Here is a 461373-nt window from a genome sequence, read left to right as displayed (position 1 = left end):
TTGTTCACGTAATTGGTTTTGTTTTTCACCCGCCCATGGCGCCACGTACAAACTCACCGTCGCGGCAATTAATGCAACAAAGAAACTCGAAATAAGCGTAACGCGAACAACATACCACTCGCTCACACCGCACGCCTTTAACACCGTCATCTCACTGTCTGCGTATATCCGGCTATACGCCAGTATAATGCCCAAAAACACACTCAATGGCAGAATATATACAGCTAATTTAGGTAAATTAAGCGCTAAAAACGACAATACGAGTTTTCCTGGAATTCCTCCGCCTGAGGCTTCGGCTAAAATTTTGACAAATTTTTGAGAGAGAAAAATCGTCATTAGAGTAAGGAAAACGGCGACCTGCGATTTTAAAACTTCTGCAGTCAAATATCGAAAAATTAGCAATGTTCGCCCCTATAAAACGTCTCATTTCACTGGAATAGTAGGAAATTTTGAGTAAACTGGTTATTTTAGTCACTTTATTATATGCCATCAAAATCAAATATCCTACTAGTGCAGCTGCACTAAAGTAACTTAGTTAACTTGATGTGGTTTGGCATTTAAAGTTTGAAATGGCATAACTTAGACTTAGGAGTCGCAATGGAATTCAGCGTTAAAAGTGGTAGTCCAGAAAAGCAACGCAGTGCTTGTATTGTTGTTGGGGTGTATGAACCACGACGTTTATCGCCAGTTGGTGAGCAGCTGGATAAAATCAGCGAAGGCTATATTTCCAATTTATTGCGCCGTGGTGACCTAGAGGGTAAACCAGGGCAAGTACTGTTATTACATCATGTACCCAATGTATTAAGTGAACGTGTTTTATTAGTTGGTTGTGGTAAAGAGCGCGAGCTTGATGATAAACAGTACAAACAGATTATCTCAAAAACCATTAATACCTTAAATGAAACAGGTTCAATGGAAGCGGTTTGCTTCTTGACTGAGCAACATGTTAAAGGTCGTGATACTTACTGGAAAGTGAGACAAGCAGTTGAGACCACACAAGACTGCCTGTATACATTCAATCAGCTGAAAAGCAAAAAAAGTGAAGCGCGACGCCCGCTACGTAAAATTGTCTTTAATGTGCCAACTCGCCGAGAGCTAACCATTGGTGAAAACGCCATTGAACACGGTTTAGCCATCGCTGCAGGTGCAAAGCTATGTAAAGACGTTGCCAATATGCCGCCAAATATTTGTAACCCACGTTACCTTGGCGAGCAAGCTGAGCTGTTAGCTAAAGAGTTCGATAACGTCACAGTTAACCTCGTCGGTGAAAAGGAAATGGAAGAGCTAGGTATGCATTCGTACCTCGCAGTTGGACGTGGCAGTGAGAATGAATCTGTCATGTCTGTGATCCATTACAACGGCGCATCAGAAAAACAAGCACCAGTTGTATTTGTCGGTAAAGGTCTAACGTTCGACTCAGGCGGTATTTCACTTAAACCAGGCGAAGGCATGGATGAGATGAAATACGATATGGGCGGTGCCGCTGGTGTGCTTGGTTTAATGCGTGCGGTGGTAGAAATGCAGCTGCCACTGAATGTCATTGGCGTTTTAGCTGGCTGCGAAAACATGCCAAGTAGCCGTGCATACCGCCCAGGCGACATATTAACAACCATGTCAGGCCAAACTGTTGAAGTACTGAATACCGATGCAGAAGGTCGATTAGTATTGTGTGATGCTTTAACCTATGTTGAAGCGTTTGAACCTGAAACGGTTGTGGATGTTGCGACCTTAACAGGTGCCTGTATTATCGCGCTTGGCCACCATGCTTCAGGTTTACTATCAAACCACAACCCGCTTGCACACGACTTGCTTAAAGCGTCTGAACAAAGTGGCGACAGAGCTTGGCAACTGCCACTGTGGGATGATTATCAAGAACAGCTAAAAAGCCCGTTTGCAGATTTCACTAACTTAGGTGGACGTCCAGCAGGCACTATTACTGCTGCTTGCTTCCTATCTAAATTTACCAAGAAATACAATTGGGCACATATCGATGTTGCGGGCACAGCTTGGAAAAGTGGCGCAAATAAAGGTGCAACAGGCCGTCCAGTGCCAATGCTAATGCAATACTTGCTAAATCGTGCAAACATCACGGATGGTTTACAAGATTAAACTTTTTGAGTAAATACTCACGAGATCTTTGGGTAAGGTTAAATAACTCGCCCTAAGGTCGTCTGTAGATTGATGAGAGCCGTATTCTGTGTCAGAATGCGGCTTTATTTTGAACGCTGGACAGGCACAAAGTATTTTTACTTTGTACGCTATATTCAGTACCGAAGATAAGTCACATGCCATGTCAATCAACGCACAATTTTTAGTGTTAAAGCATGACCAAGAGCCTAGTCGTCAAGTTCCGGCTCATTTTGATCTTGCAGCGCGAAGTGCTGCTAAACTGTACCGTGCTGGGCAACGTGTTTTTATATACGTGGATACGGTAGAAAAAGCCCATGCAATTGATGAACATTTGTGGCAGTTCGATGCTGACAGTTTTGTACCGCATAATCTACAAGGAGAAGGCCCAAAAGGTGGCGCTCCTGTGGAAATTGGCCAAATGCCCCCAGTTGGGCGACGTACAATTCTGATAAACCTTGCCACACATATCCCGGATTTTGTCCGACGATTTGAGCAAGTATATGACTTTGTCCCAGTCGAGCCAATGGCCAAACAGGCTGCCCGGGAAAGGTTCAAACAACTGCGCGCTATAGGCGCCAATATTTCAACGAAAGAAATTGATAACTAAAGTATTTTTTAAGGTTCTGTGTAATGGATAAAACCTATAATCCACAAGATATTGAACAGTCTTTATACCAAGACTGGGAAGAAAAAGGCTACTTTAAGCCTTCTGGACAAGGCGACGCATACTCAATCATGATCCCGCCGCCGAATGTCACAGGTAGCCTGCACATGGGCCACGCATTCCAAGACACCATAATGGACACCCTGACCCGCTATCAGCGTATGAAAGGTAAAAATACTTTATGGCAGGTGGGTACAGACCACGCTGGTATCGCAACTCAAATGGTTGTTGAGCGTAAACTTGCAGCTGAAGAAGGTAAAACAAGACATGATCTTGGTCGTGAAGAGTTCATTGACCGCATCTGGAAATGGAAAAATGAATCAGGCGGTACGATCACAAAGCAGCTTAGACGTCTTGGCGCATCTGTAGATTGGGACCGTGAACGCTTTACAATGGATGAAGGTCTATCTGAGGCTGTTAAAGAAGTATTTGTTCGCCTATATAAAGAAGACTTAATTTACCGTGGTAAACGCCTAGTAAACTGGGATCCAAAGTTACACACTGCAATTTCAGATCTTGAAGTAGAAAACAAAGACAAGCAAGGCCACATGTGGAACCTGCGCTATCCACTTGCTGATGGCGTTAAGACCAAAGACGGTAAAGACTATATCATCGTTGCGACAACGCGCCCTGAAACTATGCTGGGTGATACAGGCGTAGCAGTAAACCCAGATGATGAGCGCTATCAAGATCTTATCGGTAAAGAAATTTTACTTCCTATTGTTAATCGTCGTATCCCTATCGTTGCCGATGAGCATGCAGATATGGAAAAAGGAACAGGTTGTGTAAAAATCACGCCAGCGCACGACTTTAACGATAATGAAGTTGGTAAACGCCACCAGCTTCCAATGATCAACGTATTCAACAAAGATGCCGCAGTACTGACGCAAGGTGAAAGCTACACCTTTGATGGTAAAGAGCTTACTTTAGATGCGCCAATTCCTGAGCGCTTCCATGGTTTAGACCGCTTCGATGCAAGAAAATTGATCATCGAAGAATTTGAACAGGCAGGTCTATTAGAGAAAATTGACGACCACAGCTTAACCGTGCCATATGGCGACCGTTCAGGTGTTGTCATTGAACCGTTATTGACTGATCAATGGTATGTACGTGTAGCGCCTCTTGCTGAACCTGCAATCAAAGCGGTTGAAGACGGTGACATTCAATTTGTACCAAAGCAATACGAAAACATGTACTTCTCTTGGATGCGCGACATTCAAGATTGGTGTATTTCACGCCAACTTTGGTGGGGTCATAGAATTCCAGCTTGGTACGATGCTGACGGTAATGTATACGTAGGTCGTGATGAAGCCGAAGTACGTAAAGAAAATAATCTAGCTGATGATGTTGTGCTATCACAAGATGATGACGTGCTTGATACGTGGTTCTCTTCTGCACTTTGGACTTTCTCTACTCAGGGTTGGCCAGAAAACACCGAAGATTTAAAAGTATTCCACCCATCAGATGTACTTGTTACAGGCTTTGACATCATTTTCTTCTGGGTCGCTCGTATGATCATGATGACAATGCACTTTGTGAAGAATGATGATGGCACCCCACAGGTGCCGTTTAAAACAGTATACGTTACAGGTCTTATCCGCGATGAAAATGGTGATAAGATGTCAAAGTCTAAGGGTAACGTACTAGATCCGCTTGATATGATTGACGGTATCGATCTTGAAAGCCTAGTAACTAAGCGTACTGGCAATATGATGCAACCTCAATTAGCAAAAAAGATTGAGAAAAATACGCGTAAAACTTTCGCTGACGGTATCGAAGCGCATGGTACAGATGCACTGAGATTTACCCTTGCAGCAATGGCTTCAACTGGTCGTGATATCAACTGGGATATGAACCGATTAGAGGGCTACCGTAACTTCTGTAATAAACTATGGAATGCAAGTCGTTATGTTCTGATGAACACAGAAGAACAAGATTGCGGTTTCAACGATGCGCCTAAGCAATACTCATTGGCAGATCGCTGGATCTTGGGTCAGTTCCAAAATACTGTTCAAACATTTACAGAGCATTTGGATAACTACCGCTTCGACCTTGCGTCAAATACGCTTTATGAGTTCACATGGAACCAATTCTGTGACTGGTATCTAGAGCTAACTAAACCGGTACTATTCAAAGGCAATGAAGAGCAGCAACGAGGCACCCGTCATACGCTGATCACGGTATTAGAAGGTTTATTACGCCTAATGCACCCGCTAATGCCATACATTACAGAGACGATCTGGAAGCGTGTAGCGCCATTAGCAGGCCTTGAAGCAAATACGATTATGCTACAAGCCTTCCCTGAGTTTGATGAGTCACAAGTTGACGCACAGGCAATGGAAGATCTTGAGTGGGTTAAGCAGTTTATTCTTGCGATTCGTAACATTCGTGGTGAAATGGATATTAGCCCGAATAAGCCACTTAACGTACTACTGGCAAATGTCAGCGAGCAAGACCAACGCCGCCTAGACGAGAACCAAGCGTTTTTAAGCTCATTGGCTAAGCTAGAAGCATTTACAGTTCTTGCGAATAAAGACGATGCGCCTGCATCAGCAACTGCATTTATCGGCGATTTAGAAATCATGATCCCGATGGCAGGTCTGATTGATGTCGAAGCAGAGCTTGCTCGTATTGCAAAACAACTTGAAAAAGCAGAAAAAGGCCTTGCGCAAGTAGAGAAGAAGCTAGCAAACGAGAAGTTTGTTAACAACGCTCCAGAGGCTGTGCTTGCAAAAGAAAAAGCGAAGCTTGCTGAATTCAGTGATGCAAAAGCTAAGTTGCTTGAACAAAAGTCTAAGATTGAGTCGCTTTAATTAATAAGCGACTTCATAAAAGCAAAAACCACGCTTAATAGCGTGGTTTTTTTATTCATCATGTAATCACAACATAATACAAAGTTCGAAGCAGCAACCTCAGCAATGAGATTCAAAAAATATGCAATGACTCATCTGAAAAATCATTATATTAATAATCCAACCTAAAGCTGCTCAAATAAGCTATCTGTACTGAGCCCTTCATGCTGTAATATATCTTTGAGCCGACGCAACGCCTCAACCTGAATTTGCCTTACCCGCTCCCGTGTCAATCCAATTTCTCGACCAACATCCTCTAACGTTGAGGGCTCGTACCCTAGTAAACCAAATCGTCGTGCTAGTACTTCTCGCTGCTTCGGATTGAGCTCACCAAGCCAATCAACAATATGTCGATTGATATCTTTGTTTTGCACTTCACTTTCTGGCTCATAGCCTCTTTCATCTGCAATGATATCCAGTAAAGCCTTATCGTTATCACCACCGATTGGGGTATCAACTGACGTGATCTTCTCATTCAAACGCAGCATTTTACTGACATCTTCAACCGGTCTATCTAAGCATTCGGCGATCTCTTCAGCTGTCGGTTCATGATCTAGCTTTTGTGTCAGCTCCCTAGCGGTTCTGAGGTATACATTAAGTTCTTTAACAACATGTATAGGTAAGCGAATGGTGCGGGTTTGGTTCATGATGGCGCGCTCTATGGTTTGACGGATCCACCATGTCGCGTATGTAGAAAACCTAAAACCTCTTTCAGGATCAAATTTCTCTACTGCTCTAATTAGGCCTAGATTACCTTCTTCAATTAGGTCAAGTAGTGCTAAACCACGATTGTTGTAACGGCGCGCTATTTTAACGACTAGCCTTAAGTTACTTTCAATCATTCTTTTACGAGAGGCCTCACACCCTTTGAGTGCTTTTCTCGCAAAATATACTTCTTCTTCTGCACTCAATAATGGAGAAAAGCCAATCTCTCCTAAATATAGCTGAGTTGCATCTAAGTTCTTGACTGTCTCATCTTTTGCAAAAACTTCTTCATCGCTGTCAATGTCTTCCAAAAGTTCTTCGTTAGGACCGTCTTCATCCACCCCGTCAAACTTATCGTCTAATTCCGGGTTCACTTTACTTTTCTGTTTTGCTGTTTGAGCCATAAGCATCCTCCCAAGCGAATAAGTGATAGTGTTCCATCAATACGTCGATACGCTATTTTTTAGGCAGATACCTTATAGGGTCTACAGATTTACCTCGATACCTTACTTCAAAACGTAAAGCAACCGAGCTTGCATCCGAACTCCCCATTTCGGCAATCTTCTGCCCCACTTTAACCTGCTGCTGCTCTCTTACTAGCAATTTGGAATTGTGGGCATAGGCACTAAGATAATCATCTGTGTGTTTCAGAATAATCAAATTACCATAGCCTCGTAATGCACTCCCTGCATAAACAACAATGCCACTTGCCGCAGCTTTTATCGATGTCCCTGTTTTATTTGTGATCTGTATTCCCTTGTAGCCATTTTCTTTAATAGAAAAGCGTCTTGTCACTTTACCTACTGCGGGCCAATTCCACCGTACCTTTTTATTCAACAAAGTATTGGTGTTATTGGTTTTTTTACTGGCTTGACTTTGAACATACTCTCGTTGCTGGGGTGGATCAAGCTCTTTTTTTGAGGGTTTGTTATTTAAAGGTTTATTAGTTGTGTATTTTTTGGTTTTTACTGATGCTGTTTTAGTCTTTTTGTTAGATTTTTTAGGATAGGTTAATAAAATAGTTTGGCCGGGGAAAATAGTGTAAGGAGGCTTAATTTTGTTGATTTTGGCAACCGTTCGAACATCTTTATTTGCACTAAATGCAATGGAAAATAATGTGTCACCTTTTTTCACTTTATAGCGATTATTTTTTATATGAATTTTTTTTGACACCTTGGTCTTACCTTTAGTAAGACTAACTACAGGTGCAGGCTTATGGACAGATGAACAGGCTACCAATGAACTGCATAGTATACCTACTATAAAAAAGTTCGCACTTTTCACCCACACTCCATTAAATCCCATTATCTAATTACATATGTATACTTAAACCACTAATAAGAGACAATTTATCAGGGTTGCAAATATATTTCCTCTATTATTTATAAGATTGGCCCAGCAACAAGCGGGACAAACTTTACAGCAGCAATATCCTGCCTAGTTATTTTCCCACCTTGATTGACAAATAGCGTTAATACCTGTTCTTCCACTCCAACGGGAATTATCATAGCACCGCCATCAGCTAATTGTGCTAACAGTGACTCAGGAACAACGGACGCGGCAGCCGTTACTATGATGCCATTGAAAGGCGCTTTAGAATGCCACCCCTGCCAACCATCGCCATGTTTCATAGAAACATTATATAAATCGAGTTGATGAAGCCGTCTCTTAGCTTGCCATTGCAACGCTTTTATTCTCTCAATACTAAAAACCTTGTCAAACAGCTGCGCTAATATAGCAGTTTGATATCCGGAGCCCGTTCCTACTTCTAAAACATTGTCATGAACACCGACCTGACGCAACACCTCGGTCATTTTAGCCACTATATACGGCTGAGATATTGTCTGTCCCTGACCAATTGGTAATGCCGTATTCTCATATGACTTATGCTTTAAAACGTCGTCAATAAATAGGTGTCTTGGGGTATTGAGCATAGCCCGCAAAACAGCCTCGTCCTGAACCCCTTGCGCTCTCAAGTTGGCGATCAATTTATCAGCGCTGCGTTGATAGTTATTAAGCAAAATAATTACTCCTGAGACGATAGCCAAGTAGCTAAACGTTCAAGGCTCTCATGGGCTGTCATATCAACGGTTAATGGCGTAATAGCAGCATACCCTTGCTTTACAGCATAAAAGTCCGTCCCTTCACCTGCGTCACTCTCTGAACCCAGTGTGCCATACCAATATATATCGCGATTCCAAGGATCTGTTTGCTTAGTCATTGTATCTGCTTTGTGTCGCGCGCCAAGGCGAGTAACTTGAATCCCCTTTAACTCAGACAAAGGGATATCAGGCACATTAATATTTAATATTTGATCTTGTGGCAATGGGTGGCTATCCAGTGCCTTAATTATTTTTAAAGTGACTGCCGCAGCAGTTTCATAATGCGCTTCTTTTTTAGAGCATAAAGAGACAGCTATCGCAGGTAACCCCAAATGACGACCTTCAGCAGCGGCGGCAACCGTGCCTGAATACAGAGTATCATCGCCTAAATTGGCACCATTGTTTATTCCTGCCACCACCAATGTCGGAGGTTCATCAAATAATTGGTTCACTCCAAGGTGTACACAGTCTGTAGGCGTACCATTGACTGAAATAAATCCATTTTCCAATGTGCTCGTACGCAGTGGGTTCATGAGTGTTAAAGAGTTGCTCGCGCCACTACAATTCCGATCAGGCGCAATCACGGTCACATCAGCTAATTCACTGAGCGCTTTGTAAAGCACCTCTATTCCTTTTGCACTTACACCATCATCATTGCTCAGTAATATTTTCACTTATTGTTCCCCAGATTCTTGTTTGTCTCTCAAGCTCACATCTTTATGTTTGATCAGCTCTCTTAGTACAGAAGTCGCATAGCACCCTTTTGGTAAATCAAAGCTTAGCTGCAAGGTTTGACTGTCGATAGTTTTAACACTGAGCGATTGAGGGATGACTCTTAAGCTTCTTCGCTCATTTTTCAAGCCCAGCTCCGCAAGCCCTTGATGCCAAGACGTATGCTCCTTTAACCAGGACTTCTCCACCTCAGTAAGCCCCTTCTCTCCTTTACCAACCAGTGGCGCAGATAAAAGAATATCACCTTGGTTTAAACGCTCAACAACATCGTCGTTTAAGTCATCTTCAAAAAAAGCATTGCTCCCTGACAATAAAAAGATTTCTCTATGCCAAGTTTTAGCTAAACCATGCTCTTTCACTCTTTTAGACACGATTTGATTGAAAATATACGACCTAGCAGCTGAGATCACTATGCCTCTGAGCTTTTTGTCACGTATATGTTCACCATTAAATAACCGCTCTGCCATCGTCAAATTATGGCCATCATGACCAAATCGCTGCTCTGCAAAATAATTTGGCACCCCTTGCCTTACTGCATTTATGCGAGAAAGCACATCCAAGTGGTTGGTCACATTCCTGAGCGTGATCACAAAGCGATTTCCACGGTGGCAGCCCGTTTTTAATTTGCGATTATGTCGTACTTGTTTAATCACGACCATAGTGTCCGAGTTTAACTGAGAAAAATCTATGTGTTTTTTGATTGGAACCGGTACGCTAAACCACTGTGTGCAGACACCATGACGATCTTTTAGTCCAGCATAACTCACATCTCTTGGGGCAACGCCTGCAAATTTTGCAATTTGCTTGGCCAGATACGCAGTATTTTCTCCGCGCTTAATGATCTGTAAGCAAACATGCTCACCTTCACCTGTGAACTCGATATCTAGTATTTCTTCAACTACGAAGTCTTCTGCTGTTTGCTTAAAATCACCTTGAGACAGAGGCTCTCCATAAAGGTAATTAAGCGAAGCTATAGCATCAATCACTTAACTACCCCTTCATAAGCAGTACGACGGCATGACTTGAAATGCCTTCTTTACGGCCTTCAAACCCAAGCTTTTCAGTTGTTGTTGCTTTGACATTAACTTGATCGAGTTCAACTTGGCAATCAGCGGCCAAATTTGCTCTCATTGCATCAATATGCGGTCGCATTTTAGGCGCCTGGGCAACAATGGTGACATCAATATTTCCGACTGTGTAGCCCATTGTCGTTACCTGCTCAATCACTCTTCTTAATAAAATACGGCTATCTATGTTTTCAAACTCGCTATCCGTATCAGGGAAGTGCTTTCCTATATCCCCTAACGCAAGTGCACCTAACAATGCATCGCAAAGAGCATGAACTGCAACATCGCCATCGGAGTGTGCAATAAAACCTTGTTCAAATTCTATTTTCTCGCCACAAATTACTAAGGGCCCTTCGCCGCCAAATTTGTGTACGTCAAAGCCATGACCAATTCTAAACATTCTCAATACTCTTTTGCTGTTGTGCCATTAGAAAACATGCCAACGCATGGTCTTCTGGCGTGGTAATCTTTATATTGTCTGAGCGACCAGAAACTAATGCCACAGGCTGCCCAACTCTTTCCATTGCAGAAGCTTCATCGGTGACCATCGCCCCTTCATTCAACGCACTGTCCAGTGCACTCAAAAGCGCTTGATAAGGAAAAAGTTGAGGAGTTAAAGCCTGCCATAGCTGCTCTCTAGGCACAGTCTCTTCTATGTACTTGTCACCTTTTTTAATTGTGTCTTTCACTTTGCTCGCAAGTATTGCGCCTTCACCAGTATCTATACATGAAGTAATAAGCTTGTCGATATCTTTAATATCGACAAGCGGTCTGGCAGCATCATGCACTAAAACCCATTCAGGTGGGTCTGCTTGCATCGACTTCAAAGCATTAAGCACTGAATCAGCTCTTTCCTTACCACCAAGTACACGTGTTGTATTTAGCTCAGTTAAATCTAAGCCATCGAAGTAGCTATCTTCTTCACTCACTGCAATATAGATATGGCTGATATGTTCAACATTAGATAACTTTATTAATGTATGTTCTAGGATGGTCTTTTCGCCAATTTTTAGATATTGTTTTGGGTGATTAAGTCCCATTCTGGAACCCACACCAGCAGCAGGAACAACTGCCGCTAACGATATTGCTTTATTCATAATGCTTCTTAGGTAATACGCGGATAAAAGTTTCATCAGGCTTGATCATGCCTAATTCATGTCGAGCTCGTTCTTCGACGCCTTCTAAACCTAATTTTAGGTCTTCAATATCTGCTTTAAGTAATTTATTTCTTTTCAGTAATTCAGCATTCATTTGTTGATGGGTATTTACTGTTTCGGTGATCCTCCGATAGTCCTGCAAACCATGATGGCCAAACCACAGCTTATACTGTATGTAGGCACACAGGCAAAATAGCGCTAACTGAAACAAACGCATAAAATATACCCTACTAAATGAATGATGTAGTCATGTCGACAACAGGATAATTGTCAGCCTGATACTAGTTTCTTTTTTGCTACATTGCGCCAATTAATACTACTTGCAAGTAGCATTTCTCTTAGGCCAAGTAATCTCGGTGTTATCATTTTATGATATTGCCACCGGTGACCACAACAGGCGGCTGTCATTAAAGCTTTAGTCGGTTTGAGTACACTTATGTGAGCATTGTCTAAGCCATTACCCTCATTGGCGAACCAACCATATTGATTGCAATGAATTTGTGATTCATTCACTTGATCTATCATATCAATGCAAAGAATGGTTTCGTGGTCTTGGTTGATAGCAACTGGCACAACTAGCCCAACTTCAGCATGTGTTTCGAAATATAGTCGAATTTTCTCAGATGTTTGCGATGGAACCCGTCTTTGCGTTGACACCCAACACCCATTATGACTATCCAACTGAAGAGGCACTTCACCCAATACAATATGCGTTGCAGCACGTTCAACGTAATAAGGTAAACTGCTTAATACTCTTTTCAGTCTGTTCGGATCTGCTTCAGTAGATAAGCGCGTAATTTCACGAGTATAAAATACATTAACAAGCTCAGCGTAGACAAGCCGTAAAGCCTCATCTTGCCAAATAGTCGTCTGTTGCTTGCCTGTATTATGCTCTCTCAAAATCCCTCCCATTAAGGGGCTTTATATCACGGCGTCATACCTCAATACAGTCAGTCTATTAAATATTATCAGCGGGGTCTATTTTCATTTTGGACGTTTACCGAGCTTAGCTTCACCAGTCTCTAAAAACTGTACTGCCGCATCCCGTTTTTTGCCAAGTAATAAACTGCCATCAACTAAAAACATAAAGTTTTGCCAGCAGCGTTTAAATACACCAAACTGTGTCTCGATAACGTGATCTCTGGAGAGACAAAAATAGACAGTTGTATTATCTTCCCACTGTAAATATTCAGTGATCTCTGAAGGTAATAGAGGCTCGCCTTCTTCCCACTTGCCTTCCCAATCAACCACTTCCTCCCAGTTGTCTTCTTTACCAGCCCAATCTGTCGGTGTAAAAAAGTCAGGGTGATCTTGCTCTCGGCTAATCATGGTACTCCAAAGAACAGCTGCACGCTGCGCTGTCATCGGCTTAATCTGAGCCAAATCCGCGTTGTCAATCGGGAGATCCTTATGCCTGAAAACCCATGCTTTCTTGAAATCGCCAAGCGCAATATAATTCATGTATTAAAACCTTATTTCATAGATAATCGAGCATCTGAACTCGTCTTTTAATAAGACAATTATACCCAGTCATATGAGGACTCAACAATGCCTATCGAACTTAAAAAAGGGATATACCGCCATTACAAGGGTAAAGAATACCAAGTGTTGTTTATTGCAACCCACAGTGAAAGCGAAGAAGCCCTGGTGATCTATCAAACGCTATATGGCAACTATGACCACTGGGCAAGGCCTCTGAGCATGTTTGTTGAAGATGTCACTATTGACGGTAAAACACAGCCTAGATTTCAATTTGTGCGAGAAGAATGATATTTGGTAGTGAAAATGGAAGTGTGGCAAACTGGTAGTATGATCTCCTCAGACCACAAGAAACAATGTTCACAGGTACAAGCAAATATATAGCAACAGCAGCACTACAACAGGCGGTTAATGCCGCCATTCTGTTAGAGAAACCACTACTAATAAAAGGTGAACCAGGTACTGGTAAAACCCTATTGGCGGAAGAACTCGCTCAAAGCTTAGAGACTGAACTGATCCAATGGCACATAAAATCTACCACTAAAGCTCAGCAGGGGCTTTATGAATACGATGCCGTATCACGACTTCGCGATAGCCAACTGGGCGACGAACGTGTTCATGATGTAAATAACTACATAATAAAAGGCAAATTGTGGCAGGCATTTTCAGCGAACAAGCGTCCCGTTCTTCTTATAGATGAAATAGACAAAGCCGATATCGAGTTTCCTAATGACCTGCTGCTCGAACTAGATAAAATGGAGTTTCATGTTTATGAAACGCAACAGCAAGTAAAAGCAGATACCCGACCTATCGTTATCATTACGTCAAATAATGAAAAAGAGCTGCCAGACGCGTTTTTACGCAGGTGCTTTTTTCATTACATCGACTTTCCATCTATTGAAGAGATGAAAGCCATAGTGGATGTTCACTTCCCTGATATAAAAGCAACACTGCTGAATCAAGCATTGGAAGTATTCTTTAATTTACGAGAAATTAGAGGCCTTAAGAAAAAACCCAGTACCAGTGAGTTACTCGATTGGTTAAAGCTATTACTTGCAGAAGATATTGATGCCACAACATTACATGACAAAACACACCAAGGCGGCCTTATGCCATTATTTGGAGCTTTGTTAAAAAATGAGCAAGATGTGACCTTGATTGAAAAACTCGCTTTTGTGAGTAAAAGATAATGCTCATTGAGTTTCTGTTTACTCTTAGGCGACATGGTATTAAAGCAAGTCTCAGGGAGCTGCTAGATTGTCTTTCGGCGCTAGAGCAAGGGCTCTGCTTTGGTAACATCGATGATTTTTATACGCTCAGCAAAGTGATATTTGTCAAAGATGAAACTTTGTTCGATAAATTTGACCGCGCATTTGCTGATTATTTTCACGGGGTCGCACAAGTAGACCTTGCCAGTGCAATACAGCAACAAGCCTTACCTTCAGACTGGTTAAGAAAAGACTTTGAAAAGCAGCTTAGCGAAGAAGAAAAAGCCAAACTGAAAGCCTTAGGTGGGCTAGATAAACTTATGGAAACACTTAAGCGTCGCCTTGATGAGCAGCAAAAAAGACACGCTGGTGGTAACAAATGGGTAGGCACAGGCGGCACGTCTCCCTTTGGGGCATATGGATATAACCCTGAGGGCGTGCGAATTGGCCAACACGAAAGTCGCCATAGGCAGGCCATCAAGGTGTGGGATAAGAGGCAATATAAAAACCTCGACAAAGATGCAGATCTCAGCAGCCGAAATATGAAATTGGCAATCAAGCAACTGAGAAAATTCGCCCGCAGTCATGAGAGCGAAGAGCTTGATCTCAACAACACCATAGACGCAACAGCAAAGCAAGGCGGTCTACTCGATGTTAGAATGACCCCACAAAGGCACAATGCCATTAGCGTACTCATGTTGTTCGATATTGGAGGCTCAATGGACGACCATATCCAAATATGCGAACAGTTGTTCAGTGCTGCTCACTCCGAGTTTAAACACTTAGAGTTTTACTACTTTCACAACTGTGTATATGAGCACGTCTGGAAAGACAATGAGCGCTTAAACGATTCCCTACTTAATACCTATCAACTCATTCATAAATTCGGCAAAGATTACCGCTTAATATTTGTTGGTGATGCGACAATGGGCCCTTATGAAATTACCTACCCAGGGGGGAGTGTAGAACATTGGAATCAAGAACCTGGTAGCGAGTGGTTAAAACGGCTCACAGATCATTTCGATAAAGTTGCGTGGCTGAACCCGCAGCCGAAAGATTACTGGCCGTATTACCAGTCAATAGGACAAATTGATAAATTGATGGAAGGCAGAATGTATCCGCTCACCTTAGAAGGTATAGCCCAAGCCGTTAAAACTCTTACTTAATTCGGTGTTTTTATAATTGAAAAACCCATCCAGTTCGATCTCTCATGGCTCAATTTACGCAAGGTGATTAACGTGCAAAATGCAACGACAGCGAGCGGAGCGAGTACGTTCAATTTGCGCAAGGTGAAATGAGCAAGTTTAACCGCTGCTAAGGGACTTAAACGCAAAAAACCCGTCGCATTTCTGCAACGGGTTTGACGTACATGGATGTACTAATGTCGATTAGATTCATGGATGAATTAAGTGCAAAGTACAATGACATAGAGCGAAGCGAGTGCATTAACTTTGCGCAAGGTGAATATCGTGCGAAAGGTTAATGACACAGCGCGAAGCGCTGGCATTCTTTTAGCGCAAGGTGAAATAAGCCGTTTTAGCTGTTGCTGAGGAAATCTTGAGTTTGCCTTGTCGGCGGTGAAGGATGCTCCCTTCACCTTGCGCTAATTCGTCTCTTTATCAATGTGCATGACCTCTACAACTTTCGAGACGATTTAACACGAAAAAACCCGCTGCATTTCTGCAACGGGTTTGACGTACATGGATGTACTAATGTCGATTAGATTCATGGATGAATGCTGTTAATCGACCTTTATTTGGCGCTTTTGGTGCGCTACGCAGTAGAATGTCCTACTTTCACATGGGCGAAATGAGACCGAAGCGAAGCTTCGCAGTTATCGTGTAAAGGGCTAATGACAGAGAACGAAGTGAGTTCATTCTCTTTGCGCAAGGTGAAATAATCTATTTTAAACAGCGCCGATTAATGTATTGGCGCGATGGAACCCAGCTTCAGGGATGAATAGACAACGCAGAACTATCTACAAAGAAATAATGTAATGCAATGAAACATATAACCGTGAAATAAACCAGTTTAACCGCTGCTAAGGGACTTAAATGCAAAAAACCCGTCGCATTTCTGCAACGGGTTTCTTTAATTGGGCCCTGGCAATGTCCTACTTTCACATGGGAAACCCCACACTATCATCGGCGCTATTTCGTTTCACTACTGAGTTCGGCATGGGGTCAGGTGGTTCCAAAATGCTATGTTTACCAGGAAATTCTGTGTGTAAGATGTTTAAAACACCTTACTAAAATCTGGAAGCGTAATTAAATTCTTATCGTCTACTTTCTATTCTTAACTTCTAACAAGTCAAACCACTTTGGCGTTGTATGGTTAAGCCTCACGGGTAATTAGTACGAGTTAGCTCAATGCCTCACAGCACTTCCACATCTCGCCTATCAACGTTGTAGTCTTCAACGGCCCTTCAGTTAACTTAAAGTTAAAGTGAGAACTCATCTCGAGGCTCGCTTCCCGCTTAGATGCTTTCAGCGGTTATCGATTCCGAACGTAGCTACCGGGCAATGCTATTGGCATAACAACCCGAACACCAGCGGTTCGTCCACTCCGGTCCTCTCGTACTAGGAGCAGCCCCTCTCAATTCTCAAACGCCCACGGCAGATAGGGACCGAACTGTCTCACGACGTTCTAAACCCAGCTCGCGTACCACTTTAAATGGCGAACAGCCATACCCTTGGGACCGACTTCAGCCCCAGGATGTGATGAGCCGACATCGAGGTGCCAAACACCGCCGTCGATATGAACTCTTGGGCGGTATCAGCCTGTTATCCCCGGAGTACCTTTTATCCGTTGAGCGATGGCCCTTCCATTCAGAACCACCGGATCACTATGACCTACTTTCGTACCTGCTCGACGTGTCTGTCTCGCAGTTAAGCTGGCTTCTACCATTACACTAACCGTACGATGTCCGACCGTACTTAGCCAACCTTCGTGCTCCTCCGTTACTCTTTGGGAGGAGACCGCCCCAGTCAAACTACCCACCAGGCACTGTCCTCAATCCCGATTAGGGACCTAAGTTAGAACATCAACACTACAAGGGTGGTATTTCAAGGACGGCTCCACACAATCTAGCGACTGTGCTTCAAAGCCTCCCACCTATCCTACACATGTAGGGTCAATGTTCAGTGCCAAGCTGTAGTAAAGGTTCACGGGGTCTTTCCGTCTAGCCGCGGGTACACAGCATCTTCACTGCGATTTCAATTTCACTGAGTCTCGGGTGGAGACAGCGTGGCCATGGTTACACCATTCGTGCAGGTCGGAACTTACCCGACAAGGAATTTCGCTACCTTAGGACCGTTATAGTTACGGCCGCCGTTTACCGGGGCTTCGATCAAGAGCTTCGACCTAAGTCTAACCCCATCAATTAACCTTCCGGCACCGGGCAGGTGTCACACCGTATACGTCATCTTACGATTTTGCACAGTGCTGTGTTTTTAATAAACAGTCCCAGCCACCTGGTCACTGCGGCTCTCGTCTGCTTATGGAGCAAGTCCTTCACAAACAAGAGCGTACCTTCTCCCGAAGTTACGGTACAATTTTGCCTAGTTCCTTCACCCGAGTTCTCTCAAGCGCCTTAGTATTCTCTACCTGACCACCTGTGTCGGTTTAGGGTACGATTCGATATAAACTGAAGCTTAGAGGCTTTTCCTGGAAGTAGGGCATCAACAACTTCACTACCGTAGTAGCTCGTCTCGACTCTCAGCCTTAGCGACCCGGATTTTCCTAAGTCACCAGCCTACAGCCTTTCACATGGACAACCAACGCCATGCTTGCCTAGCCTGCTCCGTCCCCCCATCGCATTTATACCAAGTACGGGAATATTAACCCGTTTCCCATCGACTACGCTCTTCAGCCTCGCCTTAGGGGTCGACTCACCCTACCCTGATTAACATGGGATAGGAACCCTTGGTCTTCCGGCGTGCGGGTTTTTCACCCGCATTATCGTTACTCATGTCAGCATTCGCACTTCTGATACGTCCAGCAAACCTTACAGTTCACCTTCAGCCGCTTACAGAACGCTCCCCTACCCCGCATACTAATGTATGCAGCCGTAGCTTCGGTGGTATGTTTAGCCCCGTTACATCTTCCGCGCAGGCCGACTCGACTAGTGAGCTATTACGCTTTCTTTAAAGGATGGCTGCTTCTAAGCCAACCTCCTAGCTGTTTTAGCCTTCCCACATCGTTTCCCACTTAACATACACTTTGGGACCTTAGCTGACGGTCTGGGTTGTTTCCCTCTCCACGATGGACGTTAGCACCCACCGTGTGTCTCCCGGATATTACTTTACGGTATTCGGAGTTTGCAAAGGGTTGGTAAGTCGGGATGACCCCCTAGCCTTAACAGTGCTCTACCCCCGTAAGTATTCGTCCGAGGCTCTACCTAAATAGATTTCGGGGAGAACCAGCTATCTCCCGGTTTGATTAGCCTTTCACTCCTAGCCACAGGTCATCCCCTAACTTTTCAACGTTAGTGGGTTCGGTCCTCCAGTCAGTGTTACCTGACCTTCAACCTGCCCATGGCTAGATCACCGGGTTTCGGGTCTATACCCTGCAACTTAAGCGCCCAGTTAAGACTCGCTTTCGCTACGGCTCCCCTAAATGGTTAACCTTGCTACAGAATATAAGTCGCTGACCCATTATACAAAAGGTACGCAGTCACCCTCGAGGGGCTCCTACTGCTTGTACGTACACGGTTTCAGGTTCTATTTCACTCCCCTCACAGGGGTTCTTTTCGCCTTTCCCTCACGGTACTGGTTCACTATCGGTCAGTTGGGAGTATTTAGCCTTGGAGGATGGTCCCCCCATATTCAGTCAAAGTTTCACGTGCTCCGACCTACTCGATTTCACTTCAGATAAATTTTCGTGTACGGGACTGTCACCCTGTGTCGTCCAACTTTCCAGAAGGTTCCACTAATTACACTGAAGCTTAAGGGCTAATCCGATTTCGCTCGCCGCTACTTTCGGAATCTCGGTTGATTTCTTTTCCTCGGGGTACTTAGATGTTTCAGTTCTCCCGGTTTGCCTCTTACAGCTATGTATTCACTGCAAGATACCGCTAAGCGGTGGGTTTCCCCATTCGGAAATCTAAGTCTCAAGTGCCTCTTACTGGCTTGACTTAGCTTATCGCAAGTTAGTACGTCCTTCATCGCCTCCAACTGCCAAGGCATCCACCGTGTACGCTTAGTCACTTAACCATACAACCCAAAATGGTTTTTCTTCGCTTTTGTTTGTTATGCTGCGTTCCTTTCGTTTTTTACTTGGTCACATAACACGTTATGCTTCCGTCGATAAAAAACTTAAGCGCCTTGCCTAACAATCAAAATCATTGAAAAATAAGTTAGGTTGTCTAATCAAAGACAGTTTTAACTTCGCCAGAAGTTAAGTAATACTAAAGTAGACGCTAATTAATCAACTAAATGATTAATCGGCATTTTCTTTCGAAAACTCTGAATAACAATTACTTGTTATTCGAGAATTTAATTATCAGCTTTCCAAATTTTTAAAGAGCAATATTAATTAGCTATTAAAGCTAACTAACAATCATCTGTGTGGACACTTCGAACAAATCTGTTCTAAATCGTTAAGGAGGTGATCCAGCCCCAGGTTCCCCTAGGGCTACCTTGTTACGACTTCACCCCAGTCATGAATCACTCCGTGGTAAGCGCTCTCCCTAAGGTTAAGCTACCTACTTCTGGAGCAACCCACTCCCATGGTGTGACGGGCGGTGTGTACAAGGCCCGGGAACGTATTCACCGCGGCATTCTGATCCGCGATTACTAGCGATTCCGACTTCATGGAGTCGAGTTGCAGACTCCAATCCGGACTACGACAGACTTTAAGTGATTCGCTTACTCTCGCAAGTTCGCAGCACTCTGTATCTGCCATTGTAGCACGTGTGTAGCCCTACACGTAAGGGCCATGATGACTTGACGTCGTCCCCACCTTCCTCCGGTTTATCACCGGCAGTCTCCTTAGAGTTCCCGACCGAATCGCTGGCAACTAAGGATAGGGGTTGCGCTCGTTGCGGGACTTAACCCAACATCTCACAACACGAGCTGACGACAGCCATGCAGCACCTGTATCAGAGTTCCCGAAGGCACCAAACTATCTCTAGTAAGTTCTCTGTATGTCAAGTGTAGGTAAGGTTCTTCGCGTTGCATCGAATTAAACCACATGCTCCACCGCTTGTGCGGGCCCCCGTCAATTCATTTGAGTTTTAACCTTGCGGCCGTACTCCCCAGGCGGTCTACTTAATGCGTTAGCTTTGGAAAAGTTGTCCGAAGACCCCAGCTCCTAGTAGACATCGTTTACGGCGTGGACTACCAGGGTATCTAATCCTGTTTGCTCCCCACGCTTTCGTACATGAGCGTCAGTGTTGACCCAGGTGGCTGCCTTCGCCATCGGTATTCCTTCAGATCTCTACGCATTTCACCGCTACACCTGAAATTCTACCACCCTCTATCACACTCTAGTTTGCCAGTTCGAAATGCAGTTCCCAGGTTGAGCCCGGGGCTTTCACATCTCGCTTAACAAACCGCCTGCGTACGCTTTACGCCCAGTAATTCCGATTAACGCTCGCACCCTCCGTATTACCGCGGCTGCTGGCACGGAGTTAGCCGGTGCTTCTTCTGTAAGTAACGTCACAGCTAGCAGGTATTAACTACTAACCTTTCCTCCTTACTGAAAGTGCTTTACAACCCTAAGGCCTTCTTCACACACGCGGCATGGCTGCATCAGGCTTGCGCCCATTGTGCAATATTCCCCACTGCTGCCTCCCGTAGGAGTCTGGACCGTGTCTCAGTTCCAGTGTGGCTGATCATCCTCTCAAACCAGCTAGGGATCGTCGCCTTGGTAAGCCATTACCTTACCAACTAGCTAATCCCACTTGGGCCGATCATAAGGCGAGAGCCGAAGCCCCCTTTGGTCCGTAGACATTATGCGGTATTAGCCATCGTTTCCAATGGTTGTCCCCCACCTTACGGCACGTTCCCAAGCATTACTCACCCGTCCGCCGCTCGTCATCTTCTAGCAAGCTAGAAATGTTACCGCTCGACTTGCATGTGTTAGGCCTGCCGCCAGCGTTCAATCTGAGCCATGATCAAACTCTTCAATTAAAAGTTTTTTGAATCCGAAGATTCGTGCTCAATGAATTCTGTATAAATTGACTATATAGTCACTCATAAGAAATTGAGACTCTAATTCTTTTGCTCCTGAATAAAGAGCTGTTAGAACTCAATCTGTACGAGTGCCCACACAGATGATTGCTTCACATTTTTAAAGAACAATGTAACTAACCCTTGGTTAGTTACCGCAGCGTTGCTGCGAAGTGGAGCGCCATATTAACCGCTTCACTTTTAAAGTCAACTAGAAAATTTAATTTATTTTCAATTAAGCTTTCCGTTTGGCTTTAACCTTCACTTTTGTTTGCGTTTTCTCTCGCATCCCGCCGTGTCAGTGGGTGCGCATTATAGGGAGATTTTAGATTAGCGCAAGGGCTTTTTTAAATTAATCGAGGGCAACGCGCTCAATCGAACAAATAAAAAACAAGTAGGAAGTTATTTAAACAAAACCGCTTGAAATTAATAAGCCGTACCCTCGAAAGGATACGGCCTGAAAGGAGTCAAATGAATACTTGATTAAAACTTGTATTCAATACCTAAGCCTAAGTAATCTTCTTCTGTTCCAGCATCTTCATCAACTGAAGAATAGAAGGCGTATAGCTTTGCCGCTTTCGCAAGCTTATGGTCAATACCAATGCTAATACCATCTACGTCTTGTGATGCAGCAGCATCGAAGTCGATCATTTGATATTGAATCTTGACTGTGTTTGCACCAAAGCTATATGCAGCATTTAATAGGAAACCATCAGCAGTACCTGTTCCATCTACTTTTTCTTGCTTTTGATACATAGCACCCAGCTTTAAATCATCTGTTGCTTTATACTGACCAGATAAACGCAGTGCATCATACCCTTTTACTTCACTGTCACCTGCAAGCGCAACATAGAACTTAGACTTTCTAAGCTTAGAATCACCATAAGTAATTGCGCCTGAGTAGCCATTTTCGCCGTCAGTACCATCTTCCGCAATAAATGTACCTAACACTTTAAAGCCGTTGTAGCTTGCAGATTTAAATGAAAGTGAATCTCCAAGGCGGTTTTCACCTTTCCAAATATTTTTGATATCTGCTTCTAAATCATTAAATTGATCAAGCTTACCTTGAGAAAGTTTAAATGCAGTGTCATTACGACCAATTACAACTTCACCATATTTGCCTTTTAATCCAACATATTGGTTACGAGCTGTAATATTGTCATCATCCCCTTTTGAGTCAGCATCTGATACATCAACTTGGAATTCTAACTTGTAGATTACTTCAAGTCCTGAGTCTAACTTTTCAGAACCTTTAAAACCAAAACGTGAAGCATTGCTTTTCACTTCAGTAAATGAGCCGTCACCTTCATCAGAAGATTGTACCGACAAGTTAGCTTTACCATATACATCAACATCGGCATAAGCGTTCAAAGATAGACCACTAAGAATCGAAAGTAGTAATGCTGATTTGGTCAGTTTCATGTGTATTTCCTCAATATCGCAACACGTAATTTATTAGACAGGCGCAGTCTGCCAGCACTAAGTGACAGAAATATTACACACAAAATAAAAATGACATTTTATTGAAACTGAAAATTCAGCTTTGTGTCATAAATAGGTAATCTTAAATAAAACACTAAATTAAGTTTACTCTGCAATCGAAGCCAATAGATTTACAGCTGTTTCTATGTGCTTTAACTGCTCATTCCCTTTATGATACGCAACATAAACATCTCGAAAGCAACACTCCACAGATTCCACAAAAAACAACTGTTGCTTTTGTATGAAATCTGATGCGAGTAGCTTAGGCAAAAATGCTGAACCACCACATTGCAAAATAAGCTCTAAGGCAATACGTCCAGTGCTGGTACGAAAATAAGGAGGAGCAGCCCCATCACATCGCTTGGTGTGCCAAAGTGAAAACGCGTTTCCCCAATCGACATACACATACTGCTTGCCAAAAAAGTCATCTTTATTTGTATATTTAAAAGTACTGACTGGAATTATAGACAAATTTTTAACTTGTCTAACGATTAATTCATCTACCTTTGGAGGGTCAAATAACACAGCTATATCTAAAGCTCGCTCTAACAGCAACCGGACACACTCTTGCTGAGCTTTCACTTCTGCCACCAAAGACACGTCTGGCATTGATGAGACAATCTGGTTAATGCCAAAGTGTAAATAAGCATCCCACACATTAGCCGTACCAGAAAGTGATAGCTGTTGTTGCCCATTATTTGCCAATGCCACATCCACTTTTGCTCTATGCATTGCAGTTAAAAGCATCTTTGCATGAGACAAAAACCTTTCCCCTGGGGCCGTTAGCTGTATGTTATTCCGTTGACGTACAAATAACTCGACACCTAGGTTTTGCTCAAGCTGCCTAATTCTAAAGCTCACAGCAGATTGTGTAATATACAAGTTTTCTGCTGCACGCCCAAAATGACGAGTTTGTGAAACTTCGACAAAAGTTTTTAATAGTTCCTTGTCCATTCCCCTACCTTTCTATCAAAAATATTCGTTTAAAAAAGCAGCTTTGTTGGTTCATACTTTTTCAAACAATGTGAGGAAAACATCATGGATATGACTATAGCTGAATTAAAAGAAGCTTTTGCTGCACCTAAGCCCTTTTATGATGATAAGAACTTCCCTCGGGGGTTTTCTAGAAGTGGACACTTTACATTATTGGAGTCAGAGCTTTTGCAACAGCACGGATACCTCTTGATGCAGTTACTTCAACAAAAAAAAGAGCCCATAAACACAACCCAACAACAGTTTGTTATTACATTTTTAAATCAGAAGCAGCCCACTAACCGCATCGAAAAAGTTTGGGCAAAGTATTTAGATTTAACGACCCGCAAACACAAAGTACATACTTTAAGTATCCAAAAACCACTTGCTCATGTTCAAAATAAAAGTGAACAGCAAGAGGTTGAACCAAGCCTTGAGTAACTTTAATTAAAAATAGAGATACTCTATTAGAATTAGTAAAAACGCTGTTTGTTGATAGAGTTTCTTTTGAATGCTGATTTTTAATTTAGGTCTTTAGATATGAATCTTAATTTCTTCATTGCTTTTTTAGCACTTTCAGTTAAAACTGAAGTAAAGAAAAGCTCTTAAGGTTGTGCATGTGTTGAGAAAAGTGCTCATAATAGAAGACACACCAACTATCGCAAAAGTCCAAAAACACATCGCAAGTTCAGTCGGGTACGATGTTGATGTGGCCACGACGCTGGAAAGCGCAAAACGACTCATCAACGACCACAACTATTTTTGTGCTGTTGTAGACTTTGTATTGCCCGATGCAGCTAACGGCGAAGCCATCCCCTATACAGTCAAAGCAAATATTCCTACAATCGTGATGACAGGAAACTTGGAATCAAGTACCCGAGATACAGTTGATAAATACCCAGTCATTGATTATATCACCAAAGAAAACAAACAAGCCTATCAGTATCTAAAAAGACAACTGCAACGGCTACCTCGAAACGAGCAAGTTAAAGTACTTGTCGTTGATGATTCAGCTGCCACTAGAAGACATATAAGCTCATTGTTGCAAAGGCATAAGTATCAAGTTTACGTCGCCGAAGATGGCATAAAGGCGTTAGCAACTTTGAATGATCACCCTGATATAGATGTCATTATTACAGATAATGAAATGCCAAATATGCGCGGTGAAGAGCTTTGCGCAGAAATAAGGCGCTTATACAGCAATGATGATAAAGCAATCATTGGTATTTCAGGCACAGACAATGCCTACTTATCGGCGCGTTTTTTGAAAAGCGGCGCAAATGATTATTTACGCAAGCCTTTTAACCCAGAAGAGTTTTACTGCAGACTAAGCCAAAACGTCGATATGTTAGAAAACATAGCCACAATTCGACGTCAAGCCAACACCGATTATTTAACCCAGTTACCGAATAGACGATATTTTTTTGAACATGCCAGTAAGCAGTTAACTATGAACAGCCGTCAAAATCATGGTTGTATGTTAGCCATGGTTGACATTGACTTTTTCAAAAAAATAAATGACCAGCACGGACATGATGCTGGTGATAAAGTACTGCAATCTATTGGTGAGTGCTTTGAAAAGTTCTTTGAACACGATTTATACGCAAGACTGGGAGGAGAAGAATTTGCAGTATTATTTCGCTCACAAGACAGTGAGAAAAATACTCAACAATTAGAACAATTCAGATTATTTTTAGAAAAAAATAGTAGCTCTTTGACGCCTTACCACATTCCATTTACCGTCTCAATTGGTGTTGCAGACAAAGTAATCGAAAGTATAGATCCCTTAATTAAAATTGCAGATGAAAAGCTTTATGTCGCGAAAGAATCTGGGCGAAATCGAATAGCCTTCTAATTACTAGTAGTTGTACATTAGAAGGCTGAATATCAAGAAGAGTTTACTTCATAGCTGAGCTATTCGACTTACTTGCTTTAAACGAATCAAAACTAAAGAGCAACAACGCCCCCCAGATAAAAGCAAAAGTCACAGCTCTTTCCATATCAAATGATTCACCATAAAAAGTAACGGCTAGCATAAGCATTAAACTTGGTCCGATATACTGGAAAAAGCCCAGTGTAGAGTATGGTAGCCTTTTTGCCGCAGCTGTGAAGCTTAGCAATGGCAGTGTTGTTACCACACCTGCGGCAATAAGTAGCAAGTTTAGCTCTAAACTGTTGGTAAACATATCACTTGTCGGGCTAGGCATCATAACAAACCAATAAATAGCGGCTATTGGGAGTAGAATGGCTGATTCAATCAACAGTCCTGGTAAGGACTCCACTGCCATTTTTTTCCTTAATAGGCCATATATTGCAAAAGAGCATGCTAGCGAAAAAGCTATATAAGGGAAAGACCCAAAGCTAATCAATTGCACCAAGACTCCCGTAGATGCAAGCAATACAGCAACCTTTTGAGCGGCTCTTAACCTTTCAGATAAAAATAGCATGCCAAGAAAAACATTTAATAGAGGGTTAATATAGTAACCTAAGCTTGCATCAAGCATGTAACCGTTATTAACCGCCCATATGAACAATCCCCAGTTAAAGCCAAGTAACAATGCGGTAACTGTAAGCATCATTAAGAGCTTAGGGTTAACCAAAATACTACGCACTTTACGCCAATTATTTCGAAGCCCTATTACAACCAAAACAAAAAGAACGGACCATACGACACGGTGCACAAGGATTTCGAGCGCGTCAACTTGCTCAATAGACTTAAAATAGATAGGTGCTAAGCCCCACATAATAAAGGCGAGTGTTGCATATATATAGCCTTGCTTCGCCTGAGAATCACCCGTCATTTCATTTCCCCAATTACCACCCATATGCGATGAAGGCGAGCATTATACAGATATAAAGAGGTATCACCATGCTGGTTTAAAATTAACACTAACTAGGTAAGCATTGCGTTCTTTACAATGGTGTATCGTTCTCCTGCCATCAAAACTACTTCTGTACCTTTTGACATATACATCCCTGCAATTAGATTTGATTAAAAGTCCCGCAGGCCGACTTAAGAATAATCATAAAAGGAAGACAATTACACTAAAACACTCTAAAATGCGCGCAATGGAAACGCTAGCAACTCAACAATCGTTAACGCCCAAATCGGTGCTGAAAGAGTATTTCGGCTACACCACATTCCGTACGGGACAACAAGAAACTATCGAAGCATGCCTCAGTGGGCGTGACAGCTTAGTATTACTTCCAACTGGCGGAGGTAAATCTCTATGCTATCAAGTTCCAGCACTTATGCTACCTGGGGTAACTATTGTAATCTCTCCCCTTATTTCTCTTATGCAGGATCAAGTAGCTCAATTACAAGCACAAGGTATTGCCGCTGAGTTTGTGAATAACAGTGTTGAGTGGCAGCAGCAGCAACAAATCTATCAGCGACTGCACGCTGGTGAAATAAAACTGCTTTATGTTGCTCCAGAAAAAGTATTACAAAGAGAGTTTTTAGAACGCTTAAGTAGCTTACCATTAGCCTTGTTCGCTATTGATGAAGCGCACTGCGTATCTCATTGGGGGCACGACTTTCGACCTCATTATTGTCGGCTTAATGAGTTAAAGCAAGCGTTCCCAACCGTTCCCACCATGGCATTGACTGCAACTGCTGATATGGCAACGAGAAATGACATAGTTCAGCAGCTGCAATTAAATAACCCATTTATCCATACCGGCAGTTTTGATCGTCCAAATATACGCTACACAATTGAAGAAAAGTTCAAACCACTTTCTCAGTTAATGCGATATTTAAAAACTCAGAAAGGTCAGAGCGGGATCATCTATTGTTCTAGTCGAAGGCGAGTAGATGAAATCGCTGAAAAACTGTCTGAAGGTGGGTTTAACGCAGCAGCGTACCATGCTGGTATGGACAATGAACAACGTCAATTTGTACAAAATGCGTTTGCACGAGACGATGTACAAATTGTTGTTGCAACAGTTGCATTTGGCATGGGGATCAACAAACCCAATGTCAGATTCGTCCTGCACTACGATATTCCAAAAAGCATAGAGTCTTATTATCAAGAGACTGGGCGAGCAGGCAGAGATGGACTTGCAGCGGAAGCCATCATGTACTTTGACCCTGCCGATATCGGTCGAGTCAGACGTTTCTTTGAAGATATTCCTGATGAGCAACGCCGTAAAGTCGAACAGCAAAGATTTAATGCCATGGCTAACTTCGCTGAAGCGCAAACTTGCCGTCGACAGATATTATTAAATTATTTTAGTGAATATCAAAGAGAGCCTTGTGGTAACTGTGATATTTGTTTGAATCCGCCCAAACACTTTGATGCAACCATCGTTGCACAAAAGGCTTTATCTTGTGTATACCGAGCGGAACAACGTTTTGGATTGGGCTATGTCGTGGACTTATTGCGTGGCGCTAACACCGCGCGGATCCGTGACAATCAGCATCACAATCTAAGTACGTACGGTATAGGTAAAGACCAAAGTAATGAATATTGGCTGAGCGTGCTAAGACAGCTTATACACCATGGCTTATTATCTCAAGACATTACACAAGGCGCGACTTTAAAGCTTACAGAAGCAGCCAGAGCAGTATTAAAAGGCGAGTATGTATTAAACTTGGCTGAACCAAGATTGCAAGCCAGTCACGTATATCAAGATAAACTCGCTCAGTTTAATTATGATAGGAAACTCTTTGCAAAACTTCGTAGCCTGCGCAAAGAGTTGGCAGATCAGGATGATGTGCCACCTTATGTTGTATTTAATGATAAAACACTTGCAGAAATGGCTCAGAAAATGCCAACGGATGACAGTGACTTCTTAAAAGTGTCAGGTGTCGGTTTTACCAAGCTCACGAAATATGGTGCGCCATTTATGCAATTAATCCGCAATTATTTAGCCGCAGAATAGCAGAGGACCGCATGACGAATATCATTCAGCTAGATGATGAAAATACCTTGCAAGTCATACCGAGTTTATTTCCTGATAGTGATGATTTTGAATTATGGGGAAGTATCTTTCTTGCAATTGATAAATTGCAAACGATAGAGTTTAACGAAGGTGCAGACCGCCACCAATGGCGCTTTTCTTATTTACAGCAATCATTTTCACTCAACTTTGAATATTACAGCGAAAGCATTTGGATCACACCAGAAGGCACTGAAGCAACAAGCCTGTTGCCAAGCCTACATGAACACTTTTGTTTGAATTTACAACAATAAGATAGACTTGCCTAAGCAGGTATGCCTAACATAAGCCATACTGATTATAACAGTGGCGTTAGGCGTATTTATGGTGATATTCAGGTTCTGCTTTTTTGTTTTTTTAATAAACACGGCATCGAGTGCAGTCATAACGGTCGCGGCACACGAACACTCGACATCAGAAAACCACTGTACAACATACACAAAAACACAACATAACTACAGTTTAGAGCTCAGTTCTGAGTATTCCTTACCAAATAAAAAAAATGCCAAGATCAGTGCCATTGAACTTCATCAACTCAATGTATTCGATACTTCACTACCAGAAGAAGACAATGCCTTATTTCGATTTGCAAATAGAGCGCATATTACAACTAAACCTGATGTAATAAAAAGTGTCTTATTATTTAGTGAACACAGCGACTATGACCCGCAACTTTTAATCGAGTCTGAACGATTGCTTCGACAACAGTCTTATCTTTACGATGCTAGAGTATTTGCTAAAGAAGACTGCAATGGAGATATCATAGTTACTGTGGTGACACGTGACCTTTGGACTCTGTTACCAGATCTGAGCTTTAGCCGCAGTGGTGGTGAAAATTCCAGTCGCATAGGCTTTAGAGAAAGCAACCTATTTGGCTATGGTAAGCGACTGTCATTGACACACATAGAAGATGCAGACCGAAGCGGCTATTTATTTGTTTATGATGATCCAAATATATTATCTTCTCGGTATCAAGGGAGACTAGAGTACTCAGACAATGACGACGGTGAACGCCATCATATTGGCGTTAACTATCCCTTTTTCTCGATACATACACCAATAAGCTATGGCGTCTTCAACTATGGCAACAAACGTATTGAACCTCTATATGAAAATGGAGAAACGGTCTCTGAGTTTGAACAAGACTCGCAAGTTAGCCAAGTTTATTACGGTATTGGTAAAGCAATACATACCAACTGGACGCGTAGAATCATTTTTGGCTACCGAGAACAACAAGATGCATTCAAGAAAGTAATAGAAACTAATCTACCGATTGCTGAGCAGCGAAAACTCAGTTACCCCTACCTTCAAGTGCAGTGGTTACAAACTGAATACATTAAAGTCAGAAATTTTGATTCGATTTACCGCACTGAAGATTTGAATTTAGGCTGGAATATAAATACACAAGTCGGTTACTCAGATGAGTCTATTAGCAATGACGATACAAGATGGGTATTCAACACGACACTCAGTAAAACCCACTACACCAGCACAAAGAGCCTATTTAGAATGAATTTTATCCTAGATGGATATTGGAACCTCGAAAATGATGAAGCGGAAAACCTCATTACACAGCTCAACTTAGAATATCACTTCAATTCAGGTAACTATCAGTCTTGGTACACTCAACTTAACATCACACACGGCAAACACCTCACAGAGGACAAGCAGTTAACACTCGGTGGTGAAACAGGTTTAAGAGGCTTCCCTGCACGATACTTACAAGGAGATAGACGTATCATTTTAAACATCGAAAAAAGATACTATTGGGAGTATGACCTTTTCCAGCTATTTAAAATTGGCGGTGCCGCATACTTTGATATAGGTCGTGTCGATGGAAAAACATTATTTAATGCAAACCATAAGTTTTATAAGAACATTGGATTTGGCATCCGAATGGCACCGAGTAGAGCAAATTCAGGCTTAGTTTTGCATTTAGATTTAGCGGCCCCTATAGACAAGCCAGAAGGGGTTGATAACTTGCAGTGGCATTTTACTGTAAAAAATCGATTTTAAGATTGAGAAAATAGATATGGTTGAGTTCTACTGGCGCTCTCGACAGGGATCGAACCTGTAACTTAGCTTCCGGAGAGCCACGTGATATCCATTTCACCACGAGAGCACAGTACATTAAGCGCTACCATGATAATCACATCTCCATTGAAATACCAGCTTCGATGTGTTCGTATGCTTATTTATTAAACTAAATATGAAAAAACATTACTAGCTACGCCAAAAGTCATATATTTAGCTATGATTAAAGTTCAAAAATAATAAATGTAATTAGATCTTAGTAGCTAATAAGCTACCAACATCATCTTGAGGATTTGTATTATGACCCCTATGACCACTGAGCAAGTTGCTGAATTTTTAAGTGTAAAAGTGGAGCGTGTAAGGCGCCTAGCAAGAGAAAACTTGCTCGTTGCCAAAGAACATGATGACAATGGAGAGCCAATTTTTGACAAGGAAGATGTTGAAAAGTATAAAGAATTAGCCAAAAGGCTAGGCGGGATATAACCTACAATGCCTCGTTAAGCGTTCTCCTTACGGGGCACAATCTAAATTATGTCTATCACACCATGTAATAAATTGCTTCTCTACTATAATAGACTCATCTCTCATTTCCCTATCTTTATACCAGGCAATACAAAGCAACAAATAAACACCTATGTATACATCTAGCTTATTCTTAGCATAGCTGGGTACTGAGGCGCTATTAAAAGCGAAATACCGCGCTAACATCTCTGATAACTGGCTAGAAGATAAATCAAAAGAACAACTTAACGCTGCCAAGTCAAAATACAGATCATTTGCTTGCGCGTATTCAAAATCAATAAAACGTAGGCCAGAAACCGTATTCAAGACATTTTCTTTGACTAAGTCATTGTGACAGTAACGTATCTCAGTCGGAAAAAGGCACAACTGCTCAATTAAATAATTTCCAATCTGCGAAAGAGAAAGCTGTGCCGATGCTCGTTCAACTTCTGCCCGCAAATCTAGTGGATCCATTTCTGTGCAAGAGTAACGATGAACTTCTGTAAGTAACTCAATTAGATCACTTTGAAATATAACCGGCCCCTCCACCGATGTTAAATATTCAAATACAGCGACCCTTTCACTCTCATCTATGTATATCACTTTTTGAGTTAACCCTTGCTGCGCAAAGCAATTTTGCGCAGCAAGGGCTGTCATTGGGATTTCGTTGTCAAAAGCTTTCAATAAACACGCATTATTATCTACTTCAAAATAGAAGTTGATATTGCTAAGTCCTTTATCCAATTTATGAATACACGCAATACTTTTTTCAGGAAACAATTTTCGCAATACGGCCAATGCGCAGTTTAAATCAAAGCTGCGCAAGAGGTTTCCCTTCTCTATTGCTATGCTCTTCGTACCACTTCATATAGCCCCAACATGCCATAAAGGTATAAAAAACATATAGGGCAAGCGTTGGGTAATACCCTTTAAGGTAATAAAGGTACATTGATGCAGCATCAATAACGACCCAATACAGCCAATTTTCTAGGACTTTTTTAGCAACAAGGTAGGTTGTTACCACAGCAAAACAAGTCGTAAAGCTGTCCAAATAGGGTAAGTCAGCATGGGTATAATTGTCTGTCATATATCCCATAAATACCGCGATACAAGCCGTTACAATAATTATCTGAAAGTGTCGAAAGAATGACCAAGAGACTATTTTTGACTCAGTATTTTTATTCCCTGAACGCCACATCCACCAACCTACAAAGGCCATAACCAAATAGTAAAAATGTAACAAAGACTCCATGAGTAATGCACCATTCCAATACATTATGGTGTATATGAATGTACTAAAAAATGCGGCAGGCCAGCACCAGATATTTTCTTTTATCGCCAACAGTAAATAGAGTATCGATAGTACAACTGCGAGATACTCCCAACTGGACATCGCTGTAAACCCAGCAAGTGTTTGAGTGATAAAGTCCATTATGCCTCGGGAGATAAATCGCCAGAAATAAACTTACACACAAAGATGCATTTACCAAACTGCTCAAACGATGCTCTCATTTCAGTCTGTATGACAGACATCACCGCATCATAATCCCCAAAAATCTGCGTCGACATGGTATTTGTAATTACTTTTAAGTTTTCGTGTTGATTAAGACGCTCAATAAAAGATTTAATAAATGGAATATAATCAGAATGAAGTGGGTACTTACTAATTTCAACAGAGAGTTTCATTGAGAATCCTAACTTTAAAAATCAAATTAAATTGCTCAGCAGTTTACATGTAAAAGCGTTACAGAGGAAAATTATCTCACCTTTTACATATTCAAATTAGACGCATTTGCCACAAAACTCCTTGGAAAGTAGTTAATCCAGTCTTGTTGGTAGATAATCAGCCCTTGCCGATTAAAACGCAGTACTGTTGTAAAGCGCCATGGACCAAGGCTCTCCCCACCATAAACAAATGGGTTAAATTGACCACGTAAAACAACCGTTTGTTCTTCCACAGATATAATGGTTTGCTCAATGGAGAGCGTTTTTTTAGAATCTAAAACCTTAATAGGCTCTTTATCCCAATTAAAAAAGCTCGCTAACTGACGCTTATTCTGTGCTTTATGTCCATACATCATATCTTCAAGCACCACACTCTCAGCATAAAGCGATAAAAAATACTGAAAATCACTTCTTGCTTGGTAGGCCTTAATGTAATCCTCAGTCAACTTTGTAAGCCTAGAATGAGTGAGCTCTGTGGTTGTGCTAACACATCCCGAAAGCTGAAGCAGTAATATTAAAAACACAATGCGTGCAAACAATTGCTTTCTCCTCAAGTATAGTAATTACAATATTTAAGTATAAAAAAAGCGCCTTTCTAGCGCTTTCTCAATTATGCTCCAACGATACCTAAAGGCGTTGCGGTTTTCCATTGCCCCCGAGTAAAATCGGGTATTGAAACAGATTCACTTCTGTTAGCGACAGACTGTGCAGACAGCGGAGAAATCACCGACCATGCTGCGCCATCATAGACATCTTGATCAAGCGGTTCACCGTTCCTCAGGCAATAAATCATTCGCCAAAACATCAAAAAGTCCATACCACCATGGCCGCCGTTACGCTCAGCTTCTTTGCCCATTTTAACCCACAGCGGATGATCGTATTTACCATACCAATAATTCATATCTTCATCCCAGTCGTGGAATGATCCTCTTCCACCTTGCTCTAGCGCTATTCTATTCGGAAAGCCTGCAAAAACACCATTAGTCCCCTGAATAAGGTTATGGCGAGAGTATGGGCGAGGTGTTGTCGTATCATGTTGAACAACAATAGAGCGGCCTTTAACGGTTTTAATCATCGTGGTATTCATATCACCACAAATGTAGTCCAATTTATTACGCTGATGACCCGCAGGAAACTCTCTTTGGGCATAGGCTGCACGGCCTAACGCTGGTGAACTCATTGAAGTTAAATAATCAAACCTGTCACCACGGTTAATATTCATGTACTGGGAAACCGGTCCTAAACCATGAGTCGGATACAGGTTTCCATCCCTTCTTGTGTGCCACTCAGTGCGCCAAGAACCTGTCTTGTGCTCTAACTCTTTCATCTGCCAACGTAGCTCATGTATGTAAGCTGCTTCACCGTGTAATAACTCGCCAAAAATGCCTTGGCGAACCATATTAAGTACCATCAGCTCATCTCGGCCATAGTTGACGTTTTCCATCATCATACAGTTTTTCTGTGTCCGCTCAGCGGTATCCACAATTTGCCACATCTCTTCAACAGTCAATGCAAGTGGTACTTCAACAAATGCATGTTTGCCGCTTTCCATTGTGTCTATGGCCATTGGCGCATGCCACTTCCAAGGTGTTGAAATGATCACAATATCAATGTCTTCACGAGCTAACATCTCCTTGTATGCAAACTCACCAGTTCCATACAAGGCTGGCTTTTTAAGGCCTTTATCCGTTAAGAACTTTGCAGAGCGATCCAAAACTTCTTGATGTGTATCACAAATTGCGACTATTTCAGCGCCGTCAATGTGACTCATACGTTTAACATGGCCATAACCGCGCTGCCCGACACCAATAAACGCCACTCGCACAATATCCATTTTAGGGGCTATAAGCCCAATGACAGATTTACCTTTTGGACTTGTTGTTAATGTACTTTGCCCATTGGTTTGTGCACAGCCTGCTACTACACCTGCTGCGGCAGCTACACCTGCAGCCTTGAGAAAATGTCTTCTGTTAATATGCGTCATCAAAAATCCTAAATTACAGCTTTATTTATTATTTATTGCTTTTTAAGTATGGATAGCCTTTTCAGCACAATGCTCTCTATCTGCATTTTACTTAAAATACTTTTCATTATGACAACGCTATCTTATGCGACAACAAGAAGCAAAAGGATGCGACTAAATAAATTGAAGTTCTCCAACTATGAAGATGAAAGCTTATAAGGTATATGAAGCTGTTGAGAATAAACTATTGATAAGCGCGTTTTCCAACGCAAAGATAAACTAGGGAGGCATTTTAGTAGAAAAGCCTGATGACAAAGTCACCAGGCATAATAAATACAATGGCTGATTAAATTAGCTGATCAACGCACTTAATAACTTTTCTTTGCGTAAAATGTCTTGGTAAAGCGCAAACTGGTTTCGCGCTCTTTCCAAATTATGCTTTTCATGCTTTGTTGAAAAGTAATTATCGCCATCCAAATAGTCCGTTAGGAAACGTATGCCAATCATTAACGGCATAACTTTAGCGCCGAGAATTAAGCTTTGCCTCTCCACATCTGTTAGCTTATCAGAAACTTCAGCTATGTAGCCTTTGACAATTGCTTCAAAAATCTCAACTCGTACTACTACATTATCTAAATTGGTAGAATCTTCAGCCTCAGGAGAGCAAAAAGTGCGAACCATATCACCAAAATCATACAGCCAATAGCCTGGCATACAAGTATCTAAGTCGATAACTGCCTTGGCTTTGTTGGTAGAAGCGTCAAACAACATATTATTTATTTTAGTATCGTTGTGACAAACGCGAAGTGGTAACGCCGCTTCAATCTGTTTCACTTCCTGCGCAAGATCAAATTGTGACTGGCAAAACTCAATATCTTTTAGACAACTAGATACGCGGCCTACAGGATCTTGCTTAATAATTGCTTGCAACTTTTCAATTCTCATAGCTAAGTTATGAAAATCGGGGATAACGGTGAACAGCTGTTTAGCATCAAAGTCATTTAAGGCATTAGCAAAGCTACCAAAGGCTCCAGCAGCGGTTTGTGCTTTTACGACACAATCTACAACATCTTCACTGAAGCTTTTGCCTATAAATTCAAGCGCTCGCCAAACTTCACCCTGGTGTTCAACTAGAAAATTTCCCGAATGTGTTGGCACATGTTTTATTATCCCGAGATCATAAGAGCCCGCCGTCGACTTCGACACTAAATGCTGCTCTATTAAACGAGCATTTTCTACCAATTGCTCTGGTTCAGGAAATACTGTGGTGTTGAGTTTTTGAACTACCAAAACTCGCTCACTATCTTTTAAAAGCATTGTGGTATTTATATGACCACTACCAATAGGCTTCATTGAGATTTCTTCACCGCACAAACCAAACTGTAATGCCAAATGTTCGGCGATCGAACGATATTCCATACTAACCCTATAAACTGGCTTTTTAACTAAACTTGCGGTTAACTCATCCGTGACGTAGTTCATATATTTTTCCTGCGACACTATCTAATTCTTCTTTGTAAGTAACACCAAACCACTCATCTTTCGTTTTATAAACACGAACTGCGGCATGGCCTAAATTTATCATATGCTGAATACAATCGGGAAGATAATACTCTTTTTTGACATCGCTGTCATGAGATTCTAAGAATTGACCAAACTGAGACTCTAATTTGTCAAAAAGTGATTGAGTGACTCCCCAACATGTCATTGAAACAAGGCTATCCTCTTCAATGGGTGTCTCTACATTGTTAAAGACACCGACATAACCTTCATCCACTTCACGTATATTTAGGTATTCATGCACTTGCGTAAGGTAGTTTTCAGACAAAGCACATATACCTCTATTAACACCGCCAAGTTCTGACATTGTCTGTGTTAAAGGATAGGCTACTATGGCCATTTCGCTAGTATTTTGATCTGTATTACAAAAATGCGCACACAGCTGAGTGTATGCGCCTGCTCCATAGTAGTCATCAGCAGTAATCACTATGGCATTACCATCAATGAATGGTTTAGCGCACAGCAAAGCATGCCCTGTTCCCCATGGTTTTGTGCGTTTGTCTGCTATATTTTTAAATCGCGATGGCACCATATCAATTGATTGCTCAATCAAATCTACTTTCATAGATTTTGGTAGCCTAGGCATAATGACACGCTCTATTACGGGCCTGACTGTTTCATTTATCACTAAAACAGCATGGCGAACACCGGCTGCGTAGGCATCCTCTATACTGAGTTCCATGATTGTTCTACCTATTTTAGGTAGTTCAGCAACTTGCTTACCTCCGCCAAAACGGGTACCTAACCCGCCAGCAAGGACAACCAATGTAGGTAATTCTGCGCTTGTCATTTAAATTTAATTCAAAGTTGAAAACTGACGGGCAGTCTACCTAGCTTTTTTACAAAATTAAAGCAATTGCAAAAATTGCATTGTTCCAAAAACACTTTTTTCGATAACGTGAATGATTTTATAATTAAAATCATTTTTTATATGTACTGACAAAAATACTTTGTCTCTAAATACTCATCGATACCCTCTATGCCACCCTCTCTACCCAAGCCGGACTCTTTCATTCCCCCAAAAGGTGCGGCGGGGTTAGAAATTGCACCTTCATTAATACCGACCATACCGAAGCTTAGCGCTTTAGAGACACGTGAAACCTGCTTCATGCTTGCCGAATAAACATATGCTGCCAACCCAGCATCAACTGCATTTGCCAGTGAGGTAACTTGAGGCTCAGAATCAAACTCAATAATACTAACTACAGGTGCAAATATCTCACTGTGGAATATTTTCATATCTGGAACAACCCGATCTAGTATCACTGGCGACATAAAAGCTCCAGTTTGCAGTTCTTCAGTATTTTTAACAATACAGTTTGCACCTGCTGCAATCGCACCTGCCACTAATTCACTGGCTTTTGCTTTCGCAGCCTGATTAATTAGTGGCCCAATATCTGAGTCTACAATTAAACCATTGCCAACTTTTAGGGAATCAACACGGCGTATAAGTTGTTCTAGAAACTCTGCTTTGATATCACGATGAACAAACACCCGATTTGCTGCAATGCAGGTTTGCCCAGCATTACGGAACTTCGCAATCATTAGCCCGTCAATGGCAGACTCAATATTGGCACTTTCAAAGACAATAAACGGTGCATTACCGCCAAGCTCTAACGAAGCACGCTTCATAGTATCTACACACTGAGCATAGAGTAACTTGCCCACATGAGTTGAGCCAGTAAAAGTGAGTTTTCTAATGACTTTTTTGCTATTTAAATGCTTAATTAATTCCTGTGGATTATCATTCACTAAAACTTGAAATGCGCCCTGCTCTATTCCTGCTTGAAGCGCTAATCTTGCCAATTCAATGGCACTTAATGGAGTCAACTCTGACGGTTTTAAAATAAAGCTGCACCCCGCAGCATAAGCTGGTGCGACCTTTCGGGTCACCATAGCCAAAGGAAAATTCCATGGCGTTATCCCAAGCACTACACCAACGCCTTGCTTATGGGTGGTGATTTGATGATTCGGTGTGTGTGCTGGTATGACAGTGCCGCAGACCCTTTCTGCCTGTTGAGCAAACCAGCGTACATAGCCCGCCGCATATACAACCTCAGCCTTGGACTCTTGTATCGGCTTACCTTGCTCCAAAGTTACCAATTCAGCTAGGCGAGATTGGTTGTCCATGATCAGTTGATACCACTTATAGAGTATATTGCTACGCGCTTGAGCTGTTGTTGTTTTCAGTTGCTCAAAGCATTCTCTGGCAACCTCTACAGCAAAGTCAGCATCAACTGTATTGACTTGTGTCACATTAGCCAATAACGAATCATCAGCAGGGTTGCGCACAGATAATAGCTCATGACTGTGATGGTCTATTCCATTGATGAGCGAGTACGCGGTTTGTCCTTTTTTAAACATCATTCTATGCTCCAAACAAAAAAGGCTGTAGTGGTTAGCTACAGCCTTTTAAAACAGTGTTTATGAATTAGTGCTCTTCATTAACGATATTAAGATTATACTTTGGTATCTCGACCACTAAATCTTCATCGTTAATGACGGCTTGGCAACCTAGGCGCGATTCTGGCTCTAAACCCCATGCCTTGTCCAGCATGTCATCTTCCAGCTCATCACTTTCTTCCATTGAGTCAAAGCCTTCTCTGATAACAACGTGACACGTTGTGCATGCACATGACTTTTCACATGCATGAGGAATACTTATCCCATTTTTTAACGCGACATCTAATACTGTATCGCCAGATTTTGCATCAATTGCCGCGCCCTCAGGACAAAGCTCTTCATGGGGTAAAAAGATAATTTGTGGCATATTAAACCTCGTCTACTGACTGACCTTGCAGTGCCTGTTTGATTGATACATCCATGCGGCGAGATGCAAATTCACTACTTGCTTCATCTACCACTTCAATTGCATGCTTAATTGCATCTGGATCAGACGCATTTTGGCGTTTGTCATCTAACATCGCCATAGCCTCTCTCAGGCTATTTAACTCTTGTTCATTTAATAAAGCTGATTCTGTTGCCAAAGATGCCTCTAACGCTTCAAGTACTCTGAGCGCTTCAACTTGCTGCTCTTTGAGCATACGCGCCTGCATATCCTCTTTGGCAAAACTCATTGAGTCTTGTAGCATTTGAGCAACTTGGTCATCACTTAAACCAAATGATGGTTTAACTTGGATATCTGCTTGCACACCCGTCGACTTCTCACTTGCTGAAACGCTCAATAAGCCATCGGCATCGACTTTAAAAGTCACCCGAATGTGTGCAGCGCCTGCAGCCATCGCAGGAATGCCTTTGAGGCTGAATTTCGCCAGTGAACGGCAATCATCAACCAACTCACGCTCACCCTGCAGAACATGCAGTGACATGGCAGTTTGGCCATCCTTAAACGTCGTGAACTCCTGTGCACGCGCAACTGGAATAGTTGTATTGCGAGGAATGATCTTCTCTACCAAGCCACCCATGGTTTCTAAACCCAAAGATAGCGGTAAAACATCCAATAGCAGCATATCTGAATCAGGTTTGTTGCCCGCTAAGATATCAGCTTGAATGGCCGCGCCAATTGCAACCACACGATCAGGGTCAATTGATGTGAGTGGTTCTTTTTCAAAAAACTCACCAACCGCTTCACGAATAACTGGCATACGCGTTGAGCCGCCCACCATCACCGCTTCTAAGACTTCTTCTTTGCTCACAGCCGCATCTTTTAATGCTCTGCGACATGCACGTAATGTCTGTTTTACAAGCGGCGCAACAAGCTCGGCAAATTGACCACGCGTAACAGAAACTAAATGCGCTTCACCGCGAAGTTCAAGCTTTACATTGACCGTTTCATACCCACTCAACGCTTCTTTACAAGCTTTGGCTTTTTGAATAAGCAAGCGCAGCTCTTGTGGTGTTAATTCACTCAGTTGTAATGTTGACTTAAAATGTTCAACAAGCACTGCGTCAAAGTCATCACCGCCTAAGCTTGAATCACCACCCGTTGCCAATACTTCAAAGACACCTTGGTTTAAGCGCAGAATTGAAATATCAAAGGTACCACCGCCCAAGTCATAAACAGCAATCACACCTTCTTGACCAGAGTCCAAACCGTAAGCGACAGCGGCTGCTGTTGGTTCATTTAATAGGCGTAGCACTTTTAAACCTGCGATTTCTGCAGCATCTTTAGTGCTTTGTCTTTGCGCATCATCAAAATAAGCAGGTACCGTAATTACGCTTCCCACAATTTCTTGTCCAGCAAAGCTGTCTGTTGCTCTTTGATGTAATGATTTTAAAATTTCAGCAGATGCTTGAATTGGATTGATTGGACCAGCCACAGTGTTTACAGCCAGTGCACCTTGGTGCTCAACGAACTCATAAGGCAAGTTTTGATAACGTGAGGTTACTTCTGAAACGGATTTACCTAAAAAGCGTTTCACTGAAATAAGCGTATTTGTTGGGTCTTCTACAGCAGCTTGCTGCGCTTGTTGGCCAACAGTCACGCTGTCTGCATGATATCTAACAACAGAAGGCAACATGGCTTCGCCATTAATATCCGCTAGCGCTCTGGCTTCACCACTTTGTACTGTGGCCACCAAAGAGTTAGTAGTACCTAAGTCGATACCTATTGCCAATTTATGTTCGTGAGGTGCCGCGCTCTGCCCCGGCTCAGCAATTTGCAATAATGCCATAGTACTCTTTTACTTAAGTGGTGACGCTAGATTAATCGAAAAGGCTATCTTCTATGCGAGACAGCTCTTCACGTAGTTTATATATGAATTTTAACTTGCGAATATTATCAGCTGCAACTTCTAATACAGCAGTATCTTGGCTCACAAGCTGCTCTGCAAGTTGCGCACTATACTGTGTATCTAACTGTTTAATCTGCGCCTCGAATGCATCAATTTCATCTTCAGGGTCACTGCTATGCTGAATGTCTTCCAGCGCTTCCCTCAGCTCCATCTGCTGCATTAAAAATACAGGGTCTTGCAATGTTTGCTGCTCAGCTCGAATGTCGACACCTTGCTCACTTAGCATATACTCAGCGCGCTTAGCTGGGTGTTTTAACACAGCTAGAGCATCATTGATCTCAGATGTCTTCTGTACAGCCACTAATTTTTCACGTTCACTTTTTCCTGCAAACTTATCAGGGTGTACTGCGCGTTGTAATTCTAAATAACGCTGATTTAACAGGGTTAAATCCACGTCATAGTTCACTGGTAAATTAAATAATTCAAAATATCGCATAAGGACCTAATACAGCAAAGCCCTACCAAGGCAGGGCTTTAGCAAACTATCTATTACAGATGGTTAAACGGTGAAGCTTTCACCACAGCCACATTCGTCTTTCTGATTCGGGTTAATAAACTTAAACCCCTCGTTAAGACCTTCTTTGGTGTAATCAAGCTGAGTACCGTCAATATAAACTAAGCTTTTTGCATCAACGATGATTTTTACGCCCATTTCTTCGAACACTTCATCGCCTTCTGCAAGCTCATCAACGAACTCGAGTACATACGCAAGACCTGAGCAACCAGTCGTTTTAATACCAACTCGCAGGCCTAGACCTTTTCCTCGGTTTGCAAGGAATGTCTGCACACGATTTGCAGCTGCTTCAGTTAATGTCACTGCCATAATTTATCTCTTACTTCGCTTGCTTATTTTTATAGTCTGCAATTGCAGCCTGAATTGCATCTTCTGCAAGGATTGAACAGTGGATTTTTACAGGCGGTAGCTCAAGCTCTGCTGTAATATCTGTGTTCTTGATTTCAGCAGCTTGGTCTAATGTTTTACCTTTCACCCACTCTGTCACTAGAGAAGATGAAGCAATCGCACTGCCACAGCCATATGTCTTAAATTTTGCGTCTTCAATAACACCTTCATCAGACACTTTAATTTGTAGCTTCATCACGTCACCACAAGCTGGTGCGCCAACCATACCAGTTGCTACATTAGGGTCGTTTTTATCCAACGTACCTACGTTACGTGGGTTTTCCACGTGGTCAATTACTTTATCACTATATGCCATAACTCTTTCCTCACTAACCGCTTATATACTTGCTACAGTCCATACAAGCTGTCTTGTTTAATGGTGTGCCCATTCAACTGAATCTAAATCAATACCGTCTTTAAACATTTCCCACAGAGGAGACATTTCTCTCAAACGACCAATCGAGTCTTTGATAAGTTTGATGGTGTAATCAATTTCTTCTTCTGTAGTAAAACGGCCAATACTGAAACGAATTGAGCTGTGTGCTAACTCATCGTTACGGCCTAATGCACGAAGTACATAAGACGGTTCAAGGCTTGCAGATGTACAAGCAGAACCTGATGATACTGCAATATCTTTTACAGCCATCAGAAGTGACTCACCTTCAACATAGTTAAAGCTGATGTTTACAATACCTGGTACAGATTGGTCGACAGTGCCATTAAAGTACACTTCTTCCATATCCATGATGCCATCGATCAGACGCTGGCGAAGTGCGCTGATGTGCGCATAATCTTTTTCGAAATCTGCTTTTGCAATACGAAAAGCAGAACCCATGCCTACAATTTGGTGTGTCGCAAGAGTACCTGAACGCATACCACGCTCATGACCACCGCCGTGCATTTGTGCTTCTAAACGTGCGCGAGGCTTACGGCGAACATATAATGCGCCGATACCTTTTGGACCATACGCTTTGTGGCCTGAGAATGACATGAAATCAACTTTAAGCTGCTTCATATCAATCGCTACTTTACCTGCGCTTTGTGCACCATCAACGTGGAACATAATTTTACGTTCACGACACATTTCACCAATTGTTGAGATGTCTTGAATAACACCTAGCTCGTTGTTTACGTGCATGACACTGATTAAAATTGTGTCTTCACGAATTTCATCTTCAAGCTTTTTCAGGTCTAACAGGCCGTTTTCTTCAACGTCCATATAAGTTACTTCAAAACCTTGACGCTCAAGCTCACGACACGTGTCGATAACCGCTTTGTGCTCAGTTTTTACTGTGATGATGTGCTTTCCTTTCTTCTGATAGAAGTTCGCAGCACCTTTAATTGCTAGGTTGTTTGATTCAGTCGCACCAGATGTGAATACGATTTCGCGCGGGTCAGCATTAATTAAATCAGCGATATCATTACGCGCTTGGTCAATAAGTTCTTCGGCCTGCCAACCAAAACGGTGTGAACGGGACGCAGGATTACCAAAGTTACCATCCATTGTCAGGCATTGCATCATTTCATCTGCAACACGCTGATCAACCGGCGTGGTTGCAGCATAATCTAAATATATCGGTAATTTCATTTCTTTCTCCGCTAGACGCCAATTATAATTGGCAACTCACTTGAATATTATCTAATTGCTTCATCGCATCGCTTACGTTTCTGTCCTGACGTGACGCAACTGATTGCACATCAGAGTTTGAAACAAGCTCGGCAAGGGAAATACTGTTTAAAAATTCTTCTATTCGCACACTTAAATCAGACCATAGCGTGTGTGTCAGGCAACGCATACCGCTTTGGCAACCACCGCCTTCACCGTGACATCGAGTTGCATCAACAGACTCGTCCACCGCATTAATCACATCACCAACAGAAATCGTATGTGCATCACGACCCAGTAAATAGCCACCACCTGGCCCTCTCACTGAGCTCACGAGTCCATTCTTACGAAGACGTGCGAATAATTGTTCTAAATATGATAGAGATATTTCCTGACGTTCAGAAATATCTGCCAGAGGCACAGGGCCAATATTGGCATGCAACGCAACATCGAGCATTGCAGTTACTGCATACCTGCCTTTTGAAGTCAGTTTCATACGCGCCTCTAGGTTACCTTCATCAAATGCCGCAAATTGTAATTACCTGACTAAGATAGTCAAGTATTAACGACATCTATTGCTTATAAAATAAGTTACTACTTACTCAGTGTGTTTACTCAAATACCTGACTAATTTAATCAGGTATTATTGGTATTGTAATTACCCGAGTAATTTAGTCAAGTATTACTGTGATGAAAGTATCTAATCTTGATACATTGCTTTATTTTGTCGATTTATTCACCGAGCTCAGAATACCACGTAGGATATTCAACTCTTGATCTTCAGGTCTTGCACGGTTGAATAGGCGTTTTAGTTTGGTCATCACCATGCCTGGGTGCTGCTTAACAATGAAGCCTGTATCGTTTAGCGTTGACTCAAGGTGCTCATAGAATAAAGCCATTTGCTCTGATGTTGGGTATTTCGTATCGTCTTCTTCAGGCTTGGCATCTTGCGTATCAAGGAAGGTCATGCGCGTTTCATACGTTAATGTTTGCACTGCCATAGCCAAATTCAATGAACTATATTCAGGATTCGCCGGAATACAGACGTGATAATTACATAACTGCAACTCTTCATTGGTCAAACCGCTATTTTCTCGACCAAACACGAGCGCCACAGGACCGTCATTAGACTCTGCGACCAACTTCTGTGCACACTCTCTTGGGTCTACCATCGGCCAAGATAAAGTACGAGAACGCGCGCTGGTGCCTATAACTAAACTACAATCAGCAATAGCATCTTCAAGCTTATCGACAGTGACAGCATCGCCAAGTACATCTGTTGCACCCGCAGCCAACGCGCTCGCGTGACTATCTACCTCGCAAGCAGGATCTACTAAGTACAGTTTTGAAAAGCCCATGGTTTTCATTGCGCGCGCAACTGAGCCAATATTTCCAGAGTGTGAAGTATTCACAAGTACGATTCTAATATCTTGTAATGCCATGCTATTTATCTCAGACAAAAATAATGGCGTAGTTTACCATAGGTTGACAGGATCAAACCACCAAACCATTTGAACAAAAAAACACCAACCTTTTTATTGCAAAGTTATTTACTTTATCGAAAAAATCGCTAGAATACGCCGGCTCAAAAAATTTAGTTCTTTTACAATTCAAAGGTAATGCTATGCATCCAATGTTAAACATTGCGGTACGCGCTGCGCGTAACGCGGGTAAAGTGATCTTACGTGCAACTGAAGATCTGTCTCAAGTTGAAGCGACTCAAAAAGGCACAAACGACTTCGTGACAAGTGTTGATACTGAAGCTGAACGAGTGATCCGAGACACTATTTTAAAATCTTACCCTGACCACGCAATCGTTGGAGAAGAACTTGGCCACACTGATGGCAAAGATAATGATTACCTTTGGGTTATCGATCCACTTGATGGCACAACTAACTTCATCAAGGGTATCCCTCACTTCGCAATCTCAATTGCACTTAAAGTTAAAGGCCGTGTAGAACAGGCTGTTATCTATGATCCAGTTCGCAGCGAATTATTCACCGCTTCTCGTGGTCAAGGCGCACAGTTAAACAACAAACGTATTCGTGTAACGAAAAGCAACGAACTGGCTGGTAGCGTATTAGCGACAGGTTTCCCATTCAAACAAAAGCACCACTTAGATGCATACACAGAAGCATTTAAAGCGCTATTCATTCACACAGCGGATATCCGTCGTGCAGGTTCTGCTGCGTTAGATATGGCATATGTTGCAGCTGGTCGTATTGACGGTTTCTATGAAATTGGTCTTAAGCCATGGGATACAGCAGCGGGTGAGCTATTAGTAAAAGAAGCTGGCGGCATGTTAATGGACTTTGCAGGTGGTGCAAACTATAACAACAGCGGTAACATTATTTGCGGTGCACCGAAACTGTGCCAAGCAATTGTTAAAGAGATCCGCCCTGTACTAACAGAGTCTCTGCTTAAGTAAGCAAACGCATTCTTTGAATACAAAAAACCCAGGCACAGCCTGGGTTTTTTATTTACAAATCAAACGTGTTATTTGATTTCAACACGTTGTGAGCGCATCACAACTTCATCATTCAGTTCAATACCGATACCAGGCTCTTCCGAGACTTTAAACACACCCTTTTCTGGCTGTGGATCTTGAAGACAAAGTTCTCTATTCCACTTTTTAATTGCATACGTGTGGTGTTCATGGATTAAGAAGTTAGGAATGGCCGTTTCTAAATGCAATGACGCTGCGGTTGCAACTGGGCCACCACATACGTGCGCTTGAATGCGGATATCAAAAATATCAGCATAGTCACATACTTTCTTCGTTTCAGTAAAACCACCACATAAGCCAATATCCGGTTGTAATACATCAATACTTTGATCTTCAAAGTAAGGTCTTACATCCCAGCGATTATACAAACGCTCGCCGCCGGCAATTGGTACAGCCGTTTTATTAGCAACTTTAGCGTGCAGTGAGTGGTTTAAGTAGTTCACTGGCTCTTCGTAGTACATGCAGTCAAACTCTTCAGCGATTTCTGCAATTTGAATTGCCGATGTTGCACCTGGCAAACTGTGACATTCAAAAATGATATCCACTTCATCGCCAACCGCTTCGCGAATGGCTTTCATACGTGAACGATACAGTTTCATTTCACCACGAGAAATCAACTTAGTACGATCGTAATATGTATTACCATCTTTATCATACATGATAGGGTCAACTTTCACCGCGTCATAGCCTTCAGCCAATGCTTTGTGTGCCGCTTCAGCATACTCATGTGGCTGTACAAGTGCTTTGAATTCATCATCCCAATCAAACTGTAGCTGTGATGCGTAAGTGCGCAGCTCTGGGTTTACTTTACCACCTAGCAGCTGATAAACCGGTAGCTTTAACGCCTTACCTTTGATATCCCAAAGCGCTGTGTCAATCGCACTCATCGCTGCATACACCACAGGCCCGCCACCCAATCCCCAGAAGCTCTCTCTCAGCATACGAGACCACAAAAGCTCAGTTTGGAATGGATCATGGCCAATCAAGAATGCTTCTGCCATCTCTTTAATCATACTTGCAGCAGCACTATGACCTAGGTCGTAAGCAAGTCCAGCTTCACCCACTCCTGAAACCCCTTCATCGGTGTGAATTCTCACAAAGACAGGTGTCCAAGCAGGTCTGTCTGGACAATGTATATCAAATACTTCGACGCGATTTACTTTCATTATGACTCCTATTGAGCAAAGCCCGGATCTAAGCGATATGCTTTTCTCAGCATTGCTGGCCAAGCAACTTGACCACCGGTACTGCCGCTGTGCACGACTTTAGCTTGTTTGTATATATTATCTTGAATTGGTTGTGGCACTTGTATCGCTGGGTGACCTGTCGACATAATTGCGACTTGAATTTCACACGCACGTTGTAAATCAAAAAAGCGCATGAAGGCGTCACCAATTGTTGGCCCCACTGTTAAACCACCATGGTTGACTAGGAGCATGTGATTAGTATCACCGAGATCCGACTGCAAGCGAGCTCTTTCATCGTCATTCACAGCAAGCCCCTCATAACCATGGTAAGACAGTGATGGCAACGAGAACATACTGTGCTGGCTCAGTGGCTGCAGTCCACCTTCAAGACTAGCCACAGCTATCGTCTCTTTGGTGTGCAAATGAATCACACAATGCGCATCCTCTCGAACTTCATGAATTGCACTGTGAATTGTGAAACCCGCAGGATTTATTTCAAACGGTGTATCATCAAGAATATTGCCTTGCAGGTCTACTTTTACAAGATTAGAGGCAGTGACCTCATCAAAACTTAAGCCAAACGCATTGACTAAGTATTGATCTGTCCCGGGTAATCTGGCTGACATATGAGTATAAATTAAATCACCCCAACGGAAATGCTCTACTAAGCGATAGCAAGCTGCAAGATCAACGCGTAGTTTCCACTCTTCTTCACTTACTTTTCCCTTTAGCTTTAACTCGGGTAACTCGAACATCACGGCTCCTTATACTCAACATGGTGATTTTAGATGTTTAGAAGTCTAAATCACAAAAAAAAATAGTTCAACACACAGGAGTCATCCTGCGTAAATTAATTCGGTACTAAAAAGCCACCCAAAGGTGGCTTTTATATTGATCCTAAATTTGAATCACTTATTTGACTGTTGATAGATACTCAGCAATTGCTTCAAGTTCAGTATCAGAGACACTTGCCACCATGGCCTTCATCGCAGCAGACATACCATTGGTGCGTTTACCAGATTTAATGTCTTTCATCTGCGCCAACGTGTACTCTTTGCTTTGCCCATTGACCTTTGGATATAGCGGCATAATAGGCGCCTTACCTTCTGCCCCATGGCACGTTTGACACATTTTAGCAGTGTACAAAGCCTTACCATCTGCCGCTGCCACATTGCCTGATACCAATATAGTTGCAGTCGTTACCGATGCGAACACAAATTGCTTTATCTTCATCATATCATTTCTCTTTTTTGACGGTTATTTAACCAGTGTAGTAGACCCAAAGCCGCTCTACACAATTACTTATTCGGATTTAAAAAATGAACCGAGTCAATAAAGAAAAATGAGATAAATAAACTACCAGACTAAGTCATCAGGGACTTCGAAATCCGCATACGGATCATCATCGTCCTTTTTATCATTAGCGTCTTCTACATGGAAAACAATATACTTTTCATCGACTTCGGCAATTTTTCTCGCAGGCTCATCTTCCAGTACATAAAACTGACTTTCCAATACACAAATGGCCAAGCGGCCTTTGGATAAAGCTTGCTGTGTCGACTCATTAACATCTAATTCCTTTACCTTATTTTCGTAAGTGAAGTTAAATGTACGGTCGCCCCTAATTTCTTCTTGATTATGATGCTCAAGAATTTGCTTCACACGAGCAACTTGCTCACGTTCTTTTAAATCATCTTGTTTTGCTTTATTCAGCGCTTCTGCTTTTTGCTGCTGTACAAGCTTGGTCTGCTCAATATGCTTTTGTAAATCCGTTTGGTCGCTCGTTGCGCCTTTTTTCTTTTTCTTCTTTTGCTGTTTGCGCTTTTCCGTTTTAGCAACTTTCATTTTGTGCTCAGTTGTCAAACCGGCTTTTAACAGCTGATCCTGTAGAGAACCCATCATGTCACTCCATCAATCTAAACTTGCCGCCATTTTAATACCAAACAGGGCAAATCTCTAAATAATTTCTATCATGACGCAGTAAAACAGCCTGACAAATACAGAAAACAAAAACCTTCCCTTGTCTTCTGCTCACTAATCTACCAAGTTCACCAAAGTAATTTATGATGTATAACAAGTTTTTACTTCTTTTTAGAGCAAAAGCGTCGTCAAAAGTAGATAATAATATTGCACTCAAATTAAGAAACTAGAACATGCCCATATTTCATTTGCTATTGTGCTCAATCGTTGTATTTTTTGTGTTGTATGCCCCACAACCTTTATTGGCCATGTTCGCCGACCACTACCAAGTCAGCCCAGCTAAAGCAGGGCTATTAATGACAGTCACCATGCTACCACTTGCTGTAGCGCCTATTTTCTATGGCCTGGTTTTAACTCGTCGATGTAAGTTAACAATGTTGCGCTACACCATGCTTGCGCTAGCAGCATGCTGCCTCGTCATTAGCGCCACTCAGCAATTCGAAATCTTCTTATTCATGCGATTTATCGAAGGCTTACTGCTTCCGGCGGCACTCACATCTATGACGAGCTACATTGGCCAAACTTGGCAGGGACAAAACCTTCGAGAAAAAATGACATGGTATGTGGGTAGTACCATAGTTGGTGGCTATGCTGGGCGCGCATTAGCAGCAAACTTTACTAACTGGTGGGGGTTTGAGAGCTTTTATCTGTTCAATGCAGGGTTACTGATCGTGCTGGCGTTGATGATCCACCCCACACCTAAAGAGCAAGACGATGCCAAGCCAATTACCTCTCCAACAGACTATCTAAAGCCGTTAAAAACAACTCAAATACTGCGCTTATACAGCGCAGTATTTTGTATGTTTTTTTGTTTTTCAGCCTTACTTAATTACTTACCTTTTATTTTAAGTAATGAATATGACATAAAGGACCCATCTACCATAGCTTGGGTTTACAGCGGTTATTTAATTGGCGCAATTATCTCCATGTTAACGCCTTTTTTATCCAAGATCTCACGTAACAATTGGCTGATTTTAAGCGTCTTATTCGCTGTATATTCAACAAGTTTACTGATTATGCAGTGGCGTAATTTAGATACATTTGTCGTGATGTTCACACTATTTTGCGCCTGTATGTTCATGATACATGCAAGCGCTGCGCCTTTGGCGAATGAAATCAGTACAGCAAATGCCGGTGTCACTAATGGTGCGTATGTATCATTTTACTACTGTGGAGGTGCACTGGGCACTTTTGTACCCGGCTTCATTTATCAACTTTATGGCATGCATGTCTTTTTATTGAGTTTGTTGCTTGTCTGCATAACCGGAGGCTATTTAACACTGCTCAATTACCGTTCTGGCAAAGCAACCCAGCTAGGCTCGTGACCACTGTTTTGCCAAAAAACTTTTAAATCTTCAAGCGTTAGTACCCATGTTTTGTCATTTTCAAATGGGTGGCACTGCCATTGCTCAGCGTGTGTTAACTCCCTATCAAGCCATAATTCGACCTGCTTGTGCTCATCATTGAGTGTTGCCAAGGCGGAAACACAGCCGGGCTTCACTTTTAAGTATTTTTCTAGCCGCTCACTAGAGCAAAACCCCAACCGAGATACACCTTGTTGTTTTGACAGTGTTTTCAAATCTAATTGTTTGTCAGCTAGTGTAATGACCAAAAAATGACGTTTACCATAATTATCTCTCAGAAACAGGTTTTTTAATCCTACCCCCGCCCTTTCAAGACCAATCTCTTTTGCTATGGTGCAGTTAACCAAAGGCACATGTTGATAGCTAATATAGTCAATACCTAGTTGTGCTAATTGCTCAGCAAGTAAGTCAGAGCTAGGTAAACTCACAAGCAATGTCCTCGCAATTGCACACTGCGTTGACGCCAGTACACATTGTCAATATTGTAACCTGCCTGACAATAGGCTTCGTCTTTTAGCGCTTGCTGTAACAGGCTGACCGCCTTATCTTCTAAAGCTAATTTTAACTCCGGTGATTCCTCAACCCGTTTAAACTCTGAGAATTTCTCTAGCTGTTTTTTTGTAATTGGTTTGTTTTTAGCTAATTCCATCTGTGGTGTGCGTTTTACCGTAACGACGAAAGCAAATTCCGACTGCCCGTTTTCATTTTTACGCTTATGCAAAGTTTGCTTTTCAACTTCGAAGGCTGGCTTTGGTACAGAGCTGCAAGCTACCAAAAGGGCTGACAATAGCAACAAAAATAGACGACTCATAATTTTCCTATCCATAATTTTGCCCCAGTGTACCAAAGCTAGTCGTATTTTTGAGTTTTTTAAGAAAAAAACTTGACGCGAGGTGCAAAAGCCTTTAAATTTCGCCTCGTCCAAAAGACATGTTGGGGCTATAGCTCAGCTGGGAGAGCGCCTGCCTTGCACGCAGGAGGTCAGCAGTTCGATCCTGCTTAGCTCCACCAATTTTTCTTTTAGATATTCCCAAATAAAGTGGGGCTATAGCTCAGCTGGGAGAGCGCCTGCCTTGCACGCAGGAGGTCAGCAGTTCGATCCTGCTTAGCTCCACCACTTTTCTACTCTCTGATATTTCCAGAGCCATTTACTAAGTATTTTTCCGTCGTTAAAGATTCAAGTCCCATTGGCCCATAAGCGTGTAACTTAGTTGTTGCTATGCCAATTTCTGCACCTAAGCCTAATTGACCGCCGTCACTAAATCGTGAAGACGCATTGACCATCACCACTGATGCATCAACTTGCGCTTGAAACTGTTGAGCCGCTTGCGCTGAGCTTGTGCAGATCACTTCTGTATGATGACTACCAAACTGGTCAATATGTGCCAACGCGCCAGCTAAATCCTCAACAATGCGAACCGCAATTTCAAGCCCTAGATATTCTTGACCAAATTGATCGTCTGATAGGATATTTGCACAGCTAAAATAAGCAGCCGAAGACTGGCAAGCATGCACCTGAACACCGGCCTGGCTTAATACTTCGCGCACTTTTGGTAAAAATATTGGCGCAATAGATTGATGAACTAACAAGCCTTCTAACGCATTACATACACCTGTTCTTTGTGTTTTACCATTCAGTAGCAACGCAATCGCCATGTCGAGATCAGCATCCTTATCAACGTATAGATGACACACGCCTTTAAAATGTTGGATCACCGGAATCGCGCTATGTTTAGTCACAAATTCAATCAGCCCTTCACCACCGCGCGGTATCACCAAATCGATATCGTCTTTTTGCTGGATCAGTTCAAGCAGCAAAGCCCTATCTGGGTCTGGCACAACCGTGATTAATTCAGCTGGCAAGTCATACTCTTTCAGTACGCTATGCAGTGTGTTAGCAATGGCCAACGAGCTATTCAATGCTTCTTTGCCACCTCGTAATATTACCCCATTACCAGATTTGAAACACAGTGCGCCCGCATCCGCGGTTACATTCGGTCTTGCTTCGTAAATCATGCAAATAACCCCAAGTGGTACACGCATTTTTTGCACTTCTATGCCACTTGCTTGTTTACCAAGTATGCGCTTTTCCCCTACAGGATCTGGTAGCCGCGCGACGTCCTCTAGCCCTGATGCCATATCTTCGATACGTGCAGGGGTTAAAGTAAGGCGATCTATCATTGCTGTGGACAAATGATTTTCATTAGCCGCTTGCAGGTCTAACTCATTGGCTTGTTGAATTTCACTCTTACTTGCTCTAATAGCCGCAGCCATCGCATGCAGGATTTTATTCTTCTGCGCTGTATCCAATATAGCGAGCTTTTTCGCAGCAATAGCAGCGTTTTTAGCTAAATTTGTAATTAACGTCATTCTCTTTTCTCTCATTCCTAGTACTTGAGTGTAAGTATTTCAAACCCATTACACCCTCATTGATAATACGCATGTTCAAAGCTTTGGGTAAAGTGAATATTGTTTAAATGGTATCCACGACATAGATTAGTTCTAGCTTCTATCAAAGGCACAAAACATGACAAAAAATCACTCAATTTTAATAACTTATTCTCTTTTTTGACTTATTTACTATGATATAACCGAGCTAACACTATACTAATATTCAATGAGCTAACTAGGCTGGAGAGTTTATGTCGGCTATTTATATTGCCGCGATTGCCATATTTTCTGTATTTGCCCAATGGCTAGCATGGGTCGCTAAAGTACCCGCAATCTTGTTTTTATTATTAACCGGTTTATTACTCGGCCCGGTATCCGGGGTGTTAGACCCTGACCAATTACTTGGAGACTTACTATTTCCCGTTGTCTCTTTGTCTGTCGCCATCATTCTTTTTGAAGGCTCATTAACACTTCACTTTAGAGAGCTAAAAGGCATTGGCAAGGTGGTTCGAAACTTATGCTCAATCGGCATGCTGACCACATTTATCATCATTACGGCCTGTGCCATTTATGTGTTAGAGCTTGATTGGCCTGTGGCTGCAGTGCTCGGTGCAGTTTTAGTTGTCACAGGCCCTACTGTCATAGCACCAATGCTCAATGCCATGCGTCCTACCAAGGATATTGACAGAATTTTACGTTGGGAAGGAATAGTCATTGACCCTATTGGCGCTTTATTCGCTGTTTTAGTATTCGAAGCTGTCAGCTTGGTTGGCAAAGATGGGGTTTTTAGTCACACCTTAATGGCTTTGTTTTCTACGCTCGGTGTCGGGCTCAGCGTAGGCATTATTTCTGGCTGGTTTACTAGCTTAATCATTCGCAAAGAGTGGTTGCCATTTGAGCTGCATAAATTTGGCATATTGGCGTTAGTGCTTATGAGCTTCACGTTATCAAATCACTTAAGCCATGAATCAGGATTACTCGCTGTCACTATTTTTGGGATATGGCTTGCTAATCAAGATGATTTAGAAATTGACGCTGTGCTTGAATTTAAAGAAGACTTATCCATGATCTTAATCTCTAGCCTATTTATTTTACTTGCAGCGCGCTTAAAGCTTGAGGAACTCATGATGTTAGACAGCGGTATCTTTTGGTTCCTAGCCGTCGTATTATTTGTCGCAAGACCACTGAGCATTGCCGTATCAACGTTTAACAGTGATATTCCTTTCAAATCTAGGCTCATGCTTGCTTGGATTGCTCCTCGCGGTATCGTGGCGGCCGCAGTCGGCTCAGTCTTTGCTCTAAGCATGGCGCAATCTGGTCACCCTGATGCCGCAAAGATAGTGCCTTTAATTTTTACTGTCATCATAGTCACAGTGATCCTGCAAAGTCTCACTGCCACACCATTAGCTCGCTTACTTGGTGTTAGGCAACCAAGTCCAAATACGTTGCTCATCATAGGCGCTAATCACGTGGCCAGAGCCATTGCATGCGGACTAAAAGAGCAAAATATTGATGTCTACTTATCAGATCCCGCCTGGGAAAACTGCAAAATGGCAAGAATGGACGGATTACCTTGCTACTATGGTAACCCGCAATCTGAGCATGCAGAGCGCTATCTACCGTTGACCAGCCTTCACTCTGTATTGGCTCTATCACCAAACAGACACCATAACGCACTCGGTGTGCAATACTTTTCGCATCTGCTCGATGAACAAAGCGTTTACTCATTAAAGTCGTCAACTAATCATGCAAAAGCCAATAAAGACAGCGCGACCTTTTTATCTCGTCAAATATTATTTGGAGATACTGGGAACTACGCCAAGCTCAGTAGCCTAATGGCAAAAGGCGGCAAAGTCAGTGCAACTCGATTGTCAGAGGAGTTTAGCTGGGAGCAATATTTAGAAGTGAATAAAGAGGCAATCCCACTCTTTATTATTTCTGAGCAAAAAAAAGAAGATGATCCACTGTCAATTAGACCTTTTACGTCTGAAGATAAAAAGCAACCAGAGCAAGGTGACAGAATTTTGGCTTTGCAGCCGCCAAAAATGTCAATTTTAAAAGACTCATTAAATAAAGAAGTCTCTATTGGAGAAAAGCTCAATAGCTAGACCGATAAACTAATTCAACATTCTTGCCCGTTTGATCACACTCTCGGGCATTTTTTTTGCCAATTTTGCCAGTGCCATTTCAATTTGCTTATGTATTGCTTTATCAGCAACAACCGCGTGAAATAGCCAACGGTAAGCATCTTCATAATCTCTCGGGCTGCCAAACCCTTGATTAAATAACCCCACCAAACGTAGCTGCGCCTTTAAGTTACCAAGTGCAGCAGCTTCACGTAAATACACGATGGCCATGGCTTTGTCTGCTTGTACAAGTTGACCGACATCATAATAGCGCCCTAATTGCTCCAGTGCCGCTGCTAAGCCTTGCTGAGCAGCTTGGCGCATGTAATATAGCCCAAGCTCCACGTCACGCTCAACACACACAGCATACGCTAACATATCACCATATAAAAATTGATACGATGGCAAACCCATTATTTCTGCTCGGGCTTCAATATCTTGTACCAATTGGCAATCATCTGCTTTTACTCGCTGTAGATGTTGGTTATTGTTGATTAAAGTGATCAATTCATCTTGCGTATACAAAGGAACAGCTTCAATTTGTTCATTGGCCAAAGCGTGTCCAGCGAAACTGAAACCGAGCAGTAATAAAGGGAGTCGAAGTGTTTTAATCATAACTTTTAGCATTTAATATGAGTCTAAAAATATGAATACAAAAAGCGTACCAAATTATCATGGGAAGCTTATTTCAGGCATAAAAAAAGCTGCCGTAGCAGCTTTTTTTAAACTTTAATTATTCACCAAATGGGTTGCGAACAATCATAGTCTCTACACGGTCTGGACCTGTTGAAATGATATCAATTGGTACACCCGTAATTTCTTCTAAGCGTTTAATGTAATTGATTGCAGCTTCAGGAAGCTGCTCAACAGAAGTTGCACCGAACGTATTTTCGCTCCAACCTGGCATCTCTTCGTATACTGGTGTTACCTTCTCGTAACCTTCAGCAGCTAATGGCGTTACGTTAGTAACCGTACCATCTTCAAGCTGGTAACCAGTACAGATCTTAATCGTTTCAATGCCATCAAGTACATCTAGCTTTGTTAAACAGAAGCCAGTGATGCTGTTGATTTGAACTGCACGGCGCATAGCAACGGCATCAAACCAACCAGTACGACGCAAGCGACCTGTCGTTGCACCAAACTCATGACCTTTTTCACCTAAGTGCTTACCTACTGGGTCTTGTTTGTCTAGACCATCGTAAAGCTCTGTAGGGAAAGGACCTGAACCTACACGTGTTGTGTAAGCTTTAACAATACCAAGTACATAGTCTAGGTTTAGAGGACCAAAACCAGCACCTGTTGCTACACCACCTGCCGTTGTGTTTGAAGATGTAACATACGGGTATGTACCGTGGTCGATATCAAGCAATGTACCTTGTGCACCTTCGAATAAGATGTTGTCACCTTTTTCGCGAGTCTGGTCAAGCAGCTCAGTTACATCAACAACCATTGACTTAAGGATCTCTGCAATTTCCATCGCATCATCATATGTCTTCTGGAAATCAACTGGCTCAACTTTGTAATAATGCTCTAGTGAGAAGTTGTGGTACTCAATCACTTCTTTAAGCTTTGCAGCGAATTGTTCAGGGTTGAATAGGTCGCCAACACGAAGGCCACGACGCGCAACTTTATCTTCGTAAGCTGGACCGATTCCACGACCAGTTGTACCGATTGCTTTGTTGCCACGTGCAAGTTCACGCGCTTGGTCTAGCGCAACATGGTAAGGAAGAATTAGAGGACATGCTTCACTGATTAGAAGGCGGTCACGTACTGGTACGCCGCGCTCTTCAAGCATTTTAACTTCTCTCATTAACGCATCAGGTGCTAGTACTACGCCGTTACCAATCACACACTTCACGTTGTCACGTAAAATACCTGATGGAATTAGGTGTAATACAGTCTTCTCACCATTAATTACCAAAGTATGGCCCGCGTTGTGTCCGCCTTGATAGCGTACAACTAAAGAAGCCTTATCCGTTAGTAGGTCTACAACCTTACCTTTACCTTCGTCACCCCATTGGGTGCCTAATACAACGACGTTTTTACCCATTGCAATATCACTTAGAAAAAATTAGGCGCAGATTTTACCAGAAAAAGGAGGTGGAAATCACCCTGTTTCGAATGATTTTTCTTCAGTCAATTTGATATTAGATAAAACTGTTTGAAATAAATACAAAAAAGCCCGACATAATGCGGGCTTTTTAATTTCAGTTAAATGACATTACAAGCACAAAGGTTACTTACTGTCCTTTTGCTTCATATAGTCAAAGAACTCACTATCAGGCGAAAGTACCATCACATCGCTCTTGCTTGTGAACGTTTTCTTATATGCCTCTAATGAGCGGATAAAACCGAAAAACTCAGGGTCCTGGTTGTAAGCTTGCGCATAGATGTTTGCAGCTTCAGCATCCCCTTCACCTCGTACAGTACGTGCATTACGCTCAGCATCTGCCAACATAACCGTCACACGTCTATCAACCTCTGCACGAATTGTTTCCGCTTTCTCTTGACCTTCAGAGCGGTGCTCTTTTGCAACAGCAGTACGTTCAGCACGCATACGCTGGAAGATAGAGTTACTTACTTCATTAGGTAAGTTAATCTGCTTCACACGCACATCCAGTACTTCAATACCAAGCTCTTGTGCACTCTCAGATGCCTGAACAAGCGCTTCTGCCATCAGCTCACTACGTTCACCAGATACAATCTCTTTAATGGTACGAGAACCAAAGTTTGTTCTTAGACCGTTGTTCACTTTCTGCTTAAGTAGTGTTTCTGCATATTGCTTATCACCACGCGCACGCAAGTAATAGTTAGAGAAGTCACTTACGCGCCACTTTACATAAGAGTCGACGATAAGGTCTTTTTTCTCGCTTGTTACAAAGCGGTCAGGCGCACCATCTAGTGTCTGAATACGCGCATCTAAGTGACGAACTTGGCTGAAGAAAGGCACTTTAAGGTGTAAACCTGGTTCGTACACGACCGCGTTGTCTGAGCTGTCTTTTTGAACCTTACTAAATAATAATACAATCGCTCTTTGTCCTTCAGTCACGACAAAGACTGAAGAGAACCCTAACAGGGCGAGAAGTATCAAAAAGATAAAACCAAAATTTCTCATCAATTATCTCCCGCTGTTAAAACGATCTTGTGAAAATCTATCACTGCTACTATTTACACTGCTATTTTGAGACTGACCCAGCGTTTGACGTAACTGGTTAATGTCATTTCGACTTGGCAGGGTAACAGGTGAAGACGATTGAGATTGCTGCATGATCTTATCAAGTGGCAAGTACATCATGTTATTGCCGCCTTTCACATCAACGATAACCTTAGAACTACGGCCTAAGATTTCTTCCATCGTTTCGATATACAAACGCTCACGCGTTACTTGCTTTGCTGCTGCATATTCAGGTAGTAGCTTTTCAAAACGAGCTACCTCACCTTGCGCTTCTAGGATAATACGCTCTTTATAACCTTCAGCCTCTTGAGTCATACGCGTCACTCGACCACGTGCTCTTGGCTCAATCTCTCTTGCATAGGCCTCAGCTTCACGGATGAAACGTTGCTCATCTTCTTGTGCAGCAATTGCATCATCAAATGCATCTTTGACTTCTGCAGGTGGGCGAGAGTCTTTAAAGTTAACGTCTGTGACGATCAAACCAAGATTATATGGCTCAATAATTTCGTTTAGCTCGTCCCATGTACGTTGACGAACAAGTTCACGACCTGTTGTCAGTACTTGGTCCATGCGAGAATGACCGACAACATAACGCAGTGCACTATCTAGCGCTTGTTGTAAACTGTGATCGGCATCTGTAACGCTAAAACGATACAAAGTCGGGTCGACTACACGGTACTGAACTTCAAACTCAACACTCACCACGTTTTCATCTTCAGTTAGCATAAAGCCTGATGCTGACAAAGAACGTACCGCCTCGATATCAATTGGAATAACACGTTCAATGAAAGTCATTTTCCAACGTAAACCTGGCTCAGCGATGCGGTCAAATTGACCGAACTGAAGTACGATGCCTCGTTCGGCTTCTTTCACGGTGTAGATACCGCTTAGTGCCCATACAATTAAAGCAATGATGAAGATGAAGGTGATCCCTGCACCACCAATGCCGTTTTTATTATTTCCTGGCTTACCGCCAAATATTCCGCCGAATTTGTTGTTAAACTTGCGGAATACCTCGTCCAGATCTGGTGGCCCTTGATCTCTCCCACCGCGATTTTTCCACGGGTCGTTATCATTGCCATTATTACCCGGTTCGTTCCAGGCCATAGCTATACTCCATTGTTATAAAATGAATTAAATTAAATCTAACAAAATTTGCCGCATTCTTATAGCGAATTAGGCTGAATTAGTAATTTTTTCAACTTTAAGCAATAAACTGCTCTATTTCCGGCCCTTGCTCTTTTTTCAGCCGCTCCCAATCAGCTTGAGGCAGTCTCACATTAAGCAGCCAGTTACCTAACTCGTCATAACTCTCATCACAAACCGCATTCAGATTGAATAGTGCCCCGCGTAATTTCCCAAAAGCAGGAGGGACAACAAGCTGATTGCAAAACATCTTTTTTGCAAGCAATTCAGAGATTGCCTGTGACAGTAACTCAATACCTGTATTAGCTTGCGCTGATAGCCACACTCTAATTGGTACGCCATTTTCATCTCTATCGATCTTTGGTTGGATCTCTTCCACTAAATCTATTTTGTTATAGACCAATAGCTGAGGGATCTCATCGGCTTCAATTTCTTCTAAAACCGATTGTACCTGTTCAATGTTCTCTTTTCTTCTTTGGTCAGCAACATCAACAACATGGAGTTGTAAATCTGCTTCACGCGTCTCTGTTAATGTCGCTTTAAACGCTGCAACGAGATCGTGAGGTAGATGTCTAATAAAACCAACAGTATCAGCTAAAATTACTGGCCCAACATCCTCTATGTCTAGCTTACGCAGCGTAGGGTCAAGCGTCGCAAATAGCTGGTCAGCAGCGTATACGTCAGAGTTAGTAATTCGATTGAACAGCGTGGACTTGCCTGCATTCGTATAGCCAACCAGTGATACGGTCGGAATTTCATTTCGGCTTCTTGCTCTGCGCCCCTGTTCTCGAACCACGGCTACTTTATCAAGCCTTTTTCGAATACTCTTAATACGTTCTCTAAGTAGTCGACGGTCCGTTTCTAACTGTGTTTCACCAGGGCCTCGTAAGCCAATGCCACCCTTTTGCCTCTCTAAGTGCGTCCACCCTCTGATCAGGCGTGTTGAAATATGCCTTAGCTGAGCTAACTCAACCTGCAACTTACCCTCGTGTGTTCGCGCACGCTGTGCGAAAATATCTAGGATAAGAGTCGTTCTATCAAGCACACGACAGCGACAAACATGTTCTAAATTTCGCTCTTGAGAAGGACTGAGTTGGTGATTAAATATAATGACGTCTGCTTTATAAGTTCTGACAATCTCGGCAATTTCTTCTGCTTTACCCGTGCCTACAAATAGCTTGGGATGCGGTGCTTGACGGCTGCCTTGCACAACCGCCACGCTACTAACACCAGCAGAAGATACTAGCATTTCCAATTCTTGCAGATCTTCTCGATCTCCTTCGTTAGGAAACTCTATGTGCACTAAGACTGCCTGTTCGCCGGCTTCATAACGGTCAAACAAGCAATATGCTCCTAATATCTATTAAAAATTTCCATCTTCGTTTTGTTCTGCGCCTTCATTTCCTTGTGTATTCTGGAAATTGACAGCTCTAGCAGGAACAACCGTTGAGATAGCATGTTTGTAAACCATTTGGTTTACGGTATTTTCAAGTAAAATCACAAATTGGTCAAAAGACTGGATTTTGCCTTGTAATTTGATGCCGTTAACTAAAAAAATTGAAACTGGAATGCGCTCACGACGCAAGACATTCAAAAACGGGTCTTGTAACGATTGGCCTTTTGCCATTTTCTTATCCTTCGTTCTAGGTGTTATTATGTTGAGTTAGTTGAATAAATTAAAACAAATTATTGGTTCAACTACTATTAGCTTAGCGAACTTAAAATTCGTTGCAAGTTTTCTTGCTCTCCGGTCTCTAGCCAAGTTACATTTGGCCAACTACGAAGCCAGGTCAACTGTCGCTTTGCAAGTTGTCTGGTAGCGGCTATACCTCTGAATACCATTTCATCGTAATCGCATTCACCGCTTAAATGTTCCCACATTTGCCGATATCCTACACAACGTATAGAAGGCAAATCTGGATGCAAATCATCTCGATTATATAGGGTCAAAACTTCGTTTTTAAACCCTTGATCAAGCATTATTTTAAATCTTTCCTCAATTCGCTCATGCAATATTTTACGATCATTTGGTGCAATGGCAAACTGATAAAAAGTATAAGGCAGCTCAGGTTGTTTTTGCTTTTGCAATAACGACATGGGCTTGCCTGTTATACGATACACCTCAAGCGCGCGATTAATTCGCTGTGAATCATTTTCAGAAATTTTCGCAGCAGCTTCTGGGTCTATTTGCGCAAGCTCCTCGTGCAAAGCTGGCCAGCCCTTTTCTGACGCTTCTTGCTCAAGCTTTGCTCGAACAACTTCAGATGCCTCAGGTAAAGGAGATAGTCCTTCTATGAGTCCTTTGAAATACATCATAGTGCCACCGACCAAAACGGGCACCTTGCCTTGTGCATGAAGTTTGTCTATCAGCGCAATCGCATCGCGGCGGAAATCTGCAACTGAATAACTCTCTCGAGGGTCGATCAAATCTATCAAGTGATGAGGTGCTTGAGCCAGTTCATTTGCATCAGGCTTCGCGGTACCAACATCCATACCCTTGTATACTAGCGCAGAGTCAACACTGATAATCTCAGTATCTAAATGCTTACATAGCTCAATGGCCAGAGCAGTTTTTCCTGCTGCGGTTGGCCCCATCAGCGTAATAACGGGTTTATTCTGCAAACTAATACCCTTTTGGTAATAAATCTAAAATATATTTTGGCTCTATTTTAACGGCTTTTGCCATAATTGCTGCTCTGCTTTTTGGTTTTTTTAGCATTTTTTCACGTACTTTTAGAAAATGCTGCGATGCAAAATAACCCTGTGGTGTATTTTTCAACAGCCATTCAACCCAAAAGTCTAAATTATCTAACGCGCTCTGATGCTCAACACATGTTTCAACAAGCAGGGAAATACATTGGCCGACATCCAAGCTATATAAGCTCACAGGTAACTTTTTCACCATCACATGCGTGCCTTGAAAGCTCAGATCAAAGCCTAATAACGTCAACCAAGAGTCCACTTTTTCTAAGCTTTGCCCTTCTTGCTTATCTTGGCTTACTCTCACAGGCAACAGCAAAGCTTTACCTAATAATGTGCCATCCGTTTCAATTTGCTCCAGCCACAGCGGCAAAAGACCTTCACGAGTATGGCTAACCAGTAGCGTGTCTTCATCTTGCAGTAACACAGCTCCTTCCGGTAGTGCCATCCAATGCGTTTGTGTAATACTCTGTTCTGTATCGCCTTTTGAGGCTTGAGTATTGTAAATCGACTCTGCGTTCTTAACAGGACGATTGTCAGCCTCAGTTGTGAAAGCTTGGTAAAGCTGATTTACATTGACTTGTTTCGTCTGACCAGAAGATGAACCCAAATCACTGCGCGGCGCATGATAATTTGAGCGACTAGTGCAGTTCGTTTGCCGTACACTGCTCTCAAAGTTAGCCACACTTGAGCTTGGCATTGAAATATTAGGAGTAGGTGTTGCTGATGCTTCTTGTTGCAGCGGTGTTCGGTAGGATTGATGCAGCTGTTCTTGATGCGTCGTAATGTTTGGCTCATTGAGCGCAAGGCTAGGCTCAGGTGCTACCTCGTCATCGATATGGGTATAAGGCAAAGCTGAAGATCTAGGTTCTACAACTTGCTTTACAGCTTGAACAATAAAATCATGTACTAACCGAGCTTGATGGAATCTCACCTCATGTTTGGCTGGATGAACATTCACGTCAACCTGTCTTGGGTCTAATTCGAGATAAATGACAAAACCAGGTGTCTCGGGACTGCCCGTCGCCTCTTCAAAAGCTTGTCTGATCGCGTGCAGTATCAGCTTATCTCGCATCATGCGACCGTTCACATACGTGTATTGTGGCTGCGTATTACTACCAAGGGGCAATACCCACCCATATAGCTCTAACCCTTCGTAACCGGATTCAATAAAGCTCGCTTCGCGCTGAAATACTCTCCCAGCAACTTGCGCAACCCTTTCGATACTTCGCGGATCTTGCTTCGCCCGATATTGACGCACAACCTTTTGGTTATGTGTTAGCGTAATCGCCACGTCAAAACGACTCAGCGCAATTCTTTTAACCAATTCATCGATATGGCTAAACTCTGTTTTTTCTGTGCGCAGAAACTTCCGGCGAGCTGGTGTATTAAAAAACAAATCTTTGACTTCAATTGTGGTGCCGTTTGGGTGCGCTGTCGGTTGAACTTGCACAGCCATATCCCGCCCTTCCGCACACGCTTGCCATGCTGTATCTTGAGCTTCAGGTTTAGAGCTCAATGTAAGTCTTGATACGGAGCTAATCGACGCAAGTGCCTCACCTCTAAAGCCCAAAGAAGCAATCGCTTCAAGATCGTCTAAATTCTTGAGCTTGCTGGTTGCGTGTCGAGATAATGCCAGCGCCAATTCGTCTTTGTAAATTCCTGAGCCATTATCTCGAATCCGAATGAGCTTATGACCGCCTCGCTCAATTTCAACTTGAATGCGGGTAGCGCCAGCATCGATGCTATTTTCTACTAGCTCTTTAACCACGGACGCAGGACGCTCAACTACTTCACCTGCTGCAATTTGGTTAGCCAGCCTCGCTGGTAAAATCTCAATAGCCATGTTTTACGCCCTGGGAATAGTCAGCACTTGACCAATATGTAATACGTTATTCTTCAATCGATTAGCACGCTTTAGTGCTGATACTGTGGTGCCATATCTCGCCGCAACAACGCTCAATGACTCCCCTCGCTTCACTTTATGCTTTAAAGGCTTTTTCTCTTTCAATCGAGCAAATAAAGAGTCATCGGGCGGATTCTTCTGATAGTAGCGCTTGATGGCCGTAAATACGGCATTGGCCAATCGCTGTTGATGATAAGCAGTTTTTAATTGCTTTTCTTCTTGAGGATTCGAAATAAACCCTGTTTCCACCAAAATAGAGGGGATATCAGGTGATTTTAATACCCCAAAGTTTGCAGCTTGCGGCCGCTTTTTATGTAACTTGGCGACTTTCTGTAACTCGTCTACCACTTTTTCAGCGACCTGAAACCCGGTTGTCATGGAGTGATCCATAGACATATCGAGCAACGTTTTAGCTAGATACTTTTCATTTGCGGTGTCTTTTATTACCCCAGCAGCGCCACCCAATAATTGAGATTGCTTTTCCCTATTCTCTAGCCACTTACCAATTTCTGAATTGGCACGACGCAATGACAAGGTCCACACAGAGGCACCTCTTGGACGAGGACTAGAAAATGCATCCGCATGAATTGAAACAAAGAAATCTGCACGTTTCTTTCTCGCTTTCGCTGTGCGTGTATTGAGTTTTAAAAAGTAATCCCCTGAGCGAGTCAATTGCGCCTTCATTCCCGGCTGTTTGTTAATTAACCTTTCCAGTCGCTTGGCTATTTGTAGCGTAATATGCTTTTCGTACGTGCCTGTTGGGCCAATAGAGCCCGGATCTTGCCCGCCGTGGCCAGCATCAATGGCGATAATGATATCTCTATCACGCTTACTATTTCGTTTTGTACTCGCTGTTTTAGTTACTGGCGGCTTTTTTTGTCCATATAGATCAACAACTAATCTATCAGAACTCTTGCCTGTGGGGGCCAGGGGAAAAATGACGGGCTTTGTTGGGCGACTTAATTCAAATACAACCCGTGTACTAGTGCGCTTTTTTGGTGAGCTATAACGCACCTTTTTAATAACACGGTGCTTCTTTGGGATTGCCGGTAATGTGGGAAGTCGCTTTGTATTCTCAAAGTCAATCACCAGACGCAGTGGCTTTTGCAATACAAAGTAGCTGAACTCAGGTTTTTTTGATAAATCAAACACCACCCGCGTGCTTTCAGCCGATGGGCTAATTCGCACATTTTTTATGGTGTTTTTTGCAAATGCCTGTGCTGCAAACATCAGCAGCACAAACATTGTAACTAAATAGCTATATTTAATGATAACACTACGCATAACTACCAATAGTCAGTAATACCTGCAGCCCACGTTCATTATGCGCTTTTAAAGTCACCTTTCTCGCATCACCATCATAAGCAAGAAAGATATCAATATCTGGTTCAGGAATAAAACCTTGACCTTTTTCTGGCCACTCAACAATACATACCGCATCAGCAGCAAAGTAATCACGGATCCCCATGAACTCAAGTTCCTCAGGGTCGCCTAAGCGGTATAAATCAAAATGGTAAACTGACTTTTCAGGTAATTCATAGGGCTCTACAAGTGTATAGGTTGGACTCTTTACATTGCCCGTATGCCCAAGACCCTGCACAATTCCTCGAGTCGTGGTTGTTTTACCAGCACCTAAATCACCATGCATATAAAACACCGCACCTTCCACAATTGAAGATGCAAGCTTTTTACCTAACTCGACAGTCGCTTCTTCATTGGCCAAAGAAAGCGTTAAAGTACTGTTTTGGCTCATCCCATAATACCTCTAATATGGACAAATAAATCACTTGCTAACGTACCGAGCTGCCCATCTCGAGCTGCCTGCTCAGCTGCAAGGCCATGAATATACACACCAAGCGTCGCCGCTTCAAATCGACTTAAGCCCTGTGCTAATAAACCAGCGATTATACCAGATAATACATCCCCCATCCCAGCACTAGCCATAGCAGAGCATCCTGAGCGGTTAATATTTATTCTCTTTCCATCAACGATTAAACTTCCTGGACCTTTTAAAACAATACAGGCCGCATACTCTGCACTAAGTTGCTCAGCCATCTCGAACCGTTTAGAAGTATTAAAGGTTGAATTTCCCAACAGGCGTTTTGCTTCACCAAAGTGAGGCGTTAATATCGCACGATGCCATGGCAGATGGGACTGAGCAAGTAAATTGAGTCCATCCGCATCGCAGACAACTAATCCTTGATATTTTTTAACCGCAGCGTACATTTTTTTCGCCCATGCATCTTGACCAAGCCCTGGGCCAATCACTACGACATCTGCTTTATTAAGTAAGGTTTCCAATTCCGCTGCGACTGCAACACCATGCACCATTAATTCATAGCGGCCATGTAAAACAGCAGATTGATTTTCAGGGTGTGTCGCCACACTTACCAAACCAGCCCCCGTCCTTAAGCAGGCTTCTGCCGCTAATCTAATAGCCCCTGCCATGCCTTTTCCGCCACCCACAAGTAACACATGGCCACATTGGTTTTTATAACTGTCAGCCGCTCGAACAGGACGTAAAGAGCGTAAGTATTTACCACCGGGGTAACAACAATTGGTATGAGATAGTTCAGCAAATGCTTCCGCAATGCCTAAATCAGCTAACAATAACTCACCACACAGGTTCGGTGCATTGCCAGTCAACATGCCTTGCTTCAGCGCAATAAATGTCAATGTTGTATCTGCTTGAAAGCTATCTGGAGATACCTCTGCCGTTGTACCATTCACCCCGCTTGGGATATCAACCGCTAACTTCCACGCTTTACTAGATTTAAAATGGTTAAATGCTTCTTTTACCTGCTCAGGTAAGGCTCCTCGAAACCCTGTGCCAAATACCGCATCAACAATGGCATCATAGCTGTGGTCAATGCACGAGCGCAGCGACACCACACGACCACCACTGCGACAAAACAACTGGTAAGCTTCTGCGGCATCATCTTTGAGCAAAGACGGTTCAAATAGCGCACACACGGTGACATGAATTTGTGCATGCAAACATCGCTTTGCAAGCATAAAACCGTCACCGGCATTATTGCCCTTGCCCGTAAAAATTAAAATATTTTTGACGGCCCTATTGCGTACTAATTCAAATAACGCGTGACCCGCTCGCTGCATCAATTCGCTTAATGTCGTACCAGAGTTGAGCGCTGCCTGTTCCTCATGCAGCTTTACTTCTTGGGCGCAATAAGCAATTTGTGGTAAATTATGAGTGTATTGACCTTGCAAAATAGACATTCCGTGAATAAAGCCATATCTACTATTAACTATACTGAACTTGCCGAAAAAATTAAGTGTTGGGGCAAAGAATTAGGCTTTGCTGAAGTTGGGATCACCGATATTGACCTCAGTGAACATGAACAGCAACTCCAACGCTGGCTGGATTTAGGGTATCACGGAGAGATGGAGTATATGGCGGCACATGGTATGAAACGTGCTCGACCAGCAGAATTAGTGCCTGGCACAAAAAGTATTGTCTCAGTAAAAATGAACTATCTCCCACCTGATGCCAGCTTTGCGCGCGCCTTAAAAAATAGCACAACCGCTTATATCAGTCGCTACGCACTTGGACGCGATTATCACAAGGTTTTGCGCAACCGACTAAAAAAACTGGGCCAACGTATTGAGCAAGAAGTTGGCCAATATGGTTTTCGTCCATTCGTCGACTCAGCGCCCGTGCTTGAAAGGCAGATCGCCGAAAAAGCTGGGCTTGGCTGGCGCGGTAAAAATAGTTTACTTATTCATAAACAAGCCGGCTCATGGTTTTTTCTTGGCGAGTTATTTGTCGATTTACCATTGCCACCTGATCAAAAACAGGTAGAAGAAGGGTGCGGAAAGTGCAACGCCTGCATTAGTTTATGTCCCACAGGGGCAATTGTAGAGCCTTATGTTGTCGATGCCAGACGCTGCATTTCTTATCTTACGATTGAGCTACAAGGCGCTATTCCTGAAGAGTTTCGTCCTTTATTAGGCAACCGCATCTATGGATGCGACGACTGCCAACTCGTCTGCCCTTGGAATCGTTTTGGACAATTGACCGACGAAGAAGACTTTCACCCAAGGAAGACGCTTAAAGACCGAGAGTTATTAGAATTGTTTGCATGGGATGAAAGTACCTTCTTAAAAAATACCGAGGGCAGCCCAATAAGACGGATAGGACATGAAAGATGGCAACGTAATTTAGCTGTTGGACTTGGCAATGCAAATTATGACGAACAGATAATCGCTGCACTCACCGAAAAGCTGCCACATGTGAGTGAGCTGGTTCAAGAGCATATACACTGGGCACTTGAACAGCAAAAACTCAAACTACATGACGAACGTAAAAAAGCACGCCTCATTCGCATCGTTGAAAAAGGCTTACCTCGGGACGCCTAAGCAAAGCAAAACCGCGGTCATTGCTCATCCGTTGTCAAATTGCATAGATCGTGTTCAATCTCTGCAAATGCATCTTTGACTTGGGCAATGGCTTCTTCTCTTGCAACTGAGCTTTGAATTGCTTCATCAATGTGAGTAAAAATAAACACTTCTTGGTCTTCATCTAGTCCCATAGAAGGGATACGAGACTCAAATAACTCTTGCAACCGTTTAAAAATAGCTTCATTTTGAGAGCGGTTATTATTGAGCATCGACAACAGACCGGTAAATTTACTGTGGATCGTTTTTATCGCACTATTGAGTTCCCGCTGTTGGTTTATCAAAGTATTTTTAGTCAATATCGATAGCAATTGCTGTTCAGTAACACTGACAATAAAGCAAATATGGTCACGTATTCGTCCATGTTTATCTGGATCATCTGACGGCATATTGAGTATGAGTACACTTAACAGCTCATAATTCACCAAAATTCGATTGGTAAACTCATGTAACCGCCCTTTGGAATGTAAAATTTCAAACAACTCTATCACAATTGGTGAGCATAGCCCGGCGGTAGAAAAGTGTAGCTTATCACTATCAACTCGCATTTCTATATTGCAACTCAAGCCGAAATTCGCAAGACAGTTAATCAATGCATTTGCCAACTCAGAAACATCTTGGATAGTACCAACCTGCTCGACAAAATTTACAATCTGCCCCATTTCACTGCTTGTTGCCATCGCACTGAAAGCAGTTGTGGTCGCATCTTCTATTTGCTGCTCCAGAATATCTTTTTCTAACAGCATTTGCCCTAAATGTAGCAATTTTGCTTTGAGCTCACTATGGCCAAATGGTTTGACAATATAATCTTCCGCGCCAACGGAGTACCCTTCCATACGCTCTTCAACCGAGCCTCTGGCAGAGACAAACATCACAATAATATGGCTCAAGCTTGGATTAGCTTTGATGGCTTTACATACTTCATAGCCGCTCATTTGCGGCATACTCACATCCAGTAATATGACCTGTGGGTCATAAGACTCAACAATCTCAAGGCATTCTTGTCCACTGGTGGCGGTTTGCACTTCAAAGTCTAGATCTTCTAAGATTTCTTCAATAATTTCGAGGTTAAATGGCTCATCGTCCACTGCTAAAATTCTTTGTAATGCCATAATTTAAGTTCCTTGTGCTCCTTTCCTATAGTTATAGTCACTGATTTAGCTTGTCGCTAGTCACCCTTCAAATTGGGCAGCTCAACAACAAATTCAGCACCGCCACTTTCACTATTTCGAGCGTAAATACAGCCTTTGTGCAACAGCACAAACTCTTTGCAAATCGCTAAACCTAGCCCAGTTCCGCCAGCCCCACTATTGGTCTTGCTGCTTTGTGCGAATTTATCAAAAATATGCTCCAGTTCATCACTTGGGATCCCAACCCCCTGGTCACAAATTGTTAAACAAATTTGCTCTTCTCTTTGCGATAAATAGACTTCAACATGGCTCTGCTTAGGGCTAAACTTAAGTGCATTGCCAAGTAAATTTCTGACCACTTGGACCATTTGGTCTCTATCACACTCGATGTTTACCCCAGACTCTGGCGCATGCAAATTGATAGAAATACACTTTTCCATTGCCAGCCCAGACACATCTTCTACTCCTTCAGCAAGAATGGATACAAAGTTATGTTTTGCCGGGTTAAATGGAAAGCGTCCAGCATCTAACTTAGATAAATCGAGTAAGTTATTTAATAACAACAGCAGCCTTTCACCACTGGTTTCAATACGCGATAAGTATTTGGTTAACTTTTCTATCGGCGCTTCATTTACCGCTAACTTATCTAAGCCAAAACGGGCAAAACTTAAAATAGAATGCATCGGCGTGCGCAATTCATGAGACATATTAGCCAAAAACTCAGACTTGCTAATGTTGGCACGCTCAGCAGCCTCTTTGGCTGATTGCAACTGCGACGTTCTCGCTTGTACTTCTGCTTCTAGTACTTCTTTGGCTTCCTCTAACAACTGTTGCTTGCGTTTTAAATGAGCAACATTTTTAAAAATAGCCGCCAGTGCAATCTCGCCATGATGATCAATTTCGATGAAGGTGCCCATTAACGGAATAGACAAACTATCTTGTCTTGGCAGCACTAAGTCACAATCAAAATGCCGTGCGATGAGCCCTGTTTCAATTCGACTTTTCAGCGCTTCCACAGACTGGCGCTCAAATAGATTAAAAATAGAATGAGACTCGAGCTCTTGCGCATTGAGTCCAAATAGGTTTAAACACGCATCATTTGCTTCAATCACAAACCCTTTGAGATTGAACAACATAATAGGGTCAGGAGTATGTTTATAAATAACGCGCAGCAAACTATCACGCTCAATTAATGCGTCTACGGTATCTTGCAGACGCTCTACTAATTCTTGGTTATGTCGACGTAGCAGCTCCGTTTGCCAAAGCTTGTGAAGTGATTGCAAGAGCGCATTTTCATCAACGGGTTTTGTTAATACATCTTCAACCCCCTGCCGTATGGCTTTCAACGTATCTACCTGGCTTTCTCGAGAGGTCATTAATAAACAGCGACAGTTGATGTGGTATAAACGCACTTGCTCAAATACATCCAATCCAGTTTCATCAATTAAATTGAAATCACAAATTAATAAATCAAAATGATGACTCTTTGCTAACAGACCCGCCTCTTTTGAGTTAGTTGCCGTTTTAACATCGAGCTGTGCCCCACGCAAGCTGATAGAAAGCTGCTTGAGTCGTGTCGATATGTGATCTACCAGTAATACCTTAGGCAACAATAATTGTGCTTGTTCACCAATTTCTAGAACCCGCTCCAGTAAACCCGTGATTTCTTTGTTACCAAAAAATGGGTAAATAACTATCGCATTGGAAAGCACTCTATTGAGTTGGCTAAATGCAGTAAGGTGCTCGGAGTTTTCAGGCTTGGGCGCCAACAAGATGATTTTTTCATGCTGACTCAGCTCATCTAAAACCTCAAAATACTCAGGCGGGATCCCATGTGCTATCGCAATGACGTCAAAGTGTGAAAAGCAAGTTTGACTGTCTAACGTTTCATAATGAATGTGCTCAACTTCACTGCCTAACAATTCAAACAACACTTTAATGCGCATAGCTAGCACACTATTACTGTCTATGATCAATACCTTATTTGACATGGCGACACCCTTTTTCCGTGGTATCGATTAGTGTAGTCCAAATTAGCAAATGCAAAGGACTAATCAAACATACATCACAGTATAAGCACGTACATATGTCACCTTAAAGCCGCCCCTGACTTGAGTACCCTTATCAATATAGAGTAATAACTCTTTACCATCTTTTGTGATAACCTAGTTGCGCTTTACATAGCCCCAGATATGATGATTAATTTACGGTTCAACGTATTAAAGCGGGCCCTAATTTTCTAACAAAATGAACTATTTCTTTTGTCACTCGTAAATAAAAATAAACAACGGAACTTATCATGCTAAAAAGAACGATTATCAGCCTTGCTTTGGCACTGAGCAGCCCTTTCGCCTTTGCAAATTGTAACGACTTTACTGATGTTGACGTTAGAAAGTTACGCTCGAAAGAAACAGTAAACCTATGCCAGTTTAAAGACAAACCTTTGCTTCTGGTTAATACGGCAAGCAATTGCGGATTCACAGGTCAATTTAAAGACCTTGAAGCACTTCATCAAAAATATAAAGACCAAGGCCTAGTAGTCGTCGGTTTCCCTTCAGATGATTTCTTCCAAGAAGAAAATGATGAAGCGGATACTGCAAAAGTGTGTTTCGTCAATTACGGTGTGACATTTACGATGATGGCGACAAGCCCAGTTCGCGGGGATGATGCTAATCCGATATTCAAGCATCTGGGAGAGCAGGCAGGTTCACCAAAGTGGAATTTTTATAAGTATCTCGTTTCTGCAGATAGAAAAGAAATTCAACGCTTTGGCAGCCGTACCAAGCCGCTATCTGATGAGCTAACCAGTGCAATTGAAAAGCAAATCAGGTAAAAGCATGCGTTTTTACCACTTTTGCATTAGAATAAGGTATGAATAAAAATCAGGCAAGGCATGGAGAGAAGATGACATTAGCAAGTGCAAGACATATTTTAGTAGATAGCGAAGCACAATGTTTAGAATTAAAGCAGCGGATTGCTGGCGGTGAAGACTTTGCAGACTTAGCAAAAGAGTTTTCTAATTGTCCATCTGGGCAAGATGGTGGCGCACTTGGTGAGTTTGGACCTGGAATGATGGTACCAGAATTCGATAAGGTGGTATTTTCTGCCCCGTTAAATGAAGTGCAGGGACCTGTACAAACACAGTTTGGGTATCACCTGCTTGAGGTGACGTCCCGTCAGGACTAAACAGTAAGAGGGTAGTCAGTAAGCTACCCTTATTTCTCTCAAGTTTATCTCAGTCAAAAATATATAATATCAACTTCTCTCTAACTCAAAAGCATGTCGTGCTACACTCATAAACAAATAATTTATGAGGGAACACACTGTGATTTTATACGGCTCCGATACATCTCCTTATGTCAGAAGATTAAGAATCTATTGCGGTATTCACAATCTCACCGTTGATTATAAGCCCATTGATATCTTCAACGCACAAGACAGAGAAATACTCATCAAGCATAATCCTGCGCGTAAAATTCCATTTTTAATCTGTGCCGAACAGGCGATATGTGATTCAAATGTGATTGTCAGATATCTACAAGATAAATTTTCTCTCCCACATCTAAATTGGCAACAAGAGAACTTGCTTACTACCATCAACGCCTGTAATGACTCACTGATTGAGATGCTGCTTGGACAACGCTCAGGATTTGACACCCAAGCAGACGTTTTATTTTTTAATTTACAGCGAGAGCGTATAACTGAAACATTGGCTTATTTAGATAAGCAATGTGCAACAGACGTATTTTTGAACTGCGAGTATTTGCAGATCAGTTTATACTGCTTGCTAGACTGGATCCGATTCAGAGACCTAGCTGATATTAGTCATTTACATGGGCTACTCTCGCATCTAGAGACATGGCAACAAAATACATTCGCCCAAGAAACGGATCCCCGCAGTTAATTTTTTACTGGTAACTAATATGAATGATCTTGAATTAGAATCTGAAGTGGTCAATTTTGTCACTGTCGTTAAACAAAGTGAGCAATTATGGGCACTAGGTGCTGAAGATGGCGGCTTTGTCATTGTAGAATCAAATCAATTTGAAGAGTCTGATGTTTTGCTCTTGTGGGGTGACGAAGCCGCTGCACAAGCGCAATGTAAAGATGAATGGGAAGAGTTTAAGCCCATTGCTATCGACCTAGATCCATTCCTTGACGAATGGGTTGAGGATTTAAGAGACGACAATGCACTGGTTGGAATTAATTGGAATGATGACAATGTATGCGTTGAAATTGAACCAGTTAGCCTAGCTCGCGCACTCGCTGACTAAAGCAATAAGCGTCCCTTCTATTGCGCGTACATATGCTTGTATATGTACGCCTTTTTGACACGGTGCAGATAGAGGCTCAGCGCCAGCTGCAACTGCCTTGTCATAGCAACTCGATACATTTTCACAGCCGAGCGTCAACTCAAACCCGAGAGCTGGTTGCTTTGGTTGAGAGCGAATATATGTTTGTTTAAACTGAGATTGTGCAACTGGATGCGTCGCAAACGCAAGTAAGACATTGCCAGTGTCCAACTCTCCATAGTCACCATTCTCTGTTACAGAATGTGCACTGAGTCCAAACGCTTGAAAGTAAAAATCCAAAACCTCTTCGACATCATCGACATAAATGACTGTTTTAAGAAAATGCATCACAACAATATGTTAAACAAATATATCATTAATAAAGCATAATTAATGAGCAGCGTAAAGACTACTATCAATTCAATGGCACTATTTTGCTGGCTCAGTAGAAATAAAATAAGCTGTTGATACACATACTCATTGAAAGCGCGGTATGGTAGAAATGAAAATGGCGCATTACGCGCCATTGATTATGTTTTGTTTCTCTGCTCTTTCGTAAACGCTCGCAGTTTACGTTTTTGCGATAAGGTCATTTTATTAGTTCGACCTGAGTACGGGTTATCCCCTTCTCTGAACTCTATTTTTATTGGCGTACCCATAATGTTCAACGCTTTTCGATAATAGTTCATCAAATAGCGTTTATAGCTATCAGGTAGATCATGTACCTGGTTACCATGGATAACAATCCTAGGTGGATTGTAACCACCGGCGTGAGCATATTTAAGCTTAACACGACGACCACGTACTAAAGGTGGTTGGTGATCTGCTTGAGCCATATCCATAATACGTCTAAGCATCGCTGTGCTGACACGCTTGGTCGCAGATTCATAAGCCTCATCAACTGACTCAAATAAATGACCAACACCCGTGCCATGTAACGCAGAGATAAAGTGTAACCTAGCAAAGTCGATAAAGCCTAAACGGCGGTCTAACTCTGATTTAATACGCTCTTTAACATAGTTATCCAAGCCATCCCATTTGTTCACAGCAATGACCAGTGAACGACCAGAATTTAGTGCAAAGCCGAGTAGACTTAAGTCCTGATCAGAAATACCTTCTCGTGCATCAACCACCAACAGGATCACATTCGCGTCTTCAATCGCTTTCAATGTTTTGATCACTGAAAACTTTTCAACCACATCACTGACTTTTTTACGCTTACGAACACCCGCTGTATCAATCAACACGTACTCTCGGTCGTTACGCGTCATCGGGATATAAATAGAATCTCGCGTTGTGCCTGGCATGTCATAAACAATAACACGCTCTTCACCTAGAATACGGTTTGTTAGTGTTGACTTACCTACGTTCGGGCGGCCAATGATCGCTAATTTTACTGGTTTGTCTTCAAACCCTGTTTTGCCTTCTTCTGGCGCTTCTTCGCCTTCAAGGTACAGTTCAGCAATACTTTCATCGTCTTGTTCAATATCATCTTCTTGCTGTGCAAGCTCAGCAATCGTTGGACCTAGTGTTGCATCCAATAATTGCGTAACACCGCGCCCATGCGCAGCCGCAATTTGATGAATATCACCCAAAGCAAGTTGATAAAACTCAGCACAACTAGAATCAGCGTCTATGCCATCTGTTTTGTTGGCAACAATGAAACTTTTCTTTTCTTGCTTCCTCAAATGTTGTGCAATAGCTTGATCAGCAGCTGTCATACCAGCACGAGCATCTACTAAAAACAGCACGACATCAGCTTCTTCAATCGCCAAAAGCGACTGCTCAGCCATCTCCGTTTCAATGCCTTCTTCACTGCCATCAATACCACCTGTATCAACAACAATGAATTCGTAACCATCGTAATCAGCCTGACCGTATTTACGATCGCGTGTTAGACCTGGAAAGTCGGCAACAAGTGCGTCACGAGTACGCGTTAAACGATTAAATAATGTGGATTTACCCACATTTGGTCGCCCTACCAGAGCGATCACAGGAAGCATAGACTACCTCTTCTTTAAACAACAAAAGGCTTCGCAGTGCGAAGCCTTACTAAAACCTTTACGTCAGGGATGATTAAGGGATTTTTATCGCACTGATCTCACCATCTCGGGTGTATACGATCAACTTATCATCAACGATAATGGGTTCAACAAAAAAGCCTGAACTATCAAACTCTTGTCTAGAAACTAAATCACCAGTTTGCTTATCAAGCCAGTGTAAGTTACCTTCCTGATCACCCACTACAACATAATTACCGGCAACCGCTGGGGCAGTTAAATACCAGCCTCTCAAGCCAGCTTGACTCCAACGTTCGGTGCCTGAGTCTTTATCTAGAGCATAGAGCACACCATCACTATCTACCAAGTAAATAGTATTTAATTCAATCGCTAAATCACGATAGCTGCTGTACTCACGATCCCAAACTACGTTGCCATTACGCACATCAATGGCTGCAAGCTTGCCATTATACGCTATCGTGTAGACATACGCACCGGATACAACAGGTTTTGTGTCAACATCAACCAAGCGTTCGAACTCAGACGCACCTTCCGCCAGTGCAACATCCGTGCTCCAAGCTGTAAATCCACTCTCAGCGATCAGTACACTTAACTTACCGCTTTCTTCACCAATCAATACACCGCCATTAGCCGATGTAGGTGAGCTCAAGCCACGAAGTGTTAAAGCAGGGACTTCTTGCTCATAGCTCCAACGCTCTTCTCCTGTATCTGGGTGCAAAGCAAGTAACTTACCCGAGCCCAAGTTGACATAAACCAAACCATCACCAGCACTTGGAGAAGATAACGCTTCACCTGGCACCGACTTACGCCAGACTAATTCGCCTGTTTCTCGGTCAAGGGCAATTACCTCACCATGTTCTGAGCCTATGTAGATTTTGCCATATGCTTGCAAAATACCACCTGATAATTTTGCAGAGTCATCGTCAGCCCAAGGCCAAATTGAGGTGTCTTGTCGCGTATCAATTTCCCACAACTTGTCACCGCTTTCTACGTTATATGCAGCGACTCGCCCTTTTCGCTCAGCAGCAAAAATACTGTCGCCATGCGCAGTGGGTGTCAGACGCGAAAAGTAATGCTCAACGCCATCACCCAGTGATTCTTGCCAAACTGTTTGAGGTTCAAATTGATTGACAATCTCAGGGAGCACCAGCTCCTCTTCATCATCACTCGATGAACAACCCATTAACGATGCCATACACAATGCCAGTGAGGCCATTGTCAACTTCTTCATGGCTACTCCTTAGTTAGATGCGATTGCTAAGTCATCCAATTTTATTTGCAGTAACGCATTGTTCTCTGCGCCACCTGCATCAATTGCTGTTTGATAATGCTCACGCGCCTTATCTTTATCGCCTTGCGATACGTAAATATCACCTTTGATCTCTGCAATTTGTGCATTAAAGCCAGCAGGAACAGGTTGAGACAACGTTGTTAAGGCTTGCTCTGCATCGCCTTGAGCAACTTGTACACGTGCTAGGCGAAGTACAGCAGTTGCTTTTAACTCTGGGCTTTTTACAGTATCGACAATGAACTGTAGCTTTTCAGCTGCTTGTGCGAGTTCACCTTTATCGACCGCTTCTTTGGCTGCGACAAATGCCGCCAGTACTGAATAGTTCGAGTCCGTATTCTCTGCTAAAAATGCATCGCTTTTCGAAAGTACTTCACCGCTCTCAATTAACGAGTTATATGCTTCTGAGCTTGCTTCAGCTGAAGAAATTTGATTCTGGTTGTATGCTTTCCAACCATATAATCCACCTAGACCCAAAACAGCACCAATTACTAACGAAGTCCCGTTTTCTCTAAAAAAATTCTTTATCGCTTCAGCTTGTTGTTCTTCTGTTGAATAAATTTCCATTCTAACCTCTTACCCTACCAATTCGGCTAGCACGGCGTGTGCTTCAGCCATTGGCAAGATCAATTGTTCTTTTTGTTCGCGTAAATACTTTATTGTAACTGTACCGTTGGCTATTTCGTCTTCACCAAAAATAAGCGCAACAACTGCACCGCTATTATCAGCACGCTTTAGTTGTTTTTTGAAGTTACCACCACCGGCATGCACTTGTACTCTCAGCCCTGGTACTGCATCACGTAATTGTTCAGCAATGGCAGGCGCTTGAATACTTGCAGCATCCCCCATCGCAGCAACATACACATCGACATTGCGACGAATTTCACCAACACTGTTAAGCTCTTCTAGTAATAAAACCAGACGCTCCATACCCATGGCAAAACCAACCGCTGGTGTGCCTTTACCACCGAGTTGCTCAACCAAGCCATCATAACGACCACCGGCACAAACAGTGCCTTGCGCGCCTAGGCTATCAGTAACCCACTCAAATACAGTACGGTTATAGTAGTCTAAACCACGTACCAAGTTTTCATTAACCTGATATTCGACGCCAGCGGCGTCTAAACGTTCACATAAATTTGCAAAATGTTGTACTGACTCTTCATCCAAGTGCTCAGAAAGCTTTGGTGCATCAGCAACAACCGCTTGTACTTCTGGGTTTTTGCTATCTAAAACACGTAACGGATTGGTGTACATACGACGAAGTGAATCTTCATCTAGTCTATCTTTATGCTGTTCTAAATACGCCACTAACACTTCTTTGTATGCCGCACGCGCTTCATTCGAGCCTAATGAATTTAGCTCTAAACGTACATGATCAGAGATACCAAACGCTTTCCATAAGCGCGCAGTTAGGATGATAACTTCAGCATCAATATCTGCTGTAGCAACGCCGAAAGTCTCTACACCAAACTGATGGAACTGACGATAGCGGCCTTTTTGCGGACGTTCGCGACGAAACATAGGACCCATATACCAAAGTCTTTGCTCTTGGTTGTACAGTAAACCGCCTTCGACACCCGCGCGTACACACACCGCAGTCCCCTCAGGACGCAAAGTCAGAGTATCACCGTTGCGGTCTTCAAATGTATACATTTCTTTTTCAACGATATCAGTTACTTCACCGATAGAACGTTTAAACAAATCTGTCGATTCAACCACCGGAAAACGAATTTCCTGATAGCCAAAAGCGCCCATTGTATCTCTTAATGTCGCTTCAATTTTTTGCCAGATCTGAGTCGTGCCTGGCAGGCAATCTTTCATGCCACGAATTGCCTTAATTTGCTTTGCCACTGAAATTCCTAATTTTTAACTATTCTTTTCTCAAAATTACAAGCGCAGGATACAATAAAACCCTGAATGCGGTACGAGTAAATGCCTCTATTATACCCTGCTCGATTAAAACGTAAACGAAATAAATTCAACCTACAAAAGGCTTATTCTTCAATGATTTTTACGTCTATGCTTGGTTGCGCTTCTTTTTTTGCAACATAGTCTCGCACCTGCTCTTCGAGTTGCTCAACTATATTGTCATTGTCAATTCGTGTTTTCTGACGCTCACCATTAATATAGAGTCCAGAGCGTCGATTCGCACCGGCTAAGCCCAAGTCACTCACGAGTGCTTCACCTGGGCCATTCACGACACAGCCAATCACAGAAACAGTGATAGGCGAGATAATATCTTCTAACCTTTCTTCTAGCTGATTCATGGTATTAACAACATCAAACTCTTGTCTTGAACAGCTTGGACAAGCGATAAAGTTAATGCCACGAGAGCGGATACGCAATGACTTTAGAATGTCAAAGCCCACTTTGATTTCTTGTACTGGATCAGCGGCAAGCGATACACGTAACGTGTCACCAATTCCCTCAGCCAGCAGCATGCCTAATCCAACGGCTGATTTCACAGAGCCCGCTCTAAAACCGCCAGCTTCGGTAATACCAAGGTGAAGGGGCTGATCAATTTCTTTGGCAAGCAAACGGTATGCGCCTACCGCTAAAAATACATCTGACGCTTTAACGGACACTTTGAATTGATCAAAGTTTAGTCTTTGAAGAATTTCTACATGGCGCATCGCAGACTCTAGCAATGCCTCTGGTGTTGGCTCACCATACTTCTCTTGCAAGTCACGTTCAAGCGAGCCACCATTTACCCCGATTCGAATAGGGATATTTCGCTCTTGCGCTGCGTCTACGACGGCTCTAATTCGGTCTTCACTGCCAATATTGCCAGGGTTAATGCGCAAGCAATCAACACCATACTGTGCCACTTTTAACGCAATACGGTAATCAAAATGAATGTCTGCAACCAGTGGGATATCAACTTGTTCTTTGATGCTTTTGAAAGCCTCAGCGGCATCCATGGTTGGTACTGATACACGAACGATGTCTGCACCTGCACCTTGGATGGCACGGATCTGGGCTACTGTGGCATCTACATCGAGTGTATCCGTATTTGTCATTGATTGCACAGCAATTGGAGCGCCATCTCCAATGGGGACATTACCCACGTTGATACGTGTGGATTTTCTTCGTTTAATGGGAGATTCTGAAAACATGACGACTACTCTGCTAACGGTAATTTAAACTTTGCTAAACGGTTTCTTGGTAACCCTGAAATATCGACTGGTTGACCATCCAACTCGATACTAACCACTTGATGTTTGCCTAAAACAACAGAAAAAGGCGCTTGACCTGTCACTGTCATTGTATATCCAGCCTTTTTTACACCAAATGCAACGCGCTCTTCGGTTGCATCAAAAATTTCGACCCAGCTATCTTCTTCAAAAAACATGACCACCGTACTTTGCTCAAGTGCAGTTGCATTTGATTCAACAGCCACAGTCGCAATTGGTTCGTTCTGCACACTCTGACCATTATCTGCAATTATCACTGGTGCAACTTCAGCTGTGCGCTCAGGCATAGCGCCGGAATCTGACTCATCGCCTGAAACAACCTCCGATATTGTGTTGTCAATCACGGGCTGCTGCTCTGATGCTGGCGTATTCAAGTTAGCGGTGTCGGTGTTTTGCACCGGTGCATTGATTGCTTGCGTCTTTAAACCAGTAGAGCGCTCTAAAGTACGCGCTGCCGCTACAGAACTTGACGCTGAAGCCTGTTCAGCTAACCCACTGACGTCATCAGAACTCTCGCCATTACTTGCCGTTTGCCACCACCAAAATGCTGATAAGCCAACAAACACCACTAACATTAAATAACTGACGATCATCAGTCGATTATCGTTGGCTTCTTTTTCAGTGCGCCTTGAAAAGCTCTTCATATTTCGCTTTTGCTCAGGAATATCTGACGACTCATATAGCGCGAGTACTTGCTCACTTTCCAAGCCTAAAAGCGCACTGTAACTTTTAACGTAGCCGCGCACAAATGTTTCAGGTCCTAGACTCTGATACTCATCATTCTCAAGCTTGGTAATTTGCGTATGGTTTAATTTTAAACGGGCAGCAATATCTTCAAAACTAAGGTTTTGCTCAGTTCTGGCTTTCGCTAGGGTCTGACCGAGGGACATTGACTCAGTCGTCGTTTCATTCTCTTCTAAATTCATAAAATATAGTTATTGGGATCTACTATTAAAATGCGTCGCCCAGGCGTTAGGGCAACATCAGGTGTTAATCTGTTCCAGCGCATCAAATCATCGATGAGTAACTTGTGTTTCATTGCGATATCAAACAATGACTCTCCTTTGACAATTGCATGTGTCGTGTTGGGGTCATTTAAATAAATAACTTGATCAACGGACACCCGGTCTGACTTTTTCAACGCATTCCATTTTAGCAACTTTTCGAGCTTAATATTATATTTTACAGACACACTGAATAAATTTTCTCCCATTTCGATGCGATGCGTTGGCACCTCGGGAAGTAGCACTTCTTCATTTAGTAATCGTCCAGAGCTATCTGGCTCTACATGACGCACTTGTGGTTGCTGCGAAAACGTTATTTTACTCGGGTCAACACGATGAAACACAACTTGCTTGGAGTCGGCTGCTTTTGTAGTCGTTGTTGAGAAACGTACCTTCAGCTCTTCCGTCGCTTTGCTGATAACGTTCTCATCCAACTTAGTCACTTCACGGGAAGGTACTGTACTCACTGAGCGTGAACCACCCGTGAATACTTGAGACTCTGATGAAACTGGCTCAGTCACTGTTGTAGTGCGATGCTGTATTTCAGTTTTTTGTGGCACATCATCCCGTGTCTTTGTCAGTAGAGAACGATCAGGCAAAGTCGTGGCTTTAGGCCTTTCACTGGGCTGTTTTTGCGTTTTATCAGCAACGGGAGTTGGTATCTTTCGTTTTATCTTAATTTGCGGATTTGCCACCACGCGATTGTTATCAAGTTGAGTGATTTTATTGAGCTGAGCGGTTCTATATTGCTCTTTTAATTGCTCAAATTCACTTAGTTGTAATGTGTTATTCAGTACTAAACGCGCTTCAACAGAACTTGGATAAGTTTGTAATAGCAAAGTCTCTAATTCCTGAGCATATTGCAATCTGCCCATTCTGGCCGACAACAGATGCTCAAGCAGCATCCCTCGTGCTGATACAAACCCTTTATTGGCATAGACCTTTAATACATCTTCAGCTCGGTGTAACTCACTTTTTGCATAAAACACACTGGCCATCAAAATCAACACCGACTGACGCTGCGAGTTATGGTCTAAAGCACGTTTCAAATAATCTAGCGCGAGGTCAAAGTTGTCTTGACGCAATGCGCACAAAGCGAGATTTTCGTAGCTCTCTGCCACACGCAAATAACTGGGAATATCGATGGCCTGAAAAAACTGTTCCGTCGCCGCATCGTAATCGCCTATGCGACATAAAAAAGCGCCATAGTTGTTACGCGTGTTGGGATCATTCGGGCCATATTTTAGGGCGCTAATATACGCGCTTTGTGCTTTTTCATTTTCGCCAACTTGCTCAAAATAATAAGCAAGTGCATAATGGCTTTCAGGTAGTTTGGGCGCTAAGTTTAAGGCCCTATCAAGGTTATATTTCGCTTGGGTGTTGTTACCCGCATTAAGATATTGTAAGGCGAGGGCGATACGGGTTTTCGCCGCATCTTGGTTGTTGGTCTTTTTTTGCACTACTGGTTTGTTGTTATTTGCATAACGCGTTTCCGTAACACAACCGCTTAAACTCGTTAATATCGCGACACCACAAATACCGCTCAGCAAACGCCGAGGTGTACAAAACGCGAACTGAGTGAGTAAACCATCCTTTAAAGCAGGCATTGACCACCTTTTTGCTAAGACACAGTGACTCTATCTTACCTGAAAGCCACTGTGTTTCATCTATTTTTTAGCCTACTTTTACTGCTATCGAATTATCTTGGTTTTGCTGCTTTCTCACCACACGTTTGGTTCTATCAACAACATCACCCACTAATTGACCGCAAGCCGCATCAATATCGTCACCGCGTGTACGTCGAACAATACAAGTTAGGCCCGCAGCCTGTAGCACTTTAGAGAAGCGATCAATTCTGCTATTACTCGAACGGCCGTAGTCATTACCCGGGAAAGGATTGAATGGGATCAAGTTAATTTTCGACGGTGTGCCCTTCAATACTTGCACCAGCTCATGTGCGTGATCTGTGCTGTCATTCACACCTTGCAGCATCACGTACTCAATAGTGACATCTTTGTTTGCCTTTGAACCATCGATATAACGACGACATGCCGCTAAAAACTCTTCAATCGGATATTTCTTGTTGATTGGAACTAACTCGTCGCGCAGTGGATTATTCGGCGCATGAAGAGAAATCGCCAAAGCAACATCAATTTTCTCTTTTAAAATATCGAGTGCTGGTACTACCCCAGATGTACTAAGTGTTACTCGGCGCTTAGACAAGCCAAACGCCCAGTCATCCATCATCAATTCCATCGCAGGTACAACGTTGTTAATGTTTAGCAGTGGCTCACCCATGCCCATCATTACAACATTGGTAATTGGTCGCTTGGTACTATCACCATTATGCAAACCAATGTCTGTTGCTACACGCCATACCTGACCGATGATTTCAGATACCTTTAAATTACGGTTAAAGCCTTGCTGCGCGGTTGAGCAGAAAGTACATTCGAGTGCACACCCAACCTGAGATGATACACATAAAGTTGCGCGGTCTTTTTCTGGGATCCAAACAGTTTCAACTTCTTGGCCACCTTCTAGGATCATTGCATACTTAATCGTGCCATCACTAGCGACCTGCTTGACAGAAATCTCAGGCGCCTTGATTTCGCACTGGCTCTGCAATTTAGCACGCAATTTTTTATTGATATTGCTCATATCATCAAAGTTATCGATGCCAAAGTGATACATCCACTTCATCACCTGATCGGCGCGGAATGGCTTTTCGCCAAATGAAGCAAATAACTCGCGCATCCCCTCGCGGTTTAAATCTAATAGGTTAATTTTTTTCTCAGTCGTGGCCATGAAACAACCTCAGTTCAGGTGACGGATTGAACAACATAAATAAAAGCGCGCAATTGTACAAAAATCAATCAAACATCGCAATGATGTAATCGCTTTCAAAAACACCCCAATTGCTTTTCAAAACGATCAATACGTATTAAAGGGATTAAAAAAGGGCCCGAGAGCCCTTTTTCATCTGCTCAACTCGAAATTAACGAGTACGTGGGCAGATTTCTTCATCGCTGAAGAAGTAAGCGATTTCGCGAGCAGCTGATTCAGTCGCGTCTGAACCGTGTACCGCGTTTTCGTCGATGCTGTCAGCGTAGTCAGCACGTAAAGTACCAGCTAATGCTTCTGCAGGGTTAGTAGCACCCATGATTTCACGGTTCTTACGAACTGCGTCTTCACCTTCAAGAACCTGAACCATTACTGGACCAGAAGTCATGAACTCAACTAGTGCACCGAAGAAAGGACGCTCTTTGTGCTCTGCGTAGAAACCTTCAGCTTTCTCTTGAGAAAGGTGAACCATTTTAGAAGCAACGATCTTAAGACCAGCAGACTCGAAACGGTTGTAGATTGCACCGATGTGGTTTTTAGCTACCGCATCAGGCTTAACGATTGAAAAAGTACGCTCTAAAGCCATCTTTTTAGCTCCAATAATAATTGTTGATATTTACGGGCGCGAATTATACGCGCTTTAGACGTAAAAGCCCACACCCTTGTTAAAATACACTGTGTATTGCTCTGAATTAAACCTGATCTACGTCAAAATCCCCCTTGCCAATCTCACTTATACTGCGCCGCTTTTTAATTCCCCCAGCAGCTGGCTTGTACCCAGTTCAATGTATGAGGTCTAGAAATGTTTGTACCAGAGCTACTATCACCGGCAGGCAGTTTAAAGAATATGCGTTACGCTTTTGCGTATGGCGCAGATGCAGTTTACGCCGGACAGCCAAGATACAGTTTGCGTGTTCGCAACAATGAATTTGATTTAGCGAACCTTGAGATCGGCATAAACGAAGCCCACCAGCAAAACAAAAAGCTCTATGTGGTGTCGAATATTGCACCGCATAATAGCAAGGTAAAAACCTATTTAAGAGATATCGAGCCTGTCATCGCGATGAAACCTGATGCGTTGATCATGTCAGATCCAGGGTTAATCATGTTGGTTCGTGAAAAATGGCCTGATATGCCCATTCACCTCTCAGTACAAGCCAATGCTGTAAATTATGCCTCTGTACAGTTTTGGGCAAATCAAGGGATTGAACGTGTTATCTTATCTCGAGAACTCTCACTTGAGGAAATCGCTGAAATTCGTGCCTTGTGTCCAAAAACAGAATTAGAGGTTTTTGTCCACGGGGCGCTGTGTATGGCGTATTCTGGTCGCTGTTTGCTCTCTGGTTATATTAACAAACGCGATCCAAACCAAGGGACTTGCACCAATGCCTGTCGCTGGAGCTATGATGTCAAACCAGGGCAAGAAACCGAATTAGGTGATGTCGTCCATAAAGTTGACCCAAAAGCAGTGATCCCAACGCTTGGTGAAGGTCAGCCAACCGAGCAGGTGTTCATGTTAGAAGAGCAAGGCCGCCCAGGTGAATTTATGCCTGCATTTGAAGATGAACATGGTACTTACATCATGAATTCAAAAGATTTACGCGCAGTGCAATACGTGGATCAATTGACCAAGATGGGCGTACACAGCTTAAAGATTGAAGGCAGAACGAAATCATTTTATTACGTTGCCAGAACAGCTCAAGTATATCGTAAAGCCATTGATGATGCCGTTGCAGGTAAGCCGTTTGACCCTAGCCTGATGCGCACGTTAGAAAACCTTGCGCACCGAGGTTATACCGAAGGTTTCTTAAAACGTCATGCACATCAAGATTATCAAAACTATGAATATGGTCACTCGATTTCTGACAAGCAGCAATTTGTCGGCGAAATCTTAGGCCGAAATAATAATGGCTTGGTCGACATTGACGTGAAAAACAAATTCTGTACCGGGCACAGCTTAGAGCTCATGACCCCACAAGGGAATATTGCGTTTAACTTAGAGCATATGGAAAACAAAAAAGGCGAAACCATCACCGATGCCAAAGGCTCTGGACATATAGTGCAAATTCCATTGCCAGAAGACATCAACTTAGACCATGCTATTTTAATGCGTAATTTGGGCACCGACGAAGACACGCGCAATCCATTTAAAAAGGCATAAATATGGCGCTGCTCATTACCAGCAAATGCATCAACTGTGATATGTGCGACCCTGAATGTCCAAATCAAGCAATTTACATGGGCAGTAAAGTTTATGAAATTGACCCTGATAAATGTACTGAATGTGTAGGTCACTATGATCAGCCCACATGTGTCAGCGTATGTCCAATAGATTGCATTAAGCCAGACCCAAATCACCTGGAAAGCCTTGATACCTTGGCAGACAAGTACCTTCGTCTAACGGGTCAATTAGACCAGTAACCTACCTATTGGCAAACACCATTATTTCAGGTGGTGTTTGTCTATTGCATCATGTCATTATTGCGACATTTTTCATTATCCTCTCTATTTGTACTTTTTATTATACAAACCCCCTTGTTTAGTGCTTAAGCTCTTATTTTACAATTTTGTTACTTCTCGATATACACATAAAAGCAGTACAAAAAACAATCAAGAGGATACAACATGAAATCACCTATTAATAAAATGGCCGCAGTACTACCTGCACTCATATTCACCTCCATAACAGCCCATGCCGAGGGACAGCACCTTGATATCACGCCCTTCAATTTTAACCCACAAACATTACAACAACTGAGCATAAACCCACTTATTCAAGTAGATGAAACACAATTTATTTTTACCAATGAATTATTAAATGAAGACTGGAGCGCTTTTCTTTACAGCGAAGCGCCGCATCTACTTGAACACCAAGACGCACTGCTACACTGGGCTGGATACACCAGCATCAACCCCAAGCTACTACTCGCCCTCATGGAGCATGCAAGTCAGCTCATCAGTGCACCAAGTCAAAAATCTTTATTGAAACCATTCGCAAATTGGTCTGAAAAAACCGGGTTCTCACAACAGCTCAAAGATGTGGCATTGCAACTGAACCAGCGTTTCTATGCGTTTGAGGAACATGCAGCTCATCACAGTGCAATCAAAAGTAACGCGGCCACAGTTGCACTTTCAAGCTTGTTAGGTAGTCCACAAGCACTGGCATCATTTGCATCTCAATATAAATTGTTAGTGTCAAAAGATTTATTCTCACCCAAAGAAACACGCTTCACACCAAAGAGCAATATACCCAGCAATGGCTTTTCAATGAATTTGCCTTGGCCTTCAGGTTATACCTGGACCAGTGGAGGAGCACATTCACATACAGGCTCTGGTTATCCTTATTCATCATTAGATTTTAACAATGGGTCTGGTGGGTGGGGCTCCAATACCCCTTGGGTGCAAGCTTCCCACGAAGGAAGAGTCACTCGCTATTCCGCTTGTAATATCCGAGTCACGCATCCAAGTGGATACGCGACTCAGTATTACCACATGGATAATTTACAATACAGCTCAGGTGATTATGTCTCTGCAGGTGCTTGGCTTGGACGCTATGCCAACAACCGAAATATGGCACTTTGCCAAGGCGGTCAATCTAGCGGCCCACATGTACACTTCTCTTTGCTGTACAACGGCCGTTTTGTGTCGTTACATAACACTTATATCAGTGGTTACCGCATTGATGTTGGCAATTATAATTATGATAGCAATTGCTATCGCTTTTACTTTGAGAAAAATGGCTATAAGACTTGCGCTTGGTCTGGGTTATACCATTAAATTTTACAATAACAAATGACGCAAAAGGTCGTTTTTCAGCGACCTTATTATCATTTTATACTCGTTATCCTGTCAAAAACACTGCGTTACCTCACACTTTTGTATAACCATACTTTATAATTAATTTGTGATACTATTAAAATAAATTGAAAATTAAAGCTAAACTTATTGTGAAAAATATGTATATTTAAAAGTAATGGGAACAACGAGAGGTCGTCTCAAAATATGAAAGCGATTGAAACTAGCAACAAGGAAGTTAGTCTATTTGTTTTAACTCACAACAAAACCGATACACAAGATTTTGAATTCATCCGGTTTGTAAAAATACTCGAAGCCACTAGTAGCCAAATAAAAATAGATACACGCTTACCCGACCACACATTACGTGATCAATTTGACTTATATTTAGTTGATATCAGCCATCGAGAATGTCAAGACTTACTCAGTGCAGAAGTGAGTGCACTGGCATCACAACAAAATGTTTTACTATTTAACGCACAAGCCAATCTGGTTAACGAGCAGACAGCACTGCTGGCACGCATCAAGGGCGTCATTTACCAAAGTACCTCTGCGGAAAATATTTTTAAAGGGATCCAAAGAGTACTAAATGGTGAGCTGTGGTTTTGTCGCACCTCTATCTCACAGGCATTTAACGAACTTATCCAGCAGCTCCCAAATATACCTCGCTCTACTTCACTCGACGTTCAAGACACTGAATTAGACCTGCTTACCGCCAGAGAGAAGTCAGTTATCAAGTTATTGGCGAGCGGCGCGAAAAACGATGATATCGCAGACTCACTTAACATCAGCAGTCATACCGTAAAAACGCATATTTACAGTGCCTTTAAAAAGACTAACTCAAGAAACCGCATTGAGTTAGCCAATTGGGCACAAAAACACATTCCGCTTAACTCTGTACCAGCATCGACACAGCGTCATTAGAATTGGTATTTTGGGTTGCAATGTGTTCTTTTGCAGCCCATACACCGCGTTCAATGCCTTGCTCAACTATCATAGTCAGTGCTTTCTCGATTGCTTGGGTAACACAGATGTGCATTGGTTCATTTTCACTAAACCCAGCTTCTGCTTCGGCTAAACGTTTATAACTAACATAACGGAAAAAACCAGCACGCATTTCCATCGACAGCACGGTTTTAGTGGTTGCCACCGATAGCAGTACTTGCCCTGTACGCACATCAACCGCGCGCATATAAATGGAGATAACATCTTCTCGATAAAGTTCTGACGCGCCAATACCAAAATACTCCATGCCTAAACCGCCGGTTTTCACATTAGAGTCATAACTGATGATCCCGCCCTCAAAAATAATTTTCGCCATGGTCAGAGGAGGCAAGCTCGCTGCTTTTTTTTGCTCATCTGTCATCGCAGCCCGGGTGATTTTGCGCTCAGTTAATAGATTTTGTAAGCCTTCACGCTCCACAGGAATAAACCATTGTGTTTCATGTAACGCTTGCATCAAAATTGAGTTTGCCCCTTGGGTCACCGCCGTGGAGAATGAACTCACATTGTCTTTTGGTTTATACTGACCGGTTTGGTCGCGAAATGAATAAACGGCAACGGGAATTTTGCCAATCGGCTCCGGCAAAGCCTTTAACGAGGCAAATTCATGGCTTTTTTCCAATGGCTTAGGCAAGCTTTGCGCTGGGGGTAAAACGGCTCCCAAACTACTACAGCCACTGAGTAAAACTAAACAAAACATTGTCACTACTTTATACATTAGCCAAACCTCGGCACTTCAATGATTGTGGTATCTCCATTATCAATGTGTTTGATCTGCACGGTGATCGAGTCAGGAGTGCTGGTGATGACCTGTATTTCGTAATCACCGCTAGTAAATGTCGAGTCTTCGTTAAAAATGCTGTCTTCAACATCATCACCAAACGCCATATCAGAAATTTCTCTGACCATACGATTGAGATAAGTGCGCTCTAATGACTCTTGAAAACGCTCACCATATGACTTTTCTATAATTGGCGCGCGATGTTTATTTTGAGCATTGGCTTTGTTAAGCAACATACTGGCATTGAGCGGATTACCGCCAAAGGACGGGTTAATTGGTTTATAAACTATTTCAGTTGCTGACACACTCAACGTGAAAAAAGATAAAGAGGCTAATATTATTGTTTTCATTTTTACCATCCACTTTCAGCTAAATCAGGGGATCTTTGTTGATGTTGCGCACTGGCCATTGCATCCATGACCGCAAATAAAGCCGCTTCAACACGTTCATCTAGAGATCCGCCTCGTCGTCCCATCGCCGTGCTGTAAACTAAATGACGATTCATGCGCACATCTAATCGCGTACCAGCGCGCGGCAGGACAGTTTCTTTTATGGTTATATTGACACCAGAAGTATTAGGCACCTCTCGCCAGAGTTGAGAGAAATCATAATAAAATTGATAACCAAAGCGACTAATGCTTTGGTCCATAACAAGACCACCTAATTCAACTTCTTCATGGTGTTTAGAGGGCTTCGCAAAAGAGGGATAGCTTTGCCCCAAAAGTATCAAAATACAAAATGCGTACTTCATAGTAATAAGGGGGGCAAAGCCCCCTCCTGTAATTACTGCTGTGTAATCGTTGCGACGTTATTGTCACCAATTTGCGTGATACGCAAAGTTTGTGCATTACCTGCCACACCACCTTCAACAAGGTTACCATTACCCGTTTGACTGATAGACACGATATTGTCATTACCCGCGACAACAAAGCCGCCAGACTCGATGCCTGCAACAAAGTTATTATTACCATCTTGTGCCAAGTCAATAGAGTTGTTGCTGCCTTCAAGTAATAAATCAATGACGTTCAGCTCACCCGCTTGCGCAATATCAAGCTGATTATCTGAACTTGCCACCACATAACCCATAGTAACAGCTGCACTATTACCAAGATCAGACTGTACTACTGTGATGTCGTTGTTGTTAGACTCAATACTTGGATCTGGCTCTGACGACTGCAATAAAAACTCATTTTGGCTACCGTTTTGTACGAGATCCACATCGTTGTCATCGCCATTAAACAAGGCAATGTGTGCATCGTTAGTATCGCCTAACTGTGTCGTTGAAATTTCATTGTTATCACCTACAAGACCCACATACAAGGCATTTGAAGCCAGCGCTTGCGCTGTAGCTTGTTGCATACTGATCACAGTGTTGTCATTACCTTGAATATCCACCGCAGCTGAAGATTCATCACCTTTTTGCGTCACGGTGACATCATTGTCACTGCCTTGAAACAAGCCACTGTCAAACTCAATTTTGCTGCCTTCTTGATCCACTTTTAAGTCATTATCGCTACCGATGATACCAGCGATATTGACAGCATTGTCATCACCTTCACTGAGTTCAAGCTCAATATCATTATCATCGCCATTGATTTGTAAAATAGACACGCGGTGGTCGTCGCCAACTTGTGTCACTTCGATGTCGTTGTCATTACCAACAACTGCTTCGACTTCAACTTTACTGAACGTGCCATTTTGGTCAATCGTAAAGGCGTTCTGATCGCCTGTTACATTGTTTAAGTGGACTTCATGCCACTCGCCTGACTGCGTGCTCGTAACCGTATTTTGGTTACCTTGCATGTTTTTATTGTACATCCAGTGACCGCCCGTGCTCTGTGATACACGCACATCATTTTCATCACCGTTGATGACATTCTCAACTTCGTTATTAATACCTAAGTAGCCTTGACCACTTTGTGCTACTGCAAGCTGGTTACTGTTACCGGTGATCACGGTTTCAGCACCGTGCGAGTCGCCTTCTTGCGCGTAACTTTGAATGTTGCTATCACCTGTTGTGGTCACCAAAATTGCATGGCTGTTGCCAGTTTGGTTGGTAGTCGTCTCGTTGAAACTGCCCGTTGTTGTGACATTCGCAAGGTTACTAGTACCTTCTTGAAAGCTCACTAGTGTATTACCACCGACAGACGCATTTTGAGTCACTGTCAGCGAGTTACCTGTTGTTGCGCCTCTTTCAAGTTGGCTTAAAGTAGAGGTAGCTTGTGTTTTATTCGTCTCTTCTATCGTTTGCGCAGCAACCGATTGGGTAAATGCCAAAGCAAGCGCACAACTAATTAATGATTTAGAAAACTTCACACTTTTCTCCTTAGTGTTTTAGTATTTTTAATTTGGGGTTAGTACCTTTATCGCGCCACTTTAACTCAAGTTAACTGCGTCAAACCTTGTCGTTGCCGAGACAAAAAATGATCAAATTAAATTAAAGTCAATCCACAATAGTGGTACTGCTAAATAAAATTGATTTATTCACTATCACAAGGATATTGAGAATAAATCACGATGCGTCCTGTTCTTATTTTGAAGTTCTTTATTTATTAGTTTGTCACTTTATTGATCTATTTCAGTATGTGTTTTTATCCAACCCGATAGACTTTAAAGTGAGTCACGTATTCACTCTAAATTGGTATGTAAGGAAGATAAATGAGAAATTTTATTGAATAATTTAATTTATAATTATCATAAACTTACCTATAAGACATTACGTACAATGTGATTGCGCACGCTAAAATACAAAAAAAGTATGAGTAAAAAAAACTCAAATTTTTAAAGTCCTCAGATTAAAAAATACCAAAAAAGTATGAACCACCATCTAAAACATCTCTCAAAAACCACAAAAAAACATGAAATTTAACCGTTGAACTAATTTCAATTTGATGTGCTCACAATCTCTATATTAAGTTGATTGTCGTTGCCAAAAACGATGCCGTCATCAGTTCTTATAGATAGAAGTCCTAATAAAAAGTAGTCGTGCTAATACGCACCACTTCTTACAACTTAGAACAACTAAAATTGGAAGAATGATGAAAACTAAACTTACAGCTTTAACGCTGGCGCTCACGCCGTTGCTTGCTTTTACATCTCACGCCGCAGTGCAAATTCAATCAACATCTCAAACTATTGATGATAGTGTCCTTGTTGTGTTTAAAGACAATGCAAGTGTTGCAATGCGTGCGCAGGCTCGTCAACTTGTTAAAGCACGTATCTCAGATAGCAATGCTGATGGCAAAGATGATAATTACAAAAACATCTTGAAAGGTCGTTTGGCAAAGTTTGACCTAAGCACAGTTTCACCTAAAGAAGCCATAAAATTACTTGAAGACCACCCAGCAGTTGCTTACGTGGAACCAAACTACATAGTCAAAGCAATGGCTATCCCAGATGATAGTCTGTTTGATCAGCTTTGGGGCTTACATAACACGGGTCAAACAGGCGGCACTAACGATGCAGATATTAATGCACCTGAAGCTTGGGATATTAGTGTCGGTTCTCGTGATGTCATCGTCGGGGTCATTGATACTGGTGTGGATTACACTCACCCTGATCTCAGCGCCAACATGTGGGTAAATCCGGGTGAAATCGCAGGGGATGGTGTAGATAATGATGGTAATGGTTATGTTGACGATGTATATGGTATCAATGCCATTACTGATAGCGGCGACCCAATGGATGACCAAGGGCATGGTACACACGTATCAGGAACGATTGGCGCATCTGGCAACAATGCAACTGGGGTTGTTGGTGTTAACCATGAGGTCTCCATTGTCGGCTGTAAATTCCTTAATGCATCAGGCAGTGGCTCAACCGCAGATGCCATCAAATGTATCGATTATATGGTCGGTTTGAAAAATGCGGGCCACAACGTCAGTGTACTAAACAACAGTTGGGGCGGTGGTGGCTTTAGCCAAGCGTTGTATGATTCAATGACAGCGAGTGATCAGGCTGGTATCTTATTCGTTGCGGCGGCTGGTAATGGTGCCAGAGACAATGATGTGTCACCAAGTTACCCAGCAAGCTATGACCATGATAGCGTTTTAGCTGTCGCGTCGACGACACACACTGACAGCATGTCTTCGTTCTCGCAGTGGGGTCTAACCTCTGTCGATTTAGGTGCACCTGGCAGTGATGTATTGTCAACAGTGCCAGGCGGCAGCTACTCGTCTTTCTCCGGCACATCAATGGCAACGCCACACGTTGCGGGCGCTGCGGCCTTAGCGCTTGCTGTAAACCCTAGCCTGACTACCATTGAGCTTAAAAACCTACTCATGAATTCAGGTAAGCCAATCCCTGCACTGGAAGGAAAAACGGTATCAGGTAAACGTCTTGATGTGCATCAAGCACTCATTGACGCAGATCCAGAGCCTGGCTTTAGAGTGATAGCATCACCTGTTGCACAAGAGATCACAGCAGGTGAAACCGCTCAGTATCAATTGACGTTCACTTCAGTTGCGAATTGGCAAGGTGAAATAGCGTTGACAGCTGCCGGTGATTTGAATGGCGTTACCTTATCAACCACAACGGTGACACCAGGTGAGACAGCTGTACTAAGTGTGCCTACCACAGCAGAAACACAATGGGGCGCATATAACTTCACTGTAAACGCGACATCAGGCCAGCTTAGCCAACAGAAGCAAGTTGCACTATCAGTACTGCCGCAAGGTATGCGTGACTTCACCTATGACAATACAACCAGTGTAGATATTCCTGATAACGCTGCTGAAGGTGTGGAATCTAAGATCACGATTGTTGATCCAATTACTATTTTTGGCTCTAATACGGCTTTAAATATTAGCCATACCTATATCGGTGATTTACTTGTTACCCTTACGTCACCAACTGGTACTGTGGCGACTTTACACAACCGTGCCGGTGGTAGCGCAGACAATATCGTAGGCAGCTTTGCATCAAGCGCCTTTAACGGTGAAGTTGCTGCAGGTGATTGGACATTAAAAGTAGTTGATAACGCTGCGGTTGATACTGGCACACTCAACAACTGGTCTCTTACTCTAACGGGTATTGGTGAGATTTCTGACCAGCCTCCTGTTGCAGGTTTCGACTTTGTGCGTGACGGCTTAGATGTCACGTTTACTGACACCAGTACTGATGTCAACGATGACATAGTTAGCAGAGCGTGGGACTTTGGTGATGGCAATACCAGCGACCAACAAAATCCACTACACACTTTTGCTGCTTCAGGCGAGTATGAGGTGACACTCACAGTCACTGACAGCCAAGGTCACACACACGCTAGCACACAAACTATCTCAGTGAGTGCTGATAAGCCACTTCTTGAAGTGGTGAGAGCGAACAAAACACGTTTAGGCTCAATTCGTGTTGAATTACGCTGGAGTGGTTCTACTGCGGATCAAGTTTCCATTTACCGTGATGGTCAGCTAATTAACACAGTAAGCAACACAGGTAAGTTCCGTGACTTCACGCGTGACTCAGAAGCGACAAGCTACACCTACAAACTGTGTCAAGCAGGCGATATTTGCTCACCAGAAGTGACTGTTAACTTTCAATAGTCTTTGAATAGCGCCCATAGTGGCCTATGACTTTTAACGCTGCACGGCTACTTTGGCCGTGCAGATTTAAATACCTCACCTAAACTTGCAAATTCAGCACCGCCTAGCCGCGCTAATGGATCTAACTTTAACGCATCTATTTTACTGCGTCCTTTGTCATCCAGTTTCACGATTTCATCATCGACATAAGCATGAGTGACCTCAACAAAAACGAGCTTCATAGGTAATTCACCCATTTCAACCACTTTGTGTAACTTACACGCTAAGGCAACCTTTGCTTTTTCAATACGAGGCAAAGTGGAACCAGGAAAATCACACATCGCCAAATCAAGTAAATCGAGTTCTGATTCATCATTGGGTAAAGAGGCTGCCGATTGTGTTACCTCATGTGCCAACGAACTGTCCGCAATATGGATCACCAACTCCTGTGTCGCCTCGACATTCACCACTGAATCTTTGTATTCACCCGTAGGCTTTTGCCCTACTGCATACATCAAAATGGCAGGATCAGAGCTAATCGCGGTAAAATATGAGAAAGGCGCTAAATTCAGCGTGCCTTTTGCTGTTTTTGATAATACCCATGCGATCGGTCTAGGCACCACAGTTTGGGTCAATGTATGGTAAACATGATTTGGAGATAATTCCTTAAAATCTAAAATCATTATGATGGCCTTTAATTAAGTAGCGGATGTGCATGAATACGAATTGTACATGAAAATAAATCGAGCTCATTGAAAAGTATAAACATAATGGCTAATAGTTATTTAAGGCTACCAACTCAAGTCTTCCTAAAAGTTAATCAACGACTCAACTAAAATAAATTTAATCCAAGCCGAACGGCATGCTTAAAAATAAAAACCGCTTTATTAATAAAGCGGTTTTTATAAATAATGCTCAAACTGGCTCGCTCACAGCATCATATCCACTGTGCAAAGCGACCACTTAACTCAAACCCCCAGAGTAATCCAGCCGTGCCGCCGATGACGCCAAATCCCCAACCTAACATGCCAAATTTATTTTGCTTTGAGAGCTGTTTGTATGCGAGCTCATCACCTTGCGCTTGTTGAACGATCCGCTGCTTATTTGCCACAGCCATGATCACAGTAAAGCGGGTCACACCAATCAATAAAAATACATAGCTTAAGGTGGGGAATAGCCAACCTGCACTAAATTGATAAGCCAATACCATCAGCAGCGCACTGACAACTATCCATGCATTGGTGAGCCTACGAGCGCGATGTAATTTGGCCACCACTTTAGGGTCATCAAAATGTTTAAGCGCTCTTTTGGCACTGATATCATTGGCAAGCAAAGCCATCGCCCCACCAGCCACCGCACCGCCGAAAATACTCGCTAGCTTCCATAGCCATGAGGCTTGAGATTGTGTCGCAGCACCGAGCGTTGCCGCAGCAACTGGAGAGGAAGTGACGGCAAGGGATAAAACCAGCGATGACAGCCCAACCGGTGCGGTCGCTAAGATCAGTTTGCCATAGTTCGCCATCATTTGGCTTTTAAGTTGCGTGCGCACACGCTCCAAACGCTTTCTCAGTGTGCTTTCACTGACCCCTAGTAAGGCACTCACGTGCGCTGTACTTTGACCTTCTCGATAATAGAGTAAAACCGCCTCTTTGCTATCATCAGGCAATTTATCTAAAAAGTGATACAGCAGCGCTGATTGCTGTTTCTTAATCAGCATATCATCTAACTCGCTTGCACCATCAACTAATTGTTGCAGAACCCGTTCGGCCTGTGCTGAACTCACCTGCTTATGTGATACCGCCCCCTGATCGCGAAGGTGGTTGATGGCTGTATAGCGCGTTAACTGCCTTATCCAAGGTAAAATACTGGCGTTACTTTTTAGCTCTCCCAGCTTGTGCCATGCCTTAATAAACACCTTTTGACTGACATCTTCACTGTGTGCAACATCTTTGGTGATTGCCAATGCAATGCTACTCACCACGCCAGATAGCCGCTCTACCAAAACAGAAAATGCTTTTTTATCGCCCGCTTTTGCACTCTCCACCAATTGAATAAGCTGACTTTCAACATCCATCGCATTTTCTCCTTGCATCGAAACCGGTACGTACGCCTTTGACTCTATCATAACTTTTCCTTCCAACTGTCGTTATAAATAAAGTCACCGCCAAGAAGATAACTGTGACAAAAATTTAAGGGTTTATTTTTTAAAAGTAAAAAATGAAAGATAAGAAACTTATTTTACCGGACAATGAATAACAAAGTGGGCACCTGATTGCGCCTTTGTTTGCAGCGCTATTTTGCCACCAAACTCTTGGTTAATGATGTTGTATACGCGGCTCAAACCAAGTCCACTGCTTCCCTTGCCAAGCGCTTGTCCAGCAAATGGCACAAAAATATTGCTCGCCATAGCCTGCTCAATACCACAGCCGTCATCACCGTACGTCAGTATGATCATGCGTTTGTTTTGTGCAAACTGTGCGTTTATCTGAATATTCCCTGAAGGCATGTCAATAAAGCCATGTTTGAGTGAGTTGTCAATCAGCTTGCTCAGTACTTCATCCATGGCCTCGGCGGGCCCCGACAGCATCATACCTGGTTCTAGTTCCAAACTACATGTCACTTGCCTATCGGCAAATTTGGCGGCATATTTTTCGATGATACTAGTAACTAACTCAGACAAAGAAAATATACGCGATGTAGCTGGATCCGTTTCGTGTCGATAACCTAAGCCTTGAAACTTTTCACTCAATTTCAGTAAATGTACCAAGCTAGCATGATTAGACTGCAAACTCTGTTCAATGACATCTAAGACTCTCAATAATTCCGACTTTTTCAGTTGTTCATTGTCTATCGTCTTGAGTAGCCCCGCTAGCTGCGACTGCATCACTGATTCTGCTGTGGCGATATTGCCAAGTGGCGTGTTTATCTCGTGGGCCATGCCCACCACCATACTGGTCATTGACGCCATTTTCTCTGCTTCAACTAACTCTTGTTGTGTTTGCGTCAGTGCCTGCAATGACGCCTCTAATGCCACCGTCTTATCCGTCAAATCTTGATTTGTTGCTTGTAATTCTGCGGTCTTCAATGCAACTTTTTCATCTAGCGTCAAATTCGCGACTTTCAACTTTTGCTCAGCCTCTTTGAGCTCCGTAATATCTGTGATCACTCCTTCAATACTTTGCTGATTATCGCTGTAACCACCGCGCTCTATCATCCAGCGAATACCGCCATCACGGTGAATCACCCGGTAAATCACTTTAAATCGACCACTATTTGCCAACTCATCTTGGATCACCTGCCATACCATGCCTTGATCATCTGGATAAATAATGTCAGCAAACGCAAGCGCTTTATTTTGAATAAAATCCTCGGCAATATACCCAGTTGCAGACTCTATCGCGCCGTTCAAGTACATCATGGTCCAGTACTTATCATTTTTACAGCGATAGACAATTGAAGGGATTTTATCTACCAAGGTTTCATAGCGCAGTTTCTCATCAGACAAGATCTGCGACATATCTTGCAGATGTTTGACATAAGCTTTGTTACGGCGGTGAAAAAACGCAAACAACAAAGTCAGAATCATGACCTCTGCTGCAATACTGATAAATGCCATCGTTTGCACTGCAATAAAGGCTTGCTCAATTTTATCAATCGCGGGTTGCAAGGGCATAGACGTTAATAATACCCAACCTTTTGACTCAATAATTGACATCGTAAAGAGCCGAGATTTATGAGCCAAATAGGCTGTCTCATGTGACCATAACTTTTGATAGGCTTCATACCAGATCCCTTGCTCAACCGCTTCAAAACCCGCTCTTTGCTCTGTTTGTACCAAATGAGTGATGTCTGACGCGACAATGTCACTTTTTTCATTAAGCAAAATAAAGCTGCTTTGCTGAGCACCTTTTAACAGCTTGGCATTATCTAACAAGCTTTGCAGTGTAATGTCATGACCGACATTGCCGTACCAAATACCATCGACATAAACAGGCGTGACCGCTGATAACATAAGTAGTTCGGGAATGGGATCTTCAATTAATGGCGTCCAGTATGTGCCAGGAGGCGCATCTGAGGTAAGCCATGGGGTGCCTTTGTAACTGAAGCCTGCTTTTGCTTTAAACACGAAATCAGGCTCATCTGGCCAAAAAATAACGATACCGCCCGCTTCATTCATAAACCAAGTATCAGAGAATTGATTCGACAGCGCCCCTTGACCAAACGTCTCCACCGTCTGTTTAGCAATCAGTAACCGTCTTGTTTGCAGCGCAGACAAGTCGGTGCCCACAGGTAAATAAACCCCTGCTTGCTCTTGCCCATTAAAGCCCTCCATGCGCGAACGAATAGAGCCATCCGGATATGGTTGAATAAGATCGGTGAACTTTTGAGTGGGATTAACATCTGCGCTTTTGAAATTAGACTGAAGGGCGCTTGCCAGCCTAGTCGATGAGTCTGCGGCGTACTGCAACCGTTGTTCGATTTGCTCAGCAATAAACGCCGCCTGCCATGCCCGCTGCTCTTTTATTTCATACAGCTCTTTATCAATTAACTTAGATTGCTCTAACATGCTGTAATACAGCAATATAGTTAACACCAAGACTGCTGATATTGCAGGCACAAACCACGGCGTCGAGCGGTATTTTACACCCATAGCCGCCCTATCTATTTACAGACCAAAACGGCTAACAAACTTAATCGACAACAATTCATAAACCATCTAACCACCTATGCATTTACTTAATCATTGCCAAAATTAGCCAATTTTCAAATTAATCCTGTAACTCCTTGATTAAATCATTGTCATCGAGCAAATAAAAAATCTTCACTTAGCCATGCTATAACCTGCATCATCGCTAGGATATGGAATAGATGCCGTTGCGGCACCTTCACTATTTTAAAGTCAGCCCATGGATCGTCATCATCGCACGACCGCCCGCTTTATCGGTTAAATCAGGCACAAAATACAGCGCAGAAACAGAAGCCGTTACTATGCCTTTATCTTGTGACCAATTAGGTGTCCAATCTGGTCGAGCAAACTGCTCAAGGGTGACCTGCTGCGTTTTCGGCTCAAGAGCCTTTGGCAAAACTACCTGATAATGCGCGTAGCTTTTATCACCATCGCCACCATATTCAGTTTGCGACAGCTTAATCACTAACGGCTTATCACTTTGATAAGTGACTTCAATGGTGGTTAAATCAGTTAAGTTGCCCTTAGGAATATCGTAAATAAGTTCTACCCACGAGTTATTTTGCTTATCAACTCTTGGAACGCGATCAAAGCCAATTTTAACTCGGTCATCCCGTACAAGAGGCTCATCCAAAATCACTTGGCTGCCATGAGGATCGGTCGCATAGCGCCAATTGTTAGCATCAAAAGAAGGGACAGTTTGCATACCGGAGCAACCTACCAGTAACAAACCACTCAAAAAAGACAGTGCGCGCATTATGCTCTCCTTGTTTATTTTCACACCGATAATAAATCAATCACCGTGTTTATACAGTTAATTGCGTCTAGCCACAGCACAAACCCGATAAATCAAAATCATCATTATGTTCTGGCCACCGCCACAAGCTGTTCACGAAACCACTTGATCGCCTGTTCATCTTTATTTTTAATATGCCAATATACTTTCATGGCATAACTTTTCATCGGAATCGGTGTTTCGAATTGAGAGATTTGAAATTGCTTACTTATCGCATCAAGAAAACGCCTTGGTGCAGTAAAAATGGCATCACTTTGCTCAACGATGTATGGCGCACTTGAGAAATTAGCGACCTTGTACTGCACAGTCCGTGAAAGACCATGCTCATTTAACGCATCATCCACCATGCCTCGGGTGTCTTTGCCAGTGCCCGCGAGCAAATGAGGGTACTGACAAAACAACTTAATATCTTGCGGATTTGCCAATATTGGATGGTCATTTTTTACCACCGAGACAAAATCATCACGATATAGGGTTGTCACCATCAAGCTCGGGTGGCTGGACTCAACCACACTAATTGAAAAGTCTACTTCACCGCTTTCAATTTGACTGGCCAACCCACGTTTATCCAACTTGGTGAATACAACCCTCACTTGCGGTGCAATCTTTGCTAAGTGGGTAATCAATGGTGCTGATAAGGCTTGCTCTACAAGGTCACTCGTGGCGATATAAAATGTTCGTGTCGAGGTTGTCGGTTCAAACTGCTCTTGAAAGAGAATATTCTTTTCAAAGTCGTTCAACCAACGATTAAGTTGCGGCTTTAATGTCTCTGCACGAGGCGTCATGACTAACTGGTTACCTTGGCGGATCACCAGCGAATCATTAAAACTATGGCGCAGCTTTTTGAGTGTATGGCTCACCGCCGACTGTGTCAGCCCCGCTCTCTCGCCTGCTCGAGTTAAGTTTTTTGTCTCGAATATAATCTGCAACAATCTCAATTGATTCAATTCGATATCTGAAATATTAGCCATACCACCATTCAACTATTAATCATGCTCATAACTATATTATGTCAATTAATTTCATTAATGAAGACTAAATTCATAAGCTGTGTGACATCAAACGAATACACAGTTTCAAAAATAGGAAGCACCATGAAATTAAAAACACTACTGGCACTAAGCACATTGACTTTAAGCCCAATCGCGCTGGCTGACGACATCTTGGTTGTGATGTCAGATACCGCACAAATGACCCTCAAAAATGGCACCGAATACAAAACGGGTGTGTACCTCAATGAGCTAATGGAGCCTGTTAAACTCTTTCTAGAAGCAGGTCACACCTTAACCTTTGCCTCACCAAAAGGCATGGCCCCAAGATTAGACCCAGTATCTGATACCGCTGATCACTTTTTAGATACCAGCAAAGCAAATTACACAGCGCATAAAGCGTTATTCAATCAACTGATGATCGATGATAAGTCACACAGTCCTGTGGTGAGCTTCTCTCGTATTGAGCAAATTGGTATCGAGCAATTTGACGCCGTATTTGTACCGGGTGGACATGCGCCGCTGGGAGATCTGGTTGCCAATCCACAGCTAGGCAAATTCTTAAAACATTTTAACTCAGCGCAAAAACCAACAGGATTGGTTTGCCATGGCCCAGTAGCGCTGCTCTCCGCATTGCCTAATGCAGCTGAGTTTGAAACACAGATGAAGCAAAACAAAGATGCTAAACCTGCAAAGGGCTGGGTGTATGCAGACTATCAAATGACCACGTTTAGTAACTCAGAAGAGACTGTCGCAACGAAATATTATCTAGGCGGCGATGAACTACACTATTGGCCGCAGGATGCCTTAACCAAAGCGGGCGGTAAATACTCTCGTGGTGAACAAGATTGGCATCCACATATTGTTGTTGACCGCGAGCTCATTACAGGTCAAAACAACAAGTCTTCTGTCGGTGTAGCAAAAGCCTTACTAAAACAACTTGAGCAATAACCCGTCATTTTGAAGATAAAGCGTGCCTCGGCACGCTTTTTTTGTTTCTACTGTACGCGCCCTTACTTCCAAAACCTATGTACTCAATGGCACGTCGCTCTCTTACATCAACTGCAATCAATCACTTTGCAATTTTGATTGAATTAAACCTCATATGCATACCCGACACACTTGGCTCACCCACTGCGAATTAATATTACTAATACCTGAATAAAAGCAATTAATTTCATTAATACCTCTAACATCGATAATCTAAACGCAATTCAACAGAGAGCTAATTTTGGAGTAAAGATATGACACAGTCTGTTTTAGTTACCGGTTCTAACAGTGGTTTTGGATACCTGATCGCAAACACCCTTGTTCGCCAAGGTTTTAAAGTGGTGGGAACAATGCGTGACCCTCAAGGGCGCAATGCATCGATTGCAAACGAGCTCAAAGCTAACGGCATAATTGTAATTGACCTTGATGTCACCAATGATAAAAGCGTGACTGAGGGCGTCGCTTTAGCCATCGAGCAAGCTGGACATATTGATGTTGTGATTAATAACGCTGGCGTGGGCACATTGGGCTGGCAAGAAAGCTTTGATATTGATGACTTCAAAAAAGTATTCGACATCAATGTATTTGGCGTACAGCGTATGACGCGTGCGATATTAGGGCACATGAAACAGCGTGGTAGCGGTACACTTATTCAAGTATCAAGTATTCTAGGTCAGTTTGTATTGCCATTTTTGGGCTCTTACAATGCCACCAAGCACGCCGTGGAAGGGCTGGCTGAAAACTACAGAGTAGAGCTTTCTCAATTCGGTATCCAATCTCTTATTGTACAGCCAGGTGGTTTTGGTACCGACTTTGGCGCAAATCTATTGCGTTCAAGTGATAAAGCAGTCACACAAAGCTATGGTGAGTTTGCCGATGCCCCCGAGCAAATGTGGGCAGGTACTGAAGCCGGACACGATGCGGATACTGCTCCTAGTCCACAAATGGTTGCCGACGCAGTACTGGAATTATTGAAGACACCAGCAGCGGAACGTCCGTTTAGAACCACAGTGGATGGCTCAGGACTTAACCCAGTCATTGAAGCAACCAATCAAGCAAGAGAAGCGGCGATGCAACATATTTATAAGCTATATGAAATGGATCACCTGCTGACATTAAAGCAAAACTAGACCCCCACCTTCCTCGTAGTCCCCCCTTGACTACGAGGTCTAATTATTAATTTAACTCTGTCATATGATGTTTAAATACCGCCTCTAATTCATCCATTTTAAATGGCTTACCCAGATGACCATTCATGCCAACTGCTAGGTATTTGTCCACTTCAGATTGCATAACATTTGCCGTAAGCGCGACGATTTTTAGTTGCTCCGCAGTATATTTTTCACGTATGCATTTGGTTGCTTCAACCCCGTCCATAACTGGCATCTGAATGTCCATAAATACAATATCAAAACGACCTTGCTGCTTTGTGATTGTGTTCACCGCCGCTTGACCGTCTTGTGCGACTTCAACCTCAACACCTGTAATACGTCCCAATAGCTTGAGCGCAACGATCCTGTTGATTTCATTGTCTTCAACCAGCAGTACTCGCATACTGTTACCTTGCAGCACATCAGAGCTCACATCTTGGGACTTTTTACCTTGCTGCTTATCTGTGACTTCCGAATTTAGCTGTTTTGGCTGCTTTTTCGGCTGCGGCGTCACTGTTTCCGTTGTCAGCGCTTCAATCAAATCTCTTTTTAATAGCGGCTTGTACAAGATCGGAAAACCCGACTCAGTTTCAATGCTCTCTCTGGTATGGGCTGTATAAATCACGACTTTTTTAGGCAAGTTGTTTTGCTCATTGAGCTTATTTAATAGCTCATTGGCTTCGCAATCGGGCAAAACCCAATCGACTAATAAAGTATCAAATGCCTGCACTGTTAATATAGATTGCGCATCTTGTCCGGTCGTCACCCCCGTCACTTGCAGCCCTATCGAGTGTGCGATATTTTTACTTATCTCTAAATAGATAGGGTCATCTTCAACAATTAAAATTGAGCCAGATAACATCTGATGCTCAATCTCTGCTTGAGGATCGGTGACAAGTTTAAGAGGCAGTTTCACCGAGAATTGAGAGCCTTTTCCCAACTCACTGCGTACCAGGATTTCCCCTCCCATTAACTCTGCAAGCAGCTTGCAAATGGTCAATCCAAGTCCCGTACCACCATATTTTCGTGTGGTCGACGACTCAGCCTGTGTAAAGCGCTCAAATAACTGATCCACTTTGTCTGCCGCAATTCCGATGCCAGTATCTTCAATGGCGACCAATACCCAGACCTTATCCCCTTCTTGCTGCTGTTGCTTTACCCTGAGTGTAATCGTTCCCTCCTCAGTGAATTTGACCGCATTCGATGCAAAGTTCAGCATAATTTGATTAATTCTAACCGGATCACCAATATACTGTTTGCTCAGTGCTGGGTCTAAATCAAAAACCAGTTTCACACCTTTAGTATTGGCTAGTGGGGTAATTAAAGACCGTAAATTATCCAACAAGTCCTCAAATTGAAACGGCACATGCTCAATATGCAGCTTTTTAGACTCAATTTTAGAAAAGTCCAAAATGTCATTAATAATGGTGGTCAGCGCATTGGCTGAGAAGCGCACCTTCTCAAGGTAGTTGCGCTGCACACCCGTTAGCTCTGTTGAGAGTAAAATATCTGTTAGGCCCAAAATCCCGTTCATTGGCGTACGAATTTCATGAGACATGTTAGACACAAACAGAGATTTCGTTTCTGCAGCTTGGTTCGCCATAAAATTCGCTTGTTTTAAGTCAACTAACAGGCGAGCGAGTGCAAGAATAATCAGTAAAAAAATCACGCAAATAAGTAACAAAATAGCACGCATCATTTGCCACTTAACAGTATCAATTGACTGAGAGACACCATTGATATCACGCAAGATAACCATCGCAGCATCGCTTTGTTGAATGGGCACAAGTAAATTTGATGCTTTAAGTGCATTTTCCAACACAAACTCGATATGCAACCGTAGTACTCTCAGTTTGGGCGCTTGAGACTCTATTTGCCTGAGCTGAGATACCAAAATGGATAACTGGTGGTTAACACCATCAACCACTGTCACAGAATTGGTGACATGGAGATTAGAAACCAGCGCAACACTGCTGCTGATCAACGCTTGTGTATCTGCATCAAACTCATCTTTTGCCAACTCAAGTTGGGCAATATATCGATATGATGTTTTCAACATGGATGCCAATTGCATATAGGTATCTATGGTATTTTTAAACTCGTCCAGTGACGACTTAAGCTCGTTACTTAATCTTGAATTAAGCGTGAGCTCATTGATCACGCGTTCAAACTCTAACTGCTTCTGAGCATGTCTATCAAAGTGATAGACATTGCGGTCCATTGCAGAAAAAGTCTCCAGAGACAACTCCGTCGCGATGCCTTGAAGCTGCCTTTTCAACTTAAGCTCTTGCTCATGGTGCGCACTAATAAAATAAGCATCAATTGCCTGAGCGCCAAACATCCAAATGAGTACTAGCAAACATCCTTCTATTAAATATTTCACTCGGCTAAAGACCTCGGCAACTCACCTGAAAATGATTGCAGCAACGCCTCAATATCCGCAACATCCTCATCACTTAAATCCAAACCCAATTGACCTCTTGCCATAATGCGGATCGCATCAGACAAACTGTCAACCGATCCATTATGAAAATAGGGAGCGGTCAACGCTACATTACGTAAACTGGGCACTTTAAAAACGTACTTATCTTGTGGGTTTTGAGTCAATTCATAGCGCCCGAAGTCATCGAGCAACTGAGCCGGCACTTTATCTAAGCGCCCCACTTTTTGATATAAGTTCCCACCTATATTTCGTCCTTGATGGCAAGTCACGCAACCGTATGATACAAACTTGTCATACCCTCGCTGCTGCTGAAGCGTCAAAGCACTGCGGTTGCCAAGCAAAAAGTCATCAATTGGGCTGTTTTGAGAAATAAGAGACGCCTCAAATGCGACTAAGGCTTTGATAATATTGTCTGCTGTGATCCCATCGCTTGAAACTGCATTAAAGCTTTTTACAAATCCAGGTTGGCCACTGAGTTTTTTTATCACCTCTTGCCAGTTAGTACCCATTTCCATCGGGTTATGGATAGGCTCGGGTGTTTGCGACTCTAAATTTGGGCTACGACCATCCCAAAATTGCCTAAAATTGAGTACGGAATTAATCACAGTAGGAGAGTTACGGGTACCAAGTTGTTGCTTAATACCAACCGACACAGGAAAACCATCATCTCCGCCATTGTAAAGGTCATGACATGATGCACAAGATACTGTGTTATCCGATGAAAGTAAGGGGCTTTTGAATAAAGCTTTTCCTAATTGCGCCCATGCGACATCATACTCTTTGACCACAGGTAAGGGTTGGATAGGAGCATCTACGCTCAATTCTTGGTAAATAATTTCTGTAGAATGAACCTCTTCATCCTGTTGCCATTGATGCTGCTGTGATGCTTTGAACTTTGCAAAAAGCACAGTCACGATGATAAGCAAACACACAGTTACAAACACCACATATCTACTACTCATAACGCATCCTTGGTACCTATCCTAATTAGTTTGACCATGCAACCAAGTATAGACAGTAGCAAACACTTTAACTGGAATTTTAAAATAAATCACATACGTGACTGAGTTATGGCACGAGAGTAAGGTATTGCAGGGGTGAGGTAGTAATAGGGTATTGTATATCTACAATCCCCTATTAAGTGACCTTAAGAAAGGCTTATGATTTATCCACCTAAAGTTTAAGCAAATGCCGCATACACATTTCTCTGACCGGACAAAGGGGTCCAATTCGTCGAAGAGTGCGTCCAAGTCATATTATTAAAGATTGCACATTCATTGGGTGCTAATTTTAAGTCTAAGTGTGTGTCGAATAGCGATAAACAATCAAACTTCGAGTCCCACACCCGACGTGTCGCAGCATTATCGACGTCGCTAAGACCACCGCCTAACGGCGTTTTCAATAACTGTAATTGCGCCAACAGTTGGTAATATGCTTCACCTGACGCTTTATCATAGCTTGCTACACTGTCCCAGTAACTGTAGACGTTTTTATTCAATACTTTTGAGTAAGTGGGATGTAGCGAACTCAGTACATTATATGCTTTAATATTTAAACCACTTTGCGCAGTTACTCCCATCGCGGCCAAATCGACCTCACTGAGTATAATGTCATCTGGCATCAATTTATCCTGTGCAAGATCGATATTAAACATCCCTTTGACATACTCGATCTGTTGCCGATTAGGTACAAAGCCAGCCAAATCCACTTTGATGCAATACTCTTTCTGAGTCGCCCACAGCGCAGGATCTTGCTTCACCTTAGATAAAACCGTCACACCACCATCTGTGGTATTTTCACTACAGTGCATAGAAGCGATTTGCATACCCGACTTCGACGTCCCTTCAGAGTGAAACGGGATAAAATGATAATCCTTTCTTTTATTTACAGTCATAAAGTACTGACTGTTTTTCTCTCTGTGGCCTCTGATTGAAGCAAATGACGCTTGCATTGCCAATGACTCTTGCAATGAAAACTGTCTACAAATTGCGCCCAGTAATCGTTCTGTATGCGTCAGTTCAACATGCGCTATTTTTACCACTTTATCTTGCTTAAGTGCTTGCACGGCGTCACGAATAACGATGCTGCTATCCGACTGACCATCAAAACTTGCCAAGTAGTTATCTACTTTAGAGGGTGCTATATCCAACATATAACCTCCTATTTATTATTATCGTATGCGCTGTACCCCAATAGAAATTAGGGTACAACTTTCGAATGTTTGCTTATGCTCTCAGAGAATGAATAACGGGCTTATTTAACACTTTTAGCAGTGGTAAAACACATGAAGACCAGCTGACAATTAAGACAATTGCAACGGCAATCACAAAGGTCACGATATCAGTCAACTGTGCTTGAACATCAAAATAACCACCCAATAGTATAGAAATTACCCCAATAGACACCATGCTTATAGCCAAACCCACGATCAAAGAGACTAGGTTTTCTCTCCATATTAAGCTGGCAATGTCTTTACGTCTGGCACCAATAGCAAGACGAGTGCCCAGCTCAAAGGTTCTTATTTGAATACCAAAACTAAAAATACCAAACAAACCTATCGCAGCCAGAGTGAAAGTTAACAGGGCCAAAATAAACGTAGAAACTGCCGTTACCAACTCAACGAAAACCAGTTGCGCTTTAGTATCCTCTAAGCTATCAAAGGCCAGTATCGCAAGTTTTCTATCACTCGCCTTAACCAACTCAGCGGCCTCTTTTTGCGTTAACGTCACGCCGTCGTGAGTTTCTATCAACATTTGCAAATACGAACTGCGTGTTGGTGAATGCACACGATAAGGCACTTCATTTCCTCTTAGCCCCTGGCGATTCTTAACCACCCCAACAACCGTGAAATAATCATCACTACCCGAAGTTAATTTAGCACCAATAACAGGACCATCTTGTGCTAATCGCTCGGCAAAAGCCTCGTTGACGATCATTAATCGTTGCCTAGATTCCACTTCTTCTTTAGTTAAATAGCGCCCCTCAACTAAAGGTTGCTTGAGTATAGAGAAGTAATTGTAATCAATCAGCTTGCCTTGAGGATAATAGTTTTCATTGGTACTCAGATCAGTGATCGCCCACATTGCCATTGGATAAAAAGGTGAATCATTGAGACTCACTTGCTTAACTTGCGGCAAGCTTTCTAAGTTACGCTTAATCAATTGCACGCTAGGTCTCAGTTCATCTCGCGACAACGTTTCTGTTGTTGCAGGTATCAATGTCAGTGCCGATACATTATCTAACTCAAAACCCAAAGGCTTTGTCAGTGTCGAAACCGACTGGCTTAAGATGATGAGATTAAAAAAGATTAAGGTAGTCGCAATGGCCACTTGACTACCAACAAGGACTTTCCTCGCTTTAGCAGACACCTGAATACCTGTACCTTTACCGCTACCTTTTAAGTTTTGAGCAAGTGCACGATAATTAATGAGACCTGCACAAATACGCGCGAACAGGGTAGATAAAAACAGGAGTAATAAAATCGCGAGACTAATCGTGACAAAATTTAATGATACTTCATTGACTCGTGGCAACCATGCATTGAGATACTCTCTAGCAATTAAAAAACCACCTTGTGCAACCAGCAGTGCCAACACACACGCCAGTCCCATAACAATGAAAGACTCCGCCCAAATTAATTGAAATAACGATTTTCTATTGGCACCGATAGACGCCAAAATTGTTAGCTTTTTGCTTTGACGAGACATGCGGGAAATATACAAGTTAGTGATGTTGCCTATGCTGATAAGCACTAAACCGATTATCCCAGCGACCAAGAAAATAATCGTACGCTGACTGTCACCTAATATCACTTCTTTCAAGGGCTTTGCGTCAACACGCACATCCCATCCTGCGAAGAACTCAAACGCAGAAACCTCTTCTCGCCAAATTGGCGAAATCAAGTCCGTGACTTTCAGCGAAGCTTGCGCTGCTGACACAGAGTCTGATTTTTTAACCAGCATAAAGTGGTTTGCATTAAAACCCTGCCAACGATTTCTTATATCTTGTGACGATGTATTAAAATCCCAGGGTAAAAACACCTTAGTGACTCGACCAGAATGCAGTAACTCTGGCTCGACAAAACTTTTTGCAATCACACCCACGATTCTAAAGTTAGTCCCACTGATTGACAGCGTGCGTTCTAGCACCTGCGGATCACCATTAAACTCCGTCTGCCACGACTCATGACTTAATACGGCCACAGGGTTGTACTCGTTAACCGTTTCATCCTTGCTAAACCATCGGCCCAGCGCCATCGTTGGAGTCAGTAAATTAAAGTACTCTGGGCTAACATACGCAACGGGGACTGTCACCTGCTCAGGGTGGCTGGTTAGCGTACTCACCCCATATGACATCAGTGCGGTTTGTTCAAAAGCGGTTTGATTGTTATAAATGTGCATTAATGTCGGGTATGGATAAGCACGGTTGTTTACCGATTTGTCTTTCTCAACAAAGCCGTGCTGAAGTAAATACAGTTTATCTTCATCCTGATAGGGAAGAGATTGCACTAAGCTCACATAACCAATGGTAAGTACAGTCAGTAAAGCACCGATGGCCAGACCCAAGGTCAACGCCACCGTTACTACAAAAGAGCGGTTGTTATTTAACGAGGCACTTGCCTGTTTGAACAAATGAATCATACGGCTTCCTTAATGGCTTGCTCAGAAACGAGCTCGCCATCTAGCAGTTGATAGCACGTCTTTGCCATACCAGCATAACGCGGATCGTGCGTTACCATACAAATGGTCACACCTGATTTATTTAACTCTTCCAACACCTGCATCACTTGGTCGCCACTTTTTGAGTCCAAGTTACCAGTTGGCTCATCCACCAGTAATATACTCGGCTTGGCAACTAACGCCCGCGCGATGGCCACGCGCTGCTGTTGCCCACCTGATAGCTGGTTTGGTTTATGGTCTTGGCGATGACTCATATCCACTAACTCTAAGCATTCGGTGACTCGAGACACAATTTCAGACTCTGGTATTTTTTTCTCGTTATAGCGCAAGGGTAGCGCAACATTCTCAAACACCGAAAGCTCATCAATGAGGTTAAAAGATTGAAATATAAATCCAATCTTTTCATTGCGAATAGCCGCGGCTTCATCAAGAGAAAGTGTCGTAACATCTTCCCCTTCAATTAAATATTTACCATCCGTTGAAAAGTCCAATAAGCCTAAAATAGATAGTAAAGTTGATTTACCACACCCTGACGGGCCTGAAATAGATACATATTCACCAGCAGTAATTTCTAAATCAACGGCTTTTAATGCATAGGTATCCATGCTTTCTGTTTCGTAGATTTTTGAGATTCCACGCAATTCTATTTTTTTATCCATTCTTTCTCTCAATTCTTTATTTTATTTGTAGCGTATTTTTAGTGCGTACCGCATCAGGCACACCCGAAATGATGTACCTTGCACCTTCTTCAACACGAGATGAAATTTCAACAATACTGCCCGCAACTCGACCTAATGTAACCTCTTCTCGAACCGCCTTAGTTCCGCCATCTAGCACTTTATGTAAATACATGGTGCCCTGCTCTTGGGCATTTGTAGGCCGTTCAATATAAAAAGTATCAGCCACTTGCTCAGCAATAATTCGACCATTAATATTCAATTGAGGTCGTGCACTGCTTGGTAATTCACCCAACAATTCGACCTCGACCGTGACCGTATTGTCCTCAACAATTGGGTCGATCCGCACTACCTTTCCAGAGATGTCATCGCGCTGTATTCTGACTTCTGCTTGTTGTCCAATGACAACTTTCTGTGCCTGTGTTTGTGGTACTCGGATCAAAGCACGCAGCGCATCTACGCTACCGATAAGCGCAATTTCTTGACCAATCGTCAGAGACTGGCCGAGGCTCACTGGCAGCCTTTGCAACACTCCATGCATACCCGCACGAATAATTAATCGCTCCATATTTTGCTCAACAACAGTGAGTCTAGATTTGGCTAAGTCAACACGTGTTTGTTCTACTTTAATAGACTGAGTATGTACATGCTTAAGTTGTTCAATCCTACTTGCAATGAGGCCTAGGCGTTTGAACAACTGCTTTTCTTGCAACTGCCCACTGGTATAATCAAACTGAGAAATAATGCCTTGCTCAACCAACTCTTCTTGCGCTTCTTGTCTTAACTTGGCTGTTTCATATAGAGCTTGTAATTCTTCTTGCTGGCCACGCTCCAAAAGCAGCTCACGCTCTTGTGAGGCTTTTAGCTGATTGTAGTCTGCCTTCGCCATTTCAAGTGTTTGCTGCGCCGCAAATAACTCTTGTTCCAGTTCTGGATTTTCCAACCGGACAATTTCCGAATCAGGATTAACCTGAGCACCGGGTTTGAGTAATATTTCTTTTACTGTCGCTGGCGTCCTCGAAGTGATCAACAAATGGTGTTCAGATTCCAAAATCCCAAAACCATCCACTGTTATTTCGATATCACCGCGCTTCACTTGGCTAATGAGGATCTCGTCAGCTCGCACTTCATGGGTATCGCCACTAAACAGATAAACGAGCAACAGCAAGAAAATAACAGCTAACAGAGTGATGGTTACTTTCCTATCCGGTAAGGGGCTTTTCTTTTGCTTTTTCTCTTTGATCACATCCATAACTTAACTTCAACCTGCTTGATTCAATCTTGTCTACTTGAAAATTGGTACCACATGTAACGACAATTACACTGCTATTTTTGGAGCTCGAACGCGACTATCAATCATGCCGTTGTCAACATAAACAAGTTTATCAGCGACATCAAAATACCTGTCATCGTGTGAAATCACTATAACCAACTTATTTTGCGCTTTTAGCTCTTTTAATACGTCATTGTAAAAGACGTGCTTGAATTCAGGATCTTGATCCGCTGCCCATTCATCAAATACGTAAACATCTTTGTCTTCTAAAATGGCCACAATCAGTGCCAATCTGCGCCTTTGACCATCGGATAATTTCAAGTTTGAAAACTTACCATTTTCAAACGCCACTTTGTGTTCTAGGGCAAATAACTTCAAATAGTGTGTTATTTTTTCATGTGTTTCTTGTTCGGAGAAAGACGATGTGAGCAGTCGTTCAAAAATGTAATAGTCAGAATATATTGAATAAATTGATTGTCTTACTGACCTGATTGAAGTCCTGTTTACCTCAAAATCATCCAAACTGATACTGCCAGACATCAAGGGGTAATGCAAGCTGAGCATCTTACAGAGCGTCGACTTACCTGAGCCATTTCCGCCGACAATAAAAGTTACACTGCCTTTTTCTAAAGTTAAATTAACTGGGCCTACTTTAAATGAGTCTCGGCTTTGTTGGTGTGTGCCAAGTTGCGACCCCGCCTGCGCTTTGGCGCTGTGGTTGTGCACATACTCCACCTCAGACAATCGCAATTGCTGCCACGTAGGCACAGTGACAGACACCTCATCAATATCCTCTTCCTCCAACTGTTTATAAAGTTGTTCTACTTTTCTAATTGATACTTGCGTCACTGATAGCTGACTAAAAAAGGTCAATAAGATACTGATGGGTGAGGTGATATATAGCAATACCATAATAGTCGGGATAATAGACGACTCAGCAATGGTGCTGTAGTTCACCATCACAAATGCAACGCCACCAATAACGAAGAAACACAGTAACCCACCATAACTCGAAGCCAAACTGAAAATTGCGTACGCCACTTTTTCTTTATCGCGAATATTGATGTCTTCTACATCCAATACGTTCTTACGATATTCAGCTAGCTTCTCATGATCAAGCTTTAGTTCTTTACAGCCATGTACAAGCCCGCGAAACGCTTCTTGTTGGCTATCTCTAAACTCCCTTGCATACGCAAAGTATTTACTACCGAAATGCATCGGCACTTGATAGGTGATAACACCGATAACAATCGCCTTTACGACGAAAATAAACGCATCATAATCAAGAAATGCCAAATAACACAGCATCCCTGCTAAGGTCACGATATTCGTTAGTAAGTTAGGAAATAACTGAGCGCCAGCCATTATCGCAGATACATCCGTGACCAATGTCTGTATTAACTTTGCCTCTCCCACTTTTTCCACAGACACAATAGACGCTTTACTAATACGGCTGTATAAATCACCCCGTAGCTTTACACGAATATCTAAAGCAACAATTGATAAAACCACTTCAGATAGCACCCTGAAGACAAAAATAGACAGGCAGAGAAATAAAAATAACTTAGCAAACCCCGGATTAGATATCTCAAAGCCAAATATCTCTATCACTTGATTCTCAGAGGCAAATAACGCGTCACTGCTGCTAAGCGCACCAACAACCGTTGGGATCAAAGCGGCATAAAACAGGCCAGCAAGTGCCCCAAATAAGATTGCCCAAAAAGTCTTATTAGGCGCATATCGGCCAAATAATGAAATCGCACTCATTGCGCACCTCCGATTGCGATGATATTAATTTGTTCTTTCGCATTCTGTGCGACTTGTAATGTTGGATAACTAAAGAGCTGTCCTTGAGTGAATGAGTCAATAAAATGGGGGTCTATGGCATCTCCAGGATACCCAGAAGGCGCTGACGGGATAGCAAAGTAGCCCTGATCCATTGCCATATCGAATACATTGCGAAAAGCAGTCCCAAAGGTAACTCTAAAGTCCCCTTCAGCTTGATATACTTTGTTTGCCGCATTGATGGTGTTGGCAGATCCTGCTGCTGAAACGTCTCGGCTAAATAAATTACCTAATGTGTTTATCTCACTCAGCGGCCTGTAGCCATAGCGCACATAATGAAATTCATGCCATTGCCAATCGTCTACATCGTCATTGCCTGCAACCTTCTCTAAGGTATCAAGCGCATTGAAAAATGCATCGACAACGATACTTTGACAATCAACTAATTGACACCACTGACCATCCTGTAACTTCAGCTCAGATAAAATAGACTCTTCCGATGAGCGACCAATCAAATTGGCCGCCAGCAAACCACGGTTACTGGTCAAAGGCGTAGGGTTTAACGTGTCATTAAATAGCAGCTGTTGAAAATTAATATACCAATAGGTGTAGATGCTGGCCCCTACGCTCTCCAATGAAAAGTGGCCTTGCCATTGGGTCAACGCCTTTAGCGCTTTGTTTGCTGAACTGGTGTCTGAAAAGCGCGTGTCCTGAAGAATACTCTCAATCACTTGAGCAGTAAAAAGACGGTTTATTAAAGCATGTGCATCAATATCCATATTGTCCATTTGCATCTTTTGCATGAACTTGGTATTGAATGGAACATTACTTTGTATTTGCTGCTCAAGCATCTGTTTTATGCGTCTAAATCGAGTTGAAGGTGCCCATTCACTTGAAATAATAAGCGCTTGCACATCTTCACTTAAAATTTGATTATTTGCCGAAGCAATGTATCCAGCACTTGGATTGAATTGGCTTGGTAAACGAGTGAAGTCGACATAACCACGCCAATTTTCCTGTTCTACTGACTCCATTGCCACAGGCAAGGTTCCCTGCCCTTTCGCTCTTATCGGAAATGCGCCAGCGACTTGAGACGCAATATTTCCAGCGGTATCAGCATAGAGTAAATGTAACCCTGGCGACATTAACTTGGCGCTGGCTTGCTGAAACTCTTGGTGGTTTTGCGCATACTGTAATTGAAAAAATGCTTCAAAACTGGTGTCATTTGGGTCTAGAGCAACCCATTGCAGTGCAAAGTCCCCGGTTGTCGACACTAAAGCGTCAGAGATCACCGGGCCAACATGTGTTTCTCGCACCGTCACTTCGATTGGCTTTATCTCATTTGAGATGACTGATGGGAAGTCAGCACGCACATTAAACACCTCTGTGCGAAATTTAAAAGCACGTGGCCCAGAAGCAGTTTGATAATAACCTTTATCATGGGGCAAAGTATCAATCGCATAGAGATCTTGCTGATCTGCAATGAGGCTTGTCGCTCCCCATGCTATATGTTGATTTCGCCCAAGCACGACGGCTGGGACCCCGACTAAACTCATGCCTGAGAGATGTAATTGGGGTGTTTTTATTGTAATTGGATACCATTGACTTGGCGTCTGAGTGGGTAAGTGAGGGTCATTGGCCAACATAGTTTGGCCACTTTCACTGAGCTGTGCAGAAACAACCCACGCATTACTACCAGATAAAGGTTCTGCCAGTAACCAGGTCGAGCGTAAGTCGGCGGCGGCAGTGTGAAAATCCGCATAACCGATTTCTCTGGTTGTTTCTCTTTTATCCTGATTGACGAGCTTATCAGCAATACTAATGTCAGAGATATCCGCATAAGGATAAAACACTTTAAGTTGCTTCTGTGAGGCCACCTGCAAACCATTTAAGCGATAAATTTCATCATTCATGTTACCACTTAAGTTCAGTGCAAATACCTTTAGCCAAGCCAATGTATCCGCTACCTGCCACGGCTCTGGTTTTAATCCAAACGCCTCAAATACGGCAGGTAGTGACGTTTGTTGCGCTAACCAAAAGTTAATCCCCTTGGTATATGCAACGAGCGCTTGCTGTGCAGGCTCTGACATATTTGCAAAACTAGTTTGCGTATTTTTGTATAAACCGAGTGTACGAATATAAATATCCGTATTGATGGTCGATTTACCATATACCTCACTGAGTCGCCCCTGGGCAAAACGACGCTGCATTTCCAGTTGCCACATACGTTCTGCTGCATGCAAGTAACCTAGTGCATAGTAGGCATCTTGATCGCTATCAGCACGTAAGATCGGCACCTTATTTTGATCAAAGTAAATTGCAACATTTGCATTAATATAACGACTTTCTACCGTCGCAGAGCGTTCGATTGGACTCTGTGTAAATTCACCATAGAGATACAAAAAAATCCCTATTACCGGCAGTACTACAAGCAGGCCAAACCGACTTAGCAATGGAAAAGTTTTCAGAACATTCATAGGTTCAATCACTTTATTTCTTATTATGTATATAATTGTGTAACGTCTCAGCATCAATGCGAGGCCTTGCTACCCCTTGACGACTTAAAAACTCAAATGTTTTTTGTGAACTTAACTGCAATCTCTCAACAGGAACTTCTTTGGTTATTTCTAAGTCACCCACTAAATCTTCCGCAAACAAGTATTCAGCTGTGATCTCTTCTCCAAGCGCTTTAACCTGCCTTAGCCGGTTAATAAACTCAGAGTAAGGCACCATCTCTATATCCAACTTGCCAGCATCATTTAATAACTCCACTAACTGAGAGAAGCTCAATGCAGTGTCATTTGCTAAATGATACACCGGCTCAATATCGGTTGAATTTGCGATACAACACAAGCTCTTGGCGACGAAATCAACGGGTAAAATAGCCGTTTCAAATCGTTCATCTGAAAAGCAACATCCCACATTCTGAATTGTCTCAAACAGCTTAGTCAGCCATTGCTTTTTATCTCCACAACCATGCTGCGTGCTTGCTGAAGTCAATCCTAAACGCACGATACTTAAATCGAAGCCACGTGCTCGCGCATCCAGCATCAATTTCTCAGCAACCCATTTAGTCGCTCTATATCCTTTATTCTCGGTATGTACCTCAGACTCTATCGAGGTACTCTCATCGACAACTCTGTCGCCATCGATATTAAACACACCTGTCGTCGACAAATAAATGATGCGTTTTGCACTCTCTTCACTGGCAAACCGAACAACGTTAATACAGCCTTCGACATTACTCTTTCTCATTTTTTGATATGAGGCGAGGTGGTCCATAAACGTTGCACAGTGATAAATAAGGTCCACTTTTTCACATAATGCGCGATATGACGACTTATCTAATCCAAAGTCAGTCTCCTCAACATTACCGACAACCACCTTGACCCTCAATGCAAAGTCAGCTTGCCATAAACCCTCTTCATGCATGGTTGCTTGTAGGCGTTCAAAAGCGCTCACAGGACAATCACCGCGCATCAAACAATGAATTGTTCTCTGCTCTGTTTGCAAAAGCTGATAGAGCAGATGTCTACCAACAAAGCCAGATGCCCCAGTCACTAAAATATCTCCTTGTTCACAAACATGCGCGCTCAGCGGTTGGATCGAACTCGGTAATATTGCTTCTGATAGCTCTACTGTGTTTGGCTTAAAATCGCCTTCATCTACTAACTCTCGAATGGTAGGGCGACTATATATCAAGCTCAAAGGCGCTTTTATCCCAATATTCTTAAAAGTCTCATGCATGAGACGAATTGCCAAAATTGAGTTGCCACCCAGTGAGAAGAAGTTATCATCGATACCCACTTTTGGTCGTGACAGTACTTCGCTCCATAGCTGACACAACTGAGTTTCAAGCTCATTTCTAGGTTCACTAAACTGACTTTTCACATGTGTATCAAGCGCAAGTAACGCTTTACGGTCAACTTTACCGTTGGCCGTCACGGGCCACGAATCAATCGACTTAATATAAACTGGTATCATGTAGTCAGGTAAAAACTGCGCCAGATCGTTGCGAATATTTGCACTCACGGCAGTGTCATTCATCACATCAACGCCATTGCATTGTACATAGGCAACAAGTTGTTCGCTACCTGCTATATCTTTCAGCATAACCAAAGATGAAACCACCCCTTCAAGTTGATTGATTTGTGCTTCAACCTCGCCAAGTTCGATGCGATAGCCGCGTACTTTAACTTGATGATCAATTCTGCCTAAAAATTCAATATTACCGTCAGGAAGCAAGCGCACTAAATCGCCCGTTTTGTATAAATATCGGCCACTATTACCCTTTGTCTCATCAAAATATGGGTTATCTATAAAGCGTTCACGTGTTAACTCTGGACGATTCAAGTAACCGCGGGCTAATCCATCACCACCAATATGCAATTCACCTTGTGCACCTTGCGCCACAACATTTAAATGCGCATCTAGAATGAGTAGTTGAATATTGTCTATCGGTTTACCAATAGGGACTGTGCCTCGGCTTGTGCCACTGCTACAATCCCAGAAGCTCACATCAATCGCAGCTTCCGTAGGACCATATAGATTATGTAGTTGAGCGTTAGGTAAGGAATCATTGAAGCCTTCAACATGATGAACTTGTAACGCTTCTCCACTACAAAAAACCTGTTCAATGCTGCAACAATTTGAAAAAGCTGGAAAATTGAGTATTGAACCCAGCATTGAGGGCACAAAGTGCAGTTTAGTAATACCATGAGCCTGTATCAATTCGCACAAATACTCTGGATCTTTATGTCCCTCAGGTTTAGCAATTACCAACTGCGCACCATACGCCAATGTCCACATAAACTCCCATACTGACACATCAAAGCTATATGGCGTTTTTTGCAGTATTTTATCTTGCTCAGTGAGTCCGTAAGCTGAATTCATCCAATTTATGCGATTATGCAGTGCTTGGTGCTCTATCATGACGCCCTTTGGCTTACCCGTAGAGCCTGAGGTATAAATAACATAAGCGAGATTGTTTGCGCATAGCCCAGGCACTTCGGGGTTATTAGCAGCATATTGCGTAGCTACGTGATCATCGGCACTGGTTGCAAATCCTGTGATATCAAGTAGTTCACCTTGATAATCGCTCAGCACCTGTGCTGTGACAATATTCGTCAGCAAAACGGATAAGTTTGCATCATCCAACATATAATGAATACGGTCTTGAGGGTAACTCGGGTCGACAGGCACATAAGCCCCCCCCGCTTTCATAATACCCAAAATACCAATTACCATTTCAAAAGAGCGCTCTACAAAAAGGCCAACTAATGTGTCTTTGGTGACGCCATGCTGCGCCCGTAAATAATGCGCCAACTGATTTGCTTTACTGTTCAGCTCACCATAACTCATCACCTGATCTTCAAAGACCAAAGCAGTCTGTGCAGGATTTTGCATAGCGTGTTGTTCAAACATGCTATGTACGCAGCGCGTTTTATCGTAACTGATTGACGTCATATTGTTATCGAAGACCAATTGTGAGATCTCTTGGTCAGATAACATGGCAATGCAGTGCAGAGGAATATGATCATCAATATCATGCGCAATGCTCTGTAAAATATGGCACAAATGCGCATTGATCTGTTGAATATGCGTGTGAGTAAACAAGCTGACATCGTAAATCCAATGCAGTCCAACTCCTTGTTCACTGATACTCATATTGATGGAGATATCAAACTTTGACTGTAAAAAGTCAGCGTTGCGCTGGCGAACACGCACATGCTCTGCATTCAATATAGGTGACACCTCTCCTTGCTTCACACCGTAATCAGTAGAGGTTGTCAACATAATTTGGAACAAGGGGGTGGTAGATAACTCACGAGGTACATCAAGCTTATCGACTAATTGTTCAAATGGAATATCTTGATTAGATTGCGCATCAAGGTGCACTTCTTTAATGTGGGCAAAATAGTCAGACAAACTGCATTGCTCTGTATCAACACGCAACACCAAAGTGTTGACAAAGCAGCCTATCAAGGACTCCAACTCAGCTTGCATGCGATTCGCAACTGGCGTGCCAATCACAATATCGCTGCTATTACTATGACGTGATAGTACTAAAGCAAGTACACCATGCAGTAACATAAATGGCGTTATTTGGTGACGCTCTGCCACAGCCAATAATTGTTTTGCAACCGATGCTGGCAAGCTGGCTTCGACATCAGCTCCTTGGTGTTGCTTTCGTTTCGGTCTGGGCAAGTCTAACAGTAATCCATGCTCTGAGGGCACATCTTGCAATTGTGATTGCCAGTAGTCTAGCTGGGAGTCGAGCGCTTCTTTTTCTAAATATGCTCTTTGCCAATGCGCATAATCTCCATACTGTAAGGACAATGGCTTCAATGGGTTATCTCGCCCACTCATAGAGGCCCCATATAGTGCAAAACACTCTTGGCTTAACAAGGCACTAGACCAACCGTCTGAGGCAATATGGTGTAAGTTTAACAGTAAAATGCCAGAGTTTGGGCCCACGTGCAGGTAACTGACGCGGATCGGCAAGTCACAGCTTAGGTCAAATGCGCGTGCGATATCGGCAGCAATGAGCCTTTTAGCTTCCTCATTTTGAGCGCTATTTTTAAGGCTGCTAATATCGTATTGCATGATTGAAAAGTTAATTTCCTCGCAAGATAGAATACGCTGCCAAGCTTGGCCCGCGTCTTCGATATACACAGTGCGTAAAACTTCGTGTCGTGCTATCAAAGTTTTGAAGGTTTGTGTGAGTACATGTAAATCAAGGCTTCCTTCAACATCGAATACTTGCGGCATGTGATATTCAGTAGAGTGACCCTGAAGCTTATCGATAAACCACAGCCTTTGCTGAGCAAAGGATAAAGGCAGTGTCTGCATCTGCTGTGTCACCGGCACGATTGCCGCGCGCTCTGAATCTGCCGCTTGCTGCGCAATACACTGTGTCATTTCACTCAAGCGTGCATTTAAAAACACGTCTTTAACTGTAATTTCCGCCCCGCACTGCACGCGGACTTCATTGAGCAATCGAATAGACAGTAGTGAATGGCCGCCTATTTCAAAGAAGTGTGTATGCGGTGTGATCTCTGCTCGATCAATATCTAATAAATCCGCCCAAATAGCCGCTAACTGCGCTTCTTGTGGAGTACATTGTCGGCTTTGCGAAGCCGCACTGTGATCGGGTACCACCAAGGCTTGCTTATCTAGCTTGCCACCTGATAAACGCGGTAATTTAGGTGCAATCACATACACACGCGGAATCGCATAATGAGTAAGATACCTTGATAGGTGCTCATTGCAGCTTTGCTCCCATGCTTGCTGACTCAATGGACTATCTGACTCGATAAATGCAACCAACTGGGGCTGCCCGTGAAGCACTGCCAATTTTACAACTGCCAACTTCACATCTGCCATTTGTTGTAAATAATGCTCAACTTCTGCAGGCTCTAGTCGATGCCCATTCAAGTTAAGCTGTGCGTCGTTTCGACCGATATAGGAAATTGAATGGTCATTTAGGTAATAGGCTAAATCACCTGTTTTATATACACGGCCTTTCACAGGGTGCATGACAAAGCTTGGATGCTGCGCCAAGCTATCCAAATAACCTAAGCTTAGGTTTTCACTGACGATACATAATTCACCTACTTCACCTTGGACACAAAGTTGATCTGCTGCATTCCTAATTTCCAAGACACAGTCAGGGCTATGCACTTGAATAGGGATAATGACCCCTGATTGCTCAGCTGCATTTACCTGATAATACGTCAACGCCCGTTGTGACTCTGTCGTGCCATAGCAATTATATAAAATACTTGTGGGGAGCAGCTCCCTCGCTTTGTCTACCAAGCTGGTTTGCAGTGGCTCACCGGTAATAAATACATGCTTAAGCGCCGCTACTTTGCGTGCTTCTCCTAAAATCAATGACAACATTGATGGCGTAACATGGCTTACCTCAATTGCTTGATCAATAAACCACTGAGATACCTGACCGGACTGTAGAATATGTTCAGGCGGAATATGTAAATGTGCACCACAGCAAAGCGCGCCATAGATATCTCGCTGTAACGGATCTGCCATTAAACCTGACAACATAGATACATTCATACCGACTTTAAAGCCGTACTTTTCTGGTAGCCAAGATAAATAATTGCTCAGCCCAGCATGCTTGCCAACAACCGCTTTACTGAGGCCCGTTGAGCCAGATGTAAAGGTAATGCAAGCCGCCTGCTCTGCACTTACATTCGCATCCGGTAACTTACCAAATACAGTTAATTCATCACTTGAAAAACACGCTGGCATAACAACGGTGGGGTGCCCAGTTTGTTCTTGATTGCCTTGCTCACTGGTCACAATGACCAAATCAACATCAATACTGCTCAATAGCTCTGACTTTTTCTCGGCTGCCACCTGGTAGTCAATATTACTGTAAATCGCCCCCAGTTTATGGACTGCAAACATCGCAATGACAGTATTGAGAGAACGCGTGGCCATTATCGCCACGCGGCTCTGTGTCTGAACACCTGCTTCAGCAAGCACCACCGCAAAGTATTCAATTTGATTTTGTAATGCGTGGTAGGTGATGTTTTGAGTTGGCGTTGACACCGCTATATTTTGCGGGTGTTGTTCTGCTTGTTGACAGAATCTTTGCCACACGGACCCTTGCCAATGATCCACATCATCTAATCTATGACTTGGCGCCGAGCCCAGTGACAAACGATGACAGTCAAGATCAGCTCTCTGCGTGACCTGCTCTAATAAATGAAGATAACAATCAAGTAACGCACGAACGGTTGCATAATTGTAGTCTTTCGCCAAGTAATGACAGGCGATCCGCACTGTTGAAGTTAAATCTTCCGCATAGATGTTGATCGGAAACTTGGTATCCACTTCTGAAACTTGCGCATACTGCGCCTCAAAACCAAGCTCTGTCGAATTATTGTATTGCTGCTCTGGCATGCTCAACATATTAAACACATAATGAAACAAGCTGCCTTCTTGTGACGTGCGCTCATTACTAACCAATTGAAGGATATGTTCAACCGGTAAGTCTTGATGGGATAATACACTGTTTAAATTTTCGATTTGCAGCGCAAAGAAGTGTTCAAACGTTTCATTTTCACTCACTTTATAACGCACTGGCAGCACGTTTAAAAAGACCCCTAACATCGATTGAGTGCCACTTACATGCCGACCCGATACAGGCATACCCACAGTAATATCATTATGTCCAGTGAGGCGGGTAATAGTCAGCGCAAATACCGCTTGCAATAGGTAGGTTAAACTTGCCCCTTTAGCCGCTGCGTACGCTTGCAAATTATCTCGTAAACGCCGCGGCAGCATTATCTCTACAGGACCATGAGGAACGTCACTGTCTAATAACCGAGGTAAACGGATCTCCTCATGTGTGCCTTTAAGATAGTCCTTCCAAAAATCACATTGCTCTACGTACCCATCAGATTCAATCCAGCGATGCTGACTCGCTGCGAAATCGGCATATTGCAGCGCTAAAGGCGGCTGGACCGAATTTTGACCTTGCATGAGCTCAGTATAAATAGATAAAAACTGACTGATAAAGATCCCTTGAGACCACCCATCAGAAATAATGTGATGCATGTTAAGGTGAATATGGTGCACATCCGATTGACGTTTAATGACGAGCACCCGAAATAAAGGAGCCATTTCAAGATTAAAGGCTTTGGTATCATGCAAATGGCGCAGCGCTTTTTGTTCTTGCTCACTCAACTGCTCAGTTGTTAAATCAATATAGCGACAATCTAACTCACCATGCTGGGCAATGCGCATATAAGGCTCATCATTGACCACCTCAACATGCATTCTGAGTAATTCATGTTGCGCGATCATCTGCTTAAGCGCTGATTTTAAACACGCTAAATCGAATGCGCCTTTGATATCTACAGCCATCGGCATGTTGTGCTCATTCGTCCCTGGCCTTAATTGTTCAATAAACCAGAATCGATATTGAGACAGAGACAATGGATAGCGTATGGCAACCTCATCTCGCTTCGCGAGTTTCATCAGTGTTGTTGAAGCACTGGCATTTGCCATCCCTACCACATTTGGCGCTGCCAAAAATTGAGAAAATGACAACTCAAGTCCCAACTCATCACAAGCCCGTTGCAGTAATTGGATCAATAACACTGAATGACCGCCCAGCTCAAAAAAGTTGGCTTGCGTACTAACCTTCTGAGGTTCTAATTTGAGTAGTTCAGCCCAGATCTGCACCAACTTGTGTTCTATTTCACTATTAGGTGCTACATAATCCAGCGTGAGAATAGACCAATCAGGCTCGGGTAGTCGTTGGGTATCTAGTTTGCCATTTTTGGTCAAAGGCCACTGCATCACTTGCACCCACAACTGTGGAATCATGTACTGAGGTAAACGCGTGATCAGAGCTGCTTTTAGCCTATCCTTAAAGGCACTTAACTCATCAGAGGGAATGTCTTTTTTCGGTTTAAAATACGCAATCAGCGCTTCGTCTTTAACCTGCACACTCACAGAGTCGATATCATCATGATGGACGATTGCCTGCTCAATCTCTCCAAGTTCAACCCGTAAACCACGAATTTTGACTTGCTCATCATTACGACCAACATATTGTAAATTGCCATCAGGACGGTAATACACTAAATCGCCTGTGCGATACAATAATTCAGAACTGTTGCTCTGTTGCTTGTCAAAATACGGGTTTTGAATAAACTTTTGCGCGTTGAGTTCTGGCCGATTTAAATACCCCTGAGACAAACAACTGCCACCAATATATAGCTCGCCAATCGCACCATATGGTGTCAGCTTTTGCGCTTCATCTAACACCAATAGTTGCGTATTGACTATCGGGCGGCCGATGTGAATATACGCATCATGTTCAGCCTCTTCGATGTTCTCACGCGTTACGGTTTCATAACTACAGCCAACCGTCGCTTCCGTGGGTCCATATTCGTTAATGATTGAAGCCGCGGGGAAGTAACGCAATAATTTGTCAGCGAGCTCTTTAGACAAAGCCTCGCCGCCTAACACAATTATGTGGGCTGTATCACTGATATGGGAAAAGTTTAAGTTTTGAATATGCGTCGGAGTCAATTTAAATAACCCAGCTTCTGTCGTATTCATAGCAGCTTCTAAGTAATTGAATAGCTGCTCTTTCCCCTCTGCTAATGCCAAATATCCGCCAGCTAACCAACCTCCAAATAGGGAGGTCACCGTCGCATCAAAACTGAGAGATGTCGCGAGCACTGAGTGACTGATATCACCGTGAAAATAATCGTTCACTTGATACAAATAATTTGCCAAACTGCGATGTGCAACGCGTACGCCTTTAGGCTTTCCGGTAGAGCCTGAGGTGTAAATGACATAGGCCGTGTCATCGATAGTGCAACTCGCCGTAGGGTTATTGCTCTGATAATGAGAGAGTTCAAGCCTATTTATACAAAGCGTTTTTTCGCCGTTCAATATCAGCGAACTCAACTCAGTATGAGTCAATAAAAGTGCAATATCACTGTCAATAATGATGTCATTCAGACGCTCTGTGGGTTGTTCAGGGTCAAGCGGTAAATAGGCCCCACCCGCTTTGAGTACGGCAAGTACAGCAACCACCATATCAATAGAGCGCGTTAAATGTATGCCGACAATTTGATTGGCCCCAACACCATGACATTCCTTAAGGTAATGTGCCAATTGGTTAGCTCGCGCGTTAAGTTGCGAATACGTCAACGTCGTTTGCCCATGCAGCACCGCTATGTCTTGGGCACACGCGTCTACCTGGGATTCAAAATATTCATGTAATCGACGCTCAGCCCCAATGTCTCGCTGCGTTTCATTTAACGTATACAACTGGTTTTGCTGCTCTTGTTGCGACAAAATATTGAATGAAGCCAAAGGCTCACTTTCCAGTGTAGGCGCCAAAGCTATCGCATTTAATGCCGCGCTGAAATGTGTATCCAATCGAGCAATAAATGCTGCATCAAACAATGCAGTATCATATCGCCAACCAATGTCCAAACCATGCTCGTTGAGTGTAACCTCAACTTCTAAATCGAATTTCACTTTAACAGCAGCCGGTCTAGCAGGAGTAAGCGTCATACCAGCCAAGGTTGCACTGCTGCCACCTGGGCGACTTGACGTATCCGTATTCACCGTTAGCATAATTTGAAATAGCGGTGTATACGCCTCACTGCGATGATGGCCAAGTGCTTCAACTAACTGTTCAAAAGGCACATCTTGATTTGCATGGGCTGCGGTATTCACTTCCTTAATGTGTGCGATGTACTCGCCAAAGGTGTCATAATTTGTCGTCGCACGCAGCACCAGCGTATTGACGAAAAAGCCGATAAGAGGTTCTATCTCAGGCTGTAATCGCCCAGAAATAGGGGTGCCAATCACCACATCATGGCTGTTACTATATTTCGATAAGATAAGTCCCAGCGCCCCATGAATTAACATAAACGGAGTCATTTGCTGCTGTCGCGCCTGTGCCATCAAACTAGCTGCCAATGTGTTTGGTAACTCGCTGTGTAACAGCGCCCCATTATTCTGTTTTTTACTTGGTCTGCTTAATGGTAAGTTCAAACTGTGTAGTTCAGGTAAGTCTGACAGGGCTTGTTGCCAATATTCGAGCTGCTGTGCGAATTTATTGTCGTCAACATGATGGTTTTGCCAATGAGCAAAGTCCGCATATTGGATCGCCAGCGGTGCGATTTGCGGTGTCTCTTTCCCTGCCAGAGCGTTATAGAGATAGCCAAACTCATTCGTGAATACCGCTTGTGACCAACCATCACAAGCAATATGATGCATGCACACCAGCAATACACCCTGATTTTGTGCAAGCTTGATAAAGCAAGCTCTGATCATCAAATCAGAACTCAAATCAAACGCCTTTTCCCCTTGTTGTTGCAACAGACGAGATAGCTGCGCCTGCTGTACTTGCTCACTGCCACAATCCGACAAATCATACTGTGTAAGTTTAAGTGCTTGAGGCTGTGCTGAATTGATCAGCTGCACCGCCTGCCCTTGTCGTTCAACATACACAGTGCGCAAGATTTCATGACGCGCAACTATCAAATTCAGCGCCTGCTCGACAAGCTCTGGATGGCATATACCATCCACCTCAAATACCATCGGCATATTGTACTCTGCAGAGCTGCCTTGCATTTTATCTACCATCCAAAGACGACGCTGTGCAAATGACAGCGGCATCTCAGGTGATATCCTTGCTACTGGCAAAATAGCAACCGGGCTTGTTTCAGACACTTTTTTCAGCCAGTCTACTAACTGGCTTTTACAATCACGTATTTTTCCTACCAACTGAGGGGTTAAATTTTCTTTTTTACCAACTACTTTTATTTGGTTTTCTTCGTTTAAAGCTAATTTTATACCGCATTCATTTAGTTCCAATAACAACGAATCTAAACTCATATTAATAGCTCCACATCATCCTCAGCGGCTTCATAATCATCATCGATGCGCACATTGGATTTCGCAATTTTATCACTGATTAAATGTGCTTGAGCGGCAACCGTTTGTGCCTCGGCGATCTCAGCCATCCCCAGCTCTATCTGGTACTCTGATTGCAAACGGTTTAATAACTGGATCAGCAGCAGTGAGTGTCCGCCTAAGCTGAAAAATGCGATATCAGTACTGATTGTATCTTCACCTTGCTCGAGGACTGCCGACCAAATAGCGCGTACTTTTTGCTCCAGTTCATTTGCAGGTTCGCATACTTCACCATGTAACACGTCATAATTCGCCAAGGCTTTGCGATCGGTTTTACCACTGATAGTTAATGGAAACTCATCAAGTACAACAAGATTATCAGGCACCATATACGCAGGTAAGTAAGCACTTAATTCTTTTATTAGCTCTGATTTTAGTATGCTTTCGTCTTGCTCTGACGATGCCATAATAAAGCCAATTAAATGCTCTGAGCCAGCAACTTTTTTGGCTATTACAGCAGCGCTGATCACACTTGGGTGATTTAGAAGTACAGCTTCAATCTCACCTAATTCAACCCTGAAGCCACGTACTTTCACTTGATCGTCAATGCGTCCTAGATATTCTATACTGCCATCTTCTAACCAGCGCGCTAAATCTCCTGTTCGGTATAAACGACGCCCCGCAATGATGCCCTGCTCACCGGTAACAAAGCTTGCTTGCGTCAACTCAAGCTGGTTTATATACCCTCTCGCCAATGGCGTGCCAGTGATCATCAACTCACCAGCGGTGCCTATAGGCGCTACATTGCCTTGGTTCACAATATACAGCCCCGTATTTTGTATCGGATAACCTATTGATGAGCATGTCGGGTTTTTAGGACATGCCCAAGCACTCACCTCAATGGTGGCTTCTGTTGGACCATATAAATTATAAAGCGGTACACGCCCTACACACTGATAAAACTGATTGATGGTCTCGATGTCCAATAGTTCACCACTGCAAAAGACCTGACGCACAGAATTCTGCTGTGGCCACTCAAATTGCAAGATGGATTTCAGCATTGAAGGCACAAAATGCAATGTCGTAATTTGCTCTGATACGACCAAAGACAGCAAATAAGCAGGGTCTTTATGCCCTTGTGGTTTAGCCACAATCATTTGCGCCCCGAAACACAAAGGCCACATAAACTCCCATACAGATACATCAAAACTAAACGGCGTTTTTTGTAGAAGCTTATCTTCTTTGGTGATTGGGTACGTTTTTTGGCCCCACTCAATTCGGTTAACTAACGACTTATGCTCAACCATTACCCCTTTGGGTTCACCTGTTGAACCAGAAGTAAAAATCACATATGCCAAATTTGACGCGCCGATGTCTACTTTTGGACGAGCAATATTAGATGCCTGAGCCAGCAACTCAACACTCAATGACTGCACTTCTGGCAGCTCAGTTACACTAGAAGATTGAGTAATCACAATCTTTAAATTAGCCGTTGTAATAATTTTATCGATACGCTTTTGAGGATACTCGGGTTCCAGCGGCACATAAGCCGCACCAGCTTTCAAGACACCAAGAATAGCAACCACCATTTTTTCAGAGCGCTCTAAATGAATGCCCACAAGCGTTTCGGGCTTTACCCCTTGTGCAATCAAGCTATTTGCTATTGCATTCGCTTGCTGCTCTAACTGTTCATAACTCAGCGTTGTGTTGTCAAATTTAACCGCAATATCACTTGGGCTGTTATCAATCACATCCTCAATTAGGTGATGAATACATCGCTCATCCGAAAATGGCACATTGGTTTCATTCCACTTAAGTATGTGCGTTTCATCTTCTTGAGATAATAAGCACACCTGATTATGCGCAACTTCCAAATCGCGGAGCATATGGTCAAACACCTGATCATACAGGCTCGCCATCCGTGCAATCGTTTCATCTGTGTAAAGTTCATCTACATAGCTTAATTGCAAATCAATTGTGCGACTGAGCTCACCTACGCCTCGAGAGAAGTTTACTTGAAACTTAAATGTGGTCTCTTCAAAAAATGAAGACTGCTCTAACTGCATTTCCTGCTCGTTACTGTCTGTTTGCTGCGTGTTATTTGCAACCTCTTCCATGACATGGAAGTGCGTATAATTAAACAGTACTTCGCCAAACTCTTTGTCCACCAGCCTTTGAATATTGGCGAGAGGGAAACGTCGATATTCATTCGATTGCGTCAAACGCGTTGCAATTTGACTGATAAGGTCGCGCCAACTTCCTTGACCACACTGGCCACTAATTGGCAGAGTATTTAAATAAAGCCCAAAGCTTTCTTCAGCTTCAGCAAGCTCGGGACGGCCATTTGCGACGGTACATGAAACGACGTGCTCATAACCTGAAATAACCGAAAGAACTTTTAAGTGACCAGCCATCAAGACCGCTTGCACTGGCACACCTAGCTGCTCACTCAAGTCTAATACCTTAGCGGCATGTGCATCAAATGCATCAACTGAATGGGTATTTTTAAAGGATGAATAGCTGGCCAAATTATTGGCTGGGATCTGACTTGTTGGCACATTCTCCAAATCTTCTGCAAAAAATGCCGCAGCTTTATCATCCGCAAGACTATTAGCTTCCAATGCGACAAACTCTTTGAAACACCAATTGACGTTGCTCTTTTCTAGCGACTCTCCACGTAACAACTGTGAGTAAATCTGATAAAGGCTATTACTCAACTTAGCTCGGCTCCAGCCATCTAAAATTGCGTGGTGGAAGCTGAAGATCATTTCAAAGCAATCTTCTTCACATAAGAAGATTTTAAACTGGAAAAGTGGCCCATTTTGCCAGTCAAAGCGGTGTAATTTGCGCGCTTCTATCCACTGTTCAATATGACTATTTTGCTCCGCCTTATCTAAATGCTGCAGTGACTCAAATACCAGCGGTACTTCATAGTGTGTATTCACAAACTGTAAAGGCCTTTCGCCATCAAGGTAAAAACCAGTTCGCAAAATAGGCTGACTATGGATGAGGATATCGAGCGCTTTTTCGAATAGCGCAGCATCCCAACGATAGCGCACTCTATCACGCAATAAATCATGATATACACCCGTAAAGCCAGTCAACATAGACTGATATACCATGCCTGTTTGTAATGAGGTCAATGGGTAAATATCTTCAACATCATGCTGTGCGCTGATCAGCGCTTTTTCCTCTGGCGAGATCAACGCATAGGGTTGCACATACTCGTGAGCTTTCACTTCTCCGCTATGAATCGCAGCTAAAGCCAGTTCTTTAATAGTTTGATTATTGAAAATATCCTGTACTGAAATATCTATCCCTTCCTGATTTAGAAGAGAAATTACACGAATAGATAAAATTGAATCACCGCCCAAGGAGAAAAAGTTATCATTGATACTGACTTGCTCTAATTCAAGTACTGCGCACCATGCTTTGGCAATGCGCAGCTCCATGTCCGTGCTTGGCGGTTCAATATCTTCGTTGCTTGTCAGCTCACCCAGTTGCGCTTCAAGCTGACGTGTATTGACCTTGCCATTCACTGTCAGCGGGATCTCAGCGAGCTCAACCAATGTGTGCGGTACCATATGGTTTGGTAACTTATTACGAAGTGCGGCTCTTAGCGCGTGAACATCAACTTCAGATTGATCCGTAACGTAGAACCCAGCGAGCGTGTTTAGTCCTTGTTTCTTGTGTACAATCACAGCTGATGCGGTTACTTGGGGTAAATCAGAGAGTGCTCTTTCAATTTCCCCTAACTCAATTCTAAATCCACGCACCTTAACTTGATTATCCGCGCGACCTAGGTACTCAAGCTCTTGATCAATGTTATATCTCGCGAGATCACCAGTGCGATATAACGTGCGCCCCCCTAAGTTTGGTAAAGTTACAAACCTCTCATGCGTGAGATTCTCTCTTTGCCAATAGCCTCGGCTCACCCCTGCACCTGCAACAAACATTTCACCTACCGCGCCATTTGGCACAGGTTGAAAGTGCTGATCCAGTAATACAATAGCCAAATCATCCAACGGCGCACCAATTAAGCTTGCGCTACCAGATTCAATATCGTGTTGATAGATCCGGCGATACGTTACATGAACCGTTGTTTCGGTAATCCCATACATATTTACCAGATGCGGACTTTCGTCGCCATGACGTGCTACCCACCCTCGCAATTGCGAAAAGTTTAACGCCTCTCCGCCAAACACCACCGCGCGTAATGCCAATTTCAGCATCTGTGCCTGATCTTGATCCATAAACTGATTAAACGCTGTTGGCGTTTGGTTCAAAATGGTCACTCGATTATCGTGCACTAACTGATAAAAGTCTTTTGGTGAACGTGCAATCTGCTCTGGCACAATCACTAACGTACCGCCGTGCAGCAACGGCCCCCAAATCTCCCAAACAGAGAAATCAAAAGACACTGAATGAAACAGGGTAAATACATCATTGTGATCAAAGTTAAAGTACTGCTCACTCGCTGCAAATAGTCGCTGCACATTGCTGTGCTCAACCATCACACCTTTTGGCTTACCAGTCGAACCCGAGGTATAAATAATATATGCCAACTGATTTATATGCGACGCCGCTGGGCGCGCTAAATCCGTATTTGCATACTGTGCTAACTTAGCCTCATTGGCTTCGCTATCTATCGCAAATACAGAGACATCCTCGCTGTGTACCAGTGTATCAGCCACTTGAGTTTCGCTTAAAATCAACGATAGCTGAGCATCGCTAAGCAAATAGCTAATACGCTCTTGTGGATAATCTGGGTCTATCGGGACATACGCACCACCCGCTTTTAAAATGCCCAATAACGCAATTAACATGTTCGTAGAGCGAGTCATACACAAGCCAATCAGATCATCTGGTGCAATGCCTTGCTCACGCAAATAATGGGCTATCTGATTCGCCGCTTGATTCAATTGAGCATACGTTAACGCGTCATTTTGATATCGGATAGCAATTGCATTAGGTGTACATTTGGCGTGGTGCTCAAAACGTTCATGCAGTAATTGAGTGGGTGTAAAATCAGGCAAACTATCTACATCGGCTAAACTATGTTGTATTTGCTTTTCACCCATTAATGGCAGTGTTTGAATAGCTTGATCTGCAGAGTGCGTCACTGCCTCCAATAGATGATTTAAGTGCTCGCCCATTTGAGCAATGCGCTCAGGTGCAAATAAATCACTGTTATATACCCATTGTAAGTTTAGGCCATTATCCGTCTCTACCACATTGAGCATTAAATCAAACTTGGCTTGAACTTGCGCGCCCTCCACAGCTTCAATATGGAGATCCGTATTACCCGCACTCCCTTGCACTTGCTCATTATTGTCCATCGATAACATGATTTGAAATAATGGCGATATTGCAGGGTCTCGAGTTGGCACTAGACGCTCAACTAACATTTCAAAGGGCACATCTTGGTGAGATTGTGCTTGTGTATTGACTGTTTTGATATGTCGCAGATAGTCAGTAAAGCTGACATTTTCAGCACTATTACTTCTCAAGATTAAGGTATTAACGAAAAAACCAACCAAGGGGGCTAAGGATTTTTGTAAGCGATTCGCCACCGGTGTGCCAATCACAATATCGTCGCTATTGCTGTAGCGAGAAAGTAACAGGCTGAAACACGCATGGATCACCATAAATAAGGTCGCCTGCTCTTTGAGCGCCAGCGCCTTCAGTGATTGTAATACGTCATTAGAGACCCCAGTTTCAACACTGGCGCCTCTGTGTGACGCAATACGACCTCTTGGCTGATCTAAAGGCAAACTGTGTACCATCGGTAAATCACTGAGCTGTTCTGCCCAATAATTGATTTGCTGGTCTAATACATCACCTTGCAACCAACTGCGCTGCCACTGCGCATAATCAAGGTATTGAATTGGCAATGGTGGCAATGAGGCACTTGTTCGGCCCTCTTTTATGGCTTGATAATGGGCATTAAACTCACTGATCAATACTCGCATTGACCAGCCATCAGAGGCTATATGATGCATATTACACATCAGTATGCCTTCGTTTTCTGCACACTTAATAAACCCAGCCTTGAGCATTACATCCTGATTTAAATTAAATGCATATTGGCTAAATCGAGACATGATTGTATTTAATGAACCCGTCTTAATTTGCTCATCTAGGGCACTTAAATCATAACGCTCAAGGGAAAAGTTGGCTTCCTCGTTCACATATTGCCAGCATCCTTGCTCATCATTGTGATAGACAGTTCTCAATACTTCATGGCGAGCAATAATCGCCATGAATGCCTGCTCGGCGATGTCTTCATCAAACGCCCCAATAACTTTGAAATTATCACACATATTGTAATGTGCGCTACCAGACTCCATTTGGTCAATAAAGTACAAACGTTGTTGCGCAAAAGATGCCTGATAACGGGGTTGATCGCGACTTATTTTTATAATCTCAGGGCGCTGACCTGATTGCTCTGCAAATTTCTTTTTTGCCAGTAACGCCGCTAATTTTTTACGATCTACAGATGAATTCATCCTATTGATTCTCCCTACACTTCGCTTTCTAGTTCAGCCAACAGTTTGGCGGCTTCTTCATCAGACATTTCAGCCACGGCTTCCTCTGCAAGCGTCATTAAACCTTGCAAGTTTTCTAACTGAGTCGAGATCCCTTGTGCACACTCAGCCAAAGTCGGCATTGAGAATAACTCCGCAGGTTCTATACGCACAGCAAAGGTGGCTTCAATTTCTGTTATAAGCCTTATTCCGAGTAGTGAGTTGCCTCCTAACTCGAAAAAGTTGGCATAAATACTAATTTGCTCATTATTTTTATTGAGTAACTTAGCCCATATTTCTACGAGCTGGCTTTCTATTTCATTTCGCGCAGGCACGACCGTAAGTTGTTCTTGCTCAACCTCAGGTTGTGGCAGCTCTTTTTTGTTTATTTTTCCATTGATGGTCAACGGCCATTGTGGCAACGCCATAATGCGAGAAGGCACCATAATTGGTAGTACTTTCTGTGCCATGGCACTTTTCAGCTGCTGCTCATCAAATTTTGTATTCGGCTCTAACACAACATGTGCAAGTAGGTACTGTGATGCTTTGTGCTCGCCAATCAATGAGACCTGTGCAGATGCCACGCCAGGTAGACGCGTTAACTGTTGCTCAACTTCACCGAGTTCGACGCGGTTACCGCGCAGACTTACTTGCTCTCCGGCACGCCCAACATACTTCAACTGGTTATCAACATTGAAGCACACAAGATCACCCGTTTTGTATAACCGCTTACCTGCTAACTCAGGAATGTCGGTCACTATAAACTGTGCTGCCGTTTGCTCCGCTTTGCCTAAATACCCTCTTGCAACGCCCACACCAGACACACAGAGTTCACCTAAACTGCCTTTTGGTGCCAGCTGATTGTCAGGACTAAGTACATATACCTCTAAATTATCCAGTGCTCGTCCTAACACAATCCCATGCTCATCAATTTGCGCGGTTGTGGCACATACGGTCACTTCTGTTGGGCCATATGCGTTGATCAATTTATAGTGTTGTCGCCACTTATCAGCCAGTGCTTGCTCACACGCTTCGCCCGCAAGAATTAAGCTTTTCAGCGCATAATCGTCACGCAGTGGCAAATCATGTAACAGTGCTGGCGGTAATGTCACGTGCGTTATCTGATGCTCTGCCAAACACTCTGAAAGCAGTGGCATAGACAATCGCGCAGGCTCTGGGCACATATGTAATGTTGCGCCGCTTAGCAATGTCATCACCCATTCAGATACGGCAGCATCAAAGCCAATCGCCGCAAACTGTAATACTCGACTATGACTCTCAACAGCAAACCTTTGCTGTTGTGAACGGGCTAAGTTTACCGCACCATCGTGCTGCAACATGACGCCTTTTGGCTTGCCAGTAGAGCCAGATGTGTAAATCACATACGCCAAACTTTGTGCTGTTTGCTCCGAGCATGACGCCGGGTTTTGCTGCGAGTAAGACTGCAATGACACTGTCTCAATGACATACACAGCCCCTTCATACGCGTCGAGGTTACCCGCTAACACCTCATTTGCAATGACATGTTCAACCTGAGTATCCGCCAACATATATTGCAGTCGTTCACTCGGGTTTTGTGGGTCTAGTGGCACATAACCACCACCCGCTTTCAAAATCGCTAATATACCAACTAACATATCGGCATCACGCGTCATATACAAACCGACTAGGGTTTCATGACCGACACCTTGTGCACGTAAAAAGTGTGCTAGCTGATTGGCTTTGTCATTAAGCTCACGGTAGCTCAGCGCAGTGTTTTCACTCCAAACAGCGATATTATTAGGTGTCTTCGCCACTTGTTGCTCAAATAAAGCGTGTAACGTAACCTCATCGAGCACTGCCGTAGGCGTATTATTAACACGCTCATTGAGTAGATTAAACTCAGCCGGTGACAACATAGACATTGTGCTCAATGCATTGTCTGGCTGTGCCAACGCACAATCCAGCAGTCGTATTGTATGCTCGCTTAATAAACTAATATGCTCCGCAGTAAACAAACTGGTATCGTAACGCCACACCCAAGTTGCTTTATCGTCCTGCATCTCAACAGATATTTCTAAATCAAACTTCACCATAGGTGTTTGCTGCTGAGCTGGTATCAATTCCAACTGAGGTAACTCAAGCCTCGTTTGCTCCGTTGTATCCATTGAGAATAATATCTGGAACAGCGGGCTATGAGCACGACTACGAGGCGCATCACACAGCTCTATTAATTGCTCAAAAGGCACATCCTGATTCGCTTGAGCGTCAAGATTAACCTCTTTAACATGCTCCAGCCACTGTCTAAAGTTACAGTTTGGTTGTTGTTGCGTTCTTAGCACTAGTGTATTAACAAAGAAACCAACCAAGGACTCTAACTCAGGCTGAGTTCGGTTTGCCACGGGCGTACCTATGGCAATATCTTGAGTATTACTATGTCGTACTAACACAGCAGCCAATACCGCATGCATCCAGATAAACGGGGTTACACCAAATTCTCGACAGCGTTGCTGCAACTGCTCGACCTGTGCTGCTGATAATTCGCTTGTATGAATAGCACCTTGCTGCTGCTTAACCTCTGGACGAGGAAAATCTAGTGGTAAACTATGTACCGTTGGAAGCTCTTCTAATTGACGTTGCCAATAATCTACCTGCTTATCAAATTGTGCGCCTTGTAAGTGTGCTCGTTGCCAAGCCGCATAATCTGCATATTGAATGGCCAGTGGGGCAAGTTGCACGTCTACATTTTGTTGAATTGCTTGATAGTACTTCGCAAACTCAGAAGTAATAATCCCCATTGACCAGCCATCAGTGGCAATATGGTGCATATTAAACAAGAGGTATCCTTCACGCTCACTACACATCATATATTCTGCTGTTAGCATCAGATCTTTGCTCAAATCAAACACATGCCCGGCACTTTTCATTGCCGCCTCGCGCAGTGCTAACTGCTGTTGATGCTCTGGCATTGCTGATAGATCGGTTATCGTCAGTGCAAATGAGGCCGCATCATTGATTTTCTGAATTGGCTCGCCATTGTTTGTCACAAACACAGTACGCAAGCTCTCATGACGCGCTATCACCTGTGATAACGCCTGATTTGCCGCAGCCACATCAAATCGACCTTTGAGCTTAAATACAGCTGGCATATTGTATTCGACACTGCTGCCATTAACGCTATCAAGTAACCATAGTCTTTGCTGAGCAAACGATAACGGTAAGTTTTGCGTTCGTTCAACTGGTTCTATTGCGGTGCTCGCTACATGTTCACCATGCTCAATCAAACTTGCAATCGCCGCTAATGTACTGTGTTCAAAAATTGATTTGACTGAGACTTCTCTATTGAATGTGGCTCGGATCTCACTGGTCAGCCTAATCACCAATAGCGAATGTCCACCTAAATCAAACAGGTTCGAATAACGCCCGATCCGCTGTGTAGAGATATTCAATAAGTTAGCCCATATATCCGCTAACTGAATTTCAACTTCACCTTCCGGTGCAATTAACTCGGCCTCCAACGCGGTTAGATCAGGCACAGGTAATGCTTTGCGATCTAGCTTGCCGTTGGCACTTAGTGGAAATGCGTCAAGCACTTCATAAAAACGTGGCAGCATATAACTCGGTAAGTGCTCGGTTAAATAATCTTTTAATACCTGCACACTCGCTTGTCTGGCCGCGTCACTTTGCAGTGTCTCATCATTGAAAATCACATAAGCCAGTAAATGCTGCCCAGCGTCTTCACTATCCCAGATAATCACCAATGCGTCTTCAACAGATGGGCGCTGCTTTAACAGTGATTGTACTTCACCCAGCTCTATTCGATACCCATTGAGTTTAATTTGGTTATCGACTCGACCGACAAACTCGATATATCCTTGCTCAGTCAGTTTGCCTAAATCACCAGTGCGATAGAGTCGTTGATTGAGGTGCTCACACCATATGTAATGATCCGCACTGCGCTCTGGGTCATTGAGGTATTCTCGCGCCACACCGACACCGCCAATGTATAACTCTCCATCAACCCCCATTGGACATAGCTGCTGATGACTATTTAATACATAGAATGACTGATTAGCCAGTGGGTAACCGTACGGAATACTTTTCAGGTGCTCAGTATTTTCTTTGATTGGGTAAGTAATTGACCATATCGACCCCTCTGTCGCACCGCCAAGGCTATTGACATTAATATCACCAAATACTTGCCACAAGCGCTTTGGTAAACTCGGTGGGATCCAGTCACCACTCATCATGACAACTCGAATTGTCTTAGATTGAGCCAAATCGGCTTGCTCATATTGTTCAACCAGTAATTGCGCTGAAATTGGCACCGTGTCCCAAATAGAAATTTGGTGTTGCTCAACCAGTTCCATCCAATGTCTTGGTTCTTTTTGTCGGTTTTTCGCAGGGAAAACTGCACAGCCCCCTACGGCCCACAAGCCATATAAATCGTAAACAGACAAATCGAAAGTCAGTGCAGACACCACCAAGACTTTGTCTTCTGCGGTGACTTGGTATCTGTCATTAATATCTAAAATGGTGTTCACTGCAGAGTGATGCTCTATCGCCACCCCTTTTGGTTTACCTGTCGAGCCCGAGGTAAAGATCACATAGGCCAGATCGGTCTTTTTCTGTGGTGCACGATATTGCGACGCCCACTCACGAAGTGATGCACTCATCCCCATCGATGTCTCTGAGCTCGGCGCTATGGTGAAAAACGGCGCAAGCTCATCTGATGAACTCACAACGGCAACGGCTTTGGCATGGGTTAAAATCCCCAAGCAACGCTGGGTTGGCCATTCGGTATCAAGTGGCAAATATGCACCGCCTGCAATTTGAATTGCCAAACACGCAATGGCTTGGTGGCGACCTTTATCCAGACGCACACCAACCAAGCTATCTGTTTGTTGACATAAAGGCGCTATCTGCTGTGATAATGTATAGGACGCAGCTAAGAGCTGAGCATAGCTCATGCTGCCATGTTCATCTTCAATCGCTATTGCATCTGGTGTTTTCAACGCTTGTGCAATAAATAACTCTTGCATACAAAGCGTGTGCTGCGTGCCATCACCGACGACCTGTGCAGTATTATTATATTGCTCAGCAACGTATTTGGCTTCTGCTGCGCTTATCACTGGATATGCGCCCAACGCTTTGTCACAATCAACTGACACGGCCTCACATAACACACTTAAGTGCTGTGCAAAGCGCTTAATGGTCTCGTGATTAAATAAATTGGCATTATATTCAATGCTAAAGGTGATCTGCTCGCCATGATCCGTGGCAAATACAGACAAATCAAACGCGGTTTGCTGACGGTCACTCCCGACACCTTCAATGGTCAAGCTAGACGGAGACTCGACGCTACTGTCTGTTGTATCCATTGCAAACACCAGTTGGAATAGCGGCGAATGTGACTGACTACGCACCGGATTAAGCTCTTCAACCAAAAACTCAAACGGGATATCTTGGTGTTCTTGGGCATCTAAGTGGGTTTCTTTAACTTGCGCTAAAAACTCACCAAAAGACTGCGCCGGATCGCAGTGCACTCTCAGCACCTGAGTATTGGCAAAGAAACCAACCACAGACTCAAGTTCTTTATTCAATCGGTTCGCAACTGGCGTGCCCACAACCACGTCATCATGGTTACTATGACGTGCAACTAGCATTGAGAAAATAGCATGTAATAGCATGAAGCTTGTCACATTATGCTTATCCTTGAGCAGGCGTAAGTTACGACTTACCTGCGCAGATAGCGCCACCCCATGAGAAGCGGCATTTTGAGACAGTTGAACTGGCCTCGGGTTGTCCAAAGGCACACTGTGTACCGCGGGAAGATCTGCTAGCTGCTCACGCCAGTAATTAACCTGGCGCTCAAGTACCTCACCTTGTAGCCATTTTCGTTGCCAAACAGCATAATCTGCGTATTGAATAGCCAGCTCAGGTAACACCACTTCTCGTCCCTGCTGTAAAGATTCATATAACACCACAAACTCACGCTGCAAAATCCCCAGAGACCAACCATCAGCCGCAATATGATGCAGTACAAACTGAACAATACCGCTGCTTGGCTCATTGCCTAAATGGATATACATGGCACGCATCATCAAATCATTTCCAAGCACAAAATCACGATGACCATGTTCATTTAATAAGTGATTAACTTGTTGTCGCTGCTCGCTGTGTGCAAGGTGAGATAAATCATATTGCTGCAAGCTAAACTCTGGGTTTGTGCGGATCACTTGCGATGGCGAGCCCGCTTGTTCAACATACACAGTCCGCAACACTTCGTGACGCTCAATCAACATTGCCATCGCTTGTTCAGCGATTGCCAAGTTGAAGTTGCCGGTGATTTTAAGCGCGCTGCTGATATTGTACTGAACGCTGCTTTGCTCTAATTGATCGATAAACCAAAGACGCTGTTGAGAGAACGATAAAGGTAAATTTGTTCTCTGCTCTACCACTTCAATAGCAGTGCGAAGCTGTTCCTGTTCATTTTGTGCCAGACTTGCCGCTAAAGTGCGAATGGTGGGCGATTCAAATAACGCTCGAACCGAACATTCAATACTCAACGTATTGCGAATTTCATTAACTGTTCGCGCTGCAAGTAATGAATGGCCACCTAACTCAAAGAAGTTATCATTCACAGAAATCGCATCAAGCTTAAGAATTTTCTGCCAAATGGTTTGTACCTGCTTTTCAACATCTGTTGTCGGCGCAACATACTCCCCCGCAGAGCCCAACAGTGGCTTTGGCAGTTTTATTTGATCTACTTTACCATTTTCTGTGATCGGCACTTCAGCAAGCAATAAAATTTGTGAAGGGATCATAAAGCTAGGTAGCTGCTCGCTTAAATGCTGCTTTAAAGCCGGTAATAAACTATCACTGACACTGCCCAGCTGTGGATAGTTGTGCAGTCGCTTGTGTTTATATGGCTGACGACCTTTGATCCGTGCAGCCGCTCCGTTACGAGTAAGGATAATGTCTACGCAGCTAGCATCATCACCTGACCATGTTGCATACAGCTCAAACTCATGCTGTTTTGCCCTGTCTTTTAACTGCCACAGCGAATTGACTTGAGGCAACTCTAGTGCATTAAGTAAGGTATCTATGTCCAGATAAGACTCAAGCGCATCCATTTTCTTTAATAATTGACAGCTTTGAGCAATACGTGAATTAGGTAACCCACTGAACCCAATGGCATCACTGTGGGTTGTTTTTAAAAAAGACGCAAAGTGCTCAGCATTTTGCCATGCTTGCCACTCAATTGGACTAAATGGGGTTTCAATGGCCTTGTCATGTTCAACTTCAATGACAACATCATAGCGATAATGCTGCATTTCGTTGTCGTATTGACCACATTTCAAGTGCACATGATACTCACTGATACTGTTATGCTGCTGTTGCAACTCAGTAAAAAAGCCCGGGCTTAATAGCAATTCTTCTTCATTGTGAATTTCATGGTTAATACGGCTTTGCAATTGCGCGATGGTATCGTTTTTCTCTGTTTGCCCAATAAGAACTGATGCGGTAAATGCGCTCAATAACTCGTGATTTCGCAAATCTCCCAATAAAATCCGACCACCCGATTTAACCAAAGGTAAAATGCGTTGAATCACTTGCTTTAAATACCCTGCATCTGGGAAATATTGAATAACCGAGTTGATCACCACGGTATCAAACTGTCCTGCACTAAACTGCCCAAGTTGCAGTGCATCGCCTTGATACAGGTGAACGTGTTGCCAATCTCGTTCAGCCAGTAATTGACTCACATTCGCCAGCGCAGATTCTGATAAATCAAGCGCGTGAACACTTTGACAAGCATCTGCATAGCGGCTCAATAACATACCTGTACCACAGCCAACTTCTAAAATATGCTTTGGCGATTGCTGATGGATCAGGTCAACTGTTTGCTCAACCCACTCCTTCATCTCAATATCTGGGATTAACTCATTGGTATAAGAGCTTGTCCAACCGGTGATGTTAAGATCTGTTCCCGCATGGTGCGATTGCGATTTACTGTAGCTCTCATTAAATATATTTTGCCACTCGTTTACACGGCCTTCGTTGACATCACGGGTTTGCTCCCAAAGTTCTGAATTTGGTACGACATAGCCAACTAAGTTTTGCTCATCATCCTGCCCCTTGTTCAGAACAACCACAGCTTGACTGACATCATTATGTGCCGCTAACTGACTCTCAATCTCACTCAACTCAATCCGAAAACCACGGAGTTTTACTTGGCGGTCAATACGCCCTAAATATTCAAGCTCTCCTTGGTCATTCCAACGTACTAAGTCCCCTGAACGATAGTAGCGTTCAGCTCTATTGTGCTCATCCACTAAGGTCACAAAACGCTGCTCAGTGAGTTCTGGTCGGTTTAAATAACCACGCGTTACACCAGCGCCTCCCACTAAGAGCTCGCCCGCCACACCAATTGGTGTATGCGCCATATATTCATCGCATACACGCACTTTAAGATCACTTAATGGCTTGCCAATCACACTGGGGCCATGGTGCTGCGTTTGCGCAACTTCAGAGTAAGTCACATGCACGGTCGTTTCAGTAATGCCAAACATATTCACTAACTTAGGCTGATCTAACTGGTAGTGACTAAACCAGTGTCTAAGCTGATTGATATCTAGCGCCTCGCCACCAAAAATCACATACCTCAAATCCTCAAGTAAATTTGCTTCATTTGATTCTTGAGATAATTGATAAAATGCCGACGGCGTTTGGTTTAATACAGTCACTTTATGCTTGCAAAGCAACTGCTGAAAATCATAAGAAGATCGGCAAGTATCGTAGTCTACAACCACCAACTTGCCCCCAAAGCCTAATGCACCCCATATTTCCCAGACAGAAAAGTCAAATGCATAAGAGTGAAATAGCGTCCAAACGTCATCAGCACCAAAGGTAAAGTCACGTTGAGCACTTTCCATCAGCCGTAATACATGTTTGTGTTCAACAAGCACGCCTTTTGGCTGGCCCGTTGTGCCTGAGGTATAAATAACATAGGCTAAATTATCTTGCGCAAGCTGAGGTAAGCCATCACTATCGTGCGCCTTTGCCACATGTACTTTGAGCTCCTCCCAATATAATTGCGTGGATACGTTTGTTTCCAGCGCACCAGCGGCAATTTTATCCACAATCACCACATCAATATTGGCATCTTTGATAATATAATTGAGTCGCGAACTGGGGTAGCGGTAGTCAAGCGGTACATACGCGGCGCCCACTTTTAAAATTGCCAACAGTGCAACCACTAAGTCAGCATTTCGCTCCATACTGAGGCCAACTAGCTGCCCAGGCTTCACCCCTTTTTCGTGCATTGCCCACGCTGCTCGGTCAACCATATTAGAAACTTGCGCATAGCTATACTGTGCATCATTATCAATCAAACAGACAGCGTCAGGCTGAGCGTGCACATGACTTTCAAATAACTCGATGAGTGAATTTGAACCAAGCGTGACCTCCTGAGCGTTTGCGTAGTTTTGTACTAATCCATATTCTTGCTCAGTCAATAAAGGCAATTCACCTATCGCACAGCTTTCTTGTGCCAGACACGTATCCAGTAGCGTTAGTAAATTACTTGCCATGCGTTCAATGGTTTGCGCTTTGAAGATATCGGTATTAAACAGCCAGTCAAATGCCATTCCATCGTCTGTTTCATAAACATTGAGCTCAAGGTCGAAACGTAAGGTCTGCATTTGAGTACCATACTGCTCAACCTCAAGGCCTGGCGCAGATAAGTTACCCATATCGTTATTTTGTAATACTAATAACACCTGTATCAATGGACTGTGTGACAAACTGCGAGCAGGTTGCAGCTTCTCTACTAATTTATCAAACGGCACTTTTTGGTGAGCAAAAGCATCTAATGTATTGCGCTTTACTTGCGCTAAGAAATCCGTAAACGACATGCTCAAATCAACTTTATTTCTTAATACCAGTGTATTAACAAAAAAGCCGATCAGCTGCTCCAGCTCACTGTCCACACGTCCCGCAACAGGGGTACCAACTACAATGTCATTTTCATTGCTATATCTGGCGAGCAAAATATTGTACGCCGCCTGAAGCAGTATAAATAAAGTGATCCCTTTTTGTTTGCAGTAGCTATTTAAGCGCGCACTGACATCAGCAGGTAATGTTTTGGAGACTACGCCGCCATTAAAGGTTTGCTCAATCGGTCGGGCATGATCTAGGGGAAGATTGTGTACCAAGGGTAAGTGAGCTAGCGTCTCTTCCCAATACTTCATTTGATCATCAAGTACTTGTCGCTCAGCCTCGCCATCTTGCCAAATAGCGTAATCAGAAAATTGAATAGGCAGTGGTGGTAATGCTGCGTCTGTACCAGCCATCGTCGCTTGATATAACGCCACAAACTCTCTGACTAATACGCCCATAGACCAACCATCGGAGGCGATATGGTGCATATTGAACATCAAAATATAGTTGTCCGATTGACGCTGTATTAAATTAATTCTCAGTAATACATCTTCACGTAAATCAAATTGATAGACCTTCTCTGTGGCCAAGATTTTATCTATCGCAGAATTACTTTTCCCCTCTTCCATAAAGTTATGAAAGAAAAACGGTAAGTGGTAATTATCTTTTACTTTTAAATAAGGGTGACCTTGCTGATCTTGAAAGATATTGCTGCGCAGGACTTGATGTCGCTCTAATATGGTATTAAACACGCCCTTAACCACGGCAATATCTAACTCGCCTTTGATCTCAACAGCGCCCGCAATATTATAGTTAGATTTTACTTTTTCTAATTGGTCAATAAGCCATAAGCGCTTTTGCGAGTATGACAGCGGAATATTATCCATTTGGCCATGTGCGGTAACTTGCGTTTTTGCCGATGCCGTTGACTCAACCGTCGCTTGTGCGTTTTTAAGATACTCTATGATGTCCGCTTTATTAGCGACAATCTTAGCTTTTAGTTCTTCACTTAGCGCCCCTTTTTGCGCTTTAAATGCCAGCTTTCCTTCTTTAATAAAGAGTAAAACGCCATCTTCAACTGCTGTTTTTATTATGTCTGCTACTAGCATTAGAAAAAATCCTCTTCAAGTTCGCTATCTTGCATAGCATCTTGTAAATTTCGTATTGAGCGCTGCACTTCAAGCCACGCGGCGAGTGCGTCTATGGTCTGGTAATCAAAAAGAAGGACCATGGAGAGTTGCACCTTTTCTATTTCTTGGAGTTTGGTTACCACACTCGTGGCGAGCAGTGAGTTACCGCCTAATTCAAAAAAGTCAGCGGTTATACTGATCTCATTGGCGGGCAATTTAAGCACCTCAGCCCAAATTTCCACCAGCTGTATTTCAAGTTCATTGCTAGGAGCAACGTAGTGATTTTGTAGACTCGTCAAATCAGGGGTGGGTAATACCGCTTTGTCAATTTTTCCGTGGCGAGTTAAGGGCCACTCAGGCACACTCAAAATACGGCTTGGAACCATATATTGAGGCACAGATAAACCTAGCTCTTTTTTTAGTTTTTGTTCATCAAAGTCTGCGCTGTCATCTGCAACAATATAGGCAATGAGTTGCTTTGCATGCGTATCTTGCTCTAGTACATTCACCACGGCTGATTGCACGCCTTCCAGCTGAGCTAACTGTGATTCAATCTCAGCAGGTTCAATGCGGTAGCCACGCAAACTGATCTGTGTGCCAACGCGCCCAATATAAGTCAGCTGATTGTCTTGCTCTAATTTGACGACATCCCCTGATTTATACAGGCGTTTCCCAGCTAATTCGGGAATATCTGAATACACAAAGCTTTGCTCAGTCAGCTCAGGTTGATTCAAGTAACCACGGGCTAAACCGTCACCTGCAATATACAGCTCACCAGGGCACCCTTGCGGCGTCAGTTGGCCCTGTTGTGTCATCACATAAAGCGACATGTTATCAACTGCTTTGCCCAATACCACACGACCCTCATTCACATCACCAGCGGATGCGCAAACCGTGGTTTCCGTTGGGCCATAAGCATTCACTAAGCGATACTGCTGCGACCAACGAGCGGCTTGCTCTGGATCGCAGGCTTCCCCGGCCACCAACAAACACTCTAAACTGTAGTCATTTCTTAGTTCCAAATGTTGTAAAAGCACAGGCGGTAAAGTCGCGTGACTGATCTGATGTTGTAGTAAATAATCTGACAGCATGGCCGTTGAAATTCGCGTGTCTTCATTGCAAAGATATAATGTCCCGCCACGAGTCAGAGCCATCATCCATTCAGAGGTTGCAGCATCAAAGCCATAACTCGCATACATGAGCACACGGCTATGCGCATTAAGCGCGTAACGAGTATGTTGAAAATGCGCCAAATTCACAGCGCCTTGATGTGCCAAAGTCACCCCTTTAGGCTGACCTGTCGACCCAGACGTGTATATCACATACGCCAAGTCGGATGAGGTCAGTCCTAATCTCGACTTACACAGGTTATCGGTCCCATAATCATCGAGTCCTGCGTCATCATCGAGTGAGATAATCTGTCCTGAAAATCCCGCGACGCTGGCCTCAACTTGACCGTAACTCACTATCGTATTAAGCGCAGCATCGTTAATCATATGATCAAGACGTGCTTGCGGATAGCTCGGGTCCAACGGCACATAAGCGCCGCCAGCTTTTAATACTCCGAGTATGCCTATGAGCATCTGTACAGAGCGCTCAGAGCAAATGCCAATAAGCGTATTCGGTGTGACGTGCTGTGTCTCAACAAGGCGATGTGCGAGTTGATTTGCCCGCGCATTTAACGCTTGATATGTCCACTGCGCCTGTTCAAATACCAGTGCCAATTTATCCGGATGGGCACTCGCTTGCTGTTCAAACAGCTCATGTATACAGAGTTGCTTCGGGTATGGCGTTTTGTCGCCATCCAATACAGAAGTTAAATGCGTCACCTCAGATGCAGATAACATAGGTAAACTACGCAGCTCAGCATCCAGACAAGTCAGCTCACTTAGCCCAGTTAGTAAACGGCATAAGTGATCATTTAACTGCTCGATAAAAGCGGCATCAAATAACGCAGCGTCATATGTCCAAAAAACCCCTAAGCCACTTTCTTTGATATTAAAGATAATATCGAGATCAAACCTAGCCTGTGTCTCTTCTGAACTATACGGCGTAAAACCAATGCCAGCCAATTGGGTTGCAAGTGAATCATTTTTCTCAAAGCCAAAATCCGTATTGGTGCTCATTACAATCTGAAATAACGGGGTATGCGCCGTACTTCTAGGCACATTCAAACGCTCTACCAGTTGCTCAAAAGGCATATCCTGATTTTCTTGAGCATCAACATGGACTTGTTTAATGTGCTCGAAGTATTCAGGCAAAGTGCAATAACCCGTATCTACACGCAATACCAAGGTATTGACAAAAAAGCCAATCAGCGGCGTTAACTCTTCATGTAGTCGGTTCGCTATCGGCGTACCAATTACAATATCGGCGCTATTACTGTGTCTTGATAATAGGAGTGACAATGCGCCATGTAATAACATAAACGGGGTGATCTGATACTGCTTTGCGAGTGCAACCAGCTGCTTACTGACTTTTGCCGGTAAGTGCCGATTGACCGTCGCACCAACACGTTGTGTCAAATCTGTTCTAGAGCGACTCAACGGAAGGCTGTGAACAGCTGGCAAGTCTGCCAGCTGCTTTTGCCAATATGCAAATTGGCCATCGAGCACGTCTCCTTCTAACTGCGTGCGCTGCCAATGAGCATACTGAGAATACTGAATTGGCAGTGCTGGCAATGGATTAGTTTGGCCTTTAGCAAAGGCGTCATACAGTGTGAAAAACTCTTTGACCAATACTTCAATAGACCAACCATCAGTCGCAATATGGTGCATGTTAAATAACAATACACCTGTATCATGGGCAGTACGCAAATAACTGACACGTAGCATGACATCTTTGGACAAATCAAATGGCGCTTGAATATCGGCGCGCACCTTGTCTTTGACTCGCTGTGCAATATTCCCTTGCTCATGAGTACTGAGATCTTCTAGCGAAATTGAAAAGTCTAACTCACTGAGAGAACAAACTCGCTGCTTTGCCTCACCATGTGCCTCAAAATAGACCGTTCTTAATACTTCATGACGAGCAATGATCTCTGTGAACACCTCATTTAATAGCGACAGGTCGAGCTGGCCGTGCACGTCAAAGGCAATGGGCATATTATATTCTGGTGAGCCACCTTGCAGCTGATCCAAAAGCCATAAACGCTGCTGAGAGAAAGAGACAGCTACGCCAGTCTGTTTTTCAGCATCACTTAGCGGCGCAAACTTATGCTGAGCTTGCTCAAGGTAGTCGATTAATTGCGCTTTATGTGCTTTCACAAATACTCTATCGCTTTGCACTATTGCGCCTTTTGTGGCGCTTGAGCACAATTGGCCATCTTCCACATAAAATGCGATATTGCGACTTTTCGCTGACTCTAAAAATTGTTGTAGGGTGTTTTTTAAATCTTGGCTAAGAGACACGTTACCATACCTCTTTTTCAAAACTATCTAGTAGCGACACCTGCTCAGCCAATGTCGGCCTTTCAAAAATATCCTTTATCGAAACTGACACATCAAATTGCTCTTTAATTACCACCTGTAGGCGTGTCAAAAGTAACGAATGACCACCCAGCTCAAAGAAGTTTGAGTTCAGTCCCACACGCTCCACTTTGAGCAAGTCACACCAAATTTGAGCAAGTTCCTGACCTTGCTCACACTCAGGCGCTATCAGTTCACGACCTGCATTTAAGTCGATAGCTTTAGGTAACGCTTTACGGTTTTTCTTTCCAGAAACGGTTAAAGGCAAACTGTCCAGTTTAATGAATGCAAACGGCACCATGTAATCAGATAATTGTGCATTCAGTGCTTGCCTCATTGCCTGCTCATCCACTTGTTCAGCCGTTGAAGTGTAAAATGCTACCAGTTTTTGCTCTTCTGCTGACTCTCCGATCACCGTCGCAATCGCACCGTCAACTTGCGCCAGCGACTCCATATGACTTTCGATATCACTGAGCTCAATACGGAAACCTCTGAGCTTAATTTGATCGTCATTACGACCGTGATATCGCAATTCACCGGCTTCATTCAACGACACCAAATCGCCCGTTAAATAGGCTTTATCTGCCGAATTAAACGGGGATGCGATAAAACTTTTTGCACTCTGCTGTGGCTTATTCAAATAGCCTTGAGCGACACATGGACCTGCCAGTAGTAATTCACCGATCACGCCTGGCGGCAACGCATTCATGTGCTCATCAACAACCCTCGCTTGGCTGTGCGACAGCGACTGACCTATCGTGATTGCCTTATTTGGTACAATACGCGCAGCCGTTGCCCAAACCGTGGCTTCTGTCGGGCCATACATATTCCATACTACGGCACTGCTTACGTCATGTAGTTGAGCAGCTAGCTGCTCTGTCATTGGCTCCCCACCTAATAGCAAAACTTGTAAATGAGAGAGATGAGTCGCAAAAATGCCTTGTGACATAAATACTTTTGCCAATGTTGGAGTACATTGCATATGTGTTGGACGATGGCACTCAAGCAATGTATTCAAAGCAAGTTGCGCCTGTTCAACTTTATTGCCCTCTAAGCGTTGCTCAGGGGACACAAGTACTTTAAATCCAGCACTCAATGCACCAAATACTTCTAATACTGAAATATCAAATGCAAAAGCTGAGAGCGCCAGCCATACACCTTGACCCGCCTCTGGCGTCTGCAATTGCACTGACATTGCAGATATAAAACTGGTGACATTTCCATGGCTGACCTTGACACCTTTGGGCTCTCCCGTAGAACCTGAGGTATAGATGATGTAGGCAATATCAGATGGGTCAGGTGCGTCAAACGAAATACCTGTTGTTACTTCTGATAACTTAATGTCATCTAGGTTAATCACCTCAGTGTCCAGTGTATTAAGCGTTGCTTGGGTTGTCGTATCACACAGTACCGCCTTTAAGTGCGCATCTGCGGCAATATAACTTAATCGAGATGACGGTAAGCTCTTATCCAGTGGGACATAGGCTGCGCCCAACTTTAACACCGCTAACAAAGCAGCCACTGTGGTAGACGAGCGATCCATCGCGATACCAATGCAGTCACCTTTATTAACCCCCTGACTATGCAATAGCTGAGCGATCTGTGTAGCACGTAGATCCAACTGTTCATAAGTCAGTGACTCGTATTGGCAAACGACCGCTAGCGTGTCTTTATGTTGCTGAGTCGACTGCGTTAATAGTTGAGATACCGTGACCTCGCAAGCCTGAGTCGAGATGATACTTTGTTTGTCTTCAAGTTGTGCTTGCGCAGCTTGGCTAAGCAGTGATAGTGACTGCAATGATGCAGTTGGTAAAGTCAATGCCTGCTCTAACAAGCTGTCGAAGTATCGTAAAAAGCGCTCTATGCTGGCTTCTAAAAACAAGTCTTTACTGTACTCTAATGATAAACTCAGCGCCGACTCTGATTCATTTGCTGTCAGCGTTAAATCGTACTTCGCAGCACCAGCCTGAGCATCAATGGCATCAATAGATAACCCATCGACAATGTCCGAATCGCCTTGTATTCTGTTCATTGAAAACAAAATTTGGAATAAAGGTGCATGTGCACTCGTGCGCTCAGGGTTTAAGCTCTCGACCAAGCTTTCAAAAGGCACGTCTTGATGAGTTTGAGCGGCTACATTGATTTGCTTAATTTGTTCAATAAATTCATTGAAGTTAAGTTGTTGATCTACCTGAGTACGCAACACCAGTGTATTAACAAAAAGCCCGATCAAAGACTCAATTTCAGGGCGAACACGATTGCTGACAGGCGTGCCAATTACGATATCTTGCTCACGACTACACTTTGCAATAAGTAAACTGAGGACCGCATGTAATACCATGAAATGGCTAACTTGATTTGCACTGGCAAATTGCTGCAGGCGCTCAACTAACGACGATGATAAAGTATGAGTTACAACACCACCTTGATAACTTGGCTGCTTTGGTCTTTCAAAGTCACAGGGGAGATTATGTACAGCAGGCATGTCTTTTAACTGCTCTCGCCAATACTCTAGTTGCTTAACTAATACACCACTTTCTAAACCATCACGCTGCCACTTAGCATAGTGTCTATACTGCACAGGTAAATCAGCAAGCGTCGTCTCTGTGCCATTCACTATTGCACGATAGTGCTGTTTAAATTCATTCAGTAACAAGCCAATTGAAATGCCATCCGCAGCAATATGGTGCAGGTTTATCAATAACAGCCCAGACATAGAAGATGTGACAATTAAATCCGTTTTTAAAAGTACTTCTGTGCCACTTAAATCAAAGTGATGGGTCGCATTGTTTAATGATAATGTATCAATGGCATCTTGCTGTGCGTCCTCTTGCAAATGACTGACGTCGTGATAATCAAGGGCAAATGCGTAATCGGACAAAACGTCTTGTTTAGGGTTGCCAAAGGTGTCCTTGGTATAGACTGTTCTCAGGGCTTCATGACGGGCAATGATATTGCGTAAAGATTGTGCCACTGCCTCACGAGATAACGCACCGCGGTAGGCAAATGCACTGGGCATATTGAACTGACCTGTGCCATTTTCTAATTGCTCCACAAACCAGATACGCTCTTGCGCATAAGATAAGGTATTTACATCCGTACTCGATTGCTCAACATGAATAGGGCGAAGTTTAAGGCTATCCTCTACGAGGGCTTCTCGCTCGCTTAAAAATTGGATCAGTGCCGGTTTATTTTCTTTCAGTAAAGCGACAAGATCATCACTTGGGAACTCATCAAAAAAGATATCCAGTTCACCGTCAGCGACGCTGAGTTCAACTTCTTCTTTTAGACATAATGCTAGAATTTCTTTTATTTCAGCCATGGGATACCCTTATATTTTCATTTTTTGTTTTTTTACTTCTTCTTCATAAACGATAAATTCAATGGCCCCATTTGCCGAATTTATCACCCCATTCTTAGAACTGTTTACTTGGGTACCTCGAACAAATGCACCTTGGTACCGCTGACTAAAATCAAAAATCCCCCAAACCGTGCTGTACTCTTCTAAAGTGCCTATCGGAGACACCCCGTAAATAATGTCCGGCGGACAATAAGCTTGAACAATCCAGTCACTGTCAGTGCGATATTGCTCGATAACTTCTTGCCATAGCTCAGGTGACGTAAACTTGCCGACAAAGACATCTCTGCCTTGCATGGAGTGTGATTTTTTGATTACGTAATCATCTTTATTTTCGTGTAGTAAGGTGTCTAACTGAACTGTCTTATTCCTCCTTACTACTTCTTTACTTGTGAGCTTCACTGTCCATGGCACATACTTTTCAATGATGTGCTTTTCATGTTCAGACAGCTTGCTCCACAGCGCTTGCTCATACAATAATGCAAACAGTGACTTGCTATTGGTCACGGTGTAAACCGGACAATCAGGAAAGACTAACTTATTTTTTAAACAGCTCGACGTAAAACGCATCATCATTGAGGTCGGTAGCTCATAATCTTCAGGGACCACCAGCAGCACTGCGTCAAAAGGCACACCGTCATAATATGCCTGTTCATGGTGATCGAAGCTGATCCGATCAAAGTCTGAAAAAAAGATAATTTGACTGCTCGTCTTCAATTTAGATTTATCAAATGCTGCTGACATATATTGCTGGGAAGAAGCCAATACGTCAGCATCCTGATGTTCGCAGTAAAACAGTACATTGCCCGTGCAGTCGAGTGACTTTTTACGTGCAATAGTTTGGTTCACAGATTTAAATACGTTATCTACAATGCGTTTGCGACTCAAAGCACTATGCTGATAAGACGGACTTTTTGTCAGCTTTTCGGTATAGAGGTGCTCGAAGCAATCCAATTGCCAACCGCCAAGCATAGAGCCGCTATTTATCTCAATCAGCTTTAATTGCTGATCACTATAGATGACGTCATGTCTTGATAGTAAATCTCGGGGTGACACATTTGCTTGAGCCAGCAACTCACTTAACCATTCACCTTTGCCCAAATACTCTGAAAATAGTGCTTTATCATCGCCAAAATAAAGTTTGATGGCTTTATAAATAATGGGCACTAAGTTTTCGATGAGTTCGTCAAAATCGGCTACACATTGTCGGTCAATAAATAGTGGCCATGCACTGATATCGTACTCATAACCTTGCATAAACAAACTGACATCTGAACTATATTTATCAATCTGATTAAACGAATTGTGATATTGTTTTGAATCCATATCATCAATGAACTTTTCATTATGTTTTGACAACAAACAGGCGTTCTTTTTATATTCCTGGTCTAACACGTGGTTCACCCTTTCAATACTTTTTAAATCGTCAATTTTTTCTTTTTCAGCTCTTCAAAAACAGACAACACAAGTGCACCGCGTGCACCGTTAATCACTTTAGAAGTACCGTCTTTTAGAATTACTCTGACGATCATGCCTTGATAACTGTTATTCATATCAAAGACCCCCCACACAGGTAGGTACTCATGAAAATTATCATTGTTATCTGCAGTCACGATCGGATCAGGAGGGCAATATTGCTGTGCAATCCAACTGCCATCTCCTATAATTTTTGTTACTATTTCTTGCCATTGAGATGCGCTCAAATCAACCCCAATGAACACTGCTTCGCCCTGCGCAGTATCAGACTGCTTAACAATAAACTGATGTTGATTTTCAATCAGTAAATCGCGCAAAACGTACTCTTGTCCTTGGTATACAACCTGTTTTTTATCTAGCTTTACACTCCATGGAATATGTCGCTCTATAAACGCCACCTCCTCATCACTAAGCTGACTTTTAACGTCTGGCTCATGAACTAAAGCCAACATCAGCTTATTGCCCCACATGGTGTGCATCACCGTATCAGACATAATCACATTGCCCTTGATGTAGCTGCGAAGCAATGTCATACCAAGCTGGTTATCTGGCTTGTAACCAGGAAACATCACAACATCAATGGGCGTCTCATCAAGCCACACTTTATCATCTGCATCTGTGCGCAGCTGAGTAGTCGACTCGGTGATAAACAATGTGCCATTTCCTTGCCCGAATACATCAGCAAACCCTTTGTATAGTAGATTTTTGAGTAACGACTTGTCTTCGCCGTCTTCACACCCGCCAATATCAACCAATACATTGATGTTACTCAGTGATAATCCTTTTTTTAGCACACGCCTTTTTATTTCTATAAAAAAGACCTTAACCACTTCACGAAACTCAAAACGCGTCTCTTTGGTCACCTCAATACTGGCAAAGAACTGTTTTTGGTACTGGTGCAATACATCAAATTCCCACCCACCTAAATTGGTTCCAACATTCATTTCCAAAATTTTTGCTACACCATCACTGACCATGACATCATGTCTTGCTATCAACTCAGTGGGATCAAACTGATTATTTAACATCAATTCATATGCCATACTTGGCAGCTGTAAATAATCCGAAAATGCTTGGCTATCGGATTTAAAATAGCACTTTAGTGCTTTGTTCATAATGTTGGGCAAAGGCTTTATCGCTTGCTCAAAACTTTCTACTGCCGCTGGCTCAAAGATCAATGGCCATAATGAAAAATCAAATTCAACGAGCGCTCTATATTCACACTCTTCACAGCGCTGACGCATAATCTCAAGCTGTTCTTGTGTGGCTTCCTCATTGATCACTGTCTTTAATTTTTGTAATGACGTGGCAGTTTGTATTCCTTTCATTGTGCCTGTAACACTCATTTTCGCTCCTAAATTTTCATCGTTCTTTTTCTTTTCCCTGCTTGTTTCAGCTGCTTAACGAGTAATGCTTCATCAATTATTTCTGCAACATTTGCGATAGTGCCAGCCGCGATTAAATCGGCATAACTGAGCTCTACTTTAAAGGCATCTCTCAACTGTGCTTGAGCACGAATAATCAGCAAAGAGTGCCCACCAATATCAAAAAAATCAGCCTCTGTGCTTATCGCATCCAACTTAAATACCCGCTGCCAAATATCCAGCAGTTGCTGTTCCGTATTATTTTTAGGTGCAACCATGTTCACTTGCGGTCGCACAAACTCTGGCAGTAATGCTTTATGCAGTTTGCCACTTGGTGTCATAGGCAGTTTTGCTTCAATCACATAATGCTGAGGCAACATAAAATCGGGTAAGTGATTTCTCAACCACCCTTTAATGCCAATCACATTTAACTGTTCTGCACCCCGAGGCTCTATATAAGCAACTAAAAACTGATTGCCCAACTCTTCTTGAATCACCACAGCGGCATTGCCAATAAGTTCGTGTGCCCTAAGCTTGCCTTCAATTTCAGCAAGCTCAATTCGAATGCCATTGAGCTTAACCTGTTCATCTCGTCGACCAACAAACTGGATTTCATTGCTGGGCAAGCGCATGCCATAATCTCCAGTACGAAAAGTCCGCTTTCCTGCACTTTCAACAAATGCCTTAGCCGTTTCATCAGGCCGCTGCCAATACATGGTGGCCAAATTTTCATGACTCAAAACAATTTCGCCGACTTCAAAGTAACGGGCGGCTTGTCCTTTGGCATTTTCAATTGTTACGCTGTCATCAATCACAGCGCTCCCCAATTTAGGCATCACTCCGGCACGTATTTCATCTCTGGATGGGTGCCATTGCAGGGCCATCGTTGACTCAGTTAAGCCATAACCTAGGATCAACTGACACGCGCTGCTGTATGCTTTTTCAAACAACTCCAGATCGTCTACCACCACTTCTTCGCCACCCAGTACCACCAACCTTAGCTGTGCTAGCGGCTGGGTTAAACTCTGGCTAATCGCCCGATATACCGAAGGTGTTAAGTGCAAAATGGTTGAGTCATTTGATGCCATAAACTCAATAACAGACGAAATGCCAACTCGCTGTATATTGACCAATTGCAATTGTGCCCCACTGAGTAGCGCACCAAACATATCCATAATTGACGAATCAAAACTAAATGACGACAACTGAATAAGCTTGTCTTTTTCAGTGATCTTCGCCGACTGAATATAGTTTTCAATATGGCGATACATATTTTCTCGACTCTGAACAACCCCTTTTGGTTGGCCAGTGGACCCAGATGTATACAAATAATATGCGGCAGCACTGCATTCACCACTTTTCTCAGTGACATCGATGCTGTGAGCTCCTCGGCCCTTAATTAATCCCTGATAGGTGACCAATTGACACTGCTTTGCAAGTGCGGTGACACTTTCATCATCCGCAGGGACACTTTGCTCCCCTGTCAGCAGTATGCTAATACCGGCATCCTGAACGATATAACACAGTCGCTCAATGGGATAATTGGCATCTAAAGGGACATAAGTCGTTTTATTTTTCAAACACGCTAATATGGCCGTAACCATATCAACACCGTGCCCCAACATCAAGCCAATCGCACTGTCATTTCTTACTGGTAGGCACTCACTTAATGCTTCAACACGCGCTAATAAATCGCAATAACTGAGCGCTTCATCCCCTTCAACCACCGCAATGGCAGAAGGTGTAAGTTGGGCTTGGCGCTTGAATTGTTGATATATATCTTGCTCGTTTTTGCCGGCTTGAATGTGGGGCTTTGGAATATTAGCTTGGCTTGGTGAGAATAAAGAAAGGGTTTCAAGAGAGACCGAACTGTTCGAGGGTAATATATCAAGCAACTTGGACCATTGCTCAGAAATAAACGCGATTGTCGCTGCATCGTATAAGCTACTGTTGTATAGCCAATCAATGGTCAAAGTATCATTTTGCTCCGTCACATAAACGTTAAGTTCATACTTACCATCTAATGCCTGTGGCTGTTCGCTAATAGCGAGGCTAGGTAACGTAACTTCTAGCGGCTCATTATTTTGCATCACAAACCAGATTTGAAATAAAGGGGAGTATTCTTGACTGCGAGGTGGATTAAGCTTTTCTACCAACATTTCAAATGGCACATTCTGGTACTCAAATGCATCCAGAATAACCTGCTTACTTGCCTTCAGCAGAGCATCAAAGGTATCACGTTCAGACACTTGCGAACGCAATACAACAGTATTAACAAAACACCCAATGACGGATTCAAGCTCCTTTCTAGCCCGTCCGGCCACGGGCGTGCCGACCACCACATCCTTTTGATCTCCCCACAATGACAGTAAATACACAAAACTACTGTATAACGTCATAAATAAGGTGGCTTGATGCTGATTAGATATGCTTTTAAGTGCTGTTACAGTGGGCTTTTTAACGATGATTTGATGGCTGTCAAACTTCGCTGCTTTGCCTCTTTTATGAGCTGTTGGCAGACTATGTAATACAGGCAGGCCTGCGAGTTTATTTGTCCAATGCTCAATGGCACCGTCCAGTTTGCCCTGCTCAAAGTAATGCTGCTGCCACATGGCAAAATCAACATATTGCAGCGCATACTCATCAGGATGCTGCTCTTTATTAACAAGAAAACTCTGATAATAATTGCACAGCTCACGCATCAAGATGACATTTGACCAACCATCTGAAGCAATGTGATGCATAACAACCACCAAGGTATGCATCTGGTCGCTATGTTTGATTAAATTGGCTCTGATCAACAAGGATTCAGCTTGCAAATTAAATGGCTGTTCCAACACATCACTCACGCGTGAGTCAACTTGCTGCTCAATGTCATCTATGCTATGTGACAAATCACACATTGCTATTTCAAACGGCGATGCTTGATAAACCTGTGAATAGGCCCCTTCGGAGCCATTTACAAACTTAGTCCGCAACACTTGATGATGCGTCACCACTTGATCAAATGCATACTGCAAGGCACTGACATCAAGTGCCCCTTCAAGCTTTAAGCATATAGGCATGTTGTAAGCGATGCTTTGACCTGCACTTTCGCTTACAAATAATAGCCTCTGCTGAGCAAACGAGAGGGGGATTTTATCGCCCTCCATGACACTTTGCTTTGGAATTTTATCGCCCTGAGCAATGACCGTCGCATTATTTTCAAGGATGGCTAAGATAGTCGATTTGTTCGCTTTTAGTTGCTCCAAATCAGCCTTAGTCATCACCTTAGGTGGCGCCTTAATTTTTAACTCTCCCGCGTCGTGTGTCAGCAACACACCGCGACTGAGCAACCCATCTATGATCAATTTTGCATGTGCAAGGTTACTCATATTGAAAACTCCTCGACTTCTTCCATCTGCGCAAATTGCGTTTCTAATTGACTCATTTCCAATTGTTGAACGATCAATGCGGCAATGGACTCAACGGTATTATTTTCTAGAATATGCTGCGCTTTAAACTGAACTCCAAACTGATGCTCTATCGCCGACACCAAGCGAATTGATGACAGTGAGTGTCCCCCAAGTTCAAAGAAGTTGGCCGTGATACTTATCTCTTTATCATCCAAACCTAGTAATTCTTGCCAAATTTCAACTAACGTACGTTCTGTATCTGTACTTGGGGCTTTATACACATCTAGCAGCAAGCGAGTGTTTGGCTCAGGTAACGCACTGCGATCAATTTTACCATTGGCAGTCAGCGGCCACTCATCTATCACATTGAAATAATGTGGGATCATGTGTGCAGGTAAAAACGCCTGTAATTCCTGCTTTAACAGCGGAATCACTTTTGCCCCAACAACATGCAAATATGGTTTATTAAACAATTGCTTGGAACTACTTAGCGCGTCACTTACAAAAGCAATTTGATTACAGTCCAGCGTGTTTGGGTATATAAAGCAATCAATCAACCACATGTTATTCAAATCACAGGTACCTGTGAGGGTATAACCATACTGTTCGCAAAGCGCTTTTAGCTGCGAAAATTGATCAACATATTCAACATTATCAGCAATTTGTGCTAAATCACATTGTAAGGTTTGAGCATGCTGAGCACGCTGCATTGCCAACATATAATCTATACGCTCGTTTAACTGCAGATTTGGATTATTGACTGCGCGCACTCCAAATACCTTGTCAGTCCCCCTTATCAGTTGTGCTTTAAGCGTCTCCAGATTATCAACCCACTGCACCGCTTCGGTTTGCAATTCCTCCGACTTTCTGAGCGTTACATCAAATCTGAAGGACGACATTTCATTATCAGCCAAAGTATCTTTGACACGAATATCTAACCCTTTAATATCTGGGTTAGTCTGCGCTAACTGATAAAAATAGCTTGGGCTGAACAATAACTCATTTTCTTCACTGACAAGCTGGCGCACCTTGCGTTCAAAATCAGTGACATGCCAGTCATCTTGCCGCCTCTCCCACACAACACGCGACGCAAACTGAGCGAGCAAATCATAGTTACGCACATCACCAATAAACACATTACCATCAGATGACAGCTTGTTCAGAGCAATCTCAATCACTTGATTGAAATACTGCTCACTTGGGAAATACTGGGCTACTGAGTTAATCACTATCAGGTCAAAACCTTCAACCTGCATATTCGCCAAAGCGTGAGCATCGCCAACTTTAAGCTCAACGTGCGACCACTGGTTAGCATCGACCATTTTTTGTACTTTTTGGATAACTGAGTCTGAGACATCCAGTGCCACGACTTGATCACAGAACTTTGCATAGCTTGCAAGTAACATCCCGGTACCACAGCCGATCTCTAATATCTTTTTAGGTTTTAGCTGCTTTATCCGTTCAACCGTTTCTGCTACCCAGTCCGTCATTTGCTGCTCCGGTACTGGCTCACCGGTATAACTACTTAACCACCCTGAGGTATCTAACTCAGCGTGACTATCCATCTCTTCAGCTACAGGTTCACTCTCATAAGCTTCAGACCACAAAGCATTCCATGTATTGATCATCTGCTGTTGCGGATCATGAAGAGATAACTGCTCATCAAGTCTGACGTAAGCATGTAACTGCGAGTCATAATCCTGTTGCTGTGAAATCACCACATTTGCACTGTGTACTAGCTCTGATTGCTCTAATTGAGCTTCGATTTCACCAAGCTCAATTCTGAAACCGCGCACTTTTACCTGATTATCTAAACGTGCAATATATTCCAACTTACCACTGGGCAAATAGCGCACCAAATCACCCGTCCGGTAAAGCTGTTGAGCACCATTGGCATCGGCATGATCATAAAAAGGATTGTCAATGAAGCGAGTTTCTGTCAACGCAAGATTGTTCAAATATCCACGGGTCACACCGGCTCCCCCGATATATAACTCACCCGCCATGCCCATTGGTACCACATTGTGCTGCTCATCCAAGACATACAGATGGGTATTGTCAATTGGCCTACCAATATTTACATCCTCATCCAGACTCAACTGACTCAGAGATGACCACACACATGTCTCTGTCGGGCCATACATATTCCATAAAGTCACCGATGGGTGCGATAGTAATCGGTTTTTGAGTTTGTTACTTAGCGCATCACCTCCGCACAGACAGGTGATAGAGGACTGAGGTGACCAATTGGCATCGCTCAACATTTGCCATGTAGCAGGTGTTGCCTGCATGAAATTAACCTGCTCGTGCGCAATTGTATGGATTAAACTTGTCGGCTGCGTGGCTTCTTCTTTACTCGCAATCACGACCGATGCGCCGCTAAATAGAGGCAGAAATATTTCCAACACATGGATATCAAAGGACACCGATGTCAGCGATAACGCAATATCCTTATTGCTCAACGCAAAGTGCTTATCCATCCCAGTCAAGAGATTGAGCACTTGTGTATGTTCTACCATTACGCCCTTTGGCTGACCTGTGGAACCTGACGTATAAATAACGTATGCCAAGTTCTTAGCAGATAACCCCAGCTCAGCTTTAGTTAGGTTGTGCTTTTTATCTCGCTCTAATGCCAACTTATCCACCGCCAAAACATCCAGCGCAGTGAACTTCTCATCAGTCAATAAGTTGGACGTCGTGAGTATGGTGTTTAACTTTGCATCCGAGACAATATACTCAATCCGTTCACTAGGGTAGCTGGGGTCAAGTGGCACATACGCCCCACCCGCTTTAAGCACGCCAAGCATCGCGATGATTAACTCAATTGAAGGCTCAATATACACCCCTATACATGTATCTGGCTGCACCTCATGATGCGTACGCAAATAATGTGCAACCTGATTTGAACGCGCATTCAGCTCAGCATACGTCACTGTTTCTTGTCCAAACTTGAGCGCCACCTGCATGGGCTGCTCAGCGGCAACTTGCTCAATTGATTCGTGGATACACAGCGCCTGAGCATAGTCCTGTGCGGTATCATTCAAGCTCTTGGTCAGGTACTCAACTTCATTCGGCGGTAATAATTTCAGTGAGGTTAATGGCTGGCTATCATCCGCTAAAACTTGTGATAACACATTAATATACGAATTGGCCAAACTCGCTACAGTTTGCGCTGAGAATAAGGCCGTTGCATAGTAGAAATTAAGTGCACAAAAGTCGTCTTTCTCAGTGATATGCAATTCCAAATCAAAGCGCAAATGCTGCCCATCAAAATGCATATCTTCCACGTCAACACCGTCTAAATCAAATACCGCCTGCTTGTTGTTTTGAAAAGCAAACAAAATTTGGAATAACGGGCTATAGCCTTGAACGCGCTCAGTGACCACAGCTTCAATAACTTTATCAAACGGCACGTGCTTATGTTCAAACGCCGCTAGGTTATCGGCATTATTTTGCGCCAATAGCGATGCAAAAGAACTGTTAAAATCTACATCACTGCGTAACACGAGCGTATTGACGAAAAAGCCTATCAACGGTTCAATTTGGCGATGATCACGCCCTGCAACAGGTACCCCCATGACAACCGTTGATTCTTGTGTGTATTTAGCCAATGTCAAAGAAAACGCAGTTTGCAATAAGTTAAATAAGGTCACCCTTTTTTGCTTCGCATAATCTGATAAATCGGCCAACATGGCATTGTCGATAGATAAATCAAAGCGCGCACCTTGATAAGATTGCTTGAGCGGACGAGGGGCTTTTAGCGGTAAGCTATGCAGCGGGGGAATGTCACTCAGGCGCTCGCGCCAATACTGCATTGAAGCATTCTCTTCAACATCACTCCACTGCTCTCGGTGCCAAATAGCAAAATCAGCATACTGCACATCTAACTTTGCAACTTGCGGTAATGTTGCACTCACCTCGGCATTATAAAACTGGTTCAATTCGTGACACAACAGAGCCAAAGACCATCCATCTGATGCAATATGGTGGGTGACAAATGTCACCACATAGCGCGCTTCACCAATCGGCGTCACCGTGACCCGCAGCATATAATCTTGGCTGAGATCAAACGCGCGATTAACTTCAGCCAAAATATACTCGGACAAGTCGCCTTCAGCTGCCGGTTTTAGTTCCAGCACTCGACCTGCATCTCGCTCGTCAAATAACCGAATGTTTTGGATCGGCTCGCCGTCACTGGCACTAAAGACCGTTCTCAAGGATTCATGGCGCTGGACAATTTTAACCAGCGCAGCGCGAAAAGCCTCAACATCAAAATGACCGTTAAACTTAAATACCGCATAAGTATTATAGTGCGTACTGTCATTTTCTAGATTATCAATTAGCCACAAGCGCTGCTGTGCAAATGACAAGGGCGCACCGGCAAAGCGACTTGGTTGCGGTTCAATTTTATTGTACTCGTGGCCAAGGTTGAGCTGCTTAATATAACTTCTCAACGCTTCTTTTTGCGCAATCAATTCTGCTTTAAGCTCTGTACTGATCCCCGCTTTGGGCAACTCACACAAGAGCTTGTCGTCATCGTTTAAGCGAACCTTTACACCAGCCGTTTTGAGCTTGTGTAGCAACTCAGAGATTTTAATCATAGCTCTAGCACCTCACCTTGATGCTCAACTGACGCTTGGGACTCTTTCAACCAGATCTGGTTATCAATTTCAGCAGCTAATGCTTTTACCGTTGGGGTATCTAGCAATTCTTTTAATGGCACATCCAACGAGAATGATTTGCGGATCCGCGTGATGATTGATGCCGCCATCAATGAATGTCCTCCCATTTCAAAGAAGTTATCATCAACACCAACAGGTGAATAACCCAGTACTTCTTGCCAATGGGCAACCAACACTTCTTCTGTTTTAGAGCTCGGTGGTACGTACTCGATTGACGAATTTGGTCTCGAGTTCGTGGCACTCACTGGATTAACGGCCACTGATGTGCTTTCGTTTTGCTCCACTGACTGCATTTCCCCAAGTTTTAGCTCTAAGCCCGTTGAGGCACTTTGATACCCTTCACCAAGAATTGCTTCACATTGTTTCGCAAACTCTGATTGCAAGGCCAGTAGCGCGGCAAGCTTGTCTGAAGGTAATGACTCTGCATCATTTGCAGTGATATCAAAATGCACCGCGGCTTTTTTCACATCTGCATGTTCAACTTTTTTCAAATCCTCAGAGTGACTAATGACAACATCAGGACTGAAGCTTCTGCTGCCATGCGGAGCTGCTGGGATCCAGTAGCGTTTGCGCTCAAATGGGTAAGTTGGTAATTCAATTCTGCGGCGCTGTTGACCTTGATATAAAGACAGCCAATCCAGCTTAATGCCTTGGCCCCATAAACTGCCTAACGCCGTTGCGTAGGTATAGGCTGAATCAGATGCACGACGCGGATGAGGTAAAGTGGTCACCACTAGCTGCGTCTGATCATTTTGCGCTTTTACAAATGCACTCAACGTATGGCCCGGACCCACTTCTAAAAACAGTTGTTCGTTATTCTCTTCCAAAAGCGTCTCAATGCCATCCGAGAAACGTACTGTCGACCTTAAATGCGATACCCAATAATCTACTGAACTTGCTCTTTCCTCCACCCAGTTCCCATCTAAGTTTGATATAAATGGCGTGTTCGCTGAGTGCAACTCAACCGACTCCAATACCGCTTTAAAATCTGCTAGTGCCCCATCCATCATCCCAGAATGAAATGCATGGGACGTCACCAACTCAGTAAAACCAATGTCATCGCCATTGAGCTGCGCTTTAAGGTCAGCAATGGCTTGTTCAGAGCCAGATAAAATATGATTATTTGGCGTATTTTGCACTGAATGCCAGATAGTATCAGAGACATATGTCTGAATTTCTGATTCATTTAACGCCACTGATAACATGGTACCTGTAGGCTGTGCAGCCATTAGCTGACCTCGTTTTGCAACTACTTTAAGCGCATCTTCAAGACTAAAGACGCCCGCCAAGCAAGCCGCTACATATTCACCAATACTGTGCCCAATCATATGACTTGGCTGTACACCAGATGCCTGCCATAATTTTGCTAAGCTGTATTCAACAATAAATAATGCTAACTGGGCAGCATCTGTGTTTCTTAATCGCAGCTCAGCAGCGTCTTCTTCACCACTTGCAGGGAACATCAAGGCGCGTAAATCAAACGCAAGATCCCGGGGTAGCTTTTCAAAGCACTCATCTAATTGCTCACGGTAAGTCTGGTTTTCTTGATATAAATCGCGGCCCATATTGATGTACTGGCTACCTTGACCCGGAAACATAAAACATACTTGGCGGTCACGGGGCTTCGACTGCGCTTGCTTAGCGTACTCACCTGATTGGTCTAACGCTTGGATCAACTCTTCAACTGTTTTACAGCCCGCGTAAAATTTATGTTCAAAATGGTGTCGCCCTACCTGTAATGTATAAGCTAAGTCAGCCAAATTAATTGTCTGTCCATGCTCAATCAAGTACTGCTTTAAGTTCTCCTTCATGGCCGCCAAAGCCGTCGTCGTTTTAGCTGACAAGACAATTGGCAATACCCCATCGACTTTGTCGGTTTGCCATAACTTAGGCGCTTCTTCGACAATCAGGTGAGCATTGGTGCCACCAATACCAAATGAGCTAACTCCTGCTCTGAGCTTGTCTCCACCAACTGGCTCCCAAGCTCGCTTTTTATCCACCACATAAAATGGACTATTGGCAAAATCAATTTTTGGATTGCTCTTTTCAAAGTTGAGGTTTGCTGGAATGGTACGATGCTGCATACCCAAAACCGTTTTTATCAAGCTAGCAACACCACCTGCAGACACAAGGTGACCAATATTGGTCTTAACTGAGCCAATGCCACAGTACTGCTTATTCTCTGTCTGTAATCGATAGGCTCGGGTCAATCCTGCCACTTCAATTGGATCACCTAAATTTGTCCCCGTGCCATGCGCTTCGACATAACTGATAGAATCTGCATTCACATCGGCAACGGCCAGTGCTTCTGCAATCACTTTCGCTTGCCCTTGTGGACTCGGTGCGGTGTAGCTCGCTTTATCAGCGCCATCGTTGTTGATCGCCGTGCCCTTGATCACAGCCAGTATCGTATCGTTGTCTGCTATTGCATCTTCCATACGTTTCAATGCTATCAAAGCGATCCCATTGCCTGCGACAGTCCCTGCTGCGCGTTCATCAAATGCACGACAATGGCCATCAAATGAGCCGATACCGCCTTCTTGATAAAACAGCGCATCTTCACGTGAGTTTGAAATCGTAACGCCACCGGCAATGGCAATATCACACTGATACGCGAGCAGCGCTTCACGAGCATAGTGAACGGCAACGGCTGAGGAGGAGCATAAGGTATTTACGTTGATGCTCGGTCCAGTCAGGCCCAATTTATAACTTGCACGTGTCGCGACAAAGTCCTGACCCGTCGATAAGGACACCTTGAATGTGCCCACATCTGTAACGAAATCAGGATGAGACAGCAAATTTCTCGATAAATAAGAACTTGCCCCAGCACCACAGTAAACACCAACTGCGCCTTTATAATCAGGTGAACTATATCCAGCTTTCTCTAATACTTCCCAACTTACTTCAAGGAATAATCTATGTTGGGGGTCTAGTAACTCAGCTTCCCTTGGAGAGAAAGAGAAAAACTCAGCATCAAAGTTTTCAACATTATCTAGCACGCCCTCAGCGCCGACAAAATTTGGGTTTTCTAACAGCGATGGATTAACACCTAACTCAAGTAGTTGTTCTTGATTGAAGAAGGTAATGGACTCAACCCCTTGCTCAAGGTTATCCCAAAACGCCTTGAGATTATCCGCTCCGGGGAAACGCCCTCCCATGGAGATAATGGCAATATCATCAATGTACTCTTCAATTAACGCTTCTTTATCTAACATGTGGATTTCCCTTAATTCAATAAATCATTTCTGCTGTTGCTACGCCCTTTTCTTCGACGTGCAACTGCTTTTTTTTGTTTTTCTGTTCGACTTAATACTTGCTCTAATGCTTCATCGCCTTGGGCATTTTGAGAAGCGGATAAAAATTCTGTGAGCTTGGCAACGGTTGGGTAGTTATACATATCTACCACGCTGAGCGACATCTTCAGCTCAGTCTGCATTTTTTTATGGATCTGCATTAATACCAGTGAATCACCACCGAGCTCGAAGAAGTCATCAAAGATCCCTACTTTTTCTAGCCCGAGCATGTGTTGCCATATTTGTGCTGTTTGCTTTTGTGCTTCAGTGATAGGCGCAGCATATTCAACGCTTATCTCAGGACGTGGCTGGATCAGTGTTGGTCCGCTCTCATCGTATTCAAATGCCCCCATATCACCTTGCGCAGCATTGGCCAGTCGCTCTGTAAAATTCGACAGTCCTATCACTGTATTTTGCTGATAAGTTCCAACAAGCTGGTTTAAGCGCTGCAATGCATCTTGTGTTTCAAGGCCCATCTCCAAAGTTTTGTATTGATTGACAAACTTAGGAATATGTTGCGCAGGCGCAGGTATACTTTGTTGAAAATCCGTTGAGATTTTCTGCATAGTAAAACCGGCAATTTCAACCACTAATGCGCCTTCTGAGTCATATAATTTGACGTCAAAGTCAATGACCCCTTGCGCTTCATTGGCAGCAGACTTGGCCACAATATGACTGTAAATATGCGTAGGAAGCGGCTGGTATTGCTTCAATGTTCCGTAGCTCACCGGAATATAAACACCTGACACTAAAAAGGCGCGGTAAAATGACACTGCACAGTCGATGATTGCTGGGTGTAACTGATACGCCCCATCTTCAGATAAATACTCATCAGATAATTTTAATTCACTTAACGCCGTATTCTGCCCTAGCCAAACTTGGCTAAATACGTTCCAGCGCTGCCCATATTTCATTAGCTTATCCAACTCTTCTTGAGAAGAGTCGAGACCCATAGCAATCGCCCCCAAGTGCGCTGCACCACGAATATCCGTCATCGACTTTTGCGTGTGCTTGGCAATTAACTCTGTCAGGTTAACCTGCTGCGGTTTAATCCCTGATAGAGGTTTAATCACCCCTTTAGCATGTACATGCCATTGCTTAAGATCCAAATGATAGCTTGCCACCTCAAAACGATAGCCGCTTTGTTCTTTGATAAGCCGCGTGTAGACATCAGCCTGAGCCTGCTCACTCAGCACCAAAGGCGCATAAAAATATACATCTTCAAATTCCCACTGAGTTGCATCGGTTGCATAATTAAAACCAGCTGCCACCATTTCCAAATAAGTTGCGCCCGGCACAGTGGCATTGCCCATCACCCAGTGTTCGTTCAATACCCATTGAGACTCAACATCAAAAGCCTTTTTAAAGCAGATAACCTCTTCACTGTTTTCTTGAAGATCCCCCAGCAATGGATGGCAATCCAGCTCAAGCATGCGTGCCCCATTGAGTGAATTAACAGCCATCCCAGTGTCACGCCAAGTATCCCAATTAACAGCATACACTTGGTGTACACCCTGACTATTTGCCTGCTCAGTCAGAGCATCCAAATAGGCATTTGCAGCACAGTATTCACTTTGCCCATAACCGCCTAAAATTGCCGTTACTGATGAGTAAAACACAACTAAATCAAGATTATACTTTGCTACCGCAGATACCATATCCTGTGCTGGTGCAACCTTGCTCTCAATCACATCTTTGATGGATTGCGCGGTTTGACGATGTATCATTGTCTCACCAGGCACACCTGCCGCATGGACAATACCTGCAACCTCGCCAAATTGGGTCAATGCAATATCAATGCTGCGCTCTACCGCCCCAGCGTCAGTGAAATCAACACTGTGATAAACAGCCTGACCGCCTAAGTTGGTAATGTCCTCAGATACCGATGCACGGATTTTTTCCGAGCGACCACATAAAACAAGTCTTGCTTGATAATGCTCTGCAAGATATTTTGCCAGCTCAACGCCCAAGCCCCCTGCACCACCAGAAATGATGTAGACGCCATTTTTCTTAAACCCGGCATGCTGTTTGTGCTTCGGCAATTCAGTGTTTTCAAACTCTCTGGTCCATAAAAATAAGCCGCGCAACGCACTCATAAATGGTAAATCATGATTCCCAATCAGAGTTAGCAGTGGGACAAAAAAGTGTTCATCTTGGGCACATTCAATATCAATTAAGTGCCCTGTAATATGGCTTTGCTCTTGGCCTATCACGCGCATAAACCCATATGCCAACGCAGAATTTGGGTTTAACGTTTCATTACCAACAACCATCGCCATACCCTGAGCAACATGGTACAACTCGATATCCGAGCTAATGCCTGATTGCCCTAACCCCTGACTTAAGTTCATGAGTGATTGATAAGTACGATAACGCGTTTCAATGCCTGGCGACTGGACAAAATTCAGAATTTTATTTGGCACTCGATCAAGGCGAATTAACTCCGCCATCAGCTGTGCAAAATCGCCCTCTCTGTCCAAACTGAGGCTATATAGGTTTGCACTGAGCTGTTCAAAACGTGCGCCTGGCGTCACCCAAATAATGGACAGTGTCTGAGCTTGTGTTGATAGCTGAGCACTTAACCTATCTCGCTGCTGTTCGTCATCCGCAATGATGAGTATATGTTGGCCATCAAGTGCCTCAAATCCGGCTTGATACTGTGCCAGCGGATTGCGATGCCACTTCGCTGCGTACTGAGCGCTCTGTGAAAGGTTGCTCGACGCCTTAATGTTAAACCCTTCAAATTGAGGAACATACGTTTTACGCTGGAATTGATATTCCGGCAGAGACACCAGTCGACTGTCTGGGGTTTGCAAAGACGCCCAATCCAGTGACACATGATTTGTATATAACTGCGCAAGACAAGTATAAAATTGCAGCAACGTCTGCTGCGCTTTGTCTGCACTGGGTAACGTTGACAATATTGACGGATGAGAAGATGGATCAGTATTCGCTTTTGTTAATTTCGCTAATGTGTTGCCCGCACCCAGCTCTACCACGACAGCCTGCTGATCGGCCATTATTTGGCTAATACCCTGTTTGAACTGCACCGTTTCCCTGAGGTGCCTATACCAATAATCTGACGTGATATCATTGGCCGATTGCAACCAATTCGAAGTCAGATTAGACATTACGGGAATGTCACCATCTGTGAATGTACATTCTGCAATTAACTGCTCAAATGGGGCTTTTATTTCCTCCATGAGTGCGCTGTGGAAGCCACCTGATGTAGACAGTTGCGTATAACCTAAATCTTTATCACACAAACTCACTTTAAACCGCTCAATGTCTTCACTAGACCCAGAAATAACGGTTGAGCCTTCGCTGTTTTGTGCCGCCACAGAGAGACTGTCTGGCAATATGGGCATCAATTCTGTTTGGCTAGCAAAGACAGCAATCATGCTACCAGAGGGAGCTGAGGCCATTAAATCGCCGCGTTTAATCACTAATTTTATGGCTTGCTCTAGTGATATCATTCCGGCCACACACATTGCGACATATTCACCCAAACTATGACCGATCAAGCCCTTGGGCTTCACACCAAAGCTCATTAATAGCTTTGCAAGTGCGTATTCCAAACAAAAAATCGTAATTTGCGACACGTCAGTTTGATCAATCATTGACGCGTCACACTGTGGCGTCTCTGAACACAATAAATCTGCTAACGCGATGTCACTATATCGCGAGGCAAGGCCAATACAGGTATCTAAAGCCTCTTTATATACTGGGAAGTTTTGATACAACTGGGCACCCATGCCAAGATATTGGCTGCCCTGTCCAGTAAACATAAAATAGACATTTGGCGCATCGAAATGCGTCGCGTTTAAGACCCTTTGTTCTACTTTGCCATCGATGTGAGATATCAGCGCCCCGCGATGCTTGAAGTTTGCCCGGCGCTGCATCAAAGAATAAGTAATATCTGGAATCTCATCGCTTGTTTGCGATAAGTGACTTTGCATCGCATCCATACTAGCTTCTAAGCTTGCCGCTGATTTAGCTGAAATCGGTAAGATATGTAATGCCGATGTCGAGTCTTGCTTGATTCGAGCTGGCATAGGATAACTCTCAAGCAATACATGCGCGTTTGTACCACCAATACCAAATGAACTAACCCCAGCTCTTACCAACTCATGGGTCGGTAATGGCGTGTTTTTCGTCACCACCTTAAACTGCGCCAGTTGCTGCTGACACTTAGGGTTAGGCGCTTGATAATGCAGAGTTTTAGGAACCTGCTTGTGATAGATAGACAATGCACTTTTTATCAGCCCCGCCATGCCCGCTGCGGTGTCTAAATGGCCGAGATTACTTTTAACCGCTCCTAATAAAATTGCGTTATCCACTTCACCATAGACATTGTCTAGTGCTTGCAACTCAATTGGGTCGCCCAAATTAGTCCCTGTGCCATGACTTTCAATAAAGTCGATGCACTCAGGCTCTAGCCCTGCAACGGTTAATGCTTCGTTCAAGACTTCGGTTTGGCCCGTGACACTTGGCGCTGTGAAACCGACTTTGTCATCACCGTCATTATTAATAGCACTTCCTTTAATGACACAGTAAATTCGATCATTGTCTTCGATGGCTTCATCCAGTCGCTTCAACACAACAAAGCCAACGCCATCGCTCAATACAGTACCTTGTGCAGATTCATCAAATGGTCGGCAGTCGCCATCAGGGGATAAAATCATCCCCTCTTGATACATGTATCCTTGTTTTTCTGGGGCACTTAAAGCTGGATTAGTCGACATAGAAACTGCACCTGCAAGCGCAATATCAGACTCTCCAGAGAGTAAGCTCTGAACAGCTTGGTGAACCGCAACAAGGGATGTCGAACACGCTGACTGTATATTGACAGCTGGGCCTTTAAAGTTAAATTTATAAGCCAACCGAGTATTGAAGAAGTCTTTACTAATGAGATTAATCACTTCATATGCCGATGCCCCACCTTGCTGGGCAATATCTGCATATTGAGCAACCCATAGCGGGTTCGCAGAGGCGCCGCCGAACACACTTACTAACGTATCCTGTTGATCGTTGAGCATACCATAGCCCGCGTCTTCAATCGCGTGCCAGGCACATTCATGATACAAGCGAAGCTGCGGATCCATTAAGACAGCTTCTCGATCGCTATAACTGAAAAAGCTCGGATCAAAGTCATTACTCTGCGGAATAACCCCTTTAGCTTTAACATATTGCAGGTCGTCGAGTTGTGATGCTTCAATGCCTGCTTCTAGCAGTTCTTCTTTAGAGAAGTGACTAATGGCATTCTCACCGGCTAACAGATTTTGCCAAAACTCATGGATGTTTTTTGCATTGGGAAATTGGCACGCCATGCCAATAATAGCTATCTCTGAGCCATTTAATTGTTCTTCATACTTCACTTCGAGATTTCCTTTTATTCAAGCGCTTTTCCAGCCGCTCATTTACTCGCCCAGCCCCTTTTTGCCTGCGCGCTTTGCGTTGTTGAGGTATCTTTTTATTCGGCACCGTTTGACCATCGATAAAACGGCTTAATTTGACGATCGAGGGGTTGGAAAATAAATCAACGATGTTTAAATTAACGGATAAGCGTTGGTTTAATACTGATGTCATTTCGAGCATATCTTGAGAGTTACCACCAATTTCAAAGAAGTTATCTTCTATTGAGAGCTGACTGTTATTTAATATCTCTGCGCATATCTCTAACAGTACAGATTGCGTAGCACTGACATCATCATCACAAACAGACGCCATTATCGGCTTTATTGCCGTCATTTTAGGCAGTGATTTAATGTCGACTTTACCATTGGGTGTCAGTGGTAATTGTTGCAATTGCATAAAAGCAGAGGGAACAAATGGTGCAGGAAGTGTTTCACTTAGCCAGGCTCTCAGCTGGTTTTGTTCAAAATTTGTACCACCACAATAATAAGCAACTAATTGCTGTCGATTTGTCTCATTAGTTTCTATTTTGCATACAGCATCTGTAATGTCAGGCACTTTAAGTAAAGCACTCACGATTTCGTCTAACTCAATACGATATCCATTTAGCTTTACCTGATTATCCGCACGGCCTTGGTATTCAATATCTCCACTATGTGATACCCGAGCGATATCACCTGTTTGGTAAAATATTTGTCCATCAATATTAATGAATTTACTGCTCGTCAACGCTTCTTGACCCAAATATCCTTTGGCAACACCCGCGCCAGCAATGTATAGATCACCAAACATATTTACCGGTAAAGCTTGTAAGTATTTATCTAAAATTCGGATCTCAGTATTGGCAATCGGTTTACCAATATTATTAAATTCAAATGCACCTACTACCTGCTTACACGTAGACCAAATGGTGGTTTCAGTTGGTCCATACATATTCCAAAGTTCAGCCACATGCTGTTGAAGCGTGTCTGCCAAAGAACGAGGAAGAGACTCTCCACCAACCAAAGCAATCATGTCCTGATTGCCCTGCCAGCCTGCAGCCAATAACAGTTTCCAGCCACTTGGGGTCATCTGTAAAAAGTCGATAGATTCGCGCTCGATCACCCCACTAAAATCAGCAATATCTTGACTGATCGGCTTATCATACAGGTAGAGCTCTGCGCCAGCTGCCAAAGGCGCCAATAATTCCAGTAAAGAGATATCAAAACTAATAGGTGTAACGGCAAGTAATTTATGCGAGGGCTTTAATCCAGGTTGCTGAACCATGGATTGAATGAAGTTGCTCAGCGCACCATGTGTGATTTCAACCCCCTTTGGTTTGCCCGAAGAACCCGACGTATACAAAACATAGGCTAGGTCATCATTCTGCTTATTCACTCGCACCGGATTACCTGACTGAGATAAAATCATATCTATGGCGTCAAACAAGATAACGGTGCCAATGTCACTCGTTGGTCTCACCCCTGCTGTCATGGTGAGCAACTTATCGACTTTTGCATCTTCAAGCATATAACTTATCCGACTTTGCGGATAACTCGGATCAATAGGTAGAAATGCCGCACCCAGTTTTTGTATAGCGAGCAAGCTCAAAATTAACCGCTCATCTCTTGGCAGTATCAAGCCAACTAAATCACCTTGCTGTACACCTCGCGATGACAATAGGTGTGCGAGCTTAGTACTTTTTTCATCTAACTGGTGATAGCTTAACTCGAAGCTCGGTCCCCTTGCGGCAACCTTATCTTTAAATTTAATGACACCATCACTGAATAAATCGACAAAATGTTGTTGTAAATTGCAGTCACTGTTTTGATTGCGTAACTGCGCATGCATATGTCTATCTTGCGCCGATAGCTTATTGAGTTGGGATATGGGCACATCAATATTACGACTGACTTGCCCCAGCAGGTCCAACACCCTTGCCTTTAATAGTGCGATATCTTGCGGACTAAAATAGCTTAGACAGTAATCAAAGTGCAGCTCAATATGTTCTTCACCTATCTCCCATAAAGTGAAATTAAATGGTACCGTTTCATGGTTGTGCGTTTCATAAAAATAATCGACAGCCTGACCTTCAAAGCAAAAACCCCCTTCTAGCTTTAAATAATTAAAGCCTATTTCATACAGCTCAGGGTTTACGCGTTTACCGACACTTTTAGCCAACTCTCCCATAGGAAACATTTTATGCCGTAATGTTTTTCTCTGCGTCGCTTGCAACTGTAACATTAAATCTTTAAACGTGACTGCCGTTGAAAAATCGACATTGATCAGGTTAACGCCAAAATATAGTCCAATTACCTCCTTCATTTTTGCAGTACGCCGGTTATGGCTGGGTACCCCCAAAAAGAACTGGGTCTTGTCATAAATTTTATGAAAATACAGCGCAATAATGGACATAAAATAACTGTGGATATGACTTTTCACAAATGGGTCATTGCCTATTAAATCTCGATACTTCTGCTTATTTAAGCTAATGACATCACGGCGACTTTGGATCACAGTTGAGCTCTGACTTTCATATTGTGATTCTAACATCGGTGACGACAATGTCTGTGTGCTTTCCAACCAGAAAGCTTTATCTTTGCTAAACTGCTTACTGTTAAAATAGCTATGTTCAGTGTCAATGAGTTGCAGCCAATCTTCACCGTTTTCATCATCACAGTCACGACCATTATAGAAAGTCGCGAGATCTTTTACCCAATTGGCAAATCCCCATCCATCTATCATTAGGTGGTGTGCCTTGCCAACGTACCAATAGTTTCGCTCAGATAGCTGCAAAATATAACTGCGATGCAGTACCCCTTCGTCAATTGGAATGTAAGATGCAAATGCTTGATCAATCCATGCTTGTGCTTCTGCTTCTGGGTTTTCGCAATGTTCAAACTTAATTAAAGGCAGTGAATAATCTACTTGGTTCCCGAAACTTTGAGTGACTTCTCCACCGCGAATATGAATATTCATTGAAAACGCTTGGTGCTGACGAAGTAGCTTTTCATGCGCTTGACGTATCTGATCGAGGCATATATCACCTAAACAAATTTTTCCACCAATATTGTATTTTGGACTCTTACCAAAATGCAGCTGATCAAAGAAGATATCTCGTTGTCTCAGCGTTAGGGGAAGATGATGTCGGTGATCCACATTATCTTTATTTTTATATTGGGCTAACATAAAGCTTCCTTAATAATCCGATTACGGACAGGCACTTATAGTTTTAAATTAAGTATTACAAATACAAACTACTGTTGATGACACGCTGTGCCTAGTCGTACTAGCTGCTTTTAAGAATTTCACATAGACGAGCAGCTCCCACAAATGAATATTGTGGCAGTTGGCTGATGCTCATTTTTATTTAAACTCACGCGTGAGTTAATTCATACGTGACAGGTCATTTTCGCGCGCTATCCTAACAAATAATGACCAATTAACTCAATGAAAAAACAACCTAGTTTTGAAACCCACCTCATCAACAGTATTCGACGGCGAATAAGTCGCCCACTAATCTGATAGCGCTTATTCCTAGTCTCAATTCATGAAACCGCTAAAAAGATGATATTGTTTTCTGAAACAGCTAGAAAAATAAGAAATAGGTAAAATAAACAATCACAACCGTTCAACGCGTTAACCAAGTACTTAGCGATTAAAAGCTAAGTAAGGACAATATCGGCTTTTCAGCGTTCAAGAAAACAGACAAAAAGTGGATCCTAAGGTGTATCCAATAAATCAGTCTTGAGTGTGTATTGAAAATAACATGAGGTTTACTTGCAACCCTCTCATAAATAATAAACCGCCAGTGAACTTGCGCGCTCTTTTCTGGCGATTCATATATCTGATATTATTCACAACTTAAACACTCAGTTACCTCTAAAAAAGCAACACTTTCAATGACACGGCTGCTCATATGTATACCGTTGACACCATCTTCTCTGCCTTGAAGATAGCCTTGTTTATACGCTAATTTGATCAGTTCACTCTCTCTTTGAGAGACTGATCCCATATCTTTAAATTGTACAGTTTGAATGCTCATATCATTCTTTTTCCTTATCCTCTTCTATTGCTCAAAGTAACACAATTGATTTTTGGATTGAAGTAAACAAGGCTACAAAAACGTGAATGTTGTAACAATTTACAGGGTGTTTTATGTAAAAAAACAAACCTCAATAAAAATCTAGCATGTTCAACTTTTATACGATTTAAAATTTCAATTCGCATTCCATTGTATAAAGTATGACTATCTTAAAGTTCACAGTATAACGACGAGTTAAATCAGCTAGTCAGTAAGCATTTTTCAAACCAAGTGAATACCAAGTTGAAAAAGAGACCCATCAAAAAGTAATGATTTCCCACAATACAGATTAAATATTAAAAGTTTAAGCCATTGTTATATATAGTATTACGCTTTATATCCGAAGGTAAAGCAACTGCTGAGGATGATTATAATTTTCATAAAAAACAATAATATATAAAAAAACTAATCATTTAATTACTTTTTCAAAGTGAAAGTTGTGCATCAATGCAGCTACATTTAAACCGCTATGACAAAAATAAGCTCACCAGGAACAGATAACGCAATTAATAAAAAGCTCAATAATCATACAGAACAATGAGAAAAAGTATGCCCTTGACCACCTCGGTTGATAGCTCTTAATCAGCGGCTAGCTTATCTTGTTTAAAGAAGCCCATTCGCAAAAAACGCCCCAGACTAGTCAATATACCGAAATAATACCGAACGGCGCAATGAGAACAAAGACACTGCGGAGTATGTCTGAAAACCATCAAAAGTAATCAATGAGTAAAGGGTAAGTTACTCAGCTCTTTACCTAATAATCCATACAGCGACTGAGCAAAGCCAAGGCACAAACAAAAAAGCAAGAACCACGGTTCTTGCTTTTCTAAGAGTATTGATAATGCCTCTTTTAGCGCAATTTATTTAGCAAGCCTTCCAATGCCTTATTAACTTGAGCATGATCATCCCAATCTAATTGTTCCCAATCGATATCTGTATCAAGTGTAGAAACATCCATAAAAAGTAGCTTTTTCAACACCTCAACTTGAGTTATTTTCTTCAAGTTATACGTTTTATTTTTCCCACTCGATATCGTTTTACCGGACAAGCGAGCAATGATGGTTTCACCAATGTGCTTCTTATCACCCAGGTTCAATACTTTTTTATCGTGCAATTCTCTGTAGTTTTGCTCGCACTCTAAAATGATTTTTTTAACCTTAACAAATGACGCACTCAAGCCTTTCTCATAGGCGTCAATCACCTCAGAGTAGCGAGTTAATACATTGTAGTTATCGAATGCGCCCATTGAGACACCAAGGTTTTTCGCCTTATCTCTAATGGTCATCTTTTTTTCGCCAATTTTAAGCCTTGCTTGGTCAATGCCATCAATTTCTTGCATTGCTGATAAAAAGGCTTGTAGCTTACCATATTGTGGCAAGTCTTCTCGACTCGCATTTTCTTGAAACTGCTTTACTTTATAAAGTAACGGCTTTGAGTCATACACCTTGAATTGCGCAGCATGATCAAGGCCAAAGGTAAAGATCAAAGCAAAAAACCGCCTGTGCCCAGTCAGAATCTGATACTTATTACCTTCCAAAGGGTACACCGTTGGCGCTTGAATCACTTCAGACACTGAAATATTTTCACCAAGCTCAATGATAGACTCGATAGTTTGGTTGGCTTTTTTCCAGTCACTAGAAGCATATTTTAGACAGTTAATAATACAGTCTTTACCTATTATCACTTGCCCTTCAGCATCGTATAGTTCAACCAACTGCTTTTTAGTTAACTTGCGCTCGATAAACAGCCTAGCATGTTCGTTTTCAATGAAAACACTGGGTAAAAAGCGCGCGTTAGTCGCGTCTGGCACGATCAAATTCAAAAATAGAGATTGGTATTCAAAGCTTTCACTGTGAAGTTTTTGACTATTGCTTAAAGTCGCTAAAATTAAATCGTCTCTATTATTAACCATCTTGAATCGAACTATATTGCTGTGTATTTGGCGAATCATAACACACATCAAAAAGGATGCCACTTTGTGCACTTATTTACTCAAAGTCATGATACCGCGAGGAAGAGTTTGCCCCAGTTCTAACTAATTCCCCATAAATGTGGATCGGCTCCATACCAAAGGCACAAAGTAATTTTCACAGCCCCTTATTAGAAACAACCTTCTCTTGCTTATATTGCATTAAAGTTTATAATTGCGAACAATTTTTATTCCCATTGAGAAAGGCGAGGGAGTTGTTTTGCAAATAACGTCTTTATATCAAGACCATCATTTATGGTTAAAGCAGTTTTTATACAGCAAGTTAAATTGCCAAGCTCAAGCCGCTGACATTGCACAAGATACCTTTCTCAGGATTTTAAACAAACAAAAAAACAATAAGCTTGAGGTCATACACTCACCGAAAGCATACCTAACCACTTTAGCCACCGGGTTGGTAAACAATCATTGGCGTAGACTCTCTATTGAGCAAGCCTATTTAGAGACGCTTGCTGTACAGCCGCAGCACTTAGCGCCAAGCCCTGAAACACAGCAGCAAATCGTGGACTTATTAGAGCAATTAGCGCAAGTTTTAGACAAGCTGCCGCAACGTGAGCAACAAGTGTTTATTATGGCCCGTATAGACGGTATGGCATATAAAGACATTGCAGAGCAATTACAGATCACGGTTAACATGGTACAAAAAGCGATGTGTAAAGCGGTACTTGCCTGTATTGAGGTACAGACTCAATAATGCAGCAAAATCATAACGTCCTTGAGCAAGCGATTGAGTGGTATGTAAAACATGAAACCGCCCCCTTATCGCTGGCGCAAAAACAAGATTTTGAGCAATGGCTAAACGAACATGACAGCCACCAGCAAGCCTGGCAACAAGTAACCCATTCACAGCAAATCTTTGCTACCTTGCCGCTATCATCAGCGCAATCACTGTCGACGATTACCAAGGCAAATCAAAGCCGCCGTCATGTCTTAAAATCTATCGCGGCCTTGTCTATATCAAGTTGGCTCACTTGGCGATATCAAAAAGAGTTGGGGATCAGCGCACACTTGGCAGATCACCATGCACAAGTTGGCGAACAATTGCAGTTAACGCATTTAGCGCAAGCTAAAGTTGCCCTAAATACGCACAGCGCCATAAACTTAGACACAAACACGCTTTGGCTCAAATATGGTGAAGCGCATATTGTCTGCCAAGTGCCCTTGGCTATCTCGAGCCCTCATTGCCACTTTAATGCCGAACTTGGCGATGAATTCATTCTCTTTGATGACGATAAACAAGTGCGCTTTAGTGCCCTAAATCAGCGGTTTGATATTGTCGCTCATGGGCAACCTTATACCGTAGACAAAGGCCATACCCTCATCGCCGACCGCAATAGCACACGCATTGTTGAAACACCCAGACACATGACAAGTTGGACCAAAGGCATGCTCAGTGTGTCTCAAATGCCGCTTAAGCAATTTATTGCAGAACTATCTCGCTATTTGCATGGCAGTATCAGAGTTGCGCCAGCGGCTGCTCAATTGCATATTAGCGGCACTTTTTCTCTGACAGATCCCAAGCAAATCCTATCGCAAATACTCAGTACCTTCCCTGAACTGACACTCAATGGTGTGCCAAATGTCTGGCAGGTAATTAATAAAAAACCATAAATTTCAATACCGTAAGAAAAATTAAAAAATAAATTGAAAAAATTTGGCAGATTTTGGCTGCTCACGGGGCATAGAGAGTGACACATTATTTTAAACTAAGGAAAATCATGGTTGCTCAGCCTATTAAATCATTTAAATTTAGCCTACTCGCAGCGAGTCTCTCGGGTGTACTGCTTGCCTCTCCCATGCACACTATGGCAGAGGATCAAGTCCACGCGTTAAATTTACCTGTGAGCACGCTTGATCAAGCAATTTCAGAGCTAGGAGAGCAAACGGGTACCTCTATTTCAGTCAACAGTAAGCTAAGTAAAGATCTCAGAAGCAACCAGATTTTAGGCAATTTGAGCGTTCATCAAGCCATCACCCAATTATTGGCCGGCACTGGACTCAGCTTTGCAACAACAGACACTGGCTACGTCATCTATGATGCTGATACTGACACGCCTGTCGCACAACTGCCCGATATGCATGTCAAAGCCGTTGAAACCATCGAGATTTTGGGCCAGCCCATTGAACGCAGCTCCTCACCGACTGGACTTGATTTATCTGTCAAGGAAACCCCTCAGTCAATCTCAGTCTTAGATGCTAATTTTATTGAATATTATGGCCTAGATGATGTTGAAGATGTGCTCAACAATAGCGCGGGTGTTTATCGCTATAAATATGGTACATCAGACGATACGCTGTTTTCTTCTCGTGGTTTTTACGTCAATGAATATGTTAAAGACGGCATGCCAGCAGGTTTTTCTCGCGGCCAAGAGTTTCGCTTAGACAGTGCCGTTTATGACTCAGTCGAAGTTCTGCGTGGTGCGGCTGGTTTAATGGCGGGTGCAGGTGAGCCATCAGCAACCGTAAACCTTATCTCTAAAAAACCAACACGCGAACGTTTACTTAATGTCTCTGCCGAGCTGGGTAGCTTCAACCACAAACGCGCTGAGCTAGATGCCAGTAGTGCCTTAACCGAAGACGGTAAATATGCGGCACGCGTTGTCTTGGTATTAGAAGATGGTGATACCTATGTAGATAGAGAAGACACCCAAAAGCAGGTGTTCTACACACAGTTTCATGGCTATTTTGGCGCACAAGAGCAAACTGAAGCCGCTTTGACACTTCACCACCAAAAACTAGATCATCATGGTGTGCAGTGGGGAGTGCCTATTTTTTATAACGATGGCAGCCGTACAGATTTACCAGCATCAACTAACCTCGCCTCGCCAAATGCATTTCAAAATAGAGAGCATACTGGTTATACCTTTAAGATCTCTCACCAGTTAAACCTTGATTGGCAGCTCAATGGTGCAATTTACCACGGAACCAATGATTTAGAGTCTATTTTCACCTACTTCTCATCATCCGCAGATCCTAAAACAGGTCTTGGCCTATTTGGTATCGATTCACTTTTTGCCGATGAAGGCGAAGTAACGACTATGACAGCCAGTGCAATCGGCCGAATTGAACTGTTTGATCGCGAGCACCAAATCAATATTACTTACTTAAACAACGAGACAGAATATACAAATGTAACGTACGAAGAGGAAACACCTGAAGGTCGTCGTGCTTTTTACCCAATGGCAAGCGTGTTTGACGCTAACCCTGCTCGAAACATACAAGCGCCAAACATCAATCAGAAAATCATGGACAGACTGGAAGCCGTAGATGAAGAAACATTAGCACTGAGCACCAATATCGATGTGCATGATCAGGTCAATGTGATCGCGGGTATCAAGTTTTATAAATTCAAACAAAACAATAAAAACTATACGTCTTGGCAAGGCCACTCGGCTTCTTCGTCGTCTGATGATGGCGACAGTAAGTACTTAGGTCTAGTATACAGTCCCCTCGACACTTTAAACATCTATGCAAGTTACACGGATACATACAAGCCTCAACCCGGCTTGGTTGATGTTAACCTAGCACCAATTGAAGCCATTACCGGCCAAAATATTGAACTTGGACTCAAGCTGGCGCTATTTGACGATAAATTTAATATCAACGTTGCTGCATTTGATACTTTGCTGAAAAACGTCGCGGAAGCCATTCCAGAGTATGCCAATGCAACCCCCATTCGATACCGCCAAGTCGACGGTGCAAACTCAACCGGTTTTGAGCTTGAAATCGCGGGTGATATCACTGAAAACTGGCAACTTAACGCCAGTTATAGCGAGTTCTCACTAGAAGATCAGCAAGGTGAAGACGTCAACAAAGAAGCGCCACGCAAGCTGCTTAAGTTAAACACAAGCTATCAATACCATGATTGGCGAGCAGGCCTTGGCTTGCAGTGGAACGATGACACCACAGTCAACGTATTGGCACCTCGTGGCGTTGACCTAGGGCTACCAGCGGGTACTCGACGTGGTTCACTGGCCGATACCAAGCAAGGTGAAACCCTGGTTTCAGCTCACCTTGGTTATCAGGTCACCGAGCAACTGGATGTGAAGGTACATGTGCGCAACCTATTAGATGAGTCTTACTACGATACATACGGGTTTGTACCTAAAAAAGCGGGTTCCCCACGTACTTGGGTCATCAACGCCAACTATAAATTCTAATAACAATAAGGCGGCGAAAGCCGCCAATACGTGACTATGATGATGTATTATTTTCTGCCCAGTTTATGGCTATGCGGCGTGCTGTACTATGCAACCAGCACACGACAGCGATGGCTATCACGTCCCTTATCAGGACGCCTATTGTTACACCTATTTGCACTGATCCTATGCCTGCTCGCAGTGTGGGGCTTTGTGCAAATAGGTATGACAATCGGTGCCGCACTTACTTATACCCTACTATTAAGTATGTTTGCCCTCGCGGCACCGGTTTTTTTAATTCACCACTTTAATCACGCAGTTTGGCCAAGTGTGATTGTGTTTGTGCTAATTGCCACTGCTTTGCATTTTGTTTTTGGAGGCCTTTATGTGGCATAAAACGTTTGCGGGCTTCATCTGCGGTTTAATCACCATCACTTTGCTCCCTAGTAGTTTAATCCATTTTTATAGTGACTTAAGCGCCATCTCCGCTGCTTTTTTCATGACGGTTGGTCTAACCGGTTGGGCATGCATCATGACGTATTGCTATGGCGCAAGCAGTGCCAAAGCGGCTTGGCTTCGCGGCCTATATTGCGCTGCGCCCGCAGTGCTCATTTATCTGACAGCCTTTTTTACCTAATGGTTTCTTCATGTTTTCTAAAGATACTTTAAAAAACCTCACCCATGCGCACACTTGGCTTGGCTTGATTATTTCTGGCGCACTCATGATTATTTTTGTCTGTGGTAGCCTCTCTTTTTATCGCGCTGAGATTCATCAATGGGACCGATTTCATAACTTTCATAAAGCCTTGCCCACAGAGCAAGTCCCCGTCAGTCACGTCATTGATAAGTTGCAAGGGCTTGGCTATGACATTCGCTTCAATGACCGAATCAGCATTGATTTACCTAGCGAAAATAAACCGTTTTACACGGTGTTTTTTCTCGCTACACAAGACGGTAAACGACAATATTTAAACTACAGTTTTGCCGCCGATGATGGACGTTTACTCGACCTCGATCGCAATCAGTTTTTTCTTGCCGACATGCTGTATCGCATGCACTACCACCTGTATATTCCAAACATTGGATTTGAACTGGTCGGGATAATCACTTTAATTTTTTTTGTGGTGCTGCTGACAGGGCTGCTCATCCACCTAAAAAAAATCATCAGTCATTACTATCAATATCGGACTGACAAAGCCAAAGATAAATACCTTGATGGCCATATCTTGATTGGGGTGACCGCATTTCCCTATACCTTTATGTATGCACTGACCGGCGTCTATTTCAATCTCGCTTTATTATTTCAGGCCAGCTTTGGGTTTGCAGCATTTAATGGCGACTTTAGTGAACTGGATAAAGCGCTTGGTAAACCGGATGCAATACAACAAACAGCCAGTGGCCTGACGCTGCCAACGCAACAATATGATGCCTTGTTATCACACATTAAAACGCGCTACCCAACGCATCAGCTTACCTATCTATTTTCATATGGTATGACAGACAAAGCCGCTCACGTTGAAGTGATTTTGCGCCACCCCGGATCATTGCATGAATATCATAGACTGCGCTTTGCATTAGATGACTTTACGCAACTGAGCGGCGATATCACCAAACATAATCCGGCGCAGGCAAGCGCAGCGACGTTTGAAGCGCTGCATTACGGGACGTTTGGCGGAGATCTCATGCGCTTTTTAATGTTTTTAATGGGTCTTGCGTGCTGTTATTTGATTTTAACCGGTAACCTGATCTGGTTAGAAAAGCGGGTGAAAAAACGTCAGCAAAGCAAAATAGGTTTACGCTTTGTCAGTGCAATGACCTTAGCCCTTTCAAGCGGCGTACTCATCTCAGTCGCCATGTGCTTTGTCATAACGCGCTTTTTGTCTGAGTATTTTGCGATGCAAAATATACTTGTGCCTGTATTTCACCTCAGTTGGTTTTTTGCCATGCTCCATGCTTTTGTTATAAACGCGCCAAGGAAAGTCATGGTCCAGCAGTTAATGGTGGCCGCTTTAGTCTTTTTATTGGCGCCCGCCTATGATTTATACAACGGCATGCTAGCCATACAGCCACTATTGCTGGCCGATAAAGCGATATGGTGGGTCAATGGCGCGCTTACTACCATTGCAATACTGTGCTTATTAATAGCAAGGCGCTACCACAAAGGCACCACCGAGTAACATCTTAATGCCTAGCTCGCCGTCAATGTAACATGTTGCTCGGCGGGCTTATTATTGATTAGTATTAAACAATTCAATACCATAAGCATGATTTAAACCAAATAACTGTGATTGGATGATGCGATTTGTTGTTTTGCTAATATTGGTTGTGGCCCTGCACATACTTGTACTGGGGTTTTTGACTGGTGATAAAAAAGAAGCAACCTCTATAGCACCTAATCACCTTACAATGACGCTGGCAGAATTACCGCCTCCAGCTGCAAACACACCGCAGCAAAGTGACTTTGCACACACAAACACGCAACAGCACGCCACACCGAATGAAAATGCAAAAACCAAATCATTAGTAAGCACTCACAATCAAGAAATAAATAAACAAAATGGAATCAGTGCAAGGTCAGCACCAGCACGGCAGAAGCAGCTTGCTAGGCCCATTAACACGCCACAGCCAGTCTACCCAGAAGGTGCAAAAGCCGCTGGCCAACAAGGTGTCGTCACCGTCACGTTTTTGGTCAATGCTCGTGGTGGTGTAGAGTCTCCACGCATTGTCAAAAGCAGTGGCTTTAATGCCCTAGATATGGCCGCGAAAAGCGCCATTTTAGATTGGTCTTTTTATCCCACATTACTCAATAACGAAGCAATTTCACACTGGTACCAGCAACGTATTATTTTTGAAATTGAAAAAGCCCACATACATGCCAATAAAACCATCGAGCCCACCCCATAATGACAAACATATTTATATCTCTCAGCCAGTTTGACCCAATCATTCTTACCATTTTTTTACTGCTTTTAGCCATGTCATGTTTGACTTGGAGCCGAGCACTTCATTTGTGCTGGTCTTTGCTATGTATCAAACGCCAACAAAGTTACGCAAAGCAACTGTGGCATAAACAAGAAACAATGGTCGCATTTCGACAAGCCCATGTATCGCCAAGCCCTAAACTTTTTAAACGCTTTGGTCTGTATTACCACATTGCAAAAGTTGGCAACTTGGCAAAGCAGCAATATCTAGACGCCCCCAGTGAACAACTATCATTGTCTGATTTTCTCGCCAGTCAATTAACGCTGTACAGTAAGCGCGCCTTACCTAAGCATGGCTTGAACTTACTTGCTACCACCGCCGCCTGCGCGCCCTTTATCGGTTTACTCGGCACAGTCTGGGGCATTCACTTATCCCTGAATGTCATTGGCGAGCAAACAACGACAACGCTGACCGCCCTCGCGCCAGCCATTGCTGAGGCACTGATTATCACTGGAGTGGGTATCGCTGTTGCCATTCCAGCAGTGTTGTTTTATAACTTTTTTGCCAAGCAATATGAGCAGCTACAAACTGACCTCAATTATTTTGCCCAGCAGTGGCATAATTACCTATTAACTGGCCACTCGCCTGCACATTTATCGGGATCTTAATATGGATTTTAATCAGCAAGATGGACAGACACCTAGCATTAAAGAGCCCAATATGCTGCCTTTGATTGATGTCATGCTGGTATTGCTGGTCATTGTTCTGATCACCTCCCCTTTGCTCACCAAAGCGCTTAATGTCGATGTCAGCAATGGACAAACTCAAGCCGTACAATCTGCACAGCTCACTCTATCAATTAATGACAAGGGCACATGGCGAGTAAACGGCCAAACGCTTAACCAAGCTCAAGTCAGACACTATTTAACTAAACAAGCGGAGCAGACCGATTTGAGTGTGCATTTAAATGTGAGCAGTAAAACCCAGTATCAGGATGTGCATGGTTTAATGTCGCTGTTAAACCAGTTAAATATCGATAAAGTCAGTTTTGCAAAGCAGGATGAGCAAAAAAAATAGGCAGGCAGCAACCACACTGCTTGCCTATTGGCTTCTCAAGAAAACTATACATTTGGTCTAAGTCACAACTCAATGCCATCACATAGGTATGCATCCACTATATCTTTGAGACAGGCCAAAAAGATATTACGGCCTATTACTGTCAAGTTGTGCGCTCGTACATGCCCGCCAATCAATATCGTTTTCACTCCAGAAATATCAATACCTGTTGAAAACCGCACTATAATTTTGACAATCACACACGTTAAACCCGACCGTCCGCATTGATAAACCTGTCGTCCCAAGGAGTAGACATGACAAGATTACCCGACCCCAACCAATATGAGTCAGCTCTACCCAAACTCAACTCTATGTGTATTGTTGGGCATACCACAGACTCCACCGCTAAGATTTGGCTACGCACCTTCACGCCTGGACAATGGTGTATCGTCCTCGTTGAAGCCGCCCATATAAACACAATCAAAACCCGCCTTGACGAATTTAGCTCTCACCCTGATGATGTCTGCTTCAGTGGTGCAGGTATAGTAAAGTACCCAATTGATACAGAAGAAAAATATGACAATTGTGCCTGTGTCACGCTAGAAAGCTTAAGTCCAGACACTTGCTATCATTACTTTTTATTTGCCTATGGCGATACCCACCAGGCACTGCCGAGAAAAATTGAAAAAGGTTACCGTATCGAGCACACCTTCTACACGGATCAGCAAGGGTCCAATTGGCGTGACTTTAGTTTTGGGTTTTATAGCTGTCACGACCCCTTTGGACAGAAGTCGATTACAGATGGCTTATGGCCAGATCTGTGCGAAGCACTGGAAGCAAGGAACACCCGCTTTGTAATAGGCGGTGGCGATCAAGTCTACTGTGATACCCATGGCAAACGAACTAAATCAAAGTTTAAACAGGCTCAACCTGACATTGAAGATTTATGGGATTGGCTCAGTCGCCACAAAAACGCGTTATATGACGCCTACACAGAACAAGGCACACTCAACAAAGAAGGCGTTATAGACTACTTAACTAAGCTTTATCGCATCTATTATCGCATTTATTGGAACTTCGGCTCGCAGCAATCGGTATATCGCGCTTATCCTCAATACATGATTTGGGACGACCATGAGATTATGGACGGCTGGGGCTCACTCACCAAAGCGCAGCGAATAGATAAACTCAGTCTATTTTTTGGGTACGACAATGACCATATAAACTCAACCATCGCGCGCTTGGCATACCAAGCCGCTAAGAGAGCTTATTTGGATTATCAGCATTTGCATAACCCAGATACGAATGTATCGAACAGACACTATGATATCGAAGATAGCCAGCAGCAATGGGACTACGGATTTATAAAAGGCCCTATCGGTGTTTATGTGCTTGATACACGCTCGCACCATGATGTGGAAAACCAAGCAGACGGCGCGCGTTTATTGGGCCCTAAGCAAATGAGACGCTTTGCACAGTGGCTTAGCGGCACAGCAACCAGCGGTGTGAAAGCCATCTTTATCGTCACTGCCGTGCCGGTTGTGCATTGGAATGACGCGGTAATGAATAACATGGATCTACTGTTAAAGATTTTTGGAGCCATGGACGATGCCATTGATGAATGGGGCAATGACACCAATATCAAAGAGCGAAATATCATGTTAGATCATGTATTTGAGCTATCCCATGTTAATCAAGTTCCCATCACCTTTTTAAGCGGTGATGTGCACTGCGCATCTGCTTTCAAGATCTCATCTCCGACCTTCCCCAACGCCAAGGTGATGAACATCACCTCCAGTGCCATCTCTCGCAAACCGCCACCCAAAATGGCTGCCGTTGCCATCGATAGCAGCAAAAAGATGTATCGCTCACCCCATATTGAGATAGAAAACATATTTGAAATGGCAGGTAAAAATAACTTTTTGGTGGTCGATATAAAAGAGCAAAGCAATGCCTTGTCGATTATCGCCAACGTCTATTATGGCAAGCCCAATGATGATGAATTACAGAAAGAAAAGATAAGGATTGTTTGATGGTGGCTTTGCAGTATGTGTTGCTAAGCAATCATATTGTCGAAAGTACCTTTATTAAATTGTGCTCTCATAACCTATACGAAGCTCAAGTAGCCAGATAATGCCTGTGCAAAAAGGGCTACTTTGAGCCAAAAAACTCAGTAGAGCGAAGGCTGTGTTAGCGCATAGTTTTGTATGAACAGAACTCTAATAAAATCGAAGCAGTTACAGTGCGATGCTGTTGTAACTGCCTCATTAGGGCTTAAAGCAGCGTGTTTATTGGCCAAGTTTCTACAACGCCATCATTTGTTTCACTGATGACAACTTGCTTAGACTCATTCACCGCGATGCTTAATACTGAAGCTCGATTTCGACCATCGATTTTATTCGCCATAAACTTTGCAATTAAATCCCCATCTGCAACACGCCAAATCTGCACTTTTTGGTTTGGAGAAGCAGTGAGTAACCACTGATCATTGTTAATAAATGCCGATTGATTAAATTCTATGAAGTTGCCAAATGTAGATAAGGACGAGCTTAACTCTTGTGCTTTTAAATCAATAAACTGACGAGCATCCACAGAGTCCAGCACAAACGCCTTAGTTGCGTCTGCGTTTAGAGAAACATGGTTGACTCTGGTAGAGAATTTATAAGACTGTAATTCTTTGCCTGTTTGTACATCCCACAGTTTAGCGAATTTGTCACTGGAGCCTGTCATTGCTGTACGCCCATCAGAGGACAGCGCCACGGTGTTTACATCTAAGTCGTGTAATTTGTATAGCGTTCGGCTATTACGTCTGACATTTATTACTTCCGTTTTGCCGCTTCTATACCCTAACAGTAAAGTTTCACCGTCATTAGATATCGCAATATCTCTAATAATATTTTCACCACTTGACCATGCGCCTAAGGGCTTGCCAGACTTTGTCGAAAATAGGCTGACAGACAGCCTGTTGGATATATAAAACACACTGGCGTTTTCAGCTATTCCTGACAACTCAATATTGCCCTCAGCGATACAGGGAAATACTTTTTTATCTGAGAGGTTACTCCATAAGCAAACTTCATTTTGCCTTGCAATAATAGACAAAGCACCGTCATGAGAGAGATCAGATGATTGTACTAACCCTGAGCCATGTTGCTTTTGAGAGCTTGCAGGCGCTTCAAAGTGAGAGCCCCAAAAACAGCCCGTTAATAGTAACGAGAAAGCCATAGCGGATATTTTTTTCATTTTTATATTCCTTTCAATATTAGGCGCTAAGGCCAATAATCTTGTTTCCGAATAAACGTTCACAACTGCAGATATTACTCTTGGCATAATCCAAAAAATTATCTGATTGGACAATTTGCTTTGAATCATCGCCGTAATCCACGCCCATAAAGTCGCCAAGCCAATACTCTAAATTAGAAACAAACGAAGTCAGGCCCCGCATTTTGCATGGTGATATTACATTTTTCAACGGCAGATATTTTCTCATTTCTGTTGTTCAGTAATCAAAAAGGTCAGAGTTATTGTTCAAACTAACAGTTCTGTAACATGGTTTCTGACTTTCGTCAGAATGACGAGGGCAGGATCTTTAATATTAAAGCTTTTCAGACAACACCACTTCCCTTTCTCTGACGCCTGAAAATAAGCAATTGATGAGTCATGTACTGACATTGATACGGGCCAAGGCATGCAGGCACATGAATATGCTAATCAGTACTTTTTAATATGTGTGTAAGTTGCTTATTTCACCTTGCGCAAAAGTAACCTTGCTTCGCAACGTATATTTTGCACCTATGTGCAGATACAATAAAGGGGTGAAGCGATCACCCCTTTGTACAAACTTTATTGTTCCTAAACAACTAGCACACCTGCCCACATGCCCAGCCGCTAGACCATGCATATTGGAAATTATAGCCGCCAAGCCAACCGGTGACTTCGGTAACTTCACCGATAAAGTATAAGCCTTTAGCTTTTTTCGCTTCAAAAGTTTTAGAGCTCAGCTCGTCACTGTCAACGCCACCTAACGTGACCTCTGCGGTGCGGTAGCCTTCGGTGCCATTGGGTTTTATTTGCCAAGCAGTTAATGTCGCGGCGATGGTATCAATCTCGCCATGGGTTAGTTGGTTAGCGGGTTTATCCGGTATGCTGTTGTCGTTAATTAATGCATCAACAAAGCGTTTGGGTAGCAGTTGCCCAAGCAGGTTTTTAACTGACTTTTGGCCTTGGTTTTGACGCCAATCGTGCAGTAGCTCAGCCACATCTGTATCTGGTAATAAGTTGATACTGACTGCCTGCCCTGCTCGCCAAAAAGAAGATATTTGTAAGATTGCAGGGCCCGATAGGCCGCGGTGAGTAAAGAGGATATTCTCTCTAAACTGCGTGCCATCATCACTGGTCACTAGGCTATCGACACTGATCCCAGACAAGCCTTCAAAGCGCGCTTTATCGTGGTCGTGCAAGGTAAAAGGTACTAGGGCTGCGGTTGTTGGTAGTAGATTTAAACCAAACTGCTCTGCAATTTTATAACCGATTGGTGTTGCTCCCAGCTTTGGCATGGTTAGACCGCCTGACGCGACAACCAAAGATGAACAACTAAAGGTATGCTCTGATGTGGTGACTATATAAAGGCCTTGCTCGTCACGTTCCACGTTGAGCACTTCATTGCGTAAAAAGACTTCAACGCCAGCCCACTCACATTCAGTCATCAAAATATCAACGATGTCTTGTGCGCTGTTATCACAGAATAGTTGCCCAAGTGTTTTGTGATGATAATTTAAACCATGACGGTCCACCAGCTCAATAAAGTCATGCTGGTTATAACGGCTTAAACTGGATTTTACAAAGTGAGGATTGGCACACAGATAGTTTTCTGGGCTGGCATTTTCATTGGTAAAATTGCAACGACCACCGCCACTAATGAGAATTTTTCTTCCCACTTTTTTTCCCATATCAACAATAGCGACCTTTCGGCCTCTGTAACCAGATTGCGCCGCACACATTAATCCAGCGGCACCTGCGCCGATGATCACCACGTCAAATTGCAACATTGTATACTCTGAAACGAAAAACTTATGCCGCAATTATAACTTTTTTTAAGCTTGAGGGGGAGTTTATAGTTCAAAACACAACCAAAAAAGCATATTTCTATCACTTTTTAGAATATGAGATAAATCATTTACATTTTTTTACATTGCAAAATAGTTTATTCTTTAACCAGGAATATTTTGATAAAGTTTAATAAAAACATAATGATAATGAAATAATAAAGCCCTTTATCCATCTCCTTATAACTAAATCAATAGTGTAAATAACAAAACAATACTTTCACAAAAAGAACAATGAATTTACGTTTGTTAACCTCTTGGCGCAGAGAGGTTGCCAAGAAAAACAACAAGTAAAACAAGGGTAAAAAAATGACAACAGGAAATTTTAAATTAGCAGCAATATCAATGGCTGTGACAGGATTACTTTCAGCAAACGCAGTAATGGCAATGCCAGAAGGTGTTAACACACAAGTTGAGTTATTAGCGCCAGCACTGCCAAGCCAAGCCCAAATCGCACAAAAACTAGAATCACAAAGCGGTTTTGGTACGCAGTTCATCATCAAATATAAAAACAACAACAGCGGCAATGACATCATGTCACTTTCAAGTGTCGATATGTCTCCTGCCATGATGAATACACGCGCTCGCAGTTTCGTAAAAGGCTTCAACAGCAAGCGTGCAGCAGCTAAAGCGCAGTACGTTCGTCCGATGGCGCTTTCAAATCACCACGTAATGCGTGCAGACAAGAAACTTAATGCAGCAGAAACACAAAAATTCATGCAAGACATGATTGCATCAGGCAACGTTGAGCACATCGAAGTTGACCAAATGCTACAGCCATTTGCTGCACCAAACGATCCAAGCTATAGCTCACAGTGGCACTACTTTGAAGCAGCAGGTGGTATTAATGCACCAGCAGCTTGGGACAAAGCGACAGGTAGTGGTGTGGTAGTTGCGGTACTAGATACAGGTTACCGTCCGCACGCTGACTTAAACGCAAATATCCTACCAGGTTACGACATGATCTCTAACCTGTCAGTAGCAAATGACGGCGGCGGTCGCGACAGCGATGCACGTGACCCAGGTGATGCAGTGACAGCCAACGAGTGTGGTTATACTCACAGCGCACGTAACTCAAGCTGGCACGGTACACACGTTGCCGGTACTGTTGCTGCGGTAACTAACAATGGTGAAGGTGTTGCCGGTGTTGCTTATGATTCTAAAGTTGTACCAGTACGTGTACTTGGTAAGTGTGGTGGTTTAACGTCTGATATCGCAGATGGCATCATCTGGGCATCAGGTGGTTCAGTCGCCGGTGTACCTGCAAACGCCAACCCAGCTGATGTTATCAACATGAGTTTAGGTGGTAGCGGTGCATGTAGCTCTACGACACAAAATGCGATTAACCAAGCACGTGCAAACGGCTCTGTGATCGTTATCGCTGCGGGTAACGACAACGACAATGCAAATAACTACAACCCAGGTAACTGTGCTGGCATCGTTAACGTTGCATCTGTAGGTCGTGACGGTGGCCGTGCATACTACTCAAACTACGGCTCTTCAATTGACGTTGCAGCACCAGGTGGCGCACAAAGCTTCGCCAATGACCCTGAAGGCATTCTTTCTACTTATAATTCAGGTAGCAACACACCTGTGAGCGATAGCTATAGCTACTCACAAGGTACGTCGATGGCAGCACCACATGTTGCAGGTATTGCAGCGCTTATCAAGCAAGCAAAACCTACTGCAACGCCTGATGAAATCGAAACAATTCTTAAAAATACCACACGTAGCTTCCCTGCAACGTGTACTAACTGTGGTACAGGTATCGTTGACGCAAACGCGGCTGTTGATATGGCACTTGGCAATGACAATACAAACCCAGGTGACAATGTATTAGTTGATGGTGAAGCAAAAACAGGCCTAAGCGGTGCAAAAGATGCTGAAGCTTTCTTCACATTTGAAACGCCTGCTGGCGCGAGCAAAGTAACCTTCACAATGAGTGGTGGTACGGGTGATGCTGACCTTTACGTCAGAGCAGGTGCTAAGCCAACAACAACAACGTATGACTGTCGCCCATATGAAGGCGGTAACAACGAAGTGTGTACTATTGATAACGCTTCTGGCACATATCACGTAATGATGCGCGGTTATTCAGCGTATAGCGGTGTGAGCCTTGTTGCAAACGCAGAAAGCACAGGCACACAACCTGGTGGTATCACTGAGACAAACCTATCTGCATCAACAGGCAACTGGAGCCGTCACCAAGTGACTGTCCCTGCTGGCATGTCGAGCCTAACGGTTAAAATCTCAGGTGGTTCAGGTGATGCTGACCTTTATGTAAACCCAGGTAGCGCTCCTTCAACGTCTACTTACCAGTGTCGTCCATATGAAGGCGGTAACGCTGAAACATGTACCATCACTAACCCAGCTGCTGGCGTTTGGCACATTGGTCTACGTGCATACCGTACTTTCTCTGGTGTGACACTAGACGCACAGTACAAATAATCCCTGGCACTTAATGTAACAAACTAAGCCGGAGTGACTCCGGCTTTTTACATCCCGCGTCAGCTACATTAAGACAATAAAAAAGCCAAACATCTGTTTGGCTTTTTGCTTACTCTCACGTTAATCATTGATTATGACTGCAAACCCAAACTTGCCCTGATCTGCGCCATTTGCTGTTCTAAGCGCTGTTGAATATCGCTGATCTGTTGGTTTGACCCACTCACCTGCGCTTTCATCGTCGCCATAGAGCTGCTAAAACTATCTACCAATTCGGTTTGCTGATTGCTGAGAGCCATCGCATCCGCGGCGACTTGGCTGGCACCTTGTGCACGCTCAGCAACGCCTTCTGAGTTACGCTTTAGCTCTTGGGCATGTTCAGTTTGCTGCTGTGCTTCTTGGGCTAATGCACTGATCTGATTTGATACCTTACTGGAATTATCACTTAAAATATTAAGCTGCGCATTGATGTCTGTGAGCGAGTCCTGCGTTTGACGGGCAAGCTTTCTCACTTCATCGGCCACTACCGCAAAGCCTCGGCCGTGCTCACCGGCACGCGCAGACTCAATGGCCGCGTTCAGTGCCAATAAGTTAGTTTGCTCAGCAATGGTGTGGATCATCTCTATCACCTTGCCGACATCTTCAACCCCAACGAGCAATTCATTGAGACTCACCAGTCCTTGATCCACACGGCTTTGAGTACTTGAGCTGGCCTTGAGCATAGACTCTGCAAAGCCGACACTTTGCGTCATCGCATTAAACGTATCACTGGCGTTATCAGCCACTTGTTGATTGATATTACTGGCTTCAAAACCGATTAATTTGATCTCATCCAGCTGATGTTGGTTATGCGCTACCTGCTCATAGGTATGCTCTGACTGCTGACTAATGCTGGCCAAGTTTCGATTCATGTCTTGCATAAAGTCGTTGATCACTTGCAGCATTTGTTCGCGCTCTTGTGCTTCTACCCGTTGCCTTTCAATCAATTGATTAAAGTACTGGGCAATTTCACCCACTTCAGTATTGGCTCGCTTACACTTAATCTGTTTCAGCTCATTACTCTCAATTAAAAAGGCAAAGCCATCTCGTAAGTTGCGCAGCGGCGTCAGCACTTGACTAAACTGCACCCAATACACACCAACAGCCAGCAATACGAGCAAGCCAATGGCAGCGCCAAAAATAGTAAATACTTGAGACTTGAGCTCTACCTGACGGCGCTTTAACTGCTCGCCTGCATCTAACATCAGTGCAGATAATTGCTTAATATCATCACGCAGTGCCGTGATCCCCGCTTGGCGTTGCTGTGCCTGACGTAGTGTATTTTCTAAGTCACGGCTAAAGCGATTTGGCCAGCTACTCAATTCAGACTTGATCTCTTGCGCTAAATCTTCAGGCTCTTCCCCCAGAAAAAGCTCGTCCTCATCCACTTCGGTCATTACGCCTAAATCATCTAGCCTATCAATTTGCGATGCGAGGGTTTGTAGTCTGTTGAGTGATTTGTGCAAGCTTTGCTGTGTTGCTTGGTCGTAGTGCAACACCAGTTGGTAGGTATAAATACTTAAATTGGTGGTTTCAAAATAGTAATCGGACGCCAATGTATAATAGCGATCACTCAGAGCATGACCCTGTGCCTGCGCAACATAATTCATCAATGAGGAGGCAGAGCCCGCCATTTGCCGCAGTGCATTATCAAGCAGTGCTAATTCATTGCCCGATAATTTGCCAAGCGCTCGATACTTACCCTGAATATCACCATTTAATGCATCAAGTTGCTTTTCCATATCCGTCATTGCATCACTAGACATGGTTGCTAAATGCTTATTTTTGATGATAGTGATCTGCTCGCTGGCCTGATTTAAATACAAGCTATCACCTGAGCTGAGGTAATCTTCAACCGTACCAGCTAAATCAATTAAAACCGTATTTTTAAGCTGAGTATATGCGCTATCTTGCTGATCTAACTTGCTAAATACCTGACTTGCCCACAATAAGGTCGCCGCAAGAATGATACTGGCAATGGCTAACAACACCGCCAGCAGCCGAGTGAAAGATGAAACACGCATATGTACTACAATCCCAAAAAGTGAATTTCGGGCTCAGAGTATTAACCTTTTATGACATTTTGATGTAAGTTGTTTACCAAATGAGCAATCTCAGATAAAAGCATACTTTTTTAGTATGCTTTTTGTGTACAAACTCGCGACAGGGCAAAAGTCTGCGTGCAGATGTTTACTTCATCGCCGCGTTGACATAGACATCAAAACGGTTCTTCTTAGTGGTAATTTGCATGCTGGGTGTGTGTGAATTTAAAAACGGTGCATAATCTGGGCGTTTTACCACAACGCGCTTGGTCGCCAATTGAGTCGCAAAAGGCAGCAAGGCGTCGGCGTCATTGTCTGCACCAACTAAGGATTGAAACACGCGCATTTCTTTTTTCACTTGTGCAGATTTTTCACGGTGCGGAAACATAGGGTCTAGATACACCACATCAGGGCGACTCGACTCATCCTGCATTGCCTGTTCAAGTAGTGCATGGCTTGAGCCAAATGCGATGTGCATATTCTCTTGCATCCAGCTGCCAATTTCTGCATCTTGATAGGCGCGCTGCAAACCATCATATAAAAGCGCTGCAACCACAGGGTGCCTTTCATGCATCAATACTTTACAGCCTAAAGACGCCAATACAAATGCATCGCGTCCAAGACCCGCAGTGGCATCGAGCACCACAGGCGTTACGCCTTTATTTAATCCAACCGCTTTGGCAATGGCTTGACCTTTACCGCCACCAAACTTACGTCGATGGGCGCTGGCCCCAGTGGCAAAATCGACACGAATGGCCCCAAGCTTTGGCTCATCTTTTTTAAATAGCGCCAACCCCGCTTCGTCATAAACCAAACGAAACTCCTCATCGAGCGCTTGGTGTTTATCTAGCTCAAAGCGTTTTGTGATCTCATCTAAATAAGAACGGTTTTCTTCAAATGGCGTGTGAATATACAACTGCAGGCTCCTGTCGGTTAAGCCTGCAGATTATATCGCTTAATTAAGGAAAAAAGAATCCAATCGACGCTGTTGTGTCGCATCGACTAAAACAATTCAATGTCGGTTTGTGCAGGTACCTCATCCTCTCCCCAAGGCTTGGCCATTTGATTGAGGCTTTGAATAAGCTCTTGGCGTACTTGGGTGATTTCGCCCAGCTTATAGCGAATAATTGAAAACTCATCATTCACAAATAAAAAATGTTCACTCAAGCGCTCAAGAGACACCTTATGCGCTTCATCCAGTCCGGTTTTAACAGCGTCTTCTTTGACAAACTGCTCAAACTCCGCGACCTTCGCGCCATAAATCTCGCCAATGCCACCAAGCTGCTCGCTTAACTGCGCAAATGCCAAGCCAATTTCCTCAACTTTATTTAATGCCACTTCGCTCACTTCCATATCTTTTATTTTGGCATTGGTGGCCTCGAGAATATGCGGCAGCAAATCTTTAAAGCGGCCATAAAGCGCAGGATCATCGGTAGGCATGTTTTTAATTAATAAGGATACTTTGGGGTAATTAATAATAGTGCGCCGACCAAAATCAACAAATCGGCTGCCCTCTTTGTTGGTTTCTAACAACTCCTGCTCTATTGGCTGTATTGCGCCCTCTTGGGAAAAGAATACCGCTTGATTGTGGTACCAAAAAGCCAGCGCTACCTCTAAATTGAGCGGGGTAAAAAACTCTAAAAAGTACTCCGACAGAGTAGTTAAATCATGGGCATGGTAAGACTGACCAACATAACGCATTATCCGACCCATATCTCCTGAGTCTGTCATGGCGATTTCAGCGGTTATTTGCGCCCTTTGCATGTCTTGCTTAAGCGCCACAGATTGACGGCGGTAATCATCCAAGACTTTGATCCGCGCCAATAATTCAGACCCTTCAAATGGCTTTACAATGTAATCAGCGGCTCCCGCATTGTACCCGCGCATACGTTCGCTAATATCTGATTTGGAAGATAAGAACATCACGGGAATATCAGCGGTGTGGTCTCCTGCTTTTAAGCGTTCACACACTTCAAAGCCAGACATGCCCGGCATTTCCACGTCGAGCAAAATAATATCCGGTTGATATTTAATTGCTAACCTTAAGCCCTGCTCGCCATTTTTAGCGTGGATCAATTTACAACTTTGCGATAATGACTGCTCGATAACATGGTGAATGAGCTTGTCATCGTCAATGGCAAGCACTAAATTTGTCATATGGCTTTCCCTACAAGATCAGGTCTTTACCAAAGCATAGACGGAACTGTTTATTTTGCGAGTGCAAAAACAACAAAGCGCCCTTTCGGACGCTTTGTGCATGTGCAAATGACAATATGCGCTTATGCGGCTTTGCCAATACCACTGTGACGCAACAATGCATCAACTTGTGGCGTACGACCTCTAAAGCGTTGGAATAACACCATAGGCTCTTCTGAACCGCCCATTTCTAGGATGTTTTCCATAAAGTCTTTACCGGTTTGCGCATTGAAGATGCCTTCTTCTTCGAAACGAGAATAAGCATCTGCAGACAGTACCTCAGCCCATTTATACGAGTAGTATCCTGCGCTATAGCCCCCAGCAAAAATATGGCTAAAGCTATGCTGGAATCGGTTAAACTCTGGCGCTTTAATAATGGCGACTTGCTCTCTGACTTGGTTCAGTCTCGCTTGAATTTGGCACGCTTCACCTTGCTGATAATCGGCATGAATATGGAAATCAAACAGTGAGAACTCAATCTGTCTGAGCATTTGCATGGCTGATTGATAGTTTTTAGCCGCCAGTAACTTGTCTAATAACGCTTTTGGTAGTGGCTCACCACTTTCGTAGTGTCCAGATATAAAGCTCAACGCTTCTTCTTCATAACACCAGTTTTCTAAAAACTGACTTGGAAGCTCAACCGCATCCCATGCCACACCATTAATGCCCGCAACAGCAGGCGCATCAATTTGCGTCAGCATATGGTGAATACCATGACCAAACTCATGGAATAACGTGGTGACTTCATTATGCGTAAATAGCGCTGGTTTATCACCAACCGCTTTATTAAAGTTACATACCAAGTAAGCAACCGGTGTCTGCAATGTGCCATCTGACAATGTACGTCGGCCCATACAATCGTCCATCCAAGCACCACCGCGTTTGTGTTCACGCGCATACAAATCTAAATAGAAGTGACCGCGCAGCACGCCATTGTTGTCATGGATAGCAAAAAAGCGTACATCTTCGTGGTAACTGTCAAATTCACTCACTTCAGTGACTTTAATGCCAAACAGGCGATTAACGGTCTCAAATAACCCACTTAACACGCGATCCGCTGGGAAGTAAGGACGTAATAATTCATCTGAGATGGCATATTTGGCCTGCTTTAGCTTTTCACCATAATAGCCATAATCCCAAGCTTCTAGCAGCTCAACCTGATGTTCATCTTTGGCGAACGCTCTCAATTCATCAACTTCTTGCTGCGCTTGAGGCTTAGACTTTTTCGCCAAATCATTTAAAAAATCAAAAACTTGCGCTGGTGTTTCAGCCATTTTGGTTGCCAGCGACTTATCTGCAAAACTATCAAAACCTAATAGCACAGCTAATTCGTGACGCAGTGCCAGCGCTTCCGTCATGATCGCTGAGTTATCAAACTCGCCACCATTTGGGCCCTGATCTGATGCGCGCGTCACAAATGCGCGGTACATTTGCTCACGCAAGTCGCGATTGTCTGCGTACGTCATAATCGGTAGGTAAGAAGGAATATCTAGCGTAAATACCCAGCCTTCAAGCTCTTTAGCTTGTGCAGTATGCGCAGCTAGGGCCAGCGCTGACTCTGGCAAACCGCCTAAATCGGCTTCATCAGTGACATGTAAATGCCATGCTTGGGTTGCATCCATTACATTGTTACCAAATTTTGCACCCAGCTCAGAAAGCTTTGCACTTATCTCACCATAACGTTTCTGTCCGGCTTCATCCAAAGCAATGCCCGATAATTTGAAATCTCTTAGCGCATTTTTAATGGTTTTTTGTTGTGCTGTGCTTAAGCTTTCAAATTCGTCGCTTTGCTCAATTGACAAGTACGCTTGGTATAAACCTTGGTGCTGACCAACATACGTTGAGTATTCTGAAATCAGTGGTAGGCACTCATCATACGCTTTTCTTAATTCTTCATTATTAACAACTGAGTGCATGTGAGACACAGGGGACCACATTTTAGATAGCTTATCATCTGCTTCTTCAAGAGGTTGAACAAAGTTTTGCCAGTTAAATTGCGCCTGCTCAAGCACTGAATCTATGGTTTTACGACAGTGTTCAATGGCTGATTTTAGTGCAGGTACAACATGCTCAGGCTTTATTTTTGAAAATGGCGGTAATCCTTCAAGGCCAATTAATGGGTTGCTCATAGTGTCTCTCTTAATTTTTTATTTCCTGAATAAACTTGAAATAAGGGCTAATAGCGCAAATACAAGTAAAACTTACTAATCTAGTTGAAAGTTATGGCGTATAAAAGCTGTCATACTAAGACTAGTTCAGCGAATTCAGAAGAGGAAACATTATGGCTCAACATTTTGACTACATTGCCATTGGCGGTGGTAGCGGTGGTATCGCATCAGCAAACCGAGCGGCAATGCGTGGCGCAAAGGTCGCCCTTGTCGAAGCAAAACACATGGGGGGCACCTGTGTGAATGTCGGGTGCGTACCTAAAAAAGTAATGTGGCACGGCGCACAAGTTGCTGAAGCCATCAAACTTTATGCACCAGACTACGGCTTTGACGTTGAGCTAAAAAACTTCAATTGGGCCAAATTAGTTGAAAGCCGTGAGGCTTATATTGGCCGTATCCACCAAGGTTACAACAAATATCTTGCCAGCAATGGCGTTACCGTGATCAATGGCTTTGCCAAGTTCATCGATAATAAAACCATCGAAGTAAATGGCGAACAGTACACCGCAGATCATATTTGTATTGCAGTGGGCGGTCGTCCAAGCATTCCAAATATTCCAGGTGCAGAGCACGGAATAGACTCAAATGGCTTTTTTGAGTTAAATGAGCAGCCACGCCGTGTTGCCGTCATTGGCGCAGGTTATATTGCTGTAGAACTTGCCGGCGTACTACACAGCCTAGGCACAGAAACTCATCTGTTTGTTCGTAAACATGCTCCACTACGCAACTTTGACCCTATGGTGGTTGAAACGCTCACTGAAGTCATGGAAAAAGAAGGCCCAACATTACACACTAACTCAACGCCAAAAGAGCTCGTGAAAGAGGCTGATGGTTCAGTGACTCTGCACCTTGAAAATGGTGAATCACACACTGTTGATCAGGTGATTTGGGCAATTGGCCGCGAGCCTGTAACAGATAAAATCAACCTTGCAGCAACTGATGTGGATGTTACTGAAAGAGGTTTTGTGAAGGTTGATGAGTGGCAAAATACATCAGTACCAGGTATTTACGCACTTGGCGATATCATGGAAGGCGGTATCGAGCTGACACCTGTTGCAGTGAAAGCGGGCCGTATGCTGGCTGAACGCCTATTCAACCCAGAACTGCCTAACGCCAAAATGGATTACAACCTAGTCCCGACTGTGGTATTCAGTCATCCCCCGATCGGCACCATAGGTTTAACAGAGCCAGAAGCCAAAGCGCAATATGGTGAAGACAACATCAAGGTATACAACTCGACGTTTGCAGCCATGTACACAGCGGTGACACAACATCGTCAACCATGTCGCATGAAGTTAGTATGTGCAGGCCCTGAAGAGAAAATCGTCGGCTTACACGGCATTGGCTTTGCCGTTGATGAAATGATCCAAGGCTTTGGTGTCGCAATGAAGATGGGTGCAACCAAAGCAGACTTTGATTCTGTTGTCGCTATCCACCCAACAGGCTCAGAAGAGTTTGTTACAATGCGATAATTGTCCAAAAATGCAAAAAGCGCACACTGATTAAACAGTGTGCGCTTTTAAAATATTAACTCATCAAAGGCGTATTTTGACTTTATAGATAAGTGTGAAACCAGCTAGATAGCTCAGAAAACGCGGCCTCTCTATTCAGATCTAAACCATGATTATCACCTTGGTAAACAACCAATTTGTGCGGCACCTTGTGTTGCGCTAATGCTTTTGCAAATCGAATTGAGTTATCCACCGATACGCGTTTATCTTTGTCGCCGTGCATAATCAAAATAGGAGTCTGCTTTGGCAATTTATCTACCCATGTCATCACGGAACGCTTTGCTAATTGGGCATGTTTCTCAGTACTGTAATTCGGGATCCGTTTTTTATAAACTTTTTCCATCGCAGGACGAAATTCAAGCTCTTTGTTTAGATCAACAACACCAGCCTGAGTGGCAATGGCTTTCACTGCTGGCATCTCTTTTACCGCTAAGTGTGTTTGCATTGCACCGCGACTGACACCATACATGCCAACCCGATTAATGTCTGCCCCTTCAATGTTCGGTAAAATATCCATTAATGCTGTTACATCTGCCACGTCTGCGCCACCAAATTGATCTAGGGTGTCGTTGCGAGAGAAGGTGCCTCTATACTGGCTGCCAATTATAATGAACCCCTCTTTGGCAAGCGGAAAAACATTCCTCATTAAATGGCCGAACACCACCGCACCATAATTGCCATTACCGCCTCTGTTGTAAATAATGACAGGCATTTTCTTCTTATTATTAATGGGCTTCACAACAAAGCCTCTGACGTCTTGCCCCTTCACTTGATAAGTAAAGGTTTCGCATGTCAAATGCGCTTTGAAATCATTAAATGCTTGTTCACTAAACATAGATTGGAAATGAGAAACTTTCTTTTGCAGCGCTTGCTCGTTTAGCCCTCTTTTTGCAAACTTCTTCTCCATAAAATCAATCCAATGGCTGTATTGTGAAAAAGGCCCTTTGTAGCAGCTTTGCACAGACTTCAAGTCGGTACTGTTTGCCTGAGAATTAAAAGAGAACAACAAAAATATAAACAATATCAAAACATGCATTACGACTTTTCCTTGCACTTTAAAACACTTCAAAATAAGCACAATATGATTGCATTCGTTACATTAATACTTATTGAACAATCAGACACTTATTCTATAAAAAAGTGAGGAAGGTGGTGTGGAAGTTACTATCAACTACATTAAAGAAGAAAAGCCTACCAAAGTGCGTCTAACTCTTTTAATACCGCTTTAACAACTGGATTAGTAAGCCCTGATTGCTTCGCTACTAAACTTAACGGTATCTCAAAATCCAACAAGGTGAGTCGCTGTGCTTGCTTGGCTGTAACCATGGCTTGTGCCACTTCCAGTTCGATAAAACTGGCGCCAACGCCCTGTTCAACTAAGCTCGCACGAGAGGCGTTATCGGCACTTTGTACCTGTGATTTAATGGACTGAGTAACCCGCTTTCTCAGTGCCCTATCAAATGGGCAATGCTCACCAACGCTTATCCAAGGCAGATCAGCAAGCTCGTAAATGCTCTGAATCGCGGTGGTATCAAATGAGGTTGGTACTATCGTGGTAATGGGCTGCAAAGCTAACTCGGTATAAAACAGGTCTGGCGAACTATCACCATAAACAAACCCGCCATCCAATTCACCACTGCTTACCTTTTCAAGAATTTGCCCTGTGTTCAGCGCATGCAACTCAAGCTCAATACCCGGACAGCGATGAACGAGCGCTTTGACCAACTCAGCAATACGCAATGTACTTGCATCTCGGTTTAAACCCAGTTTAAAGGTGCCTATGACTTGATCTGCATTTTCTACCGCCAGATTCACCATGTCTGTGGCGCTGTCTAAAGTTTTTTGCGCTTGCAAGCGCAGCTGCTCGCCTTTTGGGGTCAAACGCATGCCTTTGCTGGTGCGCTCAAATAATGTGGTTTTCAGCTCATCTTCTAATGCGCGAATATGGGCACTAACAGCTGGCGGTGTAGTAAACAACTGTTTTGCCGCCTTGGTTAAATTGCCCGTTTCAGCAACCACCACAAATGACCTTAAATGGTAAAATTCCATGTGCTCACCCACCTGATTTGAATCTGAATCACAAATATACAACAGGCTGTCACCAAGACCTATTCACAATGTGTGAACATCGCGTTCAGAAATGATGAATTTACCCAGTGCAGAGCCCTTTGTAAGCTGTTAAAACACTCACCAAACAGGACAAATACCGATGGCAAATATTCAAATAAACAATACCGCAAAACCAAGTGCAGCACAGGCACATTTTAGTGCAAAGTTAAACTGTGAAACGGATTGCAGCGATGTATATGCCGATATCAAACAAGGGGCACAGCACTTTGTGCTCGTAGATACTCGCTCTGCACACGCTTTTGCCAAGAGCCATGCGATCACCGCTATAAACATACCCAATAATGAAATCACCGCCGCACGTATGGCTGACTTTGCACCCGACACCTTGTTTGTTGTGTACTGCTGGGGCCCTGGTTGTAATGGCGCGACCAAGGCTGGACATAAACTGGCTCAGCTAGGTTTCAAAGTCAAAGAAATGATAGGTGGAATTCACTACTGGGAAGACTTTGAGCGCTATCCAGTTAATAGACGCTTGGGCGACCCACAACAGTAACCGCATAGAGCTTGTTATAAACAAGCTCTATCGCTCTCAAATCAAACAACTATCGCTGAAAGTCCCGTGGTGCAACACGGCTTTTATATCAGCTAATAAAAATATCGTCTGCCCGAACATCAGAATAAAAACACCTCAACATGCGCAAATCACAAGCAAGTTAGCACTTTACAGGCTCAATTTTGCTGTATTTTTAATCACCCATGTCTCGGGGTGATTAAATCCACACTTAAAATTGGGTTTAAATAGACAAATATAAAACTGACCACAATACTCAAATTGTCATCAAAGTTAAATAAGCGACTATGAAGCAAGCTAGGTCATTCTTCTGTTTACTCTTTGGCATCCTCAGCCACACCTTGTACGCCAACACCGTGGAGCACAAGCTGGTTGTGTCAATGCATCCACTTGAGCCTTTTGTCTATATTGAAAATGGCAAAGTCACCTCTGGTTTTGTCGCAGACATCTACAACCAAATGGCTAGTCGTCTGTCTCATTACCAGCCTGTGCAAGTCAGCTCCTTTGCCCGAGGATTAAACATATTAAAGCAACCTCCAAAAAGAGTTATGTCACCTTCTGGTAAAGTCACTTTGTACCATAGAGCGCATCTTATCGTCGCAAAAACGACTGAACGGCTCCCCGCCTTTAAATGGGTGGGGCCTTTTTTATATGACGGCTCTGTTCTATACAAACGCTCAAGCGATAAAAGAGAGTTTAAGCAGTTGGGAGACATTCGCCGTCATCAAGCAACCTGTGTATCACAACGTAAAGTCGCGGACACAGAGATATACAAAAAATATCAGATCCCATACCATGAAACGGACAGCCAACTTGAAGCTATTCAATTACTTCTTCAGCCCAGAAGCCGCTTTGATTGCACAATTATTTCATTGATGAATACCCGGGAAATACTCGCTTCTTCTGGCTACTCACTCGATGCCTTAACCCCCATGTCTATCCAGCTATCCCCACACGCCGTGTATATGGCTTTTTCTTCGCAAACGCCAGATACAATAGTCAACAAATGGCAATCTGCACTCGATGAATTGGACTCACAAGGCCTTAGGCTCACCTATATTCAAAAGTACGTGCCTTTTTATACACAAGAGCTCGAACTCATGTTGCGAGGTGCACTGGATAGTCACAACCAGTAAAACCCATGATTCAGCACTTCGAATGCATCAAACTGGTCCCAAATTAATTACAACTAAAACTATTTAGCTTTCTAAATATAGAAAAGTCATTACTATCTCAATACATACCTTACCAAGTTAGGAAAAAATATTTACCAAACAGCTCAAAAAAAGCTGCCTTTTTGCTTGATTTCATAGCAATTTATAACGCAACTTTAATTATCCCCCCCAAAAAGTTACAATACAAAACATTAGAACTCTAACTAAATCGATTCCTGTATATAAAACAGGCATAGAGGGTTATATGCAAACTTATGAGGCAACACCATTATTGCCGAATGACAAGCAACATAAATTGCTTGCAATGGAAATCCAGACTCAACATCTTTGTGATAACACACTGCATCGTATAGAAAGTACTGCAAATCAAAACCACAACACCAAAGTGCTGCTGCAAGTTAAAGAGTCTAACTCACTTGCTTTAATGTCGAATGGGTATCAAATTGAGGCAACCATCCCCAAATTATATAGTAATGAGGATGCAATTTTTGCTGCTAAGTATTTAGATAATCAGCGAAAAATAGAGAAAAATAGCGATTTATACGATGAAATCCTTGATCACGTAATTAGTAACACCGATAACTTTGAAACCACAAAGCACAATACTTCAATGGCACGACTAGCAAATCGCTCTGATGCAAGAGGCATTGCCAAGCTCTTCGCAAATGATGATACGCTGTATTCGTGCTGGCAAGAAGATGAGCCGAAAATTAAAGCGAGTATGCAAGGCGAACATGAATACGTTGTCATTGACTACTTGGATAATATAGTTGCTGCAGTCAACATCAAGCATGACGCCAATACAAAAAGCTGCTTTTTGCAAGATTTGTCCGTTGCCTCTTTTGTTCAAAATCAAGGTATGGCGACCACTTTAATTGACTTTGTACTTCATCGTCTTCTTCGTACCGAAGTAGAGACAATACACTGCCAATGCATCGCAGATGATTATGCAATGAATAAAGTGTTAGCGCGCCATGAATTTAATTTTGGTGGACGCCTTACTAACCAAGTTATTGTTCAAGACCAGCTACACTCAGTAAACATGTGGTCTAAGAAGTTATCAAAGGATCGTTGATTCGGCTATCTCAATGACAGATAATTTATTTCCAAACTTAGCCAAGCAAAATAATTTGTAGTCTAATCAATAGAGTCTCACTATGAAAAAAGACAACACCTCGCTTAATCTCCCCGTTTTTTACAGCGCATCAGCGATTGTATTGGCGTTGGTGATTTTTGCCGTGATCAGTCCTTCAACCGCCTCATCACTCTTTTCTGTTACTCAATCAGCCATCACTCAAAATGGCAGTTGGTTTTATGTCTTAACCGTCGCCATCATATTAGGCCTCGTCGTATATTTAAGCATGTCGCGATTTGGCGAAATTAAATTAGGGCCCGATCACTCGGATCCCGATTATAGTTTTTCAACTTGGCTAGCCATGTTATTTGCCGCTGGCATGGGCATAGGTTTGATGTTTTTTGGTGTTGCGGAGCCCGTGATGCATTTTGTCTCGCCACCGTCTGCAGACACAGACTCAGTTGAAGCCATCAAAGAAGCCATGCGGATCACATTTTTCCACTGGGGTTTCCACGCATGGGCCATCTATGCCATTGTGGCGATGATTTTGGCTTATTTTAGTTATCGACATAAATTACCACTGACATTGCGCTCAGCACTTTACCCAATTATTGGCGACAGAATTCATGGCTGGATAGGCCATACAGTGGATGTTTTTGCCGTTGTCGGTACTGTATTTGGTGTCGCAACCTCTTTAGGCTTGGGCGCTGCACAGGTCAACTCTGGGCTAGCCTACTTGTTCTCTTTTGATGTCTCGGTACAAAACCAAGTCATTATTATGATCACCATTACGGCGCTGGCCTCTATCTCCGTGGCGACGGGGTTAGACAAAGGCATTAAAATTTTATCGCAGACCAACATGATACTCGCTGTAGTACTGTTAGCCCTGATCTTCTTTATTGGCCCAAGTGTGTTTTTACTGCAAGCATATGTACAAAATGTCGGTGATTATTTATCGGATATTGTGTCTACCACCTTCAACTTATTCGCTTATGAGAAAAAAGATTGGATTGGTGGCTGGACGATTTTTTATTGGGGTTGGTGGCTTGCTTGGGCACCTTTTGTAGGCCTCTTTATTGCCCGTATATCAAAGGGCCGTACTATTCGAGAGTTTGTCATTGGCGTCACCTGTATTCCTACCGCATTCACCTTATTGTGGATGACCATTTTTGGTAACTCGGCACTGGCAATGATTTTTGAGCAAGGTATGACAGGGATCTCAGATATGGTCAGCAACAACTCGGCCGTTGCCCTGTTTGTATTTCTAGAAAACTTCCCTCTGTCTGAGTTTTTAATCGGCCTATCTATCATCATGATTGTGGTGTTTTTTGTCACCTCTTGTGACTCAGGCGCCATGGTTATCGACATGCTCTGCTCAAACGGCAGCAATAACACCCCACTTTGGCAGCGATTATTTTGGTCGATTGGGGTCGGGGTGGTCGCAGCAGCGCTGAGCTTAGCGGGCGGTCTTGATGCACTGCAAACACTGACCATCGTCAGTGCTCTGCCATTCTCAGTAGTGTTGCTCGTCGCCTGTTATGGTCTCATTCGCGCACTGCGTATTGATGATGCCAAACGCAGTACACACACCATGCCGATGACGTTTGACAACCAAGTTAATGATGAGCAAACGTGGCAAGAGAGCCTTGCGCTGCTTATCGCGACGCCTGCTAAAGGTAAAGTTGATAAATTTATCTTAAAAGAGGTGAAGCCTGCGCTGAAAAAAATCAGGGCTGAATTTGAAAGTAACCAGGTCGAGGCTGAAGTCAAAGTAAATAATGCTGCGGTTATTCTTACGGTTCATCACGGTGACGAGCACGACTTCATTTATGGTGTGTATAAAAGTGAAGCATTGCAACCAGATTTTACGCAAAGTGATGTCACAGACAGTGACTCGTATTATCGCGCTGAGGTGTACCTCAGTGAAGGCGGTCAAAACTATGACATCATGGGGTGGTCTGAAAGCGCCATCATCAGTGATGTCTTAGCGCAATACCAAAAGCACCTTCACTTCTTAAATGTGCTACGCGAGTAGCACAGTTACTTTCCCGATTCGGTTTGGTTCATCGGTGCTATCTCAAGCACCGGTGCCGCATCAAGTTCATTTGCATCCATCATAGTAGCGATCCGCTGCATAGACGAGAGCAGCAAGGTTTGCTCCCATTCCTCTAACTCACAAAAGTTTTGTATAAAGTGTTCCTGCAATGGCTGCGGTGCATCAATTAATAAACTCTTCCCTTGTGGAGACAAAAATAAACTCACACGACGTTTATCTTGTGCGCTGCGCACCCGCTCGACCAAACCTCGGCTCTCCAAACGATCAAGTATGTTGGTCACCGTCGCGGCACTTAAATTAACATGCTTCGCAATTTGGCTCGCCGTGACACCTTTTACACGCGTAATTTCCTGCATTATCAACAGCTGTGGGCCAGTCAAACCCGACGACTTATTAAGTTGCTTTGAATGCAAGTCAATGGCGCGGATCACCTTTCTAATTGAGACTAATAGTTCTTCGTATTTTTCCATTTATTAGCGCTACCGAACAATACCAATTTCGCCAGTATAATCGCTTCAGTGGCGCTGAACCACTAGAAATCACAATCAGTATCAACAATCCATCGGCAATAAAGACACAAATCACATAAACCCTAATTAGCAACTAAAAAACAAACTATTAGCGATTGGTTAAGCGCCGTGATCAATAACCCGCCGTAAAGACTTTCCCCACATACGTCGCCGACTCTGCCTCATTAATAAGCGCAATTGCAAAGTCTTGCCATGAAATATGCGACTTACCCGTCTCATCAACCAATAACTCGCCCTCACTGACTCTAAACTGTTCGGTACGAGCACCCTCACCAATCAATGCCGAAGGGCTGGCATAACTCCAATTTTGATTCTCATGTGCTTCACAATGTTGGTATTGCTCAAAACAGGCTTGAGCGATGTCTTTCCATGCAGGGGATACAAGCGAAGTATCGTTTAAAACCAGACCACCGCTCGAGTTGGGAACCGTCAAACAAGCCGCGCCACCAACGAGTAATAAACGTGTACGTGTCTCACGTAAGCCTGTCAGTAAAGACTCAGCAATATCGACCAGTTGCTTTTCCTGTCCCGCCGTTGGCCTCGTTGCACTGATCACCAAGTCTTGCTCTTTACTCAAACGGATCACATCTTGAATGTCATTTACATCACCCACTTGCGCATAGGCTTCAGCAGGTAGCTTTGACACTTTACGTATGTCTCGCGTTACTGCCGTCACTTGATGTCCACGTGCAATTGCTTCATTGACGACCGCCTGACCTATATTACCTGTGGCTCCAAATACTGTGATACGCATGTACTTCTCCTTTCAATTTGTATGCTTAAGAAACACCTCCACTTTAAAAGTATTTTCAATCGCAGGAATTAACCTAGGTTTATTTCTGCAAAAAATAAAAATTCAAAGGAATAAACCTAGGTTCATTACAACCTGTCCGTTCACAATTAAGCTGGGTACTCAATGAAAACAAGGAGTAAACACCATGACAGACATGCAAATCGTAAACGACTATTTGGCTGATTTAGCGCTTACTGAGCATCCACTTAACGCGGATTTTTTAGCGCAGCTGCAAAGCCGCCATGTGGCCAAATATACATTCAACAGTGTATCAGCAGTGTTAAAACACCCCTTGCCTTTGGAGGTCGACCATCTGTTCACTAAAATCATCCAAAAGCAATTTGGTGGATATTGTTTCGAGCATAACAAGCTGGTTTTTCATGTCCTGAAGAGTTTAGGCTTTGAGGTAAAACTGCTGCTCGCCAAGGTGGTATACAACCGAGATGTAGAAGTGCCAAGAACTCACAGAGCAACGCTCGTCACATATCAAGGTACACAGTATTTGCTCGATGTTGGCTTTGGACCGCAAGGAGCGATATTCCCGCTTAAGCTGGTGTTAGATGTACCACAGCAACAGGGGCACATGACCTATCGCATAAGTCAAAATAAAGCCCAAGAGTACTGCTTTGATGTATTAAAAAATGGGGAATATTTCACACTCTACACGTTTGATCTCAACCACTATAGCGAAGCAGACTGTGAACTCAGTCACTTTTACTCTCACAAGCATCCCGACGCTGCTTTTTTAAACAACTTGGTTGTCAGTAAAAAAACGCTTGAGGAAACACATTCACTGAGAAATGGTGAATATCACCATATTACAGCCAGCCATACAGACATCACTGAAATTGATAACACCGAGCAGCTCCACCAGCTACTTACTAGGGTGTTTTCGCTCAATATTGATGAGGCAATATCCGCCTATTTGTTTAGCAAGTTTGCAAAACCTTCACACCTAAGCTGATCCCTTTACTGAGGTGGAAATTATGAATCACGCACTCGCTCAGCCCCTACTCCTAATTGTGTGGGTCGGCTTACTTTCCTCGTCATTTGTGGTGTCTGGCAAAGTACTGCCTTACGCCAGTCCGATTGCAGCGACTTGCCTGCGCTTTATCCTGACAAGCCTTTGCCTCGCGCCGCTTATTTGGCGCTCCTGCAACGTCAAACTAACCGCAAAGCAAATCGGACAGTATGCTCTGATCAGTGGGTTTTTAGTGCTGTTTTTTGTCGGCTTATTTGAATCTTTAAAAACCATTACCGCAGAAAAAACGGCGTTCATCTATACCTTACTGCCTCTCATTAGTGTGCTTTTGAGTTTTATGTTTATGGGCATTAAAACCCGTATTAGCCAATTACTCGGTTTTTTGATTGGCACCGCCAGCGCTATCTGGATGCTCATAAATGGGCAGAATAACCTGCAGGCTCTAAGCAATTGGCAATATGGAGACTCTATATTTTTAGCTGCCTGTTTTTGTCTCGCAATACACGTACTTTTGATAAAAAAATGGGCAACCAAACAATCAGCCCTGACCAGCACATTTTATATTGCACTCCTTGGTAGCCTGCTGCTTTTCCCCATAATGCTGTTTTATGGTGACCTTGCACATTTAGTTTGGCAGAGCCACACATTTTGGACATGGCTCATCTACTTAACCTTGTTTACGACACTGGGCACTTTCTTTTTACAGCAACACTTATTAAAAAAGGTGAGCCCAAATGCTTTTTTAGCCATGACCTATTTAGTGCCCGCGTTTGTGATCTTTTTGCAAGGCGGATTGTCCCAGTTTTTACTTAGCATACCCGCTTTATTAGTTGCATTTTTTGCACTTTACTTGATAACGCGTGCACCCTAACATGTTCCTATAAAGTCGTATCATCAGGGAATGTCGCTTGAACATACAACATAAGCTCGCAGATTTCGTCTCTTTTTTCAGTACCGACGGAAGACCTCTTTGCGCAGAAGATTTTCAAAAGTATGGGTTACAAGGCAAGCTCAAACACCATCCTAAAAATGCTTTACTGATGAACCAAGGCAGTCCCGCACCCAACTTGTTTTTTATCACGCAAGGAGACGTACGCTACTTTAACGTCTCTGCCGAGGGGAAAGAGTTTACACAAGCCTTTGCCAGCGCACCTTGTATCGCCGGTTCTACTCGCGCTATGACACAAAATACGCCCGCATTATTTAGTATTGAAGCTTTAGATGATGTGATCTGTCTTGAGTTTGAATGGCATACTTTCTTTCATACCATGAAAGCGCATCCAGGGTTTTTAGAGGCTTATACGCAACTACTGGAAAACCTCTTTATTAAAAAAGAAGAGCGAGAATATGCCTTTGTTCATCACAGTGCTGAGCAAAGGTATTTAAACTTTATTGACCGAAACCCTGAGCTCAGTGAACGCGTACCCTTAAAAATGGTCGCTTCACATATTGGGATTACCCCCATAGCGCTGAGCCGTATTCGCAGGAAACTGGCATTGTAAACGTTGAAATTAGAGAAAACTAAAACTCATGTAATTATTTTTAGTGTGAAATTTACTCATCATTGAATAAATAATTCATCTAGCACAATACAATTTCTTTCCATTGAGGTAACCTGAGAAACCCGCATACAAATGGAATGAGGACCATGAGTTTTATATTAACAACACAATGTAGTGACGATATCGGGCTAATCGCTAAAATAACCAGCCTATGTCACGAGCATCATTTAAATATTGTTCGTAACAATGAGTTTGTAGACAGAGAAGGTAAACGCTTTTTTATGCGAACCGAATTAACCGGTACGCCGACCGAGCAGTTTATTTCGCAGCTCCAAGCTAATTTGCCTGATGACGCGCTAGTAAAATTACACAGCCCGACAAAAGTAAAAGTGGTATTACTCGCCACAAAAGAAGCACATTGCTTAGGTGGTGTGTTGCTCAAGCAATTTGAAAATGCGCTTAATATTGAAGTACAAGCCGTTATTGCTAATTACCCGACTTTAGAACCTCTAGCAAACGCGTTTGATGTACCTTTTCACTGCTTGTCTCATGAAGGTTTAAGCCGTACAGAGCATGATAAGCAGGTGGGCGACTTAATTGAAAGTTACAACCCAGATTTAGTTGGTCTGGCGAAATATATGCGTATTTTAAGTCCTGAATTTGTTGCTCGGTTTGAAGACAAAATCATCAACATTCACCATTCATTTTTACCCGCCTTTATCGGTGCTAAGCCTTATCATCAAGCATTTGAACGCGGCGTGAAAATCATTGGGGCAACAGCCCATTTCGTCAATAATGAATTAGATGAAGGGCCCATCATTGTGCAGGATGTCACGCAAGTGACACATGCAGATACTGCAGATGCCATGGCCAAAATAGGCAGAGATATTGAAAAAACCGTTTTTTGTAAAGCGCTGCAACTGGCTTCAGAGCACAAGCTATTCATCAATGGCAACAAAACCGTTGTTTTTAAATAATAGCCTTAGTAAAGAAGGTGCAAAAGTAGCTTAATGCTACTTTGCCGCCTCGATTGGTTCTAATTGTAATTTGGAAGCGATCAATACTGCTTGAGTGCGATTATACACACCAAGTTTACGGAATATAGCGGTAATATGCGCTTTCACCGTGGCTTCTGAAATATTCAGCTCGTACGCAATTTGCTTGTTGAGTAACCCTTCATGCAAGTACTGTAGTACTTTATATTGCTGTGGTGTGAGCGAGGCAATTTGCTGTGCCAACTCCCTATCTTCCCCATCAAGGTCTTGGATTTGCTCCTTGATATCAGCGGGAAGCCAACTCTCGCCCTCTAAGACTTGCTGTAAAGCACTGACAATATCTTGTGAGGAAGATGCCTTCGGTATGAAGCCCATTGCGCCATAGCCCATAACTTTAGATATGACATTCAAATCTTCACTGCCTGAAACCACAACAATAGGCAGGGCTGGGTGGTCTTCTCTTATTCTAATAAGACCATATAAATCGCCATTACCTGGCATATGTAAATCAAGCAATAGTAAATCTAAGTCATCATACTGAGACAACCGCTGTAATGTTTGCTCAAAGTTTTCTGATTCGATCACTTCAAGGCCTTCAAACTGATTTTGCAAAGCCCCCTTTAACGCTTCTCTAAACAGGGGGTGATCATCCGCAATTAAAAACTGATTCATGCATAGCTCCTAAAAAATCGGCTGTCTTTAGTATAAAGACAGCCGATATAGTACGTTTAGAATTCGCTAAATTTCAAGTTTTTAACGCTCAATTAACGGTTTAAACGATTTTCAATTAATTCATCAACTACAGTTGGGTCTGCAAGTGTCGACGTATCGCCGAGCTGTTGATACTCATTTGCCGCAATTTTACGCAAAATACGACGCATAATTTTACCTGAACGCGTTTTTGGTAAGCCAGGTGACCATTGGATCATATCTGGTGATGCAATTGGGCTTAACTCTTTACGTACCCAGCTTCTCACTTCTTTTGTTAGGTCATCAGTGACAACCACGCCTTCATTTGGTGTGACATAAACATAAATGCCCTGACCTTTAATATCATGCGGATAACCCACTACTGCAGCCTCAGCAACGGCTTCGTGCGCAACTAACGCGCTTTCAATTTCAGCTGTACCCAGTCTATGTCCTGATACATTCAATACGTCATCAACTCGGCCTGTGATCCAGTAATAGCCATCTTCATCACGACGACAGCCGTCGCCTGTGAAGTAAACACCAGGGTAAGCTGAGAAGTACGTTTGCTCAAAACGCTCATGGTCACCATACACGGTGCGGGCTTGAGATGGCCAGCTATCTAATATAACCAAATTACCTTCTGTTGCCCCTTCAAGTGTATTGCCTTCAGCATCAAATAATGCCGGAGCAATACCGAAAAATGGACGTGTCGCAGAGCCAGGCTTCATATCTGTTGCACCTGGCAGTGGTGTGATCATGATGCCACCGGTTTCAGTTTGCCACCAAGTATCTACAATCGGGCACGCACTGTTACCAATTTGCTCGTAATACCAAGCCCATGCTTCTGGGTTGATTGGCTCACCCACAGATCCCATAATTCTTAGGCTTGTACGTTCAGAGCTAGCTGTAGGCTCATCACCTTTGGCCATCAGTGCACGAATGGCAGTTGGTGCGGTATAAAGAATTGTGACTTGGTGTTTATCAACCACTTCGCCAATACGGCCAGAAGTTGGATAAGTAGGCACACCTTCAAAAATAACTTGTGTGCATCCATTCACCAAAGGACCATACGCCATGTAACTGTGACCTGTGATCCAACCTACATCAGCAGTACACCAAAAAACGTCATCCTCTTGCAGGTCAAATACATACTCATGTGTCATGGATGCATAGACGAGGTAACCACCTGTTGTATGTACAACACCTTTTGGCTGACCTGTTGAACCTGATGTATATAAAATGAAAAGTGGATCTTCTGCATTCATCGGCTCAGGCGCACACTCGGCCGGCACATCAGCAACTAGCTCGTGCCACCAAACGTCATGTGCGTTCCACTCAACCTCACCGCCCGTTAGCTGATGCACAATAACATGCTCAATGGTCGTGACCGACTCTTGTGATACGGCTTCATCCACATTGGCTTTCAATGGTACAGCATTGCCACCACGACGACCTTCGTCTGACGTGATCACAACTTTTGCACCTGAGTCTTTAATACGATCTGCAATTGCAGATGGAGAGAAACCACCAAATACCACAGAGTGAATTGCACCAATGCGCGCACATGCCTGCATGGCATAAATAGCCTGTGGCGTCATTGGCATGTAAATAGCAACGCGATCACCCTTTTGAACACCTAACTTTTTCAGGCCATTCGCTAATTTAGCCACTTCATCATGTAACGCTTGAAACGTAATATTTTCGCTGTGCTCTGGGTTATCGCCTTCCCAGATCATTGCGACCTTGTTGGCATTTTTTTCTAAGTGGCGGTCGATACAGTTATACGAGGCATTCAACACACCATCTTCAAACCACTTAATGCTGATATGGCCTTTGTCAAAAGACGTGTTTTTAACTTTATTATAAGGTGTGAACCAGTCTAGGCGTTTACCATGTTCAGCCCAAAACCCCTCAGGGTTGTCAATAGACTGCTGATACAGTGCTTGATATTGTTCATTATCTACAAGTGCAGCCTGCTTGATCGCTTCAGGTACCGGATAAATGCTCTGTGACATACTCATCTCCATATTAATTACTTGCCTATAACGGCTTCTCTCAAGGATCACTTACAAGCAAACGATTAAGTATTAGACCTTAGTTGTAATTGTTGCTTTAAGTTTATCCAAACCAGGAATATTTAACTATAAATTAACGAGCACCAGCATACTGTCTCTCACTCAGTAAGACCAGAGGGCCAGTTATGACAAGATAAAAAGAAGTGTAATCAATTATTGCCACACGTATTTTTTGAAAAGATGTGAGCTATTCAACCTTAGTCTCATAGACCAATGGGTAATTGAGTAAATAACAGTCATCAGAAAAAGTGGATGAGAAATAATTCTCTGCATTGCAACGAACAGGCAGTATTATAGGAACAACCTTATGACAACTAAAATTAATATGAACATGAAACTTGCTGCGGTTGCAGTGTCAAGCCTACTCTGTAGCCAAGCTATGGCTGCAAACCTCGACAATACAGATGTCAGCTATGGTGGTTACATCAAATTGGATGCCATTTGGAGTGACTTTTCAGATGGTACACTCGGCTCTCAGCATATAGGTAGAGACTTTTACGTGCCAGGCACGACACCTGTCACACCTAGCACAGGCGAGGATGCCGTGTTTGATATGCACGCTCGTCAATCTAGATTTAACTTTGGCACAGCAACAAAGCTAGACGATGGCAGTACTATCAAAACCAAAATAGAATTGGACTTCATCGCATCAGTGGGTGGCAATGAGCGAGTAAGTAACTCATATTCACCACGTATCAGGCAGGCCTTTGTGACTTATAAGGGCTGGCTATTTGGCCAAGCCTGGTCAAACTTCCAAAACGTAAGTGCTTTGCCTGAAACACTAGACTTTGTCGGCCCAGCAGAAGGGACTGTGTTCGTGCGTCAAGCCATGGTAAAGTACACCGTCGGTAACTGGTCATTCTCAGCAGAAAACCCTGAAAGCACAGTTACCACCACAGGCGGTGTTCGTGAAGTCACTGATGATGCGCAAATGCCAGACTTCACCGCTCGATATAACTATAAGGCAGATTGGGGCCACTTTACCGTCGCAGCGCTGGCAAGACAGCTAACCTATAAAACAGGTGCAGCCGACGAAACTGAGAGCTCATTCGGAGTAAGTGCATCGGGTCGAGTAAACTTTGGTAAAAACAACCTAAAGTTCATGTTAACTCATGGCCAAGGCTTAGGTCGATACGTTGGCTTAAATGTGGCACATGGCGCAGTCTATGACGGCACTGATTTACATGCCATAGACTCTACTTCAGGGTTTATTGCGTATCAGCACTACTGGAACTCGCAGTGGCGCTCAACATTTTTATACTCTTACTTCAGTGCCGATAACGATGCAAGTTTACTCAACGTCACTGGCGACCCAACAGATATGACCACCAGCTACAGTGCCAACATCTTATATTCACCAGTGAAAAAGCTCACTTTTGGCGCGGAATACAAAATGGCCAACAGAGAAGTCCACAGCGGTGCTGAAGGTGATTTGGACAGACTACAATTTTCAGTTAAATACGCCTTTTAAGTCTCCCTGAAAGGCAAAACAAAAAAACCACCAAACGGTGGTTTTTTTATGTCTTATTCTGACTTTTGCTCTCGGCCTAATAGTGCCATGGCAGCTTCTTTTACATCTTTTTGCTCATAGAGCACTTGGTAGATTTGCTCTGTGATCGGCATTTCAATACCACTGCGTTTAGCCAGTAAAAAAACTTCTTTGGTATTGCGATAACCTTCAACGACTTGACCAATGCTGCTCATTGCATCATCAACACTTTTTCCTTGCCCAAGCGCCAAACCAAAGCGCCTATTTCTAGACTGGTTGTCGGTACAAGTAAGGATTAAATCGCCTAGTCCTGCCATACCCATAAAAGTTTCCGTCTTCGCGCCAAGCGCACAGCCTAAGCGGCATAACTCGGCCAACCCCCGCGTGATCAGCATGGTCCGCGTGTTGGCACCAAAGCCAAAGCCATCTGACATGCCGGCGCCTATGGCAATCACATTCTTGACTGCACCACCGAGCTGAATACCGATAAAATCATCGTTACTGTACACTCTGAACGAGCGACTACAATGTAGTAGACTCGCAAGCTCTGTGCGAAGTCCTTCATCTCTTGCTGAAACAGAAATAGCTGTTGGCAAGCCTGCAGCCATCTCTTTTGCAAAAGTAGGCCCTGATAAAACTGCTAAAGGCACTTCTTCACCAAGTACCTCTTTGGCCACTTCCTCTAAAAGCCTGCCGGTATCTGGCTCTAAGCCCTTAGTGGCCCAAGCAACCTGCGCTCCATTTTGTAGGTGAGGTTGGATTTGCTTAAGAGTTTGGGCAAATGCATGGCTTGGTACCACAACCAAGACAATTTGGCTTGCTTGAACCGCACGCGCCAAGTCAGTCTCTAACGTCAGCGACGCGGGAAACTCAATATCAGGAAGGTAGCGCCTGTTTTGACGCTCAGCAGCCAATTGTTCAATATCAGCTTGTGTGCGTCCCCATAAAGTTACTCGGTGACCGTTTCGAGCAAAACAAATAGCAAGGGCGGTGCCATAAGACCCCGCCCCTAATACGGTCACAGCAGACTGTGATGTATTCATAGATTATGCGTCAGCTGTTTGCTCTTGCGCTGCACGTTGTTGCATGTACTGAGCAAATAGTGCGTCGAAGTTAACTGGTGCAAGGTTAAGCTGTGGGAAAGTACCACGGTTAACTAAGCTTGCAACTGCTTCACGAGCGTAAGGGAAAAGGATATTAGGGCAGAAAGCACCTAGCATATGAGCAAGTTGTAGCTCTTCTAGTTCGCCAACAGAGAAAATACCCGCTTGTTGAATTTCACATAGGAATGCTGTTTCTTCGCCAATCGTCGCAGTCACTGTTAATGCAAGAACAACTTCAAATACGCCTTCGTCTAGCTTAGCTGAACGCGTGTCCATATCTAGCTTAACTTCAGGTGTCCACTCTTTTTGGAAAATAGCAGGAGAATTTGGCGTCTCAAAAGATACATCTTTAGTGTAGATGCGCTGAATGTTGAATTGTGGGCCTTCTTGTTGTTCTGCTGCCGCGTTTTGATTTTGTTCAGTCATTATTATTCCTATAAATTTTTGTTAAACAGCACTTACTAAATACTTTAAGTGCTGGAAATTTTTTAATTTCGCTCGACTAAGCCAATAACTGGGTTAGTTTACCTTGAGCTTCAAGTGCCATCATATCATCACAGCCACCAATGTGCTGCTCATTGATAAAAATTTGTGGCACAGTATGTCCGCCATTGGCTTTCTCGATCATCTCATCACGAAGTTCAGGCTGTACAGCAATATCATACTCTGTATATGTGACGCCTTTGCTATCTAATAGCGCCTTCGCACGATGACAAAACGGACAATAATCTTTGGTGTAGATAACTACATTGTTACTCATTTTTTCACTCCAATTACTTGCCAGTTGTCGTTGGTAGTCCTGCACTTTGCCATGAGCTCATGCCGCCAGATAGCACATGTAGCTTTTCATAGCCCTGCTGCTTCATTCTTTCAGCAATGTTGTTGGCAGTCATACCTGTATTACACACAAGTATAATGGGCGTTGTTTTGTACTTTTCAAGTCCACCAAAGTCATTTTGTTTTGCTTTGTCGACATTCATCATCTCAGCACCTGCGATCCTGCCTGCCGTGAACTCTTTTTTGCCACGCATATCGAGCACTTGTGCATCTTCGCGATTGATCAACATAGTCAATTGCTGAGGGTTGATCTGACGAATTGATGAAAATAGGCTTTTATACCAGCTGTGTACCAACATGATTGCTAGGACGACCCAGATAATGCTTAATACAGGGTGATTGGTGAAAAAAGTTATATATTGTTCCATGAACCTTGCCACTTAATTAGCAGATAAAACTTACAGTGCAGCGAGTATACGTTTTTACGTCCCTTGGTACAAACCTATTGTCATACGCTGTAAAGAAGGTATCTTTAAATTCTCTTTTTAGACCTCTGGTAACAAACATCCACAATCGCTATTCACAGCGGGCTTTATATGAAAGGTGTTACCATTAGATTAATCAATCTTGAACATAAATCACCAGCTTAGGGCTGAATTTTCGAGCTAAACAGGGTATTCTATGCGCCATCTATCGTGCATTTTTCAGGAGCCCAAATGACTACGAAGAAAAAACCACTGGTACTTATCATTTTAGATGGCTGGGGATATAGAGAAGAAACACAAAGCAATGCAATCCTCGCGGCTAATACACCTGTTCTTGATTCGCTATGGCAATCTCAGCCAACAACGCTAATTTCAGGGTCTGGTCTAGATGTCGGTTTGCCTGACGGCCAAATGGGTAACTCTGAAGTAGGTCATGTCAACCTGGGTGCAGGAAGAATCGTCTATCAAGACTTTACTCGTATCACCAAAGCCATTGATGATGGTGAGTTTGCCCATAATCCAACCTTAGTTAAAAGCATTGATGATGCAGTTGAACAGGGTAAAGCGGTGCACTTAATGGGTCTACTAAGTCCAGGTGGTGTACACAGTCATGAAGACCACATTGTCGCCAGTATTGAGCTTGCCGCACAACGCGGTGCCAAAGACATTTATTTCCACGCGTTTTTAGATGGTCGTGATACACCACCACGCAGCGCAAAAGCATCTATCGAGCGTATTGAAGCGCTTTTTGCTCGTCTCGGTACTGGCCGCTTAGCGTCAATTGTTGGTCGCTACTACGCGATGGACCGTGATAATCGCTGGGAACGTGTTGAGCAAGCATACAACCTGATGGTGTCTGGTGAGGCGCAATATTCGTTTACAGACGGTGTTGAGGCATTAGAAGCTGCATATCAACGCGATGAAAATGATGAGTTTGTCAAAGCAACAAGTATCACGCCAGAAGGCCTGCAAACAGCTCAAATCAATGACGGTGATGCAATTCTATTTTTAAACTTCAGAGCAGACCGCGCAAGACAAATGACACGTGCATTTGTCGATGCAGATTTTGCAGGCTTTGAAAAGAAAAAAGCCCCTGCACTTAGCAGCTTTGTCATGATGACGGAATACGCAGCAGACATCGACGCCCCTATCGCATTTGCCCCTGAGAAGCTAAACAATGTGCTTGGCGAATGGCTTGCAAAACATAACAAAACACAGCTTCGTATTTCAGAAACAGAAAAGTATGCACACGTTACATTCTTCTTCAGTGGCGGTCGTGAAGACTTATTTGAAGGCGAAAAGCGCGAACTCATTCCTTCTCCGCAAGTAGCAACATACGACTTACAGCCTGAAATGAACTCAGAAATGCTGACAGATAAGCTTATCGAAGCCATTCAAGGCGGTGAGTATGATGCCATTATCTGTAACTATCCAAATGGCGACATGGTCGGCCACTCTGGTGTATTTGATGCCGCGGTTAAAGCATGTGAGGCAGTCGATAACTGTATCGGTCGTGTTGTTGATGCACTGAAAGAGCACGGTGGCGAAGCACTTATCACAGCTGACCATGGTAATGCTGAGCAAATGCAAGACCCAAGCACAGGACAGGCACACACAGCACATACCAGCGAGCCAGTGCCATTTATATATATCGGTCGTGATGCCGAGCCACAAGCTAATAAGACACTGAGCGATGTAGCACCAACCATGCTGCACCTTATGGGTCTAGAGCAACCAGCAGAGATGACTGGTTCGCCAATTATGCGCTTAAAATAAGTATGGTAAGAGGTAAACTCGCCAGCTTAGTTTTGGTGATTTCATTGTTCTCGGCGCATGCCGAGGCCAATGAATCACAAACCAAAGCAGATTTGGTTGCGGTTCAGGCTGAATTAAAAAAGAGTCAGGCTGCTTATAAAAAACAACAAGCGTCTTTTAGTGCACTCAAACAGCGCTTGCAGTCCTTTGAACTTGAAATTGCCCGAAGTGCAAAAGCGTTGACGCTGACACAACAAGGGATCAGCGAAAATAAACAACAGCAGTATGCTCTCGAGCAAGAAGGCGCACAGCTGAACCGCCGCAAACACAAGTTACAAAAGCTGCTTGCTGCGCAACTAAAAAGTGCCTATGTCACTGGCAGCCATGACTATTCCAAGATGTTGCTCAACCAGCAAAAAACGGCAGCACTTGAGCGCACAATTAGCTACTACGACTACTTTAACAAAGCACGGATCAATCAGTTAGAAGATCTAAAAATGGTTTTTGTTGAGCTTGAAGAAAACCAGCAAGCGCTGGTCAGAACTCAGCAACAACTCATTGCACTCCTTGAGCAGCAGCAGATCAGGCAAAGTGATTTACAACTTGCGCAAAAACAGCGTCAAACACATTTAGGCAAACTGAATGATAAACTGCTTAAAACCCAGTCAGCCATCGCTTATTTAGAAGAAAACGAAACCACCTTAAAAACCACCTTAGAAGCCCTCGCTGAAGTACAAGCGCCTTCAGAAGAGGTATTTATTGCCAAATTAGACGGCCTGCAACGGCTAAAGGGAAAATTGGCATGGCCACTAAAAGGCAAAATCAAAAAGCGGTTTGGCCAACGTAAACACGTCGGTATGAATTGGAAAGGCGTTATGATTGCCGGTAAAACAGGCACTGAAGTCAGCAGCGTTGCGCCCGGCCATGTGGTTTATGCGGATTGGCTAAATGGTTTTGGTTGGGTCATTGTCCTTGACCATGGTAAAGGGTTTATGAGCTTGTATGGGCACGCACAAACCCTTTTAAAAGATGTTGGCGACCATGTAAACCCGGGGGATGCCATCGCATTAGTGGGACAAAGCGGCGGACAACAAAATCCTGGGCTATACTTCGAAATACGGCATAAAGGAAGCGCTGTGAATCCAGTTAAATGGTGCAGATCAAGTTAAATGAATAACCTATGCTGCCCCGTCACTAGGAGCAGCATATGAAATACATTGTCTCAATTTCCCCGCCCGATAACCTAAAACGCGCGCACATCTACCTATGCGCATTATTTTTTACCTTATTATTTTCCTCCGTGCAGGCAAAGCAAATTAGCCATGCACACATGGAAGAAATTCTTTATCACATCCAAACATATTATGTTGAAGAAGTGCCCACTTCTCATATAAAGCAACACAACTTCAACGAATTATTTGAGCAGTTAGACCCTTACTCCAAATATCTCAATGAACACGAATTGGAAACTTTGTTCAGTGCCACCAATGGCCGTTATACGGGGATTGGCATTGAAGTCGAAGAAGTGGAAAATCGAATTGTCATTGTCGATACATTACCTGGCTCCCCTGCTGAGCAAGCGGGTATTGAGGGGGGAGATAAGTTGGTTGCCGTCAATACGCATGACGTCACAAATAAAAGCATCTCAGAAGTCTCCAAGCTATTAAGAGAAGCTAAATTATCTATTATTCACATTACCGTTGAGCGAGAGGAAGCGCATGTCACACTGGCATTGAGACGCCAAGAGATCACGCTTGAAAGCGTCACCAGTAAGCTGCTCAAAGGGGATATAGGCTACATTTCTATCTCCTCGTTTAATAACCATAGCTATCATGACGTAGCTAGACACATCAATATGCTGTTTGCACACAGTGGCATCTCTCTAAAGGGCTTGGTTATCGATCTCAGAGACAACCCAGGAGGGACGCTCAATAGTGCTGTTGCGATTTCGGATTTATTTTTGCAAAGCGGTGTCATTGTCACCACCAAAGGGCGCTTTTTTGATGCTAATCAGAAGTTTTATGCGGTTCAAGGCGACATTTTAAATGGCGCACCTATCTTGGTTTTGATCAACAAGCAATCGGCCTCAGCTGCTGAGATTTTAGCCGGCGCACTGCAAGATAATAAGCGCGCACTGATACTCGGACAAGGGTCATTTGGCAAAGGCTCTGTGCAGTCATTGATCCCGATAGGCAACGGTACAAGTGCACTAAAATTAACAACTGCTCGCTATTATACGCCTTCAGGGCAATCTATTGAGGGGACGGGGATAAAGCCGGATGTTGAATATAGTAAAAACGCCCTCTCGAGTCTCAATAAAACAGCTATAATGAGCAACGACAAAGCGAATAAAGACTTATTTACTCGCCTTGAAAAACACTGGCATGCTGCACGTCAACTAGTGGTGAAACAGCAACCTACAGTAAATTAAAGATAATAATGACGCTTTTATCAGTATAAAAACCGTGCTAGTTTAGATGATAAGAGCGTCGTTAAATAAACGACCAAAATAAAACATAACAAAAACTGTGATTTAACTTGTGCGCTTAAAACAACTTGCTGTTACAGCTCTGTGGTTGTGTGCATTTGCTTGCAATGCTAAGCAAATCGCCATTGTCATTGACGATATTGGAAATCACCAAAGAGACTTGGAGTTACTCAACTTACCAGGTCAAGTGACTTATGCCCTGCTCCCCCACACGCCATTTTCTCAACATTTTGCCTATCAAGCGGCATTAAAAAAGAAAGAACTTATTCTGCACATCCCAATGCAGTCTTTGGATAATAAAGCCCTCGGTCCTGGTGGTTTAACACTGGATATGCAAAAGTGGCAATTGCAAAAAACGCTGGGTCATGCGCTCTCTAGCCTCCCCCACGTAAAAGGCGTTAACAACCACATGGGATCGGCACTGACTCAACACACAGAAGCCATGAAATGGACTATGGAAGTATTGAAAAAGCGCGACCTATACTTTTTAGATAGCCGCACGACCCCCTATAGTCAGGCGCAGACTGCTGCTAACCTCTACGGCGTTGATAATGTGGCAAGGCACGTCTTTTTAGACAATGAACTTGATCATGCACAATTAAAGATACAACTTAATCAACTGAAGATCATCGCGACAGAGCAAGGATATGCAATAGGCATTGCCCACCCTTACCCACAGACACATCAGTTTCTAAATCGCGCACTACAAGATTTGCAAGTTCAAGGGTTCGAACTGGTCCCCTTATCAACCCTCGTTGAAAATAAATCTATTCGGCTGGCAGCACTGCAAAAATCAAATAACTTAACCCCGTAGCTCCATTGTTATGATGACCACTTTCTTGATCTAAACGCAGGAAAACAGCGCTATTATCAGTTATACCTAAAAGTAAGCTTTACTGATAGGAAAAAACTATGCTGCACACTGTTGAACAATTAATGACGCCAGATCCATTAGCAGTAAAATCGTCGCACACCCTGCATGATGCACACAATTTGATGCGAGAAAAGAATATTCGACATATCCCGGTCATTGATGACGAGGGCCACTTAGTAGGTATGTTGACGCAAAAGATCATGATTGCCAAAGTCATGAACATTTTATCGACCTACGGCAACTTAGCGTTAGAACGAAAAGAAAAGCAAGAAAAGGTCAGTGAAGTAATGGCGGAAGATTTTGTCAGTGTAACCCCCAAACAGAGTCTACATGAGGTCGTGACCTATTTTGTCGAAAATCGCCATGGCTGTATGCCTGTGGTTGATGAAAACAAAAAGCTACTGGGAATTTTAACTTCTTCTGACTTTGTCCGCCTTGCCGCAGCCCTGCTCTCTTAATCTCAAACCAAATAAAAAAGCCTCTATTTAGAGGCTTTTAACAGAACTTTAAGCTTTTGCAATCAAGGTACGTGCGACAGTTCGCATACCCATAGTCGTTGCGCCAGATGCCCACTGTGCACCTGCATTGTTTTGGAAGCTTGCCGCAAGGTCAATGTGAACCCAACCTTGGCCTTCATTCGGCACAAAACGTGATAAGAAACCAGCAGCATTAGACGCGCCGCCGTAACCTCCGCCTTTTTGTGCACGGCTGTTTGCAGTATCAGCATACGCCGAAGGGCAGTTATTTTGGTGCCACTTTTCTAACGGCAGTGGCCATGCAGCCTCAAATTCTTCACTAGCAAATTGCTGCACTTCACCAACCAACTCTTTGTCTAGGCCAAACAGCGCATTATACTCTTGACCAACAGCCATTAGCGCCGCACCGGTGAGTGTTGCTGCATCGATGATCAATGGCGCACCCGTTTCACCAGCAGCCATTAAGCCATCAGCAAGTACTAAACGACCTTCCGCATCTGTGTTCACAATCTCAACTGTTGTGCCATTTTTATAAGTTAAGATGTCACCTAGCTTATATGCATGGCCTGAGATCAAGTTTTCCGCACAACACAAGAACAATTTAATACGCTTATCGATACCCCGCTCGATTGCCAACGCAAGGCCCGCAGTCACTGTCGCTGCGCCACCCATGTCACACTTCATCGTCAGCATGCCTTCGCTCGGCTTGATTGAGTAACCGCCTGAATCAAATGTGATCCCTTTACCCACAAGCGCCGCGCTCACAGGCGCATCTTCATCACCCGTAGGGTTAAAGTCTAATTCAAGTAGCACTGGCGCGCGTTCGCTACCACGACCTACTTCATGGATACCAATCCACTGATGCTCTAATAGCGCATCACCTTTAATGATTTGATAACTGACATGCTCAGGTGCCAAAGATTGAATAAATTCAGCGGCTTTACCTGCAAGGCTCTCAGGATAAATGTCTTCTGCAGTGCCGTTGATCATTTGGCGCATCCAAGTCGCCGCTTGCTTTAGTGCTTGTAATTCTTTTAAATCTGACTGTGCATTTTCAGCGAAAGTAACTGGGTCAAGCTGTTTTGGGCTCACAAAGCCCTGATAAAATGCCCACTGAGATTCAGTACACCATGCCTCACCACTTAACGCTACCGCAGGGATCCCCTGTTGTGCTAGGCTACGAGCCGCTTTTTGAATATGCTTTAGTGTTTCTTGCTCAGCTAAATGAATAATTGCACCCTGCTCGTCAAATGACAGTGATGCATTATTGCCCCAATGTGTTGCAGGCGCTTGTTCACTTAAGCGAACAATAAATTTATCAGACATATAGATTTTCACTCTTACGCTTGTTGTTGCTTGTCAGTGTACACTAGCAGCCCCATAGCCCCAAAACGAATGCGACTAAACAATGAAATTTTCATCCCAACTCCAAAGTGCCACGCTGCTCAAGCGTTATAAACGGTTTTTGGTCGACCTACGTACCAATGACAATGAAGAGTTCACAGTGCACTGTGCAAACACAGGCAAAATGACCGGCTGTGCGGATAGTGGCTTCAAAGCCTATTACTCCACTAGCGATAACAAAAAGCGTAAATATGCGCATTCATTGGAATTAACTGAAAATACTCAGGGTCATCTTATCTGCGTCAACACTGGGGTCGCAAACAAGGTAGCTTATGAAGCAATAGAAGAGAATCGTATTGAAGAACTTGCTGGCTATGATGAAATCAAAAGTGAAATAAAGTATGGCCATGAGAATAGTCGTATCGATATTTTGCTCTCAAGTGAAGGCAAATCAGATTGCTACGTCGAAGTTAAATCTGTGACCTTGTTAGAACAAGGTCAAGGTTATTTCCCTGATGCACAAACCGTTCGCGGACAAAAGCACCTTAGAGAGTTGATCCATATAAAAAAACAAGGCCAGCGTGCCGTGCTATTATTTATAGTTATGCACGATGGGATCGAATCTGTTCAAGCGGCGGCGCATATAGATAAAAAATATGCCCAATTATTGGCAGAAGCGAGAGGCGAAGGGGTTGAAATATATGCATATAAAGCAAAAATCACCCCGACTGAGGTAAAAGTAATTAAGCAAGTATCTGTACTCAATACTTGAAAAAAAAATCTTTACCCACATATATCAGCCGTTAAAAACATCACCCCAAGGGCTTGTTTACGAACAGAGGCTATGCAAAAAGTGTTTGCTAAGGGTTGAAGATTTTGCTATTTATAGCCGCCGGCGTTAGCTGGGGTTGTTTATTAAGGATTTAGGAGAATGCTATGCCAGACCAAAAAAAACTAGGGTTATTGGCTCAGGCCGGTTTAGAACCTTACCAAGAAAAGCCGGGCGAAGAATACATGGGCGAGGCACAGCTAGCTCATTTTAAAAAAATATTAGAAGCATGGCGTAACGACCTTCGTAACGAAGTAGACCGCACCATGACTCACATGCAAGATGAAGCGGCAAATTTCCCTGATCCCGTTGACCGTGCAGCGCAAGAAGAAGAGTTTTCTCTTGAATTGCGTACACGTGACCGTGAGCGTAAGCTGATCAAGAAAATTGAAAAAACGTTACAGCTGATTGAAGAAGATGATTTTGGTTTCTGTAACTCTTGCGGTATTGAGATTGGCATCCGTCGTTTAGAAGCTCGTCCAACTGCAGATCTATGTGTGGATTGTAAAACACTTGCTGAGATAAAAGAAAAACAGCAAGGTCGAGGTTAAGCCGAGTAATTAATCTGTAAGTTAGAAAGGTTAAACTCAGCAGTTATGCAGACCCCACAGACACAAGACCCAGAGCAAAATCATCTTTTCGCTCTGGGTACGTCTTCAAATTATCGTGGACGCTTTGCCCCTTCACCTTCCGGCGCACTTCATTTTGGTTCATTAATCGCTGCCTTAGCGAGTTATATCGATGCCAAAGCGCACCACGGAAAATGGTTAGTCAGAATGGAAGACATTGATACACCTCGCGTTGTTAGAGGTGCAGCGGATGATATTCTTGCCACACTTGAAGCCTACGGATTGTATTGGGATGAAGAAGTCGTTTATCAAAGCCAAAGACACTCACTTTATCAAGATGTCTTAACGGATTTAATGTCCACTTCCGATGTGTACGCATGTACCTGTACTCGTAAGCAAATTAAACAACGTGGCGGATTTTATGATAACCATTGCCGCGCCTCACAAAACCAATTTGAGCACAATGCACTGAGGTTAAAACAAAACTTTCCGGTATACCAATTTGAAGATGCGCTACAAGGTCGTGTTTCTATACCTGAACTCATCGCTCAAGAAGACTATATCGTGAAACGTCGTGATGGCCTTTATGCATATCAACTGGTTGTTGTGGTCGATGACATAGAGCAAAAAATTAGCCATGTTGTACGCGGAGCCGATTTACTTGAGCCAACGGCAAGGCAATTAAGTTTATTCAACCAACTTTACGCGACACCACCTAGCTATTTGCATGTGCCATTGGCGGTTGCAGAGCCCGGTTTTAAACTTTCTAAACAAAACCACGCACCGGCAATTGATAACAAAATGCCACTGCCCGCCCTCAAAGCCGCACTGTCATTTTTAGGTTACGAACTCAACACACTCAATCAAATCGATGATATTGCAGATATGCTCCAATGGGCAATCTCGACTTATAGGCGTAACATTCTGCCCCCAAACAGAGAAATCCAAGTTCAGCAACGCTCTCCATTGGAGTATCAATTTAAGCCGTTGTAACATTTTCATAGCGCCGATAGCTATCACCTAACTCAGGACGTTTTCCATAACTTAGCGTGTGGATCAATCACAATAAATCACGAATGGTTGTTGCTATGAAGAAAATAAACCCTATGAACCTATTTATATTTCGTCTTCACCGATTTGGTTGAAAATTTAATCGCTAATTCATGTCTGAAACTTCAATTTCAAAGCGTTTGAGTATATGATAGCGAGCCTTATTAAATCGCCTACACTTTAGAAAAAATAAAGCGATGTGCGAGATAAAACTATCAGGTAAATATGATGCTTCGGGTGGGGACTCAAAGTAGTTAGGAGAGTGGTTATTATTTCTAAAATATTCAAATTGTGTAGGCAAATTGTTGGTACTAAGCAAGCTAGCAGGACTGTAGAGGCCAAAGCAACACCTCAGATCATTCCTCGCAGTGAGCACAATATCTCTCGAAAACAATTTAGCCCCAATGCAATCAAAGTGTTATATCGATTAAAAGATGGTGGCTATGACGCATACCTTGTCGGTGGTTGTATTCGGGATATTTTGTTAGGCATCGAGCCAAAAGATTTTGATGTTGTGACAAATGCAACGCCTGAAGAAGTTAAACGCCTGTTTAGAAATTGTCGATTGATTGGTCGACGCTTTAGACTTGCACACATCGTTTTTGGCCGCGAAGTCATTGAAGTAGCCACTATGCGTGGTCATCATCAATCAAGTAGTAGCGACGACCCAACCAGCAAAGCGAGCGAGCAAGGGCAGCTGTTGCGTGATAACGTTTATGGCACCATTGAAGAAGATGCTCAGCGCCGCGACTTCTCTATCAATGCCCTATACTATTCCGTCAATGATTTTGGCGTCCGTGATTTTGCTGGTGGTATTGAAGCGATTAAAGCCAGACGTATTGAATTAATTGGCGATCCAGAAACGCGTTACCGTGAAGATCCTGTGCGAATGCTACGTGCAGTGCGCTTTGCTACCAAACTCGATATGGAAATCGCACCGGCAACGCTCAATCCAATCTCAGAGCTATCCCCTTTGCTAGGTAATATACCACCAGCAAGACTATTTGAAGAAACTCTCAAATTATTTTTAGGTGGCAAAGCCGAAGCGAATTTCCTCATGCTCAGAGAATTGGGCTTATTTAAGCAACTCTTCCCAACCCTTGAAGAGATCTTAGAGCAAGAAGAGAGTGATTTTGAAAGACGCTTTGTACAGCAAATGTTTGCCAATACCGACGCGCGTATCAACAGCAACAAGAAGGTCACTCCAGCTTTCATCTATGCCGCATTGCTTTGGTTCCCACTACGTAAACGAGCTGCATTGTTAGAGCAACAAGGTGTCACTGAATATGACGCGTTTATGCAAGCGATTAGTCAGGTATTAAGTGAAAATGCACAAAGAGTTGCCGTACCAAAACGCTTCACATTGGGCGCCAGAGATATTTGGCATATTCAGCAGCGTTTAGACAGACGTAGTGGCCAACGCGCGTATAGATTGAGCCTACAACCTAAATTTAAAGCATCATACGATTTCTTATTATTGCGTGTTGAAAGCGGTGAGTCTGACCAGCAACAACTTGCAGATTGGTGGACTGAATATCTCAAACAAGATGTGAGTGGGCAAAAGGACATGGTTAAAAACCTTGGCCAAAAAGATCGTCCAAAGCGTAGATACCGTAATAAACCTCGCAGAAAACCAAAACAAGATTCATGAATATAGTTTATATCGGGCTTGGGGCGAATTTAGTTGATCCCCAAGCACAACTCATTAAGGCAGTAAATGCCTTGAATACACATCCCGCTTTTAACGAGTTGGTTGTGTCTAGCTTTTACGGCTCAAAACCTATGGGCCCGCAAGATCAACCTGATTATGTGAATGCAGTGGCTAGATTTGAAACTCTATTAGCACCAGAAGCTGTGCTAGACCAATTGCAAGATATTGAACTACGTCAGGGTAGAGTGCGTAAAGATGAACGATGGGGACCAAGAACTTTAGACTTGGATATTTTATTGTTTAACGATGAAACCATCTCTACCGAGCGCCTAACTGTGCCACATTATGGCCTGTGCGATAGAGAGTTTGTGGTATTCCCACTGTTAGAGTTAACCCCTCAACTGGTACTCCCTAATGGTCAAATACTCAAGCAAATAGCTGAGAATTTACCAAAAAATGGCCTCACCACTCTACCTAAAAAAGAAACAAAGGAGACACTTTAAATGGCTAAAGTTTCGGTTTCAACCTTGGCTAAGAAAAAGCAACAAGGTGAAAAAATCACAGCGTTAACGGCTTACGATGCCAGCTTTGCGAAGCTTTTTTACGATAATGGCGTTGATGTTGTTTTAGTTGGTGACTCACTTGGCATGGTATTACAAGGCGGTGATGACACATTGGCAGTGACAACAGCTGATATTGCCTATCACACGCGCAGTGTCAGAGCAGGCGCCAAAGAATTATTTGTGATTGCTGATATGCCATTTATGAGTTATTCCAACCCAGCACAAGCTTGTGAAAATGCAGCCACATTAATGCGCAGCGGCGCAAATATGGTCAAGCTAGAAGGCGGTACGTGGCTGGTAGAGTCAATTAAACTACTTACTCAACAGGGCATTCCTGTTTGTGGTCACCTGGGCCTAACACCGCAATCTGTACATGTATTTGGTGGCTTTAAAATACAAGGGCGCGAGGAAGAGCAAGCGTTACAGATGATTGCAGATGCGCAAGCGCTAGAAGCAGCTGGCGCACAAATGCTGGTCATCGAATGTATTCCATCAAGTCTTGCCAAGCGCATTACAGAGGCCGTTAACATTCCCGTTATTGGCATTGGCGCAGGGAAAGAAGTAGATGGTCAAATCTTAGTTATGCACGATTTAGTTGGCATTTCAGCAGGCTATATTCCTAAATTTTCTAAAAACTTCTTAGCCGAAACGGGTAACATGCCAGACGCGGTTAAAAAATTCTGCGACGACGTCAAAACAGGCGCGTTCCCGGGCAAAGATCACGAGTTTAACTAATGCAATCTATTACCGAAATAAAGTCATTACGCAGCCAGATTAAAGCTTGGCGTCAGCAAGGGCTAAGCATCGCATTTGTGCCGACAATGGGCAATTTGCATCAAGGACACTTTTCACTCGTTGAAAAAGCAAAAACACTGGCTGACAAAGTCGTTGTCAGCATTTTTGTTAACCCGATGCAATTTGGTAAAAACGAAGACTTAGATAGCTATCCTCGTACTTTGGTTCAAGATAAGCAAGGGCTTGCTGAACTAGGGACTGATATCGTATTTACCCCCAGTGTAGAAACAATTTACCCTAATGGCCTAGCAACACAAAGCTTTGTGGATGTACCAGGTGTCTCTGAAGGCTATTGTGGCGGTAGTCGCAGTGGTCATTTTCGCGGTGTTGCCACGGTTGTAACCAAGCTATTTAACTTGGTGCAACCTGACTTTGCCTGCTTTGGTGAAAAAGACTACCAGCAACTTCAAGTCATCAAAACCATGGTTCATGACTTATCAATGCCTATTGAAATCATTGGCGTGCCGACGCAAAGAGAAGTCTCAGGATTAGCAATGAGCTCTCGTAATGGCTATTTATCAGAGCAAGAAAAAGACGTTGCCAAAGTCCTTTATCAAGTATTGCTGCAATCAGCAAAGCAGCTTGAAGCTGGCGAGCGAGATTTCAAAGCCCTTGAGGAACATGCTAAGTCGACGCTTGCGGACGCTGGTCTTAAGCCTGACTATTTCTCCGTTGCACACAGGTACACGTTGCAACCTGCAGCAGCAAGTGACCAAGACTTTGTCATCTTAGCAGCCGCGTTTTTAGGGAGTGTTAGACTTATAGACAATATCCAAGTCGGTAAGTAGTACGTCTGTTATAAACGCCCTTCATGGGCGTTTATGCTATTTCGAGATGTCACACACCCTATTTCACTCCAATGCCTGTATCACGACATAACGCACTGCACTTTCTAAAAATATGCTAAATTTAATGTGTATTCAAAGATTAAAATAACACACCATACTCTCTATCAGTTGAATAATAGGATCTATTATGAGATTTGCGCTGCCCCTTTTACTGCTCGGTTTAGTTGCCTGTAGCAATCAACCAAACTCTCCGGAGCTCAATCAATGTGCTCAACAAAACTTTCAATGTGAACAAAATTGCTCGATGAGCTCGACTGAGCAAACCATGACAAGGCAGATATGTAATGGCGAATGTGTTGAAAAATATAATGCCTGTAAGGCGCAAGCTGAAGAGCTGACAAAAATACGAACGCTACAATATTAACAACTGTTTGAGTATTGAAGTTAAAGTGAAACTTTTCTACAAAAAAAGCCGCTCATTGAGCGGCTTTTTACTTATTTTTGACACTTATAGAAGACCTAACTTCTTAAGTTCACGGTTTGCCATTTTGCTTGTTAGCGGCACATAACCGTCTTTTTCTACAATCTTTTGGCCTTCTTTAGATAATACCATCTTCAAGAACTCAGCTTCGATTGGAGAAAGTGGTTTATTTGGGTGCTTGTTCACATAAACATATAGGAAACGTGAAAGTGGGTACTTACCAGTTGCCACGTTCTCTAGTGTTGCATCTACGAAGTTATCACCTTTCTTCGCAAGTGGAACAGTACGAACACCAGACGTTTTATAACCGATACCTGAATAACCAATTGCGTTTACAGATGAAGAAATCGACTGTACAACTGACGCAGAACCAGGCTGCTCGTTTACGTTATTTCTGAAGTCGCCTTTACACAGTGCTTTTTTCTTAAAGTAGCCATATGTACCAGATACTGAGTTACGACCGTATAATTGGATATCTTTTGCAGCCCAAGGACCATTTAGACCGACATCGCTCCAACGATCAACTTGCTTATCACCACCACACTTACGTGTTGAAGAGAAAATTGAATCCACTTGGTCAATACGTAGACCTTTAATCGGGTTATCTTTATGAACAAAAACAGCCAGCGCATCAATTGCTACACGTACTTCTGTCGGCTTGTAACCATAACGCTTCTCGAAAGCTTCAACTTCTTTTGATTTCATCTTACGGCTCATTGGGCCGAAGTTTGCAGTTGCTTCTGTTAAAGCTGGCGGCGCAGTAGAAGAACCAGCCGCTTGAATTTGAATATTTACGTTAGGGTAAATACGTTTGTATTCTTCAGCCCAAAACGTCATCATATTCGCTAGCGTATCTGAACCCACAGATGAAAAGTTACCTGAGATACCGCTGGTCTTGTTGTACTCTTGTAGGTTTTTATCAAGCGCTGATACTTGCGTTGATACCAATGTTGTCACAGCCACACCCATTGCGGCAACTAAGCTTTTAAATTTCATTGGGGTCACTCCGATTGTTCGTCCCATTTGATTACCTGATGCTCATTGTGCGCTCAGTTAATTACAATAAAATTACTCTTAAATGACACTTTTATGACTTTCAGACACTGTCATAAAAATGCGTTTTTCTTTTGGAAAAGAGAATGAAAAACATGAGCCCTCTCCCACGGTACTGGTAATATCTAGATGAGAATCATGACGACTCAGTACGTGTTTTGTGATCGCAAGACCAAGACCTGAGCCCCCAGTTTTCCGGCTTCTCGCCTTATCCACACGATAAAAGCGCTCCGTTAAACGATTAATATGTTCTGGTGCAATGCCATCCCCATTATCCGTCACGGCAAATGCTGGGCACTCCCCTTCTAAATACCATCTAACGACAATTTTGCCATTCGGTTTAGTGTAGTGAATGGCATTAAATACGAGGTTTGAAAAAGCACTGCGCAGCTCATCAATGCTCCCTTTGATGTCCAAAGTCTCATCTATATCAAACTCAATGTCATGATGTTTATCTTGATTCAGAGAAAGTGCTTCAGTCTGGATCAACTGCAACATACCTGGCACATTAACGGCTTTATCATTACCCTGATCTCTATCACCTTCAATGCGGGATAATGAAAGCAGCTGATTCACTAAGCTGTCCATGCGCTTGCACTGCTCAATCATGGTTAAATGTGCTTTTTGCCACATCGCAGGCGGCGGCATATTGTCACCTTCCATCATTTCTAGATAGCCCGTGACCACGGTCAAAGGTGTGCGAAGTTCATGCGACACGTTAGCAACGAAGTCTTTGCGCATTTGCTCAAGTTTTTTCAGTCTTGAAATGTCACGCACAACCATCATCAGCTGTTCAGCATAAGGCATGACCCGAAATTCTAACACTCGCTCATCATTGTGGCCGCTTTCTAACTCCAACGGATCGGTGAAATCATGATCTTGCATATACTTCACAAACTTGGGATCACGGATCAGGTTATCCAAACGCTGGCCATGATCAGTCGGCCATTGCAGCCCTAAGATCTTAAGCGCCAACTGGTTACACCAAATAATACTGAGATCCTGCTGCATCACGATCACTGCATCGGGCACCGCCTCAGCACCTTCACGAAAGCGACGGATCAAAGCGGCAAGCTCATTACGCTTTTTACGATTGCGATGTTGAAGGTGATAGATCCCTTCGAAAATTTGCTCCCACGCACCAGATCCTTCAGGAGGATTAAAGCTGCGTTGGTTGATCAACCAATCACTCAACTTATACAACTGCTTAAAATGCCAAAACAGCAACACTGTTGCGCCCAGAAATAACATCACAAAAGGCGCACCAAGCAGAATACCTATCAGGGTAAGCGGCAGAAAATACAAAAACAGGCGTTTTAATAACGCCTGTTTATCAATCACTCTATACATATAAAATGATCCTAAAGATTAAGCGCTAGGATAACGCTACCACAGCGCATAAATTAATGCTTTATACTTTACTAGAAAAGCGATAACCCGCACCGCGAACAGTCTGAACTAATCTGTCGTGGCCAAGTGGCGCAATTGCTTTTCTTAGGCGACGAATATGTACATCAACCGTACGGTCTTCAACATACACATTAGTGCCCCAAACGTGATCGAGCAACTGTTCACGGCTATAAACACGCTCTGGATGGGTCATAAAGAAGTGTAACAATCTAAACTCAGTTGGCCCCATTTCTAATTCGTTACCTGCAGAGGTAACACGATGTGAAATTGGATCCAGTCTTAAGCCGTGTACCTCTATCGCCTCTTCAAGCGATGTTGGAGATACGCGGCGCATTACCGCCTTAATTCTCGCCATAAGCTCCTTTGGAGAAAAAGGCTTAGTCACGTAGTCATCTGCACCTACTTCTAATCCTTTAACTTTGTCTTCCTCCTCACCACGTGCTGTTAACATGATGATAGGGATCTGACGAGTATACTCACTTTGCTTAAACTTTTTCGCAATTTGGATACCGCTACCGCCAGGTAACATCCAATCTAGGAGCACCATATCTGGGTATGGCTCTACCATGGCTGCAATCGCTGAATCATAGTCTTCCGCTTCAATTGCTTGAAAGCCATTCTGTTCTAACACAAACACCAACATTTCTCTGATTGGTGCTTCGTCATCAACTACTAGTACTCTACGTGACATTCCCATTTATCTCTTACGTTACCGAAGTCGGTTTCATTATTATGACTAAGTATGACAGTTTTATGAAAGTTTACCTGATAATATAACGTTAATGCATTTATCAGGAACATAGTTTCAATAAGTTAGATACAATTTGTTCCTATTTTATCTGCAATTAGCGTGAGTTAGCATCGAATAAAGGTGTTTTTTTTGCAATAAAAATTTAGATTAAAAAATTATTAAGATCGTGTAATTTTGCAAGGATCATTATTTTCCTAAGTCCACCAACTTGAGATCACTTTCTTACCTAGCAGATCCTTTCGGGATCAGATCTATACGTACTAGAGAGATGAGTTCAGATATTAGGTAATGCTAAGTTATTGATCTTTTATTCAATGACAACACAAAGCTTGTCAAAGCACAGACAAAACTTAGATCCAATACAGTACGAGTTAGTAAGAATTCGATCCCAATGTTAGATCGTTAGTAAATTAATGATCTGATCGCTTCAAGGTTAGTAAAATAACGATCCCACTCACTGATCAAGCACCTCAAACACAGCTGCACTTCATAAGACATGTATTCAATGCGAAAAAAAAGCCCCTAATGGGGCTTTCTTAAGTGTAATTACGAGAATTACTTAACCTGAGGCGCAAGTTCACCTGAAAGGTATTTAACATGCATGTCATCTAAAGAAATTGGTTTTATATTAGATGCTTGACCTGCTGTGCCAAACGCTTCATAACGTGCAACACAAATCTCTGTCATTGCTTTAGTCGCTTCAGCTAGATACTTACGAGGATCAAAGTTTGCAGGGTTATGCGCAAGGTGACGACGAATTGCGCCAGTAGCGGCTAAACGTAAATCTGTATCAATGTTCACTTTACGTACACCGTGCTTGATCCCTTCAACGATTTGCTCAACTGGCACACCGTATGTTTCTGGGATTTCACCACCAAACTCGTTAATAACAGCAAGCCACTCTTGTGGTACAGATGAAGAGCCATGCATAACTAAGTGCGTGTTAGGAATACGCGCATGGATCTCTTTAATGCGGTTAATCGCAAGAATGTCACCTGTTGGTGGACGTGTGAATTTATATGCACCGTGCGATGTACCACATGCAATTGCTAATGCATCAACACCCGTTTTCTTAACAAAGTCAGCAGCTTCTTCTGGATCAGTCAGTAACTGGTCTTGGGTCAGTTTACCAACCGCGCCAATGCCATCTTCTTCACCTGCTTCACCAGTTTCCAAAGAACCTAGTACACCTAGCTCGCCTTCTACTGATACACCACACGCGTGCGCCATTTCAACTGTGCGACGTGTAACATCTACGTTGTACTCATAAGATGATGGTGTTTTGCCATCATCAAGCAAAGAGCCATCCATCATGACCGATGAAAAACCTAATTGAATTGAACGCTGACATACCGCAGGAGATGTACCGTGATCTTGGTGCATAACAACTGGGATATGTGGCCATTCTTCAACAGCAGCTAAAATCATATGGCGAATAAAAGGGGCACCGGCATAGCTTCTAGCGCCTGCAGAGCCTTGTACGATAACTGGGCTGTTTGTTCTGTCAGCCGCTTCCATAATCGCACGCATTTGCTCTTGGTTATTCACGTTAAAGGCAGGAACGCCGTATCCATTCTCAGCCGCATGATCGAGAAGTTGACGCATACTGATTAAAGCCATATTGCTTTTCTCCAATTTTTGATAGCACTTGGCTATCTATTTGAACGGGGTAGATTTAGTTTGGTTGCATCACAACCGCTATTAACCTAAACAAAGAGTGAGAGAGTGTTTAAGTTAATAGTTGGAGGCCAAACAGGCCCCCTTAAATTTTTATGCTTTTGCTCTTTGCTCTAGCATATCAACTGCTGGTAACTTTTTACCTTCCAAGAATTCAAGGAAAGCACCACCACCAGTTGAGATATACGATATTTCATCGCCAACGCCATATTTATCAATCGCAGCCAATGTGTCACCACCACCAGCAATTGAAAACGCTTTAGACTTGGCAATCGCATGTGCAATGGCTTCTGTACCATTACCAAATTGATCGAACTCAAAAACGCCAACTGGGCCGTTCCAGACAACAGTGCCAGCTTGCTCGATGATTTTAGCTAATTCATTCGCCGTGTTAGGACCAATGTCAAAAATCATGTCATCGCTTTCAACTTCAGAAGCATCTTTAATCACTGCAACCGCTGTTTCTGAGAACTCTTTACCAACAACAACATCTGATGGCACTGGTATTTCACCATTATTTGCTTTCGCTGCAGCACTGAGCTTTTGAGCTTCAGGGATTAACTCTTCTTCATACAAAGACTTACCTACAGGGTTACCAGATGCAGCAATAAATGTATTGGCAATACCGCCACCCGTAACTAACTGATCAACAACCGTCGAAAGTGAGTCCAGTACTGTTAGTTTAGTAGATACTTTAGAACCACCGACAATCGCAACCAATGGACGAGCTGGGTTATCTAACGCTTTACCCAAAGCATCCAATTCAGCCGCCAATAAAGGACCTGCACAGGCAACATCTGCAAATTGACCTACGCCATGTGTTGATGCTTGAGCACGGTGTGCAGTACCAAACGCATCCATTACATAAACATCGCAAAGAGCTGCAAGCTGTTTAGAAAGCGCCTCGTCGTTTTTCTTCTCACCTTTATTAAAGCGTACATTTTCAAAAACAACCACTTCGTTATCAGCAACTTCTACACCATCAAGATAGTCTGTAACGAGTCTTACATTTTGATCAAGTACTTCATTTAGGTAATCAACAACCGGCTGAAGTGAATACTGCGCATCGTATTCCCCTTCCGTTGGGCGACCTAGGTGTGACATCACCATTACTTTAGCGCCTTTTTCTAGGGCTAATTTAATGGTAGGCAAAGATGCTTTGATGCGCGCGTCAGACGTCACTTTTGCGTCTTTCACTGGCACGTTCAAATCTTCGCGAATAAGCACGCGTTTGCCGTTTAAATCTAAATCCGCCATCTTGATGACTGACATGGACATCTCCTTAAAAGAACGATACTAAAATTAAGAGGCTTTAATCATTGCCATTGCGGTGTCGAGCATACGGTTTGCAAAACCCCACTCGTTATCACACCAAACTAACACCTTCACCAAGCGTTTATGGCTCACTCGGGTTTGGGTGCCATCAATAATACTGGAGTGAGAGTCGTGATTAAAATCCACCGATACTAAGGGTTCTTCGGTGTAATCTAAAATCCCTTGTAGCCTGCCACTGGCAGCCTGCTCCAATACCTGATTAACTTGTTCTAACGTGACATCACTTTGCAAAGACACACTTAAGTCCATTGCGGTCACATTAATTGTAGGAACTCTGACGGCGATTGCTTCAAAGCGCCCATGAAATTTAGGTAATATGCGCTCGATACCGCGCGCCAATTTTGTATCAACCGGAATAATAGACTGACTCGCAGCACGAGTACGTCTTAAGTCTTTATGGTATGCATCAATCACCTGCTGGTCATGCATCGATGCATGAATGGTTGTTATTGCACCAGACTCGATACCAAAAGCATCATCTAATACTTTAATGACAGGAACAATACAGTTTGTTGTACACGACCCATTTGAGACGATGGTATGTGCTGCTTTTAAATTATCGTCATTGATACCATAGACAATGGTTTCGTCTACATCTGCATCAGCAGGGTGAGAAAACAGCACTTTTTTAGCGCCTGCGGCGATATGCGCTGTCGCATGCTGCCTAGAGTGGTAAACACCTGTACATTCTAAAACGACATCGATATCTAAGGCATGCCATGGTAAATGACTTGGGTCTTGCTCATTAAAAATTTGAATTTGTTGCCCAGCAACTTCTAGATAGGGTTTGTTGAGATTGACTGGAAATGCGAAGCGACCATGCGAGGTGTCGTACTTCATTAAATGCGCGATCCCTTCAGGATCTGCCAACTCGTTAATAGCAACTATTTGAAATTCATTGTTGCGCCCAGACTCAAAGAGGGCTCGGACAATATTGCGACCTATGCGACCAAAACCATTGATTGCCAGTTTGATTGTCATTAATTAGAAGACCCATTTTCTACATGCGATAAAGAAGTAACCTAGACTCCTTTGTAAAGATGGCGCTATTGTAATCGACCTTGAACAAATGTGTAAGTGATATGCAAAAATTTTTCTTTATATGAGGTAAATTGCCAAAAAAAGAACGTGAACTACCTTACTTTATACTAAATTTCGCAGCTTGATAGACTTTTGAGTATCTAAATGACCGACTTGAGCCAACAAAAGCTCTGCGGTTGCTAGTGCATCGCTTAACGCATTGTGATTTTGATAGGTTGGCAAGCCATATCGCGCTCGGCACGCGGGCAGAGTTAACTGCTCTTGTCGTACCGCTTCCTGAGCTCGGAGCAGGCGTTTTTTTTCCAACTTTAAAGTATCTATGATGTACTTAGGTTGTACAGAGATATCGTATTGAATAAAGTGTTTTTGCAAAAACCCCCAATCAAGAAACGCATTGTGACACACCAATGTTTTAGTATTTAAACCACCTGCCAAGGCAGTGAGGATTTGCTCAAGGCACTCGCCTTTTTCTTCAATTTCAGGCTCTGATATTCCGTGATAAATTGGGCTCTGTTCAAGGTCTTTTACACCTTTGTTTAACCGGTATTGTGCACTCTGTAACGCAACCTGACCTCGTTTTATTTCCACCCATGCAACAGAGACAATCTCATGCTGATTAGGATCTAGTCCGGTCAGTTCCAAGTCGACAACAACTAACTCACTTTCCAACCAAAGCGGTTCATGCTCTTTTCTCATGAAACTTGGCAACAACCATCTCATATGTTTACAAACTACCTCGTGCAAATTTAAATACGCATGCTTGCTGCGCTTGCTTGATTAGGTGAAATGCTTCTTTTAACTGATGGCGCTCCAAAGAGCTTAAGTGCTCTGGGTTAATACAATTGGGTGGTAAATCTAAATCCTCAATCTGTATTTTAAAGCGCAGTTGAGTCAAAAATCGCCAGCAATCTTGCAAATTATAAATATCTTCTTTGCTTAAAATTGAAAACGCTTTCAATGCCTCTAAACGCGCTTGCGTATTAGCTTTTGTCAAACCACACTTAAGCGCATAAATGCGAGCAAGGTCGTTCACAATCGCCACGCCACGCGTTTTTAAATCCAGATAACCATGTTTTCTTTTATCACGCTGTAGCTTAAATTGTTGAAATAACCCCATCGGCACACTATTGGCACTGATGTCAGTCGCCATTGCTGCAAAGAAGATGTCTTGCTTTTGCATATTGTTAAGCTGCACATTTAAAGCTTGGTAAAGGGATTGGTCGCCAAAAATAAAACGCCTATCAAAAAAGATTTTACTGTTGAGCATCGCTTGAGGCGTCGGGGTATGGCACCACTGCTCAAAACGCATCAGCCACTCAGCAACAGTACCTCGACACAGCTCATTACTTGCCATAATACCGCCAGGACATGCTTTTATCCCGCAACTAATGAGATGCCCAGTAACAAACTCACCCAATTTTGCAAAATAGGCCCTTTGATGCGGCAAAATAGAATTTGAGACAATCAGGCCATTATCTTGATCAGAATGTAACGTTTGCTCTTCTCGTGCTTGAGAGCCAAAACATATCCAACAAAAACGACACGGCGGTTCACCTTGCTGTTTGATAAATAATTCAGTTAAGCGACTCGTCATTGCATCAGTTAAGCCACTGAGCAGTGTCCCAATAAACGAAATATCTTCAACTGTATTAGAGAACCCTCGTAGTAAAGCAGGAATTTCCTTCGCCAAGTGAACAACTTCTTGATGACTATTCGCTTTATATATTTGCCCAATTAATTGTACCGGGTCGTGCTTTTGTTGACGCAATAAGTCGGTACTGGTCACCATGCCTAAAGGCATGCGTTCTTCATTGAGCACGGGTAAATGATGGATATTGTGTTTAAGCATCAAGTGTAAAGCAGCAAAAGCACGATTATTTTCAAAAATAAACTTAGGATCGCGGGTCATCACTTTTGTCACGGACACGTGTGGGTCAAGCTCAGCTGCCAAAACACGATTACGTAAATCTCTATCTGTCACTATCCCTGACAGCTGCCCGTTTTCAGTGATGATCACTGAAGACACACCCGCTTTGTGCATAACTTTCGCTGCTTCTACAACGCTCGCTTTTGGTTCTATCGTCACAGCAGTTCTACACATTAACGTCGATATTTTTCGCTCTGACCACCCTCTTCCCCGCTCTTTAAAGTGACTCGACAATAAGCGCTTTTTATGCGCACGCACAAAGTGCTGCTCAAACGCTGGATACTCTCGTCTTAAAAAGTCGAAGTCTTCCTGCGGCAGTAAAAAAATAAGCCCACCAGTTTGCACTTCAAGATGGTTTTGAATATCTTCCCCAGTGAGTAATGACGGGTAACCAAAGTAGTCGCCTTCTCCCAATCTCGTGACTACTTCCCCCGAATTATCAACTAAATCAAACACGCCTGAGCGCACAAGATATAAATACTTTTGTTCAGAACTCAGTAATTCAGCCTGATTCAACGAGGTGATATACACAACCTTGGCATGATTCACAAAGAAGTGTGCACAAGATCCAGGCAACGTGCTAAACGGCAGTTGCTGCGTCACAAAGTCCAGTACATCGGTGACTGCTGAGTGGGTATGTGTCATTTTTAATAGCCTCAAAAAATAATAGCCCAGCAAGAGCTGGGCTATTATTCATCTTCAACGTTTTAGTGCGCGTGTGCTTCACCAGAGCCTTTTGGATTACGGATCCCATCTACCATGCGCTTCACCTCATCTGGTGTTTCAGCGGTCAGTTTCATCACAACCGCGGCAACACCAAAGTTAACCAGCATACCGATAATACCGATACCTTCAGGTGAGATACCAAATAGCCAGTTTGCAGGGGCGTTCAACTCAGGGCTCACAAATTTAAAGTAAATAATGTACGCCGCTGTAAAGCCAATACCCGAGATCATACCGGCGATAGCCCCCTCTTTGTTCATGCGTTTAGAGAAAATCCCCATAATAATGGCTGGGAAGAAACTCGCTGCTGCTAAGCCAAAGGCAAATGCCACTACCGATGCCACAAATCCCGGTGGGTTTATGCCAAAGTAGGCTGAGATCCCAATGGCCACCATCGCCGCGAGCCTCGCTGCCATGAGCTCTTGCTTATCACTGATGTCAGGTTTGAGCGTGCGCTTGAGTAAGTCATGCGACACCGATGTCGAGATAACCAGCAATAACCCTGCGGTTGTCGACAGTGCAGCTGCAATACCACCTGCGGCAACCAGAGCGATGACCCAAGCAGGTAAGTCTGCAATTTCTGGGTTTGCCAATACCATGATATCTCTATCAATTTTAACCTCGTTTGTACTTGCTGGGTCGTCAATTTTGCCTGCAGAGTAGAACATTTTGCCATCACCGTTTTTATCATTGAATGTGATAAGGCCTGTTCTTTCCCAGTTCTTCACCCACTGCGGCGCTTCAGCATATGCTGTGCCACTGCCGTCTTTACCATTAATCGTATCTATCATGTTTACTCGTGCAAACGAAGCAACGGCAGGCGCTGTTGTATAAACAATGGCGATAAATACCAATGTCCACGCCGCAGAGATACGCGTATCTTTTACTTTTGGTACGGTGAAGAAGCGCACGATAACATGGGGTAAACCCGCAGTACCCACCATCAATGCCGCTGTAATAGCAAACACATCAATCATACTCTTAGACCCCTCGGTGTACTGGGCAAATCCCAGCTCGGTACTGAGCCCATCGAGTTTATCGAGTAAATAGGTGTTTGAGCCATCAGCAAGCGTTGCACCAAACCCTGTTTGAGGCAATAAATGGCCTGTCATCATCATAGAAATAAAGATAGCCGGTACTAAGTAAGCAAACACTAACACACAGTACTGTGCCACTTGCGTGTAAGTGATCCCTTTCATACCACCCAACACGGCGTAGAAGAAAACAATAACCATACCGATATAAACGCCCGTTTCAATATCAACCTCTAGGAAACGAGAGAAAACGACACCAACGCCACGCATCTGCCCTGCGATATAGGTGAAACAGATAAAAATGGCACACAAAATAGCCACAACCCGTGCGACCTGTGAATAATACCTATCACCAATGAAATCAGGCACCGTAAATTTACCAAACTTACGTAAATATGGCGCCAGACAGAGTGCCAGTAATACATAGCCACCAGTCCACCCCATCAGGTAAACACCGCCATCATATCCCGCAAAAGAGATAATGCCCGCCATAGAAATAAACGACGCAGCACTCATCCAATCCGCTGCGGTTGCCATCCCATTTGCCACAGGAGGCACACCGCCACCCGCAACATAAAACTCATTGGTTGATCCAGCACGCGCCCAAATGGCGATACCGATATATAACGCAAAGCTCAGCCCTACGATTAAAAATGTAAACGATTGAACATCCATTATGCTGCTCCTTACTCATCTACGCCGTATTTTTTATCGAGCGCATCCATTTTTGATACGTAGACAAAAATCAAAGCAACAAATGTATAAATTGCACCTTGTTGTGAAAACCAAAAGCCCAATTTAAACCCAAAAAAACGTACTTCGTTCAGTACGTCGACAAATAAAATGCCACATCCAAATGACACCACAAACCAAATTACTAGTAGCTTAAACATCAAGGCTAGATTTTCTGACCAATATGCTTTTGCTTGTTCTTCACTTTTAAAGGCCATGATTAACTCCCCGTTTAACGCATAATGTGTATATGCGTTGGTATTAATTGACCTTTTGACTGTAGCAACGGCTTGTCTAGATTGAATTGAGACCTTAGTCGTAAACACAGGGTGACGTTTACGTAAACTGCAAATTGAAATAACTTGAATATATTTAATAGACTTTAAAATCAATACCTTATAAAAATAATGTATGACATATCATGCAAATTATTAACACTTCATACGGTATAAGACATTAGTCTAATTAGCACAATAAATTACCAATTCTTCATAAGAATCAGCGTATTATATTTATCGACTAACTCGCTGGTATATTCTGGGTAAGCCAGATAAGATGAGAGCTCAAACCAATCATCGAATTTAATAATACAATCAATAACATCAATTAGGACCGACGATGACAGCTGCGCTTATTTTGGTTGCCCTGAGTTATATTGGCCTACTCTTTTGGCTGGCTAATTGGGGTGATAAACACACGCCTTTGGCACAAAAGATAAGCCATCACCCCTTTGTCTATGCGCTTGCATTGGGGATTTATTGTACATCATGGACATACTACGGTTCAGTTGGTACCGCCGCAGCCAGTAGCTGGCACTTCTTCCCCATTTTGTTAGGGCCTGCGCTACTGTTTTTATTTGGTCACGGCTTTTTACGTAAACTGATATTGGTCAGTAAAAAGCAAAATATCACCACGATTTCAGACTTTATCAGTGCCCGTTACGGCAAAAGACAAATGACTGCGGTTATGGTCACACTCATCGCCTTGCTTGCGACTATTCCTTACATTGCACTGCAACTCAAAGCGTTGGCCAACAGCTTCGAACTGCTGCGTCAAAATGATGAAGTCTCAGGCGCGATATTGGCATTGATCGGCACCTTAATGATGGCACTGTTTGCTATCTTTTTCGGCGCACGAAAGGTTGATGTTACAGAATACCGCTCAGGGCTCATGTTAGCGGTCGCATTTGAGTCTATCATTAAACTACTTGCCCTCATCGCCGTTGCATACATTTCAATCCAAGCCCTTTTTTCGCAAAGCGATACCCACTCAATTTGGGCGCACTGGCGCGACTTTGATTTCGCTAACTTTAACTTTATTGGCCAAACGCTAATGGCAGCAGCTGCCATCATTTGCCTTCCTAGACAGTTTCACGTCACTGTTGTAGATAACCAGAACAGTAACCATTTAAACACCGCTAGATGGGCGTTTCCGCTATATTTAATGTTGATTGCTTTGATGATTATTCCCATCGCAAGCGCCGCAATACACCCGGGTATTGGTCAAGGGATAGCCGCAGACAGCTTTGTTTTAGGCCTACCGCTGAGCATCGACTACCCAGTGATGTCTACGTTCGTATTTATTGGCGGCCTCTCTGCTGCAACGGCCATGATTGTTGTCGCAACGTTGACACTAAGTACCATGCTTTCTAACGACATTGTGCTACCTTTACTGCTGAAAAGGCGCTTTAAAAAGAGCTTATTAACCAATAACTACAAGTCACAAATACTGCTTGTTCGACGCTTTATTATTGGTGCTATTTTATTACTCGCTTATTTGTATCAGCAATGGTTCGGGCATGGCGCAGCGCTCGCCAGTATGGGACTAGTTGCCTTTTCATTAGTCACCCAATTACTGCCAGCCATTGTCGGTGGATTGTATTGGCGTAAAGGCCATGCCTATGGCGTATATGCAGGACTACTCGCGGGACTCATTTGCTGGGCACTGTTTTTATTACTGCCCATTATCTCATCTCCCGAGTTATTGGATTATCAGACTCAGCAAACCATAGTCACACGAGGCACCTTGCTCGCATTGCTTGCAAATATCAGCTGTTACATTAGCTTCTCTTTAGGGGCTCACGAGCGCCTTATCGATAAACTGCAAGCGACAGCATTTGTGAGACCCAAAGAGCAAGCTGCTTTAGCTAAAAAACTAAATAAAGAAGTCAAAGCCACCGTCTATGACTTCAAAGTTCTATTGCAAACTTTTTTGGGTATACAACGCAGTCAGCAGTTACTCGGACACTATGCCCTCAACGAGGACATTGATGAGAATAACGCGTCGCCAACCCCAGATTTCATTAGCTTTTGTGAGCGCGCATTAACAGGTGTGCTTGGCGCGTCGTCAGCACAAGCCCTGATCCACGCAGTATCCTCTGGCAAGCAAATGGCGTTTGAAGAAGTTGTCACCTTTTTTGATGAAACAACACAAGCGCTACAATTTAACCAGAACCTTTTATTTACCTCATTGGAAAACCTGAGTCATGGCATCTCAGTTGTAGATAAAGACCTAAAGCTTGTTGCTTGGAACAAGCGTTATCATGAAATGTTTGAATACCCTCAAGGTTACTTGCAAGTAGGTCAAGATATTGAAGAGATTATCCGCTACAACGCACAGCGCGGTGAATGTGGGCCCGGCGCATTAGAAAAGCTGGTTGAAAAGCGTGTGCAGCACCTCAAAAATGGTACACCCCATCACTATATACGGCACAGAGAAAATGGACAGGTTTTTGAAATGACCGGTAACCCACTACCTGGTGGTGGCTTTGTTACTAGTTTCTCTGATATCACTATGCACATGGCCACGCAAAATGCCCTTGAAGAGATCAATATGGACTTAGAAAATCGCATTGAAGCCAGAACACTGGAAATACGTGCTATAAACCAAGATTTAAAAGCCCAAATCGCAACTCGAGAAAAAATAGAGCAAGATCTTGTCAGTGCAAAAAAAGAGGCCGAACGCGCAAATGACAGTAAAACGCGATTTTTAGCCCTCGCCAGTCACGACATCCTACAACCGCTGAATGCTGCAAGGTTATACCTTGGCGCCATTGATGAACAGCAGATCCCTGATACGCAAATGAGTAACCTCAATAAACTGGGTGATAGCTTGGACTCAACCGTCCACCTCATGTCCTCGTTACTCGATATCGCCAAGCTAGAACAAGGTGCCATGCAGCCCAGTCCGAAGCACTTTAACCTCAATGATATTATTAAACCTTTGGTCAATGAATACGCCCTTATCTGCCAAGACAAAGGGCTCAAGCTGAGAGTGCGAAACACTGAGCATATCGTACATAGCGACATTACTTATTTGCGCCGTGTAATACAAAATCTGGTATCCAATGCAGTTAAATACACGGATTCAGGTACTGTGCTTATTGCCTGTCGCAAACGCGCACATGGCTTGCGTATTGAAGTTTGGGATACAGGTCCCGGGATCTCGAAACTTGAACAAGAAAAAATATTTACTGATTTTTATCGTATTGAATCTGGTGATAACCGAGGCGTCGGGCTGGGTTTGGGCGTTGTAAAGCGCCTCTGTGATTTAATGAGCATTCCTCTATCCATGCACTCAAAGCTATCATCAGGCAGTCGCTTTTGTATTGAAGTGCCACTGGGCGAACAACAACATGTACAAGCAGACAGCAAAGTAAGGCCGTCAAAGAACAAAAGGCAGCTCTCTGTGATTGCAATTGATGATGATCCTAACAACTTAGCGGCGATGTCCAGTCTATTGGATAAATGGCAGCTACAACACTCAGTGTTTGCACAAGTCGATGATGTACTCGCCTATGCAAAAATCCATAAAGCACCCGATGTATTACTGGTTGATTATCAGCTTGGTACTGAATTCGACGGAGTCACGTTAATCGCAACTCTCAGAGAAATTTGGCAACATGACATTCCCGCAGTCCTCATAACCGCAGTGCGCGATCAATCTTTGAAAGCTCAAGTTAAAGCGAAACAAATACATTACCTGACTAAACCATTAAAACCAGCCAAGCTCAAAGCACTACTGAATCACTCTCAGTGATTCAGTTACAACGCGAGTTTTATTTGGTTTCGCCCGGCGGCTTTCGCTTGATAAACAGCTTGATCTGCTGCTTTTAGTGATTGGCTAAAGGGCATATTTAGATTTACGCTGGCGACACCGATACTGACCGTAAAATGAATAATGTCACCTTCATACTGAACCTCTAACGCTGCGGCTTTTTCCTTGAGCCGCTGCGCTACATTCATTGCCAACGCAACTTCTGTCTCAGGTAGCAAAATGATAAATTCTTCACCACCTAACCGGCACACGCAATCTTCCGTTCGCACCAATGAATTACAACACTGAGCAAATTGCTTTAACACTTCGTCGCCACCATCATGGCCGTATTTATCATTGATCAACTTAAATCTATCTAGGTCAATCATTAGCAAGCTGAGTGGCCTATCCGCGCGTTGATGGCGACTCATTTCACTCTTGGCATAATCCATAACATAGCGGCGGTTATTCAGTCCTGTTAACACATCCTGAAATGCCATCTCCGTTAAGCGCTGCTGCATTTGCCATAACTCGTGCACCAATAGCCTACGGCTGCAACAATCAGCAATAAGCTCAGTCGCAACTACCTCCCATTGCAACCAATTTCTGGGTTCAAAACGCCCTTCACAGCACACCACCCCAATGGCTAAACCATTTTGAAAAATCGCGGCATCCAGTAAAGCGCAGATCTGCTGTGGTACTAAATAACCATCCGTAAATTCACTGGTTCTCGCATCTGTCATCGCATCATTTGCAGAGATTGTCTCGCCATTGATAATAGCGCGAAAGTAATTAGGATAATCTTGCACTGCGAGTTCAGGCAAAGGTCCAGTTATCAACCCATTCCAATCTGTATTGGCGTAGTTAATTAATTTACTTGGCTTAGCGGCATCATCGAACAACCACACTGATACTCGACTAACATTCAATAGCTCTTTTGCTTCAAGCAAGATATCCGACAAAAATTGTTGGTGGCCGACAGATACATCAACCTCTTTTGATAAGACTCTTCTCAGTCTCTGTGTGACATGTGTTAGCTCATTATGTCTATTGTTAGACATATCACCTTCATACTCTTTCACATCTACAGCCAATGTTTTCACCCAAATACATCTAGTTTATGCACTCTGTAACCTTTATTTACGGTCACATGTAATAATGCGTAGCCTGTATTCTTACAGCTGAAATCGCTGTTTTCAATTCAACAAAATTAAATCAATTGGCGAAATACCATTGGCTACCTCAACTATTAATAATACGCCGATAAGATAAAAAAGCACTTTATTTATCCCATTTAAGGTACTCACATAAAGATAAAATATTTTGAATCAAAAAATGCCTTTTTAAAATTTCACTTAGCTGCTCACTGTCTAGCGCAAACTAGTTGTTTTATTTATAAATTATGCTGTATTTCGTTATTGCCAAATAAAAAGGAGCCAGCTGGCTCCTTTTTATGTCGTTAAATATTTGCTTAAGTATTTTTTCAAAATAGGATCATGCTGAGCCATTTCCCTTTGCTCTTCTAAAATCTCATTGAGCATTTGATAAGACGTTAATGGGTTTGCTAAGACAACACGAAACACCACAGTAGGTTGATTACCGTACTGCTCTGGTGTCAGCCTTGTTCTGGATACAAATGATCGGCCAGTTTCACGTTGGCGCTTTTGCATACTTGCAGTAAGACGGTTAAGCGCAGCGTATATATCCAGCTTTTCCTGTTCATCGACCTTAAGCAATGCTTGTTTAACTTCTTTTGGCACATAACGATATGTTAGTAAGCAAAGTTCAGGTTGAGAAATCAGCTCAAAGTCATCTTGCTCAGCAATTAAGTTAGCAAAGTACTGAGCTTTTTCTATGCTCTGATCAATGAGCATCTCATACCCTTTGCGACCAATCACCTGCAAGCATGCATGGACAAGCATTGCCATACCAGGCCGGCTACCCTCAAGTGTATGGCTTCCTAAATCTTTTGAGCCTTTACGTAAAATATACTCAGCGTGGTGCTCAATCACATCTGTTGCTGCTGGGTCTTTGAATAGTACGATGCCGGCACCCATTGGCACATACATTTGCTTATGCGCATCAATGGTGACTGAATCTGCTTTTTCAATGCCCGACAATAAGTGCCTGTAGGTATTAGACAGTAATGTTGCGCCTCCCCATGCAGCATCGACATGGAAGTGGCAGTCTAGTTCTTCACATAACGCAGCCATCTCATGTAATGGGTCTATGCTGCCGGTCTCAGTGGTGCCCGCAACGCCCACAATGGCCATCACCTTGATCCCTTGCGCTTCAAGCTCACGTGCTTTTTCACGCATGGCATTCATATCCACTTTATTATTTTGATTGGTGCGAATAGCAATGAAATTATCACGGCCGATACCGAGTACATCAGCAGCTTTACCAAGAGAATAATGGCCACGCTCAGATACCAGTACCGCAAGGCCTTTATAGCCATAGTGCATCATGGCTGCAAACATGCCTTGAGACGAAATCCCTTTAAATTCACCATCAGGTTTCAATAAACGGTTTCGCGCGATCCACAATGCGGTAATATTGGCAATCGTTCCGCCAGAGCAAAACGCACCTAACGCATTCTTGGCGCTGTGCATCCACTTTTCATAAAAGGCTTCATCTTGACCATAAGTCAAATGGTGCATCATACCTAACACTTGTCGCTCAAGGGGTGTGAATGCCTTAGACGTCTCAATCTTAACCAAGTTTTGGTTCAAGCCGACCATTAGCTTAGATAAAGGCAGTAGAAAGTGTGGCAATGCCGACGTCATATGACCAATAAAGCTTGGCGACGCGGTATGCACTGAGTGTGCAACCAACTGCTCCATAATATCTTGAGCATAATCAGATACAAAAGTAGGCTCTTCTGGAATTGCCGCTGATTGAAAGTCTTTCTCTATCTCATGCAGGGGCTTTTCAATTGCAGCAATATTCTCGTTCAGAAAACCCGCAAGATTATGAGAGATCTCTTGTTCTATTTTACTGAGTGTAGAGCCAGGGGCTTCCGGTACGGTAAAGATTCGCATCAAGCTTTCTTCAGAAGCGACTGCACAACGCTTTGGACCCATTGTTATTCCCAATCACAAATAGAGTAGATAAGTGCGCTTGCGCTGATATTACGCCTGACAGGCACATCCACCTTACTAATTTATTACGAAATCACTAACTCTACTTTAAAGTTGCAGGAAAGTCTTTAAATGCGGTGTAAAAAAATAAACTTGCCCGCTATTTTCTGCATAAATAAACAAAATGAAAGTTTTCAGGTACAAAAAATGCGCGCAATCTGCTAAAAACTTTGTAAACTTTAAACCAAAGATATAAAATTTGTAATATTATTTAACGCTACAAGCAACAGGAACTGCAATGACTAAATGGAACTTTGCTCATCGTACCCTTTCTTTAACCTGGGTACTCATTGGCTTTATTATCTTTGTCATCTCTCTTGTCGGATACGTTTACTACACTTATCAAAGTAGTAAAGCGACAATCATGATTGAAATAGATGAAAAGCTACGCATCGCGGCACATAGCGCAAATTTGTTTGTCGGCTCCAACTACCACGACAACTTGGCAAATTTACCTCTTACTGAATACAAAGCAAACAGCGAGCAACTAACAAAGCTTGCCCAATCTATTGGCGTAGAGTACATCTACTCAATGGTTTACGACTCACCCCATGTGCGTTTCACAGCCTCCAGCTATACAGTTGATGATGTTGCTAAAGGTCATATCACCCAATTTAAAGATATCTATGAAGAAGCCACCACAAGTAATAAAGGGGCCTTTTTATCAACCACTGAAGTCTTTGAGATTTCCTCTGATAAATGGGGACATTTTAAAACAATATTTGTGCCTCATATTACTCCAAATGGGCAGATTTACCTCACTGGCGCAGACATTACGATTTCACATATAGAAAGTCAGCTGCAAGAGAATGTCACTCAAGCAGTCCTTTCAGCAAGCTTTTTCTTTTGCATTGCTTTGCTTGTGGCTGGCACTTATATGCTCGTTTATCGCCGCACCCTCACAACTGATGCCCGCACGGGGTTTGCCAACCGCTTAGCGCTTGAGCAAGACTTAGGCAATGCAAAAAGGTCGCACCTGAGCCTCGCGATTATTTCCATTTGTGAGCTTGAAGAAATCATCAGCTTTTATGGCGCAGGCGTCGGTGACAAAGTCATTCAAAATGTAATGCGATACTTTCAAAACCTAACCACTCCCTTTAAAGTGTATCGTTTGGCCACCTCAAAACTGGTGTTACTCTGTGATACGCCAAATGGTGAGCACTACTTAAATAATTTAATTTCTGAGTTTCCATTTTCAAGGCCCATTCTTAATGAGCCCATGCTATACATTCAACTTAAAGCTGGTATAGCACGCGGTAATAAAGGTCTGCTACTCGAGAATGCCTTCATCGCATGCAGACAGGCTCAGCAGCTTCATCAAACCACCTACATATATGGGCAGCAAACACAGAAAACCAAATTACTGCAAGAGTCTAATTTAGCCATTGCAAAAACGGTGCAAAGTGCTTTTGACCAGCATAGGATCATTCCTTATTTCACTCCAAGGGCCAGTATTAATGATCAGCAAATTGTCCAGTACCACTGCGCCCCAAGAGTACTGACAGAACAAGGCGTTATATTAAAATCACAAGCCTTTGGGGAAGTCATTAAGCACTCTCGTCTCAACTCGCAACTAACTAAACAGATGCTTGAGTTGTGTGTCGCACAATTTAGAAAAACCAATATTGCTTGGAGTTTAGCATTGACCCCACAAGATTTGCGTGACCCGCAAATGATGGAGTGCATTACTCAAGCCATTAACCGCTACCCGCAACCTAATTTAATCACTTTTGAATTGGACGAACAGGCGTTGATCAGTCAATTTAACGATATGACGGCAATCATCAGTATTTTACGTGCTAAGGGCGTAAACATATTAGTGAATTCACGCAATAGTGGCCTGCTCACTATTAGTCGCATACTTAAAATGTCGATCAATGCAGTAAAACTGGACGAAAAGTTGATTGAACAACTGGCAGACAACCCTCAAGTCAAAGGGCTGGTGAAGCATATCGGCGAGCAATGTAAAAACAGCCAGATCTCATTGATTGTGTCTGGGATAAAAACCCAAGCGCAATTAAATCAATTAGCTGGCACACATATTACGCTTTTTGAGGGAGAATTCATTGGCGCAGCGGCACCGCACATTAAAGAAGGAACCGCTCGAGTGCAACTCAATGAGGCCTAGCGATTATGGCCTCACCGATTAAGTTTGGCTTAAATTAACCACTAAGCGCGTACTGGATTGGCCACTGGCCCAGTACTTGCGCTCAAATGGCGTGATTGCGTACTCACTTTCATACGCCTCAGCGTCAACTGTAATGCCCGCAAGCTGCAGTGCTCTTGCGAACTCCTCGACATAAATAGACCAATTACTTCTCACTTCAAGTACACCGCCAAGCTTAACAATAAAAGGAAAAACAGCGGCACCATGCCAACGCCTTTGAATATGCTTGGCTTTTGGCCATGGGTTTGGATACAACAAATAATGGTGACTAGGCTGCCAATTAGCTTCATAAGCCAAGCGCCAAAAATCATTTAAATCGGCTTGTACCAATATATACTGACCGTGCTCATCTTGCTTGTACTCAACATCGTGTTTATCAAGGCGATGTGATGATTTATCAATACCAATCACCAAGGCATCGGAATGACGCTTAGCCAAGTTTGCGGTACTCTCACCAACGCCACAGCATGAATCTAAAATAATAGGACCTGAAAAAGCCTGTACTTTTTCATTAACCTCATTAAACGCGCTTAAGGTGTGCTCAGCAATGGGCTTTTTGAACTCTGCACTTAAGTGCTTTTGAACGATTTCGTCGAGCTTTTCATGTAGTCCAGTCTGATTTGTCGTGATACTTCGAGAGTTTGCGTCAGCCATGTTACTTATCATATTGCATTTGAATGGGGCAATTTTAAAAGCTTATAGAGCAAAGTAAATAGTAAAAGATAAAAAGGCTTAGGAGGCGAACGACCTTGGATACTGCTTTAAAAGCACGTAGAGTTCCCATAAGAACAAAAAAGCCGACAAGCAGAGCTTGTCAGCTCGATAGAACTAGGTGGGGAAGCCATCACTAGACTCGGTAAACCCGCTCTGTGTGTGTCAGCCTAGTTATCTCTTGATTGCCAATTGGATTCTACTCAATATATGACAATTAGTGTGTACCTGTGTAGGGTAGTAGATCGCCGCAAACATGAGGGCCAGCGCTTAGGTTTTGGCAGTGAATGCCGCCAGTATAATCGACAGTACCACCAGCAACATGAGCAGTCTGTTCAAAAGCAATACGCTTAGTATTTGGAGATAAGGACTTCACGTTTTTTTTATTGATTTTAAGTTTCATAACTTTCCTTTTTAAAATTCAGAGTGTACCCATAATAGATAAACAGTGAAAATTTCAAAAAAAGACACTTGCCCTAAAAAAACTTAAAAAATCCCTCAACGCCAAACTTGAGCGTTCAAAATACACTCATAAATACTAAATAATATACACTCCAAACTGTGGAGATATAATGTGAGAACCCCATCTAAAATAGCGTTAAATATCATTATTATTCAATTTGTTAAAATTTCATCTGGAGAGTGAACTTCCGAGGTAAGTAGCCGTTTTGCAAGTGACCGTACTATAAAGCGGAAATACGTTAGCTGTGTGATAGTTATTATCATACAGTCAATAAAACACATTAACATCATGACATAAGCTAGCCATAAATACTGTTGTAGAACGCTTATTGGAATAGTAAAACAGAATAAAAACTGCATGCTCGCATGGTATGTGGGAGATGAAAAGTAGAGCACGGCCCTATTTTGGACCATGCTCTAAAATTAACTTAGTGTCTTAGTCCAACACCACGCTTAATCAGTGTCAGCGCTATCGTAAATAGCACAGTAATAAAACCAATGAGCACGCCAAATGCAACATAGATATTGACGTCAGATACACCTAAGAAGCCATATCTGAACGCGTTGACCATATAAATGATTGGATTGATTTGCGATACCCCTTGCCAAAACTCAGGAAGCAACTGAATCGAGTAGAATACCCCACCCAGATACGTCAATGGCGTTAGCACAAAGGTCGGGATAATACTGATATCATCAAAGCTGTTTGCATACACGGCGTTGATCAAACCGCCAAGTGCAAATACAGCGGAGGTGAGCACCACAGTGGCCACAATCACTGCAATATTATGAATTTGAATATCCACAAAGAATAAACTAACCAAGCTGACAATTAAGCCCACCAGCATGCCACGAGCCATACCCCCTCCCATGTAACCAAGTACAATCACATAGTTGGGTACAGGCGCAACCAGTAACTCTTCAATGCTCTTTTGAAATTTTGTTGAGTAAAAGCTGGACGCCACATTTGAGTAGGAGTTAGTGATCACCGACATCATGATAAGACCCGGCACAATAAACTCCATGTAACCAAAACCGCCCATTTCACCAATGCGCGACCCGATCAAGCTACCAAAAATGATAAAGTAGAGTGTCATCGTAATGGCGGGCGGTACTAAGGTTTGCACCCAAATGCGCAAAAAGCGTATGCACTCTTTAATCCAAATACTTTTCAGTGCAACACGGTATTTTAATATGCTCATTGCTTACGCCCCTGCTCTAATAACCCCACAAATAACTCCTCTAAGCGATTTGCTTTATTACGCATACTTAACACTGTATTGCCCTGCTCGCTCAATTGCGCAAAGACTCCGTTAAGCCCTTGTGACTTCTCCACTTCAACTTCAAGCGTGTGATCATCAATCAAGGTAAACTGATATCCTGACAGAGACACAGGCTTGATGGGAGCTTGTAAGTCTAAGATAAAAGTTTCTTTGTCTAACTTTGCTAATAAGGCTTTTATTGTGGTGTGCTCGACAATCACCCCTTTGTCGATAATGGCGATATTACGACACAATAACTCAGCCTCTTCTAAATAGTGAGTCGTTAAGATAATGGTCACACCTTGGCTGTTAATTTCACGCAAGAAATCCCACATCGAGCGTCTTAGCTCTATGTCCACACCCGCAGTCGGCTCATCCAATATCAGTAGCTTTGGCTCATGCATCAGTGCACGGGCAATCATTAAGCGGCGTTTCATACCACCAGATAAGGTACGTGCTTGCTTGTCTTTTTTATCAAACAGGCCCAGCTGCTTAAGGTATTTCTCGGCGCGCTGATGTGCAACTTGGCGAGGCACACCATAATAGCCAGCTTGATTCACCAAAATTTGGTTCAGCGTCTCAAACTGACTAAAGTTGAACTCCTGAGGGACTAAGCCGAGCTCAGATTTCGCCTCTTCTAATGCGGTATCAATTGAGTGGCCAAAAACGCTGACCTCGCCTTGGGTTTTATTCACTAAAGAGGCAATAACCCCAATTGTTGTCGACTTGCCCGCCCCATTTGGGCCTAACAATGCGAAGAAATCTCCTTCTTGTACCTCTAAATCTATCCCTTTAACGGCTTCAACACCGTTTTTATAGACTTTTTTTAAGCCTTTTATACTTAATGCAGTTGTCATGTATTTCGGATCCCCAATCCCCATAATGTGTTTTCAAACAATTTAGTCGCCATATCCCCAGCGTTTTGCCAGATTATGTTCGATGTTTAGATGGTCTAAAATCCGTGCCACCATAAAATCAACCAGATCCTCGATTGACTGTGGTTGATGATAAAAGCCCGGCGCAGCAGGCATAATCGTGACGCCCAATTGACTCAGCTTGAGCATGTTTTCCAAGTGGATCGGGCTAAATGGCGTCTCTCGTGGCACCAATATTAACTGCCCACGCTCTTTGATCACCACATCCGCTGCACGCTCAAGCAAGTTATCCGATGCACCCAGTGCAATCGCTGAGACACTGCCTGCACTGCAGGGACATACCACCATTCTCTTTGGTGCGGCCGAACCGGATGCAACGGGGCTAAACCAGTTGTCTTTCCCAAAGACTTGAATTTGACCTTCTTTGGCTTTGCATAACGCACTGAGTTGTTCAGTGGCTTTAGCTTCATTACCAGAGAGTTTAACGTTGGACTCAGTATCCAGTACCACGCGCGCGGCGCTGGAGATAAGCACAAAGACTTGATAATCCAGTGCAACCAAAACTTCTAACAAACGTAGGCCATATGGCGCACCCGATGCGCCGCTAAATGCTAACGTAATTGGATCTTTAAATTGTGACATAGGTTTATGACATTACCTTTTTAAGCTCGGCAGTAAGGGCATCATGAATGCCATTAAACCCACCGTTACTCATAATTAAAATATGCTGATTTGGCTTGGCCTGCGAAGTGACGTACTTAATAATATCATCTGTACTCGCAAAACATTGGCGACCCGCTTTTACTGCCGCTTCTTTTAAGGACCACGAAAGGCCTTGTGGCTCATAGACTAAAGCTTCATCAGCGGCGCCAAGCGCATTCATTAACGTATCTTGGTGCACGCCCATTTTCATGGTATTTGAACGCGGCTCCAAAATAGCAATGATTTCATCACTGCCCACCTTGGCACGAAGCCCTGCAAGTGTCGTTTCAATCGCGGTTGGATGATGTGCAAAGTCATCATATACACTCACACCACCAATTTCGGCTTTGAGTTCCATACGACGTTTTGGCGACTTGAAAGTTTGCAGTGCTTCAATGCTTACCTCAACTGGGATCCCGACATGACGCGCGGCAGCAATGGCCATAATGGCGTTTTTCACATTGTGTTCACCAATGGCAGACCAGTTTACCTCACCAACTTCCTCGCCCTGCAGCAGCACGTTAAAGCGGCTGCCATCAGGCGCGATTAATTGATACGACCAATCCCCACTGAGCGATTCTTTTTGACTCCAAAAACCACGCTCAAGCACCTCGTTTATTGCACTATCTTGTGCTGGATAAATCGCTTTCCCCTGCCCAGGCAGGGTTCTGATCAAATGGTGGAACTGGGTCTGGATGGCATTTAAATCAGCAAAAATATCGGCATGGTCAAACTCAAGGTTATTCAGGATTAATGTGCGAGGTAGATAATGGACAAACTTGCTGCGCTTATCAAAAAATGCGGTGTCATATTCATCGGCTTCGATAACAAAAAATGGCGTATCGGTCACCCGAGCAGACAAGCCAAAATTTTGCACAATTCCACCGATTAAAAAGCCGGGTTTAAGGCCTGCATATTCTAGCAACCAAGCTAGCATACTGGCTGTGGTGGTTTTGCCATGGGTACCAGCAACAGCCAGTACCCATGCATCTTGCAACACATGCTGTTTTAACCACTCAGGTCCAGATGTATACGGCAGGCCTTTCTCTAATACATACTCTACACAAGGGTTGCCGCGACTCATTGCATTGCCTATCACCACCACATCCGGCCTTGGCTCCAACTGAGCGGGATCATAACCTTGCGTTAATTCAATACCCAAAGACTCAAGTTGGGTACTCATTGGCGGGTAAACGTTTTGGTCTGAGCCCGTGACTTTATGGCCCAAAGATTGTGCGATGGCTGCAATGCCCCCCATAAAGGTGCCGCAGATCCCAAGAATATGAATATGCATAAGTTCAGCTAGTTATGAAAATTGCCCCTAGAGTAACATACTCCAATGAGCCTAGGCTGACTTTGTACGCAAAACACTTTTGCACAGACAAAAAAATACCAGCCTGTTGGCTGGTATTTTTAGTCAATACTTAATTCAGTCACAACTTAAGCAACACCGTATTGGTCACGGTACGCTTTAACTGCCGCTAGATGCTCAGACGCGCTACCTTGTTGCTCTAGGTAAGTAATGAGATCAGCAAGCTTAACAATCGACACCACTTCGGTGCCAAAGTCACGCTCTACTTCTTGAATTGCAGAAAGCTCACCTTTGCCTTTTTCCTGACGGTCAAGGGCAATCAATACACCTGCTAAGTCTGCTTCATTCGCCTTAATAATTTCCATCGACTCGCGGATTGCAGTACCAGCTGTGATCACATCATCAACCAACATAATACGGCCTTTAAGCTCAGAACCAACTAGGTTTCCGCCTTCACCGTGCTGCTTTTTTTCTTTACGATTAAAGCAGTAAGGTACATCTTTATCATGGTGATCAGCCAGTGCAACCGCAGTTGTTGTCGCAATTGGAATGCCTTTATAGGCAGGGCCAAATAACACATCATAAGCAATGCCCGCATCTTCTAGTGCTGCAGCATAAAAACGACCTAAACGCGCAAGGTCACGACCCGTGTTAAATAAGCCAGCATTAAAGAAGTAAGGACTAGTACGACCTGATTTAAGCGTAAACTCACCAAACTTTAGCACCTGCTTTTCCAGCGCAAATTCAATAAAATCTTTTTGATACTGTTTCATAACTCACCTACTGTTTACGCTAATGCTTGTTTTTGAATATCGATGATCTCGCGAATTGAATGCTTAGCGAGTGCCAATAACTCATCAAGCTCTTCGAATGAGAAAGGTTCGCCCTCAGCAGTACCTTGAACTTCAATCAGCTTACCTGTTTCTGTCATGATCACGTTCATGTCAGTTTCTGCTTCTGAGTCTTCAAGGTACTCTAAGTCACTGATCGCTTCCCCGTTGTATACACCAACAGAAATCGCGGCAATCATGAACTTAAGTGGATTTGCATTGATCATGCCTTTAGCACGCATGTGCGTCAGCGCGTCAACCAATGCCACACATGCACCACTGATTGATGCTGTGCGTGTACCACCGTCAGCTTGTAGCACATCACAGTCAATTGTAATGGTGTTTTCACCTAACGCCGATAGGTCAACCGCAGCACGAAGCGCACGTGCGATAAGGCGTTGAATTTCCATCGTACGACCGCCTTGCTTACCTTTTGCAGCTTCGCGGCCATTACGAGTATGAGTAGAGCGAGGAAGCATGCCATACTCTGCAGTGATCCAACCTTTACCTTGTCCTTTCATAAAACGCGGTACGCCCGCTTCCACAGTCGCTGTACACAGCACTTTTGTATTGCCAAACTCTACAAGCACTGAGCCTTCAGCATGCATTGTATAGTTACGGGTAAATGTTACAGGTCTAATCTGATTTGCAGTTCTTTCGCTTGGACGCATCCACGTTCCCCTATCATCAAAGTTTCGCAATATTATAAAGGGATCCTTTGCGCTATGCCACGCAATACCAAAAGAAATCTTAGCTTTACCTATCGAGCAGTGTTTTTCTTAGGCTATAATGGCGTCGCAAACTTAATTAAATAGGAACTTTATATGATCCATAGTATGACCGCCTACGCTCGAAAAGAGGTAAAAGGCGATTGGGGCACTGGGGTTTGGGAGATCCGCTCAGTCAATCAACGTTATCTCGAAACATTTATCCGCGCGCCGGAGCAATTCAGGGCATTAGAGCCAGTAGTACGTGAACGCCTTCGTAAGCAACTGCAACGAGGCAAAGTAGAAGTCTATTTAAAATTTGCAGCAAATCCAGCTCACGTTGGTCAGCTGTCTATTAACGAAACCCTAGCCAAGCAAATTTTAGAAAACGCTAAATGGGTGCAATCTATTAGCGGTGGCGATATCAACCCGACTGAAATCTTGCGCTGGCCTGGCGTTATGGAAGCTGAAGAAGTCGATTTAGATGAAGTAAACAGTGCATTACTTGCCGGTTTTGACGAAGTCGTACAAGACTTTAAAGCAGCAAGAGCCTCTGAAGGTGCAAACCTTGAGAACATGATCACCACGCGTCTAGACAGTATTCTTGAACAAGTAGCCGTTGTTGAAGGCCACATGCCAGAAGTAACTAAATGGCAGCGTGACAAGCTCACACAAAAACTAGAAGAGCTACAAACGGACATCGATGAATCACGCTTAGAGCAAGAGCTGATTTACCTTGCACAAAAGCAAGACGTTGCCGAAGAGCTAGACCGCTTAAAATCTCACGTCAAAGAGACGCATAAAATCTTGAAAAAAGGTGGCGCATGCGGCCGTCGTTTAGACTTTATGATGCAAGAGTTTAACCGTGAGTCGAATACACTTGCCTCTAAGTCTATCAATGCTGAAATCACCAATGCTGCAGTAGAGTTAAAAGTACTGATTGAGCAAATGCGTGAGCAGATCCAAAACATCGAGTAATGTTTCAGGCTGTTTCTGAGCGTTAAAATAGCCTTTAAAATCTGGTTGTTATGAGTTTTACGTGTTTCAACCTGTTGCCCCGAATTGCTCTTTGTAATGAAAAAATGATGGCAGAAATGGTGGCAGATTTTGAAAAAATTCAAAATTTGCCCCAAACTTTGAAAATCTGCCACCACTTTTATTGTAAAGGTATGATATGGCAAACAAAATCAACGCTCAGCAAATTAAGTCTTTAATCAAAACGGGTAAAGTAGGCTATCACTCAATTGGGAATGGCCTCTATATTCGAATCAGTAAAGAGCGAAGCGCTTTTTGGGTGGTTAGATATACAATTCATAAAAAGCGCAGAGAAATAACCTTCGGCAAATACCCCGATGTCTCATTGGCTGAGGCACGCTTAAAGTCAGCGCAAATTGTGCTTGATGTGAAAAATGAAAACATCGACCCTCAAGCCGAGAAAATGCGCCTCGATAACGAAATCTTAAAAACCGTCAATGATCTTGCCGAAGACTGGCTGCAAGAATGCGAAAAACGCTTAAAGCACCCAAATATCCCCAGACGTATTTATACCAAAGATCTCGCCCCTTACTTTGGTGAGCTAGCCATCGACAAAGTAAACCCCAGAGATATTCGCGGCGCGATACAACGTATTACACAAAGTGACCGCCCAAGCATTGCAAATGATGCGCTCATGTACTGCAAGCAGCTATTCAGACATGCAATTAAGCTAGATTTACGCACCTCTAACCCAGCTGAAGCATTTAACGTGTCAGATGCGGGCGGTGTAGAGCGAAGCCGTAGCCGCGCCCTATCACTTGAAGAACTAGAGAAGGTGTATCAATGCCTGCGGGAAAATTCTGACCAATTTACCCGCGACAACTATTTAGCCTTTTCGCTGCTACTTTGTTTAGGTGTTAGAAAGGGTGAGCTAATCGCTGCCAAATGGACTGAATTTGATCTTAAAGAAGCGCTTTGGCATATTCCACAGGAGCGCAGCAAAACAGGCCGAGGCATCACCGTGCCATTAAGCCCCATCGTCATTGAATGGCTCAAAGAGCTGCAAATACGAGCCTTTGGCTCTGACTATGTCTTTCCAAACCGCAGAGCCAGCAAGCGCTTTGGACATATCAGCCCCGACACACTCAACGCCGCCATTCAAAAGCTATTTCGTGAAGACAAAATGCCCGTGCCCCACTTTACCGTTCACGACCTACGCCGCACCTGTCGAAGCCTACTTGCAAGCAATGGCGTAGCTGGTCATATCGCCGAGCGGTGCTTAAACCATAAGCTAAAAGGGGTTGAAGGGATTTATGATAGATATGACTATTTGAAAGAAAGGACCAATGTACTAAATACATTAGCAAGTCAATTGAGACCACTCATAGATGATTTACAATCAATAAGTTAAACTTCTATTAACAGCATTACAGTAACAATTATTCTGTTACTGTAATGCTGTTTCTATATACTCTACTGTGTGGCAAACAGCCAAAAAAATACTACTGACACTACATACCAAACACATGAAAATATAGCCGGAGCCAAGACAATACCTATCTGATATCGTTTTTTTCTAATTCCGATTTTGTTAAAAATAAACCGAATACCGACGACTATATAGATCAAAAAGACACCGTAGACAAGCAAGCTCAAAGCTCCTATACAGTGATTTAAATTTGGGTAGATTGTTAGCGCTTGATCATCAACCCAATGCCACAAGTATGTAAACCCTTTTAGGGGCAACACAATGACATAGTAATAACTTGCCGCAAAGTAATTAAATGGTAGCTCTAGATATTGCCAACGAACGACGGTATCCCATGCCCATTTTAATGCGAAAAGCACCGCTATAATTACTACTAAAAACACGCTTAATTCAGCTTTTAGTTGTTCCTCCCGCTGACTAACGATTCGGACTTCTTGCGCCATAATTCCTCCTTGAGAATACAGTTAATTGTCGCTCTAAACTTATATATGCGTTCATTTTAGGTGTTCACCTAAAAAATAAGTTTGCAGCATATTGCTCGTTAATATAAATATCGCATTGTTTATCAGACCCAAATAGCTGAGGGTCAATCTGGCACTTAGCGACTATTTTATGCTCTTTGTAAGAGCCTATTAAGTTTTTTGAATACATTGTTTCGTTATCGATTACCATCTCACCGTTGATGAAGACGCTCACATACCCACCAATTTCATTAGCTGAAACCGTGAGCTTTTCTCCACTAGATACTGTATAAACCTGACGTGCAGCATTGGTGGCGCACGCAGATAACATCAAAGCTGTGGTAACGAAAAATAATATAGAAAAAGGTTTTTTATACATAAACATGTCCTTGTTCGCGTTAAAAACGCTTTATTTTAAGTAATTGATATGTGTTCAGTCCTAAAATTTCTTTAAATATCCAAGAATGAACTTACGAGTTAAAAATCTAGCTTTCATAGGTATAACACCTATGGTACTTGAGTAATTATATCTCAATCTTTATGTTTCATTCTTTCTCTGTTAGTTAAATTTAATAATTCAAGCTCACGGGCCGCATCAGGATTATGCTCAAGCTCTGTTACCAAGTTCATCATTGACCCAGCAAGCTTATGAACTTTCTTTAATTTTATTCGGTGACAACCTGGATCGCTCTTCCAAATCATAAATAGGGCAACAAAAAAGTGAATATGGGACTCATATTCTTCGTCAGAAGTATGCTCTGACGACATTTCATCTGCAAAATCTTGCGCACTCATATAAACGGCGTCATGACCATCATGTTGATCATTATTCAGGCTTGCAAATAATGAAAGCCAAGCTTCATCTAACTTAAATATTGTTTTTGACATAACTTACTCCACTAAAATTTTCTGCGTAAATTGACAATGTCTATCAACTATTTTCTATACACTTTTTTGCAATTATCATCAGGCTATCTGTATAGCTAAAGCCATAACCGTAGCCATAACCACCAAACCCTTTATGTTCAGCCCCACCAGATGTAAGCTTACACTGATAATTGTATTTACCCGATATAATGGGTGTTATTGATACAACTTCATAGCCCTCTGTATTCAATAAATCTACTTGGCGAGCGACATCTTCACTCAGTCGCGCACTGTCAATAACACAATCCGAAACACCTGTTTTTACCCATTGTTTTTCTTTACGCGTAACTTCTTTTACCCCGCCAAATAAACTTTTTTTAACCTCACCAGTTGGTACTTTAACCGTTTTTACTTCGCCTACGTCAGCGAAGTACGCTGGTACATAAATTACTTTATTCAAGATCGCTCCTTGTTATGTTTTGTTGATTACCTCTTCTGCAAGCAGGCCTAATAAACTTATCAGATATACTTCACCTTACCTCAACTTTTTATAAAAACTTTTATAAAATGCTAATTTAAAAGGGCTTTTGTTTATTTTTTGTTGCAACAGAAAATTTCATCTGATAATTTACGGCAATCAATTAAGGAGGAGGTACAAAAGTGTGGTGAGTAGCGCAAGAAGGATCAAAACAGAAAATTTTAGAGTGTATGTTCAACGCTCTATGCGGCAACTTCGCAGAGAAAGAAACTGGACACAAGAACAATTGGGGAAAAAGCTCGGTGTAGATCAAGCTTCAATTAGCAACTACGAATCTGGGAAAACTGACATGACGTTTACCCAGCTTTTTGAGCTATTTCTCATTTTTGGCAAGGACTTGAGTAGTATTTTTGATTTAAAACCTTCGGCAGCAACTGAAGAAAAACAAAAAGAAGAAAAGGAGCAGTAGTTATGTATGATATTCACTCGATTTTTGACCATATTTTTCCATTGGTCGTGATTGTAAGTTTGTTCTTCAGTTGGAAGGTTGCAACTGCTAGGTGGTTTTTACTTTCTTATACAGCTGTTGTTGCGGTCAACCTGTTAACGTTGCATTTAACTATTCAATGGAATACTCATTACTACTTGTTCGATGCGTTGATCTCCATTGCCTTTCTGATACCAATAATTTATCGTAGGAATCTGGCACTGTTTCTCTATAATAAAACAGGCAATGAATTTTATCATTGTGTCTATAGAAAACAGACTCTCTCTGCACAGGAATGCATGATTGTACTCGTAGTTGCCTTCATGGTTTTTTTAAACCTTGTTACGTGGCTTGAGGTTCTTTCCTACAAGCATTATTGGATTGACAATGCCTTTATTAAGGTTTTCTTAAGAGACAATTTAATGCTGCTTCTTAAGGTTATTCTGTGCGGATGTTTTTTAACTTATTCAATTAAAGCAGAATCAAGGGAATTAAATTATGAAAACTCTCAGTTATAAGCATTTCTCAAAAGTCCAAGGGGGAGCAAATGCAAGCTCCCCAAGCTTACCACACAGAGCTCAATCAGTTGAGCTACCAGAGAATATTCAAATAACAACAGCTCCAAAGAGTAGTGAAAAGAACAACTAAGATATATTTCTCTACAAAAAGTAGATGTATTAGAGGAATTTGAACTTTAACAGCATTGAATAAAAACTTATGGAATATATTACTGATGGAGCTACTAGCTCCAAAGGTTTTCAGGAAATGTCTCAAACTATAAAACTTCCCTCATAATTATTTCTATTTTTGTCAGTAAGCGTGCAGAAGTGCGCTTACTATTATGAAAATTTACATTAAAAAATCTATACTCCCCTTATCTCAAGGGTAACCAATAACATCTGTTTCGCATTAAGTTTTGATAAAAATTAACGAGTGTTCCATTAGTATTGATATGAAAGTCAGGAAATTACAAAGTAACACTTTTGAACTTATTGACACCATAAAATCCATCCTTTACTCTCATAGTTTATGTTAAAAGGAGAGTAACTTTGTATAAAAATGATTTTATTGAAGCTGTTGAAAGAACAAATCGACTAGGCTTAACCCCGCCAGATATTGGTTCCTATGTGGAACAGAGTTTCCTTCAGAAGACAAACCCTGAACAACTCGCCTCCATCATATATGATGAATTTGGTCAATTAACTGCACAAGAGGTAGTAGCACAATGTTTATCGCTGCACTTTAGGCTAAAGCCGATATTTGAGGCATTTTTTAACTCCCCTGTTTTTTATACAATTGGCTATGTAGAGTTTGAAACATCAAGTAAGTTTAAGCAAACTGAAGCTTCGCTTGCAAGGCTGTTAAAAGAAGGGGCTCAGCAAGAAGTTAATATACATGCTTGGCTTACTCTACCATCAATGGAAGTACTTGATTTTAGTTTAGCGACTTCTTACGCAGTTTTGAATAACAGGCCTGAAGGTATAGGAACAGCAATTGCTGAACGGGCTGATAATTTAAAGGGTATGAGCTATAAACCTCTTGTTGTTGGTGAAGATTTTTTAATAAAGTCAAAAATACTCAGAGAATTTTAAATTTACTAATAATTGTAAAAGTGTCTAGCTCTGCCAAAAAGGATGTAATAAAAGCGGCTTTAGGTAGATACTTTTTAACCTCTAAGATTACCGATTCCTCATGCCCTTAGGCAAATGTTACGATATCAATTTTTTGATTATATTTTTTCACTCAGATATTCTTCTTATTTGTTAGTTACTAGCGGAAGTCAAAAATCGAATGGTCTCCAAGCGAATCGCTTTTATAAGCGAAAAAAGAAGATGAAAAATTCATTGATAAAAATTACTGAGAGTGATTTTCCTTGAGAAAGGTAGCTCTAATAGGTGTACTCCATAGGTGTTGAAGACGAGCAAGGCTTCATAATTTTACTAAGACTAGCAACCAAATTGCGAACTAAAAAATGAATAATGTACAATATGTAGTTGAAAAAATTGAGAAAGAAAGGAAATATTTAAGAAATGCTTACCTTGAACAACTAAGTATGCTCGTTAATAAAGGTGAAAAGCCCACTCTAGCCGAGTTAATAAAGTGTCAACAGTTGGGAGCTAATTTTTTTGATTTCGTAGAACAGAGTGTTGGTGACAGTGGTTTACTAGGTGCTCATGAAAATGGAAAATGGGTAACCGGATTCGCTGAAACTTGTTATGGGGATTTGGAAGTATTAGTAGAACACTTTATCTTTTTGAAAAGCTACGAAGATACTTTCAATGGCGCCTTAGCCCCCCCGCAACCCAATGCATACGCAAATATGCAAAGAATGGTGAAAGAATACCTTCAAAAAGATCAATGGCAAGAATTAAAAATAACTTTCGAAAGTAACTCATTACCTATAAAAGGTTTTAACTATAAAGGAGCTAATGATTTGAACACAACACCTAAATGGCAATTGATAACAGGGCTCATTACAGGGTTACTGTTTGCAATATTAATCCTTGGTGCAGTAGTTGTTATTCCCAACCCAACTGAGACACAGTTTTTTGTATTTAGGGGCTTGTTCGCTATTTCACTTGCAGCAATTGCTGCTATTATTCCCGGCTTACTAAATATTGAGTCGCGATTTCAAAAAGTAACTGTAAAAGCCACTGGCGCTATCGCTGTTTTTTTCGTAGTTTGGTCTCTCAACCCGCCTTCTTTAATAATAGGTTAAGAATCTATTTTAGAATTAGTGGTTACGCTTGCTTTAATAACGAAAGCAAGCTAACTAATTAATTTTTTAAACCTGAAGCTAACCTTAAAAGAGTCTTCAAATCAGAGTTATCCTGACCTTCTAAGCTCTTCTGCTCGAACGGGCCAATCACATCATAAACTATATTAAAGAGTTCGTTTACTGTGAGGCCTGATCCATACGCTTGTATTCTAGCTGAAATTTCAAGTAGTTCACTATTGGAGGGCGACCACTTCGTTATCTTTAGAATGCGCTCAAGTTCATTTTTTAGATTATATATAGACATAATTATTTACTGTTTGTAGCTAATCGAAGAAGGGTAACCAAATCAGAGTTGTCAGCACCAAGATAACCATGAGTGCCAGCTCCTGGACAATGTCTTTGTACAACTTCAAAAAGATCTCGTTCAGCAAGAATACGTCCTTGATTATGAAGAGCTTGAATATCTCTTTTAATAGCTGACAATTGAAGTTCATTTGGCTCTGATGGCGCAGTTCCAAACTTCAACTTTAACGCACGGGCTAACTGTTGGTCATTTATGTTCATAATTTATCCTTTCACGAAATTTAAAATAACTCTATATAGGCATAATTTAAAAAATAAAGGCTCATTCCTAAGAAGTTAGAAAATTTTTGAGTACTAGCAGCCTTGGTAATATCCACTTGCATTTCTGTACCTTTGAGTAAAATAATCACAACCAATACTTTTTAACTTACCGCTATGTGACCAAAACCTAGAAGTGTGCAGTTTTGACAAGAAAACATCGCGATTCAGCTTGAGCTTTTTCAGTCAACCAAGAGACTCAACCTTTCTGAAACCTACGAAGCAATTCCAAAAGATGTGTCGCCGAATGACCCGCTGATCACATGGATCAATGAAGGTGTAGCGGAATCCGTTGAAAGACCATTTACCATTGATGGCAAAGGGTTTATTGCAGAGATCTCACCTGCCAACTTTAAGAACAAGAAAAGTAAAAAATTTCAAAGCCATTTCCCGCATTTAAGAGAAGCACGTATTGAATATGCGATTATTTCAATGGCTTCAAAACAAGCGATGCAAATTCAATCTGACGGCGAAAATAACAAAGTGTTTTATCTCAAGACAACCTACTATCAAATCCAAAAAGAAATGATCAACGCCATCAACAAAGTCGAAAACAAAACACTGAAGCCGAACGATTGCCCTTACAACACTTCAAGCATACGTGAAGCATTAGAGATACTAAAACGTACTGATATCGCCGTGCGCAATGAAAGCGGCGAAAATCTGTATATTTTTAACCGCATCAAAGACATTTACATGGAGGATAAAAAAGTCGTCATAGAGCTTTGAAATATGATCACCAATTATATTCAAAGCGGCGACTGGAAAGCCTCAGACTCGGCCAGCATTGTTGCCTCTAAGTCTTACTACCTGATAAAACTAAGGGCATTACTTAACCTTAAGTTTCGCTATGCCAGTGAAAAGGCAACTTATAACCCATCACTTAACTATCTTATTGAAAAGATTCACTTCAACGAGCACAAAGAAAAGCGAATTACACTGCAAAAGATCACAAAGCTACTCGAAGCCATGCCAGAGATCAGCAAAGTAGAGATAAAGAAAAAGTACGAAGGCAGAAAAATCGCTGATGCGATCCTCAATATTTACCCTTCAAAACAATTTATCAGCATTATGATTGAAAACAACCAACTAACAAAACGTACTGAAAAAGCCTTTATTGCCGATGAGTCTGTAAAAGTAGAGCCGATGGCGTTTGAGTATGATTCCAGCGCAACATTTCATCGTAAAAAAACAGCCTACAATATAGAGAAGTGAAAAATGCTATTTGGCAACAAGAAAAAAATATTTCAATAACCCAAACCATGAGAACCCAAGACGCAAGACAAATTCCAATCACTGATTACCTAGAACGTATAGGCGCAAAATTTGCCCGTACTCAGCAAGGAACTAATGGCCTTGAGTACGTTTACCACAGCCCAACAAGATCAGATAGCAAACCCTCTTTGTGTGTAAACATTGAGAAAAATATTTGGTCAGATGTGCCTGTAGGCGCTGGCGGTCGCCTAATTGAATTAGTGTGCCATGTTCATAACTTGCCTGATAATGACGTTAAGAGCGCATTAGAGGTGCTTGATAGTATTTACCCGACTGTACATTCATTTTCAAATAAAGCTGCCCGTATAGTGGCAAATAATGTGCCTCCAACATTGTTTGACGCCTCAACACCAAGCATTGCCCCTACTACAAACGACGTGACTGGCTTAAATAAAAAATCAGCGGCAATAGAGGTGATAAAAGTACAAAATTTGTTTAGTTACCCTCTCAAGCAATACCTACAAAACGATAGGAAAATAAACCTCAACATCGCCAAAGGGTACGTACAAGAAGTTACGTGTCGCCTGATAGCATCAGGTAAACAGTTTTATTCTATTGGCTTTGCCAGTGGTAGCACCTTTGCAATTAGAAACAAAAACTTTAAAGGCTTTGCGGGGCTTGGCGTTGATATTAGTGTGTTTGATAAGGGCACTCGCAAAACCTTATTATTTGAGGGCTTTATCGACTTTCTTTCGTACCTAACCGCTAAGAACCTGCACACTCCTCCGTTTACAACCGTGGTGCTCAATAGTAGTGCCATGCTTGATAGGTTTGTTCAATTTGTTGCGCAACACCCAGCTATTACAGAGATAGACTATTTTAGAGATCGTGACGAACTCAACAACAAAACCACAGGGCTTGAAACCTTGGAACAGCTCAACAATTCGCTCAGCCACTTAAAAATAAATGATCTATCGAGTGCCTACCCAAACCACAAAGACCTGAATGAGTGGCTGATTGAGCATGTTAGCCATCAATAATTTTTCTTTTTTAAGCAAGTAGCCCCGCAGGGCATTTTTTGAATTTCATTTAACCACTGAATAAAACTTATGAATAAAACTTATTATTTACTGGTTATAAATAAGATTAAAAGGGTTAAAGAAAAGGTTAGAGGCAATAGATTACAATCGTGTATGCAGCACCAAGCCACAATAAATTTTGAAACGTACCTTCAACTCCTGCATTTACGTACTCCATACTCCTGTATTTAGCATTTTCAGTCTTAAATTTATGCTTAAAAATGCACAAACGTACCCCTGCTCCCTGTAACTTTTTTCAAAACGTAGCTAAACGTACCTTACCTCCCTGTATTTTTCTCGTGTGATCCGCTGAAACGTACCTTCAGCTCCTGTAATCAGTATAAAAAACCGCGCCAAAATGGGTGTGCGTACCCTGTGCCCCTGCATTTACGTACCCTGCACTCCTGTAAATTTTTGCGCTAGATTCGCACTTAAAATTTGCACAAATTTTAAACTCTCAGCTATGCTTGAAGTATGAGAGCAAGATTGCAAACTTCCGGAAATACGCTTCGCTACCGTTGTTTGCATCTTGTGGGGGGCTTCCCCCTCAACCCCCTTAAAAGCTCAGTATCGAGCCAATAATTTATTTTGCTAATAGACCTGTATGGACAGCCCAGAGCACAAAAAAGATTATCAAAAGCAGTACATGGCAGAGTTTAGAAAACACCATAAACGTGTGGAGTTAAACTTTACGCTGGCAGAGTATCGCGACTTTAAAAAGGCTGCTCAACAAGAAAAGCTCACCGTTAGCCAGACGGTAAAAAACATGGCAATGGCTTATCAGCAACAACAATACTTTATCCCAGCTGAGCTAAAAGAAAAGCTCGATACGCTACATTTTTTAATTCGTAATGTTGCCAACAATATTAATCAAATCGCGCACCGCTCAAACACCTTACAAGTTATGGTGCATGAAAACGAGTTATTGATGGAGCTGAAAAAGCTAGAAGATCTAGTCACCGAGTACACATTAAAAGGATTAAAAAAGTAACATGATAATTAAGTCAAAAAGCCGCAAAGTCGCAAACTTTGATCAGCTTTATGACTATATGAAAAAAGGAGCGGAAAAACATGACGGTGTGCATGTTTTTTCGAGAAATGTTTATACACACCAACGAGAGAAAATACTTCAGGAGTTTATCGATAACTCCTTGCTCTTTAAAAAACGAAAAAACAGCGTGTACCTGTATCACGAAATTATTTCGATTACACGTACCCAAGGCGTCAGTGTTGAAAAGCAACAGGACGCGCTTTTTCATATAGTGCAAGAGTATGTGGATCAAAGAGCAAACAAGAACCTTGTTTATGGGTATATGCACAACGATGCGCAAAATAATATCCACTTTCACCTTATGATTAGCTCTAATGAACGAGGGAGCAATAAAAATCTACGCTTGAGCAAACATGAATTTGATCGCGCAAAAAAACATTTAGAAACTTGGACAAATAAACACTACCCCGAATTGCAACAAGGGCTTGTGATCAACAAACAAGCTGGTAAGAAAACATCTCACAATGGGGCTGAATTAAAAAAACGTACGGGAAAAATGCCCGAACGAGAACGAGTAACCAAAGCGCTTGAACGCATCTTTATTCAATCGATTAATAAGCAGCAATTTTTTGAACGTTTAGCCGCTGAACATTTAGAAATTTATACCCGAGGTAAGGCCATCGGTTTTAAAGACACTGTAACTGACAGAAAGTACCGTCTTAAAACACTCGGCCTTGAGAGTCAATTTACCGCGATGAGTAAGCAAATAGAGCTGACCCAGCAACCGCAAATACAGGAGCAGAAACAGGAGTTTGCCAAAAAAGAAGCTACACTCAATAAAAGCTCAGAAAAACAAAAGCGTGATGTTTTGCCAGAGGAAAAGCAAGACAAAGCAAAAGAGCAGCTAAAGCAACATCGCAGCTCTCATAAAAATGCTGATAACGATGAGAAAAAGCACCGTTGAATTAGCGCCACCATTGAGCTTGTTAAAGCAAAGGTAAAGCGTATTTGTAATCAAGCGCTGGCGTTGGTGAAAGGCTCAAAGTTAAACAAACCGTGGAAACACAAATCAGATAAAGCCAAACAAACATTGCAACAGCATAGGCAATCGTTGTTATGAGCTAGAAAGTCAAAACAATATTCTATAACCAAGGAGGATGGATAAGATTATTATGGTGTTTAAAGCGATTGGCGCTTTTGCCTATAAGGCCATTGAGTACCTGATTAAAGGTAAAGTGCTCAACACCAAGCAAGGCTCTAAGCTGCTAAATAGTAGCGAGGCTAGCAGCTTTTTATCGCGCAGAAATAAAGGACTACTTATTGATGGCAATAACCGTTATTTATCGGTAACTGAAAGCTTTCAAAATGTATGCTTCACAGCCCGCGTGGGCGCTGGAAAAACCACTAAGTACATTATCAGTAACGTATTAGCCAAGGCAAACGACAACGTTTCGTTAGTTGTTCACGACCCCAAAGGCGAAGTGCATCAAGCTACATCAGGATATTTAAAAGCCAACGGCTACAACATTGTGGTATTTAACCCACATGATGTCAGCAAGTCTAATTTGTTCAACCCATTCACCGAAGCCAAAAATTTTGTCGAACTGGAATTAATAGCCGAAACCTTGATCTGGTCAGGAAACCCAAAAGAAGGAGACGCCTACTGGAACAACGGTGCAACACGTATTTTAGGTGCGCTGATAAAGTGCTTAAGCTTTGGTGATAAGAAGTATTTCAATTTACCTAACCTCTACCACCTATTACAAAATTTTGGTGCGCTTGGTGAGGGGTTGGATGATTGGATAGTTAATAATTGCTGGGATCCAAATTTTCCTGAAGACGAAACTGTACTGAACGAGTGGAAAGGCGCGTTAACAGGTAACAAAGAAGCAATTCAATCATTTGTTGGGATCTGCTTAACCGCTCTCAGGGCGTTGACTAATCGAGATATGCGTACCTTTTTTAGCAAGTCCGACTATGACCTCTCACGCCTAAGAAAAGAAAAAACCATCATTTATTTTTGTACGCCGCCAGAGCACCAAAAATATTACTCATTCGCGACCTCGTTGTTCTTTCGTAGCGTGTTCAATGAGTGTATGCGTAATCATCATTTGGATGGCAATTCATTACCTGTTTATATTCTATATGATGAGTTTGGAAATAGTTACGTGAGTGATTTTGTTTCAGTTGCTAACACTATCAGGGGGTATGGTGTATCGCTTTCAATAATTTTGCAGTCTATCTCTCAATTGTCGATGCGCTACGGACAAAAAACCGCTGAATCAATCCAAGGCGCGTTTAACACCAATATTTGTTTAAGCAGCTCAGATCTCGTAACCGCTGAGTATTTTTCCAAGCTATCAGGACGTGTACGAGAAAGACAAGTCGCCGAGTTTACCGATACCCATGACAACTACAGAGAATACAACTTGCTTAACTCTGACGAAGTCAGAACCATGCTCGATAACGAAGCATTATTGATATGTAAAAATCGATACCCCGTTAAATTGACCGTAACACCTTATTATCAAAACAGACGATTTAAAAAAGCAGCGAGCTTTCCGCCAATTATTAGCAATCATGGCAACCGCTGCATTAACCCAAAACTGGTGAGGTTGTAATGGAGTTTTACTTGTTTGGCGTACACTTCACGGGTGACTTGCTATTTTACCTTGGGCTGATCTTCGCTTGTGGATTTGTCTTTGGCTGGTTTTGCCGTAAAGGGAATATTTTTTGGTGTTTGGTAGGCTTGCTTATCTTTTACCCCATGATGCAATTTGCAATGGCGGTTGATACTTGGTTTATCACTATTCCTTTTGTAGCTGGCTTTTTAGTACATACAGGCAAGCCCTTATATCGGAGACTGTTTCAATAATGACCACGGTTTTATTTTTTACGGTGTTTGTAGCTATTATGGGCTTCATTTTTGGCAAATGCTGCAAAGGTGGTAATCCATTTCTTATCTTTATTGGGTTAGCCGTCTCATTAGTGCCTGTAGGTTCAACGTTAGTTACTGAAGATCAAAACTGGTATTTTATCCCTTATTTACTGGGCTTTTTATACGTTTACACCAATCCTTTTTATTGGCTCATCGATGCGTTCTCTGAAGTAAAACTCTGCTATCAACTCGCAAAAGCTAAAAGTGAACAAAGCCAAGCTCAATACCAAGATGACATAAAGCAAGCAGAGCAAGGTATAAAAGCCCAAGCTGAAGAACTCCGCAGACAAAAAGCTCAAGCCGAGGAAGAAATAAGGCGCGCCAGTGAAGAACTCAGACGCAAGCAAGAAGCCTTTCAGCGGCAACAAAGCCAACAACAATCGAACAACAGCTCAAGCCAATCACAATTTGATTCTACGGGGTTAATCCGCGCAAATTCGAGGACGCTTGCTCAATTCTTGGCGTTCATGCTGGCAGCAGCCTAGCTGAGTTTAAAAAAGCTTATCGTCATTTATCAAACTTATTTCATCCCGACAAACTAGATAAGTTTGACGGGATTTTAAAACAACAGGCGAAAGAAAACGCCAAGCTAATCAACATTGCATGGGAGACAATTCAGAGAAAGTTGAAGTAGTACTGAACTGGTTTCTAAAGGAGATACACGAATGCTAGTACAACGCACATTGACCTTGTTCTGTTTACTGATAATTGCTTTAACGGTAGCAGGTTGCTCAACCCCAACGCCATACAAAGTGACATCTCAATATGACTCCATCACTTTGCACTACCAAAAACAACAATCGAATGAAGATTTACCTACTTTGATTTCTGAAGACAATAAGCGCTGGTATGGCAGAGAAATAGGCCCACATCGATATAAGTACACATTGAATATGCCAGTCACTGGTGAGTGCTTCAAACTTGTGCCACAAAATGACCATAATGGAAAGCCTATCCACAAGTGCATCAAAAACCCACTCCCGACTAAGCATGCCACGTTACTCGCAGAAAAAGACGAACTGGAACAAAAGATCGCAAACTACCGGCAACAGTATCCCAGTGATATACAAAGTCTGACTAGAGCACTCAATAATAACCCAGCGTATAAGGATAAGCGTTGCTCATTACCCGCTACTGAAAGCTTGCCTGAACGTCCTCATACAATTTGTGATGACGAAGAAGCTTTACAAAAAGCTCAGATCTCATGCCTTGCGCCACTAGGCTCAAAGGCTTGCCAATATGCACTCAAGGAAGAGAGAAAACGCAAAGGTAAAAGAGCAAGCAAGACGGAGTTATTCTTAGCTGGTAATGCGTGTAGCTCAATGATCAGCCAACGCATATCCGGTGGTGAAATTGGTCTCGGATTAGTTGAAAGCGCAGCCGATGCAATCGGAGACGGGCAAGGAGGTTTTTTTGATGGGCTCAGTGCATTACTTGAGAGTGCAGCAATGGCCACGCGTATCGCTTCAGCATACAGTTGCTTTGATGGTCTGATGCCTAGTTGTGCAAAGAAAATTCGGCGCTGGGAAGCTCAGGTCAGTGCCACCCTGCAAAGGCCTCATGACTTACACAATGAATGTAACGACACAGCTAAGAGATTGAAAAAATCACAGAAAGATTTTACGCGAATTCAAAAAGGTATCCAGAAATTAGAACAGGAATCTGATAAAAATAGAACTAATATCATTGAAGTTGAAAGAAGCTCCATAACAACATACATCAAAAACTAAAAAGATAACACCTTGACTCAGAATGAAATATAAATAAAATAAAAACATTTAAAATTAACATAAAAAATGTACGAAGCAATATTGAAATTAACATGAGTATACTTTATTCCGATAAAATGATTTCTCCAAGACTTAGAGTTACTTCCCTACTCGATTACTCTTAGTGTCTTTGCATCGACTATGGCATTGACACTTATCTTTATGACCAGAAAAATTGGTGTGAGAAATATGAAATTTAGGAAAGCATCAAATGTGCTAGCGCAAACTTGGCTATCATTTATTTTCTTCACGATACCAGTACTAAACATTATTTACCCAGCTATATTGTGAATATCCTGAAGTGAAATAAAAAAACACACACCAGCAATTATTTTGTGATGATTTTATTATTTCTGGTTCACTCACAACCTAACATCATTTTACTCCTTGTCTATTCTTAACTTGACACCCTTGGCCTTACTGCCGTTTGTATTTATAAAAGAAAGAAAGTTATACTTATCAATAATAAAATACGCATTTTCACTTCTAATCATTTCCACACCTTTTATATTTGGAGATGCACTTTACAGCATCCCCTAGAGTTAGACCTAATGAAAAGAAAAGCTACTTATATTTCTTTATTCCAATTGAGTGCGGTATTTTACGGCTTCTAATTAAGTCTGAATCAAATTCAAAGGTACTAGTCTTCATTTGTGCTGAATCTCCACCGTCCATACGAATAATCGCACTACCTTTTACCCCCCAACTGTCAAACTCACTAATTACTTGTGGTATTGATTTATTGTTGGCAATGAGAAAAATCAAATATTTAAACTGGCAAGTCTGGTTATCAGGATTACATCCATTACGAGGAACCCCTCCTATATACAACCTATCCACCTTATTTGTTTTATCATCATCCGAAAGATATTCATCTTTGTGAAACCCAACAATAGCGCTATCTACATTCTGACCATAACTGAAACCAGAGCTGATGTAATAACTACCACCCCATGTTTTTGTTAGAGTTTTAATATCCCTCCCTTTATTATCTATGTAGGTAGTAATTGGTATTCCATCTGATACGACTGGATATGTAATAGGAGCTACAGTGAAACTATACTTGTGAGAAAAAAACTGACCATTAACCATTCCAAAATATGAATAGTCAGAATATTTATCCCAATGCTCACCTAGCTTCATTTTTGTATATAGGTCAAGCCCATTGCTATCTACATTTCCTGTATAATCAAAGTTCCCTAGCTCAATATCGCTTTTATCAGTATCCATTACGATGGCATAATACTCCCTACCCTTCTTGTATAATGCAGCACCATTACTAGCCTCAGATAAACTATAATCAAGGGGAATTGTGCCAAACGGAATATCCCAAGACATAGCAGGGTAAGACGCAGATAAAATTAATGATAAAATTGCAATTTTAGATTTCATGAAAGTATCCTTTTTAGAACTAAAGACCTTTATGGTTACAAAAGAGATAACAAATGTAAATCAACTATCAATAAAATATATTATCATTATCGATAGTTCTTAACCCCATAACCATGTGAAACCAACTTGAGAAATCAGCCTGCCAAATTTCAATACCTCACCTCACTGAAGAAAATTATTGGTTGATGAATTTTACATCTCAGGCGACAAGAAAAACCTATCAACAGGCAATCCAACAGTTTATCAGCTTTGCAACTATCACAAGCCCGAAAGCATTACACAGTGTAAAACAGGCTGATGTGCTTATCTGGAGAGAAGCACTCAGAGATCAAGGTTATACTAACCGAACAATCTGTAATAAGCTGTCGGCCCTGTCTTCATTATTTGACCATTTATGTGAAAAGCAGATCATGCCAACCAACCCTGTTAAGGGTGTTAAAAGACCTAAACTAAGCCAGCAAAGAGTCGTCACACCAAGCCTGCCCGTTGAGCAGGTGAAAACGATGATGAGCATACCCAATAAAGATAATCCCAGAGAATTAAGAGACTGGGCGCTATTACATGTACTGTTTTACACTGGATGCCGTGAATGAGCCATCCACAGACTTAAAGTCGGTGACTTTTACCTGCGCTCCGGATATTTTGTACTAGAGATCCGTGAAAAGGGGTGAAAAGAAAACGTAGTTGCGATCCATCATAAGTTGCAAGCCGCATTGAGGCTATATTTATCAAAGTATAACTATGCGAATGATCCCGAAGCGCCCCTGTTTCAAAACTCAAGAAAATCACCCAAGCCATACACACCCATATCAACAGTCAATATTCGATATATATTCAAAAAGTATCTGAGGCGTGCGGAGATACCAAATTTTGAAAAGTACTCTGTACACTCTGCCCGTGCCACCTTTATTACCGAAGCATTACGCAACAATACGCCAGTTGAAGACGTACAGCGAACAGTCACACACGCAAATGTCAGTACAACTTTGATGTATGACACCAGAAGCCACGAACCAGAGAAAAGCGCCAGTTTCAAAGTTGATTACTAACTGTCCATTTGACTTTATTTAAGTACCCTTATAATGAATAAGCTCAAACTTATATCAAAAAATGGAATTTCACTGAAAGCGACTTTACGCTGAATAAAACTTATTTTTCATAAAGTTACCAATATACAGTGGCAACAATAACGGGTGACTTATACAACTCCTATAAATCAAGAGTTACTAATTTTAAATCACCTCCCCTTCTGCTTTAGTATTTTTCAAAGATGAATAAAAACAAAATATTGGCAAAAAACAAACACAAGTGAAACATTAAGAAGGATATGTGCTATTTCTCAGTGACAACTACCATGAATTATAAATTTAACACCAAAAAAATAATGGCAATAATCGCAATAATCGGTGCTGTTAGTGCTTTACTTTTAACGCAAGGGCATGAAGAAAAAAAAGATTATACAAAAAACAACCTCTTGAAAGAATTAAAGGAAGAAAAAGAATATAACAAGCCAAAGAGCGCTAAAAAAGAAAGCTATAACAAAGAGAAAACCCTCACAAAAAACCTCTCTCCTGAAAGAGTTGAAAATATAAATTATATTGTTAGAGAAGATGGCTGGATTCCTTTCTATATCGAAGATTTTGATTTAGAAAACCCTCACTACCCCTCTTCCCTTGGTTACATCGCCGACGAATATATAATCACTTTCCATGAAAGCTTTAGTGAAGATGAAATAAATAAAGAAAAGATAGAAAGCCTACTTGGCTACAACCTAACAAAATTCGAAAGTAAACCTGAAGATGGAAAATTATATATAAAAATAAAATTAAATGAATTTAATGCCAAAGAAGTAGAGACAATTAAAGGCCTATTAAGAAACCTAGAAGATGATAGATTTATTAAACGACACGCTCAGAATTATGGAACCCTTCCAGAGTATAGAAGTGAAAAGTATCAAAAAGTAATAAGGACACTAACAGATGGTTAATGAAAGACCCATGATAAAAATATTATTATTTACATCATTACTCACTACCTCACAAAGTTCAAACTCCGCTAGCAATGAGGACAGTAAACTGTACACATTTGAAGATGGAAAAAACAAGTATATGGAAGTAATCGGCTTTGACAGCTTGGACAATTCTAAAGAGACTTTCCTTAGTAAATACTCGTATTTACACAGCAACCCAACGGTCAGTGTAGGCGTTTTAGATTCTGGATTTTACTACAACTTTGATGACTTGGTAAACACGCTTACCAAAATTACCAACCGCCAAGGAAGTCATGGAACTCTTGTATCTAGTATAATAGGAGCAGAAAAAGACAACCAACTAGGTTATACTGGAATAGTTAAACCAAAAAAAATGTATGGAATAAGTTATCATGACAAAAACTCATGGGAAAGCAGAATAAAATACGTTAAATATATTTGCTCAAGCCTTGATATAATAAACATATCCCAAACCATATCCTCAAAATCCTACAGGTATACCAAAGAAAGTTATAACGAATCCGAACACTTTCAAGATATGCAGGAATGGAGAGATGTATTTCGCTCAAGAGATTGCTCTAACACATTATTTGTATTATCCGCTGGAAACTCAGATGTAGATGCGAGGAAGGAAAATGGAGGAATACACTACCAATATATTGAAACAACTCGTCAATATGAGTATAGACCTCTTGATAATGTAATAGTTGTTGGTGCATTGCAAGGCGACGAAATAACTCAAAATTATGGTGAGTCTGTTGACATTTATGCTCCTGAAAATGTTGGCGGGCCAGACCGTGTCGAATCTGGCAAGAGCCTCTACATCACAGGTAAAAAGGGAACCAGCTTTACAGCTCCACAAGTGACAGGAACAGCAGCCGTTATCCACAATGAAATAAAAAGCAATCCAACAATAATAAAAGACTACATACTAAACAGAGCCAGCTTACAAAATATAAATAAAGTGCGGGGATTAGATGAGAGAACCACTGAAAGACCAATTTTAAATATCTATGAAATAGTCAAAGAAGTTGTTCGTGTCTATGGCCCACCAATATAACAAGTGACAAAAATAAAATAGCCAGACCAAAGTTTGGCTTTATTTTAATGACCCAATCCTCACTCGAGCGAAATTCGAGAAATAGGTGTCTTGCTGTAATCCAACCACATAGCTAGATGTCAGTTCCTGTTCTGGATCTAGTTCAATAACATACAAAGAAGCAAAACTATACTCATTAGTTTAAAGTTGATTGCTAACTGACCATTTGACTTTGACCAATTTCTGATACAATAAAAGTAGACTTATTTTTTTAAGAGTAGACAGCATGACTATTACTCTCCACGGCAACGTTGCCGAGCTTGTACAAGCTGAAGCAGATAGTTCAGGGTTTCAGTCGCCAGAAGATCTTATCTTCGAGGCGGTTTCAGAGTATGTAAAAAAGCGCATTGATTCGGGTATTGAACAAGGTCTTCAAGATGTGGCTAATGGTGATATGGTTGAACTTGACGCTGGCAACATCTCACAGATACTTTCTAAACCTGCATCTCAATGGTAAAAGTACTATTAACCCGCAAAGCCAAAACCGACCTTGAAGCGATCGAATGTTTTATAGCTGAAGATAATCCAGCCAGAGCCAGAAGTTTTTGTGAAGAGTTCTTGCACAGAGCTGTTGAAAACTTAGCTACATTCCCTTGCTCTCACCCGCTCTATAACAAAGAAAAGAATATCAGGCGCTTTGTTTACCGAGACTACAACTTGTACTATCAATACGATACATCAAAAGACTGTGTGTATATCCTGCATATACTCCACGCCTCGGTATTTCAAAATATGCTGTTGCGTAATTCTAAGTGAAAATAAAAAACTATTTATTTGATATTTTACCGCTTTTCCTGAAGGAAGCTTTTTCCTAGCCTTGTAACCACACAACTTAGGGGATTACCTGCCTCAAGCTTTCCATAAACGTTTATATACCTTTTGCTTTCCAATTCTGAAAGCATCTCTAAATTACTTTCAGTCACTTCGATAGTCTTTTCACTATTATAGATTGAATTGAGCAGCTCTTTATAAGAGTCTAATTTTTGGGGTACAACTGTCTCTAAATCAACTGATATTTGTTTTTTCCTAATAGTTTCTTGCTCTTCTTCAAGATCATCAATTTCTCTCTGCTGTTCTTCTAAACCTTTTTTAACTTGAGATAAATTAAGAGCTTCCAAAGCTGTTGAAATTACTTTCTTTCCAGCCAGCGCAATTGCACATGCATATGCTATTAGCTCTAAAGCCTTATTGGTCTCTTTAGAAAAAAAGTCCGTTAAGATACCATTACCGATAGAGTTTAGAATTAATGGCATTAATAAAATCGCAATAAACGCTAACAAGAATTCAGAAAAAAAAACCTTCTTACTTAATTCATCATTTTTCATAACCGTATAACCCGCGATAAGCAGTGGTAACGATATGTATATAAGAATTATATAAGCGATTTTATCCATATACGGTCAATCTATGTTAAATTCCATTTCATCACAAATAGAGAAAATTTTGTAAAATAGTAAGGTAAATGAATCTTGGTGATAATTTCTATAACGAAGAGCATAATATACTGTAGATAAGTCAATTCTATGAAAAAACTTATTAAACTCGACGAGTTCATCTTCGTTATCATATTTTACATTCATAAGTATAGAGAGCATCAGAAGGGCTAAGTGCTCATTACAAAACTCAATTTCATGCTCAATATTTTTTATATACTCTGTAGATTCAACTTCTGAGCTCGTGTAACTCTCAGAAGATGAAATGGAATCCCACGATGCAGGTTTTAACTTGAGTATCCATTTTGCAAAATAGCTGGCCCTTACTGGCTCAGATATAGAGTAGATTTCGGTGCCACAGCCCTTACGCTTTTCTTTCGTAATATCATGGTATCTAGCATATCGTATCAAATCATCCGTTACTGAAACTAGCAGGTCAGCGATTCTATAGTCCATATATGGGGCAAAACCTTCAACATCCGAAAACCGTTCGCTGTGAAGATCTTTCATATGAGTAACTTGACTCTGGATAGCACGCTCTAATAATTCGTTGTTTACATTATACTCATTTGCGTATTCTGGAAACCTCGCTAATTTAGAATGAGGTTTGCAATCTTGTGACACTTAATAATCCTTAATTCACAAAGCTAATGGGAGCTATTTAATTCTAGAAATGCGTACTGGTAAGCCATTTATTATATCATCAACGTTATATTTGGCCCGGTTTACAATTCTGTGCCCACTTCCATCACCTCCGCGCTCTAAATCTTCGAAGGTTCTACGCTTAATGTTACTAAACATATTACTCACACCTGCAGATAAGTTTTCCCAATCTTTGCTAGTGCGTAGTTGATTAACTCTCATTGTTTTACTCGTTAATTAATAATTTATTAGTGTATTCGCTAAAGATATCTTGTAGCTCAATAGGAGGAGCACAACCATTAATATTCAAACCGTTGACTATCCCATTCGCTTTAGCTTTGCTTATACGCTTTCCATTCCTTGCATTATTTAAAGTATCTCTTGATAACTTCCCAGATACAGCTATCAAAGAAATACTCGCACCAGTAGAGTCTATCGCACTCTCTAGCTTGTCCACATCTGCGATATAAAATGCACTCATAATTCCACGAACCAAGTATCAAAAAGCACCAATGCTTGGTCACATTATAAACATTTAGTTAGAAAACGCAAAAATTACCTAAAAACCGACAACTTTCTGCAGAAATCGGCAGTTCTTGCATTTCTAATAAAGCCTAAATTTTTAGAGGCTCAGACGTGTCACGGACGCAGAATTGTACAGTAATTAATTTATTAAACAAGATGTTTTTTTAGGCTTTCAAAACCAAAAATTTCTTTTTCAGAAACAAAACACTTACAATAACACTCAAACATTTGATTAATTTAACATTTTAGATTTCCCAATCAACTCGCTCTTAATAAAAGTCGCCACAGGCACTAGCCCTGCCTTTTTCTTGATGATTGCAAGCTCTGAAGGGGTAAACCTTAGCCCCACTAGCTCTGATTGTTTTTCCGCAGCGGGTTTTGCTGTTCTGCCACTGGTTTTTACTTGTGATGGCTGATGCATCAAATTAGATAGTGTGTTTTTGTTACTAAGCTTGATGTTTGTCAGGCTATTTTTTTGATTCATGTTTAGGGAGGATTAAAGAATAAATGGCATCGAATTGCTTACTCACTTCCCTATATTGAAACTTGGCAAGTGGTGATGCAGCTTGAAGCTGTGAGATTGATTTTTTGGATTTAAAGATCTCATCAAATACCTTGGAAAACTTCAGTGGTAGCACTGGAATATCTCAACCAAATTTTTCATGCACAAGCGTTTGAATATATTTAAAACTTTCGCACTCATGCCAGCTTTTACCTTTGTCGCGGTAAGTTTTTTGCAGTTTGGTTGCCACCACAAGAACATTTTTGTTGAGGTGCAAAACTTCGGCAAGCGTATTTAATCACGCCAGTATGGACTTGTACTCGTCATAGATAGGTATAATCACCCAGTCCGATTGCGCAATAGCCGAGCTAATACTTAAGGCGCTGTTTGAAAGTGCCCCAGCAAGATCGAAGACCATATCTATATGCTCAGGTATCACAGGAAAAGGCTCATTGAGATCAACGACCATAAACTGATCTTCAGGTAATATTTCGTCATAAATATGGTATGGCTCGTTTGTTCCTAACGCAAAACCGTGGTCGTGAACGATATTGGTTGAGATTGGAGACTTCCCCGCCCCTCATTTTGTGGTATAAACAGTTACTTTCATAAACTTGTGTTATCAATTAAATCTATCAAACTGATTTTACTGATATTTTAGAATAATCAAAGTTACTTTGTTATTTCGAGTTACTCGAAATAATCGATTTAACTCAGTCACTCAATTAAATTGATTTACCGTGTTTTTTCTCGTAACTATCTTGAGATTGGCGAAGTGTACCGAGCTTTGCTTTAGCTTGGTTAATTCGCATTTCATGGAGCTGTGTGTCATCTAAGAGTTTTTGCTCACTGGCTTTTTTCAAATCGCTATCACTAAAACTCATTATGGCCTTTTCTAGGCTGGTTGAAATGACTTTGTTCGCCTGTTCGAGTTCTTGTGTCGAACCCAACCGCTCAGCCCATTCTTTATCTTTGAATAGGTCAAGACTCAGTTCAATATTGCGCTTTTCCTTCATTACCGTGTGATAGGCATTAATTCGAGAAACCAGCTCATCATCTTTTGGCCGATAAATTGAATCTTGCTCTTTGGCTTCCATACATTACTATCTATATTGACTGATATATGAACAGTTTGAACCCTAAACCTTAAAATTTCAACTTTGTCAGGTATAGCAAGAAGGGAATAGAGCTTAAATATGGCGCATCCGTTTACTCCACAAATATGTGATATGGCCGATAGCATGGGTATATGCCTTTATCAGCGTTTTTCTCAAGCTGAAGCCGCTCTTTTCTTGCATTGCACTATTGAAGCGCTCACAGAGTTACAGAAGCAGCATAAAATTGAGTATATCCAGGTTAACGAAAATCTGACGGAATTTTTCGGATTTCAACTTTTGGAGTACTTAGCACAACAAATCCAGCCCAGTAATGAACCGCCACAACTAAACACACCAGATAAGATCATTTGCGTAAAAGAAGTACAGCGCCTAACTGATCTCTCCCGTACAACCATTTGGCGACTAGAACGCGCAGGGAAATTCCCCGCTAGAGTGCCACTAACAGGAAGCCGTATCGGCTGGCGCTATAATGATATACAAGAGTGGATTAAAAGCTGCTAAACTAGCCTCGGAATATAGAGTAATTCGACACAGGGTTAACCGAAAAACAATGGTGGCAGGAGTGGTGGCAGACGCCCTTTTTTGCTAGTAAAAACCAAAGATAACCAACTGTAATTTAAAGACTTCCATTTTACACTCAAGAAGCAGATCCAGAATATTGAGTAATAATTAGGTAAACCCAAATTATTGACAAGCGCCCAGCATTGCTGGGCTTTTTTATGCAAATACTAACCAGAATACATGCATGCACCTGTAATACAATCTAGCTACTCAAAACAAGCCTGTCGTTTAAAACGTTCTCATCAAAAAAGCATATAAATATTTAAATTGAAAAAATATACAGCTGACAAAACTTAAGCACTCGAATAAAAACAGATACTTAAAGTTTAAAATTTTGCAGCTATCTGCCAATACGTTCTACAAACTACTCAACTGATAAAATAGTTAATAAAAGAGCTTTTAAATCATATATTTATTCAACTCCATTCAATTGCGAAATTAAGCTGCTTGAACAACATTTAAAAAGCAATTTAATAAGGAGATATTGTTATGAAAAAAGAGCTATTTAATTCCTCTTTCCTCACTCTATTGTTACTGTGTTTTATCAATATAAAAGCCCATGCTGACAGCTACATAACCTGTTCAAGTTGTTCATCGGTGACATCTATGCAGAGCAAGGCAAGGTCCTATATTTTTGACAGAACAAATGGAGACAGTATGTCGTCTGCATACACTGTTCACCTTGTTAGCATTCCGCATGGAATAGCAGGGTCATTTCACGTTACTTCCAGACCACAATTAGACCGGTTTGGCGAACTTGAAACCATTGTCATTGCCAGAAGGTCTTCGACTCCACAAAGTTTGATCGATAAAGCGAAACGTGCCCAGTCTTATATGCACTTAGCCAAGAAAACGCGTGTGCCTAGCAGTAGTGGTTATAATTCAGCTTGGGAGTTGGCCCAAAATAGTAGCAGTAGAGATAGGCTCGATGATTGGGCTGAGCAAAACGACTCTCTAACATACTGGTCAACTCAAATTATCTCAATCTTTGGCGGTTTATTCTATGACCCACTTGCAGGAATTGAGCTATTATTTGAGTTTGATGATGGCTCGCAATTAGTTATGAAAGCAGCCACTTTGAGGTCAGGGACCAAACTGCGCTTAACGTATACAAGACATAGTGCAATAGACTCTGAAGGAAACCGGATCCCAGATGCAGGATCCTCAATTCACGGTACTTATCAGTTTTCTTCACAATACAAGCTAGAGCAGTACATACAAAAAGCAGCAGAGTATGGTATTCGATTAAGAGTTATACAAACAGGAGTGAGGGGAAGAGTAATCATTACCCCAATTGACAGGACTTAAAATATGATAGAAATGCTTAGAAATGGTGAGCTACACCTTATATCCGTCGCTTTTTTTGTGCAAGTTTTTGTTTGCCTTGTAATAAACTACTTCGTCGCACACAAATATCGATATAGCAAAGTATTAGCTGTTATCACAGCAATGCTGCCACTGATCAACACCTATGCGACTTGTGTATATATCGCGTTAGTTATATTCCATTCTAGGCACCCTAGGGTGACAAACAGCGAAAGTTAGTTCACTGTACATCGCCAAGCCTAATTCAGGATTGGCTTTTTACCAAACCTGAAAATTACTTCACAACAACAAGCATCTCACCACTTACTATCAAAAGCGAGAAAACCCAGTTTACTTTTTGAACAAGTAAACAATAGCATGCTTTACCCGAAGTGCTTTTATGAACCTTTTTATGTCGATATAACAAACAATCAGGAAATTAATTCATAAATTCGCAATTTTCTTATCCTTAATTAATAATTTGAAAAGGCAAATTTGATATTCCAGGTAATCGGAGTACACAACTTTCTTGGGTAACAATATGAACTTGAGTAAAAAGCTTTATTTATCCTTTGGTTGCCTCATCGCACTGATGGTTTTTTCCAGTACCGTTGTTTGGTTTAAAGTCTCCACCGAGACTGCAAGAGCTTTTGAAGTTAAAGGTGATGACCTACCCGGTATGATCTTATATAACCGCCTTCTTCATTTAGAGTATCAACTCAATAATATTGCGCTTGAATATCTCAATGGCGATGTCAGTAAAGTGGGGCAATTTAATCAGTTGTTCGAACGTTTTAAGTCCACTCAAAAAGAACTTTACGGCTATGAGTCTGCGAAGCAATCTGACAGAGACAAAATGGCGCGTATCATGGCGCTGGCAGAGAAATTCCATCGCGATGTAAATAACGAGATTTTTGCCAAATATGACCCTCGCGCTTACGAACAAGTTAAGCAACGCGTTGATAAATTAGATCGTGACGTAGGCCAACCATTGGAAGATTTATTAGATGATTTAAAAGAGCAAGAATTTAATGGTGCCCTAAAATCAACCGATCTACAGGAATCAATAAACGATGACTTACCGGGTGTAAGATATTATTTAGAGCTAGTTGATGAGGGTGGTGACATGATCGCAGCCATCATTTCTCACACCACGGGTGCCCCAGCCGCTGAAGCGGATTTTAACGATGATGCACAAAGCTTCAGGCATTACTTAGATTTATTAAAACCTCTAGAACAAAAACCTAACGAAGTTCGTGATATCGCCCGCATTGAAGAGATGTTCGCAACCATTCAAAAAGAAGCGCAAGAAGTCTTTCGCTCCTATGACTCAACAGCTTACGTCACAGCACAAAAAAAATTAGCTGAGCTCACGACTAACCAGATGATCGAGCTATCCGAAATCCTTGAAGTCTCTAGTGAAGAAGAAAAAGATGATGCGACTAAAGCGCTGGATTTATTGGTTGAAGGGCTCAATACCACACTTGTTATCATTATACTCATCACGCTTGTCGCAGCCATTATCGCTATCGCCGTCGCATTTGTGATCAGTCGCTCGATTGTGACTCGTTTGAGTCAAGTACTCACCATTGCCGAGGGGATCAGTGAAGGAGATATCTCAAGACCGCTGCTGACCCATGAAGGCAAAGATGAAATTGACAGCCTCGCAGAAGCCACTAATAAGATGTCAAACTCACTCAACTCTCTACTACAAGCTATTAGCAATGTGGTGAATGATGTTAAAACATCCAGTGATGATATTGCTGAGACAAACAATCAAATTGCTTCTCGCAGCCAAGCATCCGCCGACCAATCCACACAGGTCGCCACAGCCATAGAGCAAATGAGTGCAACAGTGTCAGAGGTGGCATCTCAAAGTCAGGTTGCAGCAAGCCATGCCGACGGCGCACGAAACCTTGCATCAGAGGGCGGCTCAACAGTAACAGCCACCGTTGATAAAATTAAATCAGCATCAAATGAAGTACAAGATACCGCTGAAAATGTTACACACCTTGGCGAGCTAAGTAGTCAAATTGGCAATGTGATTGGCGTGATTGGCAGTATTGCAGAACAAACCAACTTACTGGCGTTGAACGCCGCAATTGAAGCCGCACGCGCCGGTGAGCAAGGGCGTGGTTTTGCCGTGGTTGCAGATGAAGTAAGAACACTGGCTGAGCGCACATCCAAAGCCACTGAAGAAGTAGTTAGTACCGTTCAATCGATTCAATCTCAAACAGAACATGCGGTTAAATCCATGGAAAACAGCGTATCGCAAGTTAACCACAGCGTGTCTATGGCTGAAGATGCAGGTACACAACTTGAAGGGATCGTCACCGGTGCCAGTGAAATCGCGTCGATGATCCAATCAATTGCCACCGCCACTGAAGAGCAATCAGTCGTAGCCAGTGAAATGGCCAGAGATATTTCACAAATCGAGCAATCAAGCCAGAGCTCTTTGCAAGATACACAAGTCGCCGCACATTCAGCACAAGAGCTAAACAAACAAGCGGAAGAGCTGGCCGTGTTGGTGAGCCGATTTAGATTACGTGGCTAGCCAAAACTGGTAAGTAGACGCACAAAGATTTAAAATAGCGCTTTTTACGGGAGTAATAAGCGCTCATACTCCCTTTTGCGTACACAAAGGTTTTTCACTATGACAATGACTCGCGGTAACTTGTTTATCTTATCTGCGCCTTCTGGGGCTGGTAAATCAAGCTTGATCAAAGCTTTATTGGACAAACAAGCCAATATTAAAGTTTCAGTATCTCATACAACACGTTCACCCCGTCCTGGCGAAAACAATGGTGAGCATTATCACTTTGTTTCCGTTGATGAATTCAAAGCTCTGATCGATAAAGGTGATTTTTTTGAATGGGCGCAAGTCTTTGAGAATTACTATGGTACGTCAAAGCAAGCGATTGAAGATCAGCTAAACAAGGGCATCGATGTCTTTTTAGATATAGATTGGCAGGGTGCAAGGCAAGTCAGAGCGTTAATGCCTGAAGTCAAAACCGTGTTTATCTTACCGCCTTCGCAAAGCGAATTAGAGCAGCGCTTAAATAACCGTGGCCAAGACTCACAAGAAGTGATTGCAGCAAGAATGGCTGAAGCTAAATCAGAAAGTAGCCATTACGATGAATTTGATTACGTCATAGTGAATGATAATTTTGATACTGCGCTATGTGAATTAGAGCACATTGTTGTCGCAGCGAGATTGCAAATCAAAGCGCAGCAAACTCGTCACAAAGCACTTATCGCAGATCTACTCGCTGATTAAACACGTTAAATCTTGGATGAGATTGACATACTCGCGATAAATTTTAACCATTCACTTGGCGAACAGGGCTGATTGAAGTAAACTAGCCCTTTGCTAAATGTATAATTTTTTGGAGTGCTTCGATGGCTCGCGTAACTGTAGAAGATGCAGTAGATAAAATTGGTAACCGTTTCGATTTAATCCTTGTTGCAGCGCGTCGCGCTCGTCAGATTTCTGTTGGTGGCAAAGACCCTATGGTTGAGGCTGAAAATGACAAGCCAACCGTTATCGCGCTACGTGAAATCGAAGAAGGTCTTGTAACAACAGACTCTCTTGACGTGATCGACCGTGAAGAGCAGCAAAACCAAGAAGCAGCAGAGCTTGCAGCAGTTGCAGCTATTGTTGGTGGTAACCGCTAAATAAACTTCTAGACGGCTTAAAATGCCCTGTCTAAGTAAAGTTTGATATAACGCCAGCTCAAAGCTGGCGTTTTTTTTCATTATTTGCAAAAGCATCACGCCTTTGCGTTGGCTTCCGAGCCAATTCATCGTATATTCAATAATAACTATCTATTAACTTCACTGGAACATTGGAGTGTGAATGTATCTATTTGAAGGCCTCAAGAAAAAAATCTCAGAGTACCTAGCACCTGAAGATGTGGAATTGGTGCAAAAAGCCTATGTTGTTGCGCGCGAAGCGCACGAAGGGCAAACGCGCTCAAGTGGTGAACCCTATATCACTCACCCTGTTGAAGTGACGCAGATACTTGCCAGCATGAAGTTAGACCATGAGACGCTCATGGCTGCATTAATGCATGACGTCATTGAAGATACTGATTTTAGTCAGGCGGATCTGGCTGAAATCTTCGGCGAAACCGTTGCCGAACTTGTTGCGGGTGTAAGTAAATTAGATAAGCTCGACTTTAAAGACAAAAAAGAGTTTCAAGCTGAAAACTATCGCAAAATGATTATGGCAATGACACAGGATATTCGCGTCATTCTTATCAAGCTTGCGGACAGAACACATAATATGCGCACATTAGGTTTTTTAAGACCTGAGAAACGCCGTAGAATTGCAAGAGAAACGCTTGAAATATTCGCGCCAATTGCCAATCGCTTAGGTATCCATGACATCAAGAATGAGCTAGAGGACTTAGGTTTTCAAGCGCTCTACCCGATGCGCCACCGCGCACTTAAGTCAGAAGTCGCCAAAGCGCGTGGTAACCGCAAAGAAGTGATCAGTAATATTCAGACGGAGATAGAGTCTCGCTTAGAAGAAAGCGGGATCGTCGCTTCCGTTAAGGGACGTGAAAAGCACTTATATAGTATTTATAAAAAAATGCTGAATAAAGAGCTGTTATTCAATGAAGTCATGGATATCTATGCATTTCGCATTAATGTCGATAATATCGATACCTGTTACCGAGTCCTTGGCGTTGCACACAACCTATACAAGCCAATTGAAACCCGCTTTAAAGACTACATCGCCGTCCCGAAAACCAATGGCTACCAATCACTACACACCTCCCTAGTCGGCCCACACGGTATCCCTGTCGAAATTCAAATTAGAACACATGACATGGATCATATGGCAGACAAAGGGGTTGCTGCACATTGGATGTATAAAAAGTCAGGTGACAGTGCAGGTCATACAGCGCAGCAGCGTGCACGTCAATGGATGCAGAGCTTACTTGAACTGCAGCAAAGTGCAGGCTCTTCTTTTGAGTTTGTTGAAAACGTAAAAACAGAACTTTTCCCAGAAGAAATCTATGTATTTACTCCTGATGGTCGCATTGTTGAGCTACCCATGGGTGCAACGGCTGTTGATTTTGCCTATGCTGTGCATACCGATGTGGGTAACACTTGCGTCGGAGCAAGGGTAAACCGTAAACCGTATCCATTAAGTAAAGCATTAGATACTGGGCAAACCGTTGAAGTTATCACCAGCTCTGGGGCACACCCGAATGCGACTTGGCTTAACTTTATTGTGACCGGTAAAGCACGTTTAGGCGTTCGCAATTACCTCAAGAGCCAGCACCAAGAAGAGTCTATTCAATTAGGCAGACGCTTACTTGACTCAGCACTGGGTGAACAAAAACTCGATGACATTCCAACCGAGCAGATTGAACGTGTTTTAGAAGAGCATAATCTCAATACACTACTAGAGCTACTTGTGGAAATAGGTAATGGCAATATCATGAGTGTATTAATTGCCAAACGTTTACTTCAGGCTGATGACGGACTCGAAAGCCTTGCCAAACAAGCCAAAGCTGCGATTATTGGTACTGAAGGTATGCTGGTGACTTACGCTAAGTGTTGCCGACCTGTGCCAGGTGATGCAATTGCAGCCTATGTCAGTCAAGGTAAAGGCTTGATGGTGCATAGACAAGAGTGTCGTAATATCAAAGGCTGGGAAGGTGAACGTGCGAAGTACTGCGTTGTAAAATGGGAAGACAATCCCGAGAAAGAATACATTGCAGCATTGAGAGTAGAGATCATCAACCACCAAGGTGCGCTTGCCAAATTAACCAATGTGGTTGCCAGTGCACAAGCTAATATTGTTGAGATAGCCACAGAAGAAAAAGAAAGTAATTTATATATTATTGATTTGGGCGTGACAGTAAAAGATAGAATTCACGTCGCCAATATTATGCGCAAGATCCGCGTTATGCCTGATGTGCAGCGTGTATATAGAAAGCGCTAAGGAAGTTATTATGAATAAAGCAATTATTTCAACCGATCAGGCACCTGCTGCGATCGGTACATACAACCAAGCAATCAAAGTAGGTACTGCGGTATACCTATCGGGCCAGATCCCGCTGGTGCCAGATACAATGGAAGTTATCTCTGAAGATTTTGCAGAGCAAACACATCAGGTGTTTAAAAACTTAACCGCAGTATGTGAAGCGGCAGGCGGACAGTTGCAAGATATGGTGAAAGTGAATATTTTCATGACGGACTTAAGCAATTTTGCCACTGTAAATGAAATCATGAGTCAGTACTTCAAAACACCTTATCCTGCTAGAGCAGCTATTGGTGTGAAAGAGTTACCAAAAAATGTACAAATTGAAATTGACGGTATTATGGAGTTACCATCAATGAATTAACGGTGACTTATCACCCGCTAAAAGGCCTAACCCATTAGGCCTTTTTCATTTGCGTACAACATATATAACGCCATACATTGAAAAATCTTCTAAAAATAGCCCATCAACTTTGATCTTAACAGCTTGACTACATAATATTAATTAAGCAAGCTGATAATGCGAACAGCAAAAATAAAATGCTTTGAGTCAACCTAATCATAAGAAATGATGACATAAAATGGACGCTCGGAATTTATTGAATTTTTGATTGTCATACTAATACTAACTAATTCATTGCTCATAAGCGCACATGCGCTGCAATCACAGCGCAAAGGGTAAGTTTAAGTGTGAGCTCAGTTTTGAGCCGCTCGGTCTATAAGGAATAGTCTGTGTTTAAAGTCACTAAAAATGGCCAAATATTAATGGACGTTGCTTCTGCAACACCACCCAGTCAGGCATTCATTGTCGAAGCGCTTGAGTGTTCTCCCTATGCCGATTGTGAAGTCGATCATGATTCAATAGCTGCTTACTTTCAAAGCGAGGTGGCAGAGCAGCAGCTGTTAGTCGCAAAGCAAAAGCACGCGCAGTTAAAAATTTCAATTTCCGAAGATAAAATGCAAGCTTCAGCCACCATTACAACGGCGCAAGGCGGTAGCCTTATCAGTCTAGAGCAAGCTAAGAAAATAATTGTTAAAGCTGGAGTTTGTAGAGGGTACAAGCAAGCTTTTTTAGAAAAGCTACTCGCAAAGCAATTTGACGCACCTCCTGGTACAGAGCATAGCGGTATTATTGCCCAAGGTCGTCCTCCTGAAAATGGCCTACCAGCCAAGCTAATATCACACGTTTTAACACTCAAAGAGCGTTTAAAACAGCCCAAATTAAGAGAAGACGGTACTGTAGACATGCGAGACTTTGGCGCGCTCTCAAGTGTCTCACCTGGAACATTACTTATTACCCAGCGCCCAGCTACTCCCGGCAAAGAGGGTTTCACAGTAACAGGGGATAGCATTACACCAATGCCTGGAGAATCGTTTCAACTGGTTGCAGGTGAAGGCACTGAAATCTCACCAACCAATCCACTCGAGCTAATTTCAACCATTGCAGGCTGCCCCTCAGATATTCAAAATGGTATGCGAGTCGATGACATATTTACCATTGCAGATGTGAATGTGAAATCTGGCCATATTGAATTTAGCGGCAGTGTAATTGTCACCCATAACGTCGAACCCGGCATGAAAGTCAAAGCCAGCGGTGACATTACTATCATGGGCACAGTCGAGTCCGGTGAAATTATCAGCGAAGGAAATATCGAAGTACGCGGCGGTGTCATTGGTCACCTTGATCACAGCGACAATGATCAAAGCTTAACCTGCAAACTCATCGCCAAAGGTAATATCAATATAGTTCACGGCCAATACACTTATTTAGAAGCCCGTAATATCTATATTCAAAAACAAGCAAACCACTGTGATATCAAGGCACTCAGAACAGTTCGCGTTGGCTTAGAAGACAATCCTCGGGGTAAATTAATTGGTGGAACCGTATTTGATGCGCAATCTGTCACAGCGGGCGAAATAGGTAGTCCTTCTGGAGCAACGATGTCGGTATACCTTGCCAATTCAGGCGTCGAGATTACCAATAAAACCGACCAATGTATACGCGACTTAGGCGACACAGACGAGCAATTAGAAAATTTACAAAAAGCGGTCGAAAAAGCCGAACAACTCAAAGATATCGAAAAAAAGAAAATGCTCATGGCCAAAATCAGTGCCACGCAAATCCATTATTGTCAGCAAGCTGAAGCACTTGAAAATAAACTCAGTGAGTTGGATCATACGCTTCATGAATTACTTGAAGGTACACAGCTACAAGCAACGTCAGCACTACATTCCGGTGTTGAGATTCATATTTTTGACAAAATCTATACCACCAACCGGAGTTACCCACCTTGCACAGCAAAATTGGCAGATGGGCAAATAGAGATAGAATTTAAAATTTAGAGGGGGAGCCCACCCCTCTTAAGTCAATTAAAGTACGCCTTCAATATCTTGCTTAAGCGCTTCTGGCCATACACCAACTTGAACTTGCGCAATGTGCTGCTTTTGCAATAACAGCATCACTAAACGAGATTGACCTATACCACCGCCAATGGTCTGAGGTAGCTCACCTGCAAGCAGCGCTTTGTGCCAATCAAATTCAAGTCTCTCTTGCGCATCACTTATCTCTAATTGGTGTGCCAGAGAATCAGGTGACACTCTGATACCCATTGATGAAATCTCAAAAACATCTTCAAGAACCGGGTTCCAAACAATAATATCACCGTTTAGACCTTGGTATTTTTCACATGTTGCCGTTGACCAATCGTCATAGTCCGGCGCGCGTACATCATGGATTTTACCATCACCTAGCTCACCACCAATACCAATTAAAAATACCGCGCCATATTCTTGAGCAATCGCTTTTTCCCGCTGCTTTGCTGTAAAGTCAGGGTACATAGCTCTTAGCTCTTCGGCATGAACAAATGTGATTTTCTCAGGTAAAAACACGTCTGTACCAAACTCTTTAGAAATGGTTTTCTCAGTGTGCTTGATGCACTGATATAGTGTTTGAACAGTCTCTTTCAGTGCAACAAGGTTACGTTGTGAATCACCGCAAATGACTTTTTCCCAATCCCACTGATCAACAAACACTGAATGAATAGGTGATAAACGGTCCTCATCTGGGCGAAGTGCTTTCATGTGAGTGTATAAACCCTCACCCACCTCAAAACCATAATCTCCCAACGTTTTACGCTTCCATTTGGCTAAAGAATGAACAACTTCAAACTCACTATCAGCGAGCGTTTTCACTTTCACTGATACCGCTTTTTCTGTGCCGCTTAAGTTGTCTTGAATACCGTCCCCTACCTTTGCCAGTATCGGTGCTTGTACTTCGACTAAACCTAATTGCTCAGTTAACTGTGCTGAAAAAACGCTTTTTACGCGAGCGATTTGCTGCTGTGTTTTTAAGTATTGTGCTTTCATATTGATCCCCATTCCAAATTTTTGATGATTCTGTGTATTAATTATCTGATATATCCATCGTCAACAAATTTTAGATAAAATTCAATATTCAAAAACAAAAATACTGAAACACAACTTCAATCAATAAAAAAAGTGGTATATATTTATTGAATCAACAATTATAGATAACAATAACCATGGAAAATTATCAGATCGATAATCTCGATAAATCTATTTTGCATGCACTAATGAATGACGCCAGAACTCCCTATGCCGAATTGGCCAAACGTTTTGCTGTGAGTGCGGGTACAATTCACGTTCGTGTCGAAAAGATGAAGCAAGCTGGGATCATCACAGGGACTAAAGTCTGCATCAATGCAAAAAAACTTGGCTATGATGTGTGTTGCTTTATCGGTATTAACCTCAAGCACGCAAGAGATTACCAAGATACCATCGCGCAGTTAGAAAGTTTTGAGGAAGTTGTCGAAGCCTATTATACAACCGGTAATTACAGTATTTTTATCAAGGTTTTAAGTCAATCTATGGACCATTTACATGATGTACTTGTCAATAAAATACAATCGATTGAGGCTATTCAATCGACCGAGACCTTAATCTCCTTGCAAGCACCCATTATGCGTGAAATCCAGCCATAAACTTTTGTCAGCTCTGAGACCAAATAGGTGTGTACTTATACAGTAATTATTTTGGTATAATAGCCACAATATTGTATTTAAGAGCAGTCCTTGATGAAAGAAAATCGCTTTCAGCGCGTAAAACGAATATTGGAACAACGACAAACGGATTTGACTGTGTGCCTCGATGAAGTGCACAAGCACCATAACCTATCCGCTATCGTACGCACAGCTGACGCAGTTGGCTGTCACTATGTTCACGCCGTATGGCCGCAAGATCAAAGACGCTTAACCAACAACACTTCTGGTGGCAGCAAAAATTGGGTCGACACACAAATGCATGATGATATCGACCAAGCTGTTGCTAAAATCAGAGAGCAAAACTCAGGGATCCAGTTACTTGCTACCAATTTAAGTGATACCGCCGTCGACTTTAGAGAAATTGACTACACCAAACCAACTGCTGTGATTGTTGGTCAAGAGCGTTTAGGTATATCCGATAGGGCGCTTGAGCATGCTGACCAGCATATCGTCATTCCAATGGCTGGCATGGTGCAGTCATTAAATGTATCTGTTGCAACAGCGCTCATTCTCTACGAAGCGCAAAGGCAACGCGAGGAAGCCGGTATGTACCAACGTAAAGACATGTTGGACCCGAAAGTAAAGCACACGCTGCTTTTTGAGGGATGCCACCCAATTATTGCAAACCGCTGTAATGAAAAAGGCCTTCCCTACCCTGAGTTAGATGAAGATGGCGAAATTGTCGCTGATGATGCATTTTGGAATACGCTCAAATTCAGTAAAAAGTAAGGAAACTCATGTCTGCTCCTAATTTAGCTAATTACCCCATTACAGATCTAAAAGGTGTTGGTCCTAAAGCTGCTGAGAAGTTAGCTAAATTAGGTATAGCAAGTGTTCAAGATATGTTATTTCACTTGCCATTACGATACGAAGATAGAGCAAAAACCTACTCTATCGCGACATTGATGCCGCATATGCACGTCAGTGTAGAAGGAGAGGTTGAGCAGGCAAACATCACTTTTGGTAAACGCCGTATGCTTGTGTGCCAAATTAACGATGGTACTGGCAGGCTCACTCTGCGCTTTTTCAATTTCTCCGCGGCACAAAAAAATGCCATGCAGCCTGGTAAAATCATGCGCTGCTTTGGAGAAGCTCGCCGTGGTCGAGTTGGCCTTGAAATGGCACACCCTGAGTATAGTATCAAGGATACACTACAAGATAATAACGCAGCCGGTGACACACTCACCCCAGTCTATCCTACGACTGAAGGGCTTAAGCAGCTCAGCATACGAGCAATTGCAGAGCAAGCAGTAAAATTACTGCAAAAATACGATATAGAAGACCATTTGCCAGCTCAATTTAGACCGAATCAGTTAAGCCTCAAAGAAGCGTTACTGTTATTACACTCTCCTTCACACGACGTTGATTTAAACCAATTAGAATTAGGGCAGCATCCCGCACAGCAGCGTCTTGCTTTTGAAGAGCTACTGGCACAAAACTTAAGCTTATTAAAGCTCAGGAAAAAAAGCCAAGCCGTCAAAGCAATTGCATTGCCGCCTAGTAACCCACTAGAAACTGAGTTTTTGGCCCAACTTCCATTTAAGCCAACCAATGCGCAAAGCAGAGTTGTCAGTGAGATAAAACAGGATTTACAAAAACCAGAGCCAATGCTTCGCTTAGTACAAGGTGATGTCGGTTCAGGTAAAACCTTAGTCGCAGCGCTCAGCGCTTTAACGGCAATATCTAAAGGCTTTCAAGTTGCATTGATGGCGCCTACAGAGATCCTATCAGAGCAACACGCGCTCAACTTCACAAACTGGTTTACTACATTAGGCGTTGAAACATGCTGGCTGGGTGGAAAGACCAAAGGGAAAGAGCGCAAAGAAACACTTGAAAAAATCGCCTCTGGACAAGCTCAAATGGTCGTAGGCACACACGCCCTATTTCAAGAACAGGTGATATTCTCAAATCTTGCGCTTATCATTATTGATGAACAACACAGATTTGGTGTACATCAGCGTCTATCTCTTAGAGAAAAAGGCAAATTTGGCGATTGCTATCCACACCAACTGGTGATGACGGCAACACCTATCCCCCGTACACTAGCTATGACTGCGTATGCAGACTTGGAAACGTCAGTCATAGATGAGCTCCCTCCAGGTAGAACACCTATTACAACCGTAGCAGTACCTGATACTCGCCGTGATGAAGTTATAAAGCGTGTCAAAAGCGCATGTATCGAACAAAATAGGCAAGTTTACTGGGTATGCACACTTATTGATGAGTCTGAAGTACTGCAATGCCAAGCTGCTGAAGATACTGCTGAACAGCTGACCAAATTACTGCCAGAGTTGAAAATAGCACTCGTCCACGGCCGTATGAAAGCCCAAGAAAAACAACAAATCATGGCAGACTTTAAAGCTGGTACATATCATGTACTCGTTGCAACAACCGTGATAGAAGTGGGCGTAGATGTCCCAAACGCCAGCCTAATAATTATTGAAAACCCAGAACGCCTTGGACTTGCTCAACTGCACCAACTTAGAGGTCGGGTCGGACGTGGCGATATCGCCTCTCATTGCCTACTGCTATATCACGCGCCACTGTCTAACACAGCTCAGAAAAGGCTGGGCGTACTCAGAGATAGTAATGATGGGTTTATCATTGCTGAAAAAGATTTAGAAATAAGAGGGCCTGGTGAAGTACTTGGTACCAAGCAAACAGGACTTGTTGATCTAAAAATTGCAGATTTAACTCGTGATAAACATATGCTGCCCAGTATTCGTGCACTTGCATTTTCATTACTCAATCAATACCAAGATTCTGTAGACCCTTTGATCCTGCGCTGGATGGGTAATCGAGGGGAGTTCGCGATGGCTTAAAAATACGTTTCGTTTCTTTCAATGACTTCGACTTGATAGCCATCGGGATCTGCAACAAAAAAGAATCGCGCCACTAATTTGTCCTTATGATGCAGCGATTTAATGTCTGAAGGACCGTAGTTATGTAAACTTGCGATGCGCCATATTGAATTAATATCCTCAGTACTAAAAGCCAAATGACCATAGCCATTACCCAATTCATATGCTTTTTCGTTATCATAATTATGTGTTAGCTCAAGCTCAAAGCTAGCCTCTTCATTAGCCAGATAAGTAAGCGAAAAGCTATCAAAATCTACCTGTCTTTTTACCTCTAAATCAAAAAGTTCGTGATAGAATTGCACAGATTGTGATAAATCCTGTACTCGGATCATTGAATGTATCATTTTAGCCATGGGAGCTTCCTATATGTGCGAACTTTACGCATCTCAAACACCTGAATTATATCAAGTCACAAAAAAGTCTATTCGTATACAAGGGGTTGTCACGAGCTTAGCACTTGAAAATAAGGTTTGGCGGATACTCGAAAAAATCGCAGTACAAGAGCGCACCACGCTTGCTCAGTTTATTTCAACCCTGTATCAAGAATCTATTGAAAGACACGGGACAGTAACTAACCTTGCTTCGTTATTGCGAATATCTTGCCTTACCTATTTAGAAAATTGTACAGAATAGAAAGATAACTGTGGTAGTAACCCACTACTACAGAAGGATTTACAAATAATTTTTATAGTCCTTTCACATTACAATTAAACGCTATAGACTTGTCTACCAAATATTTAATAGCTAAAGCACTGACTTATGAAATCTCAGTTTGGCAGACGCGCCTTTACCCACATGGAACTGTATAGTCTGTTTAATGGCTATATTTACGGCGACGAAAAGCTCAAACGAGAACAGCCTAAACATTGGCATTTTTGGCTTCCATTACTCGCTTACTATACTGGCGCTTACAGCGATGAGCTCGGTAATCTCACTTTGAGTGACATAGACACCATAGAGTCAATCCACACTTTTAAATTTCATACACATGGAAAGATCCAGCCTAGAGTAGTGCCAATCCATAGTGCATTATGGCACGCGGGGCTGGAGCACTATATTCAACTTGTTAAAGAGTCGGGACATGATAGGCTGCTATTCGATCTACCATCTAAGTCAAATCGTTACAGTGAAAAAGTTCGGATCTGGTTTTCTGGGGAAGGTGAGCGTTTAGGTTACTTGCAAAAATGCGGTCTACCAAACATTGATCAACAAGGTCTTAAAACTGCAATTAGTAGCCTGAGGTTGAACTTTGAGCAACAGATATATATTTCTGCGATTCAGCTGGGAAATCGTTCTGCTATGAGTTATTTACTTGGTTTGAAAGAAAATGGGGATGTCGTTGATACACCAAGTATTGACTTGCTAGCCAAAGTCGTAAAACCCGTTAGAGTGTTAAACAGCAACATAACCTGGAAAAGGTTTACCGAACGCCACTAGCCGCAAAGTATCGTATCAAGCAGACTCTATAGGAGTCTGCTTACTTTATCATTTATAGTGATTTGATGTACTGGGTGAATTCACTACCAAGCGTTTCATCTTTCATAGCGTACTGAACAATCGCCTTCAGGTAGCCTAACTTATCACCACAATCGTGAGATATACCACTCATATGAAATGCCTCAACCGTTTCAGATTCCATTAACATATCGATGGCATCTGTAAGCTGGATCTCACTTCCTGCACCTACAGGCGTCTTTTTCAATAGCGGCCAAATTTTACTAGATAGGACATAACGCCCAACTACAGCCAAGTTTGATGGCGCGCTTTCTTGATCTGGTTTCTCAACCATGGACTTAATAGCTGTGCTTTGCCCTGGCGACAAATCAACACCATTGATATCTGCAATACCGTACTTGCTAACATCTTCATGCGGCACAGGCTCCAACATAATTTGGCTACTGCCATTTTCTTGGAAGCGTTTAACCATTGCAGCTAAGTTTTCGCTTCTCTGATCAGCACTGTACTCATCTAAAATGACATCAGGAAGCACAACAATAAAGTCATTATCCCCAACTATTGGTTTTGCACACAAGACTGCATGTCCAAGCCCTTTGGCTTCACCTTGTCTTACATGCATTATTGTCACGTCTTCAGGACAAATTGAGCGGATTTCATCTAATAGTTTTCTCTTCACACGTTTTTCTAGCGTAGCTTCTAACTCAAAGCTAGTGTCAAAGTGGTTTTCAATTGCATTTTTAGAAGAGTGAGTTACCAAAACAATTTCTTTTACACCTGCAGATACACACTCCTTGACGATATATTGAATAAGCGGCTTATCTACAACCGGTAACATTTCCTTTGGGATTGCTTTTGTTGCTGGCAACATGCGAGTCCCTAAACCCGCAACAGGTATAACTGCTTTCATATGTGTTCGCTATCGAATTATATTTTTTAAGGTAAAACCTAATTCTATCTTACATAGCAATTGTGTGAAATGTCTAAAGTAAAATAAAAACTTATCAAATTGCTATTGCAAAAAAGGGGCCTGGCGACCCCTAATAAATCAGTTCAAGTTCATTTCTTGTATTATTTCATGTGCGATGGGCGGTGTCGTACTCACCGGCTTTTCATGTTTGTTGGCTTTTAACTGCCCTTTTCTATGCTTCAATGATGCATCCAATTTTTTTGCAGCATTAGCAATAGCTGGATACATCACGTCATTTTCACCCTTTACAGAAATTCGTGAGCCAGCATAGTTTGTACTTATTTCCGTATAAAACTTTTTATGTTCTTTGCTGATTATAATATCTAGTGACAACAATGAAGGAAAATGATTGGCAATTTTAGAAAATTTTTCTTGTACATGTTGTTTCACTGCATCTGTCATATCAACGTGATGACCAGAAAGATTAATCTTCATAGGATCTTCCTTTTTTTATTTACCCTATTAATAAGTATTGGAGCAGACTATCCAATTCTCAAGGCCTGATTTAAGAAAAATGTCATGATGTAGTTATCTATTTGATTTAGGTCATACTATAACTGCAGTATTCAGCACTCATAGAGCGTGGGATTTGGGCCGGTTTACAGATACTAAAAAAGCCCCCAAAGTGGGAGCTTTTTAACAATAAGAACAAGTGTTAAATTATAAGCCTGCTCTTTTCTTAATTTCTGCAATTAGCGGTGAAGCACCATGTCCATTGCTTTCAGCCCAAGCAATATCAGCACCGTCTGAAAGCGCGCTTTTCGGTAAACCTTTAACAATTAGTTTGCCAGTCTCAACTGCATTACTTGCAATTGCGTGGCGAAGAATGTTATTTCCGTTACATTGGATTGAACCAAAAATGTTACGTACTTTTACACGTGAACTTTTTAACGCTTTACGAACACGACCTTTATCATCAACAGCGATGTACTCGCATAATGTAACAGCCAATTGATCGTTTGCTTTAGTCTCAGAACTAAAAGAAAACGCGCCCAAACCAATACAAACACTTAACAAAACAGGTACAAATTTCATTGCCAATTCACCTAGCACTTTTTTATTACATAAGGACAAACACTATTGTAGCAACACACACAACTGTTAGCAACAAAGTCATAATCCTTTATTCAAAGTTACGAACTTATAACGATATTTATTTCTATCATCTGGCTCGTGGACTTCACTTTCGACTTCTACCCAATTGCCCGAAGAGGTGTGATCAGGAAATCGAGTATCTCCCTCAATATCCAAATCAATGTATGTCAAATACAGCTTTGTACATAATGGTAGAAACTGTTTGTAAATATTTCCACCTCCGATGATCATAACTTCGTCTATTTTATCTACCAAAGCAAGTGCTTCTTCAGTAGAAGATGCAGTTTCTATACCTTCAGCTTGATACTGAGCGTTTCTGGTAATCACAATATTTCTTCTGCCAGGCAAAGGGCGGCCAATCGATTCAAATGTCTTACGCCCCATAATCACAGGTTTGCCTAACGTGATTTTTTTAAAGTGTTGTAGATCTGCTGGTAGATGCCAAGGCATTTTATTGTCATCACCTATTATTCGATCCTTTGCCATAGCTGCTATCATTGATATAACCACAATTTACTCCAGTAATAATTTTGTATTAAAAAAGGGCCAAACGGCCCTTTATTATCTTTCGTAGATAACTTCTACATCATAGTCATCTTCATCCCAGTCATCCCAGTCATCATTCTCTTGGGTTGCCTGACGATGATAAGTATCCCACTTGAATTCAACTTCTTCTTGCTGTTCCTCATCAAACTTATCTCTTGGTAAGGTATCCAATAAGCCTTGAATATCGTAACACAATTGCTGAGTGTTAAATTTATTTGCTGCAGAAATACGGTAGACTTCTTTCGCATCAAGCTCTTGAGCGATGCGTTCACACACCTCTTCCAACTCATCTTCAGCTAGTAAGTCAATTTTGTTAAGTACCAACCAGCGAGGCTTTTCTGCAAGCTTAGGGCTATATTGATGCAGCTCATTAATAATCGCAAATGCATTATCAACTGGGTCAGTTCCATCTATTGGCATCACATCTACAACGTGTAATAAGACTCTACAGCGCTCCAAATGTTTTAAGAACCGAATACCCAAACCAGCCCCATCTGAAGCACCTTCGATCAGTCCCGGAATATCAGCAATAACAAACGATTTATTTGCTTCAGGTCTCACAACGCCAAGATTTGGAACTAAAGTCGTAAATGGATAATCAGCAACTTTTGGTTTAGCCGCAGATACACTACGGATAAAAGTTGATTTACCCGCGTTTGGCAAACCAAGTAGCCCAACATCAGCTAACAGCATCAGCTCTAGTTTTAGGTTTCTGACTTCGCCAGGTGTGCCCAATGTTTTTTGTCTTGGAGCTCGGTTCGTACTTGATTTGAAACGCGTATTACCTAGACCGTGATAGCCGCCTTTAGCAACAAGTAACTTTTGTCCATGACGAGTTAAATCACCTAAGCTTTCTTGCGTGTCCACATCAGTAACTCGAGTACCCACTGGCACTTTCAATACTAGATCGGTGCCTTTTTTACCAGTACAGTTACGACCTTGGCCATTTGTTCCACGTTCTGCACGATGGAAGCGCTCAAACTGGTAGTCAATTAAAGTATTGAGGTTTTCATCGGCTTCTAAAAATACACTGCCGCCGTCGCCGCCATCACCGCCATCTGGACCACCATCTGGGACAAACTTCTCTCGACGGAACGAAACAACACCGCTTCCGCCATCACCGGCTTCAGCACGGATCTCTACTTCATCGACAAACTTCATGGTTACTCTCTTACTGGATTGGAATAGCAACAGCTATTATAGCAAGGTACGCTTAGCTGCTGATAAATAATATGTAGCTATAAAAACAAAAAACCCCGCCTAAGCGGGGTTTTTATAAATCTTTACCGATTACTCAGCAACGATGCTAACGTATTTACGGTTTAAAGGACCTTTAGTTTCGAAAACTACTTTACCATCTGCTTTTGCAAAGATAGTGTGGTCTTTACCGATACCTGCGTTAGAACCAGCGTGGAATCTAGTACCACGTTGACGAACGATGATGTTACCCGCTAAAACTGATTCGCCACCGAAACGCTTAACACCTAGGCGTTTACTTTCTGAATCGCGACCGTTACGAGTACTACCAGCTGCCTTCTTATGTGCCATCTTTCTGTACCTCTAAAAATTAAGCGCTAATGCCAGTGATTTTAACTTCAGTGAACCACTGACGGTGGCCCATCTGCTTACGAGAATGCTTACGACGTCTGAACTTAACAATCTTAATTTTCTCGCCACGACCGTGAGAAACAACTTCAGCTGTTACCTTACCGCCATTTACGAATGGTGCACCGATCTCGATCTTCTCACCATCAGCAACTAGAAGTACTGAATCAAATTCAATTGATGCACCAGTCTCAACGTCTAGTTTTTCTAGACGAATTGTTTGACCTTCAGTCACACGGTGCTGTTTACCACCACTTTGGAAAACCGCGTACATAATTAACTCCGTTGTGCGCCCTCAAATCGACGCAACTTAATATTCTTCAATAGGGCGCGAAGTTTACGCTAATGTCGAACTACACGCAATACCCTAAAGACAAAATAATGAATAAAAATTGACTTGTTTGAGAGCATTAATTCATTTTTGCCTATTCTAGCTAAAAAGTTTGCGTTGCTAAACTCTTTTTTTCTGTAAAAACTTTTAACCAAAACACTTGACAGATCATATCCGTACATATAACACTCTCAAAAATGCTTAATATTTAGACCACCCTCTATTTTTTTACCTATCAATACGCATAAAATTCGAGTCGACTGAAATTTTAATGTACAATCTGCGGCGTTTATCTCTAACTGGGGCTTTAGCACGGTATACTATGGATATTAAGACTATCCAATCACTGATTGAGCAGGATATGCTCTCTGTGAATAAACTTATTTTCGAACAAATGCAGTCTGATGTTGCGTTAGTAAATCAATTGGGTCTTTACATTGTTAATAGCGGTGGAAAACGCATAAGACCAATGTTGACTTTACTGGTTGCAAAGGCACTAGCAGCTGAAGCCCAGAATAAGCATATTACTTTAGCTACCATCATTGAGTTTATCCATACTGCAACTTTGTTACACGATGACGTCGTTGATGAGTCAAATTTAAGACGTGGTGAGCCAACAGCAAACGCCGAGTTTGGTAATGCTGCAAGTGTACTTGTTGGAGACTTTATATATACGCGCTCCTTCCAGTTAATGGTTGGCCTTAATAACATGGAAGTGATGCAAATATTGGCAGATGCGACCAATATTATTGCTGAAGGTGAGGTACTGCAATTAATGAATTGCAACGACCCGGACACCACTGAGCAAAGCTATATGCAGGTCATTTATAGCAAAACAGCTAAATTATTCGAAGCTGCGACTATGCTGCCCGCGGTTGTCTCGGAGCAGTCCCAAACTGTTAAGGATGCTTTAAAACTATACGGGATGCACTTAGGTACGGCGTTTCAATTAGTTGATGACATACTGGACTATAGTGCAAACGCTGAGCAACTAGGCAAAAATATTGGTGACGATTTGGCAGAAGGCAAACCGACACTCCCGCTTATTTATGCCATGAAATCAGGCTCAGACTCTCAGGTAGCTCAGATAAGAGAAGCGATTGAGTCAGGAAATGGCATCGACAACTTACCTGATATCTTGAAAACTCTTGAAGAAACTCAAGCATTGCAAAAAACTATGTCAAAAGCGCAACAAGAGTCAGAAAAAGCAATAACACAACTGAATGTTTTAGCAGACTCTCAATTTAAAGATGCGCTCATTGCATTAGCAAAGCTTTCTGTAGATAGAGAGTATTAACCACACAATAAAAAAGCTGCCGAGGCAGCTTTTTTACTTCTCTGGAGGTCTATAACCTTCAATTTCAACTTCTTTATTTTCAAACAAAAAGCCGACCATTTGCTCTTCTAAAAGCTGGCGGTGATCAGGGTCCATCATGTTCAAGTGCTTTTCATTAATAAGCATTGTTTGCTTGTGTTGCCACTGCTGCCAAGCTTCTTTAGAAATATTATTGAAGATACGCTCGCCAACTTCCCCTGGATATAATTGAAAATCCAAACCAGGCGCTTCTTTGTTTAATTTCTGACAAAAAACTGTACGTGCCATTTTCTCACCTATTCTCTATATTTTTGATGAGAACAGTTTACCCCATTGCCTTTAATACTTTAACTAACTTTTTCGTTGGCGCTGCAAGTCCTACTTCAGGAGGCTGATTAACATCATACCAAAGCAATTGATTGTCATGGACACAATCAGGAATTTGTTGAAGCTCAACACAAATAGGGTTTATTGTTAGCTCAAAGTGAGTAAAAATATGAACAAATGATTCCAAAGTGCGCGTTGTCACATCAATTCCTTGCTGCATTAAAAACGCCTCCAGCTCGGTTAAATCACTAAATTCAAAAAACCCAAATAACCCACCCCAAATACCACTGTTGGGACGTTTTTCCATCAACACTTTATCACCGACTTTGACCATCAAATGATAAGCTGTTTTTTTAGGCTTCTCTTTTTTGGGCTTGGAATTAGGGAACTCTTTTACTCTATTGCTCTTGTGAGCCATGCATTTATCAACCAGCGGACACGGTTCACATTGAAATCTAGAGCGAGAGCAAAGGCTTGCTCCCAAGTCCATCATTGCTTGGTTAAACTCACGAACATCACCAGAGGGCGTCACCGCGTTAGTCAGATCCCATAGGTGGTTCTCAACCTTCTTAACCCCGTACCAACCTTCTACCATAAAAAAGCGTGCCAATACCCTTTTGACATTGCCATCTAATATAGAGTGATGCTGTCCCAGAGCAAGTGACAGTATGGCCCCTGCAGTTGAACGCCCAATACCAGGCAAGTCTACAACTTGCTCAAAAGTCTCAGGAAACTTCCCCTGATATTCATCACGAATAATTTTCGCTGTTTTGTGTAAGTTTCTAGCTCTCGCGTAGTACCCCAGGCCAGTCCAATGGTGCAACACTTCATCCTCATCCGCATCAGCCAAGTCAATCACGGTCGGAAACCTTGACATAAAGCGTTCAAAATAGGGAATCACGGTTACAACCTGTGTTTGCTGTAACATAACTTCAGACACCCATACTTTATAAGGGGTCTTATCTATTTGCCACGGCAATGTTTTTCTGCCATGGACGTGGTACCAATCTACAACTTGTGTTGCAAACCAATTTGCTGTTTGACGGTCAACGGGCATCTTAATTCTCAATCTACTTGCTTCACGCGCCAGTGTAAGAAGGTTTTTAAAAACGTCAAGCACTTGTACTTATCGGCGTGAACAGGGATAATGTGCGCCCAATTTTTACACCGCAGATGATGACAATGAACGAATCGAGTAAACAAGCACTAGAGCAGGCTGAGCAAGAAGGTAAATACATCCGTAAAGTGCGCAGCTTTGTAAAACGTGAAGGTCGCCTAACTAAAGGTCAAGCAGCAGCGCTAGAGAAGTGCTGGCCAACTCTTGGACTTGAGCACAGCCAAGGCCTACTCAACTTCAGTGAAATATTTGGCAACGACAATGATGTAGTTGTAGAAATTGGCTTTGGTATGGGTAAATCACTGGTTGAGATGGCTAAAAATAACCCTGACCAAAACTTTATTGGTATTGAAGTTCACCGCCCAGGCGTTGGCGCTTGTCTAATGGAAGCCGATGAACATGGCCTAACCAATCTACGTGTTTTTGAACACGATGCGGTAGAAGTGTTGGCCGATTGCATCCCTGATAGCAGCTTGAGTAAATTACAGCTCTTTTTCCCAGATCCTTGGCATAAAAAGCGTCACCATAAACGTCGTATTGTACAAACCGAATTTGCACAAAAGATCAGAGCAAAATTAAAAGTAGGCGGCGTCTTTCATATGGCAACTGATTGGGAAAACTATGCAGAGCATATGTTGGAAGTCATGCAACAAGCCGAAGGTTACAGTAACCAGTCTGAAAACAATGACTATGTACCTAGACCAGACTTTAGACCGCTTACAAAATTTGAACAGCGCGGCCACCGACTGGGTCACGGAGTATGGGATCTAATGTTTGAGCGCACAGCTTAACAAGACTCCCGAGGGGCTTTCATTGCCCCTTTCACTTCATAATCGATACACGTTAACTACCTGAGATATATCATGCAAAAACTATCAAACCCTAGCCTACTTTTACTTCGCAATGAAGAGGAACTCCATGGCGAAAAAGTGCTAGTTATTAATCATAATGATGATGGTTTTTTGTCTGAACTAGCTAAGGTAAACCCCGCTGCGCAAATTTACGCTTTTAGTTATAACTTCGCCGACCACCTTGCAGCCTCCAAATATCAAAACGTGACTAGCTTTGTTAGCCATAGCTTGCCTAACATAGATAACTTAGATTTGGTAATTTATTACTATCCGAAATCTAAACCTGAGGCCAATATGATGTTAACTAACATTAGAGCCAACCTTGGGGAAGCAACTCGGTTACTCGTTGTTGGAGAAAATAAAGGCGGTGTTAAATCAGTTGAAAAACAACTCAAACCCTATGCACAAGCTAGTTATAAATTAGACAGTGCTAAACATTGTATCTTATACGAATTCAATGAGCTTACAGCAGAAGCCAGCTTTGATATTGCCAATTACCACCATACTTTCAACGTTAAGGTAGCAGAGCAAAACTTTGATGCTATTAGCGTGCCTGGCGTCTTTAATCATGGCAAGCTTGATATTGGTACAGAGTTACTGCTTGACCATTTAACAATACCAAACAAAGGTGATGTACTCGATTTTGGCTGTGGCGCTGGTTTGATAGCAACTTTCATGTTAAATGCGCAACCCAATTTATCCTTGCACTGCTTAGATGTCAGTGCACTGGCACTTTATGCCAGTGAGCAAACTCTAAAACTAAATGGGCACAATGGACAGTTCATCCTGAGCGATGGACTAACGCAAGTAACAACTAAATTTGATATGATTGTCAGCAACCCTCCATTTCACACTGGCCTGAGCACAGATTACAGCATCGCTGAGACGTTTTTAGCAAATGCAAAGCATATGATGAAAAAAGGCGCTAATTTACAGATCGTTGCCAATAGCTTTTTAAAATACCCCCCCATCATAGAGCATCACTTTGCGCACTTTAAAACAGAAATTAAAAATACCAAGTTCGCGGTATATCAGGCACAGAAAGTATAAAACTCTGCTATATCCGCTAGCCAAATGTGCCTTCAACTTAAATGCTAGCGATAAGTTCAAGGGAATTGTCTGCTTTTTTGTTAACTTACTTAACTAAGCTGCTAAACTAAGGTTAGCTGTTAAGAGGTCCACTTATGAGCGCACAATGGGAAAACACGCAACAAAAACAAGTATAAGAAAAGTTTTGATAAGTGCTGTTATGTTAGTAACAGCTTTGTCGCTCTCACTCTCCATATCTATTTCAACCTACCTAGATGTTAAAGAGCAAAAAAAGCTGATCGTAAATAAGCTGCAAATGATTGCTGAAATCATCGCTTTTAACGCCCAGATCACCCTTATTTTTGATGACAGAAAGACAGAAGAAAAACGCCTCAAATCCTTTAACAAAGTTGAACTGGTTAAAAACATTCATATTTATGCAATTGATGATGTGACCAACAAGCCAGTCTTTTTTACCAGTTACAATGCGAGTAAAACCCCACCAGTACCACTGAAAGTAAACGAAATTGAAGCATTAAAAGAGCCTAAGGTATCGACAGACTATGTTGAGCTGATCATTCCTGTTGAATACGAAGGAAAAGTCGAGGGGTATGTCTACGTAAGAGGCGGCTTAGAACGCCTATCACAATATATCAATCAAAAGATATTAATCGACATTGCGTTAACACTCATCGTACTCATATTGGTATTGTTCGTTGCACGTGCAATTCAAAAGCGCATTGCCAACCCAATAGACTCGCTATCGATCATGCTGCAAGATGTGTCTAAGAACCATAATTACTCCGCAAGAGCAACAAAAAGCGATATTGAAGAGGTTAACATGTTGGCAAATAACCTCAATATTATGCTCGCACGGACACAAAACCAACTTGCGCGTCATCAAGCTGACAAGCTTGAAATAAAGCAGCTCAATCAAAACCTAGAAGAAAAGGTCAATCAACGGACTATCGCGCTCAGAGAGGCAAACCAAGAGCTTCTGAATACATTAGAGCGAATGCATCAATACCAAAATCAGATTGTCGAAAATGAAAAAATGGCTTCCCTTGGCCAAATGGTCGCAGGCGTAGCCCACGAGGTAAACACACCTATTGGATTAGGGGTTACTGGGTCAACATTGTTAAGAGACAAGCTTGCTGATATAAACGCAGCTTTTGAACAAAAAACCTTAACATCAAAACAGCTAGAACGCTTTATTCATGATGGTATTGAGAATTTAGATTTAATCTACCGTAATTTAAATCGCGCTGCAGAACTCATTTCCAGCTTTAAAAAGGTTGCGGTAAGCCAAGACGTAGAAGTCAGTTCAGAAGTCAATATCAACAAACTTTTCCACGCAATTGTGAGCAGCATGCGCGCTGAAATTGATATTAAAAATGTGACGTGGCAACTCTCTTGCTCTGAGAAGCTAACCGTTAGAACCAAAGCTGGTTTGCTGCAACAGGTGTTTGAGCAACTATTGTCTAACTCACTTATCCATGGCTTTTTAGATCTAAAAGACAACCAAATTCACATTCATGTTGAGCAACATAGCCAATCTTTAGAAATTATCTACCAAGATAATGGGGTTGGCGTCTCTAACGCAGTAAAAAAACGTATCTTCGATCCATTTGTCACCACCAAACGTGGAGAAGGCGGCAGTGGCTTAGGTATGCACCTAGTTTATAATTTAATCACGCAAGCTTTAGGTGGAACTATAACCCTTTCTGATGATAATAAAAAAGGTACTAAGTTTATTATAACCCTGCCTCTAAAAGGGGTAATTTAATGAAAATAATGTACCTGATAGCTACATTTATTTTTATTTTTTGTAGTTTAAATGTTGACGCAAAATCACCACATGAAATTCGTTCAGCTTTTTTATATCAAATGGCAAAGCTAATCGATTTTCCAGAACAAAAAAATAAGCAAGTAACCAGATTTTGCTTTTATGATTTAACTCATGGCCCGGGCGCTATTTTAAATAAAAATAATAACTTAAAAATACGTGGTAAACCGATAGATATAATAAAAGTTAATATTTCCGACCCGTTTAGGGAACTTTCCAAGCGCTGCGATATCACATACATTGATGAAACAATGGAAGATGATATACTATCCACTTGGACCGATACAATTACCTTAAATATGGTAACTGTAGGCGAAAGTATCGAATTTTTAGAAGGGGGTGGGATTGCTTCCTTGGTCCAAGAAGGGAGTAAAATTCGGTTATATATTAACAGGCAAGAAGTTGCACAACACAATTTTAAAGTGCTCTCTCGACTACTCGCAGTTTCTAAGTTCTATCCTAACTGATTTTACTTGTTAACAATTGAATATACTCCTATAATCGTTAACATTCGGTTTTATTATATAACACCGAAGTTTTTGTAAATAAAACATTCCGAAAAGGTTAATTAATAATGCAAACGCCAGTCATTCTAATTGTTGAGGATGAAGACGTAACTCGACTGAACCTCGTTAGTTTATTTGAAGCCGAAGGTCATAAGGTAATTGAAGCCATTGATGGCGATGATATGCATGAAAAATTGACAGCAAACGACGATGTCAACTGTGTAATCATGGATATAAACCTTCCTGGTAGAAACGGCTTAATCTTAGCTCGTGAGTTACGCCAGAAAAAAAATGTAGGCTTAATTTTCTTAACAGGTCGTGATAACGATGTCGATAGAATCTTAGGTTTAGAGATCGGTGCTGATGACTACGTCACAAAGCCGTTTAACCCTCGTGAGCTAACTATTCGTGTACGTAACTTAATTTCACGTACAGGTTCAACACCAGAAGAGTCGGCTATCGACAGTAATGGTGTGATCACTTTTAACGGGTGGGAACTAGATGAAAATAGTCGCTGCTTGACTTCACCGACAGGTGAATCTAAGCGTCTACCGAAAGGTGAGTATAGAGCCCTTCGCTTAATGCTTGACTCTCCAGGTCGCATTTTCAGCCGAGAACAGCTTATCAAGCACATGACAGGACGTGAGCTACGTGCAAACGACCGTACTGTTGATGTTACTATTCGTCGTATTCGTAAGCATTTCGAAACTGACAGTAACACACCTGAGCTTATCAGCACAATTCATGGTGAAGGCTACCGTTTCATCGGTAAAATCGATAGCACTCAACCATAGTTCGCTAAGAGTTTTCAGCGAGTTTTGCAATTAATGAGTGAAGGGCACCCTGCCCTTCTCTTATTAATTCTTCCAATTCTTCCACCCAAAGTTCACGTGCTTCACCAGTCACTGCTTCACAGTCGGTCTCCATAACCTTGGCATGTTGCTGAACAGACTTGAGACCAACAGATCCCGCAGCGCCTTTTAATTTATGCGCAACCGAACCGTACTCAGCCACATCCCCCTCTTTATTTGCTTCTTTTAACTCGTCGCAATATGTAGGGTTAAGCTTAGCAAAAAGCTCACAGCTGCGTTTAAAAGTATCGACTCCCATTGAGGCAACAAAGTCGGTGATTGTTTCTATATCCAGCAAGTTTCGCTCTATTTCTAACACTTCAATCGTATTCTGTTGATGTGTGTTGGCATCTTCTTTAACACTGTCTATGCCAAATAACTCAGCTAACATTTTATCAAGCTTAGTGGTGTTGATTGGCTTTGCCAGCGCACCTTGAATACTGATCCCCTGAAGCTCTTGCTCAGCACTGCGCACATTGGCAGTTAAAGCCACGATAGGGAGCGCATCAAAATGACTATCTGCGCGGATCTGCCTTGCAACTTCGTCGCCATTCAAGTCAGGCAATTGCATATCTAATAAAATGAGGTCCAAATCATCTTCTGTCTGTACCAGTGATAACGCATCTTCACCTGTCTCTGCCCAAATGACCTCATGGCCTCGTTGCTCTAAAAGGTTTGTGGCAATTTCAGCGTTAAGCGGAACATCTTCAACGAGCAGTATATATAGCTCTCTTCCTGCATAACTTTGCTGATTTGGCGCAGCACATAGCTCTAAAGGTATTTCAACATCAAAACGACTACCCTGCCCCGGCAAACTGCTGACCGTTATAGAACCTTTCATAGCCTGAACGAGCGCCTTGGTTACCGCCAAACCAATACCAGAACCAATCGCATTATTACCTTCTGTGTCTGGTGCCTTATAATACATATCGAAGATCTTATCTTGCTGCTCAGCAGATATACCAACCCCTGTATCAATAATACTCATCGATAGCCAAGGCCCTCTTTCGCGATTTTCTCTACGACACTCTAATGTCACATTGCCGCGGTGCGTAAACTTCACGGCATTATTGATAAGGTTCCATAGTACTTGGCGTAATCGTGTTGGATCTAAAAGCGCATAGACATCCAAAACACCTGAACGTTGGATCTTAAATTCCAACCCTTTTTGACCAGCGATCAAGTCTGAGAAGTTAACCACGTCATTAATAAAATCAGAGACATTGATACTGTCAGTCGCAATATCTAATTGCTCTCTATCAATCTTATCTAAATCAATAATGTCATTAAAAATATTCCCAAGCGTTTCAGCGCTCGAAAAAACCGTATTGCACCAACTTTTTTGCTGCTGCGTCAGCTCAGTATCAAGCAGCATTCTGGTCAAGCCAACAATACCATTGAGTGGCGTTCTTAGCTCATGGCTCAAAGTGGCAATAAACTTTCCTTTGTCCTTATAGGCTGTTTCTAACGCTTGCTCTGCTTCCTTACGGCTTGTAATATCACGTCCAAACGCAAGCAAGCCAATATATTCTCCCTCATTATTGATAAAGGGAAGCTTTCGCATTTCAAACCAGCGGTTTTCATCCTTTACAGGGTACTCAACATCCAGAGACAGCGTTTGCTGAGTGGCACTGACTTGCGTATCAGTTTCCAGCACCTTAGGAATAACTTGATCTACGAATATCTCATCAGCTGTTTTACCTATTAACCCTTCACTGTCTATACCGATGACTTGTTCAAACTTTTTATTACACCCAGCAAAAACACCATGCTCATCTCGGTAATAAAATAAATCAGGGGAGGAATCTACAATCGAGCGCAATAACATACTTTGCTGCGCAAGCTCTTGCTCGGCTTTACGGCGCTCTGTTATTTCATTTCTCAGTTCAGCGATTGCACGATGTTTGGCATGCAACGCCATTTTACGTTCGTCGATTTCATTGTTAAGGCGATTAATATTATCTTTTAGAGTCTGATTCAAGAGCTTTTCTTGCTGTGTTGCTGAATCTAAATACTCCTTTGAGCTTTCCAATTGACGGATGGCAAATACAGCAACAGAAATCAATAATGGCGAAGTGAGCGCAGCAAACACAACGACAGAGAGCACATTAACGAGTGTTACCGAACCTAATGCCACATAAAAAAACATACAGGATAAAACCAATGACGCGACCAGAACGAGTACATAGGCAATGGCACCCGCTTTTCGCTCACCGTATTTTCGAACCAAATTAGAAAGAATTCGAGTCCAAGACCCGAATGAAGAATCAAGCATAATAATAGTCACCTTGTTAACGCAGCTATTATACCTCAGCTGAGCACATATGCGAGCAACCTAGGAGAGTAACTTTGTTGAAAAATCTCAAACGCTTAGCTAAATACTGAACACAATTAACCTTACAAAAAATGTGATAATGTATCAAATATTGCACAATACATGACATTTTCTTTATTCAAAATGAGAATATCCACAGAAAAAAAACTCGTTTTAGTGTAATATAAAAGCATTTTTGATGTCGTGATTAAAGAGAGTTTAGATGCCAACTTCAATGCCGGACATTGCGCACAGTGCAGATGCGCTGCAAACAGGAACTTTAGAATGGGTAGGAATGGGGGATATCGAGCTACCACTGCAGTTAGCGAGTAAAGACCTCAATGAGATCCCAGTTAATGCTAAGGCCGATGCCTTTGTCAGTTTAGACAAGCCTGATGCAAAGGGCATTCATATGTCTCGGTTGTTTTTAGCTTTAGATACACTTTCTTGTGAACAAACACTGACACCAACTACATTAGCGGCTGTGCTTGACCAATTTGTGACAACGCATAAAGATCTCAGTAATGCGGCAAAAGTTGTCCTTAATTTCGAGCTGCCTCTGCGCAGAGCTTCATTATTAAGCGGCAAACAAGGCTGGAAAAGCTATCCTGTGTCCATTACCGCCACAATGAAAGAGCAAGCGCTTAGCATTGAACTGGCTGTTGATGTCACCTATTCATCCACTTGCCCTTGCTCTGCAGCACTTGCAAGGCAGCTTATCCAAAATGCATTTGAAGAAAAGTTTGCTGGTCAACCACTGGACCACGAAAGTGTGCATGCTTGGCTTGGTACAACTGAAGGGATCCTTGCCACACCACACTCACAACGCTCTATCGCTAATATCAAGGTACAACTACCAACTGATGTAAAAGAGTTTGATATTAAAGGCTTAATTGACATTGCAGAACAAGAGCTTAAAACCCCAGTTCAAGCGGCAGTAAAAAGAGAAGACGAACAAGAGTTTGCAAGATTAAATGGTCAAAACTTAATGTTCTGTGAGGACGCAGCAAGAAAGCTCAAAGCACTGCTTGATAAGCAAGATTACAGAGATTTTTACGTCAAAATTAATCACTACGAATCACTGCATGCACACGATGCAGTTGCCTACGCAGTCAAGGGCGTAGAGCAAGGTTACACAGCATAACCATCTGACTGGCGTTAAATATCGTTTTTAGCGCCATCAAATCACTTTCGGCACACTCTTTGCTTATAAATTATCAAAGTCAAATTGTTGTCGTGGAGTGATTTATGGAATTAACACTTTTAGCTATTTTAGCGCTCGTAGTTATTGCCTCTATCGTAATTTCTAAATATACCGACGTGGGTGGCAATCCTTATCCGTTTAATCGAAAAGAGTCGGTTTTTACCACTGTCGAAGCGTCTTTTTTACAACTTCTCGAACGCGCAGTCGGTGATAGGTACAAAATTGTTAGCCGAGTAAAATTGGTTGATGTAATTGAGTGCAAGCCTGGTCTATCTAAAAAAGCACGCCGTTCTGCGATTACAAAAGCACAGAACAAGCAACTGGACTACGTCCTAGTCGACAAAAGCACGTTAAATATTGTTGCCGCTGTAGATCTGGTAAACAATTCAAATAAAAATGGTCACAAAGCACAAAAAGACTGGTTTGTCAGTGGCGCATTAGAGTCTGCGGGCATCCCACACATTAGGATGAAGATAAAGTCTGGCTATAAAAGCCCTGAGGTGCGTGCAGCTATCTTATTTAAACTAGGTCAAAAACCTGACAAGACCAAACCAGTACGCAATCGTAACAACAAACCTGCGGTTCTATCTCCATCTCAAGCAAAAGCAGCTAGCACCCAGCTTGCTGAAATCTAACCCCCTAGTCGCTGCTGGATATTTCAGCAGCGACTTCCACAGTTTTACTATCAAAATAATGCTTTCAAAATAAGAATGTATATAATGAGCAGTAACTAAAATACTAAGAGATTAATTATGAAGATTGGCATTATCGGTGCGATGGAGCAAGAAGTTACAATTTTACGTAACACCATGCAATCTCCTAAAACACTTACAAAAGGCGGGTTCACATTTTATACCGGTGAGCTTGGTGGTCATGAAGTAACGCTTGTGCAATCAGGCATTGGCAAAGTAGCCGCGACAGTAGCAACAACATTGCTTATCGACAACTTTGAACCTGATTGTGTTATTAATACAGGGTCTGCCGGTGGTTTTGAGCCTTCTTTGAATGTCGGTGATGTAGTGATCTCAAGCGAAGTTCGCCACCATGATGTTGACGTCACTGCATTTGGCTATGAAATTGGTCAGGTACCACAAATGCCAGCAGGCTTTGCAGCGCACCCAGCACTAATCAAAGCATCTGAAGCGAGCATTCATGCTGTCGGTGATATCCAAACTATGGTTGGGCAAATTTGTACAGGTGATTCATTTATGTGCGACCCTGTGCGCATTGAAAAGACTCGCCAAGATTTCCCAAACATGCTTGCCGTTGAAATGGAAGGCGCAGCAATTGCACAAGCATGCCACGTACTGAATACGCCATTTGTTGTGATCCGCTCACTGTCTGATATTGCAGGTAAAGAGTCACCGCAGTCTTTTGATGAATATTTAGAGGTTGCTTCTGTGAACTCTTCAAAATTAGTTGTCGCTTTACTTGAAGAACTACAACAGGTAACCCTGTAAGTGACCCTCGCTGTATTGCAAGCCCAAGAGGGCTTGCTTATCTTTTGCCTAGCACTCTTATCTGCATTTGGCTTAAAATTATCTAAACTCTATCACCCTAATACGGTGTTTTCTCTGCTTGCTAGTAATTTAGCGAAACGCGTAGTAAGGCAAAAAAATACTGACGCTCACCACACCCTCAGCGGCGCGCTGGCCTGTTTTTTACCCATTATTACGCTTGTCGTTTTACTTTATGCTTTGTCATATATTTCTTTTTACCCTCAATGGTTTGGCGGGCTCATCTTATTCTTGTGCCTAGATACCCACTTTGAAGGACGCACCAAACGCATAGCAAAGCTTTTGTCCCTTGGCCAAAAAGGGTCTGCAAAGCAGCTCTTAACCAGCATAGTCAATAGAAATACAGACAAACTCTCTGAGGTCGGAATAATCAAAGCCAGTCTGGATTCTCTAGCATTGAATACCGTACGTCACTTTTATCTGATCCTCATTTTTTATATTGTTGCAGGGCCTTATCTCGCCTTAGTTTACAAACTCTTATTGCTATGCGATCACAGTTGGCGACAACAACTCAGCATCCAGCACCCGTTTATGCGACCTGTACAACGCACAATCTATATTTTAGAGTGGCTACCACTGCGTGGTTTTATCCTTATCATGGCACTCACACAAAACCTATCGAAGACAAATCATTACCTTAAGCACTATGCACAGCATTACGCTAATAAAAACTCAGGATGGGTACTCGCATTATTCTCAGCCAACTTGAATGTGCAACTTGCGGGACCGAGATTTTACAACAACGAGCGTTTTGACAACATCCGGATTGGCAGTGATAGGCAGCCTGAGATAAATGATATACAGCAAATGATTAAACTGCTGGGCAGCATGCGGTTGTTTTGGTTAGGGTTGACTGTTTTAATTTGGTTTGCAATTAATTTGATATAACCAAGCAGCAGCTGCTACTTGGTTATCTAATCTGACAGTTAGTTTACCGTTACTTTAGCAAACTTACGTTTACCAACTTGGTAAATCTCACAGCTGCCTTTAGCGACTTCTAACTTAGTATCAGTGATTTTCTCTTCACCATTAAGCTTCACTGCACCTTGTTTGATCATGCGCATGGCTTCTGACGTACTCGCTACAAGACCCGCTTCTTTTAATAAATTAGCGATAAACGTAGTGTCGCCTTCAATGCTAATTGATACCTCAGGGATATCATCTGGCAATGCATTCTTCTGGAAACGCTTAATGAAGTCCTGATGAGCGGCTTGTGCGTCTTCTTCACTATGAAAGCGAGCAATCATTTCTTTTGCGAAATCAATTTTGATATCACGTGGGTTACGACCTGCTGTCACTTCTTCTTTTAATGCTTCAATCTCTGACAAAGACTTAGCACTTAGTAGCTCATAGTAACGCCACATTAGATCATCAGAAATCGACATGACTTTACCAAACATTTCCGTTGGTGCATCTGTGATACCAATATAGTTGCCTAGAGATTTTGACATCTTTTGCACACCATCAGTACCTTCAAGTAAAGGCATCATCAGAACTGTTTGCGGCTTTTGGCCTTCTTCTTTTTGTAACTCTCGGCCCATCAATAGGTTAAAGCGTTGATCCGTACCACCAAGCTCAACATCCGCTTCTAATGCAACAGAGTCCCAGCCCTGAACAAGTGGATATAAGAATTCATGGATAGCAATTGCCTGACCGCCAGCATAACGCTTTTTAAAATCATCACGCTCTAGCATACGAGCCACAGTTTGACGTGATGCAAGCTTGATCATGTCCGCACTGCTTAATTTCTCCATCCACTGAGAATTGAACGCGACCGTCGTTTTTTCCGGATCTAGAATTTTAAATACCTGCTCTTTATACGTTTCTGCATTAGCAAGTACGTCTTCACGAGTAAGTGGCTTACGAGTGACATTTTTACCAGTTGGGTCGCCAATCATGCCGGTAAAATCACCAATTAAGAAAATGACCTCATGACCTAAATCTTGGAAAGTTTTTAATTTATTAATTAGTACTGTGTGGCCTAAATGCAAATCAGGCGCTGTTGGATCAAATCCAGCCTTAATACGCAGCTTTTTCCCTGACTTTAATTTCTCTTTCAGTTCGTCTTCAATCAATATGTCTTCTGCACCACGCTTAATTTCAGCAAATGCAGTTTCAATGTCCACCATTATCACTCCAACACAATATTCAGTTTATCGCTCGATTCTAGCCTATATTGCACGGAGTTTAAATGCACAAAATACTGGTATTAACGCTTTATTACGTATATGCTGCACTATTATTCATAAAATTTCTTGACAGCGAAAAAGGCACGTTATGGTACCTGCAGTAAATAAGCTTCCCAAAAAACACAAAATGCTTATTGTCGGCTTGTTAGCTGCGATGGTTGGGATAGCCTTGCTGCCCTCAGAAAAAGCCACTGCATCTAAAGATCATAAAGATGATGCATTAGAAGTTGGCAAGCGTTATGAGCTTCCAATCAAAGTTGAAGAGCAACAGCCAGAGCAATTAACGACGCTAAGTGCTGAAGTTGAAAAACCTGAAGAGCAAGAAAATACAATAACTTACGATTATGTAGATCATAAAGTGCGTTCTGGCGATAGCCTAGCTGTTTTATTTAAACGCGCAGGATATTCAGCCCAGACACTCCATAATCTCGTTAATACCAATGAAGAAACTCGCAAACTGACCAAAATCCATCCAGGTGAAACACTTAGCTTTGCAAGTGATGCACAGGGCAACCTTGCTCAACTCAAATACGTGTTATCAAAAACGGATACGCTTTACGTCACACGTAACGAAAGCGGCCAGTACGCGACACAAATCACCAGTAAAGAAATTGAAACGCGTGAAAAAACGGCAGGCGGAAAGATCCGTTCAAGTTTTTGGACTGCGGGCATTTCAGCAGGTTTAACGCAAAGACAGATCATGAACTTTGCCAATATCTTTGGATGGGATGTCGACTTTGCCAACGATATTCGTGAAGGCGACTCATTTACCTTAGTCTATGAGTCTCACTATGTGGATGGTGAAGAAATTGGTAATGGCAAAATCATTGCCGCAGAATTTATGAACCAAGGCGACCGCTACACGGCTATTAGACACACCAATGGTGAGTTTTATACACCAGAAGGCCGCAGTATGAAAAAAGCCTTCTTGCGAGCACCAGTAAACTTTAAATATATCAGTTCTAATTTTAACCCTCGCAGACTACACCCGGTTACTAAGCAAGTACGCCCTCACAGAGGTATTGATTACGCAGCAAAAGTAGGTACACCTGTCGTCGCAGCGGGTAATGGTCGCGTAACTAAAGCAGGCTTTAATCGCCTCAATGGTAACTATGTGTTTATTGAGCATGGTAGCCAATACACGACTAAGTACCTTCACTTACATAAGCTACATGTCAAGTCTGGACAGAAAGTTAAACAGGGACAAAAAATTGGTACTGTGGGTGCGACAGGCCGTGTAACCGGTCCTCATTTACATTATGAATTTTTGGTTGACGGTACACACCGCAACCCAAGAACGGTTAAGTTACCGAAGTCTTTACCACTGCCTAAGCAAGAGCTTGCTAAGTTCAAGCCACTGGCTGAGCAGATGTTAGTAAGACTGGAGCGTAAACGAGAGCTCATGCTTGCACTAAACGACAAGTAAACAAAATTAAAACACAAAAAAGGCGAGGTATTCCTCGCCTTTTTGCTTTTTGCGATTTGTTATCTGCCCACAATTTTCAGCTTAAGAAACTCTTCTAGCGCTTGTGGATTGCCTGCAAGTGGCTGAAGCTGCATCCCCAACTGCATAAAGCTTGTATCCTCAGGGAACTGCATGCTGATCTCTAATAACGAAAGCCCAGCAACAAATGACTGGATCGCCTGCTTGGCATTTTCACTTGCAGGCACATGTTCCATTTGCATCGCAAGCATTGCTTTAAGCTGCTCATGATCTAAACCATTTTTCATTAATAGCTCATCAACTAACGCTTTGAGTTCACCTTCATTTTTTAATGAAAAAGACATATCCACGGGTTGCAAAGACTGTAATGCACTGAGCATTTTACTCTGCATTTGCAATTCAGCTTCTAAAGACATCTCACCTTGACTATGCAGCTGCTGAATATCAGTTTGTAAGTCCATTAAGTCTTTACTATTGGACAAAGCGATATCCATAGAAAAGTTCACAACTTGATCAGCTGACACGGCAAAATCAAATTGACTGTCGCCCGTGCTATCTTCATAACGCATGGTCGAATTCAAATTGTATTTTGCATTAAGCAATGTACTGGGCATTACGGGAGCAGAAACTGATTTTAATTCGCGAGCCATAGACAAGCCGGTGATTTGTAACTCAGTTAATGGGCTCACTTTTCCTTCTTCATATCCCTTAAGAGAAAAGCGCTCAATATCAATTAACGTGTGCTCACCGTCTTGCTCTTTAAACGAGATGTTTTCCAATACAACGGTATTGCTAAGCAAACTGTAATCAACATTTTGATAGTTTACTGCAAAGCCTGTTTGTTCTGAAAACTGCTTTACTTGCTGTGCCACAACATCGCTGGCAGTTTTGTTTGCATACCAGTTAACACCAATCACACCACCTGCAACCGCAAGTGCTACACCTGTGAGAGCCGCTTTATTCATAGTAATTCCTTAAAATAGCGCTTGTAATGCATCGTTTAAGCTGGAAACACCAATCACTTCCATGCCTTCGATATCTTCTTTCGGTTTATTAGCAACAGGTACAATAGCACGTTTAAAGCCATGTTTCGCCGCTTCTCGTAACCTTTCTTGACCACTTGGAACAGGGCGGATCTCGCCACCTAAGCCAACTTCGCCAAATACGACTAGTTGCTTATCCAATGCATAATTTTTAAAACTCGAGACCAATGCCGTGATCAAAGCCAAATCTGCGCTTGTTTCGTTCACTTTGACACCACCCACAACATTGACGAATACATCTTGATCTGCGACCTGTAAGCCGCCATGACGATGCAAAACAGCCAGTAGCATGGCAAGGCGGTTTTGTTCTAAACCAACGGTAACACGCCTTGGATTAGCAAGCTGAGAGTAATCAACCAGTGCTTGCACCTCAACCAAAAGCGGCCGAGTACCTTCCCAAATCACCATAACCAACGAGCCCGGAGTTTGCTCCTCACCTCGGTTTAAGAATATAGCCGACGGGTTATTTACTTCTTTGAGGCCCTGCCCCGTCATTGCAAAAACCCCAAGTTCATTCACCGCACCAAAGCGATTTTTATTCCCACGCAATGTCCGAAAACGACTATCGCTGCTGCCTTCAAGTAATATTGAACAGTCAATGCAGTGCTCTAGCACTTTAGGCCCAGCCAGTGTGCCATCTTTGGTTACATGACCAACCATAATGATTGCCACTTGGTTTTGCTTCGCAAAGCGCGTTAGATAAGCCGCACTTTCACGTACTTGAGAGACACTACCTGGCGCTGACTGCACGTCAGTCATATGCATAACTTGGATAGAGTCAATAACCATGATGGCCGGCTTCTCTCTCAATGCTAACTGACAAATCGTTTCAACATTGGTCTCCGCCAGTGTTTTTAATTTATCTGTAGGTAGCCCTAAACGTTTTGCACGCATCGCAACTTGCTGCAATGATTCTTCACCTGTCACATATAACGTCGGCATAGATTGCGCCAACAAACACATAGTCTGTAATAACAGTGTACTTTTACCAGCCCCTGGCTCACCACCAATTAAGATGGCGCTTCCAGGCACGACCCCGCCACCTAAAACGCGGTCAAACTCTTTAAAACCCGTTGAAAATCTTGGTAAAGATTCTAGATTTACTTCATCTAATGTCTGTATTTTTGCTTCTACAACGCCTGCATAGCCCGTGGTCCCAGCACTGCGTGGCGCAGCTTTCACAGAAGGGACACGAAACTCTGTTACCGTGTTCCAGGCTTTACATTCAGAACATTGCCCTTGCCAACGAGCAAATTCCGCTCCACAATCACTACATACAAATGCGGTTTTCTTTTTTCCCATATAAATCAAGGCATAGTTATTGCTTAAATGGAAAACCCAGTTAAGCTTATAAGTTAAGAATGTAGCTATACTGACATAAAATTGGCGAAGGCTGAAATAATAACAAAGAGACATTGTCTACGGACAAACTGCGAACGGCTATGAGTGAAGATAAACTAGAACTACATCAAGACCTTATTAATGACCTAAAAGGAGATTTAGGCGATCCAAATTTTGACTTTATCTTCAAACAAAAAACATCTCATCTGAGCAAGCCTGATCAATTTTTACTAAAAATGGAGATGACACGTCTCTCACAGCCCGTTGCACGCTTCATTGATTTACGTGGGCAAGTATCAGGAGATGTTAAACCCTACGAACACGACGGCAAACAACACTTCATGGACGACCTAGCGATCAGCGTATTTGAACGCGAAGTTGCCCAGCATGGGGGCTATACGATGGCAGTATATGAAGCCGTCATGCATACTGACAACAATTACAAAGTCATGCAAAAGAATGCTCAGGAACAAGAGGATGTAAAGCCTGAGGTCGTTTTTGAGCATGAAGCACAGTTGATCCGCTTCGCGTCTTATGAAAGTCGCATAGAAGAGCGCATGAACTACTCAATCAAAATCACGGTTGAGTTGAAAAGCGGCACGACTATCCCCGCAAGTACTTCAGATATTTCGTTAAGTGGCGCCAAAATAAAGCTGGGGAAAAATTATCATGTACAGGCTAAAAATGTAATTACGCTTCGTCTAGTTGGGCTAGAACAAGATTTTGAATTGGGCTTGAAAGAAGGCATTCAATATGAGGTCGTCGCAGTAGAAGAGTCTAGTGCGGATTACAATTACGTTCGTTTAAAGCGAACTTTCGTAGAAAATAACTCTGGGTTCGATGAATTTTTAGAAAGCTTTATTCACGGTAACAAACGGCGCTACAAAATTAATTTAGACAACACCATGGACGCCGTGGTGTGCAAAGGATATGAGCAATATTACTTACCCAGAGTAAGCTCTCTGTTTGTCTTTTTTAGCCGCATCAATAATATGCTGTTACCCAGCATGACGCTCACCAACGAAAACAATGCGTTTATTAACTATTACTTTGAGGACGAACGTAAAACCTCCTGCTTGTATAGCGTATTTAATAATAAACGCCTACAAAAAATGTTATTACAATCGGCACCAGTGAAAGAGGCTTACTGTTATACATTTACCCATTCAAATAGCGGTAAAATATACTTTTATTCGGCATTTGATTGGGAACTAGATCAGCAACCAGAACTGAAAAACTTATTCTTGGGATTTGGCAGCGAAAAAGAAAGTTGGCGTGTTTTTAAAGTACAACTCATGCCCAGCCACCATGAAGATGCATTTATTCCATTATCTTTGCCAAAAAGTGCAGGGAAAAACGTTGAGAAGCTCAACAAGCGCCCACCACCTCGCGCTCAAGGTATGATTCAGCCTGTACACCATTTGATGCTACTTACAGAAATTACCACTGCTGAACACAAATCACATTGCAATAAGTTATCCTATCCTCAGGAGAGCATTAATCGCTTAAAAGAGTTTGGTCACGGAAAATCGAAAAACCCACCTCATCTAGAAAAAGTCGCTTTAGAATACGTCAACCTTAGATCACACAAACGATTTTTATACCGCACAGGTGCCACCTTACACATCTCAGAGACACTCTCCGTGAGCGGGAATACAAGAGATTTTTCCGTCATGGGGCTACAAATTGAAGTCGAACAAGCTGTTGACGTGACAAAGGGCGATCTTGTTACGCTGGACTTACCAGATCTGCAAAAAATCACCAAGCAACATGTCTTGTCTGGTCTAAGATACGAGATTATGGCAGTCAGTAAGTCCAACACCATTATTAACCTCAAAGTAAAGCAGGTCGCGGGGGTCACACACACCGCAATGGAGTTTTTCACCGCATTAATTGAAAACAATAAAGATAAACTGCAGCCAAGCGAAGAAGCTCCTAAAATACCAGGACTCTCTACGGCTTTGAGGAATATGGTTACAAAAAGCATATGCCAACTTCCCTTGTATTTGCACAAAAAGTCATCACACATGGAAATTGGTGCTGTGGGACACGGCTTATACCCGTCACCACTGCACAATATCTTGCTTCCTCACTTAGCACACCACAACGGTCAAGAACTCCTCTTCCCAGATAAGCTGTTCCCAAGTAACTATGTTGCAGATCCTCTCAGTGAGCTTTTAAGAGAAAAATCACGCCAAGATAAACCACTCAGATTTACCCTTTTCATTCACTTTGATGAAAAACAAATCAATGAGCCAAATCATGGGGTTAAATCTCAGTGTATTCCTTTTGGAGAGCCAATTGAGCAACTGTTTTTATTTGCTAAAAAAGCACTTAAAAATGGCATGTTATTTATTTGCCACCTGTATGTCTCCAAGACCGGTAGACCTGATATGGACCATTTAGCCAATGAACTACGCTATGTTAGCCACTATGCTCTTCATAAAGCCAAAGGGCTGGAAGAAGCACTGTGGTCAGTAAATGGCGTGTGTGATGTCATCGATGTGACGGATGTGATGATGCCAGTATTAGACTTGGAACCACATCTCATTGAAAGAATGCAGCAACGCAAAAAAGAATGGCTGACTAAACACTTTTAGTCAGCCAAGTCTCAAAATTAATTAAGTCCAGCGAATAGGGTCAACGCGGCGACTAAGAACAAGTAAAACAATACATTACGTTTGACAAGACGCATCATGCAGGCGGCTTCATAGGTGCAACCAAAGTATTGCTGTTCAATTTGCTCAGCCGCTAATGCCGTTTCGGTTACCACTTTGCGATTGCAAGTTTTAAAATCTAACAAGTATTTGAGCCAACTGCCCGTGCCTTTTGAGAAGTTGCCAATAATCAGATAACCAAACCCAGCAAGACGAGCAGGTAGCCAATTAAAACAATGAAATAACAGAGAAAAACGCTGTGCATGGGGTGACATCAGCTCGATGCACCTTTTGTCACTGTCTGTAGGCTCACCGTTAACTTCGTCTCTTAGCACCTCAACGACCGCACGGGTAACTGCGTACATAATTGCGCCAGGTGCACCAAGCAGCACAAACCAAAACATCACTGCACAATAGTGTGTAAAGTTAATCCATGCCAATGTCTGGCCAAACGTTTCACCATTGGGTTCATCTTCTGTTCTAGTCTGCCCCATCTGCAAAGCATACAAGGTTGCCGCTTCATTATCATCTCGAGCAAGGGCATTAAGATACCCCTTATATGATTTACGGTATTTTGCGCAACCAAAACACACCAATAAGACCACAACATTGAGTGCTAACTGCCATAAAACAAAATCAGACAAACTATATATAAATGCGACTAACAGTGCTGGTAGCATCAGCCACAGTACAGCGCCAATACTCGATTTAAATAACCAAGCACCTGCGCCTTTTTGATAACTCAGTGATTGATACTGTGCCAAATAGTAGTCAATCTGCCAACGCGTTGACTTGGCACCTAAACGTTCAATGATCAATGCCACTAATATCGAAATTAATATCATGATTTTTACTCTATTACTCTTAATTCACGTTGTAATAAATTTAAATAGTACTGCCAATCAAACGCCTCACCGGGATCGGTTTTGCGTGTCGGGGCAATATCACAATGTCCGACAATGCGCTGAGGCGTTATTTTTGGAAATTGCGCCATGATAGATTGGCTCACTTTCACCAGTGCTTCATATTGTGCTTGGGTATACGGAGTGTTATCTGTCCCTTCTAACTCAATCCCAATACTAAAGTCATTACACCTTTGGCGCCCATCAAAATTTGACACCCCCGCATGCCACGCTCTTTTCGAAAAGGGTACGTATTGATTAACCGAACCATCTCTGCGAATAAAGCAATGCGCTGAAACACGAACCCCTTCTAAAGACGCAAAGCTTTCATGCGCGTGACAATTAATACTCCCCATAAACAAATCATCAACGAAAGAAGTGCCAAAATGACCTGCTGGTAGGGAAATATTATGAATGACTAATAAATCAACATCACAGTTAACGGGTCGCTCATCGTAATGCGGTGAAGGTCTCTGGTTGGCATAATTAAGCCATTGGTGTTGATTTTCCATATAAAAAATTAATTTTAAATTGCATCACATCTACCATAACAAGAATTTCTCCCAAGCACTATGGCAAATTTATTTTGCAAAAGTATACAGACTTTTGTTAAAGAAAATTGTTTCATTGCGTTAATCAAAGTAGAATTTAAGGCAGTAAAAACAATGATGATCTACCTATGCAATCAGAACTTATTTCGCAACTTGTTAAAAGTGCACTCGATGAAGACCTTAACCATCAAACCGCTGCACAAGGTGATATCACCGCAGCATTAATTCCTGAACAACAGCAAGCTAATGCTTATGTGATCACCAGAGAAGACTGTGTATTTTGTGGTAAAGACCTTATTTTAGAAGTCTTTAAACAGGTAGATCCGAGCGTTGAAGTCACTGTATTAGTCAATGATGGGGATGTATTAAAAGCAAACTCACGTATTTTTACCGCAACGGGATCTGCTCGCGCAATTTTGACCGCAGAGCGTACCGCTTTGAACTTTGTACAAACCCTGTCAGGCACAGCAACAACAACAGCGCACTATGTCAAAGCGCTTGATGGCAGCCACACGCAGCTACTAGATACCAGAAAAACCATCCCAGGTTTAAGAGCATTACAAAAGTATGCGGTTACCTGTGGTGGCGGTAAAAACCATCGTATCGGTTTATTTGACGCCTTCTTAATTAAAGAAAATCACATTGCCGCATGTGGTGGTATTGATAAAGCTGTCGCACAGGCTAAAAGTACACACCCTGACAAGCCTGTCGAAGTGGAAGTGGAAAACCTAGATGAGCTTGAACAGGCCTTAAATGCAGGTAGTGACATCATTATGCTGGACAATTTTACCGTTGAGGACATTCAAAACGCCGTTAGACTAACCTCAGGTAGAGCAAAACTAGAAGTGTCGGGTAATATGACATTAGATATTTTGGCGCAGTATGCACAAGCAGGCGTCGATTATATTTCAAGTGGCGCGCTGACTAAGCACGTGCAGAGCATCGATTTATCAATGCGCTTTGAATAATATAATCGAGCATGTAATGTAAATGTAACTAAATGTGTCAATTAGATATTGACATTTATTTACAAAACTTTTTTAATAAAAAAGAATTAAATTAGTGATATAGATTAATTCTTTACAATTACAAAAAGTACATACTGCATTTGGCCTGTACTTTAAATTAAGTCAAATTAGGCCAATGCCATTAAACTAATTTAAAAAATCCTGGTGTAAGTAAACACGGCCACCGGGTCTAACATCCCTTAGGAGACACATCATGACGCAACAACGACAGGGTGGTTTTACCCTTATAGAACTAATGATTGTAATTGCAATCATCGGTATTTTAGCAGCAGTAGCCCTGCCAGCTTACACAGATTATGTTAACCGGGCAAAAGTCACTGAAATGCTAGCATCTTCTACCATGCCAAAAGCATGTATAGAAGAAAGAGCACAGCTGGCGACAGCACCTGGAACATGTGACGATATTTCCGATAAATCAAAAAGCACTTATGTTGCATCAATAGCTGTAAGTGCTGTGGGTAAAATCACGATCGCGGGAGCTAGTGATTTAGCAGACATCACATTGACGTTAACACCAAATTCAGCAGCAAGTACAGAAGCTGATGCAGACGATTTCACTGCGGGCTTTTCCATTCACTCTTGGGATTGTGCTGCAACCTACACAGGTACCACTGTAAATCCAAATTGGTTCCCAGCGACATGCTCGGCATCAGCTGCACCTTAATAAATTCGTATTTTATGGCTGACATTAGTGTCAGCCTCTTCCCTTTTTCGTGAACAGGTTTTATGGCTCTCTCCTCTAAAGATAATGCAGCAAAAATTGATACCTTTATCTGGGTGGGTGTCAGTGCCCGTGGTAAAAAGCTCGAAGGTGAGATGACCGGTACCAGTGTTGCGCTAGTCAAGGCACAATTGCGTAAACAGGGCATTACTCCCTCAAAAGTAAAGCGCAAGCCAAAGCCTCTGTTTGGCATGAAAAGCGTACAAAAAATTACCCCAAAAGATATCTCTATTGTCACTCGGCAAATTGCGACCATGCTGACAGCGGGAGTATCTTTGGTGCAATCTTTGGATATGATTGCCTCTGGTGCAAAAAATAAGAGTGTCAGCAAGCTCGTCGGCTCTATCGCGGATGAAGTCAAAGCGGGTCAGCCTTTAGCAAAAAGTTTGCGAGCTCACCCTAGATATTTTGATGAATTATACTGTGATTTGATTCAATCTGGTGAGCAATCAGGTGCCTTAGACCGAATTTTTGACCGCGTCGCCCTCTACAAAGAAAAAGCAGAAGCGTTAAAATCGAAAATCAAAAAAGCCATGTTTTACCCTATTGCGGTCATCACTGTGGCATTAATTGTCACCTCTATCCTCCTCATTTTTGTGGTACCGCAATTTGAAGATATCTTCAACGGGTTTGGCGCAGAGCTCCCCGCTTTTACGCGTTTAGTGATCAGTATTTCGGAGTTTATGCAAGAGTATTGGTGGATCATGTTAATCGCCATTGGCGGTGGCGGATACATATACAAAGAGATGCTCATTCGTAATAAAAACGTCAAACATGCCAACGACCGCATGATTTTGCGACTCCCAGTGATTGGCGAAATCTTAAGAAAAGCAGCCGTTGCCCGATATGCACGCACACTTTCAACCACCTTTGCAGCAGGTGTCCCACTCGTTGATGCATTAGACTCGGCGGCAGGTGCCGCTGGTAATGTAATATATAAAAACGCCATTTTAGACATCAAAGGTGAAGTCAGCTCAGGTAACCAAATGAACTGGGCAATGCGTAACTCTAAAATCTTCCCAGATATGGTGGTGCAAATGGTAGCCATTGGTGAAGAATCTGGTGCACTTGATAGCATGCTTGGCAAAGTAGCCAGTATTTATGAACAAGAAGTAGATGATGCTGTTGATGGCTTATCTACCTTGCTTGAGCCTCTCATTATGGCCATACTAGGCGTTCTAGTAGGCGGTTTAATCATCGCCATGTACCTACCCATATTCCAATTGGGTAGCGTTATCTAATAAAACTCACTGTTTAACAATAATAAGAGTATTCCTATGCAAGATGTTTGGCATTTAATGCAGCAACAACCTTGGTTTTTTTTGTTATCGGTTGGCTTAGTAAGCACCTGTATTGGCAGCTTTTTAAATGTCGTCATTTATCGCCTTCCAGTCATGATGGAAACCGAGTGGAAAACCGAATGTAAGGTCATTCTTGGGCAGCAAGAGTCCAATGACAATAACGCCCAAACCAACTCTAAATCATTTAATCTAATCACCCCAAGGTCGACCTGTCCCAGTTGTAACACGCAAATTAAAGTACAACATAATATTCCAATACTGAGCTGGTTGTTTTTAAAAGGCCGCTGCGCATACTGTGATACGCCAATTTCAGTCAGGTACCCAAGTATAGAAATGCTGACTGCCATCTCTTCACTGTGGGTCGCCTGGCATTTTGGTGCCACTTCGATATCGCTATTATACATCCTTATCACTTGGGGCTTGATTGCGCTTATCTTCATTGATATTGACAAGATGTTGCTCCCAGACCAAATCACCCAACCCATGTTGTGGCTTGCCTTATTAAGTGCAGCTCTGGGTTATACCATAGCTCCTGTTGACGCTTTATGGGGCGCAGCCCTTGGGTACTTAAGCTTATGGAGTGTGTATTGGCTCTTTAAATTACTCACCGGCAAAGAAGGCATGGGTTATGGCGACTTCAAATTGTTAGCCATTTTCGGTGCATTACTTGGCTGGGAAGCAATTATTACCATTATTTTACTTTCTAGCGTCGTTGGTGCTGTTATAGGCAGCGTTCAATTAAGTGTGCAAGGCAAAGACAAAGCCACCCCTATTCCATTCGGACCTTACTTAGCCATTGCTGGTTGGTTATGCCTATTTTATGGTGAATCGTTAAAAAGCTGGTACTTGAATTTATTAGGGGTATAACATGTCATCTTGGATATTAGGCCTCACTGGTGGTATTGGTGCCGGAAAAACAGCTGCGACTCGGCATTTTGAAAGTTTAGGCATTGATGTAGTTGATGCCGATATTGTGGCAAGAGAAGTCGTGATGCCGGGAGCGACTGGATTAAACAGCATTGTAGAGCGATTTGGCAGCAGCATTTTATCAGCTGAAGGCACTCTAGATAGAGCCAAACTTCGCAATATCATTTTTAATGATGAAACAGAAAAAACCTGGCTCAACGAGTTATTACACCCTCTTATTCGAGCACAGATGCTCTCAGAGTTGGCAAACGCTGCAAGCCCCTACTGCATTTTATGTGCTCCCTTATTGTTTGAAAATGGTTTAGATAAGCTATGTCATAAAACATTATTAATTGATGTACCTAATGACGTTCAAATTGCACGTACTAGTGCTAGAGATAAGGTCTCACAGGAGCAAGTCAAAAATATCATTGCCGCACAAATGAGTCGGGAAGATAAGTGCCTTAAAGCTGATTATATTATCGATAACAACCGACCGTTAACCGAGGTTCAAGTTGAGCTGGATAACTTACATCAAACTTTTTTAGCTGCATCCAAAACCAATTAAACACTTTATTTGTTGAATTTTATATCATTCTCTAGAATGATTATAATTGCGCTTGCTTTGTGTGAGCGCAGTCGCTGATTATTTGCTACATTTGTGTAAGCTGTTGAAGTATTAAAGGACATTATGGAACATCACTCTCCATTACTGAGAAAATTCATTACCTTAGGTAGAATTACGCCAGATCAGATAAAGGCGAAGCAATCCGAGGCAACGACCACTGCTGAGCTAATCTGCTTATGTAGCGGTATGTCTGGGCAAGAATTAGCTGAACAATGCCTTGATTTGTTCCGCGTGCCATATTTTGATCTCAATGGTTTTGATGTAGCAAATGTGCCCAAAGATCTAATCAAAGAAAAGTTAATCAGGCAACACTACCTTCTTCCATTAGTTAAAAAAGATCGCAAACTGTTTATCGCGACCTCGGATCCAACCGACTATGGCGCGTTCGAAAACTTCGAGTTCAGTACCGGGTTACAGTGCGAGATCGTGGTAGTTGATCACAAACTTCTTGAACAAAAAATAGATCAACTCTTTGACTCCAGCTCAGGCCTGTCACTCAGTGAAGACGAATTTAAAGAGTTTGCCAGTCTAGATGTAGAGGATGAATCGCCGTCACAGCAGCAAGATGAAGAGAAAGACGATGCGCCGATTATTGTCTATATCAACAAGATTCTCATGGATGCGATTAAAAAGGGGGCTTCAGATTTACATTTTGAACCCTATGAGAAAAAATACCGAGTGCGCTTTCGTATCGATGGTATTTTGCATGAAATGGCAAGCCCACCCAATACCTTAGCCAGCCGTTTGTCTGCTCGTATCAAGGTTATGTCTCACCTCGATATTGCTGAGAAACGAAAGCCGCAAGATGGCCGTATTAAGCTCAAAATATCCGAGCGTAAAAGCATCGATTTTCGTGTCAGTACCCTGCCCACCATGTGGGGTGAGAAAATCGTAATGCGGATACTCGACTCCTCTGCTGCTAAATTAGGGATTGATGTATTAGGGTATGAACCTGAACAAAAAGATTTGTATTTAAATGCCCTTGAGCAGCCACAAGGTATGATCCTAGTTACCGGTCCCACAGGCTCTGGTAAAACCGTATCCCTTTATACTGGCCTCAATATTTTAAATAAGCCCGAGCGCAATATTAGTACCGCGGAAGATCCGGTTGAGATTAACCTTGAAGGAATCAACCAGGTTCAGATCAACACAAAAGCAGATATGACTTTTGCCAACGCGCTTAAAGCATTTTTACGACAAGATCCTGACGTGGTCATGGTGGGTGAGATCCGAGATCTAGAAACGGCTGAGATCTCCATCAAAGCAGCCCAAACAGGTCACTTAGTAATGAGTACCCTGCACACCAACTCAGCACCAGAAACACTCACTCGATTGCTTAATATGGGTGTACCAGCCTATAACGTAGCAAGCTCTGTAAGCTTAATTATCGCCCAGCGTCTAGCAAGACGCCTGTGTCCAAAGTGCAAGGAGCCAGAAGAGTTACCAAAAGAAGAATTACTCAAACAAGGCTTTACTGAAGAACAAGTTAAAGACCTTACGCTATATGCACCCAAAGGCTGCGACCACTGCACAGACGGATATAAAGGCCGTGTCGGGGTATATGAAGTGGTAAAAATTACTCCTGAAATGTCGCACAAAATTATGGAAGGGGCGAACTCTTTGGAGATTGCAGCACTCGCTGACAAATTAGGGTTTGATAATCTGCGTAAATCTGGTTTGAGAAAAGCGGCATCTGGCGTGACTTCTTTAGCTGAAATCAACCGCGTCACAAACTACTAATTGCGTTCAGACTCACTGGTATAGTTTACTGCAAAGCAGTAAACTATACGGGTCTATCACACCATGAGTATCCATTATGCCAACAGCTGTCCAATGCCCAACATGTCAAAAAGAGGTGATATGGTCGGCACAAAGCCCTCATCGTCCATTTTGCTCTAAGCGCTGTCAACTTATCGACTTAGGTGAGTGGTCTGAAGAAAACAATAAAATTTCTAGTCCCGTGCAAAGTACAGATCTTGCCCAGCCCGATCCGCAAGCGCTCATCGAAGACATCGAGGCAATGCTTGCGAAAAACGAAGATGACTTTTTTAAATAATGCATTAAGTCCTGAGCAGTTCATATAAACAGGTCATTCGCTCATGCACTTGCCAATCTTGGCAATAGAGAAAGTAGTCAACACTCGGCAAGTGCTCAGTTATCTCAATAAAATCAACTTGAGATGCATATTTTCCCCGCATAGATTGAGGCACGATCGCAAACCCCATCCCCGCCGCCACCAAAGACAGCGTCGTCGACTTGGTTTTGACTTCTTGTACAACATTCATTGTTGCCTTTACCTGAGTGAATGCCGCCGCTATCGTCTCATATAATTTAGGCTGTAATGCCTTTGGGTAGTGAATAAATGGCTTGCCACTAAAGGTTTTTATCGATGTCTTAGTCAAGTTTAGCTGCCACTGCTTGGGACAGGCAAAGACATATTGCTCACTACATAAGTAGTGAATATCACTTGCAGGTAATTCCGGATCAAATAAGCGAATAATCGCCCCGTGTAGTTGTCCTGATTGGCATCGCGATACCAACTCTGCACTTGTACCCTCTTCCAATGCCAAATTTAATTTAGGGGATTGAGCAGATAACACAGTCATCTTACTAGCCACCAAGGCTTCAAACGCTAAGCCAATACAACCCAGCTTAATCGGCTGCTGCTTACCCGTTTGAAAGCTTTGCACACACTCACCGAGCTCAGCATGCGCTGCGAGTACCCGCTGGGCTTTTTTAACAAATGTCGCCCCAAAAGGCGTCAAGCTCACCGAGCGGGTTGAACGCTCAAATAAAGCCATGCCTAAATGGCTTTCTATTTGCCGGATCTGTTGACTCAAAGGTGGTTGAGACATATGCAATTTCAGTGCTGCTCGGCTAAAACTGAGCTCCTGCGCCACAGTCACCACATAGTGGAGCTTTTTTATATCCATCCAATTTATATTCATTACATATAAATCAATCTATTTTTATATTTGTTATTAATTTAGGCACATTGTAAGTTAACTGCAAGCTTTATCAGCAGGAGTCATAACAATGAAAACACTAATATTTTTACTGCTTATTTTTATCAGTAGTACACTTAAAGCCGAAATCATCAACGTACCTTTTCACTCAAAAGCATTGGAAAACAGCTTAATTGGCACCAAAAGTACCCGTGATATTCATATCTATTTGCCTGATGGCTACCACGAGAGCGACAAACGCTACCCTGTTTTATATTTATTAGGCGCCTATAGTTGGCCAGTAAAATACAGTGCACGCATTGAGCCCATGCTAGAAAACCATAAAAAAAATGGCCAAAACATGGAAATGATCATTGTTATGTTGGAAGGCAACACACCGCTCAGAGGCAGCTTTTACGTCAACTCAGAAGTCCATGGTAATTTTAGCGACTATGTCATCAAAGAAGTATTGCCTTGGGTAGATCGTACCTATCGCACTAAAGCCCACGCTAAGCATCGCGGTATCGCAGGGTTTTCAATGGGCGGTACGGGCGCGCTTCGATTTGCAGCAAAACACCCTGACTTGTTCTCACATGTATACGCTTTAAGTCCAGGCATGTTTGATGAAAAAGGCATGGCTAAATCATACCTAACTTCAGAAGCAGCAATTAAGCGTTACCAAGCATTTAAGCAAAAACTCGCGACCACAAAAGATCCAAAAGCACTGATGGACGCTGAGTTTGCCTCTTTCCAAGGTCGTGAGATTTGGAACAATGGTCAAGAAAATAGCTACAGCGCATACTTAATGGCTTATGCAGGCGCCTTTGCAGGCCACTCAGGACAACCTTTTGGCGTGCATTATAGCGTGGACGCATCTCAAAAACCGCTGTGGTACAAAGGGTTTGGAGAGCTGGTCGAACTATATTCAACCCCTGCTGTTGTTGAGCAGCTCAGCTCGGTACGCATCGATGTGGGCGACAAAGATGATTATATCTGGATCACTGAAGGTGTCCTTGCACTCAAAGAAAAAGCGCAGGCTAACAAGGTGTCCATTCACTTTGAAGTGTTCCCGGGTGGTCACAGTGATAAAGCACTTGAGCGTCTAGAGCACCATATGCTGCCGTTTTTCAACACACGTTTGTGATCCTTCCTGAGGGGTTCCCATGTCGGGCCCCTATTTTTCCTCATCGCCAAAATTCGCAAACATTATCAATCCAGCTTGCGCTACTTTAGCCATGTCGTCAAAATCAACTAGACGCATTGCAACACTTAACCGTAACGAGTAGCGACAGATGAAACACAAGTTAAGTACACAACATTATTACGAAGACCGAATGCTAAGGGTTATCGACTACCTATACGAGCATGCAGGTTCAGAACTTGATGTGAATACATTGGCAGATATAGCCTGTATGTCTGCTTATCACTTTCATCGTATTTATCGTGAGTATGCGGGAGAGACAATCAATGTCACAGTGAGAAGAATGCGTATGTTGAAGGCGGCAACTTATCTAGTTCGCAGCGACTTAAGCCAACAGCAAATCGCCAAGCAAGTTTGCTATGGCAGTGTTGAGGCATTTAACCGAGCCTTTACTAAGCATTATGGCGAAACACCGAATCAATATCGCCAGCGACGTGCTTATACCACGCCTGAGGTCTCTGCGTTGTATCCAACGTCTTCGAAGGAGTATCACCCCATGTATACAGTTGAACAACAAAACATTGAATCTATTGAATTAATTGGCTTAAATCATCACGGTGATTACATGCAAATTGGCCAAGCATTCGAAAAGCTTTCTGTCATGGCCGCAAAAGCAAATTTAATTGACCAAGATACGCGCTTTTTTGGCATTTACTTTGATGATCCTGAGTCTGTGCCTCATGCCAACCTCAAATCTATGGCCTGTATTGCAGTCGATAAAACTAAGCTGCCAGAGCAGCATGGTTTTGAACGCCTGACTATCCCAGCAGGAAAAACTGTCAGCATTCTCTTTAAAGGTGATTACACAGAACTGGAAAAGCCTTACAACTGGCTATACGGCCAATGGCTTCCCCAAAGCCAATTTGAGCTCGCTGACTTTCCGCCATTTGAAGAGTATTTAAACGATTTAAAAGACACCGCACCACAAGAGTTACTTACACGAATTAATTTTTTAGTCGCCGAATAAAACATACATGTATATCAGCCACCTATGCCCGTGGCTGATATACATCCTCCCTTATGATTTAGACGCACGGGCACCAGTATTTTCGCTGTACAGCATACATTTCGTACTAAACCCCATTAAGTTACTGATAAATTTGTACTAATCCTTTACTCGTATACGACATTAATACGATAATCACGCTATATTCATGTAAGTTGCGTAAACTTATTTCATATCAGTATTGTTAGGGGAAAGTCATGAACGCAAGGAGTGTGTATACCAGCTGGTTAATCATCTCTTTATTATTTGTCACTATTGGCTGGCATCACGCCGCTGTAGCCGAGTCTAAAAAACGACAAGCACCTCAAATTTCAATCGTCGGATCGGGTCCGTTGGTGCCAAAAAGTAGCGCGCAAGCGATCCCCATTAGTTACAAAAATACCCGTGAAGTCGATATCGAAATTTTACATATCACCAGCGCCCATGATTTTTTACAACGTCACTATTTGAACGACAAAATCTATCCAAGTTCTTTAGATAGATTGAGTTACAGTTACGAAAGTGTCTTTGCTGACCGCTATACCTTACCTGCAGGACAAGAAGATAAAATACACTCAGCGAAATTGCCTGTTCCAAGAAATTTACCATCGGGATGGTATATTGTGACACTCAAAGCCGCAGGTCAATTTGGTGACTTGCAAGCAAAGCATATGCTCCTGACAGAGCTAGGCATTCAAGCAAGAGTACAAAAGCATCATGCCACATTCAGCGTCAATTATTTACAAAATGGCCGCAGCGCGAAAGGTGCCAAAGTCAGTATTTATCGTAAACACGAACTCATACGCCAGGGCACAACAAATGCACAAGGCAACATCGACTTTACGGTCACCTTAGAGCAAAACGACATCGTTATTGCTGAATTAGAACAAGAAGACAACACTCCCCATCTGGCCATTTTACCTCTCAAAGAAGTACCACTTGATCTGTCAGCCTATCAACTTGGCGGTCGTTTATATCAAGAAACCGAAGCCTATATTTATAGTAACCGAGATCTTGTCAGGCCTGGGGACAGCCTGCCTATCAATATCTTACTGCGCGACTTTGATGGCAATAAAACCAGTATTGAGACACTGACCCTATCGGTCAAAAATTCACGCCAAGAGCAAATCCTCACAGAAACTTTGCAAGCTCAAGAAGCTGGTTTTTTCAGCAAGTCACTCAAAACCGCCAATGACTGGCCAACAGGTCGTTACACGGTTGGCGTTAAACTTGACCCAAGTGCCCGCAACTTTATCGCGGAGATGACCTTTCAATTGGAAGAATTCGTGCCTGAGCGTATGGATCTTAAGGTAACAAAGCAGGTTCCCTTTATTTTCGCTGGCCAAGAAAATACCCTCACATTAAATGGGAAGTATTTATTTGGCAGCCCAGCTGCGGGAAATACATTTAAAACAGACGTAAGCCATCAGCCAATAAGGCACTTTACCGGCCCTTACAAAGCGTTTGTTGTCGGCCAAGATTTTTATTTGTCTGGTCGTTATAAGTCGCTGGAAAATAAACGACTCTCTGAGCAGGGTGAAGCACAAATTAAAATTAGCACACCCCGTGCAGAACAAATTAAAAGCCCTATAAAAACCCAAGTATTTATTGCCCTGCAAGAAGCCGGTGGCGCAGCTGTGCAGCGCACAAGCACCTTCACTAGCTGGCGAAAAAGTACAATTCCAGGGATCAAACCGCTAAGCAAAAATGTTAAATACAGCTCAGATGCAGGCTTTGAAATCGCTTTACTCTCCGCAGATGGTCAAACTCTCTCTACTGGTAGCGTCAAATTGGAGCTTTACTATGATCAGGGCAACTACTACTGGATGTACGAAGAAGGCATCGGGTGGCAGCGCAAAAAGCAAGATCGATGGCGACAGGAACAACAAAGTGTTATTGATTTAAATGCTGGTATCGCTCGCATCGAACTACCGGTTAAATGGGGAAATTACCGCCTTGAAGCCACAGATCTAAACACAGGAAGTAAAACTCACTATGAATTCTATGCTGGCTGGTATCGCGGTTATGGCCAATACGCTGTTAAACCAGAGCATCTGCAACTCACTCTCAATAAAAAAGCTTACAACACGGGTGAGCAAGCTTCTCTTACTCTGACCTCACCCATCAATGGCGAACTCATGGTGACCCTTGAGTCCGATAAAATCATCTGGTCACAAAAGCTTGCCGTAAAAAAAGGCCAAAACCAAGTTGCCATTCCACTTAACAAGCTACCGAGTCGCCATGATCTGTATGTCACTGCCACCGTATTTGGTCAGCAGCAAGGGGCACCTAAACGCTACTTAGGCGTGATACCACTTCCTTTAGAAAGAAGCGCGCGGCAGATCCAGCTAAAAGTCGACCTCCCAGATCATGTTGAGCCACTGCAAACTTTACAGATCCCAGTGACAGCAGAAGGTTAAACAGATCAAGGGGCCACTTGGGTAACCGTCTCTATGGTTGACAAAGGGATCATTAATCTCAGCCGCTTTAAACCAGAAAACCCGTTTGATTACTTTTTTGCACAGCGTCGTTACAGTGGCGACATAATCGATCTCTACTCTCGGCAATACGATCCGCGCCCTAACCCGTTTGCACAATCCAGATTTGGTAGCGACAGTATTGAAAACAATACCAACCGGAACGATGACCTAGTCGAAAGTAAAACCATTCAATTGATGTCACGACCTGTGCGATTAGAACAGGGCAAAGCCTTCGTTGAGCTCACACTGCCAGACTATAACGGACAAGCGCAACTTATTGTTACCGCATTTAACGACAGCCAAGTAGGTCAGCTAGTACAAGGTCAAATCATCCGAATGCCACTGGTGGCAGAGCTCAGTGTGCCACGTTTTTTGGTGCCAGGTGATGCGTCATCGGTCACATTGGATATTCATAACCTCAGTGGTCAGGCTCAAACATTTGATGTGGTGCTCAGCGTTGATAATCATGTAACAATAGCAGAGCAAACGACGCACACTGTGACATTAGATGAGGGGCAACATTGGAGCAAAACAGCTGCCATTCAAACCCAAGCTAATAATCCAGATGGCATCGCAACATTTACCCTCCATGTCACTGGAGGCAACTTAGATGTAACACGCAGTTGGCGCGTGCCTGTTGGCTACATCGAGCCCTGGGTAACCCAAGCTAAAAACACGCAATTACAACCAAATGAGACCTTAACGGCAGATATATCCAATTGGGATGGCCTCAAAGTCATTGGCGGCAAAGAAGGCAAACTGCTCATCAGCCATACCCCCATTCTCAATATTTCGCAATTTGCATCAGGTTTGCATAGCTACCCATACGGATGCGCTGAGCAAACCACCAGTAAGGCATGGCCCTTTATTTTAAAGAACTCGCAGCTTGATAAATTTCAGCAAAACGCGCTGCTGCAAAGTAGTAAATTAACCACCAGCAAAGACTACCTCAGTGCCGCTGTGAGCCGTTTAAAAACCATGCAGAAGACCACTGGCGGGTTTGGCACGTGGGGCAGCTACAGCAAAGAATCTCCTTGGCTGAGCGTTTATATCACTGACTTTCTCACTCAAGTCAGTGCGCAATACCCAGAAATTGTGCCAAGAGACATGCTTCAAGAAGCCCAATATCGCGTGTTACGCTACGCTAGGGGCGATTTTGTAAATACTTTGACCTCACAACCCGAGGCCGCCATAGCCGCGACGACTTATGCGGCCTACCTATCGAGTAGCCTTGGAAAACTCAGTTACAGTGACCTCGAAGCACTGCAGATCAGTTCATTTCCATCACAATTGAGTTTGATACAGTTTGCCACTGCACTAGCCAATACTGGCGCTATTGCACAAGCATCTGCGCTACTCAACCAATTTGATGCGCAAGCCAGAGTCGACGACTATATCTACGATTATGGCAGCCGAGTGCGTGACGATGCCATGGCTATTATCGCTTTGAATCAAATGGCGCAATTAAGAGGTATACAAAGCAAAGCACGTCGTATTGCAAATACACTGGCCACCTCTTTACCTGCACTCGCCATCAATAAGCAATGGCTCAGTACACAGGAACAAGCGGCATTATTACGCTCGGCTATTGCCATTGATGAGCAAAATAAACAACCACTGAGCGTCGTGATCAATGGCAAAACAATTGAGCATAAAGGCCTATTAACGCACCCACTTACAGCCGGGCTCGTGTTAGAAAATACCACCAATAGCCCCTTATATGTGCAGCAGCTGCATACCGGTTACCTAGACTTTAACCCTGCTATCGCCAACCAAATTAACCCTTTTAATACCGTTAAAATGAAACATTTCTTAAGGCGCTGGTTTACGCTTGAAGGCAAACCAATTGATGAACAAGTGTCTTTAAAAGTGGGTGATCGCGTCCTTGTCGTACTCGATGTGGAAAGTAAAGAACGCATTCATGATGCCATGATTGTAGATAGGATCCCTGCAGGCTTTGTACTTGAAAACCCCGCTTTGCTGCAAGATTTAGATATTCAAAAATTGCTCCCTGAAGGCGTAGTACTGAGCCACATTGAGCACCAAGAATATCGTCATGATAGATATGTTGCAGTCACAGATCTAAAACCACGCCAGCAGTATCATAGGTACAGTGATGATAGATCAAGGCAGCAATTTGCTTACTTGTTGCGTGCAGAAGTTCCGGGCACCTATGCCAACCCGCCAAGTTTCATGGAATCGATGTACAGACCGCAAAAACATGTGCTCTATAGTCAATTCCCATCTACACTCACTATCGAAAGGTAACTTCAAGCGCCCTGATATGGGCGCTTACCACTACCAACTAATTGATGCCAAATGACCTTTAAAAGAACATTACTCATTGCAGCCTATACTTGCCTACTTATTGTGATGAGTGCGATTGTTTGGCATACCAATAACCCATTGCCCCCTATCTACCCAGATGGTCCTGCAACCCTCATCACGTCGAGTAACCAGCAAACTCTACGCTCTTTTGGCGATAAACAAGGTGTACATAGATATAACATCACGCCCAAAGAAGTTCACCCATTTTATTTACAGGCCTTGCTGCACTATGAAGATCGCTGGTTTTATCATCACTATGGCGTGAATCCGTTTTCATTATTACGCGCAGCTGGGCAATGGATCAGATATGGTCGGGTTATATCTGGCGGCTCAACACTGACCATGCAGGTTGCACGCCTTATCGACCCACATTCAAGAACCATTGCAGGAAAGCTGCACCAAATCGCCAGAGCAATACAACTTGAATGGCATTACAGCAAAGAGGAGATACTCACCTTTTACCTCAATTTAGCGCCATTTGGCGGCAATATCGAGGGCGTTGCAGCAGCAGCCAATAAGTATTTTGGCAAATCTCCACTGTTGCTCACTAAAAATGAGGCCGCCTTACTAGTTGTACTACCGCAAAAACCTTCACAATACCGTCCTGATAAATATCCTGTGCGTGCAATCGCGATGCGCAATAAAGTACTGACACGCCTCTATCAAGGAGGCTTAATCAGCACTGAGCAGCACAGCCTAATGGTAAAGGAACAGATGAACCTTCAACCTAATAGGCCTGCTGTGCTTGCACCTCTGCTAAGCCGCTATTTAAAAATACGCTATCCAAATGCGCATAAACTGCACACCACAATAGACTATGCCTTGCAAAAACGTTTGTCCTCGCTGCTGCAACAAACCAGTCAGCGCTTGCCGCATAAAGCATCTGCCGCATTGGTCATCTTGCATAATCCCAGCGCTGAGATCCGCGCATACCAAGGCTCCGTTGATTTCAGCGACCTGAGCCGCTTTGCCCACGTTGATATGGCACGCGCAACACGCTCTCCAGGGTCAACTCTGAAACCCTTTATCTATGCGCAAGCGTTAGATTTAGGCCTTATTCATAGCCAAAGTTTATTAAGTGACATCCCTGCTGATTTTGATGGTTATAAGCCGCAAAACCTAAATGGCACTTTTATTGGGCCTATCAGTGCTCAGCGCGCATTGCAGCAATCGTTAAATGTGCCAGCAATTCAACTTCTCAATCGCATCACGCCTGCGCGCTTTGAGCAAAACCTTGCCAGTGCGGGCATTCACCTCGCCCATAAACATGCTAACTTATCTGTTGGATTAGGGGGGACAGGCACGCAATTATTAACACTGGCTAAACTGTATCGTGCATTGGCCAGTCAAGGGCACGTCGCCCCACTAAAAATACTCAGCAATGAACCAAACGATATAACTGGCAAGCAAATATTAAGTCCGCAAAGTAGCTGGATAACGTTTCAAATGCTCAGCGCACAGAGCGCGCCCGATCGTGTCGTACCATCAGTACGCCGTAAAATAGCGTGGAAAACTGGCACCAGTTACGGTTATCGTGACTTTTGGGCTGTTGGCGTGAGCCATGATTATACCGTGGCAGTCTGGGTCGGTCGCCCAGATGCAAGCCCCATGCTTGGTTATCTTGGTGCCACACAAGCCGCACCTTTGATGTTCGACGCATTTGACTTGTTGCCCCCTGACCGCCAACAGCTCACCCAACCTGACTCTGTCACCCACACGCTGATTTGTTGGCCCAGTGGTTTAGCGCTTGCACATATTCCAAAAGAGCAATGTGACTCACAACATCAAGCAATGACCATTGACCACATGACTCCGCCAAGTATGGATATTTATGGCGACTTCACGACCACACTAAGCTGGCCCGAAAAACTCAATCACTGGCTAGACAGTAAACACACTCACCGTTTGGAGTCAGCTTCACACCAAACCATTGCCATCACATCGGTGCGCAGCGGCCAGCATTACTATCGTTCGCAGATCGGTGCGCTACCATTAGAGTCAACGCACACAGATCAGGTAAGCTGGTTTATCAACCACAAGCCCATCGCGAAACCCGAAATCGCACTCGAACAATATTTGGGCGAGACGATAATATCGGCTTGTGTACGGTCACAATGTGACAAGCAAACCATTTATATTCATCCTTAATTTAACGCTCGTTTTGTGGTTTTACCGAAAATCACCACACAACCCATCGCCTCTAGTTTAGAAAAGTAAGGTGAGTCTGCTACACTCAGCTCATGACTGTAGTCTTAATGTCATAAATTATGACAGCGTAAACTAACAGATTGATAAAGGTGAGCTAAACCGTGTCGACAGATCCTTGGAATGAATTAGAATTGGCGCCCACTTCAGATAAACAAGCAATTGAAGCGGCGTATCAACAAAAACTCGAAAACTTAAGTACTGAATCAGATGACATTCGCGCTGAGCGAGAATCTGCGCTCCATGCTGCATACCAGTCAATTTTAAACAGCCTAGTAGCGCCTTTTACTCCATCTGATGACAGCTTAGCCAATCCGTTGTTTAACGAGTTTAGTGATGAACTCACGGATTTACTTGGCAATGCACATCGACATACACAAGTGTCTTCATGGCAATTACTCGTTGACCATCCTGCCTGCGAGGTTGTGTCTTTGAGAAATGACCTAGCAGCATTGGTATTTGATAAAGTATTGAATCATCAAAAAACCTGCCAAAATGATAAAGAAATGGTCTCCAGCGAAGTGCTGGTTTTTCTGACTGAGCAACTTGAATGGACTACACGAGAAGATTTAAAAACACGTTATGGTGAAGGGTTTTACTACCGGATGACGCAGCAAGACATCCCCCAACCTGAGTTTGTCCCAGAACCGATAGCAGATACAGGTAACCTCGCCAATATCTTTATTGGGCTGACTATCATCTGTGCCATTGGCTTATTAATGATTTCTGTATAAACATGTGTGTAAAACATTTGACCAGCTGAAAATAGCTGGTCAAATGATCCTACACTAAGTATTCACGCCTTCAATATAACGATTTATTCTGTGTCTAAGTCTCACAAATAGTAATAAAAATGAAATAAATCATTGTAACTTTATTACTTACACGATAGCTTAATGCCGTCTAAATATTAGACAAAGTACTCATTTAAACTAAGGAAAAGGTCAAAAAATGAAATTGAAGCTTAATAAAAAGAAGATCAAATCACTCACTGCTGATGCAAAGTCACTGCCTGTAAATGCAACGCCCGCGATAGCTGGCGGTTATCAATACACACATGATCAATTTTGCAGAGACTTTTCATTTGGTCCATATTTGTGTTTAACGGATGAACCGAAATGCAAAACAACGGCAACCACCAATATCCCTACCTGTTACTGCGGATAAAACATTGATTGAATGAGACCAAACAGCGCACGCCGTTTGGTCTTGATAACATCTCTTTTGTAACTTCCTAACAATATTCAATTTCTAGTGCTTAAATAACTTTCTGACTTACCATATAATTACAGCCATATAAACCGCTAGGTGGCCAACAAATGCTTACACCTTAAACAGTGCCACCTCGCAACAGTCAGTAAATTAGGGCGACTAGTCTGCCCGTTACCGAGGGTAAAAACATGAGCATTACTCGCAAACACACCAACCAGCGAATGAGTCGAATTGTGGTACATAATGATACGATTTATCTGTGTGGCCAAGTGTGTAAAGACGCAACGCAAGGAATCAAAGAGCAAACGCAAACCATGTTAGACAAGGTTGATGCACTTCTTGAAGAAGCGAACAGTGACAGAAAACATATCTTAAGCGCCACAGTTTATATCAGCGACATGCAATATTTTGCACAAATGAATGAAGTATGGGATGCATGGGTGCCAGAGGGGCATGCACCGGCAAGAGCCTGCGTGCAAGCGGCCATGGCAAGACCTGAACTATTGGTAGAAGTCTCTGTTGTTGCAGCCGTAAAGCAAGACTAATCTTGATGAGTTAGCCGATAAGTCGGCTAACTTTTTATATCACCACATCATTACGAACCAGCAGCTCTTTTAGTACGCTATCAATGCGAGTTATCGCAACATCAAAGGCAGCTCTTGTTGTCGGCCCACCCAGTGTAAAGCGAATACCATTTATCTCACACACCTCATTCGGCGAAGCAAACACGTCCAGTGCACGCACCTCAACTAGCTGAGCTTTAAACTGCGCCGCGACATAATGCATATTCAGATGTGCTGGTAGATACCAACACACATTCAAACCAAAAAATACCGCTTCAAAGCCATAACGGATCAGAGTCTTTTCAAGCGCTGCTTGCCTGTAACGGATCTCATCTTCTAGTTTAACTTGCACATACTGATACTCTTTACTTTGCAATGCGCGCATCATCAACTCAAAGTTTGTCATAGACACAGACCAGCATTGGGCATGCACAGTTTCAATGATCTGCTGTTGCCACAACAGAGGTGCCAACATGTAACCAGTTCTCAAGCCGCCACTAAAATATTTTGAGAAACTAGCTAAATAGAACACACGATCCGGTGCTTGTTGCCACAATGGCAAGCGCCAGTTTTCTGATAAGCAGTAGTTCACATCATCTTCAAGAATAAAAAAATGATATTTACGACTCAATGCCAGTATCGCTTGTAATGTTTCATCACTGTATTGTACGTTAATTGGGTTTTGACAGTTTGGGGTAATATAAATCGCTTTGACCATGTTGCTTTGACAAATAGACTCAAGCTTATCCAAATCAATACCTTGCGAATTGACAGGCACCCCTTGTGATTGCAACTTTAGGCTTTTACATGCTCTAAAAAAACCAGGATACGTGAGCGATTCATGTAAGACGAGATCCCCAGATTCACACAAGGCTGATAAACAGCTGTAAATCCCCTGCTGCGCGCCTTGGGTGAAAATAACTTCGTGTTGCTCACAGGCAAAACCGCGTTGTAATAGCCAATCCCGATAAAATTTTTGATGCCTAGGTAGACCATTCAATTTGTATGTCAGTAGCTCCCCAAGCTCCGTTTGGCTTTGCGACAGAGACTGCATTGCTCTCGCTATAATGCTTTCTTGGCCCATTAAAGGCTGAACACTGGCTGCCAAATCGCTTATCTGCATGTCGTGGTGCAAGCTGTTATTTTTTGAGACATAAGTACCTGCCCCTAATTTTGCTCGAACATATCCGCGCTGCTCCAATAAATCATAAGCTCTTGTCACCGTGCCATGGGTGATATGTAAAAGATCAGCAAGAACTCTTTGCGCGGGAAGACGCTGATCATATGCGAGCTGTTTATGCTCAATCGCCAGCTCAATGAGTTCAGCTAACGCCATGTATTTTGGTTGCGAAGTAGCTAAGCGTTGGTATTGTTCTTTACTAGGATGCCAAATTGTATTCATAACAATAAATAAATTGATGCCTATTTGTAGTTATGACAATAATTAAATACGGAAAAAAAAGCAACAATTGTATCAATACAATTAAAGGGGTTATTTTGCCATTGATTGAACTATCAACACTGTTACCTGCGCTGATACTCTTCAGTTTCACCGCTACCATTACACCCGGGCCAAATAATATTTTACTGACATATTCTGGGTCGAAATTTGGCATTAAAAAAACACTCCCTCATATTGTTGGACTCCTAGCAGGGATGACCATCATTCACATTATGATGCTGATGGGGCTGGGTCACTTGGTGCTGACCATACCGCCCTTACACTTTATCTTTAAGCTGTTGGCGAGTAGCTATATCGTATATCTGGCCTATAAAATTGCATTTAAGCACACCAAATCTTCACAAAAACAGCAACAAGCACATCCACTTACATTTATGCAAGGTGCACTCTTTCAGCTTATTAATCCAAAGTCGATAGCGACCTTACTATCATTGACAACCGCTTTGACACTCCCTGGAGATTATTATTGGCACTCAGCCATACTCGGTGTTGTGGTGTTCAACATCGTGGCCTTTGGCAGTGGTTTAAGCTGGATCTGTTTTGGCAAAGTGCTCAATAAAAAATTACAAAACCCCGCTCATATGAAGCGCTTTAACTATGCAATGGCCAGTCTGTTACTCGCTTGCCTTCCACTTATCCACCTCAGTTCGCAATAGGAGTTTAAAGATGCAGCTCATCAATCAACTTTCGCAATCACAATTCAAACAAGTTCATGCATTTTTGTCAGAGCGGAGCTATTGGAGTAAGGGCATAACCGCTGAAAAGTTACAAACAGCCATCGATAACTCGCTGTGTTTTGCACTGGTACAAAACAATCAGCTCATTGCATTTGCCCGTGTTGTCACAGACTGCGCAACATTTGCAAATCTTCTCGATGTTTTCGTTTTGGAACCGTTTAGAGGAATGGGGCATGGCAAACAACTACTAGATGCTGTGGTCACACATCCTAAATTACAAGGACTTAGGCGTTTCACACTGGTAACGCATGATGCCCATACGCTTTATCGACAGTTTGGGTTTGATGATGTGCAATCTCCCGAGTTTTTAATGGAACGCCACATCCCTGCTGCATACAAGGCAGCCTCATAAGTAGGTGCGCACAGCGCACCTCACTTTAGTGCGTGTTGCTCAGCACACGCTTATTTGCCTGTGACGCATAAGTGCTTGCCCCTAACCTTGCTCGAACATATCCGCGCTGCTCCAATAAATCATTAGTGCTTGTCACCGTGCCATGGGTGATATGCAAAAGACCAGCAAAGACTCTTTGCGTAGAAAGACGCTGATCATATGCGAGCCGTTTATGCGCAATCGTTTTCTCGATGAGTTCAGCTAACGCCATGTATTTTGGTTGCGAAGCAGCTAAGCATAAGTACTGCTTTTTGCTGGGGTTAAATTGTACCCATAACAATAAATAAATTGATGTCTATTTGTAGTTAGAAAATAATTAAACACAGAACAAAAAACAACAATTGTATCCATACAATTAAAGGGGTTTATTTTGCCATTGATTGAACTATCAACACTGTTACCTGCACTGATACTCTTCAGTTTCACCGCTACCATTACACCCGGGCCAAATAATATTTTACTGACATATTCTGGGTCGAAATTTGGCATTAAAAAAACACTTCCTCATATTGTCGGGATCCGAGCAGGAATGACCATCATTCACATTATGATGCTTATGGGACTGGGGCACTTGGTGCTGGCCATACCGCCTTTACACTTTACCTTTAAGCTGTTGGCGAGTGGCTATATCGTATATCTGGCCTATAAAATTGCATTTAAGTACACCAAATCTTCACAAAAACAACAGCAAGCACAGCCGCTTTCATTTATGCAAGGTGCGCTCTTTCAGCTTATTAACCCAAAATCGATGGCGACCTTACTATCATTGACGACGGCTTTGACACTCCCTGGAGATTATTATTGGCATTCAGCCATACTCGGTGTTGTGGTATTCAACATCGTGGCCCTTGGCAGTGGTTTAAGCTGGATCTATTTTGGCAAAGTACTCAGTAACAAATTACAAAACCCCGCTCATATGCAGCGTTTTAACTATGCAATGGCCAGTCTGTTACTCGCTTGCCTTCCACTTATCCACCTCAGTGCGCAATAGAAGTTTAAAGATGCAACTCGTCAATCGACTTTCGCAACCACAATTCAAGTAAGTTCATTCATTTTGTCTAAGCGGAGCTATTGGAGTAGGGGCATAATCGCGAAAGGTTACAAACAGCCATAGATAATTCGCTGTATTTTGCACTGGTACAAAGCAACCAGCTCATTGCATTTGCCCGTGTCGTCACAGACTATGCAACATTTTCAAATCTACTCGATATATTTGTTTTAGAACCTTTTAGAGGAATGGGGCATGGCAAACAGCTACTAGATGCTGTGGTCACACATCCTAAATTACAAGGACTTAGTCACATTACAGTGGTAACACATGATGCCCATATACTTTATCAACAATTTGGGTTTGATGATCTGCAATCTCTCGAGTTTTTAAGGGAGCGCTATATCCCTGCTACCTGCATATCACAAGATCAACATTAAAGTTATACAGCCGCATACAAGATAGACTCATAAATAGGTGCGCACAGCGCACCTCACTTTATTGCGTGTTGATCAGCGCACGCTTATTTGCCTGTATTCGTTTGTGGTTTACATGGAAAGTAACAACCTGTAATAACCGCACCACCTGCAACTTTGTCTGTCAGTTGCTGAGTTACAACTTTATTAGATAAATTAGCTAGCTTTTTAGTTTTAAGATTAAGTTTCATAAAAATTTCCTTATTTAATTAAATTAATACACCACCTAAATGGTGGGAATAAAATACCCCAAAAAAATTAAATATCAAGAAATAAATTACCCCGACATTTTCCAAGCATGGAATAATAGATTAATTAAAAAACAAAAAAGTGTGATATTCCCAATAATGATAAAAAACTATTATGTCCCTGTTTCAACTACCACCGATGTTTTGATGAGATCAGAGCGCGTGAACAGCTGAATCAATACTTTAGAATTAGCAATAATCCAAAGTACACTAAGGTTGATTTAAATCATCTCACCTTCTCCATTCGACCACAGGCTAGGTCAGCCTATCTCATAATGCTTGTTAATCAGACGATTCAAATTTACTGTAGAGAAAATTAAAAATAAAAGTTCTACTTATGAAGCCAATCACTTCTCTCGCCCTCAGCGGCGTGATGCTTGCCTTAACAGCAACAGACAGCTCAGCAAGCACAACAACATTTAAGTCTGATGATATTTTTGCCCTAGAATATGCAGCCAGCACACAGATCAGCCCAGATGGCAAAAAAATTGTTTATGAGCGCAGCAGCTATGACATCATGAAAGATGTGCCAAAACGTACTTTATGGTTATATGACATAGCGAAAAAGAGTCACTATCCGCTCTTTGCCGATCAATATAGCTACAGCCAAGCTCGCTGGTCACCTGATAGCAGCAAAATAGCATTTACCAGCAATAGCAGCGGCTCTCGCCAATTACATGTGTATTGGGTAGAGCAAGATAAGCAAGCTGTACTCACTCAGCTGCCCAAAGCCATTGGCGATATAACGTGGTCACCTGACGGGGCACAAATTGCATTCACTATGAACGTACCTCAAGGTAAATCTAAGTTTGCAAAATCAGTTAAATTACCAAGCAAGCCAAAGGGCGCTCAGTGGTCTGAACCGGTTAAAATTTTCGAAAAAGCCAGATACCAAGCTGATGGACGAGGCTATCTTGAGCCAGCTTTCAGACATGTTTTTGTTTTGCCAGCTAATGGCGGTACACCAAGACAGCTTACGAAAGGGGACTTTCAACACCGAGGGCCCTTGGCTTGGAGCCCAAATAACCAAAACATCGTTTTCTCATCAGATCAACACCCTGAATGGGAGTACAGAGTTACAGAAACCGATTTATATCAGGTTAATCTAGCGAACCAAACACTGATGCAGCTAACAGACTTACCGGGAGCTGAGTACAGCCCGACCTTCTCTGCGAAAGGCGATAAATTAGCATTTATCAGTCGCGGTAACGCACCAGTGCCATACATCAATAGCCAATTAACATTACTGTCTATCAAAGATAAAAAGCTTAAATCATTGACCGAGGGCTTAGACCGCTCTGTTGCGGATTATCGCTGGGCTGGCAAAGGTGACTTTGTTATCCAATATGATGACCTAGGTAAGCGCGTCCTAGCCAAGGTGTCTTCACGTGGCAAAGTTAAGCCACTCGTAGACGATGTATCAGGCACAACACTGGGTCGTCCTTATGTCAGCGGCAGCTTTACCATGGCTAACAATGGTACATTGGCTTACACCCAAGGCAGCAGTCAAGCACCAGCAGATGTGGCATACTGGCGAAAAGGGAAAACAACAACACTGACACAGTTAAACCAAGACCTATTAACCCATCGCACATTAGGTGAAGTACATGAATTCAATTACAAATCAGAATTTGATGGGGAGCAGATCCAAGGTTGGTATATCACACCACCTAACTTTGATAAGTCAAAAAAATACCCGCTATTAGTAGAAATTCATGGTGGCCCACATTTAGCGTATGGCCCTCACTTTAGTGCAGAATTGCAACGTTATGCAGCTGAAGGTTACGTTGTAGTTTACGTCAACTATCGTGGCTCAACCAGCTATGGCGAGCGCTTTGCCTTGTTACTGGACGGCAAATATAGCTCTAAAGAAGACTTTGCAGATCATAACTCAGCCGTCGATGCCCTGATCGAAAAAGGCTTTATCGATGAAAATAACTTATTCATTGCTGGTGGTTCTGCGGGCGGCATTGCAACAGCCTATGCGGTTGGTCTAACAGACAGATTCAATGCCGCGGCCATCACAAAGCCTGTGATTAACTGGATCAGTAAGGTACTTACAGCAGACAGTTACCTTGGCCAAATTCGCAATCAATTCCCGGGCCTACCTTGGGAAAACCTTGCACATTATTGGCAGCGTTCACCGCTATCTCTGGTCGGTAATGTCACTACGCCATCGTTAATTATGACAGGTGAATTAGACCGACGTACTCCAATGTCCGAATCAGAGCAGTTCTACCAAGCATTAAAACTGCGTAAAGTAGACACGGTACTTATTCGTGTTCCTGGCGCGCCACACGGTATTGCAGGTCGGCCATCGCGTATGATTTCAAAAATTGAGCACACCCTTGCTTGGTTTGAGATGTATAAAAAATAAAATAAGTTAAAATATAAATTGCCGGAGAAATCCGGCAATTTTTTTGATAAATATCAACTTATTCGACTTTATAAAAAGGATAGCCAGCCGATAGATACTAAAGGTACATAACACACAGATAAGGAATCATCATGTTGTCTAAAATCCTACATCACTCTCATATTAATGAGCCCAAAGCCACTGAAAATAAAACATCTCAGCCCTATATTCTGAGTCATAAAAGAACCAGTGAGCTACCTGAAAACGTCCTAAAGCCCACACCACGCGAAAAATCACAATATCAACAAAAAGAAGACGATGAAGAAAAGCAGCCCCTTATTAGTAAGGAACTAGACAAAGAGGCCGCGGCTTATAAAAGGCGAAATCCCGTTTTCAAAGAGCAATACGAAAATCTTGAAAAAGTTGTGGAACTTTTACAAGAAAAAATCCGCAATCTACAAAAAGAAATTAACGAGTTAAAAAAACCACCTTTACAGCGAACCTTGACCATACATGCGCCCGCGACAGACTCCGCACCTGACACACCAAAAAGCAGTGAAGTGCCAGAGCATATTGGTAGCAAAGCCTACAAGAACACACAAGAAGAAGACTTGATTGAAGTGCTGGAACAGCAACTGAATGACCTTAAAACCCAAAAAGCTGAGATCAGCACCGAAATGATTAACCTCATCTTAGAAGAGCGTAGAAGGTCCAAATAACGCAGTTCATTGGGATTTAAGCTCAGAAGGAGTGAACAGCTTCCCCCAAGAGAGAACCGTTCACTTAAAATGCGCGCTAAATGCCGCCTTTACTGCCTGAGCCACTGCAGTTACGAGAATTCCCCTTGTTATACTGCAGCCGTATCTCTGAAGGGGTCAAAACCCGATGGTAAAGCTGTATTTCACCTATTGCACCATGGAACAATCCAGTTTTGAACGATGAACGACTGCCAATACGCAACGGCTTTTCATTGCTTAACGAGCCTTGCCGACCTGTTGGATCAAAAGCACTATTGAGCTGTCCATTAAGATAAAAGCGCAGCCCTTTACTGCGATCCCTATCTACACTCACAGCAACATGGTGCCACTGACCATCAGAGACAAATGCCTTCGAGTCGTAAAAAGTACAAGAAGAATCGGGCTCTTGGCAATACCAGCTGCCATCACCATCGGCGAGTTGCAGCGCCAAGTATCCTTCATCGATATAAAAAGCATACCCTTGAACATCCGACACTTGATCTTCATAGCGCTTATCCACAATGATGTGCTGACCTTCCGATGACGTTTTAACCCAAGTTGCTAACGAAAAATCCCCTGTACTCACATCAAGTTCAGAGTCAAACACCTCTACATAATCGTCAAAACCATCTAAACAAAAGGCCAAATTTGATTTTTTATTCGCAAGTTTTATGCTGTCACCCGTTTCAACTGACAGCTGGTACTGCTCACTTTTTAGCACTTTCGATGTTGAAGAATTATACCAAAACAGCCCAAGAATGATGAAAAGTGCCAAAATGATACCTGCCACGGCAATAGGCCAAATATTGACGTTTTTATCCGTATAATCCAACTTCACAGGCTGCACGAGCAAATACCCTTTACCTCGGATGTTTTTGATATGCTCTAAGTCATCTAAAGCAGAAAAAGCTTTTCTTAGAATACTTATTCGCTGTTTTACATTTTCATTACCTGTGACAACACCTTGCCAAACCATATTTTGCAGCTGTTCAGCAGTTAGAGGCGTAGTTTGATGCTCAACTAAAGTCAAAAGAAGTGAAAAAGACAGCTCAGATAGTGGCTGGCTCAAGGTCTCTTTATGTAACGATTTAGTGTTTAAATCGGCATAAACATCACCTATCCACAAACCTTTACATTTTTCTAAACTACACTTTTTTTCATCCATAAAAAATTTATCCATAAATATCAACAAGTAACACTTACCCAAATCCGGTAAAAGTAATTTTACTCTTTATTTACCCTGTTTTTCTAGTGTTTTCTGCATCTTATTACCAATATAAACGCAATTTCTTATTCACTTTGAATCAACAATAAATTCAAACATTTGATAATGGAGTGTCCAATGACGAATACAAAAAAGCCTACTCATAAAGCCATGCTGCTAATAAATATACTCATAGCAACGCCAAGTTTTGCAAGTACCACAACGCAAAACAACCTCGTAGTGAAAACAAATAATTTACACTGTGATCATTACATTCGCAGCGCACAACATCTAATTGATGGCCAAAGTATGGCAATTAAAGCTGGAGAGACCGTGTGCTTAGAAGCGGGCACACGAGGACCACTGAGAGTGCGCAATATGCAAGGAACAGCATCTGCACCTATCACAATACGTAACCAAAATGATGTCGTTACTTTTTCTCCTTATGAGTACAGCATCGCGATTGAAAACAGCCAATGGCTAAGGGTTACCTCAACTCCAGTAGAGGGTGAGTCAGAGTATGGGTTGAGACTTGGCGGTACATTGGGGGTTGGCGCACTGAGCGAACAAATTGAAATCGACCACCTCGAAATTTATCGCGCTCGTTTTGCTGGCATGTTAATTAAGACGGATCCCACTTGCGATGCCAATACATGGGCTGAAAATTTTACCATGACAGGCCTGCGTATTCATAATAACTATATTCACAGTACCGAAAGCGGCGAAGGCATGTACATCGGATATACGGGTAAATCCCGTAACTTGGTGTGTGACAATGCACTAACTACGGTCTACCCACACAAAATTCAAGATGTACATATTTTTGATAATAAACTTGAGAACATCGCTGCCGATGGCATACAGCTTAACTCAGTGCAAGGCAATGCATTTATCACCAATAACACCCTATACCGCACTGGAGTCAGTCCATTTGATCCACACTGGCAAAACACAGGTATTCAAGTTGGCGGTGATGGTGTGGAAGTAAGAGACAACTTGATTTATCGCAGCGGTGGTAACGGCATGATGATAGATGGAGATGGGATTAAAGTGCTCAATAACCATATTATTTATGCTGGTGAAAATGGCATATTTGCCCGCAATGCTGCACAACAAGATAGTACTATCAGCAATGGCTTACCACATGCTTATAAAGGAAATTTAATCGTTCATCCTGGCAGCTATGCATTGAAGTTATATGCCGTCAACACCAATTCAGCGCATTTAATCATTGAAAACAGCATAGAAAATGATGGCACATTAGATTCGGCAGGCAGGCCTAAGACCTTTTCTTATTTGAATGACGCAGTAATACGCCATGAATTGAATAACCATCACTATGTCACTCAATCAGCATACCAGCAGGCACAGTGACGCATGAATGAACCCACATCGTCTCGCTGGGTGTACACCTCGTCAATCCTTGCCTATAACCTTGACTGGCACACTCAGCATTTTTAATAGAGATGACGTAAAAACAATTTAAACGCACTTTTTAGCTGGGTGTACACCTCGTCAATCCTTGCCAACATACCTTGACCAGTACGCCCAGCATTTTTAACAAAGATGCATTAATGACAATTTAAACGCGCTTTTAGCTGGGTGTACACCTCGTCAATCCTTGCCAACATACCTTGACCAGTACGCCCAGTATTTTTAACAAAGATGCATTAATGACAATTTAAACGCGCTTTTAGCTGGGTGTACACCTCGTCAATCCTTGCCAACATACCTTGACCAGTACGCCCAGCATTTTTAACAAAGATGAATTAATGACAATTTAAATAAGCTTTTAGCTGGGCGTACACCTCGTCAATCCTTGCCAACATACCTTGACCAGTACGCCCAGCATTTTTAACAAAGATGAATTAATGACAATTTAAACGCGCTTTTAGCTGGGCGTACACCTCGTCAATCCTTGCCAACGTACCTTGACCAGTACGCCCAGCACTTTCCAAAGAATATCAGCAAGTTTGACAATGCAGTGCACGCAGAGTTTTTCCAATGCGCGACACCTCACCTAAGTTAGTCTTATACTTGCTCTGATACCATCAGTTCAGGTTGGATGGTTGCCAACAGCGCCTTGGCTGCATCAAAATCGTAATCATCAATTAAGCTCACCAGTTGCTGGAACGCATCAACAAATTTTGTACCTTCATACACAGGTAGCAATTCACTAACTAAATCAATGGCATCGGTATCATAATCTTCAAGTAATACTGTTAATTGAGCCAACATCTTTGCGACTTGCTGCTCCGTTAAGGCACTCGGTTGAGGTATTGGTGCTTTATCCTCATTGGACTGATGATTTAAAACTTGCTGAATCGCAAAGATTAAGGGCTCCAATTTTTCATGTACTTGATTTAATGCAGATGCATGTGGCTGTTTATCAGCACATAACTGCTCCAACTCACCTGCTGCGGTCTGTACTTGCGTCGCACCTATATTGCCTGCCGTCCCTTTTAAGGTGTGAGCACAACGCATCGGCGCATCGGGATCGGTATGTTGTTGCTCCAACGCCTCCTCAAAGTGTGCATGAAAATGCTGCTGACGATCAACAAAACGCTTGAGTAAGCGTTTAAATAGGGCTGAATCGCCTTGTGATATAGACTTGGCAATACCGGTGTCGATGCCTTCAATATCGGGATAATCCGTATCGCCCATCGCCGTTTGAGGCTGTTCCGTATCGGTTTTAGGCGGCTTAGAGACTGAAATCCACTTTCGTAAGGTTGCGAACATTTTTTCGATATTGAGCGGTTTGCTAATAATGTCATTCATGCCGCAAGCAAGTGCCGCATCTTGATTATCCATCATAACACTGGCGGTCATTGCGATTACTGGCAAAGACTCAAACTGGCTTTGCTCACGTATTTTTCGCGTCGCCGTATATCCATCCATCACAGGCATCTGACAATCCATCAATACACCGTCAAACGAGCTTTTAGCCAACATATCTAGTGCTTGCTGCCCATGCTCCGCGACTTCAACTGCGATACCTTTGCTTGTTAATAAGGTCACTGCTAGCTCTTGATTTAAATCATTATCTTCTACTAATAACAATCGAGCACCAGCCAGCTGATGTGCTTGCTCGTCGTGCTCGTGACTTTGCTCAGCTGGCTGTTCGCTAAACCCAAACGCTCGCTGCATCGCACTATACACATCATCTGCTAAAAATGGCTTGAGTAAATAGCTCCCTCGCTCAATATGCTTCAAATAAGCGTCAACATTTTGCGCCTCATATAAGGGCATCAAAATACAAGGCACTGCAGGCTTTGCCTGCTGTACTTGCTGAAGATAACCATGGGCCTGTTCAACACGCATATCAATGAACACCATGTCTACGGGTAATAATAAGTCACCGAAATCCGTAATGTCGGCAGAGGATACACTGCGTGATTCAATGTCAAAGCGGGATAAACAAGAGCCTAGATAACGGCTTGAACTAAAGTTATCATCAATGATCAGCGCCTGTGTCGCTGGTAACTTCTCTAGCGCTACAGGTACACACAGCGCATCATCAAGTACCAGTGTAAAACTAAAAGTACTGCCCACTCCCTGCGCACTTTGACAATGGATCTCACCTTGCATTAACTCCACTAGCTTTTTACAAATGGCCAGCCCAAGTCCTGTACCACCATATTTTCTCGTCGTCGACGTATCGGCTTGAGAGAAAGAGCTGAATAATTTCGCTTGCTGCTCTTGTGTCATGCCAATACCTGAGTCAACCACAGCAAACTTTAAGGTTAACTCTCCGGCCAATTGCTGCTCCACACGCACATCCACCAGCACTTCGCCACCCTGCTCGGTGAACTTCACCGCATTACTACCGAGATTAAGCAGTATTTGCGACAAACGCAGTGGATCGCCAATTAACTTACTAGGCACTTTCGGGTCAATATGCGCACATAGCTCCAACCCCTTCTCTTTCGCTTTCACTGCAATTAAATCTAAGCAGCTGCGCAAGGTCTCTTCTATTGAAAATTCTACTTGCTCAATATCTAGCTTTCCGGCTTCAATTTTAGAAAAGTCCAAAATATCATTGATGATGCCAAGTAAAGACTCTGCACTACGGTGAATTTTCTCCACATAGTTACGCTGCTTAAAATTCAGTTCTGTTTCCAATGCTAAGTAGCTCATGCCAATAATGGCATTCATTGGTGTACGTATTTCATGAGACATATTCGACAGAAAATCTGACTTCGCTTGGGTGGCACTTTCTGCGCGCTCTTTGGCTTGCTTTAGTGCAGCTTCTAGTCCTTTCGAGTCTGAGATATCCATATGAATACCAAACATTTCTTTGCGCCTGCTATCTTGATTCACAAATACACTTTGTCCCATGCTCAAAATCCATTTCCACTCTCCACTGGCGGTTTTCATGCGCAGTTCACAGCGGTAAGTGTCTGACTGCTTGCTAAGATGCGCCTGAAGTGCACTTTCTACCAATGCCACATCATCTGGGTGAATAAGCTCCCGCCAACGCTTGATGGTGTTGCCATAACGCAGTTCAAGCTCCCCTTCTTGATACCCCAACATGGTCGACCAAATACCATTGGTGACGAGTAAGTCACTTTGGCAATCCCATTCCCATGTGCCTGCATTAGCGCCTTGCATGGCCAAATCTAGCCTCTGCTCCGCCTCTTTGAGTTCGCTGTAGGACAATGAATTGGCAAGTGCCACTGCAATATGATTGGCGACAGAGCGCAAAACATTTAAATGCACTTCTTTATACGCCCTTGGTTTGTTTGACTGTACGGTAAATACCCCAATCACCTTGCCATCAACAATCAATGGCGCACAAAATACAGACTTGGTCTGCTCACCATAGAGGTTATTACAGGCTTTGAGCCCCACTTTTTGCCAGCTCTCATCGCTTGCAGCATAAAACTCTTGGCCACTAGATACACAATAAACATCGGCACTGCTCACTACCTTAGTATGGCTTTCCAATGCCTCATAGAGCTCTCCTTGTTGCATGGCATAAATGTAATCTATGTAGTTTTTCTCAGGATAAAACACGCCAACGGCAAAAAATTCGCAATGAAGGATATCGCTTAGGTGCGTGTAAATGGTTTCACTGATCACATGCATATCGTAAGTAGCTGCAACCTCTTTACCTACTTCACCAAGGACCACAATATCGCGCGTACGCTTAGCAATTTTACGCTCTAACTCAATGCTATTTTCACGTAACTGCCTAACTCTCAGCCAAAACCCAAGCAACAAAGCAATTACGACAATGACCGGCATGGAAATTTGAAACCACAAGGTTTGATACCATGCCGGCACGCTTATCACCTTCAGCTCAATCCCAACTTGATTCCAAACACCATGATTATTACTCCCCTGCACCCTAAAGCGATATTCTCCTGGGGGGAGCTCTCGGTAGTTAACAATATGCTCTGGTGTGATGTCACTCCATTGATCATGATATCCCACCAGCCAAGTACGGTAGCGGTTATCATCTGTCGCTTGAAAATCCAGTGCAGCAAAATGAATTGATAAATTTTTATCTTGATGGCCCAGACGAATTTCACCACTGTCAATTTCAATGGGATTTCCATCGACAAAAGCCTGTGTAAATGCAACAGGAGGCGCACTGGTATTCACTTTCACGTCTTTTGGGTTAAACCCTGTGATCCCATCAATGCTGCCAAACAAAATTTGCTCGTCAGAGACAATAAAAGAGCGCGCTAAAAAATGATGGTTTATCAAACCATCATTGGTGGTAAATTGATGAAAGATGCCATAAACAGGATCAAACTTGAATACACCACTGGCACTGGCAAACCACAAAAAACCCTCTTTATCTTGGGCTATCGATTGCACGGCAAAATTTACCTGTGAGGCGGTATTGTCGTACTGTTTAAATTGTTGGGTCGCAATATCAAAACGGGTGATCCCTAAATTAGTAGCCAGCCAAATATAGTCGCCTTGCTGCATGACATGACTGACATAATTCCCATTTGGTCCCACTTGCTCGCCATGGGCGGTATACTGCTCAAAGTTAGAAGTGATGGGGTTTATTCTAAACACCCCCTCTCCATCGCTACCCGCCCATATGTACCCTTCACTGTCATGAAATGTAAACTCTAGATCTTGCCCTTCGAGAAAATGTACGATTGCGTTATTACCCATATCCAGCTTTGTTAAGCCACCTCGTCCAGATAGGACTAACCACATACTGCCCTGCTTATCAAAGCTAATGTGCTCTACAGAGCGGCGAGAATCCTCCAGCCATGACAACGGAACTATACTCAAAGATTTATTATCTTCATCAACACGGTACACACCAAAGCTTGTCGCAGCAAACAGTTGCCCATTAAGATCTCGAGCCATACTGTGTACACGTAATCGGTAGTTTCCCTGTAAGGTTTTTTCATCTGCAAATGGCGTGAACTGAGACTGACCATCAAAATGCACCAAGCCTCGACCAGTGCCAAGCCACACACCGCCCGATTTGGCTTGTTCAATCGTCAAAACTTGATTGAATAACCCTGAAAGTAACTGCTCACTTAAAAAGTTTTGCCACGAAATAAACGCGGGAGGATTTGGAAAGACTTTTTGCACGCCGGAGTAGCGCGTGGCAGCCCATAATAAGCCACTGTCATCAATTAATATTTGTCTCACATCGCGATTTTGTAATAAGGTAATATCGCCGTTTTCAATCACAGGCACAAATTGATTTTCTCGGGGCGAAAAACGATAAACCCCGGCAAAAGTGGCCAACAAAATATCTTCGTTAAAGTGATGTAAGCGCGTCACGCTGGGCAATGCACCTGATGGAATATTATAAATTCGATACTCGGCAGTTTCCGGGTTGAACAAGCCAAAACTGGTGCGCGTCGCTACCCATACCCGGCCTAGGTTATCAACAGAAACCTGACGTACCTCAGCATGATCCAAGGAGTTAGGTGCCACGCTAAACCCCTGAAATTGTCCAGTATCTCGGTCTAATCGATACAAACCATTGGAGGTCCCTACCCAAATACCGCCTTTATTTCCTTCACTGATACTCCAAACACGATCGCTGCCCAAACTATATGGGTTGTCTTGCTGCATCACAAAGCGCTCAAAGCTTTGCTGATCTTCTTTCAAGCGGTTAAGGCCGCCGCCATTTGTGCCCACCCACAAGGTACCGTCTCGGCTTTCAAATAGCGTTTGTACTTTATTTGCCCCCAATGAATTGGGGTTTGCCTCATCATGTTTAAAATGGGTAAATTGCTGCTTATCCCGATTAAATAAGTTTAATCCGCCGCCCCAAGTGCCCGCCCAAAGTCGCCCCTGTTTATCAAACAACAGCGCCCCAACACTGTTTGCTGAGAGAGAGTTGTCGTCATTCGGATCATGGTTAAAACTGACAAATTGATAGCCGTCGTAGCGCTTTACTCCATCTGCACTGCCAAACCACATAAACCCTTGGGGATCTTTTGATACCGCGTAAATCTGCGGATTAGCCAACCCGTTATAAGCGGATATAGCCTCCACTTTAACTTCAGTGGTGCCTCTGGCACTTCCTGCAAACACACATAAAACTAGCAAAACAAAATACAGCCGCCAAAGGCGCATATCTGACTCCTTGAATCATCTGAATGACACACTAAACCTTAAGGTTTCACCACGCCCAATTAGCATAGTGCGTACTTTTCAAATTGGGTAAGTGTATGCATAATTATTAGACACTTTTCGATAACATGTGCAAAATAAGAAGAAGTTAATTTTTGTCTATCAATCACTCAGTTATGCAGTCGCGTGCTAAGGACAGTCAATTAGCCAGTAATTCTCATGAAGCAAATTTGACGTGGAGAGCTCAATGACTTGGAGTGATAACCCTCAACCACTGACTGTGTTAATTGTGGAACCTCATGAAACCATCCGTTCCATGATAGCCAGTACGGCAAAAAAACTAGCGCCAAGCGTTACCGTTGTGCAAAGCTCTAACGGCGTAGATGCAAGAGAAAAGCTCAATTACAACGACATACAATTAATCATCTCAGAGTGGAAACTGCCAAAGCTCGATGGCATTTCATTATTGCAATATGTGCGCAGTAACCCGCGCACAGCCCAGATCCCATTCGTTATGACGTCCGCCACCATAGATCAAGGCAATGTAATGCAAGCGATTCAATGCGGCGTATCCGAGTACATCGTCAAACCCTTTTCAAGCCAAATTTTACTATCACGTTTACAACGAGCATTGAGTAAGCCTGTTCGTCCCATGAAAGCCGAAGCAGCTGAGCAAACAGAGCAAAAAGAACACATTACACAAGTCTTAGTAGTTGATGATGTCGCTGATAACATCAAAGTGATCAGTGATATTTTGCGTAAAGATTACAAAGTAAAAGCGGCACTGAACGGTAAAAAAGCACTTCAAATATGCGCAATGGAACCGCAGCCTGATTTGGTACTGCTGGATATTATGATGCCAGATATGGATGGTATTGAGGTGTGTAAACGCCTTAAAGCCGATCCCAATACGCAACATATTACGGTGATATTTTTATCTGCATTAGAGCAAACAGAGCACATCGTCAAAGGATTAGAATTAGGGGCTGTTGATTACATTACCAAACCTGCCAATCCCTCTATTGTTCGTTCTCGGGTAAAAGCCCACTGCCGTGCCATCGACTCTAATCGCCTCATGCGTGCACAAATTGATACCATGATGGAAAATGCAAAACTGAGAGATCAATTTGATACGGTAAACCAACAAGAAGTCGTTAACCCCATTAAAGAAATCCAAACCGCCAGCAACGCGCTATCAACCCATTTAAATGACCCGCAAAAAGCACAGCAATATTTGGACTTTATTCAGCAAAACTGCCAGCAATTGCAGTCACACCTAGATAATATGCAAGCGCTGCAAAAAATTGAACGTAACGAATATCCATACAACCCATCGTCACTGTCAGTCCATAGCATTCTCGATAAAGTGATATTGGGATTAAGTCACATCATCTCCAAGCAGCAAATCAACATAGCCAATACCGTGCCTGATGGCTTGCAAGTAAAAGCGGAACAGTCATTGTTGTTCGCTGTATTTACCCACTTGCTGCAAAATGCACTCGAAGCCTCATCTAAAGACAAAGCAGTCACAGTCAGTGCACAAAGTGACAATCAATTTCATACCATAGAAATACACAACTCAGATGCGATTGCTCAGCCGATTCGACAAAACTTTTTAGACAAGTTTGTATCTCATGGTAAGGGGACTCGTTCAGGCTTAGGTACATACACCGCCAAACTGCTCACTGAGCAGCAAAAAGGCTATATCGAGTATCGCAGCGATGAGCAATCAGGCACCTCTGTCTTTGTCAGTATCCCCATGGCGTAATCATTTATTGGCTAAGTGGCAGGTTTAAAGGCTTTACCACATCGGCGTTTGGAGCTAACCACGGGATCTGAATATGGCTGGAATAATCATCGCTATGTAGTATGCGTATCTCAGCTTCTTGCGCATTTGCCATGGTGTGAAAAGCGACGGGTAAAGCACTATTAAAGTGTTTTTGTTGATGCCACTTTGATGAGCGAAAGAGAAACCGTAATTTACACCCCTGATTAATCTCTCTTGCGACCCAATCAAAATCATCAAATTTGACAGAGAAAGGTACATTGATAGGGGTTGAAACAGGTGAGGATAGCGTATCTCTATACTTAATGCGCCGCTGTGCTTGGCTCAAAAAACGCATTGCGCTATCTGGGCAGGCTTCAAAAGCCTCTAGATATACATCGGTATCGGCAACATTTATGCTAAGCCAAATGTGCGCCTCAAATTGACCAAATAGTACTTTATTTTGCTCCAGTGCCGGAGTTTCAAACGCTGCATAACTGCGTTGCTCGCTCGGTAAGTCCACCGAGCCTGTCATATCAAATTCCTTAGGCAAAGTAATCTCTTTTTTTGGATCATAGTTATAACTGCTGTATGGTACTGGACTAACGCTATGTTCCCCCTGATTTATTAGCATGCTTTGTAAAGAGACAAGTTCTATATTGGAGCCGGATCCCAGGCTATGCTGACCAAGCCACTGTCCTTTACTTTGTATGTACTGGATCACCGGCAGGTTTAAGTAATCAGGCTTGTTTTTCCCTTTCAATGTCCAATTAAACCAATCTAAATAAACCTTTGGCATATCAAGCATAGATTGGGGCTTAAACTGCGCTTGATGTACCTGCCTTTTAGGCATTCTCGTGCCACTATGATCCCAAGGCCCCATGATTAAAGAGTGTTGCTCAAACGCCTGTTGTTTTGCCCATTGCTGATGGTTTTTATAATATTTTAAAGTGCCTCGCTGATCGCCATCATAATGACCTGTTATCGACAAAATCGGCATTGATATTTCAGTATAATCACTCCGCTCTGGCACCATATTTTGCCAATATTTATCGTAATTTGGGCGCGCTAGCCAAGCTTGATAGACCTTGGATAAATGACTGTTATATTTATCTAAATCTTTAAATGCTGTGCCATTATTTTTTTGCTGTAAATATGCATTGCTCCAACCATCTCCTGAGCCATAGCGCTTACTCTCATCTTTGGATAGCACAAAGTCCAACCACGATATCGCGTAATCAGAAAAGATATTGTTTCTTATGGGAAAATCATATCCCGGATACACAGATGCAATGGCAACCATAGAGTGTAGTGAAGGCGGTCGGTATTTCTGTATCGCCCACTGCGCAAAACCTCGATATGAACCACCTAAAGTCCCGACTTTACCATTACTTAGTGGGTACTGAGCCAAATACTCAATGACATCGTAACCATCTTTTCCCTCATCAATAAAAGGCACAAATTGTCCAGTAGAATCGCCTAAACCTCTGCTATCTACCGCAACAAATATATAGTCATGTTGACTAAAGTATTCACCTCTCGACTTAGCTTCGGCTCGTCCATAAGGGGTAAATTGCACAATGACTGGAAACTTCTTGAATTGATTCTGCTCTTGTTCAGGCAAATATAGCGTGGCCGCCAATTGGGTGTTATCACGAAGCGGGATTAAAATATCTGTGGCAGCTAAAGGCGAAAATTGAACGCCCACAAAAAGAATAAATAATGCCAAAGCTCTCATAATCAGTCCCTAAAAAACACCCTAATAGATATGATATAACACACCAAAAACAGCGAGGCAAATTTATCCGAACAGACTGAAACATTGTACTTTACACCCCCAATGTGACCTTTGCATACGTATTCAGCACCGTTCTTCGCCAAACATGCTAGGTTAAAATTGAACTGGACAAAAAACACCCCAAGTGAACCTGCAAGGACATGCGATATGATAAAAAACATTCAACCCCAAACCTTTTACTCTCCAACTGCTGCACAATATCTGCTTGGCGGCGCGCTACTCTGCTGTACGCCAACGTTATGTTTGGCAACCGATGATGTGATGTTACAAGGCTTTTATTGGGATGTGCCTGTAGATGAAAAAAACAAAAATGGCATTTGGTGGGATCATTTAACTGAGCAGGCACCCAGCTTATCCCGTGCGGGTTTTTCCAGCATTTGGATCCCGCCACCTTCTAAAGGTAATTGGGGGATCATCGATATGGGCTATGGTGTATACGACCATTATGATCTTGGCCGTTACTTGCAAAAAGGCAGTATTGAAACGCGTTTTGGCAGCCAAAGTGAGCTAACAAATATGATCAATACCATGCAACACCATCAAATCGAAGTCTATGCAGATGTGGTACTCAATCATATCTACAGCAATGAACAAGACAGTGAAATTAACCCTGCGGTCAAAGCATATGCCATGAGCAAAGCCCACCAACATCAGCACGTTGCTTACCCTAGTAATGAAATTAGCTGGCAACTCAAAGGTGTACATGGGCGAATTTATATTAAGATTCAAGGCTATGGCTCTACCATGCCATGGACGCAACACATCAGCTCCAGAGGGTATAACCTGAGTATCACCGAGGCTAAAAATACCGTCACATCAACTACGATTTACATAGAGCAAGAACCAAATGACGGTAATTATGCAACTACCCGTCCTGGCAGTAACGCTTTTTCTGGTTTAAACACCACACTACGTGGGCGCATTATTGACCAAGCTGATATCGATGAATACTGGTTGGATGTACCACACAAAGCGGATTTATATATCAAGCTTAGCGCAAAGCAAGGAGACATAAATAGCCCCACAGCTTGGTTTGATGCGCCACAAAATAATGGCTTTTTACCAATCGAAGTGTGGCAACAAGACGCGCCCAATCAAACGGCCCAAAACATCACGCATACACATTTGTATGCTTATACCAATACTCGGATAACCCCACCAGCAAGACATACCGACGGTAATTACCCCAGTAGCGATGATGGCTGGCAATATGATGACTTTCACCCAGTGAATGGTGATGACTGGCTAGGGGAATTGGGTAATGATGAGGTTATCACTAATACCAAGTTTTTTGGTAATGATACCAATACCTTTTCACCACGCGTGCAGCAGAAGTTAATTGATTGGGGGAAGTGGCTTAAAGCACAGCATAAATTTAATGGCTTTCGACTCGATTTTGTACGCGGTTTTCAGCCAGAGTTTGCAGCAAAATGGGTCAATAGCTTGCCTAAAAATCATGGCAGGCAGCCATTTGTCGTCGCTGAATATTGGGGCGGCGATAGCAGTATTAAGTCATGGATAGAATCAGTACAAAGCGCTGGCGCAGATATCGATGCGTTTGATTTCCCTCTAAAATCAGTGCTAACGCAAATGAGCAATCAAGATCAAAGTTTTGATATGCGCACACTCAACCATGCCGGACTTGTACGAAATAATCGCGGTAATCATCTAGCGGGCACGTCAGTGGTCACCTTTGTTGAAAACCACGACACAGGCAAAGAGCATGATAAATGGGTACATAAAGATCATAAGTTAGCCTATGCCTATATATTAACTCATGAGGGAAAACCCACTGTATTCTATTCCCATTATTTTGCGGTAAAACAGCACGACTATCATGATCCAACCCTTACAACGACCGCGCCTGTGAGTTTACAACAAGATATCAAGCAATTGATATTCGCTCGTAACACCTATATGGATGGCGGCTTAGTGGTACTTTCCGAGCAAGGTGCCCCTTATGGTGATGTGCAGCATGTCTATGTTGCAAGGCGATTTGGCAAACACAACAAACAAGGTGCCATTATTGTATTAAACAATCATGACGCCGAACGAAAAGGCGTATGGGTGACAACCCATGCAACCGGGTTTAGTGACCTAGCGGGTCAAACGCTCGTAAATGCATTCGATAAGAATGACAGAGTCACCATCTACGATGATGGCAGAGGGTACTTCACGGCGCCCAGCCGAGGTTATGCTGTTTATGTGCCACAGCGAGACTTTGAAGCTTATAGCAACGCACAATCACATATCACCAATTAAAGATAATAAGATAACAGGCTAGTCCATGCTCTGGGCTAGTTTTTTTTCAATCGCTTGCAAACATACTTTGATACTCATTGGTACTTGCTTATCAAATGTGTGCAGTGCAAATATCGGATTTGCTTTTAGACTATACTCTGGAAACACCTCACATATTTGCGTGGCGAGCTCTGGCAACTTAAAGTCGGGCACCAAGCCAATACCCGCTCCTTGCGCTATCATGGCAAAGCACGTATCAAACGTGTTTACTTGGCAGCTGGCGCGAGTTGAAAATACTTTTTCCTGCCCTGTAGAAGAAGTAAAAACATGCTCAATGTGCTGATCTTGCCAAATATTAGCAATATAGCGTAACGCTTCAGGAGGCTGCGTTTTTAAGAGAGTTGATGAGCCGCACAGCACATCTTTAAATTCTCCCACCCAACGCTGCTTCGCATCGCTGTTTTTCGACCGCCCGACACGAATTGCCAAATCGATATTTTGTGCTTGCAGGTCAAGCTGTTGATCATCAGCAACCAGCTCCAGTTCAAGCGCTGGATATTCGATGCACACCTCAGCCAGTGCGGGCGCGACTAAGGTCGTCATTAACACGTTCGGTGCGGTTATTTTGACCTTGCCTTTGGCCACATCATTAAATTGTGCCGTCTCTAGCCAAGCTAACTGAGCAGTTTGATTAATTAACTTACATTGCTCATAAAAGGCCTGCCCAGCAACGGTTAGGCTTTGCTTACGCGTTGTGCGTCGCAGTAGCATTACCCCAAGCGCTTGCTCTAGCTCTTTTAAATGCTGGCTCAATACAGATTTGGATAACCCGAGGGCATTGGCGGCAGCTGTAATCGTTCCACTTTCAACAATCTGTGCAAACAAAGACATATGCCGCAACTTATTCATTAATTGTTCTTCCAGACTAAACAGTACGTTCTTTTTACCTTGTTTTTTAAATCTAATTAAATCGCTATGCTAAAACAAGTTTAATTTATCGGAGCAATCGAATGAGCACTCACACAACGCAACTGGCACTTTATAAAGCAGGTATTAACGCATGGCAACAAGCCTTTAATCGTCAAGATGCGCAAGCGTGTGCGCAGCAATATACAAAACACGCCACGATGAAAGCACTGCCATTTGGAGAGTTCACTGGTCGTGAGCAAATTGCGCAGTTTTGGCAAGATATCATGGATCAAGGTTTTCACAGTGTCGACTACAGCGACGTTGATTGGCAGCCGTCTCCTGAAGGCGGCTATATTCTGACTTCAAAATGGACCATGAATAAAGCCTATGGGGTGGTGCATAAAGAGCATTGGGTCATTGAAGAAGATGGCCATGCACGTCTGATATATGACGAGTTTGAAGTATTAGGCGAAAAGTAATTGCTTTGTCATGGCCGAACTCAGTTCGACCATGACATCCATTTATTGCTCTGTCTTTGCAGTGACATAGGCGGAAGTGCCCCATAACGGCACCGTCGATAGGCTGTGCTTAAAACTGCCAGATGTTTCTTTAGTACTATATGATAAGTACATCAGCGTCTGACTTTTAGCATCATAAATTCGACGCACCTTCATACTTTTTAAAAAAATGCTCTTGGATTTTTTAAATACCACTTCTCCAGATTTCGATTTATCAATACTGGCTATCATGGCAGCTGTGATCTCACCCGTTTGACGACATGAGATAGAACTATCACTTGGGTCCGATAAGCTTAAGTCAGCCTCAACACTGGCAACATGGCATGTAACACCTGTCACCACAGGGTCAATCATTGAGTCTAATTTAATGTCTTTTAGCGTAAATAACCCCAAAGAAACGTCACCAACCTCACTGTCTGAACACCCTGTGAGGAGTAGCCCCATTACTAACACCATGTATTTTTTCATTGCCTTTCCTTTTTTGATAAGTCATCAACAAGCTGACTCTATGATTGCATCTTACCTTAACCTTCTCAACCTTAACTAAATGAGATGGCATGTTTCATTAAATTGCATCTTTCAAAATAATTCTGTTGCTATTAAAGGAAAAACCGATACCATCCACAGCCGCAATAAATCTCATCAAAAATCTTAACAGGGATCAGAAGTATATGAAAAAATGTGCTGCAGCTTTGACCTCCTTAATCGTCTTAACTGGTTGCCAATCGACACCACCAGAAGCGGACCCAGGTTCTGTGCGCTTAGATAGTCCAGAAGTACATAGCCAGCCCTTCAATGTAAAATTGGCAATCGGCACAGATAAAGGTCGCCCCATTCCTATCGGCGATGCCCCGCTTGAATCAAATGAATCAGATTTTTATGCCAGTGCAGAAATGTCTCTAGGAGGCGGCTTTTCTGCAAAGTATCAAGTGGGCAAAGCAGTCAAATGGTCGATAAAATACCAATTTTCCGGACAACATGCAGAAACAGCACAAGCTGGCAATATCTCTCATGCAATAGCTGTTGGATACTTATCCGATCAAGAGTCAGGTTACGGAGAATATAAGAATCACAACTCCGCTACAATTCATGGAAATTGGGAACTTGACCATGACTTTATTGATATTGCATGGATAACAGGTTATCGCTTCTCAGAAGACGCGCTTATATATGGCAGCGCATTTTATCAATTTGGCGAAATCGATGGTGCTTTTTATAACAGCTGTAGCGGACTAAATACGCCTGAGTGCGCCCAAAACCACTTTTCAGATGATGGCTCTGCATATGGCCTCAGCGTGGCCGTAGAATATGCATTGACTAAGCATTTTCTGTACTCAATGGAAGTAAGTCACAGCCGCTTGAATTGGTTTAATCGCAACGAGAATGACACCCTCGTTAATGGTAATTTTATCTACCAATTTTAAGCAGTAATTCGCTCAATACTCTGTACTTTATCAAGCTGCAACTCACATAAACTCTGATAAAGTACGGAGCTTTCAACTAGTCCCCTGATGTGTGCCAATATCAATAATTTGCCCCTTATCTATTAACACAACCACACGCGCATGGGGCACCACCTTACTGCAAACGGCACAACCTAACTAAGCCAATGTAGTTTTTCATGAAATAGCTTATTTTTAATTCACTATGTTGCTATTACAGGAAAACTCGATACTATCCATAACCGCAATAATTATCATTTAAAAGCTCAATAGGGATTATAAGTATATGAAAAAATGCGCTGCAGCTTTAGCTTCTTTTGTCATGCTCACTGGCTGTAACTCTACGCCAGAAGCTGACACGGGTTCAGTTCGACTCGATAGCCCAGAAGTACACAGTCAACCTTTCAATGTAAAATTAGCAATCGGTCTAGACAAAGGTCAGCCAATCCCAATTGGTAATACGCCGCTTAAATCAAACGATACAGGCCTTTACGTTAGTGGTGAAATGTCTCTTGGTGCCGGCTTTTCAGCCAAGTACCAAACAGGCAAGGCTGTTAAAGCAACGCTTAAATACCAGTTTTCAGGACAACATGCCGAATCTGCACAAGTCGGTAATGTTTCTCATGCCATTACTTTTGGTTATTTATCTGATCATGAGTCTGGTATAGAAAGCAAGGAGCAAGGTAACTTCTTGCCTTCAACTAATAGAGCTTGGGAGTTGGACCATGATCTAATTGATATTGCGTGGGTAACTGGCTACAGATTATCAGAGGATGCACTATTATATGGCAGTGTATTTTACCAAACTGGTGACATTGACGGCACTTATTACCAAACAACATACGAGGGCTGTAATGAGCCATACGCACCAGAATGCACTCTAAGTCACTTTTCAGATGATGGCTCCGCATATGGCCTTAGCTTAAGCTTTGAGTATTCATTCACAAGCAGCTTTCTTGGCTCATTGGAAGTCGTACACAGTCGCTCCAATTGGTTCAACCGCAATGAAAATGACACCCTCGTTAATGGTAATATTATCTACCAATTTTAAGTAGCCATACTCTCACTACTCTGTGCTTTATCAAACTGTAATTCGCATAACTTTTGATAAAGCACGGAGCTCTCAAGTAACCCCTGATGCGTACCCATATCAACAATTTGACCTTTATCCATCACCACTATCACATCCGCATGAGTCACGGTTGCCAAGCGGTGGGCAATAATCAGAGTTGTCCTGTTTTGCATTAATTCATTGAGTGCTGCTTGCACATGAAATTCACTCTGCGCATCCAATGCACTGGTGGCTTCGTCCAATAACAAAACATCGGGGTCTTTTAAAATAGCACGCGCAATGGCGATACGCTGTTTTTGACCACCAGATAATCTCACACCTTGCTCTCCTAAAAAGCTGCCATAGCCATCTGGTAATTGCTCGATGAAGTCATGAGCGTGGGCGCGCTTCGCAGCCTCTATCACTTGCTCATCAGATGCGTCAGGGTTACCGTAACGAATGTTATGCCAAACGTCAGAGCTAAAGAGCACAGGATGTTGTGGCACCATGCCCATTGAGTGGCGTAATTCGGTCAGTGATACTTGCGTGATCACTTCATTGTTAAACTCAATCGTCCCTTGCTGAGGATCGTAAAAACGCTGTAATAGCTCAAACAAAGTGGTTTTACCTGCACCAGATGGGCCAACCAAAGCCACTACTTTTCCTTTCAAAATAGCTAAATTAATATCTTTGAGTGCAGGTGTATCTGGCCTTGAGGGATAGTAAAAATCCACATTTTTAAATGCAATACTCACCTCATTTCCATGATGCATTGGCTTTGGCTCGGCCACATCTTTAATAACACTATCGATTTGCAATAGTTCCAATAAACGACTGGCTGCGCCCGCTGCGCGTTGCAACTCGCCGTACACTTCTGCAATGGTTGCTACCGACATCGCCACCATAATGGCGTAAAAGATAAAAGCGCCTAACTCGCCGCCTGTCATGCGTCCTTCAAGCACATCCATACCACCGACCCACAGCATCACACTAATGGCACCAAAAGTCAGGAAAATCACAGCCGCGATTAAAAAAGAACGCTGCTTAATACTTTGTCTTGCGACATTAAATGCTTTCTCTACCTCACCGCCAAAAGCGTGTTTTTCTTTTGCTTCGTGGGTGTAACTTTGCACCACCTTGATATGTTGAATGATCTCGCCTGCGTAGGTACTGATATCCGCGATGGCACTTTGATTGTTCTCCGACAGCTTGCGTACCCGTTTACCAAAAATCATAATAGGTACTAGTGTCAATGGCACACAAGCAACCACCAGCAAAGTCAGTTTAATATTGGTGACAAGTAACATGATTAAGCCGCCGAGCAACACCAAAGCACTGCGCAGTGCCATCGAAAAAGAAGACCCGACAATGGATTGCAGCAAAGTCGTATCCGTCGTCAAGCGTGACATCATCTCGCCACTGCGGTTCTCTTCAAAATAGCTCGGATGTAAATGCACAATTTGATTAAATACCGCTTTGCGAATATCCGCACTGACGCGCTCGCCAAGCCAGCTCATTAAATAAAAGCGGCAAAATGTACCTACAGCAACTAACGAGATCAAAACCACTAACCCAGAAATAGCTTGCGTTAATTGCTCTTTAGATCCAGCGATAAAACCGCTATCAATAACAAATTTCACCCCCTGACCAATGGACAAATTAAGACCTGCGGTAATTAATAAAACCAGCAGTGCTAATAAGGCAACCCATTTATACGGCTTAATAAACGTAACTATGGGTAGCAAGCTCGCAATGGCTTTTTGCTGTTTTTTTGGGGGTATATCGCTCAATTTATTTCCTTTACCTAGATGTATATGCTGGTAAACAGGTCAACTTATGATGCTCAGTGTGCCATATTCACGGCATGATTAAAAAGCGCCCTTGGTGTTGATGAATATTAATTTGCTACAAAAAGTAACAAGGCGAAACGACAAACCTATTTTTGCATGCAAAAATAAAGCTTAAATTATCTCCAAATTACATATAGAATAAGTTATAACCAAAAAGAATAAAAAACTTTTAATCTGGGTAACGCACAATAGGAGTTCATAAATATGAAAAACTGGGTAAAGCAAAGCATTGCGAAAATAGAAGCCGATCAAAATCGTTCTGCAGACACGCATTTGTTTAAATTTCAACTACCACAGTTCAACGATATTTATTTATACCTTAAAGACGAAAGCACCCACCCTACCGGTAGCTTAAAACACCGCCTTGCTCGCTCGTTATTTCTGTATGCGCTGTGCAATGGCAAAATAAAAGAGGGCACCACTGTCATCGAAGCTTCGTCTGGCAGCACTGCAGTGTCCGAAGCCTACTTTGCACAGATGATAGGCGTGCCTTTTATTGCCGTGATGCCGGCATCAACGGCACAAAGTAAAATAGATCAAATCCAATTTTATGGTGGGCAATGCCACTTTGTGGATTGCGCAACGCAAATGCATGACACCGCCGCCGCGCTTGCAAAGCAATGCGATGGCTATTTTATGGACCAATTCATGTACGCCGAACGGGCGACAGACTGGCGTGGAAATAACAACATTGCAGAGAGTATTTTTAATCAAATGAAGTGTGAGCCCTACCCTGTGCCCAGCCTAGTTGTCATGGGCGCTGGTACAGGCGGTACCTCTGCAACACTTGGCCGCTACATTCTGTACAAAGGCTATGATACCAAGCTCATGGTCGTCGACCCCCAGTTTTCTGCATTTTATCAAGGCTATACGACTCATGATGACACCATTTGCACAGGCCGCTCTAGCCGTATCGAAGGCATTGGCCGCCCCAAAGTAGAAAAGTCTTTTCAGCCCGATGTCATAGATCATATGATGCAGGTGCCGGATGCAGCAAGTATTGCAGCGATGTTATGGCTTGAACAATTCACGGGGCGTAAAGCTGGGCCATCCACAGGCACCAACTTGTGGGGTGCTTTAATAAGTGCAGAAAAAATGAAAAATCAAAATAAAGGCGGTGCTATCGTCACTTTAATTTGCGACAGTGGCGAGCGCTATTTAGATACCTATTACAACCCAGAATGGGTTAAAAATAACATTGGGGATATTACGCCGTATCAGCAACAACTCGCTGCGTGGTTCAACACTTAACGATGGGTAGCGGCGGCAAGACTGCCGCTGCTAGCTAACTTGCGCTATATACGCTTTTAATCCCAAACCCCGGGCGCAGTGTTACCCTGTATGCTTGCATCCCCTCGGTGGAACTCGGCGTTCACTCCCGCTCGCTTTTTATCCAAATAGTCCTGAGTCAGGCTCTTTATTGTTGGCGTCAGTAACACAATGGCATAGACATTTACCAAGGTCATCAATCCCAAAGACATATCAGCCAAGTTCCATACCTGCTGCAAACTGGCATTTGCACCCCATATGACCATTGCAAGATAAATACCTGTATAGCTTAATCTCCCCAAGGTATTATCGAGTTTAAAAAAGTGCAGGTTGCTCTCAGCATAGGCATAGTTAGCGACCACCGAAGTGAATGCAAATAACGTAATAGCCAAAGCAATAAAATCATCTCCATACTCGCCAAAATGCACTGCCATCGCCTGCTGCGTTACACTGATCCCCGCCATCTCTCCAGTCGCACCAACTCCCGCGAGCAATACGATCACAGCAGTGCAGCTGCACAGCACAATGGTGTCCACAAACACGCCCAGCATTTGGATATAACCTTGTACAACCGGATGATTTGGGTTAGGTGCTGCCCCCGCTGCCGCATGGGGCACACTGCCAGCCCCCGCCTCATTAGAATACATACCGCGTTGGATACCACTTTTGATTGCTGCCCCCAGCGCCCCTGCTGAGGCTTCTGTCAGTCCAAACGCGGACAGCACAATATCAGCCAAAAGCCCGGGCAATAGATTAAAATTGAGAGCACTGATCATGATCGCGGTGAATATAAATGCCGCCCCCATCCAAGGCACGATAATCTCTGCAAAGCGGGCTATTCGCTTAAGACCCCCCAGTACAATAATACCGGCAACACCTGCTATGACTAGCCCGCTAAGATAAGTTGGTATGGCAAATGTATTGTTCAATGCCTCCGCCATGGTGTTTGCCTGCATCGCACTGAAGCTGGCGCCATAACCCAAAAATAAGCACAGCGAAAACAACACCGCAAGCCATGTTTTACCCAATCCAGCCCGAATATAGTAAGCAGGCCCACCACGAAACTCTTTGCGGCTATCTTTTACTTTATAAAGCTGCCCAAGCACACTCTCGGCAAACCCCGTCGCCATCCCAAGTAATGCAATCACCCACATCCAAAAAACGGCCCCACTGCCACCCAAAGAAATGGCCATCGCAACACCTGCCAAGTTCCCAGTCCCCACTCGGGCACTTAGTCCGGTACACAAAGCTTGAAAGGAACTGATCCCATTGGGGTTTGCACTGCCACTACCTTTTGCAAGCGAGAACATATGTTTAAAGCCCGTAAATTGAATAGCCCGCAATTTATATGTAAACCAAACACCGGCAAATAGGAGTACATAAATCAGGAGCAGCCCTTTCCCCCACAATAACTGGTTTATGAATGCCACACTCTGCTCGACCATAGAGTTTCCTATCACTGTGAATGCCACCCAATAAACATCAAATTTAATGAAGTTGAATGAACATGATTGACTAAGGTTTACTGCTTGTTAACATAACAGTGGGGTGAAAAATATACAAATGCATAAATAGATGCACAACAACATACTCATTCCACAATTTCGCGATTCAATGATCACACTAATCAGTCCAAATGAGAGCTCTATGTTAAATCGAGTCATTCAACTTTTCCCACTATGGGCACTTTTGCTCAGTGCCATCGCCTATATCAGCCCAGATTTTTTTACTCCCTTTAAATCTGCCATCATTCCACTGTTAACTGTGATCATGCTCAGCATGGGTTTGACACTCACTTGGTCTGACTTTAGTAACGTGATTAAAACGCCCAAAGCCATTATGCTTGGTGTGCTACTGCAATATTTAGTCATGCCCATAGTGGCACTGGCCATTGTTTATGCATTTGGGTTAGACGATACAGTGAGTCTTGGCATTATTCTGGTGGGCTGTGTAGCGGGTGGCACGGCAAGTAACGTGATGTGTTTTTTGGCCAAAGGAGACGTCGCTTTATCCATCACGATGACGGCCATCAGCACCTTATTAGGTGTTTTAGTCACACCATTTTTAATCTCATTGTATGCCCAGCAGCTAGTGGATATTCCCATCCAAGCGATGATTTTAAACCTACTAAAAATAGTGCTTGCGCCTGTGCTCCTTGGTTTATTGCTCAATACCTTATTACGAAAGCAAGTAGCAAAAATACAAACTGTTTTGCCACTTTTATCCATGTTGGCTATTGTCTTTATCATCGCCATCATTGTGGCGCTCAATCAAGCGCAGCTTTCTTCGATAGGGCCTGTAATCTTATGTGCGGTGATTGTGCACAATAGCATTGGCTTGTTAAGTGGCTATTGGGCTGCAAGGTGGTGTGGATTTCAAGAAGTCGTCTGTCGAACTATTGCCTTTGAAGTTGGGTTACAGAACTCAGGACTGGCAGTGGCTTTAGCAATGAAGTTTTTCTCACCGGCAGCGGCCATTGCGGGCACTATTTTTTCAATTTGGCATAATATCAGTGGGTCAATACTAGCAAGCTTTTGGAGTAAACAAGCATTGCCTGACACAACCACATCGGAGCAAATTCAAAGCACAGATTAATCAGCTAGCTGCTCCAGCTTAAGTGCAACATGCGTTGAGACCGCAAACCCCAATGTGTGGCGGTCTTTTTTCGGTTCACACAATAAGCGATAGTGGTTGGCTGGCTCAAAATGGAAAATCCCTTCCACACTGCCCTTGTATTGCTTGTTGGCACAGGATGCCTGAATACGATAGACCCCAGGTGCGACCTTCATACTATCAAACTTGGCACTGACATAAGGCAGCCGCCCGCTGAGTTCCTCACCTTGTTCATTCCAAATGAATTCAATTTTGGCAATATAATCCTGTGCATACTGACGAGGGCCTTGCTCTAAAACGATGTGTGCTAAACTCGCTTGCTCTATCCCTTTTGGATTATAAGTAAACGGCGCGGCTTGGCATCCGATAAGTCCAATAGCGATAATAGTCAGTGCACACGTCCTTTTTCGCATTTTATCTCCAAAATTTCATGCCATGAATACGATTTAAAAAGCCTTATTTTATGGCTCGCCGCGTATATTACGCTGCCATAAAATAAGGCTCTTGGCCTTGATGCTTTGCTTTACGACGAAAGCTCCCCTTACCTTTTTTCGCTTTCTCAACTTTGCTCTTAAATACTGGACTAGTTACCAAGGCTTTTAAGGCATTATCTTTAATCTCACCACGATGATGTTCATGGCTGTGATGTACTTTTTTATTCATCATTCATCCTATTAATACGGTTGTGAAATAACAATTGATATTCAGAATAACGGCCAATTTCTATCGCTTTATTTTTGCTATAGTCGGCGCTATCAGCATCAAGTATACACCCTTCTAAAACAAATTAGTTCATAGGCATTTGCTATTTTTACGCCTAAACTGCACTCAGGGCTTTTGCAATTATATCACTATGAAATCAATCTCTATCAGCAGCAATATTTCTATTAGCTATCAAGATGAAGGGGATAAAAACAGGCCTGCTATTGTCTTGATCATGGGGCTTGGTGCGCAAATGACTCTCTGGCCCGATGAACTCTTTTATGGCTTGGTTGAGCAAGGCTTTAGAGTCGTTCGATTCGATAACCGAGATGCAGGCCTTTCAACTCAGTTAGAGCAGTATGGTACCCCTAACTTATTTAAAACCTGGATTAGCGCGCGGTTGCCGATGCGCACTAAAGTCCCCTACACGTTAGAAGAAATGGCCGAAGATACCTTGGCATTAATGAAAGCCTTAAAAATAAAAAAAGCCCACCTTGTCGGTGCCTCCATGGGTGGTATGATTGCGCAGCTTATTGCCGCAAAGCAGAAGAAAAAGGTGCTTAGTCTCACTTCTATTATGTCTTCTTCTTCCTCTCTAAAGTTGACTCATTCCAACCTAAAAGTCTTCTTGCAGCTCGCTAAATTACGCCCTAACAAACCAAATAGAGATGCCGCAATTCGCTACAATATCCGCCTTAATCAATTGATCGGCAGCCCAGCTTACCCCCAAGATGAAAAAACACTGAAAAGTCAGGCAATCGATACCGTTGAGCGCGCAAACAACCCTCACGGCTTTCATCGCCAATTTGCCGCGATGGCTGCAAGCGGTAGTCGTCAGGATCTGATGGCCAAAGTTAAGGCACCGACCTTAGTGATACACGGTGAGTCAGACCCCATAATTCCGAGCCAAGAAGGAGTGAAAACGGCACAGCAGATCCGTAAATCAAAACTAAAAATAGTCCCAGGAATGGGTCACAACATTCCGCCAGAGTTGGCGCCCAAAATGATCAAATGGATAACGAAGCACGTGCGTAAAAGTGAGCTTAAACGTGCTAAAAAACAGGCTGAAAAAAAGCAAAAAGCGCATTGGGGATCAGCGCCCTTCTAGCAATAAAAAAAGCCCATTCACGAACGAATGAGCCTCACTGCTTGGGAGCACCTAAATTACGCGAGAGAAAGTTTACTGTACCTGAATACTAGAAAGCTTTTCCGCTAAAGTACTCAAAAAAATGAAAATAAACGCTTTAGAGCAGCGCTATTAATTTTGTCTGAACAATATGAACCTGATGCTTTTTTTCGTGTAATATGCTTAACACACAGTCCTTATACAAACAGCAAATAGGTGGCTCATGCTTAAAGTAACGCTCGAGCAATGGCGTATGTTTAAAGCCGTCGTCGAGCATGGCGGATTTAACCAAGCTTCGGCTCAAATTCATAAGAGCCAATCCAGTATTCACAACGCGGTGAATAAAATTGAAACCTCTCTTGGCGTCAAGTTATTTCGTGTCGAAGGCCGTAAAACGCTCTTAACGCCTGCTGGTGAATTAATGCTGCGCCGAGTTGATTACCTGTTAGAGGAAGCTTCAAAAGTCGAAACCATTGCACAGACGCTCGCAGAAGGCATTGAGACTAAACTGCGTATCGCCATCGATGCCATTTTCCCATCGCACTTACTTTATAAGGTGCTTGATAAAGTATCACAAGAATTTCCATTTCTGCGTATCGAACTTGTCGAGTCTGTACTCAATGGAGCCAATGAGCAGCTGCAAGGTGGCTTAGTTGATATCGCCGTCTCTGCTTTTACCCTTGAAGGTCTATTTAGTGAAGAGTTATGCCAAATTGAGTTTATTGCCGTTGCAAGCCCGGAGCACACACTCAATCAAACTGAAAAAGCACTGACCTTAGAAGATTTAAAGTCTCATCGCCAGATTGTCGTGAGAGACTCTGCGGTATCAAAAAGTCATGATTCAGGCTGGCTGCAGGCCTCTCAGCGCTGGACAGTAAGCCATATGCGCACTTCTATTGATATGATAAAAAATGGTTTTGGTTTTGCGTGGCTGCCAGTGCCTTTAATTGCAAAAGAACTGCAAAATGGTGAGCTTGTCCCACTCAACCTGCAATCAGGCCAGACACGAAAAGTACAGCTGCATCTCACCTTTGTCGATGGTGATAGCTTAGGCCCAGCAGCCAGAGCGTTTTTAGGTGAATTGCGTTATCAAAGTATGATGATGCCAACGGCAGAGACATCAAACTCAGAGTAAATCACCATGCCGTATCGGCGTCTATACTAGAGAAAGTGTCATGATAATTAGGGACAAGTACATATGAATGAAAAAGAATTAGCAACTCAGCTATATAGCGCCTATTCATGGTCTGTCCTTAATGAGCCCATTGAAACATCTACTGAGCGCGCATTAGAGCAAGACTCAATACTACTGATGCAAATTGCTAAAGGCATACAGCCTGCCACAATTAGGTTATGGGAGTGCCCTCAATCACTGATCGTCAGTCGTAAAGAAGCCAAATTGCCGATGTTTAACGATGCCTGCGATACTCTCGCACAATTAGATTGGCCAGTGTCAGTTAGGCAAAGTGGTGGGACTGCCGTCCCTCATGGTCCCGGCATTTTAAACTTCTCTGTGATTTTTGCGCAAACAAAGTCACAGCCTCTGGACTTGGATGCCATTTATATCGCGTTATGTGAGCCCATTCGCAGCGCACTGCGCAGTCTTGGCTTGCAAAGTGAGTACGGGGAAACACCTGGCGCGTATTGCGATGGTCGCTTTAATCTCAATATAGATGCATTGAAAGTCACAGGTACTGCGCAGCGAGTCGCTCTATCACCAAAGAATGAACAGGGTTTATACCGCGCAGTTTTGGCACAAGCAATGATCATGATAGAAGCTGATCCCCATGACACAACCGCAATCGTCAATCAATTTTATCAACTTGCTGGCGCTGACAACCGCTATGACCCACATGCTTCAACCAGTGTAGATAGGCACCTAGCTGGCCACTATCCAAATGGGCAACTCACTGACGTTTTAAGAAAAGAGATCCTCTTAGCGCTCGAAGAGTTTACAACGCCTTTATAAACTTATAAGGTAAATTCGCCTTTCATCTTCACGACTATTTCACGCTACGGCCTGCAAAGTAATACGCAAAAAGGAGGCCGTTTTATGTTTCAACCGTTCAGATGCATTGCCATCATTTGCTCACTTATTGTATTCACCAAACCTGCCATGTCTGCATCCAGCGAACATATTCAGTTAGTGGAGTCTGCACTTGAGCATTTTTCTCAAACCAGCAAACAGCACTGGTCTTACACAATTCATAGTATTGAAATTGAAGAAGGTAACAAAACCGAAATTCATGCCAAACACCAGCCAAACAACGACCCCTATCTGCGCTGGCAACTACTTCAGCTTAATGGCCAGCAGCCATCACCAAAACAAGCCAAAGAGTTTGCACAAAAACGTGAAAATGAGGGCTTTTCAGTCAGCATTAAGGAGCTGGTGAAAACGCACTCTCTCACCCTTATTCAAGAAACCCCCAACAGTATCACCTTAAGCTACCCTGTTGAGCTGGCCGATCTCGGGAGTGATGCCATTGGCAAGCTAACCGGCCACATTAAAATTGATAAAAGCAATCAGCATATTGAGCAAATTTCTGTACACAATACCGCCTCATTCAGCCCTGTTGCACTGGCAGAGATCAGCGAGTTTAACCTTGCTATGCAATTTATGACGGTGAGTGATGCTGTTCTTATACAGCAAACCCAAATGGACATGCGGGGGACTTTTTCCTTCTTTATTGACATAGAGGAAACATCCACCGTGACCTTTGACAACTACCAATACCAAACACAGTCTTTAAATAAAAAATAAGTATAAATTTCAACACACTAAAGCTCTATTAAAACTCTATGATTTAAAATAATAGAGAAATACTAAGACACGGCTGAGCTCAGCATCTAATACTCCATTTGCTTTTTGCACCCAATTTACATTTGCACGCGACAATGGTCATTGCTGGCCAATTGCGTGGGCATGACGTAACGTCTGTAAGGGTGCTTTAACCATCTTGCAGAAGGATTAATAATGACAACACTCAATCGCCGTCACTTTATTCGCAATTTAACGCTCGGTTCACTTGCGGGCCTTGTTGGAACACATGTACAAGCGCGCGCCATAACACCAAAAGAGATGGAGGGGCCTTACTACCCGATTACGCCACAAAAAGACAAAGACGCTGACTTAACGCAAGTTGCCGGTAAAAAAGGTAAAGCAAACGGCACCGTCATAGACATATTTGGCCAAGTATTCGATGACCAAGGCAATGCCATAGAGGATGTCACCATTGATCTGTGGCAAGCCAACAGCTTTGGAAAATACCATCACCCCCATGACAACAGTGATGCCCCAGTTGATGCCCACTTTCAGGCTTGGGCAATTATACAAACCAAAGCACAAGGGCACTTTCGTTTTAAAACTGTGTTCCCAGGGGCTTACCCGCTCAATGCAGCGCAGCAGAGAACACCCCATATTCATCTAAAAATATCAAAAAGAGGCTATCACTCGCTCCTTACGCAAATGTATTTTCCCGATCACCCACTCAACCAACAAGATGGCTTATTCAGACGTAAAACGCCTGAAGAGCAAGCCTTAATGACCGCAAAAACCACCGAAATCGCCAATCAATATCGCTACGATATTGTGTTAGCCAAAGTGGTGTAATTTAATACCCTGCAGACTACATAACCAGATAAAATCAATGCATATGCCTGTATGACACTTAAAATAAAAGTGTCATACAGGCATGTTAGCGTGAGCGCTCAGTTAATTAATTCCTGTATTAGGCTCAGACAAAGTAGTTGGCAGTATGCAAAGCGTCATAGATATTCAATGGTGGCAGTTGGCTCTTTTCAGCCTCACGTTGATCATCCCTTATTATATAAATAGGCACTATCAGCTGGGCTTATTAAAAGAAACCATAATCAGCCTGAGTAGAATGACATTACAGCTCATCTTAATCGGCCTATACCTAGAGTTACTTTTCGATCTCAACAGTGTTTGGGTAAACCTCGCCTGGATGATGGCCATGGTACTTGTCGGCAGCAGTGCCATTATCAACAAGGTGCCTTTTCCAAAATCTATGATTTTATTTCCTGTGGTGCTTAGCTTAGTTGCGGGGCTCTTGCCGCTAATGGCTATTCTTGCCTTGGGCATTATTCAGCCAGAACCTTTTTACCATGCCCGCTACGTTATCCCTTTAGCCGGTATGCTCCTTGGCAACAGCATTTCTAGCAATATCATCTGCCTACAAAGTTACTTTAGTGCACTGCAAGAACGCTGGCCCGAGTATCAAGCCGCATTGGCGCTGGGCGCATCACCAAGCGATGCGACAAAACCTTTTGTACAGGATGCTTTGACCAAGGCGATGTCACCCATTCTCGCCACAATGGCAACGACGGGACTGGTGACAATTCCAGGTATGATGACAGGTCAAATCCTCGGTGGGGCATCGCCTATGGTGGCGATTAAATATCAACTGATGATTATGTTGGCTATTTTTGTCATGATGAGCATCACCATCACCGTCAGCTTATGGCTAGTTGCCAAACGCAGTGTGTCTGTCGAGGGGAAGCCACAAGTGAGTCTGGCTTAACTAAAGTTAGGGCAGCAAAACACTGCCCTATTATATTTTTATTTATCCGCTTTGCGGTATTTTTCAAACCACGCCACAATATGACCCACTTTTTGGATCAAGTTACTTGGCCTTGCAGCAATACCATGACCCGCTTTAGGAATACGTACCATGGCGGTTTCCACATTACGTAACTGCAATGCTTGATAGTATTGCTCTGTTTCGCTCATCGGAGTGCGGTAGTCATTCTCACCCGTTAACAACATGGTTGGTGTTTTCACATTCCCCACCAGCGACAAAGGTGAATGCTTCCATAAATGCTCTGTTGCTTCCCATGGCATGCCCGGCATCCAATATTTCGCATAGTAGTTGTAGGCATCTGCAGTTAAAGCAAAGCTTATCCAGTTGATCACAGGCTTGGCAACCACCGCCGCTTTAAAGCGATCTGTATTACCAATGATCCACGCTGTTAACACACCGCCGCCAGAACCACCTGTGACAAATAAATTATCTTCATCAACAAACTTTTTAGCGACCATACCATCTACAACATCTATCAAGTCATTGTAATCTTTTGATGGGTAATCATGATGAATTAGGTTTGCAAACTCCTGACCATAAGACGTACTGCCTCGTGGGTTTGCCCATACCACAACATAGCCCTTAGATGCCATCAGCTGTACTTCTGTACTGTAGTTTGGCCCATATGCCGTATGTGGCCCGCCATGGATCTCTAAAATCATTGGGTACTTTTTAGTGGCATCAAAGTTAGGCGGTAATGCATACCAAGCTTGAATATCACGACCATCCACAGATGACTTTACAGTGATAGGCTCAACTTTTGCAATATTTTTGTGATCTAGTAAGTCAGCATTTAAATCTGTAAGCTGAGTGACCTTCTGGCGCTTATCAACCAAGGCCAGATCAGCTGGGCGCTCTGTATCACCAGTTGTCACTACCAAACGATTACTGCCTGCAACGGCAAATTGACCAGATGTGTATGGACGCCCTAAAGACTGCCCGCCTAGTTTAGCCAGCTTTTCCGTCACTTTGCCCTTTAAAGTAACGTGACCCACATACTTTTGACCATGATCATCATAACTAAAATAAAGCCCGCGCCCTTTTTTATCCCACTGATGTGAGCTAATTGGGCGGTCTAGCGAAGCGGTTAGGTTAACGGGGTTTTTACCATCTAAATCCATCATGAAAATATCAAAGTTTTGACTTGATAAGTGCTTATTTTCATAACCTAAATAAGCAACCTTATCTCTTTGATAACTAATTTTGGGGCGATATTCTGGGCCATTCACATCCGTGATTTGTGTTATCTGACGATCGTGAATATCCACGCGGTATATGTCTGACTGGCGCGGTTTATTTTGCCAATCATCGTGTCGGTTAGCGTTAAAATAGAGTGATTTACCATCCTCACTCCAAGTGAGGTATGAACGATGATGGAACGCACCTTGCGTTAATTGACGCGGCGTTCCCCCTTCAGCTGGCACCACGTACACATGATGATAACCCGGCTTAACAAAGCCGCCGCCATCACGCTTATAAATCATCTCGTCAATATAAGTTGCATTCCCAGCCCATTGCGCGCCTTTCGGCTTTTTAGGCATATCCTTAAACAGACCACTTTTGCTCTCGGGCTTAAACATGGTAAATGCAATCCACTTACCGTCAGGTGACCAACTTATGTTACCAACACTTTGATGTACGTTGGTAACACGTGCGGTTTGTCCCGAATCTAACCAGCGTACATATAATTGATTATCGCCTTCAGCATTGGTGATATAAGCGAGTCGCTTGCCATCTGGTGAATACTTGGCACTACGGTACTGATTTTTACCAGATAAAACCGGTTGATGTGTATTGGTTTTTAAATCCACTTCCCATAAATTTATGCGTGTGCTGTCAGCCATAATATCCATGGCTCTGCGCTCATAAATAACCTTGTAACCATCAGGGTGTACTTGTGGCGCCGCTGCATACTCGATATTGAATACATCTTCATACTGCCACGTCTTGTCAGTATTAATATCACTTGCCAGCGCGGGTAAAGCAAGCATTTGAGCGCCAAGCAATGTCAGTGATAGTTTGTTGTTATTTTTCATAATCAAACTCTTAATTTTATACTCACCGCCTGAATACTTAATGTATCCCTCTTAAGGCGATTGATTTTGTTATGTTATATCAATTTTATCGTCAATTCTAAGATGCCTTAAACTGAACTGCGATTCAAAGCAACTGCGACTAATCACCACCACACCCGATGACTGAGTGTATTTGTGTCATTTCATGGTCACATCATCAACAATTAAACACTAGCAATCCACATACCAACTAAGCTAAAAGTACGATTATCAAAAAATTGCAATTGACTGATATTGGGTAAATTGTGACTCTAAGCGCGCAGTACAAAAAACAAACAGAAGGATATAACATGAAATTAAAATTAAATAAAAAAGGCATTAAGCAACTTAGCCAAAAGCAAATTAACTCAGATGCGACAAAGCAAGTAGGGGGCGGTGCCATTGAATCTAAAGATTATTGGTGTCAGTCTGGCCAAATGCCATGTTGGACGAATGGGCCATGTATCACAACGCCATACAAAGGCTGTAATACACGTGGCTGGTGTCAAGATTATTAATCTCTAGCTGATTCCCCTGTTAATGAATGCCGCGTTTGCTGTACGGCATTGATGAGTATGTCAGACCAGCCAAAATAAATACGCATTTCACCATTCACAGCGCTTTACTTTTTCGAACCAGGGGCGATTAAAACGTTTGATTTTTGGCTTCTCAATCACTGGGACTGATATATCCATGCCTGAAGTCAAATGCAGCGATACCAAGGCTCTAATTCTATCGTCATCTAATTGGTTATACGCACTGATAAGCTGCGCTTTTTCTTCTCGAGATAAAGGCTCTCCATGCATATGTTTAAAACGGGTATTAAGCCATAATAATAATGCCTGTTTAGCTTTGTTGGGAAAAGCCTGTGCCAAGGTTTCAGTCGGACTATACAGCCTTTGAAAATTCACCCACTGCTGCTGAACAGCAAAAACAAACAATAAATTAATACCCGCTGATATTTGACCTGAACGCTTATCTATATTTTGATACCCCGCTAACGCGATTCTAAAGTGCTGTTCAGCTTGCCCAATATTCCCCTCCTCTAACGCTATCATGCCTTGGTTATTCTCTATGATTGCCAGTAAATTTTTTCTATCCGCGACACGTGCAAGCCGCTTCGCTTTGACATATAACGACTTGGCTTTTTCTAACTCATCAAGCTGCCGTGCAAGCAACGCGAGGCTGTTAGTTATCGTCAGTTTTTGACGATCATTGATGGCATGCTTGTAAGAGCATTCAAGGCTGATTTGCGCATCATTGATATAGTGTTTTTTTCGCAGCCAAATACCTGTCGCACTGGTGATAGAAACCAATTTATCAATAAAATAAGGGTGTTTTTGGTGGTGAAAGATCACCTCTAAAGAATCAATTAGCTGTGTCATATCCCCCGTGGGTACTGACGCTCGCATGGCCGCTATATGCCATCTCAATTGCTGAATATCGGTTAACGAATGCACATGAGGTATCGCGTTGAGTAGCTTTAATGAGCGGGAAGGTTCGACACGCAAGTAATCCTCCGCCTCTTTGATTATCTCATCAAGCGGTGCCGCAACCACTGAACTGGATAACAGTCCAACCAAGATAAACTGAGCAGCTGTTCGCACACCACCTCCTCATTGTTACGATACTTATAAAATATAGATAGATGGCGGATAATATTCAAAACATCGAATATGCCGAACACATAAATCGCACTACTTCTCACTTTCAGCGGCATTGTGATAAACACACATAATAAGTAGGATGATAGGGAAGTTTTTAGTCACAGGACCAAAAGGGTGCAACCAAAATGAAGCATCAATAAGAGTCAAAAGAGCACTGTACACGAGGATCACACTCACCTGCACCAAGCAACATAATCTAATATAGCGCCTTGTCAAAATCCACAACCCTAGCGCAACATCTAGTGCGCCACCGCCATACACAGCCGCCTGTGCAACAAGCCCTGTAATATCTGCCCTTACCAAAATATCAAAGCCAACCTCAGGGGCAAAAAATACCGATGTAAGACCGGTAAACACCCACACAAACGCTAAGCTATAACTCGCATACAGGTCAAGTTTATGGGCTTTCATTATCATAATCACACGACCGATAAAGGCTTAAATACCATCAAGGCAAGTAGTATCAAAATGGCTGCAAACGCAGGAATACCCAATAACGTCCACCGTCGCATCAGTTTTTTAAACTCGGCGGAGACTTCACCTTTTTGCAGTTCGATCTGTGCCAACGCACGCAGGCGATACTGTATTTTCAACACAGGAAGCCAGCATAAGCCTATGAACGCAAACAGCCCTGCAACCGTTAAAAACCAAGGAGAGTCAAAAGCGTACCCGAGCAAATGCATCAAGTATAGGCCACTGATTATTTGCGTTATCACCGCTGGGGTTGTGAATAGCCAATCTCCTAAAACAACATGCTGCGTTGTCACATAAATTGCTTGTGGATTGTTGGAGCGGTTCGCCATAAACATAAAAAAAGCAATGCCCGCGCCTGTCCCCATCACCACTATCGCGGCCAAAATATGAATAAACTTTGCGATAAAGTACGGTTCCATCACTCCTCCACCTGCGTCTTTTGATATATTTCAAATTTTTTAAAATACGGCTCAAATTCAGATAACTCTAACAACCCTGAACAGGGAAGCGCCCCCGTTTTATCCAGTGTTCCATTGAGGAGCTTTTTTGCAATAATAATGGTGGAAAGTGTTGGAATATAAGGCCCTTGTCCATTTGGAGCATAAAGACGCCAAGTCACTTTACGCGGTTTTTCACTCTCTGCTAGCCCTGATATAGATACTTCCATAGCACCAATATCACTACCAAAATGTAAAAAGCAATTACTCAGTTTATCTAACTGTTTTGCAAGTGGAGACCAATTTTTTACTATGCCCCACTTAGCTAATGCAGCCATCCCCACCATGCCCCAATGCAACAATGGCAGCTCCAACCCGGCTTGAAAGCTCACTCGATCAGCGACAGCATACCGCTTAGGGAAAAGTGCCAAATCTGGCACATCGACATTGGCTAAAAGTCGGCGTTTGGCGATACCTCCAAAGTCATGACTCTTTGCATCCATCCAACCATGGATTGATTGCCACCGTCCCTCTTTAAACACCTCAAATGGATGACCTGTATAGGTTAAAATGGCTGCAATTGTCGCCACACCTCTTTGCGCTTGGTTTCCCGGAGCAATGGCAATATCGATACTTTGAATACGCTTGAAAGCAATTGAGTATTTATCAATGACAGCTGAGGATAACCCAGGTACTGAGCTGGCACCGCTGACAATCAACACCCCTTTAGTGCTCGCAGCCCTATCAAGAGCGCTAATATCGCACACATACCGTCTATCATCGGCCAAATCTATGTAATGAGCGCCAGAAGCGATACACGCTTGCGGCACAGTATAATTCTGACCTTGGTAAGGTCCACTGGTATGGATCACCATAAAAGGATTCTGGGCAGCAAGTCGTTCGGTAAAGTCATCTGCGTGAATATCCACTTGCCAAGGCTTGAGCACTGCACGTGATTGGTTTTGCAGCTGTGCAATACATTGCTGCGCCTTAGCCTCGTTTCTTCCTGCTATCAGCAAAGTAATGTCATGATGTGATAATGACTCAGCAATGCGTTTACCAAAATTACCATACCCACCAAGTATGATGACTACCTTTGACATGATTGCTTCTCCACAGCTAAATAGTGCATTGACACATTGCAGATCTACTTGCATCAAATCCACTAAGTGATTGGTATTTATCCCTTTTGATTTATATTCAATGTACCTAAAACACCTGTCCGAATAAAGCATTTAATCACGTAAAATACCGGCATCCTCTCTGTAAGAAAAAAACCACCCAATTCACATTGCAATGCCTTAAAACACAACTATGCTTGCTTTGATTTTAATCAGAACAAGGAGTTATTTAATGACGCTTAAATCCACTGGAAAGGTAATTGCTGTACTTTCTCTCACTACTTTAACTGCATGTATGAGTACTTCATCGTCACCCTATTTAAAAAGCTCTATTTCTGAAGGGGTTGGACCACTGGAAGTGCGCGCCCCTTATGCCAATTACGTGAATTATTTTGGCTACGTTGATGCCACTGTACAGCCTGAGGGCGTGTATAAAGGCAAAGATACCTATTACTTATATGCATGGGTACCAGCTGCTGTAGATGAGATTGGTATTTCAATGCAATCTCCCGTTGAATCACAGCCAACGGATAAAGACTTTGTCCATACCAACTTTGCACCAGGTATGGAAAAAGACAAAGCAAAGTTTTTCGATACTTACATTGTGTTTGATCGTATGAATATCATAGATAGTAAAAGCATTGCTCAGGGCGGAAAAGTATTGCAACCGCTCGGGTACAATGATGACACGCGAGAATTACCCGCTAACCCAAGTGGCGCATACTACAACTCCCTGCTTAGGCAAACCACAAACTTAAACAACCCTACGGAATCTCTTGTTCGTGGCGTCTACCGCATATCTTTTACCTCATTTCGGTCACAAGTTGAAGGCTCATTTGAAGCAACCATCGGTACTAATGTACCAGGCGTAAAAATTGCGGCTTCACTTGAGGAGCTTCATCAGTTGGTAAATACCGGTAATTTATAGCCCGAAAAAACCATTGGATGGCCTATTTTCGGTCATCCATTTCAAGTTTATCACGTCCATGCCTCTTGTAATTTATCGTTAGACTGCCTATTTATTAAGCCAACTCGACTTGTACCTCATACATTAACATTCTAGGCTATTAGAGACACTCCCTTAAGCATCGTATGATGCTACTAACTATAAAGAATAAGAAGGATTTATACATGAAAACTGCAACGCGATATTGCTTATTATTCCTCACGCTACTTCATACCTCTATTAGCTGGGCTCAAACCGACGATGAAGTAAAAATCAGAGAAGTTATCCATACCTATTTCCAAGCATTTTCCGAAGCAAAACCGGAAAATTTACACAACGTTTTTTTGCCTAATATGGATATGATAGGCAATGTCAGAGGTAAACCTTGGAAATTTGAAGGCAGTAAATTAGCGGAAGGTTTAAAATCTCGTGAGCCAGAAAAGTTAAAAACAAAAATCTACTTTATTGACATTACTCGTGACTCTGCAATTGCGAAAGTTTATAACGTCAATATTGAAACAGGTATCGCCTATACAGACTATTTATTTTTTCTCGAGGTAGAAGGCAAGTGGAAAATAGCGCACAAAGGGTATACCCGATTTAATGAGAAAGTGAGCAAATAACGTATCTATTCTACAAAAGGCAGGTAACTAGATGCGTTTAGCCTGCCCCAGACAAAATGTTTCAAAGAAATCATGCATAAACATCGCCCATACTTACCCAGTAAATTTATGTGCTTTAAATTGATAAACAGTATTGCTCGATTCTGATATTCAGTGAAAAAAGCGCACGAACGTCGGCTGGAACATTCACTAGCGCATTAAAAACACAAACGGCTCCGTACCTAACCAAAGTCACCAAAACCTTGGCACAACGCTTTTGATATCGACTTCACAAAGCCACACCAATGCTTATTAAACGGTTTATTCGAGCTGATATCTGCTCAATCAGAACCGCGTAACCCCATACATACCGAGTTGACTTTTGGTGATGAAAAATATGAAAAAAGTCATTAAAATTAAAGAAATAACAAACCTTACCTGCATCTAGCCAATGCATAGCAGCCTCTCATTATTTTGTCATAATTTTGGAACCAACTTGCCATTTTTCCTTAGCCTATTTGTCTTTTTCGCTCTCTATAGTAGCGGCACTAAAACCGATAAATGGAAAGGAATATGAAAACAAAATTACTGCCGCTGGCAATTTTATGTGGTGCAAGCTCATTACTGACCGGGTGTTTTGATTCAAATGATAATGATGTTAAAGCACAAGCAAAAACGCCAAATCAAGAAGTGATTGCGGGCACCGCTATCGAGCTGCGTTTACTTGAAACCACAGATTTACATGCCAATGTTTTAAACTTTAACTACTTTTCTGACAGCCAAGATGACAAGGTTGGCTTGGTTAAAACTGCGGCATTAATTCACAAAGCAAGAAATGCAGTACAAAACTCTGTACTAGTAGACAATGGTGACTTAATTCAAGGTAGTCCACTGGGTGACTATATGGCGAAAATTAAAAACCTTCAAGACGGTGAAGTGCATCCAGTGTACAAAGCCATGAATACCTTAGACTATGACGTTGCAAACATCGGTAATCATGAGTTCAATTTTGGTTTAGAATTTTTACAAGAAGCCATCGATGATGCCAACTTCCCATACATCTCAGCCAACGTCTTTAAATACGATGGCGATGAGGACGAAAGTAACGACGAGCCGCTTTTCTCACCCTACCTTATTCAAGATAAAGCATTTGTAGATAATGACGGAAACACACACACCATAAAGGTCGGTTACATCGGATTTGTACCGCCACAGATCATGCAGTGGGATAAGGCCAACCTTGAAGGTAAAGTTATCGCCAAAGACATCATTGCTATGGCCAATAAATATGTGCCAGAAATGAAAGAAAAAGGCGCGGATATTATTATTGCGATCCCACATTCAGGATTGGATACCTCAGCACACACGGATAAAAAAGAGAACGCCAGTTATCATCTATCAAAAGTGGAAGGCATAGATGCAATCATGTTTGGTCACGCTCATGCAAACTTCCCAAGCTCGCGCTACGAGGGGATGGAAGATAAAGGCATCGATCTAGAAAAAGGCACCATCAATGGTGTGGCAGCGGTCATGCCGGGCTTTTGGGGTAATCACTTAGGGGTGATTGATGTCACGTTGACCTATCAAGCAGGTGCTTGGCAAGTGACTGATTCTCAGTCTTCTTTGATGCCGATATTTGAGCAAGATGCCGATAGAAACATCACTGCATTAGTTGATAATGACGCTGATGTTGAAGCCGCTGTGTACCATGAGCACGAAGAAACCCGAACTTGGGTCAACAAGCCTTTTGCAAAAGTGACCAATCAAGTTAATAGCTTCTTTGCGCTGGTCAATGATGATCCTTCAATTCAAATCGTCACCGATGCCCAAGCTTGGTACACGCAAAAAATAGTGCAAGGCACTGAATTAGAAGGCCTGCCAATTCTCTCCGCCGGTGCGCCATTTAGAGCTGGTCGTGGCGGTGCAGACGACTATACCTACATCGCCACAGGTGACATTGCCTATCGTAACGTAGCAGACCTGTATATTTACCCTAACATCCTAAAAGTGCTAAAACTAAACGGCACTCAGGTGAAAGAGTGGCTAGAAATGTCTGCTGGGCAATTTAATCAAATCAACCCAGACTCTGCGGATATGCAGTCTTTAATCAATCCAGATTTCCCGTCTTACAACTTTGATGTTATCGATGGTGTGACCTACCAAATCGACCTCACTCAGCCTGCAAGATACAACAGTAAAGGTGAGAAAGTCTCTGATGGTCAGCGTATTGTGGCGCTATCTTACCAAGATAAGCCCGTTGCTGATGGGCAAGAGTTCCTTGTTGTCACTAATAACTATCGTGCATCCGGCGGCGGTAACTTCCCTGCAATTGGCGCAGATAAAATCGTGGTCGACTCACCTGATGAAAACCGCCAAGTGGTCGCAAACTATATTACGCATCAAAGTGAGGCAAATGATGGCAAAGGTCTTGATCCATCAGCTGATATGAACTGGTCATTTACCGCGATTGAAAACGTCCAGATCCAATTCACAACCTCTAACAGTGCCAATGCAGAAGCTTACAGTGAACAGTTTGGTCATATCCAACCACTGGACAAAACCAATGAAGACGGCTTTGCACTGTACCTATTGAACTTATCTCAAAACCAATAATAAAACCCAGAAAAAGACCCAATTGAGGTATGCCTAAATGCATACCTCTCCTCCTCTACAGCTATTTGGAAGTTGGCTGTAACAACAAACCAAACCAACGGGAATTGAAAAATGACTGTAAATAAACTGACCCTTTCGGTATTGCTCAGTGCAGGCATGCTTGTACATTCTGGCTTTGCCATGGCAGCCGCCTATGATTGGAATAATACTGCACCAGTCAAAGTACCGAGTGCCGCAAACAACAACGGTAAAACCGTGTACTTTGACGTATCCCACGGCGGTGTCGAAGGCAATGCAGACTGGGTTATCGATGGTGCGTTTTCTGATTTTGCAGATGCACTAGTCCAGCAAGGCTACACGGTAAAAGAGTATCGCGGTGTTGACCTAAATAACGATGGCCGTATTCGCTTTTTTGACGACCGCACAGGCAATCAAAACAACGAAGCCATCATTACTTATGACGCAATTAAAGACTCGGACGTCTTTGTCCTCGCAGAAACAAACAGGCCTTTTACGCTTGCAGAGCAGGCTGCGCTTGAGCAATACGTTGCAAGCGGCAAAGGGATATTTTTCGTCGCCGATCATTATGATGCTGACCGTAATCTCAATACATGGGATGCCACTGAAGTCTTCAATGGTTATAACCGCTCAGACTTAAGCAAATACAACATGGGTGGCGCTTATGGCGACTGGCGTAATCCAAAATCAGCCTATGCAGGTTGGTTAGTCGAAAACTTCGGGATCCGTTTTCGCTTCAATGGCGTAGACTACAAGCAAGGTGTCAGTGGTGTAGAGCCAAGCACACAAACTGAAGGGATCACCCAAGGCGTTGACCCTATTCTTATGGCCGCAGGTGCGACACTTGCGATTGTCGACCCACAAAAAGCCAAAGGCTTAGTTTATTTTTCAGAAACTGATACCCCCGTGAAGTGGCGACATGCCAAAGATGACGGATTATATTTTGGTGGCAAAGCCGAAGGGCCTTATGTCGCGATTGCAAAATCTGGTGCCGGTAAAGCAGCCTTTATTGGCGACTCCTCTCCAATTGAAGATGCCACGCCTAAATATCGTCGCCAAGACAGCGGCAGTACCAAAAAAACCTACCCGGGATGGACAGACCCTGGCCATGCCTCAGTGCTTGCCGTCAACATCATAAACTGGCTTGCAACACCTGAAAGCTACCAGTACTTTGATGGACAAAATGGCCATACTAGCGGTGTTGCGACACCGACACCGATGGATATCCAAGAAATGTCTGATCCAAATAATGGACAGCCTTGGGGCACCCCAGCAAATGGCTTTAATCCATGGGATACAGATACTTACAAAAACAACTCTTTTAATGCCCCTTATGGCGATGGCCAAACCGATCCAGACCCAGATCCGACGCCAACACCGGGTGATACAGTCTCAGTCAGTGATGCACTCGCTGCGGCGCAAAACACGTCACTGGTTATCATTGGTAAAGTCACGAATGCTGTCAACGGTATTTATGGTCTAGAACTGAGCGACCTTAATAATCCCGCTGCGCATATTTATGTGAAATTGGAAAGCAATCAAAGGGCTGATTTTAATCCGCAACTAAACCCTGCGATTTTAAATCAGAACATCATAGTGACAGGCAAGCGCAATAGTTACATGGGTGAGCCGGGTATTCGTTATGTCACTGATTTACAGATTGCACCGTCTTTCATGTCCGTTGAGCAAGCTTTGGCAACTGCACAAAGTGAGTCGATTGAACTGACAGGGCGCGTAAAATCTGGTTTAAACAATATCTATGCACTGGTATTAGAAGATCTGAACGACCCAAGTTTTACCATTAATATTAAGCTTGAAAGCAGTCAACGTGCAGAATTTAGTCCGGTATTGAACCCAGATATTCTAAATGCAACGCTTGTGATCAAAGGCGTACGCGATAGTTACATGAGTCAACCAGGTGTCCGTCAGGTATCTAGTATTACTCAAGTATCGAGCGACAATGGCAGCAATCCTGATCAAGGCAATGACCTGTCAGTATCTGAGGTACGAGCAATGAGTAATGGCCAGCCAGTTGTGTTATCAGGCACCATCACTGCCCCCATTAACAATAAGTATGCGCTTGAGCTGAGCGATCCGAATAATGCGGGGAATAAGCTATACATCAAACTGGAATCATCTCAGCGTGATACATTTAGTCCATTGTTGAACCCACAGCTTATTGGCAAAAGCTTAAGAGTTGAGGGTATTAAAAATGACTATATGAGTCATCCGGGCGTGCGCAGTGTCAGTAAGTTAACACTGTTAAATTAATCAGCCGAACAATATGCAAAAGGCTACAAGCGCCTTTTGCATATTTAAGAAGGCCGCTAAATAAACTACCTAGTGCTTAACTCCTGTGTGGGGTGTTGAAGAAAAGTTGATATACTCATTGAGTGTCAGCTGACCTTCATTGTTAGTAAACTTGATATACACGTTATTATCTTCAAAAAAGAAGCTATCTGCAGACATCGCAAACATGGCTTCTGAATAACCGTACCCTCGGTCCAAAAATACGCCTTCGGCATTCCACATAACCTTATAATGCGCACCATTTTGCATTTGATATTGTCCAATAAATTCCTTTATTTGCGCTTCATCGATCACAACTTCCTTGAAGCTCGGCACATTCAGGCCTAAAGCTTTGGCTGCTAAACGACGGCTCATTACTTCTGGCACAACATTGGTATTATTAGATAACACGGCGACATATAGTGCTTCTTCCGGCACATATAAAGCATCTGATTTGAATCCGTTGATTGCCCCATTATGGGTTACTATTTGATAATCTCCCAAGGTCGACGTCCAAATGCCATAGCCATATGGAGAAACACTGCCATCATTCAAAGTAACTGGCGCCGTCATTTTTTGATAACTTGCCTTTGAAATCAGCTGCCCATTCGCCAGTGCATGATACCAAGTGCTCATATCTGACACATTCGAAGACAGTGCGCCAGAACCATGCGGCCAAATCGTATCCAAATGATGTGCATTGACATAGTCACTACCCTCTAAATCGTAGCCAGACACATGATGTTTAATGATTTTTCGACCTGCATAATGGCTATTTTTCATGCCTAATTTTTGAAAAATATGCTCTTCTAGAAACTCGGCATATGGCTGACCGCTCGCTACTTCAATGATTTTTCCAAGCAGCACATACCCAGTGTTAGAATACGCCACACTGTCACCTGGTTGAAACTTCATCGGATGCTGGGCAAACCGTGCTAGGATCTCGTCCAATGTAGCTGGTGCGGGCGCTTCTTTATAAAGTAACGCAAGGTCTTCTGTGAAATTAGCAATACCTGAAGTATGTGTGAGTAAATGTTCAATGGTGACGACATGCCCTTGTGTTGGAAAGTTAGGCACATACTGGTGAATATCATCATGAATGGATAGCTTTCCACGTTCATGTAATATCATAATGGCTGCGGCCGTGAATTGCTTTGTCAAAGAACCAATCTTAAAAACACTTTTAGCTTTGAGTGGGACATTGAGCTCCAAATTGCCACGTCCTATGGCTTTTTTAAATAATACTTCTCCCTCTTTACTAATAATCGCCGCTGCGCCCGGCTCACCTTTGCTCAATTCAGTACGCATGACTTTGGTAAATTTTTTTTTAGATAGAGCCCCATCACTTGCTAACACATCAATCGTCCCAAGAGATAAAGCAGTGGCGAGTACAGTAACTATGATAGAAGGTTTCATTTTGCATCCTTGTGGCTTAATAAGGACCTAATATTTAACCACTTAGACCTTCGTAAAACTGTTCGATAAACGTTCACTATTGTGACAAAGTTTATAAAACTGTCAGTAAATACATGGCATCAACCCTGCTTAATTTTTACACTCTACGAAAGCAAAGGATACGCAAGCCATGAATGTAAACAGTACACACCATACTTTTTATACGCCACACACCCCATCAAGCAAGCCCTCTGACGTTGAGGTACCACAAAGCACCATGCAATCGGCTTCAACACAAGTGCAAATCAGCGATAATGCAAAACATGCCCAAGAAAAGTGGCAATCTATTGCCAATCAATACGATGTGCACAATATTTCAGACGCTGAAGCTGGCGCTATGTCTCGCGAGTTATTCGATTCAGGCTTTATCAATACCACACAAATGATGATACTCATGGCGCCTTCTTCAATGGACGGCTCGAAGCTGAAAAAGCATGACCTGCTCAATAATATGAAGCATACCTTCAAGCTTTCAAATGCCCTAGGAGGCCACACACAGGCATCAAAAAACGCTCACGCCAGTGCCATTAATATTCTTGAGCGTCTCGATAAAACAAAACATAATGGCTAGCGTGTCGCATTTTAATTGCTGGTGATTTCACCCCTTTTTGGACGCTGTGTCGTTTTACCCATACTGAATAGCCATGTTTAATGACGTAAGGTGACAATAATGAAGAAAAAATATCAGCCCACAGCTCCTGCTAATTCGGATGTAGACATGAACCCAATGCTCGATATTGTGTTTATTTTACTTATCTTTTTTATCGTGACTGCCAGCTTTCAAAAAGCCCATGTACTTGATATTAATAAACCCGCGAAATCACATCAGGCCTTAAACCAATCAGTCGTACCACTGTTTCGTATCGACCAGCAAAATCGTATTTATTTAAATCACAAGCGCATTGAAGTTAATGCCATCGCGGTCAATATTGCTCGACTTGCAGCACAAGGGGAGATCACCTCTATCAGTTTAAAGGCGCATGAGCAAAGTGAACACAACACATTGGTGAGCGTATTAAATGCGATCAAATCACAAACCTCAACGCCAGTGTCTCTGGCCAGCTCATAGAATAGATGGAGAAGATAATGGCCAAAGTGTCGCATCACCTAACACCTTGGCCGTGCAAAATTAAGGGTTGATATGATGCAGCTCGGTATCAACCAATTTGCCTTCAAAATTACGGTGCGCATCAATTCGCGCGAAGAAAGCCTGCGCATTCGGCGTTACTGGGATAACGACTGAGTAAAACGCAAAGTTTAATCCTGCCACCACTTGCTGCTGTGCGGCTAAAATCATGTAGTTCACGCCAACTAACGACTCAATTTGCTCAGCAGCACTTTTCTCAGCATCAGTGAAGTTTTCACGCAGTGCAACTGAATCAAAAGAACCAATCGGCGGCACTAATACTGGCTCGCTGAATGTACGATCTGAGAGTTGAGTAAAGTGCTCACCTTGTTGATTAACAACAATCAGCTCTAAGCGATTTACTTTAGGCACGTTTGGCGCAACCACAGGTGAAACGAAGCAGTAAAACGCAAAGTTTTTACCATTAACCACTTGAGATTGTGCTGCCAAAGGTTTTATTTCGACACCATCACGCTTGTTAATATGCTCAAATGCATTGATGTACTCTTTATCAAAATCTTGTGCTAAAACGATTGGACCAAAACCACCTAAAATACGATTTGCTTCAGACATTGTTTTATCCTTTTATGTCATAGATGAATGGGTGCTCCAGTCTGTGGAGCGACTTTAGATGCGACCTAGTCTAGGCGTAATGAGTTGGTTTTTTGGCATCAGTTTAGTATCACTTTGGTATCAGATAAAAAGCGTAAATTTCACGCAACTTTTGCGCCTTATGTGTACACCAAAACGCACACCCATTCAGGGTGAGCGCATTGGCGAAAGTCATCGGTCATTACTAGGCTTTAGGACCCTACTCAAGGAGTCAAATAATGGATGGCAGAGTAAAGCTGGATTGTAAAATCCTTAAGCAACTGAGACGAAATATGGGGCTGAGCCAAGAGAAACTGGCTTGCGCCTGCCAAGAGCAAGCCCTATGCGTCTCCATCGCAACACTAAAACGCGCTGAATGCGGCTGTAAAGTGTACCACCGCACCGCCAGAGAGCTTGCCCGTTTTTATCAAATCCCTGTAAAAGATCTGCTGTGTGAGCAAACCAGCTAATTCAATTTGAATCGATTTGTAACAAATTGAGTGTTCTCAAACTGATCACTTTGCCCTACTCTAGAAACATAAGAGCAAATGGAGAACGCGATGAAAGATTTACAAAAATTGGTCAGTGGTTTAAACAAATCAGGCGCATTGAGCGGCTTACTGGGCGGCGTTGCTGGCGGCGGTGTAAGTAGCTTATTAAGCAGTAAAAAAGGCAAAAAGACGGGTAAAAAAGCCGTAAAATATGGCGCGCTTGCAGCTGTCGGCGGACTCGCTTGGAAAGCTTACAAGCAATATAGCGAACAAAATGAAGCAGCCGCACAAAAGCGAGATAGCGCAGCCTTTGATAAAGCCATGGCAACACGCTCACAACCAGCGCGTCACTTCGATTTTAAACCTGCCACCATACAAGAGCATAGCTTCGAACAGGTTGTCGAAGATGAAAGTGGCTCTGGGCAACTCTTACTTATGCGGGCCATGATAGCAGCCGCTTATGCAGATGGGCACATAGATGACAATGAGCGCCAGAAAATATTTGCCCAAGTTGAAACCATGACGCTCAGCGTGCAAGAAAAAGCCATGTTATTTGATGAATTAAGACAACCCATGAGTCTCTCTGAGCTGGTGCAAGCAGTGCCTAATGCACAAACAGGCATTGAAGTTTATGCTGCCAGTGCCAGTGCCATCGATCTGCAGCAAACGATTTCACAGCAATATTTGCAAACTCTGGCGAATCAACTTTGCATCCCAAAAGAGCTGGTACACTCTATCCATCAACAGCTTGATGAGCTCTAAGTTACCAGTTTGACGTTTGGTTTTTTCGTTATGCGTGCTTAGAGGTAAGCACGCCAACCACCAAGACTAAACGATTAAGGCTTTTTAACCACTTTAGGTCGCTTGCGATTTGGATAGCAAGTCGTACACATTGGGCAAACCGTACCGTCACAGCCTCTGGCTGTACAAAACTCTCGGCCATAGTAAATAAACTGCAAATGCAGATCATTCCAGCATTCTTTAGGAAACAGTCGCTTTAAATCTTTTTCTGTTTGCGCCACGTTTTTACCATTGGTCAATCCCCAGCGCTGGGCTAAGCGATGAATATGAGTATCCACAGGGAAAGCGGGGACACCAAATGCCTGCGCCATCACCACCCCTGCAGTTTTATGCCCCACCCCAGGTAGCGTTTCCAATGCATCCATATCTTTGGGCACAATGCCGTCATAGTCTGCAACTAAGATTTCAGAAAGCTTTTTGATGGCTTTCGATTTTTGCGGCGATAAACCACACGGCCGGATGATCTGCTTAATATCTTCAACCGATTGCTTGGCCATATCAAAGGGGTTATCTGCCAGTTGCCATAGCGATGGCGTCACCTGATTCACGCGCTCATCAGTACATTGCGCAGAGAGTAAAACGGCCACAAGCAAGGTATAAGGGTCTTTATGATCTAGAGGAATAGGCGGCTTTGGATAACGTGCTTGTAAATCTGCCAAGATATACGCTACGCGTTCCGCTTTTAATAAGTTTTTTTCCGGCACAAGTATTAACCTAAAGTACTTTCTTCATTGCTGTGTGCCTAATTTACACTGACGCCCGAAAGACGTCAGCATAAAACCGTTAATTAATCCCTTTTGGTATCAAAATGCTAAACGCTTAAGCGCCAAGGTGTTGTCCCAAAGCGATGAAAAACGGTACGCCCAATAACACATTGAATGGAAAAGTGATACCCAGTGACGCTGTGATAGACATTCCGGCATTGGCTTCAGGCAAGCTCTCTTTCATTGCCGCAGGTACTGCAATATACGAAGCACTCGCCCCCAATACGGCCATCAGCGCAATACCTCCCGCGCTTAACTCCAATAGCACACCCAAACCAGTCCCAGCTAAGCCACCTAACATTGGCATCAATATCGCAAAGCTGATTAAAAACAAACTGTTCTTCTTTAAAGTGCCTAATTGCTTACCTGCCACCAATCCCATTTTTAATAAGAATAGCGCTAATACACCAGAGAATAACTCAACAAAAAATGGCGTGAGTTTTTGCACGCTATCGCCGCCAACAAAGCCAATCACCAAGCTGCCCACCATAAGTAAAATACTTTGATTAGCCACCAGCTCTTTTTTAATAAAAGCACGGTTTATGACCTTCAAGTTACCTTTGGCGAGTACTAAACCAACCAAGATCGCAGGCATCTCTAACAACACCACAAACAAGGGGAAATAAGCTTCATACGCGATATCGCCCGCTTCAAGTAAAGCGACAGCAACAGCATAAGTCGCCACACTGACCGAGCCATAATGCGCAGCAATGGCGCCTGCATTAATTTTATCTAACTGACCAAAATAGCGTAATAATGGGTAGGCAACGAGTGGTAACAATAAACCAAAGGCCACAACGGCGATAGACATGGTTAACAGCGCAGGATCGACATGCTGCTGTAATGCGATACCGCCTTTTAGACCAATCGCGACCATCAAAAAAAGACTGAGTGTTTTATATAACCCGTCAGGAAAGGGGATTTTTGCACCTAATAATTGCGCAATGATCCCCAGTAAAAAAAAAGCGACGACCGCATCTATCATAACCTACTTTGCCTCTTTTAACTGGCGAGACGAGGCGCGCATTGATGTGTGGCTATCACGTGAAGACTGTATCAAACTGACGATTGAAAAACTGAAAATAGATAAAGCCAGCAGAATAAAACCCGTACTACCATGTCCAAGTACACTGCTCAAATACGAAAATGCCAACAGACTGAAGCACGTTATTAAAGGTAATGCCAAACTTTTAAATGTCATAACTCTCTCCTCTGTATTTTTGAGGATTTTACAAAAGTCTAAATATAGATAAAAATAGATAGTAACTAAGATAACCATAGATAAAACTCTAATTTAAGGATTTAGTTGCAATATGGCTTCAAGATTACATGCCCATATCGGGACTTTTAGACAACTTGAAATCCTCTTAGCCTTACATCAAGGCGGTAGCGTTAAAGCCGCGTCAGAAAAGCTGTTTTTAACCCAGCCAACGGTATCCATGCAGCTAAAAAAACTGGCCGAGGCAATTGGTTTACCGCTTTATGAGCAAGTAGGTAAACAGCTAAAATTTACCGATGCAGGCCTTGCCACCGTTGCGACGGCAAAGCAAATATTGCAAAGTTGCGAAGAGTTAGACATGCACCTCTCTAACCTGAGAGGGCTCAAATCAGGTACTTTGAGGCTATCCAGCGTCACCACGGCTAAATACTTTATCCCGCATTTACTGGGGCCCTTTTGCGAACGATATCCAGGTATAGATATTCAATTTACGGTGGCCAATAGACAACAAGTCATTGAGCGCCTTGAGCAAGGACTAGATGACTTTTATGTATTCAGCCACCTGCCTGAAGGGCTAGATTTAGAAGTCATTGAATTTATGTCCAATGACTTAGTCGCCATAGCGCCCGCTTCTCATCCATTTAGCCAAAAAGACACTGTGTCCTTAGAGGAGTTTTGTCAAGAAGACTTCCTCATTCGAGAATCAGGTTCGGGAACCCGTTACGCCACAGAAGCATTTTTCAAAAACCAAACTGTGACGCCAAACATAAAAATGACCATTGCCAGTAATGAAGCCATTATTCACTCCGTATTATCACGTCTTGGGGTTTCTATTTTATCGTCTCATACGCTAGCCTTTGGTGAGATCCATGATGTTAATGTCATCAATGTCGAGTCTTTACCCATTCGCTCTAAATGGTCATTCTCCTGGACCAAACGCAAAACGCTGTCGCCTATTGCCAGTGTGTTTTTAACGTATGTGGAGACCGAAGGACGCGAGATCATGCAAAGCGCCATTAGGATTTAATAGTTTGTTCAAAAAAAGAACAAAACTTTGAAAGTGGATCTCGTTTTGTAAGGTCTGTTGAAAAGATGACAACTTCACCGCTTGAGGGCATGACTATGGTACATCCGCTTAAATTAGCATCTTTGTTTATGGTATTTGGATTAACCGCATGCGGAGGCAGCAGCAGCTCGTCGCCCGCCTCGACGCCCACCAATGATTCGGCATCGCAAAATACCACAACCTCAACGACAACGACGTCCTCAACCACTTCATCTTCAGATACCTCGACTCCGGCTCCCGCTGCGACCTCAGTAACCTATGAGTTGAAATTTACCCAAACTTGGGAGCGAACCACTTTCCCAACCAATTACCCTAATGGCACCCATTTCTCTCCCATGATCGGATTAACACACAATGATCAAGGGCGTATTTTTCAGCGCGACAGCACAGCGAGCGCCGGTATTGTCAGCATGGCAGAAACAGGGTCTAAAACGCTACTTAAAGGCGAGATCAGTGATATACAAAACCTTGGTCATTCCAGCTACCTAATTGATGAAGCGGGGATCCCCCATGGCAGTAAAAGTGTGACGCTAACCTTTGAGGCAAGCCAAACTTATCCTCATCTAAGCATTGTCTCTATGGTTGCACCGAGTCCGGATTGGTTTATCGGGATAGACAGCCTGTTGCTTTTTAATGACAACCAATGGGTAGACGAGCAAACTATACAGCTTAAAGTATATGATGCAGGCAGTGACAATGGCGTTACGTTTAGTGCAGCAGACTCAACCACAGATCCACAAACCCCAATTACTTTACTTAATAGTGCAAGAAGCGATACTGACTTCACCGAGGGCGTACATTTTAACAGTGGCGAAAACATCGGTTTTATCACCATTAAACGCATGCAATAAAAATACAAGCCGCCATCCAGTGTGGCGGCCAGTTATTGCTGTGCCATCAATGACATCAACAATGATCTAAGCCATATGCTTTTATCATCACTGTTTTTGCGTTGAAACCACAGTATCGAAATATCAAAATCAGGCACCCTTATCGGCGGGTCAAAATAACGCAGCTGGCTCTGCTCGCAAGCGACATCAGCCATTTTCTTCGGCACGATGGCGATCAACTTGCGACCTTTGAGCAAGCTTTGAATGGTCATAAAATTGCGTGTTGCCACCGTGACTTTGCGATTTAATCCCTCAGCTTGTAGTGTATCATCAACCCCTGTTGCTAGGCGTCCATCTGGACTAACTAGCGCATGTTCAATATTGGCAAAGTCATATTCTGATAAACCTTGCTCAAATGCGATGCAATGCGGATCGGCAATACATACATGCCTTTCTGTATATAAATGCTGGGATTGAAAAGCGGGATCAGGCGCAGTAATACTGCCAATGACGATATCGAGTTTTTCCTGCTCGGCCAAAACAAGGTAATTGCTGCGATTGACGTTCACAAAGCTTACCTGCGCCTTTGGTGCCTGTAACCTGATGGCATCAAAAATGGCTGGCGCAAATATAAACTCGGCATAATCAGTGAGGCCAATACGACAAATGCCGTCATAGTCAGCAGGATCAAATGGGGCACTGGTTAAAAGATCGTTGCTCACACAATCGAGTAACTTGTTAACCGTGGGGGCTAATTGATGAGCGCGCTCTGTGGCCATCATTTTATGCCCTTTGCGCTCAAATAATACATCATCAAACAAGGTCCGTAATCGAGATAAACTATGGCTCATTGCCGATTGGCTCACATAGCTTTTTTCAGCGGCAATACTCACACTTTGATATCGATACAAATAAGCAAAAGCAACCAGTAGGTTTAAATCGATATTGCGCCACGGCACATCTGTAAAACTCATCCTAATCCCATATTATTCATATTTACAATCAATACTATTAATTTGATTAATTATAATGCATTTTCTAACCTAGTGGCATTCTCAACAGCAGCATCCAACACGGTGCCAAACATGTTTACCATATTTAAACTCTTTTTTATGCTCGGCTGGGTTAGCTTCGGCGGACCCGCAGCACATATTGGCTACTTTAGACAAACTTTTGTCGAAAAGCTCAAATGGCTGGATGACCACGAATATGGTCAAATTGTTGCCTTAAGCCAGTTCTTACCTGGTCCCGGGTCTAGCCAAGTAGGTTTTGCGCTCGGTTACAAACGCGGCGGACTACCCGGTGCACTCGCAGCCTTTTTAGGCTTCACATTGCCATCTGTATTAATCATGATCGGGTTGGCAGTTGTGGCAAGCCAGGTAACGCAGCACGATGTATTTCAAAGCATCGTCCATGGCTTAAAGTTGTTAGCCGTCGTCGTTGTTGCTGACGCAGCTTGGGGTATGTACAAAAACTTTTGTAAAAACACCCTCACCACTAGCCTCTGCTTAGTCACCGCCATTGCTTTGCTTATCGCACCCAGTATCTTGATGCAAATCGCGGTTCTATCCATCGCCGCTATTATTGGTGCCTGCTATTTAAAAAACGCAGCAACAGAACAAGTCAATGCCACATTTAAACCTAGCTATGTACCACTGTGCTTGTTTATCGCGCTGTTGGTTGGATTGCCTCTCGCCGCACATATTCTGCCGTCAATTGCTTTATTCAATGACTTTTATCAAGCGGGTAGTTTGGTATTTGGTGGAGGCCATGTTGTACTGCCCTTACTGCAAAATATTGTCGGTGATCAACTCAGCCAAGATGCCTTTTTAACTGGGTATGCGGCCGCACAAGCAGTGCCTGGCCCCATGTTTACCTTTGCAACCTACATTGGCTATGAGCTACTACCTAGCAGTCCAATTATGGGGGCTTTAATTGCAACCATCGCGGTCTTTTTGCCTGGTTTTTTACTGCTGCTCGCGGTGCTAAAAAACTGGCAAGCACTGGCACAAAAACCAAAAGTAGCAGGCGCACTCACTGGCGTTAACGCTGCGGTTGTCGGACTATTAGCGGCGGCTTTATATCAACCGGTGTTTATCAGTGCGGTATTTACGCCAATCGATATCGCGTTGGTACTCTTTGGCTTTTTCTTAATGAAGCAAATAAAACTGCCCATTATCTGGCTAGTCGTCACTTTCATGTCGGCGGGCGCATTAATAAGTCTGATCTAATTTCTGCTACTGCAAACAGGGAGGTTTGCAGCAAATTAACGCGACTTTAGCGACTTACCCTCTCAACCTTTATTTACGCTTTGGCGTAAGTGCTCATGGTGATTGAGAACAAAGCCAAATATATCCTTGTTAGGGGTTTTAATTCAGATGCAATACGCGTAGACTTGAATGATAACAATTATCATTCAAGTCTACGCGTATGATTAAAGATTTTGCTACTCGAACTTGCCCATGTTGCAACAAACCACTCAAGCTGAGTGATAGGCTGGCATTGCTTAACCGAGAGCCATTGACGTGTAAATACTGTGCAAAACCATTGAAGCCTAACTTTAGCATTATGCTGATCAATACTTTTTGGCTCAGCACCTGTGTATCAGGGCTAATAAAAACCCATACCGAACTCAATTATGCATGGGCATTATGCGCCGCTTTATTAGCCGTTAGCGTGTTATTACCGGCATTAGATTTGCTCTTCTCACTAGAAGAAGAGCACTCTCACTAAGGCTTAAAGCCAAAGTAGCTTAATGCCAGTAACAATAATAGTGAAACTCAATACAACGCAAAGCGTATTAAATAGCTTATATACACCTGCACTTTTCACATAGTCACCCGCAATTTGCCATCCAGCTAGTATGCCATTCAAAGCAAAAATAATGACACATAACGTGGTTGCAACTTTGAACCAAATGGGCTCAAAAAAAGCCAGTAAACTTTGATGATCGGTAACTGGCTGATTTACCAAAAGCCCTATCAAAATCAACGTATATAAAACAATTAAAGCATTACTGACCCGTTGCAATACCCACTGTTTAGTCCCTGAGCGCGCAATTCCAGTTATAGCCATATCCACACTCCAATTCCAACACTCAATACAATGCCAAGACCAATAGCGACACGGGAAATCATGCAGCCACTTGCCAGCTCTTCACAGTAACCAAACTCTTGAATGATATGCTTCACAGTACCTAGGCAATAGTAGCCCAGTGCCGTAAGCAGTCCCCACACAATAAACTGTACAAGAAAGTTCTCAGTGAACAAGGCTGATAACGTAGTGAAGTTATCTTGCGATTGAATTGCAAAAATTAATAGTGGCAATAAAACAACCAAAGCAGCCCATACAATGACACCACTGACGCGATGCAAAATAGACGCATAGGCTGTAATAGGGAGCGCCATTGTCTGTATCGCCAAATTAGTTGGCCGTTCTTTTCTCATATCAAATACCTAAACTTAAACGTGAACAAATGCTAACGCAAATCATTACCACTTACAAATTTAGATTAATTAATGTCTAGCTGATTAACCCTCTTAAAGTAAGAAAAATCAGTATTTATATTGAAAAGCAGTGCAGTAGCAGTGCAGTAGCAGTGCAGTAGCGGTGCCACTGCACTGGAATAGAAAGAGTTAGAAACCTAGCGGGATATTAAATGCAAAGAAACCAACTAATAGTGATGTCCAAAACAGTAAAAACGCCACTGAATAAGGCACCATCATCATGATCACATCACCAAAACTCAAATCAGGCTTGTACTTACGCATAAAGGCTAAAATAACCCCAGCATAAGTCATCATAGGTGTAATGATATTCGTTGAGGAGTCTGCAACACGGTAAGCCGCAGCAACCAGATCAGGCGTCATCGCTGGGTTTACTTGATACAACATTGGAACGAAGATGGGACCAAGTAGCATCCATTTAGACGTTAACCCACCAACAAACAAGTTGATCAGACCCGTGGTGATCACAAAGCCGATAATAAGTAGGATTGGGAACTCTTGTAAGCCAAGTGCTGATAAGCCACTTGCACCAATATAGGTAATATAAGTGCCTAAACCTGAATACCCTAAAATACCCAAAAAGTTATAACAAAAGAATGTCAGCACTAGGATATAGCCCATGGTGTTCATTTGCGCGATCATCGCTTGTACGACATCCATCAAGCTCTTGAATTTACCTGTTGCCACACCAAATGCAGCACCAACAATGGTAAAAACTAAAGTGATCAATAGGATGACATTGTTCAAATAAGGTGTGACAACTTTACCTGAAGCCGTTTCATATGGTGCCAATGGCCCTAAAGCAAGTGCAACCACAAGCCCAAGTGATAACAACAAGCCCCAAAACGCCGCTCTTAACCCTTTTTTCTCTTCTTCTGTTACAGCAAAGTTTGATAGGTCCATGCCCTCTGGTAATTCATAAGGTACATTTTTAAACCTTGGTTCAACAAACTTTTTCGTCACCCATGCACCAATACCTACCAACATAAATGTCGAAACAAAAATAAAGTAATAATGCATAGTCGCTGGCGTAAGTGACTCACCTGTTGAGGACTCAAATGGCACGCCTTGAGACTCTGCAAAGATTTGCGCATTTAAACCGATGATCACATCAACCGGTGTAGCTGGGATCAAGTTAGCACTAAAACCTGCTGACACACCGGCAAATGCTGCCGCCATCCCGATTAATGGATTCTTTCCAAGCCCTGCATAGAGTAAGCCTGCCAGTGGGATTAAAATTAAGTAACCTGCGTCGGTTGCTATGGAACTCATGATCCCCAAAAAAATCAAAGCTGGCGCTAAGTAAGTGTCTTTTAGACGAGTACCTAGTTTTTTGATAATCGCATTAAACAGCCCTGAGCTTTCTGCAACACCGACACCCAGCATAACAATTAGGATAACGCCTAAAATGCCATTGCCAAAGCCTAGCCAGTTTTGCAGTAATGCATTATCAAAAAACCAAACAACATGTTCAGCATCAGTCATATTTTTGATGGTATGCGTGATTGGGCTACCATCGGCACCTTGGATTTCGAATGTTAACCCGCCGATCAAAGCCGTCAGCGCAAATGCACCGACTATAAACCACATAAAAATAATAATGGGATCTGGAATTTTTTTACCTGCTTTTTCAATGAATGATATCACCCCACCACCATTCATTTTTGCTGTATCAGTAGCTGACACTTAACCTCCTTAGTATTAAAAAATTTATAATTAGCTGTGCTTTCTCAAGGTACAAACGTGGCATTCTACTCAATTTTTACTCAATTGAGAAAAATTTTAGTTGAGATAGCTTATTATTGAGGCGAAAGAATACAGAGATGCGGCATGTTTTTTTAAACAACTAAGCTTTATACATAAATTTTTTTAATAGCGTATTTCTCACTTTTTCCCTCCATTAAAAAACAATATTACACAAGCGCCATATTCAGAAAAAATTAATAAAATCATAAACAAAAACAAAAAGTTCAGTAATTAAACAGTTTGAAAACTCTCAATTTAGTGCTGCGATGAAAAAGGAACCACAAAGAACAAAAAGGAAATCAACATGAAGAAAATAAATAAAATATATACTTTGTCCCTGCTTACAATGACCTGCTTGAATGTGAATGCGGCTCCTCTACAAGAAAACAACATCGCAGATATTTGGTTTGGTGAATACCCAAAAGTGGAGTATTTCGTCCCAAGATTATTTGCAGGATATTGGAATACAGGCGATACCCACCAGTGGTCAAACAACTGTTATAACTATGCAGCAAACCGCATTTCCCCCACAAAAGCCAAATCTCAACCTGGCTATGCCAGTGGACACAGAGGCTTTGATACGAATAGACGTTCTTGCGCGGGTGTCATGGAGGGTGCGAGAAGAGATGGCTTTACGCCAATCCCTCGCTCTCAATGGGCTAGCAAAAAGGCCAATACCAATAGTGTAAGAACCCTGATGGCTTTGGTGTTAGCACCTAACAGAGACTATCACTGGTACCGCAGAGACTTTAGTGGTCAATGGTCCCACAAACCTGGAAGTACAGCTGTTACTCACCTAGATAACTCCGGCCGTGTCATTACCGATCCAGAAAACGCTGATCGCGGTATATACACGACATTCTGTGGCTATTTTGAAGGACAATCATCGCTATTTCTTCCTTATAAAATCCAATTCTACGTCACGCAAAACCGAGGGGAAACCTTTGTAACTGGAGAATTTGAGGCTGATGACCCTTTCGGGCCAAGCCTTGCAAACTCCATAGAGCAACCAAAATCGACGGTTACACTGCTTAAATACTCAGGTCGTGAAAACCCATCCGTACCCATTTCACAACTTGATGATTATTTAAAATACCGTCTCTCTGAAGTTGCAGCGTTGCAAGACACTTCCATTATTCGTAAAGAAGTCGCGCAGCCAGGTGAACCTCTGCTTCCAGGAAAATTAGGTTACTCTGGAATATTAATAGATGATGTTGAGGGCGTTTATTTTAATGCTGGTGATAAAGTTCTGATCAGCGAGGATGAGATCAAAGTGCTCAGTCAAAATCACACGCAATCCCATACTCGAATGGCCTCGTCACAGGACCAAGGCCAAGGTATAGGCTTCACTAAATCGCACCTACTTGATCTATCGTTGGAACAAGATCTAATCGATTTTATAGAAGCAAAATAACTAATACATTAGGGTAGCATGCTACCCTATTTATCATATATTTAGATTATTTTGACAATAATTACCCCACCTTCCTAAACAGCTACCCATTGGATAAATAACGGCAACATTATGATTTTATTAATTTTAAATAATCAACATCTGACAAAAATCTGCCGCCCAACACGCAAAAATTAAACAGTCATTACAATAAAGCTACTTATTACGTCACCATTCGCAACAATAGCCAACCTATATTGCGATTACCTAAATTACCAAATAAGGGTACATATATTGCTTAGTTCCTAAAAACGGACTTTTGGGACAAACATGCTTTCAATCAATCACTTTTATAACAGACATCGAATGTCTTCACATAAAACAGCACAAGCACAAGAAACGCTCACAGAGCAATTAAGTACAGGAAAGCGCATTAACTCTGCCAAAGACGATGCAGCAGGTTTGCAAATAAGTAATCGCTTAACAACGCAAGCCCTAGTCAAAGAGCAAACTCAACGAAATATCAATGACGGGATCAGTTATGGTCAAGTGGCCGATACGGCCCTCTCTGAAGTAACTGAGTTGCTACAGCGCATGAGAGTACTGGCTTTGCAGGCTGCCAATGGCAGTAACAGTGACGAAGATAGAATAGCGATTAATCTGGAAATGCAGCAAAACATTGAAGCCATTGATGGCGTAGCCATGAATACAGAGATTTTTGGTAAAAAACCGTTATTAAGCTTACAAGAAGAGCCTGAACCCACTCCATTAGATAACGTGCAATTACTTAATGAAGCCTTTAGTAACGGAATATCAGCAACATTACCCTCAGGGTATCGCTCCTTTGGATTGATCCCCGCAGACTCGACCAATGTGAGAATTTATATTGACTCTTATGGCGCGAATGATGACCTGCAACTTTTTAATGCTCAAGGCCAACATTTAATTGGCAAAGACTTATCGCACGACAGTGCCAATATAGAAGCTAAATTGTTTACTTCACAAAACGGTTATCACGGCCACGAAAAGTATGATAGCAGTCTTTTATTCGACGGTGGTGGGTATAACTTTCCAGCCACAAATATACGGCAAATTAATGGCATGAATTTTACTTTTTCAGGTGATGGTCATGGCGGTGGAGACTATCGCGAAGAAGTCATTATTGATGAGGTGACAGAACACTTGCTCGTCAGTGTTACTGAAGTCACAAACGGTATATTTGAAATAAGAGCTAGCTGGGACTCTATGCCCGACAGCATTTCAGCACCTGCATTACCCAGCGCTAAAGATGGTCCCATGCTCATAACAGCCAAAGACGATGCCATTGGCGAAGATGGCTTTATTATTTTTGACGACATAGATGCCAGCACGCAAAGCCTTAATATTGCAGAGCTCTCAGCGGATACGCAAGCAGGTGCGCAAACATCTATCACCGCCATTGATGCAGCACTTAAGCAAGTGGGGAAGTTTAGAGCAGACATAGGTGCTAAGATGAATGCCCTTGAAAGTATATTTCGCAATCAAAGCAATCAACATACCCAGTTAAGCACTGCTAATCAAAAAATCGTAGATGCTGATTTCGCATACACTATGTCGCAAAGTGTAAAACAAGACATCTTACAACAAAGCCAAATTGCAATCACGACACAAGCGAAGCAAGCGTTTCAACAAAGTATGACACAATTAATTCAATTGATAGGGTAATAGAGCATATTACAACATCGTTTAACAGTGAGTCAGCGCGTAATATCATGGTCTTTTATTACACGTTAACTCACTTAAGACGTCAGAAATCAATGACGCTTTCTAGGCCCCATTCGCACTAAGTCTTTGCCATTTTCAAATACATCTTGGGTTACCCAACGTCCTAGTAACAATTGATGTTTATCATCAAGCACGGCAACAAATGGACGGCCATTACTATTATGCGTAGCTAATGCAACCCCTTCGACATTTTCTAAACCTAGGCCGCCGTTTTCTACTAACAGTAAAAATGCTTCTAATTCTGCTAAGCTCGTTATTTCATCTTGATCAGTGATCATATCTATTTACTCTCTTAATGCTCTCTTTTGCTTGTTGGTTATCATTATTTGAATTGATAACACAAGCACATCTGTATTAAAGGCCATTATATCCCGCATTATGCACACCAGCCACTTAGGCATTTATAGGTTAAGCATCAAAACGCTTAAAAAGTATGATTAAAGTAATACATTCAATTATTGGGATTGCCGCGCAACCCACTCTTGCCGTACACTCATGGCCATTAATGCATTTATTTTTGAGGTTGTAATGGCTGAACCTGACAATAAACCCTCTGGCTTCTTTAGTCAGATGCTATTTAACATCATACTCCCAGTCGTGATCCTAACGCGATTTTCAGGAGAAGAACATTTAGGCCCATCTCTTGGTGTCATTGTCGCTTTAGCTTTCCCGGTCGGTTTTGGATTATGGGAACGCAAAAAAACAGGCAAGTTTAACTTTATATCCGGTTTAGGGATCGTGTCTGTGTTATTAACAGGCGGCATAAGTTTGCTCGAATTAGATGCAAAATATATTGCTATCAAAGAAGCCTTGATCCCTGGTGTGATAGGGGTTGCCATTGTGGTAAGCCAATATACTAAATACCCATTATTAAAAACCATGCTATTTAATGAAAATGTCATGGACATCCCCAAAATTGACTCAGCATTAAAAGAAAAAGGAAATTTAGACAAATTGCCTAAAGTGCAAATTGTTGCGTCAAATATTTTGGCAGGCTCATTCTTTTTATCATCAGTACTGAACTATGTACTTGCAAAAATGATTGTCGTCAGCCCTGCAGGCACAGAAGCCTACAACAATGAATTGGGTCGCATGACCGCATTGAGTTATCCAGTTATCGTACTGCCAACCATGGTGATTTTCTTTGTTGCACTCTATTACCTAATTAACTCACTAAAAAAGCTCACGGGGTTAAAAATGGAAGACATGTTTATTGAACAATAAACCAAGTGTGTGCATATTTACGATAAAGGGGCTTAACTAGGCCCCTTTTTCATACCCTTTCTCGGTTTTTTGGTAACCGAGTCAGGTCTAACTTCAAAACTTTAGAGCGCCGCTGATAGTTGTACAGGGACTTTTTCTTAGCGGGTAGATCTTCAATGCTTGCACAGTCAAAGCCCTGTTCTAAAAACCAATGAATACTGCGCGTAGTCAGTGCAAACAACGCTTTATAGCCTTTACGACGAGCTTTATTAATGACAGTACGCAGTAAAAAACTGCCTCTGTCCGCATCGCGATATTGGGGGTGAACCGCCAAGCTGGCAAACTCCCCAACCTGCTCCTCAGCAAAAGGATAAAGTGCTGCGCAGGCAATGATCACGCCATCTCGCTCAATGACCGTAAATTGCTCAATTTCCATCTCAAGCTGCTCTCGAGAGCGTCTAACTAAATACCCTTGTTCTTCCAGAGGCCTTAGTAAATTCAACACGCCGTTAATGTCTGAAATGGTCGCACTACGTAATTGCTCAGAGCTTTGCGGCGCTATCTGCGTACCTATCCCATCGAGAGAGAACAGCTCTTGTAGCAAAGCACCATCCTCTTGATAACTAACAAGGTGGCAGCGGTGTACTCCACCACGGCAGGCATCAATCGCAGCATGCAAAAATACCGCTGCGCTTTTACAAGGTGAGTTACCACCGTGCTCTGTGGCTAACAACTGCTCCGCTTCATTAGGCATTAATTCGGCGACGGCTTCACCACGTTCATCTAAGATGCCCGCTTCGTGACAAAATCCAAGCATTTTGTCTGCATCAAGACGCAAGGCAACTTGAGTTGCTATCTCTTCTGCGGTTAAGTTGAAGCTCTCTCCTGTCACAGAGGCTGAAATAGGCCCAAGTAAAACAATACTATTATTGTCCAGCTGATGACGAATGCCCTCAACATCAATACGCCTTACGCGACCAGAGTGGTGATAGTCTACACCTTCATCGATGCCAATCGGCTGCGCGATCACAAAATTACCACTGACAACATTCAATGATGTGCCAGACATTGGCGTACTACTCAATGACATTGACAACATTGCGGTAATATCAAGCTGCATGGCGCCGCTGACTTGCTTGATTATCTGCAATGACTCACTATCTGTGACGCGGATCTGGTTATGAAATTCACTGTGGATCCCAGCATTAGCCAATGCTGTATCAAATTGAGGCCTCGCCCCAAATACCAACACAATTTTAATGCCTAGACTAGTTAATAGGGCCACATCGTTAATAATGCTGCGATAGCCAGACTGATCAACAGCCTCCCCACCAAGCATGACAACAAATGTTTTACCACGGTGAGCGTTAACATAAGGGGTAGATTGACGAAAACCATCGACAAGTTCTGTAGTACGCACGAGCTAGTTACCTTTTTAGCACTGACAAATCACAATCACACAGAGCTTCATCATAAGGAATAAAAAAACAAAATAAAAGAATTTTTATTCTTTAAATTTGAATTTTAATTCCAAAAGGCAACGTGATAAATATGGTAACCCACACACAAAAAACACTATGTTTTGTTAAAAACCGTAAACTTAGATACACATGGAGTGTACTCCACCAATTCTTAACCACCTTACCAAAATGAGTCAGACTAATTATTATTCATAAAATTAAAAACGCTATGAACATTGTTAATACCTGAACATTTCTCACTTTTGAAATGACTAATTTGAATTGATCAAAAACGCATAGCAGGGTTAGATATATAAGAAAGATTAATTTTTAACCAACAATCCAATGATAAAGGAAATGCAATGAACAAGAAATTAGCAACCACAGTGGTAGGTCTAGCAATGGGATTAGGTACTTCGATAGCGGTACTTGCAAGTAATGGTCACGGTTATACACATGGCTGTAATTGGCAGGTACATGGCACTTTAGAAGCATACTGTGGCTATCAAGCTTATGTTTGCCAATGGGGAGGAACCCCTGGACATAACTGCCGCACTATTAAAGCACAATGCATGATTGATTGCGCATAAACATAAACCCGAGTGATAAGCTAGCTTATCACTCATTCAAATGTATCACGTCCACACGTGAACAAAATAGCCTGATAAATTCATTAGCTCCTTAAATAAATAATGTCATTAACTTAAATTTATTATGCACATTTTTCACTTTAAAAAACTAGGATCCATATATCTCGAATATATATGAATTTAAATCACCACCTTATTTATTGACAAAAAATACACAAAAACATTACCTTTTCTGGGTGAACAAATTTCGTTCACTTAAAACAATGATAAAGGAAATAACATGAATAAAAAAATCGCAATGGCGGTGATCGGCGCTGCAATGGGACTGGGTACTTCACTTGCGGTATCAGCAAGCAATTTTGCTAATTATACCGATGGTTGTAACTGGAAAAGGTTTGGTACACTAGAAAACTACTGTGGTTATCAGTTTTATGCATGTCAGTGGGGTGGTACACCAGGCTATAACTGCCGCACCATTAAAGCTCAATGTATGCGTGATTGTGCATAATACGCACAAGTCAGAGCGATAACTGTCGTTATCGCTCACTTATTTATAAGTAGGTAACCTAATGAATATAATAAAATACCTCGCCTTATTTGTGATCACTTTAGGACTAGGCTGGTTCGGTGGCACTTATGGCTTGCAAGCTGTGCAAAATATTTTCGCCAGTCAACAAATAGAAAAAGGCGATTATGCATTGTATGGGATAAATGAACAGACACAGGTGAAGCTATATACAACACAATGGTGCCCGTTTTGTAAAAAAGCCACCGAATATTTAGTCAGTCGAAAAATCGAATTTATCAAAGTCGATATTGAGAAAAACCCCGAAGCATTGAAAGAGTTTGAAGCATTGGGGGGCGAAGTTTTGCCCATTATTTTAGTGTCTGATGGCTTGATCAGAGGCTTTAATGAAGCCGCACTAGAGTCACAATTAAAAAGTAAAAACTTACTCTAATCTCCTGACCCTAGACACCTTTCATTCACCTGACGTGTTAAGCGTGAAAATGGATAGGCGAGCATGCTCAACTCGCCTCACTCAGACTCAAAATATGTCGTGAAAACCAATCAGCACATCACTTGCAAAGATCACCCTCTCTGCGGAGTGTAATGCTGTGCCCACAGCTGGTTATTAAAGCGATTATTAGGGTCGAGACGATGTTTAAGTGCAAAAAACGCCTCTGCATTTGGATACGCTGAATGAAATTGCGCTGTCGTCGCATGCAATTGATAGGGTAAATAATAAGTGCCTCCCTCAGCAATAGCAGCGTCAACCAAAGCTCGACTCCAGGTTTGCACCTGCTGCTGCGCATGCTCTGATGTGCCCTGTCGATAATAAACAACAAATGCAAACACCTCTTCTTTTGCCCATGCCAATAGAGACCCAGTGTCCGCATAGGCATGTCGAACAGATACATTGAGGACATTCACCTCATAGCGTGTAAATATATCCGCCATCTTTGTCGAGAAGCGGTCAAAATGCGCAACTGGCACAAAATACTCCCGCAATGCATACGTGGTGTTTACTCGGCTACTTGGTTCAAGTTCTTTAACATCATAGCTTGCCTCATAATTACGCCATTGAACTACCTCAAACGCATATTGTACTGGGTCAAACAAGTACTGGCGCAGCCACTTGCCAAACTTATAATCAGCAACAAACTCAGTAACTTTAGGTTGCCACCAGTAATTGGTATCTTTGGGGATTAAACGCGCTTGGACACTCAGTGGTTTATCCGATGTTAGCCAACTAACACTGTTTACTTGAGTGTAATTTGGTGGATAAATATCAGCATTATGAAAAATCACACGACTGTCATTTTTAATGTTTTGCTGAAAATAAGCGCTATATTCAGCAATGTTCATTGTCTGGGTTTCTCTGGCGACTTTGACATTTTTAGCCAACTCAAGCGTCGCCTCAACAATCACACCTAGTCCACCATAGCCACCAATCACCCCAAAAAAAATCTCTGTATTTTCTTTGGCAGAAGCCGTCACGACTCGACCGTCGGCCAATACCACCTTAATAGACTTTACAGAGCGAATGATGGGACCTTCCCCCATATATCGACCATGAACATTGACGCTTAAAGATCCGCCCACTGTAAAATTGGCATACGTCTGCATGATTTTGATTGATAAGTTTTCTCGGTCTATCACTTCTTGTAAATCCCGCCACCGCATACCGCTTTGTACGGTGATTAGCTGCTGCTCTGGTGCAAAATGAACAACCTGATTAAGCGCCCTCATGTCTATGTGCAAGCTATTTTCCTTGCCTATTTGGCCACCTTGGCTATACCGACCACCACCAATAGAAACCTCACCAGTACTCGATGTAATTGCTTTTTGCACTTCCTCAATACTGGTGGGCTGAATCACCTTGGCGACTTTAATCGGGTTTAATTGAGTGACGTCATTAATCCAGTTTTTTTCTTGCTTGGGCGTTGGTGGGGCTGTCGAAAAGTCAGCAAATATAAGCAAAGCAAGTATAGCGAGTGCCATTATGCTCAGTACGATAAGCACAGCGACACCTTTAAATATGGTTTTTAATATACGCAAAGCAAACATCCTCCTTAAAATAAGCATCCAGTTTAAAATCTTCCGTGTATTGATACATTCAGTAATGGCATTGCTAGCCTAACTCACCGACTCCTTGAGCGTTGCCCGCACACTGGGCACCAAGCGGCGGCTCACGGGCACAGACTCACCACCACTGAGCGATAAAACATGCTGGTTATTTGGCCCGCCGAGTGTGACGACCTCGTTTAAATTAACTAGGTATGAGCGGTGTGTTTTCACAAAAATTGAAGGCAAAATAGACTCTAACTGCTTTAAGGTGCCCGAATAGAGCTTCTCAGTGCCGCCTTTCATAAACAGCTCAACATAATCACCTGCGGCTTTGCAATAGACGATATCCGTCATCGTGACATAATCTGTTTTACCCGCCACCGACAATTCAAGTTTAGTCGGCGTATTCTCTTGCACATTCTGAGCAAGCTTAAACTCCAGCTTTGCGATGTGGGTCTGATCAAGTGTATTCTGCACTTGTTGCGCGTTGTACTCCCTTGCCTGGCGCACAAACAAGTAAGCCAGCAAAAGGGCAATAATCACAAAATAGATAATTTCATGAAAGCGGACTGTCGCAATACAAATGGTCACAGCAACCACACACTGAACGCCAAACCAAACTAACAGCGATTGTTCGCGACTTTGTCGCCAAAATACCCCAATTTGCAGCAAGCTAATCAGCAAAGGAATAAATATGCCCGCTGTGGTTTTAACATCAAAGCCCGGTGCAAATGCAAAAATAGTTAAAGATGAAAAACCACCAATATAAATCCAATGCCAAGCACGGCTACCTGCAACTTTAAACGAACTATAGACCAGTAAAACCATGCCAAATAAAAACGACAACCCTGACACCAAAAGTAACCGGATGTCTTGCCAAGGGTATTCGTAATTGAATAATCCGCGAGACATCTCCACGCTCAGCTGCATAGCACCAAGCAAACATAACGCAGAAAATAATTTAAAGTTTCGCCTTCCCTGCAGTCCAAAACTGATACTCAAAAAATATAAAGCGCCAAGTAAAAAAGCCCCAACCAAGATCAAACCAAGACTGCTAAATGATTGAATATATTGCTTAGGATCGCCAAATTGGCCAATGCCTAGGTAATGAATGGGATAATTGAGTGTGATTAAACTGTGTTGAGCCGATAGGGCTAAAACCAGTGTATTTTGCGCTTTTAACAGGTGTTCAGGGACATACAAAACCTCATCCATTTTTCCCGCTTGCTCTGATTTATCCAAAGCGGGCAGACCATTTTGCCCGATGAACACCCCGTTGAGGTAAACGCGAGACGCCGCTTTAGCAAATAAAAACAACCCGTATGGCGGCGCGAGTTCATCCATCTTTAGTGTGCGCTCAAATTGTAATTTCACCCATATCGCTTGGTTTTGCGGGTCAAGTTTTGATAATTGCGTGGTTTTACATTGCGGGCTTAAAAAATCAGGAGGATAAGAAGTGGTGAACGGACAAACCGTCGCTTCCATACTACGAGAAAGAGGCACCAGCTTTTGAGCGCCATAAGCAAGATTGACCAAGCCACTCACAAACCATAGCAACACCAAATAAAATATAGAATGACTATTCACAACCGCTTGTTTTTCCTTATACCACTTACCGAAGATCCACTACCGTTCAACCTGTAGCCCTTTAATTTAGGGCCATTCAAAGAAGTTTGCTACCCAGTAAAGTGTCTATTGCGTTTAATAAGCACAGACCAATACAGGAGCAATCTTATGCGATTTACACATCATTTAGTAGCCAGTTTAACATTGGCTTGTAGCTTTTATAACACCGCTAATGAGCAAACATCCACTATGCAGCTTTATGAAAACGAAAAACAAATTCAATTCAAAGCAAACAGTGGTGAAACAACGGATGCCGTTGAAGGTCACTTATGGGTGCCCGAAAATAGAGCAAATCCGCAAAGCCGTAAAATTAGGATCAACTATGTGCGCTTTCCAGCAACGGGTGAACTATCAGGCCCACCTATCATATATTTATCTGGAGGACCCGGTGGTTCAGGTATTGGCACGGCTAAATGGCGACGCTATCCGCTATTTCAAGCACTCAGAGAATTTGGCGATGTGATAGCCTTAGATCAAAGAGGCACAGGCCTCTCTGAGCAAGCAGCACCTTGCGTATCAAACTATAAAATCCCGTTAGATAAGCCCAGTAGCTCAGCGCAAATAACCCAAAGCTACCGCGCTGCTGCAAACGAATGCCTTGCGTCATGGAAATCACAAGGCATTGATATTTATGGATATAACACCATCCAGAACGCGCTAGATATAGACGATATACGCAAGCATTTACACGCTGATAAAGTAACTCTGTGGGGCATTTCATATGGCAGTCACTTAGCCATGGCCGCCATGAAACTGATGCCAAAGCACATTGATAAGGTGATCATGGCCAGTGCGGAAGGGCTGAATCAAACCGTCAAGCTCCCAGCGCAAACTGACCTCTATTTCAAAAAGTTACAAACAGTCATCGATCAACAAGCACTAAAAACGGACATACCTAACTTGCCTGCACTGATCAAACGAGTACATGCAAAATTAGATGAAACGCCCATGCAGCTTGCCATACAAAATAGAGATGGTTCTGTTACCAAGCTGCTTTTTCAAACTCATCACCTGCAAACACTGGCCAGTAAAATGATAGCGGATCCTAATCACTTCTTAGCAATACTGCTGCATATTTATCTCGGGTTAGATAATGGCAATACTGAGCTATTAAATGCGGTGCTTCAGCGTGGTATGTTTAACGATGAGCTCATCACGTTTAAACTGATGCCACTGGCAATGGATATTGCATCAGGGATCTCCGCTGAGCGCTTAGCACAAGTTAAGCAACAAGCACGTACCTCACTGCTGGCAGAGCAATTGAACTTCCCTATGCCACACTTGAACATGTTAGATAGCCAACTCGATTTAGGCGATGAATTCAGAACAGAGGTGCAATCCCCTATCCCAACTTTGTTATTTTCTGGGAGCTTAGATGGTCGTACCTATCCAGACTCGCAAGCGCAAGCGGTAAAGGGTCTTAGCAACCTCACCTATATCACAGTCAATCATGCTGGACATAACTTGTATACCAGCTCACCTGAAGTGCTTGCCCGCATGAAAGCCTTTTTAGCAGGTCGCCACACAAGCAAAGCGCCAATAAACCTGCCATTACCTCAGCTCGTGCTGCCAAAAAGATAAGACGAGCTGCCTAAAACACAAAAGGTTAGGGAATAAAGTGGCCCTAACCTTTTTTAATGTTTATCTCAGACGCTCAGTACTGGCGCTAATAACACTCTTTATCTTTTAAGCTGTATGCTTTACCAAGCTTCACTAGCTCAGGAAAGGCTGTCTCTGGCTGGTTTTGTAGCACCTTGATTGGTAAGTTATCCCCTTCGGATAGTTTGCTGTATAAAGTTTCGCTGTCCAACACAAACTCACTGCTGTGCTCCCCTTTATACTGATATTTAAAACCGACGAAATAAAAGAACTCTTCTTTCTCTATTTTACGTCCGTCGACTTCTTCAATATACGAATTGACCTCTTGCCGCTTATCCGTGATCACAGCACGAAAATCAATACCACAGAGTTCACAGAGCTTTTTATTGTAGTAATAACGGATGCTTGATAAACCTGATAACTTCACTATAAAAAAGCTAACACACGTAAATGCACAACCCGCAAAAACTGGCAAGAAAACGATGCCCTCATCATCAGTCCAGCCTACATAAATTAGCAGTACACCTGAGGCGAAAAACATCAAAATTCCTATAAACAAGAAAACATGCTCAGCGAGTGCTGAAAATAAACATTTGGTTTTAATATTAAGTGGGATCACCTGTTCCGCCATTATTACTTTCTCCTTGTAATTAACTCATCAAAATACTAATGATTTTTCATTAGCAAGTCGAATGAATAAAATGAGATGAATAGAAGGTATGTAATACTGACTAAGCAATCATTCTCATAATGGTAGGAGACTAGACTAAACCATTGGTTATCGCTTTTAATACCGCTTGCGTACGATCTTTCACTTCAAGTTTGGCGAGTATATTTGACACATGATTACGTATTGTCCCCTCTGAGTTATTTAACGCATGGGCAATGGACTTATTTGCCATCCCTAAAGATAGACATTTTAATACCTGAAGCTCTTTGGCTGTCAATATCACTTGTGGGGCTATCTGCTTTTGCAGCAAATAATCCGTCAGTGCAGGTTGCAGCACTTTTCCCCCAGCAACCACCAGCTTGATGGCATCAATGAGTTCTTCGAGCTCGATGCTTTTCAGCACATAGCCCTTCGCGCCCAGAGCCATCGCTTCGACCAGCACGTCGCAATCTTCAAAGGTCGTGATAATTAACACTTTCGGAGCAAGGCAGGCACGTTTTTGTAAGGCAGTTAAGACCCCTAAGCCATCTAACTCAGGCATGCGCATGTCTAAAAGCACCACATCAAAATCTCTGTATTCAAGTTGTTGCAAAGCCTCTACGCCATCTTGAGCTTGACCATCAACCACAATCTCATCACTTAAATTTAATAGGTTTGCAAGTCCTAGCCGCACAAGCGTCTGATCTTCAACCAGCAAACAGGAAATCAATGTCCATCTCCTTGTTCAAGCGACAAAGAGATCACACTGATTAAGCGGCTACCTTCTATCAACTGCTCAAAGTGCCCGTGATGTTGGGCCATACGCTCTTTTAACCCAGACAGTCCATTTCCCGCTTTAGGGAGGCTGGACTCAGGCTGATTGTGCCATGCCTTGGCCATTACATAAGGTTTGTTTGATTGACTAACAATGTGAACTTCAAAATGAAACTGATTTGCCTGAGTATGCTTTAGCGTATTGCTGACCATTTCTTGGCAAAAACGTACGATACATAAGGCGTGCTGCTGTGAAATAAGCGTATCCTTGACCTCAACATCTAGACTACATGCCAGTGTTGGCGTTAATGCAAATATGCCCTCTAGCGCTTGTTTTAAAAGAGGTTTATCACTGCGCTGTGTAGACACTATATCTCGCACTTCAGACAGTGCTTGCTGGCTTAATTGATGGCAAGTATTCACGGTTTCTGCCACGCTTTGGGGCGCAGTGCGTTTTACAAAATCAAGATGAATACTCAAAGCTGTGAGTTTATGACCCAGCGAGTCGTGCAGCTCTCGAGAAATATGTTGACGCGTTTGTTGCGCCGACATGGCCCCCATCACATGCTGTGCCGCCTTAAGCTCTTTATAGTTTTGTCGCGATTGATAATGCATATTTAAGCTCTCAACAATGCGGCGGCTCACAAACCAGTTCATGCTACAAAAAAAGAGCCAAACAACAAATGTGATCCAAGGGATATCCCCCTGCCACCTATCAGCATGCTCAATGCCATACACACTCATTGCCAAGATGATGGCTGTCATGATTTTCAGCAACGAAAAATGCGGGCTAAATACCGCTGCAAACATCACTAAATGAATAAAAATCAGAGAGGTCGACGTCAAAGGGATAAGGGCAAGTATCAACACAAAATACCCAATCGACACGGTAATAACACGCTCATTTGGGTGTTTTAACACATAAAATAGGAGCAATAATATCGACAAGCTGATTGGCAGTTGTAACATCAAGGCAATCGGCGAATTAGCAAAATAGGCACAGGCAGAGGTTACGCCTAACCACGAGGCGATGGTTGAAAATCGCCAGTCCGTTGTATGTCTTATTTGAGTATCCATTGCCGTTGGGAGGTTGTTATTTTTTGCATCATTATTGCAAATATCACGGGCCAAAAACAGTGACAGATGTCATAGGTAAAATAGACCATTTGTGACTGGTGAGGACAACCCTGTGCACGCTAGCATGTCAACATTCTCAGCATCAAGGAAAGCAAGCATGTCGTCCACACCACGCTTTTATTTTATCGATAACTTACGTTGCATCGCGCTATTACTTGGCGTGCTATTTCATGCAGCTTTGGCCTATAGCCCTTATTTTCACACCATTTGGCTCAGTGCAGATCCCAACAAAGCCTTTATCTTTGATGGCTTAACCCATTGGCTACACCTATTTCGTATGCCACTCTTTTTTGTCATCGCCGGATTTTGTAGTGCGTTAGTGATAGTCAAAAAGGGCAATACGCTATTTATAAAGCACAGGTTAAAACGGATCTTGCTGCCATTTTTGATCTTTTTACCTCTAGTCATTGCGTCATTTATTCACGTCCTCAGCTGGGGCGCTGAAATCGCCAAGCCTTTACCGCCTATTTATGCCGCCTTTAGCGCTATTACAGAGCCTCAAGTAAGCACTGCGCATCTATGGTTTTTATGGCTATTAATGCAATTTTGCTTCATACATTGGGCTGTATCCCGTGCAATGAGCGCCTTCAAAGCAAAGCTTCCCCTAATAACACTGCCTTTGTTTGCTTGGGGCCTAGTGTTGAGCTTAGCGTTAGTCGTTATCAGCTTTGCGGCACTGCTTTGGCAACCCACGCCATTTCCAGCACCGGATAAACTTTCTCCTCAACCTTGGGCACTGGCTTTTTATGGCGCATTCTATGTATTTGGCATCATCCTGTATCATCATAAAAGCGCGTTAACACGCTCTGCTGGCGCAATACTGCCCTTATTATTGGTTGCGATTTTATCGCTCACTGCCTACTTAATTTACTTACCCGATCCCCCCACTATCGATCAGGTCATCGCAGCGGCAAAGCAAGGCGCATTGACACCAAGCGGCAAACAGCATGCATACATCGTCGCCATTCAAGCGGTGGCCATTGTCAGCTGGACAGCCCTGATACTGTTACTCGGCCATCACTTTTTAAATCACGAAAATCGCATTAGTCGCTATTTATCCGATGCCTCTTATTGGGTGTATTTAGTTCATGTTCCGGTGCTGCTTTACATACAAATGCCGCTCATAAATGTGACACTGCCTGCTGGTATCAAGTTTTTCATCAGTATGGCGGCCACCATGGGCGTGTCACTGCTGAGCTACCATTTTGTTGTCAGGCGCACAGTGATAGGTAGGTTCTTAAATGGAAACAAGCAAAAAGTTATGCAACAAAGTGGGATCCGTGGGTCAAACAGTACTGTGACAAAGTAAAAATAAGGGGTCATGTAGACCCCTTATTTTTCTTATTATGAAGATTGAGCAACCGATTCAGTGGGCGCTTGAGCTGCGGCTTTCTCACCTAAAATGCGGTGTGTAATCGTACCTGCGGTCATCGACCCTGATACATTCAGCGCTGTACGAGCCATGTCAATCAGCGGCTCAATAGAAATAAGCAACGCTGCGATAGTCACAGGCAAACCCATTGCAGGCAGCACAATCAGTGCCGCAAATGTAGCACCACCGCCCACGCCAGCAATACCAAATGAGCTAATCGCGACAATGGCCACAAGCGATAAAATAAACGAAATATCCATCGGGTTGATACCCACACTAGGTGCAACCATCACAGCCAGCATCGCAGGGTAGATACCCGCACAGCCATTTTGACCAATCGTCGCGCCAAATGATGCAGACAAGTTCGCAATCGCTGGCGGCACGTTAAGCTTATTAATTTGCGTATCCACGTTCAGTGGAATGGTTGCTGCACTGCTGCGAGACGTAAATGCAAACGTCAGCACCGGCCAGATTTTTTGGAAAAACTGCTTAGGACTCACGCCAAATAAGCCAACCAATAAGCCGTGTACGACAAACATTAAGAAAATAGCCACATAAGAAGCGACGATAAAGCCCAGTAAATTAGTGATATCAGCCAAGCTTGATGTTGCCACCACTTTGGCCATCAAGGCCGCAACACCATATGGTGTCAATGAAATCACCATCTTCACCAAACGCATCACAACGGCTTGTAGGGTCTCTACAAATGTGCGAATTGGCGCTTCTAGCTCTTCACGTTCACTCATTACTTTGCGTGCTGCAATGCCCACCAAAATACCAAAAATCACCACTGCGATAATGGATGTTGAACGCTCCCACGCTAAGTCTTGGAAAATATTTGTCGGGATAAAACTCAGTAACATTTGTGGAATAGACAAGTCACTGACTGTTTCACTGCGGGACTCAAGCACCGCAATGCGAGATGTTTCGCGTGCGCCCTCGGTTAAGCCTTCAGCACTGAGGCCAAATAATTGCGTAATAAGAATACCGATAAGCGCGGCTATCATGGTGGTGATCACCAGCACTGAAATCGTAATGCCACTGATTTTGCCAAGTGCCCCTGACTTATCTAATCGCACGACCGCAGCCACCATAGACACTAAAACCAGTGGCATGATGATCATTTTGAGTAATGCGACATAGCCGCTACCGACCACATTCGTCCAATTTAAGGTTTCTGTGATGGCTTGATGCCCTTCCCCCAAGAAAAACTGTAAGGCGAAGCCAAATACACTACCTAATGACAGGCCGATTAAAACGAGGCGAGAAAGCGTAGCCCCTTTTTTCTGGGTTTGAAATAAAACAATGAGGATTGCAGCAAAAACAGCAAGACTCACCATGGCGATGAAGGACATATCGTTACCTTTGAATGATTCGTACGAGAGAAAATCTAAAAAGAAGATAAATCGGAATTTTTATCTAGCGCGCACAGTAATAAATTATTGCGACACTGAAAAGAATGATTCGGAATGATATATATTTTCAAGTTATGGATATGGTGATTTATTGACTGGCTTTGTTCTTTACTGTTCAAAAATCAATACAAACCTGCTCATATCCTAGCCCCAGTGCAGTTTTACATGTAAAAGGCTACTAGTTAGTCACCATCTATCTCCGCTTGCAGAGCCTCTAACTGCGCCAAAATCGCCAAAAACTTTTCACCAAAGGCCGTTACTTGATACTCCACTCGTGGCGGTAATTCATTAAAAACCTGTTTCTCTAAAATGCCAAACTCAACATTACGCTTTAAACATTGATTAAGTACCTTGGTGGATAAGCCCTCGACTTGGCGCACCATTTCACCCGGTCGATTCACCCCAGCATGCAGTAACTGATATACAGTCAACGACCATTTACAGCCGTAGATAGTCTCGACCATGCGCGCACTGGATTGCGGTGCCAATTTTCTTGAAAATTTTTTTTCTTGTGATGTCATAAAGATGTACCAAAAAGTACCTAGCTAACCAAATTGTACTTACTATTCAGAGGCTTTTATTAAACTTAATCTTATCACGACTTTTTAAAACAAGAGACGTGATTATGACTTTTTCAAATACAGGTAAAGCCCTCATCATTGGTGGTTCAAGCGGCATGGGGTACGCCACCGCCAAGCAACTATTACAAGCCGGAATTGCAGTCGAGATTGTGGCCAATAACCCACACAAGTTGGATTCGGCAATCAGTGCATTGAGCGAGCTAGGCACTGTGACTGGCAAACAAATCAACCTATACGATACCCAGTCGGTGATGACGCTGGCAAAGCAGATAGTAGAGTCTTCAACACACTATCGCTACCTTGTTAACGCCGCAGGATACTTCTCTCCCACACACTTTGTTGACCATACCCTTGCAGACTATGACAAGTACCATGATTTGAATAAGGCGACATTTTTACTCACCCAAGCAGTGGTAAAAAATATGCACCGCTTTGATGGCGGGAACATTGTCAATATTGGCTCGATGTGGGCCAAGCAAGCCATCAAGGCAACTCCCTCTAGTGCGTATTCAATGGCCAAAGCTGGGCTGCATGCGTTTACACAACATCTCGCAATGGAATTGGCGGATAACAACATTCGCGTCAATGCTGTTGCCCCTGCGGTGGTGCAAACCCCCATTTACGGCGCATTCATACCGCCCGCAGAGATTAAACAGGCACTTGCCTCATTTAACGACTTTCATCCCATTGGCCGAATTGGTGAACCCGTTGATGTCGCAAACAGTATCTTATTTTTATTATCCGATGAATCAAGCTGGATAACGGGCACCATTATGGACGTCGATGGCGGCGTTATGGCGGGTAGAAACTAAAATATAACAACAGGGCATGACTCAAAAGGGTAACTCTATGCTAAACATGAATTTTGCACAGCAGCTTGTGATTAACACCGCCACTCAGCCTTGGCTTGCCAGCCCCGCCAAAGGAGTTTGGCGAAAGCCGTTGGAGCGCGAAGACAAAGAGTCAGGACATACCACCAGCATCGTTAAATACGAAGCAGGATCTGCGTTTAAACCTCATCCGCACCCGCTTGGTGAAGAAATATTTGTACTTGAAGGCGTCTTCTCTGATGAGCATGGTGACTACCCTGCTGGCACATACTTACGTAATCCGCCAAATAGTGTACATGCGCCATTTAGCAAACATGGCTGTGTGCTTTTTGTCAAACTCAACCAGTTTGACGCCCAAGACTCAAAAACCATCAGAGTAAACACCCATGAAACGCCTTGGCAGCAAGGGCAAGGTCATTTGCAAGTGATGCCACTGCACAGCTTTGAGCAGCAACATACAGCACTGGTAAAATGGCCTGCCAATGAGCGATTTATCCCACACACGCACTTTGGTGGCGAGGAGATCTTAGTCCTTGAAGGCGAATTTATCGATGAGCGAGGTCAGTACCCTCAAGGCACTTGGCTTCGAAGCCCACACTTGAGCCAACATACCCCCTATGTCGTGCAACCTACTTTAATCTTGGTCAAAGTAGGACATCTTGCTATTGAATAAAGCGCGGTGCTTTGACGTTGTTGTCCCTAGCCTTAATTGGGTATAATCCGCAGCACTGCCAACCTATTTTAAAGCTGGATCGGAGCTCAAAAATGAAAAAACTCTCTAAAGTGCAAGAAAAACAACAAGCACTGGTACTTGATGTTGCTGACAGACTCGAAGCACAAGCGCGTGAAGAAATCCCAGGTATGCTGCAATGTTGGTTTGATATGGAGTTTCATCTATTCCCGAGCTCTTTATTACTGTGCTTTCAGTTCGAAAATGAACAAGCATTAGAAGCTGCAAAACCAGATCTACTCAAATGGCAGAAGCGCCTGAGTGCCGCCATGGTGAAAAAAGGGGTGATCTTAAAAGATATGCGCAAACACTTGGTGTTTACTATGAATGGGCCTGAAGATTAAAGCCACCCATGTTTGCTTTAAAAAGAGGGTAAACACTGCTTAACTCAGTCAGTTTTACTCATATTGCCGCTTTAAACAGCTAAAGCGGCAATATGGGTTAAGCAAGGACGTTCGGCTTGATTATGACTCTATCCTTGTATTTCGCTCGATCCGCAGCAATGCCAAGATCATGGTGAAGTTCATAAACATGCCAAATGTCACACCGATGGCTATCAACTGTGGGCCTACGGCTTCAAACACACTGACCAACTTTTGATCTTGTTGCTTTTCTGCCTGCTTTTGCGCTTCTAGATTGGCGGTATACCTTTTAACAAACCACTTAACGGCATCCATCCACTCAACTTTACGCATATTTTTGTCTTTTAGTTGCTCCAAAGACGTCGCATCCTCGGAGAGATCTTTGGTAAAGGCAACAATGTCTTTCCAAAAAGCATGCTCTTGCGTATTTTTATCCAGCTTGGTAAATGTGCTTTTCAATCGTTTTCGTTGACCAGAGCCTTTCAAAGACTGCTGTCCAAGCTCTTTTGCATACGCATTAATATTGATTTCAAACTGTTTAAAGTAATCATCAATAATTTTAGCTTCTGCCGCCAATAGTTTTTGCTCTTCGATAGAGGCGTTTATCGCACTTTCGTAACTGCCGCCCTCTTCGTCCACAGCATACTTCTGCTCTTCTTGCTGTTTCAAATAATCAGCTAAGTAGTGGTACGTCGTTTCTTGATTTTCAACATCTGGCCCAACGAGCGCATCCATTATATTTACACTGGCTCCCGTCGTGAACAAAATCGCCGCAATAATCGACACTGTCGCCCAGAAGAAACTAATGTAAGCAACAATCTTGAAGTATTGCCTTTGCCAAAGATTAGGTTTCTTTTGCTTAGAAACTGATTGAGTACCACCCGACGCAGGTTTCCTACTGCCGCCAGAGCTTGCTTTATTCGCTTTATTTTTAAGCACACTGGTCGCACTTTTACATGCATCGGAAGCACTTGATAAAGATTTTTTAACTGTGTTAGAAAATCCACCTAAATTTAAATTATTGGATGGTTTTTCAGGTTGAATTGCGCTATCACCGCCTTTTAAATATACAATGAGTCCAATTGATTGCAGCTTGTCTAGCTGTATATCTGCTTCTTGTTTGGTGAGGTTTTTAACTAACGCAAACGCTTGCCCACTAAATAGCTTATCGCACGATTGTGGCGATAACCCCATTAATTTGCATAGTTCACTTTTAGCATTATCAATATTGATATTTGGCTGGGTTTGTCCTTTAAATACGATTCTATATGAGGCATCCATTTAAAGTAATTCCTTTCCTAGAATTAATTTCAAGCGTTAATTTAACAAAACACTGTTAATTTTCAAAGAATTTAAAAAAACAATAAAATTAAATTTTTAATATTTAAATTTACAAGCCAAAAAAAATAACCACTTATAAAATATCAATTAGCTATTTTAATAAAGTAAAATATTTTTTATAAAAACCAAAAAGAATGAGTTTTTCTGATCAAAAAGACCAAGGAGCCTAGCCCCTTGGTCTTTGACAAATTTGGTAATTTACCACTTTGAATGCGACTTTTGTTATCACCTTAACAAAGCAGTCTATGGCGAGTTATGGCCACGTATCTGTGCAAATAACTTGCTTTGAGTTTCCGCAACCAACAGCTTCAGGTGTTGAAGGGCAACCCCAAGAAGTACACTTATAAACTCTAGTTGGTAGGCATTCACGCCCGTAGTTAGAATTCCCGTCACCACCAGCAACTTCACGTGTTTGCTTAGGCATGATTTGCGAGTCCGAAGATAAAGACTTTAATTTTTTCTTATAAAAGTTAAGTTTCATTGTTTTTTCCTTAAATCAACCAAGCTTAAATTAACTTGGAATTAATAAACTACATACACAATAAAAACATGTCAACAATAGAATAAAAACATTACAAAGGCGTTAAATCAGCATGACCAATAACTTAGGATGATAAAAAATAAAAACTCAGACACCTAAGTAATTACTATTTCCAGGGTTCATCAGGCAAAGTAATAATAAAACACCATTTAATCTGTATTAAAATTACACAGCACATTCCTACAACCTAAGGTTCAATAATATTTTTATATTTAACTACTGATAAAGTAGTAAACCTGAATAACCCTGTAGATACTCGGTTTTATAATTCAACACATGATCATATATTAGCGCCCTATCATATCTTCAATACATTCAAATTTTTAGCGTTCATGCTAAATAGTTAACGCCTGTTTGCCCCACATACACTGTACGGGTGAATTTATTAAGGAATGGAAAATGAAAAAAACATTTTTAGCCCTGTCTTTTGCAGCACTCTCAGCTCACGCGCACGCCGAGCATCAAATTGGCGAGGTTGCGCACAGTAAAATTATCAATAACCAAGGCAAGCAAGTCGGTACTGCACAGTACACACAGGGCAACGAGGGTGTCGTGATTGAAATCATTGCCAATGGCCTACCAGCTGGCAAACATGGCATGCACTTTCACGAAGTCGGTACTTGTGTTGACAAGCATCACTTTAAAAAAGCCAAAGGCCATATCATGCCATCAGGCAAACCACATGGTTATTACCATCCGAAAGGCCCCCATGAAGGTAACTTACCAAACCTGATTGTCCGCAAGGATGGGTCAGTGCACGTTGAACTGTATACCGAGTTGGTATCTGTCAGTGGCCGAGGCAACAAACCGGCGCTGCTTGATGAAGATGGCTCTGTATTGATGATCCACGCGAATCAAGACGACCACTTAACACAGCCGATTGGCGGCTCTGGTAGCAGAATAGGATGCGGACTTGTGCTTCCTGGTAAATAACAAAACACATGCCCAAGCACATTGAGAGTTTGGGCTTTGCAAGATGATATAACGCTGAGGTAATTCATTCTAAACCTTACTGTCTGCGTTTATATCTATTTAAATAAGCGATCAATTCTCCTGCTCGATTGCAATACGCAGCAACTCTTTATTTTGCATATGCTGTTCTAGCAAATCAGAAAACTGGGCATCATTGTGTAATGGCGCAAGCAAATGATCATGCTCAAGCGTCCACCACTGCTGATTAAACGAGTCCATCCAGCCCAGCTTAAGTGCAGTATTTAAGTATGCCAAAGCCTGTGAGGTATGCCCTAGCTGAGCATGCACCTGCGCCAATACCAGCTGCGCTTGAGCTCGGTCGAGTATATCGCCTTGCAAAATAAATGTCTTTACCGCATGTAAAAGTTGCTCTGCACTTTCGACATCATGTAATTGCTTTAAGGCCGCCGCGTATAAAGTCACCGCTTGATAATTATCAGCCGTCACCGAAAAAGACTCACCCACGCGTTGGTTTTGCCACTGGGGGTACAGTTGCAAGAGCGTATTTTTAGCTGCCTTAAATTGCGCTGCACGAAACTGAGCGTGTGCCAACTCAAACCGTGCCTGTGCGTTGTAGGGCAGCTTAAACACCCTTGCTTGGATCAATGCCAATATTTGCGCGCCTTGCTGCTGCGAGCCAAGCTCAAAAAGCGTGAGTGAATGCCTAAAGTGGCCATGTAATGGCTGCATTTTGTTTAACAGTGCTTGGGCTGCCTGCGTAGCGCCGACACTCAAATAGGCCAATACTTGCTGTTCACACACCTCGATACTACTACAGCTCTCAAATAACTCAGGCGTCTGTTGCTGCCACGCCAACATGGCTAAAATAGAGTCTTTGCTATGTCGATGCACTTTGGCAAAATCCAGCCACCGCGTCTTTGTATCCGTTTGTTGCAAAAGTGCTTGCTGATACATGCGCTGTGCCAAGTCCGACTTATTCATTGCCTTTAATAAAAAGCTCAGTTCACGCTTTAATGAGGCCGACAATGGGTTGAGTACGATGGCCTGCTCTAAATGCGCTACAGCCTCTAGTTGCTTACCAAGACGAGTCAGTAAGGTAGCGTACCAAAGGTGTGTCATGGCGCTGTTTTCAATCTCAAGGGCTCGCACCAAGGCCGCTTCAGCCTGCCGGTAAAGCGCAAAATCCCCCGTTGCTTTGGCCTTATCTGACAAAATCATGCCATACGCGGCCTGCCCCATGGCCGAATCAGGGGCCAGTTGCAGCGCATGTGCAATATGGGGCATCGCCGCCTCAATGGCTTGAAGCTCAGGCATGCTGCCATAGGTATGGGACAATGCATAACTCACAGCCAAACCAATATGGGCATCGACATAATCCGGTTCACGTTCCAAACTGTGTTGAAAGTAACTCACAGCCTGTTGCAGCGCATCAGGGCTGCGTTGACGCCAATGGTATTGCCCCATCAGATACCATTCATAGGCCTGCGCATCGAGCGTTTTTATAATGGGTTTAGAGGAGATTGAATCAGGGTAAACCACACCAAGTAAATGAGCACTCACTTCATCTTGCAGCTTAAAACTGTTTTTGCTGTTTTCATCAAAGATTTTTGACCACAGCAGTTGGCCTGTTTGCGTATCTATTACACGTACTTGTACCCGTATTTGCTCTGCCATTTTTTGTATATTGCCCGTCAAAACAGCGTCAACTTGCAGCGCCTTGCCAACCTCTGTGGCATTATCACTGCTTTGATAAGCAAATGAAGAGTCGCGGGAGATCACTTTAAGCGATTTAATCTGCGCTAACTGATGAATAATGCCATCCGACAAACCTGTTGCAAAATAGCGGCTATCTTGCATCGGGCTTAAATCTTCAAATGGTAACACTGCGATTGAATTCACATTAACCTGCGCGGTGCTGGCTTGGTCACTTGGCAGTCGTCCTAACCAAACCACCAAAACAATAAGTAACAGCACACACATTGCACCATACTTGATATACCTAGGTTGTACAGTCTTCTCGTTTGACTGCGCAATAACGTCAACGGGCGCTATCAGAACGTAGCCTTCATTGGGGATGGTTTTGATAAACTTGGGATTGCGTGCATCATCATTGAGGGCTTTGCGGATCTTACTCATGGTGACAGACAAAATATCCGCAGACACCACTTTACCCGCCCAAACCTGCTCAAAAATAGATGCTTTATCAACGGTTTGACCTGCGTGTTTAATTAACAACAGCAGGAATTGCATGCTCTTGTTATCAAGTACACATGTGTGCGACTCGCTTTTTATGCGATTGGTTTTCGGGCATATCTGCCATGGGCCAAGCTGATAGGCATGCACCAATAAAGGCGTATCACATTCTGTATTGGGCACATATTCTGAGCGGCGGTTGTCCATTTAGAGACCTATTTTTATTATTCTTTTACACGTGCGTTAATCACGTTGAGTCAATATGGTGATACAGGCATTGTGCTACGCAAAAATCAGCATATCAATAACCCCTAACGATGTATTTTCTCATTCTCCAAACACATCGCTGAACCACAGGTTAATACTTATACAGAGTCAAACCAATCATAACAAACTGAAATATTTAAATATATTTTATTAAAAACAACTAACCTCCCTATTTTGGAAGATTTAAGGTGCTTTAAGTTGTCCAGTACCAGTGTCCATGTCACCTTGATGTCATTGCGTTTAACAAAGAGGCTATTATGAGCAAACCATTACAACGACAAAGCGCCATTGCACTCACGCTATTATTAATGACCAGTACAGCCGCTGCAGCACAAAACTCGCCAAGCAGCACCACAACCAAGTTGCTCTCAGTTACAGGGCCTTATCTTGGGCAAACACCGCCAGGGTTAACCCCTAAGCCATTCGCACCTGGACTTGTTAGCACAGAGCAGACCCTTGAAAGTGAAGTGCTGTTTTTACCCGATATGAGTGCACTGTCTTTCACGCGTTACGAAAAAGGCACCTATCCTGACTTATATGTCATAAAGCACCGTAACAACCAATGGCACCAACACCTTGTCTCAGCAGAGGCCGCCAAAAACTATAACGCGCAATTTAGCCCAAGTGTTGAAACACTCAAGCAGCATGCGGTGTTCAAAGATATTCCCGTAGTGGGCTATACAACCTCATCAGCAGGCACCCAGTTTTTTTATGAGTTAGATTTAAAAGATGGCAGCGGGCACATGAGTTATTCGCGCCTTATTGACGGCAAGTATGAAACCCCAATCAAAATGAGTAACGCGGTCAACCAAGGCAAATACATTGCACACCCCTTTGTTGCCCCAGATGAGTCTTATTTAATGTGGGACGCCGAAAAAGAAGGTGAAAGCACCCCAGATATCTATATTAGCTTTAAGCAAAAAGATGGCTCTTGGGGCAAAGCGATTAATATGGGCGATAAAATCAATACGCCGCTTTATGAGCAAAGACCCAAGGTAACCCCAGATGGTAAATACCTGTTTTTTTGGAAAGGCGATGTCAAAACCAACGCAGATGGCAGCCGATATGTCGTTGGCGGCCCACATTGGGTCGATGCCAAAATCATCGACACGCTAAGATCAAAGCAATAATACAAGGCTTATCAACCTGTGCTGCGCACACTTTTTTGCCCTCAACGCAAGTTGGGGGTAAATAGAAATAACAACAATCACTAACCGACCTTTTCACTCGCCCTTATTCTAAAACTGAGCTGCGGTTTGGCTTGCAGCTAAGGTTCACGCCATAAAAAACGATACGTTTTTTTCACAAAGAAACGAATAAACCTGATAAATACCACAGCAATGTAAACAAGCTGTTGACCTTTCGACTATTTAGAAATATCGTGTAATAGTTAGCCATAAAGGGTGATTAAAATAATTTTTTTTACTACCCATAATAGTCCTTAATTTTTTTGTTTAAATTTAGATACAACATTGTTAACATAAAGTTTTTCATAAATTAAAAGTACTCCAGTTACAATAAAACAAGGAAAAGGACGTGATTAATGGCAACGATTTAAAAGCAATGAGGGAAATTGCCGCCATAACTCAAGATGTAATGGCAAGCAAGTTAGGCTGTGATAACGAGACCATCGGCAATTACGAACAGGGCATAGATGCAATCCAATTTAAGCAGCTTTGCCTCTGGGTTATATATTGTAAGTTAAATATTGGGTCTTTATTAAATCAAATTAAGCTTATTAGATGCGATTTAGCTAAAGCAACCAAACCCAAGGTACAGGATGACGAACCATGAAAAAGGTATTTGTTAAAGCTGGTATCTTTGTTCATGTACTCGATAGAGACACCAAATCGCCTCGAGAGCTAACAGTAAACCCCAATTCTCATGAATGTTAAAATTATGGACTGATAAATAATGAATAAATTTCTAAAAAAAGGACTGCCACTCGAAGAGTGTAATACAGTATCTGGTGGGCAGCTTGAAAAAACAACAGCTAACCGAAAGCTTTCTAGTGTAAACACTGGGTATGTTTCGTCAAAAACAACAAGGCAACTTCCTCATGCTGATTGTTCTTCAATATCAGGAGGAGGAGCATATAAAGTACCGAGAGCAATACAAGTTCAAAGTATCGATATACATACTACGTCAAACAAGAGTATTTAAGGATAAATGTACAAAGATATAGGATGCAAAATCATGAAAAAGATAATTCCGCTCATAATCTTAAAAGCAGTTAAGTACATGAGTTGCAATCTAATGACTCAAAAAAGTAGTTATTCAGATGTGCACTGCAAAACTTCACATAAGAAGAAAGTAAATCTACAAAACTGTCAACGAGTGTCAGGGTGTACAGGGGCTTTTAAGGCTAAAAGAAGGCCCTATGGGTCTAGTGACTTTCATATTTCTTTATCAAGCAAACCTAGACAGCTTCTTTATGCTGATTGCTCTTCAATCTCGGGAGGAACCATGGCATTTAAAACACCGAGAGCCGTTCAAGTTCAAAGTATCGATAGTCATAGTATTTCTGGTAAGACTGTAAAAGGATAAGTAATGAAGCTGTCGAACTTAATTCTGCTTAGCATAGCCTCCTTGGCTTTTTTTTATATTCGTTTATGGGACCCTAACTTAGTTACACCAATATTTATAAGTATGCTATCTGCGTCCGTTATTTATGGTATCTATATCAGAGATATAAACATAACTCATATAGCTAGCTTCATTTTATTACTAGCTTGTATGGAGCTCCTTACTTTTAAATCTGGCATTATTAATTATGTGACGCCTGCTGAAAACGCCGTAGTACAGGGTAATATAATTTATGGTGTACAAATTTCATTCACAGTTGCTACCGCTTTAATTTTGATATTCAGAGTACAGCTATCAAGGCTTTTATCAAAATCAGAGAATATCAAATTAACTAATTTTGATGGAATCTTTCATTGGTTGTATTTATATATGACTGCTGTTTACATATTAACATTACTCGAAAATATAGCTTGGTCTCACTTCAACATGAAATCTTGGACATTCATTTACGATAACTTCGAAGGATTGATTTACATTGCATGGGCACTGTGTTGTGGTGCTTTATTAACTATGATGATTTGTGCCTCAAAACCTAACGACTCTCAAGAACCCAAATTATCCTAACACCCAAAAACAAAAAACCAGATCTCAATCTGGTTTTTTGTTTGCTCTTATATCTGCTCTTAAAACACTCGTACTCCCACCGAGCCATTAGGCTAATTTAAAACGGTTGATCATTCTCATCATGTCTTCAGAGACCTGACTGAGCTCTTCGCTGGCGGTCGCCATTAAGGTCGACTCGCTGGCAAGGGACGTTGAGCCGTCATTTAAATTCGCCACGTTTTGATTGATGCCATTCACCGTCATGGTTTGCTGCTCTGTGGCGGCGGATATCTGTTGATTCATGCCTTGAATGGCGTGAACCTCTTGGGCTATTTCATTCAGGGCGTCCCCTGCTGATGAAGAAATCTCTGAGGTATTTGAGGCTTTTTCTGCGCCTTTGCTCATTACCTCCACCGCTTGCTCTGCCCCCGCTTGGAGCTTCTCAATGATGGTTTGAATTTCAATCGTTGACTCTTGCGTACGCAGTGACAAGGTGCGTACTTCGTCTGCGACTACCGCAAAGCCTCGTCCAGCTTCACCCGCTCGGGCTGCTTCAATTGCTGCGTTAAGGGCCAGCAAGTTGGTTTGCTCAGCAATACCTCGGATCACCTCTAATACCGTATCCACATTGCGGCTATCTGCTGCCAACTGCGCAATCACTTGGCTGGCTTCGCCAATGTCTTGTGCCAGTAATTGCGATTTTTGAATATTGCACTCAATAATCTCTAAGCTTTGCTCGGTTTGCTTGGCCGCTTTGACACTAAACTCTGAGGCATCCACCGTTCTGCCAGACACCTCAGTCACGGCTGTGAGCATCTCGCTCATGGCGCCCGCAAGCTGCTCGGTGTCGCTTCGTTGTTGATTTAAATTCATATCAACCGATGATACCGAGGATGACAAGCGATTGGCTGAGTCCGACAACTGGGTGCCTGCGGCACTGACACTGAGCATAATATCTTGAATGGAGCCAACAAAGCGGTTGAAGTACTGCGCCAAGTCAATCAGCTCTTTGCTACCCTCTTCTTTTAATCGCTGGGTCAAGTCTCCTTCGCCACTGGCCAAGTCACGCATCGCAGATACCGTACTCTTAATGGGCTTTGTAATGCTGCGAATAAAGTAAATCACCAAGGTCGACAATACAGCCAATACCATGACGACATTCATTAAGGAGATCATCTGCGAGTGCGCAATGTCTTCTTCTAAAGCGGTAATGTTAATGCCTGTGCCTATCATCCAATCCCACTCGTGAAAATAATCCGCATAGCTGGTTTTGGGAGTCAGCTCAGTGGCATCAGGGGATGTTTTCCAAAGGTACTCAACAAACCCACCGCCGCTTTTACCGGTGGCGTACAGCTCTTCAACAAAGAGTTTGCCGTTCCCATCTTTGAGCGGCAAGATATTGGTCCCCAATAAATGCTTCAGCCCCGATGCGAGCTGTATGCCGTCTTTGTCGGCAACAAAGATATAATTGCCATTGTCAAAGCGCATGGCCGAAATAGACACCAAAGCGAGCCGCTTTGCCTCTTCCTCGCTCAATGCACCGCTTCGGCTTTGCTCATAATAGTGGTTGATCACACCCAGTGCGCTTTCAATGATGAGCTGCACACCATACTCATAATTGGCACGCATATGCTTGTTGGTGTTATGGGCATCCAACAAGGAATTAGCAAACAAACCAATGGCAAATAGCACCACTATCATCCACGCCCGCGTGCTGATGGGCGCATTATGAATTGAAAAATTCATGACACCTCCTTGTTACTCGTGCGGACCAGTCACTTTCTTAGCAGAAAAGCTGGACTCATGACTGGTATACAAGCGTCGCAATGCATCTTTGCACGACCCTTCATCTTCGGCATTGGTTTCAACGTGCTTAATCACATCCTGAAACTGCTGTAATAATTGCTTAGAGTCTGCCTCTGATTTTTGGCAAACGCCGTTCGACTCTTGAGATTTGCGGTGTGACAGTTTTTTACCCTGTGCACGCTTAAATACACTTTCCATAATTCCCCCAGGCATTCCCTGTACACATGGCTATGTTTACATACCTCGTCCAGTCATAGCGGATGTACAGTCCTTGTTAAATATTAAATTGATACACGTTGACTCTATTCAAGGCGCAATCTGGTAAGTAGACCTTGTTGTTTTTCACATGCAACAAGTACGGCAGCCACAACTGGCCTTTGTCTCTGTCAGCGCCAAACCCACTGAATGACTCTAAAAACTCACCTGAGCAATTGAATACTTTTATGGCTCTATTCACTAAATCAGAGACAAATAAGTAGCCATTCTCGTGGTCAATACTGGTGGGCAGTAAAAAGCTTTCACTGGCAGTGCCATAGCCCTCTTTACCAAAGCTACGTAACCACTTGCCATGACTGTCAAACACCTCAATGCGGTTGTTATTTTGGTCTGTAACAAAGCACTGACCTTGCTCATCGACGGTGATATCCGATGGCGTGTGAAACTCCCCATGCTCAGCGCCCAAGCGACCGAAGGTGTGGACTAAAAATGGCCCGCCAGTATCAGAAAGTCGCCAGCGACAAATGCGGTTATTGCCCGAATCTGCGATTAAAATGTCGTTGTTGGTTGGATCTATGGCAATGCCCTGTGGCTGATTGAGCTGCTCGTCGCCTGTGCCAAGGCCACCAAATACGGTGTAAGGCACAAGCTCCCCCAAGGTATCGTTGTATTGTAAAATGGTCACTATGCCACTGAGGTAGTTACTCACCACCAGCAAGGGCACGCTGTAATCTAGCTGACCTGGCAGCGGTTTAGTTGGTGTCAGTGCCGCTATGCCCAAAGAGCCCGGTAGCATGGGCAAGCTGATCGGTCTGGCTGAATCACTTTTACCGTCTTCAGTGGCTTGCAATTGATAATTGCCTGAGTCCATCATCCAGAGTAAGTCTTCTGGGTCATCAAACTTATCGTTGAGAAAAACCCGCACCATGGTCTGCTGCCACCTTTGCACCCACTCAGTTTGCGCTGACAGTGCAATACTCAGCCAAGATGGCAAACCCGGTGGCTGCATTACTTTAAGCAGTTGATCTTGCAAGGCAAGTTGATGTTCAATCCAGTGTTCAAGCAAAGGCGCATTGCTCGAGTAGCCAGATTGGGTTTGCGTCACATCACCCACCACCGAGGTCACAAAGTGCAACTGGCCTGGGTTATCCCGCTCGTCCCCAACTGCTTTAAGCACCTTGGTTGAGCGTGACTTTCCGCCTTTGAGCGTGGCAAGGTTGACCGTGTGCTTTTGCAATGAAGCTAAAAACGGTTCAGTGATCAACATGGTTTGCGGGTCGTTAAATTCAGTAATTTGCACTGGCGCAAAAAAGCCGTCTAAGCTCCCCATAAATTGACCATTTAAGTCATACACAGAAATCGCATTGGCTTTACCACCGGGGATCAATACGCGATTTTGTATCACTGTCACGCCGCGAGAAAGCGCTAAGCCATCAATATAGCACTTACCTGTGGCGCTAAAGGTCACGCCCTTGCCTTGCCAGTCGCAGCGCACGACTGTCGAAAAGCCCGTATTTGAAATGTAAATATTGCCATCTTTATCTAAACTCAGCCCTTGCGGCCAAAGTAAATGCACCGTATCACCGCCGTTTTCAGGCACTATCTCTTCAATTGTGCGCTCAAATTGGCCATCTTCACTAAAAATCACCAATCGAGATTCACTGTGTTGACCTTCATAAAACTCGTCAGCCACACACAACTTACCGTTATGCACCACAATGCCGTTAGGACCTCTCAGTGCGACCTCGGGTTCATTGCCAAAGATCTTCACGGTTTTAATCTCTAATGACTCGGAATAAGACAGAATATGCACTCTGAAATTGCCAATATCGGTGACGTATATCCAATTCTTTTCTGGGTGCGTGACTAACCTAAAGGGCATATTAAACTGTTCAGGCCCCGTCCCAACGGTGCCAAAGCTTGCCAAAATTTGATCCATCTTGGCATCAAATACCAGCACGCGATTGTGCGCGGTATCCGCTAACCAAACTCGGCCAAATTTATCAACACAACTGCCAACTGGCGTGCTTAATGAAAGGTGTCCGCTTGTCGAACACGGAAGCTGCGGCAACTGATCAACAGTTGTCCCAATGTAACTGTGGTATGAAATCCCCATAGTACCTAGCCTGTAAATAAAGAGTCCGTTTAGTCAAGCTTCTACCCAAACCCCGGATAGATCCTTGGCGGTGCAATCAATTATCATTACGATTTTTTGACTGGTTCATACAAAAAAGTAGCAGGAAGAAAACGACTCGCCAGTAAGTCATGATGGAAAAAGTGCATTTATTAAAAAATTCACATTTGTTGGTATCTGTCGCACAGCGGGAAAAGTAAAAAATACCTATTAATTACATACACATGAAAGTAACACAGACACAATGAGAAAGAAAAAAGTATGGTTCTATTGTTCGGTACATCGCAAGATAGAGTTATGAATATTATTCATATTGAGTAATTTCACTCTCAAAAACATTTGTTTAGAAACGACGTTAGCATGATATTCACTCATCCTCATCTCTGGGTAGGGTAGGTAAGGAGTGAAGCAGCAGAGCACTGCTCAGATAGGGTCAATCCCAACTTTTTTGCATCGAGTCAACAGCTACACGGCGTAGTTGAGCTTAAATATCAACCAACCTATCTCACGCCCATACTTTGTCGATTCCATCTATTTAAATTTTCGAGTAAGCTGCCCTATTCCATAAAGAGCTCAGAAGAGGAAAGTGCGTTGGATAAAAGAATTGAACCTGAATTGCCCAGTATTACGCCCGACTTAGATCAGGTTGAAACCTTTAAACAGTCCCTCAACCCATCGAATAAAGTGCCTTTGCCAGACCAAGATCCTGAGCAGCCCAGTGCACCAGCTAAACAATCAGGCTTAATGACATGGCTTGGCAGCGCAGCTTTAATCGCCTTGGCGGCATGCTCTTATGGCCTCTATCAACAAAACCAAGCCACACAAGCACAGTTAATTGAGTCAACAAAACGCATTGCTGAGCTGGAACGCACGCTCTCTGCCACTGGGGAAGAAATGGGTCTTTCAGCAGGTGCAATGCAAGCAAACTTAACAGCCTTAAGTGAGCGCACTGATGAGCTTTGGTCACAAATGGACAAGCTTTGGGCATCAGCTTGGCGCAGAAACCAATCTGAAATCAAAAAGCTAAAAGAGCAAACAGCTACCCTTTCAAGCAATCAAAGCAAGCACGTGAATGCACAATCTGGTGTCGCTACCCGCGTTGATACGCTCGCTCAAAGCCAAACTGACTTGGTATTCAAGTTGTCACTTTTAGAAGAACAACTGCAAGCTGCCGAAACCCTGAAAAATCAACTAACCTCCATCAACACAGATTTAGATAAGTTAAAGTCTCACTCTCGCGGCAGTGACGCTAAACAAGTTGAAATTGGCAGTAGCATTGCACAGCTAGAAATGACGCAAAATGCCCTCGCTGAACAACTGGAACGATTAGAAAACAGATTAAAAACAGCGAATAGCGCCCCTCAAGCGGCCAACTAAGTAACGTGTTTAATACTGTGGGGGCCTCTTAAGTCTCCACAAACCTATAGCCATCATGACCTGTTTTATCAAAGCGCTAGTAAGCGTTTTTTATATACCACTTTTAAATCTAAGGTATCTAACAGCAAATGAACGGTGCATAAAAATGGGGCCATACCGTGACCCCATAACTTCAGCTTTTATATTAAGTTAAACAATGAGTTTGTTCAGCTCGCAAAGCAGTTAAAGCGCTTTTTTCTTTGTCACTTTATTTTTATGACCCAAGATGCGAATTGACCAGCTGTCCAGTGTTCCTGGTTGTGTGCTATTTTTAACCGTAACAACTTCGCTTGTCCCATTTCTGTGTAAAGTAAAGTTCAACGGATCGCTGCTCATATCTGTAATATGAATCTTCCACTCACCATTGCCAGCATTAGCTTTCTCATTCCAGAATTTATAACTCAACATCAGGTGATCGTTATAACCATCTGAGCTGCCTTCGGCCTGCACTGGTAAATTAAGGTGTTGACCGATTAAGTTATTAAAAGGTGACATCACAATACTTCGAGTACCATTTGGAGACTCAAGCTCTACCTTCAAGTCAGAAATACGGGTATGTGTCGCATTGAGACGGATTTGCACACCTTCAATAAACAGATCATCCTCTACTTTAATGCTCGCTGTTGTCTTGCGCGTAGCGTCATCATGGATGACTGCATCGACAGTATTATTTAGTCCATACCATGGGGTCTTAACCAGTTCAGATGGCAAGTTTTCAATGGCAAAACGTCGAACCAGCTCGGTCGCTTTATCTACATCAGCTAAACCAAAACCGTAGTAAGGTGAAAAGTCATACCCAGCAGCATTCGTTGACCAGCCCTCCAGACCTGTGATGCCATTAACTTCAATATCGCCACGAGTTGGGTCTACTTTAGTCGCGGTTCTCGCGAGTAGATGGCGAATATCACGCGGTGTCAGATCATGGTTTTGCTGTTCAGCTGCGGATAACAGCAATGCAATCGCCCCTGATGTATTTGGTGCCGCTGAAGAGGTGCCATTCATTCTTACGGTGAAATCATCATAGTCACTACAATCAAAATTCGCATCTAGATTTTCAACGATAAAATCACAAGAGAGCCGCGGCGTCGCATGGCCTGGCGTTCCTCTGTCACCGCCACCCGGAGCGGTTAGGAAAACACTACTGCCAACGGTTGAGTAACTTGATAAAGTACCATTTGCACTGAGTGCACTGACAGATAAATTCCAAAAGTTAGCCGTTGTGTAAAATGAATTACTATTTGTCCATGGCAAACCATGATTGCCTTGAGCTGGAACTGTATAACCTAAATATGCGATGCTGTTCTCAGTGAAATAATGAATGCGAGCACGTTCATAAGCATTACCAGCCGCTTGAACATACACCGCTGTACGCGGGTCTAAATGTGTTGATAAAGATACCGCCTCATAGATTTTTTCTTGCTCTGGCAGGTTAAAAAATAAAACATCATTACCCTGCCCATCTTTCACGGTTTTTGAGAACGTATAAGGCAAACTTACAACTGGGCTCATACCATAGCTTTTGTTAAAAACTCGCACCCTATCAGCAGTTGAGTTATCCAAGTTATTCCCGTCAAAGCCGTGACTCACTTTCCATTGCTCATGACTGTCAAACGTTCCACCAAAATTCGCAAAGGACGCCATAGTCGCTTCAGGTGCAACCCCTCTCACTCCAACATTGTTTTGCACCGCAGCAATGATACCTGCGACCATGGTGCCATGACTTGAACGATGCCCAGGAACTGCATCTATTAATGGGTCATCAACCATATTGGAATTTAAGTCACCATGACTCACATCAACACCAGTATCAATCACAGCAACGAGTACATCTTGACCTTTGTGACCCCAAATATGGGTTTGCCAAAGGTTCAAGTCGACCCCTGATTGTGAGTTATTCAGTAAACCTGAATTAAGCAAGTTCCACTGTAGAGCCAACATAGGATCGCCATTTGGGTCAAGCCACCGGTGTTCATAATCACGATCGGTTGTTGCCAATGCATTCACTGATAAAAGCGCTGAAACCAAGCCTGCTACATATTGATTTTTTAATCTCATTACAAGTTCCTTTTTTGGGTTAGATTTATTTACTAGCATCTCAACTTTTAAACTGCCAAGATAATTGCAGCTTTTCTAATTTTTTCCTGTAACAAACTGTATAACTTTGTATCTGATAAGTATGAGATTTATGGGTTGGAATATGGCGAGAGAGGGCTCAATGGCATTGGTGAGTTTTAACTTTGGAGAAGTGTCACTTTATGCTTTAAGGACAGATGCTGTTATTAGCTAGTCTTACTTAAAATACGGCGCAATACGCTATCGAATGACCAACGAAAAAATGCCAGATAAAACAGGGGCGATGTTATCATCGGCCCCGCTTTCATTTACTGACTGCTTGCGTTACAGCTCAGCATCATCTTCTGAAGTACGTGCTTGTCTGTGACCAGCTTTTGCTAGGATTTCAACATAAAATGACGTCAGGTTTTCTTGCTGAGTTTGATCTATTAGCTTGTTGATTTGTGAGACATGAACAGGCTGTGCTTCCGCTTCTGTATTACCAAACTTACAATCAAAGTCCCAAAAGTCCGCGCCTTCTGGTAGCGTTTTATTACGCTCACGCTTTAGGTATTTTTTGATTTCAAATTTAACCGCGTCAACGCGTCTTGCTAGTTTTACTTTCGGGTGAGTTAATTCAAATGTTTTTTTCATAATTGCCTTCAAACAAGCCATACGCTAACGAGCGTTAACTTGTTGAGTAATAAGGTGAGTCTATACATGCGCATTGCGCACTAAAATAAATGCCAATAAATAACAGCGTAATTTTACGTGAAATTAGCCGCAGCCGCATCCCCTTTTATGTACACCGACAGTTAAGGCGAGATACTTTCAAGCAAATATTAGTCACTGAAGGCGCTCTTGTCTAAATTCGTAGCACCACAAGATATCATGCTTATTGTGGTATCAAAATTGGTGTTAGCAGACCTGTTCGTCTCTCGTATTCACACTTAATATAAATAAAAATGGGCCAGCAAAGCTGACCCAAAAAGTAGAATTCAACTTGCCTATGCAAGTTTGCCCGTCAAACTAAATTAGAAGTTTAAGACTTTTTTGACATGGCATTTTTGAGGTAAAACGCCTTTTTGTACCTCAACTTGCACTCTGTCACCTGCTGAGAAAGCAGATGCAATATTCGTTACTTTTTCAAGTAAATCAGGCTTGTCGTAAGTAACAATGCCATTCATGCGACAACTAAACCTACGGCCATTACTATCTGTTGCACTGACAGTGAAGTGGTTTTCACTTACCGTCATAGAAAACGTACCCGCTTGGCTATCGTCTAGCACCGCATCTAGCTTTTCAATGATGATACCACCACCATAATTTTGCTCTGTAATCGTTACTTGCGCTGCTGATGCTAGATTTGCAGACATACCGAGTACAAGCGCGCTTGCAGCTAACGCTTTGTTTAAATATTTCATTGTATATTATTCCTTTATACGATTATGTTCATTGCGATGCCCGAAGCTTAAAAGGCACCAATCACCATCAAAAATCATTAGAAAATCGCATTAATATAAATATATTAATAATCCACCCTAATAAAAGATTTGAAATCATTTATAAAAAAGCACACTTCACCACATCACTGAGACAACATCACTTTGTTAATTTTTTCACTCAATATAAATGTGGTAACAAGACCTTTTATTTTATCTATCACCATGACGAAGCTTCGCATATATTATTTAACAACAAAGTGTAAAAAGTAATAAACCACCAACCACAGACCCTTAGCAAAGCCGTATTAACTGTGCGGTTAAGCTCATCAGGCAACAGTAACCAAGGTTTTATATAAAAACACTGGGTAAAACACTTTGATCTCACGCACTTTGTGATGAATTTACATTGTAATGTGTGGTGATTTATAGATTAAGAAATCAGTGATTGATTAAGCCGCTTATGATGTGCTCAAACACAGCCAGTTTACGCAAAGCTATTAGAGCCGAATAAAATCAATGAATTAAAAGAGTGTATAACCGTACTTTTTACTGAACCGTGTTTTTTCCACAATCATTGCACATTTCAATGCTGCAATGTCCGCACTTGGAAATCATCAATGATGAAATTCTCAACCCCTGTGATCTGGCTGTCAACTTGGCGCCCTTATCACTGCGTTAGTAATGAAAAAGGCAAAATGCCAAAGCCACATTAAAACAGAACACAGAGTAAAAGCATGAATATACCTTCATCAAAACCTGAGTTAGTAAACCCATTAGGTCAGCATATTATTGTCGATATATTCGACGCCACTAACCTAATTGGTGAAAAGAATATAGAGCAGATGATGATTGATTGTGCTAATGCAGCCAATGCCACCATTTTAAAGACCCACTTACACCCATTTGAAACCAATGGCGGTGTATCAGGCATGATCATTTTGGCAGAGAGTCATATTTCTATTCACACTTGGCCTGAATATAACTTCGCCGCTATGGATATTTTTATGTGTGGCGATGCACAACCTGAATTATGCCTACCAGTGATAGAGGCACACTTTCAGCCTGGCAAAATGCTCGTTAACTCCCTCACCAGAGGAGGCTCTGTCACTGATGCAGGAGATTTTCAGCCACTTTTACACAGCCAATTTCAGCCACCCCTACAAACCGCATAATAAACGGAGTACGCAAGCAAATGACTAAGATTAAATGGCACTACGAGCAAATGACAAGTGGCGTTCACGTTGCACTTCGTTCAGAAAAAGATTTGGTCGATGTGGAAACTGAATTCCAAGATGTCAGTATTTTTGAAACTCGCCACCTTGGCAAAGTAATGCGCATTGACGATGGCATTCAGGTCACCACCAAGGGTGAACATATTTATCACGAAATGATGGCGCACGTGCCGATTTTATTTCATGGCAAGGTTAAAAATGTACTGATTGTTGGCGGTGGTGACGGCGGTAGCGCACGCGAAGTATTAAAACACCACAGCGTAGAAAACGTCGTTATGGTCGATATTGACGAGCAAATTATCCAACTGAGCCGCAAGTATTTACCAGAGATAAACAATGGCGCATTTGATGACCCTAGATTTGTCCTGCGTATTGGTGATGGCGCTGACATCATCTCACAATATAGCGACTGCTTTGACTTAATCATTTTAGATGCCGCAGATCCAGACGGTGGCGCATCTGAAACACTTTTCACTCAGTCATTTTTTGGCAATTGCTTAACTGCGCTAAAAGCAGACGGTATTTTAGTCGCTCAAGGCGGCACACCTTACTTCGAACCTTATATGATGCAGTCTATGGTGTCGCGCTTAACGCAAGCGTTTAACAATCCGGCTGGTATTTATATGGGTGGTTGCTATGACTACTTTGGCGGCTCACATGCATTTATCTGGGCAACACGCAGTGGCACCATTAACACCCTGTCACTGGAAGAAATTGAAGCGCGTTATAACAAGGCAGATATTCAAACAAAATATTACTCGCCTGAAGCACATTTTGGCTCATTTTTCTTATCTAAAGACATGAGAGAATATGTCAATCAAGCAGTCAAGTGTGAAAACGTCGATGAGTTATCTATGCCAGAAGCCGGTGACTGGGATGACTATACGCCAGAAACATCCAACGACGATGATGACGACGAATAAAGCTTAGCCTTGTCTGCCCTAAAAGCAGCTGGGTATGCATTTCAAGCCACTGAAACGAAAGATTATATTCGTCTCGGTGGCTTATTCATTCTGAGCCCACGCAAGTTAGCATGAGCTTTACTAGATACATCTAGGTGCCATACAAAGCAATGAAATCACTATTTAAGTTATTCGAAAAACTAGGCCACAAAGACGCTTTTGATAGCCAGTTAAATGAAGCAGATCATAACCTATCCTTTATCCGACAATGCACTAAGGAGTTTTCTGGCTGGATAGTGGTCGCCTTTTTTATCTCGTTGCTAGGCGGCATTTTACAGATTGTCACTTTCGATTTTTTGGGTGAGCTCGTTGACTGGCTCGATACCGCAAGTAGTAGCATCACGCTCAATGACAAAGGCTATGAACTTGCGTTTGTCGCCATTGCGATTGCCGTGGTCATTCCCACCATTACCCTAGTTAAAAACCTCGTTTTTCATCAATTATTAGGGCCAAACCTACAAAAAAATACCCTAATTAAGCTCTATCGTACGCTCATTGCCTCACCTGCAAGCTACCATGAAGAAGACGATCCCGGCTCAACCGCCATTGTCATAGTCGATACCTCTGAAGCCATCATCGATGTGGTATTGCAGTTTTGTGGTTTTGCCGGTTTTTTACTGGCATTTTTAGGGGCTTTACTACTTTATGTGGGGAATATTGACGGCTGGCTGACACTGCCCTTTTTAATATGGACAGGCTTATTTTTGGCCATGCTGTTAGGGCAGTGGATCCCAAAAGCCAAAACCACCAACCGATTAGAGGCACAAAGCTGCGCAGAGATCACTGGCAAATTCACTGAGCGCTTTGCTCGTATCCGCACAGTAAAAATGCTCTCAAATGATGACTATGAGCAACAGTTTGCGCAGAAGTGGGCAACGCGTCATCGTAGAGTAGTAGCAAAAGAGTATCGGGTTTTCTCTAACTTTGCGTCCGTCGTAGGGCTACTCAATGGGATTTTAGTCGTTGGCACTGGGGCTTTATGTTTGCAGCTTTGGCTCAATAACACCCTATCCATTGGTGAGTTTTCCATGGTGTTAGCCTTGGTTTATCGTGTGATCTCATTGTCTGAGTGGTGCCAAGAAGAGTTTGATGCCTTTTTTGTTTCTTGGGGCCAAGTCACCGTAGGCAGAGAAGTCGTCAATGAATTTTTGGAAGATATTGAGCCGCTCGAAGACGAAGGCAATTTCAATGTATCAAACGGTAAAATCACCTTTAAAAATGTCGAATTCGCCTATGAAAACAAAGCCCCTCTATTTACCGACCTGTCTTTAAAAATAAAATCAGGTGAAAAAGTCGGGATCATCGGCCCCTCTGGTGCTGGTAAATCTTCCTTGCTTAATATGCTCACAGGCATCGATGAAATAGAAAGCGGTGGTATTTATATTGATGGTAAAAATATCGAAGATTACCCAACCGATAAAGTCTGTAATGAAATCAGCTTTTTAAATCAGGATATCGGGCTGTTTAATCAAAGTATTTATGAAAATGTCGCGTTTGGATTAAATAATGTCAGCAGAGAGTCTGTCAGACAAGCCCTCAAAAAAGTCAATGCGTTAGAGTTTGTAGAAGACTATAGCGACGCGCGTGGTCGAAAAGGGCTAGCTGCTTTTATAGGTGAAAATGGTGGGCAATTATCTGGCGGACAGCGCCAACGTCTAGCATTTGCCAGAGCCATATTAAGAGACAAAAAAATACTGTTATTAGATGAAGCCACCAGTGCCTTAGATCCTGAGCTAAAATCCGAGTTTATTACTTCAATAAAAACACTCATGAAAGGTAAAACCGTTATCTCTATCGCCCACTCTTATGATGTGCTTTCAATGATGGATCGTATTATAGAAATTAAAGATGGAAAGATTGTAAAAGACGAAAAGCCTGCCAATATAATTAACATAGAACATAAATAATAATATTAAACTAGGCGCCTAGAGCGCCAATTTTAAAAAAACATATAATTAAAAAGTTACAAACAAAATAACAACACGATTAGTAAAACAATAATATTCACACCCAAACCACTGAACCAATTATTAATTAACATGTGAACAAAACAACCCAAAATAAACAACCCATTGTTTATACTACTTATTTACCCCACAAAAAATCAATTTCATTTTTTGAACTCACATCTCAACCAAGGTATATTCCCTCTCGAAATTAGCATTAATTTCAAACTTAAAATAAGGAAATAAAATGAAAAAATATATTGCCTCTCTATTATTACTAGCACCACTTGCTGCATCAGCTTCGGCAAAAGACTTAGACGTTTCTCCTCAGTATTACAATGGACCAATAACAATATGCCAATATGAATACGCTGATAGCACCCCTATGTCTGTAGACGCGAAAGCAAAAGTAGATATTGGTATTCAAGCGTATATGCTCAGATACAGGCATAGAGGTCACATTCAGTGTCAAGGTCCAATATATCACAATGGTGGTATTTATACCTTTGATAGCCAGTGGCATACTTATGGAAGAATTTATTAATCACTGCTAAATCTAAAGCCGTGCATGGGTCGCTTGACCATGCACTTTAAATCAATGAGGTCATAGTCATTGGTTATCTACCTAGCTCTTATAACTCGATGAATTTCTCTCGCCTCCACGCTGTAAAGGTGCCACTTTCTACCTGATAGCATTTCAAGCTGATGTTTAAAGTACTCACCACCAAGCACCCACACGTTATTTGTCGAATCATGGATCTAAGTCATTACTTTATATAAATTTTCTCTTGCTAACCGAGCTATATACTTTATCTATCTTATTTGACGGTGAAGACCAAAAATCTAAATACACTTTACGCTATGCCGATAACTAGACCACCTTTATTCCAGAGATTATGGCACTAACTTGGCTCTAACAGGATTTAATTCAATATATCGACTTACTAACAGAAAATATCCCTCAGTATCTACTAATTTAGATTTATACCTACTTAGAGCCCACCCCTTTGATAAATATAGTTAAAATAGAGAACACAATCCAACCCACTGACTAAATAAACTTACCTTTACCATTAGGCGTCGTAGGTTTCAACCATATATGGACATAGCTCGTTATCAAAAAACAGGCATGTATTTTCACGTAACATTAATTTTCATACGGTTTTAACTAGCCCAAACAAGCAACGCGGCCTTCGCTTCAAAAAATATCACTTGTCAATTATTACCAGACTAAATGGCGAACTTCAGTATATTAGGTAATTTTAACCTCGGTAATTTCACCATATAATTAATAACTCTTTAGTTTTTTGGCAATGGCCTATCACTACATACTTATTGCTATTTTAAAGAGATTGCCTTCTTTGATTATATATCTATGCAGATGTACGTACTTTTGGGTTAACAGCTTCGAATAAAAGGTGACCAAACAATCCTGTGTCTACGTTTAAGCGCTCAGAGAGTGTTTTATATTCTTCTCCAAAACCTTCAGGATGAAATTGTTTATCATATTGCTGTGTCAGTTCATTTAATCTGATAGACCCATTTAAAGAAGACGAATTTAAATCAGCATATAGATAAGAATCTCTATGCTTGAGACTGTCAACAATACCGCTGTGTATTTGAGTAAAGGCGTCTTTCAACTTTTCATTGCCAGCCAAAGCCGCTTCCAAATCATTTATCTGTGAAGAAGAAAGCCTGCCACTACTGAGCTTTAAATTACCTTCTTTATCTTGGTATAAGTCTAAATCCTTTAAATCTAAATGCGGGTTTTGATTAGCCTGCTCTGCTTTGAACTTATCAAATTCACTTAGGCTAGTTTTCAGTGCTTGCTGTGTCTTTTCCATTGTCTCCATATAAGCAAGCGTGGCTCTTACCGCTTCTTCCTGAGCAGCTTTGAAATGCTCTTCTTTGATGCCCACATTAGTGTCTAAGGTCACTTTTGCCGAGGTTTTAGGCGCTTCAGATTGTATCCTTGATTCTTTCAGTTGCTTTGTAAGTGATGACTGCTCGCTGCCAGTGAGTGTTTGCTGATTTGTAACGATGTTATTTCGATTAATTTCCATCAGTTTGCTCCAATCCTTGAAAGCCACGCATGAGTAATTGGCTTAATCTATAAATATGAATTAGTCAAAAATAGCCCAAAAATTACGCTCTAACAAGTATAAAATCTGATCAGTCGCAATTAATGTGATTATTTTTCACACATCATTATTGCTTATAACTTGCATATTAAATACAGTAAAAATGCATGCTTTTTAAACAGTGTGTAATTTATTATTTTAACGAAAGGAACTTAGATCGTGAATAAACTAATAATAAGTGCATCTATGTCGATTTTAGCAAGCTTTACTGCATCGGCTATTGATCAACATAATTTGCACATTGAAACAGACTATAAACCACAATTAAAAATTGAAGATATAGCAAGCCCAGTGCAACATGATGGAACGCTTAACGAAATATACCCGAGCCTTGAACGACAGCCATTAGCAGTTCAAATTCAAAACCCCGACCAAATTAAACAACAGCCGCAGCTAAGTCACTTAAACACTGCTCAGCCTTTAACGACACCTAGCTCCACACCAGCACAGCGTAGCGGATGCCCTAATTTAGACTTAAACAATGCCGTTTACACCGCCTTTACAGCACAGGGACAAATACAGTGTTATAGCGTTGAAGTTACAACCTCGACAAAAATCGAAGGGCTCATGGTCGACATACCTGCCAATGTTGACTACAACTTGTTCCTATTTAAACTAGAAGCTGATGACAGTCTCACCCCTTTGGACATATCAAATCAAGCAAACTCAGTCACTGAACAAGTTGTATTTAAAGTAGAACCAGGTGCCTATATTATCGCAGCAGAATCAACGCAATGGGCTGCTGCCAATAACGCAATCATGGGTTGGTTTAGTCATCCGGATTTTGATGCAAACGAGTCAAATGATAAGCCATCACAGGCAACAGCACTGACCTCTATTGCAACTGTGCAAGGCAATATGGACAACCAAAACGACTTGGATTTTTTCACATATCAAACCGATGCAAACCAAAGTCAGGTGAGACTTAATTTCAGCGCCAGTGATCAATTTATTTTTGAAATTTGGGGTGGCTCTTCTTGGTTACAGGCACCAAATAACCAACTGGTAACCCTTAATACAACAGGAAACTCAACACTTGTACTGCGCACACGTGCAAATCCAGCAAGCTTGCCACCTGTTTCCGCACAATACGCATTTACGCTATCAAACCCTGATGCGGGAGCAAGAATATCAAACAATAGAGTGTGGAATAATGAAAACCTGACTAACTTATTACATCCTTCCTTACTTGAAGCACATAATCAATTGGGTATGTCAGGAACTGTTATTGATGCAAATGGCGCTGCAGTCCCCTTTGCACCAGTGGTGCTATTGGGTGTATCTAACCAAGGTCAAAATTTAGGGGGCCAAGCTCTAGTTTCAGATAGCCAAGGCAACTTTTCTACCACCCTTGATTTGATTGACTGTGCTGGGACAGATACGGTTAATAAACGCAATAGAAGCTATCGCGGTACACCAACAAACCCTGAATTGTGGTGGGATATTACCTTTCAGCTCGGCGAATACTACTTTATCCTTCAAGATTCAAATGGCACTAATCAATATCAGTTTAATCACGATTTTGCCCACATTTGTAAAGAACGTATCACTAGAACTTGCTATTGGCAACGAGACTATAGCAATGGCGGTGAAGAATATAGATGTTTTTAAATAACTAACTTTGTATTGGCCACATCTAATGTGGCCAATATTTTACTTATGAAATCAACGGAACCGCATCATGAATATGGGTTTATTACGTGCGGTATAACACCTTAATAATATGCCAACCAAACTTAGTTTTGACCAATTGAGGCGTTAACACTTCTCCAGAAAAACAGGCCTTATCAAACTGAGGAACCATGGTGCCGCGTCTAAACTCTCCTAAATCTCCGCCCTTTTTACCAGATGGACAGGTCGAATGCTTCTTCGCAAGAGTTTGAAATTTAGCGCCCTTTTTTAACTGCTTCAGGATATCTTCCGCTTGCTCTTTATGCTTTACTAAAATATGTAACGCATGTGCTGTACTGGCCATATGTCTCTTTGCTCACTGTCTGAATGATTTCGCTTTCGAAACCGCAATAATACACCAATATGCAATGAATGAAGAGTGCATAAATCCTTACACCCGCTGTGTTTCAGCATATGTGTTGTACTTTTCATCGAGAAAACAATAGTTCATTACCGTTATATTCGCTAACAGCAAGCACCTACCATCCCTATATTTTTGTGCTGCGTAAAATTGGATAAATAACTCATTTAAAGTACAGAATACATGCGGTAACACTCGCCATATTGACTGACCACAAAGCCCGATATTGATTGCCTTTTTGCCTATGTTGATCGAACCGCAAGCAGTTTCGTATCTATATTGCCAGCTAAATTACGTTCACTCAAAACCCATTTTATAAATTGTATTCTTAGATATAAGAGTAAATGGAGAGTAGAACACCCTGAGTACGTGATTTAGCGGCACTTTTCTCATATAACATTAAGTATAGAGATCATGCGATTACGCCATAAAACTTGCGCACAATGCCAGCAAAGCAAAGCGGTCATGTACCGGTGTCGCTATGACAATAATATCCAATGGCGGTTTATTTGTGGGCCCTGTTTAACCGTCATCAAAAAGCAATTCGCTCAAACCTATCAATACGGTGGCACTTGGAAGGCACGAAAAAAATAAGCAACACATTTAAAGGCTAAATTACTAAAAAAGTAAATAACCAGATGAACACCACGCAATGTCAAAAGATGCACTACGCTAGTAGTATTGGGCAACAATGATGAGAGACCAATGTACAAGCTCATACTTATTTGGCTTTTGCTAATAAGCCACACGTCCATTGCCACTGAGACAATTCGCGTTCGAGGCAGCCAATCAGAGCATGATAGTACACATAATTATTATGTTGGGCTCATAGAGCTGGCTTTCGATAAAATCAACAAACCAATTAGAATTCAATTTGCACCTTATATGGTACAAGAGAGAGCGCTACTAGAACTGCAGTCTAATCGTTTAATTGACTTGTACTGGGCAGGCACCGATCAGCAAAGAGAGTCAGAGTTAGGGGTGGTGCCTATACCACTGATAAAAGGGTTACTTGGCTATCGCGTTTTTACCATTCATCAAGATAAAGAACCGCTATTCTCTCAAATCAAGTCTTTAAAATCGCTAAAAAATATCACTTTGTGTCAGGGACAGCACTGGCCTGATACAGACATCATGCTAGCCGCTGGCCTTAGCGTGATCACCAACGTCGTCTATGAAAACATGTTTAAGCAAGTTTATGTCGATCGGTGTAGAGCTTTTCCCAGAGGGATTAATGAGGCCTTCTCCGAAGTAGCAAGCCGAAAGCAAATCATGCCTAAGTTACAGGTATTTGATGATGTAATTTTGCACTATCACTTCCCAATGTACTTTTTTACCCATAAAGAAAACACGCAGCTCATTGATGACCTGAAGTCGGGTTTAATGCTGGCAATCAAAGATGGTAGCTTTGATGAATATATGCAAACGCACCCTACGACTAAGCACTTGTTTCCTCTGAGCAAGTGGGACAATAAAACGATATTAACCATAGATAATCCGTTTTTACCTCAGTCCACACCAATTGAAGATAAAGAGCTATGGATAACACTTGGTAATAACAAGTAGCGGCCAGCTGTATAAATCTTAAAAATAGGTGCAGGGTGAATACCTATGAGGTAAAGCAAAATGGAGACTGTCCTGAAGCGGTATGTCTAACTAAAACATTGAGCAACAATGTCATGCGCTCCCCCCTCAAACGCGCTGCACACTATTGTTACAAACTGGCCTTAATTGAACCAGCTGCCAACGGCCACTGTTTATTACCACCACTTATTCATTAAAATCACTAATAATTAGTATCAAAATTTCCTCACCTTGATTTAAAAATAAATAAAACATTGAAAAATAATGCTTTTATTTTGTGGTCTGCTAATTGCTGAATAAGGTCATACTCTACAAGATAAGGAACTATATTTTGGATATCAAAAAAATAAGAAACTACTTAATGATCGCGGTTGTCGCATGTCAAATCGCCCTACTCACTTGGGAGAGCTTAAATGGCGGTGTTGTTACACATCACTTTTTAGCGCAAGAGGACATGCCCGGTTTATCCAATTGGTGGGGACTTGTGATATTACCCATGTTAGTGTGGCTTACCGCTTATAGTATTGAACACAGAAGTAATCAGATAGAAGATGAGCAGAGCCGTTTAGCTTTTCGCACCGTAGCCGCGCGCTGCTTTGTCGGCATGTTACTGATTAGCTTGATTCAATCGACCATATTTAGTCTAGGCTACTCATCCATCGCAGCCTCTTTATTGCTGGTCATTGCGTTTATAGCTCTGTTTTTGCCTTTATATCGTATTGAAGCCATCGTCGGCTATGTTTTGGGCGGTGCCTATTTTACCGGTCCGATGATCCCATTTGTTGGCGTAGTGGTGTTTGTATTGGCATCGGTGGTCGCACATTTTGCTATCAAACCACTTATCATACGTTTCAAAGGCACTCAGTCAGTCAGCGAATAAGCGCAGCAGAAATAGCAAGACAAGCTAACCTTACGGCGCTCTCAAACATATATAATGTGTCGATAAACAATAAAAAACTAAATAAGGGTCTGCCTTTTCGATTAATATAAAATCAATGGCTCTGACCCTTAGTTTAA

The 461373-nt window shown here is 42.7% G+C and carries 385 protein-coding genes, 3 tRNA genes, 3 rRNA genes and 1 pseudogene (1 of these 392 only partly in view); 184 read left to right on the top strand and 208 right to left on the bottom strand.

From position 1 onward, the window contains the following. Positions 1 to 402 carry the start of an LPS export ABC transporter permease LptF gene (gene lptF, locus AC2CZC_RS11085; protein ID WP_063360773.1) on the bottom strand. Its footprint begins 711 nt before the window's first position, so only the first 402 of its 1113 coding nucleotides appear in the window; it begins with the start codon at positions 400 to 402; the stop codon falls past the left edge of the window. 195 nt (positions 403 to 597) lie between these two features. Here lptF and pepA point away from each other — a divergent pair, with 195 nt between their 5' ends. The 3 genes from pepA (at position 598) to AC2CZC_RS11070 (ending at position 5607) form a co-directional block, all read left to right on the top strand. Further along, complete coding sequence (pepA, locus tag AC2CZC_RS11080) at positions 598 to 2109, top strand: leucyl aminopeptidase (RefSeq protein WP_063360774.1); 1512 nt, start codon at positions 598 to 600, stop codon at positions 2107 to 2109. A 181-nt stretch (positions 2110 to 2290) separates the two neighbouring features. Next, a complete protein-coding gene (locus AC2CZC_RS11075; RefSeq protein ID WP_484584879.1) occupies positions 2291 to 2737 on the top strand; it encodes a DNA polymerase III subunit chi in 447 nt (148 codons plus the stop codon). A 23-nt stretch (positions 2738 to 2760) separates the two neighbouring features. Continuing rightward, the gene (locus AC2CZC_RS11070) at positions 2761 to 5607 is read left to right on the top strand and encodes a valine--tRNA ligase (protein ID WP_484581825.1); all 2847 of its coding nucleotides are present in this window, start codon (positions 2761 to 2763) and stop codon (positions 5605 to 5607) included. Positions 5608 to 5771: 164 nt separating this feature from the next. Here the strand turns inward: AC2CZC_RS11070 and rpoS are convergent, their stop codons facing one another. The 10 genes from rpoS to AC2CZC_RS11020 all read right to left on the bottom strand — a co-directional run bounded on the left by rpoS (position 5772) and on the right by AC2CZC_RS11020 (position 12870). Next, positions 5772 to 6755, bottom strand: coding sequence for an RNA polymerase sigma factor RpoS (gene rpoS, locus AC2CZC_RS11065; RefSeq protein ID WP_211036168.1), 984 nt, complete (start codon positions 6753 to 6755; stop codon positions 5772 to 5774). Positions 6756 to 6807: 52 nt separating this feature from the next. Beyond that, positions 6808 to 7635 (bottom strand): peptidoglycan DD-metalloendopeptidase family protein, encoded by an 828-nt coding sequence (locus AC2CZC_RS11060; protein ID WP_484581824.1) that lies wholly within the window; start codon positions 7633 to 7635, stop codon positions 6808 to 6810. A 98-nt stretch (positions 7636 to 7733) separates the two neighbouring features. After that, complete coding sequence (locus AC2CZC_RS11055) at positions 7734 to 8372, bottom strand: protein-L-isoaspartate(D-aspartate) O-methyltransferase (RefSeq protein WP_484581823.1); 639 nt, start codon at positions 8370 to 8372, stop codon at positions 7734 to 7736. A 5-nt stretch (positions 8373 to 8377) separates the two neighbouring features. Further along, the gene (gene surE / locus AC2CZC_RS11050) at positions 8378 to 9127 is read right to left on the bottom strand and encodes a 5'/3'-nucleotidase SurE (RefSeq protein WP_484581822.1); all 750 of its coding nucleotides are present in this window, start codon (positions 9125 to 9127) and stop codon (positions 8378 to 8380) included. Then, positions 9128 to 10159 carry a tRNA pseudouridine(13) synthase TruD gene (gene truD, locus AC2CZC_RS11045; protein ID WP_484584878.1) on the bottom strand — a complete coding sequence of 344 codons (1032 nt, stop codon included), beginning with the start codon at positions 10157 to 10159 and terminating at the stop codon, positions 9128 to 9130. A gap of 16 nt (positions 10160 to 10175) precedes the next feature. After that, on the bottom strand, positions 10176 to 10652 hold the full coding sequence (gene ispF / locus AC2CZC_RS11040; protein ID WP_484581821.1) for a 2-C-methyl-D-erythritol 2,4-cyclodiphosphate synthase: 477 nt from the start codon (positions 10650 to 10652) through the stop codon (positions 10176 to 10178). Then, a complete protein-coding gene (gene ispD / locus AC2CZC_RS11035; RefSeq protein WP_484581820.1) occupies positions 10645 to 11349 on the bottom strand; it encodes a 2-C-methyl-D-erythritol 4-phosphate cytidylyltransferase in 705 nt (234 codons plus the stop codon). Before ispD ends, ispF begins: the two co-directional genes overlap by 8 nt. Then, complete coding sequence (gene ftsB / locus AC2CZC_RS11030) at positions 11342 to 11626, bottom strand: cell division protein FtsB (protein WP_063360781.1); 285 nt, start codon at positions 11624 to 11626, stop codon at positions 11342 to 11344. The genes ispD and ftsB overlap by 8 nt, the downstream gene beginning before the upstream one ends. Positions 11627 to 11679: 53 nt before the next feature. Further along, on the bottom strand, positions 11680 to 12309 hold the full coding sequence (locus tag AC2CZC_RS11025; protein ID WP_484581819.1) for a hypothetical protein: 630 nt from the start codon (positions 12307 to 12309) through the stop codon (positions 11680 to 11682). A gap of 84 nt (positions 12310 to 12393) precedes the next feature. Next, positions 12394 to 12870, bottom strand: coding sequence for a DUF2947 family protein (locus AC2CZC_RS11020; protein WP_484581818.1), 477 nt, complete (start codon positions 12868 to 12870; stop codon positions 12394 to 12396). Between the two features lie 87 nt (positions 12871 to 12957). Between AC2CZC_RS11020 and AC2CZC_RS11015 the strand changes: the two genes are divergently transcribed. From AC2CZC_RS11015 to AC2CZC_RS11005, 3 genes are all read left to right on the top strand, one after another. Beyond that, complete coding sequence (locus AC2CZC_RS11015; protein WP_196760606.1) at positions 12958 to 13179, top strand: DUF1653 domain-containing protein; 222 nt, start codon at positions 12958 to 12960, stop codon at positions 13177 to 13179. Between the two features lie 65 nt (positions 13180 to 13244). Then, the gene (locus tag AC2CZC_RS11010; RefSeq protein ID WP_484581817.1) at positions 13245 to 14078 is read left to right on the top strand and encodes an AAA family ATPase; all 834 of its coding nucleotides are present in this window, start codon (positions 13245 to 13247) and stop codon (positions 14076 to 14078) included. Further along, positions 14078 to 15262 (top strand): vWA domain-containing protein, encoded by a 1185-nt coding sequence (locus AC2CZC_RS11005; RefSeq protein WP_484581816.1) that lies wholly within the window; start codon positions 14078 to 14080, stop codon positions 15260 to 15262. The genes AC2CZC_RS11010 and AC2CZC_RS11005 overlap by 1 nt, the downstream gene beginning before the upstream one ends. A gap of 934 nt (positions 15263 to 16196) precedes the next feature. Here the strand turns inward: AC2CZC_RS11005 and rrf are convergent. The 5 genes from rrf to AC2CZC_RS10980 form a co-directional block, all read right to left on the bottom strand. Then, positions 16197 to 16311 (bottom strand): 5S ribosomal RNA (gene rrf, locus AC2CZC_RS11000). Positions 16312 to 16426: 115 nt separating this feature from the next. Further along, positions 16427 to 19309, bottom strand: a 23S ribosomal RNA gene (locus tag AC2CZC_RS10995). 387 nt (positions 19310 to 19696) lie between these two features. After that, positions 19697 to 21229: ribosomal RNA gene (locus AC2CZC_RS10990) — 16S ribosomal RNA — on the bottom strand. Together the 16S, 23S and 5S rRNA genes form the textbook arrangement of a ribosomal RNA operon. Before the next feature lie 522 nt (positions 21230 to 21751). Further along, positions 21752 to 22690, bottom strand: a complete 939-nt coding sequence (locus AC2CZC_RS10985) for a porin (RefSeq protein WP_484581815.1) — start codon at positions 22688 to 22690, stop codon at positions 21752 to 21754. 165 nt (positions 22691 to 22855) lie between these two features. Then, positions 22856 to 23704, bottom strand: coding sequence for a LysR family transcriptional regulator (locus AC2CZC_RS10980; RefSeq protein ID WP_484581814.1), 849 nt, complete (start codon positions 23702 to 23704; stop codon positions 22856 to 22858). 84 nt (positions 23705 to 23788) lie between these two features. Between AC2CZC_RS10980 and AC2CZC_RS10975 the strand changes: the two genes are divergently transcribed. Beyond that, a complete protein-coding gene (locus AC2CZC_RS10975) occupies positions 23789 to 24163 on the top strand; it encodes a MaoP family protein (RefSeq protein WP_484581813.1) in 375 nt (124 codons plus the stop codon). A gap of 178 nt (positions 24164 to 24341) precedes the next feature. After that, positions 24342 to 25577: a diguanylate cyclase gene (locus AC2CZC_RS10970; RefSeq protein WP_484581812.1), complete on the top strand. Its 1236-nt coding sequence runs from the start codon at positions 24342 to 24344 to the stop codon at positions 25575 to 25577. Between the two features lie 43 nt (positions 25578 to 25620). Here the strand turns inward: AC2CZC_RS10970 and rarD are convergent, their stop codons facing one another. After that, a complete protein-coding gene (gene rarD / locus AC2CZC_RS10965; protein ID WP_484581811.1) occupies positions 25621 to 26523 on the bottom strand; it encodes an EamA family transporter RarD in 903 nt (300 codons plus the stop codon). A 259-nt stretch (positions 26524 to 26782) separates the two neighbouring features. Here rarD and recQ point away from each other — a divergent pair, with 259 nt between their 5' ends. The 3 genes from recQ to AC2CZC_RS10950 all read left to right on the top strand — a co-directional run bounded on the left by recQ (position 26783) and on the right by AC2CZC_RS10950 (position 30679). Continuing rightward, positions 26783 to 28606 (top strand): DNA helicase RecQ, encoded by a 1824-nt coding sequence (recQ, locus tag AC2CZC_RS10960; RefSeq protein ID WP_440589551.1) that lies wholly within the window; start codon positions 26783 to 26785, stop codon positions 28604 to 28606. 11 nt (positions 28607 to 28617) lie between these two features. Next, positions 28618 to 28917: a DUF3630 family protein gene (locus AC2CZC_RS10955; protein WP_484581810.1), complete on the top strand. Its 300-nt coding sequence runs from the start codon at positions 28618 to 28620 to the stop codon at positions 28915 to 28917. A gap of 70 nt (positions 28918 to 28987) precedes the next feature. Beyond that, a complete protein-coding gene (locus tag AC2CZC_RS10950) occupies positions 28988 to 30679 on the top strand; it encodes a BamA/TamA family outer membrane protein (RefSeq protein WP_484581809.1) in 1692 nt (563 codons plus the stop codon). A 31-nt stretch (positions 30680 to 30710) separates the two neighbouring features. On the opposite strand, the gene AC2CZC_RS10945 is transcribed toward AC2CZC_RS10950, so the two are convergent. Beyond that, a tRNA-Arg gene (locus tag AC2CZC_RS10945) sits at positions 30711 to 30785 on the bottom strand. Positions 30786 to 30997: 212 nt separating this feature from the next. On the opposite strand from AC2CZC_RS10945, the gene AC2CZC_RS10940 reads away from it, so the two are divergent. After that, positions 30998 to 31180 (top strand): helix-turn-helix domain-containing protein, encoded by a 183-nt coding sequence (locus tag AC2CZC_RS10940; protein WP_237138423.1) that lies wholly within the window; start codon positions 30998 to 31000, stop codon positions 31178 to 31180. A gap of 27 nt (positions 31181 to 31207) precedes the next feature. On the opposite strand, the gene AC2CZC_RS10935 is transcribed toward AC2CZC_RS10940, so the two are convergent. From AC2CZC_RS10935 to trmJ, 16 genes are all read right to left on the bottom strand, one after another. Further along, positions 31208 to 32023, bottom strand: a complete 816-nt coding sequence (locus AC2CZC_RS10935) for a phosphotransferase (protein ID WP_484581808.1) — start codon at positions 32021 to 32023, stop codon at positions 31208 to 31210. Next, complete coding sequence (pnuC, locus tag AC2CZC_RS10930; protein WP_484581807.1) at positions 32010 to 32630, bottom strand: nicotinamide riboside transporter PnuC; 621 nt, start codon at positions 32628 to 32630, stop codon at positions 32010 to 32012. The genes AC2CZC_RS10935 and pnuC overlap by 14 nt, the downstream gene beginning before the upstream one ends. Continuing rightward, positions 32630 to 32884, bottom strand: a complete 255-nt coding sequence (locus AC2CZC_RS10925; protein WP_484581806.1) for a YkoF family thiamine/hydroxymethylpyrimidine-binding protein — start codon at positions 32882 to 32884, stop codon at positions 32630 to 32632. The genes pnuC and AC2CZC_RS10925 overlap by 1 nt, the downstream gene beginning before the upstream one ends. An 83-nt stretch (positions 32885 to 32967) precedes the next feature. Next, entirely contained in the window at positions 32968 to 33462 is a 495-nt protein-coding gene (locus AC2CZC_RS10920; RefSeq protein WP_484581805.1) for a nuclear transport factor 2 family protein, read from the bottom strand. 71 nt (positions 33463 to 33533) lie between these two features. Continuing rightward, on the bottom strand, positions 33534 to 34907 hold the full coding sequence (locus tag AC2CZC_RS10915) for a Gfo/Idh/MocA family protein (protein ID WP_484581804.1): 1374 nt from the start codon (positions 34905 to 34907) through the stop codon (positions 33534 to 33536). Positions 34908 to 35237: 330 nt separating this feature from the next. Continuing rightward, positions 35238 to 36305 (bottom strand): phosphotransferase enzyme family protein, encoded by a 1068-nt coding sequence (locus AC2CZC_RS10910; protein ID WP_484584877.1) that lies wholly within the window; start codon positions 36303 to 36305, stop codon positions 35238 to 35240. A gap of 43 nt (positions 36306 to 36348) precedes the next feature. Then, the gene (locus AC2CZC_RS10905; RefSeq protein ID WP_484581803.1) at positions 36349 to 37236 is read right to left on the bottom strand and encodes a sugar phosphate nucleotidyltransferase; all 888 of its coding nucleotides are present in this window, start codon (positions 37234 to 37236) and stop codon (positions 36349 to 36351) included. 137 nt (positions 37237 to 37373) lie between these two features. Continuing rightward, positions 37374 to 38810, bottom strand: a complete 1437-nt coding sequence (locus AC2CZC_RS10900) for an NAD-dependent succinate-semialdehyde dehydrogenase (RefSeq protein ID WP_484584876.1) — start codon at positions 38808 to 38810, stop codon at positions 37374 to 37376. A gap of 67 nt (positions 38811 to 38877) precedes the next feature. Then, positions 38878 to 39216: an ISC system 2Fe-2S type ferredoxin gene (fdx, locus tag AC2CZC_RS10895; RefSeq protein WP_046357978.1), complete on the bottom strand. Its 339-nt coding sequence runs from the start codon at positions 39214 to 39216 to the stop codon at positions 38878 to 38880. Position 39217: 1 nt separating this feature from the next. Beyond that, the gene (hscA, locus tag AC2CZC_RS10890) at positions 39218 to 41080 is read right to left on the bottom strand and encodes a Fe-S protein assembly chaperone HscA (protein WP_484581802.1); all 1863 of its coding nucleotides are present in this window, start codon (positions 41078 to 41080) and stop codon (positions 39218 to 39220) included. A gap of 31 nt (positions 41081 to 41111) precedes the next feature. Then, the gene (gene hscB / locus AC2CZC_RS10885) at positions 41112 to 41636 is read right to left on the bottom strand and encodes a co-chaperone HscB (protein WP_039611801.1); all 525 of its coding nucleotides are present in this window, start codon (positions 41634 to 41636) and stop codon (positions 41112 to 41114) included. A gap of 63 nt (positions 41637 to 41699) precedes the next feature. Next, positions 41700 to 42023: an iron-sulfur cluster assembly protein IscA gene (gene iscA / locus AC2CZC_RS10880; RefSeq protein WP_039611802.1), complete on the bottom strand. Its 324-nt coding sequence runs from the start codon at positions 42021 to 42023 to the stop codon at positions 41700 to 41702. Positions 42024 to 42033: 10 nt separating this feature from the next. Continuing rightward, a complete protein-coding gene (gene iscU / locus AC2CZC_RS10875; RefSeq protein ID WP_023399923.1) occupies positions 42034 to 42417 on the bottom strand; it encodes a Fe-S cluster assembly scaffold IscU in 384 nt (127 codons plus the stop codon). A 57-nt stretch (positions 42418 to 42474) separates the two neighbouring features. After that, positions 42475 to 43689 carry an IscS subfamily cysteine desulfurase gene (locus AC2CZC_RS10870; RefSeq protein WP_484581801.1) on the bottom strand — a complete coding sequence of 405 codons (1215 nt, stop codon included), beginning with the start codon at positions 43687 to 43689 and terminating at the stop codon, positions 42475 to 42477. Positions 43690 to 43711: 22 nt separating this feature from the next. After that, positions 43712 to 44203, bottom strand: a complete 492-nt coding sequence (iscR, locus tag AC2CZC_RS10865) for a Fe-S cluster assembly transcriptional regulator IscR (protein WP_039611805.1) — start codon at positions 44201 to 44203, stop codon at positions 43712 to 43714. Between the two features lie 223 nt (positions 44204 to 44426). Beyond that, complete coding sequence (gene trmJ, locus AC2CZC_RS10860; protein ID WP_484581800.1) at positions 44427 to 45149, bottom strand: tRNA (cytosine(32)/uridine(32)-2'-O)-methyltransferase TrmJ; 723 nt, start codon at positions 45147 to 45149, stop codon at positions 44427 to 44429. A 182-nt stretch (positions 45150 to 45331) separates the two neighbouring features. On the opposite strand from trmJ, the gene suhB reads away from it, so the two are divergent. After that, on the top strand, positions 45332 to 46135 hold the full coding sequence (gene suhB, locus AC2CZC_RS10855; protein ID WP_039611807.1) for an inositol-1-monophosphatase: 804 nt from the start codon (positions 45332 to 45334) through the stop codon (positions 46133 to 46135). A 68-nt stretch (positions 46136 to 46203) separates the two neighbouring features. On the opposite strand, the gene AC2CZC_RS10850 is transcribed toward suhB, so the two are convergent. The 4 genes from AC2CZC_RS10850 to AC2CZC_RS10835 all read right to left on the bottom strand — a co-directional run bounded on the left by AC2CZC_RS10850 (position 46204) and on the right by AC2CZC_RS10835 (position 49299). After that, positions 46204 to 47379, bottom strand: a complete 1176-nt coding sequence (locus tag AC2CZC_RS10850; protein ID WP_484581799.1) for a mandelate racemase/muconate lactonizing enzyme family protein — start codon at positions 47377 to 47379, stop codon at positions 46204 to 46206. An 8-nt stretch (positions 47380 to 47387) separates the two neighbouring features. Next, the gene (locus tag AC2CZC_RS10845) at positions 47388 to 48155 is read right to left on the bottom strand and encodes a class II aldolase/adducin family protein (protein WP_237138436.1); all 768 of its coding nucleotides are present in this window, start codon (positions 48153 to 48155) and stop codon (positions 47388 to 47390) included. A 157-nt stretch (positions 48156 to 48312) separates the two neighbouring features. Then, complete coding sequence (locus AC2CZC_RS10840) at positions 48313 to 48633, bottom strand: c-type cytochrome (RefSeq protein ID WP_484584875.1); 321 nt, start codon at positions 48631 to 48633, stop codon at positions 48313 to 48315. 123 nt (positions 48634 to 48756) lie between these two features. Next, entirely contained in the window at positions 48757 to 49299 is a 543-nt protein-coding gene (locus AC2CZC_RS10835; protein WP_484584874.1) for a DUF2058 family protein, read from the bottom strand. 254 nt (positions 49300 to 49553) lie between these two features. On the opposite strand from AC2CZC_RS10835, the gene AC2CZC_RS10830 reads away from it, so the two are divergent. Then, a complete protein-coding gene (locus AC2CZC_RS10830) occupies positions 49554 to 50705 on the top strand; it encodes an MFS transporter (protein WP_484581798.1) in 1152 nt (383 codons plus the stop codon). On the opposite strand, the gene AC2CZC_RS10825 is transcribed toward AC2CZC_RS10830, so the two are convergent. Next, entirely contained in the window at positions 50669 to 51172 is a 504-nt protein-coding gene (locus AC2CZC_RS10825; RefSeq protein ID WP_484581797.1) for a prolyl-tRNA synthetase associated domain-containing protein, read from the bottom strand. The genes AC2CZC_RS10830 and AC2CZC_RS10825 overlap by 37 nt on opposite strands. Beyond that, complete coding sequence (locus AC2CZC_RS10820) at positions 51169 to 51555, bottom strand: hypothetical protein (protein ID WP_484581796.1); 387 nt, start codon at positions 51553 to 51555, stop codon at positions 51169 to 51171. Before AC2CZC_RS10820 ends, AC2CZC_RS10825 begins: the two co-directional genes overlap by 4 nt. A 124-nt stretch (positions 51556 to 51679) precedes the next feature. On the opposite strand from AC2CZC_RS10820, the gene AC2CZC_RS10815 reads away from it, so the two are divergent. Together AC2CZC_RS10815 and AC2CZC_RS10810 are read left to right on the top strand one after the other, a co-directional pair. Then, positions 51680 to 51755 (top strand) — tRNA-Ala (locus AC2CZC_RS10815). A 30-nt stretch (positions 51756 to 51785) separates the two neighbouring features. Next, positions 51786 to 51861: transfer RNA gene (locus AC2CZC_RS10810), tRNA-Ala, on the top strand. 5 nt (positions 51862 to 51866) lie between these two features. Here the strand turns inward: AC2CZC_RS10810 and AC2CZC_RS10805 are convergent. Continuing rightward, entirely contained in the window at positions 51867 to 53114 is a 1248-nt protein-coding gene (locus AC2CZC_RS10805; protein WP_484581795.1) for a glutamate-5-semialdehyde dehydrogenase, read from the bottom strand. Positions 53115 to 53386: 272 nt separating this feature from the next. On the opposite strand from AC2CZC_RS10805, the gene AC2CZC_RS10800 reads away from it, so the two are divergent. After that, positions 53387 to 55243 carry a cation:proton antiporter gene (locus AC2CZC_RS10800; protein WP_484581794.1) on the top strand — a complete coding sequence of 619 codons (1857 nt, stop codon included), beginning with the start codon at positions 53387 to 53389 and terminating at the stop codon, positions 55241 to 55243. A 9-nt stretch (positions 55244 to 55252) separates the two neighbouring features. Here AC2CZC_RS10800 and AC2CZC_RS10795 read toward each other — a convergent pair whose 3' ends face one another. From AC2CZC_RS10795 to AC2CZC_RS10745, 11 genes are all read right to left on the bottom strand, one after another. Then, entirely contained in the window at positions 55253 to 55876 is a 624-nt protein-coding gene (locus AC2CZC_RS10795) for a tetratricopeptide repeat protein (RefSeq protein WP_484581793.1), read from the bottom strand. A 118-nt stretch (positions 55877 to 55994) separates the two neighbouring features. Beyond that, the gene (locus tag AC2CZC_RS10790; RefSeq protein WP_046357992.1) at positions 55995 to 57311 is read right to left on the bottom strand and encodes an adenylosuccinate synthase; all 1317 of its coding nucleotides are present in this window, start codon (positions 57309 to 57311) and stop codon (positions 55995 to 55997) included. A 186-nt stretch (positions 57312 to 57497) separates the two neighbouring features. Next, entirely contained in the window at positions 57498 to 58376 is an 879-nt protein-coding gene (hflC, locus tag AC2CZC_RS10785; protein WP_063366885.1) for a protease modulator HflC, read from the bottom strand. A 3-nt stretch (positions 58377 to 58379) separates the two neighbouring features. After that, positions 58380 to 59543: an FtsH protease activity modulator HflK gene (gene hflK / locus AC2CZC_RS10780; RefSeq protein WP_063360945.1), complete on the bottom strand. Its 1164-nt coding sequence runs from the start codon at positions 59541 to 59543 to the stop codon at positions 58380 to 58382. Positions 59544 to 59640: 97 nt separating this feature from the next. Beyond that, positions 59641 to 60924 (bottom strand): ribosome rescue GTPase HflX, encoded by a 1284-nt coding sequence (gene hflX, locus AC2CZC_RS10775; protein WP_063360946.1) that lies wholly within the window; start codon positions 60922 to 60924, stop codon positions 59641 to 59643. Positions 60925 to 60945: 21 nt separating this feature from the next. Then, the gene (gene hfq, locus AC2CZC_RS10770; protein WP_039611821.1) at positions 60946 to 61209 is read right to left on the bottom strand and encodes an RNA chaperone Hfq; all 264 of its coding nucleotides are present in this window, start codon (positions 61207 to 61209) and stop codon (positions 60946 to 60948) included. A 77-nt stretch (positions 61210 to 61286) separates the two neighbouring features. Beyond that, a complete protein-coding gene (gene miaA, locus AC2CZC_RS10765) occupies positions 61287 to 62177 on the bottom strand; it encodes a tRNA (adenosine(37)-N6)-dimethylallyltransferase MiaA (RefSeq protein ID WP_484584873.1) in 891 nt (296 codons plus the stop codon). Positions 62178 to 62205: 28 nt separating this feature from the next. Beyond that, a complete protein-coding gene (gene mutL, locus AC2CZC_RS10760; protein WP_484581792.1) occupies positions 62206 to 64128 on the bottom strand; it encodes a DNA mismatch repair endonuclease MutL in 1923 nt (640 codons plus the stop codon). A gap of 3 nt (positions 64129 to 64131) precedes the next feature. Beyond that, positions 64132 to 65472, bottom strand: a complete 1341-nt coding sequence (locus tag AC2CZC_RS10755) for an N-acetylmuramoyl-L-alanine amidase (protein ID WP_484581791.1) — start codon at positions 65470 to 65472, stop codon at positions 64132 to 64134. Beyond that, entirely contained in the window at positions 65465 to 65941 is a 477-nt protein-coding gene (gene tsaE, locus AC2CZC_RS10750; RefSeq protein WP_237138446.1) for a tRNA (adenosine(37)-N6)-threonylcarbamoyltransferase complex ATPase subunit type 1 TsaE, read from the bottom strand. Before tsaE ends, AC2CZC_RS10755 begins: the two co-directional genes overlap by 8 nt. Continuing rightward, on the bottom strand, positions 65938 to 67425 hold the full coding sequence (locus tag AC2CZC_RS10745; RefSeq protein WP_484581790.1) for an NAD(P)H-hydrate dehydratase: 1488 nt from the start codon (positions 67423 to 67425) through the stop codon (positions 65938 to 65940). The genes tsaE and AC2CZC_RS10745 overlap by 4 nt, the downstream gene beginning before the upstream one ends. A 3-nt stretch (positions 67426 to 67428) precedes the next feature. On the opposite strand from AC2CZC_RS10745, the gene queG reads away from it, so the two are divergent. Further along, positions 67429 to 68565, top strand: a complete 1137-nt coding sequence (gene queG / locus AC2CZC_RS10740; protein ID WP_484581789.1) for a tRNA epoxyqueuosine(34) reductase QueG — start codon at positions 67429 to 67431, stop codon at positions 68563 to 68565. A gap of 17 nt (positions 68566 to 68582) precedes the next feature. Here the strand turns inward: queG and AC2CZC_RS10735 are convergent, their stop codons facing one another. Both AC2CZC_RS10735 and AC2CZC_RS10730 read right to left on the bottom strand, forming a co-directional pair. Next, positions 68583 to 69716, bottom strand: coding sequence for a response regulator (locus tag AC2CZC_RS10735; protein WP_484581788.1), 1134 nt, complete (start codon positions 69714 to 69716; stop codon positions 68583 to 68585). A 56-nt stretch (positions 69717 to 69772) separates the two neighbouring features. After that, positions 69773 to 71725: a sensor histidine kinase gene (locus tag AC2CZC_RS10730; RefSeq protein WP_484581787.1), complete on the bottom strand. Its 1953-nt coding sequence runs from the start codon at positions 71723 to 71725 to the stop codon at positions 69773 to 69775. Between the two features lie 308 nt (positions 71726 to 72033). Between AC2CZC_RS10730 and AC2CZC_RS10725 the strand changes: the two genes are divergently transcribed. The 4 genes from AC2CZC_RS10725 (at position 72034) to AC2CZC_RS10710 (ending at position 74008) form a co-directional block, all read left to right on the top strand. Next, positions 72034 to 72567 carry a glutathione peroxidase gene (locus AC2CZC_RS10725; protein WP_484584817.1) on the top strand — a complete coding sequence of 178 codons (534 nt, stop codon included), beginning with the start codon at positions 72034 to 72036 and terminating at the stop codon, positions 72565 to 72567. A 71-nt stretch (positions 72568 to 72638) separates the two neighbouring features. After that, positions 72639 to 72920 carry a peptidylprolyl isomerase gene (locus AC2CZC_RS10720; protein WP_063360954.1) on the top strand — a complete coding sequence of 94 codons (282 nt, stop codon included), beginning with the start codon at positions 72639 to 72641 and terminating at the stop codon, positions 72918 to 72920. 139 nt (positions 72921 to 73059) lie between these two features. Continuing rightward, positions 73060 to 73638 carry a glutathione S-transferase family protein gene (locus tag AC2CZC_RS10715; protein WP_484584816.1) on the top strand — a complete coding sequence of 193 codons (579 nt, stop codon included), beginning with the start codon at positions 73060 to 73062 and terminating at the stop codon, positions 73636 to 73638. A gap of 19 nt (positions 73639 to 73657) precedes the next feature. Continuing rightward, positions 73658 to 74008, top strand: coding sequence for a DUF2750 domain-containing protein (locus AC2CZC_RS10710; protein ID WP_063360956.1), 351 nt, complete (start codon positions 73658 to 73660; stop codon positions 74006 to 74008). On the opposite strand, the gene AC2CZC_RS10705 is transcribed toward AC2CZC_RS10710, so the two are convergent. The 10 genes from AC2CZC_RS10705 to ndk form a co-directional block, all read right to left on the bottom strand. After that, complete coding sequence (locus AC2CZC_RS10705; protein ID WP_063360957.1) at positions 73985 to 74374, bottom strand: VOC family protein; 390 nt, start codon at positions 74372 to 74374, stop codon at positions 73985 to 73987. The genes AC2CZC_RS10710 and AC2CZC_RS10705 overlap by 24 nt on opposite strands. Positions 74375 to 74556: 182 nt before the next feature. Continuing rightward, positions 74557 to 76029, bottom strand: coding sequence for a ribosome biogenesis GTPase Der (der, locus tag AC2CZC_RS10700; RefSeq protein ID WP_063360958.1), 1473 nt, complete (start codon positions 76027 to 76029; stop codon positions 74557 to 74559). 73 nt (positions 76030 to 76102) lie between these two features. Continuing rightward, complete coding sequence (gene bamB / locus AC2CZC_RS10695) at positions 76103 to 77278, bottom strand: outer membrane protein assembly factor BamB (protein WP_484584815.1); 1176 nt, start codon at positions 77276 to 77278, stop codon at positions 76103 to 76105. A 9-nt stretch (positions 77279 to 77287) separates the two neighbouring features. Continuing rightward, positions 77288 to 77902 (bottom strand): YfgM family protein, encoded by a 615-nt coding sequence (locus AC2CZC_RS10690; RefSeq protein ID WP_484584814.1) that lies wholly within the window; start codon positions 77900 to 77902, stop codon positions 77288 to 77290. A 9-nt stretch (positions 77903 to 77911) separates the two neighbouring features. Further along, positions 77912 to 79189, bottom strand: coding sequence for a histidine--tRNA ligase (gene hisS / locus AC2CZC_RS10685; RefSeq protein ID WP_484584813.1), 1278 nt, complete (start codon positions 79187 to 79189; stop codon positions 77912 to 77914). A 143-nt stretch (positions 79190 to 79332) separates the two neighbouring features. Further along, positions 79333 to 80454, bottom strand: a complete 1122-nt coding sequence (gene ispG / locus AC2CZC_RS10680) for a flavodoxin-dependent (E)-4-hydroxy-3-methylbut-2-enyl-diphosphate synthase (protein WP_484584812.1) — start codon at positions 80452 to 80454, stop codon at positions 79333 to 79335. A 5-nt stretch (positions 80455 to 80459) separates the two neighbouring features. Continuing rightward, a complete protein-coding gene (locus tag AC2CZC_RS10675; protein WP_484584811.1) occupies positions 80460 to 81458 on the bottom strand; it encodes a RodZ domain-containing protein in 999 nt (332 codons plus the stop codon). Next, on the bottom strand, positions 81455 to 83143 hold the full coding sequence (pilW, locus tag AC2CZC_RS10670; RefSeq protein WP_484584810.1) for a type IV pilus biogenesis/stability protein PilW: 1689 nt from the start codon (positions 83141 to 83143) through the stop codon (positions 81455 to 81457). Before pilW ends, AC2CZC_RS10675 begins: the two co-directional genes overlap by 4 nt. A 67-nt stretch (positions 83144 to 83210) precedes the next feature. Beyond that, complete coding sequence (gene rlmN / locus AC2CZC_RS10665) at positions 83211 to 84341, bottom strand: dual-specificity RNA methyltransferase RlmN (protein ID WP_484584809.1); 1131 nt, start codon at positions 84339 to 84341, stop codon at positions 83211 to 83213. Positions 84342 to 84531: 190 nt separating this feature from the next. Further along, complete coding sequence (ndk, locus tag AC2CZC_RS10660; protein ID WP_023399882.1) at positions 84532 to 84963, bottom strand: nucleoside-diphosphate kinase; 432 nt, start codon at positions 84961 to 84963, stop codon at positions 84532 to 84534. A 216-nt stretch (positions 84964 to 85179) separates the two neighbouring features. Here ndk and trhP point away from each other — a divergent pair, with 216 nt between their 5' ends. The 4 genes from trhP to AC2CZC_RS10640 all read left to right on the top strand — a co-directional run bounded on the left by trhP (position 85180) and on the right by AC2CZC_RS10640 (position 89096). Next, a complete protein-coding gene (gene trhP / locus AC2CZC_RS10655) occupies positions 85180 to 86538 on the top strand; it encodes a prephenate-dependent tRNA uridine(34) hydroxylase TrhP (RefSeq protein ID WP_484584808.1) in 1359 nt (452 codons plus the stop codon). 2 nt (positions 86539 to 86540) lie between these two features. After that, positions 86541 to 86798 carry a YfhL family 4Fe-4S dicluster ferredoxin gene (locus tag AC2CZC_RS10650; RefSeq protein ID WP_046356970.1) on the top strand — a complete coding sequence of 86 codons (258 nt, stop codon included), beginning with the start codon at positions 86541 to 86543 and terminating at the stop codon, positions 86796 to 86798. 204 nt (positions 86799 to 87002) lie between these two features. Beyond that, positions 87003 to 88154: a M23 family metallopeptidase gene (locus tag AC2CZC_RS10645; protein WP_063360963.1), complete on the top strand. Its 1152-nt coding sequence runs from the start codon at positions 87003 to 87005 to the stop codon at positions 88152 to 88154. 225 nt (positions 88155 to 88379) lie between these two features. Then, the gene (locus AC2CZC_RS10640) at positions 88380 to 89096 is read left to right on the top strand and encodes a helix-turn-helix transcriptional regulator (protein ID WP_063360964.1); all 717 of its coding nucleotides are present in this window, start codon (positions 88380 to 88382) and stop codon (positions 89094 to 89096) included. Here the strand turns inward: AC2CZC_RS10640 and AC2CZC_RS10635 are convergent. From AC2CZC_RS10635 to AC2CZC_RS10620, 4 genes are all read right to left on the bottom strand, one after another. Continuing rightward, positions 89062 to 89892: a CsgG/HfaB family protein gene (locus AC2CZC_RS10635; RefSeq protein WP_063360965.1), complete on the bottom strand. Its 831-nt coding sequence runs from the start codon at positions 89890 to 89892 to the stop codon at positions 89062 to 89064. The two genes, AC2CZC_RS10640 and AC2CZC_RS10635, sit on opposite strands and share 35 nt — an antisense overlap. Further along, positions 89892 to 90305, bottom strand: a complete 414-nt coding sequence (locus tag AC2CZC_RS10630) for a curli assembly protein CsgF (protein WP_419555229.1) — start codon at positions 90303 to 90305, stop codon at positions 89892 to 89894. The genes AC2CZC_RS10635 and AC2CZC_RS10630 overlap by 1 nt, the downstream gene beginning before the upstream one ends. A 2-nt stretch (positions 90306 to 90307) precedes the next feature. Further along, positions 90308 to 90604 carry a CsgE family curli-type amyloid fiber assembly protein gene (locus AC2CZC_RS10625; protein WP_063361151.1) on the bottom strand — a complete coding sequence of 99 codons (297 nt, stop codon included), beginning with the start codon at positions 90602 to 90604 and terminating at the stop codon, positions 90308 to 90310. Positions 90605 to 90738: 134 nt separating this feature from the next. After that, a complete protein-coding gene (locus AC2CZC_RS10620; protein ID WP_484584807.1) occupies positions 90739 to 92271 on the bottom strand; it encodes an autotransporter outer membrane beta-barrel domain-containing protein in 1533 nt (510 codons plus the stop codon). Positions 92272 to 92993: 722 nt separating this feature from the next. On the opposite strand from AC2CZC_RS10620, the gene AC2CZC_RS10615 reads away from it, so the two are divergent. Beyond that, positions 92994 to 95495, top strand: coding sequence for a S8 family serine peptidase (locus AC2CZC_RS10615; RefSeq protein WP_484584872.1), 2502 nt, complete (start codon positions 92994 to 92996; stop codon positions 95493 to 95495). Positions 95496 to 95542: 47 nt separating this feature from the next. On the opposite strand, the gene AC2CZC_RS10610 is transcribed toward AC2CZC_RS10615, so the two are convergent. The 5 genes from AC2CZC_RS10610 to AC2CZC_RS10590 form a co-directional block, all read right to left on the bottom strand. Beyond that, complete coding sequence (locus tag AC2CZC_RS10610) at positions 95543 to 96157, bottom strand: flavin reductase family protein (RefSeq protein WP_484584806.1); 615 nt, start codon at positions 96155 to 96157, stop codon at positions 95543 to 95545. A gap of 254 nt (positions 96158 to 96411) precedes the next feature. Further along, the gene (locus AC2CZC_RS10605) at positions 96412 to 97599 is read right to left on the bottom strand and encodes an RNA polymerase sigma factor (protein ID WP_484584805.1); all 1188 of its coding nucleotides are present in this window, start codon (positions 97597 to 97599) and stop codon (positions 96412 to 96414) included. 108 nt (positions 97600 to 97707) lie between these two features. After that, entirely contained in the window at positions 97708 to 100125 is a 2418-nt protein-coding gene (locus AC2CZC_RS10600; RefSeq protein WP_484584804.1) for an ATP-binding protein, read from the bottom strand. A gap of 238 nt (positions 100126 to 100363) precedes the next feature. Next, positions 100364 to 100918, bottom strand: coding sequence for a hypothetical protein (locus AC2CZC_RS10595; protein WP_484584803.1), 555 nt, complete (start codon positions 100916 to 100918; stop codon positions 100364 to 100366). A gap of 104 nt (positions 100919 to 101022) precedes the next feature. Beyond that, a complete protein-coding gene (locus tag AC2CZC_RS10590) occupies positions 101023 to 101928 on the bottom strand; it encodes a LysR family transcriptional regulator (RefSeq protein WP_484584802.1) in 906 nt (301 codons plus the stop codon). Positions 101929 to 102051: 123 nt separating this feature from the next. On the opposite strand from AC2CZC_RS10590, the gene AC2CZC_RS10585 reads away from it, so the two are divergent. Then, positions 102052 to 102897 carry a type 1 glutamine amidotransferase domain-containing protein gene (locus AC2CZC_RS10585; RefSeq protein ID WP_484584801.1) on the top strand — a complete coding sequence of 282 codons (846 nt, stop codon included), beginning with the start codon at positions 102052 to 102054 and terminating at the stop codon, positions 102895 to 102897. 293 nt (positions 102898 to 103190) lie between these two features. Beyond that, a complete protein-coding gene (locus AC2CZC_RS10580; protein ID WP_484584800.1) occupies positions 103191 to 104066 on the top strand; it encodes an SDR family oxidoreductase in 876 nt (291 codons plus the stop codon). 46 nt (positions 104067 to 104112) lie between these two features. Here the strand turns inward: AC2CZC_RS10580 and AC2CZC_RS10575 are convergent, their stop codons facing one another. The 22 genes from AC2CZC_RS10575 to AC2CZC_RS10470 all read right to left on the bottom strand — a co-directional run bounded on the left by AC2CZC_RS10575 (position 104113) and on the right by AC2CZC_RS10470 (position 178369). Next, on the bottom strand, positions 104113 to 106446 hold the full coding sequence (locus tag AC2CZC_RS10575) for a response regulator (protein WP_484584799.1): 2334 nt from the start codon (positions 106444 to 106446) through the stop codon (positions 104113 to 104115). A gap of 20 nt (positions 106447 to 106466) precedes the next feature. Further along, positions 106467 to 107492, bottom strand: a complete 1026-nt coding sequence (locus AC2CZC_RS10570) for a cytochrome-c peroxidase (RefSeq protein WP_484584798.1) — start codon at positions 107490 to 107492, stop codon at positions 106467 to 106469. A 218-nt stretch (positions 107493 to 107710) separates the two neighbouring features. Next, complete coding sequence (locus AC2CZC_RS10565; RefSeq protein ID WP_484584797.1) at positions 107711 to 108682, bottom strand: hypothetical protein; 972 nt, start codon at positions 108680 to 108682, stop codon at positions 107711 to 107713. A 73-nt stretch (positions 108683 to 108755) separates the two neighbouring features. Further along, positions 108756 to 111170: an ABC transporter permease gene (locus tag AC2CZC_RS10560; protein WP_484584796.1), complete on the bottom strand. Its 2415-nt coding sequence runs from the start codon at positions 111168 to 111170 to the stop codon at positions 108756 to 108758. Beyond that, positions 111167 to 111868 (bottom strand): ABC transporter ATP-binding protein, encoded by a 702-nt coding sequence (locus AC2CZC_RS10555; protein ID WP_484584795.1) that lies wholly within the window; start codon positions 111866 to 111868, stop codon positions 111167 to 111169. Before AC2CZC_RS10555 ends, AC2CZC_RS10560 begins: the two co-directional genes overlap by 4 nt. A gap of 16 nt (positions 111869 to 111884) precedes the next feature. Then, on the bottom strand, positions 111885 to 113138 hold the full coding sequence (locus AC2CZC_RS10550; protein ID WP_484584794.1) for an efflux RND transporter periplasmic adaptor subunit: 1254 nt from the start codon (positions 113136 to 113138) through the stop codon (positions 111885 to 111887). Between the two features lie 66 nt (positions 113139 to 113204). Continuing rightward, the gene (locus tag AC2CZC_RS10545) at positions 113205 to 114926 is read right to left on the bottom strand and encodes a cyclic peptide export ABC transporter (RefSeq protein ID WP_484584793.1); all 1722 of its coding nucleotides are present in this window, start codon (positions 114924 to 114926) and stop codon (positions 113205 to 113207) included. Then, entirely contained in the window at positions 114923 to 117421 is a 2499-nt protein-coding gene (locus AC2CZC_RS10540) for a penicillin acylase family protein (RefSeq protein ID WP_484584792.1), read from the bottom strand. Before AC2CZC_RS10540 ends, AC2CZC_RS10545 begins: the two co-directional genes overlap by 4 nt. A 13-nt stretch (positions 117422 to 117434) precedes the next feature. Beyond that, positions 117435 to 128345: a non-ribosomal peptide synthetase gene (locus tag AC2CZC_RS10535; RefSeq protein ID WP_484584791.1), complete on the bottom strand. Its 10911-nt coding sequence runs from the start codon at positions 128343 to 128345 to the stop codon at positions 117435 to 117437. Next, positions 128342 to 134872 (bottom strand): amino acid adenylation domain-containing protein, encoded by a 6531-nt coding sequence (locus AC2CZC_RS10530; RefSeq protein ID WP_484584790.1) that lies wholly within the window; start codon positions 134870 to 134872, stop codon positions 128342 to 128344. Before AC2CZC_RS10530 ends, AC2CZC_RS10535 begins: the two co-directional genes overlap by 4 nt. Before the next feature lie 14 nt (positions 134873 to 134886). Next, entirely contained in the window at positions 134887 to 145923 is an 11037-nt protein-coding gene (locus tag AC2CZC_RS10525) for an amino acid adenylation domain-containing protein (protein WP_484584789.1), read from the bottom strand. Beyond that, complete coding sequence (locus AC2CZC_RS10520; protein ID WP_484584788.1) at positions 145923 to 149354, bottom strand: non-ribosomal peptide synthetase; 3432 nt, start codon at positions 149352 to 149354, stop codon at positions 145923 to 145925. Before AC2CZC_RS10520 ends, AC2CZC_RS10525 begins: the two co-directional genes overlap by 1 nt. A 1-nt stretch (position 149355) precedes the next feature. After that, positions 149356 to 152733, bottom strand: a complete 3378-nt coding sequence (locus tag AC2CZC_RS10515) for a non-ribosomal peptide synthetase (protein WP_484584787.1) — start codon at positions 152731 to 152733, stop codon at positions 149356 to 149358. A 9-nt stretch (positions 152734 to 152742) separates the two neighbouring features. Next, a complete protein-coding gene (locus AC2CZC_RS10510) occupies positions 152743 to 154164 on the bottom strand; it encodes a hypothetical protein (RefSeq protein ID WP_484584786.1) in 1422 nt (473 codons plus the stop codon). A 23-nt stretch (positions 154165 to 154187) separates the two neighbouring features. Further along, complete coding sequence (locus AC2CZC_RS10505) at positions 154188 to 155591, bottom strand: hypothetical protein (protein WP_484584785.1); 1404 nt, start codon at positions 155589 to 155591, stop codon at positions 154188 to 154190. Between the two features lie 8 nt (positions 155592 to 155599). Further along, positions 155600 to 158983, bottom strand: coding sequence for a condensation domain-containing protein (locus AC2CZC_RS10500; protein WP_484584784.1), 3384 nt, complete (start codon positions 158981 to 158983; stop codon positions 155600 to 155602). Beyond that, positions 158980 to 163605 carry an amino acid adenylation domain-containing protein gene (locus tag AC2CZC_RS10495; protein ID WP_484584783.1) on the bottom strand — a complete coding sequence of 1542 codons (4626 nt, stop codon included), beginning with the start codon at positions 163603 to 163605 and terminating at the stop codon, positions 158980 to 158982. The genes AC2CZC_RS10500 and AC2CZC_RS10495 overlap by 4 nt, the downstream gene beginning before the upstream one ends. After that, positions 163602 to 166901: a type I polyketide synthase gene (locus AC2CZC_RS10490; protein WP_484584782.1), complete on the bottom strand. Its 3300-nt coding sequence runs from the start codon at positions 166899 to 166901 to the stop codon at positions 163602 to 163604. Before AC2CZC_RS10490 ends, AC2CZC_RS10495 begins: the two co-directional genes overlap by 4 nt. An 11-nt stretch (positions 166902 to 166912) precedes the next feature. Further along, positions 166913 to 172357, bottom strand: a complete 5445-nt coding sequence (locus tag AC2CZC_RS10485; protein ID WP_484584781.1) for a type I polyketide synthase — start codon at positions 172355 to 172357, stop codon at positions 166913 to 166915. After that, positions 172347 to 175562: a non-ribosomal peptide synthetase gene (locus AC2CZC_RS10480; RefSeq protein WP_484584780.1), complete on the bottom strand. Its 3216-nt coding sequence runs from the start codon at positions 175560 to 175562 to the stop codon at positions 172347 to 172349. Before AC2CZC_RS10480 ends, AC2CZC_RS10485 begins: the two co-directional genes overlap by 11 nt. A 664-nt stretch (positions 175563 to 176226) precedes the next feature. Further along, positions 176227 to 176418 (bottom strand): hypothetical protein, encoded by a 192-nt coding sequence (locus tag AC2CZC_RS10475; RefSeq protein WP_484584779.1) that lies wholly within the window; start codon positions 176416 to 176418, stop codon positions 176227 to 176229. Positions 176419 to 177307: 889 nt separating this feature from the next. After that, a complete protein-coding gene (locus tag AC2CZC_RS10470) occupies positions 177308 to 178369 on the bottom strand; it encodes a hypothetical protein (RefSeq protein WP_484584778.1) in 1062 nt (353 codons plus the stop codon). 277 nt (positions 178370 to 178646) lie between these two features. Here AC2CZC_RS10470 and AC2CZC_RS10465 point away from each other — a divergent pair, with 277 nt between their 5' ends. From AC2CZC_RS10465 to AC2CZC_RS10420, 10 genes are all read left to right on the top strand, one after another. Beyond that, positions 178647 to 179138 carry a sigma-70 family RNA polymerase sigma factor gene (locus AC2CZC_RS10465; protein ID WP_484584777.1) on the top strand — a complete coding sequence of 164 codons (492 nt, stop codon included), beginning with the start codon at positions 178647 to 178649 and terminating at the stop codon, positions 179136 to 179138. Continuing rightward, positions 179138 to 180055: a DUF4880 domain-containing protein gene (locus AC2CZC_RS10460; RefSeq protein ID WP_484584776.1), complete on the top strand. Its 918-nt coding sequence runs from the start codon at positions 179138 to 179140 to the stop codon at positions 180053 to 180055. Before AC2CZC_RS10465 ends, AC2CZC_RS10460 begins: the two co-directional genes overlap by 1 nt. A gap of 107 nt (positions 180056 to 180162) precedes the next feature. After that, positions 180163 to 182604: a TonB-dependent siderophore receptor gene (locus AC2CZC_RS10455; protein WP_484584775.1), complete on the top strand. Its 2442-nt coding sequence runs from the start codon at positions 180163 to 180165 to the stop codon at positions 182602 to 182604. Between the two features lie 36 nt (positions 182605 to 182640). Continuing rightward, positions 182641 to 182979 (top strand): hypothetical protein, encoded by a 339-nt coding sequence (locus AC2CZC_RS10450; RefSeq protein ID WP_063360983.1) that lies wholly within the window; start codon positions 182641 to 182643, stop codon positions 182977 to 182979. Beyond that, entirely contained in the window at positions 182969 to 183220 is a 252-nt protein-coding gene (locus tag AC2CZC_RS10445; RefSeq protein WP_063360984.1) for a hypothetical protein, read from the top strand. The genes AC2CZC_RS10450 and AC2CZC_RS10445 overlap by 11 nt, the downstream gene beginning before the upstream one ends. Before the next feature lie 10 nt (positions 183221 to 183230). Beyond that, positions 183231 to 184760: a PepSY-associated TM helix domain-containing protein gene (locus AC2CZC_RS10440; RefSeq protein WP_484584774.1), complete on the top strand. Its 1530-nt coding sequence runs from the start codon at positions 183231 to 183233 to the stop codon at positions 184758 to 184760. A 115-nt stretch (positions 184761 to 184875) separates the two neighbouring features. Further along, on the top strand, positions 184876 to 185487 hold the full coding sequence (locus tag AC2CZC_RS10435) for an energy transducer TonB (protein ID WP_484584773.1): 612 nt from the start codon (positions 184876 to 184878) through the stop codon (positions 185485 to 185487). Continuing rightward, positions 185487 to 186173, top strand: a complete 687-nt coding sequence (locus tag AC2CZC_RS10430) for a MotA/TolQ/ExbB proton channel family protein (RefSeq protein ID WP_484584772.1) — start codon at positions 185487 to 185489, stop codon at positions 186171 to 186173. The genes AC2CZC_RS10435 and AC2CZC_RS10430 overlap by 1 nt, the downstream gene beginning before the upstream one ends. A 1-nt stretch (position 186174) precedes the next feature. Continuing rightward, complete coding sequence (locus AC2CZC_RS10425) at positions 186175 to 186582, top strand: ExbD/TolR family protein (protein WP_484584771.1); 408 nt, start codon at positions 186175 to 186177, stop codon at positions 186580 to 186582. Positions 186583 to 186875: 293 nt separating this feature from the next. After that, positions 186876 to 188594 carry an alkaline phosphatase D family protein gene (locus AC2CZC_RS10420; RefSeq protein ID WP_484584770.1) on the top strand — a complete coding sequence of 573 codons (1719 nt, stop codon included), beginning with the start codon at positions 186876 to 186878 and terminating at the stop codon, positions 188592 to 188594. A 241-nt stretch (positions 188595 to 188835) separates the two neighbouring features. Here the strand turns inward: AC2CZC_RS10420 and AC2CZC_RS10415 are convergent, their stop codons facing one another. Both AC2CZC_RS10415 and AC2CZC_RS10410 read right to left on the bottom strand, forming a co-directional pair. Continuing rightward, positions 188836 to 189804, bottom strand: a complete 969-nt coding sequence (locus tag AC2CZC_RS10415) for a WD40 repeat domain-containing protein (RefSeq protein WP_484584769.1) — start codon at positions 189802 to 189804, stop codon at positions 188836 to 188838. A gap of 617 nt (positions 189805 to 190421) precedes the next feature. Next, on the bottom strand, positions 190422 to 191609 hold the full coding sequence (locus AC2CZC_RS10410) for a BaiN/RdsA family NAD(P)/FAD-dependent oxidoreductase (protein WP_484584768.1): 1188 nt from the start codon (positions 191607 to 191609) through the stop codon (positions 190422 to 190424). Between the two features lie 366 nt (positions 191610 to 191975). Between AC2CZC_RS10410 and AC2CZC_RS10405 the strand changes: the two genes are divergently transcribed. Further along, the gene (locus AC2CZC_RS10405) at positions 191976 to 194114 is read left to right on the top strand and encodes a S8 family peptidase (protein ID WP_484584767.1); all 2139 of its coding nucleotides are present in this window, start codon (positions 191976 to 191978) and stop codon (positions 194112 to 194114) included. A 131-nt stretch (positions 194115 to 194245) separates the two neighbouring features. Here AC2CZC_RS10405 and AC2CZC_RS10400 read toward each other — a convergent pair whose 3' ends face one another. The 4 genes from AC2CZC_RS10400 to prlC form a co-directional block, all read right to left on the bottom strand. Beyond that, positions 194246 to 196174, bottom strand: a complete 1929-nt coding sequence (locus AC2CZC_RS10400) for a methyl-accepting chemotaxis protein (RefSeq protein WP_484584766.1) — start codon at positions 196172 to 196174, stop codon at positions 194246 to 194248. A 166-nt stretch (positions 196175 to 196340) separates the two neighbouring features. Next, complete coding sequence (locus AC2CZC_RS10395) at positions 196341 to 197108, bottom strand: class I SAM-dependent methyltransferase (RefSeq protein WP_484584765.1); 768 nt, start codon at positions 197106 to 197108, stop codon at positions 196341 to 196343. An 86-nt stretch (positions 197109 to 197194) separates the two neighbouring features. After that, on the bottom strand, positions 197195 to 198349 hold the full coding sequence (locus tag AC2CZC_RS10390; RefSeq protein WP_484584764.1) for a response regulator: 1155 nt from the start codon (positions 198347 to 198349) through the stop codon (positions 197195 to 197197). Positions 198350 to 198471: 122 nt separating this feature from the next. Further along, positions 198472 to 200517: an oligopeptidase A gene (gene prlC / locus AC2CZC_RS10385; RefSeq protein ID WP_484584763.1), complete on the bottom strand. Its 2046-nt coding sequence runs from the start codon at positions 200515 to 200517 to the stop codon at positions 198472 to 198474. 152 nt (positions 200518 to 200669) lie between these two features. On the opposite strand from prlC, the gene gorA reads away from it, so the two are divergent. Beyond that, entirely contained in the window at positions 200670 to 202028 is a 1359-nt protein-coding gene (gene gorA, locus AC2CZC_RS10380; protein WP_237138493.1) for a glutathione-disulfide reductase, read from the top strand. A gap of 82 nt (positions 202029 to 202110) precedes the next feature. On the opposite strand, the gene AC2CZC_RS10375 is transcribed toward gorA, so the two are convergent. Both AC2CZC_RS10375 and AC2CZC_RS10370 read right to left on the bottom strand, forming a co-directional pair. Next, positions 202111 to 203103, bottom strand: a complete 993-nt coding sequence (locus AC2CZC_RS10375) for an alpha/beta hydrolase family protein (RefSeq protein WP_484584762.1) — start codon at positions 203101 to 203103, stop codon at positions 202111 to 202113. A 155-nt stretch (positions 203104 to 203258) separates the two neighbouring features. After that, positions 203259 to 204116 carry a LysR family transcriptional regulator gene (locus AC2CZC_RS10370; RefSeq protein WP_484584761.1) on the bottom strand — a complete coding sequence of 286 codons (858 nt, stop codon included), beginning with the start codon at positions 204114 to 204116 and terminating at the stop codon, positions 203259 to 203261. 160 nt (positions 204117 to 204276) lie between these two features. On the opposite strand from AC2CZC_RS10370, the gene AC2CZC_RS10365 reads away from it, so the two are divergent. From AC2CZC_RS10365 to AC2CZC_RS10350, 4 genes are all read left to right on the top strand, one after another. Next, complete coding sequence (locus tag AC2CZC_RS10365) at positions 204277 to 204690, top strand: rhodanese-like domain-containing protein (RefSeq protein WP_484584760.1); 414 nt, start codon at positions 204277 to 204279, stop codon at positions 204688 to 204690. 305 nt (positions 204691 to 204995) lie between these two features. Then, positions 204996 to 205844: a substrate-binding periplasmic protein gene (locus tag AC2CZC_RS10360; protein ID WP_484584759.1), complete on the top strand. Its 849-nt coding sequence runs from the start codon at positions 204996 to 204998 to the stop codon at positions 205842 to 205844. 283 nt (positions 205845 to 206127) lie between these two features. Further along, positions 206128 to 206958, top strand: a complete 831-nt coding sequence (locus tag AC2CZC_RS10355) for a GNAT family N-acetyltransferase (RefSeq protein WP_484584758.1) — start codon at positions 206128 to 206130, stop codon at positions 206956 to 206958. 82 nt (positions 206959 to 207040) lie between these two features. After that, complete coding sequence (locus AC2CZC_RS10350; RefSeq protein WP_484584757.1) at positions 207041 to 208993, top strand: BCCT family transporter; 1953 nt, start codon at positions 207041 to 207043, stop codon at positions 208991 to 208993. Between the two features lie 5 nt (positions 208994 to 208998). On the opposite strand, the gene AC2CZC_RS10345 is transcribed toward AC2CZC_RS10350, so the two are convergent. Together AC2CZC_RS10345 and AC2CZC_RS10340 are read right to left on the bottom strand one after the other, a co-directional pair. Beyond that, positions 208999 to 209484, bottom strand: a complete 486-nt coding sequence (locus AC2CZC_RS10345) for a MarR family winged helix-turn-helix transcriptional regulator (RefSeq protein ID WP_484584756.1) — start codon at positions 209482 to 209484, stop codon at positions 208999 to 209001. A gap of 172 nt (positions 209485 to 209656) precedes the next feature. Next, the gene (locus AC2CZC_RS10340; protein WP_484584755.1) at positions 209657 to 210298 is read right to left on the bottom strand and encodes an NAD(P)-dependent oxidoreductase; all 642 of its coding nucleotides are present in this window, start codon (positions 210296 to 210298) and stop codon (positions 209657 to 209659) included. A gap of 184 nt (positions 210299 to 210482) precedes the next feature. Between AC2CZC_RS10340 and AC2CZC_RS10335 the strand changes: the two genes are divergently transcribed. From AC2CZC_RS10335 to purU, 4 genes are all read left to right on the top strand, one after another. Beyond that, on the top strand, positions 210483 to 211301 hold the full coding sequence (locus AC2CZC_RS10335) for an arylamine N-acetyltransferase family protein (RefSeq protein ID WP_484584754.1): 819 nt from the start codon (positions 210483 to 210485) through the stop codon (positions 211299 to 211301). Between the two features lie 22 nt (positions 211302 to 211323). After that, a complete protein-coding gene (locus AC2CZC_RS10330; RefSeq protein WP_484584753.1) occupies positions 211324 to 212190 on the top strand; it encodes a DMT family transporter in 867 nt (288 codons plus the stop codon). Positions 212191 to 212227: 37 nt separating this feature from the next. Then, positions 212228 to 212821, top strand: a complete 594-nt coding sequence (locus tag AC2CZC_RS10325) for a Crp/Fnr family transcriptional regulator (protein WP_484584752.1) — start codon at positions 212228 to 212230, stop codon at positions 212819 to 212821. A 146-nt stretch (positions 212822 to 212967) separates the two neighbouring features. Continuing rightward, positions 212968 to 213798 carry a formyltetrahydrofolate deformylase gene (purU, locus tag AC2CZC_RS10320; protein WP_484584751.1) on the top strand — a complete coding sequence of 277 codons (831 nt, stop codon included), beginning with the start codon at positions 212968 to 212970 and terminating at the stop codon, positions 213796 to 213798. 36 nt (positions 213799 to 213834) lie between these two features. Here the strand turns inward: purU and AC2CZC_RS10315 are convergent, their stop codons facing one another. Next, positions 213835 to 214488 carry a response regulator transcription factor gene (locus AC2CZC_RS10315; RefSeq protein WP_284021509.1) on the bottom strand — a complete coding sequence of 218 codons (654 nt, stop codon included), beginning with the start codon at positions 214486 to 214488 and terminating at the stop codon, positions 213835 to 213837. A gap of 92 nt (positions 214489 to 214580) precedes the next feature. Further along, positions 214581 to 216521, bottom strand: coding sequence for an acetate--CoA ligase (acs, locus tag AC2CZC_RS10310; protein WP_484584750.1), 1941 nt, complete (start codon positions 216519 to 216521; stop codon positions 214581 to 214583). A gap of 367 nt (positions 216522 to 216888) precedes the next feature. On the opposite strand from acs, the gene AC2CZC_RS10305 reads away from it, so the two are divergent. Then, the gene (locus AC2CZC_RS10305; RefSeq protein WP_484584749.1) at positions 216889 to 218052 is read left to right on the top strand and encodes a DcaP family trimeric outer membrane transporter; all 1164 of its coding nucleotides are present in this window, start codon (positions 216889 to 216891) and stop codon (positions 218050 to 218052) included. Positions 218053 to 218105: 53 nt separating this feature from the next. Here AC2CZC_RS10305 and gpsA read toward each other — a convergent pair whose 3' ends face one another. The 4 genes from gpsA to AC2CZC_RS10285 all read right to left on the bottom strand — a co-directional run bounded on the left by gpsA (position 218106) and on the right by AC2CZC_RS10285 (position 220378). Then, the gene (gene gpsA / locus AC2CZC_RS10300; protein ID WP_484584748.1) at positions 218106 to 219113 is read right to left on the bottom strand and encodes an NAD(P)H-dependent glycerol-3-phosphate dehydrogenase; all 1008 of its coding nucleotides are present in this window, start codon (positions 219111 to 219113) and stop codon (positions 218106 to 218108) included. A gap of 3 nt (positions 219114 to 219116) precedes the next feature. Continuing rightward, positions 219117 to 219599 (bottom strand): protein-export chaperone SecB, encoded by a 483-nt coding sequence (secB, locus tag AC2CZC_RS10295; RefSeq protein ID WP_063361015.1) that lies wholly within the window; start codon positions 219597 to 219599, stop codon positions 219117 to 219119. A 76-nt stretch (positions 219600 to 219675) separates the two neighbouring features. Then, on the bottom strand, positions 219676 to 219933 hold the full coding sequence (gene grxC / locus AC2CZC_RS10290; RefSeq protein ID WP_237137035.1) for a glutaredoxin 3: 258 nt from the start codon (positions 219931 to 219933) through the stop codon (positions 219676 to 219678). Positions 219934 to 219946: 13 nt separating this feature from the next. Then, positions 219947 to 220378, bottom strand: a complete 432-nt coding sequence (locus tag AC2CZC_RS10285) for a rhodanese-like domain-containing protein (protein WP_237137034.1) — start codon at positions 220376 to 220378, stop codon at positions 219947 to 219949. 288 nt (positions 220379 to 220666) lie between these two features. Between AC2CZC_RS10285 and gpmM the strand changes: the two genes are divergently transcribed. The 5 genes from gpmM (at position 220667) to AC2CZC_RS10260 (ending at position 226010) form a co-directional block, all read left to right on the top strand. Further along, entirely contained in the window at positions 220667 to 222211 is a 1545-nt protein-coding gene (gene gpmM, locus AC2CZC_RS10280; RefSeq protein WP_484584747.1) for a 2,3-bisphosphoglycerate-independent phosphoglycerate mutase, read from the top strand. A 2-nt stretch (positions 222212 to 222213) separates the two neighbouring features. Beyond that, positions 222214 to 223359 (top strand): murein hydrolase activator EnvC family protein, encoded by a 1146-nt coding sequence (locus tag AC2CZC_RS10275; RefSeq protein WP_484584746.1) that lies wholly within the window; start codon positions 222214 to 222216, stop codon positions 223357 to 223359. 38 nt (positions 223360 to 223397) lie between these two features. Beyond that, the gene (locus AC2CZC_RS10270) at positions 223398 to 224621 is read left to right on the top strand and encodes a S41 family peptidase (RefSeq protein WP_484584745.1); all 1224 of its coding nucleotides are present in this window, start codon (positions 223398 to 223400) and stop codon (positions 224619 to 224621) included. Positions 224622 to 224730: 109 nt separating this feature from the next. Beyond that, positions 224731 to 225492, top strand: a complete 762-nt coding sequence (locus tag AC2CZC_RS10265; protein WP_484584744.1) for a divergent polysaccharide deacetylase family protein — start codon at positions 224731 to 224733, stop codon at positions 225490 to 225492. A 98-nt stretch (positions 225493 to 225590) separates the two neighbouring features. Next, complete coding sequence (locus tag AC2CZC_RS10260; RefSeq protein ID WP_484584743.1) at positions 225591 to 226010, top strand: CBS domain-containing protein; 420 nt, start codon at positions 225591 to 225593, stop codon at positions 226008 to 226010. 48 nt (positions 226011 to 226058) lie between these two features. On the opposite strand, the gene pepB is transcribed toward AC2CZC_RS10260, so the two are convergent. Next, positions 226059 to 227354, bottom strand: a complete 1296-nt coding sequence (pepB, locus tag AC2CZC_RS10255; RefSeq protein ID WP_063361022.1) for an aminopeptidase PepB — start codon at positions 227352 to 227354, stop codon at positions 226059 to 226061. Between the two features lie 82 nt (positions 227355 to 227436). Here pepB and sfsA point away from each other — a divergent pair, with 82 nt between their 5' ends. The 8 genes from sfsA (at position 227437) to AC2CZC_RS10215 (ending at position 234041) form a co-directional block, all read left to right on the top strand. Continuing rightward, the gene (gene sfsA, locus AC2CZC_RS10250; RefSeq protein WP_484584742.1) at positions 227437 to 228144 is read left to right on the top strand and encodes a DNA/RNA nuclease SfsA; all 708 of its coding nucleotides are present in this window, start codon (positions 227437 to 227439) and stop codon (positions 228142 to 228144) included. Positions 228145 to 228308: 164 nt separating this feature from the next. Next, positions 228309 to 228752: an RNA polymerase-binding protein DksA gene (dksA, locus tag AC2CZC_RS10245; protein WP_039611892.1), complete on the top strand. Its 444-nt coding sequence runs from the start codon at positions 228309 to 228311 to the stop codon at positions 228750 to 228752. 45 nt (positions 228753 to 228797) lie between these two features. Then, the gene (gluQRS, locus tag AC2CZC_RS10240; protein ID WP_484584741.1) at positions 228798 to 229763 is read left to right on the top strand and encodes a tRNA glutamyl-Q(34) synthetase GluQRS; all 966 of its coding nucleotides are present in this window, start codon (positions 228798 to 228800) and stop codon (positions 229761 to 229763) included. Between the two features lie 358 nt (positions 229764 to 230121). Next, on the top strand, positions 230122 to 231471 hold the full coding sequence (gene pcnB / locus AC2CZC_RS10235) for a polynucleotide adenylyltransferase PcnB (RefSeq protein WP_081216393.1): 1350 nt from the start codon (positions 230122 to 230124) through the stop codon (positions 231469 to 231471). After that, the gene (gene folK, locus AC2CZC_RS10230; RefSeq protein ID WP_484584740.1) at positions 231468 to 231974 is read left to right on the top strand and encodes a 2-amino-4-hydroxy-6-hydroxymethyldihydropteridine diphosphokinase; all 507 of its coding nucleotides are present in this window, start codon (positions 231468 to 231470) and stop codon (positions 231972 to 231974) included. The genes pcnB and folK overlap by 4 nt, the downstream gene beginning before the upstream one ends. Beyond that, the gene (gene panB / locus AC2CZC_RS10225) at positions 231975 to 232769 is read left to right on the top strand and encodes a 3-methyl-2-oxobutanoate hydroxymethyltransferase (protein WP_484584739.1); all 795 of its coding nucleotides are present in this window, start codon (positions 231975 to 231977) and stop codon (positions 232767 to 232769) included. It begins immediately after the preceding gene. Continuing rightward, positions 232769 to 233617, top strand: a complete 849-nt coding sequence (gene panC / locus AC2CZC_RS10220; protein ID WP_484584738.1) for a pantoate--beta-alanine ligase — start codon at positions 232769 to 232771, stop codon at positions 233615 to 233617. Before panB ends, panC begins: the two co-directional genes overlap by 1 nt. Before the next feature lie 187 nt (positions 233618 to 233804). Further along, positions 233805 to 234041, top strand: a complete 237-nt coding sequence (locus AC2CZC_RS10215; RefSeq protein WP_484584737.1) for a hypothetical protein — start codon at positions 233805 to 233807, stop codon at positions 234039 to 234041. Positions 234042 to 234125: 84 nt separating this feature from the next. Here the strand turns inward: AC2CZC_RS10215 and AC2CZC_RS10210 are convergent, their stop codons facing one another. From AC2CZC_RS10210 to AC2CZC_RS10165, 10 genes are all read right to left on the bottom strand, one after another. After that, positions 234126 to 235094, bottom strand: coding sequence for a PstS family phosphate ABC transporter substrate-binding protein (locus AC2CZC_RS10210; protein ID WP_039611897.1), 969 nt, complete (start codon positions 235092 to 235094; stop codon positions 234126 to 234128). A 78-nt stretch (positions 235095 to 235172) separates the two neighbouring features. Further along, positions 235173 to 236501: a phosphate regulon sensor histidine kinase PhoR gene (gene phoR, locus AC2CZC_RS10205; RefSeq protein ID WP_484584736.1), complete on the bottom strand. Its 1329-nt coding sequence runs from the start codon at positions 236499 to 236501 to the stop codon at positions 235173 to 235175. 61 nt (positions 236502 to 236562) lie between these two features. Beyond that, complete coding sequence (gene phoB, locus AC2CZC_RS10200; protein ID WP_023399796.1) at positions 236563 to 237252, bottom strand: phosphate regulon transcriptional regulator PhoB; 690 nt, start codon at positions 237250 to 237252, stop codon at positions 236563 to 236565. 615 nt (positions 237253 to 237867) lie between these two features. Further along, positions 237868 to 238932 carry a class II fructose-bisphosphate aldolase gene (fba, locus tag AC2CZC_RS10195; protein WP_063361031.1) on the bottom strand — a complete coding sequence of 355 codons (1065 nt, stop codon included), beginning with the start codon at positions 238930 to 238932 and terminating at the stop codon, positions 237868 to 237870. 150 nt (positions 238933 to 239082) lie between these two features. Next, entirely contained in the window at positions 239083 to 240261 is a 1179-nt protein-coding gene (locus AC2CZC_RS10190; RefSeq protein WP_484584735.1) for a phosphoglycerate kinase, read from the bottom strand. Between the two features lie 30 nt (positions 240262 to 240291). Continuing rightward, positions 240292 to 241305 carry an erythrose-4-phosphate dehydrogenase gene (gene epd / locus AC2CZC_RS10185; RefSeq protein WP_484584734.1) on the bottom strand — a complete coding sequence of 338 codons (1014 nt, stop codon included), beginning with the start codon at positions 241303 to 241305 and terminating at the stop codon, positions 240292 to 240294. Positions 241306 to 241467: 162 nt separating this feature from the next. After that, positions 241468 to 242061 (bottom strand): 3'-5' exonuclease, encoded by a 594-nt coding sequence (locus AC2CZC_RS10180; RefSeq protein ID WP_484584733.1) that lies wholly within the window; start codon positions 242059 to 242061, stop codon positions 241468 to 241470. A 28-nt stretch (positions 242062 to 242089) separates the two neighbouring features. Beyond that, positions 242090 to 243937 (bottom strand): DUF294 nucleotidyltransferase-like domain-containing protein, encoded by a 1848-nt coding sequence (locus tag AC2CZC_RS10175; RefSeq protein ID WP_484584732.1) that lies wholly within the window; start codon positions 243935 to 243937, stop codon positions 242090 to 242092. 62 nt (positions 243938 to 243999) lie between these two features. After that, positions 244000 to 245724 carry a sodium:solute symporter family protein gene (locus AC2CZC_RS10170; protein ID WP_284021489.1) on the bottom strand — a complete coding sequence of 575 codons (1725 nt, stop codon included), beginning with the start codon at positions 245722 to 245724 and terminating at the stop codon, positions 244000 to 244002. Between the two features lie 11 nt (positions 245725 to 245735). Then, positions 245736 to 245999: a DUF4212 domain-containing protein gene (locus AC2CZC_RS10165; protein WP_039611905.1), complete on the bottom strand. Its 264-nt coding sequence runs from the start codon at positions 245997 to 245999 to the stop codon at positions 245736 to 245738. Between the two features lie 400 nt (positions 246000 to 246399). On the opposite strand from AC2CZC_RS10165, the gene AC2CZC_RS10160 reads away from it, so the two are divergent. Next, the gene (locus tag AC2CZC_RS10160) at positions 246400 to 249819 is read left to right on the top strand and encodes a PAS domain-containing hybrid sensor histidine kinase/response regulator (RefSeq protein WP_484584731.1); all 3420 of its coding nucleotides are present in this window, start codon (positions 246400 to 246402) and stop codon (positions 249817 to 249819) included. Between the two features lie 5 nt (positions 249820 to 249824). Here AC2CZC_RS10160 and AC2CZC_RS10155 read toward each other — a convergent pair whose 3' ends face one another. Together AC2CZC_RS10155 and panP are read right to left on the bottom strand one after the other, a co-directional pair. Then, the gene (locus AC2CZC_RS10155; protein ID WP_484584730.1) at positions 249825 to 250910 is read right to left on the bottom strand and encodes a sensor domain-containing diguanylate cyclase; all 1086 of its coding nucleotides are present in this window, start codon (positions 250908 to 250910) and stop codon (positions 249825 to 249827) included. A 357-nt stretch (positions 250911 to 251267) separates the two neighbouring features. Further along, positions 251268 to 252899 (bottom strand): pyridoxal-dependent aspartate 1-decarboxylase PanP, encoded by a 1632-nt coding sequence (gene panP, locus AC2CZC_RS10150; RefSeq protein WP_484584729.1) that lies wholly within the window; start codon positions 252897 to 252899, stop codon positions 251268 to 251270. Positions 252900 to 253194: 295 nt separating this feature from the next. Between panP and AC2CZC_RS10145 the strand changes: the two genes are divergently transcribed. Further along, complete coding sequence (locus tag AC2CZC_RS10145) at positions 253195 to 255084, top strand: EAL domain-containing protein (RefSeq protein ID WP_484584728.1); 1890 nt, start codon at positions 253195 to 253197, stop codon at positions 255082 to 255084. An 18-nt stretch (positions 255085 to 255102) separates the two neighbouring features. On the opposite strand, the gene trmB (AC2CZC_RS10140) is transcribed toward AC2CZC_RS10145, so the two are convergent. The 8 genes from trmB (AC2CZC_RS10140) to rph form a co-directional block, all read right to left on the bottom strand. Then, positions 255103 to 255777, bottom strand: a complete 675-nt coding sequence (gene trmB / locus AC2CZC_RS10140) for a tRNA (guanine(46)-N(7))-methyltransferase TrmB (protein WP_484584727.1) — start codon at positions 255775 to 255777, stop codon at positions 255103 to 255105. A 274-nt stretch (positions 255778 to 256051) separates the two neighbouring features. After that, entirely contained in the window at positions 256052 to 256237 is a 186-nt protein-coding gene (locus AC2CZC_RS10135) for a hypothetical protein (protein ID WP_484584726.1), read from the bottom strand. A 487-nt stretch (positions 256238 to 256724) separates the two neighbouring features. Continuing rightward, a complete protein-coding gene (locus AC2CZC_RS10130) occupies positions 256725 to 257492 on the bottom strand; it encodes an ABC transporter permease (protein ID WP_063366921.1) in 768 nt (255 codons plus the stop codon). Between the two features lie 2 nt (positions 257493 to 257494). Beyond that, positions 257495 to 258415 carry an ABC transporter ATP-binding protein gene (locus AC2CZC_RS10125; protein WP_063366798.1) on the bottom strand — a complete coding sequence of 307 codons (921 nt, stop codon included), beginning with the start codon at positions 258413 to 258415 and terminating at the stop codon, positions 257495 to 257497. A 42-nt stretch (positions 258416 to 258457) separates the two neighbouring features. After that, positions 258458 to 259075, bottom strand: a complete 618-nt coding sequence (locus AC2CZC_RS10120; RefSeq protein ID WP_039611911.1) for a flavin prenyltransferase UbiX — start codon at positions 259073 to 259075, stop codon at positions 258458 to 258460. Positions 259076 to 259079: 4 nt separating this feature from the next. Continuing rightward, positions 259080 to 260429: a UDP-N-acetylmuramate:L-alanyl-gamma-D-glutamyl-meso-diaminopimelate ligase gene (gene mpl / locus AC2CZC_RS10115; RefSeq protein ID WP_484584725.1), complete on the bottom strand. Its 1350-nt coding sequence runs from the start codon at positions 260427 to 260429 to the stop codon at positions 259080 to 259082. A 146-nt stretch (positions 260430 to 260575) separates the two neighbouring features. Further along, entirely contained in the window at positions 260576 to 261220 is a 645-nt protein-coding gene (gene pyrE / locus AC2CZC_RS10110; RefSeq protein WP_046354198.1) for an orotate phosphoribosyltransferase, read from the bottom strand. Positions 261221 to 261234: 14 nt separating this feature from the next. Further along, positions 261235 to 261948, bottom strand: a complete 714-nt coding sequence (gene rph / locus AC2CZC_RS10105) for a ribonuclease PH (RefSeq protein WP_023399777.1) — start codon at positions 261946 to 261948, stop codon at positions 261235 to 261237. A 153-nt stretch (positions 261949 to 262101) separates the two neighbouring features. Here rph and AC2CZC_RS10100 point away from each other — a divergent pair, with 153 nt between their 5' ends. Further along, positions 262102 to 262962: a YicC/YloC family endoribonuclease gene (locus AC2CZC_RS10100; RefSeq protein WP_484584724.1), complete on the top strand. Its 861-nt coding sequence runs from the start codon at positions 262102 to 262104 to the stop codon at positions 262960 to 262962. A 196-nt stretch (positions 262963 to 263158) separates the two neighbouring features. After that, positions 263159 to 264370 carry a tyrosine-type recombinase/integrase gene (locus AC2CZC_RS10095; protein ID WP_484584723.1) on the top strand — a complete coding sequence of 404 codons (1212 nt, stop codon included), beginning with the start codon at positions 263159 to 263161 and terminating at the stop codon, positions 264368 to 264370. A 62-nt stretch (positions 264371 to 264432) separates the two neighbouring features. Here the strand turns inward: AC2CZC_RS10095 and AC2CZC_RS10090 are convergent, their stop codons facing one another. The 4 genes from AC2CZC_RS10090 to AC2CZC_RS10075 form a co-directional block, all read right to left on the bottom strand. Then, positions 264433 to 264891 (bottom strand): hypothetical protein, encoded by a 459-nt coding sequence (locus AC2CZC_RS10090; protein ID WP_484584722.1) that lies wholly within the window; start codon positions 264889 to 264891, stop codon positions 264433 to 264435. Between the two features lie 64 nt (positions 264892 to 264955). Further along, entirely contained in the window at positions 264956 to 265288 is a 333-nt protein-coding gene (locus AC2CZC_RS10085) for a hypothetical protein (RefSeq protein ID WP_484584721.1), read from the bottom strand. Between the two features lie 152 nt (positions 265289 to 265440). Further along, entirely contained in the window at positions 265441 to 265797 is a 357-nt protein-coding gene (locus tag AC2CZC_RS10080) for a hypothetical protein (protein WP_484584720.1), read from the bottom strand. A gap of 43 nt (positions 265798 to 265840) precedes the next feature. Then, positions 265841 to 266236 (bottom strand): hypothetical protein, encoded by a 396-nt coding sequence (locus AC2CZC_RS10075; protein ID WP_484584719.1) that lies wholly within the window; start codon positions 266234 to 266236, stop codon positions 265841 to 265843. 202 nt (positions 266237 to 266438) lie between these two features. Between AC2CZC_RS10075 and AC2CZC_RS10070 the strand changes: the two genes are divergently transcribed. The 4 genes from AC2CZC_RS10070 to AC2CZC_RS10055 all read left to right on the top strand — a co-directional run bounded on the left by AC2CZC_RS10070 (position 266439) and on the right by AC2CZC_RS10055 (position 269460). Continuing rightward, positions 266439 to 266723 carry a helix-turn-helix transcriptional regulator gene (locus tag AC2CZC_RS10070; protein WP_484584718.1) on the top strand — a complete coding sequence of 95 codons (285 nt, stop codon included), beginning with the start codon at positions 266439 to 266441 and terminating at the stop codon, positions 266721 to 266723. 2 nt (positions 266724 to 266725) lie between these two features. Then, complete coding sequence (locus tag AC2CZC_RS10065; protein WP_484584717.1) at positions 266726 to 267259, top strand: hypothetical protein; 534 nt, start codon at positions 266726 to 266728, stop codon at positions 267257 to 267259. Between the two features lie 531 nt (positions 267260 to 267790). Beyond that, a complete protein-coding gene (locus AC2CZC_RS10060) occupies positions 267791 to 268333 on the top strand; it encodes a hypothetical protein (protein ID WP_484584716.1) in 543 nt (180 codons plus the stop codon). A 380-nt stretch (positions 268334 to 268713) separates the two neighbouring features. Next, a complete protein-coding gene (locus AC2CZC_RS10055; RefSeq protein ID WP_484584715.1) occupies positions 268714 to 269460 on the top strand; it encodes a hypothetical protein in 747 nt (248 codons plus the stop codon). A gap of 306 nt (positions 269461 to 269766) precedes the next feature. On the opposite strand, the gene AC2CZC_RS10050 is transcribed toward AC2CZC_RS10055, so the two are convergent. After that, positions 269767 to 270024: a hypothetical protein gene (locus AC2CZC_RS10050; protein ID WP_484584714.1), complete on the bottom strand. Its 258-nt coding sequence runs from the start codon at positions 270022 to 270024 to the stop codon at positions 269767 to 269769. A gap of 294 nt (positions 270025 to 270318) precedes the next feature. Here AC2CZC_RS10050 and AC2CZC_RS10045 point away from each other — a divergent pair, with 294 nt between their 5' ends. The 10 genes from AC2CZC_RS10045 to AC2CZC_RS10000 all read left to right on the top strand — a co-directional run bounded on the left by AC2CZC_RS10045 (position 270319) and on the right by AC2CZC_RS10000 (position 278034). Then, complete coding sequence (locus tag AC2CZC_RS10045; RefSeq protein WP_484584713.1) at positions 270319 to 270810, top strand: hypothetical protein; 492 nt, start codon at positions 270319 to 270321, stop codon at positions 270808 to 270810. 3 nt (positions 270811 to 270813) lie between these two features. After that, positions 270814 to 271296: a hypothetical protein gene (locus tag AC2CZC_RS10040; RefSeq protein WP_484584712.1), complete on the top strand. Its 483-nt coding sequence runs from the start codon at positions 270814 to 270816 to the stop codon at positions 271294 to 271296. After that, positions 271293 to 272336, top strand: coding sequence for a toprim domain-containing protein (locus AC2CZC_RS10035; protein ID WP_484584711.1), 1044 nt, complete (start codon positions 271293 to 271295; stop codon positions 272334 to 272336). The genes AC2CZC_RS10040 and AC2CZC_RS10035 overlap by 4 nt, the downstream gene beginning before the upstream one ends. A 643-nt stretch (positions 272337 to 272979) precedes the next feature. Next, positions 272980 to 273366, top strand: coding sequence for a plasmid mobilization relaxosome protein MobC (gene mobC / locus AC2CZC_RS10030; RefSeq protein WP_484584710.1), 387 nt, complete (start codon positions 272980 to 272982; stop codon positions 273364 to 273366). 1 nt (position 273367) lies between these two features. After that, positions 273368 to 274330 carry a relaxase/mobilization nuclease domain-containing protein gene (locus AC2CZC_RS10025; RefSeq protein ID WP_484584709.1) on the top strand — a complete coding sequence of 321 codons (963 nt, stop codon included), beginning with the start codon at positions 273368 to 273370 and terminating at the stop codon, positions 274328 to 274330. Between the two features lie 193 nt (positions 274331 to 274523). Then, positions 274524 to 275987 (top strand): type IV secretory system conjugative DNA transfer family protein, encoded by a 1464-nt coding sequence (locus tag AC2CZC_RS10020; RefSeq protein ID WP_484584708.1) that lies wholly within the window; start codon positions 274524 to 274526, stop codon positions 275985 to 275987. Then, positions 275987 to 276241, top strand: a complete 255-nt coding sequence (locus AC2CZC_RS10015) for a hypothetical protein (RefSeq protein ID WP_484584707.1) — start codon at positions 275987 to 275989, stop codon at positions 276239 to 276241. The genes AC2CZC_RS10020 and AC2CZC_RS10015 overlap by 1 nt, the downstream gene beginning before the upstream one ends. Beyond that, complete coding sequence (locus AC2CZC_RS10010; protein WP_484584706.1) at positions 276241 to 276789, top strand: OmpH family outer membrane protein; 549 nt, start codon at positions 276241 to 276243, stop codon at positions 276787 to 276789. The genes AC2CZC_RS10015 and AC2CZC_RS10010 overlap by 1 nt, the downstream gene beginning before the upstream one ends. Further along, positions 276759 to 276938, top strand: coding sequence for a J domain-containing protein (locus AC2CZC_RS10005; RefSeq protein WP_484584871.1), 180 nt, complete (start codon positions 276759 to 276761; stop codon positions 276936 to 276938). Before AC2CZC_RS10010 ends, AC2CZC_RS10005 begins: the two co-directional genes overlap by 31 nt. A 31-nt stretch (positions 276939 to 276969) precedes the next feature. Continuing rightward, the gene (locus AC2CZC_RS10000) at positions 276970 to 278034 is read left to right on the top strand and encodes a hypothetical protein (protein ID WP_484584705.1); all 1065 of its coding nucleotides are present in this window, start codon (positions 276970 to 276972) and stop codon (positions 278032 to 278034) included. A gap of 603 nt (positions 278035 to 278637) precedes the next feature. Here AC2CZC_RS10000 and AC2CZC_RS09995 read toward each other — a convergent pair. Continuing rightward, a complete protein-coding gene (locus AC2CZC_RS09995) occupies positions 278638 to 279465 on the bottom strand; it encodes a hypothetical protein (protein WP_484584704.1) in 828 nt (275 codons plus the stop codon). Between the two features lie 185 nt (positions 279466 to 279650). Here AC2CZC_RS09995 and AC2CZC_RS09990 point away from each other — a divergent pair, with 185 nt between their 5' ends. From AC2CZC_RS09990 to AC2CZC_RS09965, 6 genes and pseudogenes are all read left to right on the top strand, one after another. Then, complete coding sequence (locus tag AC2CZC_RS09990) at positions 279651 to 280058, top strand: tyrosine-type recombinase/integrase (RefSeq protein WP_484584703.1); 408 nt, start codon at positions 279651 to 279653, stop codon at positions 280056 to 280058. A 90-nt stretch (positions 280059 to 280148) separates the two neighbouring features. Beyond that, positions 280149 to 280514, top strand: a pseudogene (locus AC2CZC_RS09985) (tyrosine-type recombinase/integrase); the annotation flags it as partial. Between the two features lie 305 nt (positions 280515 to 280819). Next, entirely contained in the window at positions 280820 to 281452 is a 633-nt protein-coding gene (locus AC2CZC_RS09980; protein WP_484584702.1) for a hypothetical protein, read from the top strand. After that, the gene (locus tag AC2CZC_RS09975) at positions 281445 to 282515 is read left to right on the top strand and encodes a S8 family serine peptidase (RefSeq protein ID WP_484584701.1); all 1071 of its coding nucleotides are present in this window, start codon (positions 281445 to 281447) and stop codon (positions 282513 to 282515) included. Before AC2CZC_RS09980 ends, AC2CZC_RS09975 begins: the two co-directional genes overlap by 8 nt. 265 nt (positions 282516 to 282780) lie before the next feature. After that, positions 282781 to 283011, top strand: a complete 231-nt coding sequence (locus AC2CZC_RS09970) for a hypothetical protein (RefSeq protein ID WP_484584700.1) — start codon at positions 282781 to 282783, stop codon at positions 283009 to 283011. Then, positions 283005 to 283310, top strand: a complete 306-nt coding sequence (locus AC2CZC_RS09965; protein ID WP_039494335.1) for a type II toxin-antitoxin system RelE/ParE family toxin — start codon at positions 283005 to 283007, stop codon at positions 283308 to 283310. Before AC2CZC_RS09970 ends, AC2CZC_RS09965 begins: the two co-directional genes overlap by 7 nt. A 26-nt stretch (positions 283311 to 283336) precedes the next feature. Here AC2CZC_RS09965 and AC2CZC_RS09960 read toward each other — a convergent pair whose 3' ends face one another. The 6 genes from AC2CZC_RS09960 to AC2CZC_RS09935 all read right to left on the bottom strand — a co-directional run bounded on the left by AC2CZC_RS09960 (position 283337) and on the right by AC2CZC_RS09935 (position 286753). Next, positions 283337 to 283948 (bottom strand): hypothetical protein, encoded by a 612-nt coding sequence (locus AC2CZC_RS09960; protein WP_484584699.1) that lies wholly within the window; start codon positions 283946 to 283948, stop codon positions 283337 to 283339. A gap of 6 nt (positions 283949 to 283954) precedes the next feature. Further along, positions 283955 to 284611 carry a hypothetical protein gene (locus AC2CZC_RS09955; RefSeq protein ID WP_484584698.1) on the bottom strand — a complete coding sequence of 219 codons (657 nt, stop codon included), beginning with the start codon at positions 284609 to 284611 and terminating at the stop codon, positions 283955 to 283957. Between the two features lie 244 nt (positions 284612 to 284855). After that, positions 284856 to 285110, bottom strand: coding sequence for a hypothetical protein (locus AC2CZC_RS09950; protein WP_484584697.1), 255 nt, complete (start codon positions 285108 to 285110; stop codon positions 284856 to 284858). Positions 285111 to 285386: 276 nt separating this feature from the next. After that, positions 285387 to 285638, bottom strand: a complete 252-nt coding sequence (locus tag AC2CZC_RS09945) for a hypothetical protein (RefSeq protein ID WP_484584696.1) — start codon at positions 285636 to 285638, stop codon at positions 285387 to 285389. Between the two features lie 316 nt (positions 285639 to 285954). Beyond that, positions 285955 to 286125 (bottom strand): hypothetical protein, encoded by a 171-nt coding sequence (locus AC2CZC_RS09940; RefSeq protein ID WP_484584695.1) that lies wholly within the window; start codon positions 286123 to 286125, stop codon positions 285955 to 285957. A 256-nt stretch (positions 286126 to 286381) separates the two neighbouring features. Then, the gene (locus tag AC2CZC_RS09935; RefSeq protein WP_484584694.1) at positions 286382 to 286753 is read right to left on the bottom strand and encodes a hypothetical protein; all 372 of its coding nucleotides are present in this window, start codon (positions 286751 to 286753) and stop codon (positions 286382 to 286384) included. A 99-nt stretch (positions 286754 to 286852) separates the two neighbouring features. On the opposite strand from AC2CZC_RS09935, the gene AC2CZC_RS09930 reads away from it, so the two are divergent. The 8 genes from AC2CZC_RS09930 to AC2CZC_RS09895 all read left to right on the top strand — a co-directional run bounded on the left by AC2CZC_RS09930 (position 286853) and on the right by AC2CZC_RS09895 (position 296981). Further along, positions 286853 to 287275, top strand: coding sequence for a helix-turn-helix transcriptional regulator (locus AC2CZC_RS09930; RefSeq protein WP_484584693.1), 423 nt, complete (start codon positions 286853 to 286855; stop codon positions 287273 to 287275). Between the two features lie 717 nt (positions 287276 to 287992). Then, positions 287993 to 288643: a hypothetical protein gene (locus tag AC2CZC_RS09925; protein ID WP_484584692.1), complete on the top strand. Its 651-nt coding sequence runs from the start codon at positions 287993 to 287995 to the stop codon at positions 288641 to 288643. A 538-nt stretch (positions 288644 to 289181) separates the two neighbouring features. Further along, positions 289182 to 291194 carry a methyl-accepting chemotaxis protein gene (locus AC2CZC_RS09920; RefSeq protein WP_484584691.1) on the top strand — a complete coding sequence of 671 codons (2013 nt, stop codon included), beginning with the start codon at positions 289182 to 289184 and terminating at the stop codon, positions 291192 to 291194. Between the two features lie 99 nt (positions 291195 to 291293). After that, positions 291294 to 291917: a guanylate kinase gene (gene gmk, locus AC2CZC_RS09915; protein ID WP_063361047.1), complete on the top strand. Its 624-nt coding sequence runs from the start codon at positions 291294 to 291296 to the stop codon at positions 291915 to 291917. A gap of 122 nt (positions 291918 to 292039) precedes the next feature. Beyond that, positions 292040 to 292315: a DNA-directed RNA polymerase subunit omega gene (gene rpoZ, locus AC2CZC_RS09910; protein WP_063361048.1), complete on the top strand. Its 276-nt coding sequence runs from the start codon at positions 292040 to 292042 to the stop codon at positions 292313 to 292315. A 181-nt stretch (positions 292316 to 292496) separates the two neighbouring features. After that, the gene (spoT, locus tag AC2CZC_RS09905; protein ID WP_484584690.1) at positions 292497 to 294599 is read left to right on the top strand and encodes a bifunctional GTP diphosphokinase/guanosine-3',5'-bis pyrophosphate 3'-pyrophosphohydrolase; all 2103 of its coding nucleotides are present in this window, start codon (positions 292497 to 292499) and stop codon (positions 294597 to 294599) included. A 10-nt stretch (positions 294600 to 294609) separates the two neighbouring features. Next, positions 294610 to 295002 (top strand): RidA family protein, encoded by a 393-nt coding sequence (locus AC2CZC_RS09900; protein ID WP_063366779.1) that lies wholly within the window; start codon positions 294610 to 294612, stop codon positions 295000 to 295002. Between the two features lie 368 nt (positions 295003 to 295370). Next, entirely contained in the window at positions 295371 to 296981 is a 1611-nt protein-coding gene (locus AC2CZC_RS09895) for a DUF342 domain-containing protein (RefSeq protein WP_484584689.1), read from the top strand. Between the two features lie 27 nt (positions 296982 to 297008). On the opposite strand, the gene asnA is transcribed toward AC2CZC_RS09895, so the two are convergent. Beyond that, the gene (gene asnA / locus AC2CZC_RS09890; RefSeq protein WP_484584688.1) at positions 297009 to 298004 is read right to left on the bottom strand and encodes an aspartate--ammonia ligase; all 996 of its coding nucleotides are present in this window, start codon (positions 298002 to 298004) and stop codon (positions 297009 to 297011) included. A 176-nt stretch (positions 298005 to 298180) separates the two neighbouring features. Between asnA and asnC the strand changes: the two genes are divergently transcribed. From asnC to recG, 3 genes are all read left to right on the top strand, one after another. Beyond that, on the top strand, positions 298181 to 298639 hold the full coding sequence (asnC, locus tag AC2CZC_RS09885) for a transcriptional regulator AsnC (RefSeq protein ID WP_063361053.1): 459 nt from the start codon (positions 298181 to 298183) through the stop codon (positions 298637 to 298639). A gap of 93 nt (positions 298640 to 298732) precedes the next feature. Further along, positions 298733 to 299428, top strand: coding sequence for a tRNA (guanosine(18)-2'-O)-methyltransferase TrmH (gene trmH, locus AC2CZC_RS09880; RefSeq protein ID WP_484584687.1), 696 nt, complete (start codon positions 298733 to 298735; stop codon positions 299426 to 299428). 8 nt (positions 299429 to 299436) lie between these two features. Further along, entirely contained in the window at positions 299437 to 301521 is a 2085-nt protein-coding gene (recG, locus tag AC2CZC_RS09875) for an ATP-dependent DNA helicase RecG (protein ID WP_484584686.1), read from the top strand. Here the strand turns inward: recG and AC2CZC_RS09870 are convergent. Continuing rightward, positions 301518 to 301913 carry a VOC family protein gene (locus AC2CZC_RS09870; protein ID WP_484584685.1) on the bottom strand — a complete coding sequence of 132 codons (396 nt, stop codon included), beginning with the start codon at positions 301911 to 301913 and terminating at the stop codon, positions 301518 to 301520. The two genes, recG and AC2CZC_RS09870, sit on opposite strands and share 4 nt — an antisense overlap. Before the next feature lie 13 nt (positions 301914 to 301926). On the opposite strand from AC2CZC_RS09870, the gene AC2CZC_RS09865 reads away from it, so the two are divergent. Next, a complete protein-coding gene (locus AC2CZC_RS09865; RefSeq protein WP_484584684.1) occupies positions 301927 to 302193 on the top strand; it encodes a ribbon-helix-helix domain-containing protein in 267 nt (88 codons plus the stop codon). A gap of 126 nt (positions 302194 to 302319) precedes the next feature. Then, positions 302320 to 302997 carry a site-specific integrase gene (locus AC2CZC_RS09860; protein ID WP_484584683.1) on the top strand — a complete coding sequence of 226 codons (678 nt, stop codon included), beginning with the start codon at positions 302320 to 302322 and terminating at the stop codon, positions 302995 to 302997. 52 nt (positions 302998 to 303049) lie between these two features. On the opposite strand, the gene galU is transcribed toward AC2CZC_RS09860, so the two are convergent. From galU to rplU, 7 genes are all read right to left on the bottom strand, one after another. Beyond that, positions 303050 to 303925, bottom strand: a complete 876-nt coding sequence (gene galU, locus AC2CZC_RS09855; protein ID WP_484584682.1) for a UTP--glucose-1-phosphate uridylyltransferase GalU — start codon at positions 303923 to 303925, stop codon at positions 303050 to 303052. 138 nt (positions 303926 to 304063) lie between these two features. Continuing rightward, positions 304064 to 304420, bottom strand: a complete 357-nt coding sequence (gene hpf, locus AC2CZC_RS09850; protein WP_063361059.1) for a ribosome hibernation-promoting factor, HPF/YfiA family — start codon at positions 304418 to 304420, stop codon at positions 304064 to 304066. A gap of 225 nt (positions 304421 to 304645) precedes the next feature. After that, positions 304646 to 305020: a DUF3718 domain-containing protein gene (locus tag AC2CZC_RS09845; protein WP_237136974.1), complete on the bottom strand. Its 375-nt coding sequence runs from the start codon at positions 305018 to 305020 to the stop codon at positions 304646 to 304648. Positions 305021 to 305098: 78 nt separating this feature from the next. Further along, a complete protein-coding gene (gene folA / locus AC2CZC_RS09840) occupies positions 305099 to 305590 on the bottom strand; it encodes a type 3 dihydrofolate reductase (RefSeq protein ID WP_484584681.1) in 492 nt (163 codons plus the stop codon). A 51-nt stretch (positions 305591 to 305641) separates the two neighbouring features. Continuing rightward, entirely contained in the window at positions 305642 to 306787 is a 1146-nt protein-coding gene (gene cgtA / locus AC2CZC_RS09835) for an Obg family GTPase CgtA (RefSeq protein ID WP_484584680.1), read from the bottom strand. Positions 306788 to 306916: 129 nt separating this feature from the next. Beyond that, positions 306917 to 307174 (bottom strand): 50S ribosomal protein L27, encoded by a 258-nt coding sequence (gene rpmA / locus AC2CZC_RS09830; protein WP_063361063.1) that lies wholly within the window; start codon positions 307172 to 307174, stop codon positions 306917 to 306919. Between the two features lie 19 nt (positions 307175 to 307193). Further along, a complete protein-coding gene (rplU, locus tag AC2CZC_RS09825) occupies positions 307194 to 307505 on the bottom strand; it encodes a 50S ribosomal protein L21 (RefSeq protein WP_023399739.1) in 312 nt (103 codons plus the stop codon). 379 nt (positions 307506 to 307884) lie between these two features. Here rplU and ispB point away from each other — a divergent pair, with 379 nt between their 5' ends. Beyond that, positions 307885 to 308859, top strand: a complete 975-nt coding sequence (gene ispB, locus AC2CZC_RS09820; protein WP_484584679.1) for an octaprenyl diphosphate synthase — start codon at positions 307885 to 307887, stop codon at positions 308857 to 308859. Positions 308860 to 308892: 33 nt separating this feature from the next. Here the strand turns inward: ispB and AC2CZC_RS09815 are convergent, their stop codons facing one another. Beyond that, positions 308893 to 309165 (bottom strand): oxidative damage protection protein, encoded by a 273-nt coding sequence (locus AC2CZC_RS09815; RefSeq protein ID WP_046356858.1) that lies wholly within the window; start codon positions 309163 to 309165, stop codon positions 308893 to 308895. A 37-nt stretch (positions 309166 to 309202) separates the two neighbouring features. Then, a complete protein-coding gene (gene mutY, locus AC2CZC_RS09810) occupies positions 309203 to 310261 on the bottom strand; it encodes an A/G-specific adenine glycosylase (RefSeq protein ID WP_484584870.1) in 1059 nt (352 codons plus the stop codon). 125 nt (positions 310262 to 310386) lie between these two features. On the opposite strand from mutY, the gene trmB (AC2CZC_RS09805) reads away from it, so the two are divergent. The 5 genes from trmB (AC2CZC_RS09805) (at position 310387) to arcA (ending at position 315347) form a co-directional block, all read left to right on the top strand. Continuing rightward, positions 310387 to 311112, top strand: a complete 726-nt coding sequence (gene trmB / locus AC2CZC_RS09805; RefSeq protein WP_484584869.1) for a tRNA (guanosine(46)-N7)-methyltransferase TrmB — start codon at positions 310387 to 310389, stop codon at positions 311110 to 311112. A gap of 72 nt (positions 311113 to 311184) precedes the next feature. Further along, the gene (locus tag AC2CZC_RS09800) at positions 311185 to 312222 is read left to right on the top strand and encodes a methyltransferase (RefSeq protein WP_484584678.1); all 1038 of its coding nucleotides are present in this window, start codon (positions 311185 to 311187) and stop codon (positions 312220 to 312222) included. A 145-nt stretch (positions 312223 to 312367) separates the two neighbouring features. Continuing rightward, the gene (locus tag AC2CZC_RS09795; protein WP_484584677.1) at positions 312368 to 313987 is read left to right on the top strand and encodes a sensor histidine kinase; all 1620 of its coding nucleotides are present in this window, start codon (positions 312368 to 312370) and stop codon (positions 313985 to 313987) included. After that, on the top strand, positions 313987 to 314514 hold the full coding sequence (locus AC2CZC_RS09790; RefSeq protein WP_484584676.1) for a YfiR family protein: 528 nt from the start codon (positions 313987 to 313989) through the stop codon (positions 314512 to 314514). The genes AC2CZC_RS09795 and AC2CZC_RS09790 overlap by 1 nt, the downstream gene beginning before the upstream one ends. Before the next feature lie 107 nt (positions 314515 to 314621). Next, the gene (arcA, locus tag AC2CZC_RS09785; RefSeq protein WP_063361069.1) at positions 314622 to 315347 is read left to right on the top strand and encodes a two-component system response regulator ArcA; all 726 of its coding nucleotides are present in this window, start codon (positions 314622 to 314624) and stop codon (positions 315345 to 315347) included. 4 nt (positions 315348 to 315351) lie between these two features. On the opposite strand, the gene arcB is transcribed toward arcA, so the two are convergent. Then, a complete protein-coding gene (arcB, locus tag AC2CZC_RS09780) occupies positions 315352 to 317679 on the bottom strand; it encodes an aerobic respiration two-component sensor histidine kinase ArcB (protein ID WP_484584675.1) in 2328 nt (775 codons plus the stop codon). A gap of 262 nt (positions 317680 to 317941) precedes the next feature. On the opposite strand from arcB, the gene folE2 reads away from it, so the two are divergent. The 4 genes from folE2 to AC2CZC_RS09760 all read left to right on the top strand — a co-directional run bounded on the left by folE2 (position 317942) and on the right by AC2CZC_RS09760 (position 321327). Beyond that, positions 317942 to 318862 carry a GTP cyclohydrolase FolE2 gene (folE2, locus tag AC2CZC_RS09775; protein ID WP_484584674.1) on the top strand — a complete coding sequence of 307 codons (921 nt, stop codon included), beginning with the start codon at positions 317942 to 317944 and terminating at the stop codon, positions 318860 to 318862. 104 nt (positions 318863 to 318966) lie between these two features. Beyond that, on the top strand, positions 318967 to 319557 hold the full coding sequence (locus AC2CZC_RS09770; RefSeq protein ID WP_063361072.1) for a DUF2726 domain-containing protein: 591 nt from the start codon (positions 318967 to 318969) through the stop codon (positions 319555 to 319557). A gap of 117 nt (positions 319558 to 319674) precedes the next feature. Beyond that, positions 319675 to 320382: a 5'-methylthioadenosine/S-adenosylhomocysteine nucleosidase gene (gene mtnN, locus AC2CZC_RS09765; protein ID WP_484584673.1), complete on the top strand. Its 708-nt coding sequence runs from the start codon at positions 319675 to 319677 to the stop codon at positions 320380 to 320382. Beyond that, entirely contained in the window at positions 320383 to 321327 is a 945-nt protein-coding gene (locus tag AC2CZC_RS09760; protein WP_484584672.1) for a cobalamin biosynthesis protein CobD/CbiB, read from the top strand. Positions 321328 to 321365: 38 nt separating this feature from the next. Here the strand turns inward: AC2CZC_RS09760 and tyrS are convergent, their stop codons facing one another. Further along, entirely contained in the window at positions 321366 to 322565 is a 1200-nt protein-coding gene (gene tyrS, locus AC2CZC_RS09755; protein ID WP_484584868.1) for a tyrosine--tRNA ligase, read from the bottom strand. Positions 322566 to 322716: 151 nt separating this feature from the next. Between tyrS and AC2CZC_RS09750 the strand changes: the two genes are divergently transcribed. Next, entirely contained in the window at positions 322717 to 324054 is a 1338-nt protein-coding gene (locus AC2CZC_RS09750) for a peptidoglycan DD-metalloendopeptidase family protein (RefSeq protein WP_484584671.1), read from the top strand. Between the two features lie 59 nt (positions 324055 to 324113). On the opposite strand, the gene AC2CZC_RS09745 is transcribed toward AC2CZC_RS09750, so the two are convergent. Continuing rightward, positions 324114 to 325037, bottom strand: a complete 924-nt coding sequence (locus AC2CZC_RS09745) for a hypothetical protein (protein ID WP_484584670.1) — start codon at positions 325035 to 325037, stop codon at positions 324114 to 324116. A 9-nt stretch (positions 325038 to 325046) separates the two neighbouring features. Then, on the bottom strand, positions 325047 to 326417 hold the full coding sequence (gene radA / locus AC2CZC_RS09740; protein WP_039611945.1) for a DNA repair protein RadA: 1371 nt from the start codon (positions 326415 to 326417) through the stop codon (positions 325047 to 325049). 140 nt (positions 326418 to 326557) lie between these two features. On the opposite strand from radA, the gene AC2CZC_RS09735 reads away from it, so the two are divergent. Then, positions 326558 to 329056, top strand: coding sequence for a PilZ domain-containing protein (locus AC2CZC_RS09735; protein WP_484584669.1), 2499 nt, complete (start codon positions 326558 to 326560; stop codon positions 329054 to 329056). A gap of 17 nt (positions 329057 to 329073) precedes the next feature. Here AC2CZC_RS09735 and ampE read toward each other — a convergent pair whose 3' ends face one another. Further along, the gene (gene ampE, locus AC2CZC_RS09730) at positions 329074 to 329958 is read right to left on the bottom strand and encodes a beta-lactamase regulator AmpE (protein ID WP_484584668.1); all 885 of its coding nucleotides are present in this window, start codon (positions 329956 to 329958) and stop codon (positions 329074 to 329076) included. Positions 329959 to 329963: 5 nt separating this feature from the next. After that, positions 329964 to 330527, bottom strand: a complete 564-nt coding sequence (gene ampD / locus AC2CZC_RS09725) for a 1,6-anhydro-N-acetylmuramyl-L-alanine amidase AmpD (protein ID WP_484584667.1) — start codon at positions 330525 to 330527, stop codon at positions 329964 to 329966. Positions 330528 to 330694: 167 nt separating this feature from the next. Here ampD and nadC point away from each other — a divergent pair, with 167 nt between their 5' ends. From nadC to yacG, 7 genes are all read left to right on the top strand, one after another. After that, entirely contained in the window at positions 330695 to 331534 is an 840-nt protein-coding gene (gene nadC / locus AC2CZC_RS09720; protein ID WP_484584666.1) for a carboxylating nicotinate-nucleotide diphosphorylase, read from the top strand. Between the two features lie 253 nt (positions 331535 to 331787). Beyond that, a complete protein-coding gene (locus AC2CZC_RS09715) occupies positions 331788 to 332258 on the top strand; it encodes a pilin (protein ID WP_484584665.1) in 471 nt (156 codons plus the stop codon). A gap of 62 nt (positions 332259 to 332320) precedes the next feature. After that, positions 332321 to 333556: a type II secretion system F family protein gene (locus tag AC2CZC_RS09710; protein WP_484584664.1), complete on the top strand. Its 1236-nt coding sequence runs from the start codon at positions 332321 to 332323 to the stop codon at positions 333554 to 333556. A gap of 36 nt (positions 333557 to 333592) precedes the next feature. Continuing rightward, a complete protein-coding gene (locus AC2CZC_RS09705; protein WP_484584663.1) occupies positions 333593 to 334483 on the top strand; it encodes a prepilin peptidase in 891 nt (296 codons plus the stop codon). A gap of 1 nt (position 334484) precedes the next feature. Next, complete coding sequence (gene coaE / locus AC2CZC_RS09700) at positions 334485 to 335090, top strand: dephospho-CoA kinase (RefSeq protein ID WP_484584662.1); 606 nt, start codon at positions 334485 to 334487, stop codon at positions 335088 to 335090. 123 nt (positions 335091 to 335213) lie between these two features. Further along, positions 335214 to 336890, top strand: coding sequence for a type IV-A pilus assembly ATPase PilB (pilB, locus tag AC2CZC_RS09695; RefSeq protein WP_484584661.1), 1677 nt, complete (start codon positions 335214 to 335216; stop codon positions 336888 to 336890). Positions 336891 to 336966: 76 nt separating this feature from the next. Beyond that, positions 336967 to 337206 carry a DNA gyrase inhibitor YacG gene (yacG, locus tag AC2CZC_RS09690; RefSeq protein WP_063361085.1) on the top strand — a complete coding sequence of 80 codons (240 nt, stop codon included), beginning with the start codon at positions 336967 to 336969 and terminating at the stop codon, positions 337204 to 337206. Between the two features lie 4 nt (positions 337207 to 337210). Here yacG and AC2CZC_RS09685 read toward each other — a convergent pair whose 3' ends face one another. Continuing rightward, entirely contained in the window at positions 337211 to 338083 is an 873-nt protein-coding gene (locus AC2CZC_RS09685; RefSeq protein WP_484584660.1) for a LysR family transcriptional regulator, read from the bottom strand. 103 nt (positions 338084 to 338186) lie between these two features. Here AC2CZC_RS09685 and AC2CZC_RS09680 point away from each other — a divergent pair, with 103 nt between their 5' ends. From AC2CZC_RS09680 to AC2CZC_RS09645, 8 genes are all read left to right on the top strand, one after another. Beyond that, on the top strand, positions 338187 to 339239 hold the full coding sequence (locus AC2CZC_RS09680) for an alpha/beta hydrolase (protein WP_484584659.1): 1053 nt from the start codon (positions 338187 to 338189) through the stop codon (positions 339237 to 339239). Between the two features lie 148 nt (positions 339240 to 339387). Further along, positions 339388 to 340263 carry an AraC family transcriptional regulator gene (locus AC2CZC_RS09675; protein ID WP_484584658.1) on the top strand — a complete coding sequence of 292 codons (876 nt, stop codon included), beginning with the start codon at positions 339388 to 339390 and terminating at the stop codon, positions 340261 to 340263. Positions 340264 to 340499: 236 nt separating this feature from the next. After that, the gene (locus AC2CZC_RS09670) at positions 340500 to 342701 is read left to right on the top strand and encodes an MG2 domain-containing protein (RefSeq protein ID WP_484584657.1); all 2202 of its coding nucleotides are present in this window, start codon (positions 340500 to 340502) and stop codon (positions 342699 to 342701) included. Positions 342702 to 342734: 33 nt separating this feature from the next. Further along, positions 342735 to 345029, top strand: coding sequence for an alpha-2-macroglobulin family protein (locus AC2CZC_RS09665; protein ID WP_484584656.1), 2295 nt, complete (start codon positions 342735 to 342737; stop codon positions 345027 to 345029). A 51-nt stretch (positions 345030 to 345080) separates the two neighbouring features. Further along, positions 345081 to 347237, top strand: coding sequence for a penicillin-binding protein 1C (pbpC, locus tag AC2CZC_RS09660; protein ID WP_484584655.1), 2157 nt, complete (start codon positions 345081 to 345083; stop codon positions 347235 to 347237). A gap of 161 nt (positions 347238 to 347398) precedes the next feature. Next, positions 347399 to 348028 (top strand): hypothetical protein, encoded by a 630-nt coding sequence (locus AC2CZC_RS09655; RefSeq protein WP_484584654.1) that lies wholly within the window; start codon positions 347399 to 347401, stop codon positions 348026 to 348028. 217 nt (positions 348029 to 348245) lie between these two features. Beyond that, entirely contained in the window at positions 348246 to 348461 is a 216-nt protein-coding gene (locus tag AC2CZC_RS09650) for a hypothetical protein (protein ID WP_484584653.1), read from the top strand. Between the two features lie 233 nt (positions 348462 to 348694). Further along, a complete protein-coding gene (locus AC2CZC_RS09645) occupies positions 348695 to 349051 on the top strand; it encodes a RidA family protein (RefSeq protein ID WP_484584652.1) in 357 nt (118 codons plus the stop codon). Between the two features lie 34 nt (positions 349052 to 349085). Here the strand turns inward: AC2CZC_RS09645 and AC2CZC_RS09640 are convergent, their stop codons facing one another. Continuing rightward, positions 349086 to 350471, bottom strand: a complete 1386-nt coding sequence (locus AC2CZC_RS09640; RefSeq protein ID WP_484584651.1) for an aminotransferase-like domain-containing protein — start codon at positions 350469 to 350471, stop codon at positions 349086 to 349088. Positions 350472 to 350566: 95 nt separating this feature from the next. Between AC2CZC_RS09640 and AC2CZC_RS09635 the strand changes: the two genes are divergently transcribed. Then, positions 350567 to 351187: a LysE family translocator gene (locus AC2CZC_RS09635; protein WP_484584650.1), complete on the top strand. Its 621-nt coding sequence runs from the start codon at positions 350567 to 350569 to the stop codon at positions 351185 to 351187. 10 nt (positions 351188 to 351197) lie between these two features. Then, positions 351198 to 351620 carry a GNAT family N-acetyltransferase gene (locus AC2CZC_RS09630; protein WP_484584649.1) on the top strand — a complete coding sequence of 141 codons (423 nt, stop codon included), beginning with the start codon at positions 351198 to 351200 and terminating at the stop codon, positions 351618 to 351620. A gap of 25 nt (positions 351621 to 351645) precedes the next feature. Here the strand turns inward: AC2CZC_RS09630 and AC2CZC_RS09625 are convergent, their stop codons facing one another. Continuing rightward, complete coding sequence (locus AC2CZC_RS09625) at positions 351646 to 351870, bottom strand: hypothetical protein (protein WP_484584648.1); 225 nt, start codon at positions 351868 to 351870, stop codon at positions 351646 to 351648. A 159-nt stretch (positions 351871 to 352029) separates the two neighbouring features. On the opposite strand from AC2CZC_RS09625, the gene AC2CZC_RS09620 reads away from it, so the two are divergent. Both AC2CZC_RS09620 and AC2CZC_RS09615 read left to right on the top strand, forming a co-directional pair. Continuing rightward, positions 352030 to 352650, top strand: a complete 621-nt coding sequence (locus tag AC2CZC_RS09620; RefSeq protein WP_484584647.1) for a LysE family translocator — start codon at positions 352030 to 352032, stop codon at positions 352648 to 352650. Between the two features lie 119 nt (positions 352651 to 352769). Next, positions 352770 to 353087, top strand: coding sequence for a GNAT family N-acetyltransferase (locus AC2CZC_RS09615; protein ID WP_484584867.1), 318 nt, complete (start codon positions 352770 to 352772; stop codon positions 353085 to 353087). An 83-nt stretch (positions 353088 to 353170) separates the two neighbouring features. Here AC2CZC_RS09615 and AC2CZC_RS09610 read toward each other — a convergent pair whose 3' ends face one another. Further along, positions 353171 to 353314, bottom strand: a complete 144-nt coding sequence (locus tag AC2CZC_RS09610; RefSeq protein ID WP_484584646.1) for a hypothetical protein — start codon at positions 353312 to 353314, stop codon at positions 353171 to 353173. 394 nt (positions 353315 to 353708) lie between these two features. Between AC2CZC_RS09610 and AC2CZC_RS09605 the strand changes: the two genes are divergently transcribed. Continuing rightward, positions 353709 to 355748: a S9 family peptidase gene (locus AC2CZC_RS09605; RefSeq protein WP_484584645.1), complete on the top strand. Its 2040-nt coding sequence runs from the start codon at positions 353709 to 353711 to the stop codon at positions 355746 to 355748. A 131-nt stretch (positions 355749 to 355879) separates the two neighbouring features. Then, the gene (locus AC2CZC_RS09600) at positions 355880 to 356446 is read left to right on the top strand and encodes a hypothetical protein (protein WP_484584644.1); all 567 of its coding nucleotides are present in this window, start codon (positions 355880 to 355882) and stop codon (positions 356444 to 356446) included. 76 nt (positions 356447 to 356522) lie between these two features. On the opposite strand, the gene AC2CZC_RS09595 is transcribed toward AC2CZC_RS09600, so the two are convergent. After that, the gene (locus tag AC2CZC_RS09595; protein WP_484584643.1) at positions 356523 to 357629 is read right to left on the bottom strand and encodes a LamG-like jellyroll fold domain-containing protein; all 1107 of its coding nucleotides are present in this window, start codon (positions 357627 to 357629) and stop codon (positions 356523 to 356525) included. A gap of 177 nt (positions 357630 to 357806) precedes the next feature. Here AC2CZC_RS09595 and AC2CZC_RS09590 point away from each other — a divergent pair, with 177 nt between their 5' ends. Beyond that, positions 357807 to 359042, top strand: a complete 1236-nt coding sequence (locus AC2CZC_RS09590; RefSeq protein WP_484584642.1) for a right-handed parallel beta-helix repeat-containing protein — start codon at positions 357807 to 357809, stop codon at positions 359040 to 359042. Between the two features lie 657 nt (positions 359043 to 359699). Here AC2CZC_RS09590 and AC2CZC_RS09585 read toward each other — a convergent pair. Continuing rightward, positions 359700 to 365234, bottom strand: coding sequence for a two-component regulator propeller domain-containing protein (locus AC2CZC_RS09585; protein WP_484584641.1), 5535 nt, complete (start codon positions 365232 to 365234; stop codon positions 359700 to 359702). Positions 365235 to 365478: 244 nt separating this feature from the next. Here AC2CZC_RS09585 and AC2CZC_RS09580 point away from each other — a divergent pair, with 244 nt between their 5' ends. Continuing rightward, a complete protein-coding gene (locus AC2CZC_RS09580) occupies positions 365479 to 366999 on the top strand; it encodes a response regulator (protein ID WP_484584640.1) in 1521 nt (506 codons plus the stop codon). A gap of 4 nt (positions 367000 to 367003) precedes the next feature. Here the strand turns inward: AC2CZC_RS09580 and AC2CZC_RS09575 are convergent, their stop codons facing one another. After that, the gene (locus tag AC2CZC_RS09575; protein WP_484584639.1) at positions 367004 to 368734 is read right to left on the bottom strand and encodes a CocE/NonD family hydrolase; all 1731 of its coding nucleotides are present in this window, start codon (positions 368732 to 368734) and stop codon (positions 367004 to 367006) included. Positions 368735 to 368941: 207 nt separating this feature from the next. Here AC2CZC_RS09575 and AC2CZC_RS09570 point away from each other — a divergent pair, with 207 nt between their 5' ends. Beyond that, the gene (locus tag AC2CZC_RS09570) at positions 368942 to 371056 is read left to right on the top strand and encodes an alpha-amylase family protein (RefSeq protein ID WP_484584638.1); all 2115 of its coding nucleotides are present in this window, start codon (positions 368942 to 368944) and stop codon (positions 371054 to 371056) included. A gap of 18 nt (positions 371057 to 371074) precedes the next feature. On the opposite strand, the gene AC2CZC_RS09565 is transcribed toward AC2CZC_RS09570, so the two are convergent. Continuing rightward, positions 371075 to 371944, bottom strand: coding sequence for a LysR family transcriptional regulator (locus AC2CZC_RS09565; protein ID WP_484584637.1), 870 nt, complete (start codon positions 371942 to 371944; stop codon positions 371075 to 371077). 101 nt (positions 371945 to 372045) lie between these two features. Here AC2CZC_RS09565 and AC2CZC_RS09560 point away from each other — a divergent pair, with 101 nt between their 5' ends. Beyond that, positions 372046 to 372423: a YybH family protein gene (locus tag AC2CZC_RS09560; RefSeq protein ID WP_484584636.1), complete on the top strand. Its 378-nt coding sequence runs from the start codon at positions 372046 to 372048 to the stop codon at positions 372421 to 372423. A gap of 42 nt (positions 372424 to 372465) precedes the next feature. Here the strand turns inward: AC2CZC_RS09560 and AC2CZC_RS09555 are convergent, their stop codons facing one another. After that, the gene (locus AC2CZC_RS09555) at positions 372466 to 372930 is read right to left on the bottom strand and encodes a CreA family protein (RefSeq protein WP_484584635.1); all 465 of its coding nucleotides are present in this window, start codon (positions 372928 to 372930) and stop codon (positions 372466 to 372468) included. A gap of 203 nt (positions 372931 to 373133) precedes the next feature. Here AC2CZC_RS09555 and AC2CZC_RS09550 point away from each other — a divergent pair, with 203 nt between their 5' ends. Further along, a complete protein-coding gene (locus tag AC2CZC_RS09550; RefSeq protein ID WP_484584634.1) occupies positions 373134 to 373886 on the top strand; it encodes a hypothetical protein in 753 nt (250 codons plus the stop codon). Between the two features lie 304 nt (positions 373887 to 374190). Continuing rightward, complete coding sequence (locus tag AC2CZC_RS09545) at positions 374191 to 374955, top strand: hypothetical protein (protein WP_484584633.1); 765 nt, start codon at positions 374191 to 374193, stop codon at positions 374953 to 374955. On the opposite strand, the gene AC2CZC_RS09540 is transcribed toward AC2CZC_RS09545, so the two are convergent. After that, positions 374952 to 376745 (bottom strand): ABC transporter transmembrane domain-containing protein, encoded by a 1794-nt coding sequence (locus AC2CZC_RS09540; protein ID WP_484584632.1) that lies wholly within the window; start codon positions 376743 to 376745, stop codon positions 374952 to 374954. The two genes, AC2CZC_RS09545 and AC2CZC_RS09540, sit on opposite strands and share 4 nt — an antisense overlap. 264 nt (positions 376746 to 377009) lie before the next feature. On the opposite strand from AC2CZC_RS09540, the gene AC2CZC_RS09535 reads away from it, so the two are divergent. Continuing rightward, entirely contained in the window at positions 377010 to 378056 is a 1047-nt protein-coding gene (locus tag AC2CZC_RS09535) for a PLP-dependent cysteine synthase family protein (RefSeq protein ID WP_484584631.1), read from the top strand. A 56-nt stretch (positions 378057 to 378112) separates the two neighbouring features. On the opposite strand, the gene AC2CZC_RS09530 is transcribed toward AC2CZC_RS09535, so the two are convergent. Further along, on the bottom strand, positions 378113 to 379519 hold the full coding sequence (locus AC2CZC_RS09530; RefSeq protein ID WP_484584630.1) for an alanine/glycine:cation symporter family protein: 1407 nt from the start codon (positions 379517 to 379519) through the stop codon (positions 378113 to 378115). A 202-nt stretch (positions 379520 to 379721) separates the two neighbouring features. Here AC2CZC_RS09530 and AC2CZC_RS09525 point away from each other — a divergent pair, with 202 nt between their 5' ends. Beyond that, positions 379722 to 380669 carry a bile acid:sodium symporter family protein gene (locus AC2CZC_RS09525; protein WP_484584629.1) on the top strand — a complete coding sequence of 316 codons (948 nt, stop codon included), beginning with the start codon at positions 379722 to 379724 and terminating at the stop codon, positions 380667 to 380669. On the opposite strand, the gene AC2CZC_RS09520 is transcribed toward AC2CZC_RS09525, so the two are convergent. Together AC2CZC_RS09520 and AC2CZC_RS09515 are read right to left on the bottom strand one after the other, a co-directional pair. Further along, positions 380666 to 381100, bottom strand: coding sequence for a hypothetical protein (locus AC2CZC_RS09520; protein ID WP_484584628.1), 435 nt, complete (start codon positions 381098 to 381100; stop codon positions 380666 to 380668). The two genes, AC2CZC_RS09525 and AC2CZC_RS09520, sit on opposite strands and share 4 nt — an antisense overlap. A gap of 67 nt (positions 381101 to 381167) precedes the next feature. Beyond that, a complete protein-coding gene (locus AC2CZC_RS09515; RefSeq protein WP_063361116.1) occupies positions 381168 to 381350 on the bottom strand; it encodes an alternative ribosome-rescue factor A in 183 nt (60 codons plus the stop codon). Between the two features lie 190 nt (positions 381351 to 381540). Here AC2CZC_RS09515 and AC2CZC_RS09510 point away from each other — a divergent pair, with 190 nt between their 5' ends. From AC2CZC_RS09510 to AC2CZC_RS09485, 6 genes are all read left to right on the top strand, one after another. Beyond that, positions 381541 to 382497 carry an alpha/beta fold hydrolase gene (locus AC2CZC_RS09510; protein WP_484584627.1) on the top strand — a complete coding sequence of 319 codons (957 nt, stop codon included), beginning with the start codon at positions 381541 to 381543 and terminating at the stop codon, positions 382495 to 382497. Between the two features lie 241 nt (positions 382498 to 382738). Beyond that, on the top strand, positions 382739 to 383650 hold the full coding sequence (locus tag AC2CZC_RS09505; protein WP_484584626.1) for a LysR family transcriptional regulator: 912 nt from the start codon (positions 382739 to 382741) through the stop codon (positions 383648 to 383650). Between the two features lie 63 nt (positions 383651 to 383713). Then, complete coding sequence (locus tag AC2CZC_RS09500; RefSeq protein ID WP_484584625.1) at positions 383714 to 384484, top strand: lipoate--protein ligase family protein; 771 nt, start codon at positions 383714 to 383716, stop codon at positions 384482 to 384484. A gap of 84 nt (positions 384485 to 384568) precedes the next feature. Continuing rightward, a complete protein-coding gene (locus AC2CZC_RS09495) occupies positions 384569 to 385276 on the top strand; it encodes a hypothetical protein (protein ID WP_484584624.1) in 708 nt (235 codons plus the stop codon). 213 nt (positions 385277 to 385489) lie between these two features. Continuing rightward, positions 385490 to 386125, top strand: a complete 636-nt coding sequence (locus AC2CZC_RS09490; RefSeq protein WP_484584623.1) for a dioxygenase family protein — start codon at positions 385490 to 385492, stop codon at positions 386123 to 386125. Between the two features lie 145 nt (positions 386126 to 386270). Then, a complete protein-coding gene (locus AC2CZC_RS09485; RefSeq protein WP_484584622.1) occupies positions 386271 to 387056 on the top strand; it encodes an ABC transporter permease in 786 nt (261 codons plus the stop codon). Positions 387057 to 387094: 38 nt separating this feature from the next. Here AC2CZC_RS09485 and AC2CZC_RS09480 read toward each other — a convergent pair whose 3' ends face one another. Further along, positions 387095 to 389152 carry a S9 family peptidase gene (locus AC2CZC_RS09480; RefSeq protein ID WP_484584621.1) on the bottom strand — a complete coding sequence of 686 codons (2058 nt, stop codon included), beginning with the start codon at positions 389150 to 389152 and terminating at the stop codon, positions 387095 to 387097. Positions 389153 to 389481: 329 nt separating this feature from the next. On the opposite strand from AC2CZC_RS09480, the gene AC2CZC_RS09475 reads away from it, so the two are divergent. Then, complete coding sequence (locus AC2CZC_RS09475) at positions 389482 to 389688, top strand: hypothetical protein (protein WP_063361124.1); 207 nt, start codon at positions 389482 to 389484, stop codon at positions 389686 to 389688. Between the two features lie 87 nt (positions 389689 to 389775). Here AC2CZC_RS09475 and AC2CZC_RS09470 read toward each other — a convergent pair whose 3' ends face one another. The 4 genes from AC2CZC_RS09470 to AC2CZC_RS09455 all read right to left on the bottom strand — a co-directional run bounded on the left by AC2CZC_RS09470 (position 389776) and on the right by AC2CZC_RS09455 (position 392851). After that, entirely contained in the window at positions 389776 to 390777 is a 1002-nt protein-coding gene (locus tag AC2CZC_RS09470; RefSeq protein WP_484584620.1) for a tetratricopeptide repeat protein, read from the bottom strand. A gap of 90 nt (positions 390778 to 390867) precedes the next feature. After that, positions 390868 to 391248: a DoxX-like family protein gene (locus AC2CZC_RS09465; RefSeq protein WP_484584619.1), complete on the bottom strand. Its 381-nt coding sequence runs from the start codon at positions 391246 to 391248 to the stop codon at positions 390868 to 390870. A gap of 8 nt (positions 391249 to 391256) precedes the next feature. Next, a complete protein-coding gene (locus tag AC2CZC_RS09460) occupies positions 391257 to 391730 on the bottom strand; it encodes a DUF2269 family protein (RefSeq protein ID WP_484584618.1) in 474 nt (157 codons plus the stop codon). After that, positions 391730 to 392851 (bottom strand): saccharopine dehydrogenase family protein, encoded by a 1122-nt coding sequence (locus tag AC2CZC_RS09455; RefSeq protein WP_484584617.1) that lies wholly within the window; start codon positions 392849 to 392851, stop codon positions 391730 to 391732. Before AC2CZC_RS09455 ends, AC2CZC_RS09460 begins: the two co-directional genes overlap by 1 nt. A gap of 250 nt (positions 392852 to 393101) precedes the next feature. Between AC2CZC_RS09455 and AC2CZC_RS09450 the strand changes: the two genes are divergently transcribed. The 4 genes from AC2CZC_RS09450 to AC2CZC_RS09435 all read left to right on the top strand — a co-directional run bounded on the left by AC2CZC_RS09450 (position 393102) and on the right by AC2CZC_RS09435 (position 399319). Continuing rightward, positions 393102 to 393797 (top strand): LipL32 family surface lipoprotein, encoded by a 696-nt coding sequence (locus AC2CZC_RS09450; RefSeq protein ID WP_484584616.1) that lies wholly within the window; start codon positions 393102 to 393104, stop codon positions 393795 to 393797. Between the two features lie 203 nt (positions 393798 to 394000). Continuing rightward, positions 394001 to 394438 (top strand): nuclear transport factor 2 family protein, encoded by a 438-nt coding sequence (locus tag AC2CZC_RS09445; RefSeq protein ID WP_237136910.1) that lies wholly within the window; start codon positions 394001 to 394003, stop codon positions 394436 to 394438. Between the two features lie 552 nt (positions 394439 to 394990). Further along, positions 394991 to 397030 carry a bifunctional 2',3'-cyclic-nucleotide 2'-phosphodiesterase/3'-nucleotidase gene (locus AC2CZC_RS09440; RefSeq protein WP_484584615.1) on the top strand — a complete coding sequence of 680 codons (2040 nt, stop codon included), beginning with the start codon at positions 394991 to 394993 and terminating at the stop codon, positions 397028 to 397030. Between the two features lie 111 nt (positions 397031 to 397141). Then, entirely contained in the window at positions 397142 to 399319 is a 2178-nt protein-coding gene (locus tag AC2CZC_RS09435; protein WP_484584614.1) for a DUF6359 domain-containing protein, read from the top strand. Positions 399320 to 399388: 69 nt separating this feature from the next. On the opposite strand, the gene AC2CZC_RS09430 is transcribed toward AC2CZC_RS09435, so the two are convergent. Then, positions 399389 to 400753 (bottom strand): serine hydrolase domain-containing protein, encoded by a 1365-nt coding sequence (locus AC2CZC_RS09430; RefSeq protein WP_484584613.1) that lies wholly within the window; start codon positions 400751 to 400753, stop codon positions 399389 to 399391. 169 nt (positions 400754 to 400922) lie between these two features. Here AC2CZC_RS09430 and AC2CZC_RS09425 point away from each other — a divergent pair, with 169 nt between their 5' ends. Together AC2CZC_RS09425 and AC2CZC_RS09420 are read left to right on the top strand one after the other, a co-directional pair. Beyond that, a complete protein-coding gene (locus tag AC2CZC_RS09425; RefSeq protein WP_484584612.1) occupies positions 400923 to 401363 on the top strand; it encodes a hypothetical protein in 441 nt (146 codons plus the stop codon). Positions 401364 to 401462: 99 nt separating this feature from the next. Beyond that, positions 401463 to 401861, top strand: coding sequence for an ExbD/TolR family protein (locus tag AC2CZC_RS09420; RefSeq protein WP_484584611.1), 399 nt, complete (start codon positions 401463 to 401465; stop codon positions 401859 to 401861). 60 nt (positions 401862 to 401921) lie between these two features. Here AC2CZC_RS09420 and AC2CZC_RS09415 read toward each other — a convergent pair whose 3' ends face one another. Beyond that, positions 401922 to 402491 (bottom strand): hypothetical protein, encoded by a 570-nt coding sequence (locus AC2CZC_RS09415; protein WP_039611992.1) that lies wholly within the window; start codon positions 402489 to 402491, stop codon positions 401922 to 401924. Positions 402492 to 402748: 257 nt separating this feature from the next. On the opposite strand from AC2CZC_RS09415, the gene AC2CZC_RS09410 reads away from it, so the two are divergent. Together AC2CZC_RS09410 and AC2CZC_RS09405 are read left to right on the top strand one after the other, a co-directional pair. Next, a complete protein-coding gene (locus AC2CZC_RS09410) occupies positions 402749 to 402979 on the top strand; it encodes an XRE family transcriptional regulator (protein WP_484584610.1) in 231 nt (76 codons plus the stop codon). Between the two features lie 90 nt (positions 402980 to 403069). Beyond that, a complete protein-coding gene (locus AC2CZC_RS09405; protein WP_039611994.1) occupies positions 403070 to 403762 on the top strand; it encodes a tellurite resistance TerB family protein in 693 nt (230 codons plus the stop codon). 74 nt (positions 403763 to 403836) lie between these two features. Here AC2CZC_RS09405 and nth read toward each other — a convergent pair whose 3' ends face one another. The 3 genes from nth to AC2CZC_RS09390 all read right to left on the bottom strand — a co-directional run bounded on the left by nth (position 403837) and on the right by AC2CZC_RS09390 (position 405766). Further along, positions 403837 to 404505, bottom strand: a complete 669-nt coding sequence (gene nth / locus AC2CZC_RS09400) for an endonuclease III (protein ID WP_484584609.1) — start codon at positions 404503 to 404505, stop codon at positions 403837 to 403839. A 115-nt stretch (positions 404506 to 404620) separates the two neighbouring features. Further along, positions 404621 to 405550: a sodium-dependent bicarbonate transport family permease gene (locus AC2CZC_RS09395; protein WP_484584608.1), complete on the bottom strand. Its 930-nt coding sequence runs from the start codon at positions 405548 to 405550 to the stop codon at positions 404621 to 404623. A gap of 3 nt (positions 405551 to 405553) precedes the next feature. Further along, positions 405554 to 405766: a hypothetical protein gene (locus tag AC2CZC_RS09390; RefSeq protein WP_484584607.1), complete on the bottom strand. Its 213-nt coding sequence runs from the start codon at positions 405764 to 405766 to the stop codon at positions 405554 to 405556. 112 nt (positions 405767 to 405878) lie between these two features. Here AC2CZC_RS09390 and AC2CZC_RS09385 point away from each other — a divergent pair, with 112 nt between their 5' ends. Continuing rightward, positions 405879 to 406811, top strand: a complete 933-nt coding sequence (locus AC2CZC_RS09385; protein ID WP_484584606.1) for a LysR family transcriptional regulator — start codon at positions 405879 to 405881, stop codon at positions 406809 to 406811. Between the two features lie 65 nt (positions 406812 to 406876). After that, positions 406877 to 407701: a spondin domain-containing protein gene (locus tag AC2CZC_RS09380; protein ID WP_484584605.1), complete on the top strand. Its 825-nt coding sequence runs from the start codon at positions 406877 to 406879 to the stop codon at positions 407699 to 407701. A 32-nt stretch (positions 407702 to 407733) separates the two neighbouring features. Here the strand turns inward: AC2CZC_RS09380 and AC2CZC_RS09375 are convergent, their stop codons facing one another. Beyond that, entirely contained in the window at positions 407734 to 408654 is a 921-nt protein-coding gene (locus AC2CZC_RS09375) for a LysR family transcriptional regulator (protein WP_484584604.1), read from the bottom strand. 111 nt (positions 408655 to 408765) lie between these two features. On the opposite strand from AC2CZC_RS09375, the gene chrA reads away from it, so the two are divergent. After that, a complete protein-coding gene (gene chrA, locus AC2CZC_RS09370; RefSeq protein WP_484584603.1) occupies positions 408766 to 409911 on the top strand; it encodes a chromate efflux transporter in 1146 nt (381 codons plus the stop codon). Between the two features lie 199 nt (positions 409912 to 410110). Further along, positions 410111 to 410413 carry a hypothetical protein gene (locus tag AC2CZC_RS09365; protein ID WP_063362574.1) on the top strand — a complete coding sequence of 101 codons (303 nt, stop codon included), beginning with the start codon at positions 410111 to 410113 and terminating at the stop codon, positions 410411 to 410413. A gap of 3 nt (positions 410414 to 410416) precedes the next feature. Here AC2CZC_RS09365 and sdhD read toward each other — a convergent pair whose 3' ends face one another. From sdhD to AC2CZC_RS09350, 3 genes are all read right to left on the bottom strand, one after another. After that, positions 410417 to 410755, bottom strand: a complete 339-nt coding sequence (gene sdhD, locus AC2CZC_RS09360) for a succinate dehydrogenase, hydrophobic membrane anchor protein (RefSeq protein WP_039612002.1) — start codon at positions 410753 to 410755, stop codon at positions 410417 to 410419. Continuing rightward, entirely contained in the window at positions 410746 to 411126 is a 381-nt protein-coding gene (gene sdhC, locus AC2CZC_RS09355) for a succinate dehydrogenase, cytochrome b556 subunit (RefSeq protein WP_484584602.1), read from the bottom strand. The genes sdhD and sdhC overlap by 10 nt, the downstream gene beginning before the upstream one ends. 189 nt (positions 411127 to 411315) lie before the next feature. Next, on the bottom strand, positions 411316 to 412872 hold the full coding sequence (locus tag AC2CZC_RS09350) for an AbgT family transporter (protein ID WP_484584601.1): 1557 nt from the start codon (positions 412870 to 412872) through the stop codon (positions 411316 to 411318). A gap of 364 nt (positions 412873 to 413236) precedes the next feature. Here AC2CZC_RS09350 and AC2CZC_RS09345 point away from each other — a divergent pair, with 364 nt between their 5' ends. Beyond that, the gene (locus AC2CZC_RS09345) at positions 413237 to 414346 is read left to right on the top strand and encodes a hypothetical protein (protein WP_484584600.1); all 1110 of its coding nucleotides are present in this window, start codon (positions 413237 to 413239) and stop codon (positions 414344 to 414346) included. 309 nt (positions 414347 to 414655) lie between these two features. Beyond that, positions 414656 to 416029: a flagellin N-terminal helical domain-containing protein gene (locus AC2CZC_RS09340; protein WP_484584599.1), complete on the top strand. Its 1374-nt coding sequence runs from the start codon at positions 414656 to 414658 to the stop codon at positions 416027 to 416029. Between the two features lie 89 nt (positions 416030 to 416118). On the opposite strand, the gene AC2CZC_RS09335 is transcribed toward AC2CZC_RS09340, so the two are convergent. Next, positions 416119 to 416367: a hypothetical protein gene (locus AC2CZC_RS09335; protein WP_063362569.1), complete on the bottom strand. Its 249-nt coding sequence runs from the start codon at positions 416365 to 416367 to the stop codon at positions 416119 to 416121. A gap of 250 nt (positions 416368 to 416617) precedes the next feature. On the opposite strand from AC2CZC_RS09335, the gene AC2CZC_RS09330 reads away from it, so the two are divergent. Continuing rightward, entirely contained in the window at positions 416618 to 417313 is a 696-nt protein-coding gene (locus tag AC2CZC_RS09330) for a VC0807 family protein (protein WP_063362586.1), read from the top strand. Positions 417314 to 417362: 49 nt separating this feature from the next. Here the strand turns inward: AC2CZC_RS09330 and argA are convergent, their stop codons facing one another. After that, complete coding sequence (argA, locus tag AC2CZC_RS09325) at positions 417363 to 418712, bottom strand: amino-acid N-acetyltransferase (protein WP_484584598.1); 1350 nt, start codon at positions 418710 to 418712, stop codon at positions 417363 to 417365. Positions 418713 to 419114: 402 nt separating this feature from the next. On the opposite strand from argA, the gene AC2CZC_RS09320 reads away from it, so the two are divergent. The 3 genes from AC2CZC_RS09320 (at position 419115) to AC2CZC_RS09310 (ending at position 420301) form a co-directional block, all read left to right on the top strand. Next, positions 419115 to 419342, top strand: coding sequence for a hypothetical protein (locus tag AC2CZC_RS09320; RefSeq protein WP_063362567.1), 228 nt, complete (start codon positions 419115 to 419117; stop codon positions 419340 to 419342). A 280-nt stretch (positions 419343 to 419622) separates the two neighbouring features. Next, positions 419623 to 419850, top strand: coding sequence for a hypothetical protein (locus AC2CZC_RS09315; RefSeq protein ID WP_484584597.1), 228 nt, complete (start codon positions 419623 to 419625; stop codon positions 419848 to 419850). A 61-nt stretch (positions 419851 to 419911) separates the two neighbouring features. Further along, on the top strand, positions 419912 to 420301 hold the full coding sequence (locus tag AC2CZC_RS09310) for a glutaredoxin family protein (RefSeq protein WP_484584596.1): 390 nt from the start codon (positions 419912 to 419914) through the stop codon (positions 420299 to 420301). 131 nt (positions 420302 to 420432) lie between these two features. On the opposite strand, the gene AC2CZC_RS09305 is transcribed toward AC2CZC_RS09310, so the two are convergent. Both AC2CZC_RS09305 and AC2CZC_RS09300 read right to left on the bottom strand, forming a co-directional pair. Further along, positions 420433 to 421902 (bottom strand): FAD-binding oxidoreductase, encoded by a 1470-nt coding sequence (locus tag AC2CZC_RS09305; RefSeq protein WP_484584595.1) that lies wholly within the window; start codon positions 421900 to 421902, stop codon positions 420433 to 420435. A gap of 78 nt (positions 421903 to 421980) precedes the next feature. Then, positions 421981 to 423498 (bottom strand): LytR/AlgR family response regulator transcription factor, encoded by a 1518-nt coding sequence (locus AC2CZC_RS09300; protein ID WP_484584594.1) that lies wholly within the window; start codon positions 423496 to 423498, stop codon positions 421981 to 421983. A 147-nt stretch (positions 423499 to 423645) separates the two neighbouring features. Here AC2CZC_RS09300 and AC2CZC_RS09295 point away from each other — a divergent pair, with 147 nt between their 5' ends. Then, entirely contained in the window at positions 423646 to 425118 is a 1473-nt protein-coding gene (locus AC2CZC_RS09295) for an alpha/beta fold hydrolase (RefSeq protein WP_484584593.1), read from the top strand. Between the two features lie 85 nt (positions 425119 to 425203). Here AC2CZC_RS09295 and AC2CZC_RS09290 read toward each other — a convergent pair whose 3' ends face one another. The 3 genes from AC2CZC_RS09290 to AC2CZC_RS09280 form a co-directional block, all read right to left on the bottom strand. Then, positions 425204 to 425767, bottom strand: coding sequence for a hypothetical protein (locus tag AC2CZC_RS09290; RefSeq protein ID WP_484584592.1), 564 nt, complete (start codon positions 425765 to 425767; stop codon positions 425204 to 425206). Positions 425768 to 425897: 130 nt separating this feature from the next. After that, on the bottom strand, positions 425898 to 426515 hold the full coding sequence (locus tag AC2CZC_RS09285) for a response regulator (RefSeq protein ID WP_484584591.1): 618 nt from the start codon (positions 426513 to 426515) through the stop codon (positions 425898 to 425900). Next, complete coding sequence (locus AC2CZC_RS09280) at positions 426512 to 427636, bottom strand: sensor histidine kinase (protein WP_484584590.1); 1125 nt, start codon at positions 427634 to 427636, stop codon at positions 426512 to 426514. The genes AC2CZC_RS09285 and AC2CZC_RS09280 overlap by 4 nt, the downstream gene beginning before the upstream one ends. Before the next feature lie 157 nt (positions 427637 to 427793). On the opposite strand from AC2CZC_RS09280, the gene AC2CZC_RS09275 reads away from it, so the two are divergent. Further along, complete coding sequence (locus AC2CZC_RS09275) at positions 427794 to 429005, top strand: acyltransferase family protein (protein WP_484584589.1); 1212 nt, start codon at positions 427794 to 427796, stop codon at positions 429003 to 429005. Between the two features lie 35 nt (positions 429006 to 429040). Here the strand turns inward: AC2CZC_RS09275 and AC2CZC_RS09270 are convergent, their stop codons facing one another. After that, a complete protein-coding gene (locus AC2CZC_RS09270) occupies positions 429041 to 430423 on the bottom strand; it encodes an L-cystine transporter (RefSeq protein WP_484584588.1) in 1383 nt (460 codons plus the stop codon). Positions 430424 to 430665: 242 nt separating this feature from the next. Then, complete coding sequence (locus tag AC2CZC_RS09265; protein WP_063362557.1) at positions 430666 to 431004, bottom strand: winged helix-turn-helix transcriptional regulator; 339 nt, start codon at positions 431002 to 431004, stop codon at positions 430666 to 430668. 104 nt (positions 431005 to 431108) lie between these two features. Here AC2CZC_RS09265 and AC2CZC_RS09260 point away from each other — a divergent pair, with 104 nt between their 5' ends. The 3 genes from AC2CZC_RS09260 to AC2CZC_RS09250 all read left to right on the top strand — a co-directional run bounded on the left by AC2CZC_RS09260 (position 431109) and on the right by AC2CZC_RS09250 (position 432968). After that, positions 431109 to 431876 (top strand): SDR family NAD(P)-dependent oxidoreductase, encoded by a 768-nt coding sequence (locus tag AC2CZC_RS09260; protein WP_484584587.1) that lies wholly within the window; start codon positions 431109 to 431111, stop codon positions 431874 to 431876. A 37-nt stretch (positions 431877 to 431913) separates the two neighbouring features. Then, entirely contained in the window at positions 431914 to 432567 is a 654-nt protein-coding gene (locus tag AC2CZC_RS09255; RefSeq protein ID WP_484584586.1) for a cupin domain-containing protein, read from the top strand. 92 nt (positions 432568 to 432659) lie between these two features. Continuing rightward, on the top strand, positions 432660 to 432968 hold the full coding sequence (locus AC2CZC_RS09250) for a hypothetical protein (RefSeq protein ID WP_046356341.1): 309 nt from the start codon (positions 432660 to 432662) through the stop codon (positions 432966 to 432968). Positions 432969 to 433088: 120 nt separating this feature from the next. Here the strand turns inward: AC2CZC_RS09250 and AC2CZC_RS09245 are convergent, their stop codons facing one another. Beyond that, positions 433089 to 434267 (bottom strand): hypothetical protein, encoded by a 1179-nt coding sequence (locus AC2CZC_RS09245; protein ID WP_484584585.1) that lies wholly within the window; start codon positions 434265 to 434267, stop codon positions 433089 to 433091. Positions 434268 to 434580: 313 nt separating this feature from the next. Continuing rightward, a complete protein-coding gene (locus AC2CZC_RS09240; RefSeq protein WP_211035652.1) occupies positions 434581 to 434808 on the bottom strand; it encodes a hypothetical protein in 228 nt (75 codons plus the stop codon). A 459-nt stretch (positions 434809 to 435267) separates the two neighbouring features. On the opposite strand from AC2CZC_RS09240, the gene AC2CZC_RS09235 reads away from it, so the two are divergent. After that, a complete protein-coding gene (locus AC2CZC_RS09235; RefSeq protein WP_484584584.1) occupies positions 435268 to 435801 on the top strand; it encodes a superoxide dismutase family protein in 534 nt (177 codons plus the stop codon). Positions 435802 to 435912: 111 nt separating this feature from the next. Here the strand turns inward: AC2CZC_RS09235 and AC2CZC_RS09230 are convergent, their stop codons facing one another. Further along, entirely contained in the window at positions 435913 to 438201 is a 2289-nt protein-coding gene (locus AC2CZC_RS09230) for a FlgO family outer membrane protein (protein ID WP_484584583.1), read from the bottom strand. A 317-nt stretch (positions 438202 to 438518) separates the two neighbouring features. Between AC2CZC_RS09230 and AC2CZC_RS09225 the strand changes: the two genes are divergently transcribed. The 4 genes from AC2CZC_RS09225 to AC2CZC_RS09210 all read left to right on the top strand — a co-directional run bounded on the left by AC2CZC_RS09225 (position 438519) and on the right by AC2CZC_RS09210 (position 441411). Next, positions 438519 to 439391, top strand: a complete 873-nt coding sequence (locus AC2CZC_RS09225; RefSeq protein WP_484584582.1) for a hypothetical protein — start codon at positions 438519 to 438521, stop codon at positions 439389 to 439391. Positions 439392 to 439797: 406 nt separating this feature from the next. Next, positions 439798 to 440055, top strand: coding sequence for a helix-turn-helix domain-containing protein (locus tag AC2CZC_RS09220; RefSeq protein WP_484584581.1), 258 nt, complete (start codon positions 439798 to 439800; stop codon positions 440053 to 440055). A gap of 120 nt (positions 440056 to 440175) precedes the next feature. Continuing rightward, complete coding sequence (locus tag AC2CZC_RS09215) at positions 440176 to 440424, top strand: hypothetical protein (RefSeq protein WP_484584580.1); 249 nt, start codon at positions 440176 to 440178, stop codon at positions 440422 to 440424. Positions 440425 to 440811: 387 nt separating this feature from the next. Continuing rightward, positions 440812 to 441411 (top strand): hypothetical protein, encoded by a 600-nt coding sequence (locus AC2CZC_RS09210; RefSeq protein WP_484584579.1) that lies wholly within the window; start codon positions 440812 to 440814, stop codon positions 441409 to 441411. Between the two features lie 87 nt (positions 441412 to 441498). Here AC2CZC_RS09210 and AC2CZC_RS09205 read toward each other — a convergent pair whose 3' ends face one another. The 3 genes from AC2CZC_RS09205 to AC2CZC_RS09195 form a co-directional block, all read right to left on the bottom strand. Continuing rightward, entirely contained in the window at positions 441499 to 443136 is a 1638-nt protein-coding gene (locus AC2CZC_RS09205) for a methyl-accepting chemotaxis protein (protein ID WP_484584578.1), read from the bottom strand. A gap of 12 nt (positions 443137 to 443148) precedes the next feature. Beyond that, a complete protein-coding gene (locus AC2CZC_RS09200; protein WP_063362546.1) occupies positions 443149 to 443394 on the bottom strand; it encodes a hypothetical protein in 246 nt (81 codons plus the stop codon). A 76-nt stretch (positions 443395 to 443470) separates the two neighbouring features. Next, a complete protein-coding gene (locus AC2CZC_RS09195) occupies positions 443471 to 445528 on the bottom strand; it encodes a 6-bladed beta-propeller (RefSeq protein WP_484584577.1) in 2058 nt (685 codons plus the stop codon). Between the two features lie 609 nt (positions 445529 to 446137). On the opposite strand from AC2CZC_RS09195, the gene AC2CZC_RS09190 reads away from it, so the two are divergent. Then, positions 446138 to 446923 carry a hypothetical protein gene (locus AC2CZC_RS09190; protein WP_484584576.1) on the top strand — a complete coding sequence of 262 codons (786 nt, stop codon included), beginning with the start codon at positions 446138 to 446140 and terminating at the stop codon, positions 446921 to 446923. 222 nt (positions 446924 to 447145) lie between these two features. On the opposite strand, the gene AC2CZC_RS09185 is transcribed toward AC2CZC_RS09190, so the two are convergent. From AC2CZC_RS09185 to AC2CZC_RS09175, 3 genes are all read right to left on the bottom strand, one after another. Beyond that, positions 447146 to 449017 carry a S8 family serine peptidase gene (locus tag AC2CZC_RS09185; protein WP_484584575.1) on the bottom strand — a complete coding sequence of 624 codons (1872 nt, stop codon included), beginning with the start codon at positions 449015 to 449017 and terminating at the stop codon, positions 447146 to 447148. Positions 449018 to 449359: 342 nt separating this feature from the next. Continuing rightward, complete coding sequence (locus AC2CZC_RS09180; RefSeq protein ID WP_484584574.1) at positions 449360 to 449668, bottom strand: DUF6172 family protein; 309 nt, start codon at positions 449666 to 449668, stop codon at positions 449360 to 449362. 380 nt (positions 449669 to 450048) lie between these two features. Further along, positions 450049 to 450438 carry a hypothetical protein gene (locus tag AC2CZC_RS09175; RefSeq protein ID WP_484584573.1) on the bottom strand — a complete coding sequence of 130 codons (390 nt, stop codon included), beginning with the start codon at positions 450436 to 450438 and terminating at the stop codon, positions 450049 to 450051. A 755-nt stretch (positions 450439 to 451193) separates the two neighbouring features. Here AC2CZC_RS09175 and speD point away from each other — a divergent pair. The 4 genes from speD to AC2CZC_RS09155 all read left to right on the top strand — a co-directional run bounded on the left by speD (position 451194) and on the right by AC2CZC_RS09155 (position 455143). Beyond that, the gene (gene speD, locus AC2CZC_RS09170) at positions 451194 to 451631 is read left to right on the top strand and encodes an adenosylmethionine decarboxylase (protein WP_484584572.1); all 438 of its coding nucleotides are present in this window, start codon (positions 451194 to 451196) and stop codon (positions 451629 to 451631) included. A 20-nt stretch (positions 451632 to 451651) separates the two neighbouring features. Then, positions 451652 to 452614 (top strand): polyamine aminopropyltransferase, encoded by a 963-nt coding sequence (gene speE / locus AC2CZC_RS09165; RefSeq protein ID WP_484584571.1) that lies wholly within the window; start codon positions 451652 to 451654, stop codon positions 452612 to 452614. A gap of 149 nt (positions 452615 to 452763) precedes the next feature. Next, entirely contained in the window at positions 452764 to 454560 is a 1797-nt protein-coding gene (locus AC2CZC_RS09160) for an ABC transporter ATP-binding protein (RefSeq protein ID WP_484584570.1), read from the top strand. 286 nt (positions 454561 to 454846) lie between these two features. Next, positions 454847 to 455143, top strand: coding sequence for a hypothetical protein (locus tag AC2CZC_RS09155; protein WP_484584569.1), 297 nt, complete (start codon positions 454847 to 454849; stop codon positions 455141 to 455143). Positions 455144 to 455972: 829 nt separating this feature from the next. Here AC2CZC_RS09155 and AC2CZC_RS09150 read toward each other — a convergent pair. Then, complete coding sequence (locus AC2CZC_RS09150; RefSeq protein WP_484584568.1) at positions 455973 to 456662, bottom strand: hypothetical protein; 690 nt, start codon at positions 456660 to 456662, stop codon at positions 455973 to 455975. Positions 456663 to 456899: 237 nt separating this feature from the next. Here AC2CZC_RS09150 and AC2CZC_RS09145 point away from each other — a divergent pair, with 237 nt between their 5' ends. Next, a complete protein-coding gene (locus tag AC2CZC_RS09145) occupies positions 456900 to 458351 on the top strand; it encodes a carboxypeptidase-like regulatory domain-containing protein (protein ID WP_484584567.1) in 1452 nt (483 codons plus the stop codon). Between the two features lie 85 nt (positions 458352 to 458436). On the opposite strand, the gene ppiC is transcribed toward AC2CZC_RS09145, so the two are convergent. Beyond that, positions 458437 to 458715 (bottom strand): peptidylprolyl isomerase PpiC, encoded by a 279-nt coding sequence (gene ppiC, locus AC2CZC_RS09140; protein WP_484584566.1) that lies wholly within the window; start codon positions 458713 to 458715, stop codon positions 458437 to 458439. Positions 458716 to 459477: 762 nt separating this feature from the next. Between ppiC and AC2CZC_RS09135 the strand changes: the two genes are divergently transcribed. Continuing rightward, complete coding sequence (locus tag AC2CZC_RS09135; protein ID WP_484584565.1) at positions 459478 to 460338, top strand: hypothetical protein; 861 nt, start codon at positions 459478 to 459480, stop codon at positions 460336 to 460338. A gap of 349 nt (positions 460339 to 460687) precedes the next feature. Further along, the gene (locus AC2CZC_RS09130; RefSeq protein WP_484584564.1) at positions 460688 to 461236 is read left to right on the top strand and encodes a hypothetical protein; all 549 of its coding nucleotides are present in this window, start codon (positions 460688 to 460690) and stop codon (positions 461234 to 461236) included. Positions 461237 to 461373: the final 137 nt, after the last annotated feature.

It is taken from the genome of Pseudoalteromonas sp. MMG033 (assembly GCF_057197785.1).
Note: the sequence above shows the minus strand (reverse complement) of the source record. Positions and strands in the feature narration are given on the sequence as shown.

Coding starts and splice junctions, on each gene's coding strand:
- AC2CZC_RS09245 (WP_484584585.1), bottom strand. CDS start 434,267: ATGGATGCCTCATATAGAATCGTATTTAAAGGACAAACCCAGCCAAAT.
- trmH (WP_484584687.1), top strand. CDS start 298,733: ATGAAAGAAAATCGCTTTCAGCGCGTAAAACGAATATTGGAACAACGA.
- purU (WP_484584751.1), top strand. CDS start 212,968: ATGAGTTTTATATTAACAACACAATGTAGTGACGATATCGGGCTAATC.
- acs (WP_484584750.1), bottom strand. CDS start 216,521: ATGTCACAGAGCATTTATCCGGTACCTGAAGCGATCAAGCAGGCTGCA.
- AC2CZC_RS10500 (WP_484584784.1), bottom strand. CDS start 158,983: ATGAGTAACCTTGCACATGCAAAATTGATCATAGATGGGTTGCTCAGT.
- secB (WP_063361015.1), bottom strand. CDS start 219,599: ATGACTGAACAAAATCAAAACGCGGCAGCAGAACAACAAGAAGGCCCA.
- asnC (WP_063361053.1), top strand. CDS start 298,181: ATGGAAAATTATCAGATCGATAATCTCGATAAATCTATTTTGCATGCA.
- AC2CZC_RS09710 (WP_484584664.1), top strand. CDS start 332,321: ATGGCTCTCTCCTCTAAAGATAATGCAGCAAAAATTGATACCTTTATC.
- AC2CZC_RS10820 (WP_484581796.1), bottom strand. CDS start 51,555: ATGAGTCGTCTATTTTTGTTGCTATTGTCAGCCCTTTTGGTAGCTTGC.
- AC2CZC_RS09375 (WP_484584604.1), bottom strand. CDS start 408,654: ATGAGTTTTACAGATGTGCCGTGGCGCAATATCGATTTAAACCTACTG.
- ispB (WP_484584679.1), top strand. CDS start 307,885: ATGGATATTAAGACTATCCAATCACTGATTGAGCAGGATATGCTCTCT.
- AC2CZC_RS09945 (WP_484584696.1), bottom strand. CDS start 285,638: ATGAATCAAAAAAATAGCCTGACAAACATCAAGCTTAGTAACAAAAAC.
- AC2CZC_RS09420 (WP_484584611.1), top strand. CDS start 401,463: ATGAAGAAAAAATATCAGCCCACAGCTCCTGCTAATTCGGATGTAGAC.
- AC2CZC_RS09340 (WP_484584599.1), top strand. CDS start 414,656: ATGCTTTCAATCAATCACTTTTATAACAGACATCGAATGTCTTCACAT.
- rplU (WP_023399739.1), bottom strand. CDS start 307,505: ATGTACGCGGTTTTCCAAAGTGGTGGTAAACAGCACCGTGTGACTGAA.
- AC2CZC_RS10390 (WP_484584764.1), bottom strand. CDS start 198,349: ATGACAAATTTAGTGCTTGCCATTGACGATGACAAGCTCATTCACCAT.
- AC2CZC_RS09175 (WP_484584573.1), bottom strand. CDS start 450,438: ATGAAATATTTAAACAAAGCGTTAGCTGCAAGCGCGCTTGTACTCGGT.
- sdhD (WP_039612002.1), bottom strand. CDS start 410,755: ATGGCTATAACTGGAATTGCGCGCTCAGGGACTAAACAGTGGGTATTG.
- AC2CZC_RS10650 (WP_046356970.1), top strand. CDS start 86,541: ATGGCGCTGCTCATTACCAGCAAATGCATCAACTGTGATATGTGCGAC.
- AC2CZC_RS09255 (WP_484584586.1), top strand. CDS start 431,914: ATGCTAAACATGAATTTTGCACAGCAGCTTGTGATTAACACCGCCACT.
- AC2CZC_RS09900 (WP_063366779.1), top strand. CDS start 294,610: ATGAATAAAGCAATTATTTCAACCGATCAGGCACCTGCTGCGATCGGT.
- AC2CZC_RS09750 (WP_484584671.1), top strand. CDS start 322,717: ATGGTACCTGCAGTAAATAAGCTTCCCAAAAAACACAAAATGCTTATT.
- AC2CZC_RS09380 (WP_484584605.1), top strand. CDS start 406,877: ATGACAACTTCACCGCTTGAGGGCATGACTATGGTACATCCGCTTAAA.
- AC2CZC_RS10315 (WP_284021509.1), bottom strand. CDS start 214,488: ATGAATCAGTTTTTAATTGCGGATGATCACCCCCTGTTTAGAGAAGCG.
- ftsB (WP_063360781.1), bottom strand. CDS start 11,626: ATGCGTTTGTTTCAGTTAGCGCTATTTTGCCTGTGTGCCTACATACAG.
- AC2CZC_RS10555 (WP_484584795.1), bottom strand. CDS start 111,868: ATGGATAAAAAAATAGAATTGCGTGGAATCTCAAAAATCTACGAAACA.
- AC2CZC_RS10610 (WP_484584806.1), bottom strand. CDS start 96,157: ATGATTTTAGATTTTAAGGAATTATCTCCAAATCATGTTTACCATACA.
- panP (WP_484584729.1), bottom strand. CDS start 252,899: ATGGGTCCAAAGCGTTGTGCAGTCGCTTCTGAAGAAAGCTTGATGCGA.
- AC2CZC_RS09665 (WP_484584656.1), top strand. CDS start 342,735: ATGGTTGACAAAGGGATCATTAATCTCAGCCGCTTTAAACCAGAAAAC.
- AC2CZC_RS10570 (WP_484584798.1), bottom strand. CDS start 107,492: ATGAGTAGTAGATATGTGGTGTTTGTAACTGTGTGTTTGCTTATCATC.
- mtnN (WP_484584673.1), top strand. CDS start 319,675: ATGAAGATTGGCATTATCGGTGCGATGGAGCAAGAAGTTACAATTTTA.
- AC2CZC_RS10550 (WP_484584794.1), bottom strand. CDS start 113,138: ATGGATGTGATCAAAGAGAAAAAGCAAAAGAAAAGCCCCTTACCGGAT.
- AC2CZC_RS09670 (WP_484584657.1), top strand. CDS start 340,500: ATGAACGCAAGGAGTGTGTATACCAGCTGGTTAATCATCTCTTTATTA.
- AC2CZC_RS09485 (WP_484584622.1), top strand. CDS start 386,271: ATGCAAAGCGTCATAGATATTCAATGGTGGCAGTTGGCTCTTTTCAGC.
- AC2CZC_RS10565 (WP_484584797.1), bottom strand. CDS start 108,682: ATGTTGGATATAGCACCCTCTAAAGTAGATAACTACTTGGCAAGTTTT.
- AC2CZC_RS10275 (WP_484584746.1), top strand. CDS start 222,214: ATGGTAAGAGGTAAACTCGCCAGCTTAGTTTTGGTGATTTCATTGTTC.
- AC2CZC_RS09815 (WP_046356858.1), bottom strand. CDS start 309,165: ATGGCACGTACAGTTTTTTGTCAGAAATTAAACAAAGAAGCGCCTGGT.
- AC2CZC_RS10980 (WP_484581814.1), bottom strand. CDS start 23,704: ATGGACAAGGAACTATTAAAAACTTTTGTCGAAGTTTCACAAACTCGT.
- AC2CZC_RS09520 (WP_484584628.1), bottom strand. CDS start 381,100: ATGCGAAAAAGGACGTGTGCACTGACTATTATCGCTATTGGACTTATC.
- AC2CZC_RS09675 (WP_484584658.1), top strand. CDS start 339,388: ATGAAACACAAGTTAAGTACACAACATTATTACGAAGACCGAATGCTA.
- nadC (WP_484584666.1), top strand. CDS start 330,695: ATGCAATCAGAACTTATTTCGCAACTTGTTAAAAGTGCACTCGATGAA.
- AC2CZC_RS10835 (WP_484584874.1), bottom strand. CDS start 49,299: ATGGGTTCTCTACAGGATCAGCTGTTAAAAGCCGGTTTGACAACTGAG.
- AC2CZC_RS09230 (WP_484584583.1), bottom strand. CDS start 438,201: ATGGACAACCGCCGCTCAGAATATGTGCCCAATACAGAATGTGATACG.
- AC2CZC_RS11015 (WP_196760606.1), top strand. CDS start 12,958: ATGCCTATCGAACTTAAAAAAGGGATATACCGCCATTACAAGGGTAAA.
- AC2CZC_RS10600 (WP_484584804.1), bottom strand. CDS start 100,125: ATGGGTGTAAAATACCGCTCGACGCCGTGGTTTGTGCCTGCAATATCA.
- phoB (WP_023399796.1), bottom strand. CDS start 237,252: ATGTCACGTAGAGTACTAGTAGTTGATGACGAAGCACCAATCAGAGAA.
- mpl (WP_484584725.1), bottom strand. CDS start 260,429: ATGCATATTCATATTCTTGGGATCTGCGGCACCTTTATGGGGGGCATT.
- mobC (WP_484584710.1), top strand. CDS start 272,980: ATGGACAGCCCAGAGCACAAAAAAGATTATCAAAAGCAGTACATGGCA.
- AC2CZC_RS09365 (WP_063362574.1), top strand. CDS start 410,111: ATGATTAAAGATTTTGCTACTCGAACTTGCCCATGTTGCAACAAACCA.
- AC2CZC_RS09200 (WP_063362546.1), bottom strand. CDS start 443,394: ATGGAAAGTGTATTTAAGCGTGCACAGGGTAAAAAACTGTCACACCGC.
- AC2CZC_RS09990 (WP_484584703.1), top strand. CDS start 279,651: ATGAATTTTACATCTCAGGCGACAAGAAAAACCTATCAACAGGCAATC.
- AC2CZC_RS10955 (WP_484581810.1), top strand. CDS start 28,618: ATGACGAATATCATTCAGCTAGATGATGAAAATACCTTGCAAGTCATA.
- AC2CZC_RS10440 (WP_484584774.1), top strand. CDS start 183,231: ATGTTTTCTAAAGATACTTTAAAAAACCTCACCCATGCGCACACTTGG.
- ampE (WP_484584668.1), bottom strand. CDS start 329,958: ATGATATTAATTTCGATATTAGTGGCATTGATCATTGAACGTTTAGGT.
- AC2CZC_RS10490 (WP_484584782.1), bottom strand. CDS start 166,901: ATGTTAGATAAAGAAGCGTTAATTGAAGAGTACATTGATGATATTGCC.
- trmJ (WP_484581800.1), bottom strand. CDS start 45,149: ATGGCATTACAAGATATTAGAATCGTACTTGTGAATACTTCACACTCT.
- AC2CZC_RS10840 (WP_484584875.1), bottom strand. CDS start 48,633: ATGAAGATAAAGCAATTTGTGTTCGCATCGGTAACGACTGCAACTATA.
- rpoZ (WP_063361048.1), top strand. CDS start 292,040: ATGGCTCGCGTAACTGTAGAAGATGCAGTAGATAAAATTGGTAACCGT.
- AC2CZC_RS09595 (WP_484584643.1), bottom strand. CDS start 357,629: ATGGATGAAAAAAAGTGTAGTTTAGAAAAATGTAAAGGTTTGTGGATA.
- AC2CZC_RS10615 (WP_484584872.1), top strand. CDS start 92,994: ATGAAAACTAAACTTACAGCTTTAACGCTGGCGCTCACGCCGTTGCTT.
- AC2CZC_RS09195 (WP_484584577.1), bottom strand. CDS start 445,528: ATGGGGATTTCATACCACAGTTACATTGGGACAACTGTTGATCAGTTG.
- fba (WP_063361031.1), bottom strand. CDS start 238,932: ATGGCTTTAATCAGTATGCGTCAACTTCTCGATCATGCGGCTGAGAAT.
- AC2CZC_RS10285 (WP_237137034.1), bottom strand. CDS start 220,378: ATGGAACAATATATAACTTTTTTCACCAATCACCCTGTATTAAGCATT.
- AC2CZC_RS09430 (WP_484584613.1), bottom strand. CDS start 400,753: ATGAAACCTTCTATCATAGTTACTGTACTCGCCACTGCTTTATCTCTT.
- grxC (WP_237137035.1), bottom strand. CDS start 219,933: ATGAGTAACAATGTAGTTATCTACACCAAAGATTATTGTCCGTTTTGT.
- AC2CZC_RS09580 (WP_484584640.1), top strand. CDS start 365,479: ATGACTTGGAGTGATAACCCTCAACCACTGACTGTGTTAATTGTGGAA.
- AC2CZC_RS10475 (WP_484584779.1), bottom strand. CDS start 176,418: ATGAGCATTCAAACTGTACAATTTAAAGATATGGGATCAGTCTCTCAA.
- AC2CZC_RS09320 (WP_063362567.1), top strand. CDS start 419,115: ATGAACAAGAAATTAGCAACCACAGTGGTAGGTCTAGCAATGGGATTA.
- rpmA (WP_063361063.1), bottom strand. CDS start 307,174: ATGGCACATAAGAAGGCAGCTGGTAGTACTCGTAACGGTCGCGATTCA.
- AC2CZC_RS09585 (WP_484584641.1), bottom strand. CDS start 365,234: ATGCGCCTTTGGCGGCTGTATTTTGTTTTGCTAGTTTTATGTGTGTTT.
- folE2 (WP_484584674.1), top strand. CDS start 317,942: ATGCCAACTTCAATGCCGGACATTGCGCACAGTGCAGATGCGCTGCAA.
- AC2CZC_RS10015 (WP_484584707.1), top strand. CDS start 275,987: ATGGAGTTTTACTTGTTTGGCGTACACTTCACGGGTGACTTGCTATTT.
- AC2CZC_RS10925 (WP_484581806.1), bottom strand. CDS start 32,884: ATGAAACTCTCTGTTGAAATTAGTAAGTACCCACTTCATTCTGATTAT.
- AC2CZC_RS10425 (WP_484584771.1), top strand. CDS start 186,175: ATGGATTTTAATCAGCAAGATGGACAGACACCTAGCATTAAAGAGCCC.
- chrA (WP_484584603.1), top strand. CDS start 408,766: ATGTTTACCATATTTAAACTCTTTTTTATGCTCGGCTGGGTTAGCTTC.
- AC2CZC_RS10480 (WP_484584780.1), bottom strand. CDS start 175,562: ATGTTAGCCCAATATAAAAATAAAGATAATGTGGATCACCGACATCAT.
- AC2CZC_RS09575 (WP_484584639.1), bottom strand. CDS start 368,734: ATGAGAGCTTTGGCATTATTTATTCTTTTTGTGGGCGTTCAATTTTCG.
- AC2CZC_RS10050 (WP_484584714.1), bottom strand. CDS start 270,024: ATGAACATAAATGACCAACAGTTAGCCCGTGCGTTAAAGTTGAAGTTT.
- AC2CZC_RS09205 (WP_484584578.1), bottom strand. CDS start 443,136: ATGAATTTTTCAATTCATAATGCGCCCATCAGCACGCGGGCGTGGATG.
- AC2CZC_RS10830 (WP_484581798.1), top strand. CDS start 49,554: ATGCCCATATTTCATTTGCTATTGTGCTCAATCGTTGTATTTTTTGTG.
- AC2CZC_RS09155 (WP_484584569.1), top strand. CDS start 454,847: ATGAAAAAATATATTGCCTCTCTATTATTACTAGCACCACTTGCTGCA.
- panC (WP_484584738.1), top strand. CDS start 232,769: ATGCAATCTATTACCGAAATAAAGTCATTACGCAGCCAGATTAAAGCT.
- AC2CZC_RS10365 (WP_484584760.1), top strand. CDS start 204,277: ATGGCAAATATTCAAATAAACAATACCGCAAAACCAAGTGCAGCACAG.
- AC2CZC_RS09460 (WP_484584618.1), bottom strand. CDS start 391,730: ATGGAACCGTACTTTATCGCAAAGTTTATTCATATTTTGGCCGCGATA.
- AC2CZC_RS10470 (WP_484584778.1), bottom strand. CDS start 178,369: ATGGTTAATAATAGAGACGATTTAATTTTAGCGACTTTAAGCAATAGT.
- AC2CZC_RS10800 (WP_484581794.1), top strand. CDS start 53,387: ATGTCGGCTATTTATATTGCCGCGATTGCCATATTTTCTGTATTTGCC.
- AC2CZC_RS09260 (WP_484584587.1), top strand. CDS start 431,109: ATGACTTTTTCAAATACAGGTAAAGCCCTCATCATTGGTGGTTCAAGC.
- AC2CZC_RS09650 (WP_484584653.1), top strand. CDS start 348,246: ATGAAATTGAAGCTTAATAAAAAGAAGATCAAATCACTCACTGCTGAT.
- AC2CZC_RS09625 (WP_484584648.1), bottom strand. CDS start 351,870: ATGGCGTTAGCTGAACTCATCGAGAAAACGATTGCGCATAAACGGCTC.
- AC2CZC_RS10580 (WP_484584800.1), top strand. CDS start 103,191: ATGACACAGTCTGTTTTAGTTACCGGTTCTAACAGTGGTTTTGGATAC.
- AC2CZC_RS10215 (WP_484584737.1), top strand. CDS start 233,805: ATGAGATTTGCGCTGCCCCTTTTACTGCTCGGTTTAGTTGCCTGTAGC.
- AC2CZC_RS09680 (WP_484584659.1), top strand. CDS start 338,187: ATGAAAACACTAATATTTTTACTGCTTATTTTTATCAGTAGTACACTT.
- AC2CZC_RS09940 (WP_484584695.1), bottom strand. CDS start 286,125: ATGGTCGTTGATCTCAATGAGCCTTTTCCTGTGATACCTGAGCATATA.
- AC2CZC_RS09745 (WP_484584670.1), bottom strand. CDS start 325,037: ATGAATAAAGCGGCTCTCACAGGTGTAGCACTTGCGGTTGCAGGTGGT.
- AC2CZC_RS09445 (WP_237136910.1), top strand. CDS start 394,001: ATGAAAACTGCAACGCGATATTGCTTATTATTCCTCACGCTACTTCAT.
- AC2CZC_RS09995 (WP_484584704.1), bottom strand. CDS start 279,465: ATGAAATCTAAAATTGCAATTTTATCATTAATTTTATCTGCGTCTTAC.
- AC2CZC_RS09440 (WP_484584615.1), top strand. CDS start 394,991: ATGAAAACAAAATTACTGCCGCTGGCAATTTTATGTGGTGCAAGCTCA.
- sfsA (WP_484584742.1), top strand. CDS start 227,437: ATGAAATTTTCATCCCAACTCCAAAGTGCCACGCTGCTCAAGCGTTAT.
- AC2CZC_RS10590 (WP_484584802.1), bottom strand. CDS start 101,928: ATGGCTAATATTTCAGATATCGAATTGAATCAATTGAGATTGTTGCAG.
- AC2CZC_RS10125 (WP_063366798.1), bottom strand. CDS start 258,415: ATGACAACTGCATTAAGTATAAAAGGCTTAAAAAAAGTCTATAAAAAC.
- AC2CZC_RS10080 (WP_484584720.1), bottom strand. CDS start 265,797: ATGTCAAAAACAATATTTAAGTTAGATGAAGCTTGGCTTTCATTATTT.
- AC2CZC_RS10730 (WP_484581787.1), bottom strand. CDS start 71,725: ATGTCAAATAAGGTATTGATCATAGACAGTAATAGTGTGCTAGCTATG.
- miaA (WP_484584873.1), bottom strand. CDS start 62,177: ATGGGGCCAACCGCAGCAGGAAAAACTGCTCTGGCCATTGAGCTATGT.
- AC2CZC_RS09605 (WP_484584645.1), top strand. CDS start 353,709: ATGAAGCCAATCACTTCTCTCGCCCTCAGCGGCGTGATGCTTGCCTTA.
- AC2CZC_RS09960 (WP_484584699.1), bottom strand. CDS start 283,948: ATGGATAAAATCGCTTATATAATTCTTATATACATATCGTTACCACTG.
- AC2CZC_RS09930 (WP_484584693.1), top strand. CDS start 286,853: ATGGCGCATCCGTTTACTCCACAAATATGTGATATGGCCGATAGCATG.
- AC2CZC_RS09630 (WP_484584649.1), top strand. CDS start 351,198: ATGCAGCTCATCAATCAACTTTCGCAATCACAATTCAAACAAGTTCAT.
- AC2CZC_RS09610 (WP_484584646.1), bottom strand. CDS start 353,314: ATGAAACTTAATCTTAAAACTAAAAAGCTAGCTAATTTATCTAATAAA.
- der (WP_063360958.1), bottom strand. CDS start 76,029: ATGCTTCCTGTGATCGCTCTGGTAGGGCGACCAAATGTGGGTAAATCC.
- AC2CZC_RS09590 (WP_484584642.1), top strand. CDS start 357,807: ATGACGAATACAAAAAAGCCTACTCATAAAGCCATGCTGCTAATAAAT.
- AC2CZC_RS09240 (WP_211035652.1), bottom strand. CDS start 434,808: ATGAAACTTAACTTTTATAAGAAAAAATTAAAGTCTTTATCTTCGGAC.
- AC2CZC_RS10145 (WP_484584728.1), top strand. CDS start 253,195: ATGACTAAATGGAACTTTGCTCATCGTACCCTTTCTTTAACCTGGGTA.
- hscB (WP_039611801.1), bottom strand. CDS start 41,636: ATGCGATATTTTGAATTATTTAATTTACCAGTGAACTATGACGTGGAT.
- AC2CZC_RS09490 (WP_484584623.1), top strand. CDS start 385,490: ATGACAACACTCAATCGCCGTCACTTTATTCGCAATTTAACGCTCGGT.
- AC2CZC_RS10400 (WP_484584766.1), bottom strand. CDS start 196,174: ATGCGTGTTTCATCTTTCACTCGGCTGCTGGCGGTGTTGTTAGCCATT.
- AC2CZC_RS10495 (WP_484584783.1), bottom strand. CDS start 163,605: ATGATTAAAATCTCTGAGTTGCTACACAAGCTCAAAACGGCTGGTGTA.
- trhP (WP_484584808.1), top strand. CDS start 85,180: ATGTTTGTACCAGAGCTACTATCACCGGCAGGCAGTTTAAAGAATATG.
- AC2CZC_RS09395 (WP_484584608.1), bottom strand. CDS start 405,550: ATGATAGATGCGGTCGTCGCTTTTTTTTTACTGGGGATCATTGCGCAA.
- AC2CZC_RS09735 (WP_484584669.1), top strand. CDS start 326,558: ATGAGTGAAGATAAACTAGAACTACATCAAGACCTTATTAATGACCTA.
- AC2CZC_RS10355 (WP_484584758.1), top strand. CDS start 206,128: ATGCAAACTTATGAGGCAACACCATTATTGCCGAATGACAAGCAACAT.
- AC2CZC_RS09215 (WP_484584580.1), top strand. CDS start 440,176: ATGAATAAATTTCTAAAAAAAGGACTGCCACTCGAAGAGTGTAATACA.
- AC2CZC_RS10630 (WP_419555229.1), bottom strand. CDS start 90,305: ATGAAAACAATAATATTAGCCTCTTTATCTTTTTTCACGTTGAGTGTG.
- AC2CZC_RS10790 (WP_046357992.1), bottom strand. CDS start 57,311: ATGGGTAAAAACGTCGTTGTATTAGGCACCCAATGGGGTGACGAAGGT.
- AC2CZC_RS10405 (WP_484584767.1), top strand. CDS start 191,976: ATGACAACAGGAAATTTTAAATTAGCAGCAATATCAATGGCTGTGACA.
- recQ (WP_440589551.1), top strand. CDS start 26,783: ATGCGCGCAATGGAAACGCTAGCAACTCAACAATCGTTAACGCCCAAA.
- AC2CZC_RS09495 (WP_484584624.1), top strand. CDS start 384,569: ATGTTTCAACCGTTCAGATGCATTGCCATCATTTGCTCACTTATTGTA.
- AC2CZC_RS10515 (WP_484584787.1), bottom strand. CDS start 152,733: ATGGCTGAAATAAAAGAAATTCTAGCATTATGTCTAAAAGAAGAAGTT.
- AC2CZC_RS09150 (WP_484584568.1), bottom strand. CDS start 456,662: ATGGAAATTAATCGAAATAACATCGTTACAAATCAGCAAACACTCACT.
- AC2CZC_RS10435 (WP_484584773.1), top strand. CDS start 184,876: ATGATGCGATTTGTTGTTTTGCTAATATTGGTTGTGGCCCTGCACATA.
- AC2CZC_RS09640 (WP_484584651.1), bottom strand. CDS start 350,471: ATGAATACAATTTGGCATCCTAGTAAAGAACAATACCAACGCTTAGCT.
- AC2CZC_RS10735 (WP_484581788.1), bottom strand. CDS start 69,716: ATGGCATTACAAAGAATTTTAGCAGTGGACGATGAGCCATTTAACCTC.
- AC2CZC_RS10170 (WP_284021489.1), bottom strand. CDS start 245,724: ATGGATGTTCAATCGTTTACATTTTTAATCGTAGGGCTGAGCTTTGCG.
- AC2CZC_RS09235 (WP_484584584.1), top strand. CDS start 435,268: ATGAAAAAAACATTTTTAGCCCTGTCTTTTGCAGCACTCTCAGCTCAC.
- AC2CZC_RS10530 (WP_484584790.1), bottom strand. CDS start 134,872: ATGAATTCATCTGTAGATCGTAAAAAATTAGCGGCGTTACTGGCAAAA.
- AC2CZC_RS10595 (WP_484584803.1), bottom strand. CDS start 100,918: ATGCGCGCACTGTCTTTTTTGAGTGGTTTGTTACTGGTAGGTTGCTCC.
- AC2CZC_RS10345 (WP_484584756.1), bottom strand. CDS start 209,484: ATGGAAAAATACGAAGAACTATTAGTCTCAATTAGAAAGGTGATCCGC.
- mutL (WP_484581792.1), bottom strand. CDS start 64,128: ATGGCTATTGAGATTTTACCAGCGAGGCTGGCTAACCAAATTGCAGCA.
- AC2CZC_RS09225 (WP_484584582.1), top strand. CDS start 438,519: ATGAGCAAACCATTACAACGACAAAGCGCCATTGCACTCACGCTATTA.
- ispD (WP_484581820.1), bottom strand. CDS start 11,349: ATGAATAAAGCAATATCGTTAGCGGCAGTTGTTCCTGCTGCTGGTGTG.
- AC2CZC_RS09845 (WP_237136974.1), bottom strand. CDS start 305,020: ATGAAATTTGTACCTGTTTTGTTAAGTGTTTGTATTGGTTTGGGCGCG.
- AC2CZC_RS09950 (WP_484584697.1), bottom strand. CDS start 285,110: ATGAGTGCATTTTATATCGCAGATGTGGACAAGCTAGAGAGTGCGATA.
- AC2CZC_RS09795 (WP_484584677.1), top strand. CDS start 312,368: ATGGGAAAACACGCAACAAAAACAAGTATAAGAAAAGTTTTGATAAGT.
- ispG (WP_484584812.1), bottom strand. CDS start 80,454: ATGTTTTCAGAATCTCCCATTAAACGAAGAAAATCCACACGTATCAAC.
- AC2CZC_RS09870 (WP_484584685.1), bottom strand. CDS start 301,913: ATGGCTAAAATGATACATTCAATGATCCGAGTACAGGATTTATCACAA.
- AC2CZC_RS09160 (WP_484584570.1), top strand. CDS start 452,764: ATGAAATCACTATTTAAGTTATTCGAAAAACTAGGCCACAAAGACGCT.
- AC2CZC_RS09550 (WP_484584634.1), top strand. CDS start 373,134: ATGAAAAAATGTGCTGCAGCTTTGACCTCCTTAATCGTCTTAACTGGT.
- gmk (WP_063361047.1), top strand. CDS start 291,294: ATGACAATGACTCGCGGTAACTTGTTTATCTTATCTGCGCCTTCTGGG.
- AC2CZC_RS09280 (WP_484584590.1), bottom strand. CDS start 427,636: ATGGATACTCAAATAAGACATACAACGGACTGGCGATTTTCAACCATC.
- AC2CZC_RS09800 (WP_484584678.1), top strand. CDS start 311,185: ATGCAAAAACTATCAAACCCTAGCCTACTTTTACTTCGCAATGAAGAG.
- asnA (WP_484584688.1), bottom strand. CDS start 298,004: ATGAAAGCACAATACTTAAAAACACAGCAGCAAATCGCTCGCGTAAAA.
- AC2CZC_RS10350 (WP_484584757.1), top strand. CDS start 207,041: ATGAAAAAAGACAACACCTCGCTTAATCTCCCCGTTTTTTACAGCGCA.
- AC2CZC_RS10430 (WP_484584772.1), top strand. CDS start 185,487: ATGACAAACATATTTATATCTCTCAGCCAGTTTGACCCAATCATTCTT.
- hflK (WP_063360945.1), bottom strand. CDS start 59,543: ATGGCCTGGAACGAACCGGGTAATAATGGCAATGATAACGACCCGTGG.
- AC2CZC_RS10745 (WP_484581790.1), bottom strand. CDS start 67,425: ATGTCTATTTTGCAAGGTCAATACACTCATAATTTACCACAAATTGCT.
- AC2CZC_RS10915 (WP_484581804.1), bottom strand. CDS start 34,907: ATGACGCATATTAACAGAAGACATTTTCTCAAGGCTGCAGGTGTAGCT.
- prlC (WP_484584763.1), bottom strand. CDS start 200,517: ATGAGCAACCCATTAATTGGCCTTGAAGGATTACCGCCATTTTCAAAA.
- ampD (WP_484584667.1), bottom strand. CDS start 330,527: ATGGAAAATCAACACCAATGGCTTAATTATGCCAACCAGAGACCTTCA.
- AC2CZC_RS10095 (WP_484584723.1), top strand. CDS start 263,159: ATGGCAAACAAAATCAACGCTCAGCAAATTAAGTCTTTAATCAAAACG.
- AC2CZC_RS11070 (WP_484581825.1), top strand. CDS start 2,761: ATGGATAAAACCTATAATCCACAAGATATTGAACAGTCTTTATACCAA.
- gluQRS (WP_484584741.1), top strand. CDS start 228,798: ATGCAGACCCCACAGACACAAGACCCAGAGCAAAATCATCTTTTCGCT.
- ndk (WP_023399882.1), bottom strand. CDS start 84,963: ATGGCTTTAGAGCGTACTTTTTCAATCGTTAAGCCTGATGCGGTAGCT.
- AC2CZC_RS09525 (WP_484584629.1), top strand. CDS start 379,722: ATGTTAAATCGAGTCATTCAACTTTTCCCACTATGGGCACTTTTGCTC.
- phoR (WP_484584736.1), bottom strand. CDS start 236,501: ATGTATAGAGTGATTGATAAACAGGCGTTATTAAAACGCCTGTTTTTG.
- AC2CZC_RS10415 (WP_484584769.1), bottom strand. CDS start 189,804: ATGAAAAAAATATCCGCTATGGCTTTCTCGTTACTATTAACGGGCTGT.
- AC2CZC_RS10525 (WP_484584789.1), bottom strand. CDS start 145,923: ATGCTAGTAGCAGACATAATAAAAACAGCAGTTGAAGATGGCGTTTTA.
- AC2CZC_RS11020 (WP_484581818.1), bottom strand. CDS start 12,870: ATGAATTATATTGCGCTTGGCGATTTCAAGAAAGCATGGGTTTTCAGG.
- AC2CZC_RS09685 (WP_484584660.1), bottom strand. CDS start 338,083: ATGGATATAAAAAAGCTCCACTATGTGGTGACTGTGGCGCAGGAGCTC.
- dksA (WP_039611892.1), top strand. CDS start 228,309: ATGCCAGACCAAAAAAAACTAGGGTTATTGGCTCAGGCCGGTTTAGAA.
- AC2CZC_RS09475 (WP_063361124.1), top strand. CDS start 389,482: ATGAAATTAAAATTAAATAAAAAAGGCATTAAGCAACTTAGCCAAAAG.
- AC2CZC_RS09275 (WP_484584589.1), top strand. CDS start 427,794: ATGTCGTCCACACCACGCTTTTATTTTATCGATAACTTACGTTGCATC.
- AC2CZC_RS09865 (WP_484584684.1), top strand. CDS start 301,927: ATGTGCGAACTTTACGCATCTCAAACACCTGAATTATATCAAGTCACA.
- ppiC (WP_484584566.1), bottom strand. CDS start 458,715: ATGGCCAGTACAGCACATGCGTTACATATTTTAGTAAAGCATAAAGAG.
- AC2CZC_RS10445 (WP_063360984.1), top strand. CDS start 182,969: ATGTGGCATAAAACGTTTGCGGGCTTCATCTGCGGTTTAATCACCATC.
- AC2CZC_RS10560 (WP_484584796.1), bottom strand. CDS start 111,170: ATGATTCATTTGTTCAAACAGGCAAGTGCCTCGTTAAATAACAACCGC.
- AC2CZC_RS10340 (WP_484584755.1), bottom strand. CDS start 210,298: ATGCGTATCACAGTATTTGGAGCCACAGGTAATATAGGTCAGGCGGTC.
- gpmM (WP_484584747.1), top strand. CDS start 220,667: ATGACTACGAAGAAAAAACCACTGGTACTTATCATTTTAGATGGCTGG.
- AC2CZC_RS09570 (WP_484584638.1), top strand. CDS start 368,942: ATGATAAAAAACATTCAACCCCAAACCTTTTACTCTCCAACTGCTGCA.
- AC2CZC_RS10975 (WP_484581813.1), top strand. CDS start 23,789: ATGGATATGACTATAGCTGAATTAAAAGAAGCTTTTGCTGCACCTAAG.
- AC2CZC_RS10410 (WP_484584768.1), bottom strand. CDS start 191,609: ATGTTGCAATTTGACGTGGTGATCATCGGCGCAGGTGCCGCTGGATTA.
- iscU (WP_023399923.1), bottom strand. CDS start 42,417: ATGGCATATAGTGATAAAGTAATTGACCACGTGGAAAACCCACGTAAC.
- bamB (WP_484584815.1), bottom strand. CDS start 77,278: ATGAAGAAGTTGACAATGGCCTCACTGGCATTGTGTATGGCATCGTTA.
- AC2CZC_RS10985 (WP_484581815.1), bottom strand. CDS start 22,690: ATGAAACTGACCAAATCAGCATTACTACTTTCGATTCTTAGTGGTCTA.
- AC2CZC_RS09715 (WP_484584665.1), top strand. CDS start 331,788: ATGACGCAACAACGACAGGGTGGTTTTACCCTTATAGAACTAATGATT.
- AC2CZC_RS10065 (WP_484584717.1), top strand. CDS start 266,726: ATGTATGATATTCACTCGATTTTTGACCATATTTTTCCATTGGTCGTG.
- gorA (WP_237138493.1), top strand. CDS start 200,670: ATGGCTCAACATTTTGACTACATTGCCATTGGCGGTGGTAGCGGTGGT.
- AC2CZC_RS09135 (WP_484584565.1), top strand. CDS start 459,478: ATGTACAAGCTCATACTTATTTGGCTTTTGCTAATAAGCCACACGTCC.
- AC2CZC_RS09925 (WP_484584692.1), top strand. CDS start 287,993: ATGTCGTCTGCATACACTGTTCACCTTGTTAGCATTCCGCATGGAATA.
- pbpC (WP_484584655.1), top strand. CDS start 345,081: ATGACCTTTAAAAGAACATTACTCATTGCAGCCTATACTTGCCTACTT.
- AC2CZC_RS10450 (WP_063360983.1), top strand. CDS start 182,641: ATGATGATGTATTATTTTCTGCCCAGTTTATGGCTATGCGGCGTGCTG.
- AC2CZC_RS09555 (WP_484584635.1), bottom strand. CDS start 372,930: ATGAAAAAATACATGGTGTTAGTAATGGGGCTACTCCTCACAGGGTGT.
- AC2CZC_RS09790 (WP_484584676.1), top strand. CDS start 313,987: ATGAAAATAATGTACCTGATAGCTACATTTATTTTTATTTTTTGTAGT.
- AC2CZC_RS09970 (WP_484584700.1), top strand. CDS start 282,781: ATGACTATTACTCTCCACGGCAACGTTGCCGAGCTTGTACAAGCTGAA.
- speE (WP_484584571.1), top strand. CDS start 451,652: ATGACTAAGATTAAATGGCACTACGAGCAAATGACAAGTGGCGTTCAC.
- AC2CZC_RS10135 (WP_484584726.1), bottom strand. CDS start 256,237: ATGAAACTTAAAATCAATAAAAAAAACGTGAAGTCCTTATCTCCAAAT.
- AC2CZC_RS10635 (WP_063360965.1), bottom strand. CDS start 89,892: ATGTATAAAGTAGTGACAATGTTTTGTTTAGTTTTACTCAGTGGCTGT.
- AC2CZC_RS09450 (WP_484584616.1), top strand. CDS start 393,102: ATGACGCTTAAATCCACTGGAAAGGTAATTGCTGTACTTTCTCTCACT.
- AC2CZC_RS09180 (WP_484584574.1), bottom strand. CDS start 449,668: ATGAAAAAAACATTTGAATTAACTCACCCGAAAGTAAAACTAGCAAGA.
- AC2CZC_RS09535 (WP_484584631.1), top strand. CDS start 377,010: ATGAAAAACTGGGTAAAGCAAAGCATTGCGAAAATAGAAGCCGATCAA.
- AC2CZC_RS09920 (WP_484584691.1), top strand. CDS start 289,182: ATGAACTTGAGTAAAAAGCTTTATTTATCCTTTGGTTGCCTCATCGCA.
- AC2CZC_RS10055 (WP_484584715.1), top strand. CDS start 268,714: ATGAATAATGTACAATATGTAGTTGAAAAAATTGAGAAAGAAAGGAAA.
- AC2CZC_RS09975 (WP_484584701.1), top strand. CDS start 281,445: ATGGTTAATGAAAGACCCATGATAAAAATATTATTATTTACATCATTA.
- AC2CZC_RS10190 (WP_484584735.1), bottom strand. CDS start 240,261: ATGTCAGTCATCAAGATGGCGGATTTAGATTTAAACGGCAAACGCGTG.
- sdhC (WP_484584602.1), bottom strand. CDS start 411,126: ATGAGAAAAGAACGGCCAACTAATTTGGCGATACAGACAATGGCGCTC.
- AC2CZC_RS09415 (WP_039611992.1), bottom strand. CDS start 402,491: ATGTCTGAAGCAAATCGTATTTTAGGTGGTTTTGGTCCAATCGTTTTA.
- AC2CZC_RS09645 (WP_484584652.1), top strand. CDS start 348,695: ATGAGCATTACTCGCAAACACACCAACCAGCGAATGAGTCGAATTGTG.
- hflC (WP_063366885.1), bottom strand. CDS start 58,376: ATGAGAAATTTTGGTTTTATCTTTTTGATACTTCTCGCCCTGTTAGGG.
- AC2CZC_RS10755 (WP_484581791.1), bottom strand. CDS start 65,472: ATGCGTAGTGTTATCATTAAATATAGCTATTTAGTTACAATGTTTGTG.
- AC2CZC_RS09860 (WP_484584683.1), top strand. CDS start 302,320: ATGAAATCTCAGTTTGGCAGACGCGCCTTTACCCACATGGAACTGTAT.
- AC2CZC_RS09185 (WP_484584575.1), bottom strand. CDS start 449,017: ATGAGATTAAAAAATCAATATGTAGCAGGCTTGGTTTCAGCGCTTTTA.
- AC2CZC_RS10540 (WP_484584792.1), bottom strand. CDS start 117,421: ATGAATGTTCTGAAAACTTTTCCATTGCTAAGTCGGTTTGGCCTGCTT.
- AC2CZC_RS09425 (WP_484584612.1), top strand. CDS start 400,923: ATGAATGTAAACAGTACACACCATACTTTTTATACGCCACACACCCCA.
- AC2CZC_RS10940 (WP_237138423.1), top strand. CDS start 30,998: ATGACCCCTATGACCACTGAGCAAGTTGCTGAATTTTTAAGTGTAAAA.
- AC2CZC_RS10720 (WP_063360954.1), top strand. CDS start 72,639: ATGACATTAGCAAGTGCAAGACATATTTTAGTAGATAGCGAAGCACAA.
- gpsA (WP_484584748.1), bottom strand. CDS start 219,113: ATGAATACATCACAGTCTGCTGTGACCGTATTAGGGGCGGGGTCTTAT.
- AC2CZC_RS10870 (WP_484581801.1), bottom strand. CDS start 43,689: ATGAAATTACCGATATATTTAGATTATGCTGCAACCACGCCGGTTGAT.
- spoT (WP_484584690.1), top strand. CDS start 292,497: ATGTATCTATTTGAAGGCCTCAAGAAAAAAATCTCAGAGTACCTAGCA.
- AC2CZC_RS10850 (WP_484581799.1), bottom strand. CDS start 47,379: ATGAAAGTAAATCGCGTCGAAGTATTTGATATACATTGTCCAGACAGA.
- rpoS (WP_211036168.1), bottom strand. CDS start 6,755: ATGGCTCAAACAGCAAAACAGAAAAGTAAAGTGAACCCGGAATTAGAC.
- AC2CZC_RS10165 (WP_039611905.1), bottom strand. CDS start 245,999: ATGGCCTTTAAAAGTGAAGAACAAGCAAAAGCATATTGGTCAGAAAAT.
- AC2CZC_RS10175 (WP_484584732.1), bottom strand. CDS start 243,937: ATGACACATACCCACTCAGCAGTCACCGATGTACTGGACTTTGTGACG.
- AC2CZC_RS09965 (WP_039494335.1), top strand. CDS start 283,005: ATGGTAAAAGTACTATTAACCCGCAAAGCCAAAACCGACCTTGAAGCG.
- panB (WP_484584739.1), top strand. CDS start 231,975: ATGGCTAAAGTTTCGGTTTCAACCTTGGCTAAGAAAAAGCAACAAGGT.
- AC2CZC_RS09505 (WP_484584626.1), top strand. CDS start 382,739: ATGCTTAAAGTAACGCTCGAGCAATGGCGTATGTTTAAAGCCGTCGTC.
- ispF (WP_484581821.1), bottom strand. CDS start 10,652: ATGTTTAGAATTGGTCATGGCTTTGACGTACACAAATTTGGCGGCGAA.
- iscA (WP_039611802.1), bottom strand. CDS start 42,023: ATGGCAGTGACATTAACTGAAGCAGCTGCAAATCGTGTGCAGACATTC.
- AC2CZC_RS10420 (WP_484584770.1), top strand. CDS start 186,876: ATGACAAGATTACCCGACCCCAACCAATATGAGTCAGCTCTACCCAAA.
- AC2CZC_RS11010 (WP_484581817.1), top strand. CDS start 13,245: ATGTTCACAGGTACAAGCAAATATATAGCAACAGCAGCACTACAACAG.
- AC2CZC_RS10330 (WP_484584753.1), top strand. CDS start 211,324: ATGAATCACGCACTCGCTCAGCCCCTACTCCTAATTGTGTGGGTCGGC.
- AC2CZC_RS09270 (WP_484584588.1), bottom strand. CDS start 430,423: ATGTCCTTCATCGCCATGGTGAGTCTTGCTGTTTTTGCTGCAATCCTC.
- AC2CZC_RS10360 (WP_484584759.1), top strand. CDS start 204,996: ATGAAGCAAGCTAGGTCATTCTTCTGTTTACTCTTTGGCATCCTCAGC.
- trmB (WP_484584869.1), top strand. CDS start 310,387: ATGAACGAATCGAGTAAACAAGCACTAGAGCAGGCTGAGCAAGAAGGT.
- AC2CZC_RS10270 (WP_484584745.1), top strand. CDS start 223,398: ATGAAATACATTGTCTCAATTTCCCCGCCCGATAACCTAAAACGCGCG.
- AC2CZC_RS10795 (WP_484581793.1), bottom strand. CDS start 55,876: ATGATTAAAACACTTCGACTCCCTTTATTACTGCTCGGTTTCAGTTTC.
- AC2CZC_RS09560 (WP_484584636.1), top strand. CDS start 372,046: ATGAGCACTCACACAACGCAACTGGCACTTTATAAAGCAGGTATTAAC.
- AC2CZC_RS10375 (WP_484584762.1), bottom strand. CDS start 203,103: ATGCATGTTTTGATATTGTTTATATTTTTGTTGTTCTCTTTTAATTCT.
- AC2CZC_RS09295 (WP_484584593.1), top strand. CDS start 423,646: ATGCGATTTACACATCATTTAGTAGCCAGTTTAACATTGGCTTGTAGC.
- AC2CZC_RS09515 (WP_063361116.1), bottom strand. CDS start 381,350: ATGAATAAAAAAGTACATCACAGCCATGAACATCATCGTGGTGAGATT.
- AC2CZC_RS10260 (WP_484584743.1), top strand. CDS start 225,591: ATGCTGCACACTGTTGAACAATTAATGACGCCAGATCCATTAGCAGTA.
- AC2CZC_RS10180 (WP_484584733.1), bottom strand. CDS start 242,061: ATGAGAAAAGAGCATGAACCGCTTTGGTTGGAAAGTGAGTTAGTTGTT.
- AC2CZC_RS10705 (WP_063360957.1), bottom strand. CDS start 74,374: ATGCATTTTCTTAAAACAGTCATTTATGTCGATGATGTCGAAGAGGTT.
- rarD (WP_484581811.1), bottom strand. CDS start 26,523: ATGACGGGTGATTCTCAGGCGAAGCAAGGCTATATATATGCAACACTC.
- cgtA (WP_484584680.1), bottom strand. CDS start 306,787: ATGAAGTTTGTCGATGAAGTAGAGATCCGTGCTGAAGCCGGTGATGGC.
- AC2CZC_RS10455 (WP_484584775.1), top strand. CDS start 180,163: ATGGTTGCTCAGCCTATTAAATCATTTAAATTTAGCCTACTCGCAGCG.
- speD (WP_484584572.1), top strand. CDS start 451,194: ATGAATATACCTTCATCAAAACCTGAGTTAGTAAACCCATTAGGTCAG.
- AC2CZC_RS10090 (WP_484584722.1), bottom strand. CDS start 264,891: ATGGCGCAAGAAGTCCGAATCGTTAGTCAGCGGGAGGAACAACTAAAA.
- rph (WP_023399777.1), bottom strand. CDS start 261,948: ATGCGTCCAAGCGAAAGAACTGCAAATCAGATTAGACCTGTAACATTT.
- AC2CZC_RS09265 (WP_063362557.1), bottom strand. CDS start 431,004: ATGACATCACAAGAAAAAAAATTTTCAAGAAAATTGGCACCGCAATCC.
- AC2CZC_RS11075 (WP_484584879.1), top strand. CDS start 2,291: ATGTCAATCAACGCACAATTTTTAGTGTTAAAGCATGACCAAGAGCCT.
- AC2CZC_RS10585 (WP_484584801.1), top strand. CDS start 102,052: ATGAAATTAAAAACACTACTGGCACTAAGCACATTGACTTTAAGCCCA.
- AC2CZC_RS10210 (WP_039611897.1), bottom strand. CDS start 235,094: ATGAAATTTAAAAGCTTAGTTGCCGCAATGGGTGTGGCTGTGACAACA.
- folK (WP_484584740.1), top strand. CDS start 231,468: ATGAATATAGTTTATATCGGGCTTGGGGCGAATTTAGTTGATCCCCAA.
- AC2CZC_RS09335 (WP_063362569.1), bottom strand. CDS start 416,367: ATGATCACTGATCAAGATGAAATAACGAGCTTAGCAGAATTAGAAGCA.
- AC2CZC_RS10505 (WP_484584785.1), bottom strand. CDS start 155,591: ATGAGTGTTACAGGCACAATGAAAGGAATACAAACTGCCACGTCATTA.
- AC2CZC_RS10025 (WP_484584709.1), top strand. CDS start 273,368: ATGATAATTAAGTCAAAAAGCCGCAAAGTCGCAAACTTTGATCAGCTT.
- AC2CZC_RS10645 (WP_063360963.1), top strand. CDS start 87,003: ATGAAATCACCTATTAATAAAATGGCCGCAGTACTACCTGCACTCATA.
- AC2CZC_RS10010 (WP_484584706.1), top strand. CDS start 276,241: ATGACCACGGTTTTATTTTTTACGGTGTTTGTAGCTATTATGGGCTTC.
- AC2CZC_RS10535 (WP_484584791.1), bottom strand. CDS start 128,345: ATGAGTTTAGATTCGTTGTTATTGGAACTAAATGAATGCGGTATAAAA.
- AC2CZC_RS10605 (WP_484584805.1), bottom strand. CDS start 97,599: ATGATAGAGTCAAAGGCGTACGTACCGGTTTCGATGCAAGGAGAAAAT.
- AC2CZC_RS10305 (WP_484584749.1), top strand. CDS start 216,889: ATGACAACTAAAATTAATATGAACATGAAACTTGCTGCGGTTGCAGTG.
- pyrE (WP_046354198.1), bottom strand. CDS start 261,220: ATGAAACAGTATCAAAAAGATTTTATTGAATTTGCGCTGGAAAAGCAG.
- AC2CZC_RS09980 (WP_484584702.1), top strand. CDS start 280,820: ATGAATTATAAATTTAACACCAAAAAAATAATGGCAATAATCGCAATA.
- AC2CZC_RS09530 (WP_484584630.1), bottom strand. CDS start 379,519: ATGGTCGAGCAGAGTGTGGCATTCATAAACCAGTTATTGTGGGGGAAA.
- AC2CZC_RS10910 (WP_484584877.1), bottom strand. CDS start 36,305: ATGGAATATCGTTCGATCGCCGAACATTTGGCATTACAGTTTGGTTTG.
- AC2CZC_RS10545 (WP_484584793.1), bottom strand. CDS start 114,926: ATGAGTGCGATTTCATTATTTGGCCGATATGCGCCTAATAAGACTTTT.
- pepB (WP_063361022.1), bottom strand. CDS start 227,354: ATGTCTGATAAATTTATTGTTCGCTTAAGTGAACAAGCGCCTGCAACA.
- galU (WP_484584682.1), bottom strand. CDS start 303,925: ATGAAAGCAGTTATACCTGTTGCGGGTTTAGGGACTCGCATGTTGCCA.
- arcA (WP_063361069.1), top strand. CDS start 314,622: ATGCAAACGCCAGTCATTCTAATTGTTGAGGATGAAGACGTAACTCGA.
- AC2CZC_RS09770 (WP_063361072.1), top strand. CDS start 318,967: ATGGAATTAACACTTTTAGCTATTTTAGCGCTCGTAGTTATTGCCTCT.
- mutY (WP_484584870.1), bottom strand. CDS start 310,261: ATGCCCGTTGACCGTCAAACAGCAAATTGGTTTGCAACACAAGTTGTA.
- AC2CZC_RS10335 (WP_484584754.1), top strand. CDS start 210,483: ATGACAGACATGCAAATCGTAAACGACTATTTGGCTGATTTAGCGCTT.
- AC2CZC_RS10725 (WP_484584817.1), top strand. CDS start 72,034: ATGCTAAAAAGAACGATTATCAGCCTTGCTTTGGCACTGAGCAGCCCT.
- pepA (WP_063360774.1), top strand. CDS start 598: ATGGAATTCAGCGTTAAAAGTGGTAGTCCAGAAAAGCAACGCAGTGCT.
- AC2CZC_RS09405 (WP_039611994.1), top strand. CDS start 403,070: ATGAAAGATTTACAAAAATTGGTCAGTGGTTTAAACAAATCAGGCGCA.
- AC2CZC_RS11005 (WP_484581816.1), top strand. CDS start 14,078: ATGCTCATTGAGTTTCTGTTTACTCTTAGGCGACATGGTATTAAAGCA.
- suhB (WP_039611807.1), top strand. CDS start 45,332: ATGCATCCAATGTTAAACATTGCGGTACGCGCTGCGCGTAACGCGGGT.
- AC2CZC_RS10460 (WP_484584776.1), top strand. CDS start 179,138: ATGCAGCAAAATCATAACGTCCTTGAGCAAGCGATTGAGTGGTATGTA.
- AC2CZC_RS10950 (WP_484581809.1), top strand. CDS start 28,988: ATGGTGATATTCAGGTTCTGCTTTTTTGTTTTTTTAATAAACACGGCA.
- radA (WP_039611945.1), bottom strand. CDS start 326,417: ATGGGAAAAAAGAAAACCGCATTTGTATGTAGTGATTGTGGAGCGGAA.
- AC2CZC_RS10905 (WP_484581803.1), bottom strand. CDS start 37,236: ATGACAAGCGCAGAATTACCTACATTGGTTGTCCTTGCTGGCGGGTTA.
- fdx (WP_046357978.1), bottom strand. CDS start 39,216: ATGCCACAAATTATCTTTTTACCCCATGAAGAGCTTTGTCCTGAGGGC.
- hfq (WP_039611821.1), bottom strand. CDS start 61,209: ATGGCAAAAGGCCAATCGTTACAAGACCCGTTTTTGAATGTCTTGCGT.
- recG (WP_484584686.1), top strand. CDS start 299,437: ATGTCTGCTCCTAATTTAGCTAATTACCCCATTACAGATCTAAAAGGT.
- trmB (WP_484584727.1), bottom strand. CDS start 255,777: ATGGCTGACGCAAACTCTCGAAGTATCACGACAAATCAGACTGGACTA.
- hscA (WP_484581802.1), bottom strand. CDS start 41,080: ATGGCATTATTGCAAATTGCTGAGCCGGGGCAGAGCGCGGCACCTCAC.
- AC2CZC_RS10085 (WP_484584721.1), bottom strand. CDS start 265,288: ATGTATAAAAAACCTTTTTCTATATTATTTTTCGTTACCACAGCTTTG.
- AC2CZC_RS10640 (WP_063360964.1), top strand. CDS start 88,380: ATGAAAGCGATTGAAACTAGCAACAAGGAAGTTAGTCTATTTGTTTTA.
- AC2CZC_RS10120 (WP_039611911.1), bottom strand. CDS start 259,075: ATGTCACAATTTAAAGATCCAATTACGTTAGCATTTAGCGGCGCATCG.
- AC2CZC_RS10675 (WP_484584811.1), bottom strand. CDS start 81,458: ATGAATTTAGAAGAGAATGAAACGACGACTGAGTCAATGTCCCTCGGT.
- AC2CZC_RS09385 (WP_484584606.1), top strand. CDS start 405,879: ATGGCTTCAAGATTACATGCCCATATCGGGACTTTTAGACAACTTGAA.
- AC2CZC_RS10710 (WP_063360956.1), top strand. CDS start 73,658: ATGAATGATCTTGAATTAGAATCTGAAGTGGTCAATTTTGTCACTGTC.
- AC2CZC_RS10100 (WP_484584724.1), top strand. CDS start 262,102: ATGATCCATAGTATGACCGCCTACGCTCGAAAAGAGGTAAAAGGCGAT.
- hpf (WP_063361059.1), bottom strand. CDS start 304,420: ATGAAGATTAATCTTTCTGGTCATCACGTTGATATGACAGATGCAGTG.
- AC2CZC_RS09390 (WP_484584607.1), bottom strand. CDS start 405,766: ATGACATTTAAAAGTTTGGCATTACCTTTAATAACGTGCTTCAGTCTG.
- pilW (WP_484584810.1), bottom strand. CDS start 83,143: ATGCCTGCTTTAAAGGATGGTTTACTCACTCAGTTCGCGTTTTGTACA.
- tsaE (WP_237138446.1), bottom strand. CDS start 65,941: ATGAGCCAAAACAGTACTTTAACGCTTTCTTTGGCCAATGAAGAAGCG.
- AC2CZC_RS09410 (WP_484584610.1), top strand. CDS start 402,749: ATGGATGGCAGAGTAAAGCTGGATTGTAAAATCCTTAAGCAACTGAGA.
- coaE (WP_484584662.1), top strand. CDS start 334,485: ATGTCATCTTGGATATTAGGCCTCACTGGTGGTATTGGTGCCGGAAAA.
- AC2CZC_RS09345 (WP_484584600.1), top strand. CDS start 413,237: ATGAAGAAAATAAATAAAATATATACTTTGTCCCTGCTTACAATGACC.
- AC2CZC_RS10040 (WP_484584712.1), top strand. CDS start 270,814: ATGATCACCAATTATATTCAAAGCGGCGACTGGAAAGCCTCAGACTCG.
- AC2CZC_RS09315 (WP_484584597.1), top strand. CDS start 419,623: ATGAATAAAAAAATCGCAATGGCGGTGATCGGCGCTGCAATGGGACTG.
- AC2CZC_RS10160 (WP_484584731.1), top strand. CDS start 246,400: ATGACAGCTGCGCTTATTTTGGTTGCCCTGAGTTATATTGGCCTACTC.
- AC2CZC_RS09500 (WP_484584625.1), top strand. CDS start 383,714: ATGAATGAAAAAGAATTAGCAACTCAGCTATATAGCGCCTATTCATGG.
- AC2CZC_RS09210 (WP_484584579.1), top strand. CDS start 440,812: ATGAAGCTGTCGAACTTAATTCTGCTTAGCATAGCCTCCTTGGCTTTT.
- pilB (WP_484584661.1), top strand. CDS start 335,214: ATGGAACATCACTCTCCATTACTGAGAAAATTCATTACCTTAGGTAGA.
- pnuC (WP_484581807.1), bottom strand. CDS start 32,630: ATGGACTTTATCACTCAAACACTTGCTGGGTTTACAGCGATGTCCAGT.
- AC2CZC_RS09330 (WP_063362586.1), top strand. CDS start 416,618: ATGGCTGAACCTGACAATAAACCCTCTGGCTTCTTTAGTCAGATGCTA.
- yacG (WP_063361085.1), top strand. CDS start 336,967: ATGCCAACAGCTGTCCAATGCCCAACATGTCAAAAAGAGGTGATATGG.
- AC2CZC_RS09310 (WP_484584596.1), top strand. CDS start 419,912: ATGAATATAATAAAATACCTCGCCTTATTTGTGATCACTTTAGGACTA.
- AC2CZC_RS10690 (WP_484584814.1), bottom strand. CDS start 77,902: ATGGAAATTTATTCAACAGAAGAACAACAAGCTGAAGCGATAAAGAAT.
- AC2CZC_RS10900 (WP_484584876.1), bottom strand. CDS start 38,810: ATGTTTAAAAAAGGACAAACCGCGTACTCGCTCATCAATGGAATAGAC.
- AC2CZC_RS09705 (WP_484584663.1), top strand. CDS start 333,593: ATGCAAGATGTTTGGCATTTAATGCAGCAACAACCTTGGTTTTTTTTG.
- AC2CZC_RS09600 (WP_484584644.1), top strand. CDS start 355,880: ATGTTGTCTAAAATCCTACATCACTCTCATATTAATGAGCCCAAAGCC.
- AC2CZC_RS09565 (WP_484584637.1), bottom strand. CDS start 371,944: ATGAATAAGTTGCGGCATATGTCTTTGTTTGCACAGATTGTTGAAAGT.
- AC2CZC_RS10845 (WP_237138436.1), bottom strand. CDS start 48,155: ATGTTCGAGTTACCCGAGTTAAAGCTAAAGGGAAAAGTAAGTGAAGAA.
- AC2CZC_RS09480 (WP_484584621.1), bottom strand. CDS start 389,152: ATGAAAAATAACAACAAACTATCACTGACATTGCTTGGCGCTCAAATG.
- epd (WP_484584734.1), bottom strand. CDS start 241,305: ATGACAATCAAACTGGCAATCAATGGTTTTGGTCGCATAGGTCGCAAT.
- AC2CZC_RS09545 (WP_484584633.1), top strand. CDS start 374,191: ATGAAAAAATGCGCTGCAGCTTTAGCTTCTTTTGTCATGCTCACTGGC.
- rlmN (WP_484584809.1), bottom strand. CDS start 84,341: ATGGCCACGACTGAGAAAAAAATTAACCTATTAGATTTAAACCGCGAG.
- AC2CZC_RS09465 (WP_484584619.1), bottom strand. CDS start 391,248: ATGAAAGCCCATAAACTTGACCTGTATGCGAGTTATAGCTTAGCGTTT.
- AC2CZC_RS10370 (WP_484584761.1), bottom strand. CDS start 204,116: ATGGAATTTTACCATTTAAGGTCATTTGTGGTGGTTGCTGAAACGGGC.
- AC2CZC_RS09250 (WP_046356341.1), top strand. CDS start 432,660: ATGAAAAAACTCTCTAAAGTGCAAGAAAAACAACAAGCACTGGTACTT.
- AC2CZC_RS09290 (WP_484584592.1), bottom strand. CDS start 425,767: ATGGCGGAACAGGTGATCCCACTTAATATTAAAACCAAATGTTTATTT.
- AC2CZC_RS10625 (WP_063361151.1), bottom strand. CDS start 90,604: ATGGACCAAAGCATTAGTCGCTTTGGTTATCAATTTTATTATGATTTC.
- AC2CZC_RS09435 (WP_484584614.1), top strand. CDS start 397,142: ATGACTGTAAATAAACTGACCCTTTCGGTATTGCTCAGTGCAGGCATG.
- AC2CZC_RS09935 (WP_484584694.1), bottom strand. CDS start 286,753: ATGGAAGCCAAAGAGCAAGATTCAATTTATCGGCCAAAAGATGATGAG.
- iscR (WP_039611805.1), bottom strand. CDS start 44,203: ATGAAACTGACTTCAAAAGGCAGGTATGCAGTAACTGCAATGCTCGAT.
- AC2CZC_RS10805 (WP_484581795.1), bottom strand. CDS start 53,114: ATGACGTTAATTACAAATTTAGCTAAAAACGCTGCTATTGCTGCGAAA.
- AC2CZC_RS09510 (WP_484584627.1), top strand. CDS start 381,541: ATGAAATCAATCTCTATCAGCAGCAATATTTCTATTAGCTATCAAGAT.
- AC2CZC_RS09455 (WP_484584617.1), bottom strand. CDS start 392,851: ATGTCAAAGGTAGTCATCATACTTGGTGGGTATGGTAATTTTGGTAAA.
- arcB (WP_484584675.1), bottom strand. CDS start 317,679: ATGCTTGATTCTTCATTCGGGTCTTGGACTCGAATTCTTTCTAATTTG.
- AC2CZC_RS10020 (WP_484584708.1), top strand. CDS start 274,524: ATGGATAAGATTATTATGGTGTTTAAAGCGATTGGCGCTTTTGCCTAT.
- AC2CZC_RS10000 (WP_484584705.1), top strand. CDS start 276,970: ATGCTAGTACAACGCACATTGACCTTGTTCTGTTTACTGATAATTGCT.